The 446889-nt window shown below is 71.5% G+C and carries 422 protein-coding genes, 4 tRNA genes, 4 pseudogenes, 3 CRISPR repeat arrays and 2 riboswitches (2 of these 435 running past the window's edge); of the genes and pseudogenes, 222 read left to right on the top strand and 208 right to left on the bottom strand.

Going from position 1 to position 446889, the window contains the following annotated elements:
- Together FKD65_RS23710 and FKD65_RS23705 are read right to left on the bottom strand one after the other, a co-directional pair.
- Positions 1 to 83 carry the 5' end (the start) of an NADP-dependent oxidoreductase gene (locus FKD65_RS23710; RefSeq protein ID WP_141579569.1) on the bottom strand. 940 nt of this gene lie to the left of the window's left edge, so 83 of the gene's 1023 nt are visible here — the first part of the coding sequence; it begins with the start codon at positions 81 to 83; its stop codon lies off the left edge, out of view.
- Positions 84 to 164: 81 nt separating this feature from the next.
- Entirely contained in the window at positions 165 to 1574 is a 1410-nt protein-coding gene (locus tag FKD65_RS23705) for an MFS transporter (protein ID WP_141579568.1), read from the bottom strand.
- Between the two features lie 83 nt (positions 1575 to 1657).
- Between FKD65_RS23705 and FKD65_RS23700 the strand changes: the two genes are divergently transcribed.
- Positions 1658 to 2236 carry a TetR/AcrR family transcriptional regulator gene (locus FKD65_RS23700; protein WP_141579567.1) on the top strand — a complete coding sequence of 193 codons (579 nt, stop codon included), beginning with the start codon at positions 1658 to 1660 and terminating at the stop codon, positions 2234 to 2236.
- 45 nt (positions 2237 to 2281) lie between these two features.
- Here FKD65_RS23700 and FKD65_RS23695 read toward each other — a convergent pair whose 3' ends face one another.
- Entirely contained in the window at positions 2282 to 3586 is a 1305-nt protein-coding gene (locus tag FKD65_RS23695; RefSeq protein WP_205718231.1) for an MFS transporter, read from the bottom strand.
- 147 nt (positions 3587 to 3733) lie between these two features.
- Between FKD65_RS23695 and FKD65_RS23690 the strand changes: the two genes are divergently transcribed.
- Positions 3734 to 4105 carry a hypothetical protein gene (locus FKD65_RS23690; protein WP_141579565.1) on the top strand — a complete coding sequence of 124 codons (372 nt, stop codon included), beginning with the start codon at positions 3734 to 3736 and terminating at the stop codon, positions 4103 to 4105.
- A gap of 12 nt (positions 4106 to 4117) precedes the next feature.
- Here the strand turns inward: FKD65_RS23690 and FKD65_RS23685 are convergent, their stop codons facing one another.
- Positions 4118 to 4546 (bottom strand): hypothetical protein, encoded by a 429-nt coding sequence (locus FKD65_RS23685; protein WP_141579564.1) that lies wholly within the window; start codon positions 4544 to 4546, stop codon positions 4118 to 4120.
- 87 nt (positions 4547 to 4633) lie between these two features.
- Between FKD65_RS23685 and FKD65_RS23680 the strand changes: the two genes are divergently transcribed.
- Positions 4634 to 5443: a helix-turn-helix domain-containing protein gene (locus FKD65_RS23680; RefSeq protein ID WP_141579563.1), complete on the top strand. Its 810-nt coding sequence runs from the start codon at positions 4634 to 4636 to the stop codon at positions 5441 to 5443.
- On the opposite strand, the gene FKD65_RS23675 is transcribed toward FKD65_RS23680, so the two are convergent.
- The gene (locus FKD65_RS23675; protein WP_141579562.1) at positions 5430 to 6104 is read right to left on the bottom strand and encodes a response regulator transcription factor; all 675 of its coding nucleotides are present in this window, start codon (positions 6102 to 6104) and stop codon (positions 5430 to 5432) included. The two genes, FKD65_RS23680 and FKD65_RS23675, sit on opposite strands and share 14 nt — an antisense overlap.
- Positions 6105 to 6128: 24 nt before the next feature.
- Positions 6129 to 7328: a sensor histidine kinase gene (locus FKD65_RS23670; protein ID WP_141579561.1), complete on the bottom strand. Its 1200-nt coding sequence runs from the start codon at positions 7326 to 7328 to the stop codon at positions 6129 to 6131.
- Positions 7329 to 7456: 128 nt separating this feature from the next.
- Between FKD65_RS23670 and FKD65_RS23665 the strand changes: the two genes are divergently transcribed.
- Both FKD65_RS23665 and FKD65_RS23660 read left to right on the top strand, forming a co-directional pair.
- Positions 7457 to 8611 carry a hypothetical protein gene (locus tag FKD65_RS23665; protein ID WP_205718230.1) on the top strand — a complete coding sequence of 385 codons (1155 nt, stop codon included), beginning with the start codon at positions 7457 to 7459 and terminating at the stop codon, positions 8609 to 8611.
- 53 nt (positions 8612 to 8664) lie between these two features.
- Complete coding sequence (locus FKD65_RS23660) at positions 8665 to 9075, top strand: phosphoribosyl-AMP cyclohydrolase (RefSeq protein WP_141579560.1); 411 nt, start codon at positions 8665 to 8667, stop codon at positions 9073 to 9075.
- 87 nt (positions 9076 to 9162) lie between these two features.
- Here the strand turns inward: FKD65_RS23660 and FKD65_RS23655 are convergent, their stop codons facing one another.
- Complete coding sequence (locus tag FKD65_RS23655) at positions 9163 to 9720, bottom strand: dihydrofolate reductase family protein (protein WP_141579559.1); 558 nt, start codon at positions 9718 to 9720, stop codon at positions 9163 to 9165.
- 264 nt (positions 9721 to 9984) lie between these two features.
- Between FKD65_RS23655 and FKD65_RS23650 the strand changes: the two genes are divergently transcribed.
- A complete protein-coding gene (locus FKD65_RS23650) occupies positions 9985 to 10788 on the top strand; it encodes a transporter substrate-binding domain-containing protein (protein ID WP_141579558.1) in 804 nt (267 codons plus the stop codon).
- A 23-nt stretch (positions 10789 to 10811) separates the two neighbouring features.
- Here the strand turns inward: FKD65_RS23650 and FKD65_RS23645 are convergent, their stop codons facing one another.
- Both FKD65_RS23645 and FKD65_RS23640 read right to left on the bottom strand, forming a co-directional pair.
- Positions 10812 to 11501 carry a hypothetical protein gene (locus FKD65_RS23645; protein ID WP_141579557.1) on the bottom strand — a complete coding sequence of 230 codons (690 nt, stop codon included), beginning with the start codon at positions 11499 to 11501 and terminating at the stop codon, positions 10812 to 10814.
- Entirely contained in the window at positions 11498 to 12115 is a 618-nt protein-coding gene (locus FKD65_RS23640) for an RNA polymerase sigma factor (protein ID WP_240809570.1), read from the bottom strand. The genes FKD65_RS23645 and FKD65_RS23640 overlap by 4 nt, the downstream gene beginning before the upstream one ends.
- A 184-nt stretch (positions 12116 to 12299) precedes the next feature.
- On the opposite strand from FKD65_RS23640, the gene FKD65_RS44365 reads away from it, so the two are divergent.
- The 3 genes from FKD65_RS44365 (at position 12300) to FKD65_RS23625 (ending at position 15737) form a co-directional block, all read left to right on the top strand.
- Complete coding sequence (locus FKD65_RS44365; RefSeq protein ID WP_168221160.1) at positions 12300 to 12773, top strand: hypothetical protein; 474 nt, start codon at positions 12300 to 12302, stop codon at positions 12771 to 12773.
- Positions 12774 to 12775: 2 nt separating this feature from the next.
- Positions 12776 to 14953: a bifunctional polysaccharide deacetylase/glycosyltransferase family 2 protein gene (locus FKD65_RS23630; RefSeq protein ID WP_141579555.1), complete on the top strand. Its 2178-nt coding sequence runs from the start codon at positions 12776 to 12778 to the stop codon at positions 14951 to 14953.
- A gap of 175 nt (positions 14954 to 15128) precedes the next feature.
- Positions 15129 to 15737, top strand: coding sequence for a TenA family protein (locus FKD65_RS23625; RefSeq protein WP_141579554.1), 609 nt, complete (start codon positions 15129 to 15131; stop codon positions 15735 to 15737).
- Positions 15738 to 15741: 4 nt separating this feature from the next.
- Here FKD65_RS23625 and FKD65_RS23620 read toward each other — a convergent pair whose 3' ends face one another.
- Positions 15742 to 16821, bottom strand: coding sequence for an alkene reductase (locus FKD65_RS23620; RefSeq protein WP_240809569.1), 1080 nt, complete (start codon positions 16819 to 16821; stop codon positions 15742 to 15744).
- 108 nt (positions 16822 to 16929) lie between these two features.
- Between FKD65_RS23620 and FKD65_RS46300 the strand changes: the two genes are divergently transcribed.
- Positions 16930 to 17361: a MarR family winged helix-turn-helix transcriptional regulator gene (locus FKD65_RS46300; protein WP_141579552.1), complete on the top strand. Its 432-nt coding sequence runs from the start codon at positions 16930 to 16932 to the stop codon at positions 17359 to 17361.
- 216 nt (positions 17362 to 17577) lie between these two features.
- On the opposite strand, the gene FKD65_RS23610 is transcribed toward FKD65_RS46300, so the two are convergent.
- The 3 genes from FKD65_RS23610 to FKD65_RS23600 all read right to left on the bottom strand — a co-directional run bounded on the left by FKD65_RS23610 (position 17578) and on the right by FKD65_RS23600 (position 21075).
- A complete protein-coding gene (locus FKD65_RS23610) occupies positions 17578 to 19809 on the bottom strand; it encodes a cation-translocating P-type ATPase (RefSeq protein ID WP_141579551.1) in 2232 nt (743 codons plus the stop codon).
- Between the two features lie 32 nt (positions 19810 to 19841).
- Positions 19842 to 20807: a hypothetical protein gene (locus tag FKD65_RS23605; protein ID WP_240809568.1), complete on the bottom strand. Its 966-nt coding sequence runs from the start codon at positions 20805 to 20807 to the stop codon at positions 19842 to 19844.
- 61 nt (positions 20808 to 20868) lie between these two features.
- On the bottom strand, positions 20869 to 21075 hold the full coding sequence (locus tag FKD65_RS23600; protein ID WP_141579550.1) for a heavy-metal-associated domain-containing protein: 207 nt from the start codon (positions 21073 to 21075) through the stop codon (positions 20869 to 20871).
- A gap of 198 nt (positions 21076 to 21273) precedes the next feature.
- Between FKD65_RS23600 and FKD65_RS23595 the strand changes: the two genes are divergently transcribed.
- Both FKD65_RS23595 and FKD65_RS23585 read left to right on the top strand, forming a co-directional pair.
- Positions 21274 to 22137, top strand: coding sequence for an Fpg/Nei family DNA glycosylase (locus tag FKD65_RS23595; RefSeq protein WP_141579549.1), 864 nt, complete (start codon positions 21274 to 21276; stop codon positions 22135 to 22137).
- Between the two features lie 797 nt (positions 22138 to 22934).
- A complete protein-coding gene (locus FKD65_RS23585) occupies positions 22935 to 23093 on the top strand; it encodes a hypothetical protein (RefSeq protein WP_168221159.1) in 159 nt (52 codons plus the stop codon).
- A 116-nt stretch (positions 23094 to 23209) separates the two neighbouring features.
- On the opposite strand, the gene FKD65_RS23580 is transcribed toward FKD65_RS23585, so the two are convergent.
- Positions 23210 to 23671, bottom strand: coding sequence for an SSI family serine proteinase inhibitor (locus FKD65_RS23580; protein ID WP_141579546.1), 462 nt, complete (start codon positions 23669 to 23671; stop codon positions 23210 to 23212).
- Positions 23672 to 23717: 46 nt separating this feature from the next.
- Between FKD65_RS23580 and FKD65_RS23575 the strand changes: the two genes are divergently transcribed.
- The 4 genes from FKD65_RS23575 to FKD65_RS23560 all read left to right on the top strand — a co-directional run bounded on the left by FKD65_RS23575 (position 23718) and on the right by FKD65_RS23560 (position 28579).
- Entirely contained in the window at positions 23718 to 24053 is a 336-nt protein-coding gene (locus tag FKD65_RS23575) for a rhodanese-like domain-containing protein (RefSeq protein ID WP_141579545.1), read from the top strand.
- A gap of 75 nt (positions 24054 to 24128) precedes the next feature.
- Positions 24129 to 24245: riboswitch (TPP riboswitch) on the top strand.
- Positions 24238 to 25587, top strand: coding sequence for a cytosine permease (locus FKD65_RS23570; protein ID WP_141579544.1), 1350 nt, complete (start codon positions 24238 to 24240; stop codon positions 25585 to 25587). It overlaps the preceding riboswitch by 8 nt.
- 64 nt (positions 25588 to 25651) lie before the next feature.
- Positions 25652 to 27664, top strand: a complete 2013-nt coding sequence (locus tag FKD65_RS23565; RefSeq protein ID WP_240809567.1) for a PAS domain-containing protein — start codon at positions 25652 to 25654, stop codon at positions 27662 to 27664.
- 369 nt (positions 27665 to 28033) lie between these two features.
- Positions 28034 to 28579 carry an ATP-binding protein gene (locus FKD65_RS23560; RefSeq protein ID WP_141579543.1) on the top strand — a complete coding sequence of 182 codons (546 nt, stop codon included), beginning with the start codon at positions 28034 to 28036 and terminating at the stop codon, positions 28577 to 28579.
- 175 nt (positions 28580 to 28754) lie between these two features.
- Here FKD65_RS23560 and FKD65_RS23555 read toward each other — a convergent pair whose 3' ends face one another.
- Positions 28755 to 29963, bottom strand: a complete 1209-nt coding sequence (locus FKD65_RS23555) for an arginine deiminase (RefSeq protein WP_240809566.1) — start codon at positions 29961 to 29963, stop codon at positions 28755 to 28757.
- Between the two features lie 42 nt (positions 29964 to 30005).
- Here FKD65_RS23555 and FKD65_RS23550 point away from each other — a divergent pair, with 42 nt between their 5' ends.
- The 3 genes from FKD65_RS23550 (at position 30006) to FKD65_RS23540 (ending at position 33882) form a co-directional block, all read left to right on the top strand.
- Positions 30006 to 31307 (top strand): MFS transporter, encoded by a 1302-nt coding sequence (locus FKD65_RS23550; RefSeq protein ID WP_141579541.1) that lies wholly within the window; start codon positions 30006 to 30008, stop codon positions 31305 to 31307.
- A 357-nt stretch (positions 31308 to 31664) separates the two neighbouring features.
- Positions 31665 to 32846 (top strand): elongation factor Tu, encoded by a 1182-nt coding sequence (gene tuf / locus FKD65_RS23545; protein WP_141579540.1) that lies wholly within the window; start codon positions 31665 to 31667, stop codon positions 32844 to 32846.
- Positions 32847 to 33006: 160 nt separating this feature from the next.
- Complete coding sequence (locus FKD65_RS23540) at positions 33007 to 33882, top strand: endonuclease/exonuclease/phosphatase family protein (protein ID WP_141579539.1); 876 nt, start codon at positions 33007 to 33009, stop codon at positions 33880 to 33882.
- A 174-nt stretch (positions 33883 to 34056) separates the two neighbouring features.
- On the opposite strand, the gene FKD65_RS23535 is transcribed toward FKD65_RS23540, so the two are convergent.
- The 3 genes from FKD65_RS23535 to FKD65_RS23530 all read right to left on the bottom strand — a co-directional run bounded on the left by FKD65_RS23535 (position 34057) and on the right by FKD65_RS23530 (position 36612).
- Positions 34057 to 35613, bottom strand: coding sequence for a long-chain-fatty-acid--CoA ligase (locus FKD65_RS23535; RefSeq protein ID WP_141579538.1), 1557 nt, complete (start codon positions 35611 to 35613; stop codon positions 34057 to 34059).
- An 87-nt stretch (positions 35614 to 35700) separates the two neighbouring features.
- The gene (locus tag FKD65_RS44360; protein WP_168221157.1) at positions 35701 to 35871 is read right to left on the bottom strand and encodes a hypothetical protein; all 171 of its coding nucleotides are present in this window, start codon (positions 35869 to 35871) and stop codon (positions 35701 to 35703) included.
- A 51-nt stretch (positions 35872 to 35922) separates the two neighbouring features.
- Positions 35923 to 36612: a hypothetical protein gene (locus tag FKD65_RS23530; protein WP_141579537.1), complete on the bottom strand. Its 690-nt coding sequence runs from the start codon at positions 36610 to 36612 to the stop codon at positions 35923 to 35925.
- 119 nt (positions 36613 to 36731) lie between these two features.
- Between FKD65_RS23530 and FKD65_RS23525 the strand changes: the two genes are divergently transcribed.
- Positions 36732 to 37448: a response regulator transcription factor gene (locus tag FKD65_RS23525; RefSeq protein ID WP_141579536.1), complete on the top strand. Its 717-nt coding sequence runs from the start codon at positions 36732 to 36734 to the stop codon at positions 37446 to 37448.
- Entirely contained in the window at positions 37445 to 38554 is a 1110-nt protein-coding gene (locus tag FKD65_RS23520; RefSeq protein ID WP_141579535.1) for a sensor histidine kinase KdpD, read from the top strand. Before FKD65_RS23525 ends, FKD65_RS23520 begins: the two co-directional genes overlap by 4 nt.
- A 265-nt stretch (positions 38555 to 38819) precedes the next feature.
- On the opposite strand, the gene FKD65_RS23515 is transcribed toward FKD65_RS23520, so the two are convergent.
- The gene (locus FKD65_RS23515; protein ID WP_240809565.1) at positions 38820 to 39152 is read right to left on the bottom strand and encodes a hypothetical protein; all 333 of its coding nucleotides are present in this window, start codon (positions 39150 to 39152) and stop codon (positions 38820 to 38822) included.
- Between the two features lie 241 nt (positions 39153 to 39393).
- Here FKD65_RS23515 and FKD65_RS23510 point away from each other — a divergent pair, with 241 nt between their 5' ends.
- The 3 genes and pseudogenes from FKD65_RS23510 to mptB all read left to right on the top strand — a co-directional run.
- On the top strand, positions 39394 to 39729 hold the full coding sequence (locus FKD65_RS23510) for an STAS domain-containing protein (protein ID WP_240809564.1): 336 nt from the start codon (positions 39394 to 39396) through the stop codon (positions 39727 to 39729).
- 130 nt (positions 39730 to 39859) lie between these two features.
- The gene (locus FKD65_RS23505; RefSeq protein WP_141579532.1) at positions 39860 to 40591 is read left to right on the top strand and encodes a glycosyltransferase family 2 protein; all 732 of its coding nucleotides are present in this window, start codon (positions 39860 to 39862) and stop codon (positions 40589 to 40591) included.
- Positions 40588 to 41295 (top strand): annotated as a pseudogene (gene mptB, locus FKD65_RS46660) (polyprenol phosphomannose-dependent alpha 1,6 mannosyltransferase MptB); the annotation flags it as partial. The gene FKD65_RS23505 and the pseudogene mptB, both read left to right, overlap by 4 nt.
- A gap of 658 nt (positions 41296 to 41953) precedes the next feature.
- Here mptB and FKD65_RS45665 read toward each other — a convergent pair.
- Positions 41954 to 44197 (bottom strand): hypothetical protein, encoded by a 2244-nt coding sequence (locus tag FKD65_RS45665; RefSeq protein WP_240809563.1) that lies wholly within the window; start codon positions 44195 to 44197, stop codon positions 41954 to 41956.
- A 54-nt stretch (positions 44198 to 44251) separates the two neighbouring features.
- Here FKD65_RS45665 and FKD65_RS23490 point away from each other — a divergent pair, with 54 nt between their 5' ends.
- The 9 genes from FKD65_RS23490 to FKD65_RS23450 all read left to right on the top strand — a co-directional run bounded on the left by FKD65_RS23490 (position 44252) and on the right by FKD65_RS23450 (position 53301).
- On the top strand, positions 44252 to 45583 hold the full coding sequence (locus tag FKD65_RS23490; RefSeq protein ID WP_240809562.1) for a glycosyltransferase 87 family protein: 1332 nt from the start codon (positions 44252 to 44254) through the stop codon (positions 45581 to 45583).
- On the top strand, positions 45583 to 46041 hold the full coding sequence (locus tag FKD65_RS23485) for a DUF4446 family protein (RefSeq protein ID WP_141587031.1): 459 nt from the start codon (positions 45583 to 45585) through the stop codon (positions 46039 to 46041). Before FKD65_RS23490 ends, FKD65_RS23485 begins: the two co-directional genes overlap by 1 nt.
- A 135-nt stretch (positions 46042 to 46176) precedes the next feature.
- Complete coding sequence (pheA, locus tag FKD65_RS23480) at positions 46177 to 47115, top strand: prephenate dehydratase (RefSeq protein ID WP_141579530.1); 939 nt, start codon at positions 46177 to 46179, stop codon at positions 47113 to 47115.
- A 70-nt stretch (positions 47116 to 47185) separates the two neighbouring features.
- The gene (locus FKD65_RS23475) at positions 47186 to 47827 is read left to right on the top strand and encodes a DsbA family oxidoreductase (RefSeq protein ID WP_141579529.1); all 642 of its coding nucleotides are present in this window, start codon (positions 47186 to 47188) and stop codon (positions 47825 to 47827) included.
- Between the two features lie 150 nt (positions 47828 to 47977).
- The gene (locus tag FKD65_RS23470) at positions 47978 to 49075 is read left to right on the top strand and encodes a hypothetical protein (RefSeq protein ID WP_141579528.1); all 1098 of its coding nucleotides are present in this window, start codon (positions 47978 to 47980) and stop codon (positions 49073 to 49075) included.
- Positions 49076 to 49146: 71 nt separating this feature from the next.
- Positions 49147 to 50205, top strand: a complete 1059-nt coding sequence (locus FKD65_RS23465; RefSeq protein ID WP_141579527.1) for a hypothetical protein — start codon at positions 49147 to 49149, stop codon at positions 50203 to 50205.
- 14 nt (positions 50206 to 50219) lie between these two features.
- Positions 50220 to 51026, top strand: coding sequence for a class I SAM-dependent methyltransferase (locus FKD65_RS23460; protein ID WP_141579526.1), 807 nt, complete (start codon positions 50220 to 50222; stop codon positions 51024 to 51026).
- A gap of 74 nt (positions 51027 to 51100) precedes the next feature.
- Complete coding sequence (gene serS / locus FKD65_RS23455; RefSeq protein WP_141579525.1) at positions 51101 to 52360, top strand: serine--tRNA ligase; 1260 nt, start codon at positions 51101 to 51103, stop codon at positions 52358 to 52360.
- A gap of 137 nt (positions 52361 to 52497) precedes the next feature.
- The gene (locus tag FKD65_RS23450) at positions 52498 to 53301 is read left to right on the top strand and encodes a Cof-type HAD-IIB family hydrolase (protein WP_141579524.1); all 804 of its coding nucleotides are present in this window, start codon (positions 52498 to 52500) and stop codon (positions 53299 to 53301) included.
- 62 nt (positions 53302 to 53363) lie between these two features.
- Here FKD65_RS23450 and FKD65_RS23445 read toward each other — a convergent pair whose 3' ends face one another.
- Positions 53364 to 53906 carry a bacterial proteasome activator family protein gene (locus FKD65_RS23445; protein WP_141579523.1) on the bottom strand — a complete coding sequence of 181 codons (543 nt, stop codon included), beginning with the start codon at positions 53904 to 53906 and terminating at the stop codon, positions 53364 to 53366.
- Positions 53907 to 53919: 13 nt separating this feature from the next.
- Positions 53920 to 54876 carry an NAD(P)H-quinone oxidoreductase gene (locus tag FKD65_RS23440; protein WP_141579522.1) on the bottom strand — a complete coding sequence of 319 codons (957 nt, stop codon included), beginning with the start codon at positions 54874 to 54876 and terminating at the stop codon, positions 53920 to 53922.
- A 167-nt stretch (positions 54877 to 55043) separates the two neighbouring features.
- Here FKD65_RS23440 and FKD65_RS45660 point away from each other — a divergent pair, with 167 nt between their 5' ends.
- The 4 genes from FKD65_RS45660 (at position 55044) to FKD65_RS44355 (ending at position 58120) form a co-directional block, all read left to right on the top strand.
- Entirely contained in the window at positions 55044 to 57320 is a 2277-nt protein-coding gene (locus FKD65_RS45660) for a MinD/ParA family protein (RefSeq protein WP_240809561.1), read from the top strand.
- Positions 57321 to 57341: 21 nt separating this feature from the next.
- The gene (locus FKD65_RS23430; RefSeq protein ID WP_141579521.1) at positions 57342 to 57710 is read left to right on the top strand and encodes a signal peptidase I; all 369 of its coding nucleotides are present in this window, start codon (positions 57342 to 57344) and stop codon (positions 57708 to 57710) included.
- Between the two features lie 79 nt (positions 57711 to 57789).
- Positions 57790 to 57878 (top strand) — tRNA-Ser (locus FKD65_RS23425).
- 77 nt (positions 57879 to 57955) lie between these two features.
- Positions 57956 to 58120 (top strand): hypothetical protein, encoded by a 165-nt coding sequence (locus FKD65_RS44355; RefSeq protein WP_168221156.1) that lies wholly within the window; start codon positions 57956 to 57958, stop codon positions 58118 to 58120.
- 58 nt (positions 58121 to 58178) lie between these two features.
- Here the strand turns inward: FKD65_RS44355 and FKD65_RS23420 are convergent, their stop codons facing one another.
- Positions 58179 to 58754: a hypothetical protein gene (locus FKD65_RS23420; RefSeq protein WP_141579520.1), complete on the bottom strand. Its 576-nt coding sequence runs from the start codon at positions 58752 to 58754 to the stop codon at positions 58179 to 58181.
- Between the two features lie 313 nt (positions 58755 to 59067).
- Positions 59068 to 59817 carry a M15 family metallopeptidase gene (locus tag FKD65_RS23415; RefSeq protein ID WP_141579519.1) on the bottom strand — a complete coding sequence of 250 codons (750 nt, stop codon included), beginning with the start codon at positions 59815 to 59817 and terminating at the stop codon, positions 59068 to 59070.
- Between the two features lie 165 nt (positions 59818 to 59982).
- Here FKD65_RS23415 and FKD65_RS23410 point away from each other — a divergent pair, with 165 nt between their 5' ends.
- Complete coding sequence (locus FKD65_RS23410) at positions 59983 to 60405, top strand: hypothetical protein (RefSeq protein WP_141579518.1); 423 nt, start codon at positions 59983 to 59985, stop codon at positions 60403 to 60405.
- On the opposite strand, the gene FKD65_RS23405 is transcribed toward FKD65_RS23410, so the two are convergent.
- Positions 60402 to 60863: a MarR family winged helix-turn-helix transcriptional regulator gene (locus FKD65_RS23405; RefSeq protein ID WP_141579517.1), complete on the bottom strand. Its 462-nt coding sequence runs from the start codon at positions 60861 to 60863 to the stop codon at positions 60402 to 60404. The genes FKD65_RS23410 and FKD65_RS23405 overlap by 4 nt on opposite strands.
- A 164-nt stretch (positions 60864 to 61027) precedes the next feature.
- On the opposite strand from FKD65_RS23405, the gene FKD65_RS23400 reads away from it, so the two are divergent.
- The 4 genes from FKD65_RS23400 to FKD65_RS23385 all read left to right on the top strand — a co-directional run bounded on the left by FKD65_RS23400 (position 61028) and on the right by FKD65_RS23385 (position 64434).
- Positions 61028 to 62038, top strand: coding sequence for a pirin family protein (locus FKD65_RS23400; protein WP_141579516.1), 1011 nt, complete (start codon positions 61028 to 61030; stop codon positions 62036 to 62038).
- Between the two features lie 294 nt (positions 62039 to 62332).
- Positions 62333 to 63526 carry an ATP-binding protein gene (locus FKD65_RS23395; RefSeq protein WP_141579515.1) on the top strand — a complete coding sequence of 398 codons (1194 nt, stop codon included), beginning with the start codon at positions 62333 to 62335 and terminating at the stop codon, positions 63524 to 63526.
- Between the two features lie 280 nt (positions 63527 to 63806).
- Positions 63807 to 64106: a hypothetical protein gene (locus FKD65_RS23390; protein WP_141579514.1), complete on the top strand. Its 300-nt coding sequence runs from the start codon at positions 63807 to 63809 to the stop codon at positions 64104 to 64106.
- Between the two features lie 91 nt (positions 64107 to 64197).
- Positions 64198 to 64434, top strand: a complete 237-nt coding sequence (locus FKD65_RS23385; protein WP_141579513.1) for a hypothetical protein — start codon at positions 64198 to 64200, stop codon at positions 64432 to 64434.
- Between the two features lie 28 nt (positions 64435 to 64462).
- On the opposite strand, the gene FKD65_RS23380 is transcribed toward FKD65_RS23385, so the two are convergent.
- Together FKD65_RS23380 and FKD65_RS23375 are read right to left on the bottom strand one after the other, a co-directional pair.
- Positions 64463 to 65269: a MauE/DoxX family redox-associated membrane protein gene (locus FKD65_RS23380; RefSeq protein WP_141579512.1), complete on the bottom strand. Its 807-nt coding sequence runs from the start codon at positions 65267 to 65269 to the stop codon at positions 64463 to 64465.
- Positions 65263 to 66207 carry a hypothetical protein gene (locus FKD65_RS23375; protein ID WP_141579511.1) on the bottom strand — a complete coding sequence of 315 codons (945 nt, stop codon included), beginning with the start codon at positions 66205 to 66207 and terminating at the stop codon, positions 65263 to 65265. Before FKD65_RS23375 ends, FKD65_RS23380 begins: the two co-directional genes overlap by 7 nt.
- Positions 66208 to 66403: 196 nt before the next feature.
- On the opposite strand from FKD65_RS23375, the gene FKD65_RS23370 reads away from it, so the two are divergent.
- The 3 genes from FKD65_RS23370 (at position 66404) to FKD65_RS23360 (ending at position 70856) form a co-directional block, all read left to right on the top strand.
- A complete protein-coding gene (locus tag FKD65_RS23370) occupies positions 66404 to 66943 on the top strand; it encodes a SigE family RNA polymerase sigma factor (protein ID WP_205718229.1) in 540 nt (179 codons plus the stop codon).
- Between the two features lie 495 nt (positions 66944 to 67438).
- A complete protein-coding gene (locus tag FKD65_RS23365) occupies positions 67439 to 69049 on the top strand; it encodes a long-chain fatty acid--CoA ligase (RefSeq protein WP_240809560.1) in 1611 nt (536 codons plus the stop codon).
- Positions 69050 to 69251: 202 nt separating this feature from the next.
- The gene (locus FKD65_RS23360) at positions 69252 to 70856 is read left to right on the top strand and encodes an RNA polymerase sigma factor (RefSeq protein WP_141579508.1); all 1605 of its coding nucleotides are present in this window, start codon (positions 69252 to 69254) and stop codon (positions 70854 to 70856) included.
- Positions 70857 to 70860: 4 nt separating this feature from the next.
- Here FKD65_RS23360 and FKD65_RS23355 read toward each other — a convergent pair whose 3' ends face one another.
- On the bottom strand, positions 70861 to 71625 hold the full coding sequence (locus FKD65_RS23355) for a MerR family transcriptional regulator (RefSeq protein WP_141579507.1): 765 nt from the start codon (positions 71623 to 71625) through the stop codon (positions 70861 to 70863).
- A gap of 89 nt (positions 71626 to 71714) precedes the next feature.
- Here FKD65_RS23355 and FKD65_RS23350 point away from each other — a divergent pair, with 89 nt between their 5' ends.
- From FKD65_RS23350 to FKD65_RS23340, 3 genes are all read left to right on the top strand, one after another.
- The gene (locus FKD65_RS23350) at positions 71715 to 72695 is read left to right on the top strand and encodes an adenylate/guanylate cyclase domain-containing protein (RefSeq protein WP_141579506.1); all 981 of its coding nucleotides are present in this window, start codon (positions 71715 to 71717) and stop codon (positions 72693 to 72695) included.
- 99 nt (positions 72696 to 72794) lie between these two features.
- A complete protein-coding gene (locus FKD65_RS23345; protein ID WP_141579505.1) occupies positions 72795 to 74009 on the top strand; it encodes an alanine racemase in 1215 nt (404 codons plus the stop codon).
- A 78-nt stretch (positions 74010 to 74087) separates the two neighbouring features.
- Positions 74088 to 74471 carry a RidA family protein gene (locus FKD65_RS23340; RefSeq protein WP_141579504.1) on the top strand — a complete coding sequence of 128 codons (384 nt, stop codon included), beginning with the start codon at positions 74088 to 74090 and terminating at the stop codon, positions 74469 to 74471.
- A 30-nt stretch (positions 74472 to 74501) separates the two neighbouring features.
- Here the strand turns inward: FKD65_RS23340 and FKD65_RS23335 are convergent, their stop codons facing one another.
- The 5 genes and pseudogenes from FKD65_RS23335 to FKD65_RS23315 form a co-directional block, all read right to left on the bottom strand.
- Positions 74502 to 74933: a DUF6069 family protein gene (locus tag FKD65_RS23335; protein WP_141579503.1), complete on the bottom strand. Its 432-nt coding sequence runs from the start codon at positions 74931 to 74933 to the stop codon at positions 74502 to 74504.
- A 58-nt stretch (positions 74934 to 74991) separates the two neighbouring features.
- Positions 74992 to 75930, bottom strand: a pseudogene (locus FKD65_RS23330) (sigma-70 family RNA polymerase sigma factor); the annotation flags it as partial.
- A gap of 10 nt (positions 75931 to 75940) precedes the next feature.
- Positions 75941 to 76324 (bottom strand): SgcJ/EcaC family oxidoreductase, encoded by a 384-nt coding sequence (locus FKD65_RS23325; RefSeq protein ID WP_141579501.1) that lies wholly within the window; start codon positions 76322 to 76324, stop codon positions 75941 to 75943.
- A 122-nt stretch (positions 76325 to 76446) separates the two neighbouring features.
- Positions 76447 to 76812, bottom strand: coding sequence for an MmcQ/YjbR family DNA-binding protein (locus FKD65_RS23320; protein WP_240809559.1), 366 nt, complete (start codon positions 76810 to 76812; stop codon positions 76447 to 76449).
- A 32-nt stretch (positions 76813 to 76844) separates the two neighbouring features.
- Complete coding sequence (locus FKD65_RS23315) at positions 76845 to 78926, bottom strand: peptidoglycan recognition protein (protein WP_141579500.1); 2082 nt, start codon at positions 78924 to 78926, stop codon at positions 76845 to 76847.
- A gap of 236 nt (positions 78927 to 79162) precedes the next feature.
- On the opposite strand from FKD65_RS23315, the gene FKD65_RS23310 reads away from it, so the two are divergent.
- Complete coding sequence (locus tag FKD65_RS23310) at positions 79163 to 80164, top strand: ATP-dependent DNA ligase (protein WP_240809558.1); 1002 nt, start codon at positions 79163 to 79165, stop codon at positions 80162 to 80164.
- 46 nt (positions 80165 to 80210) lie between these two features.
- Here FKD65_RS23310 and FKD65_RS23305 read toward each other — a convergent pair whose 3' ends face one another.
- Positions 80211 to 80930, bottom strand: coding sequence for a DUF998 domain-containing protein (locus FKD65_RS23305; protein ID WP_141579499.1), 720 nt, complete (start codon positions 80928 to 80930; stop codon positions 80211 to 80213).
- 126 nt (positions 80931 to 81056) lie between these two features.
- Positions 81057 to 81857 (bottom strand): leucine-rich repeat domain-containing protein, encoded by an 801-nt coding sequence (locus FKD65_RS23300; protein ID WP_141579498.1) that lies wholly within the window; start codon positions 81855 to 81857, stop codon positions 81057 to 81059.
- A gap of 430 nt (positions 81858 to 82287) precedes the next feature.
- Between FKD65_RS23300 and FKD65_RS23295 the strand changes: the two genes are divergently transcribed.
- Together FKD65_RS23295 and FKD65_RS45030 are read left to right on the top strand one after the other, a co-directional pair.
- On the top strand, positions 82288 to 83112 hold the full coding sequence (locus FKD65_RS23295; protein WP_141579497.1) for a TNT domain-containing protein: 825 nt from the start codon (positions 82288 to 82290) through the stop codon (positions 83110 to 83112).
- Between the two features lie 3 nt (positions 83113 to 83115).
- Positions 83116 to 83478 (top strand): hypothetical protein, encoded by a 363-nt coding sequence (locus tag FKD65_RS45030; RefSeq protein ID WP_205718228.1) that lies wholly within the window; start codon positions 83116 to 83118, stop codon positions 83476 to 83478.
- Between the two features lie 42 nt (positions 83479 to 83520).
- Here FKD65_RS45030 and FKD65_RS23285 read toward each other — a convergent pair whose 3' ends face one another.
- Positions 83521 to 83928, bottom strand: a complete 408-nt coding sequence (locus tag FKD65_RS23285) for a PaaI family thioesterase (protein WP_141579496.1) — start codon at positions 83926 to 83928, stop codon at positions 83521 to 83523.
- A gap of 55 nt (positions 83929 to 83983) precedes the next feature.
- Between FKD65_RS23285 and FKD65_RS23280 the strand changes: the two genes are divergently transcribed.
- A complete protein-coding gene (locus FKD65_RS23280; protein WP_141579495.1) occupies positions 83984 to 84577 on the top strand; it encodes a TetR/AcrR family transcriptional regulator in 594 nt (197 codons plus the stop codon).
- 89 nt (positions 84578 to 84666) lie between these two features.
- On the opposite strand, the gene FKD65_RS23275 is transcribed toward FKD65_RS23280, so the two are convergent.
- Entirely contained in the window at positions 84667 to 85296 is a 630-nt protein-coding gene (locus FKD65_RS23275) for an LUD domain-containing protein (RefSeq protein ID WP_141579494.1), read from the bottom strand.
- A gap of 158 nt (positions 85297 to 85454) precedes the next feature.
- Between FKD65_RS23275 and sigJ the strand changes: the two genes are divergently transcribed.
- Complete coding sequence (sigJ, locus tag FKD65_RS23270; protein ID WP_141579493.1) at positions 85455 to 86393, top strand: RNA polymerase sigma factor SigJ; 939 nt, start codon at positions 85455 to 85457, stop codon at positions 86391 to 86393.
- 21 nt (positions 86394 to 86414) lie between these two features.
- Here the strand turns inward: sigJ and FKD65_RS23265 are convergent, their stop codons facing one another.
- From FKD65_RS23265 to FKD65_RS23230, 8 genes are all read right to left on the bottom strand, one after another.
- Positions 86415 to 87494: an endonuclease/exonuclease/phosphatase family protein gene (locus FKD65_RS23265; RefSeq protein WP_240809557.1), complete on the bottom strand. Its 1080-nt coding sequence runs from the start codon at positions 87492 to 87494 to the stop codon at positions 86415 to 86417.
- A gap of 23 nt (positions 87495 to 87517) precedes the next feature.
- Positions 87518 to 88192 carry a M15 family metallopeptidase gene (locus tag FKD65_RS23260; RefSeq protein ID WP_141579491.1) on the bottom strand — a complete coding sequence of 225 codons (675 nt, stop codon included), beginning with the start codon at positions 88190 to 88192 and terminating at the stop codon, positions 87518 to 87520.
- 99 nt (positions 88193 to 88291) lie between these two features.
- A complete protein-coding gene (locus FKD65_RS23255; protein WP_141579490.1) occupies positions 88292 to 88951 on the bottom strand; it encodes a response regulator transcription factor in 660 nt (219 codons plus the stop codon).
- Positions 88948 to 90102: a sensor histidine kinase gene (locus tag FKD65_RS23250; RefSeq protein ID WP_141579489.1), complete on the bottom strand. Its 1155-nt coding sequence runs from the start codon at positions 90100 to 90102 to the stop codon at positions 88948 to 88950. Before FKD65_RS23250 ends, FKD65_RS23255 begins: the two co-directional genes overlap by 4 nt.
- Positions 90099 to 90932: a CPBP family intramembrane glutamic endopeptidase gene (locus FKD65_RS23245; protein ID WP_141579488.1), complete on the bottom strand. Its 834-nt coding sequence runs from the start codon at positions 90930 to 90932 to the stop codon at positions 90099 to 90101. Before FKD65_RS23245 ends, FKD65_RS23250 begins: the two co-directional genes overlap by 4 nt.
- Positions 90933 to 91194: 262 nt before the next feature.
- Positions 91195 to 93273 carry a hypothetical protein gene (locus FKD65_RS23240; protein ID WP_141579487.1) on the bottom strand — a complete coding sequence of 693 codons (2079 nt, stop codon included), beginning with the start codon at positions 93271 to 93273 and terminating at the stop codon, positions 91195 to 91197.
- Between the two features lie 247 nt (positions 93274 to 93520).
- Positions 93521 to 93772 (bottom strand): DUF397 domain-containing protein, encoded by a 252-nt coding sequence (locus FKD65_RS23235; protein WP_141579486.1) that lies wholly within the window; start codon positions 93770 to 93772, stop codon positions 93521 to 93523.
- Complete coding sequence (locus FKD65_RS23230; RefSeq protein WP_302931618.1) at positions 93763 to 94572, bottom strand: helix-turn-helix transcriptional regulator; 810 nt, start codon at positions 94570 to 94572, stop codon at positions 93763 to 93765. The genes FKD65_RS23235 and FKD65_RS23230 overlap by 10 nt, the downstream gene beginning before the upstream one ends.
- 123 nt (positions 94573 to 94695) lie before the next feature.
- Here FKD65_RS23230 and FKD65_RS23225 point away from each other — a divergent pair, with 123 nt between their 5' ends.
- Entirely contained in the window at positions 94696 to 95109 is a 414-nt protein-coding gene (locus tag FKD65_RS23225; protein ID WP_141579484.1) for an ATP-binding protein, read from the top strand.
- Between the two features lie 95 nt (positions 95110 to 95204).
- On the opposite strand, the gene FKD65_RS45655 is transcribed toward FKD65_RS23225, so the two are convergent.
- Both FKD65_RS45655 and FKD65_RS23215 read right to left on the bottom strand, forming a co-directional pair.
- Positions 95205 to 95468 carry a recombinase family protein gene (locus tag FKD65_RS45655; RefSeq protein ID WP_240810350.1) on the bottom strand — a complete coding sequence of 88 codons (264 nt, stop codon included), beginning with the start codon at positions 95466 to 95468 and terminating at the stop codon, positions 95205 to 95207.
- 404 nt (positions 95469 to 95872) lie between these two features.
- Complete coding sequence (locus FKD65_RS23215) at positions 95873 to 96925, bottom strand: hypothetical protein (protein WP_141579483.1); 1053 nt, start codon at positions 96923 to 96925, stop codon at positions 95873 to 95875.
- A gap of 29 nt (positions 96926 to 96954) precedes the next feature.
- On the opposite strand from FKD65_RS23215, the gene FKD65_RS23210 reads away from it, so the two are divergent.
- From FKD65_RS23210 to FKD65_RS23200, 3 genes are all read left to right on the top strand, one after another.
- Positions 96955 to 98490 carry an AMP-binding protein gene (locus FKD65_RS23210; protein WP_368367129.1) on the top strand — a complete coding sequence of 512 codons (1536 nt, stop codon included), beginning with the start codon at positions 96955 to 96957 and terminating at the stop codon, positions 98488 to 98490.
- 283 nt (positions 98491 to 98773) lie between these two features.
- Positions 98774 to 100513 carry an ABC transporter ATP-binding protein gene (locus FKD65_RS23205; RefSeq protein WP_240809556.1) on the top strand — a complete coding sequence of 580 codons (1740 nt, stop codon included), beginning with the start codon at positions 98774 to 98776 and terminating at the stop codon, positions 100511 to 100513.
- Between the two features lie 77 nt (positions 100514 to 100590).
- Complete coding sequence (locus FKD65_RS23200) at positions 100591 to 101418, top strand: maleylpyruvate isomerase family mycothiol-dependent enzyme (RefSeq protein ID WP_141579480.1); 828 nt, start codon at positions 100591 to 100593, stop codon at positions 101416 to 101418.
- A 163-nt stretch (positions 101419 to 101581) separates the two neighbouring features.
- On the opposite strand, the gene FKD65_RS23190 is transcribed toward FKD65_RS23200, so the two are convergent.
- Positions 101582 to 102172 (bottom strand): TetR/AcrR family transcriptional regulator, encoded by a 591-nt coding sequence (locus tag FKD65_RS23190; protein WP_141579479.1) that lies wholly within the window; start codon positions 102170 to 102172, stop codon positions 101582 to 101584.
- Between the two features lie 78 nt (positions 102173 to 102250).
- Here FKD65_RS23190 and FKD65_RS23185 point away from each other — a divergent pair, with 78 nt between their 5' ends.
- A complete protein-coding gene (locus FKD65_RS23185) occupies positions 102251 to 103306 on the top strand; it encodes a hypothetical protein (RefSeq protein WP_205718226.1) in 1056 nt (351 codons plus the stop codon).
- A 97-nt stretch (positions 103307 to 103403) separates the two neighbouring features.
- Here FKD65_RS23185 and FKD65_RS23180 read toward each other — a convergent pair whose 3' ends face one another.
- The 3 genes from FKD65_RS23180 to FKD65_RS23170 form a co-directional block, all read right to left on the bottom strand.
- A complete protein-coding gene (locus tag FKD65_RS23180) occupies positions 103404 to 103679 on the bottom strand; it encodes a hypothetical protein (protein WP_141579478.1) in 276 nt (91 codons plus the stop codon).
- Positions 103680 to 104219: 540 nt separating this feature from the next.
- Positions 104220 to 105020: an alpha/beta fold hydrolase gene (locus FKD65_RS23175; protein WP_141579477.1), complete on the bottom strand. Its 801-nt coding sequence runs from the start codon at positions 105018 to 105020 to the stop codon at positions 104220 to 104222.
- Positions 105021 to 105119: 99 nt separating this feature from the next.
- The gene (locus FKD65_RS23170; RefSeq protein ID WP_141579476.1) at positions 105120 to 106088 is read right to left on the bottom strand and encodes a hypothetical protein; all 969 of its coding nucleotides are present in this window, start codon (positions 106086 to 106088) and stop codon (positions 105120 to 105122) included.
- A 199-nt stretch (positions 106089 to 106287) separates the two neighbouring features.
- On the opposite strand from FKD65_RS23170, the gene FKD65_RS23165 reads away from it, so the two are divergent.
- The 9 genes from FKD65_RS23165 to FKD65_RS23125 all read left to right on the top strand — a co-directional run bounded on the left by FKD65_RS23165 (position 106288) and on the right by FKD65_RS23125 (position 117140).
- Positions 106288 to 107388, top strand: a complete 1101-nt coding sequence (locus FKD65_RS23165; RefSeq protein WP_240810349.1) for a sensor histidine kinase — start codon at positions 106288 to 106290, stop codon at positions 107386 to 107388.
- Complete coding sequence (locus FKD65_RS23160; RefSeq protein WP_141579474.1) at positions 107385 to 108053, top strand: response regulator transcription factor; 669 nt, start codon at positions 107385 to 107387, stop codon at positions 108051 to 108053. The genes FKD65_RS23165 and FKD65_RS23160 overlap by 4 nt, the downstream gene beginning before the upstream one ends.
- A 113-nt stretch (positions 108054 to 108166) precedes the next feature.
- Positions 108167 to 109690 carry a DUF4419 domain-containing protein gene (locus FKD65_RS23155; RefSeq protein ID WP_141579473.1) on the top strand — a complete coding sequence of 508 codons (1524 nt, stop codon included), beginning with the start codon at positions 108167 to 108169 and terminating at the stop codon, positions 109688 to 109690.
- Between the two features lie 597 nt (positions 109691 to 110287).
- Positions 110288 to 111580: a helix-turn-helix domain-containing protein gene (locus FKD65_RS23150; RefSeq protein ID WP_141579472.1), complete on the top strand. Its 1293-nt coding sequence runs from the start codon at positions 110288 to 110290 to the stop codon at positions 111578 to 111580.
- A gap of 122 nt (positions 111581 to 111702) precedes the next feature.
- Positions 111703 to 112347, top strand: a complete 645-nt coding sequence (locus tag FKD65_RS23145; RefSeq protein WP_168221154.1) for a toll/interleukin-1 receptor domain-containing protein — start codon at positions 111703 to 111705, stop codon at positions 112345 to 112347.
- Entirely contained in the window at positions 112344 to 114635 is a 2292-nt protein-coding gene (locus FKD65_RS23140; protein ID WP_141579470.1) for a hypothetical protein, read from the top strand. The genes FKD65_RS23145 and FKD65_RS23140 overlap by 4 nt, the downstream gene beginning before the upstream one ends.
- A gap of 21 nt (positions 114636 to 114656) precedes the next feature.
- Positions 114657 to 115295: a hypothetical protein gene (locus FKD65_RS23135; protein ID WP_141579469.1), complete on the top strand. Its 639-nt coding sequence runs from the start codon at positions 114657 to 114659 to the stop codon at positions 115293 to 115295.
- A gap of 138 nt (positions 115296 to 115433) precedes the next feature.
- Positions 115434 to 116372 (top strand): sigma-70 family RNA polymerase sigma factor, encoded by a 939-nt coding sequence (locus FKD65_RS23130; RefSeq protein WP_141579468.1) that lies wholly within the window; start codon positions 115434 to 115436, stop codon positions 116370 to 116372.
- Between the two features lie 3 nt (positions 116373 to 116375).
- Positions 116376 to 117140, top strand: coding sequence for an alpha/beta fold hydrolase (locus tag FKD65_RS23125; protein ID WP_141579467.1), 765 nt, complete (start codon positions 116376 to 116378; stop codon positions 117138 to 117140).
- A gap of 55 nt (positions 117141 to 117195) precedes the next feature.
- Here FKD65_RS23125 and FKD65_RS23120 read toward each other — a convergent pair whose 3' ends face one another.
- A complete protein-coding gene (locus FKD65_RS23120) occupies positions 117196 to 117966 on the bottom strand; it encodes an oxidoreductase (protein ID WP_141579466.1) in 771 nt (256 codons plus the stop codon).
- A gap of 329 nt (positions 117967 to 118295) precedes the next feature.
- Between FKD65_RS23120 and FKD65_RS23115 the strand changes: the two genes are divergently transcribed.
- Both FKD65_RS23115 and FKD65_RS23110 read left to right on the top strand, forming a co-directional pair.
- Positions 118296 to 119576 (top strand): P-loop NTPase fold protein, encoded by a 1281-nt coding sequence (locus tag FKD65_RS23115; RefSeq protein WP_168221153.1) that lies wholly within the window; start codon positions 118296 to 118298, stop codon positions 119574 to 119576.
- Complete coding sequence (locus tag FKD65_RS23110; RefSeq protein WP_141579464.1) at positions 119573 to 121384, top strand: hypothetical protein; 1812 nt, start codon at positions 119573 to 119575, stop codon at positions 121382 to 121384. The genes FKD65_RS23115 and FKD65_RS23110 overlap by 4 nt, the downstream gene beginning before the upstream one ends.
- A gap of 274 nt (positions 121385 to 121658) precedes the next feature.
- On the opposite strand, the gene FKD65_RS45650 is transcribed toward FKD65_RS23110, so the two are convergent.
- Both FKD65_RS45650 and FKD65_RS45645 read right to left on the bottom strand, forming a co-directional pair.
- Positions 121659 to 122252: a hypothetical protein gene (locus FKD65_RS45650; RefSeq protein WP_141587026.1), complete on the bottom strand. Its 594-nt coding sequence runs from the start codon at positions 122250 to 122252 to the stop codon at positions 121659 to 121661.
- A 303-nt stretch (positions 122253 to 122555) separates the two neighbouring features.
- Positions 122556 to 122890, bottom strand: a pseudogene (locus FKD65_RS45645) (aldehyde dehydrogenase family protein); the annotation flags it as partial.
- Between FKD65_RS45645 and FKD65_RS23090 the strand changes: the two are divergent.
- Positions 122889 to 123356, top strand: a complete 468-nt coding sequence (locus FKD65_RS23090) for an HAD-IA family hydrolase (RefSeq protein ID WP_168221152.1) — start codon at positions 122889 to 122891, stop codon at positions 123354 to 123356. The pseudogene FKD65_RS45645 and the gene FKD65_RS23090 sit on opposite strands and share 2 nt — an antisense overlap.
- A 353-nt stretch (positions 123357 to 123709) precedes the next feature.
- The gene (locus FKD65_RS23085) at positions 123710 to 126337 is read left to right on the top strand and encodes a hypothetical protein (RefSeq protein ID WP_141579461.1); all 2628 of its coding nucleotides are present in this window, start codon (positions 123710 to 123712) and stop codon (positions 126335 to 126337) included.
- Here FKD65_RS23085 and FKD65_RS23080 read toward each other — a convergent pair.
- From FKD65_RS23080 to FKD65_RS23035, 10 genes are all read right to left on the bottom strand, one after another.
- On the bottom strand, positions 126334 to 127464 hold the full coding sequence (locus FKD65_RS23080; protein WP_141579460.1) for a glycosyltransferase: 1131 nt from the start codon (positions 127462 to 127464) through the stop codon (positions 126334 to 126336). The genes FKD65_RS23085 and FKD65_RS23080 overlap by 4 nt on opposite strands.
- A complete protein-coding gene (locus FKD65_RS23075; protein ID WP_141579459.1) occupies positions 127461 to 128519 on the bottom strand; it encodes a hypothetical protein in 1059 nt (352 codons plus the stop codon). Before FKD65_RS23075 ends, FKD65_RS23080 begins: the two co-directional genes overlap by 4 nt.
- Positions 128520 to 129462: 943 nt before the next feature.
- Positions 129463 to 130665: a glycoside hydrolase family 6 protein gene (locus FKD65_RS23070; protein ID WP_141579458.1), complete on the bottom strand. Its 1203-nt coding sequence runs from the start codon at positions 130663 to 130665 to the stop codon at positions 129463 to 129465.
- 344 nt (positions 130666 to 131009) lie between these two features.
- The gene (locus FKD65_RS23065; RefSeq protein WP_141579457.1) at positions 131010 to 132359 is read right to left on the bottom strand and encodes a pentapeptide repeat-containing protein; all 1350 of its coding nucleotides are present in this window, start codon (positions 132357 to 132359) and stop codon (positions 131010 to 131012) included.
- 84 nt (positions 132360 to 132443) lie between these two features.
- Positions 132444 to 133178 carry an SDR family oxidoreductase gene (locus FKD65_RS23060; RefSeq protein WP_141579456.1) on the bottom strand — a complete coding sequence of 245 codons (735 nt, stop codon included), beginning with the start codon at positions 133176 to 133178 and terminating at the stop codon, positions 132444 to 132446.
- 262 nt (positions 133179 to 133440) lie between these two features.
- The gene (locus tag FKD65_RS46295) at positions 133441 to 136212 is read right to left on the bottom strand and encodes an AAA family ATPase (RefSeq protein WP_141579455.1); all 2772 of its coding nucleotides are present in this window, start codon (positions 136210 to 136212) and stop codon (positions 133441 to 133443) included.
- Between the two features lie 193 nt (positions 136213 to 136405).
- Positions 136406 to 137413, bottom strand: coding sequence for a zinc-binding dehydrogenase (locus FKD65_RS23050; RefSeq protein WP_168221151.1), 1008 nt, complete (start codon positions 137411 to 137413; stop codon positions 136406 to 136408).
- A 38-nt stretch (positions 137414 to 137451) separates the two neighbouring features.
- Positions 137452 to 138285 carry an alpha/beta fold hydrolase gene (locus FKD65_RS23045; RefSeq protein ID WP_141579454.1) on the bottom strand — a complete coding sequence of 278 codons (834 nt, stop codon included), beginning with the start codon at positions 138283 to 138285 and terminating at the stop codon, positions 137452 to 137454.
- A 642-nt stretch (positions 138286 to 138927) separates the two neighbouring features.
- A tRNA-Ser gene (locus FKD65_RS23040) sits at positions 138928 to 139016 on the bottom strand.
- A gap of 137 nt (positions 139017 to 139153) precedes the next feature.
- Positions 139154 to 139585, bottom strand: a complete 432-nt coding sequence (locus tag FKD65_RS23035; RefSeq protein WP_141579453.1) for a hypothetical protein — start codon at positions 139583 to 139585, stop codon at positions 139154 to 139156.
- Between the two features lie 188 nt (positions 139586 to 139773).
- Here FKD65_RS23035 and FKD65_RS23030 point away from each other — a divergent pair.
- Positions 139774 to 139846: transfer RNA gene (locus tag FKD65_RS23030), tRNA-Arg, on the top strand.
- Between the two features lie 339 nt (positions 139847 to 140185).
- Here FKD65_RS23030 and FKD65_RS23025 read toward each other — a convergent pair.
- Positions 140186 to 140638, bottom strand: a complete 453-nt coding sequence (locus tag FKD65_RS23025) for a hypothetical protein (protein WP_141579452.1) — start codon at positions 140636 to 140638, stop codon at positions 140186 to 140188.
- Positions 140639 to 140907: 269 nt separating this feature from the next.
- Between FKD65_RS23025 and FKD65_RS23020 the strand changes: the two genes are divergently transcribed.
- From FKD65_RS23020 to FKD65_RS23010, 3 genes are all read left to right on the top strand, one after another.
- Positions 140908 to 141300 carry a hypothetical protein gene (locus FKD65_RS23020; protein WP_141579451.1) on the top strand — a complete coding sequence of 131 codons (393 nt, stop codon included), beginning with the start codon at positions 140908 to 140910 and terminating at the stop codon, positions 141298 to 141300.
- 212 nt (positions 141301 to 141512) lie between these two features.
- Positions 141513 to 142223 carry a helix-turn-helix domain-containing protein gene (locus tag FKD65_RS23015; RefSeq protein WP_205718225.1) on the top strand — a complete coding sequence of 237 codons (711 nt, stop codon included), beginning with the start codon at positions 141513 to 141515 and terminating at the stop codon, positions 142221 to 142223.
- Between the two features lie 51 nt (positions 142224 to 142274).
- Positions 142275 to 142934 (top strand): dihydrofolate reductase family protein, encoded by a 660-nt coding sequence (locus FKD65_RS23010; RefSeq protein ID WP_141579450.1) that lies wholly within the window; start codon positions 142275 to 142277, stop codon positions 142932 to 142934.
- 121 nt (positions 142935 to 143055) lie between these two features.
- Here the strand turns inward: FKD65_RS23010 and FKD65_RS23005 are convergent, their stop codons facing one another.
- The 10 genes from FKD65_RS23005 to FKD65_RS22960 form a co-directional block, all read right to left on the bottom strand.
- Positions 143056 to 143904 (bottom strand): hypothetical protein, encoded by an 849-nt coding sequence (locus FKD65_RS23005; protein WP_141579449.1) that lies wholly within the window; start codon positions 143902 to 143904, stop codon positions 143056 to 143058.
- A gap of 184 nt (positions 143905 to 144088) precedes the next feature.
- On the bottom strand, positions 144089 to 144631 hold the full coding sequence (locus FKD65_RS23000; protein WP_141579448.1) for a DUF1707 domain-containing protein: 543 nt from the start codon (positions 144629 to 144631) through the stop codon (positions 144089 to 144091).
- A 64-nt stretch (positions 144632 to 144695) separates the two neighbouring features.
- Complete coding sequence (locus FKD65_RS22995; protein WP_141579447.1) at positions 144696 to 145322, bottom strand: acetate uptake transporter family protein; 627 nt, start codon at positions 145320 to 145322, stop codon at positions 144696 to 144698.
- A gap of 348 nt (positions 145323 to 145670) precedes the next feature.
- Complete coding sequence (locus FKD65_RS22990; RefSeq protein ID WP_141579446.1) at positions 145671 to 146534, bottom strand: SDR family NAD(P)-dependent oxidoreductase; 864 nt, start codon at positions 146532 to 146534, stop codon at positions 145671 to 145673.
- Complete coding sequence (locus FKD65_RS22985) at positions 146531 to 147499, bottom strand: alpha/beta hydrolase (RefSeq protein WP_141579445.1); 969 nt, start codon at positions 147497 to 147499, stop codon at positions 146531 to 146533. Before FKD65_RS22985 ends, FKD65_RS22990 begins: the two co-directional genes overlap by 4 nt.
- A gap of 78 nt (positions 147500 to 147577) precedes the next feature.
- A complete protein-coding gene (locus FKD65_RS22980) occupies positions 147578 to 148906 on the bottom strand; it encodes a HAMP domain-containing sensor histidine kinase (RefSeq protein WP_141579444.1) in 1329 nt (442 codons plus the stop codon).
- Positions 148903 to 149586 (bottom strand): response regulator transcription factor, encoded by a 684-nt coding sequence (locus FKD65_RS22975; RefSeq protein WP_141579443.1) that lies wholly within the window; start codon positions 149584 to 149586, stop codon positions 148903 to 148905. Before FKD65_RS22975 ends, FKD65_RS22980 begins: the two co-directional genes overlap by 4 nt.
- 78 nt (positions 149587 to 149664) lie before the next feature.
- Complete coding sequence (locus FKD65_RS22970; protein ID WP_141579442.1) at positions 149665 to 150126, bottom strand: DUF5666 domain-containing protein; 462 nt, start codon at positions 150124 to 150126, stop codon at positions 149665 to 149667.
- 182 nt (positions 150127 to 150308) lie between these two features.
- A complete protein-coding gene (gene recQ, locus FKD65_RS22965; protein WP_141579441.1) occupies positions 150309 to 152135 on the bottom strand; it encodes a DNA helicase RecQ in 1827 nt (608 codons plus the stop codon).
- A 44-nt stretch (positions 152136 to 152179) separates the two neighbouring features.
- The gene (locus FKD65_RS22960; protein ID WP_141579440.1) at positions 152180 to 152842 is read right to left on the bottom strand and encodes an HAD family phosphatase; all 663 of its coding nucleotides are present in this window, start codon (positions 152840 to 152842) and stop codon (positions 152180 to 152182) included.
- A gap of 194 nt (positions 152843 to 153036) precedes the next feature.
- Between FKD65_RS22960 and FKD65_RS22955 the strand changes: the two genes are divergently transcribed.
- Both FKD65_RS22955 and FKD65_RS22950 read left to right on the top strand, forming a co-directional pair.
- Positions 153037 to 153495, top strand: a complete 459-nt coding sequence (locus FKD65_RS22955) for a hypothetical protein (protein WP_205718224.1) — start codon at positions 153037 to 153039, stop codon at positions 153493 to 153495.
- A 295-nt stretch (positions 153496 to 153790) separates the two neighbouring features.
- Complete coding sequence (locus tag FKD65_RS22950) at positions 153791 to 154177, top strand: phage holin family protein (RefSeq protein WP_240809555.1); 387 nt, start codon at positions 153791 to 153793, stop codon at positions 154175 to 154177.
- Here FKD65_RS22950 and FKD65_RS22945 read toward each other — a convergent pair.
- The 4 genes from FKD65_RS22945 to FKD65_RS22930 all read right to left on the bottom strand — a co-directional run bounded on the left by FKD65_RS22945 (position 154174) and on the right by FKD65_RS22930 (position 161237).
- Positions 154174 to 157617, bottom strand: a complete 3444-nt coding sequence (locus FKD65_RS22945; protein WP_141579438.1) for a hypothetical protein — start codon at positions 157615 to 157617, stop codon at positions 154174 to 154176. The genes FKD65_RS22950 and FKD65_RS22945 overlap by 4 nt on opposite strands.
- 163 nt (positions 157618 to 157780) lie before the next feature.
- Positions 157781 to 158809, bottom strand: a complete 1029-nt coding sequence (locus FKD65_RS22940) for a cation diffusion facilitator family transporter (RefSeq protein ID WP_141579437.1) — start codon at positions 158807 to 158809, stop codon at positions 157781 to 157783.
- 74 nt (positions 158810 to 158883) lie between these two features.
- Entirely contained in the window at positions 158884 to 159900 is a 1017-nt protein-coding gene (locus tag FKD65_RS22935; protein WP_141579436.1) for a hemolysin family protein, read from the bottom strand.
- Positions 159888 to 161237 (bottom strand): hemolysin family protein, encoded by a 1350-nt coding sequence (locus FKD65_RS22930; protein ID WP_141579435.1) that lies wholly within the window; start codon positions 161235 to 161237, stop codon positions 159888 to 159890. Before FKD65_RS22930 ends, FKD65_RS22935 begins: the two co-directional genes overlap by 13 nt.
- A gap of 339 nt (positions 161238 to 161576) precedes the next feature.
- Between FKD65_RS22930 and FKD65_RS22925 the strand changes: the two genes are divergently transcribed.
- The gene (locus FKD65_RS22925; RefSeq protein ID WP_168221150.1) at positions 161577 to 162791 is read left to right on the top strand and encodes a hypothetical protein; all 1215 of its coding nucleotides are present in this window, start codon (positions 161577 to 161579) and stop codon (positions 162789 to 162791) included.
- Positions 162792 to 163131: 340 nt separating this feature from the next.
- Here FKD65_RS22925 and FKD65_RS45630 read toward each other — a convergent pair whose 3' ends face one another.
- Positions 163132 to 163335 carry a hypothetical protein gene (locus FKD65_RS45630; protein ID WP_240809554.1) on the bottom strand — a complete coding sequence of 68 codons (204 nt, stop codon included), beginning with the start codon at positions 163333 to 163335 and terminating at the stop codon, positions 163132 to 163134.
- Between FKD65_RS45630 and FKD65_RS22920 the strand changes: the two genes are divergently transcribed.
- From FKD65_RS22920 to FKD65_RS22895, 6 genes are read left to right on the top strand one after another with little or no spacing between them, the layout of a single operon-like run.
- Positions 163334 to 165382 (top strand): serine/threonine-protein kinase, encoded by a 2049-nt coding sequence (locus FKD65_RS22920; RefSeq protein ID WP_240809553.1) that lies wholly within the window; start codon positions 163334 to 163336, stop codon positions 165380 to 165382. The two genes, FKD65_RS45630 and FKD65_RS22920, sit on opposite strands and share 2 nt — an antisense overlap.
- A 2-nt stretch (positions 165383 to 165384) precedes the next feature.
- Positions 165385 to 166527, top strand: coding sequence for a PP2C family serine/threonine-protein phosphatase (locus FKD65_RS22915; protein WP_141579433.1), 1143 nt, complete (start codon positions 165385 to 165387; stop codon positions 166525 to 166527).
- Positions 166524 to 167843, top strand: a complete 1320-nt coding sequence (locus FKD65_RS22910; RefSeq protein WP_141579432.1) for a VWA domain-containing protein — start codon at positions 166524 to 166526, stop codon at positions 167841 to 167843. The genes FKD65_RS22915 and FKD65_RS22910 overlap by 4 nt, the downstream gene beginning before the upstream one ends.
- A 5-nt stretch (positions 167844 to 167848) precedes the next feature.
- Positions 167849 to 168643 carry an FHA domain-containing protein gene (locus FKD65_RS22905; protein ID WP_141579431.1) on the top strand — a complete coding sequence of 265 codons (795 nt, stop codon included), beginning with the start codon at positions 167849 to 167851 and terminating at the stop codon, positions 168641 to 168643.
- Positions 168640 to 170175, top strand: coding sequence for a hypothetical protein (locus FKD65_RS22900; RefSeq protein ID WP_240809552.1), 1536 nt, complete (start codon positions 168640 to 168642; stop codon positions 170173 to 170175). The genes FKD65_RS22905 and FKD65_RS22900 overlap by 4 nt, the downstream gene beginning before the upstream one ends.
- A 30-nt stretch (positions 170176 to 170205) precedes the next feature.
- Positions 170206 to 171033 (top strand): glutamate ABC transporter substrate-binding protein, encoded by an 828-nt coding sequence (locus FKD65_RS22895; protein WP_141579430.1) that lies wholly within the window; start codon positions 170206 to 170208, stop codon positions 171031 to 171033.
- A gap of 95 nt (positions 171034 to 171128) precedes the next feature.
- On the opposite strand, the gene FKD65_RS22890 is transcribed toward FKD65_RS22895, so the two are convergent.
- On the bottom strand, positions 171129 to 171479 hold the full coding sequence (locus tag FKD65_RS22890) for an STAS domain-containing protein (RefSeq protein WP_141579429.1): 351 nt from the start codon (positions 171477 to 171479) through the stop codon (positions 171129 to 171131).
- Between the two features lie 408 nt (positions 171480 to 171887).
- On the opposite strand from FKD65_RS22890, the gene FKD65_RS22885 reads away from it, so the two are divergent.
- The 7 genes from FKD65_RS22885 (at position 171888) to hisC (ending at position 177333) form a co-directional block, all read left to right on the top strand.
- Positions 171888 to 172559: a 1-acyl-sn-glycerol-3-phosphate acyltransferase gene (locus tag FKD65_RS22885; protein ID WP_141579428.1), complete on the top strand. Its 672-nt coding sequence runs from the start codon at positions 171888 to 171890 to the stop codon at positions 172557 to 172559.
- Positions 172560 to 172610: 51 nt separating this feature from the next.
- On the top strand, positions 172611 to 173309 hold the full coding sequence (locus FKD65_RS22880; RefSeq protein ID WP_141579427.1) for a hypothetical protein: 699 nt from the start codon (positions 172611 to 172613) through the stop codon (positions 173307 to 173309).
- A gap of 92 nt (positions 173310 to 173401) precedes the next feature.
- The gene (locus FKD65_RS22875; RefSeq protein WP_141579426.1) at positions 173402 to 173605 is read left to right on the top strand and encodes a hypothetical protein; all 204 of its coding nucleotides are present in this window, start codon (positions 173402 to 173404) and stop codon (positions 173603 to 173605) included.
- A 165-nt stretch (positions 173606 to 173770) separates the two neighbouring features.
- Complete coding sequence (locus FKD65_RS22870; protein WP_141579425.1) at positions 173771 to 175117, top strand: flotillin family protein; 1347 nt, start codon at positions 173771 to 173773, stop codon at positions 175115 to 175117.
- A 77-nt stretch (positions 175118 to 175194) separates the two neighbouring features.
- On the top strand, positions 175195 to 175869 hold the full coding sequence (locus FKD65_RS22865) for an NUDIX domain-containing protein (protein ID WP_141579424.1): 675 nt from the start codon (positions 175195 to 175197) through the stop codon (positions 175867 to 175869).
- A gap of 57 nt (positions 175870 to 175926) precedes the next feature.
- Positions 175927 to 176220, top strand: a complete 294-nt coding sequence (locus FKD65_RS22860) for a DUF6401 family natural product biosynthesis protein (RefSeq protein ID WP_141579423.1) — start codon at positions 175927 to 175929, stop codon at positions 176218 to 176220.
- A 39-nt stretch (positions 176221 to 176259) separates the two neighbouring features.
- Positions 176260 to 177333 (top strand): histidinol-phosphate transaminase, encoded by a 1074-nt coding sequence (gene hisC, locus FKD65_RS22855; protein ID WP_141579422.1) that lies wholly within the window; start codon positions 176260 to 176262, stop codon positions 177331 to 177333.
- Between the two features lie 199 nt (positions 177334 to 177532).
- On the opposite strand, the gene FKD65_RS22850 is transcribed toward hisC, so the two are convergent.
- From FKD65_RS22850 to purD, 6 genes are all read right to left on the bottom strand, one after another.
- Positions 177533 to 178864 carry a transcriptional regulator gene (locus tag FKD65_RS22850; RefSeq protein ID WP_141579421.1) on the bottom strand — a complete coding sequence of 444 codons (1332 nt, stop codon included), beginning with the start codon at positions 178862 to 178864 and terminating at the stop codon, positions 177533 to 177535.
- A 936-nt stretch (positions 178865 to 179800) separates the two neighbouring features.
- Positions 179801 to 181087, bottom strand: a complete 1287-nt coding sequence (gene murA, locus FKD65_RS22845) for a UDP-N-acetylglucosamine 1-carboxyvinyltransferase (RefSeq protein WP_141587021.1) — start codon at positions 181085 to 181087, stop codon at positions 179801 to 179803.
- 269 nt (positions 181088 to 181356) lie between these two features.
- Positions 181357 to 182145: an MOSC domain-containing protein gene (locus tag FKD65_RS22840; RefSeq protein ID WP_141579420.1), complete on the bottom strand. Its 789-nt coding sequence runs from the start codon at positions 182143 to 182145 to the stop codon at positions 181357 to 181359.
- Between the two features lie 8 nt (positions 182146 to 182153).
- Complete coding sequence (purB, locus tag FKD65_RS22835) at positions 182154 to 183464, bottom strand: adenylosuccinate lyase (protein WP_141579419.1); 1311 nt, start codon at positions 183462 to 183464, stop codon at positions 182154 to 182156.
- The gene (locus FKD65_RS22830) at positions 183457 to 184614 is read right to left on the bottom strand and encodes a low temperature requirement protein A (protein ID WP_141579418.1); all 1158 of its coding nucleotides are present in this window, start codon (positions 184612 to 184614) and stop codon (positions 183457 to 183459) included. The genes purB and FKD65_RS22830 overlap by 8 nt, the downstream gene beginning before the upstream one ends.
- Positions 184615 to 184656: 42 nt before the next feature.
- A complete protein-coding gene (gene purD / locus FKD65_RS22825; RefSeq protein WP_141579417.1) occupies positions 184657 to 185907 on the bottom strand; it encodes a phosphoribosylamine--glycine ligase in 1251 nt (416 codons plus the stop codon).
- A gap of 367 nt (positions 185908 to 186274) precedes the next feature.
- Here purD and FKD65_RS22820 point away from each other — a divergent pair, with 367 nt between their 5' ends.
- On the top strand, positions 186275 to 187360 hold the full coding sequence (locus FKD65_RS22820; RefSeq protein WP_141579416.1) for a magnesium and cobalt transport protein CorA: 1086 nt from the start codon (positions 186275 to 186277) through the stop codon (positions 187358 to 187360).
- On the opposite strand, the gene FKD65_RS22815 is transcribed toward FKD65_RS22820, so the two are convergent.
- A complete protein-coding gene (locus tag FKD65_RS22815) occupies positions 187361 to 188203 on the bottom strand; it encodes a glycerophosphodiester phosphodiesterase family protein (protein WP_141579415.1) in 843 nt (280 codons plus the stop codon).
- Between FKD65_RS22815 and FKD65_RS22810 the strand changes: the two genes are divergently transcribed.
- Positions 188193 to 188432, top strand: coding sequence for a hypothetical protein (locus tag FKD65_RS22810; protein WP_141579414.1), 240 nt, complete (start codon positions 188193 to 188195; stop codon positions 188430 to 188432). The genes FKD65_RS22815 and FKD65_RS22810 overlap by 11 nt on opposite strands.
- Here the strand turns inward: FKD65_RS22810 and FKD65_RS22805 are convergent.
- The 6 genes from FKD65_RS22805 to fbaA form a co-directional block, all read right to left on the bottom strand.
- A complete protein-coding gene (locus tag FKD65_RS22805; protein WP_141579413.1) occupies positions 188429 to 189712 on the bottom strand; it encodes an adenylosuccinate synthase in 1284 nt (427 codons plus the stop codon). The two genes, FKD65_RS22810 and FKD65_RS22805, sit on opposite strands and share 4 nt — an antisense overlap.
- Positions 189713 to 189880: 168 nt before the next feature.
- Positions 189881 to 190303, bottom strand: a complete 423-nt coding sequence (locus FKD65_RS22800; protein ID WP_141579412.1) for a DUF3151 domain-containing protein — start codon at positions 190301 to 190303, stop codon at positions 189881 to 189883.
- A gap of 39 nt (positions 190304 to 190342) precedes the next feature.
- Positions 190343 to 190867, bottom strand: a complete 525-nt coding sequence (locus tag FKD65_RS22795) for a GNAT family N-acetyltransferase (protein WP_240809551.1) — start codon at positions 190865 to 190867, stop codon at positions 190343 to 190345.
- 71 nt (positions 190868 to 190938) lie between these two features.
- Entirely contained in the window at positions 190939 to 191553 is a 615-nt protein-coding gene (locus tag FKD65_RS22790; protein WP_141579411.1) for a TIGR03086 family metal-binding protein, read from the bottom strand.
- 171 nt (positions 191554 to 191724) lie between these two features.
- Positions 191725 to 192174, bottom strand: coding sequence for a helix-turn-helix domain-containing protein (locus tag FKD65_RS22785; RefSeq protein WP_141579410.1), 450 nt, complete (start codon positions 192172 to 192174; stop codon positions 191725 to 191727).
- 72 nt (positions 192175 to 192246) lie between these two features.
- Complete coding sequence (gene fbaA, locus FKD65_RS22780) at positions 192247 to 193269, bottom strand: class II fructose-bisphosphate aldolase (protein WP_141579409.1); 1023 nt, start codon at positions 193267 to 193269, stop codon at positions 192247 to 192249.
- A gap of 169 nt (positions 193270 to 193438) precedes the next feature.
- On the opposite strand from fbaA, the gene FKD65_RS22775 reads away from it, so the two are divergent.
- Entirely contained in the window at positions 193439 to 194164 is a 726-nt protein-coding gene (locus tag FKD65_RS22775; RefSeq protein WP_368367128.1) for a DedA family protein, read from the top strand.
- 72 nt (positions 194165 to 194236) lie between these two features.
- Positions 194237 to 194638: a RodZ domain-containing protein gene (locus FKD65_RS22770; RefSeq protein ID WP_141579408.1), complete on the top strand. Its 402-nt coding sequence runs from the start codon at positions 194237 to 194239 to the stop codon at positions 194636 to 194638.
- Here FKD65_RS22770 and pyrE read toward each other — a convergent pair.
- A complete protein-coding gene (gene pyrE / locus FKD65_RS22765; RefSeq protein WP_141579407.1) occupies positions 194635 to 195171 on the bottom strand; it encodes an orotate phosphoribosyltransferase in 537 nt (178 codons plus the stop codon). The two genes, FKD65_RS22770 and pyrE, sit on opposite strands and share 4 nt — an antisense overlap.
- 59 nt (positions 195172 to 195230) lie before the next feature.
- Here pyrE and FKD65_RS22760 point away from each other — a divergent pair, with 59 nt between their 5' ends.
- On the top strand, positions 195231 to 195755 hold the full coding sequence (locus FKD65_RS22760; protein WP_141579406.1) for a hypothetical protein: 525 nt from the start codon (positions 195231 to 195233) through the stop codon (positions 195753 to 195755).
- 33 nt (positions 195756 to 195788) lie between these two features.
- On the opposite strand, the gene FKD65_RS22755 is transcribed toward FKD65_RS22760, so the two are convergent.
- The 5 genes from FKD65_RS22755 to FKD65_RS22735 form a co-directional block, all read right to left on the bottom strand.
- Positions 195789 to 196439: a tol-pal system YbgF family protein gene (locus tag FKD65_RS22755; RefSeq protein ID WP_240809550.1), complete on the bottom strand. Its 651-nt coding sequence runs from the start codon at positions 196437 to 196439 to the stop codon at positions 195789 to 195791.
- Between the two features lie 82 nt (positions 196440 to 196521).
- Positions 196522 to 197856 (bottom strand): NYN domain-containing protein, encoded by a 1335-nt coding sequence (locus FKD65_RS22750; protein WP_141579405.1) that lies wholly within the window; start codon positions 197854 to 197856, stop codon positions 196522 to 196524.
- 281 nt (positions 197857 to 198137) lie between these two features.
- Positions 198138 to 199505: a sigma-70 family RNA polymerase sigma factor gene (locus tag FKD65_RS22745; protein WP_141579404.1), complete on the bottom strand. Its 1368-nt coding sequence runs from the start codon at positions 199503 to 199505 to the stop codon at positions 198138 to 198140.
- 181 nt (positions 199506 to 199686) lie between these two features.
- Positions 199687 to 201312, bottom strand: coding sequence for an alkaline phosphatase D family protein (locus FKD65_RS22740; RefSeq protein WP_141579403.1), 1626 nt, complete (start codon positions 201310 to 201312; stop codon positions 199687 to 199689).
- Positions 201313 to 201419: 107 nt separating this feature from the next.
- Complete coding sequence (locus FKD65_RS22735; protein ID WP_141579402.1) at positions 201420 to 202409, bottom strand: NAD-dependent epimerase/dehydratase family protein; 990 nt, start codon at positions 202407 to 202409, stop codon at positions 201420 to 201422.
- A 162-nt stretch (positions 202410 to 202571) separates the two neighbouring features.
- Between FKD65_RS22735 and FKD65_RS22730 the strand changes: the two genes are divergently transcribed.
- The 7 genes from FKD65_RS22730 to FKD65_RS22700 all read left to right on the top strand — a co-directional run bounded on the left by FKD65_RS22730 (position 202572) and on the right by FKD65_RS22700 (position 207835).
- Positions 202572 to 203969, top strand: a complete 1398-nt coding sequence (locus FKD65_RS22730; RefSeq protein ID WP_141579401.1) for an MFS transporter — start codon at positions 202572 to 202574, stop codon at positions 203967 to 203969.
- A 14-nt stretch (positions 203970 to 203983) separates the two neighbouring features.
- The gene (locus FKD65_RS22725; protein ID WP_141579400.1) at positions 203984 to 204334 is read left to right on the top strand and encodes a YciI family protein; all 351 of its coding nucleotides are present in this window, start codon (positions 203984 to 203986) and stop codon (positions 204332 to 204334) included.
- Complete coding sequence (locus FKD65_RS22720; protein ID WP_368367127.1) at positions 204313 to 205557, top strand: RNA polymerase sigma factor; 1245 nt, start codon at positions 204313 to 204315, stop codon at positions 205555 to 205557. Before FKD65_RS22725 ends, FKD65_RS22720 begins: the two co-directional genes overlap by 22 nt.
- Before the next feature lie 217 nt (positions 205558 to 205774).
- On the top strand, positions 205775 to 206152 hold the full coding sequence (locus FKD65_RS22715) for a hypothetical protein (protein WP_240809548.1): 378 nt from the start codon (positions 205775 to 205777) through the stop codon (positions 206150 to 206152).
- 73 nt (positions 206153 to 206225) lie between these two features.
- Positions 206226 to 206933, top strand: coding sequence for a hypothetical protein (locus tag FKD65_RS22710; RefSeq protein ID WP_141579399.1), 708 nt, complete (start codon positions 206226 to 206228; stop codon positions 206931 to 206933).
- 46 nt (positions 206934 to 206979) lie between these two features.
- Complete coding sequence (locus FKD65_RS22705; RefSeq protein ID WP_205718223.1) at positions 206980 to 207441, top strand: roadblock/LC7 domain-containing protein; 462 nt, start codon at positions 206980 to 206982, stop codon at positions 207439 to 207441.
- 22 nt (positions 207442 to 207463) lie between these two features.
- On the top strand, positions 207464 to 207835 hold the full coding sequence (locus FKD65_RS22700) for a hypothetical protein (protein ID WP_141579398.1): 372 nt from the start codon (positions 207464 to 207466) through the stop codon (positions 207833 to 207835).
- A gap of 110 nt (positions 207836 to 207945) precedes the next feature.
- Here the strand turns inward: FKD65_RS22700 and clpB are convergent, their stop codons facing one another.
- The 5 genes from clpB to dnaK all read right to left on the bottom strand — a co-directional run bounded on the left by clpB (position 207946) and on the right by dnaK (position 215027).
- Entirely contained in the window at positions 207946 to 210543 is a 2598-nt protein-coding gene (gene clpB, locus FKD65_RS22695) for an ATP-dependent chaperone ClpB (protein ID WP_141579397.1), read from the bottom strand.
- A 185-nt stretch (positions 210544 to 210728) separates the two neighbouring features.
- Positions 210729 to 211175 (bottom strand): heat shock protein transcriptional repressor HspR, encoded by a 447-nt coding sequence (locus FKD65_RS22690; RefSeq protein ID WP_141579396.1) that lies wholly within the window; start codon positions 211173 to 211175, stop codon positions 210729 to 210731.
- A 5-nt stretch (positions 211176 to 211180) separates the two neighbouring features.
- Positions 211181 to 212353 carry a molecular chaperone DnaJ gene (gene dnaJ / locus FKD65_RS22685; RefSeq protein ID WP_141579395.1) on the bottom strand — a complete coding sequence of 391 codons (1173 nt, stop codon included), beginning with the start codon at positions 212351 to 212353 and terminating at the stop codon, positions 211181 to 211183.
- A gap of 84 nt (positions 212354 to 212437) precedes the next feature.
- Positions 212438 to 213046 (bottom strand): nucleotide exchange factor GrpE, encoded by a 609-nt coding sequence (gene grpE, locus FKD65_RS22680; protein WP_240809547.1) that lies wholly within the window; start codon positions 213044 to 213046, stop codon positions 212438 to 212440.
- A gap of 115 nt (positions 213047 to 213161) precedes the next feature.
- The gene (dnaK, locus tag FKD65_RS22675; protein WP_141579393.1) at positions 213162 to 215027 is read right to left on the bottom strand and encodes a molecular chaperone DnaK; all 1866 of its coding nucleotides are present in this window, start codon (positions 215025 to 215027) and stop codon (positions 213162 to 213164) included.
- 298 nt (positions 215028 to 215325) lie between these two features.
- On the opposite strand from dnaK, the gene FKD65_RS22670 reads away from it, so the two are divergent.
- The 3 genes from FKD65_RS22670 (at position 215326) to FKD65_RS22660 (ending at position 220689) form a co-directional block, all read left to right on the top strand.
- Positions 215326 to 218685: a S8 family serine peptidase gene (locus tag FKD65_RS22670; RefSeq protein WP_141579392.1), complete on the top strand. Its 3360-nt coding sequence runs from the start codon at positions 215326 to 215328 to the stop codon at positions 218683 to 218685.
- Positions 218686 to 218824: 139 nt separating this feature from the next.
- A complete protein-coding gene (locus FKD65_RS22665; protein WP_141579391.1) occupies positions 218825 to 219463 on the top strand; it encodes an RNA polymerase sigma factor in 639 nt (212 codons plus the stop codon).
- The gene (locus FKD65_RS22660) at positions 219460 to 220689 is read left to right on the top strand and encodes a CU044_5270 family protein (protein ID WP_141579390.1); all 1230 of its coding nucleotides are present in this window, start codon (positions 219460 to 219462) and stop codon (positions 220687 to 220689) included. Before FKD65_RS22665 ends, FKD65_RS22660 begins: the two co-directional genes overlap by 4 nt.
- Positions 220690 to 220731: 42 nt before the next feature.
- Here FKD65_RS22660 and FKD65_RS22655 read toward each other — a convergent pair whose 3' ends face one another.
- A complete protein-coding gene (locus FKD65_RS22655; RefSeq protein ID WP_141579389.1) occupies positions 220732 to 221445 on the bottom strand; it encodes a TetR/AcrR family transcriptional regulator C-terminal domain-containing protein in 714 nt (237 codons plus the stop codon).
- A gap of 111 nt (positions 221446 to 221556) precedes the next feature.
- Here FKD65_RS22655 and FKD65_RS22650 point away from each other — a divergent pair, with 111 nt between their 5' ends.
- The 3 genes and pseudogenes from FKD65_RS22650 to FKD65_RS22640 all read left to right on the top strand — a co-directional run bounded on the left by FKD65_RS22650 (position 221557) and on the right by FKD65_RS22640 (position 224685).
- Positions 221557 to 223056 carry an MFS transporter gene (locus FKD65_RS22650; RefSeq protein WP_141579388.1) on the top strand — a complete coding sequence of 500 codons (1500 nt, stop codon included), beginning with the start codon at positions 221557 to 221559 and terminating at the stop codon, positions 223054 to 223056.
- Positions 223057 to 223360: 304 nt separating this feature from the next.
- Positions 223361 to 223606: pseudogene (locus FKD65_RS46655) on the top strand (RNA polymerase sigma factor); the annotation flags it as partial.
- 2 nt (positions 223607 to 223608) lie between these two features.
- Positions 223609 to 224685, top strand: coding sequence for a CU044_5270 family protein (locus FKD65_RS22640; RefSeq protein ID WP_141579387.1), 1077 nt, complete (start codon positions 223609 to 223611; stop codon positions 224683 to 224685).
- A gap of 4 nt (positions 224686 to 224689) precedes the next feature.
- Here FKD65_RS22640 and FKD65_RS22635 read toward each other — a convergent pair whose 3' ends face one another.
- A complete protein-coding gene (locus tag FKD65_RS22635) occupies positions 224690 to 226222 on the bottom strand; it encodes a 3-hydroxyacyl-CoA dehydrogenase (protein ID WP_141579386.1) in 1533 nt (510 codons plus the stop codon).
- Positions 226223 to 226384: 162 nt separating this feature from the next.
- On the opposite strand from FKD65_RS22635, the gene FKD65_RS22630 reads away from it, so the two are divergent.
- Positions 226385 to 227593, top strand: coding sequence for an acetyl-CoA C-acetyltransferase (locus FKD65_RS22630; protein WP_141579385.1), 1209 nt, complete (start codon positions 226385 to 226387; stop codon positions 227591 to 227593).
- 143 nt (positions 227594 to 227736) lie between these two features.
- Here the strand turns inward: FKD65_RS22630 and FKD65_RS22625 are convergent, their stop codons facing one another.
- Positions 227737 to 228336: a TIGR03086 family metal-binding protein gene (locus FKD65_RS22625; protein WP_141579384.1), complete on the bottom strand. Its 600-nt coding sequence runs from the start codon at positions 228334 to 228336 to the stop codon at positions 227737 to 227739.
- Between the two features lie 285 nt (positions 228337 to 228621).
- Here FKD65_RS22625 and FKD65_RS22620 point away from each other — a divergent pair, with 285 nt between their 5' ends.
- Complete coding sequence (locus FKD65_RS22620) at positions 228622 to 230769, top strand: (Fe-S)-binding protein (RefSeq protein ID WP_141579383.1); 2148 nt, start codon at positions 228622 to 228624, stop codon at positions 230767 to 230769.
- 51 nt (positions 230770 to 230820) lie between these two features.
- On the opposite strand, the gene FKD65_RS22615 is transcribed toward FKD65_RS22620, so the two are convergent.
- The gene (locus FKD65_RS22615; protein ID WP_141579382.1) at positions 230821 to 232668 is read right to left on the bottom strand and encodes a BTAD domain-containing putative transcriptional regulator; all 1848 of its coding nucleotides are present in this window, start codon (positions 232666 to 232668) and stop codon (positions 230821 to 230823) included.
- A 152-nt stretch (positions 232669 to 232820) separates the two neighbouring features.
- Here FKD65_RS22615 and FKD65_RS22610 point away from each other — a divergent pair, with 152 nt between their 5' ends.
- Positions 232821 to 233597, top strand: a complete 777-nt coding sequence (locus tag FKD65_RS22610) for a hypothetical protein (protein WP_141579381.1) — start codon at positions 232821 to 232823, stop codon at positions 233595 to 233597.
- A 60-nt stretch (positions 233598 to 233657) separates the two neighbouring features.
- Here FKD65_RS22610 and FKD65_RS22605 read toward each other — a convergent pair whose 3' ends face one another.
- The gene (locus FKD65_RS22605) at positions 233658 to 235238 is read right to left on the bottom strand and encodes an IS1182 family transposase (protein WP_141576383.1); all 1581 of its coding nucleotides are present in this window, start codon (positions 235236 to 235238) and stop codon (positions 233658 to 233660) included.
- A gap of 379 nt (positions 235239 to 235617) precedes the next feature.
- On the opposite strand from FKD65_RS22605, the gene FKD65_RS22600 reads away from it, so the two are divergent.
- Positions 235618 to 236355: a ZIP family metal transporter gene (locus FKD65_RS22600; RefSeq protein ID WP_141579380.1), complete on the top strand. Its 738-nt coding sequence runs from the start codon at positions 235618 to 235620 to the stop codon at positions 236353 to 236355.
- Positions 236356 to 236404: 49 nt separating this feature from the next.
- Here FKD65_RS22600 and FKD65_RS22595 read toward each other — a convergent pair whose 3' ends face one another.
- The 4 genes from FKD65_RS22595 to dcd all read right to left on the bottom strand — a co-directional run bounded on the left by FKD65_RS22595 (position 236405) and on the right by dcd (position 240278).
- Complete coding sequence (locus FKD65_RS22595) at positions 236405 to 237292, bottom strand: glycine betaine ABC transporter substrate-binding protein (RefSeq protein WP_141579379.1); 888 nt, start codon at positions 237290 to 237292, stop codon at positions 236405 to 236407.
- 49 nt (positions 237293 to 237341) lie between these two features.
- Complete coding sequence (locus FKD65_RS22590) at positions 237342 to 238274, bottom strand: proline/glycine betaine ABC transporter permease (RefSeq protein ID WP_141579378.1); 933 nt, start codon at positions 238272 to 238274, stop codon at positions 237342 to 237344.
- Positions 238267 to 239520 carry a glycine betaine/L-proline ABC transporter ATP-binding protein gene (locus tag FKD65_RS22585; RefSeq protein ID WP_141579377.1) on the bottom strand — a complete coding sequence of 418 codons (1254 nt, stop codon included), beginning with the start codon at positions 239518 to 239520 and terminating at the stop codon, positions 238267 to 238269. The genes FKD65_RS22590 and FKD65_RS22585 overlap by 8 nt, the downstream gene beginning before the upstream one ends.
- 182 nt (positions 239521 to 239702) lie before the next feature.
- On the bottom strand, positions 239703 to 240278 hold the full coding sequence (gene dcd / locus FKD65_RS22580; RefSeq protein ID WP_141579376.1) for a dCTP deaminase: 576 nt from the start codon (positions 240276 to 240278) through the stop codon (positions 239703 to 239705).
- 79 nt (positions 240279 to 240357) lie between these two features.
- Here dcd and FKD65_RS22575 point away from each other — a divergent pair.
- Positions 240358 to 240431 (top strand) — tRNA-Gly (locus FKD65_RS22575).
- Between the two features lie 88 nt (positions 240432 to 240519).
- On the opposite strand, the gene FKD65_RS22570 is transcribed toward FKD65_RS22575, so the two are convergent.
- The 9 genes from FKD65_RS22570 to FKD65_RS22530 all read right to left on the bottom strand — a co-directional run bounded on the left by FKD65_RS22570 (position 240520) and on the right by FKD65_RS22530 (position 247333).
- Positions 240520 to 241875, bottom strand: coding sequence for a site-specific integrase (locus FKD65_RS22570; RefSeq protein ID WP_141579375.1), 1356 nt, complete (start codon positions 241873 to 241875; stop codon positions 240520 to 240522).
- On the bottom strand, positions 241875 to 242132 hold the full coding sequence (locus tag FKD65_RS22565) for an excisionase family DNA-binding protein (protein WP_205718221.1): 258 nt from the start codon (positions 242130 to 242132) through the stop codon (positions 241875 to 241877). The genes FKD65_RS22570 and FKD65_RS22565 overlap by 1 nt, the downstream gene beginning before the upstream one ends.
- The gene (locus tag FKD65_RS22560) at positions 242129 to 243523 is read right to left on the bottom strand and encodes a replication initiator (RefSeq protein ID WP_368367126.1); all 1395 of its coding nucleotides are present in this window, start codon (positions 243521 to 243523) and stop codon (positions 242129 to 242131) included. Before FKD65_RS22560 ends, FKD65_RS22565 begins: the two co-directional genes overlap by 4 nt.
- A 99-nt stretch (positions 243524 to 243622) precedes the next feature.
- A complete protein-coding gene (locus FKD65_RS22555) occupies positions 243623 to 243910 on the bottom strand; it encodes a hypothetical protein (protein ID WP_141579374.1) in 288 nt (95 codons plus the stop codon).
- Positions 243910 to 244326 carry a hypothetical protein gene (locus FKD65_RS22550; RefSeq protein ID WP_141579373.1) on the bottom strand — a complete coding sequence of 139 codons (417 nt, stop codon included), beginning with the start codon at positions 244324 to 244326 and terminating at the stop codon, positions 243910 to 243912. Before FKD65_RS22550 ends, FKD65_RS22555 begins: the two co-directional genes overlap by 1 nt.
- Before the next feature lie 17 nt (positions 244327 to 244343).
- Positions 244344 to 245198 carry a DUF2637 domain-containing protein gene (locus tag FKD65_RS22545; protein WP_141579372.1) on the bottom strand — a complete coding sequence of 285 codons (855 nt, stop codon included), beginning with the start codon at positions 245196 to 245198 and terminating at the stop codon, positions 244344 to 244346.
- Positions 245198 to 245509: a hypothetical protein gene (locus FKD65_RS22540; RefSeq protein ID WP_141579371.1), complete on the bottom strand. Its 312-nt coding sequence runs from the start codon at positions 245507 to 245509 to the stop codon at positions 245198 to 245200. The genes FKD65_RS22545 and FKD65_RS22540 overlap by 1 nt, the downstream gene beginning before the upstream one ends.
- A gap of 94 nt (positions 245510 to 245603) precedes the next feature.
- Positions 245604 to 246944 (bottom strand): FtsK/SpoIIIE domain-containing protein, encoded by a 1341-nt coding sequence (locus FKD65_RS22535; RefSeq protein ID WP_141579370.1) that lies wholly within the window; start codon positions 246942 to 246944, stop codon positions 245604 to 245606.
- A gap of 14 nt (positions 246945 to 246958) precedes the next feature.
- Complete coding sequence (locus FKD65_RS22530) at positions 246959 to 247333, bottom strand: hypothetical protein (protein ID WP_141579369.1); 375 nt, start codon at positions 247331 to 247333, stop codon at positions 246959 to 246961.
- Positions 247334 to 247460: 127 nt separating this feature from the next.
- Here FKD65_RS22530 and FKD65_RS22525 point away from each other — a divergent pair, with 127 nt between their 5' ends.
- Positions 247461 to 247841, top strand: a complete 381-nt coding sequence (locus FKD65_RS22525; protein WP_141579368.1) for a GntR family transcriptional regulator — start codon at positions 247461 to 247463, stop codon at positions 247839 to 247841.
- A 39-nt stretch (positions 247842 to 247880) separates the two neighbouring features.
- Here FKD65_RS22525 and FKD65_RS22520 read toward each other — a convergent pair whose 3' ends face one another.
- The 3 genes from FKD65_RS22520 to FKD65_RS22510 form a co-directional block, all read right to left on the bottom strand.
- A complete protein-coding gene (locus FKD65_RS22520; RefSeq protein WP_141579367.1) occupies positions 247881 to 248066 on the bottom strand; it encodes a hypothetical protein in 186 nt (61 codons plus the stop codon).
- Positions 248067 to 248758: 692 nt separating this feature from the next.
- Positions 248759 to 248986 (bottom strand): hypothetical protein, encoded by a 228-nt coding sequence (locus tag FKD65_RS22515; protein WP_141579366.1) that lies wholly within the window; start codon positions 248984 to 248986, stop codon positions 248759 to 248761.
- 202 nt (positions 248987 to 249188) lie between these two features.
- Positions 249189 to 249467, bottom strand: a complete 279-nt coding sequence (locus FKD65_RS22510) for a hypothetical protein (protein ID WP_141579365.1) — start codon at positions 249465 to 249467, stop codon at positions 249189 to 249191.
- Positions 249468 to 249595: 128 nt separating this feature from the next.
- Here FKD65_RS22510 and FKD65_RS22505 point away from each other — a divergent pair, with 128 nt between their 5' ends.
- The 3 genes from FKD65_RS22505 to FKD65_RS22495 all read left to right on the top strand — a co-directional run bounded on the left by FKD65_RS22505 (position 249596) and on the right by FKD65_RS22495 (position 252889).
- Positions 249596 to 250684, top strand: a complete 1089-nt coding sequence (locus FKD65_RS22505; protein WP_141579364.1) for a hypothetical protein — start codon at positions 249596 to 249598, stop codon at positions 250682 to 250684.
- Entirely contained in the window at positions 250671 to 251834 is a 1164-nt protein-coding gene (locus FKD65_RS22500) for a hypothetical protein (RefSeq protein WP_141579363.1), read from the top strand. Before FKD65_RS22505 ends, FKD65_RS22500 begins: the two co-directional genes overlap by 14 nt.
- Before the next feature lie 83 nt (positions 251835 to 251917).
- Positions 251918 to 252889 carry an IS481 family transposase gene (locus FKD65_RS22495; protein WP_141579362.1) on the top strand — a complete coding sequence of 324 codons (972 nt, stop codon included), beginning with the start codon at positions 251918 to 251920 and terminating at the stop codon, positions 252887 to 252889.
- Positions 252890 to 253053: 164 nt separating this feature from the next.
- Here the strand turns inward: FKD65_RS22495 and FKD65_RS22490 are convergent, their stop codons facing one another.
- Positions 253054 to 257289: a tetratricopeptide repeat protein gene (locus FKD65_RS22490; protein WP_240810346.1), complete on the bottom strand. Its 4236-nt coding sequence runs from the start codon at positions 257287 to 257289 to the stop codon at positions 253054 to 253056.
- A gap of 21 nt (positions 257290 to 257310) precedes the next feature.
- Positions 257311 to 257640 carry a trypco2 family protein gene (locus tag FKD65_RS22485; protein WP_141579360.1) on the bottom strand — a complete coding sequence of 110 codons (330 nt, stop codon included), beginning with the start codon at positions 257638 to 257640 and terminating at the stop codon, positions 257311 to 257313.
- 1452 nt (positions 257641 to 259092) lie between these two features.
- Positions 259093 to 260617: a CRISPR direct-repeat array (repeat unit 37 nt; unit sequence GTGGCGCCCGCCCTCACGGGCGGGCGAGGATCGCAAC).
- A 104-nt stretch (positions 260618 to 260721) separates the two neighbouring features.
- Here FKD65_RS22485 and FKD65_RS22480 point away from each other — a divergent pair.
- The 14 genes from FKD65_RS22480 to cas2 all read left to right on the top strand — a co-directional run bounded on the left by FKD65_RS22480 (position 260722) and on the right by cas2 (position 276236).
- Positions 260722 to 261585, top strand: coding sequence for a helix-turn-helix transcriptional regulator (locus tag FKD65_RS22480; protein WP_141579359.1), 864 nt, complete (start codon positions 260722 to 260724; stop codon positions 261583 to 261585).
- 10 nt (positions 261586 to 261595) lie between these two features.
- On the top strand, positions 261596 to 261805 hold the full coding sequence (locus tag FKD65_RS22475; RefSeq protein ID WP_141579358.1) for a DUF397 domain-containing protein: 210 nt from the start codon (positions 261596 to 261598) through the stop codon (positions 261803 to 261805).
- Positions 261806 to 262157: 352 nt separating this feature from the next.
- Positions 262158 to 262574: an ATP-binding protein gene (locus FKD65_RS22470; RefSeq protein WP_168221149.1), complete on the top strand. Its 417-nt coding sequence runs from the start codon at positions 262158 to 262160 to the stop codon at positions 262572 to 262574.
- A complete protein-coding gene (locus tag FKD65_RS22465) occupies positions 262571 to 262861 on the top strand; it encodes a hypothetical protein (RefSeq protein WP_168221148.1) in 291 nt (96 codons plus the stop codon). Before FKD65_RS22470 ends, FKD65_RS22465 begins: the two co-directional genes overlap by 4 nt.
- 1209 nt (positions 262862 to 264070) lie before the next feature.
- Positions 264071 to 264391, top strand: a complete 321-nt coding sequence (locus FKD65_RS22455; RefSeq protein ID WP_141579355.1) for a hypothetical protein — start codon at positions 264071 to 264073, stop codon at positions 264389 to 264391.
- Between the two features lie 16 nt (positions 264392 to 264407).
- A complete protein-coding gene (locus FKD65_RS22450; RefSeq protein WP_141579354.1) occupies positions 264408 to 266231 on the top strand; it encodes a hypothetical protein in 1824 nt (607 codons plus the stop codon).
- A gap of 367 nt (positions 266232 to 266598) precedes the next feature.
- Complete coding sequence (locus FKD65_RS22445; protein WP_141579353.1) at positions 266599 to 266820, top strand: AlpA family transcriptional regulator; 222 nt, start codon at positions 266599 to 266601, stop codon at positions 266818 to 266820.
- Between the two features lie 242 nt (positions 266821 to 267062).
- Positions 267063 to 268585: a CRISPR direct-repeat array (repeat unit 37 nt; unit sequence GTGGCGCCCGCCCTCACCGGCGGGCGAGGATCGCAAC).
- A 182-nt stretch (positions 268586 to 268767) separates the two neighbouring features.
- On the top strand, positions 268768 to 270963 hold the full coding sequence (gene cas3, locus FKD65_RS22440; protein WP_205718220.1) for a CRISPR-associated helicase Cas3': 2196 nt from the start codon (positions 268768 to 268770) through the stop codon (positions 270961 to 270963).
- Positions 270957 to 271643, top strand: a complete 687-nt coding sequence (gene cas5c / locus FKD65_RS22435; RefSeq protein WP_141579352.1) for a type I-C CRISPR-associated protein Cas5c — start codon at positions 270957 to 270959, stop codon at positions 271641 to 271643. The genes cas3 and cas5c overlap by 7 nt, the downstream gene beginning before the upstream one ends.
- A gap of 2 nt (positions 271644 to 271645) precedes the next feature.
- Complete coding sequence (gene cas8c / locus FKD65_RS22430) at positions 271646 to 273391, top strand: type I-C CRISPR-associated protein Cas8c/Csd1 (protein ID WP_141579351.1); 1746 nt, start codon at positions 271646 to 271648, stop codon at positions 273389 to 273391.
- 23 nt (positions 273392 to 273414) lie between these two features.
- Positions 273415 to 274290 (top strand): type I-C CRISPR-associated protein Cas7/Csd2, encoded by an 876-nt coding sequence (gene cas7c, locus FKD65_RS22425; RefSeq protein WP_205718219.1) that lies wholly within the window; start codon positions 273415 to 273417, stop codon positions 274288 to 274290.
- The gene (cas4, locus tag FKD65_RS22420; RefSeq protein ID WP_141579349.1) at positions 274287 to 274928 is read left to right on the top strand and encodes a CRISPR-associated protein Cas4; all 642 of its coding nucleotides are present in this window, start codon (positions 274287 to 274289) and stop codon (positions 274926 to 274928) included. Before cas7c ends, cas4 begins: the two co-directional genes overlap by 4 nt.
- Positions 274921 to 275946 (top strand): type I-C CRISPR-associated endonuclease Cas1c, encoded by a 1026-nt coding sequence (gene cas1c, locus FKD65_RS22415; RefSeq protein WP_141579348.1) that lies wholly within the window; start codon positions 274921 to 274923, stop codon positions 275944 to 275946. The genes cas4 and cas1c overlap by 8 nt, the downstream gene beginning before the upstream one ends.
- Complete coding sequence (gene cas2, locus FKD65_RS22410; protein ID WP_141579347.1) at positions 275946 to 276236, top strand: CRISPR-associated endonuclease Cas2; 291 nt, start codon at positions 275946 to 275948, stop codon at positions 276234 to 276236. The genes cas1c and cas2 overlap by 1 nt, the downstream gene beginning before the upstream one ends.
- A gap of 130 nt (positions 276237 to 276366) precedes the next feature.
- Positions 276367 to 280263: a CRISPR direct-repeat array (repeat unit 37 nt; unit sequence GTGGCGCCCGCCCTCATCGGCGGGCGAGGATCGCAAC).
- Positions 280264 to 280360: 97 nt separating this feature from the next.
- Here the strand turns inward: cas2 and FKD65_RS22405 are convergent.
- Positions 280361 to 281818 carry a site-specific integrase gene (locus FKD65_RS22405; protein ID WP_141579346.1) on the bottom strand — a complete coding sequence of 486 codons (1458 nt, stop codon included), beginning with the start codon at positions 281816 to 281818 and terminating at the stop codon, positions 280361 to 280363.
- 523 nt (positions 281819 to 282341) lie between these two features.
- On the opposite strand from FKD65_RS22405, the gene FKD65_RS22400 reads away from it, so the two are divergent.
- Positions 282342 to 283121, top strand: a complete 780-nt coding sequence (locus FKD65_RS22400) for an aminotransferase class IV family protein (protein ID WP_141579345.1) — start codon at positions 282342 to 282344, stop codon at positions 283119 to 283121.
- 177 nt (positions 283122 to 283298) lie between these two features.
- Here FKD65_RS22400 and FKD65_RS22395 read toward each other — a convergent pair whose 3' ends face one another.
- Complete coding sequence (locus FKD65_RS22395) at positions 283299 to 283928, bottom strand: TetR/AcrR family transcriptional regulator (protein WP_141579344.1); 630 nt, start codon at positions 283926 to 283928, stop codon at positions 283299 to 283301.
- A gap of 95 nt (positions 283929 to 284023) precedes the next feature.
- Here FKD65_RS22395 and FKD65_RS22390 point away from each other — a divergent pair, with 95 nt between their 5' ends.
- Both FKD65_RS22390 and FKD65_RS22385 read left to right on the top strand, forming a co-directional pair.
- Positions 284024 to 284887, top strand: a complete 864-nt coding sequence (locus FKD65_RS22390; protein ID WP_141579343.1) for an SDR family NAD(P)-dependent oxidoreductase — start codon at positions 284024 to 284026, stop codon at positions 284885 to 284887.
- A gap of 710 nt (positions 284888 to 285597) precedes the next feature.
- Complete coding sequence (locus tag FKD65_RS22385) at positions 285598 to 286728, top strand: carboxypeptidase-like regulatory domain-containing protein (protein WP_141579342.1); 1131 nt, start codon at positions 285598 to 285600, stop codon at positions 286726 to 286728.
- Positions 286729 to 287056: 328 nt separating this feature from the next.
- On the opposite strand, the gene FKD65_RS22380 is transcribed toward FKD65_RS22385, so the two are convergent.
- The 6 genes from FKD65_RS22380 to FKD65_RS22360 form a co-directional block, all read right to left on the bottom strand.
- On the bottom strand, positions 287057 to 287653 hold the full coding sequence (locus FKD65_RS22380) for a hypothetical protein (protein WP_141579341.1): 597 nt from the start codon (positions 287651 to 287653) through the stop codon (positions 287057 to 287059).
- A gap of 154 nt (positions 287654 to 287807) precedes the next feature.
- On the bottom strand, positions 287808 to 290567 hold the full coding sequence (locus FKD65_RS22375) for an AAA family ATPase (RefSeq protein ID WP_141579340.1): 2760 nt from the start codon (positions 290565 to 290567) through the stop codon (positions 287808 to 287810).
- Positions 290568 to 291940: 1373 nt separating this feature from the next.
- Positions 291941 to 292180 carry a hypothetical protein gene (locus FKD65_RS45020; protein WP_205718218.1) on the bottom strand — a complete coding sequence of 80 codons (240 nt, stop codon included), beginning with the start codon at positions 292178 to 292180 and terminating at the stop codon, positions 291941 to 291943.
- Positions 292177 to 292350 carry a hypothetical protein gene (locus tag FKD65_RS45015; protein ID WP_205718217.1) on the bottom strand — a complete coding sequence of 58 codons (174 nt, stop codon included), beginning with the start codon at positions 292348 to 292350 and terminating at the stop codon, positions 292177 to 292179. Before FKD65_RS45015 ends, FKD65_RS45020 begins: the two co-directional genes overlap by 4 nt.
- A gap of 175 nt (positions 292351 to 292525) precedes the next feature.
- Positions 292526 to 293044 carry a hypothetical protein gene (locus FKD65_RS22365; RefSeq protein ID WP_141579339.1) on the bottom strand — a complete coding sequence of 173 codons (519 nt, stop codon included), beginning with the start codon at positions 293042 to 293044 and terminating at the stop codon, positions 292526 to 292528.
- Between the two features lie 361 nt (positions 293045 to 293405).
- Positions 293406 to 293843 (bottom strand): hypothetical protein, encoded by a 438-nt coding sequence (locus FKD65_RS22360; protein ID WP_141579338.1) that lies wholly within the window; start codon positions 293841 to 293843, stop codon positions 293406 to 293408.
- Between the two features lie 278 nt (positions 293844 to 294121).
- Between FKD65_RS22360 and FKD65_RS22355 the strand changes: the two genes are divergently transcribed.
- The 3 genes from FKD65_RS22355 (at position 294122) to FKD65_RS22345 (ending at position 295992) form a co-directional block, all read left to right on the top strand.
- Positions 294122 to 294691 carry a GNAT family N-acetyltransferase gene (locus tag FKD65_RS22355; RefSeq protein ID WP_141579337.1) on the top strand — a complete coding sequence of 190 codons (570 nt, stop codon included), beginning with the start codon at positions 294122 to 294124 and terminating at the stop codon, positions 294689 to 294691.
- A 196-nt stretch (positions 294692 to 294887) separates the two neighbouring features.
- Entirely contained in the window at positions 294888 to 295175 is a 288-nt protein-coding gene (locus FKD65_RS22350) for a hypothetical protein (RefSeq protein ID WP_141579336.1), read from the top strand.
- Positions 295176 to 295413: 238 nt separating this feature from the next.
- The gene (locus tag FKD65_RS22345) at positions 295414 to 295992 is read left to right on the top strand and encodes a dihydrofolate reductase family protein (RefSeq protein WP_141579335.1); all 579 of its coding nucleotides are present in this window, start codon (positions 295414 to 295416) and stop codon (positions 295990 to 295992) included.
- On the opposite strand, the gene FKD65_RS22340 is transcribed toward FKD65_RS22345, so the two are convergent.
- Positions 295974 to 296684, bottom strand: coding sequence for a helix-turn-helix domain-containing protein (locus FKD65_RS22340; RefSeq protein WP_141579334.1), 711 nt, complete (start codon positions 296682 to 296684; stop codon positions 295974 to 295976). The genes FKD65_RS22345 and FKD65_RS22340 overlap by 19 nt on opposite strands.
- Before the next feature lie 290 nt (positions 296685 to 296974).
- Here FKD65_RS22340 and FKD65_RS22335 point away from each other — a divergent pair, with 290 nt between their 5' ends.
- The 4 genes from FKD65_RS22335 to FKD65_RS22320 all read left to right on the top strand — a co-directional run bounded on the left by FKD65_RS22335 (position 296975) and on the right by FKD65_RS22320 (position 300760).
- Positions 296975 to 297559, top strand: coding sequence for a pyridoxamine 5'-phosphate oxidase family protein (locus FKD65_RS22335; RefSeq protein ID WP_141579333.1), 585 nt, complete (start codon positions 296975 to 296977; stop codon positions 297557 to 297559).
- 254 nt (positions 297560 to 297813) lie between these two features.
- The gene (locus FKD65_RS22330) at positions 297814 to 299595 is read left to right on the top strand and encodes an aminotransferase class I/II-fold pyridoxal phosphate-dependent enzyme (RefSeq protein WP_141579332.1); all 1782 of its coding nucleotides are present in this window, start codon (positions 297814 to 297816) and stop codon (positions 299593 to 299595) included.
- Entirely contained in the window at positions 299592 to 300395 is an 804-nt protein-coding gene (locus tag FKD65_RS22325) for a phosphatidate cytidylyltransferase (RefSeq protein ID WP_141579331.1), read from the top strand. Before FKD65_RS22330 ends, FKD65_RS22325 begins: the two co-directional genes overlap by 4 nt.
- Positions 300396 to 300493: 98 nt before the next feature.
- The gene (locus FKD65_RS22320; protein WP_205718216.1) at positions 300494 to 300760 is read left to right on the top strand and encodes a hypothetical protein; all 267 of its coding nucleotides are present in this window, start codon (positions 300494 to 300496) and stop codon (positions 300758 to 300760) included.
- 70 nt (positions 300761 to 300830) lie between these two features.
- Here FKD65_RS22320 and FKD65_RS22315 read toward each other — a convergent pair whose 3' ends face one another.
- Complete coding sequence (locus FKD65_RS22315) at positions 300831 to 301568, bottom strand: VOC family protein (protein WP_141579330.1); 738 nt, start codon at positions 301566 to 301568, stop codon at positions 300831 to 300833.
- 414 nt (positions 301569 to 301982) lie between these two features.
- On the opposite strand from FKD65_RS22315, the gene FKD65_RS22310 reads away from it, so the two are divergent.
- Positions 301983 to 303827, top strand: coding sequence for a tetratricopeptide repeat protein (locus FKD65_RS22310; protein WP_168221147.1), 1845 nt, complete (start codon positions 301983 to 301985; stop codon positions 303825 to 303827).
- Here FKD65_RS22310 and FKD65_RS46650 read toward each other — a convergent pair.
- The 6 genes from FKD65_RS46650 to FKD65_RS22280 all read right to left on the bottom strand — a co-directional run bounded on the left by FKD65_RS46650 (position 303824) and on the right by FKD65_RS22280 (position 307402).
- Positions 303824 to 304015, bottom strand: a complete 192-nt coding sequence (locus FKD65_RS46650) for a DUF397 domain-containing protein (RefSeq protein WP_141579328.1) — start codon at positions 304013 to 304015, stop codon at positions 303824 to 303826. The genes FKD65_RS22310 and FKD65_RS46650 overlap by 4 nt on opposite strands.
- A 166-nt stretch (positions 304016 to 304181) precedes the next feature.
- Positions 304182 to 304742 (bottom strand): helix-turn-helix domain-containing protein, encoded by a 561-nt coding sequence (locus FKD65_RS22300; RefSeq protein ID WP_141587011.1) that lies wholly within the window; start codon positions 304740 to 304742, stop codon positions 304182 to 304184.
- Positions 304742 to 305227: a GNAT family N-acetyltransferase gene (locus tag FKD65_RS22295; protein ID WP_141579327.1), complete on the bottom strand. Its 486-nt coding sequence runs from the start codon at positions 305225 to 305227 to the stop codon at positions 304742 to 304744. The genes FKD65_RS22300 and FKD65_RS22295 overlap by 1 nt, the downstream gene beginning before the upstream one ends.
- A 148-nt stretch (positions 305228 to 305375) precedes the next feature.
- Complete coding sequence (locus tag FKD65_RS22290) at positions 305376 to 306065, bottom strand: methyltransferase domain-containing protein (RefSeq protein ID WP_141579326.1); 690 nt, start codon at positions 306063 to 306065, stop codon at positions 305376 to 305378.
- A gap of 137 nt (positions 306066 to 306202) precedes the next feature.
- On the bottom strand, positions 306203 to 306583 hold the full coding sequence (locus FKD65_RS22285; protein ID WP_141579325.1) for a hypothetical protein: 381 nt from the start codon (positions 306581 to 306583) through the stop codon (positions 306203 to 306205).
- Positions 306584 to 306640: 57 nt separating this feature from the next.
- Positions 306641 to 307402 carry a TetR/AcrR family transcriptional regulator gene (locus FKD65_RS22280; protein WP_141579324.1) on the bottom strand — a complete coding sequence of 254 codons (762 nt, stop codon included), beginning with the start codon at positions 307400 to 307402 and terminating at the stop codon, positions 306641 to 306643.
- A 91-nt stretch (positions 307403 to 307493) separates the two neighbouring features.
- Between FKD65_RS22280 and FKD65_RS22275 the strand changes: the two genes are divergently transcribed.
- Positions 307494 to 308396 (top strand): NmrA/HSCARG family protein, encoded by a 903-nt coding sequence (locus tag FKD65_RS22275; RefSeq protein WP_141579323.1) that lies wholly within the window; start codon positions 307494 to 307496, stop codon positions 308394 to 308396.
- A 129-nt stretch (positions 308397 to 308525) separates the two neighbouring features.
- Complete coding sequence (locus FKD65_RS22270) at positions 308526 to 309455, top strand: Rieske 2Fe-2S domain-containing protein (protein WP_141579322.1); 930 nt, start codon at positions 308526 to 308528, stop codon at positions 309453 to 309455.
- 47 nt (positions 309456 to 309502) lie between these two features.
- Here the strand turns inward: FKD65_RS22270 and FKD65_RS22265 are convergent, their stop codons facing one another.
- Positions 309503 to 309847 carry a VOC family protein gene (locus FKD65_RS22265; RefSeq protein WP_141579321.1) on the bottom strand — a complete coding sequence of 115 codons (345 nt, stop codon included), beginning with the start codon at positions 309845 to 309847 and terminating at the stop codon, positions 309503 to 309505.
- Positions 309848 to 310178: 331 nt separating this feature from the next.
- Between FKD65_RS22265 and FKD65_RS22260 the strand changes: the two genes are divergently transcribed.
- Positions 310179 to 310871 (top strand): hypothetical protein, encoded by a 693-nt coding sequence (locus FKD65_RS22260; protein ID WP_141579320.1) that lies wholly within the window; start codon positions 310179 to 310181, stop codon positions 310869 to 310871.
- Between the two features lie 116 nt (positions 310872 to 310987).
- Here FKD65_RS22260 and FKD65_RS22255 read toward each other — a convergent pair whose 3' ends face one another.
- Positions 310988 to 311344 (bottom strand): MerR family transcriptional regulator, encoded by a 357-nt coding sequence (locus FKD65_RS22255; protein ID WP_141579319.1) that lies wholly within the window; start codon positions 311342 to 311344, stop codon positions 310988 to 310990.
- A gap of 85 nt (positions 311345 to 311429) precedes the next feature.
- Here FKD65_RS22255 and FKD65_RS22250 point away from each other — a divergent pair, with 85 nt between their 5' ends.
- From FKD65_RS22250 to FKD65_RS22225, 6 genes are all read left to right on the top strand, one after another.
- On the top strand, positions 311430 to 312233 hold the full coding sequence (locus FKD65_RS22250) for an aminotransferase class IV family protein (protein ID WP_141579318.1): 804 nt from the start codon (positions 311430 to 311432) through the stop codon (positions 312231 to 312233).
- 227 nt (positions 312234 to 312460) lie between these two features.
- On the top strand, positions 312461 to 313468 hold the full coding sequence (locus FKD65_RS22245) for a methyltransferase (protein WP_141579317.1): 1008 nt from the start codon (positions 312461 to 312463) through the stop codon (positions 313466 to 313468).
- 131 nt (positions 313469 to 313599) lie between these two features.
- Positions 313600 to 314358 (top strand): AraC family transcriptional regulator, encoded by a 759-nt coding sequence (locus FKD65_RS22240; RefSeq protein ID WP_141579316.1) that lies wholly within the window; start codon positions 313600 to 313602, stop codon positions 314356 to 314358.
- A 95-nt stretch (positions 314359 to 314453) separates the two neighbouring features.
- The gene (locus FKD65_RS22235) at positions 314454 to 315392 is read left to right on the top strand and encodes a sterol desaturase family protein (RefSeq protein WP_205718214.1); all 939 of its coding nucleotides are present in this window, start codon (positions 314454 to 314456) and stop codon (positions 315390 to 315392) included.
- Positions 315393 to 315562: 170 nt separating this feature from the next.
- Positions 315563 to 315736, top strand: coding sequence for a hydrophobic protein (locus FKD65_RS22230; protein WP_141579315.1), 174 nt, complete (start codon positions 315563 to 315565; stop codon positions 315734 to 315736).
- A 153-nt stretch (positions 315737 to 315889) separates the two neighbouring features.
- Positions 315890 to 317407, top strand: a complete 1518-nt coding sequence (locus tag FKD65_RS22225; RefSeq protein ID WP_141579314.1) for an alpha/beta hydrolase domain-containing protein — start codon at positions 315890 to 315892, stop codon at positions 317405 to 317407.
- Positions 317408 to 317757: 350 nt separating this feature from the next.
- Here the strand turns inward: FKD65_RS22225 and FKD65_RS22220 are convergent, their stop codons facing one another.
- Together FKD65_RS22220 and FKD65_RS22215 are read right to left on the bottom strand one after the other, a co-directional pair.
- Positions 317758 to 318111 carry a PRC-barrel domain-containing protein gene (locus FKD65_RS22220; RefSeq protein ID WP_141579313.1) on the bottom strand — a complete coding sequence of 118 codons (354 nt, stop codon included), beginning with the start codon at positions 318109 to 318111 and terminating at the stop codon, positions 317758 to 317760.
- 60 nt (positions 318112 to 318171) lie between these two features.
- A complete protein-coding gene (locus FKD65_RS22215; RefSeq protein ID WP_141579312.1) occupies positions 318172 to 318999 on the bottom strand; it encodes an MBL fold metallo-hydrolase in 828 nt (275 codons plus the stop codon).
- Between the two features lie 157 nt (positions 319000 to 319156).
- Between FKD65_RS22215 and FKD65_RS22210 the strand changes: the two genes are divergently transcribed.
- The 5 genes from FKD65_RS22210 (at position 319157) to FKD65_RS22190 (ending at position 322467) form a co-directional block, all read left to right on the top strand.
- Complete coding sequence (locus FKD65_RS22210; protein WP_141579311.1) at positions 319157 to 319984, top strand: SAM-dependent methyltransferase; 828 nt, start codon at positions 319157 to 319159, stop codon at positions 319982 to 319984.
- A 49-nt stretch (positions 319985 to 320033) separates the two neighbouring features.
- Positions 320034 to 320249, top strand: coding sequence for a DUF397 domain-containing protein (locus tag FKD65_RS22205; protein WP_141579310.1), 216 nt, complete (start codon positions 320034 to 320036; stop codon positions 320247 to 320249).
- A 75-nt stretch (positions 320250 to 320324) separates the two neighbouring features.
- Positions 320325 to 321167, top strand: a complete 843-nt coding sequence (locus tag FKD65_RS22200) for a helix-turn-helix transcriptional regulator (protein ID WP_168221146.1) — start codon at positions 320325 to 320327, stop codon at positions 321165 to 321167.
- Positions 321168 to 321173: 6 nt separating this feature from the next.
- Positions 321174 to 321371, top strand: a complete 198-nt coding sequence (locus FKD65_RS22195; RefSeq protein ID WP_141579308.1) for a DUF397 domain-containing protein — start codon at positions 321174 to 321176, stop codon at positions 321369 to 321371.
- A 343-nt stretch (positions 321372 to 321714) separates the two neighbouring features.
- Positions 321715 to 322467: a hypothetical protein gene (locus tag FKD65_RS22190; RefSeq protein WP_141579307.1), complete on the top strand. Its 753-nt coding sequence runs from the start codon at positions 321715 to 321717 to the stop codon at positions 322465 to 322467.
- A 21-nt stretch (positions 322468 to 322488) separates the two neighbouring features.
- Here FKD65_RS22190 and FKD65_RS22185 read toward each other — a convergent pair whose 3' ends face one another.
- Positions 322489 to 323298: a helix-turn-helix transcriptional regulator gene (locus FKD65_RS22185; protein ID WP_141579306.1), complete on the bottom strand. Its 810-nt coding sequence runs from the start codon at positions 323296 to 323298 to the stop codon at positions 322489 to 322491.
- A gap of 190 nt (positions 323299 to 323488) precedes the next feature.
- Here FKD65_RS22185 and FKD65_RS22180 point away from each other — a divergent pair, with 190 nt between their 5' ends.
- The 4 genes from FKD65_RS22180 (at position 323489) to FKD65_RS22165 (ending at position 328437) form a co-directional block, all read left to right on the top strand.
- Positions 323489 to 324247, top strand: a complete 759-nt coding sequence (locus tag FKD65_RS22180) for an SDR family NAD(P)-dependent oxidoreductase (RefSeq protein WP_141579305.1) — start codon at positions 323489 to 323491, stop codon at positions 324245 to 324247.
- Positions 324248 to 324406: 159 nt separating this feature from the next.
- Positions 324407 to 324850, top strand: a complete 444-nt coding sequence (locus FKD65_RS22175) for a lamin tail domain-containing protein (RefSeq protein WP_240809545.1) — start codon at positions 324407 to 324409, stop codon at positions 324848 to 324850.
- 160 nt (positions 324851 to 325010) lie between these two features.
- On the top strand, positions 325011 to 325295 hold the full coding sequence (locus FKD65_RS22170; protein WP_141579304.1) for a putative quinol monooxygenase: 285 nt from the start codon (positions 325011 to 325013) through the stop codon (positions 325293 to 325295).
- A gap of 79 nt (positions 325296 to 325374) precedes the next feature.
- Positions 325375 to 328437: a BTAD domain-containing putative transcriptional regulator gene (locus FKD65_RS22165; RefSeq protein WP_168221145.1), complete on the top strand. Its 3063-nt coding sequence runs from the start codon at positions 325375 to 325377 to the stop codon at positions 328435 to 328437.
- Here the strand turns inward: FKD65_RS22165 and FKD65_RS22160 are convergent.
- From FKD65_RS22160 to FKD65_RS22140, 5 genes are all read right to left on the bottom strand, one after another.
- Complete coding sequence (locus FKD65_RS22160) at positions 328419 to 329228, bottom strand: ABC transporter permease (RefSeq protein WP_240809544.1); 810 nt, start codon at positions 329226 to 329228, stop codon at positions 328419 to 328421. The genes FKD65_RS22165 and FKD65_RS22160 overlap by 19 nt on opposite strands.
- On the bottom strand, positions 329225 to 330199 hold the full coding sequence (locus FKD65_RS22155; RefSeq protein ID WP_141579302.1) for an ATP-binding cassette domain-containing protein: 975 nt from the start codon (positions 330197 to 330199) through the stop codon (positions 329225 to 329227). Before FKD65_RS22155 ends, FKD65_RS22160 begins: the two co-directional genes overlap by 4 nt.
- Positions 330200 to 330267: 68 nt before the next feature.
- Positions 330268 to 330573: a hypothetical protein gene (locus FKD65_RS22150; protein WP_141579301.1), complete on the bottom strand. Its 306-nt coding sequence runs from the start codon at positions 330571 to 330573 to the stop codon at positions 330268 to 330270.
- 153 nt (positions 330574 to 330726) lie between these two features.
- A complete protein-coding gene (locus FKD65_RS22145) occupies positions 330727 to 332043 on the bottom strand; it encodes a phosphotransferase family protein (protein WP_141579300.1) in 1317 nt (438 codons plus the stop codon).
- Between the two features lie 7 nt (positions 332044 to 332050).
- The gene (locus FKD65_RS22140; protein ID WP_141579299.1) at positions 332051 to 332671 is read right to left on the bottom strand and encodes a TetR/AcrR family transcriptional regulator; all 621 of its coding nucleotides are present in this window, start codon (positions 332669 to 332671) and stop codon (positions 332051 to 332053) included.
- Between the two features lie 124 nt (positions 332672 to 332795).
- Between FKD65_RS22140 and FKD65_RS22135 the strand changes: the two genes are divergently transcribed.
- The 5 genes from FKD65_RS22135 (at position 332796) to FKD65_RS22115 (ending at position 337561) form a co-directional block, all read left to right on the top strand.
- A complete protein-coding gene (locus FKD65_RS22135) occupies positions 332796 to 333368 on the top strand; it encodes a VOC family protein (protein WP_141579298.1) in 573 nt (190 codons plus the stop codon).
- Entirely contained in the window at positions 333352 to 333993 is a 642-nt protein-coding gene (locus FKD65_RS22130; protein ID WP_141579297.1) for a carboxymuconolactone decarboxylase family protein, read from the top strand. Before FKD65_RS22135 ends, FKD65_RS22130 begins: the two co-directional genes overlap by 17 nt.
- Complete coding sequence (locus tag FKD65_RS22125; RefSeq protein WP_141579296.1) at positions 333993 to 335147, top strand: acyl-CoA dehydrogenase family protein; 1155 nt, start codon at positions 333993 to 333995, stop codon at positions 335145 to 335147. The genes FKD65_RS22130 and FKD65_RS22125 overlap by 1 nt, the downstream gene beginning before the upstream one ends.
- Positions 335148 to 335236: 89 nt before the next feature.
- A complete protein-coding gene (locus FKD65_RS22120; protein WP_141579295.1) occupies positions 335237 to 337372 on the top strand; it encodes a tetratricopeptide repeat protein in 2136 nt (711 codons plus the stop codon).
- A gap of 9 nt (positions 337373 to 337381) precedes the next feature.
- The gene (locus FKD65_RS22115) at positions 337382 to 337561 is read left to right on the top strand and encodes a DUF397 domain-containing protein (protein ID WP_240809543.1); all 180 of its coding nucleotides are present in this window, start codon (positions 337382 to 337384) and stop codon (positions 337559 to 337561) included.
- A gap of 108 nt (positions 337562 to 337669) precedes the next feature.
- On the opposite strand, the gene FKD65_RS22110 is transcribed toward FKD65_RS22115, so the two are convergent.
- Complete coding sequence (locus FKD65_RS22110; RefSeq protein ID WP_141579294.1) at positions 337670 to 338053, bottom strand: helix-turn-helix domain-containing protein; 384 nt, start codon at positions 338051 to 338053, stop codon at positions 337670 to 337672.
- Between the two features lie 102 nt (positions 338054 to 338155).
- On the opposite strand from FKD65_RS22110, the gene FKD65_RS22105 reads away from it, so the two are divergent.
- Positions 338156 to 338779: an NAD(P)-dependent oxidoreductase gene (locus FKD65_RS22105; protein ID WP_141579293.1), complete on the top strand. Its 624-nt coding sequence runs from the start codon at positions 338156 to 338158 to the stop codon at positions 338777 to 338779.
- 79 nt (positions 338780 to 338858) lie between these two features.
- On the opposite strand, the gene FKD65_RS44350 is transcribed toward FKD65_RS22105, so the two are convergent.
- Complete coding sequence (locus FKD65_RS44350) at positions 338859 to 339065, bottom strand: cell division protein SepF (RefSeq protein WP_168221144.1); 207 nt, start codon at positions 339063 to 339065, stop codon at positions 338859 to 338861.
- A gap of 121 nt (positions 339066 to 339186) precedes the next feature.
- Between FKD65_RS44350 and FKD65_RS22095 the strand changes: the two genes are divergently transcribed.
- The 3 genes from FKD65_RS22095 (at position 339187) to FKD65_RS22085 (ending at position 340873) form a co-directional block, all read left to right on the top strand.
- The gene (locus tag FKD65_RS22095) at positions 339187 to 339552 is read left to right on the top strand and encodes a DUF1801 domain-containing protein (RefSeq protein ID WP_141579291.1); all 366 of its coding nucleotides are present in this window, start codon (positions 339187 to 339189) and stop codon (positions 339550 to 339552) included.
- A 32-nt stretch (positions 339553 to 339584) separates the two neighbouring features.
- Positions 339585 to 339962, top strand: a complete 378-nt coding sequence (locus FKD65_RS22090; RefSeq protein ID WP_141579290.1) for a hypothetical protein — start codon at positions 339585 to 339587, stop codon at positions 339960 to 339962.
- 515 nt (positions 339963 to 340477) lie between these two features.
- A complete protein-coding gene (locus FKD65_RS22085) occupies positions 340478 to 340873 on the top strand; it encodes an ATP-binding protein (protein ID WP_240809542.1) in 396 nt (131 codons plus the stop codon).
- Between the two features lie 56 nt (positions 340874 to 340929).
- Here FKD65_RS22085 and FKD65_RS22080 read toward each other — a convergent pair whose 3' ends face one another.
- The 3 genes from FKD65_RS22080 to FKD65_RS22070 all read right to left on the bottom strand — a co-directional run bounded on the left by FKD65_RS22080 (position 340930) and on the right by FKD65_RS22070 (position 343092).
- Positions 340930 to 341586: a choice-of-anchor P family protein gene (locus FKD65_RS22080; protein ID WP_141579288.1), complete on the bottom strand. Its 657-nt coding sequence runs from the start codon at positions 341584 to 341586 to the stop codon at positions 340930 to 340932.
- A gap of 45 nt (positions 341587 to 341631) precedes the next feature.
- Complete coding sequence (locus FKD65_RS22075) at positions 341632 to 342465, bottom strand: L,D-transpeptidase (RefSeq protein WP_141579287.1); 834 nt, start codon at positions 342463 to 342465, stop codon at positions 341632 to 341634.
- Between the two features lie 153 nt (positions 342466 to 342618).
- The gene (locus FKD65_RS22070; protein ID WP_141579286.1) at positions 342619 to 343092 is read right to left on the bottom strand and encodes a MarR family winged helix-turn-helix transcriptional regulator; all 474 of its coding nucleotides are present in this window, start codon (positions 343090 to 343092) and stop codon (positions 342619 to 342621) included.
- A gap of 95 nt (positions 343093 to 343187) precedes the next feature.
- Here FKD65_RS22070 and FKD65_RS22065 point away from each other — a divergent pair, with 95 nt between their 5' ends.
- Entirely contained in the window at positions 343188 to 344363 is a 1176-nt protein-coding gene (locus FKD65_RS22065; RefSeq protein WP_141579285.1) for a PP2C family protein-serine/threonine phosphatase, read from the top strand.
- 61 nt (positions 344364 to 344424) lie between these two features.
- Here FKD65_RS22065 and FKD65_RS22060 read toward each other — a convergent pair whose 3' ends face one another.
- Both FKD65_RS22060 and FKD65_RS22055 read right to left on the bottom strand, forming a co-directional pair.
- Positions 344425 to 346077 (bottom strand): ATP-binding protein, encoded by a 1653-nt coding sequence (locus FKD65_RS22060; protein WP_240809541.1) that lies wholly within the window; start codon positions 346075 to 346077, stop codon positions 344425 to 344427.
- Positions 346074 to 347276, bottom strand: a complete 1203-nt coding sequence (locus FKD65_RS22055) for a PP2C family protein-serine/threonine phosphatase (protein ID WP_240809540.1) — start codon at positions 347274 to 347276, stop codon at positions 346074 to 346076. Before FKD65_RS22055 ends, FKD65_RS22060 begins: the two co-directional genes overlap by 4 nt.
- Before the next feature lie 210 nt (positions 347277 to 347486).
- On the opposite strand from FKD65_RS22055, the gene FKD65_RS22050 reads away from it, so the two are divergent.
- The gene (locus FKD65_RS22050; protein ID WP_240809539.1) at positions 347487 to 348098 is read left to right on the top strand and encodes an RNA polymerase sigma factor; all 612 of its coding nucleotides are present in this window, start codon (positions 347487 to 347489) and stop codon (positions 348096 to 348098) included.
- A 158-nt stretch (positions 348099 to 348256) separates the two neighbouring features.
- Positions 348257 to 349411, top strand: a complete 1155-nt coding sequence (locus FKD65_RS22045; protein ID WP_141579284.1) for a CU044_5270 family protein — start codon at positions 348257 to 348259, stop codon at positions 349409 to 349411.
- 84 nt (positions 349412 to 349495) lie between these two features.
- Here the strand turns inward: FKD65_RS22045 and FKD65_RS22040 are convergent, their stop codons facing one another.
- Both FKD65_RS22040 and FKD65_RS22035 read right to left on the bottom strand, forming a co-directional pair.
- Complete coding sequence (locus FKD65_RS22040; RefSeq protein WP_141579283.1) at positions 349496 to 349732, bottom strand: hypothetical protein; 237 nt, start codon at positions 349730 to 349732, stop codon at positions 349496 to 349498.
- A 144-nt stretch (positions 349733 to 349876) separates the two neighbouring features.
- Entirely contained in the window at positions 349877 to 351358 is a 1482-nt protein-coding gene (locus FKD65_RS22035) for a pentapeptide repeat-containing protein (RefSeq protein WP_168221142.1), read from the bottom strand.
- A gap of 228 nt (positions 351359 to 351586) precedes the next feature.
- Between FKD65_RS22035 and FKD65_RS22030 the strand changes: the two genes are divergently transcribed.
- The 5 genes from FKD65_RS22030 to FKD65_RS22010 all read left to right on the top strand — a co-directional run bounded on the left by FKD65_RS22030 (position 351587) and on the right by FKD65_RS22010 (position 356667).
- Positions 351587 to 353668, top strand: a complete 2082-nt coding sequence (locus FKD65_RS22030) for an RNA degradosome polyphosphate kinase (protein WP_141579281.1) — start codon at positions 351587 to 351589, stop codon at positions 353666 to 353668.
- Positions 353661 to 354530, top strand: a complete 870-nt coding sequence (locus FKD65_RS22025) for an NUDIX hydrolase (RefSeq protein ID WP_141579280.1) — start codon at positions 353661 to 353663, stop codon at positions 354528 to 354530. The genes FKD65_RS22030 and FKD65_RS22025 overlap by 8 nt, the downstream gene beginning before the upstream one ends.
- Positions 354531 to 355024: 494 nt before the next feature.
- Complete coding sequence (locus FKD65_RS22020; protein WP_141579279.1) at positions 355025 to 355432, top strand: helix-turn-helix transcriptional regulator; 408 nt, start codon at positions 355025 to 355027, stop codon at positions 355430 to 355432.
- The gene (locus FKD65_RS22015; protein ID WP_141579278.1) at positions 355432 to 355866 is read left to right on the top strand and encodes an SRPBCC domain-containing protein; all 435 of its coding nucleotides are present in this window, start codon (positions 355432 to 355434) and stop codon (positions 355864 to 355866) included. The genes FKD65_RS22020 and FKD65_RS22015 overlap by 1 nt, the downstream gene beginning before the upstream one ends.
- A 3-nt stretch (positions 355867 to 355869) precedes the next feature.
- Positions 355870 to 356667 carry an SDR family NAD(P)-dependent oxidoreductase gene (locus FKD65_RS22010; RefSeq protein WP_141579277.1) on the top strand — a complete coding sequence of 266 codons (798 nt, stop codon included), beginning with the start codon at positions 355870 to 355872 and terminating at the stop codon, positions 356665 to 356667.
- Between the two features lie 63 nt (positions 356668 to 356730).
- Here FKD65_RS22010 and FKD65_RS22005 read toward each other — a convergent pair whose 3' ends face one another.
- Complete coding sequence (locus tag FKD65_RS22005) at positions 356731 to 358221, bottom strand: CYTH and CHAD domain-containing protein (RefSeq protein ID WP_141579276.1); 1491 nt, start codon at positions 358219 to 358221, stop codon at positions 356731 to 356733.
- Between the two features lie 111 nt (positions 358222 to 358332).
- On the bottom strand, positions 358333 to 358890 hold the full coding sequence (locus tag FKD65_RS22000) for a TetR/AcrR family transcriptional regulator (protein ID WP_141579275.1): 558 nt from the start codon (positions 358888 to 358890) through the stop codon (positions 358333 to 358335).
- 81 nt (positions 358891 to 358971) lie between these two features.
- Here FKD65_RS22000 and FKD65_RS21995 point away from each other — a divergent pair, with 81 nt between their 5' ends.
- The gene (locus FKD65_RS21995) at positions 358972 to 359379 is read left to right on the top strand and encodes a nuclear transport factor 2 family protein (RefSeq protein ID WP_141579274.1); all 408 of its coding nucleotides are present in this window, start codon (positions 358972 to 358974) and stop codon (positions 359377 to 359379) included.
- A gap of 21 nt (positions 359380 to 359400) precedes the next feature.
- On the opposite strand, the gene FKD65_RS21990 is transcribed toward FKD65_RS21995, so the two are convergent.
- On the bottom strand, positions 359401 to 359853 hold the full coding sequence (locus FKD65_RS21990; RefSeq protein ID WP_141587003.1) for a GNAT family N-acetyltransferase: 453 nt from the start codon (positions 359851 to 359853) through the stop codon (positions 359401 to 359403).
- A 148-nt stretch (positions 359854 to 360001) separates the two neighbouring features.
- Here FKD65_RS21990 and FKD65_RS21985 point away from each other — a divergent pair, with 148 nt between their 5' ends.
- From FKD65_RS21985 to FKD65_RS21975, 3 genes are all read left to right on the top strand, one after another.
- Positions 360002 to 360349 (top strand): WhiB family transcriptional regulator, encoded by a 348-nt coding sequence (locus FKD65_RS21985; RefSeq protein WP_141579273.1) that lies wholly within the window; start codon positions 360002 to 360004, stop codon positions 360347 to 360349.
- Positions 360350 to 360440: 91 nt separating this feature from the next.
- The gene (locus tag FKD65_RS21980) at positions 360441 to 361043 is read left to right on the top strand and encodes a rhomboid family intramembrane serine protease (RefSeq protein WP_141579272.1); all 603 of its coding nucleotides are present in this window, start codon (positions 360441 to 360443) and stop codon (positions 361041 to 361043) included.
- Positions 361044 to 361236: 193 nt separating this feature from the next.
- Positions 361237 to 361689 (top strand): hypothetical protein, encoded by a 453-nt coding sequence (locus tag FKD65_RS21975; protein ID WP_141579271.1) that lies wholly within the window; start codon positions 361237 to 361239, stop codon positions 361687 to 361689.
- Positions 361690 to 361808: 119 nt separating this feature from the next.
- Here FKD65_RS21975 and FKD65_RS21970 read toward each other — a convergent pair whose 3' ends face one another.
- The 5 genes from FKD65_RS21970 to FKD65_RS21950 all read right to left on the bottom strand — a co-directional run bounded on the left by FKD65_RS21970 (position 361809) and on the right by FKD65_RS21950 (position 366998).
- On the bottom strand, positions 361809 to 362567 hold the full coding sequence (locus FKD65_RS21970; protein WP_141579270.1) for an SDR family oxidoreductase: 759 nt from the start codon (positions 362565 to 362567) through the stop codon (positions 361809 to 361811).
- Between the two features lie 119 nt (positions 362568 to 362686).
- Positions 362687 to 364144 carry a hypothetical protein gene (locus tag FKD65_RS21965; RefSeq protein ID WP_141579269.1) on the bottom strand — a complete coding sequence of 486 codons (1458 nt, stop codon included), beginning with the start codon at positions 364142 to 364144 and terminating at the stop codon, positions 362687 to 362689.
- 93 nt (positions 364145 to 364237) lie between these two features.
- Positions 364238 to 365023 (bottom strand): sporulation protein, encoded by a 786-nt coding sequence (locus tag FKD65_RS21960; RefSeq protein WP_141579268.1) that lies wholly within the window; start codon positions 365021 to 365023, stop codon positions 364238 to 364240.
- Between the two features lie 164 nt (positions 365024 to 365187).
- A complete protein-coding gene (locus tag FKD65_RS21955) occupies positions 365188 to 365514 on the bottom strand; it encodes a multidrug efflux SMR transporter (RefSeq protein WP_141579267.1) in 327 nt (108 codons plus the stop codon).
- A gap of 33 nt (positions 365515 to 365547) precedes the next feature.
- Positions 365548 to 365617: riboswitch (guanidine-III (ykkC-III) riboswitch) on the bottom strand.
- A gap of 43 nt (positions 365618 to 365660) precedes the next feature.
- Entirely contained in the window at positions 365661 to 366998 is a 1338-nt protein-coding gene (locus tag FKD65_RS21950; RefSeq protein WP_141579266.1) for a UDP-glucose/GDP-mannose dehydrogenase family protein, read from the bottom strand.
- Positions 366999 to 367277: 279 nt separating this feature from the next.
- On the opposite strand from FKD65_RS21950, the gene FKD65_RS21945 reads away from it, so the two are divergent.
- Positions 367278 to 369113, top strand: a complete 1836-nt coding sequence (locus tag FKD65_RS21945; RefSeq protein WP_141579265.1) for an acyl-CoA dehydrogenase — start codon at positions 367278 to 367280, stop codon at positions 369111 to 369113.
- A 78-nt stretch (positions 369114 to 369191) separates the two neighbouring features.
- On the opposite strand, the gene FKD65_RS21940 is transcribed toward FKD65_RS21945, so the two are convergent.
- Positions 369192 to 370466: a barstar family protein gene (locus tag FKD65_RS21940; RefSeq protein ID WP_205718762.1), complete on the bottom strand. Its 1275-nt coding sequence runs from the start codon at positions 370464 to 370466 to the stop codon at positions 369192 to 369194.
- A 155-nt stretch (positions 370467 to 370621) separates the two neighbouring features.
- On the opposite strand from FKD65_RS21940, the gene FKD65_RS21935 reads away from it, so the two are divergent.
- Together FKD65_RS21935 and FKD65_RS44345 are read left to right on the top strand one after the other, a co-directional pair.
- The gene (locus tag FKD65_RS21935; RefSeq protein ID WP_240810280.1) at positions 370622 to 371275 is read left to right on the top strand and encodes a TetR/AcrR family transcriptional regulator; all 654 of its coding nucleotides are present in this window, start codon (positions 370622 to 370624) and stop codon (positions 371273 to 371275) included.
- Between the two features lie 132 nt (positions 371276 to 371407).
- The gene (locus FKD65_RS44345; RefSeq protein ID WP_168221141.1) at positions 371408 to 372925 is read left to right on the top strand and encodes a hypothetical protein; all 1518 of its coding nucleotides are present in this window, start codon (positions 371408 to 371410) and stop codon (positions 372923 to 372925) included.
- 91 nt (positions 372926 to 373016) lie between these two features.
- Here the strand turns inward: FKD65_RS44345 and FKD65_RS21925 are convergent, their stop codons facing one another.
- From FKD65_RS21925 to FKD65_RS21905, 5 genes are all read right to left on the bottom strand, one after another.
- Positions 373017 to 373781: a DUF981 family protein gene (locus FKD65_RS21925; protein ID WP_168221140.1), complete on the bottom strand. Its 765-nt coding sequence runs from the start codon at positions 373779 to 373781 to the stop codon at positions 373017 to 373019.
- Between the two features lie 834 nt (positions 373782 to 374615).
- Positions 374616 to 376031, bottom strand: coding sequence for a dihydrolipoamide acetyltransferase family protein (locus FKD65_RS21920; RefSeq protein WP_240810279.1), 1416 nt, complete (start codon positions 376029 to 376031; stop codon positions 374616 to 374618).
- 5 nt (positions 376032 to 376036) lie between these two features.
- Positions 376037 to 377014, bottom strand: a complete 978-nt coding sequence (locus FKD65_RS21915) for an alpha-ketoacid dehydrogenase subunit beta (RefSeq protein WP_141579261.1) — start codon at positions 377012 to 377014, stop codon at positions 376037 to 376039.
- Complete coding sequence (gene pdhA / locus FKD65_RS21910) at positions 377011 to 378141, bottom strand: pyruvate dehydrogenase (acetyl-transferring) E1 component subunit alpha (protein WP_141579260.1); 1131 nt, start codon at positions 378139 to 378141, stop codon at positions 377011 to 377013. The genes FKD65_RS21915 and pdhA overlap by 4 nt, the downstream gene beginning before the upstream one ends.
- Before the next feature lie 245 nt (positions 378142 to 378386).
- Positions 378387 to 380006, bottom strand: a complete 1620-nt coding sequence (locus FKD65_RS21905) for a hypothetical protein (protein ID WP_141579259.1) — start codon at positions 380004 to 380006, stop codon at positions 378387 to 378389.
- 96 nt (positions 380007 to 380102) lie between these two features.
- Between FKD65_RS21905 and purS the strand changes: the two genes are divergently transcribed.
- The 4 genes from purS to purL all read left to right on the top strand — a co-directional run bounded on the left by purS (position 380103) and on the right by purL (position 385171).
- Complete coding sequence (purS, locus tag FKD65_RS21900) at positions 380103 to 380345, top strand: phosphoribosylformylglycinamidine synthase subunit PurS (RefSeq protein WP_141579258.1); 243 nt, start codon at positions 380103 to 380105, stop codon at positions 380343 to 380345.
- A gap of 226 nt (positions 380346 to 380571) precedes the next feature.
- Positions 380572 to 381012 (top strand): ATP-binding protein, encoded by a 441-nt coding sequence (locus FKD65_RS21895; RefSeq protein WP_240810345.1) that lies wholly within the window; start codon positions 380572 to 380574, stop codon positions 381010 to 381012.
- 101 nt (positions 381013 to 381113) lie between these two features.
- Positions 381114 to 381794, top strand: coding sequence for a phosphoribosylformylglycinamidine synthase subunit PurQ (gene purQ / locus FKD65_RS21890; RefSeq protein ID WP_141579256.1), 681 nt, complete (start codon positions 381114 to 381116; stop codon positions 381792 to 381794).
- A gap of 1052 nt (positions 381795 to 382846) precedes the next feature.
- Positions 382847 to 385171, top strand: a complete 2325-nt coding sequence (gene purL / locus FKD65_RS21885; RefSeq protein ID WP_240810344.1) for a phosphoribosylformylglycinamidine synthase subunit PurL — start codon at positions 382847 to 382849, stop codon at positions 385169 to 385171.
- Positions 385172 to 385247: 76 nt separating this feature from the next.
- On the opposite strand, the gene FKD65_RS21880 is transcribed toward purL, so the two are convergent.
- Positions 385248 to 385430: a DUF1737 domain-containing protein gene (locus tag FKD65_RS21880; protein WP_141579255.1), complete on the bottom strand. Its 183-nt coding sequence runs from the start codon at positions 385428 to 385430 to the stop codon at positions 385248 to 385250.
- Positions 385431 to 385593: 163 nt separating this feature from the next.
- Here FKD65_RS21880 and FKD65_RS21875 point away from each other — a divergent pair, with 163 nt between their 5' ends.
- Both FKD65_RS21875 and FKD65_RS21870 read left to right on the top strand, forming a co-directional pair.
- Positions 385594 to 385962 (top strand): VOC family protein, encoded by a 369-nt coding sequence (locus tag FKD65_RS21875; protein ID WP_141579254.1) that lies wholly within the window; start codon positions 385594 to 385596, stop codon positions 385960 to 385962.
- A gap of 127 nt (positions 385963 to 386089) precedes the next feature.
- The gene (locus tag FKD65_RS21870) at positions 386090 to 386449 is read left to right on the top strand and encodes a hypothetical protein (RefSeq protein ID WP_141579253.1); all 360 of its coding nucleotides are present in this window, start codon (positions 386090 to 386092) and stop codon (positions 386447 to 386449) included.
- Between the two features lie 16 nt (positions 386450 to 386465).
- On the opposite strand, the gene FKD65_RS21865 is transcribed toward FKD65_RS21870, so the two are convergent.
- From FKD65_RS21865 to FKD65_RS21855, 3 genes are all read right to left on the bottom strand, one after another.
- On the bottom strand, positions 386466 to 387434 hold the full coding sequence (locus FKD65_RS21865; RefSeq protein WP_141579252.1) for a hypothetical protein: 969 nt from the start codon (positions 387432 to 387434) through the stop codon (positions 386466 to 386468).
- 149 nt (positions 387435 to 387583) lie between these two features.
- Positions 387584 to 388753 (bottom strand): S8 family peptidase, encoded by a 1170-nt coding sequence (locus FKD65_RS21860; RefSeq protein WP_240810278.1) that lies wholly within the window; start codon positions 388751 to 388753, stop codon positions 387584 to 387586.
- Between the two features lie 131 nt (positions 388754 to 388884).
- Positions 388885 to 390843: a serine/threonine-protein kinase gene (locus tag FKD65_RS21855; RefSeq protein ID WP_168221139.1), complete on the bottom strand. Its 1959-nt coding sequence runs from the start codon at positions 390841 to 390843 to the stop codon at positions 388885 to 388887.
- Positions 390844 to 390972: 129 nt separating this feature from the next.
- Between FKD65_RS21855 and FKD65_RS21850 the strand changes: the two genes are divergently transcribed.
- Both FKD65_RS21850 and FKD65_RS21845 read left to right on the top strand, forming a co-directional pair.
- Positions 390973 to 391416 carry a sterol carrier family protein gene (locus FKD65_RS21850; RefSeq protein ID WP_141579249.1) on the top strand — a complete coding sequence of 148 codons (444 nt, stop codon included), beginning with the start codon at positions 390973 to 390975 and terminating at the stop codon, positions 391414 to 391416.
- A 115-nt stretch (positions 391417 to 391531) separates the two neighbouring features.
- Complete coding sequence (locus tag FKD65_RS21845; protein ID WP_141579248.1) at positions 391532 to 392173, top strand: LamG domain-containing protein; 642 nt, start codon at positions 391532 to 391534, stop codon at positions 392171 to 392173.
- 9 nt (positions 392174 to 392182) lie between these two features.
- On the opposite strand, the gene FKD65_RS21840 is transcribed toward FKD65_RS21845, so the two are convergent.
- Entirely contained in the window at positions 392183 to 392548 is a 366-nt protein-coding gene (locus FKD65_RS21840) for a hypothetical protein (protein WP_141579247.1), read from the bottom strand.
- 128 nt (positions 392549 to 392676) lie between these two features.
- On the opposite strand from FKD65_RS21840, the gene purF reads away from it, so the two are divergent.
- On the top strand, positions 392677 to 394131 hold the full coding sequence (purF, locus tag FKD65_RS21835) for an amidophosphoribosyltransferase (protein WP_141579246.1): 1455 nt from the start codon (positions 392677 to 392679) through the stop codon (positions 394129 to 394131).
- Positions 394128 to 395168, top strand: a complete 1041-nt coding sequence (gene purM, locus FKD65_RS21830; protein ID WP_141579245.1) for a phosphoribosylformylglycinamidine cyclo-ligase — start codon at positions 394128 to 394130, stop codon at positions 395166 to 395168. Before purF ends, purM begins: the two co-directional genes overlap by 4 nt.
- Before the next feature lie 228 nt (positions 395169 to 395396).
- On the opposite strand, the gene FKD65_RS21825 is transcribed toward purM, so the two are convergent.
- Complete coding sequence (locus FKD65_RS21825; protein WP_141579244.1) at positions 395397 to 395603, bottom strand: DUF3073 domain-containing protein; 207 nt, start codon at positions 395601 to 395603, stop codon at positions 395397 to 395399.
- A 372-nt stretch (positions 395604 to 395975) separates the two neighbouring features.
- Entirely contained in the window at positions 395976 to 397058 is a 1083-nt protein-coding gene (locus tag FKD65_RS21820; RefSeq protein WP_141579243.1) for a Glu/Leu/Phe/Val dehydrogenase dimerization domain-containing protein, read from the bottom strand.
- 144 nt (positions 397059 to 397202) lie between these two features.
- On the opposite strand from FKD65_RS21820, the gene FKD65_RS21815 reads away from it, so the two are divergent.
- Together FKD65_RS21815 and bldC are read left to right on the top strand one after the other, a co-directional pair.
- A complete protein-coding gene (locus FKD65_RS21815; RefSeq protein WP_368367266.1) occupies positions 397203 to 398102 on the top strand; it encodes a hypothetical protein in 900 nt (299 codons plus the stop codon).
- A gap of 272 nt (positions 398103 to 398374) precedes the next feature.
- Positions 398375 to 398578, top strand: a complete 204-nt coding sequence (gene bldC / locus FKD65_RS21810) for a developmental transcriptional regulator BldC (RefSeq protein ID WP_012850682.1) — start codon at positions 398375 to 398377, stop codon at positions 398576 to 398578.
- Between the two features lie 474 nt (positions 398579 to 399052).
- Here bldC and FKD65_RS21805 read toward each other — a convergent pair whose 3' ends face one another.
- Positions 399053 to 399742: a TetR/AcrR family transcriptional regulator gene (locus FKD65_RS21805; protein WP_240810277.1), complete on the bottom strand. Its 690-nt coding sequence runs from the start codon at positions 399740 to 399742 to the stop codon at positions 399053 to 399055.
- 386 nt (positions 399743 to 400128) lie between these two features.
- On the opposite strand from FKD65_RS21805, the gene FKD65_RS21800 reads away from it, so the two are divergent.
- From FKD65_RS21800 to FKD65_RS21785, 4 genes are all read left to right on the top strand, one after another.
- Positions 400129 to 401184, top strand: a complete 1056-nt coding sequence (locus tag FKD65_RS21800) for a LacI family DNA-binding transcriptional regulator (RefSeq protein WP_240810276.1) — start codon at positions 400129 to 400131, stop codon at positions 401182 to 401184.
- Between the two features lie 384 nt (positions 401185 to 401568).
- On the top strand, positions 401569 to 401808 hold the full coding sequence (locus FKD65_RS21795; RefSeq protein ID WP_141579241.1) for a hypothetical protein: 240 nt from the start codon (positions 401569 to 401571) through the stop codon (positions 401806 to 401808).
- An 83-nt stretch (positions 401809 to 401891) separates the two neighbouring features.
- Complete coding sequence (locus FKD65_RS21790) at positions 401892 to 402734, top strand: N-acetylmuramoyl-L-alanine amidase (protein WP_368367265.1); 843 nt, start codon at positions 401892 to 401894, stop codon at positions 402732 to 402734.
- Positions 402735 to 403083: 349 nt separating this feature from the next.
- Positions 403084 to 404523 carry a class I SAM-dependent methyltransferase gene (locus FKD65_RS21785; protein WP_141579240.1) on the top strand — a complete coding sequence of 480 codons (1440 nt, stop codon included), beginning with the start codon at positions 403084 to 403086 and terminating at the stop codon, positions 404521 to 404523.
- A 74-nt stretch (positions 404524 to 404597) separates the two neighbouring features.
- Here the strand turns inward: FKD65_RS21785 and FKD65_RS21780 are convergent, their stop codons facing one another.
- Positions 404598 to 405668 carry a quinone-dependent dihydroorotate dehydrogenase gene (locus FKD65_RS21780; protein WP_141579239.1) on the bottom strand — a complete coding sequence of 357 codons (1071 nt, stop codon included), beginning with the start codon at positions 405666 to 405668 and terminating at the stop codon, positions 404598 to 404600.
- Positions 405669 to 405915: 247 nt separating this feature from the next.
- On the opposite strand from FKD65_RS21780, the gene FKD65_RS21775 reads away from it, so the two are divergent.
- Positions 405916 to 406110: a DUF6243 family protein gene (locus tag FKD65_RS21775; protein WP_141579238.1), complete on the top strand. Its 195-nt coding sequence runs from the start codon at positions 405916 to 405918 to the stop codon at positions 406108 to 406110.
- Between the two features lie 228 nt (positions 406111 to 406338).
- Here the strand turns inward: FKD65_RS21775 and FKD65_RS21770 are convergent, their stop codons facing one another.
- Entirely contained in the window at positions 406339 to 407436 is a 1098-nt protein-coding gene (locus tag FKD65_RS21770) for a hypothetical protein (protein ID WP_141579237.1), read from the bottom strand.
- 215 nt (positions 407437 to 407651) lie between these two features.
- On the opposite strand from FKD65_RS21770, the gene FKD65_RS21765 reads away from it, so the two are divergent.
- From FKD65_RS21765 to FKD65_RS21735, 7 genes are all read left to right on the top strand, one after another.
- The gene (locus FKD65_RS21765; RefSeq protein ID WP_141579236.1) at positions 407652 to 408647 is read left to right on the top strand and encodes a hypothetical protein; all 996 of its coding nucleotides are present in this window, start codon (positions 407652 to 407654) and stop codon (positions 408645 to 408647) included.
- Between the two features lie 357 nt (positions 408648 to 409004).
- Positions 409005 to 410384 carry an extracellular solute-binding protein gene (locus FKD65_RS21760; protein ID WP_141579235.1) on the top strand — a complete coding sequence of 460 codons (1380 nt, stop codon included), beginning with the start codon at positions 409005 to 409007 and terminating at the stop codon, positions 410382 to 410384.
- A gap of 28 nt (positions 410385 to 410412) precedes the next feature.
- Positions 410413 to 411363, top strand: coding sequence for a carbohydrate ABC transporter permease (locus FKD65_RS21755; RefSeq protein WP_141579234.1), 951 nt, complete (start codon positions 410413 to 410415; stop codon positions 411361 to 411363).
- Entirely contained in the window at positions 411363 to 412193 is an 831-nt protein-coding gene (locus FKD65_RS21750) for a carbohydrate ABC transporter permease (protein WP_141579233.1), read from the top strand. The genes FKD65_RS21755 and FKD65_RS21750 overlap by 1 nt, the downstream gene beginning before the upstream one ends.
- A 9-nt stretch (positions 412194 to 412202) precedes the next feature.
- Positions 412203 to 413510 carry an ABC transporter ATP-binding protein gene (locus FKD65_RS21745; RefSeq protein ID WP_141579232.1) on the top strand — a complete coding sequence of 436 codons (1308 nt, stop codon included), beginning with the start codon at positions 412203 to 412205 and terminating at the stop codon, positions 413508 to 413510.
- 4 nt (positions 413511 to 413514) lie between these two features.
- Positions 413515 to 414747, top strand: a complete 1233-nt coding sequence (locus tag FKD65_RS21740; RefSeq protein WP_141579231.1) for a DUF4032 domain-containing protein — start codon at positions 413515 to 413517, stop codon at positions 414745 to 414747.
- 22 nt (positions 414748 to 414769) lie between these two features.
- Complete coding sequence (locus FKD65_RS21735) at positions 414770 to 415456, top strand: class I SAM-dependent methyltransferase (RefSeq protein ID WP_141579230.1); 687 nt, start codon at positions 414770 to 414772, stop codon at positions 415454 to 415456.
- A gap of 27 nt (positions 415457 to 415483) precedes the next feature.
- On the opposite strand, the gene FKD65_RS21730 is transcribed toward FKD65_RS21735, so the two are convergent.
- Entirely contained in the window at positions 415484 to 416539 is a 1056-nt protein-coding gene (locus FKD65_RS21730; protein WP_168221138.1) for a transcriptional regulator, read from the bottom strand.
- A 331-nt stretch (positions 416540 to 416870) separates the two neighbouring features.
- Between FKD65_RS21730 and FKD65_RS21725 the strand changes: the two genes are divergently transcribed.
- The gene (locus FKD65_RS21725) at positions 416871 to 417452 is read left to right on the top strand and encodes a hypothetical protein (protein WP_141579228.1); all 582 of its coding nucleotides are present in this window, start codon (positions 416871 to 416873) and stop codon (positions 417450 to 417452) included.
- A 115-nt stretch (positions 417453 to 417567) separates the two neighbouring features.
- On the opposite strand, the gene FKD65_RS21720 is transcribed toward FKD65_RS21725, so the two are convergent.
- The gene (locus FKD65_RS21720; protein ID WP_141579227.1) at positions 417568 to 417762 is read right to left on the bottom strand and encodes a hypothetical protein; all 195 of its coding nucleotides are present in this window, start codon (positions 417760 to 417762) and stop codon (positions 417568 to 417570) included.
- Positions 417763 to 417915: 153 nt separating this feature from the next.
- Positions 417916 to 418449, bottom strand: coding sequence for a GNAT family N-acetyltransferase (locus tag FKD65_RS21715; protein ID WP_141579226.1), 534 nt, complete (start codon positions 418447 to 418449; stop codon positions 417916 to 417918).
- A 149-nt stretch (positions 418450 to 418598) separates the two neighbouring features.
- On the opposite strand from FKD65_RS21715, the gene FKD65_RS21710 reads away from it, so the two are divergent.
- Genes FKD65_RS21710 through FKD65_RS21700 form a run of 3 tightly spaced genes read left to right on the top strand, consistent with a single transcriptional unit; the run spans position 418599 to position 421072 of the window.
- Entirely contained in the window at positions 418599 to 418907 is a 309-nt protein-coding gene (locus FKD65_RS21710; RefSeq protein ID WP_205718761.1) for a hypothetical protein, read from the top strand.
- Positions 418900 to 419889, top strand: a complete 990-nt coding sequence (locus FKD65_RS21705) for a polyprenyl synthetase family protein (protein ID WP_141579225.1) — start codon at positions 418900 to 418902, stop codon at positions 419887 to 419889. Before FKD65_RS21710 ends, FKD65_RS21705 begins: the two co-directional genes overlap by 8 nt.
- Complete coding sequence (locus FKD65_RS21700) at positions 419882 to 421072, top strand: oxygenase MpaB family protein (RefSeq protein ID WP_240810275.1); 1191 nt, start codon at positions 419882 to 419884, stop codon at positions 421070 to 421072. Before FKD65_RS21705 ends, FKD65_RS21700 begins: the two co-directional genes overlap by 8 nt.
- A gap of 3 nt (positions 421073 to 421075) precedes the next feature.
- Here FKD65_RS21700 and FKD65_RS21695 read toward each other — a convergent pair whose 3' ends face one another.
- Positions 421076 to 421567, bottom strand: a complete 492-nt coding sequence (locus FKD65_RS21695; RefSeq protein WP_141579224.1) for a nuclear transport factor 2 family protein — start codon at positions 421565 to 421567, stop codon at positions 421076 to 421078.
- 121 nt (positions 421568 to 421688) lie between these two features.
- Between FKD65_RS21695 and FKD65_RS21690 the strand changes: the two genes are divergently transcribed.
- Positions 421689 to 422660, top strand: a complete 972-nt coding sequence (locus FKD65_RS21690; protein WP_141579223.1) for an alpha/beta fold hydrolase — start codon at positions 421689 to 421691, stop codon at positions 422658 to 422660.
- Positions 422661 to 422721: 61 nt separating this feature from the next.
- Here FKD65_RS21690 and fahA read toward each other — a convergent pair whose 3' ends face one another.
- The 4 genes from fahA to FKD65_RS21670 form a co-directional block, all read right to left on the bottom strand.
- Positions 422722 to 423888: a fumarylacetoacetase gene (gene fahA / locus FKD65_RS21685; RefSeq protein WP_141579222.1), complete on the bottom strand. Its 1167-nt coding sequence runs from the start codon at positions 423886 to 423888 to the stop codon at positions 422722 to 422724.
- A complete protein-coding gene (locus FKD65_RS21680; protein ID WP_141579221.1) occupies positions 423885 to 424766 on the bottom strand; it encodes a hypothetical protein in 882 nt (293 codons plus the stop codon). The genes fahA and FKD65_RS21680 overlap by 4 nt, the downstream gene beginning before the upstream one ends.
- Complete coding sequence (locus FKD65_RS21675) at positions 424763 to 425968, bottom strand: homogentisate 1,2-dioxygenase (RefSeq protein ID WP_141579220.1); 1206 nt, start codon at positions 425966 to 425968, stop codon at positions 424763 to 424765. Before FKD65_RS21675 ends, FKD65_RS21680 begins: the two co-directional genes overlap by 4 nt.
- A 102-nt stretch (positions 425969 to 426070) precedes the next feature.
- Entirely contained in the window at positions 426071 to 426634 is a 564-nt protein-coding gene (locus FKD65_RS21670) for a MarR family winged helix-turn-helix transcriptional regulator (protein WP_141586995.1), read from the bottom strand.
- Positions 426635 to 426849: 215 nt separating this feature from the next.
- On the opposite strand from FKD65_RS21670, the gene FKD65_RS21665 reads away from it, so the two are divergent.
- Positions 426850 to 428583 (top strand): pyruvate dehydrogenase, encoded by a 1734-nt coding sequence (locus tag FKD65_RS21665; protein ID WP_141579219.1) that lies wholly within the window; start codon positions 426850 to 426852, stop codon positions 428581 to 428583.
- A 48-nt stretch (positions 428584 to 428631) separates the two neighbouring features.
- On the opposite strand, the gene FKD65_RS21660 is transcribed toward FKD65_RS21665, so the two are convergent.
- On the bottom strand, positions 428632 to 429216 hold the full coding sequence (locus FKD65_RS21660) for a TetR/AcrR family transcriptional regulator (RefSeq protein ID WP_141579218.1): 585 nt from the start codon (positions 429214 to 429216) through the stop codon (positions 428632 to 428634).
- 178 nt (positions 429217 to 429394) lie between these two features.
- On the opposite strand from FKD65_RS21660, the gene FKD65_RS21655 reads away from it, so the two are divergent.
- Together FKD65_RS21655 and FKD65_RS21650 are read left to right on the top strand one after the other, a co-directional pair.
- Complete coding sequence (locus FKD65_RS21655; protein WP_141579217.1) at positions 429395 to 430963, top strand: MDR family MFS transporter; 1569 nt, start codon at positions 429395 to 429397, stop codon at positions 430961 to 430963.
- Positions 430964 to 431060: 97 nt separating this feature from the next.
- Positions 431061 to 432716 carry an AMP-binding protein gene (locus FKD65_RS21650; RefSeq protein ID WP_205718760.1) on the top strand — a complete coding sequence of 552 codons (1656 nt, stop codon included), beginning with the start codon at positions 431061 to 431063 and terminating at the stop codon, positions 432714 to 432716.
- A 142-nt stretch (positions 432717 to 432858) separates the two neighbouring features.
- Here FKD65_RS21650 and FKD65_RS21645 read toward each other — a convergent pair whose 3' ends face one another.
- The gene (locus tag FKD65_RS21645) at positions 432859 to 433266 is read right to left on the bottom strand and encodes an ATP-binding protein (protein WP_240810274.1); all 408 of its coding nucleotides are present in this window, start codon (positions 433264 to 433266) and stop codon (positions 432859 to 432861) included.
- A 287-nt stretch (positions 433267 to 433553) separates the two neighbouring features.
- Between FKD65_RS21645 and FKD65_RS21640 the strand changes: the two genes are divergently transcribed.
- Positions 433554 to 434852: a hypothetical protein gene (locus tag FKD65_RS21640; protein ID WP_141579216.1), complete on the top strand. Its 1299-nt coding sequence runs from the start codon at positions 433554 to 433556 to the stop codon at positions 434850 to 434852.
- Between the two features lie 22 nt (positions 434853 to 434874).
- On the top strand, positions 434875 to 435756 hold the full coding sequence (locus tag FKD65_RS21635) for a hypothetical protein (protein ID WP_141579215.1): 882 nt from the start codon (positions 434875 to 434877) through the stop codon (positions 435754 to 435756).
- 1 nt (position 435757) lies between these two features.
- Here the strand turns inward: FKD65_RS21635 and FKD65_RS21630 are convergent, their stop codons facing one another.
- Together FKD65_RS21630 and FKD65_RS21625 are read right to left on the bottom strand one after the other, a co-directional pair.
- Complete coding sequence (locus FKD65_RS21630) at positions 435758 to 436384, bottom strand: DUF4232 domain-containing protein (protein ID WP_141579214.1); 627 nt, start codon at positions 436382 to 436384, stop codon at positions 435758 to 435760.
- 194 nt (positions 436385 to 436578) lie between these two features.
- Positions 436579 to 436845, bottom strand: coding sequence for a hypothetical protein (locus FKD65_RS21625; protein WP_141579213.1), 267 nt, complete (start codon positions 436843 to 436845; stop codon positions 436579 to 436581).
- A 173-nt stretch (positions 436846 to 437018) separates the two neighbouring features.
- Here FKD65_RS21625 and FKD65_RS21620 point away from each other — a divergent pair, with 173 nt between their 5' ends.
- The gene (locus FKD65_RS21620) at positions 437019 to 438542 is read left to right on the top strand and encodes an NAD(P)/FAD-dependent oxidoreductase (protein WP_141579212.1); all 1524 of its coding nucleotides are present in this window, start codon (positions 437019 to 437021) and stop codon (positions 438540 to 438542) included.
- A 74-nt stretch (positions 438543 to 438616) separates the two neighbouring features.
- Positions 438617 to 439456: a metal-dependent hydrolase gene (locus tag FKD65_RS21615; RefSeq protein WP_141579211.1), complete on the top strand. Its 840-nt coding sequence runs from the start codon at positions 438617 to 438619 to the stop codon at positions 439454 to 439456.
- Between the two features lie 94 nt (positions 439457 to 439550).
- On the opposite strand, the gene FKD65_RS21610 is transcribed toward FKD65_RS21615, so the two are convergent.
- Together FKD65_RS21610 and FKD65_RS21605 are read right to left on the bottom strand one after the other, a co-directional pair.
- Complete coding sequence (locus FKD65_RS21610) at positions 439551 to 439940, bottom strand: SSI family serine proteinase inhibitor (RefSeq protein ID WP_141579210.1); 390 nt, start codon at positions 439938 to 439940, stop codon at positions 439551 to 439553.
- A gap of 157 nt (positions 439941 to 440097) precedes the next feature.
- Positions 440098 to 441750 carry a sigma-70 region 4 domain-containing protein gene (locus FKD65_RS21605; protein ID WP_141579209.1) on the bottom strand — a complete coding sequence of 551 codons (1653 nt, stop codon included), beginning with the start codon at positions 441748 to 441750 and terminating at the stop codon, positions 440098 to 440100.
- Between the two features lie 361 nt (positions 441751 to 442111).
- Here FKD65_RS21605 and FKD65_RS45625 point away from each other — a divergent pair, with 361 nt between their 5' ends.
- The gene (locus tag FKD65_RS45625; RefSeq protein ID WP_240810273.1) at positions 442112 to 442777 is read left to right on the top strand and encodes a CAP domain-containing protein; all 666 of its coding nucleotides are present in this window, start codon (positions 442112 to 442114) and stop codon (positions 442775 to 442777) included.
- Positions 442778 to 442846: 69 nt separating this feature from the next.
- On the opposite strand, the gene FKD65_RS21595 is transcribed toward FKD65_RS45625, so the two are convergent.
- From FKD65_RS21595 to FKD65_RS21565, 7 genes are all read right to left on the bottom strand, one after another.
- Complete coding sequence (locus FKD65_RS21595) at positions 442847 to 443167, bottom strand: TetR/AcrR family transcriptional regulator (RefSeq protein WP_141579207.1); 321 nt, start codon at positions 443165 to 443167, stop codon at positions 442847 to 442849.
- A gap of 156 nt (positions 443168 to 443323) precedes the next feature.
- The gene (locus FKD65_RS21590; protein ID WP_141579206.1) at positions 443324 to 444013 is read right to left on the bottom strand and encodes an NAD(P)H-dependent oxidoreductase; all 690 of its coding nucleotides are present in this window, start codon (positions 444011 to 444013) and stop codon (positions 443324 to 443326) included.
- A 34-nt stretch (positions 444014 to 444047) separates the two neighbouring features.
- Positions 444048 to 444374: a helix-turn-helix transcriptional regulator gene (locus FKD65_RS21585; protein WP_141579205.1), complete on the bottom strand. Its 327-nt coding sequence runs from the start codon at positions 444372 to 444374 to the stop codon at positions 444048 to 444050.
- 57 nt (positions 444375 to 444431) lie between these two features.
- Positions 444432 to 444650: a hypothetical protein gene (locus FKD65_RS21580; protein WP_141579204.1), complete on the bottom strand. Its 219-nt coding sequence runs from the start codon at positions 444648 to 444650 to the stop codon at positions 444432 to 444434.
- Between the two features lies 1 nt (position 444651).
- Positions 444652 to 445893 (bottom strand): RNA polymerase sigma factor, encoded by a 1242-nt coding sequence (locus FKD65_RS21575; protein WP_141579203.1) that lies wholly within the window; start codon positions 445891 to 445893, stop codon positions 444652 to 444654.
- A complete protein-coding gene (locus tag FKD65_RS21570) occupies positions 445890 to 446261 on the bottom strand; it encodes a YciI family protein (protein ID WP_141579202.1) in 372 nt (123 codons plus the stop codon). Before FKD65_RS21570 ends, FKD65_RS21575 begins: the two co-directional genes overlap by 4 nt.
- Before the next feature lie 55 nt (positions 446262 to 446316).
- Positions 446317 to 446889, bottom strand: partial view of a DUF998 domain-containing protein gene (locus tag FKD65_RS21565; RefSeq protein ID WP_141579201.1) — the 3' portion only. Its footprint extends 81 nt past the window's final position; the window shows 573 of its 654 coding nt (coding positions 82-654); the start codon falls outside the window, past its right edge; it ends in the stop codon at positions 446317 to 446319.

Raw genomic sequence — 446889 nt, 5'->3', positions numbered from 1 at the left:
ACGCTGAAGTGCTCCGGTTCGGGCAGCCCGCCGGGGACGGCGGCGAGCCGGACCACGCGCGAGGTAGGGGGCAATGACGGCATCGGACGCTCCTCAGGACCTGGAATCCGGGCGCGGGGCCCGGACGCGGGCCACGAAGCTAACCGTTGACCCGCGCGTCAGGGTCAAGCGTCCGCGGGCCTCGGTTCGGCGGCGCGGCGCGGACGGGGCGGTGTCAGGACGGCGGCCGCGAGGGTCGCGACGGCGGCCGTGGCGGCGGCGACGACGAAGCCGTGCGCGAAGCCGTCGAGGGTGTCGCCGGTGAGGCTGGCGGCCGCGACGCTGGAGATGACGGCGGCCCCGACCGAGGCGCCGAACTCGTGGAAGGTGCTGACGATGCCGGAGGCGATGCCGGACTCGTGCGGCGCCACCTGGCCGAGGGCCGTCGCGGAGGCGACGACGAACATCGCGCCGGTCCCGGCTCCCGCGATCGCCGTGCCGACCACGACGGTGACGGGGTGCAGCGACACGGCCGGGACCGCCATGCCGGCCGCGGTGGTGACGAGCCCGGCCACCGCGAGGCGGCGCGGCCCCATCGCGGCGATCGTCCGTCCGGTGAGGTCGGCGCCGGCCACCGTCGCGACCGCGATCGGCAGGAACAGCAGGCCGGTGCGCAGCGCGCCGTACCCCCGGGCGTGCTGGAAGTAGAACGTGCCGAGGAAGAACATCGCGATCATCAGGGCCGTCGCCGTCACGATCAGGAACGTGCCGGTGGCCACCGGGCGCCGGACCAGGAGCGAGAGGTCCATCATGGGCGAGGCGGCGGTCCGCTGCCTGGCCGCGAACGCCAGGTAGCCGGTCGCGGCGAGCAGCACCGGCCAGCCGGTGCCCGGGTCGAGCCAGCCGTCGTCCCCGGCGCGGATGAGCGCGTAGATCAGGGCGCCGGACGAGGCGGTGACCAGCAGCGCGCCGAGGACGTCGAGCCGGGGGCGGGGCGCGGACGCCGCGCGGCGCGGCAGCATCCGGGCGAGCGCGGCGAAGACCACCAGCCCGATGGGGACGTTGACGAAGAACACCCAGGGCCAGCCGGGGCCCGCGGTGAGCGCGCCGCCCAGCAGGACGCCGAGGGCGGCCCCGCCGCCGCCCAGCGCCGACCAGACGCCGAGCGCCTTGTTCCGCTCGTCCCCCTGGAACAGGGTGACCACGAAGGACAGGGCCGACGGGGACAGCATCGCCGCCCCCACCCCCTGGGCGACGCGCCCGCCGAGCAGCACGGCGGGCGATCCGGCGAGGCCGGTGGCCAGCGACGCCGCCGTGAAGACCAGCAGGCCCGCCAGGACGACGCGCCTGGCCCCGAACAGGTCGGCGGTACGCCCGCCGAGCAGCATGAGGCCGCCGAAGGTCAGGGTGTAGGCGCTGACCGTCCAGGTCACCGCCTGGCGGCTCAGTTCCAGGTCGGTCTCCATGTGCGGCAGCGCGATCGCGACGACGGTGACGTCGAGGATCAGCATGAGCTGGGCCACTCCGAGGAGCCCCAGGATGCGCCAGCGCAGCGGATGGGGCTGCGCGGACGGTTCGTGACCGATGTCCGCCATGACGGCTCTCCTCATTAAGTCGTACTACTCCATACGAGTTAAGACCGTAACATGTACTTCGCTGTACGAGTTAAGATGGGCGCATGTCCTCCGCCGCTCCTGGCCGGCGCCGGCGCGCAGACGCCGAGCGCAACATCGCCCGCATCGTGTCCGCGGCACGCGAGTGCCTTGGCAGGGACCCGGGCGCGAGCATCGACGACATCGCCAAAGCGGCCGGCGTCGGACGGATGACGCTCTACGGCCACTTCCGGAACCGGGCCGAACTGGTCGAGGCCGCCTTGGTCGACGCGCTGCGCGCCGGTGAGGAGGTGCTGTCGGGACTCGACCTGACCGGCGATCCCCAGGAGGCGCTCAGTACGCTGGTGGAGTCCAGCTGGGCCCTCGTGGCCGAATCGAGGGCGCTGCTCGCGGCCGCCCAGGAGGCCCTTCCGGCGGGACGCGTCCGGGAGCTGCACGCCGATCCGGCGAAGCGCGTCGAGGAGATCATCCGGCGGGGGCGGGACGAGGGCGTGTTCCGCACCGACCTGCCGATCGCCTGGCTGGTCAGCGTGGTGCAGTACGTCCTGCACGGTGCCGCCGAGGAGACCCGGGCCGAGCGGCTGGAGGAGGAGGAGACCGGCCGCGTCGTGTCCGCGACGGTGCGGTCCATCGTGTCGGCCTAGCCGATGGCGCCTGCCCGGGCGATCAGCTCCGGGCGCCGTCGGGGGTCATGCCTTCCGCATGCCATCGGGGACGGGATCGGGAGGGTCGTCGGGTGCGGCGGCGGTGGCATCCGAGCCCGCGGGGCTCGCGTCCCGCCCGCTCCGGCGCAGGGCGGCCGCCGTGGCGAGGGTCGCGACCAGGCCCGCCGAGCCGGCCGTGATGAAGGCGACCCGGGGATCGGTGAGGTCGAGCAGCACCCCTCCGCCGAGGTAGGACAGCGCGGCGGCCACCCCGATGGCCCCGTAGAGGCTGCCGAAGACGCGGCCCAGCAGGTGCGGGGGCACGCTGCGCTGGATGAGCGTGCTGGTCGCGACGTCCATGGCGGCGATGCCGAGGCCCCGGACGAGCTGGACGGCGAACGCCGCGGCCACGGCCCAGGCCAGTCCGGTCAGCAGGTTGCCCGCGCTGCTGACCGCGAAGCCCGCCGTCAGGAGCACCGCCATCGGCATGCCCGCCCGCGTACGGGCCAGCAGGGCGTATCCCGCGAACAGCCCGATGCCGACCGCCGCCAGCAGCAGCCCGACCGCGGAGTCCCCGCCGTGCAGGGTGTCCTTGGCCAGGAAGACCAGCGCGACGTCGTCGATGCCGTTGAAGGCGACCACCGCGAAGTACCCGAGGCCGATGGCGCGCAGCAGAGGGCTCGCCGCGATGTACCGAAGGCCCCGCCCCGTCTCGCCCAGCAGTGTCGTCGGCTCCCGGGCCTCCTCGCCGCCCGCGGCCGGGCGGCCGCCCGGCAGGAAGCCGAGCACCACCGCCGAGACCAGGAAGGTGGCCGCGTCGACGAGCAGTACGCCGCGCACGTCCAGCAGCGGCAGCAGGAGGGCCGCGAGCAGCGGTCCGAGCGCCTCCCCGCCGTTGGTGCCGAAACCGATCGCGGCGTTGGCGCTCTCCAGGTCGCGGTCCCGCACCAGCGCGGGGACGACCGCCCGGGAGGCCGGCTGGAAGACCTGGCCCGCGATCGCGCGGAGGGCGACCAGCACGAGCAGCACGGGCAGCGACGGCAGCCAGAGCGCGATCACTGCCAGCAGCGCGCCCTGGACCAGCTCGCACGTCACCATGACCCGCCGCAGCGCGAACCGGTCGCTGACCGCGCCGGCCAGCGGACCGAGCAGGGCGGGCGCGAAGTCGCCCACCAGGAGCAGCAGCGCGACGGCCAGGGCCTGGCCCGTCGTGTCCGCGACGTAGAGCATGAGGGCGACCAGGCTCAGCGAGTCACCGAGGAACGAGACCGACCTCGCCGTCCACAATGCCCGGAACGATCGATTAGTGCCGATCAGTCGGAACGCGCCGACGGCCGCTTCACTGGTCACCGGAGCGATCATGGCAAACCGTCCCCGCCAGGAGATCCCCCGCGAGGACCAGACCACCCCGGCTTCACCGTCGGGGACCTCGCCCGGAGGGCGGCTTTACCTCGCGGGTAATCGGTCCGTGGCGGGGCGTGATGGCAGGGTCGCGGTATGGAACGGACACTGGAGATGCTGGCGGGCGGCCGGGTGGCCTGGGGTGCGCTCGCGCTGGCCGCGCCCGGCCTCAACGTGAGGCTGGCGGGCATGGGCGACCGCGACGCCCCCGAACTCAGGTACATGATCCGGATCTTCGGCAGCAGGGCGGTCGCGCTCGGTCTCGGCTACCTGCTGAGCGACCCCCGGGCGCGGCGGCGGTGGCGGAGGCTCTGCCTGGTGGTGGACGCCTGCGACACCGCCGCCGGGCTCGCGCACGCGGTCCGCGGCGACGTGCCGCGCGGACCGGCGGCGGGCCTCACCGCGATCACCGGAGGCTACGCCGTCCTCGGGGCCCTCGCCCTGCGCGCGGAAGCGCGACCGTCCTGACGGTCGCGGGCGTCATGGCGCGACGAACTGGTGGTCGGTGCGGATACGGCCGGCGGGGTCCAGGGAGAGGACGTCCAGCCCGCCGCCGACGGCCTCGCGGCCCCCGGTCGTCACCATCGACCAGCGGATGGCGATCACGCCGGGGAGCAGCGCGGTCGGTTCCTCGGCCGCGAAGACGTGCTCGCCGGACGCGACGAACATCTCGTAGGCGCGGCCCACCCGGGCCTCCAGCGCGTCGTGGCCGTGGACCTCCAGGGAGGGCACGGGAACGGCGAGCGCCGTTGCGGCGTCCCGGATCTCCTCCGGCGGTTCGACCAGGACGTGGACCGCGTCGGACGCCCAGAGTTCGCGGACGAGCGCGCCGCGCGCCACCGGGTCGGGCTCGTTCCACATGGCGACATAGCGGTCGGCCAATCGCTTCACATCGGGTTGAGTGCTCATGGGCAGCAGTGTGCGAGGCGCCCCCGCGGCGCCGCGATTCCCTCCAGGGAATGGAGCCGGCGCGGGCGTCCGGTGTGGAATGGGGGCATGACGGTGTCGGCGGAATCCGGGAAGTTCGCCCGCGACCTGCGGAACTGGCGGACGCGCCGCCGCTTCAGCCAGCTGGAACTGGCGATCAGGGCCGACACGACCCAGCGCCATCTGAGCTTCCTCGAACAGGGGCGCTCCCTGCCGGGCCGCGGCATGGTGGTGCGGCTCGCCGAATCCCTGGAACTGCCCCTGCGGGAGCGCAACGGGCTCCTGCTCGCCGCCGGCTACGCGCCGGTCTATGCCGAGTCGAGCCTGGACGCCCCCGAGCTCGGCCCGGTCCGCGAGGCCCTGGAACGCATCCTCGACGGGCACATGCCCTACCCGGCGGTCGTCGTCCGGCCGTACGGCGAGCTCGTCGCGGCAAACCCGGCGCTCGGCGTCCTCACCGAGGGCGCCGCGCCCGCCCTGCTGGAACCGCCGGTCAACGTCCTGCGCCTCGCCCTGCACCCGGACGGGATGGGCCGCCGCGTCGAGAACCTCGCCGAATGGGGCCGGCACATCACCGGCGGCCTCCGCGACCGGGCGCGGCGCGTCCCCGCCCCGGGCCTCGCGGAATTCATCGAGGAGTTGGACGGCTATCTGCCCCCGGTCGAGTCGCCGGGCGAGCACCTCGGCTTCGCCGTCCCGCTCCGGCTGCGGACCCCGGACGGCGAGCTGCGGCTGATCACCACGCTGACCTCGTTCGCGACCGCCGTGGACGTCACCCTCTCCGAACTGCACCTCGAGGCGTTCCTGCCCGCCGACGAGCCCACGGCGGCACTCCTGCGCAGGCGGGGAGGCGAGTCAGGGTCTGCTACGGGGCGGTGACGTGGCCGCCGTCCCATGCCCAGGCGGCGATCCCGACCCGGTTGCGGGCGCCGACCTTGCGCTGGATCGCGGCGACATGGTTCTTGACGGTGCCCGGCGAGATGAACAGCGCCTCGGCGATCTCGCCGTTGGTGTGCCCGCGCGCGACGAGCCGCGCGACCTCGGCCTCCCGTCCGGACAGCGGCTCGGTCTCCCGTCCGGACAGCGGTCCGGGCGCGGCGGGCCGCCGCGCCGGCTCGGCCAGCCGGCGCAGCAGCCGGACGGTGATCTCCGGGCTGATCAGCGTGTCGCCGGCCACCGCCGCGCGCACCGCCTCCACCAGCAGGGCGGGGCTCGACCGCTTGAGCAGGAACCCGCAGGCGCCGTCGCGCAGCGCGGCGTGCACGTACTCGTCGAGGTCGAACGTGGTGACCACCACCACGCGGATCGGGTCGGCGGCGCCCGGTCCCGCGAGGATCCGGGTGACCTCCAGCCCGTCCATCCGGGGCATGCGGACGTCGGCCAGCACGACGTCGGGCCGCAGATGGCGGGCCTGCTCGACGGCCGAGGCGCCGTCCGCGGCCTCCGCGACCACGGTCAGGTCCGGCTGCGCGTCCAGGATGATCCGGAAGGCGCCGCGGACGTGCTCCTGATCGTCGGCGATCAGGATGCGCGTCGTCATGCCCGCCATCGTCTCACCCGGCGGTCAGCGCCGCCTCGCGCGCGGGGCCCGGTCCTCCAGCGGCAGGACGGCCGCGACCCGCCATCCGGACGGCTCGCGCGGTCCGGCGGTCAGCGTGCCGCCCAGCATCTCGACCCGTTCGCGCAGACCCGGCAGGCCGAGCCCGCCCCGCCTGGCCGCCGGGCCCGTCCCGCCACCGGGGGCGTCGTCGGCGACGAGGACCCGCAGCGAGGGGGCGGCGCCCGCCGAGCGGCGCACGCTCACGTCCACCCGGCCCGCTCCAGGGGCGTGGCGGCGCACGTTGGTCAGTGCCTCCACCACGACGCGGTACGCGGTCGTCCCCACCTCGCGCGGCACGTCCAGGTCCGGGTCGAGGTCCAGATGGACGGGCGCCGTCCCGGACGCGGTGAACCTCGCGGCGAGGTCGGGGAGGTCGGCCAGGGAAGGGGCGGGTGCAAGGGTCGCCCCGTCGCCGTCGGAGCCGGCGTCGTCGCGGAGCATCCCCAGGGTGCGGTCCATGGACGCCATCGCGCGGAGCGCCGCCTCCTCGATGATCGTGAGGGTCCGCGCGGCCGCGGACGGGTCGCGCTCGGCCAGGATCTGCCCGGCCCGGGCCTGCGCGAGCATCTCGCCGACGTCGTGGGCGACGAAGTCGTGCAGGTCGCTCGCCAGTTGGAGGCGCTGCCGCCGCCGCGCGGACGCCACCGACCGGCGCCGGCGGTCGTCCAGCGAGCGCAGGTAGAGCCCGGTCGTGACGGCGAGCACCGGCGGCAGCGACCACGCGGCGAGGGCGGCGAGCCCGGCCGCGCCGGGGACGCCGAAGCGCAGGATCCAGCACGGCACCGCCGCACCGGCGAGGCCGGCTCCGGCCAGCGCCCCGCGGAACGCCGCCGCCCGCACGACCAGCGCCACCAGCAGCGTCAGGGCGGCGACCTCGACGAGGCCGAGCAGGTTCTGCGGCGCTTCGCCCTCCCGGAACCGCGCACCGGGCGACGCCCCGGCCGTCGCCGTCGCGGCGAGCGAGACGCCGCCCGCCACCGCCGCGGCGATCCAGGTCGCCTCATGCCGGGCGGGCCGCATGGCGAGCACGGCGAGGGCGGCCGCCACCGCGACCGCGACCGGCACGGTGGCGGTCCAGCCGTACACCGGCGCGCCGGCGGCGCCGAGCAGCACCGGCGTTCCGGCCGCGGCCGTGCCCGCCTGCCGCAGGACTCCGTTTCGCACGGTTCGAGCTTAGGCAGCGGCGCCGCGTAGGCCACCCTGCCGAACGGCACACCGCCCCGCCCTGACCAGCCCAGAACATGCGAAACGGCATATGTCCGAGGGCTTCGCGGCCCGCCCACGCTGAAGGCATGCGCACTTCGAGACCGGCACTCAGATGGTGGGGTTCGTGGCCCGCCTGGACGGGCTACGCGGCCGCCGCGTGGTCACTTCTCTACGGCACGCTGGGGCTCCACTGGGCCATGGGCGGCGCCGGCTACCCCTTCGGACCGGTGGACGAGGACCACCTCTCGGGGTCGGTCCTGGAAGGGGCCGACGTGGACGTCGCCGCGCCCGCGATGGCCGCCGTCGGGGCCGCCGGCGCCGTGCTCGGCGTGGTCATGGCACGCGGGCGCGGCCGCCCGGCCCTGCGGAGCGTGCTGCTCGGCCTCGCGTGGGCGCAGGCCATCTCCTTCGCCCTCGTGATACCCGACTACTTCCTGATCGCGTTCGTCGCGCTCGCGCCGCTGCTCCTGGTGTTCGCGTTCACCGGGGTCCCCGGCGCGCAGGGCGGGGTGGGCGACATCCTCTACTGGCACCGGGTGAACCTCCTCATCCTGTTCGCGGGCGGCGTGCTCTGGGCCGCGACCGCCCTGGCCTACCAGCGCCGGACGCGCGGGACGTGCGTCCACTGCGGGCGCGGCGACCGTCCCGCCGCGCACTGGACGACCCCCGACTCCGCGCTGCGCTGGGGCAGGTGGGCCGTCTGGGTCGCGTGCGTCGCCAGCCTGCCGTACGAGCTGACCCGCGTCGCCTGGTACTTCGGCTACCCGCTCGGCATCACCGAGGACTTCGAGCGGATGATGCAGGACACGCCGGGCATGCTGGAGGCCGGTCTCGGGTTCGCGATCGCCTCGCTCCTCGGCGGCGTCCTCACCCACGGCCTCGTCCACCGCTGGGGCACGGTGTATCCGCGCTGGATCTGGTTCAAGGCCGGGAAGCGGGTCCCGCCGGCGCTGGCGATCGTCCCCGCGTCGATCGTGGCGGTCGCGCTCGTCCCCGCGGGCCTGATGAACCTCCGCATGGACCTGGAGCCCGGCCTGTGGGCGGTGACCCTGCCCGGCCTGATCTTCGTTGCCTGGGGCGCGGCGCTCGGCGCCGCCACGCTCGCCTACCACCTGCGGCGCCGCGGCATCTGCCGGCACTGCGGACTGGGCGCCGCCGAACCCCTGCCACGCGACGACCACGCCGGCGCGGGAGCCTCCGTCGGCGGGGGACCACCCGCCCGCCACCGGGCGGCGGACTGATCCGCCTCGTGTCAGGGGAGGCGGCCGGCGCCGCGGGCGGGCAGGATGGCGGGGTGAACGAACTAGAAGAAGGCACCCGGCTCACCTTGGACTTCGACAAGCTCGCGGGAGTCGCGGCGACGGGCGCGCGGGTCGTCCCGGTGGTCCTGCAGGACGCGGGCAGCGGGGAGGTCCTGTTCATCGGATACGCGAACGACCAGGCCCTCAAGGCCACGCTGGACGAGCGGATCGCCGTCCTGTGGTCGACGTCCCGCAACGAGCTGTGGCGCAAGGGCGCGACCTCGGGGGACGTCCTCGAACTGGTCGACGTCCGCGTCAACTGCGAGCAGAACTCCCTGCTCTACCTCGTCAACCGCACCACCGGCGGCGCCTGCCACACGAACCTGCCGTCCGGGGAGGCCCGCCCGACCTGCTACTACCGCTCCGTCGCCGACGACGGGGCGCTGCGCCACCTCCTGCAGTGAACGGCGGCGGCCGAGCCGGTCGCCGCGGCCCGGACGGCCTCCGGCGGAGCGGGCGGGGCTGCGCCCGCTCCCTCGGCGCGCCGCCCGTCAGGCGCTCTGCGGCCGGTAGTGCAGGACGGTGATGCCGCAGTCGAATGGGCGCGCCTCCACCAGGTCGAGGCGCTGGTAGGAGCCCTCCGGGAACACCGGCATGCCGGTGCCGATCGCGGTCGGGTTGACGAACAGGTAGATGTCGTCGAGCAGGCCACGGCGGATCAGGTCGCGGACGAGCGTGCCGCCCCCGTAGGCGATCATGTCCCCGCCGGGACGGGACTTCAGCCCGTTCACGATCTCGGTGAGGTCGCCGCCCGCGATCTCGGCGTTCTTCCACGGCGACTCGGTGAGGCTGTTGGAGATCACGACCTTGGGCGTGTTGTTCATCTGGTCGATGGCCTCCTGGGTCTCGTGCTCGGGCCCGGCCTCCCAGGCGGGGATGAAGCCCTCGGCGAGCTTGCGGCCCAGCACGATGGTGTCCACCTGCATCAGGCCGTCGATGTACTGGGAGATGTCATCGGTCCAGGGGAACTTCATCCAGTCCATCTCGCCGTTCGGGCCGGCCATGTAGCCGTCGACGCTGACCTGGACCTGAAGCTTGAACTTCCGCATCGTCTTCTCCTCGGTTACGCGACTCATCGCGGTTGTTTCCGGTGCTCATAGCTTGGCGGACACCGTTTACGGAATCTTTACGGCGCTCCGCAGGGCCCGCGGCCACCGGCTCGCGCCCGCCGCCGAGGCCCGGCCCGCCGAGGCGCCGCCCGGGCCGGGCGGCGGACGGGACCGGATACGGCCACCGGGTGGAGAGACGCCCGGCCGCCTGCGAGCTTGAAGGCGGAGTGCCCTGACCTGCGGGGCCGTTCGAGGGGGCGGACGATGCGGCGACCGATCGCGGCGGCACTGGCCGGGTGCCTCCTGCTCGGCGGCTGCGCCGGCCGCGACGCGGGGTCCATCCTCGGCGAGGAGACGCTGACGGCGGGCGTCCGGCCGGACCTGCCGGGCATCGGGTTCCGGCGCCCGGACGGCACGTTCGAGGGCCTGGACGTCGACGTCTCCCGCTACCTCGCCGCACGGTTGGGAAAGAAGGTCCGCTTCGTCCCGGCGCTGGCGCGGGACCGGGAACGGCTGCTGCGCGACGGGGACGTCGACATGGTCCCGACGTTCTGGATCGAACCCGAGTGGACGCAGCGGCTCGCGTTCGCGGGCCCGTACCTCCTGTCGTACCAGGACATCCTCGTCCGGGACGGCGAGCACGGCGTGCGCGGCGTCCGCGACCTGAAGGGGCGCAGGATCTGCGCCGTCGCGGGATCGGGCGCGGCCGAGGCGGTGACGGTCGAGCGGGAGGTGCCGGCCGTGCCGGTGGCGGCCCGGTCCTACGACGAGTGCATGGGCATGCTCGCGGACGGCCGGATCGACGCGATCACCACCAACGACACCATCCTGGCGGGGCTGAAGTCGCGGCGCGGCGCCGGCTTCCGGTTGCTGAACGCCCGCTTCGGCGAGCGGCGGACGGGCATCGCGATCCGCCGGGGCGACCCGGACGGCTGCGAGGCGCTCAACACGGCCGTCACTCGGATGTACCAGGACGGGACGATGGCGGCCTTCATGCGCAGGTGGTTCGGATCGTCCGGCCTGGACCTGTCGGACCTGGAGGTGCCGCAGTTCGAGGGCTGCCTGTGACGCTCAGGGGCGCGGCAGGGAGGTCAACGCGAGGACTCGCCGCCGCCCACGAGGGGCGTGGCGGTCGCGGAGCCGCTGCTCGGGGCGGCGCCGTCCGACGACTCGCCGTCGGCGGCGCCGTTGCCCTTGGAGGCGCCCTTGCCCTTCTTGGCCGGGCTGGTCGGGGGAGTCGTGCCGTTGCCGTTGTTGCTCCCCGGGCCCCGCGGAGGTGTCGGCTTCGCCTTCGGGGTCTCGGTCTTCTTCTGCTGCCCCGGCGCGGTCTTCTTGCCGTGCTCGCCGGACTTGCCCTGCCCGCGGGACGGCGTGGACGAGGGCGCCGGACCGGGCGTCCGCGACGTGCGGGGGTCGGGGCCGCCGCCCTCGTCGCGGACCTTGTGCTCCTGGCGCGTCGGCGACGGCGCGGGCGCCGGCTCCTGGCCGGGGAAGTTCCCGGTCGCGTAGGCGACGCCGCCCGACAGCAGGACCGAGCCGCCCACCACCGCGATGACCTTGGCGGTGAGGAACCGGCGCAGGCCGGCCGCCCGGGAGCGGGGGGCGGGGCGGGGAGCCGCCAGGAAGGCGGCGACGGCGGCGTCCTCCCCCGCGAGCTCCCCGGGGCGGCCGGGGGCGGTGGCCGCCGCGAGCAGCTCGCGCAGCTCGGCGTGCCCGCCGGCGCCGTCGAGCAGCCGCTCGGCGGCGCGCGGATCCAGCCGTCCCGGCTCCTGGTCTCTCATGTCACCCCTTCAGCGCCGCCGCCGCCGCTCGTGTCACCCCGGACGAGGGGACGGGTGCCCGCGGCGTCCGCGCGGGGCGCCGGGAGCCGCTCGGCGAGGCGCCGCAGGCCGCGGTAGGCGGCGGTCCGCACGGCGCCCGCCCGCTTGCCGAGCACCTTGCCCGCCGACTTGGCGTCCAGGCCGACGACGACGCGCAGCAGCACCGCCTCGGCCTGGTCGCGGGGCAGGTCGGCGATCAGCCGCAGCGCCTGCTCGGTGGCGATGCCGTCGAGGGCGTCCAGCTCGGTGTCGGCGGCCGCGGCCATCGAGACCAGCTCCTCGACCGGCAGGTCGGAGGCGGGGCGGCGGGACTTGCGGCGCAGGTGGTCCAGCGCCCGGTGCCGGGTGATCGTCGCGGTCCAGCCGCGGAAGCCGTCGAGGTCGCCGCGGAACGTCGGGAGGTCGCGGGCGATCTGCAGCCAGGCCTCCGACGTCACGTCCTCCGCGTCCGCTCCGACGATGGCCCCGGCGAAACGGATCAGGCGCGGCTGGACGTCGCGGTAGAGCATGCGGAAGGACTCCTCGTCGCCGTTCTGCGCCGCGCGCAGTGCCCGGCCGAGCTCGTCCTCGTCCACCGCGCCATTGTGCAGGCATTTGCCCCGTGGTGTGACACGGACGCGAGGGTTCGCGCTGACGCAGTGAACCCCCCGCGGCCGCCCGGCCGGTCCCCCGCGCACGAGACGGACGAACATGATCGGCAATGCCCCTCACGACCGGGACGAGCTCCTTGTCACCGGCATAGCGCCTGTCTCCCCGCCCTTGACCAGGCCGCTCCCCGAACCCGCCCCGGACGCGGTACCGGGCGACGCTTCGCCGGTCTTCGTCGACGCGACCGGTGGGCGCGCCCGGCTCGGGCGCCGGCTGGGCCTGCTCATGGGGGCGGTGCTCCTGGTCTTCCTGGGCGCGCTCGGCCTCGGCATGACCACGGGGGCCGACGTCCCGCTGACGCCGTGGAGCGAGGCGTCCGCCAAGCCGCAGGTGAAGCTGGGCCGTCCGAGCCTCCCCGCCGGAAAGGCGAACGAGCCGGGCGCCAACGCGCACCCCCGGTCGGGCGCGCCGTCCGGAACGCCCCGGGCGTCGGCGGCGCCCAGGGCGACCGCCGCGCCCGCGGTGCCCGGTGCCGCGCCGGCCACCCCCGCCCCCGCGCCGGCGGCGACGGGAACGGCGACGAACCGTCCGGGCAAATCGCAGGCGACACCTCCCGCTTGGGGCCGCAAGAAGAAGAACGGCTGAGCATGCGACGGGGTGAACCGCGGGCCCACTGGATCCTGCTGTCGCTCGGCGGCCTGGTGCTGGCCGTGCTCCTCCTCCTGGACGGCTTCGCGAGCGGGGCCGTCGGCGAGGCGCCGCGGGCCAAGGGGGACGCCGCGCCGGCGCCGTCCCGAGCGACCGAGGGCGGGCCCGTGGTCAACCTCTCGGGCGGCGCGCCGCGGAGCCGCCGCATGCCGGCGAAGACGATCGCGCTGACGTTCGACGACGGCCCCGACCCCGAGTGGACGCCGCGGCTGCTGGACGTCCTGCGCCGCCGCGGCGCCCGCGCCACGTTCTTCACCGTCGGCGCGCGCGTGGCGAGCGAGCCGGAGCTGACCCGCCGCGTCCTCCGCGAGGGCCACGAGATCGGCTCGCACACCTACACCCACGCCGACCTCGCCGCCGTGCCGCGCTGGCGCGGGCGCCTGGAGATGGACCTCACGCAACGCGCGCTGGCGGGCGCGGCGGGCGTCCACACCAGGCTGATGCGGATGCCGTACTCCTCCCGTCCGGACGGCCTCACCGCCCCGGAGTGGCGCGCGGCCGAGCGGGCGGGCGAGGACGGCTACGTCGTCGTCCTCACCGACCGCGACACCGAGGACTGGGCCCGCCCCGGCACGGCGGCGATCGTCCGGCGGGCGCTGGCGGCGGGCGCGCGCGGCGAGGGCGCCGTCGTGATGCTGCACGACTCGGGCGGCGACCGGTCCGAGACCGTCGCGGCCGTCGAGCAGATCATCGACAGGCTCCAGCCGCAGGGCTACCGCTTCACCACGCTCACGCGGGCGCTGGGGATGCCTCCCGCCGAGGTCGCGGTGCCCCTGCGCGAGCGCGCCGTCGGCTGGACGCTGGTCACGGCCCAGCGGGCGGCGTCCGCGCTCACCGGCACCATGGGCGCGGTGTTCGGGGTCGCGGGCGTCCTCTGCGTGCTCAGGCTCCTCATGCTGCTGGTGTTCGCGCACGTCCACATGCGCCGGGTCCGCAGGCCCGAGCACCGGCCGCGCCGCGCCCGCGGTCGGCGGGGGCCGCCACCGGGCGGTCTGCCGCCGGACCCGTTCCCGCCGGTCTCCGTGGTCGTCCCCGCCTACAACGAGGAGGCCGGCATCGCGGCGACGGTCGCCTCGCTGCTCGACACCGACTACCCCGGAACCGTCGAGGTCATCGTGGTGGACGACGGGTCCGCCGACGCCACGGCCGCGATCGTCGAGTCGATGCGGCTGCCCGGCCTGCACCTCGTCCGCAAGCCCAACGGCGGGAAGCCGAGCGCGCTCAACGCGGGCATCGCCGCGGCGGGGGCCGACGTCCTCGTGCTCGTGGACGGCGACACCGTCTTCCAGCGCGACACCCTCCGGCACCTGCTCGCCCCCTTCGCGGACCCGGAGGTGGGCGCGGTGAGCGGCAACACCAAGGTCGCCAACCGGGGCGGCCTCCTCGGCCGCTGGCAGCACATCGAGTACGTCATCGGCTTCAACCTCGACCGGCGGATGTTCGACCTCCTGCGCTGCATGCCGACCATCCCGGGCGCGATCGGGGCGTTCCGGCGGTCCGTCCTCGCCGAGGTGGGCGGCGTCCCGGGCGACACCCTCGCCGAGGACACCGACCTCACCATAGCGATCTGCCGCACGGGGCGGCGCGTCGTCTACGAGGAGAAGGCCCTCGCCTGGACCGAGGCGCCGTCGTCGCTGCGGCAGCTGTGGAGGCAGCGGTACCGCTGGTGCTACGGGACGATGCAGGCGATGTGGAAGCACCGCCGCTCCGTCGTCGAGGGCGGCGGCTCGGGGCGGTTCGGCCGCCGCTGCCTGCCCTACCTGACGGTGTTCCAGGTGCTGCTTCCCCTGTTCGCGCCGGTCATCGACCTGTTCGCGCTGTTCGGGCTGTTCTTCCTCGACCCCGTCGTGCCGCTCATCTCCTGGACGCTCTTCGTCGCCGCGCAGGCCGCCGCCGGGGCCTACGCCCTGTGGCTGGACGGCGAGTCCGTCCGTCCCCTGTGGGCGCTGCCGCTCCAGCAGTTCGTGTACCGGCAGCTCATGTACCTGGTCGTTCTCCAGTCCGTGGTGACCGCGCTGCTGGGGTCCCGCCTGGGATGGCACACCATCCGCCGGACGGGGACCTTCGCGGATTTCGGGACCCGGGAACAATCGCCGGGGCCCATCGGTTACAGATGACAGCCGGTGTGCCTGGTGTCCCCGGGCCTCACCTATCGCCTTCACGGAATACCGTCCGGCTGGAGCCGTGTTGTGCCTTTCGCCGAGAGGCGACCCGCACACCGGTGCTAGACCAAGGCCCCGCCGGGTCGCTCGACCCGGCGGGGCCTGGTCGTGTCTGCGGCAGACTGGCGCCATGAGTCTCGCCGCGCACTTGGAAGAACTGGGCCGTCCGCTGGTGGACGAGCAACTCCAGCACCCGACCGTGAAGGGCATCGCCCAAGGCGACCTCGACGAGGCCGTGTTCCGCTCCTGGCTGGAACAGGACTACCTCTTCCTGCACGACTACGTGCGCGTCTTCTCCCGTCTGGCGTGGCAGGCTCCTGACGCCCACCTGGGAGACCTCGTCGACCTGGCCCACGCCACCTTCCACGACGAGCTCGACCTGCACCGCTCCCTGTCCGCGAGCTTCTCCGCCGACCTCGACGGCGCCGAGAAGGGGCCCGCCTGCGCCGCCTACACGTCCTTCCTGCTGGACAGCGCCGCCGTGTACGCCGACGGGCTCGCGGCCCTCTACCCGTGCATGTGGGGCTACTCCACCCTCGGACGGATCCTCGCCGAGGACCCGCCGTCCGAGCCCCGCTACCGCCGCTGGGTCGACACCTACGCCGACCCGGGCTTCGCCGACCTCGCCGCCCGCATCGCCCAGATGATCGACGAGGCGGCCCCCGACCCGGCCGCCGCGGAACGCCTCTTCATGGAGGGCATGCGGCACGAACTGGCCTTCTGGTCCGTGGAGACCTGAGCCGTCACACGCGGGCGAGCGAGGGGTAGTCGATGTAGCCCTCGGCATGGCCGCCGTAGACGAGTTCCTCGACGTGGGCGGCCAGCGGGGCGGACGTCGCGAAGCGTGCGGGGAGATCGGGGTTGGAGATGAACAGGCGCCCGTAGGAGAAGACGTCGGCCAGGCCGGCCGCGACGACCTCCTCCCCGGCGCGCCGGGACGTCGGCTCCGGCCCGTTGAAGTTCCCGATGAGCGTGCCCGACCAGCGGGGCCGCAGATCGGCGAGCGCCCCGTACGCGCCCCGCTCGATGACGTGCAGGTAGGCCAGGCCGAGCGGGTCGAGCGCGTCGACGAGGGCGCGGTAGGTGCCCTGGGGGTCCTGCTCGGCGATCTCGTTCTCCGGGTTGTCGGGGGAGATCCGCAGCCCGACGCGCTCAGGGCCGACCGCGTCCGCCACCGCCTGGACGACGTCCAGGGCGAAGCGGAGCCGGCCCTCGCGGGAGCCGCCGAACCGGTCGGTGCGCAGGTTGGTGTTCTCGGCCAGGAACTGCTGGATGAGGTAGCCGTTCGCGCCGTGCACCTCGACGCCGTCGAATCCGGCGCGGACGGCGTTGCGCGCCTCGGCGGCGAAGGCCGCGACCGTCTCCTCGGCCTCGGCGGTCGTCATGGCGCGCGGCGTGACGTGGGGGACGCCGCCCCCGTTGGTGTGGATGCGCTCCGAGCGGATGCCGACCGCCGAGGGCGCGACGGGCGTGGCGCCGCCCGGCAGGATGAGCGGATGCGTCATCCGGCCCACGTGCCAGAGCTGGGCGAAGATCGTCCCGCCCGCCTCGTGCACGGCGTCGGTCACCTCGCGCCACCCGGCGACCTGCTCGTCAGTCACCAGACCGGGGATGCCGGGACCGCCCTTGCCCAGCACGTGCGGCCAGAGCCCCTCGGTGACGATGAGGCCCGCGCTCGCCCGCTGGGCGTAGTACTCCTTGGTCAGCGGATGCGGGACGCCGGTCGCGTCGTCGGCCCGGCCCCGCGTCATGGGCGCCATCGCGATGCGGTTGCGCAGCCTGAGATGCGGGCCTTCGTAGGAGGCGAGCAGGGGGCTGGTCATCGTCCTCATCCTCTCGGCGGGCCATTTGCATGTATCTGCATGTGTTGCATGTACATGCAGATATTGGCACTGCATGTAAGCTGGAGTCAAGAGGAAGCGGGGTGCGCGATGGGCGCTGACGGGAAGGCCGCGGCGGACGCGGCGCTCTGGGACGGCATCGTCACGCTGCACGGGCGGGTCGAGCACGGGCTCTCCAAGGCCCTGCAGCGCCGCCACGGGATCGGCCTGTCGGAGTACCGCGCGCTCTGCCGGCTCGCCCGCGCCGACGACGGCGAACTGCGCATGCAGGAGCTCGCCGACCTGATCGGCCTCAACCAGAGCTCGGTCAGCCGGCTCGTCGCGCGCCTGGAGTCCGCCGGCCTCACCCGCCGCGACATGTGCCCCAAGGACCGCCGCGGCGTCTATACCGTCATCACCGACGAGGGCCGCGCCGTCCAGGACAAGGCCGCCCCCACCTACGAGGAGACCCTCACCGAGGCCCTGGACGAGACCGCCACCGACCCCAACCTCGCCCCCCTGCTGGCAATTATTCGCGCCTGACCACGCCCGATCCCGCCGGCTCTTCGTGGCGGGGCGACATCAACCGGCACCCCAGCCATCGGCGACCCCAGGTGTCGCGATTGCGTGCGAAGCCGGTTTCGAGCCTGCGAGAAACCGATCGCGCAGCGAGCCCCAAGGCGAGTCGGAGCGATGCAGCAATCGCACGCGGTTCGTGGGGCGCCGGGCCCCCAGGGCCCGGCGCCCCACGAACCGCAATCAGACACTGCGCTTCAGCCGGAGGCTGTTGGTCACCACGAAGACTGAGGAGAAGGCCATGGCGCCTCCGGCGATCATCGGGGTGAGCAGGCCGGACGCCGCCAGGGGGATGGCGGCCACGTTGTAGGCGAAGGCCCAGAACAGGTTGCCCTTGATCGTGGCGAGCGTGCGGCGCGACAGCCGGATGGCGTCGGCCGCGGCGCGCAGGTCGCCGCGCACCAGCGTCAGGTCGGACGCCTCGATCGCGACGTCGGTGCCGGTGCCCATCGCCAGGCCGAGGTCGGCCTGGGCCAGCGCGGCGGCGTCGTTGACCCCGTCGCCGACCATGGCGACCGTCCGCCCCTCGGACTGGAGGCGCTTGACGACGTCCACCTTGTCCTGCGGCAGGACGTCGGCGATGACCTCCTCGATCCCGACCTTCTGCGCGACCGTGCGGGCCACCGTCTCGTTGTCGCCGGTCAGCAGGACCGGGCGCAGCCCCAGCCCGCGCAGCCGCTCGATCGCCTCCCGCGAGGTCGGCTTGACCTGGTCGGCGACGGTGATGACCGCGCGGGCCTCGCCGTCCCAGCCGACCGCGACGGCGGTGCGGCCGAGCGACTGCGCCTTCTCCATGGCGCGTTCGAGGTCGGGGGTGAGGTGCTGCGACCACTCCGCGAGCAGCCGCGGGCGGCCCGCGAGGACGCCGTGCCCGTCCACCATCCCCTGGACGCCGAGGCCCTCGACGTTGGCGAAGTCCTCGACCGCGCCGAGGTCGCCGACCCGCTCGACCGCGCCCTTGGCGATGGCCTGGGCGATCGGGTGCTCGGACGCGTTCTCCAGCGCGCCCGCCAGCCGCAGCACGTCCTCCTCGGAGACGCCGTCGGCGGTGAGGACGTCGACCAGGGCCATCCTGCCGGTGGTGACGGTGCCCGTCTTGTCCAGGACGACGGTGTCGATCGCGCGGGTGGACTCCAGCACCTCCGGGCCCTTGATCAGGATGCCGAGCTGCGCGCCGCGCCCCGTCCCGACCATCAGCGCGGTCGGGGTGGCGAGGCCGAGGGCGCACGGGCAGGCGATGATCAGCACGGCGACGGCGGCGGTGAAGGCGCCGGCGAGCGGCTCGCCGGTGCCGATCCAGAAGCCGAGCGTGCCGAGCGCGAGCGCGATCACGACCGGGACGAAGACGCCCGAGATCCGGTCGGCGAGCCGCTGCACCTGCGCCTTGCCCGTCTGCGCGTCCTCCACCAGCCGCGCCATCTGCGCGAGCTGGGTGTCGGAGCCGACCCGGGTGGCGCGCACCAGCAGCCGCCCGCCCGCGTTCACGGTCGCGCCGACCACGGCGTCCCCGGGCCCGACCTCGACCGGGACCGACTCGCCGGTCAGCATGGACGCGTCCACGGCGGACGAGCCCTCCTCGACCGTCCCGTCCGTGGCGATCTTCTCGCCGGGGCGGACGACGAACAGGTCCCCCGCCGCGAGCCGGTCGACCGGGATGCGCTCCTCGCGCCCGTCCCGGACGACCGAGACCTCCTTGGCGCCGAGTTCCAGCAGGGCCCGCAGGGCGGCGCCGGCCCGGCGCTTGGAGCGCTTCTCGAAGTACCGTCCGGCGAGGATGAACATGATGACGCCGGACGCGGCCTCGAGGTAGATGTTCATCGACCCGTCCGAGCGGGTCATGGAGAACTCGAACCCGTGCTTGACGCCCAGCTCGCCGGCGGTGCCGAAGAACAGCGCCCACAGCGACCAGGCGAACGCGGCCAGCGTGCCGAGCGAGATCAGCGTGTCCATGGTGGCGGCGCCGTGCCGCAGGTTGGCCGCCGCGGCCTTGTGGAACGGCCAGCCCGCGTAGACGACGACGGGAGCGGCGAGCGTCAGCGACAGCCACTGCCACGCCTCGAACTGGATCGCCGGGATCATCGCCATCGCGATCACCGGGACCGACAGCACCACCGCGGCGACCAGCCGCTGCCGCAGCGAGCGCAGCTCGTCGTCCGGCTCCGGGGCCGCGTCGTCCGGGGCCTTGGGCGGGGCGGGGAGGGCCGCGGAGTAACCCGCCTTCTCCACGGTGGCGACCAGCTCCTCCGGGGAGACCCCCTCCCCGAACTCGACCCTGGCCTTCTCGGTGGCGTAGTTGACCGTCGCGGTCACGCCCTCCATCTTGTTGAGCTTCCGCTCGATGCGGTTGGCGCACGACGCGCACGTCATCCCGCCGATCGCCAGCTCGATACGCCCGGACACCGCGTCCGTGCTCATCGCGTCCTCCTCTGCTTCGATCGTGCGGAACGTCAGTGGGTGTGGGGCTCGTCGCCGTGGCCCTGCTCGGGCTCCTGCTCCTGGACGGGGACGTGCCCCGCGTGCACCGTGAACTCGGCCGTGCGGACCTTGCCGTCGTGCTTGAAGTCCAGGTAGAGGCGGTACGCGCCGGAGCTGGGCGCCTCGGCGAAGAACGTTATGCCGGGGCCGGGCTTGGTCTCGCCGTCGCCGGGCTCCCCGTCCGGATGGACGTGGAGGTAGGCGAGGTCGCCCTGCCGCAGCGCGACGAGGTGGCCGTACGCCTCCAGGTACGGCTCCAGGTCGTTGACCGGCTCGCCGTCCTTGCTCACCGTGAGGGTCAGTTCGGTGGACTTGCCGGGAGTGAGCCCGCCGGTGAGGCGCACCTCGTAGCCGTCCACCTTCGCGACCTGCTCGGGCTCGGGCAGCGGCGCCGGCTTCAGGTCGCCGGGGGCGAAGACGTCGGCGCCGAGCGTGAGCTGCCGCTTCGCGCCGTCCGGCTGGATGTCGGTGAAGAACCGGTACGCGCCGGGCTTGGCCAGCGTGATCGGGACGGTCCAGACGCCGCCGCCGAGCTGGGTCGGGTGCAGGTGCTGGAAGCCGGACAGGTCGCGCCGCGCCACGATCAGGTGCAGGAGCTTGCCGTGCAGCGGCTTGAACCCGGTGACGGGCTTGCCGTCCGGCCCGTTGATGGTGAACCGGAACTCCGTCTTCTTGCCAGGGCTCAGGACCGTCCGCTGCGGGGCGAGCGTGAAGCCGTCCTCCGACACCTGGAGGCCGCCCGGCGTGTGGGACGCCGCGCTCTCGTGCCCTCCGGCGCCGTGCTCGCCGCCCGCACCGCCGTGGCCCCCGCCGCCGTCGTGGGAGGCCATTTCCGCCGTCCCGCCGACGGGACCGACGATCTTGCCGACGCCCGCGGCGCCGCCGAAGACGACCGCCAGTCCCACGGCGTAGGCGCCCAGCCTGGTCGCGCTGTTCATGCCGTCTCACTCCGCTCGATGTCCGAGGGGCGCACCCCGCCGGGGGCGAGGTGCGGTCCGCTCATGAGGTCAGCTGGTACCCGGCCTCCTCGACGGCGTCCTTGACCCGGGCGTCGTCGAGGGGCGTCTCGCTGGTCACGGTGACCCTGCCGGTCTGGAGGTCGACGTCCACGCCGGTCACGCCGGCGATCTGCTCGACCTCCTCGGTCACCGAGCTCACGCAGTGGCCGCAGGTCATCCCGCTGACGGTGTAGGTGGCGGTGCTCATCGTCGTCTCCCTCGGTCCTTTACCCCTGGGGGGTATTCTGTCGCCCATATGCTGCCATAACCGGATACCCGTGACAACCCCAGGGGGGTATGGGTAATTCCGAGATCCGGGTCACATCGCTCCCAGGGTTTTCCACAGGTGTCCACAGGGCTGTGGACGAACGTTCTGGCACCCCGGCTCTTCGCGGATACTGAAGCCATGCCCGAACTACCTGAGGTGGAGGCGCTGGCGGGGTTCCTGCGGGAGCGCGCGGTCGGCCATGCCGTCGCCCGCGTCGATGTTCTCGCCATCTCCGCGCTGAAGACCTACGACCCGCCGGTGACCGCGCTCGGCGGCCTGACCGTCACCGGCGCGGCCCGGCACGGCAAGTTCCTCGACCTGGACGTCGACGGCCTGCACCTCGTCGTCCACCTGGCCCGCGCCGGCTGGCTGCGCTGGCGCGACGAGATCCCGACCAGGCCCGTCCGGCCCGGCGGCAAGAACCCGCTCGCCCTGCGCGTGCACCTCGACGACGGCTCGGGCTTCGACCTCACCGAGGCCGGCACCAAGAAGGGCCTCGCCGTCTACGTCGTCCGCGACCCGGAGGACGTGCCCGGCGTGGCCTCGCTCGGCCCCGACCCGCTGGACGAGTCGTTCACCCCGGCGGCCCTCGGCGAGATCGTCCACGGCAAGCGCACGCAGATCAAGGGGCTGCTGCGCGACCAGAAGGTGATCGCGGGCATCGGCAACGCCTACTCCGACGAGGTGCTGCACGTCGCGAGGATGTCCCCCTTCAAGATCGCCTCCTCGCTGACCGAGGAGGACGTGGCCGTCCTGCACGACGCGATCGTCACCACCCTGCGGGACGCGGTGGAGCGCTCGCGCGGCCTGGAGGCGCAGGACCTCAAGGGCGAGAAGAAGACCGGCCTGCGGGTGCACGGGCGCGCCGGCGAGAAGTGCCCGGTGTGCGGGGACACGGTCCGCGAGGTGTCGTTCGCCGACTCGGCGCTCCAGTACTGCCCCACCTGCCAGACGGGCGGCAAACCGCTCGCCGACCGCAGGATGTCCCGCCTCCTCAAGTAGTGCCGGGGGACGGGCGGATCCGGCTGTGGGGCCGGGCGTCCGCGGCGTATCGTGTCGCGCGTCGTCCGCGGTGATCACCTTCTCAGGAGCCGCCATGGGATACCCCCCGCCCCCACCCGCCCCGCCAGGCGGCCCTGGCCACGGCGGTGCGCCGCCCTACGGAGCGCCCCCGCCCGCTCCGCCGTACGCGCCCCCGGCACCGCCTCCCGCCTACGGATATCCGCCGAGGGCGCCCGGCTACCCGCCGCCGCAGCAGGGCGGCTACCCGGCCCCCCAGCAGGGCGGCTACCCCGGGCCGCAGTACCCGCAGCACCACCAACCGCAGCACCACCACCAGCGGCCGCCGCAGCAGCCCGCCGACCTGTACGGATCACCGATCCTCGTCTACGACCAGCCGGCGCAGTTCTTCTCGACCGAGGCGAACTACACGATCTGGAGCCCGCAGGGGCAGCCCGCGGCGTACGTCCGGGAGCAGGGGGTGGGCGGCGCGAAGAAGGCCCTGCGCGTCATGAGCCAGGGCAGCCAGACCAAGGCCGAGCGGAAACTGTCGATCCTGCGCCCGGACGGCATGCCGTACTTCCACTTCTACAAGCCGTACGGGTTCGTGGGCACGCCCATGATGCAGGTGCTGGCCCCGAACGGCGGGCTGGTCGGCCACCTGCGCAAGCGGGCGATGCGCGGCTGGGAGATCCCTCGACCCGCACGAGCGGCAGATCGGCTACTACGAGCTTCTCAGCGGCCGGATCACCGACTGGCAGCAGCAGGAGCTCGCCCGGATCCAGCGCGGCTTCGCAGGGATGGGCGAGTTCCTGTCCCAGGTGTTCACCGGGGCCGACCGGTACGTCCTGCGCATGCACGTCCAGTTGCAGGAGCCGATGCGCACGCTCGTGCTGGCCTGCCCGCTCGCGTTCGACACCGCCGTCTCCCAGAACCGCAGCATCGGCGGCCTGCTCTGACCCTGCGCTCCGGTGCGCGCGGGCGCGGGCCGGGACGCGTCAGGCCCCGGCGGGTGCCGGGGCCTGACTCACGGGTCGCGAACGGAGCCGGAACGGGGATGGCTCGTCCGCCGGGGTCAGCGGACCTTCGGGACGTTCCCGAAGACCGGGCCGATCTGGCTCCAGCGGTGCAGCTGGCAGCCGTCATCGCGGGTGAACGTGGTGTCGACCTGCTCTCCCTCCCAGGTGCCCTTGACCGTGGCGATCTCCGGACCGCCGTAGATCTTGGTGCACATCTGATCCTTGGGGACGGGTTTGAAGGGTTCCTTGACCTTCGTGAGGGCCGCGCACGCGCCGGCCGCCTGTGGATGGTCGCCGCCTGGCGGGTCGCAGGTCAGCCGCCAGGTCTTGGCGGGCGCCTCCTTGGAGGCCTTGACCTGCACGGTGAGGTTGTCCGCCGGTGAGCCGGACGGCTGCACGGACGTCGTGCCCGAAGGCGCTCCGGCGGGGTTTCCGTTTGCCTGTTCGTCGCCGCAGGCGGCCGTGGACAGCAGCAAGGCCAGCCCGGGCGCTGCGAAAAGGAGCGTCCGATACCGCATGCGTGATTCGACGCAGGGGGGCTTCGCGCGGTTCCATGGGGGTGTGATGAATTTCGGGGAAGACGTGCCGGCCGTGGTCGCCGCGGAGGTCCCGCAGGACGGCTACCTGCTGGACGTCCGCGAACAGGACGAGTGGGACGCGGGCCACGCGCCCGGCGCGGTCCACATCCCCATGCGCCAACTCGGCGACCGCGCCGGCGAGGTCCCGCGTGACCGGGAGGTTTTCGTCATCTGCCGGTCGGGGGCCCGTTCCGCCCAGGTGACGGTCGCGCTGAACCAGGCGGGCTGGCTGGCGAGGAACGTCGGCGACGGCATGAACGGGTGGGCCGCGGCCGGCCGCCCGATGGAGGGGACCGGGGACGGCCCGCCCTACGTCGCGTGATCCGGACCACCATCGTCTGATCTGACCCGGGGTGCCCCTTTTAGGGGGTGACGGGCGGTTGTACGATCGGGCCTGACCGATAACCGCGGGAGCTCGGGCCACAGCCGGGCTGAGAGGGCGGCCTCCAAGGCGTCGCCGACCGCATGAACCTGTCCGGGTAATGCCGGCGTAGGGAGCGTGTCCCGTGACGTCCGATGTCGAAAAGCGCCCGCAGGGCGAGCGCGCCCGCGACGAGGCCCCGTTCACCCTCGACGAACCCGCCCCCAAGGTCCTCGGATTCTGGGACCAGAGCGCCTTCTGGGGGAACCTCGGCGTCAGCCTCCTGGCCTTCTCCGGCGCCTACACCGTCCTCGCGCCGGACGCCGACGGGCGGCCCACCATCTCGATCATGGCGGGCATCGTCGCGATGGCGGTCGGAACGGCCCTCGGCGGGCTGATGCTCGGCCTCGCCGCGGTGCCGGGCGCGCGCACCGGCCAGCCCGCGATGGTGCTGCTGCGCGGCCTGTTCGGCGCGCGGCTGTCGTACGCGCCGACCGTCCTCAACATCGCCCAGCTCGTCGGCTGGGGGACGTTCGAGCTGATCGTCATCGCCGACGCGGCCCGCGAGCTGTGGGACGGCGTCCCGCGCTGGGGCTACGTGGTCGCCGCGGGAGCGATCACGACCGTGCTGACGGTGTGGCCGCTCGGCTCGGTGCGGCTGCTGCGCCGCTACGTGACCGTCGCGGTGGCGATCGCGCTCGTCTACTTCTACGTCCGGCTCGTCCGGGAGCCGCTTCCCGACCTGAACCAGGGCTCGTGGGGCGGGTTCTGGATCGGCGCGGACGCCGCGCTGGCCGTGTCGATCTCGTGGGTCCCGGTCGCCGCCGACTACACCCGGCACGCGCGCACCGAGCGCGGGGCGTTCGGCGCCGCGGCCGTCGGCTACTCCGTCACGCAGATCGTCGCCTACGTCCTCGGCCTGCTCGCGCTGGCCCTGGTCGCGGGCGACTCGGGCAGGATCTTCGACCCGTTCCTGGGCGCCTCGCTGGGGGTGGTCTTCTTCGCGGTGTTCGTGCTGCGGGAGGCCGACCAGTCGTTCGCCGACACCTACTCCACGGCGGTGTCGATCCAGAACCTGTTCCCCCGGGCCGACCGCCGGGTGCTGAGCGTCGCGCTCGGCATCGGCATCACCGTGCTCGCGCTGGTCCTGGACATCGGCGACTACGCGGGCTTCCTGTCGCTGATCGGGTCGGTGTTCGTGCCGATGCTCGGCGTCCTCGCCGCCGACTTCTTCCTCGGCCGCGGCCGCGGGCGCGCCGGCTGGGACGTCTCGCGGACCGCGCCGTCCCGCTGGGGCATGATCGCCGCCTGGGCGGCCGGGTTCGTCGTGTACCAGCTCGTGAACCCCGGCACGGTCGCCCGCTGGACGGAGTTCTGGTCCGGCGTCCGCGACGCGCTGCACTTCACGCCGCAGACCTGGATGAGCGCCTCGCTGCTGTCCTTCCTGGTGGCGGGGGTCGCGGCCCTGCTCATCGGCAGGCTTACCAAACGGTAAGGTTTGGGTCGGCAGCAAGTTCCGACGCAAGTTGCCCGGCGGTATGCCGGAGTGCGGTGGCACGATGACAGACGTGTATGAGCACGTGCACGATCCGATCGCGCGGGCCGTCATCGAGAGCGCCGCGGACGCGATCGTGGCCGTGGACCAGCGGCACCGGGTGACCGTGTGGAACCCGGCGGCCGAGCGCATGTTCGGGTGGAGCGCCGCCGAGGTGATCGGGCGCGTCCCGCCCATCGTCCCCGACGAGCTGAAGGCCGAGCACAACGCCGTCCAGGAGCGGCTCCTCACCCGGCGCGGCGGCGAGGGCGAGGCCGACGGCGGGCAGATCTCGATCGCGACCCGCCGGTTCCACCGGGGCGGCCGGCTCATCGACGTGCGCATCGACACGAGCCTGCTGAAGGACCCGAACGGCACGCTGCTCGGCTGGGTCGGCGTCTACCATCCCGTCGAGGACGACGAGCTCCTCCAGCACCGCATGACCGAGCGGGCCCGGCTCGTCCGGCGGCTGAACGACATCGTCGCCGACCTCGGCGCCGAGCTCGACCTCGCCGTGGTCCTCGACCGGATCACCGCCGCGCTCATCGAGCTGACCGGCGCCGACGCCTGCGGGTTCGTCAAGATCGAGGGCGAGCGGCTGCGGCTGGTCAGCATGTCCGGGCTGCCGGAGCGGATGCGCGGCAGGTCCGCCGAGCTGCGGCCGAGCCTGGTCGGGGAGCTGCTGCGCTCGGGCAAGACCGTCAAGCTCGCGACGGGAGAGCGTCGCCTCGGCGACCTGATCTGGTCGGAGCTGCCCGGCCTGCACACCATCGCGCTCGGCCTGTCGTACCTGCAGAACCGGCCGTACGGCGCCCTGTACGCGCTGTTCTCCGGACGCAAGGTCGGGCACACCGAGCTGGAGCTGCTGGAGCTGCTCGCCGGGCATGCCGGGGTCGCGGTCGGCAACGCCGTCGCCTACGCCGAGGTCGTCCGCCAGCGGGCGCACGAGCGCGCCGTCATCGACTCCAGCGCCGACGGCATCGCGGTGCTGGACCGCGACCTCGTCGTCCGGCACTGGAACCACGCCGCGCACACCCTCACCGGCATCCCGCCGGAGGACGCCCTCGGCCGCCCGCTGCCGTTCGACATGCCCGCGCTCGGCGAGATGCTCACGTTCCGCCTCGGGTCGGGGACGTGGCTGAACGTCCTGGCCGCCGAGATCGAGGAGACCGGTGAGCTGGTCGTCGACTTCCGTGACGTCTCGGAGGCCAAGGCGCTGGAGGAGGCCAAGGACCTGTTCCTCGCCACGACCAGCCACGAGCTGCGCACCCCGATCACGGTCGTGCAGGGGTTCGCCTCCACGCTGGTCAACCGGTGGGACGAGCTGACCGACACCGACCGCCGCGCCGCCGTCGCCACCATCGCCGAGCGAGCCCAGTCGCTCGGCCGGCTCGTCGAGCACCTGCTGCTCGGCTCGCGCGCCGGGGCCGACGAGCTGGCCGTGGCGATCGAGTCGTTCGACCTCTCCCGCGTCCTGGAGGGCGTGGTCGCCGGGTTCCGCTCGCTGTCGCCGCTGCACCGGGTGGAGCTGGAGATCGACCCGGAGCTGCCGCCGTGCCGCGGGGACGCGATGGCCACCGACATCGTCCTCGGGCAGCTGCTGGAGAACGCGTTCAAGTACTCCCCGGACGGCGGGACCGTGCGCGTGGGAGCCCGCCGTGAGGGCACGGACATCGTCGTCACGGTCTCCGACGAGGGCATCGGCATCCCGCTCGGCGACCATGAGCGGATCTTCGAGCGGTTCGTCCAGGGGGACGCCGGGGACCGGCGCCGTTTCGGCGGCATCGGGCTCGGGCTGTACATCGTCAAACGGCTGACGGAGGCGCAGGGCGGCACGATCTCCGCGCACCCGGCCGGGCGTGAGACATCTCACATTGAGTCCCCTCAAAAGCCCCTCAACGGGACGATGACCACCGAACCGATCAACGCGGAACGAACCACTCGACTACTCTCCGTGACGGCCGGACGTGGACCCGCAGGTGGCGCGCGGGCGGGCGAGGGGACGTGCATGCGCCTCGTGCTGCGGTCCGCCGGCTGATCCGGCGGCGGCTTACCGCGCGGACAGTCCGTCCCGGACGGCCCGGTGAGTCGGGCGTGACCAGGGGTTTCGGTGGTCCCACCGGCTGGCAGGCTGGATTTGTGCGAGGAAGTGCGGCGCCCCCGGGGTGTGATGGACGAAACGCGTGCGCGAGGAGTAAATCCGCCGTTGGCTGGATAGGTCCTTGGTTGGTTGCCGTTGGTGACGAGATTCCGATCCGGGGGTGATCACCGTGACCGGACGGCCGATGACTCGTTGTGCAGGTGGTGAACTGATCCCTTCGGGTTTCCGGTCATGGCCATCAGGGCATTTCGGTCGTACTGGGAGGACGATGACGGGACTCGTCCGAGCAAGCGGAGCATCGGGGAGGTGAGGGCGTCGAGCGTCGTACTGCTGCCACACGCACCGTCCAGCGTCGCGGTCGCCCGCAGGCGCCTCAGCTCTGAGCTGGCCGACTCGGGCGTCTACGACTCGGTCGTGGACGACGCCAGCGTCATCGTCAGCGAGCTGCTCAGCAACGCCCTGCGGCACGCGCGGCCGCTGCCGTCCGGCCAGGTGAAGGTCTGCTGGCTGTGCCGCGGCGACCTCCTCGAACTGGAGGTCAGCGACGGCGGCGCGATGACCGAGCCGCGCCGCGGGCCCGGCACGCTGTCCTCGCTCGGCGGGCGGGGACTCGGCATCGTCGAGGCCCTCTCCGAGGTCTGGGGGGTGCGCCACGAGGACGGCACCACGACGGTATGGGCCGTCCTGCGGGCCCCGAGGTCGTCCGGCGAGGACCGGATGGCGGCTCCGGCCGGAGTGCACGCCGTGGCCCCGGATTTGTCCGCTTTTCCGGACCTGTTGGACGAGCCGGGCGAGGACCTTTGCGCCGGAACGAGGAGTGAAGTAGCTCCAAGTAGGGCATATCCGGCATAGAGCGACCCTGCCTGGAAGGAACCCCGCCCGACCTTGTATGGTCCTCTGCAACGCCCGGGCGATGTCGTGCCCCCGTCGACATCGCGGGCGTTGATGGTTCTTCCCGGCGTCGCGCGCCTTCTGAGCCCCCGGCGCCGGGAAGAACACTAAAACCGCTTACAGCCGGGGGCCCCGGTCAGATCTCCTCGCGGAGGATCGGGCAGGACATGCAGCGGGGGCCGCCGCGCCCGGTGCCCAGCTCGCTGCCGCTGATCCGGATGACCTCGATCCCGAACGCCTCCAGCTGCGCGTTGGTCTCGATGTTGCGCTCGTAGGCGACGCACAGGCGCGGGGCCACCGCGAGCGTGTTGTTCCCGTCGTCCCACTGCTCCCGCTCGGCGGTCACCGGGTCGAGCCCGGTGTCGATCACCTTGAGGCGGTCCAGGCCCATCGCGTCGGCGGCGGCCTGGAGGAAGGGGCGCGGCTCGGCGACGCGCAGGTGGCCGTCGTCCAGCGTCACCGTGTAGGCGGTCAGCGAGTGCGCCACCGGCGGGTACATCACCACGGTGTCGACGTCGACCATCGTGCAGACGGTGTCGAGGTGCATGGTGGCGCGCTCCTGCGCGATCGGCACGGCCAGCACCGTGTGCGCGAGCCCGGCGCCGATCACCTGGCGGGCCAGTCGCTCGACGCCCGCCGGGGTCGTCCGCTCGCCGGTGCCGACGGCGATCACACCCGGGCACAGGAGCAGGACGTCCCCGCCCTCCAGGTGCTCCAGGGACGGGTCGTAGACCGGATCCACCCCGGCGAACCGCGGATGGTGCGCGTAGATCAGGCCCATGAGGGCCGACTCGCGCCGGCGCGCCTCCATCGCGAGGCTCGTCACCGCGACGCGGCCGCCGATCCACGTGCTGTTGTCGCGGGTGAACAGCAGGCCCGGCAGCGGGTCGACGATGAAGTCCTGCTGGTCCATCAGCCGGTAGACCAGGCCGTGCCCGGCCTTCAGCTCCTCGTGCGCGAGCCCCGCGATCAGCGTGTGCGCGAGGTTCTCGGTCTGGAGGCCGCGCAGGTGGTCCTCGACGACGCGGCGGAGCTGGTCACCGAGGCGCAGGTCGACGATGGCGTCCGCGATCGCCTGGTCGCGGGCGGCCTCGTACTCCAGGGCGTCCTGGAGCAGCTCCGTCACGTAGAGGACCTCGACGCCGCGCGAGCGCAGCGCCTCGGCGAACGCGTCGTGCTCCTCCTGCGCCCGGCCCGCCCACGGGATCGCGTCGAACAGGAGCTTGTCGCTGTTGCGCGGGGTCAGGCGCTTGAGCTCCGCGCCGGGGCGGTGCAGCAGCACCGTCCGCAGCCGTCCGACCTCGCTGGTGACCCGGTGCTCGTGCGCTGTCTTCGCTGCCGTCACCCTCCGCAGTCTAGGCGGCGGGAGATATGCCACCATGCGAGGGTGATCGGCAGGAACGCGGGGCTGCCCCTCCACCTCGCGTCGGCGACGATGTTGCGCGTGTCCGCCGAGGGGCTCGCGACCGCGCTGGTCCTGACCGTCCAGGCGCGGACGGGCCACGCCGCCACCGCCGGCTACCTGCAGACCGCGATGACCCTGCCGTACGTGCTGAGCGGGCCCGTGATCGGGAACGCGCTCGACCGGGTGGGGCGTCCCCGCCGGGGCGCCGTCGCCCTCGCCGCCTGCTACGTCGCCGCGACCGGCCTGCTGCTGGCCGTCGCGGGCCGCTCGCCGCTCGCCCTCGCGCTGGTCGTCGCCGCCGTGATCGGCTGCACCGAGCCCATCGTCGTCGCGCTGACCAGCCTGCTGCCCCGGTTCGTCCCGGCCGGCCGGCTCTCGCGCGCCTACGGCCTGGAGGCCTCCAGCTACAACCTCGCCGGGATCGCCGGGCCCGGTCTCGCCGCCGGCCTGGCCGCCCTTTCGGGCGGCGGGTACGCCGGGACCGCCGTGGTCGCGGTCGGCCTCCTCGGACTCCTGACCCTGCCCTTCCTGCCCTTCCCCGGCCCCTCCGCGACCGTGGACGACGCAGCCCCGGGCCCGGGAGCCGTCGAGGCGACGGCGGACACGGGCGCGGTCGGCGGCCCTTCCATCGTCGAGACGGGCACGGACGACGGCGCCCGGACGGGGCTCCTCCCGGTGATCACGGGTGGGCTGGTGGTGCTGGCCCAGGGCCGGGTGCTGCGGGCCCTGACCGTCGCGACGACGCTCGCGTGGATGGGCTTCGGCGGCGTCGCCGTCACGGCCGTACTGCTCGCCGAGCACATCGGCGCGCCGCCCAGCGCGGGCGGCCGGTTCCTCGTGGCCATGGCGGTCGGCTCGCTGGTCGGCTCCCTGGCGTCCAGCCGGTGGCTGACCCCCAAGCACGCCGAACCGGTCATGCTCGCCGGGCTCGTCGCGTTCGGGGCGTCGCTCGCCGCCCTCGCCGTCGCGCCGTCCATGCCGTGGGCGACGGCGGCGTTCGTCGCCTCGGGGATCGCCGAGGGACCGGTGTTCGCGGCCACGCTCATGCTGCGCCAGCGCGAGTCGCCCCCGGACCGGCTCGGGCAGGTCAACACCACCGGCGGCAGCCTCAAGATCGGCGCCTCCGCGCTCGGCGCCGCGCTGACCGCCGCGTCCGCCGACGCCATCGGCCCGATCGGCCTCGTGCTCGCGATCGCCGGATTCCAGTTCGCGGGCGCGCTCGGCGGCTACCTGCTCCTGCGCGCCCCGGCCCGGAAGGTCCGCGTCGCCGAGGACGGCTCCTGACCCGGGAGGGACCCGCGCACGGCCGGACGGGCAAGAGGGGGTGTCACGTCCGGCTGCTGATCGCGGAGCCGCCGCGGCCGGGCGGATAAATCGGTCGACTTTCCGCCGGGGGCGGACGTAGTGTCCGGAGCATGTTCCTCGCAGCCGGCACCCGGACGCTCGCAGGTCTCGACCTGCTGAGCGCGGTGCCGGCTGCCTTCTCGGCGGCAGCGAACGCAGACGCCTTCGACGGCCTGCGACGCTGACCCCTCTCCGTCCTACCCTTCCGGAGAACCAGCGGAGGGGGGTCGAGCACGAACCGCGCCTACAGAGTGTGCGCGGTGGTTCTCACGGGATCCACCAGTGAGGACGAGACCAATGGCCAAGCAGCTTTACGAGCGCGACAAGCCGCATCTGAACATCGGCACGATGGGGCACGTCGACCACGGCAAGACCACGCTGACCGCGGCGATCACCAAGGTGCTCGCCGACCGCGGGCTGGCGTCCCCGGTGCCGTTCGAGCGCATCGACCGCGCCCCGGAGGAGCGCGACCGAGGCATCACGATCAACGTCGCGCACGTCGAGTACGCGACCGCGACCAGGCACTACGCGCACGTCGACATGCCGGGTCACGCCGACTACGTGAAGAACATGATCTCCGGTGCCGCGCAGGTGGACGGGGCCGTGCTGGTCGTGTCCGCGCAGGACGGCGCCATGCCGCAGACGCGCGAGCACATCGTGCTGGCGCGGCAGGTCGGCGTCGGGCACATCGTGGTGGCGCTGAACAAGGCCGACACGGTCGAGGACACCGAGCTCCTCGACCTGGTCGAGCTGGAGGTCAGGGAGCTGCTCACCGAGTACGGCTTCCCCGGCGAGGAGGTGCCGATCGTGCGCGTGTCCGGGCTGCGGGCGCTGGAGGGCGACCCGTACTGGACGGCGCGGATCGTCGACCTGCTCGACGCGATCGACGCCTACGTGCCCGTGCCGCGCAGGGTGCTCGACAGGCCGTTCCTGATGCCGGTCGAGAGCGTCCTCACGATCACCGGGCGCGGCACCGTCGTGACCGGGGTCGTGGCCCAGGGCGCGATACGGACCGGGGACGCCGTGGAGGTCGTCGGGCTCGGCGCGACGTTCGGCTCCGTCGCGACGGGGCTGGAGACGTTCGGGCGGACGATGGGCCACGCGGAGGCGGGCGACAACACCGCCATGCTGCTGCGCGGCGTCAAGCGGGACCAGGTGCGGCGCGGCCAGGTGGTCAGCGCGCCGGGTGCGATCCGGCCGCACCTGCGGTTCCGGGCGCGGGTCCGGGTGCTGACCGCCGACGAGGGCGGGCGGAGCAGGCCGTTCCTCCACGGCTACCGGCCGCAGTTCCACTTCCGCACCACGGACGTGGTCGGCGGCGTCGACCTCGGTGAGGGCGGCATGGCGCTGCCCGGCGACTCGGTCGAGATGGCCGTCGAGCTGGGCAAGCCGGTCGCGATGACCGAGGGGCTCGGCTTCGCGATCCGCGAGGGCGGCCGGACGGTCGGCGCGGGCACCGTCACGGCGCTGCTCGACTAGCGGGAGAGGGGTCCCGGCACCCGCCGGGGCCCCTTAACCTTGATCGCGTGGATTCCCCCGGCCGAGGGTGACCGAGTGGTCGCGAACGGCTGGCGGATGCGATCTTGATGTGGTGAGATTCCGGCATCACCCCCGCAGATAACCCCCGTCTGGAGAACGTGTGCGATCCCCCCGCGCCCTGATTCCCCTGCTCTCGGTCTGCGCTGCCGCCGCGGTCGTGACCGCGGCCGCCACCGGCGCCAGCATCCAGGGCCTGCGGGGCGGTGGTCCCGCCCACGCCGACGGGGCCGCCGACCGCCCCGCGGCCGTGACGATCAACGCGCTGAGCTGGAACGTGTGCGGCGGTCCCGGATGCCCCTCCGGCTCCGCGCCCGCCAGGCTGGCCAAGGAGATCGTCCAGCGGATGCGCGCGACGGAGGTCGGCGGGCGCACGGTGCGCCCGAACGCCGTCCTCCTCCAGGAGGTCTGCGAGGGGCAGGTCCGCACGTTCAGGACGTCCCTGCCCAAGTGGAGCTGGGCGTTCGCGTCGCCCCCCGGAGCCGAGGCGTGCGCGGACGGGCAGGGGCGCGCCGGCGTCGCCATCGGCACCGACGCGCCGCTCTCCGCGCAGCGGCAGGCGAGGCTGCCCGCCCCCGCCGGGAGCGCCCGCGTCGCCCTGTGCGGCGAGGTCCCGTCCTGGAGCACCCGCGTCTGCGTCACCCAGCTCACCGCCGGCGAGAGCGGCCAGTGGCGCCGCAAGGAGGCCGGCGCCCTGACCTCGCTCGCCGGCACCGACCGGATCCTCGTCGGCGGCGAACTCGCCGACGTCCCGGAGAGCCCCGCGCTCGACCCCCTCTACGCCGCCTACGCCGAGTGCGACCAGACCGGCTCGTCCCGGACCGGGGCGAAGACCCGGCAGGACTGGCGCGGCTCTGCGCTCGACAAGACCGACTACCTTTTCATCGGCAAGTCGGCCGCCGTCTCCTGCAGCGTCCCGTCGACCCCGGTGAAGGCCTCGGACCACCGCCCTCTCTCAGCGGTGGTCCGATACCCGTAATACCCGCGTTCTTCTCCTCCTTCGGGCCTGGCGGCCCTCCATCGTCGAAGAACGCGGGCGATCGCTGGCATCGCTCCGTCTCGCCTTGCGGCTCGCTGCGCGATCAGATTCTTACTTCGCTCGAATCCGCCTTCGGACGCGATCGCGGTGTCTCAGGTCGTCGCGGGTGAAGGATCAATTGACTCCTCGGTCTGTGCCCTGCCAGTAGGGGGCGCGGAGGTCGCGCTTGAGGATCTTGCCGGTGGGGTTGCGCGGGATGGCGTCGCGGCGCTCGACCGAGGTGGGGCACTTGAAGTGGGCCAGGTGCTCGCGGCAGTAGTCGATGATCTCCTGGTCGGGGACGTCCTCGGTCAGCACGACGATCGCCTTGGGCGTCTCGCCCCAGCGCTCGTCGGGGACGCCGATGACCGCGCAGTCGCTCACGGCGGGGTGGCCCATCAGGACGTTCTCCACCTCGGCCGGGTAGATGTTCTCCCCGCCCGAGATGATCATGTCCTTGACGCGGTCGTGGATGTAGAGGTAGCCGTCCTCGTCGAGGTAGCCGGCGTCGCCCGTCCGGAACCAGTTGTCCTCCGAGAGGGCGCCGGCGGTCGCCTCCGGCATGCCCCAGTAGCCCTTCATGTTCTGCGGCGTCCGGCAGAGGATCTCGCCGACCTGGCCGGTGGGCTGCTCCTCCCCGGTCGCCGGGTCCACGATCTTGAGCTCGGTGTTGTCGTTGGGCAGGCCGGCGCTGCGCAGCCGGTGCGCGTTCGGGCCGTCCGGGTCGTGGTCCTCGGGGGGCAGCGAGGTGATCGCGCCGGTCACCTCCGTCAGCCCGTACACCTGCCGGAAGTCGGTCGTCGGCAGCATCTGCATGGCGGTGCGCAGGACGTCCTCGCTGATCGGGGAGGCCCCGTACAGCATGAGCCGCAGGCTGGACATGTCGGCGGCGGTGACCTCGGGGATCAGCGGCATGAACTGCAGCAGCACCGGGACGAGGAAGATGTGCGTGACGCGGTGCCTCTCGATGCCCTGCGCGATCGCGGTCGGGTCGGGCTCGCGCGTGATGACGCCGGTCAGGCCGTTGTAGACGGCGGAGACGGTGAGCACGTTGCCGGCCACGTGGTACATCGGCATCGCGATCATCAGCACGGACGAGGCGTCGATGTTCCAGACGTCGTTGGTCACCGCGAGCGCCGAGAGGAAGTTGTCGTGCGTCAGCATGACGCCCTTCGGCAGGCCCGTCGTGCCGGAGGAGTACAGCTGGACGAACACGTCCCCGGAGTCGGGCTCGTGCGCCGGGGGCTCGGCGGGGGCCGAGTCGATCCAGGCCGCGTAGTCCTGGTGGGCGTGGCCGGAGCCGCCGGCGACGACCATGAGGGTCGTGTGCTCGAGCTTGTCGGCGATCGCGTCCAGCACCGGGACGAACTCGGGGCCGACGACGAAGACCTTCGCCTGCGCGTTGTTGACGATGTAGGCGACCTCGTCGGGCGCGAGCCGGTAGTTCACCGGCACCTGCGCCGCGCCGATCCTGGTCGCGCCGAAGAGCAGTTCGGCGTATTCGAGGGAGTTCTTGTCGAGGACCGCGACCCGGTCGCCGGGCCCGAGCCCCGCGGCGGCGAGCGCCGCGGCGACCCGGTCGACGCGCCGGTCGAAGTCGCGGTAGGAGACCTCGGTGTCGCCCGCGATGTACGCGATGCGATCGGGGTAGGCGAGCGCCCGCTCGCGCAGCACTCCGTCAAGACCTGGCACGATGAACCCCTTCGACGATGACCGCCCGGTTATTCCGGCATCATGCGGTCACCGGCGACATCGCGGCAAGGGGAACGGACCGCTCGACTAGCGGCTTTTCGACATCTTTGACACCGCGGTCACCGCGAGTACCACCGCGACGGCGACGAGTCCGATGAAGAAGAACATCTTCAGCATCGAGAAGATCGCGCCGATGACGGTGACCACGAGCCACACCGCGAGGATCACACCGAGAATGGTCAGGATCGTCTTACCCATGGCTCCACCGTATGCGCTGGTGCCGCACGGGTCATCAGCCTGGCGGACGACCTAGGCACCGCCGTGCGGCGGAGGCGGACCCTGAGGACCCCTGGGGGCCGGACCCTGACCCGGGCCGGGGACGGGCGGCGGCTGGTGGACCGGCGCCGGCGGCCGCACCGGCTGCCCGGCCGGGGGCTGCCCGGGGAACGGGCCCTGGCCCGGCCTCGGCGCGTAGCCCGGATGGGGCGGCCCGCCGGGAGTGAACGGGCCGCCGGGAGAGCCGAAGGGCCCACCAGGGCCGCCCGCGTTCCACGGCTGGGACGTGCCGCCCTTCGAGGCCGTCACGACCCGCAGCCCCGCGAGCCCGGCCGCCGCCACCACCGCGAGCAGCTCGTACGCCTGGTAGATCGAGAACTGGGGCTCCCAGACCCGGAGCATGAAGCCGCCGGTCGGGATCTCGCCGTGCAGGACCTGGCCGAGGATGAGGCCGATCCGCGCGCCGACCTCCACCGCGACGTACGCCGCCGGTCCCGCCGCGATCGGGGCGAGCGGCCCGCGAGGCCGCGCGAGCATCATGGGCGCGCCCGTGACGACTCCCGTGACCAGGCAGGTGAACAGGAAGTAGGGAACGGACGGGAGGACGCCCAGCAGTATGTGCAGGGCCCACAGCAGGGCGGCGGCACCGGTGGCGACCGCGCCCCCGACGAGGACCAGCGCGAGGACCCCGCCGTTGGAGGTCGCGGACCGTGGGTGCGACATCGGGCCATTAAAGCGGTGCTCGTCCGGTTACGCAGGTCGCCCAGGTCGAACCATGATCGAATCCTTACAGGGTGGTGACGTGCCGGATGGGACCGGCGGCGGGGGCCTAGCGTTGAGGGGTGAACACCGTCTCCCACGCCGGGCGCGTCCTGGTGGTCGACGACGACCCGACGGTCGCCGAGGTCGTCGCCCGCTACCTGGCCCGTGACGGGCACGAGGTCGTGTGCGTCGCCGACGGCCGGACCGCCCTGCGCAAGGCGCTCGACGAGCCGCCGGACCTCGTCGTCCTCGACCTGATGCTGCCCGGGATGGACGGCCTCGAGGTGTGCCGGCGCCTTCGCGAGACCTCGACCGTCCCGATCGTGATGCTGACGGCGCTCGGCGCGGAGACCGACCGCCTCGTCGGCCTGGAGACCGGCGCAGACGACTACGTGACCAAGCCGTTCAGCCCGCGCGAGCTGGCGCTGCGCGTCCGGTCGGTGCTGCGCCGGGCGCGGGGGGCGCTCGCCCCGACCGGCCCGTCCGGACCGCTGCGCGACGGGGGCCTCGTCGTGGACGTCAGCGCCCACGAGGCGGAGCTGGAAGGCGAGCACCTCGCGCTCACCTCCCGCGAGTTCGACCTGCTGGCGTTCCTGCTGCGCCACCCGAGGCAGGCGTTCACCCGCGACGAGCTGCTCGAACGCGTCTGGGACTGGACGTTCGGCGACTCCTCCACGGTGACCGTCCACGTCCGGCGGCTGCGCGAGAAGATCGAGGACGATCCGACCACGCCGCGCCGCATCGTCACCGTCTGGGGCGTCGGCTACCGCTACGAGCCCGCGGAGAACGGCCGATGATCCCGTTCGAGGACCTCCTCTGGGTGGTGTACTACGCGGCGCTGGCCGCGTTCGCCGTCGCGGTCGTCGCCCTCGGCCTCCTCCACGCGCTGCGCGCGCGCTCGGTGGCCACCCAGCTGGTCGTCGTCGGCGCCGCCACGGTGCTGGCGACCATCTCCGGCATCCTCGTGATCTCGTTCATGATGCTGCTGAACGACCACGACCGCTCCGTGGTGCTCGCCGTCGTGACCTCCGCGGGGCTGGTCGCGATGGCCGTGTCGGTCCTGCTCGGCCGCCGCCTGGTCGCCGCCAACCGGACCCTGGTCGAGGCCGTCCGCGCCGACCGGTTCCGCCCGCCCGCGGCGCGGCTCCCCGCCGAGCTGGCGGAGCTGTCCCGCGAGTTGGAGGCCGCCTACGACCGGCTCGCCGCGGCGCACGAGCGCGAGCAGGCGCTGGAGGCCAGCCGCCGAGAGCTGGTCGCCTGGGTGAGCCACGATCTGCGCACCCCCCTGGCCGGGCTCCGCGCGATGGCCGAGGCCCTGGAGGACGAGGTCGTCGCCGACGAGGAGACGACCCACCGCTACCACGGCCGCATCCGCGTCGAGGTGGAGCGGCTGACCGAGATGGTGGACGACCTGTTCGAGCTGTCGCGCATCCACGCCGGCGCCCTGCGGCTGTCCCGCGAGCGCGTAGGCCTGGCGGACCTGGTCGCCGAGGCCGTCGCCGGCGCCGAGGCCCTGGCCCGCGCCAAGGGCGTCCGGCTGCGCGGGGAAGTCCGCGAGGGCCTGCCCGTCCGGGTGGACGCCGGCGAGCTGGGCCGTGCCCTGCGCAACCTCGTGGTGAACGCGATCCGGCACACGCCGAGCGACGGCGCGGTCGAGATCATCGGCGAGATCCGCGGGGACGAGGCCCGGGTGACGGTGGCCGACGCGTGCGGCGGCATCCCGGAGGACGACCTGCCGCGCGTGTTCGACGTCGCCTTCCGCGGCGAGGCGGCCCGCACCCCGGGCGGCGGCGCCGGCCTCGGCCTCGCCATCGCCCGCGGCATCGTCGAGGCCCACGCGGGCGAGATCGGCGTCGCCAACACCGGCCCCGGCTGCCGCTTCGAAGTCAGGTTGCCGTGTTAGCTTGCGTTTTTCTCCTCCTTCGGGCCTGGCGGCCCTCCATCGTCGAAAAACGCGGGCGATCGCTGGCATCGCTTCGGCTCGCCTTGGCGGCTCGCTGCGCGATCAGATTCTTGCTTCGCTCGAATCTGCCTTTGGACGCGATCGCAACCCATTGAGGTCGTTGCGTGGTTGCTGTGGTGGTTGGGGTCTGCGCGTCTGGGGGGCGCCGGTCGGGGCGAGCGGTGCTGGTGTGGCGCTGGGGGCTGCGCGTCCTGGTGGGGGCGGGTCAGGGGTCCAGGGCCTCGGCGATGGTGCGGTAGGTGGGGCAGGGCCAGCGGGACATGCAGGCTCGGCAGCGGCGGATGGGGCGGTCGGGGTCGCTGGTGATGCCGCCGGACTCCTGCGGGCGGTGCAGGTCGACCAGGCGCAGGGAGAGGTCGGCGAAGACGAGGACCTCTTCCCTGGCGCCGGCCAGGAAGGCGAGGTCTTCGCGGGACAACCGCGTCCTGATGGGGACGAAACCGTTCTTGTTGACCAGGCGGGCCAGTACCTGGGTGGACGTCCGCCACGTGCTGGACTTCGCCGCCCGCGTCCGGATCGTCTCCAGGCGCTCGCGCACTCGACCATGCCGCTGTTGCACCCGTTCAGGTTCCCCTACTCAGGGCGTTCGTGCGGTGCGAATCCGCGATATCGGCGGGCCGGATCGGCGTCCGGCGCTACTGAAATCACCACATTACGGTTTGTAGTACTCAAAGCGTATGGGGCTGGCAAGGCGGCGGCGCGCCCCGGAAACGCCCACCGGGCAGGGGACTTGGCGAACCGTCTGGCTCCCGGGCCGTTCGCGAGATAGTGTGCCGGACGTGGAGCTAAATGTCTCGACCGCGTCTCGGGGAGGTCACGCCGTCGTCACGGCGACCGGTGAGCTCGACCTGTACACCGCGCCCAGGCTGCAGGCGGCCCTCGCGGGGCTGCTGCGCGACCAGGCCGACCGCATCGTGGTCGACATGAGCGGCGTCGAGTTCTGCGACTCGACGGGCATGAACGTGCTGCTCTCGGCCATGAAGCGGCTGAAGGAGCAGGGCGGCTCGCTGGAGCTGGCCGCCCCGCGCCCCGCCGTGAAGCGGATCCTTCAGGTGACCGGGCTCGACACCGTCTTCACCGTGACGGACGCCCCGCCCGTCCTGGACGCCGGCTGACCGCACGCCCCGAGCACCTGTGCGGCAGGTGGAGCCCAGGAGGCGCCGACCTGTCGCGCGGGTGATGACTTGGGTCCGTTCCCCCGTGCCCTGAGGCATCGCGGTCCCGTCCCCGACTACGATCGCCGATATGCAGGACGTAGCGGTATGCATCCCGGCCAAGGACGAAGCCGACCGCATCGCGGCGACGGTCAAGGCGGCGCAGGAGCTTCCCGGCGCCGACCTCGTCGTGGTGATCGACGACGGATCGTCCGACGGCACCGGCCGGGTGGCCCGCGAGGCCGGGGCCCGGGTCGTGCGGCACAGCCGGAACCGGGGCAAGGGCGCCGCGATGGAGAGCGGGGCCGAGGCCGTCCGGCTGCTGGACGAGGGCCGCGAGCAGCCGCGCCACCTGCTGTTCCTGGACGCCGACCTCGCTGACACCGCGCGCGACGCCGCGCCGCTGGTGGAGCCGGTCAGGGCCGGTGAGGCCGACATGACGATCGCCGTGTTCACCACGACCGTGAAGCTCGGCGGGCACGGGTTCGTCGTCCGGCTGTCGCGCGACGGGATCCGCCGCGCCACCGGCTGGGAGGCCACCGCGCCGCTGAACGGGCAGCGCTGCCTGACCCGGGCCGCGTTCGACGCCGCGCTCCCGCTCGCCGCCGGGTTCGGGGTGGAGACCGCGCTCACCATCGACCTGCTGCGCAAGGGGTTCCGGGTGAGCGAGGTCGAGGTGCCGCTCGCGCACCGCGCCACCGGCACGGACTGGCGCTCCCAGCTGCACCGCGCCCGGCAGTTCCGGGACGTGGCGAGGGCGCTCGCCGCGCGCGAGCCGGCGGTGGCCGGAGGGCTCGACCGCCTGCGCGGCAGCCGCCCATGACCCGTCTCGGCACGGGCGGGCTGTGGGGGATCGGGGCCGGCGTCGCCTGCTTCGTCACCACGGCGCTGCTCGGGCCGTCGGTGTTCCAACCCGAGCTGGAGGGACCGCGCGCCGAGCCGCCGTACGCGCTGGACGTCCACCCGTCGCCGTACCTGGTGATCGGCCTCGTCGTCGCGGGGATCGCCGCGAGCGCGCTGGGGCTCGGCCTGTGCCTGGCAGCCGTCCGCAAGGGGTGGCGCGTGCGGGCCCTGCCGCTGGTGGCGGCGGGCCTGCTGGCGGCGGCCGCGTTCATGTTCATGCCGCCGGTCGGGTCCACCGACCACCTGAACTACGCCTCGTACGGGCGGATGGCGGCGACCGGCCACGACCCGTACCGGACGAGCGCCGTCGACCTGCCGAAGGACCCGGTCGCCGGGGCCCCCGAGGAGTGGCGGACGACGCCGTCGGTGTACGGGCCGGTCGCCACGGGCGGGCAGGCGTTCGCCGCCTGGGTCGGCAGCGGTTCGGTGCGGCTCACCGTGTTCGTCCTGTCGGTGCTGAACGTCCTCGCGTTCGCGGCGACGGCGCTGATCCTCTACCGGATGTCCAGGACCGAGGAGCGGCGGCTCCGTACGGCCCTGCTGTGGACGTGCAACCCGCTCGTGCTGTTCCACCTCGTGGCGGGGGCGCACAACGACGTCCTCGCGATCGCGCCGATGGTGGCCGCTCTCGCGGTCCTCGGCGGCGCGGCCGCGGGCCGGGCGGGCCTGCTGCGCGCCCTCGCGGCCGGGGCGCTGGCCGGGCTCGGCACGGCGATCAAGCTGCCCGCCGCGCTCGTCGCCGGAGGCCCCGCCTGGGTGATGCTGCGCCGGACCTGGACCCAGCGCCGGAAGTGGCCGGTCGGTCACCTGGTCGCGCTGCTCGCCGGGGGCGCGGCCGTCACCGCGCTGTCCTACGCGCTGGCCGGGCCGCACGCGCTCGACCAGGTCCGCGAGGCCAGCAACATGGTCTCCTTCGCGACCCCCTGGCACCTGCTGGACGAGTCGCTCGGCCGCGGCTCGCAGCGCGACGTCATCAAGCTGGGCGCGACGCTGCTCGGCCTGGTGCTGCTCCTGCTGCTCGTGCGGGCCCTGCCGAGGGACGACGATCTCGTCCCCGGCGGGGAGGAGCGCCGCGTCGCGGCCGCGATCGTCCTCGCCTGGATCCTCGCCGCGCCCTACGCGCTGCCCTGGTACGACGGGTTCGGCTGGGCGCTGCTGGCGCTGCTGCCCTGGACGCGGATCGACTGGATCCTGCTCGCCCACACCGCCGCGCTCAGCCTCGCCTACCTGCCGGCCCGCGCGCCCGCCCGCATCCGGCTGCCGGACGACCTGGAGTGGCTGTTCACCGTCGTTCGGCCGACCGTGGTCCCGTGGACGCTTCTGGTGATCCTGACGGCGCTGGTGGCGGCGTGTCTGCGTTCCTCAGATCGATCTCCAGCGACCGGAGCCCCGCGGCGAGCATCAGCGGGGTCGCCAGGCTGAACGCCACCGACAGGATCACCACGCCCGAGTCGTTCACCAGCGTGCCGATGACGCCGACGGCCAGCGCGCAGATCACCGCCGGGCGCATCGTCAGGCTCTTCTCGTAGGCGCCCTGGAGCAGCGACACCCGCCACCGCGTGGGCCGAGCCAGCACGAAGAACAGGAACACGACGGCGGCGGCGAGCGCGAGCGTGTACGGCCAGTACCCGAGGCTGTTCAGCATCGCGTTGAACTTGCGGGTGACGACGTCCCACGCGTCCCCGGCCATGAGGTCCTGCCAGAACCGGCCGAGGTGCGTGGGGTTGGCCGACCGGGCGTTCAGGTACGAGATGAACAGCACGAGCACCACGCCGGCCAGGAAGAACAGGCCGAGCTTGAGCGGCGAGACGCGCTTGCCCGCGACCATCAGGCCGAGCATCGCGAACGCCGGGACGATCGCCAGCACGCCGCCGAAGTCGCTGCCGAAGGCGGGCAGGCCGTCCACCGCGACCGTGAACGCGCCGATCACCGCCACGATCGCGACGGCGGCGACCTTGTTGCCGCGGCGCAGCGGGTACTCCGTCAGCCACGCCGCCGTCAGGATCGCGGCCACGGCGAACAGCGAGAACGCCTGGTTGCCGAAGCCGTAGAACCGTCCGGCGACGAGGGGGGTGTAGCCCATCAGGGTGTTGAGCTGGAGGGACGAGCCCGTCATCACGTCGACCGCGAGGACGAGCGCCGTCACCCCGGTGATCACGAGCCCGGGGACGACGGTGGAGCGGCGCCACGGCCCGGCGAGCGCCACGCCCGTCAGCAGCCCGGCGAAGCCCAGCACGGTGCAGATCAGGACGGCCGTCGGGTGCTCGGCCCGCCACCACGGCAGCAGGCCGGCGAGGAAGGACGCGCCGGGAGCGGCGCCGCCGAGCAGCGCTATCACCCGGGTGCCGCCGAGGATCCGGGCCCGCGAGCTGCGGTCGCCTCCGAGCCGCCGCAGCGCGAGCACAGCGATCCCGTACAGGACGAGCTGCACCGCGAACAGCACCCAGTAGAACGAGGTCTGGACGGCCCGGATCGCCTGCGCGGCGACGTCCTCGTCCATGAGCGCGTCGACCCGGTCGTGCGTGGACGACGTGGACGGTTGCGACCGCCACGCCGAACCGACGGCCTGCTTGGGCTGCTTCACGCCGAGCGCCTTCAGCGTGGTGGCCGTGAGGTCGGTCAGCGTGACCAGGCCGTCCTGGCGGGTGGCGCTGGAGGTCATGAAGCCGGGCCCGTAGGCGGGGCCCTTCGCGGCGGCGACCCGCAGATGCGGGTTGACGCCGGTGTCCGACAGCCCTGCGAGCAGGACGGTCGTCCCTTCGGGGAGCCCGGTGACGACCTGCGAGACCCGGCGGTCGGCGGCCTTCACCGCGGCGGCGCGCCCCTCGTCCGACAGCGGGACCTGGTCGCCGTGCGGGTCGACGCCCGCGTTGATGTAGGCGCGGAACAGGTCGTCGACGTCGACCGCCGCGAGCGGGCAGCTCGCCCAGTCGGCGGCGGTGGCCTTGTCGGGGGAGGGGACGTAGCGGTCGACCCGGCCGGCGCCGTCGGCCGCGCCGAAGACCGCGCCGGGCCCGACCGCCATGGTGCAGCCGCCCGCCCGGTGGACCTCGTCGCCGAGCAGGCCGATCCGCGCGTGGTAGTTGGTGCCCGCGTTGTCCTTCTTGATCGCCGGCCAGCCGGCGGCGACGGCGCCGCCCGCGGGCGCCTGGCCCGCGGGTGAGGCCTGGCCGGGCAGGACCGGCGCTGAGGGCAGCGCGCAGTCGCCGTGCGGCAGCCGCGACCGCTGCCCCGCCGACAGCGTGAGCCAGCCGTCCGTCGGGCAGGTGATGACGCGGGTGGTGCGGACGCTGAGGCCGGCGGCGGAGCCCTGGGACGTCAGCCCCCACAGCGCCGGCGTGTTCTCGCGGGTGATGTCGCTCCACATCAGCCCCGGGACGCCGATGACCACGACCCGGCCCGTGACGGCCCGCTCGGCGGGGGCGGCGGGGGGCGAGGCGTGCGCCGACGCCGGCCCGAGCAGGGCCGCGAGCGCCCCCACGAGGGTCGCGAGGAACAACGCGATCTTCGTTCCCCGGGACGTCATGGCGTTCAGGTTACAAGAGCCCTACCACTGGGCACGGGCCATATCCTGCGGGCTGTGGACGGTCTGATGGCGCGGGATGCCCGCGACTCCCCCGGCGAGGCGGCCGGTGCCCCCGCCGTGCGGGGCACCCGCGACCTGCTGGTCCTGCTCGCCGGGATCGCCGTCGCCGTCGCCGCCGCGGCGCCGATCGTCCACCGGTGGCTCGGCAACCAGCCCGACCAGCGCCTCGTCGACCTGGAGGTCTACCGGGAGGGCGGGCTGGCCGTCCTGCGCGGCGCGCCGCTCTACGACTTCCTCACCCAGCCGCCGCAGCTGCTCCCGTTCACCTACCCGCCGATCGCCGCCGTCCTGGCCGTCCCGTTCACCCTGCTGCCCTGGCGCGCCGCGCAGTGGGCGTGGACGGTCCTGATCTACCTCTCGCTGGCGATCGTCGTCTGCTACGCCTTCCGCGACCTCATCCGCCGGACGGGACGCTGGGCGCCGCTCACCGCGGGCGTCCTGGTCGCGGCGACGGCCTGGCTCGACCCCGTCCGCGACCAGGTCCGGTTCGGGCAGGTCGGGCTGTTCCTGCTGGCGATGTGCCTGGCCGACTGCTGCGCCCGCACGGCCCGCTGGCCGCGCGGCATGCTCGTCGGCCTCGCCCTGGCGATCAAGCTGGTGCCGGGCGTCTTCCTGGTCTACTTCCTGATCACCGGGCGGCGGGACGCGCTGGGCAACGCCGTGCTGACCGCCGTCGTCGCCACCCTCGGCGGGTTCGTGCTGCTGCCGTCCGACTCGTCCGCCTACTGGTTCGGCGCGCTGCTGGAGGGCGGCGACCGGACGGGCGCGGTCGACGGCACCACCAACCAGGCGATCCACGGGATCGTGGCCCGCGTCCTGGACGAGGGGCCCGCCCGGACGCTGGTGTGGCTGGCGCTGGCGCTGGTCGTCGCCTGGTTCGGCTTCTCCTGGGCGCGCCGGGCCACGCTCGCGTCCGGCGCCGCGTCCGGCGCCGACGCCTACAGCCTGCTGCTCGCCGGGGTCGCGATCGTGGGGCTGCTGTCCGTCGTCCTGTCCCCCGTGGGATGGATCCACCACCTCGTGTGGATGATCGCGGTAATCGGGGCTCTGGTGGGGGATGGGCGTGACACGCGAAGATGTCTCGTCGCCTTCGGGCTCTGGCTGCTGTTCCTGTTCCCGGTCCCGTGGTGGGCGCGCGGGCTGATCGGTCCGGATCATTCCGCCGCAACGGTTTTCGCGGGGCAGGTCCTGCGCGACTCCTTCGGCATCGCCGCGCTCGTGTCGATCATGGTTCTGGGAACGTGGCTGGTCAAAAGACTCGATCCGGACAAGCACCCCCGAGATGCTTCGCAACCGCAGGTCGGGCTGGGTACGCTCACTCCGTGATGCTCGTCGCGGTGGCCGTCGCCGGCCTGGTCGCCGGGGTTGCGGGGCTCTCCATCGCGGTGGTCGCGCACAACCGGGTCAACCAGGTCGTCGACGAGTGCGGGGAAATGCTGAGGCGCCAGCTCAGGGTCGCGAGCGGCGAGGTCGACGAGCGCGCCCTGCGCGACCTCGCCATCGTCCACTACGACGCCCTCAAGGAGATGTCCGGGCACCGGTCCTTCTCCCTCGCGCTGATCAACGCGGTCGGCGACGGCGTGGTGGTCAGCTCCATCAACGGGCGGACCGAGACGCGGACCTACGCCAAGGCCGTCCAGGGCGGGCACGCCGTCGAGACGCTCTCCCCGGAGGAGAACCAGGCCCTGCGGGCCGCGCGGCTCGGCAAGGGCCCGGTCGTCTCGATGGACGACCCGCTGCCCGACTTCGGCAACGGCGCCCGCACCCCCACGGCCCGCGCCTGAGCCCGCGCACCGGCCGGCGCCCGAACCGGCGCCCGGAAGGCGCCTGAGGCGGGGGCCCGCCGAACGGTAGACTCGGCATTCTCGCCTTGCCTCAAGGCGGCTTCCGAACAGCCGAAACTCGCACCGGGGGACTCCGTGACCGCAGACGACAGGCCAGCGCGCTACGCCTACCTGGGTCCGCGGGGCACCTTCACCGAGGCGGCGCTGCTCACCCTCCCCGGCGCGGCCGAGGGCGAGCACATCCCGTACGCGACGGTCCCGGCCGCCCTCGAGGCCCTCCGCGGCGGGGAGGTCGACACCGCCGTCGTCGCCCTGGAGAACTCCGTCGAGGGCTCGGTCCCGACCACGCTGGACGAGCTCGCGACCGGCGAGCCCCTCCAGATCGTCGGCGAGATCCACCTTCCGGTCTCGTTCGCCCTCCTCGTCCGCCCCGGCACCGCGCTGGACGACATCAAGACCGTCGCGTCCCACCCGATCGCGCAGCCGCAGTGCCGCCGCTGGCTCCTGGAGAACGTCCCGGACGCCGAATGGCGCGCGGCCACCTCCAACGCGGAGGCGGCCCAGCACGTCGCCGACGGCCACTACGACGCGGCCCTCGCCGGCTCGTTCGCGGCCGCCCGCTTCGGCCTGTCCGTCCTCGCCGAGGACATCCACGACGTCGCCGACGCGGTCACCCGCTTCGTCGTCCTGCACCGCCCGTGCCCCCCGCCGGCGCCCACCGGCATGGACAAGACGACCGTCGTCGCTTTCATCGCCGAAGACCACCCGGGCGCCCTGCTGGAGATCCTCAACGAGTTCTCCATCCGCGGCATCAACCTCACGCTGATCCAGTCCAGGCCCACCGGCGCCGGCCTCGGCTCCTACCTGTTCTGGATGGACTTCGAGGGCCACGTGGCCGACGCCCGCGTCGGCGAGGCGATGATGGGGCTGCGCCGCGTCTGCGCCGACATCCGCTTCGTCGGCTCCTACGCCCGCGCCGACGAGGTCCGCCCCGAGCTCCGGCGCGGCACCCACGACGCCGACTTCTCCGAGGCGGCCGCCTGGCTCACCGGCATCCGCACCGGCCGCGCCTGAGCCCGCGCGGGAAATCAAACGCGCCGGGGACGTGTTGGCACGGTTGAGCGTCCCCAAGAGAGGTGTCCCTGTGCGTGTTGAGATCTGGGCCGACGTCGTGTGCCCTTGGTGCTACCTCGGCAAGCGGCATTTCGAGCGTGCTCTCGAAGGGTTCGCGCACCGGGACGAGGTCGAGGTCGTCTACCGCGCCTTCCAGCTCGACCCCTCCTTCCCCCAGGGCGAGACGGTCGACGTGGCCGACATGCTGGCCGGCAAGTACGGCATGACGCGCGCCGAGGCCGTCGAGAAGAACCGGGAGATGGAGGAGCGCGCCGCCGCGGCCGGCCTGGAGTACCACCTCGAAGGCCGCCAGGCGGGCAACACCGCCGACGCGCACCGGCTCGTCTACCTCGCGGGACAGCGCGGCGTGCAGGGCCCGGTCGTGGAGGCCCTGTTCAAGGCCTACTTCACCGACGAGCGCCCGGTGTTCGACCGGGCCACGCTCGTGGACGTCGTGGCCGAGGCGGGCCTGGACGCCGCTGAGGCGCGCGACGTGCTCGAGTCCGGGAAGTTCGCCCCGGAGGTGGACGCCGAGCAGCGCGCGGCGCGGGACATCGGCGCGAAGGGCGTGCCCTTCTTCGTCATCGACCGCCGCTACGGCGTCTCGGGCGCCCAGCCCACCGAGACCTTCGCCCAGGTCCTGGACCAGGCCTGGGCCGACGCGACCACCTGACCGCCGGGCCCGCCGGAACCCGCGCGAGCGGTCCCTCTCCGGGCGTGACGCAACCGAGATCATTTCGGCCCGGACGGCTGGCAACCAGTTTTCGATCTTGGACGTCCTTTTCACACCAGTGAAAAGTGGAGAGGTCGTCCCGTGCGCCGAATGCTCGCCATCGTCACGGTCCTGACCGTGACGTCCTCCCTCGCCGTGGTCCCCGCGGACGCGGCGACGCTCCTGCGGGCACCCGGTGCTCGCGGCCGGTCACCGGTCGGCTCGCGCCCGCTCGCGGCGGAGCGGATCAAGACCCGGCTGTCGATGAACGTCCCGGACCGCCTGGTCGTCGGCGACCGGGTCCCCGTCACCGGCCGGCTCGAGCAGCAGGACCGTGACGGGACCTGGGCGCCACTCGCCCGCAAGCAGCTCGATCTCCAGTTCAACAGGTCGACGAGCCCGGACTGGAACACGATCGCCGCTCCGGTCACCGACGCGGACGGCTACTACAGCGTCCAGGTGCCGATCGTCGAGAACGGCGCCTGGGCGATCGACTTCGCGGACGACCCGGTCAACCTGCCGGACGACTACTACGGCTACGAGATGTCCTACGCCGGCACCAACGTCCGGCAGGTCACGCACCGGACCTCGATCAGCGGCTTCAACGCGGCGCCGGAGCCGGCCGGCCTGGGCGGCACCATCCGGGCCTCCGGCACCGTGATGTTCACGATGGCCGACGGCACGAAGAAGCCCTCGGGCGGCGCCACCGTGCGCCTCCAGTTCTCGACCGACGGAAAGACCTGGAAGGACAGGGCCGCGCAGTCGCCGGGCGGTGACGGCCGGTTCGCCATCGATGTGAAGGCCGAGCGCGACGGTTACTGGCGGACGAGGGTCCCTGACGACGACGGCTACCTCGTGGTGCCCTCCGTCAGCGGAGCCGACTACGTCGACGTCCGGTACCGGACTCACATCCACCAGTTCAACGCCTCACCGGAGCCCGTGAAGAAGGGGGCGGCGATCACCGTCAAGGGCCTGCTGTACCGCTACATGCCCGCGGGGCGGCCGGGACCGGGTGCGCCGGTCTCCATCTACTTCAAGGCCAAGGGGTCCTCGAACTGGACCGGCGTCGCGGTGGTGAAGACGGCGAGCAACGGCTGGTTCGGCAAGAGGTTCAAGGCGTCCAAGGACGGTTACTGGACGGCGGTCTACAAGGGCAGCTCCGCGTACCTGCGCTCCAACCAGCCTGCCGACTACGTGGACGTCCGCTAACGGCCAGCGGCCGACCGGTCGTGGATCTTGGACGTAAGATCCACACCAGTGTTCAGTGGAGAGGTCTTCCTTTGCGTCGCTCATCCGCCTTACTCGCATCCGCCGCCCTCTCGGCCCCGCTCTTCGTCGTCCCTGGCACCGCCCACGCAGACGCGACCGATGTCGGTCCGGCCCTCGCCGTCGAGGTCGACAAGCAGGCCACGACCATCACAGCGCAGCTGGCGCCGGGGCTGGTCGTGCAGCCGTCACAGCTGATGACCGTCCGCGGCAGGGTCGTCTGGCGGAGCTCCGCCTTGCCAGTGGCCGGCGCCGAGGTCCAGGTCGACGTTCCGGACGAGATCAAGGCCCCCGGAGGCGACACGCGGGTCCAGACCTCCGACGACGGCACCTTTCGCGCCTCCTTCACCGCCGGGCAGGAGCTCGGCAAGTCGGGCACGGTGACGGCACGTGTCCTGGAGAACGACGTCCTCGCCGGCAGCCAGGTGAGCCTGGGGACGATGAACATCCGGAACGGTTCCCAGATCGCCGGGTTCGACGCCGCGCCGGAGCCGCTCGCCTACCGCGATCCGATCATCGTGCACGGGCGGTTGTACGTCCTGCCCGACTCCACCAAGGTCACCAACCTGCCCCTGTACCTGGAGTACTCCCTCGACGGCAGGACGTGGAAGGTCTGGGCGAGCCAGACCCTGGGACGGCCGAGCCACTTCTCCTTCGACGGAGGAAAGCCCGTGACGAAGGACGCGGACTGGCGCGTCCGCTACCCCGGCAGCGTGCTGACCCAGCCGGTCGTCAGCGAGGTCGACCACGTCGACGTGAAGTACCGGACGGACTGGTCCGACTTCAACGCCTCGCCCGAGCCCGTGAAGAAGGGCAAGGCCATCACGGTCAAGGGGCGGCTCTACCGGTTCCGCGACAAGCCGGGTCCGGGTCCGAACGCGCCCGTGTACGTGTACTTCAAGGCCGCCGGCACGACGACCTACAGGCAGGTGGCGGCCACGAAGACCGACTCCAAGGGCTGGTTCACGAAGACCTTCAAGGCGTCCGTGGACGGCACCTGGAAGGCGGTCTACAAGGAGACCTCCGGCTACATCGGCTCGTCCTCGGCGGGCGACGCCGTGGACGTCCGCTGACGTAGGCTGCGGGCGTGTCGAAGGACTTCGATCTTTACGAGCGGGAGCTGTGGGCCGGGCGGGCCCCCGCGTACGAGCGGGGGTTCGCCCACGTCACGCGGCACATGATCGACCCGCTGCTGGACGCGGCCGGCGTGGCGGACGGGACGCGGCTGCTCGACGTCGGCACCGGGCCCGGTTTCGTCTCGCTGGAGGCGGCGCGCCGCGGCGCCGAGGTTGCGGCCATGGACGCCGAGCCGGGCATGGCCGAGACGGCGCGCCGGAACGTCCCCGGGCTGGACGTCCGGGTCGCCGTCCTGCCCGAGGTCCCGTTCGAGGACGGGACGTTCGACGCCGTCGCCGGCAACTTCGTCATCAACCACGTGGGCGACCCCGAGGCGGCGCTGGCACGGCTGCGGCGCGTCCTGCGCGAGGGCGGGCGGCTGGCGATGACCTGCTGGGTCATGCCGGGCAGCGGCGCCCTCGCGATCGTCCGGGAGGCGATCGAGGCCGCGGGCGTGCCGTGGCCGGAGGACATCCCCCAGACGCCGTTCCTCGAGTACGGCGAGCCGGCGGCGTTCCAGCGGCTGGTCGCGGCGGCCGGGTTCACCGAGGTGGCGGTCGAGGAGGTGACCTGGGAGCACGTCGTCGACCCCGAGGAGTGGTGGGAGACGGGCGCGCTGGCCAGGGTCGGCACCAACGGCGTGATCGTCGGACGGCAGGACGCGCCGACCGTCGCCCGCGTCAAGGCCGCCTACGACGAGATCATCGCAGGGTACGCGGCGGGCGGGGGGAAGGTGGCGCTGCCCGCGCACGCGCTGCTGGCGAGCGGCGTCCGCTAGCGGCGCCCGGCGGCGGGCGCGAACCGTCGATACTCGCGCGCGGACGGGGGCGCCGGGCCGGTAGCCTCGGGTCTGTGATTGACCTGCGAGCTCTTCGAGAGGATCCCGAGCGGCTGCGCGCCTCGCAGCGCGCCCGCGGTGAGGATGACGCCGTCGTCGACAGGCTGTTCGACCTGGACGGGAGGCGCCGCTCCGCGCTGACCTCGTTCGAGCAGCTCAGGGCGGAGCAGAAGAGTTTCGGCAAGTCGGTGTCCAAGGCGCAGGGCGACGAGCGTCAGGCGCTGCTGGCCCGCGCCAAGGAGCTGGCGCAGCAGGTGAAGGAGCGCGAGGCGGAGGCCGACCGGCTCGGCGAGGAGCTCGACGCGCTGCTCAAGAGCGTCCCGAACCTCATCGAGGAGGGCGCCCCGGCCGGCGGCGAACAGGACTACGTCGTCCTGGAGCACGTGGGCGAGCCGACGAAGTTCGACTTCGAGCCCAAGGACCACCTCGAGCTGGGCGAGAGCCTCGGCGCGATCGACATGGAGCGCGGCGCGAAGGTGTCGGGCGCGCGGTTCTACTACCTGACGGGCGTGGGCGCGCGGCTCCAGTACGCGCTGCTGAACCTCGCCATGGAGCAGGCCGTCGCGAGCGGGTTCGTGCCGATGTACCCGCCGGTCCTGGTGAAGCCGGAGGCGATGGAGGGCACCGGGTTCCTCGGCGCGCACGCCGCCGAGGTGTACCAGCTCCCGCAGGACGAGCTGTACCTCGTCGGGACGTCGGAGGTGCCGCTCGCCGCGTACCACATGAACGAGATCCTCGACGAGCTGCCGCGGCGGTACGTGGCGTGGTCGTCCTGCTTCCGCCGCGAGGCCGGCTCCTACGGCAAGGACACGCGCGGCATCATCCGCGTCCACCAGTTCGACAAGGTGGAGATGTTCTCCTACTGCGACCCGGCCGACTCCCACGCCGAGCACCTGCGGCTGCTGGAGTGGGAGAAGGAGATGCTCGCCAAGGTCGAGATCCCGTACCGGGTGATCGACGTGGCGGCGGGCGACCTCGGGTCCAGCGCGGCCCGCAAGTACGACTGCGAGGCATGGGTGCCGACGCAGAACACCTACCGCGAGGTCACCTCGACGTCCAACTGCACCGAGTTCCAGGCGCGGCGCCTGGCGGTGCGGCACCGCGACGCCGACGGCAAGAACCAGCCGGTGGCGACGCTGAACGGGACTCTGGCCACGACCCGCTGGATGGTCTCGATCCTGGAGAACCACCAGCAGGCCGACGGTTCGGTGCGCGTCCCCAAGGCGCTGCAGAAGTTCCTGGGCCTCGAGGTCCTGGAGCCGGTCAAGCGCTGAACGCACGTCGGACGGGGCCCGTCCCGCTCGGGACGGGCCCCGTCCGCATCTTCCGGCGTTCGACCGGTGGCGGAGGCGGTGGACGGGCGTGTCGGGGCCCTGTCCTAAGGTGTGTCCCATCTGCCCAGGAAGGTGACATGTCTGAGTCTTCGCCGCGCGTGATCGCCACCGACCTCGACGGCACGATCGTGCGCTCCGACGGCACGATCTCCGCCCGGACCGTCGCCGCCCTCGCCCGGGTCGAGCGGGCCGGGGCGATGCTCGTCATGGTCACCGGGCGGCCGCCGCGCTGGATGACGGAGATCGCCGCGGCCGTCGACCACCGCGGCGTCGCGATCTGCGCCAACGGAGCCGTCCTCTACGACCTGCACACCGAGACCGTCCTGCACGCCAGCGAGATCACGCCGGACGTGCTCGCCGAGGTCGTCGGCCGGCTGCGCGGCATCTCGCCGGAGCTGCGGTTCGCGGTCGAGTACCCGACCGGGTTCGTGTTCGAGTCCAGTTACGACCTCGGCGGGTGGGACGCGGCGGCGTTCGGCGGCCGCGCCGTCGACGACGACGGGCTGGTCAGCCGGGGCGGCACCAAGCTGCTCGCGTTCCACCCGGCCGCCGATCCCGACGCGCTCTCGGAGAAGGCGGTCGAGGCCGTCGGCGACCTCGTGACCGTGACGCACTCCTCACGGCGCGGGCTGCTGGAGATGAGCGCGCTGGGCGTCACCAAGGCCAGCGCACTGGAGGCCCTGTGCACCGAGCGCGGCGTCGCGGCGGGAGACGTCACCGCCTTCGGGGACATGCCCAACGACCTGCCGATGCTCGGCTGGGCGGGCACGTCCTACGCGGTCGCGAACGCGCACCCGCTCGTGCTCGCCGCCGTGTCGCACAAGACGTCCCGCAACGACGACGACGGGGTGGCCGAGGTCCTGGAACGCCTCTTCCCATAGCGGCGGCCGCACCCCGTTGCGGAGTGCGGCCGGTGCTCGGGTCTTGCCGGGGAGGCAGGGGGTTACAGGTACGGGCCGGACGAGCGCGGCCCCGGCTTGGGGTCTTCCTCGACGCCGGGGGGCATCATGCCCGCGGGCAGGGCGCGCCGCATCTGCTCCAGCTGGGCCCGCGCCGCCATCTGCTGGGCGAACAGGGTCGTCTGGATGCCGTGGAACAGGCCCTCCAGCCAGCCGACGAGCTGCGCCTGCGCGATCCGCAGCTCCGCCTCGCTCGGCACGGACCCCTCGGCGAACGGCAGCGAAAGCCGTTCCAGCTCCGCGACCAGCTCGGGGGCGAGGCCGTCCTCCAGCTCCTTGATGGACGACTGGTGGATCTCCCGCAGCCGGGCCCGGCTCGCCTCGTCCAGCGGGGCGGCCTTGACCTCCTCCAGCAGCTGCCGGATCATCCCGCCGATCCGCATGACCTTCGCCGGCTGCTCGACCATCTCGGTCACCGACTTGCCCTCGGACTCGCCGTCGCCGGCGCCCTCGACGGCGATACCGTTCGGGCCGACGACGAGCACCTGGGGCTCGTGTTCCGACTGCTTCTTCGAAGGCTCGCTCATAAACTCCACATCCTCACACGGTCAGCAGGATCTTGCCGACGTGACCGCTGTCTTCCATCAGCTCGTGCGCGCGGGCCGCCTCGGCCATGGGAATCCGCCGGTCGACGACCGTCCGGATCCGTCCCGACTCCAGGAGCGGCCACACGTGCTCCCGGACGCCCGCCACGATCTCCGCCTTCTCCTCCAACGGACGGGCCCGCAAAGTCGTGGCGTGCACGAGCGCCCGCTTGCGCAGCAGCAGGCCGAGGTCCAGCTCCGCCTTGGCGCCGCCCTGCAGCCCGATCACCATCAGCCGTCCGCCGGTGGCGAGGGCGTCCACGTTCCGCTTCAGGTACTTGGCGCCGATGAGGTCGAGGATCACGTCGTAGGGGCCGCTCTCGACGAAGTCGTCCTCGCGGTAGTTCACCACGGCGTCGGCGCCGAGCTCCCGGCACCTGTCGGCCTTCTCCGGGCTGCCCACCGTCGTCACGACCCGCGCTCCGCGCGCCTTGGCCAGCTGGATGGCCAGCGTCCCGATGCCGCTGCCGCCGCCGTGGACGAGCAGCGTCTCGCCCTCGCGCAGCCCCGCCAGCATGAACACGTTCGACCACACCGTGCACGCGACCTCCGGGAGCCCGGCCGCCTCCACGACGTCCACGCCGCGCGGCACCGGGAGCACCTGCGAGGCCGGGACCGCGACGCGCTCGGCGTAGCCTCCGCCGCTCAGCAGCGCGCACACCTCGTCGCCGACGGACGGACCGGTCACGCCCTCGCCCAGCTCGGCGATCCGGCCGGACACCTCGAGGCCCGGGTACGGGGGAGCGTCCGGGGGCGGCGGGTAGAAGCCCTTGCGCTGCATGACGTCGGCCCGGTTGACGGCGCTCGCCGCCACGTCGATCAGCACCTCGCCCGGTTTCGGCGCCGGATCCGGTACCCGCGTCCATTCCAGGACGTCGGCTTCGCCCGGCTCGCGAATCACGATGGCATGCATACCGGTCACGCTACCGGGCGCGTCCAAGACGGCCCCCGGCCCCGGCCGTGGCAATGTTGATCTTCGCGCGGGATGGCCGCCATTGACGCACCGGTATCCTGCGTGGGGGCCTTTTTGCCCGCCTGCACCGTGTGGATCATCAGAGGCGTGCCCGAGGGGGATGAACGGTGGCGAGGAACGAGCACGACGGGCGCTCCCTGGAGGAGCGGCTGGCCTCCCTGGACGCCATGAGCGGCGAGAAGGCGGGACCGTCCCCCACCCCCGAGGGCGAGCGGCCCCCGCAGCAGGGGCCGGAGGAGCAGGAGAACGCGCCGCCCGCCGCTGAGTCGCAGGCCGAGCAGACCGACCAGAGCGACAACTCCTGGCTCGCCCCGCCTCCCTACCAGGGCTCCCCCGAGAGCTTCGGCCCGCCGCAGCCGTCGCCCTACGAGGGCGGCCCGATGCCGCAGCCGTTCGAGGGCGGAATGCTCCCGCCGCCCTACGCGGCGCAGCCGTCCCCGTACGACGCCAACGGCGACGCGGCCCCGCCCCTCGACCGCCTGCCGCCCTACCCGGCTGACCAGCCCGGCCAGGGCTACCAGACCCTCGACCCCGCGACCGGTCAGCCCTACCCCCAGGACACGGACGACTCGGGCCGCCCCTACGTCCCCTTCGACCCGGCCACGGGCCGCCCGCTGCCCCCCGACCCGAACGCCGGCGGCCAGCCCTACCCGCCGGGCCCGACCGCCGAGGGCCAGCAGTTCGCGCCGGTCGACCCCGCCACGGGCCAGCCGCTTCAGCCGGGCCCGACCGCGGGCGGTCAGGCGTACCCGCCGGTCGACCCGGCCACGGGCCAGCCCTTCCCGCCAGGGCCGACCGTCGAAGGCCAGCCCTTCCCGCCGGTGGATCCGAACACCGGTCAGCCGTTCCAGCCGGGGCCGAACCCGGGCGGCCAGCCGTACCCGCCGGTCGACCCGGTCACGGGCCTGCCCTACCCGCCGGGCCCGACCGTCGAGGGCCAGCAGTTTTCGCCGGGCCCGACCGCGCAGGGCCACCCTTTCCCGCCGGTCGATCCGGCCACGGGCCTGCCCTACCCGCCGGGTCCGACCGCGGAGGGCCAGCAGTTCCCGCCGGTCGGCCCCTCCACGGGTCAGCCGTTCCAGCCGGATCCGAATGCCGGCGGTCAGGCGTACCCGCCGGTTGATCCGGCCATGGGCCAGCCTTACCCGCCAGGACCGACCGCGCAGAACCAGCCCTACCCGCCGGGCCCGGCAGTCGAGGGCCAGCCGTACCCGCCGGTCGACCCGGCCACAGGGCACCCCTACGCGCAGGACCCGAACGCGGGCGGTCAGCCGTACCCGCCGATGGACCCGAACACCGGGCAGCCCTTCGGGCCCGTCGACCCCAGCACGGGCCAGGCCTACCAGCAGCAGGGCTACGGGTACCCGGCCGGGCCGCCGCAGGGCCAGTACCCCCAGGGGCTCGGCCAGACGATGCAGCCGGGCCATCCCCAGCAGCAGGAGCCCCAGAACACCGACAGCCTCAGCTCCGAGAACCTGCTCGGCGAGCGCCGCATCGCGCCGTCCTCCGGCTGGCGGCGCGCGGTCTACAAGGCGACGGCGGGGAGCATCCACCCGGGCGAGTCGCAGGGCGACCTGCGCCGCAAGGACCTGATCGCGCGGGCGCGCACCGCCGTGTCGGGCGGCCACCACCGCGTGGCCGTGATGTCGCTCAAGGGCGGCGTCGGCAAGACGACCACGACCACCGGCCTCGGCTCGATGCTGGGCTCGCTGCGCGGCGACCGCGTCATCGCGGTGGACGCCAACCCCGACCGCGGAACGCTCTCCGACAAGGTCCGCCTGGAGACCGCCGCGACCGTCCGCGACCTGCTCAACAACCGCGACCAGATCCACCGGTACGCCGACGTCCGCGCGTTCACCTCGCAGAACGAGGCGCGCCTGGAGATCCTCGCGTCCGACCGCGACCCGGCGGTCAGCGAGGCGTTCAGCGCCGAGGACTACGCCGCCGTCGCCGTCGTCCTGGAGCAGTACTACTCGGTCTGCATCACCGACTGCGGCACCGGCCTGCTGCACTCGGCGATGGCCGGCGTGCTGAGCCTGGCCGACCAGCTCGTCCTGGTCAGCTCCCCGTCGGTGGACGGCGCCCGGTCCGCGAGCGCGACCCTCGACTGGCTGGAGGCGCACGACCACGGGCACCTGGTGCGCAACGGCGTCGTCGTCCTGTCGATGGTCCGCAACCGCACCCGCAGCCAGGTCGACCTGGACAAGCTCCAGGCGCACTTCGAGAGCCGCTGCCGCGCCGTCGTCCGCATCCCCTACGACGACCACCTGGAGGAGGGCGCCGAGGTCGAGCTCGAGCAGCTCGCCCCCGGAACCCGCGAGGCGTACCTGACGCTCGCCGCCGTGGTGGGGGACGGCTTCGCCTTCCAGCGCCCCCAGTCCTGACCTGGACTACCGTTGCCATCTGTGACGGACGACGACGGTTTGTACGTGGGGAAGGCGGAACCGGACGCCGCCACCGACCGCGGGTGGCTGCTCGGGCACTTCAAGCCGCCCGGCGACCTGCGGCACAGTGCCGAGGTCGAGATCAAGTGGGGCGTGCACCCGAAGGGCGAGCGCCGCGCCGCGTGGACCGACGGCGAGAAGCGCACCGCCCTGCTCGTGCTGATCAGCGGCCGCTTCCGGCTGGAGTTCCCCGGACGCGACGTCGTCCTCGCCGAGCAGGGCGACTACGTCGTGTGGGGACGCGGCGTCGACCACTCGTGGGAGGCCGAGGAGGAATCGGTGGTGCTGACCGTCCGCTGGCCGTCCATCCCCGGCTACCGCGTCCCGTAGGACGGGCTCCCCATATGCGGTCGAACGCAGCCGTCCCCGCCCGCTATCGTGGGCGATGACCGCCGCGACGCGGTCACCTGGAGAGTTCGCATAGTGGACTAGTGCAGGCGCCTTGAAAGCGCCCAGGGCTGGGGACAGTCCTCGTGGGTTCGAATCCCACACTCTCCGCCCAGGAACCGGGGTGGGTCCGGCCTCGTGGCGAAAGCGCCCGACTCGGGCGGAAGGGTTCCGTTACCCTCTTCGGCATGTCGCAGACACCGCAGGACCCTGCAGGCACGACGCACCAGTTCCAGAACTTCGCCAGCCAGGCGCAGCCGGAGAAGTCCGGACCGAACGTCGGCATGATCGTCGGCATCGTCGCCGTGGTGGCCGTCGTGGCGATCCTCGTGGTCGCCCTCATGATGATGTGACGCCCGAACGGCCGAGGTGCCAGGCACCGGCCTCCACGCGGGGCCGGTGCCGCGAGCCTCAGAGTTTGCCCCCGACGGCGGCCACCCGATGATCGTCGAGTACGCGCGCGAGATCGGCCAGGAAGCGCGGGGCGAACACGGGCCAGTTCCAGAACTCGAGGCCGAGGTATCCGAAGGCGTAGTAGTCGCCATCCCAGCGCCATGCGGTGAGATCAGAGTCCTGCTCGCATGAGGGGCACCTGGCCTTCGCCTCTCCGGTCGCGTCCCACGTCCTGATGGCTTCGTCGAAGGCCGTGCTCGCCTCCTCTATAGGCTCCCACCTCTCGGTGTAGAACCATGTCCGGGCGGCGCACCGCGGACAGATCGCGTACCGCGCGTCCCCCTGCCCGCCCAGGAAGACCCTCCGGCCCTTCTTGATGTCGAGGCCGTCCGTCGGCTCCCAGTCCGGCTCAAGGACGGCCTTCGCCCATTTCTCGCCTGGCGGGTGGCCCGTCCGTGCCCCGGGCACGCAGTCCGTGCGCCCGGCGCGCACGATCCCCTCCCGGACGAGCCAGTCGAGAGCACGACCGCCCAGCTCGGCGGCGTCGGCGGCCGTGGCATCGAGGTCGACGATGATCTGGAAGTGATCGCCCATGGCCGGACGATAACCCCGCCCCCCGACAGCGACCTCCGACCGCATGCGAGCCTGGGCGGCCGGTGGGCCCCGAGACGGCCTCGGCCCGCCCCAGCACGGCACTTTGAGCCGCTGGCGCGGCCAGTGCCGGGCCGGACGTGCCAGGACCCGTCTCGAAGCGGGCTCGGCCACGCGCGCGAACGCGTGACCTGCCCGGCGGAGCGAAGCCGGAGGCGAGCGGAGCCGGGCAGATCGCGAAGCGATGCCGCGTTCGCCCAGGCCCGGTCACGTAGCGAGCCGCCAGGCGAGCGGAGTGGGCCGGGACTGAATAAGTTCAGCGGCCTGAGCTGGAGAAGTGCTGGTAGTCGCGGGCGCCGGACCAGGTGCCGCCCCAGCTCCAGCCGATCGAGGCGAACGCCTTGACGACCTTGTCGCCGGCGTGGATCACGCCCGGGTCGTCGTTCTTGCGGTTCTTGTACTTGACGCAGTCCTTGTGCGCGACGCGCCCGTCAGCGTAGACGTACGGGTTCTGGCACGGGTTGATGTCGACCGCGAGACCGTAGGCGTGGTTGGAGAACGAGCTCGACCCGGTCGCCTGGCGGCAGTTGAACGCCGAGGTGTTGTTGGCCTCGATCGAGTCGAAGTCGCTGCCCTTGTACTTGTCGACCGGCTCCATGCGCTCGATCGGGTAGCGCATGGCGTACAGCTTCTTGAAGACCTTGACCAGGTCCTTGGCCTCCTTCGCGTTGACGACGAGCCGCCCGCCGGTGTGCGGCTTGCCGTCCATCCCCCAGTAGGTCATCTCGATCATCCGGAGCCCGGACGGGGAGACGGGGCAGCCGCGCCGCCACGAGTGCTCGAGGTCCCCGGCCGTCACCTTCTTGATCGCGGACTGGAAGCCCTGCTTCGACGGGGACGGCGACGGCGTGCCCGGGGTGCCCGGAGCGGACGCGGTCGGCGGCGTGGCCGGACGCGGCGACTCGCCCGTGTCGCCGCCGCCGCGGCCACATCCGGCCGCGGCCAGCGGCACGGCCACCAGCGCGGCGAGGAAAGTCGCGGTCCCTCTAGCCCCTCTACCTGGCATCTTTGCAGCATACGCAGGCCGCGGGGTGCGCGCGCCGGGCGGGGGATTCGCTACCGTGCGTTTGAAGACGCGCCCGCCGGAAAGGGGCCGGGACGGACGGGCCGTGATCCTCGAGCGAGCCGCCGGGCAGGTCGCCCGGTGGGCGTCCGGCCCCAGGGAGCCGGGATGGCGGAGCCTCAGGAGAGGGACCTCCCAAGCCTCGAAGACGAGATCTTCGCGGTCGCGCACAGCGTGGAGGTCGAGCAGGCGGCGCATGCGCAGCCTTTGCTGCAGACGGAGAAGGCGCAGCTCGCGGCGGAGCGCGCGCGGGAGTTCCTAGGCAGGGACGTCAAAGCGCTGGCGGCCGGAATGGCGGCGTTCGTCTTCGTCGACGCCGTGATGATGTACCCGCCGCTGATGATGAGCCGCCGCCCCAGCCTGCTGCCGCAGTTCGTGACGCTGCTGGTGCTGGCGTTCGGGCTCGGAGGCCTGCTCGCCTGGAAGGTCGGCGGGCGGTGGCGGACGTTCGGCTTCGGGATGATGCTCGCCTGGGGCGTGCTGACCCTGCTGTCGGTCGGGTTCCTGACCGGGGTGACCGCCCCGCTCTAGGACGCGCCGCCGAGCCGCTTGAGGACGATGCCGAACGCGCGCCCGATGGCCTCCAGGTCCTGCGGCTCTATCACGTCGATGAAGTAGTTCCGGACGACCTCGACGTGGTCGCGGGCGGCGCGGTCGAGCGCGGCGAAGCCCTCGTCGGTGAGGTGCGCGTAGACGCCGCGCTTGTCGTTCGGGCAGCTGTCCCGCTTGACCAGGCCCTTGGCCTCCAGGCGGGAGCAGGTGTGGGAGAGCCTGCTGCGCGACTGGCTGGCGTTGTCGGCCAGTTCGGCCATCCGCAGCCGCCGCTCGGGCGCCTCCGACAGCCGGACGAGGATCTCGTACTCGGAGTTCGACAGGCCGTGCCTGGTCTTGAGGTCGCGGTCCATCATCTCGGCGAGCCGGACGCTGCCGTCCACGTATGCCCGCCAATCGCGCTGCTGGGTGGCATCGAGCCAGCGAGGTTCGCTCATGGTACGAGTATAGAGCATCTGTTGAAGATTCAACTAACTCACGCTACCTTCAGCGTAGCAAGACGGACCCGCTCCGTCCGAGGAAATAGTTGAAGTATCAACTACGTTGCAGGGACCATGCACCGCCCGACCGCAGGCGGGCACCCGGACGAGGGGAGAACCCCATGCCTGCCGTGATGGCCGACCCGCTGACCCTGCCCCGCCTGCCGCAGCTGCCGCAGGAGGGCACCGACTGGCGCCGCGTCGCGAAGGTCGTGACCGCCAAGCGCCACCTGGAGGGTGAGGGATTCCAGGTCAGGCGCCCGTTCCCGGGCATCGACCTGTCCCTGGCCGACCCGTTCCTCCTCCTCGACCACATGGGCGCCGTCGAGTACGCGCCGGGCGAGGCGAAGGGCACCCCGTGGCACCCGCACCGGGGGTTCGAGACCGTCACCTACATCATCGACGGCGCCTTCCAGCACCAGGACACCACCGGCGGCGGCGGTCTCATCTCCGACGGCGCCACCCAGTGGATGACGGCCGCGTCCGGCCTCCAGCACATCGAGCAGCCGCCGCCCGAGCTGATCGCCAAGGGCGGCCTGTTCCACGGCGTCCAGCTCTGGGTCAACCTGCCGCGCGCCCAGAAGTGGGTCCAGCCGCGCTACCAGGACATCGAGGCCCGCGACGTCAAGCTGCTCGCCGCGGACGACGGCTCGTCCCTCGTGCGCGTCATCGCCGGATCGCTCGCCGGCCACGACGGCCCCGGCGTGACCTACACGCCGATCAACTACCTGCACGCGACCGTCGCGCCCGGTGCGCGCCTGGCGCTGCCCTGGCCGCGGGAGTTCAACGCGCTGGTGTACGTGCTCTCCGGTCGCGGGACGGCGGGAGTCGAGGAGGTCGCGCTGGACGACGGGCAGCTCGCCGTCTTCGCCGGCTCGCACCACAAGGGGGACGGGGACGGCCTCGTCGTCCGCGCCGCCGAAAGCCAGCCGGTCGCCAGCGCCGGGGGGTGGGAGATCCTCATCCTCGGCGGCCTGCCGATCCGGGAGCCGATCGCCCGGTACGGCCCCTTCGTGATGAACACCCGAGACGAGATCATCCAGGCGTTCGAGGACTTCCAGGCCGGGCGCATGGGCACCGTGCCCGCCGAGAAGGTCCCCCACAAGTCCGAGGCGGACGAGCCCCTGGCCTGACCTTTCTCCGATACCAGACGGCCCGGCCGCGGGGGTGGTGCCCGCGGCCGGGCCGTCTTCCGCGTTCGCGTGACGGGGGAGGGGGCATGCGCTACTGTGTTCGAATGGTCGAACAGAAGTTCGACCGCCCTGTTCGAACGCGCTCGCCCGGGAGGCGACATGGTGGCGACCATGGCCACACGGGGGCCCGAGGGCTCCGCGCGCTGCGGGCGGCGGCGTGACCGCGCGACACGCCGCAGTGTTTTCTACGCAAATCTACGGCCGCAGCTATATCGCCTCATAGAGTCCGAGAGCGTGGACCCCGTGCGCAACCCCTACGCCCCGGGAGCCGGGCAGCGCCCGCCCGAGCTGGCCGGCCGCGACCGCGAGCTCAGGCAGTTCGAGGTGGTGCTCGAACGGGTGGCCCGCGGCCGCCCCGAGCGCAGCATGATCGTCACCGGGCTGCGCGGGGTGGGCAAGACCGTGCTGCTCAACGCGTTCCGCTCGCAGGCGATCCAGCGGCTGTGGGGGACCGGGAAGATCGAGGCCCGGCCCGACCAGTCGATCCGCCGCCCGGTGGCCTCGGCGCTGCACCGGGCCGTCCGCGAGCTGGCGCCCCGGCACCGCGCGCCCGACCGCATCGAGGAGTTCCTCGGCGTGCTCAAGGCGTTCGCGCAGGCGGGGCCCGAGCCGTCCGGCAAGGCCAAGGCGCGGGCGCACCGCTGGCAGCCCGGCATCGACGTCCCCGCGGCGCGGGGCCGCGCCGACTCCGGCGACCTGGAGATCGACCTCACCGAGCTGTTCGTGGACGCCGCGTCCGTCGCGACCGACGTCGGCGTCGGCATCGCCCTGTTCGTCGACGAGATGCAGGACATCCCGGCCGACGACGTGTCCGCGCTGTGCGCCGCGTGCCACGAGCTGTCGCAGGTCGGCGGCCCGCTGATCGTGGTGGGCGCGGGCCTGCCGCACCTGCCGGCCGTCCTGTCGGCGAGCAAGTCCTACTCCGAGCGGCTCTTCCGGTACGCCCGCATCGACCGGCTCGACCGCGAGTCGGCCGACGTCGCGCTGCTGGCCCCCGCCGAGCGCGAGGACGTCACCTTCACCAAGGAGGCCCTCGACGCGCTGTACGGCGCGGCCGACGGCTACCCCTACTTCGTCCAGGCGTACGCCAAGGTCGTCTGGGACGTCGCCCCCGACAGCCCCATCACCGCCGACGACATCAAGGTCGCCGCGCCGGAGGCGGAGAGCGAGCTCGCCGTCGGCTTCTTCGGCAGCCGCTACGAGCGCGCCACCCCCGCCGAGCGCGACTACATGCGCGCCATGGCCATGCTCGGCGACGACCCGGTGCCCACCGCGTCCGTCGCCGACGAGCTGGGCCGCAAACCGTCCAGCCTGTCGCCCGCCCGCGACGGGCTGATCAAGAAGGGCCTCATCTACAGCGCGGAACGCGGCATGGTCGCGTTCACCGTCCCGCACTTCGGCAAGTTCCTCCGCTCCCAGCCCGCCTGACCTATCCGCCTATCAGGCTCTCTAGCGAAAACACTAGAGAGTGGTAGACGGCTGCATCGAAGCCGGATCGTCCGCGGAATATCCGTCTCTCTAGCAAGAGCCGTAGAGAGCCGTAGATTTCGCTCACCGCTCCTCTCGGACCGTCTAAGCACTTCTTGGACTTCTCCTAGAAGGTGCTAGACAACGGCAGAAGAGGGCGGCAGGTGTCGTCCGGGCGACGTGGGTAGGAGCCTCGGCGCCCCCCATGGGCAGGCATGCGAAGCCGAGGTCGGGGAGAGACATGGCAGACCGGTTCCGAGGCCAGGACCACGACAACCAGTACGGCGGCCTCGACGAGTACCTCGCGGAAGACGAGTACGCCGCCGAAGAGACCTATCCCGCCGATGACGAACTCGGAGGCGAGGACGAGTTCGGCGGCGTCCACCCGCACGTCGGCCATGAGGACGCGTCCCTGGAGGACGAGGAGGCGATGCAGCAGGAGCAGGGCGGCATGCCCCCGCGTGCGGACGACGACTACGACGTCTCGACCGAGGACTTCACCTCCGACATGGAGGAGGACGAATCCGCGGGGAGCTGGTGAGGCCGCCGATCGGACGTTGCCTGGCCCGCCCAGGTGGGTAGGAGCCCACTGGCGACCCGCGACGGGCATCTGGACGATGCCAGGGGAAGTCATGCCACGACGCCGGTCCGGCGGTCACGAGACCGACGACGAGCTCTTGGACGAGGACGAGATAACCGCCTCGATCCTCGGCTACGACGAGTCCGCGATGCGCCAGGACCAGGGCGGCCGTCCGCCGGAGACCGTCTCGGAGAACCGGCACATGGCCCGGCTGCGGGAAGCGCTGCACGCCCGGACCAGGCGGCTCCTCTACCGCCGGTCGCGCGGCGGCGCCGCCCGGCAGTTCTGACGAGCGGGACCGAGGGGTCTCCAACCGGCTAGTGGGCCTCGGGCGCCACGACCGCCGACCGGACGGCCCGGTCCCGCTCCGAGGTCGACACCGCGAACACGATCTCCACCTCCCGCTCACTCATCCGGCCGGGGAACGCCACGAACCGCCAGCAGCCCTCCCGCCACACGTCCAGCGGCTCCGCGCTACCGATCGCGTTCTCGTGCTCGGCCCACTCCGGACTGCGGTACAGCCTCTCGTACGTCTCCGGCATCGGGCTGCGGCGCCGCTCGCACGGGACGCCCGCACGACGGTGCCGCCCGGCGAGCACCGCCAGCTCGGGGGACAGCGCCACGAAGAGCGCCAGCTCGACCGCGAACAGCAGCCCCACCTGCGCCGGGCCGTCCCGCAGCACGTCCACGCCCGCGTGCGGCGCGCCGAGCGAGACGACGGCCGCGCAGGTGAACAGCACCGCACGCAGCACGCTGCGCCGGTCCACCTTCTTGGCGCTCAGCGCGCCGAAGCAGCCGCAGCCGGCGTCCGGCCTGTGCACCCGCAGCTCGCCCACCACCCAGGTCGCGGCGGCGAACGCCACGGTCGTCGCCAGCCGCACCGACAGGTGCGAGGTCACCAGCAGCGCCAGGCCGAGCAGCCCCTCCCCGATGCCGAGCCCGACCGTCATGCCGCGGCTGCGGCGCAGCGCCGACAGCCGCGCGTGCCCGGCCGGCACGGGCACGCCGTGCACGTGGTCCGGCGCCTCCGCCGCCCCCTCCCGGACCGTCAGTTTCGCCAGGCAGGCCGCCAGCAGCACCGCCGCCAGCAGCAGTACCTGCGTGTTCTGGATCGCCGTCACCATGGCCCCTCCTTCGCCTCCGGCCGGACGGTCGCGTTGAGGCAGCCCGCCGCCAGGTCGCCGCCGAGCGCGGCGAACGCGGCCGGGGTCAGCTCGACGATCCGCCCCCGCGGGGACGCCTCGCAGTCCACGCACCGGTCGCAGAACCGTGCCGCCGTGCAGCCGCACTCGATCACCGGCACCCGCGCCGACCGCCCCCCGCACTCGTTCCGGACGGCGACCTCGCTGCCGAGCGACAGGTAGGGCATCGGCACGCAGCCGGACGGGGCGCCCGCACACCCCCCGGCGTCCCCCTCCGGATCGACCGCCGGGTAGGACGCCCCGTCCCGCCACTCCCCCTCCACGCCGCCGAACCAGGTCGCCGTCCCGCGCAGCACCTCCGGCACCGGCGCGACCGCCGCCGGCGCGGCGAGGTCGGCCGCCCGGTACCCGGGCTGCGACGTGCCGGGACGCACCGCCTGCGGCCCTCCGGGGGACCCCACGCAGATCACGTCGATCAGGTAGCCGGGCTCCAGCCGCGGATGCCGGACCAGCACCGGGCCGAGGGCGGACGGCGGGATCACCACGTGGGCGCGCCCGCGGTGCGGCCCCATGTCCACCTCCACGCCGTCCCGGCCGCACGCGAGGATCGTCCCGCAGACCCGGCCGATGCCCACCCAGACCCGGTCGGCGCGGCCGCCGTCGGTCCGTCGCACGACGACGGGCCGGCCGGGCCGCAGCGCGGCGGGGCCCCCGCGCCCGCCGTGCCAGATCGCGGTGTCGCCGCTCATCGCGATGCGCACCTCGGTGCCCTCCGCCCCGCCCTCGCCCAGCACCAGCAGGTGCGGGCTCGCGTCCAGCACGACACCGCTCACCGCCCGCCCGCGGCCCGCCTCCGGGCGCGCGGGTGCTCCGAACACCGCCTGGCGGTGCGCGACTCGGCGGAGATGTGTCGTCGGCATCGCGGCCCTCCGGGATCGTGACGTACGGCGACTACTGGTTGGACAGCGAGTCAAGAGTCACGCAACGTGACCCCGGCTGTCGACGGATTTGTCGCGATAAGTCAGCTCGCGGAGGACGTTTGATCTACCTGGGATAAAGAATGTCTACTGGTTGACCCGGATATACCGTTCTAGTAGGACCGTAATGACGCCGGGCATGCGATCGTCGTTGTACCGGGAGTCGGCGCGGCTCCCCAGCCCCTGGTCCGGTGGTGGTGTGAACGCGACGCGGCACGAGGAGTTCCGCGCGTACGTGGCGGAACGCGGCCCCGTGCTGCTCAGGCAGGCCGCCCAGCTCACCAGCGACCGCACCGAGGCCGAGGACCTCCTCCAGGCCGCTCTCGCCAAGACCTATCTCGCCTGGGACCGCATCGAGGACCGCTCCGCCCTGGACGGCTACGTCCGCCGCGCCATGGTCAACACCCAGATCTCCTGGTGGCGCCGCCGCAAGCTGGAGGTCTACCCCACCGACCAGCTCCCCGACCGCCCCGTCGCCGACCACACCGACCGCAGCGAGATGCACGACGCCCTGGGCCGCGCCCTACGCCGCCTCCCCGAACGCCAGCGCCTGGCCGTGATGCTCCGCTACTACGAGGACATGTCCGAACGCGAGATCGCCGAAGTCCTGGGCGTCAGCGTAGGCACCGTGAAGTCCACGGTCTCCAGAGCAATGGCCCGCCTACGGGAGCTGTACTGACCCAGGGGGGCGACCCCCTGGAACCCGCTGTGTCTGCCCAGGGGGGGCGACCCCCTGGAACCCCCGTTGCGACGCAGGCGATCCTCACGCCGGCGTTGCGGTCTGTTGTGCCCGTGACGGCGTGTGTGGCGTCGCTGCGGTCGCCTGCGTCGGCGGGCATGCGCGTTGCGCTCGCTGCACTCGCTCCACGCGCCTGCCCGCGACGCCGGTCGGGCTTTGGTCCAAGAGGGTTGATTTGTCCCCATCCGGCGCTCTTGGATGGGGACAAATCGACCCACTCTTGGAGGGGGTAGCCGACCCCCGGCGCGGGTCGGGCGGCCGGAAGGCGCTCTGGCGCCTGGAGGCCGCACGACCCGTCGAGCCGGGCGACCGCAGCGACACGACAACAACCCGCACGGGCAGGGAAACCCGCACCGTGGCGTGAGGATCGCCCGGCTCGTGACGGGGTTCCAGGGGTCGCCCCCTGGGAGAAAGGCGCATGCCGTGTGGAGCACGATGCAGGACTTTCCGCTGACCATTACGACGATCATGCGCTACGGGGCCGGGGTCTTCGGGGACGCCTCGGTCTCCACGTGGACGGGGGACGGGACGCGGCGGCGCACGTACGGCGAGGTGGGTGAGCGCGCCGCGCGGCTGGCGGGGGCGCTGCGGGGGCTCGGAGTGGACGGGGACCAGCGGGTCGCCACGTTCATGTGGAACAACACCGAGCACCTTGAGGCGTACCTGGCGGTGCCGTCGATGGGCGCGGTGCTGCACACGCTCAACCTGCGGCTGTTCCCCGACCAGCTCGTCTACATCGCCAACCACGCCGAGGACCGGGTCGTCATCACCGACGGGTCGCTGATCCCGCTGCTCGCGCCGGTGCTGGCGCGGCTGGAGACCGTCCGGCACGTGGTCGTCGTCGGGGAGGGCGACACCGCGCCGCTGGAGGGCGCGGGCAAGGAGCTGCACGACTACGAGGAGCTGCTCGCGGCGGCGCCGGCGGCGTTCGAGTGGCCGGAGATCGACGAGCGGTCCGCCGCCGCGATGTGCTACACGAGCGGGACGACCGGCAACCCGAAGGGCGTCGTGTACTCGCACCGGTCCGCGTACCTGCACTCGATGTCGACCTGCACGGGGAACGCGATGGGGCTGAGCGCGTCCGACGTCGTCCTGCCGGTGGTGCCGATGTTCCACGCGAACGCCTGGGGGCTGCCCTACGCTGCGGTCATGGCGGGCGCGCCGCTGGTCATGCCGGACCGCTTCCTGCAGGCGGAGCCGCTCGTCCGGCTCATCGAGGCCGAACGTCCGACCATCGCGGGCGCGGTGCCGACGATCTGGTCGGACGTCCTGCGCCACGCGAAGGAGCACGGCTCGGACCTGACCTCGCTGCGGCTCGTGCCGTGCGGCGGGTCGGCGGTCCCCGAGTCGCTGATGCGCGGGTTCGAGGACATCGGCGTGCGGATCGTGCAGGCGTGGGGGATGACGGAGACCTCGCCGGTCGCCTCGGTCGCGCATCCGCCGGCCGGGGCCGCGGACGAGGACGCGTGGCGGGCGCGCGTCAGCCAGGGCCGGGTCCTCGCCGGGCTGGAGATGCGGATCGTGGGGGACGGCGACGTGGTGCTGCCGAACGACGGGGAGGCCGTCGGGGAGGTGGAGATCCGCGGGCCGTGGATCACCGGGGCCTACCACCTGGACGAGGACCCCGCGAAGTTCCACGACGGCTGGCTGCGCACGGGCGATGTGGGGACGCTGTCCCCGGACGGTTACCTCGTCCTCACCGACCGGGCCAAGGACGTCATCAAGTCGGGCGGCGAGTGGATCTCGTCGGTGGAGCTGGAGAACCACCTCATGGCGCATCCGGACGTCGTCGAGGCGGCCGTGGTCGGTGTGCCCGACGACCGGTGGCAGGAGCGTCCGCTCGCGTCCGTCGTGCTGCGCGAGGGCGCCGAGACCACGGCGGCGGAGCTGCGGGAATTCCTCGCCGGAAGGGTGGCGAAATGGCAGGTTCCGGAGCGCTGGACTTTCATCACCGAGGTCCCGAAGACGAGCGTGGGGAAGTTCGATAAAAAGGTGCTCCGGCGGCGCTACGCGGACGGCGATCTGGAGGTGCGGCACGCCGATTGATTCCGCTCCGCTCACACGGCTCCGGTGTCGGCTGAGTGAACGTCTGGTCACTTAGAGGCGTGCCCACTCACCCGGCGTCACGGTGCGCTTCTTTTCGCCGGTTCAACTGGTGCGATCGGGCCCGGGGGTGTATGCAAGGTGGGCCGAATGTCCGGATGGCCCCCATGGGGGTAACTCCCACCCGCCGCTGCCGGGAGCGTGAATGCCCAGGTTGTCCACCTCTGCCCACGCAGCCGACCGCAAGCTGGTCAAGGGGCTGAACGAGGGCGACGAGGCTGCCCTGGCCGCGCTCTACGACGAGTACGGCGAGCGCCTGTACGACTACGTGCTGTCGATGTCGGGGGACGGGAAGGCCGCCGCCGACATCGTCCACGACGCGTTCATCGACGCCTGCCGCCGCGCTCCCCGGATGCGCGACCACCTGTACCTGAGCTCCTGGCTCTACGGCGCGGCACGGCGCCGCTGCATCCGCCGCGGCCGCCCGAAGGTGCTGTTCTTCGACCGGGACGCCGAGTTCTCCGACGCGCCGTTCCTGGACCGTGCCGACACCGCCGATCCGGCACCCGTCCGGCCGTCCTCGGACGAGCTGCACGGCCTGCTCCGCGCCTGCCTGGCCCGGCTGGAGCCCGTCGACCAGGAGGTGATGCTCCTGGCATACCGGCACGACCTGCGCCCGGTCCGCCTCGGGGCGGCGCTCGGCCTGTCGGGGCGGCGGGCCGCCGCGCGGGTGCGCAGGGCGCGCGTCCTGCTCGACGCGGCGCTGCGGAGGGAGATCGAACGCGCGCGGCGGGACTGCGCCGCCGCCGCGCGCGCGACCGAGGAGTCCCGGTCCGCGGCGATCCCGGTGCTGGCCGCGCGTGCCCCGGCCCGTCCCGTGGGGGACCCGCCGGAGGAGCCGGGCGCCCGGGGGCTGCGGCGTTTCCTGCGCCGCCGGGGCGAGGAGTTCCCGGCCGACCCCGCGACCGACCTGCACGCCGCCGGCTGCGACGACTGCCGCGCCCGGGCCGGGGTGACGGCGGCCGCGCTGCTGCGGCGGGCGCCCGCGCCGGTGCTGCCCGCGGCGCTGCGGCACCGCGTCATGCACACCGCGACCGACCCCGAGTTGGCGGGCTACCGCGCCGACATCGCCGCCCGCGGCGGGGCGCTGACCCCCTCCGGCCTGCCGAGCCAGCCGGACGTGTCGTCGCCGTACACGCGCCGGTGGCTGTTCACCGGCGGCGGCATGGTGGGCGCGCTCGCGGCCGCCGTCGTGGCCGCGCTCGTCATGGGGCCCGGCATCGGCGGCGGCCCGCTGTCGTGGCCGCCGTTCCGCACGCATCCGGCGCCGTCGATCACGCAGGAGAGGCCCGGCGGCCAGGGGAACGGCAAGGGGGGTCCCGAAGGTCCCGGCGGGGGCGCGCAGGCCCGTCCCGGCCAGCCGCCGCCCGACCCGCAGACCCATGAGAAGAACCGGGAGAAGCCGGAGGATCCGGTCCAGCCGTCGCAGCCGCCGCCGGCGACGGAGTCGCCGAAGCCGCCCGGCGTCCTCGTGGTGAGCCCGGCCAAGGTCGAGATGTACGGGACGAAGACCGCGCAGGTCAGCCTGAAGGCGAAGAGCGGGCCGGTGTCCTGGACGGCGATGACGTCGTCGAACCAGCTGATCCTGTCGTCGATGCAGGGCGGCATGCCCGAGGACGGCACGACGCACCTGACACTGACGCTCCGCACGGCGCTCGTCGGCCTGCCCGGGCAGGGCACGCTCACCTTCACCGACTCCGAGGGCGCGGCGCACCAGGTCAAGGTCGTGTGGGGCGCGACGCTCCTGTAGCGGCTCAGGCGCCCGGGGCGTCCCCGAAGTGGTCCCTGATCATTTCGAGGTGGTCGCCGAGCGCCGCCTGGACGCGGGTCTCCATCGCCCGCGCGATGAACGGGTCGACGACCATCTTCACCAGCGGCCGCATCCGCCGGACCACCTCGGCGATCTCGCCGACCTCGTCGCCGTCCGGGACGGGCTGGCGCTCCAGCCGCGTGAACACGTGCTCCTGGACGAGGTTCACGAACCGCCCCGCGATCACGTCGCAGTCGGCGCGGATCTGCGCCGCGATGTCGAGGACGGACTCCAGCGGGATCCCGGCCGCGACGAGCTCGGCGCCGACGTGCAGCAGCCGCGGGCTCGGGACCCGGTACTTCTCGCCGTCCGGCTCGATCAGGCCGAGCTCGATCGTCCGCCGCATGGTCCGCTCGAGCCGCTCCTCGTCCAGGCCGGCGCCGAACCTCTCGACGAGCTCCTCGTAGGTCGCGGTGCCCGGGATCTCGTCCGACCACGGGTCGGTGAGGACCTTCTCCAGCCCGAGCACCTCGGCGACGTCCTTGCCGGTCTCCCAGGCCCCCAGCAGGTCCTTGATGATCGCGAAGGTGTAGCCGCGGCCCAGCAGCTTGCCGATCAGCCGCAGCCGCGCCAGGTGCGTGTCGTCGTACATGCCGACACGGCCCTCGAGGCGGGGCGGCGGCAGCAGCCCGCGGTCCTGGTAGGCGCGGATGTTGCGCACCGTGCTGCCCGCCAGCCGCGCCAGCTCGTCGATTCGGTACTCGGCCATGCCCCGTCCGCCGGCTCGTCTCGTCGTGACCGCCGTGATCTTACTCCCGTCCCATTGTTACACCGATCGATGGCACATAGGGTTGCGCCATGGCGGACGACATCGAGGAGACCCTCCTCGGCGGCCCCCTGCGCTACACGCGCCGGGAGGTCGAGACCCGGGCGGGCGTCTCGGACGACTTCGCGCGCCGCATCTGGCAGGCGCTCGGCTTCCCCGTCCCGCCGGACGACGAGGTCGCCTTCACCGACGGCGACGTGGCCGCGCTCCAGGAGATCTGCGAGGTCCTGTCCCACGAGCTGGTGGACGAGGAGACGGTGCTCCAGCTCGTCCGCGCCGTCGGCCAGACGATGGGGCGGCTCGCGAGCTGGCTCGGCGACGTGTGGCTCCAGCGCCTGAGCGCCATGCCCTCCGACGAGCCGGTGACCGCCGACCTGGTCACCGCCGCCCTCGCCGCCACCGAGGAGCTGCGGCCCTCGTTCGAGCGCTTGCTGCTGCACGGCTGGCGCCGCCAGCTCGCCGCCGCCGGCCTGCGCGCCGCCGCGTCCACCGCCACGGCGCGGGCCGACCCCGCCGCCGGCGTCGCGCTCCTCGCGGTCGGGTTCGCCGACATCGTGTCGTTCACCCGGCTGAGCCGCCGCCTCGACGGCGAGGCCCTCGCCGGGTTCGTCGAGCGGTTCGAGTGGTCCGTCACGCACATCGTCGCCGAGTGCGGCGGCCGCGTGGTCAAGACGCTCGGCGACGAGGTCCTGTTCGTCGCGCCCGCCGCCGGCGCCGCCGCGGAGATCGGGTTGCGCGTCGCGGAGCGGTTCGACGAGGACCCCGACTTCCCGAAGGTCCGGGTGGGCCTCGCCTACGGCGAGGTCATCCAGCGGTTGGGCGACGTGTTCGGCACGCCCGTCAACATGGCCGCGCGCCTGACGTCCACCGCCTACCCGGGGACGGTCCTGGCCGACGCGGGCCTGGCCTCCGCGCTGCCGTCCGGCCCCTTCGACGCCTCGGGCCTGCGTCCCCGGCCGCTGCAGGGCCTGGGCCGCGTGCGGCCGTACCTGCTGCGCCGCCCCAAGGCGTAGGCGACCGCCCCTCGGGCGGACGCCAATGTACGATCCCCTGGTCCGCGGGGGACGGTGCCGGACCGAACCGGCGCCTCCCGGGCAGGAGGGGGACCGGCCGTGAGCCTCACCATTCCCGGCGAGCACGTCGACTGGCGGACCAAGGGCCTCTGGCTGCCCGGCCCGCCCGTCCCGCTGGAGGAGTTCGCCGCCGCCCGCCACCCCCTGTTCGGCGGCCCGTTCACCTGGCCGGTCATGGTGGCGCGGCGCTCGGCGCTGGAGCACAACATCGCGGCGCTCGCCGCGTTCTGCCGGGAGCACGGGCTCGCGTTCGCGCCGCACGGCAAGACGTCCATGGCGCCGTCGCTGTTCCAGGCCCAGCTCGACGCGGGCGCCTGGGGCATCACCGCCGCGACCGCCAACCAGGTGCTCGCGTACCGGACGTTCGGGGTCCCGCGCATTCTGCTGGCCAACGAGCTGCTCGACCCGACCGCGCTGCGCTGGCTCGGCGCCGAGGTCGACCGCGGCATGGACCTCCTGCTGTACGCCGACTCCGCGGAGGGCGTCGCGGCGATCTCGGCGGCGGCAGGGCGGCGCCCCTTCCGGGTGCTCGTCGAACTCGGTCACGAACGCGGCCGGACCGGCTGCCGCACCGCCCGGGAGCTCGCCGCCGTCGCCCGAGCCGTCGCGGACGCGCCCGGGACCGAGCTCGCCGGCGTCGCCGGGTACGAGGGCGGGCTGCCGGACGTCGCGTCCGCCGGCGCCTACCTCGGGGCGCTGCGCGACGCGACCGCCGAGCTGTCCCCGCTGCTGCCCCGCGAGGTGATCGTCACGGCAGGGGGCAGCGGCTACTTCGACCTGGTCGCCGACCGGCTCGCGGGCGACTGGCTGCCCGGCCACGACCTCACCGCGGTGCTGCGCAGCGGTGCCTACATCTCCCACGACCACGGCATCTACACCGAGCGGACCCCGTTCAACCGCGTCCCCGGCTCGCTGGACGCCGCGCTGGAGATCTGGGCGCAGGTCACGTCCGTCCCCGAACCCGGCCTCGCGATCGTCGGGATGGGCAGGCGGGAGGCCCCCTACGACGCGGGCCTGCCCGTCCCGCTGCGAATGCGCGGGGCGGACGGGACGACCCTCCCCGCGGACGGCATGCGCGTCACCGACATCAACGACCACCACGCCTATGTCGCCACGGGGGACGCGTCCCCGCGTCCCGGGGACCTGGTCTGCTTCGGCATCTCCCACCCGTGCACGGCCTTCGACAAATGGCAGGTCGTCCCCGTCGTGGACGACGACTACACGGTCATCGACGTGATCCGCACGTACTTCTGAGCCCCGCCGGTCTGGAACCCTTGAAGACCGCGCGGCCACACCGCCAGAGAAGCGGCGCCCCCCGACAAGGAGACGGACATGAGCAAGCGTGAACTTCGCAGTGCGGAATCCGCCCCGCCCATCGGCGCCTACTCCCAGGCGCTCGTGGTCGGCGACTTCGTCTACACGTCCGGTATGGGGCCGCTCGACCCGAAGACCGGTGAGGTCGTCGGCACGGACGTCGCCGCGCAGACCCGCCAGGTCCTCGCGAACCTGGCCGCGATCCTGAGCGAGCACGGGCTCGGCCTGGACGACGTCGTGAAGTCGACCGTCCACCTTCAGGACCTCCACCGCGACTTCGCCGCCTACGACGAGGTCTACCGGGAGCACTTCACCGAGCCCTACCCGGTGCGCACCACCGTGGGCTCCGACCTGATGAACATCCTCGTCGAGATCGACTTCGTCGCCTACAGGCAGAGCTGAGCGCGGGTCGGCGGGACCGTCCTCGACCGGTCAGGCTTCGGCGGCGGAGAGGCGGCGGGCGAACATCGGAATGATGATCGCCGCCGCCAGGACGTGTGCGGCGCACAGCATCAGCTTCGTGGACAGGGCCGTCGCGCCCGCGCCGACCGGCGTCGTGAACGACAGGACGGTCAGCGCGACCGCCGCCCACACGAACGTCCGCGACGGGTTCTTCGCGAACCGTGCGAGGAGCATCGCGAGGATCGTCCCCCAGAACGTGCAGATGACCGTGCCCATCGCGAACATGCCCACCATGACCGGGTCGGTGGTGTCGGCGCCGATGCTCCCGGCCTCCATCGGGATCCCCGCCGCGCGGGCGGCCAGGCCGAACAGCTCGGTCGCGACGGATCCCGCCAGCGCCGCGGCGACCCCGGTCAGCCAGATCGGGCGGTGGGCACTGGTGATCGTCTGCGTGATGTCCATGACGTTCTCCTCTCAGGGCTTCTGAGCGGAGGTCGAAGCCGCGGCGCGGAAATCGACATCAGCCGCCGAAGATCTCCGGAAGACCGAAGGCCGCGAAGACCCGGGCGTCCTGGAAGACGACGTTGCGCGCCACGCCCTCCGGCGTCACGGTGAAGACCTGGAGGGTGTGGAGCCGATAAGCGCCTTCCGAGAGGTGGTAGGCGGCCAGGGCCGGCTGGCCGCCCGCGCGCGTCCGCGCCATCCGCCAGTGCGCGCCGCGCATCGCGAACACCCGCGCCATGAAGCGCCCGTAGTCGCGCCGCCCCCGGTACCAGAGCGGAACGGGCGGCATCTCCAGGACGGCGTCGTCGGTCAGCAGCGCCACCAGGCCGTCGACGTCGCCCGCCTCGAACGACCTCACGTAACGGTCCAGGACGGCGCCGACCGCCGCGTCGTCCGGTTCGGCGATCTCCTCCTCCGCCGCGACGCCCGACATTCCCGCCCGGGCGCGCTGCAAGGCGCTGTTCACGGCGGCCGGGGTCGTCTCCAGCAGCTCCGCCGCCTCGGCCGCGCTGAACTCCAGGACGTCCCGCAGGATGAGCACGGCCCGCTGCCGGGGCGGCAGCGCCTGCATCGCCGCGACCAGCGCCAACCGCAGGCTGCCGCGCCGCACGACGCGCGCCGCCGGGTCGTCGAGCAGCGCGTCGGGGAACGGCTGGAGCCACGGCACCTCCGGCGCCGGGACCAGCGCCGCGTCCGGGTCGTCGCTCGGCGCGCCGAGCCCGGACGGGAGCGGGCGCCGGGCCCGCCCCCGCAGCGCCGTCAGGCACACGTTCGTCGCGATCCTGTAGAGCCAGGTGCGGACGGACGCCAAGCGCGGCTCGTAGCGGTCCTGGGCCCGCCACGCGCGCAGCATCGTCTCCTGGACGAGGTCCTCCGCCTCATGGACCGAACCCACCATCCGGTAGCAGTGCACCAAGAGCTCGCGCCGGTAGGAATCGAGATCCTCGTCCATGGCGGGCCTCCGGTCAGCGAGTGGGCGCGTTGGCGTAGGCGGACACGAGCCACCGCCCGTCCCGCCGCGACAGTACCCAGGTGGCGAGCCGCTCGTGCTCGGGCGGGACCTCCTGCTCCCCCGCCATGACGATGCCCGCCCTGCTGACGATGATCGCGGTGTCCCCTTGGACGCGGACGACCTGCGGCTCGTCCACCGCCCGGGAGCCCTTGAGCGGCCCGTCGAACGCGGCGGCCATGTAGTCGCGCACCGCGCCGCGGCCCTGGTGGAACACGCCGGGCATCACCACGGTCGCGTCGTCGGTGTAGAGGCCGGCGAAGGCGTCGGCGTCGCCGTCGGCCCACGCCTCGTACAGCCGCCCCAGCACTTCGCGGACGGCCGTCTCGCTGCTGTTCATCGCGTGAGTCCCTTCTCGGACCGGATCGGTCGAGGTGTGTACCGCGAGGACCCCGCCGATTCATCGCTCCGGTGCGAGAAAGTTCCCGGACCCGGCCGCGTGCCCTCGCGAGGGGCGCGCCGTCAGGGCTTCAGGGCCTCCCGCTGGGCGCGGGTGAGCCCCGCGACCACGAGATCGTAGGAGTGGTCGACCAGCTCCAGCACCTCCTCGTCGGGCACCGAGCCGTCGAGGACGACGGTGTTCCAGTGCCGCTTGTTGAGGTGGTAGCCCGGCGTGATCGCGGCGTGGCGGGCGCGGAGCTCCTCCGCCAGGCCGGGATCGCACTTGAGGCTGACGCTCGGCGGCGACGCGCCCAGCGGCACCAGCGCGAACATCCGTCCGGCGACCTTGAAGACGGCGACCTCGTCGCCGAACGGATACTCCTCCACGGCGCCCGGCTCGGCCAGGCACTCCGCGATCACGCGATCGCGCCGCGCACCTTCGCTCACGCCCGCCACTCTAGGCCGGGCGCCCCCGGATCTCAGCGGAGGTAGACGAGGCCGTCGATGCCGACCATGGGACGGCCCGAGGTGCCCGCGACGACGATCTTGATGGTGTGCCTGCCGCTGCTGCTCCAGGTGCGCGTCCACATCAGCTGGCGGTAGGCCGTGGACGACGCCCGGGTGTCCAGCGTGCCGATCTTGACGCCGTCCACGTAGACGTACACCGCGCCGAGGTTGGAGGCGCGCTTGAAGATCAGGCCCGCGGTGCGGCCGGTGAACGTCCAGCTCGCGCTCGCGCCCCGGTACTTGCTGTAGAGGCCGCGCCCGCCCAGGTAGTACTTGGTCGTGCTGAGGCCCCACGTGCCGGTGCGGCGCGCGGAGCCCTCGGACAGCCCGCCGGTGTAGCGGCTCAGGCTGGAGGTGCCGGTGTTGCCCGCCGCGTCCGCGGCGGCCAGCGTCCAGGTCTGGGTCGTGCCCGGCTTGGAGACCGCGGCCCACTGCGTCGTGGTCGTGGAGAACGTCTTCGCCGCGGGGGAGGTGGCCTTCAGCGAGCTGAGAAGCGCGTTGTCACCGGCCTTCCAGCTGAGCGTCACGGGCCACGCGCCGCTGTTGACCGTCCCCTTGCGCAGCGAGAGCGCCTGGGACGAGATGACCGGAGGCGTCATGTCCGCGACGACCGTGAAGACGGGGGACGCCGAGGTCGTCCCGTCGGAGTAGGCGGCGTGCAGCTGGACCGAGTGCGTGCCCGGCGCGAGCGTCATCGTCGCCGAGGTGGCCCCGGCCCCCGGCGTCGCGGCCGTCGCGCCGTCCACGCTGACGGTGTAGGCCGCGCCTTCCGCGGGCGTCCAGTTCAGGGTGGCCGTGCTCTTGGTGTAGTAGCGGCCGCCCGCCGCCTTCGCGCCGGTCACCGTGGCCTCCAGTGCCGGGACGGTGATCTGCTTGGCGGCCGTCCGGATGGCGGGGAGCGCGGCGTAGAGCTGCGCGCCGGGGCACGCGGTCGCGAACCCGTCGCGATGCCCGGAGATCGTGTTGAAGTCGACCTGCTGTCCGTAGGGGTACTTGCCGTCGGTGACGTTCGAGGTCAGCGTCGTCTTCGCCGTGGGGTCGACCCCGGTCAGGCCCAGCTTCCACGCCGCGATCTTCGCGGTGCCGTCCAGCGCGGCCTTGGTGGGCGCGACGCCGGGAACGTCCGGGTCGTTCGCCGCCGTGTACGTGCCGAGGACGGCGACACCGGTGGAGTCGGTGTTGAACCCGTAGGTGTGGGCGCCGTGGACGGGACGGTCGGCGCCCCCGGCCCGCCCCTCGAAGATCGTGCCGCACTTGTCGACGAGGAAGTTGTAGCCGATGTCGTTCCAGCCCTGGCTCTTCACGTGGTACAGGAACACCGACCGGATCACCGACGCCGACTCGGAGCAGGAGTACTCGTTGCCCGTGTCGGTGTGGTGGACGAACGCGGCCTTGACCGAGGCGTCGTACTCCGGCGGCTCCTTGACGAGGGACTCGTCCGCGCCCCACCCGGACCGCGGCACGATGGCGGGCTTCGGCGCGGTGACGGGCCCGGCGAGGGGCGTGGTCGCCGCCACGAGCTTCATCCCGGTACCGCCCGCCGGTCCCGCCGCTCGCGGCGTCGGGGCGGGGGCAGGGGCTTCGGGGTCGACCAGATCGACGCGCAGGCCCTCCGGCAGGGTGCGCCCCTGCCCGGTCACGCGCACGTCGACGCCGTCGGACGGGCCGACCCACAGCCCGTTCGTCCCGCCGCGACCTCCCTGTTCAGGAGCATCGGCCGTCTCCGGCTCCAGGGCGTGCCACCCCGACCAGCGGCCCGTCTTCGCGTCCCGGGTGCGGACCCGGACGGTTCCCCGGAGTTCCTCGCGCGGCCTGTCCCAGGTGACGCCGACGAGGCTGAACGGATCCGTCTGCGCGGCGGGCAGCCCCTTGACCTTCCGGCCGGCGGGGGCCGCGGTGGCGATGTCCGCCAGCGGGCGGGCGTGGACCCGTCCCGAGCCCGGCCGGGTGGCGGACGCCGTCGTCGCCGTCGACGACGACGAGACCGTCCAGACCACCGTCCCCGCCACCGCCACGGCGGCGGCCGAAGTCACGATCACTGTGCGCTTGAGCATGCTTCCCCGTCCAAAGACCCGGCCCAGATGATCTTTCAGCGCCGGGGTCGTCCAGAACGTCACACCTTGCCCGACTTGTCTCATCGGCAGCTCAGGCACCCCCCGGAAGGGGACCTGGAGGCGATGCACGCCTGAGGCAATCACCTGCCCAAACGTGCGCCAAAGGCGGCAGGCGGGCGCGGTCGGCGCTCCGCCCGCGGGTATCCGGCACAGGAGCCGGATCGGGGGTGAGGGCGGTGCACATCCGAGGACCCGTCGCCCCCATGGCCGCGACGGCCGTCGACCGCGTCCCGGAGGAGAAGGCCTGCTCGGGCGGCTGCCGCTACGAACCGAAGTTCGACGGGTTCCGCTGCGTCGCGCGCGTGGACGACGACGGCGGTGTCCAGCTCTGGTCGCGCCGTCTCAAACGCCTCGACGGGGCCTTCCCCGAAGTGGTCTCGGCCGTCGCCGCCACGCTGCCGCCCGGCACGGTCGTGGACGGCGAGATCGTCCGCTGGGGGACCGACGGCCGCCTCGACTTCTCGGCCCTGCAGCGCCGCCACGTGCGACGCCGCGCGGACCTCCCGATCGCCGAGCCATGCCACTACGTGGTGTTCGACGTCCTGGAGGCCGGCGGCGTGGACCACCGCCCCGCGCCGCTCGCCTCCCGCCGCGCCGAGCTGGAGCGCCTCCTGGCCGGCCTGCCCGGCACGTCCCGCATCGTCCTCTGCCCGCAGCTCCGCGACGTCGGCGAGGCGCGCCTGTGGTTCGAGATCCTCGTCGCCCAGGGCGTCGAGGGCCTGGTCGTGAAGGCCGCCGCCGCCCCCTACAAGGAGGGCAGGCGCGGCTGGTGGAAGGTGAAGCACCGCACCACGACCGAGGCGATCATCGGTGGAGTGACCGGCACCCTCGAACAGCCGCAGACGCTCCTGCTGGGCAGGTACACCACCGGCAGCACGCTCCGGGTGGTCGCCCACACCACGCCGCTGAGCCCCCGGGCACGCACCGCCCTCACCGGCACCCTGTCCCGCGCGGGCGAGGAGCACCCCTGGCCGGAGCCCCTCCCCGCAGGCTGGGCGGGCGGCCTCCCCAGCACCAGGGACCCGATCCACTACACGCGGGTGGCCCCCACCACCGTCGTGGAGATCAGCGTGGACGCCGCCACGGAACACGGCCGCTGGCGCCACGCCGCCCGCTTCGTCCGCCCGAGGCCCGACCTGACGCCCGGAGACGTCCCACGAGACCTGAACCTGGAGTGACTTCAGGGCACGTCCGCTAGCCCCCGGCTACCGAGGCGCGGCGCTCTCAGCCGCGACCAGGCGTGACGCGCCGGTACAAGTGGACTGAGAGGGCCGACATCCACCCCCAGCTGATCAGGACTCCGCCGACGAAGGTCAGGGTGGCCCATGCGGCACCTCCGCCGGTGGCGATCGCGACGAACGACGCGAGGAACAGCGCACCGCTCAGCCGGGAGTAGGCGGCCCATCCCCGGCGGCCGTCGGCGGCGAACCGGCTGCCCACGACGAAGCAGGCGGCGACCAGGCAGAGGAAGCCGACGGCGCCGCTGGCGAAGTGAAGGTTCCCATGCCAGCTGACCTCCCCGGGGCCCTCCGGCGTCCCCGCCGGGAAGCCCATCGCCGGATCCGCGCGGAAGGCGCCCGAGGCGAGCAGCGCCGCGCTGTAGGCGCCGACCAGACGCGGGGCCCAGGTCGCGCCCCGTCCGGGAGCCAGGGCACGGCGGAGGCCGACCGCGAACGCGAGGGTCGTCGCCGCGGTCACCACGAAGTTCGTGATCTGGATCCAGCCGAGGTCGCCGTTGGCCAGCAGGCTCCACGCGTGCCGGGTGAGGTCGAAGCCGTCCCGGGTCAGCGCCTGGGCGAGCACCACCGCGACGTACACCGGCCCGGCGATGACGCCGTACCCGAGGAGGGACTTGGTGACGCCGGTCTCCCGGTCGCCCTGATGCCTGGTCTTCCACGTGCTCCGCGTCCGCTGCTCGACCACGGCCTTCTCCTCACATGCCATGGGCCCCGGCTCCTGCCGCCGCTCCGCCCTCTGAGCACGCGTCGACCGAGCAGACGCGGTTTCGACAGAACGGCCGGATTCTTCGCGAAGAATTCTTCGGTGCCGCCGCCGGACCTGGGCGGCGACTCACCAGCGCCCGGAGGGCTGCACGACGTCCGGGCCGCCGGTGTGAGGCGTCGGGACGTAACCGGAGTGGGGTTCCGGCAGCGCCGCCACGCAGGCCGAAGAGCACGCGTTCACGAGGAGCGGCAGGACGTCGGTGCCGACCCGACGTGAGATCCACACCTGGTGGAGGCGGCGGTCGACCGGCCTGTCGCAGACGCTGCAGGTCCGTACTCCTTCGGTGCCCCACACGCCCGGGTCGAGGGCGGCCAGGTCCTCCTGCCCCGCGTCGGTCACCGGCCGCAGCGCGGGAAACGGTGGCCGGAACTTGAAATTGCCGTACAGGACGCGCGTGCTCACCGTGCTGTCGGCGAGCCGCGCGCACCGGGTCAGCTCATACGGGTACCAGTGCAACCGGTGGGACGTGTAGGGCTCGAAGCGCTCAAGGCTCGCCATCGCCCCGATCTCGGGCGGGATTCGCACCAGGTTCGTCCCGTAGAGGACCAGGTGCGTCACCGCGGTCAGCTTCGCGATCGTGGGCGGCAGCGTGACGACCTGCCGCCGCTCCGGAGCGCTCATCTCGACGAACGGTTTGAACACCGTCCGCCCGTCCGCCGCGGCCTCGTCGATCAGCGCCAGGAGGTGCCGCCAGCCTTCCGCCTCGGTGTCCTGCCGGTCCCCGTGGAACGAGACGGTCGCCGGCCGGGTCGCGGTCGAATGGCCGACGCACGCGCAGCGATCCCGGCTCGGGCCGCCCGCCGAGGGCCCGACCGCGTCCGCGAACCGGTTGGGGAACACCTGTGGTTCATTCTCACCCGCATCCATGGACGCAGCATAATGACGCTCTCCATTTCCGGAGAGTCCCCGGTCTGGCCACTTTCGTCCACTGATTCTGTCGGCGGTCTGTCAGAACGATCACATTTTCAGCGGCGATTCTCCGGCGAACCGCAGCTGGCCGGTGCCTGCCGGCCGTCCGGTGGCAGCGGAGAGTGGCCGGTGCGACTCACCGCGTGAAGAAGGCGCCGATCCGCGACGCTTTTGGGCTATTCTCCTTGATTTTCGGGTTTGTTCGGCGTTTTTTGTCGGCTGTTTGCCGGAAGGGTTGATCATCCGGTCGGTGCGGGGGAACCGTCATTTCGGCGGACGACCTCGATCGCGATTTTCCGCGTACCGGCATCATGCGTTCAAGCGGTGGGCCGCTCGCCTGACGTCCCCTTCCGGGGAAGCGAGAATCACCGACCCATCGGGAGAGCGAATGCGGGTCTTCAAGAGCGGCGCCGTCTCGGCCGCGATCCTCGGCCTCACCGTCACGTTGACGGGAACCGCGGAGGCCGCCGGTTCCGGCGGCGTGCCTTCACCCCGGGCGGACGCGTGCGCCGCCCCGCTGGCGGCGAGCGCCAGAGAGATCATCAAGCAGGCGGAGGACTGCGGCCGGCAGCCGGAGCGGCAGCAGGCCATGCCGACCACCGCGCAGGGCTTCGCGCAGGCGGCGAAGGACGCCGGCGGCAGGGCGAAGGTCTGCGGGCCGCCCTATGTGAAGCGGGACCCGCGCCTCGGCCCCGTACGGCTCCCGCGCAGCGGCTACTTCGGATTCCTCTTGCGCGGCTACGACCGCTACGGCGACCTGTCGCCCTCGCAGTTCCTCTACCAGTACTGGGACGAGGGCAAGGTCCCGCCCGGCTGGCGCTACCCGCCGGACGACGGCTTCGCGCACCAGCTCAGGGACATCAACAGCCGTCCGGCGCGGTTCAAGACGAGGCTTCGCTCCGGCCAGTTCATCGACCGGTTCGGCGCGGAGACCGGCCGGTTCCTGTCTCCCGCCGGCGCGTCCTTCGGGTCCCGCGCGCTGCCGCCGGACAGCCTCAACACGCGCGCCGACGACCCGGAACACCTGTGCAACTACCACGTGTACCGCGTCGTGCGGCCCTTCTCCGTCGACGGGGGCCCGGCCGAACCCGCGTTCCAGCAGCCGGGACGGGGGCTCCAGTACGTCCTCATGGGGGCCTACGTCCGAGGAGCGCCGACCTTCCTCTCCGTGAAGTGGCTCGTGAAGAAGAAGTACCTGCGGCGGATCTACTGACGGTTGGACCGCCGCGAACTCGAAGCCGCGCTGACCCGCGCCGGCTTCCGGGAGTACGAGATCGAGGGCGTCCACGAGCCGGCCTGGCGGCCCAGCGAGTACCTCTACCTGCGACGGCGGGAGGGGCGCTGGGCCGTCGGGCTGTGCGAGCGCGGCGAGTGCGTCCCCATGCGCGACTTCCCCGGGGAGGACGAGGCGTGCCGCTACTTCTACGACCTCGTCACCTCCGCGAAGCCGCCCCCGCCGCCACCGGGCGAACTCCCGACCATCGAGGAGATCGAGCGCTCGCAGCACGTCGCCTGGCGGGAATACCGCCGCGCCCGGAACGGCCAAGAAGGCTCTGATCCTCCGCCGGGTGAGAACTGACGGGTTCTCGACGCGGGCCGTGCCTGACCTCCGGCACCTTCCTCAGGCGACGGGGATGAGGATCGTCTGGCCGTTGGCGATGAGCGCGCCGGAGGGGTGGTCGCGGAGCTCCGCGCTGGCGAAGACCTGTCGTCTGCCCGTCTTGACCGTCTCGGCGGTGGCCAGGTAGCCGGTGCCGGTTCCGGGGGCCAGGTAGTTCACCGCGCAGTGCGAGGCGACCACCGCCCCTGAAAGCGTGTACGCGGCGAAACCGCATGCGGTGTCGATGAGCGCGGACACCAGGCCGGCGTGCAGATGCCCGGCGTACTGGCCGAGCTCCTCGCGCCATGGCAGTCGCAGGGCGACCCGTCCGGGCTCTGCCTCCACCACCTCGAAGCCCGCCCACTGGTTGAATGCCGCAGACGAGTTGATCTGGCGGAGTTGCGTGAGAAGGTTGTCCTTCGCCGTCATGTAGACCAGTCTATATAAGCATCCGCCCCGGCACCAGAAGGAGAGGTCGGCCGCCATGCCCGCCCCGGCCAAGCATCGCGAGGCGATCGTCCGCGCCGCCGCGACACTGTTCCGGCAGAAGGGCTACGCGGCGACCGGGCTCAACGAGATCCTGGCCGCCAGCGGTGCTCCCAAAGGCTCGCTGTACCACTACTTCCCGCGAGGGAAGACGCAGATCGGCGAGGAGGTGGTCCGACACGCGGGCGGAGTGGTCGCCCGGACGCTCAGAGACCTCGCGGAGCGCGAGCCCTCCCCCGCCATGCTGCTTCGCGCCTACGCCCGGATGGTCGGCGGCTGGATGGCCGATTCGGATTTCCGGGACGGATCGCCGCTCACCACCACGCTGCTCGAACTCGCTCCACAGGAACCCGGTGTGACGACGGCCGGACGCGAGGCGTTCGCCGCCTGGTCGGCGCTGATCGAGGATGCGCTGATCGTCGCGGCGGTGCCGCCCTCCCGTGCCCGACGGCTCGCGGGACTGGCCCTCGCCGCCCTCGAAGGCTCGCTGGTACGGGCCAGGGTCGAACAGGACAGCCGACCGATCATCGAGGTGATGGACGAGGTCGCCGACCTCCTCGACGCGGCGGTGTCCGGTGCCCAGCGCGCCTGAACACCGGGCCGTGTCGACGTCCCGCAACCCAATATCACCGCATGCGGCGGTTTCCCAAGCACGGAGGATCCGGGCCGTCACCCGGGTGTTCAGAAGCCGATGGGTTCGCGGAGTAGGAGGACTGTGCCGCGACCCGGCTGGTGTTCCGCGTTGAGGACGAGAAGGCGGTTGACCTGGCTGGGCCACCCGTAGGCCTCCTGGGTCCGGGCGCTTTCCAGGGGGAGGCAGTGTTCTTCGACGCGTCGCAGTGCGGTGTCCAGGTCGGGCACCACCTTCTGTGCCCCGACGATCCAGATCGCGCGGCCGGCGCCGCCCGCGTAGCCGGGCAACTGGGTGCCGCTTCCGGAGGCGACCACGAGGGAGCCGGTCTCGGTGACCGCGTGCACGCTGCCCACGATGACGTCAGGCACGGCGACCAGCCGCCGGATGTCGTCCGCCTCGGCGGCGCGGTCCATGGCCAGCGCACGCGGTTTTACGGCGTCGTACCGCCCGCTGCCGTTGATGTCCTCGTCGATGCCGGACCGGCGGAGGGTCTCGCTGGACGCGGTGAACACGCTCGCGCCGTCGGGTATCAACGCCTTGAGGCGGGTGCGTGCGGCGGCGGCGCCGTCGAGGACCTCGACGGTGAAACCGCGTGCGGTCAGCGCGGCGGCCGCCCGGTCGAGGCGCTGCGCCGGCACCGGGTCGGCGAACCGTGCCGTCGGCATCGAGAGTGTCATGGTGTCTCCGAGCTTCCTGTTCACTGGATGGCGTGGTCGTCTCAGCAGTCCGACAACGCGGCTCCCCGGATTGTGAGGCGGCGCACCGGCCTCACAATCCGGTGCGCTGTCCTGTCGAACCGTTGATGGCAGAACCGACCGAGGGGGCCGCCGGCACCATGACCACCCGACACGGGCCGGGGGAGGACCGGCCCGATCCGAACCTCGACGCCCTCATGCGGGAGCGCCGGCAGCTGATCAATCTCGCGTACCGGCTTCTGGGCTCGCTGTCCGAGGCCGAGGACGCCGTACAGGAGACCTACGCCCGCTGGTACGCGATGTCGCGGCGGCAGCAGGACGCCATCGAGTCCCCGGGCGCCTGGCTGACGACCGTCGCCGGCCGCGTCTGCCTCAACATGCTCGGTTCGGCGCGGGCCCGGCGGGAGACCTATGTCGGCGAATGGCTCCCCGAGCCGCTGCCGGAGCGCGCGGAGTGGATCGGCGGGCGGCCGGGCGGCGCGGCCGCCGACCCGGCCGACCGGGTCACCCTGGACGAGTCGGTCGGGATGGCGTTCCTGGTCGTCCTCGACTCGATGACCCCGGCCGAGCGGGTCGCGTTCATCCTGCACGACGTCTTCCGCCTCCCCTTCGCCGAAGTGGCCGAGATCGTCGGCCGCACCCCGGCGGCCTGCCGCCAACTGGCCTCATCGGCCCGGCGGCGCGTCCGCGAATCCCGGAGCCCCGCGGTTCCGGCGGCCCGGCAGCTCGGCATCGTCAGGGAGTTCAAACGGGCCTGGGAGGCCAAGGACATCGACGCCCTGATCGGCCTGCTCGACCCCGACGCCAAGGCGGTCGCGGACGGCGGCGGCCTTGCCACGACCTTCCTGGAACCCATCGACGGCGGCGAGCAGATCGCCCGCGCCTGGGTCGAACTCGCCCGCCACAGGCTCGGCGGCGTCGCCCTCCTGGAACGCACCGTCAACGGTCAGCCCGGTCTGGTGGTCCAGCAGGACGGCGCAATCGTCACGGTGTTCGCGTTCGACGTCGCGGGCGACCGGATCAAGCACATCTGGGTGATACGGAACCCGGAGAAACTCCGCCGTTGGGCGAGGGGCTGACGCACGCCCCCCGCGCGGTGCTCACCAGCTGATCCCGGCCGCCACCGGCCGGTGGTCGCTTCCCGTCGCGGGCAGCACCCACGCGCTCTTCGGCTCCACGCCCCTGACCATGATCTGGTCGATCCGCACCACCGGGAACTTCGCGGGCCAGGTGAAGCCGAAGCCGTCCCCGGCGACGGCCTGGGCGGAGCGCATCCGCGAGTTGATGCCGTCGAACGCGCGGTCGTCCGTGGTGCCGTTCAGGTCGCCGAGCAGCACCACCCGCCCGTTCCGCTCGGCGGCGAGCGCCTCGGCGAGCGCCTGCGCTCCCCTGTCGCGGTGGACCGTCCAGAAGCCCGTCCTGGGATTCACGCGTACGGACCCCAGATGGGCCACGTACACCGCCAGCGGCCCGTGCTCAGTGGCCACGGTCGCGCGCAATGCCCGGTTGTAGGGCATCTTGACGTCAGCCGATTTGGCCGCCCCCAGCGGTCCGGCGTCCGTCTTGATGTCGACCGGACGGATCTCCGAAAGCGGCAGTCTGCTCCACAGCCCCACCGTGCCCGCCACCGCGTGGTACTGGTACGCCTCGGCGAGCTCCTTCTCGTAGGTGCCCTTGGCCTGCTGGGACAGCTCCTCCAGGGCCAGGACGTCCGCCTCGGAGGCGATCAGGGCACGGGCGGTGCCGGCCGGGTCGGGGTTGTCGGCGCCGACGTTGTGACTGGCCACGGTGATCTCGTCGCCCGCCTGTGCCTTGTCGCCGAGCAGCCCGCCGAAGTGGTTCAGCCACACCACGACCGGCAGCAGCAGAGCGACCGTCGCGGAGGCGGAGCGGCGCCAGATCGCGCCGGCCAGCAGCACCGGGACGAACAGGCCGAACCACGGCAGGCAGGTCTCCACCAGGCTGCCGAGGTTCCCGATCCCGTTCGGGATCTGCGCGTGCAGCAGCATGGACAGCCCCAGCAGGAGCGCCAGCGCCGCGAAGACCGGGCCGCGCTTCCAGGGCTCCGGCCGGGATCCGGCGCGGATCGCCCGGCCGACTCCGGCGCGCCGGCCGCCGGAACCGGTGTCCTGGCGGTCGGCGGCGCTCCGCCCGCTCTCCAACATGTCCACCTGAGCCATCGTCCGTCCTCGCTCGCCGCCGGTCATCGCCGCATCCTCGGGTCCTGGGTGGGGTCGGCGTACATGCGCGGGCACCCGCCATCGATCGCGCCGGTGCGCAGTTCGTAGTGCCAGGGTTCGTTCCGGTAGATCTGGCACAGCCCGAACCGGGCGCCGTTCCTGGACAGCCACGCCGCCGCGTCGGTGTGGCCGATGTCGATTGCGTCCCCCGACACGTGGGGGGACGTCGCCGGGGTGGCCACCCATCGGGCGGCCGCTGCCTCCGACCCGTACTTGGAGACCGCGTCGCGAAGCAGCCGTTCCTGGTACGCCGGGGAACGCCAGCCGCTGTTGACGTAGAACTCGAGCCCGTCGCCCGCGGCGTTCCTCGCGGCCTGGCGGAGGGCTTTGAGCAGGTCGGGATTGAGCTTGTTCACGGCCGGAGCCTCGTCGTCGAAGACCGTCACGCCGTCCGGGACGACGCCGTCGGCGCCGCCGACCGCACCGCGGTGCTTCTCGCGCGGAGCCTTCGGGGGACGCGGGGGCGAGGACGACCAGGCCGGGGAGTCCAGGACCGGTCCCGGCGAGGAGGTGGAGGCGGTCTGCGACCGGTGGCCGAGGGCCGCGGCGATGGCCGCCACGGCGACCACCAGCCCCAGGGCGAAGAGCCGGCGAATCCGGCGGGCCGTACTGCGCGCCGGTGGTGGAATCCCGTTCATACCCGCCAGTCAAGGCGGCGGGGCGTTGCCGGCCCGTATGCGGTTTTCGATATGCCGACGATAAGAAAGCGCTCCGGCGAGCACCGCAGGCCGCCCGGTTCAGGTCACCAGGCCCCGGCGGTAGGCGTAGACCACCGCCTGCACGCGGTCGCGCAGGTCGAGCTTGGTGAGGATGCGCGAGACGTACGTCTTGACGGTTTCCTGGCTGAGCACGAGGGTCGCGGCGATCTCGCTGTTGGACAGCCCGTCGGCGATGAGGCGCAGCACCTCCATCTCGCGGGGCGTCAGCGCGGCGTCGGCCGGTGCGTCCTCGGTGGGACGGATCCGCGCCGCGTACCGTCCGACGAGCTGCCGCGTCACCTCGGGCGCCAGCAGCGCGGCGCCCGCCGCGACGGTCCGGATGCCGTGCAGCAGCTGCGCCGGCGGGGCGTCCTTGAGCAGGAAGCCGCTCGCCCCCGCGCGCAGCGCCTGGTAGACGTACTCGTCCAGGTTGAACGTGGTGACCACGAGCACCTTGACCGGGTCGGCCACCCCGGCGCCGGCCAGCAGCCGGGTCGCCTCGATGCCGTCGAGGACCGGCATCCGGACGTCCATCACCACCATGTCCGGGACGAGGCGGCGGGCGAGGTCGACGGCGGCGCGGCCGTCACCGCACTCGCCCACCACCTCCAGGTCGGGCTGCGCGTCGATGATCGTCGCGAATCCGGTGCGGATCAGCGCCTGGTCGTCGGCGACCAGTACCCGGACCGGGGTGCTCACGAAGGGCTCCCGGAGGGGATGCGGGCCCGCACGACGAAGCCGCCGTCCGGCCGCGGGTCCGCGGTGAAGTCGCCGCCCAGGGCGCCGACCCGGTCGCGGAGCCCGGCCAGGCCCCGGCCGCTCCCGCCGGGGGACGCGGCCGCCGAGCCGGAGGCGTCGTTGCCGACCTCCACGCTGATCTCCCTGTCGCGGTAGTGCACCCGCACCACGGTACGGCTGCCATGGGCGTATTTGAGGGCGTTCGTCAGGGACTCCTGGACGACCCGGTACGCCACGAACTCGGCGCTTCCGGCCGACTCCGCCGGCTCGCCCGCCGAGCTGAACTCGATCGGCTGCCCGGCCCGGCGCGTCCTCTCCACGAGCGCGGGGAGCTCGGCGACGGACGGCATCCTGGCGTCGGCTCCGTGGTCGGGATTGAGCAGGTCGAGCAGGTGCCGCAGGTCGGTGATGGCCCGGCGGCCGGTGTCGGTGACCGCGCTCAGGGTCTCGTCCAGGCGGTCGGGGGCGGCGGTCAGGTACCGCGCCGCCTCCGCCTGGACGACCATCGCCGTCACGTGGTGGGTCACGACGTCGTGCAGCTCCCTGGCGATGCGGGTGCGTTCGGCCGCGCGGGTGGCCTCGGCGACGCGCCGGCGGCGTTCCGCCTCGACGGCCCGGGTGGAGCGCAGCCACGCTCCGACGCCCCACGCGAAGACGGTCACCAGGTAGAACGTGACGAAGCCGTCCAGGTGCTCGGGGGAGCCGATCCGGTCGAGCGCGACCGCCAGCGCCACGTACCCCGCCGAGAGACCGGCCGCGACGGCGTACCGGCGCCGCTCCAGATGGGCACCCGCGCTCACCAGCGCGAACGCCAGGGCACTGCCCGCGAACGAGTGGTAGGCGCGGAGCTGGTCGGCGGCGAACCCGAGCGACACGAGGACGAGGCAAAGGGCCGGCCTGCGCCGGCGCACGGCGAGCGGGAGGCAGGTGAGCAGGACCACCGGGACGGCCAGCGCGTCGAACGGGCGGGCGGGCAGATCGCCGAGCTGCGTCCCGTGGGTCCGCAGCGCCGGGACGAGCGACCCGGCGGCCAGCAGCAGCGGCAGCGGGAGGTCCCGCACCGTCTCGTCCAGCCGCCGCCACACCTCCGCGGCCCGCCGGATGTCGATCACTGGGCGAGCGTAGCGGTCTCGGCGGCCCGGGAGGCCCCGCCCCGGTGGACGATGGTGCCGCGCCTGCGCGCCAGCCACATGAACGCGACCGTCAGGGCCGCGCCGGCGCCGACCGCGTACAGGCTCGCCTCCGGTCCGAACGCGCCGCCGCTGATCGCGGTCGGGCCCGAGGTCACGCCGTCGAGCAGCCCGTCCGGGGCGTCCTTGCCGGAGACCTCGGTGCCGAAGACGCCGCCCCCGGCGAAGTTCCAGGCGAAGTGCAGGCCGATCGGCACCCAGAGGTTGCGGGTGGCGATGTAGGCGGCGGCGAGCATGCCGCCGGCCTCGATGGCGATGGCGAGCGCGCTCCACAGGGTGGCGTTCTCGTTGGGCAGGTGCACCAGGCCGAACACCAGGCCGGTCAGCGCCAGCGCCGCCCAGCTGCCGGTGCGCTCCTCGATGATCCGGAACAGGACGCCGCGGAACATCACCTCCTCCGTCACCGCCGCGGCGGCCATGAAGCCGAGGAGCGCGATCGGGCCGCTCGCGGAGCCGAAGCCGTCGATCCGGTAGTCGCCGAGGAAGGCGATGTTCACGATGACGGCGGCGAACATCGCGAAACCGATCAGCATCCCGCGGGTGACGGCACCGCCCGCGCCCTCCCACGCCAGCTCCCCCGGCTCGCGGCGCTCGGTCCGCCGCACTACCCACCGGTACGCGAACAGGCTGAGTACCGCCGTCGCGGCACCGAGGACGAGCGTGAGGAACGGGTTCCACTGCACGGCGCTGACACCCGCACCACCGGCGGCCGCGACCACCGCGACGACCACGAGCTGCTTCACCAATCGCATGGCGACTCCTTCGGGGATTTCGCGGCCTGAACCGCCGCGGCTTCGCCCGAAACGCTATGAATCCACCCCCATCCAGATCTTCACCACGCAGTGGACACCTCCCGGTAGCTCGCACGGGGGACAAGCCCCCCGGGAGAACACCGACGGGACATGCCGGACCTCGCCCGGACCGCGTCCGGAAAGATCCAGAAAGCCGCTTTCCGTAAGAAAACCTGCGAATCGTCCCGCCGCTCGGACCGCCTGAGGTGCCGTTCTCGACGGATCAGCCCGACGAGTAGAGGTTGTGCGCCTCTTGCAGGGACCAGGTGCCGCGGCCTCCGGTGACCTGGAGGAGCGTCTGGGGGCGGAGCTGGATTTCCGTGTCGCCGTCCGGGAGGGCGAGTGTCCGGATCGGGGTCAGGGTGGCGTCGAGGTGCAGGAGGCCGAAGACGTCTCCGCTGCGGAACAGCACAGTTCCTGGAGGTCCCAGGTAGCGGACCACTGCGGTCCGGTCACCCGCGATCGAGTGCTCGAAGGGGCGGACGCGGCCGGTGGGCGGCACGGGGACGGTGCCCTCTTCCGCGGCTTGGGCGGGGGCGTCCACGTCTGCCTGGTCCAGGGGCGTCACGTCGATCTGCCAGTGCGCGTCGGCGGCCCTCACCCGTAGCACCGCCTGCGCCGGAACGGCGAACGTGCTCCAGTTGGGCGGGGAGTCGTCATCCGGCAGCGGGTTGAGCGCGGCGGTGGACACGACGGGATCGCAGCCGTGGAGGGCGTCCAGGTTGGGTCCGTGCAGGTGGACCTGGTGGAACTGTCCGTCCGGGCATGACACGACGGCGATTCCAGGCGGCCCCTGGTAGCTGAGCACGTCGGGCCCGCTGCCCGTGACCGACTCGGTGAATTCGCGAGCGCGGTCCGGTCCGCTGATCGTGACGGTCCACCGCCCGTCGGACTCGACGTACAGGAACCGCTTCGTGAGTGCTTTGTCGGATACCAGCCGGTCGTCCAGGACGGTCATGGCGGGCGGGGAGCCGGGACCGCACGCCATGACCTGGGCTCCCCGGCTGAACTCGGTACGTCGAAGCAATGCCCGCAGCGTTCCCGGTCCCTCGTTCACGAACTCGGCCAGCACCGGCTGGGGAAGCGGGCCCCTGATCTTGACGCGTGCGCCACCGGCGCCGCGGTGCGTGCGGACCGTGCCGTAATGGGAGTGATCGACCGACGCGAACTCCGACGGCGAGAGCTTCTCGCCCTTCCCCAGCCAGCGGTCGAGGTCGATGGCCACCCTGCGCGGTTCCTTCACCCGAAGGCACAACCAGCGGACCGGACGCCCCCGCTGAGGCATGCCCCTCTTCGGGTCCAGGTCCTTGAGAATCAACACGACCCAGAACCAGTTCCCCCACCGCAGCCGGCGCGCGGGAAGAGAGAGGTCGTCCCGCATCCGCAGGACGAGGTTGAGTTCTTCCCGGAACGGCGTCAGGTGGGCCACGCCCCCCTTGACCTGCCGCCGCGGCTCGTCACCGTAGCGGACCCCTGCGATCGCGGTGCGCGGGATCCGCAGCACCCTCCACAGCAGCACCGCGTCCCAGATGACGATCTCATCGTCGGTCACCCACATCCGGGGCCGTACCAGCATCAGCCGGAGCGTCTGGACCGCGACGCCCACGAGGACGAGCGCGAACAGCAGCACCCACGAGGCCGCGACCTGCTCGGCCCAGGTGATCTTCCCGTTGAACACCACCCAGACCAGGCCGAACAGCAGCAGCGACGCCACCAGCGACAGGAGGCCGGCCACCCCGCCCAGGGTCCGGCCCTTGGACCTGGCGATCTTCACCCTGACCGTGGAGGAGCCGGGCCGCGCCGACCAGCCCCACCGGTCCCGGTCGACAAGGGCGCGCAGTGTGAAGCCACCGCGTTCCCCTGCCTGCCGCCTGCGCGCCGCGCGAGGAGCCCGGGTCCCGTGAACGCCCCACAGCACCGCGGCGTTGAACCCCACACCGGCGACTCCGGTGACAGCGGCGAGCAGCCCGATGCCGCCGGGTACCCCCCACTCCGGCGGCCCGCCCTCCATCTGGACGAACCACACTGAACCGACGTCGCGAGCGGGAAACGTGCTCCCGGCGTAAATGGGACGATCGCCGCGCCCTCTCAGGTCAACATCCTCGACGATGTACCCGGGGAGGCTGGCGCTCGTGAACGTGCCGCTCCAGGAACATTCACCTCGTGAGCACGTCTGCGACAGCGCGGTGAACGTGCCGGGGACGCCCTCGCCCCGCTCCGCGCGCCGGGTGGCCGCGATTTCCCCGGCCACGCCGATGAAGGCGAAGGTCGAGACCATCAGCAGCCAGACGCCGAACAGCATGCTGATGAGGGCGAGACACTCGAGGTTTTCGACGCTGTACCTTTTCGCGGCCCAATCGACCTCGCGCTCTCCGCTCATCCCCGCTCCCGTCCAGACCGCCGCCGGAGCCCCAAGCCGGACGGCACATCCGCCATTCCAGGATCACACGGAAAGCCAGGAAGATCGAGCGCCCGAACGATCCGCCCCGCACGATCGCCGCACCGCTACTCAGCGGATGGGGGATTGGGGGGTGGTCGATGCGGGACGCTCAGTGCATGTCCGTGGCGGACTGGACGGCAGTACGCAGGGCCGCGCGGCTCACCAGCAGGACGGGCCCGCCCGGGTCCTTACTGTCCCGCACCGCCACCACTCCAGCCGCATCCGCCAGTTCGACACACTCAGCTGCGTTCGAACCGCTGTGTGTGCTCTTGCGCCAGGAGAGACCTGCCAGTTCGATGCAGTTGCCGCCGTTGGGGCCGCTGTGGCTGCTCCTGCGCCACTTGGCGTTTGTCAGGTCCATCTCTCTTCAGCCACCTTTCTGATCAGCTCCCGTGACATGTCTTGGGTGACCGCACGTGCGCGTAGATCGACCAGCGTTCGGGCGAGTATGGAGAGGTCGGCGGGGTCGTCTGTCGTGATCGAGCGTATGGCCGTTTCGACATACGCGACCTCGCTCCGATCTTCCATGGTCGCGAGCACAAAGGCTCCCATGTTGCCGTCGTGATCACCGCGGCTCAACACTACTTGAACGGTGACGTTGGGCAGCGTGCTGATCTCGATCAGGTGCTCAAGCTGGTTCTTCATTGTTTCGGCGGTTCCGACCTGGTGGTAGAGCACCTGCTCCTCGATTAAGAAGAGGACGATCGCCGGACCTCGTTCGTCGTCTCGGCTGAGTATGGCTTGGCGGCTGATCCGCAGGTTTGCGGCCTCTTGGTTGCCGTGCACGATCGCGAGAGCGTACTCGGGAGTCTGGGCGAGACCTGGGATCACGGAATGCTGCCAGCAGATCAGCATCGTCGCGTCGATCTCGATCTGAGGCCAGTCGAACCAGATCGGAACAGGGTGTCCGTCCTTGTTCAGGTCTTCCCAGAGGTTGATGAGCGCGCCACCGGCCTCCAAGTGATCGTCGACGGCTTCGACAAAGGCCCGGGTGGCACGCCGCTTACCTGCCTCGATCTTGCTGACCTGAGGTGCGCTGACCTTGGTCAGGTGAGCAATGGTCTCCTGCTTGACCTTCTTGGACTCCCGCATCCGCCGCATCTGGCGGCCGAACGCGACGAGGGCGGGACTTTCCCGTGGACGCTGCCGTGGGCGCGGCATCTGCACCTGCCTCTCGGGGGAAGATGACTATGCAGGGACCTGGCCTGCCAATGCTTGCCAAACATGCCAAGCACGATGACTATAGCCCGAAGGTTGCCCACTGTGTGCTTTAGAACACACACAGTGAGGAGAAGGATCATGGGCGAGGCGGCGCGTCACGAGCACGAGTTGGTGGTGAAGAACGACCTCAAGGTCGTCGCCGAGGTACGGCGGTTCGTCCGTCTGGTCACCGGCCAATGGGACATGGACGACTTCGTCCCCTGCCTGGTGGCAAGCGAACTGGTCACCAACGCCCTCCGCTACGCCTCCGCGTCCGACGACGACGTGACCTTCCGCATCGGCCGCACCGACGACGGCGCACTCTGGCTGGAAGTCCAGGACGCCACGTACGACCTGCCGCGCATGCAAGCAACGGACACGATCAGCGAAGCAGGCCGGGGCCTGTTCATCGTCGACCAGTTCGCCCGCTGCTGGGGCATCCGCCCCCTGTCCAACAACGCTGGCAAAGTCGTCTTCGCCGTCCTCGGCCCCTCATGAAGACCAGCGGAGGGGCGGCCACCCCCGACCGCCCCTCCACCACCCACAGGCAGCGATGCGACCACGGCCGCCTCGCCCCAGAGCCACCATCGCCCTCACGCGCCCACACGATCAGTTCGCGGATGAATTCGGCAAGCAGCGAACACGTGGAAGACCAGGCGGCCGCCCGCGACGGTTGTGTCGCTCCCCCCATGCAGGGACCGGAACCCGACGCCGTGCTTGCGGAGCCCGGCGACGATCGAGATCAGGTCCTCCAGGGACCAGCCGAGGCGGTCAGGGCTCGGCACACGAGGGAGTCGCCGGGTCGCATGTAGCCCAGCGCCTTCCACAACTCCTCGCGCTCGGCGTCCGACGATCATCTTGTTCTCCACCACGGGCCGCGCCGGCTCTGGGACGAGCTTGAGCGGGCCTACGAGTAGTGGCTTGATTCCGGCGAGCTGGTCCGATGCGGTTTGGCCTTCGGTGACCACCGAAGAGCAGATCGTCAGGCTGGATTCACCAGCCCCCGTTTTCCTGTCCCGGCGCTATCGCCTCCGGACTCCTCCTACCGTCGAACCTCAGCCGAACCCCAGCAGGGAGGAAGAGGCAGTAGCGGCCACAGGCAGCAGCCACCTGCTGTAAAGGGAAACCGGCCTACCCCATGAGGGGCAGGCCGGCCTGGTGCAGTTCCTCGCGCGTGTCTGGGGCACCCGCGATCGTTGAACGCACACCCTTCGCATCGAAGACGGTGGGTGGGGTGCGGCAGAGCCAGGATGTGGCTCCGTCAGTCTTCCCAGTCCCCGCGGTCGGCGGAGGCCAGCAGCGCTTCGACCACCTCGGCGTGAGTGGCGTCGCGACGCGCGCGCCTCTCCGAGGTGTAATTCCCCGAGGGGATGCCCTTGAGGCAGACCTCCAGGGCCTCTTCGTGCGGGTACGAGTACTCGTAGTGGCGCACGTGGCAGTATTCGGCCAGGTCGACGCCCTTGGCGTGGGCGTCCAACACCTCCGCGTGCGAGGCGAAGGCAGAACGCGCAGTCGCGTACTCACCCACGTCGATGCCCTTGGCGTGGGCCTCCAGCACCTGCGCGTGCGTGGCCCCCCAGGCCCGCGCGGACCGGTAGTCCCACACCTCGATGCCCTCGGCGCACGCCTCCAGCACCTCCGCGTGAGACGCGGGGTAGAAGCTGTTGCCGCGCGCCTCGGCGTACCAGCGCAAGGCGATGCCCTCGGCCTGGATTTCCAGCACCTCCGCGTGGGTGGCGCCAGCCTTCAGGGCGTGGGCGTAGTCGGCCACGTCGATCCCGCTGGCGTGACCGAACAGGACGACCTCATGGGAGGCGTGGTGTTCCTTCCGCGCTATGGCGTAGCGCTTCAGGTCGATGCCGCGATCGTGCGCCTCCAACGCCTCCGCGTGGGAAGCGCTGTCGCACTCTGCGGGCCGCGCCCTGAAGATGGCGGCGAGGCCCCGCGCGTCGGCGTAGCGCGCCACGTTGACCCCGTTGGTGTGAGCCTCCAGTGCCTCCGCGTGGGTCGCACCGGCCTCTCGCGCCATGGCATAGTGCCCGACGCCGACACCATCGGCGCGAGCCTCCAGCACCTCCGCGTGGGTGGCGCCGGCCTTGCGGGCGTTGGCGTAATCCCACAAGTACATGCCGTTGGCGTGGGCCTCCAACGCCTCCGCGTGGGTGGCACCGGCCTTTCGGGCGTCGAGGTAGTAGCCGTAGTGGTGCTTGGCGAAGACCAGGCGAGCCCTCAGGTGGTCCAGGACAGAGATCCGGATCGCACGTGCCGGAGCGTCGGTGTTGAGAGGCGAGTTGGGGTTGGTGATCTCGGACATGCGAGAACTCCTCGATTAGAGAATCTTGTTTGTGCTCCTTCTTGATCTACGGTACCGAGGCAACCGGTCACGGCCACCCACCTGGGCGAAATCGCCACCAGACAAGATGCCTGCACGCCGCGGGGCTGCGGCCCGGCGACCCGGTGCTCTTCCAGGTCACCAACCGGCTCCACACGATCGTGGCGTGGTACGGCGCGCTGAAGGCCGGACTCGTCCCGGTGGCGACGCTCGCGCAGCACCGCAGGCACGAACTGCACCAGATCGCCGCCCGCACCGGCGCGCGCGCCCACCTCGTCGAGGTGGACGCGGCGGACAAGTTCGACCTGGTCGCCTTGGCGGACGAGTTGCGGCGCGACTCGCCCGCGCAGCGGTACGTCATCACCGCGGGCGCGGCGGAGGTCCGGTCCGGCAGCGTGCGGCTGGAGGACCTCGGCGCGGACACCGATCCGGTCGGGGCCCGCCGCCTGGTCGAACGGATCCAGAGCGGGCTCGACCCGGGCGCCGTCGCGGTCTTCCAGCTCTCCGGCGGCACCACCGGCGTTCCCAAGGTGATCCCGCGCCGGCACGCCGAGTACTGGTACAACGCCGCCGCCTACGCCCGATGCCTGGAATGGGACGCCACCAGCCGGGTCGGGCACATCATCCCGATCATCCACAACGCCGGGATCGTCTGCGGCCTGCATGCCGCGCACAGCGTCGGCGCCCGCCTGATCCTCGGCACGCCGAACCCGGAGCAGTCCCTTCCGCTGCTGGCCGAGGAGGGGGTCACCGATCTGATCATCGGGCACGGCCACTTCCAGGCCGTCGCCGAGCGGGGCGTCGCGGCACTGGCCCCCACGCTGAGGCGCGCCGTCCTGTCCGGTACGAAGGTCCCGCCGCGGCTGTTCGAGCACATCGAGCGGCTCGGTGTCTGGCCGGGCCAGCTGTTCGGCATGGCCGAGGGCTTCTTCGCGGTCACGGTGCCGGGCTCGTCGCGCGAGTCGCGCCTGCTGACCGTGAGCGAGAAGCTGTCGCCCCTGGACGAGTTCGTGATCCTGGAGCCCGGCACCGAGGACCCCGTCCCCGACGGCGTGACCGGCGAACTCTGCTGCCGCGGCCCCTACACCATCCCCGGCTACTACGACGCGCCGGCGCACAACGCCAACGCCTTCACCTCCGACGGCTTCTACCGCACCGGGGACCTCGCCTCGGTGCGGGTCATCGACGGCCGGCGCTGCGTCTCGATCGACGGCCGGATCAAGGACCTGATCAACCGAGGCGGGGAGAAGATCAACGCGGAGGGTGTCGAACTGCTCCTGCTCCACCATCCCGGGATAGCCCAGGCCGCGCTGGTCGCCATGCCCGACACCCGGCTGGGTGAGCGTGCCTGCGCCTTCCTCGTCGCCGACGGCCCCGAACTGCCCCTGCGGCGGATCCAGGAACATCTCGACGGCCTGGGCGTCGCGAAGTACAAGTGGCCGGAACGACTGGTGTGGGTCCGCGACCTGCCGCGCTCCAAGGTCAACAAGATCGACAAGAGAACCCTCCGCGAGCGGGCAGCGCGGTTGCACCCCGGGCACGGGTGACCTACCCGGCCACCCTGAACCGGCCCCGCGCGCGGAGTGCACCGAAAGATGATCGCCCTCCGTTCTCCGCGTCCGCCGGCTCTGATCATTTGCGAAATGCGTTCGCCTCGGCTGGGGCGTCTGGGGCAGCATGGGAGGGCGGCGGCGTGGAGGGCGGGTGGCTGTGTCGAAATTACCGGGTGGGTCCGAGGGTGATCAGTCGGCCCGGCAGCGGGCGGTTCTGCTGGCCCTGCGCTATTACTGCGGTGTACTTCGCCGCCAGTGGCGCATCTCGCTTCCGGCGATGACTTTACCGGCATTCGGTAACACCTGCCTGTACTACCTGACGCCGCTGCTGGTGGCCGCCCTGGTAGGGCACCTGGCCGGGGGCGGGGAAAGCGGCCTCGCCGCCCTTCTGCCCTACGTTCTCGGATTCGCCGGAATGATGTTGCTGGGCGAGGCGCTGTGGAGAGTCGGGCTGCACTACCTCAACCGGGTGAACGGCCGAGGAATCGAATGGCTCGGCATCGCCGGAATGGACGAGCTGCTCGCCAAGGACGCCGCGTTCTTCCATGACAACTTCGCCGGTTCGCTGACCAAACGGATACTGAGCTTCTCCGGCGGCTTCGAAAGCTTCGCCGACACCCTCACCTTCTCGGTCGTGGCGAACGTGATCCCGCTGTCCTTCGCCTCGGTGATCCTCTGGCGGTACCACCCGCTCCTGGTCGTCGTCCTCGTGGGGCTGATCGTCTTCACCGGCTTCCTCGTCGCCCCGCTCATCCGCCGCAGGCAGGCGCTGGTGGACGAGCGCGAAGCGGCGAAGGTGCGAGTGTCCGGCCACGTCGCCGACGTGCTGACCAACATGGAGACGGTCCGCGCGTTCGCCGCCGAGGAGCGGGAGGCCGCCGAGTTCCGCGGCCGGGCCGTCGAGCAGCACCGCCTGTCACTGCGCTCCTGGGACTACGCCAACCTCCGGGTCGACACGGTCGTCGCGCCGATGACGATCATCACCAGCGCCCTGGGCCTGCTCGTCGCGGTGGCACTTCGCGGGGGGCTCGGGGTCGAGGCGATCGTCGTGACGTTCTCCTACTACAGCAACGCGACACGCATCATGTTCGAGTTCAACCAGATCTACCGGCGGATGGAGAGCACGCTCACCGAGAGCGCGCAGTTCACCGAGTTGCTCCTAAAGCCGCCTACCGTCGTGGACCCGCCCGACCCGCAGCCGCTGCGTCCGGTCGACGCCTCGATCCGTTTCGAGCGGGTACTGTTCGCGCACGGTGACGGCCCGCCCCTGTTCGAGGGGCTGGACCTGGAGATCCCCGGCGGTGCCAAGATCGGTCTGGTGGGCCGGTCCGGCGGCGGCAAGACCACCCTCTCCCGGCTGCTCCTGCGTCTCATGGACGTCGACGGCGGCCGGATCCTCGTCGGCGGCCAGGACATCGCGCGGCTGCGCCAGAGCGACCTGCGCGACCTCATCGCCTACGTCCCGCAGGAACCCGCGATGTTCCACCGGTCGGTGCGCGACAACATCGCCTTCGCCCGGCCGGGCGCCACCGAGACCGAGGTCCTCCGGGCCGCGCGGGCGGCGCACGTCACCGAGTTCGTCGAGAGCCTTCCGGACGGGTTCGACACCCTGGTCGGCGAGCGGGGCGTCAAGCTCTCCGGCGGTCAGCGGCAGCGCGTCGCCCTGGCCCGCGCGATCCTTCGAGACGCTCCGATCCTCCTCCTGGACGAGGCGACCAGCGCGCTGGACTCCGAAAGCGAACTCCTCGTCCAGGAAGCCCTGTGGCACCTGATGCGCGACCGCACAGCACTGGTCGTCGCGCACCGTCTGAGCACGGTCGTCCGCATGGACCGCCTGGTCGTCCTCGACCGCGGCCGCGTCCTCGAAGAGGGCTCCCACCTGGAACTCCTCGAGTCCAACGGCCCTTATGCCCGTCTCTGGCACCACCAGTCCGGCGGCTTCCTCACCGACGAGGCCACTCCGGACGTCCCGAGCGCCGCCCGGCCCGACCGCGACTCCGAGTCGGTGACCGGATGACCCGCGGCCGTCCGGCGGCGCCCGGGCCGGGCAGGAAATCCGTGGAGGGATCGAACCGGGGTCAGTATGGTCACGAGATGATCTTTGGTCCGGCCATCGACGTCCGTCCCCTGTTCCCGCGCGAGCGGCAGGCCATGCTCGACCTGCTCAGGACCCTGGGCCCCGCCGAATGGGCCATGCCCACGGTGTGCCCCGGCTGGGACGTGCGTGACGTCGTCGCTCATGTGCTGGGCGACTACATGCGGCGCCTGTCGGGCAGCCGCGACGGGCACAGTGGCGCGATCTTCGCCGACGACGAGACGCTCCCCGCCCATCTGGCGCGCACCAACGAGGAGTTCGTCCGGGCGTCCCGCCAGCTCAGCCCGCAACTGATGATCGAACTGCTGGACCATCTGGGCCCTCGCCTCGACGCCGTGTGGGCGGCACAGGACCTCCACGCCGCCGCCGACCTGAACGTCTCCTGGGCCGCCACCGACATCGACAGCCCCGCCTGGCTCGACATCGGCCGCGACTACACCGAGTTCTGGGCCCACCAGCAGCAGGTCCGCGACGCCGTCTCGGCTCCGGGCGCCACCGAACCCGAACTCATGGCTCCGGTGCTGGACGTCTTCGCGCGCGGCCTGCCGCACGCCTTGCGGATGCACGACCGTCCCGAAGGCGCCACGGCTCACCTGGAGGTCCTCGGCCCGGCGGGTGGGCGCTGGGGCGCGGTCCGGCAGGACGCACGGTGGCGGATGGCCCGACCCGTGGGGGAGCCGACCGCACTCGTCTCGATGGACCAGGACACCTTCTGGCGCCTGGCGACCCGGGGCATCACCGAGCAGCAGGCTCGTCAGCGCTCGACGACGACCGGCGACGCCGAACTCACCACGGCCATCACAGCCCTGCTCGCGGTCATCGCCTGACTCGGCCGGCAGCCGGACTCGCCAGCCCACCGGCCCCGAACTTCGTCGTTCTCGCAGCCCCGGACGGAAACGCGTTCTGCGTCGTGGATCCGAGCCACGCGCCGTCCGGTTCAGCCTGACGTTCGCAAGGGGGCGACGCTGCTCCGGACAGGGCCTCGGCCGGTCAGACGTCCTCCGGGGGACGGCAGAGCTCGGCGAGGTGGGCGGCGATGACCTCGCGCATCCGGGCCGGGGTGGCCACCTCGGGATGGGTCGCGGCGTGGACGGCCAGGCCGTCGACGAGGGCGTGCAGCCGGTCGGCCTCGCGGTCCCCGGCGGACGCGGGCACCTCCAGCGAGCGCACGACGGTGCGGCAGCCCTCGCGCAGGAGGGCGTACCCCTCGCTCTGCAGGGCGCCGAGCTTCGGATCGACCATCGCGCGCGCGGTGAAGGCCAGCCATACCCGGTTCTCGACGGCGCGCTCCGCGTCCATCGGCAGCAGTTCGGCCAGCACCATCTCGGCGCGGCGTCGCTCGTCGGGCTCGGGGGGAAGCGCGGCAATCCGCTGCTGGATCCGTTCGATGATCGCGCGCAGCGTGAACGCCAGCAGCTCGGACTGCGTGGCGAAGTAGTGCCGCAGCGACCCCATCGACAGGCCGGCTTCGCTCGCCACGTTGCGAACCGAGGCCCGGTCCAGCCCGTCGCGCAGGATCACCCGCCACACCGCCGCGACCACGTCCTGGCGCCGCTGCTCACCGTCCACCGTTCGAGGCATCCCCCATTAGTAGCACAGTCGTGCTACTATCCGGGAACTGGCACAGTTGTGCTAGTCAGCGCCGAACGGAGACCTCCGATGCGCCTCGAATCCCCCTCGAAACCCCCGCCCGGCACCGGCCCGCCGACCGGCGGCGGTCCGGCCCGATCGCTGCTTCGGAACAGAGCCGTACTGCTGACCGCTCTGGGGTGGGTGTCGGCGAACGTCCTGATGCTGGTCCTGGCCGACCGGAGGCTCCCACTTCACCTGCACGACGCCGCGGAGCGCTCCACGTCCGCCTATCTGGTGGACTTCAACATCCGGCTCGCCGAGGTCTTCTTCATCATGGCCCTGGCCTTCGTCCTCACCCGGCGCCGAGCCAGACCCGACCTGGCTGCCCGCGCCCCCGAGCGCACCATGGCGCTGCGGGAGACCCTGCTCCTCCTCGCCTACGGCGCCGGCGGGCTCGCCCTCGGGTTCGCGGTGGGCCGGGCGTTCGGCTGGCATCCCTTCGCCCTGCATCTGGCCGGCTCGGTGACCGAGACGGACGACCACGTCGAGCGGTCGGAAGCCATCGCCTGGGCCGCCTACAACCTGGTGGTCTTCGCGATCGTGCCGCTGGCGTACTTCTGGCGCCGCTACCCGGCCAGGGCGCTCAACCTGGTCTCCACCGACCGGCGCGGAGACCTCCGCCTGATCGTCGTCGTGCTGCTGGTCGAGGGGGCCGTGCAGGTCACCGCGCTGCATCCGAAGATCTTCGCCCTCGACGCGAGGCAGCTACTGCTGGGCGTGCCGCTCACCTTCGTCCTCTACATGGCGGGGACGGTCCTGCCGACGATGGTGTTCGTCTACGCGATCCTGATCCCGCGCTTCGTCAGGCTGACCGGCTCCGTCGCGACAACAGTGATCTTCGGCGGGCTGGCCTACGCCGCCTTGCACCTGTGGGACTCCTGGGCTGAGTACGGCTCCCCGCGGAACGCGGCCATCTCGATCGCGTTCCTTCTGCTCACCTACTTCGGCCCCGGCATGGTGAAGGCCTGGCTGACCGTCCGCACTGGAAACGCTTGGGTGCACGTCTGGGCCTACCACGCCCTGGCGCCCCACACCCTGGTCGATACCCCGCACGTCGCGCACATCTTCGGCATCCACCGCTGACCCGGTCGCTCACGGCGCGGCCACGCGGGCGAGACAGGTCACCAAGCTCGTCGGCCACTGCGGCGGTGTTGGTGCCGCCCGTGTCGGACGCGCGGGCTCAGCCGGTGTCCTCGACGCCGAGCGCCCGCACGATGCCGCCGGCCACCATCGTGATGATCCCGGGGTAGTAGAAGACGATCGCGATCACGATGCTGAGCACGATGAACTGAACGAAGCGTGTGATCTCCCGTGTGAACAGGAAGAACAGGGCCACGATCCCGACGATCACCAGGAACAGCGGCCCGAAGATATTGCGCAGCCATTCGGCCAACTGCTGGGTGTTCGGGTCGTCCTTCGCGGCCAGCACCACGGCCGCCTGCACACCTTGCAACATGTTGTCTCTGCTCCCTGCCCGGCTCCTGTGATCGCTACCATCTCACGCGGCCAGGGGTCCCACCGCGCAACCGGGTCCGCACTGGCCCTCAGGGCTCGATAGAGCCTCGCCGCGCGGCCGCCAGGCGGGTCTCGGGCCGCGATCGGGTGCTCACGATGACGTGTCCGCCGGCGGCACCCGCCGCGCCTGCACCGTAGGGCCGTCCCGCCACCGTCGAGCCACTGTCCGATCCTCTCGCGTGTACCGGGCCCATTGTGTGCCGTTGGCCGTTTCCGGTAAAGCGCACCTGCCCGGCATCGGCGGCCGGTCGCACATCGGATCACCTCGGTACGCGACCGGACGAGGCACACCCATCGCTCCGTCACACTAGCCCGGATCGTCGCGGATGCGCTCGGCCAAGCCCCCTACCAGGACCGGCCCCGCCGCCCCTCCGCCCGCCCCTGCGACCCATGCGCACCACGAGGTCCGGGACGGCGTACTCCGGCGGACGGGCCGCGCCGTGAGCGGGGATCGGCAGGACCCTGCCGATCCCCGGTGCGGTCAGCCGAGGGAGTCGAGGAAGTCTGTGACCGCGGCGGCGAAGCCGTCCGGGTCGGTGGTGTGGGCGAAGTGGTCGCCGTCGAGTTCGGCGAGCCGGGTGTCGGCGCGGCGGGCGACGATCCGGCGGCCTTCCTCGGGGGTGATGACCTGGCTGTCGCGGCCGAGCACGAACAGGGCGGGGCACCCGGTGGAGGTCCAGTCGGCCCAGTGGTCGCCGTGGGTTCCCTCCTCCGAGGTGATGGTGTCCTGCGGGTGGAACGGCAGACGCCGGCCGCCGTCGGCGGTGGGGCGCAGCCTGTCGCCGAGCATCGGGGCGAGCGGGCCGATGGCGTCCAGGAGCGTCTGCCGGTCGGGAGCGGTGTAGGGCATCGACAGGACGAACGACAGGGCGCTGGGGCCGTCATTGAGATCGCAGACCGGGCCCTCGACGTTGACGATGGCCGTCACGCGCTCGGGGTGCCGGGCGGCGACCTGGAAGGCCGTGATGCCGCCGCCGGAGTGGCCGAGCGTCACGGCCTGCTCGATCCCGAGGTGGTCCAGGAGGGCGATCGCGTCGGCGACGTAGTCGTCGCGGGTGTAGGAGTCGGCGCGGTCGGAGTCGCCGTGCCCGCGCTGGTCGGGCGCGACGACCCGCCACTGCGGCGCCAGTGCCTGGGCCAGCTGTGCCCAGCTCTGGCCCTCGTCGAGGTGGCCGTGCAGGGCCAGCAGCGGCCGGCCCGGTCCACCGAAGTCCAGATAGGAGAGCCGGCGGCCGTCGATGTGGAGCTCGCCGCGGATTCCGGTGACGCTGGTGCCACCCATGATCGAACCTCCGTCAGGTGTCTGTCTCGATGAACAGCACTCTGTCCGCGTCCGCTGACCGTGGACGCACCAGCCGCTGACGCCCGCCTTCTCCTTCGGTCAGGCCGTAGCGGTCGGGCCGGTTCGTGCGCCATCCGAGGAGTCTTCGGAGATCACGCGTCCGGGGTGTGGCCGGCTCACCCGCTCGTGGGTCGGCGGCACGGGATGTGCGGCGCGGCGACGGTGGTACGCCCACGTTGCGAGGCCGAGGGCCGCGCCCCAGGGCAGCCAGGCCAGGTTCCCCGCCCATGCCGCCCAGTCCGCCGCGTCGAACGCGGTGTCGCTCGCCCGCCCGGTGAGCACCGCCGCGGCCGAGGCCCGCCACATGGTGACCCCGGCGCCGGTCAGGATGACGGCGACCGTCGTGGCCGGGACGGTCGCCGCCCAGCGGGGCACCCATCGGCCGCCGAGCAGCGGCAGCCAGGCCGGCAGCCGGGTCCCCCACCGCTGGATCAGGCCGAGGGTCAGCATCCCGCCGACGACCGCCGCCGCGGCGAAGGCCAGCTCCCGGGTCCGCCCGGTCGGCGTTGACACGATCGCCTCCGTCTCCGGGGCCAGACCGAACGGCAGACCGAGCGCCCACAGCATGCGCGGCACCGCGTACACGAGCGGAGCCGCCGCGGCGAGGAGAGTGACCCTCCGCCCCCATCTCGGATCGGCGGCGCGCCCACGCCGACGCCCCGCGGCGTGGGCGGCGCCGGCCCACAGGACTCCGCCCGCCGTGCACCACGCCTGCCACACCGCGGCCGCCTCGACACGTTCGCCGTGCAGCACCAGCAGTTCTCCGACGGCCAGCAGCAACCGGCCGTCGGGGACGACCAGGAGCAGCACGGCCGCCGCCGCCCACCCGAGGATCCGCAACCGGGGCCACCATGCCGGCAGCACGGCCAGGGCGACGCCGGCCAGGCCGAGCACGGCGATGCCGGAGCCTGCCGCGACAGGGCTCAGGCCGGTCAGGATCGCACCCATCCGGATCGCCCGGTCCGCGTCGCCGAGCGGGAAGCACGGCCCGCCGGCCGCCCACAGCACGCCGGCCGACGCGGTGGCAGCGCACCATCCGGCGGTCGCACCCGCCCAAGTAATCGCCCTTGATCGCATGCGACCAGCGTCGCCGCGCGGCGGCTTCGGCCGTACCCGCCGAACGGCTGGATCGAGGTCGCTTCGTGCCCCCTGCCCGGCCATTCGGCGGGTGTGAGCCCGGACACCGCTTGTTTAGGGTGAACTCGTGATGATGTTGATGGGCCTGGCCTCGGCGGTCCTCGCGGTCGTCGCGGTCGCCGTGGTCATGCGCGGTGGAACCGACCGCGTCGGCACCATCACGGCGGTCGTCGCGGCCGCCGCCTCGATCACCGTCACCGCCGCCACGGCGGCCGGTCGGTCCCCCCGATGGGCACCTCCGGAATGGGATGTCCCGCTGCTGCCGCTGCTCACAGAACTCGGCGCGCTCACAGTGCTCACGGCCCGCTTCGCACACCGGGGGCGGGCGACCACGGCGGTCCTCGGCGCGGGTGCGACCGGTCTGGCCACCGCCCTGCTCGTGCTGCGCCTGTTCAGGCCGACCTCGTGGCCGGCCGGGGCGGGTGCGTGCGGTCTGTGGACACTGGCCGTCCTGGCCGCCGCCGCGGTGGGCCTGCACCTCCGCTTCCAGGACGGGCGCCGGGAGCGGCACGCCGCCGAGTCCCTCCGGGCGCAGCGTCTGCGCCTCGCTCGTGATCTGCACGACTTCGTCGCTCATGGCGTCAGCGAGATGGTCGCCGGTGCCCAGGCCGGGCAGGTCGTCGGCGCTGACCCGGCACAGGCGGCGATGCTGTTCCAGCGAATCGAGCAGGCCGGGCAACAGGCCCTGGCCACCCTCGACCAGACCGTGCACATGCTCGACACCCCGGAGGCGGTGCCGCGGGCCGGGCTGGAGGAGCTGCCCGCGTTGGTCGCCGGGTTCGATGCCGTCGGGCCGACCCGCGCCGTCCTGGACCTCGACCCCGCACTCACCGGCGCGCTTCCGGACGACGTCTCGTCGGTCGCCTACCGCACCGTTGCGGAAGCGCTCACCAACGTTCGCCGCCATGCACCCGCCGCCCCGCGGGTCTCCGTCACCGTTACCCGCACCGGCCCGGACACTCTCACGCTCACCGTCACCAACCGCCTGCCCACCACGGCGCCGGCGCCGCCCCGGAGTGCGCCGGCCGGACGCGGCCTGCCCGGGCTGGCCGCGGCCGCCGCGGCCATAGGCGGCCGGGTCGAGGCCGGACCGCACGGCGCCGACTGGCGACTGCGCGCCCGGCTGCCGTTGCGTCCTCGCCAGGACCACGGCGCGACGGGCGGATCATGACGGCGACGAGGATCGTGCTGGTCGACGACCAGGAGGGCATCCGGACGGCGTTCAGGCTGATCCTCGACGCCCAGCCGGACATGACCGTGGTCGGCGAGGCCGCCGACGGGACCACCGCGCTCGAGCTCGCCCGGCACCTCCGTCCCGACGTCGTCCTCGCCGACGTCCGCATGCCCGGCATGGACGGGCTGCAGCTCACCCGCGAACTGGCCGGCCCGCATGTCGCCCACCCCGTCCGGGTCGTCGTGGTCACCACCTTCGACCTCGACGACTACGTGTACGCCGCGCTGCGCCACGGAGCCTCCGGCTTCCTGCTCAAACGGTCCGGACCGAACCTCATGATCGAGGCGATCCGGGCGGCGATGGCCGGCGACACCCTGATCAGCCCCCAGGTGACGGTCCGGTTGCTGCGGCACCTGACCGCCGCGGCCAGAACCCCGCGCCGACCCGGACCGGACGTCCTCACCAGCCGGGAACGCGACGTCGCCCGCCTGGTCGCCACCGGCATGTCCAACGCCGAGATCGCCCACGAGCTGCATATCTCCGTCGGCACGGTGAAAGGCCACCTCGCCGGCATCCACGCCCGGCTCCAGCTCCGAAACCGAGTCGAGATAGCAGTCTGGGCTCACGAAACCGGCCTGGCCGGCGGCCATCGCCCCACGTAGGCCGCGCAGATCTCGTACCACCTTCACGCTCCAGCGCCTACGCCCGATGACCAGACCGCAACCGGCCAGCGGAGAGCAGCCGGCCGGGCGAGACGCGCGCTACCGTCCGGTGAGTGGTGACCTTCAAGGTCGATGATGTCGAACCGGCCACCGGGCGCCTGCCCACGATGCCGCTCGGCGATCAGTTCGCCGAAGCGCTGGTGGTCGGTGGCGATCCGACCCTGCCGGTTCTGGAGAGCAACGGTGTTCACCCCCTGCTCAGCGCCGTCGGGCGCGCGTTCGCCGAGCATCGCCCGCTCGTGCTCTCCCCGGACGCGGTGTGGCTGACCATCATGCAGGGCTTGGCACAGCATGTGCGTCTGCACGCCGAGGAGTTGCGGCCCCGGCTGGTGAGCCACTCCGGCCGCAAGCGGCTCACGGTGACGGTGGACGGGCCGATGCCCCAGGATCCCGGCTCGTGGCGGAACGCCGTCGAGTCGTTCAGCGAGCTGCTCCTCGCCGAGGTCACCGGCGCCGACGAGTTCGAGTGCGACTTCTCCACCAGCACCGACGTCGACCGGATGGCCGGACGGGTCGTTCTGCTGGACGTGTACTCCCCGTACTTCGCGCTGTGGATGATCTTCGTCTGCGGCATCCCGTCCATCACGCTGACCGGCACGGTCGAGGACTGGCGGACGATCCGCGCCCGGGTGGACGCGATCGCCGCGCTCGGCCTGGAGACCTGGTGCGGGTCCCTCGCGGCCATCGCCGACCAATGCGTCAGAGCCGCGTCAGGTGACGTCGACACCGCGTTCTGGCGGCGCATCTACAGCCCCGTCGACGCCTACGGCGGCGAGGTGATCACCGGCTGGGCCGCGCGCTTCTACCCGTACCTGACCGGTGACGGCGAGCTCGCGGAGCCCAATCCGCTGCTGGAGCTGCCGATCGATGAACCCCGCGACGCGACGGACGGCCCCGGCGGTCCCTACGAGGGGCCCGGCATCCGCAGCGACCGGGTGCCGGCCACGCTGTCGCGGGTGAGGATCGACGTCAACGACCGAGTCGGGCGCGCCAACCGGGCCGTGGCCCTGCACGCCGGCCTGACCAGCGTCGCCCAGGACCCCGACGGCGCGCTGCGCCCGCTCGGCGGCTGGTACCTGGCGCCGGCGACGGTCGAGATCGACGATGTGATCGACCGCATCGTCCGCGATCACACGACCGACCCGCCGCTGCCCCATCGCTGGTACTCGGCCCCCGCCGACCTCGCGGTCCTCTACCGTCGCATCGGCTCGGCGACGATGTTCGACGGGTCCTGGCGGCTGCGCCCGGCCGCCGGCCACCGCCGGATCCGGCGCGAACCGCACCGCCCCGGGATCAGGACGGTCATCGATCTGGCCGACGGCCGGTGCATCAGCCTGGCCGTCGACGACCTCGCGCACACCTTCCACTGGATCGTCTGCCGCGTCGAGGAGGTCGACAGATCTCGAGATCCGTCCGGCAGCGGGTTCCGGCTGGTCGACGAGCCCGCCGACGTCCCGGTGTACGGCACCTCGCTGGCGCTCCTGCTCGATGCCGCCCTGGACTCCGGTGGTGACATCTCCTACCTGGAAACCGGCCGCCTCGCCCAGCTCGACGCACCAACCCACCGAGCAACGTAGAACCCACCAGCAAGACGCTCGACCGGTACTGGCATGGCCCCGGCTCGGCAACGGCTCTGGAACGGGCGACCAGTGCCCCGGTGGGCTCCGGCCCGCTTCGGACAAGGGTCGCAATCGGCGGTCAGGCGGTGCGACCGCTCCCTGGCGAGCTCTCCGCAGGAGGAAACGGGAAACTCGCTCCCGAGGTTTATACGATGCCCTCTTCTTCGCCATGATTTGACGCAATACTGCTGTCGTGACCGATGCATGGAGGTGTCCGGAGTTCATGCCAGGCATCCATGAGCGCGACGAAAGCCACGGGCATCGTCAGGAGAAGCCGGCATACTCCTTCGTCGCACAATTCGATCAACGCGGGCACGGCCGCCCACAGTTGGACCACGGCGAAGATCGCCACCCACCGGGAAGAACCCCGCGCCCTTCCCGCATTTCCCGTCCGGCGGGTCATACACGCCCTCCCTTGGTCGATGCGATACCGCGCCCGTGTCGTCGGGCGCTCGCGTCCTGTCTCGTCGATGTCCAACGTGCGGCACGTCGCGAATTCTTATCCAGGCGTTTCGCCGGGCCCTGCGAGGGCGGCAACGGGAAACAGGGGTCGACATGACGGAACGGGTGACAACCTTCGGTGCAGAGCTCCGACGAATGCGGATGGAGGCCGGCCTGTCATTGGCGCAACTCGGTGAACTCCTGCACTACAGCAAGGGACATCTGAGCAAGATTGAGAACGGGACCAAATCACCCTCACCCGAACTGGCGCGCCAGAGCGACGCCGCGCTCGGGGCGAAGGGGAGGCTCGTCTCACTCGTCGCCGGACGGCCGTCCGACACCGCACCGCCGGAGGCGGTATCGGATGAAGACGAGGTATGGCTGATGAGCCTGTCCGCCGATGGGGCCAACTGGTTCAACCCCGTGAACCGTCGCGAGGCGCTGGCACTGACGACGTCATCGCTGCTGGGCTTCGGCCTGAGCAGTCAGGGCATGTCGGCGACCGCCCGCCGGCCGGCGGCGGTGGAGGTGTTCCGGACCATGTTCGAGCAGGCCCGGAACCTCGGCCAGACCGCCAGTCCGGGCGTGGTGCTGCCCGCGGCCATCGCCCAGACGCATGTGCTGCGCGGCCTGGCGCTCAAGGCGCCGCCGGGGATCAGGGACGAGTTCCTCGTCCTGGGCGCGCGGTTCGCCGAGTACGCGGGCTGGATGGCGCAGGAGGCTGGGAACTCCCAGGCCGCCCTGTGGTGGACGGCGAAGGCCGTCGACATGGCGGCGGCCGGGAACGACCACGACCTGGCGGTCTACTCCCTGGTGCGGCGCGCGCTGGTCACCCTCTACCGCGACGACGCCGCCCAGACCATCGAACTGGCCCGGCAGGCCCAGGTCCGCAAGGACGTCCCGCGGCGCATCCGCGGGCTGGCCGCGCAGCGTGAGGCGCAGGGCCACGCGCTGGCCGGTGACTACGACGCCTGCATGCGCCTCCTGGACGAGGCGCGCGAACTCCTCGCCGGTGACTCCGACCGGCCGGATCCGTCGGTGCTCGGCAGCATGAACCTCACCGACCCGGTCTCGATGGCCACGGGCTGGTGCCTCTACGAGCTGGGCCGTCCGAAGGAGGCCGCCGAGATCCTCGACGCGCAGGTGGCTCTGATCCGTCCGCAGGCGCTTCGCTCCCAGGCGCGGTACGGAGCACGGCAGGCGCTCGCCCACGCGTCGGCCGGGCATGTCGAGCACGCCTGCGACCTGACCGGTCGGCTTCTCACGATCTCCGACGTGGTCGCCTCCGCCACGATCACGACCGACCTCCGCCGCCTGGCCCGAGTCCTGTCCCGATGGCACGCCAACCCGTCCGTGCGCGAGTTGTACCCGGCGCTCACCGCCGCGCTGCGTTCACCGGAGGTCTGACGGCCCGCGATGACGGACCTCGGGGACGGCGGCAGGCCGGTCCGACCCGAGTACAGGATCCGCCCGAGACCGCCGCGATCGGCTGCCGGGCAGGTCCGCAGAAACCGAGATTGGGAGGGCGCATGCCCAGATTCTTTGTCAATTACCGCTCCGGCGACACCGAACACGTCGCCGCCCTGGTCGAACGCGAACTGTCCAGCCGCTTCGGCACGGAGGTCTTCTTCCGCGCGAGCAAGTCGATCCCGGCCGGAGACGACTTCACTCAGGTGCTGCGGCGGGCGGTCCGGCAGAGCGACGCTCTGCTCTCGTTCATCGGTCCGCACTGGTGGGACACCGACGGCGACGGCCGGCGCAAGATCGACCGGGACGACGACTGGCCCCGGCTGGAGATCGCGGAGGCGTTCCGGCACGGCGTTCGGGTGATCCCGATCCTCGTCGGGGCCGTCGACCCGCCGCGCGCCCGGGATCTCCCCGCCGACCTCGCCCGCCTGGCCGTGTGCCAGTACGTCCGGCTGGGCCACCGCAACCAGGACGCGGACATGGACCTGCTCGTCGCGCAGCTCATGAAACTGGTTCCCGAGTTGGAGGAGTCGGCAGGGGACGAGTCCGAGACGAGCACGGGAGCCTCCGGCGGTTTCGTCAACAATGCCAAGGGCGACGTGAACATCGGCTTTCAGGCCGACAACGTCCGCGGTGGTGTGCGCCTGGGCGACATCGGCGGAGCCGGAAGGCGGCGTGCCGCGTCCGGCGAGAAGGACACGCAGTGAGCCCGCCCCAGCACCCTGGCCCGCGGCAGCCGCCCTTCACTTTCCGCAACACCGCGGAGCGTGACGTCAACGTCGGTTTCCAGGCCGAGAACATCTTCGGCGACGTCACCTACACGATCGGCGACAACGCCTCGCCCGAGGACAAGTTCCGGGTCGCCAAGAAGTACATCGCGGGCGGGCGGTCGCGCTCCGCCGAGGAACTGATCGGCGAGGTCGTGGCGGCCGGGTTCGTCGCCGCCGGGAGCCCGTCCTCCCTCGCGAACGAGGTCGCCTACTACTGGACCCTCAGCGTGCTGGGCGACCGCTCCTTCGAGTTGCTCGACAAAGGACAGTTCGAGCAGATCCGGCAGGCCCGCGAACTCGCGTGCGGAGGACCAGCCGACCAGTGGCACAGGGCCCTCGGCGTCCTCACCGATCTCCTGGACGCCCTGGAGACGCAGGAGGAGAGCGGGTCCGTGTCTCCCGAACGTCTCGACGCCTTCTTCGCAGGGTTCGGGCGGTTGGAGCCCGTCCATCGCGAGGAGATCCGGCGCCATCTCGACCTCATTCTCAGCGGTGTCTTCCAAGACAGGCTCACCGCGCACGACGCCGAGATGGTCCGCACGGAGCGGATGGGGAGGGGCAGGGAGGAGCGGGTCTGGAAGTTCTTCGAACCGGTTCCGGCCCGACCGCGGCAGGTCCCCGTGCAGTGGCCCGCCCTCGAACTGCTCCAGTGGACGATGGCGGGCTGGGGGGCGATCATGGTCACCACCGGGCTGGTCCTGGGGGCCTTCTTGGTGGCCACGGTGAGCTGGAAGGCCGTCACCGTCTCGGCCGTCCTCCTCCTCGGTTTCGGATCCCTTGTCGGTTATGTTGGCCCCAGGGTGCTTCCGGTGCGCTACGCCCCGGCACCCAGGCGAGACCCGAAGGAATCCCGCGGACGACCGGCGAGCCTGGAACGACACCGGTTCGCCGAGCACGTCCACCGAACGGTGCGGCGACAGTACGAGAAGCGCTCGCCGCGCGCCGCTCTTCAGCGGCCCCTGTGGACGGCCGCGACGCGCCGCTCCAGGGCGAGGCTCGCCCACGAGATCATCGAGGTGTACGGCGACGCGGGGATCGCTCCCTCGCGGATCGACTGGCTGATCGCCTGGCACGCCGAGAAGGACGCGCGCGGATGGTCGGCCGGCAAGCGCAACGACCCCCGGCCGCTGTTACGAATCGCGGGCCTGCTCACAGGTGTGATCGGCATGGCCGTCGGCTCGCACATCGCCATGACCAAGATGCAGTGGGCCAATCCCGAGATCGCCGACATCGCGCTGGCATGGGTGGTGGCGGGCGGGGTGCTGCTGGTGGTCGGCCGGGCCGATGTCCATATCGTCCGCAGCTTCACCCACCGAGCGTGGCAGACCAAGTCCGACGAGCGGTTCGCCAGGGAGAAGGAGGCGTACGAAGAGCGCTGCAGGCTGCTGGCGAACCGGCCCGGCGACGCCGAGATGGCCCGCTGGCTGGACTTCGACAAGTTCTACCTGAAGTCGCTGGCCATGAACCAGTACGGCCTGGGCAACCGGGAGGTCGTCGCGCACGCGTTCCTGGCCGAAGCCGTCCCGAACTGCCGGCGCGCCAGGGTCAGCAACGGCCCGTCCCGCTTCTCCGCGTACACCATCTGGGTCTTCCTGCTCACCGGTTCCGGCGTCCGGCAGATGGCCGTCCACCTGGACTTTCCGACCGGCATCGTGAAGGACCAGCAACGCAGGGCCTTTCGTTACGACGCGCTGGCCTCCGCCCAGACCACCGAGTTCGGGATCCGGTTCGACGACGGCCGCCGGGAGCGTCTGCTGCCCCCGGCGCCCGCCTTTGGCGACGATCAACGGCGCGAGGAGCGGGAAACCGAGCGCGGAGAGGAGAAGCGTTCGGAGAAGTCGTTCGTCTTCTTCCAACTGTTCCAGCTCTCTCTCGTCAACGGGCAGAACATTCACATCACGGTGGAGAACCTGGAGGAATGGCTGCTTCGGCGCGTGGGCGAGGCCCGCAACGGCTCGCCGTTCGAGATGCCCGACACCTCCGACCTCACCGGCGCGCTCGGAGTCCTCGAGGCGGTCGCCGCGGACGGCAGCGAATGGATCACGCGTGCGCGGGCACGGCGGCGCAACGCCTCGTCCGCTCCCGAGGACCGTTCACTTCCCGGCCTCCCGCCACCGCGGCGGCCTTCCGGCGGTTCGCCCGCCGACTCTCCTGCCCCCGAAACCCCTCCACAGGTGGACGACGGCCGCCAGGACGGTCCCAGCGGTGACAACGGTGTGCGCTGACCCGATGAAAGGAGCCCGAGCATGACCTGTCGATGGTGCGGCAACGACAACGTGCTGAACCGTCCGCACTGCCCGCACTGCGGAGAGAACGTCAAGAGGCTCGAAGAAGCGTTCGCTACGGAGCGGGAGGACCCCGAGGAATCGTCGATCGAGAGCTGGCGCTACAACACGGCGCAGGTCGGCAAGAGCCTGGCCGTGTCGGCCATCGCCGTGGTCCTACTGGTGGGCGGCGGGAAGGCCGCTTACTCCGAGTGGCCGGAGACGATGTGGCCGCGCTCGCTTTCGTCGCGACCGCCCGCGGCGGCCGGGAACACCGCTGCGCCGACCGAGGGTGCCTCCGAGCGCTGCGTCAACAAGGGTGCTCGCGTGGTCGATCCGAACGGGCGGTCCTACCACCGGTGGTACTGCACGATCGAGCGCCCCGGACACGTTCTCGGAAGCCCGAGCGCGCTCGCGGCGGCCACCGGATACCTGCGCGAGGGCGAGAGCTGGTTCGCCTGCCAGGTCCAGGGTGCGCCTGATCCCGAAGGCGGTGGCACCACCTGGTTCTACACCCAGGGTGACGAGCAGTATGCCGACGAGGGCTGGGGCTACTTCCCGGCCGGATCGGTCGACTCCTCCTGGAACAACGCCCCCGTCCCCGGCCTGCCGTTGTGCTGACCGGCAGAACCCGGCGTTCTCACGGTCCTGTGGTGAGGCGGTGCGCGGCGGGCGAAGGCGAGTTCCAGCCCGCCCTGATCGCCGGCTGGTCGGCCGACGGGTGGGGCGCGGGGCGCGGGCCCCGCATAGTGTGGGGGCGTGGTCTTCGAGGAGCGGTTGGAAGCGCATCGTGGGGAGTTGACCGGCTACTGCTACCGCATGCTCGCCTGCGCCGCCGAGGCGGAGGACGCCGTTCAGGAGACCCTGCTCCGCGCCTGGAAGAACGCCGATCGCTTCGATGAGCGCAAAGCCGGTCTGCGAACCTGGCTGTACAGGATCGCCACCAACGTCTGCCTCGACATGACCCGCAGCGTGCAGCGGCGCGCGCTGGCGATGGATCTCGGCCCGTCCTCGCCGGTCGGCGCCTTCCTCGGAGCGCCGTTGGACGCCGCCGCCTTCGTGCAGCCGATCCCCGACCGGCTCGTGCTGCCCGTCAACGGTGATCCGGCCGAACTGGCCGACGCGCGCGAGACGATCCGGTTGGCGTTCGTCGCCGCTCTGCAGGCGCTGCCGCCGCGCCAGCGGGCGGTTCTCATCCTGCGTGAGGTGCTCTGCTGGACGGCGGAGGAGGTCGCCGCGCTGCTCGACAGCAGCCCGGCCGCGGTCAACAGCGCCCTGCAACGAGCACGTGCCACCGTGGCCGGGCGCCGCCCGCAGGCCGGGAGCGGCGAGGTCGACGAAGACCTGCTGGAGCGGTACGTCAGGGCGTTCACCGCCTACGACGTCGACGGCCTGGTGTCGCTGCTCCACCAGGACGCCACCATGTCGATGCCGCCGTTCGCCTGGTGGCTCGGCGGCCGGGAGGCGATCCGGGCCGCCCTGCTGGGTGCGGCCGGTGCCTGCGCCGATGACCGGCTGGTCCGCACGGCGGCCAACGGGTCGCCGGCCTTCGGGCAGTACCGGGACGGGAAGGCGTTCGGCCTGGTGGTCCTCGACTTCCGCGACGGGCTGATCGCCGGCACGACGACCTACCTCGACCCGTCCCTGTTCGCGCTGTTCGGATTGCCGATGACTCCAGAGGCGCCGTCCCGTATGTAGTGCATGACCGACATCGTTCGCATGTGGCACGACCAGCGCGGCAAGGGCGACCCCGTGGTGCTCCTGCACGGCGGGATGACCGACGGCCGCTGCTTCACCGGCAACCTCGACGGGCTCGCCGACACGTTCACGATCTACCTGCCCGACCGCCGCGGCCACGGCCGCACTCCCGACGCCCCCGGCCCGATCACCATGGAGCTCATGGCCCAGGACACGATCGCGTTCCTGGAGCGGGTGGTCGGAGGCCCGGCCCGGCTGGTGGGCTACAGCGCCGGCGGGACGGTGGCGCTGTGGGTGGCGATGCGGCGTCCCGACCTGGTCGAGCGCCTCGTCCTCGTCAGCACGGCCTACGACCTGGACGGACTGATCTTCAAGCCGTCGGCGGGCGGCGAGATGCCCGCCGAGCTCGTCGACGCCTACGCCGAGGTGTCGCCCGACGGCCGCGACCACTTCGCGGTCGTCATCGGCAAGATCGCGCACGCGGCCGCGACCGAGCCGGGCCTGGACCCGGCCGAGCTGCGCGCGGTGACGGCCCGGACCCTCGTCCTGGCGGGCGACGACGATCTGGTCACGCTCGACCACACGGTGGCGCTCTACCGGGCGCTGCCCACCGCCGAACTGGCCGTGCTGCCCAACGCCAGCCACCTGCTTCTGATGGAGCACGCCGAAGCGGCGCGCGCCATGGTCCGGGCATTCCTGACCACTGACGCATGCCCGACGTACATGCCCATCGCACGCGCCCGCGAAGGAACCCCCGAAGCGGGGTAGCCACAGGAGGCGACGAGACGCGAGATTCGGACCGCGGCGCCGGCCTGGGCGCCTGCTACCAGGTCGGCACCATACCTCCGTCGATGCGGAACTCGGCTCCCGTCACGTTCGCGGTCCGGTCGCCGGCCAGCATGACGACCAGTTCGGCGACCTCGTCCGGACGGGAGAACCGCCCGGTGGCCATGGCGCCCTCCGCGCCCGCCCGCACGTCTTCGGGACGTGTCCCGGTCGCTTCGCCGACCGTCGAGGCGACGCCGTTCTCGCCGAGCCAGAGGTCGGTCGCGACGGGGCCGGGACTCACGGTGTTGACGCGGATCCCCTTCGGCCCGACCTCCTTGGACAGGGCCTTCGCGAAGGCGGCGAGCGCGGCCTTCCCTGCGCTGTAGTCGATGACCAGGGGGTCGGCGAGGGAGGCGTTCACCGAGCCGATGTTGACGATCGAGCCGGAGCCCTGCCGGAGCATCGCGGGCAGCACGGCCCTGGTCGCGCGGACGGCGCCCATCAGGTTGAGGTTGAGCGAGTCGAGCCACTGCTCGTCGGTGACGCTGAGGAACCCGGAGGTCCGGGGCGGGGCGGCACCGAGGTTGTTGACCAGCACGTCGATCCGGTCACCCGCCGCCGCGACGAGCCGGCCGGGCCCGTCGGGCAGGGCGAGATCCCCCTCGACGACCTGGACGGAGTCCAGGCCGTCCAGCCCGGAGGACGAATGGCGCGCGCCGGCCACGACCCGTGCACCCTCGCCGGCCAGGGCCTGCACGACCGCGAGCCCGATCCCCTTGCTCGCCCCGGTGACCACGGCCACCCTGCCGGAGAGTCCCGATCCCATGGCCGGCCTCCTTCCCGTGTTGGCGCTGATGCTCCCGACGTTACGTGAGACCGCACGGACGGGACTTGCAGGCGCGCCCGGCCGCACCCCGGGCGCCTGTGCCGCCAATGCGGTCTGGTGTTCACGACAACGCCGACCCCACCCCTGCCGCTCGTCCTCGTCGGACACCGGGCCTGGTGCTCTTTGATCAACAAATCCGCCGGCGTGTCCAAGAGGTTTGAATAAGCGTTAAGGCCCGGCTTGGCCATTTGTGGTCAGGCGCCTCGTGGTATCTGCCTCCTGGGGCAATCTTGTAGCACGGGACGAGGGTAAAACGAGGAATGGTGCGAATGCTGCTGACCGATAATCCGGTGGACGGTGTGGAGGGCGACCGCTTCGGTTTCGGTCCCCACGCCCGCGTCTTGTGCGACGCGATCGAGATGACTCGCGATCTTCCGCTCAGCGTGGCCGTCTACGGCTCATGGGGCACGGGGAAATCCAGCTTTATGAACATCTGCCGTTCCCTGTTTCAGGAACGGGGGATTCCGGTGGTGTCGTTCAACCCCTGGAAGTACGACCAGCGGGAGGAGATCTGGCACGCGCTGATCCAGACGATCCTGGACGAGATCGCTCGCAAGATCGGCGAGGACCCCGACGCGGAGCGCCGTTCCCGGCTCCAGGCGGCTCGTGACAAGGCCGCCGGCCTGGGGCGCACCGCGACCTGGCTGATGACGCGCAAGGCCGTCGTGCCCCTGAGCGGCGGTCTCGTCTCGACCGCCGACATGGACGCGCTCAAGCAGACCTGGGACGCCAGGGATCCCCTCGAATACCGCCACGTCAACCAGTTCGAGTACGACTTCGCAGACGTCGTCGACCAGTTCACCGAGGGCGGGCGCCTGGTGATCCTCATCGACGATCTGGACCGCTGCACGCCCGAGGCCGCGACGACAGTTCTCGACTCTCTGAAACTCTTCCTCGGCCAGGCCTCCTGCGTCTTCGTCCTGGCAATGGATCAGCAGGTGATGACCGACGCCGTGGCCCAGCGATTCAACGGTGACCAGGAGGTGGGCCGCAAGTATCTGGAAAAGCTCATCCAGTTCCCCTACCACCTCCCCAGAGTCACCTTCGAGTCCATGTTCGGTCATCTGCGTGACGAGGTGTTCGGGCTGGGGAACGACCAGGCTCTCTGGGAACTCATTCGAACCGCCTATGGTCAGAATCCCCGGCGCGTGCGCCGCTTCATCAACGCGTTCAACCTCACCGTGCGCTCGCTGGAGATGCACACGACGCCCAGCCGGGCACGCATGTTGCACGCGGCGATCCTGCTCACCATCCGCCTGCAGCATCCCGCCTTCTACGCCATGGTCAGCCGCAGTCCCGAGGTCTGGGTCCGGATGGAGGAGGCCTCGGACGGCGACCGCTCCAGACTGCGCCGGGACGAGATGGATCTCGCCGACCAGGATCTGGACCTCATGCCCCTTCTCTATGCCACCTCCAGCAGACGGCCGGGGATGAAGTTCCCGCCCCCGCCGGGACCAGCTGAGATCGACACGCTGACCGAGGTGCTCCGGGTCACCGCCGGCGCTCCGGCGACCGGCGAGGACACGAATGAGATCGAGGCGGTCATATGACGTCCACTTCCGAAGACCAGACCGTCCCGGGTGAAGCCGAAGGTCTCGTCATCGGGCTCGACCTCGGTGACGGCGAGACCACTCTCGCCTGGACCGTGGAGGGCACTGCGGCCGACATCCGTATCCATCAACGCCGGACCACCGGGGAACGCGGCGTGCTCACCGCGATGGCGCGCGCGGCCACCGACCGGCGCCGCCTGCTCGGGGAGGAGGCCGTCTACGCCGCGGGCGCCGCCGAGTTCAGCCTGAATCTCAAGGACGCGCCGGATCCCGCAGGAGTGGAGACCCCCGAAGCGGTGCTGTTCGTCCAATCGTTGCTCGCGGAGTTCCTCTCGGAGCGGGAAACATCGGCCGTGGAGCCGACAATGGTCGTCGGGCACCCGGCCGGATGGAGCACAGAGGTCGTCGACGCCTACGCGAGACATCTGCGAATGCAGGGGATCAGAACACGGCTGCTTCCAGAGTCGCAGGCGGCGCTCATCCATGTACGCCGTCCCAGAGGGGCGGACGGCACGACGGAAGTGGACTCCCGGGAGAAGGACCGGGTGCTGATCGTCGACATCGGCTCCTCGACCACCGACTTCACGCTTATCGCTGACCTGGTGCCCCGCAGTCTTCCTCTCGGCGCCGACTTCGGCTGCCGCCGAATCGACTTCCAGGTGGCCAAACTGGTCACCGACAATCTGGGCGACGACGAGGTCCTGAGGGCCGCGCTCGCCGAGGACGGCGGCAAGGAGTTCCTCCTGCTGGCCTGCCGCCGGGCGAAGGAGGCCCAGTTCACCGGAACACAGGCGACGATCTTGGATCAGCGCATCACCCCGCGCTTCCGGCCGATCGTGGACCTGGCGTGGACGTGGCTGCGCTCGTTGGAGATCCCGGCACTGGTGAGCACGCCGGGCGGGTGGGCCGACGAGTTGCGCAACCTGCTGACCCAGGCCCGCGAACTGGTGGGGGAGGAAGGCCCCGACCTGGTCGTCCTCACCGGGGGCGGCTCCCGCATGCCCTTCACCAGGAGCATGTGCGCCGAGATCTTCCCCGCGGCAGTGATCGAGAACGACCCTGAACCCGCCTTCTCCGTGGCCCGGGGCCTGGCCCTGGCCGGCTACACCGAGCTGCGCCTGCAACGTTTCAGAAAGGCCCTCGCCGACCTCCTCGACGAACCACGGCTGGCCGAGCTGTGCGAAGAGCACATCGAGGAAGGCTTCGAACAGCTCAAGCGGAGGCTGGAGCGGAAGGTGCGCAACGCACAGGTGTCCGCGACGGGCAGCGCCGAGCAGAGGGCGCGGGACCTCGTGGAGGGTGAGGACGAACCCCACGCCATCGAGGAGTTGAGAAAGGCCCTGAACCAGCGATTGAGTGAGCGGATCAACAGCATCTGCCGGGATTACGGAGTGCCCAGCGATGCGCTCGATCTGAACTTCCAGCTCCCGCTCGGCTTCTCCGAAAGCCTCACCGAACGACTGAAAGGACACGTGGAAAGCCGGAAAGTGTTCGCATCCGGCAGGACGAGCTGGATGCTTTCGCAACAGGGGAGAATGATCGAGTCGCTGAACAGGCCGCCGCGGGGTCTCCAGCAGCCGAAACCGGGGGGACATCCCGCCTGGGAGCTCGCGAAGGGCGCATGGCGATTCGGTGGGCCGCTGATCCTCGAGGCCGCGGACCGCGCGACGGTACGCAGAATGGTCAAGGAGATCGAAGCCTTGAAACTGGACGAGAAGGAAGTCCACGACCTGGTCGAAAAGATTCGAGCACATGTACGCGACCAACTACTGGGCCGCCTGACCGAAATAGAGAACCTCATCTTCTAGCCCACACCTCAAGACGCCGTCTCGATCGGCCGATCAGCCGGCACTCTGCGGTTTCCGCCGAGGGGCGTCCCCCAAGCCCGCCGCGTACAGCAGGAGCGCCCCGGCCAGGAGGCGGCCCGGCCGTCTCGCTCTGTCAAGGAGCGCTCCCGGCACCGGTCCGCCCACCGCGGTGGAGACAGGGTGCCTTCCAACGGCGACGACTGGTCCACCCGGCTGTCCGTCCTGGCACACGGCGAGACCGACCCCGCCGACCAAGAGCAGCACCCGCGAGAGATCATTCGGGCAGGGAACGCAGGTAGGCCATGAGGGCCTTGCCGCGCGGGGAGAGTCGGTAGCCGGTCTCCAGGCTTTCGGTGAGGCCGAGGGCTTTGAGGCGGCGGACGTCTGCCTTGAAAGGGAGTCTGTCGCGGCCCAGGCGTTCGGCCAGGTCCAGGGCGCGCAGGCCAGGGTGCTCCTCGATGAGGCGGAGGACCTCACGGGTCCAGGGGCCGCGGCGACTGCGGGTGTCGACGGTGTCCAGATCGCTTTTGAGGTCGGCCAGTTCCTGGTCGGTCAGGTCGGCGTTCCCAGCCAGCTCCGCACGGGGATCGGGCCCTCCCAGATGCAGCATGACGCGGTGGTAGCCGCCCTCCTTGCGGCTCTTGGACAGGGCGGTGAGCAGCGCCGCGCGTCCTTCGAAACCTGAACGGAGGGCATCCTCCTCGGTGATCTCCTCGGGGGAGACGGCCGTGACCGAGTCAATGACGATGATCCCCGCCCAGGTCCGCTGTGTGCTCCCCGCGCGGACCGGAGGCTTGCCCCACACCCGGAACACCCGGTCGATCCGCCCACCCGCGATCCCCTCAAGAACCTCCCGCCTGAACAGCATCGTCCCTCCCGGGATACGCCTCTCCTCCTGCAACTCCATGCAGGGCACCCAGTGGGTCATGCTAAGCGAGTCGCGGGAGGCGACCCGAACAAGAAAGCGACCCCGGATCGCCGCCCTACCCCTGGACCCGCCAGGTTGCTGGGAACCTGGCGGGTCCGGCGTGCCGGGCACTCCTGTCCTGGTGCCGACCGGTGGGAGCGGTGTTCTCGCCGCGTCAGCAGTAGACGGACTTGAGTTGCTGGTAGCCGGCCATGCCCTCCGGCCGAGTTCGCGGCCGATCCCGCTGGCCTTGACGCCGCCGAACGGCGCGGCCGGGTCGGGCGCGTACCTGTTGACGCCGATCGTCCCGGTGCGGACTCGGCGGGCCACCCGCAGGGCCCGGTCGGGGTCGGCGGACCAGACGGTGCCGCCCAGGCCGTAGTCGGAGTCGTTGGCCATCAGCACCGCCTCCTCTTCGTCGCGGTAGGGATGACGGTGAGGACCGGTCCGAAGATCTCCTCCCGGCTGACGGTGGCCTCGTTCCCGACGTCCGCGAACACGGTCGGCTCGACGAACCAGCCGCGGTCGCGGCCGGCAGGGCGCCCGCCTCCCGTCGTGATGCGCGCGCCCTCCGCCCGGCCCTTCCGTCTTACCGCCATGGGCAGGTACGAGGACTTCGACTGGTGCACCCGCAAAGCGCTGGACCACGCCCTCGCTCTGCTGGACAAGAAGCTGGAGACCAGTGACAGGGAGTCGTTGATCGAGCGCTATAACGACCTTGAATCGTTTCCCGACGCCGCCCCGGCGCTGCAAGAGCTGCTCGACCGGGGACACGTCCTGGCCGTCCTGTCGAACGGCGCGCCAGCGATGCTCGGCGCGATCCTGGACGCCACCGGACTGCGGCGGTACTTCGACGAAGTCATGAGCGTGGACGAGGTAAGGGCGTTCAAACCGTCTCCCCGCCCCTACCATCTTGCGGCCACACGCCTCGACCGGTTGCCATCGCAGGTGCGCCTGGTGTCCGGTGCGTTCGAACCGGACGGCAGCCCGCCGGACATCGTGATCCGCTCCCTCACCGACCTCCCTGCGGCGCTCGGCCCGGGGACCGCCAACATCGCCCGGTAGCCGGCGGCAGCCGTCCTTGGAGATGGACGACGGAGTGGAGGCAGGGCGTTTCCGGCTCCACTCCGCCAGCGGGCGTGTCACTGGAACTAGGCGAAGAACCTCCAGATCTTTCCCTCGGCCCAGGTGGCGATGCCGCCACACAGCACAACATGACGCTCTATGGGCCGCAGAAGTCGTGGCCGGTTACGTCCGCATCAGGACATCACCCGCGCCTTTTTCTTCACCATAAAGAGGAAAGAGAACCAGAAACCTGGCACCACGACCTTGTTGATCGGGCCTCCGCCTCCGCAATCGAGTCAGTGTACCGTATGATACGGGAAGCCAATAGCTGAAGCGTCGGATGAGGAGTGGGCATGTCCATCGACGACTTTTTCATCGGACGCTTCGAGAACGAGGTCAATCGAAAGGTCCTGTTCGCCGATCGTGAACAGGAGCGTCTTTTCTTGCTGGGGCGGATACGCAGTTGTAGCGATACTGCCACGCCACAGCAAGTACTTATGGACTACCAGCGTCCGGCATTAAACATTTCCGCCGTCACGGGACAGGGCGGCATCGGAAAGAGTGCGCTACTGAAGGCGGCGGCGCGGGAATTCGTGGCACAAGAGTCTGAGAAGGTTTCCCGCGTCCATGCCTATGTCGACTTCAGCGACTTCGAGAACCATAATTTCGAGATCGTGCTGATGCGAATGCGTGCCGCCCTGGCGAAGACAGGGAAAAAATGGCCCGCATTCGATCTGGCGTTCGGTGACTACTGGGCCAGAAAACATCCGGGCGTTCCGCTGGCAAGGTTTCTCGACGGGGCCCGCTTCCTCGGGGAGGAGCAGCGACAGATAGTGATCGACCAGTTCACGACGGTGCTCGACTCCGTACTGGGCGGATTCGGCGTCATATCGTCCGGCTACCGGCTCGCAAACCTGTTGCGCAAGCGGATTCAGGAATCACAGATCGCCAAACGCCTGCGCAACGAGTATCCCCCCTTTGGTGTAGTGATCGACGAACCCGATCCCGATAGGATGCTCGGTTACCTGGCGGCGTTACTCGCCTACGATCTCCAGCAAGTGAAAACGAGGAGACGAGTCGAAGCCGTCTGCCTGCTCGATACCTTCGAGTACATCCAACAGCCTAACCAGGGCAGAGGATCCTTGGAGGACCTCACCTCCCGGCTGGTCTACCTCATGCCGAACGTCGCCTTCATCTCAGCGAGCCGCCTCCCCCTCGCCTGGCACACCGCGGCGGGCAGTGCCAAGCTCACCTACGGCGGCGCGGATCGATGGCCCGAGCTCGCGACCGGCGGAGGGCACCTGCAACTGGGGGGACTGGACGCGGTCTCCGCCGAGTCCCTCCTTCGGGACTCCCTCGAATTCCAGGGACGGCCCGCCATGCCCACGCTCGTTCGTGAACGCATCATCCACGGAGCGAACGGGCTGCCCCTCCACCTGGAGTTGTCGATCAACTGGTACCGCGACCTGCTGGTCCGCGGTGCCACGCCCTCCGCGGCCCAGGTCGCCACGACCTTCCCGGAACTGGTGTTCCGCATTCTGCGTGACCTGCCGGATGAAGAACGCGACCTCCTGCGCGGTGCGGCCCTTCTCGAGACGTTCAACGAGGAACTGCTGAAGCTCGCTGTTCCCCGTGCTCGCGGCCATCATTTCAAAAGGTTCGTGGAGCGTTCATTCGTGAACCGCACGCCGAACAGTTGGCTCCCCTATTCTCTGCACGACAACCTTCGCCGCGCGGTCCTCGAGCACGACCAACTCACCGAGGACGCCTGGACCACCGAGGAGTGGGCCGCCCAGGCCGAACGGGCCATCGCCTGGCTGGAGGAATCCGCGCTCGAGGTCTGGGGCGACGGTCGGCTGACGTCTCACGGCGACCTCGGGGAGACATCGCGGCGCGCCGTCGCAGCCACCCTGCTCGCGGCGAAGGCCACGGTCGACCACGGCGTCGACTCTCCGGGCCTCGGGGAACTGGCGTTCACCGTCACTCAGTTCGGCTACCACCGGGCTTTCGAATCCATGCCCGCTCCGGAAGCCGCCGCAGGACGGCCCTCTCTGAAACGAATGCTGACCGTTTCCGAGATTCTCTCCAATCCGGAGTTGACCGGCCCCGAATGCTACGAGGCCATCAAGCCGCATGTGACCCTGCAAGATAACCCCCTGGATCATTTCGTCGCCTCCGCGTACGCGGCCGTAGCCGAGGTGATAGGCGACTACCCCTCCGCCGAGAAGGCTTATCAGAGCCTCACGAACAGTCGGCCTGCTCTGGCCTACTACGGCGCATTGGGACTCGTCGGCAACGCGCTGCGCAGCGGACGTCTCGCGACGGCGTTGAACACGGTCCCGACCACCTCCGAGCATCCGCTAAGGCGGACGGCGGCACTGGACGTGCAGGGGCACATCCACCTGCAAGGAGGCGAGCACGCCAAGGCCGCGGACTTCTTCGAGGCGGCGCTGCAGCAGGCCAGAGCAGGGGCGTCGCCCATCTGGGCGGCCCGGACGATGCGTCACTTGGCGATCGCATGCTCCTTCGCCGCACCCGACCGCACCCTGGCCCTGGTGCCACAGGCCCGCGACCTGAACGAGAGCCTCGAAGAGCACATCGGCGTCGCCCAGTGCGACCAGGCGCTGGCGGTGGCCTGGGCGTGGAAGGGCGATCGGGAGCGGGCCTATGCGGAACTCCGCCGCGCCCAGTCCTATGGCATCGACCCGATATCGATCGGCCATCCGGGGATGATCGAGGTCCTTTTCGCCCGAGCCGCGGGTAACGACGAAGCTGTGACCCAGGCTGTAGAAGGGGTCTTCCGTGGGCGGCGCTCGCCCACGAGCCGGCCGCACGTTTGGCTGGCTGTCACCGCGCTCTGGGCCGACCGTCTGGACCTGGCGGATTTCGACCGCGTGGAGTGGTACGACTCCACGGACGCGGCCCGGGCTCGCTGGCTCGACGTCCCCGAGCGCCTAGCGCGGATCTGGAACGACACCTAGCTCAGCGAGGACAGATGAGCGATCGCGCGCTGGCCGATTTCCCTGTCGCAGTAGTCCCGGAGGAGTACTTCGCATATCTGCCGGGGATCCGCCCCTCCCGCGTTCCGCTCCGTGACAAGGGCGCGCATTTTCGCCTGCAGGTCCCGTCTTGATGACTCGAACCAGCGGTGTCCTGCGAAATAGGGCCATTCGGCTGCGGCCTCCTCGGACACCGGGACGATGCTGCCGTCCAGCAGGATCGCATTGTCGTCGTTCATGAAGTCGAGATTTCCTCCCCACCGCGGTCCGATGACCGGCAGTCCGGCCAGCATCGCCTCGATGAAGGGTCGCCCCCAGCCTTCGCCGCGCGAGGGTAGTACGAAGGCGTCGGCTCCCTTGTAGAGCCCTACCAACTCCTGCTGTTTCAGCTCGTCCGTCTGGAGCACGAGGTTGCGGGGCCAGATGATTCCTTGCCTGCGCAGATGCCGGTCCAGTTGTCGTTGCGGCGCCTCTGGGTCAGCGGGGTCGAAGGGCCTTGCCTTTACTATCAGCCGGACATGCGGATCTCCGGCGAACTCGCGAGAGAACGCGTCTATCAGGACATCCCAGCCCTTGCGAAGATGCCATCTCATGACACTTAGAAAAGTGAATGTCCCGCCCGCTTCTCTTTTTCTCCCCTTGGCGGCATCGATCAGCAGGTGTGACCAAACGGGAAGTGGGCAGGGTAGTATCCTCAATTTGTCCGATGGCACGCCAGAGGCTGCATATGTTTCTAGATTGAATTTCGATGGAACCCATATCTGGTCATAGCGGGCAGAGGCGGCGACCCACTCGCTCGGCATTCTGTCGGTTTCGAACATGCTTCGCCAGACGTGCGGCCCTGGCGCCTGCGCCGGCTCTGCGGACCAGTAACGGTGATATATGTTGACGGCTGTAGATGAGCTTTTGGGTGTGAGTCTCTCTCGCGAAAGTGTGGCAATTCGGTCAAAGGTTCGCGGATGATCGATATCGATGGGCTCAATGTCGATCCCGACGGACTTGAGTGCGGAGACAAGACCGCGACCCTCCTCCGCGAAACCCTCCGAATCACTCAACGGTCCCCACCATCGGACGCGTGAGATTTCACTGCCCTGTTCGGCGTTGCTCATCGCTCGCCTTCTTCCGCGGCGTTGCGCCGAGATGAGGCTGAGGCGGCAAGGGACAGCCACAGGGTATATTCGGCGGTTCGGTCCAAAGTCACGGCCGGCGGCTGGTCTTCTGGCTCAGAGTAGAGGGTCGGTAGCCACCAGGATCCATCGGCCATCTGGGTGTCCAACAAGTGTCCGACGGCCTGGTCTGCTGCCACTTTGTAGGAAGGCTCGCCGGTCAGAGCGTGAAGCAGGGACATGCCCCAGCATATTTTGCCCGTATAATGATGACAAAGGATGCGTCTCCCGTGTGCCATGCAGAGTTCCCCGTAAAGGCGAGCTCCGTCCAGGTGCCGCTCCTCGCTCGTCTGCTGGTACAACTTGGCGGGGAAAGTCATTCCCAAACCCAGGGCATAGTATAAAGGATTGTTCTGATCTCCTCTGACGGCGCATATGCGATCCGGCATGTCCGGCCTCGACCTGATGATCTGTCCATCGTCGTCCACTGTCAGATAGAATCCGCGGTCAGGCTCGGGCTGATCTTCCAGAAGCCGCAGCGTGAACGTCCCAGCCGTCCTCGCCGTCTCCGCATCGCCGATGTCCAAGGCCACCAGTCCGGCCAACGCGGTGGCCCTCAAGTCATAAATGCCTTCGCCGTGCGGCGTTCCAGCCACCCGGGATGCGAATCCCCGGATCTTCGGGTTCAGATGGCGCAAGCAGAACTGATAGGAAACAGCGGCCTCATCCGACAGGGCAAGGCGGTTGGCGCCCCAGGCGACCCAGAGATCTTCGTAAAGGTCGCACCAGCGTGCGCGAGCTGAGGCGTCCCGCTCATCGACGGTATGGCCATCTTCGCGGGTGAACTGCGCCCGCAGCCGGGCAAGGGCGGCACGCCCCTCGTCGAGCAATCCCAGCTCGCCGAATAACAACGGCAGCTTGTAACAGGCTGCCAAAGATGATGGCGCGCGAAGGTCGGCCGCGTCCAGTCGAGCCAGCAACCACTCCGTACCCCGCGCGGTTGCCTCGGCAATTCGGATCTCTCTCGCGGTTGCGCGCACGTCGGATTCTGCAGCCATGATTCACTCGTCATCGTTTGCTTCGAACGTGCAAGCGATGCTAAGTGCGCGGCCTGGAGCTGTCCAGGTCTGGCGGTATCACCGACCTCTTTCCCATGGCACCTGGAAGGGCGCCTCCGATCCGCAAGGCGGTCGAGCATCTTTGGCGGCTCAGGTGCCGATCGATGAGTGTTCGAACCATGCTGACTGCTGAAACGTTGGTTACCGGGGCGTATTCATGAAAATCGAATGAGAGGTCCTCATTTCCTCTTTCATGGCGGAGAATCGACACTTGTGAGGTGGCGAACCGACCCCGGATTGTGAACAGAGGTGGTCGTGTGGGGGGTGACCATGGTCAGCTGGGCTACCCACCCTTGCGGCGCTGATCGTCCAGGGCGTTCGCGGAAGGGGCGAAGGCATATCCAAGGGGACCGAACGTGGACACGCTGCATGTCCTAGAGATGTGACAGTCGGTCCTTGATGACGCGGGACGAGCTGGACCAGTCTTGCGTCCGCCAACTGCGGCTTGCGCGGCACAGTTGCGCGCCCCGTGAGGAGGGAGCCGTGGTCTCGGCGCGAGATCCGGCCGGCCGGTCGGGGCGTGTACCGGCAGAAGATGCCGGGCGTGGAGAGGATCACGGTCGTCGGCTTGGAGGAGGACGGCCGAGACCGTGAGCTCGGAGCCGCCCCTCGCGGGTTGCCAGGACGTCGGGCTGAGGCGTCGCGGACATGGGTTGCCAACTCTGGGACGGGAAGGGTAGAGGTCGTCCGCAGGCCGGAGCATGAGTGCCGGGCTTGTGCCCCAATTCAGTCGAATCGGTCTTCATTGATCGGCGTCAAGCGGTCGGCCGCATCGGGATTCGCATCGCCGATGCGGCCGGGTGGGAACTCTGATCCGCACGGGGATCAGAGCCTGCCGAGGGCGCGGCCTGAGCGCGGGGCGTTCGTGTCCGGTTCGGGCCGGTCAGCGGAGGGGAGGTACGGCTCGCTGGGCGAGGCCCAGGGCGTACTCGGGCCACCAGGCGCCGGCCGCCGGATCGACCACGCCGTACTCGGGGTCCTCCGGGCCGGCGGTGCCGCGCGTGCACTGGCCGTCGGATTCGCCGGGACGCTTGATCCAGAGGAAGGCGTCGACCAGGGGATCACCGGTCCGGGTCGAGGGCCGGGCGCCAAGGCCCCGGCCCGGCGGGTTGCACCAGACCTGGGGGTCGGTGTACTTGTCCGCCGGAGGCGTCCACGGTCCCTGGCCGTTGCGGCTGGTGTCCAGGACGAAGTGTGTGAGGCCGCGCGGATCGTCGGGGACGGTGGCCAGGTCGGCGTCGGAGCAACTGGTCGCGCCCGTCTTCTGGCGGAAGCGCAGGCACTTGGACAGTCTGGTGCCGTACGAGACCAACTCGTCGGTACTGCGGTAGTTGGAGACGTTCAGCGCGAAGCCGTCCGCCTTGGCGATACCGCCCTTGAGCAGGCGGCCGGCCATGCCGAGCTGGGCGCGCGGTTCGCCGTATCCGGCGTCGTAGTCGTTGAGCGGCTGCCAGTCCGAGTGGCCGGAGTCCACGTAGACGCCGGTGCGCGGCAGCCGCTGCAGGGCGCCGATCGCATAGTTGATCTCGCGGAAGCGTTCGTCGACCCGGGCGGGGTCCTCCGGCGTTCCACTGGTGCCTCCACCGCCCTCGTTGCACCACGGTTCACTGGACAGCAGCGCCAGCCCGTCGGGCTCGACGATCACCACGGCCCGGCCGCCGCCGACTCCCTTGGCGAAGGCGTCGATCCAGGCGCGGTAGGCGGCCTCGGTCGGAGCGCCGCCCGCTGAGTACTGCGAGCAGTCCCGGCCCGGTACGTAGTACGCGACCAGCACCGGAACGGCGTGCTGCTTGGCGGCCCTGACCATCGTCTGCCGCACCGACGTCCGCACCTCGGCGGGGGTGCCGCCGGTGAACCAGATCGCCTGCGAGACCTTGGACAGGGCCCGCATGTGCGCCGCGTCGGCTCTGCGTCCCGCGGCCGCCCAGATGTCAGCCTGCCGCCCGGCGTTGGTCGTGGGCTCGACGTAGAACCTGGCCTTCCCGGCCAGCGGGTCGTCGTGCCCCAACGCCTGCGCCGGCGGGGCGGCGAGAAGCGCGACGATGCTCGTCGCAGCGGTGGCGAGGATCCCGATGCCTCGTCTCATCCGGTACTCCAGACTCTCGGGGTGGTGGAGGAGGCGCACCCATGAACCGCTGAGTCATCCGGCCTTGCGGGACGAGTGAACCGGTTGTGGGAGCGCTCCCACGGTGGAGTCTGAGCATCCTCCGAAGATCCGTCAAGACCCAACCTCCCGGCGATCGCCCGATCGTCCTTGCGCCGGCAGCGCGTCAGCGCCGATCACCCAACCCCGTACCCGCGGCAGGCGTCCAGCGGCGGTAGTCGCAGCAGTGAGCGGGCCAGATCCGGGCGGGAGGCGGCCCACCGGGACACGGAACGCAAGCGCCTCGCTATAGGTCGGCGCTTCACCCCAAATAGCGCGACCGCCAACTAGCGGCCGAAGTCGAAGAAGGGGTCGCCCTCGGGAAGGGGCCGTGGTTGCGGGTGGGGCGTCTGCCGTTCGGAGGGAATGGGGCGCTTTTCGCGTACTCGAAAAGTGTCCTGGTCGATGGGGTCGGATTCCCTGCGGACTGCCTCGGCCAACTCGGTGTTCGGCCATCTGGTCGTGGAGTCCCAGGTGCACTGAGCGAGGTGCCCTAGAACGTAGCCCGGGTCGATCGATTCGGAGTCGTATTGTAGGCGGGTGCCGGTGAAATCCGCACCGGCGAGGTCGGCGCCTGTGAAAACGGCTCCCACCAGGTAGGCGTCGATGAACCTGGTCCGCACGAGCCGCGCGTCATCGAAGCACCAGGCGCCTATCGGGGGAGCGCCGCCGAAGTAGGCATCGGTCAGATCGGCATCGGTCAGGTCGGCGCCGACGAAATCGCCGACGATGCCGAAGTCGACATGGCGTAGATCCGCACCGATGAGTTTGGCGCCGGTGAACCGGGCTCCAAAGCTCGAGGGCGGGACCGGTTCGGCCGAGGAGAGATCGGCATGGCGCAGATCGGCTCCGCTGAGGTCGGCGCCTGTGAGGTCGGTGCCCTCGGGGAACCGGACACCCCGCAGGTCGGCCCCACGCAGGTCCTTGCGGACGAGCTGGGCGACGGCCTCGGCGCTGCTGTCGTCGATCAGTTCGGCCAGGTTCTCGGGTAAGCCGGACGGCCGGCTGGTCCCCGTCCGCTCGCCGGTGATGGCGTCTTCGGGGACGACCCTTCCGTGCAGCGCGTGCAGGGAGAAACCGTCGCGGTAGCGGAGTGCCGGACCTGTGCGGCAGTGCAGCACGAGGGGGTCTTCCCCGGTCCTTGGCGAGGTGGCGAGACGGATCTGAGCGGGACGCTCGCACAACAGGCATACCTTTTCGAAGGGCCACCAGCCGCCGCACGACTCGATGAGTTCTTTCCACAGCGCCAGCCTGTGATTCCAGACCTCCCGGCGTCGTTTACGGAAAAACCATCCGCCCTTCTTGCTCTCACGACCGCTGAGCAGGGTCAGGAGGAACTCGCCCGGTTCCGGCACACCGTGGGCGGCCGCGATCGCCTGGGGCCTCGGCGTGCCGAACTCACTCCAGTTCCAATCGGGATCCCCGCCGGGTGAGTCGATCCATACGAGCCGCGGCTGCGGCGCGCCGACCAGTTCGTACAACCCGCGGATCGCCGCCTCGGCGGCAGGCCGGTCGGCCGGTTCAGTGGCCTGCCGTCCCGCCCATTCAGGCAGGCGAGCGGCCAGCTGTGTGATTTCCATGCCGGCGAAGTCCGGGTGGACATAGATCTCGGTGTTGAACGGGCGAGGCAGCACCATACTTGGTCCCTATCACGGGATGCGTCACCCATCCAGATCCCGAGCCAACGCTGCCTCCCAGGCCGGCCCGGTGCCCTGACAGGGTCAGTTCTGGGCCGTGGGGCGGATGATCAGTTCGTTGACGTCCACGCCGGGCGGTCGGGTGATCGCGTACGCGATGGCGTCGGCTATGGCGGAGGCCGGGATGGCGAGCTGTTCGGCGGCGGCCCGGGCGGCCGCCTGTGCCTCGGGGGCGCCGCCGCGGTGGGTGAGCTCCGACTCGGTGAAGCCGGGGCTCACCACGGTCACGCGGACGTCGCGGCTCTCCTGGCGCAGCCCTTCCGAGAGCGCCCACACCGCGTACTTGGTGGCGCAGTAGACCGCGGCCGTAGGGTCGACCCGGTGCGCGGCCGTCGAAGCGACGTTGACGATGTGGCCGGAGCCCTGGGCGAGCATCAGAGGGTGCGCGGCCGCGATGCCGTGCAGGGTTCCCCGCAGGTTCACGTCGATCATCTGGTTCCACTCGTCGATGCGCCGGGCCTCCAGGGTCGAGAGGGCCATCACACCCGCATTGTTGACGAGCACGTCGATGCGTCCGTGGCGCTCGTGGGCGGCTTCGACGAAGGCGCTCATGCCGTCCAGGCTCGTCACGTCGAGATCGTGGTGGTCGCATCGGCCGCCGGCGGTTCGGATCTCGTCGGCGAGCCTCTTCAGCCGGTCGAGGCGCCGGGCGCCGAGCACGACGTGATGCCCGTCCGCCGCCAGCCGGCGTGCGGTCGCGGCACCGATGCCGCTGCTCGCCCCGGTGATGAGAACGATCTTGCTGTCGGTGGCGTCCATCGGAACTCCTTGCGGTGCGGGTGGCAGGGGCGGGCGTCTCGTCCGGCTGCGGCGTCCTGGCCCTCTGCTCGGAAGACCTCGCCGCCGGTCGGGCCCGCTGAGACCAGCCTCCGCGGCGGAGCGGCGGCGAACATCGGTCATTCGACTCGATGAAGGGGGACGCCGGCGTGCGAGGCCGGTCCTCGGGTCCACCGGCCGCAGTGTCATCCGACCTGTGCTCGAGAGGCGCGGATCCGGCGGGGAGCCGCATCACGTCCAGGCGTCAAGGGGTGCCCCGGCCGTCGTCGAGGTCGGTCAGGGCGTCGCGGAGGGCGGCGCGCGAACCGATGCCGAGCTTGGGGAACACCCGGTAGAGGTGCGCGCCGACGGTTCGCGGTGACAGCGACAACCGCTCGCCGATCTGCCGGTTGGTAAGGCCGGTCGCCGCCAGTTGGGCGATCTGGCGTTCCTGGGGGGTGAGCGCCGGCCCCGGCCCCGTGGCGGACGCGCGCCGGCTCCTGCCGGTGGCGCGCAGCGCGGCGTCCGCTCGCTCGGCCCATGGCGTCGCGCCGAGGGCGGTGAACAGCCTCCCCGCGCGTTCCAGATGGGGACGGGCGGCCCGCATCGCACGGTCCATCCGGAGGCGCTCGCCGTAGGCGAGTTCGAGGCGGGCCAGGGGGAACGGCCACTGTTCCGAGTCGGGGTCGCGGACGAGCGGCTCGAACAGATCGCGATAGCAGCCGTCGTCCGCCACCAGTGCGGCGGAGGCGCCGCACAGGAAGCGGAGGCGGGGCGAGACGCGCGCCAGGCCCGCGTCCGCCGCGGCGCGGACGTGCGCGCGGGCCTCGTCGGCGTGCCCGCTGCGCACGGCGGCCTCGACCGCGTCCATGACCGTCCAGACCGTGACCTGCTCGTGCGGCGGGAACGTCCCCAGCGGGCAGATCGAGGCGAAATGCTCGTAGGCGTCCTGGTGCCGCCCCTGGGTGAGGGCGGCCAGGCCCTCGATGTTGGAGGTGAAGGTGCGGACGGCCAGGGCGTTGCGCGGGATCGCCCACTGGTGCATCCGGGCGCGGGCATGGGCGATGTACTCCTGGTCGCCCCGGGCGGCGGCCAGCAGCATCCGCGGGTTCTGCGCTCCCCAGATCAGCAGCTCGTAGCCGTGCTCCCGGCACAGGGCGATGCCCTCGTCGGCCAGGTTCCCCGCCTCCTCCCAGCGGCCTTCGAGGAACGCGCCGACCGCCAGCATGATCAGGGCTTGGATGGCGAGCGCGACGGCGCCTCCGATCCTGCCCTCGGCGGCCGCGCGTTCCAACGCGGCCCTGGGGGTCCGGTCGACGTACTGGCCCGCGACGGCGACCGTGATGACCCGGATCGGGTTGGTCTCGCCGTCCAGGTCCGCGACCAGCGCGTCCAGTTCGCGCAGCTGCTCGGGCGTCGCCCGGACGGGATCGCCGAACGTCGCCGCCATGAGGCGGAACGGCGCGCTGAGCAGCGGCGCCAGCCGGGCGACCGCCTTGTCGAACGGCCCCCACAACTCCCGGCGGCCGCCGAAGGCGCAGATCATCATGAGCGTCCGCAGCGCCTCCTCCAGCTCCGCGGCGGACTGGGGACCGGCAGAGGGGGCGAGGGCACCGACGAGCATCTTGTGTGCGGTGTCGATGTCGCCTTCGCTGTTGAGCAGGTGGGCCGCCGCCGCGTTCGAGGCCTGCAGCGTGCTCGTCACCGCCGGATCGGCCGTCCGGGCGCGCTCCAGCAGAGTGCGGGCGCCCGCGAGCGTGCCGGCGAAATTGGCCCCGATATAGGCGGCCTGGGCGAGCCTGCGGGCCCGCTCGGACGGGGCCAGCGTGAGATCCGCGGCGCGCAGCAGCACCGACACCGCCTGCACCGTGTCGCCGCGTTCGAGCGCGGCGTCCGCGACCTCGACGAGCAGGCGGGCGATCATGTCGTCGGGGCCCAGGGCCGCCTCGGCCAGATGCAGAGCCCGCACCTCCCGGCCCGCCGCCAGCTGCGCGAGGCGGCGGTGTGCCGCCCGGCGCTCGGGCGCGGTGGCCAGGTCCACGACCGCGGACCGGATGAGCGGGTGCGCGAAGAGCAGCCGGTTCGCCCGCCGGTCCACCGAGACCAGCCCGGTCACCTCGGCGGGAGCCAGATCGGCCGACGAACCCGCGACGACCTCCGTCAGGCCTGTGCCGTCCCCGCCGCCGAGCGCGGCGAGCAGCAGCAGCCGCCGGGTGGGGGCGGGCAGCGACGCGACCCGGCGCTCGAACAGCCACGTCAGACGGACGCTGAGCGGCAGGGTGGGCGGCAGGAAGTCGGCTCCGCTCTCCTGCGCCGAGGTCAGCGAGCGCGGCAGTTCGATGAGGGCCAGGGGATTGCCCCCGGCGTCGGCGAGGATCCGGTGCCGGACCGACGAGTGCAGGTTCGGGTGGTGGCGGCGCAGCAGGCTGAGGGCGGCGTCGTCGTCCAGCGGCGCCAAAGACAGTTCCGGCGCCGACTCGCGGTCGAAGAAGCTCTCGTGCCCCGCGCGCTGCGCCAGCAGCATGCCGACCCGGAGCCCGCCGATCCTGCGGGCCACCAGATTGAGGATCACAACGCTCGCGCGGTCGACCCACTGCAGATCGTCGACGACCAGCACCAGCGGCGCCGTCGAGGAGAGATGCCGCAACCAGTCGAGCAGCGCGGTGGTGAGCGCCAGCCGGCTGGGAGGATCTCCGCGGTCGAGGCCAAGTGCGGTCGCCAGCGCGGCGCGGTGCGGCGCCGGCAGCCCCGGCAGGCTGTCCACGACGGGCAGCAGGAGCTGGTGGAGCCCGGCGAAGCTCAGCTCGGTCTCGTACTCGGAGCCGGAGGCCCGCAACACGCGGGCGCCCATGGACTCGGCCTTCTGAGCGGCGACGCCGAGCAGCTCGGTCTTGCCCATGCCCGGGTCGCCGGTGAGGAGCTGCGCCCCGCCCTCCCGGAGGGCGGTCCGCAGGAACGAGGTGAGCGCCGCCGCTTCCGGTGCCCGCCCCACGATGAGGCGCCCACCGGTGCCGCCGCCGGATTCGTGGTCGGCCACGAGCCCCCCGGAGTAGTCGGGCCGCGACCCGGTCCACGGGCTCGAACACTCGGGCCCGACAGACCGGGAATATGACCACCACCAGCGTATTCGAGACGCCGGGCGGCATGCTCGCTGGGAGGGCCCTCTACTCGGCGGGCTCCGCGCCGGGACGCGTCAGGGACGCGATGGCCCGCTGCGGCGGGTTCTCCGGCTATGCGACGCGGACGACGACCTTGCCGGCCGGGACGCCGCGTTCGACGTCCTTCAGAGCGAGGTCGACGTCCCCCAGCCGGTATCCGTCGCCGTGGAGGACCGGACGCAACGCGCCTTCGGAGGCGAGCGCCGCCGCCGAGGCGAGTATCCGCCCGTGGGCGGCCCTCCCCTCGCCCTCCAGAAGGGGGAAGAGCGTGAACACCCCGGAATAGGTCGCACCGCGGAACGACAGCGGCGCCAGGCTGTGGGTGCCCCAGCCGAGGCTGCTGACGACATGACCGGTGTAGCGCTTGACCGCCCCGAACGATCGGTCCAGGTTCTCGCCGCCGAGCGTGTCGAAGACGACGTTGAAGCCCAGCCCGCCCGTGTGCTCGCGTACGTACTCCTCGACCGGCGAGCGCTCGAAATCGATCGGGACCGCCCCGAGCCCGCGCAGGGTCGCGGCCTGGTCCGCATGGCCGGTCGCCCACACCCGCGCTCCCCTGGCCACGGCGAGCTGGACCGCCAGGTGCCCCACGCCGCCGGCCCCACCGTGTACGAGAACCGTGTCCCCGCCGCTCACCTGGGCCCGGTCGACCAGGCCCTCCCAGGCGGTGATGATCGCCAGCGGCACCGCGGCGGCCTCCTCCATCGTCCACTCTGCCGGCTTGTGGGCGAGCAGCGAGGCGTCCACCGCGGCGTACTCGGCCAGGCTTCCCTGCACCCCGCCGACGCCGCCGATCATTCCGTAGACCTCGTCGCCGACCGCGAAGCCCGCCGCCTGCGGCCCGAGGGCGGTGACGACACCGGAGGCGTCGAGCCCGAGGACCGCCGGCGGGCGCACCCGGGCGTGCGCGGCCGCCCCGGCGGCGATCTTGACGTCCAGCGGGTTGAGGCCGGCCGCCGCGATCCGGACCAGCACCTCGCCGGGGCCCGGCGAGGGCACCGGCAGTTCGGACGGCCGAAGCGGCTCGCCGAAGGCGCCCAGGACCTGGGCCCGCATGACGGCCGGGGGCGATTGGTTCATGGTTCGGATCTCCTCAGTGCCGGGACTCGACGGGACTGTCAGGCCTTGATGAAGTCGAGGAGGGCCGGGTTGACGACCTCCGGGTGGGTCCAAGCGATGTTGTGCGGGCCGTCCTCGACGGTGACGAGCGTCAGCCCGGGGATGAGGGCCGGCAGGCGCGCGGCCGTGGCGTCGTAGGGCAGGATGCGATCGGAATCGCCGTGCACCACGAGCATGGGCACGTCGATCGACGCGACGTCTGCTCGGAAGTCGGTGAGCCAGGTGTCGACGCAGGCGTGCACGGCGTAGGGGCCGGCCTGCAACGCCATGGCGAACGCGGCCTGCCAGGCGGGCTCGCTGATCCGGGTCCCGCCGAGGATGTCCACGTTGAAGAAGTCGTCGAGGAAGTCCTTGAAGTAGGCGGGCCGGTCGGCGACGATCGCGGCCTTGATGCCCTCGAACACCCCGCGATCCACTCCCTCGGGGTTGTCCTCGGCCTTGAGCAGGTACGGCGGGACGGTCGCCAGCAGCGCGGCCTTGCCGACCCGGCCGGAGCCGTGGCGGCCGAGGTAGCGGACGACCTCGCCGGTCCCCATGGAGAATCCGACCAGCACGACGTCACGCAGGTCGAGGTGTTCGAGCAGCGCGTGCAGGTCGTCGGCGAAGGTGTCGTAGTCGAACCCGACCGTGGTGCGGCTGGACTCGCCGAACCCGCGGCGGTCGTAGGAGACGACCCGGTGTCCGGCCTCGAGCAGGGCGCGCTCCTGCTTGTCCCAGGACCGGCCGTCGAGGGGGAAGCCGTGGATGAGGACGACGGGCCGTCCACTGCCGTGGTCCTCGAAGTGGATCTCGATGTCGTGGCCGTTCTCCCGGCCGACGCTCAGCTTCGTCATGGCGTGCCTCCTGGCTGGTGCGGTTGGTACGACCAGTCTTTTCGCGGCGGAGGACGCCAACATCAGTTGGATGACCTAACCAGCCCGGCCCGGTACCCCGCGGCCGTGCCACCGCGCGCCAGAAGGGAGGCCACGCCCACGGATGCGCATGCCGACCTGGCCGATGCGGGGATCAAGGCCCCTTGCCGCGCGGAGCCGGCGAAGAATACTGGTCGCCCCCTCGCCAGATAGCCATGCACCGATCCGCCATCGGCACCACATCCGCCAGGCACACCTGACCGACGAACCATCCCCCGACGAGCTATGCGAGCGCGTCCTCGTCGTCGCCAACCACGTCCACAATGCGACCACCCTCCACGAGCGGCTGCCTCGATGGCGGCCAAACCCATCCGCCGGTAGCGCGAGTGCAGCAAGTGGGCGGAATCTTCACCGCGGAGTGCCATACAGGAGGACCCGAGAGTTCGGCCGAACCGGCACGACCAACACGCAGGGGTAAGCAAGTCGGGGACACCGGGCTTGCCCCAGGGAGGGCGCACTCCATCGACGTCCCGTGCACACCAGGCCAGGAAAAACGGACATCTGGAACGCAACAGGGACCTCGCTCAAGATCGTAATCTCGGACGAAGTCCCTGTTCAAAGTAGCGGAGGATCGGGGATTTGAACCCCGGATGGGCTTGCACCCAAACCGCATTAGCAGTGCGGCGCCATAGACCGGACTAGGCGAATCCTCCAGTAGCCATCAGGCTCAGGACAGGCTACCGGTTCGGCGAGCCAACCGGCAAAGTCTGACCCGTGGCCTCGACAGCATAGTCGGAAACACGTCCCTGCGCCGCGCTCCCGGGGCCGCGGGAGCGGATCGCGCCGGTCGTCAGCCGCCCAGTCGGAAGCCGGTGAACCCGCAGGCCTCGGCCAGGTCGTTGCCGTGCTGCCGCATTCCCGCGAGGTCGGGCTGACGCGGCGTCGTGCTGCCGGACTGGACCTGCCGCAGCATCGACGCGGTCTGGTCGAGGTCGCCCGCGAACGCGGTCGCGGCGGTCTCGACGTCGCCGCCGGCGCTCTGTCCCTCGGACCGCACCTTCGCGGCCGTGTCCGCGAACTTCTGCGCGGTGGCCGAGGCGCCGCCGGGCGTCGTCATCGACATGCCGCCGGTGGAGAAGCTCCGCAGCTCCGTCTCGATGTTCTTGCAGGCGGTCTTCTTCTTGCCGCCGGCGATGGCGTCGACCGCGCCACAGCCTGTGGAGCCGAGCATCAAGCCACCGACGGCGACGACGCCGACCAGCGTGGTGGCGGACATGCGCATGAGGATTCTCCTTCAGGGGGATGGGCTTTCGGACGGGCTACACCCTCCCAGGCCACACCCGCCGCAATCACCCATTTGGCGTACCAACCCCCGCAAGGGTTCCGTGACACAGGTCACACTCACTGCCCTCGGCGTCCGCCAACCGATTCGCGGTCAGGTCCCTGGAGCCGGTACAGTAACTCCGGCAGGCACCCGTAGCTCAACGGATAGAGCATCTGACTACGGATCAGAAGGTTAGGGGTTCGAATCCCTTCGGGTGCGCATAGTTCAGAGGCCCCTTCCAGTTCCGGGAGGGGCCTCTTGTGTGCGCCCTGGGCGCCACGTTGGGAGCCACGGGCTTCGATCAGGCCCCGTTGAGGGCACCGGTCATGGCCTCAACCGCCGCACGCTTGTCATCGACTAGACGGCGATCGAGTGCTCAGGTTGCTGTGCGGTCCCGTGCCAGGCCGCCTGGGGCGTGTGGTGTGGGGGGCGGGCAGCGGACGGTCGTGCCGGGCAGGGCAGCGTGACGCGGTCGCTGGCCCCGTCTGGCCGTCGCGGGGGCCGCGTCGCCTTTGGGAGGCCATCGCGCGGCATCCTTTGCAGTGCGCGTTGATGGTGTCAGGTGTTGAAAGCCGCGACGTAGACGGTCAGGGTGCTGGGGTCGGATGTGTCGATTACTACTTGGCGCTCGGGTGTCTTTTGTTCAGGGTCGATGGGGTCACGGACGCCTTCGAAGTGTGGAAGCTCATCCAGATGCCAGCCCAGGTTGTCGCCGAGGCCGGGTTGGATTGCGGACAGGCCAGGCTTGGGCTTGGGGAGGCCGCTGCCTTGCAGGAAACGCTGGCGGGCGGAGCGGTCGATTCGGAACCTCAGCAGTACCAGCCGGTCCAAGCGGTCTTGGTTGTAGACCTGGAAGTCGTGGGCATCGGCCGGGAGCGTCAACTTGGCGAACCGGGCCGCTTCCCGGGCGTCGACCTTGTTGGGGCCGGTGGCGGAGGGGGCGAGAGCTCTTGCAGGGGGATCGCTCGTCCCGCACCCGGTCGGCCCCAGCGCAGCGACCAGGGCGAGCACCGCGACGCAGCGTTGGTGCTGCACCCCTGACCGCGAAAAGGAACGCATTCGGTAGATATAGCGGATCACCGATCAGGGGTGACACACGCATCGCGACTCCCATGGGACGCGGGAGCCTCGAACTTTGGTGGATAGGACAGATCCATTCGCCTCCGGCGGGGGACTTTGCCTCCGGGAAGCCTCGGGTGAGCTGGCGGGGCGTCTTCGCTGGCCTCGATGAGCCCTTCGCTGGCACACTTCACAACACCTCGGGAGTGTCTGGAGTGGGTATGGTCTGGGCCATCGTCGAACGGTTCACCGGCGTGATCTTCCTGCTCATCGTCCTGCCGGACTACCTCCAGGAACGCCACCTCACCCGCAACGGAGTGCGCACCCGCGCCGAGGTGGGCAGGAAGTACGAGCAGGTCTCCTTCTGGCGGAGCGGGATCGTGCGAAAGTACGACCTGACCTTCACCACCGCCGACGACACCCGCATCACGACCCGCTACGAGCCCAGCCGCGTCCTGGAAGGCTGGGAGCCCATCGTCTACGACCCCAAGCATCCCGAGGACCTCCGCCTGGCCTCCGACCTTCCCCCGAAGCCCGTCTACGTCTACGGCGGCGTCGCCTGCACGATCTTCTTCGCGATCTTCCCCCCGTCCCTGCTCTCCACTCTGAGCTGATCGCCAGGCCGGCGGACCCCCGGCGGGAGGCGGTCCGGCTCCTGCCGCTACCGCATGTTCTGCGACCGCGTTTGGGGGCCGTCCGGTTTCCTGAGTTGGTGGGACGGGCCGTCGGTGACGGTGTTGGCCGCATGTACGGCTCCTGCGCTCTCGATCGTCGTTGCCGATGTCTACGCTCCAGGGGAGCGACCCGATTGAAGGCGGAGGAGGCCGTGACCTTGCGGTTCGAGCATCGCGAGACCGAGATCGACGTGAGGCTCGTCGACCGTGTGTGGCGCACCCGGAGCGACGTTGAGGGCACGATGACGTCCGCGGCGCGCACCTGCTGGCATCTGGTCCTCGCGCGGACGCGGGGGCGCCTGCTCGTCGGCCTGCGCGGGCCGGAGACGGGGGCGACCTCCGCGCCGGTTCCGGCGGACACCGAGTTCCTGGGGGTCCGGTTCGCGCTCGGCACGGTTCTGCGGACGCATCCCGCAGCTTCGATCGTTGACGGGTACGTGCCGTTCCCCGTGACGGAGTCGGGCCGGGTCGTCATCGGTGGCGAGGACTGGGAGGCGCCGACGTACGAGAACGTCGAGCACCTCGTCCGGCGACTGCGGGACGCGGGTCTGCTCGTGCGGTCGCGGCTCGGGGAGGTGGAGCATCCCACCCCGACCAGGCGCACCCTTCAGCGTCGTTACCGCGCGATCACTGGGCTGTCGCGAACCGCCGTGCAGCAGATCGACCGGGCGAACGCCGCGGCCACGATGCTGCGCGAGGGCCACGACTGGCGAACGGTCGTCGAGAGGCTCGGGTACTTCGACCAGGCCCACCTCGCGCATGCGCTGCGTCGTTACGTCGGGCGCACCGCGCGCGAACTGCAGGCGGGCGACCATGCCGCGATGTCGTTCCTGTACAAGACCCACTCTGGGGCCGGTAGCTAGCGTCCGCGTGTCGGCAGTCCTGGCCGGCGACCCGAATCCCGGAGGACAACCATGCTGCTCAGCGTCAACACCTTCGTCAGTCTCGACGGCGTCATGCAGGGGCCCGGAGCCCCCGACGAGGACCGGTCTGACGGCTTCGACCGCGGCGGGTGGCTCGTCCCGCACGCTTCGGCGCACACCAACGGAGTCGTCGAGAGCTGGTTCCGGGAGGCCGACGCGTTCCTCTTCGGCCGCACGAGCTTCGGCCTGCTCGGCGAGTACTGGTCGAAGGTCACCGAGCCCGGCCACCTGATCGCCGCCAAGCTCAACACGCTGCCGAAGTACGTCGTCAGCTCGACACTGACCGACGAGCAGGCCGACTGGAACCCGACGACGGTCCTGCGCGGTGACCTGGTCGACGAGGTCCGCCGCCTCAAGGGGCTTCCCGGCAAGGAGCTCCAGGTTCACGGAAGCTGGAAGCTCACGCAGGCGCTGCACCAGGCAGGGCTCGTCGATGTCTACCGGCTGCTCCAGTTCCCGGTCGTGGTCGGGACGGGGAAGCGCCTGTTCCCGGACGGGTCATCGCCCGCGACGTTCGCGGCCGCTGAAGAGGGCTCGCGCCTGCTTCCCGGCGGCGTCGTCTCGCTGACCCTCGACCCCGCGAGCCTCGGCACGATCTCCGCGGGCGCCTACACCGTGGACGAGGGGCGCTCGGCGACGGTCCTTCACTGACGGCGATGCCCTGCCGGCATGAGCTTGATCATACGGCCATGACGAAGAGCCGAGCGCTCGCCTCGGGGGCGGGTTCCGGGGCGGTCCTCGACGGACTTCGGGGACGCCCCGCTCGGTGGGGTCAGCTCACTTGCTGGTGCCTTTCCTCGCGGAAGACCCAGCCGCGGGGAAGCAGGCCGATCTGGTTGGCGAGGGAGCGGAGTTTCTCGTCGACCTCCAGGACCTGGGACTGATCCATGGTCACGCCGATGAGGTACACGTCCTTGTCTATGTAGTAGTAGGAGAGCGAGCCGTGCTCCACATCCAGGATGGTCCGGATGAGGATTCCGCTTTCCAGCCTGGACATGTACCGGTTCATCCGGCCGAGGATCCATTCCAGGCGTCTGCCGGACCGCTCGTAGTTCAACCGGCGCTCGCCCCGGGTGCCGCTCCGGAAGAACCTGTTCAGGCGGCTGTTGTCGAGGACGTCGACGTAGAAGCGGCATTTGCGCTTCACGAAGAACCCGATCCAGTGGATGTCGTCGGGATGGACGATCTGCTCGCAGAGCCGAAGGACCTCCTCGTCCGAGGCCGCGAACGAGGAGTACTTGACGGTGACCGACCTGAATCCGTCTCTCTCCGACTCGCTCGTGCTGTGGGTCTCGAGCTTGGTGCTGAGGGCGAACAGGAGGTCGGCCCCGCTGCGCTGGACGTAGATGAGGTAGGTCGTCGTCGCGGACAGCCCGATGCCCAGCCCGAGCAGGGCGGCGCCGGGTACTTCTTGGTCCTTGATGACGGCGACTATCCCGAAAAGGGTGAGCGCGATGCCATTGATCAGCAGGAAGATCTCGAGGAAGAGCTGCAGTTCCCGGCCGAGGAAGTGCATCAGCACCAGCACGGCCATGAGCGCCGCGAGCCCCGCGAGCACCATGCCCGCCCTGGTGAGGTCGTACTTCTCGCCCTTGATGTAGGCGATGAAGAACTCGACCACGATGGGGACCGCCGCTAAGACGAACAACGATGTGGCAATCTGAACTGCTCGACTGCGCACACTTCCCCCGTCTCCACAAGCTCCAGGTCAGCCTCGCGAAAGCACACGTTAGCGCTGTGCGGGCACCGTCGGTAGCCTCGCCGCTGATAGGAACTCGACCGTTATGGCGGGCCGGGGTGCGGCGTCAGCGGCGGGAGTGGTGGATCTTCAGGCGCCCGAGGCCCATGGAGCCGGTGATCCGGATCTTGGGGCCGCCGGGGCGGGTGGGGCGCCGGGGCGTGTAGCGGGCGTCCTTCAGCCCGGTGTGGAGGTCGTCGATCTCGACGATCGCGTCGCGCGGGACGGTGATCTTGGCGCGGCCGGTGCCGACCTGGAGTTCGATGTCCACGACCGGGTGCTCGATGATCGCCTCGGACAGGTCCAGATGCACTTTTCCGAAGGCGGACTCGACCTTGAGGGTGCGGGGCACCCGCCAGGGGCCGCCCCGTTTGATCCGGCCGGTGAGAGCGCCGATGGTGGACGAGGTGTCAGCGTCCTCCTCGGGGAGCGAGGCCAGCGGTGCGGCGAGGTCGCCCTGCGTCCTGGCGGCGAGGACCAGGTCGAGGCGATCGCCCATCTCCTCGTGCGTGAGGTGCCCTTTGGCGTACGCCTCTCGCAGGCGCCGCACGGCTGTGTCGCGGTCGTCGTCGCCGACGAGGCGCGCCGGGTCTTCCGGCCGGGGGGTCACGACCTCACTCTAGCGCCGACCTCGCCGGGCGAGACGGCCGCGAGACCGCCGGATCCGGCGAAGGTCAGCGGGGGCCGCTGCGGGAGGCCAGGGCCGTCATCGGCTTGCCGACGCCGAGGAAGGTGCGGCCCGTCATGCCGTTGATGAGGCCGGCGGCGGAGGCGTACCAGGCGCAGACGGCGGTCAGGACGCCCAGGTAGCCGCCGATCTTGACCGTGGTCTCGCTGGTGGCGAAGTTGCCGATGAACAGGATGATCAGTGTGGCCTCGAAGGCGACGAACACCGCGAGGACGGCCTGGTTGACCTGTGTCGCCCACAGCGTGATGTAGGTGTTGAAGATCGCGAAGGCGAGCAGGATCCAGCCGAGGTCGTTGGCCTCCTGGGCGGGGGCCGCTCCTCCGGCGATCAGGACGACGTAGAGGCCGAGGCCGAGCCAGAAGGCGCCGTAGGACGAGAAGACCGTCGCCCAGAAGACGTTGCGGTTACGGAACTCCCACATGCCGGCCAGGATCTGGACGAGCCCGCCGTAGGCGAGGGCGTAGCTCAGCCAGGCGTCGGTGCCGTCTGTCCAGCCGGCGTTCTTGACCGAGAAGAGGAACGTGGTCAGGGCGAACGCCGCCAGCCCCAGCGGCGCGGGCTCGGCGGCCGCGGACGGGGCCTGGGGGGTGGACTCGTGCTCGACGTGGGTCATATGGTGCCTCCTTGTTGGAGTCCCATCGCCTTTTCTCGCTCGGTCTCGGCCAAACAGGGATGGACGAAAGGAAACGGACAGAGGACGTCCGGGCGTCATGGGCGGGGCGTCGTTCTTCTGCCCTGTTTCGGATCCTAACTCCGCCTGCGTGCCAGGTCAGGTGCCACTTCGTGGGGCATTCCCGGTCTATTGCCATTAATCGCAGTCGCCGCGCGAGCGAGAGGCAGCGCACTGTCTCCCGGCAATAAGCCTAATGTGCCTCATGTAGGACGTTCCCGGGCCGAGCGAACAAGTCCCGTTGAATTTCCGGCCGTGAGGCGGGGCGAGCCTTGAGGAAGGCGTTGCCGACTACTTGACGACGGCGGGGCTGAACGTGGGCGGGTCGCCGAGGTGCCCGCGGTGGGACCGGGGAGTGCTCCCGTCGACGTCCACCACGCCCAGTTCGGCGCCGAGTTCGGCCCCGATGAGGACCTGGCCGTTCCACCGCATGAGCTCCGGGTGCCGGGCGAGCGCGTCGATCACCCGTCCGCTGAACTCGGCGGACTCCGCGCCCGCCGCGAACGACCTGTACCGGTCGGGGACGCCCTCGAAGAGCGCCTTGTTCCGTTCGGTTTTGAGCAGGCCCATCCACAGCGAGATGACGGCGACGTTGTAGGGCTCGAAGTCGACCGCCATGTCATGCGCCATCTTGTCGACGGCGGCCTTTCCCGCGCCGTAGGCCGGGCCGTGCATGTAGCAGCGTCCCCCGAAGGACGAGGTGTTGACGACGAGGCCCGCGTTGTTGCGCACCAGCAGCGGGGCCGCGTTGTAGCTGGCCACGTAGGCCGAGCGCATCCCCACGTCGAACATGCTCTGGAGCGCCAGGGGCTTCTCCCAGAACGGCCCTTGGCGGGTGAGGCCGTCCGGGATCGTGAACGCGTTGTTGACGAGGATGTCCAGCGCCCCGTGCTCGCGCTCCACCCGCTTGAACAGGTCGGCGACCTGCGCGTCGTCGGAGTGGTCGCAGACGACGGGCACGCCGGTGCCGCCGCGCGCGTCGATCTCCTCCGCCGTGGCGAAGACGGTGCCGGGCAGGTCGGAGTCGCCCTCCGAGCGGGTCCGTCCCGTCACGTACACGGTCGCGCCGGTCGCGCCGAGGGCCAGCGCGATGCCCTTCCCGGCGCCGCGGCTGGCGCCGGTGACGACGACGACCCGGTCTTCGTTAAGGCTCACCTGGCGCTCCCCGCGAGGAATACGAGCATGGCCGCCGTGGTCTCGGCGGGCCGCTCCATCTGCATCATGTGGCCGGCGTTCTTGATCATCTGGACGCCGCGGACGTCGGCGTGGTGTTCGCCGAGCCTGCTCAGGGGGTCGTCGCCGTGCCAGCCCTCGAGGTCGGTGTCCTGCTCGCTCCCGATGAAGTAGTACGGGACGGGGTTCTTCCGGCCGTCGTAGGTCTTGCGGTACTCCCAGGACAGGTCCATCGCCCGGTACCAGTTGAGCCCGCCGGTGAAGCCGCTGCGGCCGTAGGCGTCGACGTAGAACTCCAGCTCCGTCTCGGTCAGCCACGCCCAGGGGAGCGGCGGCGTCTCGGGGAGGGCGTCGATATAGGACGTCCCAGGAGGTTTCCGCCAGACGTCGAGGTAGTGATAGTCGCTGGAGAGCGCGTAGAAGACCTTGCGCAGGAACTCGCGGGGCGCGGCGGCGAGGTCGCGGTCGGCGACGCCGGGTTCGGCGAAGTAGTGGATGTGGTTGAAGTGCCGCTTCGCCTGGCGGGCGGCGAGCGTCAGCGGCGACTCCTCGCTCGGGGTGAAGAAGGGGTTCTCCAGCCCGATGATCGCGGCGACGCGGTCCGGGGCGTGGTAGGCGAGGTCGTAGGCGGCGAACAGGCCGAAGTCGAGGCCGCTGAAGACGGCCCGCTCCTCGCCGAGGTGGTCGAGCAGGCCGGTGAGGTCGCCCACGATCCGGTCGACGTCGTACTCGCGGTGGTCCCGCGGGCCGCCGGTGTGCCCCATTCCCCGCATGTCGGGCGCGACGACCCGGAACCCCGCGTCGGCGAGCGGCCCGATCTGGTGACGCCAGCTGAACCAGATGTGCGGGAAGCCGTGCAGGAGGACGACGAGGGGCCCCTCCCCCTGCTCCACATAGTGGACGTCCAGGCCGTTGACGCGCGCGTACCGATGACTCCACCCGGCCATGCTGCGGTTCCTTCGGTTCGGGGAGCCGACCCTCGGACTGTGCAGGACGGCGTCCCCACCGGCACCGGCGTGTCCCGCTCAGTGGGAACCGAGCGTGATGCGGACGACCGTCCCCTTCGACGGCGCGGAGAGCAGTTCGGCGCGTCCGCCATGGGCGGCGGCGATGGCGGCGACGATGGGGAGGCCGAGGCCGGTGCCGCCCTGCGCGCCCCGGTGGAAGCGTTCGAAGGCTCGCGCGGCGTCCTCGGGGGCCATGCCCGGCCCCTCGTCCGCCACCTCGATCAGGCCCGGCGCCAGACGGACGGTCGTGGGCGTTCCGGGGGGTGTGTGAGCCCGCACGTTGGCCAGGAGGTTCGCGAACACCTGGCGGATGCGGGCCTCGTCGACCGTCGCGGCCAGAGTGTCAGGGGCGTCCAGCACGATGGGACGGTCGGGGTCGGCGGCGGTCGCGTCGGCCACGGCGTCCCTGGCGAGGGCGACGAGATCTGTGCGGACGGGGCGCAGCGACGCCTCGCGGTCGAGACGGGCGAGTTCGAGGAGGTCGGTGACGAGACTGTTCATCCGGCGGGCCTCCTCCTCGATGCGGCGCATCGCGTCGGGCAGCTCGTCGGATCCGAGGGCGCCGTGCCGGTACAGCTCCGCGTAGCCCTGGACGGTCGTGAGCGGCGTCCGCAGCTCGTGGGAGGCGTCGGCGGCGAACTCGCGGACCCGGGCCTCGGACCGGCTGCGCGCCCAGAACGCCTGCTCGATCCGCTCCAGCATCACGTTGATGGCGGAGGCGAGGCGGGCCGTCTCGGTGCGCTGCCCGGGGCCGGGCATGCGGGCGCGCAGGTCGCCGCCCGCGGTGATGGCGTGCGCGGTCGCGGCCATCCGGTCCAGCGGCAGCAGGCCGCGGCGGATGAGCCACCGGCCGAGCACGAGCAGGACGGCCAGCAGCAGGGCGGCCGTCGCGATCTCGGAGAGGACGAGGTTGCGGACGGCGGCATGGATCTCGGTGAGGGGAGCGGCCACCACGATGACGCCGTTCCGCGAGGGCCGCGCCACAGCGCGGAGCCCGGGCAGCGAGAACGGTTCGAGGGTGCGCGCGCGGGCGGCCAGCTCGTCCGGGCCGAGCCGCCGCACCTCCCGCACCGCCTGCTCGGGTGCCGGCGCGTCGCCGCTGAGGACGCGGACCCGTCCGGCCGGGCCGACCGACAGCACCACGAACTGCGCGGGCGCCACCCCCTGCTCCGGCAGGCCGGGGCGCAGGAGGCGGGCGACGGCGCGGTCGCGGGTGGCCTGGAGCTGCCCGTCCACGCGGTGCATCAGGTACCCGTTCAGGACGAGCGCGCTGACCAGGCCCATGATCGCCAGCCCGGCGGTGGTGATCGCGAGCAGGCCGGTGAGGAGCCGGGCGTTGAGCGTCATGGCCGCAGCGCGTAGCCCACCCCGCGCTGGGTGTGGATCAGCGGGGTGCCGAGCGGGTCCAGCTTGCGGCGCAGGTAGCTGATGTAGGTCTCGACGACCTGCGGGTTCCCGTGGTCCCAGCCCCACACGCCGTCGAGGAGCTGGGCGCGCGAGAGCACCATGCCCGCGTGGCGCATGAGGTAGGCGAGCAGCCGGAACTCGGTCGGGGACAGCTCGACGGGGACGCCGCCGCGCCGCACCGTCCAGTGCGCCTCGTCGAGTTCGAGGTCGGCGACGCGCAGCACCGGCCCGGTGGCGGGCCCGGGCGGGGCCGCCCGGCGCAGGACGGCCCGCACCCGGGCGATCAGCGCCTCGATCGAGAACGGCTTGGTGACGTAGTCGTCACCGCCGAGCGTGAGGCCCGTGACGGTGTCGGACGGCGTGTCCCGCGCGGTCAGGAAGATCACCGGGACCTGGTCGCCGTCCGCGCGCAGCCGGCGGCAGACCTCGAAGCCCTCCAGGTCGGGCAGCATGACGTCCAGCAGGACGAGGTCGGGCCGCGCCTCGCGGACGGCCCGCAGCGCCTCCTCGCCCGTGCCGGCGGTGGCGGTCGCGAAGCCGTGGAAGCGCAGCGCGACCTCGATGAGGTCGCGGATGTTGGCCTCGTCGTCCACGACGAGCACCCGCCGGCTCTCGCTCATCGGCTCCCGCAGCTCGCTCTGTGCCCGCACATCGGGCTTTCCCGCCCGAAACTACCTGGCATTGCCGGTGCCGGCGGGTCAGCGCTTCCGGGGTTCGCGGACCAGGCGGGCGGTGCGGGTGGCCCCGGAGCGCTCCCCGGCCACGAGGACCTGGTCGCCGGCGGCGAGATTCTTGAGGGACGCCTTGTCGCCGTCCTTGCGGACGCGGGTCTTGCCGTCGGTGGTCCACGTCCAGGAGGCGCCGTCCTCGCTGCGGACGGTCAGCCCGGTCGCCGAGACGGACGTGATCTTGCCGCGCTGCCAGGTGGCGAGGTGGAAGCCGTCCTTGCGCTTGACGGTGGCCTCGCCGTGGACGCCGTTCAGCGCGCGCGCCCGGCGGAACGGGTGCCCCTTGCCGGGGTGGCCCTTGCCCGCGTGCGCCGTGGGGGAGGGGGAGGGCGCGGGGTCGTCGGCGAAGGCGGGGACGGAGAAGTAGAGGCCGAGCCCGAGCAGCCCGGCGGCGCCCGCACCGGCCGCGATCGTCTTCCGGTTGTTTCGCATGCGGATCATGTAACCGCCCCCGCCTGGCAGAAGCCCACACCGAACCCTGGGAGAACCCTGAGAGTTCCCCGCAACCCCGCCGAACACGACCCGACCGGGCAACACCGACCAAGGCCGTCGCGACGAGCCCGCAGGAGCCGCGCTCGACCGTGGCCGGGCACGCAGGCCTTGCGGGGTGCGGGTTAGTCGGAGGCCAGGGTTTCCAGGACCTGGTCGCCGTATTTGGCGAGTTTGTTCTCGCCGACGCCGTTGACGCGGCCCAGTTCCGCCAGGGAGGTGGGGAGGGCGGTCGCGATCTCGCGCAGGGTCGCGTCGTGGAAGATCACGTAGGCGGGGACGCCCTGCTCCTTGGCGGTCGCGGCACGCCAGGCGCGCAGCCGCTCGAAGATCGGCATCGCCTCGGCGGGGAGTTCGACCTGGGCCTTGGCGGCCTTGGGGGTCTTCGCCGCCTTCGCGACGGGGCGTTCGGCCTCGCGGCGCATCATCACCTTGCGCTCGCCGCGCAGCACGGTGGCGCTCTCGTCGGTCAGCACGAGCGTGCCGTGGTTGCTCTCCACCGCGATCAGGCCCTGCGCGAGCAGCTGGCGGACGACGCCGCGCCACTCGACGTCGCGCAGCTCGGTGCCGATGCCGAAGACCTTCAGCGAGTCGTGGTCGAACTGGATGACCTTCGCGTTCTTCTTGCCGAGGAGGATGTCGACGATGTGGCCGGCGCCGAACTTCTGGCGGCGTTCGCGGTCGAGCCGCACCACGGTGGACAGCACCTTCTGGGCGGGGACGGTCGCGTCCCAGGTCTCGGGCGGGGTGAGGCAGGTGTCGCAGTTGCCGCAGGGCTCGCCGGACTGGCCGAAGTAGTTCAGCAGCTGGACGCGGCGGCACTCGACCGCCTCGCAGAGGGCGAGCATGGAGTCGAGGTGCGTGCTCTGGCGGCGGCGGTGCGCGGCGTCGCCCTCGCCGCCGTCGATCATCTTGCGCAGGTTGACGACGTCCTGGAGGCCGTAGGCGAGCCAGGCGGTGGACGGGAGGCCGTCGCGCCCGGCGCGGCCCGTCTCCTGGTAGTAGCCCTCGACGGACTTCGGCAGGTCGAGATGGGCGACGAAGCGGACGTCGGGCTTGTCGATGCCCATGCCGAACGCGATGGTCGCGACGATGACGAGGCCGTCCTCGCGGAGGAAGCGCGCCTGGTTGGCCGCGCGGGTGCCGGCGTCGAGGCCCGCGTGGTAGGGGAGGGCCTCGATGCCGTTCTCGGTCAGGAACGCGGCGTGCTTCTCCACCGAGTTGCGGGACAGGCAGTAGACGATTCCCGCGTCGCCCTTGTGCTCGCTCTGGAGCAGGCGCAGCAGCTGGCGCTTGGCGTCGGTCTTCGGCTCGATCCGGTACTGGATGTTCGGGCGGTCGAAGCTCGCCACGAAGTGCCGGGCCCGCTCGAGCTGGAGGCGGGAGGCGATCTCGCCGCGGGTGGCCTCGGTGGCGGTCGCGGTCAGGGCGATGCGGGGGATCTCGGGCCAGCGCTCGTGCAGGCCCGACAGCGTCAGGTAGTCGGGACGGAAGTCGTGGCCCCACTGCGACACGCAGTGCGCCTCGTCGATCGCGAACAGGGAGACGTCGCCCCGGTCGAGCAGCTCGACGGTGGCGGCGAGCTTCAGCCGCTCGGGAGCGAGGTACAGCAGGTCGAGCTCGCCCGCGGTGAACTGCGCCTCGACCACGCGGCGCTCGTCGAAGTCCTGGGTGGAGTTGAGGAAGCCGGCGCGGACGCCGAGGGCGCGCAGGGCGTCGACCTGGTCCTGCATGAGGGCGATCAGGGGGGAGACGACGACGCCGGTGCCCTTCCGGACGAGCGCCGGGATCTGGTAGCACAGCGACTTGCCGCCGCCGGTCGGCATCAGGACGAGGGCGTCGCCGCCGGCGACCACATGCTCGATGATCTCCCGCTGGCCGTCGCGGAAAGCGTCGTAGCCGAACACGCGCCGCAGGGTCTCGAGCGTCTCCGGGGTCTCAGGGGAAGTCACCGGCCCATACTACGAACCGCCGCCGACACCCGTCCCCCGAACGTTCACCTGTGGAAAACCGCCTCCGCGAGCTCGGGGGTCAGCTCGTCGAGGCCGCCCGCGACGTGCGAGGCCAGCGCCAGCGCGTCGGCCGCCGGCGGGTGCGCCGGGCGCGGGATGGCGATCACCTTCATCCCCGCCGCGTGCGCCGACCGGAGCCCGTTGCTGGAGTCCTCGATCGCGACGCAGTCCGGCCCGGTGACGTCCATCCGCGCCGCGACGACTAGGTAGCCGTCGGGCGCGGGCTTGCCGCGCTCGACCTCCTCGGTCGACAGGGTCGCGTGGAAGAGGGAGTCGACCCCGAGGTGCGCGAGCACGATGTCGATCAGGGCGCGCGGGGACGAACTGGCCAGCCCGAGCGGCCGGTAAGCGGCCATCCGGCGGACGGCGTCCTCGGCGCCCGGCAGCAGCGGCAGCCCGCCCTCGTAGCGCTGCGACATCCGGTCGACGACCTCGTAGGCGACCTCCTCGGCCGTGACCCCGTCGACGAGGTCGGTGGCGATGTAGTCCGCCCACTCCTCGGTGCTCATGCCCATGAGCCGGTCCTGGGTGTCGGGCAGCCAGCGCCCGCCGCGCTCGGCGACGTAGCCGCGCCGGACCTCCTCCCACACCGGCTCGGAGTCGATCAGGACGCCGTCCAGGTCGAACACGATGGCCTGCACGGGCATGGGCCCCCTCCAGTGATCTCGTCGCGATGTCCCGTCAGTACCCCGCCGCGATCGGAACGGAACCCGGCGCGCAGGTCCGGACGAATGCCTACTGACCAGCATTTATCCGACGATTTCGACATGATCGAGTTTCGGTCTGGCAAGGTGGTGTGCCTCCGTTCCCCCTCCGGAGTCACTGCAGAGGAGATCTGCCCATGGTGTTCGTCGGTTTTCTCCTGGTCGCGGCCGCCATCGCCGTCGGGGCCGGTGTCGTCATGGACAACACCGGCCCCGCGGACCTCGTCGTCTTCGGCCAGAGCGTCCCCGGCCTGGAGAGCGAATGGCAGCTTTTCCTCTCCGGCGCGGGCGTGGCCCTCGTCTTCCTCGCCGGCATGGCGCTCACCTTCAAGGGCGCCGTCCGCCGCATCCGCACCCGTCGCGACCTGCGCGACCTGCGCGAGGAGCACGAGGAGTCCCTGACCACCCTGGAGATGGAGAAGCGCCGCCTGGAGCGCGAGCTGGCCCGCGTCCGGCAGAGCTCGGCCGGCCGGGACGCCGCGCGGCAGGGCGCGCCCCGCGAGGCCGCCGTGCAGGGCACCCGCGTCGCGGGACGGGGGACCGGCACCGGCTCGCAGGTCGCCGCGACCTCCCCCTTCTTCGACCGCGCCGAGTAGGCTGTGTTTTCGACAGTCCCGGCCCACTTCGCTCGCCTGGCGGCTCGCTGCGTGACCGTGCCTGGGCGAACGCGGCATCGCTTCGCGATCTGCCCGGTTCCGCTCGCCTCCGGCTTCGCTCCACCGGGCAGGTCACGCGTTCGCGTGCGTGGCTGCGGCCACTTCGAGACAGGTTGCTCCCTAGAACGCGGACGACGCGGGCCAGCGGGTCATCCGCCGTTATGACAGGGGTCACCGCCCGTATCGTCTCCCAGTGGGATGACATGGGCGGTTCCCGGCCAGCATGATGCGTGGCGTGCGAATACTTCTCAAGGTCGGCGCCACCGCGGTCGCCCTGTGGGTCGCCACGGTCCTGATCGACGGCATCACGCTCGGCGACCAGACCACCTCCCGGCGGATCCTCACGCTGGTCGCGGTCGCCGTCATCTTCGGCCTGGTCAACGCCTTCCTCAAACCGATCATCAAGACCCTGGGCTGCGCCTTCTACGTCCTCACGCTCGGGCTGATCGGGCTCGTGGTGAACGCGCTGCTGCTCTGGCTGACCAGCGAGCTGGCGGAGGGGCTCGACCTGCCTTTCCACGTCGCCGGGTTCTGGCCTGCCTTCTGGGGCGCGATCGTCGTCGGCGTCGTCGGCTGGCTGCTCCACCTGCTCCTCCCCGACGACGATGACGACGAGGACTAGCCCGGACCGGCCACCAGTCCGGGCGCGGCGGTCGAGGCGCGCTCGAACGGGCTGAGCTCCAGCCGCCCGGCAGGCGAGCCCTCGTACTCCCGGTAGCCAGGCGGCCGCGACCCGGCCGTCCCGACCAGGATCCAGCGGCGCGCGCGGACGGCGCCGACGAGGAACTCGCCGTCGGTGACCGTCCCCGCGTCCGCGACGATCAGCACGTCGAAGTCCTCGTCGCGGACGCTCAGCCCGGCGCCCGCCGGAGTCCCGACGACGAGGTCGGCGGTGCGGAGCAGGACCTCGCCGCCCGCCGCCCGGCCGCCCTCCAGGTAGCCGGTGAGCTCCTCGATCCGGGCCATCGCGCGCCGCTGGTGCGCGGGGACGACCTCGGGGTCGTCGGCGGGGTCGGCGCCGCAGATCTCGAGGACGCTCTCCCGCGAGCGTGCCTCGGCCGCCGCCACCGTCTCCAGCTCCGCCTCCCGCGCGGCGATCTCCTGCGCGGCCTCCTCCGTCCGGCGCTCCAGCGCGGCCGCGGCCTCCGCCGCGTGCGAGGTGGCGGCCTCCGCGTCCGACCGGGCCCGCTGTGCCGCCGCGAGCGCCGCCTCGCGGGACGCCCGCGCGGCGGCCGCCCGCTGCGCGATCTCCTGCGCGACCTGGTGCGCCGCGCGGGCACGCAGACCCGCCTCCGTCGCCCGCTCGACCGCCGCGGACGCCAGCCGCGCCTGCTCCTGGTGCTCGGCGCCGACCTTCTCGCGCTCCGTCGCGAGCCAGGTCAGCTCCGTCCCGAGCCGTTCCTGGGCCTCCTGCGCGGCCTTCAGCCGGGCCCCGCCCTCGGACACGAACGAGGCCAGGCCGCGCCGGACCCGATCGGCGTGCTCCGCCGCCTCCTTGGCCTCCCGCGCCCGCGTCGCCGCCTCGTCCGCCTCCCGCGTCCGGGCCTTGACCTCGGCGCGCAGGCCGCGCAGCTCCGACGGCGGCGACGCCACGTGCAGCCGCTGCCCGAGCGTCATCTTCCGGCGCAGCGCCGACAGCGCCGACTCCGCCGAGACCAGCCGGTAGTACGCGGCGTGCCCCTCCGCGGCGGCGTCGGCGTCGGCCGCCGTCAGCCGGTGCGCCTCCTCCGCCGCGCCGGGCAGCGCCTCCCGCGCCCGCGCCAGCTCGTCGGTGAGGGACGCCTCCGCCTGCCGCGCGCCCTGCAACTCCGACTGCGCCGTCTTGGCCCGCTCGTCCAGCTGGACGCACCGCGCGTAGGTGGCGTCGGCCGTCCGCGTCAGCGCGGCCGCCTCGGCGCCCGCCTCGTCCGCGGCCTGCTGGAGCCGCTCCGCCTCGGCCCGCGGCCCCGCGAGCTCGGCCTCGGCCTCCTCCTGGACGCCCGAGAGCCGCTCCGCCTCGGCCTCGGCGGAGACCGCCGCCGCCTCCGCGGTCGCCGCCGCGTGCCGCGCCTCCTCGATCGACCTGGCGAGGCCCCCCTTCTCGGCCTCGAGCTGCTCGGCCCGCCGCAGGTTCTCCGCCTGGACGGACCGCAGCGCCGCCGCGTCCCGGGGCCACTGCTCCAGCGACATCAGCCCGCGCTGGAGCAGCCGCGCCTCCGTCTGCCACGACAGCCGCCACGCCTCCCCGACCGGCCGGAGCGCCGCCGACCGGATCCGCGCCTCCGGCGCAGACGGCCCCTCCTCGGGCTCCACCGGCTCCACCGGCGGCAGCGTGGGGAGCGGCTCGGCCCTGGTCACCGCGGCCTCCGGCTCCGGGAGCGCGCCGGTCACGGGCTTGAACTCGATCGTCCCGTTGGAGCCCGGCTCCCGCAGCGGCGGCGGAGCCTCCTCGGCCGGCGGCTCCTCGACGGGCGGCAGCGCCTGCGTCCGCACCGAACGCGCCTCCGCCGTCGCCGGCTGCGTCTCGATCAGCAGGGAGAAGACATCGGGATCGCCCTCCACGCAGCGCAGCAGCTCGGCCGCCCTCTCCGGGGTGGGGGCGATCAGCAGGGCCCGCCCGTCCGCCGCCGTGAGCTCCTTGACCGCGTCCCGGACGACCCGGACCTCGTCCCCCTCGTCCGTCTCGACGAGTCGCAGCCCTTCAGCGTCCTCCAGCGTCCCGGGCGCGACCAGGAACCGGGCGAGCACGTCCCACTCCCCCGCGACCTGTCCGTCCCGCAGCGCCCGGACGGCCGCGATGTGCGGCGCCCACCCCATCGGCGGGACATCCTCGGGCACCTCCCGCAGCCTCGCGTCGAGCGCCTCGTAGAACTCGCTCAGCGGCCCGTAGACGCTCTCGACCAGCTCGCGCCAGCCGCCTTCGTCGGCGCCCGTCCCCAGCGGGGGCGTCGGATCGGCGACCTCGATCGGCACCGTCCCCAACCCGGCCCGGGGATCGAGCACTTCGTCCGCGAGCCCCTCCACCACGTGATCGGCGCCCTGATCATCGACGCCCGCCTCCACGCCGTCGTGCAACTGACCGTGGACCGCGAGCTCGGCATCACCGCCTCCCCCAGATTCCGCGGCCGCCTCCTCGGAGCCGACCGGTTCGCCATGCGCCCCCGCCGTCTCCGCTGAAACGACGGAACCTCCGGCCCGGTCGTGATCGCCCGGCTTCGGGGCGTCGATACCGGACGAGGGAGCCGCATCCTCCGGCAGCACAGGCGCCACCGCAGTCGCGGAGGTGAGTTCCTCGGCGTGCACGGGCTCGGCGTCGGCGGGCTCGTCGGATGCCGGCGCCGCTTCGGCCGGCGCTGGGGCGAGACCTTCGGTGTGTGCGGGGTCGGTGTCGGTGAGGACGCCGGGAGTAGGCGCTGCGGGCTCGGCGAACCGTTCATCGGTCGTCGCGTCCGGGACGTCCGCCCGACCGCCGGTCTGATCACCAAGCGGCGGCGTTGCTGCGAGTGGGGCTGGGGTGAGTTCCTCGGCGCGAGTGTGATCAGTGTCGGTGGGCCAGTCCGTGGCCGGTGCCGATCCCTCTGCGAGCCCGTCCGCGCCGGTGTTGGTGAGGGGCGGCGTTGCTTCGGAGGGTGTGGAGTCCGCGGCTTGCAGGGGATCTGTGTCGGCGGGCCAAGGGGCGGCCGGTTCGGCGTGAGCCGTCTCCGGCGCGGCCATGTCCGTGCGGGGCTCGTCGCCGGCCGTCGTCGCCGCGGCGGGGGCTTCGGGGTGGTCGTCCGTGGTCGGTATTTGGGCCGCAACGTCCTTTAGCGGGATGTACTGCGTCGTCTCCGTGTCGGCCGCTTCGTCCGCGAGCACGGCATTCGGTGTGCCGCCGGGAGGCGGTTCGAGGGTGGGCGTGGTGCCCGCGGGGTCCTCGATCTCCGGGAGCGGGTCAGGGAAGGGGGCCGTCTCGGTGGGGGGCGGGCCGACGGCCGGGAGGGCCTGGGTGGTGTCGGCGGCCGGTGCGGGGGGCACCTGGTCGTCCGGGATCGTCGCTCCGGCCGGCTCCGCACCCGGGGCCTGGACGGGAAGAGGGACGGTCACCGTCGGGTGTTCGGAGTCCGGGACGTGAGGGGGCCCCGTGTTCTCCTCGTCGGGTCCGCTGGCTTCCGAAGGTGGTTTCACGACGTCATCCCGTCCCAGATCGCTCGTCCGGGGCCAGTATGTTCCCCTTCTGGTGAGGACTAACGTCTCACAGGTCGCAGGCTCAGCGATGCCCCGCGAGGGCGGCGTGGTGATCTTCACCGGGGCGGGGTTCGGGATCGGGGTGGACCACGGCGCCGGTGAGGCGGGGGAGCGCGTGCATGAGGCTGTGCTCGGCGTCCACGGCGATCTGGTGGGCGCGCACGACGGTGGCGGCGGGGTCCACGACCACGTCGCATTCGGCGCGCAGGCTGTGGCCGATCCAGCGGAGGCGGACGTCGCCCACGCCCCGGACGCCCGGGGTGGAGGAGAGGGCGGCTTCGGCCCGGTCGACCAGGGCGGGGTCGACGGCGTCCATGAGGCGGCGCCAGACCTCGCGGGCCGTCTGCCACAGGACGGCCAGGATCGCCACCGTGATCAGCAGGCCGACGACCGGGTCGGCCCAGGGGGCGCCCAGGGCGACACCCGCGGCGCCCAGCAGGACGGCCAGGGACGCGAAGCCGTCCGTGCGGGCGTGGAGGCCGTCGGCGACGAGTGCGGCCGAGCCGATGCGGCGCCCCACGCGGATGCGGTAGCGGGCGACCAGTTCGTTGCCCAGGAACCCCACGAGGGCGGCGCCCGCCACGGCGGCCACGTGGTCCACAGGCTGTGGATGGGCCAGGCGCTCGACGGCGGCGTACCCGGCGGCGACGCATGACGCGGCGATGGCCAGGACGATGGCGACACCGGCCAGGTCTTCGGCGCGCCCGTACCCGTAGGTGTAGCGGCGGGACGGCGGGCGGCGGCCGAGCAGGAACGCGATGCCCAGCGGGACGGCGGTCAACGCGTCGGCGGCGTTGTGGAGCGTGTCGCCCAGCAGCGCCACCGAGCCGGTGAACGCGACCACGGCGGCTTGCAGGACCGTGGTCGCGCCCAGGCCCGCCAGGGAGATCCACAGGGCGCGCATGCCCTGCGCGCTCGCCTCCATGGCCGAGTCCACCTTGTCGGCGGCCTCGTGCGAGTGCGGGCGCGCCAGGTGGGCGACGCGCCCCTTCCACGAATGCCGGTGCCCATGGCCGTGTCCGTGCCCGTGCCCGTGCCCGTGCCCGCTCATCCTCCGATGATGGACCGGAAAACCCGTTGCAGCACCTCGACACCTGCGGCGTCGTCGCAGGTACGCGGCCTGTGTCAGTGCGGATTGGTGGCCAGAAGCTCCGCCAGGAGGTCGTCCAGGGTGACGATGCCGGCGAACTCGCCGCGGGCGTCGTTGACCACGGCGAGCTGGGCGCGGCCGCGGCGCATGCGGCTGACCGCGTCCAGGACGGTCGTCTCCGCCGTGAGGACGGGGGCCGGGTGCGCCAGCTCGCCCGCGCTGCGCTCGCCGTCCGGCTCGATGATGGCGGCCCGGACGTGGACGATCCCCGTCATCGCGCCGTCCCCGTCGCGGACCAGCAGGCGGCTGTGGCCGCTGGCCGTGGCGGTCCGGCGGATCCGCGCGGCGGTCGCTTCCGCGCCGATCGTGGTGACGGACGTGGCGGGCACGACCAGGTGGCCGACCGTGGCCTCCCGCGCCGAGATCGCCCGGTCGAGCAGCTCGTGGTCGCGGCGCCCGATGAGGCCGAGGCGGCGGGACTCGCCGACCAGGTGGCTGAGCCGCGCCGGGTCGGTGTGGCTGTCCAGCTCGTCCTTCGGCGTGACGCGGATGAGCCGCAGCAGCGCGTTGGTCACCGCGTTCAGCGCCGACAGGATCGGGCGGGACACCTTCGCGAACGCGCGGAACGGCAGGGCCAGGATCAGCGCCGACCGCTCCGGGTGCGCGATGGCCCACGACTTCGGGGCCATCTCGCCGACGACCATGTGCAGGAACGTCACGACGGCGAGCGCGCACCCGAGCGCGATCGCCTTGGAGCCGGCCTCCGGGACGCCGAGCGCGTGCAGGGGAGGTTCGAGGAAGTGCTCGAACGCGGGCTCGGTGACGATGGCGAGGCCGAGCGAGCACATCGTGATGCCGAACTGGGCGCCGGCGAGCATCAGCGACAGCTCGCGGACGCCCGCGACGGCGGCCACGGCGGGGCGGCTGCCCTTCGCGGCGGCGCGTTCGAGCTGGGGGCGGTTGGCCGCGACGAGCGCGAACTCGGCGGCGACGAAGAAGCCGTTGCCGAGCAGCAGCGCGACGGTGACCAGCAGCGAGGTCAGCGGGTCCACGCGACCTCCTCCTCGCCGGCGGGGGCCTGCGCGGGCGCGGCCGCGCGGATCAGGATCTTCTCGGCGACGCGGCGGGCCACGCTCACGACCTCCAGCTCGACGGCGCCGCCGTCCAGTTCGACGGTGAGGCGGTCGCCGGTGCTCGGCAGCCGCCGCAGCTCCGCCATGACGAGGCCGCCGAGGGTGTCGTAGGCGTCGCCCTCGGGCAGGTCGAGGCCGGTGAGCCGGCGGGCCTCGTCGATCCGCATGCCGGCGTCGACCAGCCAGGACCCGTCGGGCCCGGACGTCGGGGCGTCCTCGGGGCCGTCGGTCTCGTCGGCGATCTCCCCGACGAGCTCCTCGGCGACGTCCTCGAAGGTGAGGATGCCGGCGAGCCCGCCGTACTCGTCCACGACGCAGGCGAACTCCTCGCCCGACTCGCGCATGTGCTCGATGACGCCGTACAGCGGCTGGCTGCCGGGCACCAGCAGCGCGGGCCGGGCGACGTCCCGGATCGGGGTGGACGGGTCGAGCGCGTCGTCGGCGACCTCGCGGACGCCCGCGACGCCGACCACGTCGTCGACCTCCTGCCCGTAGACGGGGTAGGCGCTGTGCCCGGTCTCGCGGATCAGCGCGACCAGGTCGGCGACGGGCGCGTCCGCCGGCAGCGTGCTGACCTGCGGGCGCGGCACCATGACCTCGTCGGCCGTGAGGTCGCCGAACGACAGGGCGCGTTCGAGCACGCCGGACAGGTCGGCGGGCAGGTGCCCGGAGCTGTGCGACTTGCCGATGATGTCGCCGAGCTCCTCCAGCGTGGCGCCGCTGTGCAGCTCCTCCACGGGCTCGACGCCCACGGCGCGCAGCAGCCGCTCCGCCGCGCGGTCGAAGAACCGGATCAGCGGCCCCGCGACCGTCAGGTAGACGAGGGTGGACGCGGCCAGCACGCGCGCGAGCTGCTCGGCGCGGGCCAGGGCGAGGTTCTTGGGGAACAGCTCGCCGAGGAGCATCTGGATGAGGGTCGCCAGGACGAAGCCGGTGGCGAGCGCGATCGCCCCCGTGGCCCCTTCGGGGATGCCCACCAGGCCCAGCAGCGGCTGGATCAGCTCGGCGAGGGCGGGTTTGGCGATGAAGCCGACGACCAGCGTCGTCATCGTGATGCCGAGCTGTGCGCCCGACAGCATGAACGACACCCGGCCGATGACCTTGAGGGCCCTGCGGGCGGAGGTGTCGCCGCGCTCGGCTGCCTGCTCCAGGGTCGCGCGGTCGGCGGCGACGTAGGCGAACTCCTGGGCGACGAAGTATCCGGTGGCGGCGGTGAGCACGATCACCGCGAGAACGCCCAGTGCCGCGGTCAGCATGGGGCACCAGGTCTATGACTGGGGTCCGACACCGCGGACTCACCACTCCTCTCATAACGACGTATCTGTCGTAACGTCACCTGGGACAACGAGGTTCCCACCGCTCAGGGTACGGGCACGTGAGGATCGGCGGAGAGCGGCGGTCCCGCGACGCGGACCTGACGAGACGGAAAGCACCTTGTCTCGGTCAGTGTCACGGATCACACTTGTATGAGAACGTACGTCCGATAGTGGACCGGTCCGTGCTCCCAGACCGGTTCTGCGGGCATGCTCAGGGGGACCGAGAAGACGATCGCGGGGCAGACGTTGGACCAGAGCGGGGCAGGGGCCGCCGCGCCCATGAGCCGTGAAGGCGTCGACCATGCCCTCCGCACGCTCAGGGACGAGCGCGACCGCATCGCCGCGTCCCTCCTCGAACTGGAGCAGCACGACGGCGGCCGCCTGCTCAAGGGCGCCCGGCTCACCGGCGAGACGTGGCGTCGCTGGGAGGAGGCGCAGGCCCGGCTGTCGACGCTGTGGCGGCTGTTCGACGCCTACCAGCGCGTGCTGGACGCCGCGGCCGAGCTGCGCGAACGGTCCTCCCGCCTGGACGCGGCCGCGCTCACCGAGCTGTCGGGACTGCTGGCGGGCGCCTCCGTGGAGCTGCCCGACGGGCAGATCCCGCTGGAGCACCGGACGCTGCTCGGCCCGCAGGAGCGCCGCATCACGCTGGACGAGGCCGTCGCGATGATGTCGGACGCCTACGAGTTCGTCGCGGGCGAGATCGCCGCCGCCGACGCGGCCTGGTCGGCGCTGCTCCAGCCGCTGGAGGACGCCGAGGCGAGCTGGCGCGAGACGGCCCGGCTGGCGCACTCGCTCGACGGCACCCGGCATCCGGAGCTGGACCGGGTCGGCCGGGAGCTGACCGCGCTCGGCCGGCTCATCCGCACCGACCCGCTGTCGCTGGTCAAGGACGGCCGCGCGGACACCGTCCGTCTCGACCGCGTCTGCGCCATACTGACCACGCTCGGCGACGAACTCGCCGGCGTCGCCCGGATGCGCGAGGACTACGCCGAACTCGTGGCCCGGGTCACGGTCTCGATCGAGGAGATCGAGGACACCGAGCGGCGGGCCCACGACGCCCACGCGACGGTCCTCGCCAAGATCCACGCGCCCCACCTCCCGGTGCCGTCGCAGGGCCTCGGCGCCGCGCTGCGCGACCGGCTCGCCGCGCTGGAGCGGCTGCGCGAGGCGGGCCGCTGGGTGGAGATGGCGGGGCGCTTCGCCGAACTCGAGCGCGCCGTCGAGGACGCGCTGGAACGGGCGAGCGGCGATCTGCGTCTCAGTGCGGGGCTGCTCGACCGGCGCGGCGAGCTGCGGGGCCGCCTGGAGGCGTACCGGGCGAAGGCGGCGCGGCTCGGCCTCGCCGAGGACGAGCGCCTCACCGTGCTGTACGGGGAGGCCCGCGAGGTGCTGTGGACGGCGCCCTGCGACCTGCGCAGGGCAACCGCGGTACTGGCGGAGTACCAGCGAGCCATCAGGGCGTGCGAGAGCGAGACGGGGACCCGGCGATGAACCGATGCACCCAGCCCGGCTGCACGGGCGAGGTGGAGGCCGACGGATTCTGCAATGTCTGCGGCATGGCCCCGGCATCCTCCCCGCCCGCCGCGAGCCAGGCGTTCCAAGCGCCACCGCAGTCGGCGCCGCAGTCACCACCACAGTCGGCGCCGCCGCGTTCGGCCGCACCGGTGAACCCGTCGCACACGGGCCCGGCGCCCATCGGCCCGTCGCCCGGCAGCCCGGGGCAGCCCGCGCGGACGGCGGCGCCCGTGCGTCCGGCCGCCCCCGCGATGCCCGGCTACCCGGGCGCGTACGGGCGCCCCCCAGGCCCGACCCCGGCCGCTCCGCCCGTGGGTCAGGCGCCGGTGACGACCCCTGCGCCCGCCGCACCGCCCGCGGGCCCGCCGCCGGGCACGTCCGGTCCGAGCGGGCGCGGCCGGCAGGGCCAGTCGTCCGGCAGCTCGCCGACGAGCGGCTCCGGCAGCCTCGGGTCGGGGCGGACGGCCTCGCGCGGCGGCACCCGCGGCACGGGCTCCAGCGGCTCGGCCAGGCGCGGCATGCTCGGCGCCGGGCTCGTCGAGGTGCCGCCGGTCCCGGCCCGCGACCCCGCCTCGGCGATCATGGAGAAGCCGGAGGTGCCGGAGAACCGGCGCTTCTGCAGCAAGTGCGACGAGAAGGTCGGGCGCAGCCGGGGCGGGCGCCCGGGACGCACCGAGGGGTTCTGCCGCAACTGCGGGCACCCGTTCTCGTTCACGCCGAAGCTGCGGCCGGGCGAGATGATCGGCGGGCAGTACGAGGTGCTCGGCTGCCTCGCGCACGGCGGGCTCGGCTGGGTGTACCTGGCCCGCGACCACAACGTGAGCGAGCGGTGGGTCGTCCTGAAGGGCCTGCTCGACACCGGCGACGCCGACTCGCTGGCCGCCGCCACCGCCGAGCGCGCGTTCCTCGCCGAGGTCGAGCACCCCAACATCGTCAAGATCTACAACTTCGTCCGGCACGGCGAGTCCGGCTACATCGTCATGGAGTACGTCGGCGGCCGCTCGCTGAAGGACATCCTGCTCAGCGCCCGCCAGGCGCAGGGCGACCAGGCGTCGCTGCCGCTCGGCCAGGTCATCGCCTACGGCCTGGAGGTGCTGAGCGCCCTCGGCTACCTGCACGGCGTCGGGCTGCTGTACTGCGACTTCAAGCCCGACAACGCGATCCAGTCCGAGGAGCAGCTCAAGCTGATCGACCTCGGCGGCGTCCGGCGGGCGTTCGACGTGGACAGCCCGATCTTCGGCACGCCCGGCTACCAGGCCCCCGAGATCGGCTCGCAGGGGCCCTCGGTCAGCTCCGACCTCTACACCGTGGGCCGGACGCTGGCCGTGCTGAGCTTCTCCTTCCGCGGCTACACCGGGCGCCACCTGCGCAGCCTGCCGCCGCGCGAGGAGGTGCCGGTCTTCCAGCGGCACGAGTCCTACCACCGGCTGCTGCGCCGCGCCACGCACCCCGACCCGGCCCGCCGGTTCCAGAGCGCCGCCGAGATGGCCGAGCAGCTCACCGGCGTCCTGCGCGAGGTCCTGTCGGCCGAGGACGGGCGCCCCCGCCCCGCGCCGTCCCCGCTGTTCGGGCCCGAGCAGCAGACGGCCGGAACCGAGATCGTCGGCGGCCTGGACGAGGACGCCGGGGAGGGCGGGGCCCGGCCGATCCTGGCGCCGGTGGAGCCGGCCGCCGCGGCGGCGGCGCTGCCCGTCCCGCTGGTGTACTCCTCCGACCCGGCCGCGGCGTTCCTCGCCGGCCTGACCGCCCGCGACCCCGCCGACCTTGCCGCGGCCCTGGCGTCCGCGCCGGTCGCCTCCCGCGAGGTGCGGCTCGCGCTGGTGCGGGTCCGCATCGAGCTGGGCGACCTCGACGGCGCCGCGCGCCTCCTGGAGGACATCGCCGCCGAGGCCCCCGACGACTGGCGCGTCGACTGGTACCGGGGCATGCGCGCCCTCGCGGGCGGGCGCGGCACCGAGGCCGTCGCGGTGTTCAACGACCTGTACGACCTCGCGCCGGGCGAGCAGGCGCCCAAGCTGGCGCTGGCGTTCTGCCACGAGACCCTGGGCGAGATGGAGAGCGCCGGCTACTACTACGAGACGGTCTGGCGCACCGACCCCACCCACGTCAGCGCCGCGTTCGGGCTCGCTCGCACCCGGCTCGCGGCGGGCGACCGCGCGTCCGCCGAACGGGTCCTCGACTCGGTCCCCCGCATCTCCAGCCACTACCTCGCCGCGCAGCTCGCCGCCGTGGCCACCACCGTCCGGGGACGGCGGGCCGCCGAGCTGAACGCGCCCGTGCTCGTCGAGGCGGGGCGGCGGCTGTCGTCGCTGCGCCTCGACACCGAGCGGTCGGCGGCGTTCACCGCCGAGGTGCTGGAGGCGGCGCTCGCCTGGGTCCGCGCGGGCCGCGGCACGGCCCCGCCCGGCGTCCGGCAGCAGATCCTCGGCACCGACATGGACGAGCAGGCCCTCCGCAGGAAGCTGGAGGACACCTACCGCGTCCTCGCCAAGCTCGCCGACAGCGCCGGGCACCGCCACGCGATGGTCAAACGGGCCAACGCCGTCCGGCCGAGGACGCTCTTCTGACGATGAACGCCGACCAGCACACCCCCGCCGCGCTGTGCCGTACCTGCGGCGCGCCCGTGAACGACCGCGACCGCTTCTGCGAGGAGTGCGGGCGGCCCGACCCCACCACCCCGAGGACACCGCCGCTCGGCACCGCGCTGCCGCACGCCTCGCCGTCGCCCGCGTCGCGCGACGGCGCGTTCGCGGCGGGCCACGTCCCGCGCCCGGCCCCTTCGCCGGAGGAGTCCTTCGGCCCGCGCACCCCCCCGCAGGCCGCCCCCGCCCCGGCCGGTGGCGGGCGGGGCGCATGCGTGGACTGCGGCGGCGGCGCCATCGGCGCGGACGGCTACTGCGAGCAGTGCGGGCTGCGGCAGCCCAGCGGACGCGAGCACGTCGAGGCCGAGGCGGGCGGGCTCGGCGCGGCGGTGAGCGACCTCGGGCTGCGCCGCGGCCGCAACGAGGACGCGTTCGCCCTGGCGCCCCTGCCCGCGGGCGTGTGCGCGGTGGTGTGCGACGGCGTCGCGACGGCGCCCGGGTCGGAGGAGGCGTCGCGGCTCGCGGCCGAGGCGGCGCTCGGCGTGCTGACGGGCCGCGTCTCGGCCGGCATGGACCCGCGGGCCGCGATGCGCGACGCGGCGGCGCGGGCGGCCGAGGTCGTGGCGGGGCTGCCCGGCGACCCGGACTCCTCGCCCGCCTGCACGTTCGTGTCAGCGGTCGTGGACGCGAGCGGCATCACGGTCGGGTGGGTCGGCGACAGCCGCGCCTACTGGCTTTCGGCGGGGGGCTCGTGCCGGCTGACCACGGACGACTCGTGGGCCTCGTCCATGGTCGAGCAGGGCGCGATGAGCGCCGAGGACGCGTGGGCCGACCGGCGGGCGCACACGCTGACCGCCTGGCTGGGGGCCGACGCGGGCCCGGTCGAGGCGCACGTGGCGGCGTTCCGGCCGACGGGCCCCGGGCTGGTCGTGCTGTGCAGCGACGGGCTGTGGAACGACCTGCCGGAGCCGTCCGCCCTCGCGGCCGTGGCCCTGCCGGTCCGGGACGGCCCGCTCGGCACGGCCCGGCGGCTGCTGCGCGCGGCGCTGGACGCGGGCGGCCACGACAACGTGACGGTGGCGGTGCTCCCCTACCCGCCGCCAGAACCGACGAGGGAGCGGGGCAGATGAGCGATTTTCCGGAGTTCACCGTCCGTGTTGACCAGAACCCCTACCTTCCGGCAGGCGGGCGGGAGATGCACGCGATCGTCTCGGTGGAGGCGCGGTCGTCCGGCGGCGCGGGCCCCGCGGTGGACGACGGGCGCGCCCCGGCGGCGGAGATCATCATCATCGACACCTCCGGGTCGATGTCGTACCGCGGCAAGATGGCGGCGGCCAAGCGGGCGGCGCGGGCCGCCGTGAACGTGCTGCGCGACGGCGTGCACTTCGCGGTGGTCGCCGGCGCGAACCGGCCGCGGATGATCTACCCGCAGGGGGAGCGGCTCATCCGGGCGGACGAGACCTCCCGGCGCAGCGCGGTCAACGCGGTGGGACGGCTGGAGGCGGCCGGCGGGACGGCGATCGGGTCGTGGCTGCGGCTCGCCGACCGGCTGTTCGCCGGGCACGACGCCGCCGCGACCGGCGCCGTCAAGCACGCGATCCTGCTCACCGACGGCAAGAACCAGCACGAGTCCGACGCGGAGCTCGACGCGGCGCTGCGCCAGTGCACCGGCCGCTTCCTGTGCGACGCCCGCGGTGTCGGCACCGACTGGAACGTCGCCGAGCTCCGCAAGATCACCTCGGTGCTGCTGGGCGGGTTCCTGGACGTCCCCGACCCGGCCGACCTGGAGGCCGACTTCCTGGCGATGACGCGGGCCGCGATGAGCAAGCAGGTCGCGGACGTGACGCTGCGCGTGTGGACGCCGCAGCAGGCCCGGCTCCGGTTCATCAAGCAGATGGTCCCCGCCGTTGAGGACCTCACCGGCCGCCGGGTCGACTCGGGGCCGCAGACCGGCGACTACCCGCTCGGCGCGTGGGGCGACGAGAACCGCGAGTACCACGTGGCGGTGGAGGTGCAGCCCGGCGACGTCGGACGGCAGATGCGGGCCGCGTGGGTGAAGCTCGTCGCGGGCGAGCATGTCCTCGCGTCCGGCAACGTCATCGCCGAGTGGACCGACGACGAGGCGAGGTCGACCCGCATCAACGGGCGCGTCGCGCACCACACCGGGCAGTCCGAGCTCGCCGAGGCGATCCAGCAGGGCCTGGAGGCGCGGCGCGAGGGCGACGAGGACACCGCGACCGCCCGGCTCGGACGGGCCGTGGTGCTGGCGCGGGAGGTCGGCAACGAGCAGATCTCCGGCCTGCTCGACAAGGTCGTGGACGTGATCGACCCGGCGCACGGCACCGTGCGGCTGAAACGGGACGTGGCGAAGGCGGACGAGATGTCGCTCGACACCCGCTCCGTCCGGACCGTGCGGACCCGGCACGGCGACGAGGCAGGGGGCTGAGCCCCATGCCGGTCTGCCCGAGCGGGCACACGTCCGAGGCCGCCGACTACTGCGACGTGTGCGGCGACCTCATGGACGGCGCGCAGCGCGCCGAGTTCGCCGAGCCGGAGCCCGCGTCCGCGCCGAGCCGGGCCGCGGGCCCCGCGCCGGGCTCCGAGCCCGCGCCGCGCGAGGAGCCCGCCTGCCCGCACTGCGGGACGCCGCGCTCCGGCCGCTTCTGCGAGGAGGACGGGTACGACTTCGAGACCGGCACCGTCTACACCGTCGAGTTCACCCCGGCGGGCACCGCGCACGCGGTCCCGCTGGTGCCGCAGCAGCGGGTGGGCAGCGGTCCGGTCGCCTCCCAGGCGTCCGCTCCCATCCCGGCCCCGGTCCCGGCGGCGACGGGGCCGCACGCCCTGATCAGGGCCGACCGCGCCTACTTCGACTCCGTCGTCGCGGAGATGGGTCCGGACGCCGCGGGCCTGGCGTTCCCGCCGTACTGCCCGGAGCGGCGCGTCCCGCTGCTCGGCGACCAGGTCCGGATCGGGCGGCGCAGCACCTCCCGCGCGCTGCTGCCCGAGATCGACCTCAGCGCGCCGCCCGAGGACCCCGGCGTCTCGCATTTGCACGCCGTCCTGCTCGCGCGGCCGGACGGCTCCTGGAACCTGATCGACCCCGGTTCGACGAACGGAACGACGGTGAACGGTGCGACGCGGCCGATCCCGGTGAACACGCCGGTTCCGGTCGGCGACGGCGACCGCATCCACGTCGGCGCCTGGACGACCATCACGCTTTCCCTGCAGGAGGGCACGCCATGACGATGAGCCCCGCACCGCCGGCGGCGCACGCACCGCGACCGTCCGGGCAGCAGGCCCAGCCCGACCCGCAAGCCGCCGGACCGCCCGCCGTCCCGCAGCGCACCGGCCGGCTGAGGACGTTCGTGCGCGGACGGTGGCTCAAGACGATCCCCGGCCGCATCCGCGCGCATGTCGTGCTGTGCCTGGCCGCGCTGGTGGCGCTGCTGGCCGTCCTCACCGTGGCCCTCGGCAACGCGCGCGACTCCGTCGAGACGATCGGGCACGACGCCGGTCCGCAGGTCGTCGCGACCGGCACGCTGTACTTCGCGCTCAGCGACATGGACGCGCAGGTCTCCAACGTCCTGCTGATCGGCCGCGAGCACGGTCTCGGCATCGGCTACGACGAGTCGCTGCGGTTGTACGAGAAGCGCCGCGCGGAGGCCGACGCGGCGGCGGTGCAGGCGGCGCAGCTCGCCGGGCGCGACCCGGCGCTGCGGCGGACCGTCCAGGAGGTGCTGGACGGCCTCGGCAAGTACGAGCGGCTCGTGGGCCAGGCCATGCAGATCGACGCGCAGTCCAACCACGCGCCCGGCCAGACGCCCGCGCAGGTCCTGAACGCCTACCGGCAGGCCACCGACCTGATGAAGCTCCAGCTGCTGCCGAAGGCCTACAACATCACCCTCGACACCGGCGCGACCGTCCGGCAGTCCTACGAGACCAAGCGCTCCGCGGTGCTGACCGGACGCACCTGGGTCGCCGTCACCGGCGTGATCGTGCTGCTGCTCCTGATCGCGACGCAGCTGTACCTCGTGCGGACGTTCCGCCGGGTCCTCAACCCGGCGCTGGTACTGGCGACGCTCGCCACCGTCGTCCTCACCGCGGTGGGGGCGGGCCTGCTCACCGCCCATGCCGGGCACATCAGGACGGCGAAGCAGGACGGGTTCGACTCGATCCTGCAGCTGTCGCGGGCCCGCGCGATCAGCCACAGCGCGTTCGCCGACGAGAGCCGCTACCTCCTCGACCCCGGCCGTGCCGACACCTACGAGCAGACCTACCTCGACAAGTCGCTGTCAGTGATCTACCCCGACCTCGGCGACAAGCCGGTGAACCTGGAGAACTACTACGCGGGCCTGGAGCAGAAGGCCGGCGCGTACCGGCCGGGCTCGGGCACCGCCCCGTTCCTCGGCTTCTTCGGGGACGAGGCGCGCACGGCGGGCGGCGGCCGCGAGGGCGACGCGCTGGCGAAGACGCTCGCGGCGTACCGGACCGTCCAGCGCAACGACGCGCGGATGCGGCAGCTCGCGTCGGCGGGGAACCGGGCGGCCGCGGTCGACCTGCGGATGGGCCGCACCTCCAACGCGATCCGCGACTTCGACGCCTACGACGCGGCGCTGAGCTCGCTGACCGCCGTCCACCAGGACGCCTTCGACAAGGCGATCGAGGACGCCGACGGCGGGCTGCGCGGCTGGAACGCGGTCCCGCCGGTGGCCGTCGCCGTCATCGCCGCGCTGATCCTCGCGGGGGTCCGCCCCCGGCTGGCCGAGTTCCGCTGACCGAGTCCGCCTGATCAAGGAGATCAAGCCATGCGCGCGACCCGTGCCATCGCCGCCCCGGGGGCCGTCCTCGCCGCGGCGTCGCTGCTGTCCGCCTGCGGGCTCGGGGCCGCGGAGGAGCACTCCGTCGCGGACAAGAGCTCCCTCGTCATCGGCGTCAAGGAGGACCAGCCGGCCCTCGGCGTGAAGCGCCCGGACGGGAGGTACGAGGGCTTCGACGTCGACGTCGCGACCTATATCGCCGGCAAGCTGGGCGTCCCGGAGGGCCGGCTCACGTTCCGGACGACGAACTCCTCCATCCGCGAGGACGCGCTCGCCAACGGCACCGTCGACATGATCGTCGCGACGTACTCGATCACGGCGAAGCGGAAGTCGAAGGTCACCTTCGCCGGCCCGTACTACGTCGCCCACCAGGACACCTTCGTGCGGGCCGACGCCGGCGCGATCAAGGACGTGCGCGACCTCAAGGGCAAGCGGATCTGCGAGGTGAAGGGCTCCAACTCCTGGCGCCGCGTGATCGAGGAGCGCAAGGTGGCCGCGCAGCCGGTCACCGTGGACACCTACGGCGCCTGCATGGACGCCCTCGCCGGCGGCCGGCTGGACGCGGTGTCGACCGACGACCTGATCCTCGCCGGGTTCGCCACCGGCCGCCCCGGACGGATGATCAACGCGCCGTTCACCGACGAGAAGTACGGCGTCGGCCTGAAGAAGGGGGACCTCAAGGGCTGCGAGGAGGTCAACCGGGCGATCACCGACATGTACCAGGACGGGACCGCCCAGCGGCTGCTGACCAAGTGGTTCGGCAAGTCGGGGCTCAAGCTGACGACCAGCGTCCCCCAGTTCGAGGGCTGCACCTGAGAACCGTGGGCGCTGCCTGAGGGCGCCTAGGGCCGTGCCTAAGCCTCCCGGGCCCCCGGGGGTGGGCGCGAGCCCTGCGAGCCGCCGTCCGGCCGCTACGGCGTCGTGGACGGGAAGGCGCCGATCGCCTCCCGCAGCGTCTCGTGGATCGGGATGAACTTGTCGATCCCGGTGATGCGGAAGACCCGCTGGACGCGCGGCGGCAGCGCCACCAGCGCGAGGTGCGTGCCGTGCTCGCCGGCGCGGCGGTTGGCGGCGACGATCGCGTTCAGGCCGGTGGAGTCGCAGAACGTGACCTCGCGCATGTCGACGACCATCGGCTCGCCGGCCGCCACGGCCTCGAAGAGCGCCTCCTCGAAGCGCGCACGGGAGACCACGTCGATGTCGCCCTTGACGCGGACGAGCGTGCAGCGGTCGTCGCGCATCAGGCTGATGTCGAAGTCCATCGTCACCTCACGCCCCACTCCGGTGGTACCCGGCCATCTCAGGTGACTCCTCAGGATTGCGCACCCGTGCCCGTAATCCAAGCAGTTCCCGGGAAAGGGACCCCGGCCGCCCGCGCGCCCCGCGGACCGTAACGCGGGTCCGGACGCCCGTCTGATCCCCGGTCCCGACTGTACCTGACGATGCGCCCGGGGCCTCCGGGTGCCTCCCGGGAGATCCGGTAAACGGGGCAATAACTTACTGAAGAGAAACTTACTTGAGGGTAAGAATTGGCCGCGAATCTCGGCCACGCCGCACCTGACCTGCCCTTGGACCATTCCTGACCGGCCGTGGAGCGGGAAAGAAGGACGCTGACCGCGGCCCTGATCGGTGCGGAGGTTACAGTGGCGGTGGCGAATTCGGGAGGCTAGATGTTCTACACGTTCATGACGCGCGTGGTGCGTCCGATCCTGTGGCTGCTTTTCCGTCCGCGGGTCGTGGGCGGGGAGAACGTGCCGAGCTACGGGCCGCTCATCGTGGCGAGCAACCACCTGTCGTTCATCGACAGCTTCATCATCCCCCTGGCGGTCCCGCGCCCGGTCACCTACATCGCCAAGGCGGCCTACTTCGAGGGCGGCGGGCTCAAGAACCGGTTCGTCCGCTGGTTCTTCACCAACCTCGGCCACGTCCCGGTGCGGCGCGGCGCCCGGCGGGCCGCCATGGGCGCCCTCGAGCAGGCCCTGGAGGTCCTCGACAACGCCGGCGCGTTCGCGATCTACCCCGAGGGCACCCGCTCCCCGGACGGCCGCCTCTACCGGGGCCGGACGGGCATCGGCTGGCTCGCGCTGGAGTCCGGCGCCCGCGTCCTGCCGGTCGCCCTGGAGGGCACCGAGAAGATCCAGCCCATCGGCGCGGGGTTCCCGCGCGTCTTCGGCCCGCGCCCCACCGTCCGGATCGGCCCGCCGATGGACTTCTCCCGCTACCGCGACCTGCCGCCCGCCAAGGCCCGCCGCGCCATCACCGACGAGATCGTCGAGACGATCCAGAAGATGTCCGGCCAGGAGTACGCCGCGGAGTACAACGAACGGGCCGAAAAGGGCTGACCCGCGTGTCGGCGCGGGCGGCGCGCCCCTTCCGCGCCTAGGGTCGCCGCCATGGCGCACAGGCTCCTCCCGGTCATGCTGCTGCTGGCGACGGCCGCCGCGGCCACCGCGTGCGGCGGCGACGCCGAGCGCGCGAGCCAGGTCCGCGGCACCGCCCGCGCGGAGGTGGCGGGCATCGGCTACACCTCCGCTCAGCTCCTGCAGGCGCTCCTCCAGCAGCCGCCCGGCTACCGGCGCGCGGGGGAGCCCGACTGGGGCGAGTACGGCTCGCTGAAGGCCATCCAGAACGCCTCCAGGCTCCAGCGGGAGACCGTCCTGGACAAGCCCCGCTGCGGGACGGGACGCCCCGGCGGCGGCGTCGCGGGCGACGTGCCCGCCGCGCTCGTGTCGTTCACCGGCGGCAGCGGCCTGACCGCGACAGAGACCCTCATGGGCATGTCCGCCGGAGACGCCGAGAAGCAGGTCAACGCCCGCGTCCCGCCCGGCTGCCTGAGGTTCCGCTCCAAGGTCGGCTCCACGTGGGCGTCGCACCGGGTGGTCGAGGCGCCCAAGGGCGACATCGGCGAGGGCTCGCGCACCGTCGGCGTCGCCACCACTGGCGGAGGCTCCCGTACCCGGACCTGGTACGTCGTGTTCCGGGGGCGCCACTACCTCGCCACGATCACCGTCTTCGGGCCCGGCGCCACCCGCGCCGACGCCGAGCGCCTCGCACGCGACGCGCTCGCGCAGGCCGAGCGCGTGCTGCCCTGAGTCTGGCGGCTCGCCGCGGGTCTCCCGCAGCGGATAGGTTCGCCTTACGCGGCGCGGAGAGCGGCTCCGGCGGACCAGCCCAGGGGGTTTCCTTGATCGGTAAGGAGGGCCGGGTCACCGGCCGGATCGGTCCCGGACTGGTCGGCGAGGTCATGATCGCGGTACGCGGCGGGGCGGAGGCGTTCTACGCCCACCCCCTCGACCCGCGCGACGAGATCGGCGTCGGCTCGATCGTCGTCGTGGTCGAGTACCACCCGCCCCGCACGGTGTACGTGGCGCCGGCACTGAGCCGCTGAGCCGCTGAGCCGCCGGGCCGGTGGCCCTCGCCGGGATTGGCCTGATGAGGACATGAACTTCCGGGCCGGAGATCGAACCGAACCGGCCTCTACCGCGTCTGATGGAAAACGCGGACAGGCCTGACAATCCGGGCCAACCGCCCCGACTCCCGGAGGAGGAGGCCCATGCCCGTGCTCGCCGTGGCGATCGGCGCCGTCGTCGCCGTCATCGTGCTGATCATCCTGTTCAAGATGGTCTGGCGGGTCGCCGAGCCGAACGAGGCCCTGATCATCTCCGGCCTCGGCGCCAAGTCCAAGCCGATCGACGGGGTGGACAGCCTCGGCTTCAAGATCGTGACCGGCAAGGGGACGTCCGTCCTGCCCGGCTTCCAGACGGCGCGCAGGCTCCGGCTCGACAGCCGCGCCGCCAACCTCGAGGTCAACTGCGTGACGCAGCAGGGCATCCCGGTCAAGGTCCGCGGCGTGGTCATCTACAAGGTCGGGGACGACTTCGTCTCGATCGCCAACGCGGCCCGCCGCTTCCTGGAGCAGCAGAAGTCGATGGACGGGGCGATCCACGAGCTGTTCACCGGCCACCTGCGCTCCATCATCGGCAACCTCACCGTCGAGGACCTCATCCTCAACCGCGAGCGGCTCACCTCCGAGACCCGCGGCTCGGCCGCCGACGAGATGAGCAAGCTCGGCCTGATCGTCGACTCCCTGCAGATCCAGGAGATCGACGACGAGACCGGCTACATCACCAACCTCGGCCGCCCGCACGCCGCCAAGGTCGCCGCCGCCGCCCGCATCGCCGAGGCCGAGCGCAACCAGGAGGCGACCGAGCGCGAGCAGGAGACCGAGCGGCAGAACGCGGCCGTCATCCGGGACACCGAGATGAAGAAGGCCGAGTACGAGGGCCAGGTGCAGCAGGCCGCGCAGCAGGCCCGGCAGGAGGTCATCCTCAAGGAGACCCGCAACGCCGAGCTGGAGGCCGAGCGCACCGAGAAGCGGCTGGAGAGCGAGATCCGCAAGCCCGCCGACGCCCGCGCCTACGAGCAGGTCAAGCTGGCCGAGGCCGAGCGCGAGGAGCGCATCTCCTACGCCCAGGCCGCCGCGACCGAGGTCCAGCTGAAGGCGCAGCGCGAGTCCGAGGCCATCCGGCTGATCGGTGAGGCCGAGGCGGACGCGACCCGGCGCAGGGGCCTGGCCGAGGCCGAGGCGATCAAGGCCCGCGCCGAGGCGCTGGCGGAGAACACCGACGCCGTCATCGCCCAGCAGCTCGCCGAGAAGTGGCCGCAGATCGTCGAGGCGGGCGCGGGAGTGTTCGGCAACGTCGACAACATGGTCGTGCTGAACGGCGCCCAGGGTGTCGAGGACATGCTCGCCAAGGCCCTCACCCTCGGCGGCACCGGCCTCGGCGTCGCCCGCCAGCTCCTCGCCGGCATGAACGCCCAGGGCGCGCAGCCCGGCACCAACGGCCACGGCGGCCCCCCGGCCGCGACGGTCCCGGTGGAGATCCCCAAGGAGGACTAGGCGCACGCGAGCGGAAGGCCCGGCGCTGCCGGGCCTTCCTGGCCTCGGCGGGGGGCCGGTCCCGCTAAGTTCGTTGCATGTCCGTGCCGCGGCTTGCCGTATCCGTCGACCTCGTCGTGCTCACCGTGCGGGAGCAGCGCCTGTGCGCGCTGCGGTGGCGGCGCGACAGGGCGCCCTACGAGGGGGCGTGGTCGCTGCCGGGCGGGTTCATCCAGCTCGACGAGGACCTGCCGGTGGCGGCGGCCCGGCTGATGGCCGAGCGGGCCGGGCTCGCGGACGTGCGGATCCACCTGGAGCAGCTCGCGACCTACGGCTACCCCGACCGCGACCCCCGCCAGCGCGTGGTGAGCGTCGCCTACCTGGGGCTCGCGCCCGATCTGCCCGCCTCCAGCCGGGCCCAGGTGCTGTGGACGGCCGTGGACGACCTCCTCCACCACGACCGCGCCGCGTTCGACCACCGGCGGATCCTGTGCGACGGGATGGAGCGGGCGCGGGCGAAGCTGGAGTACACCTCGCTGGCGGCGGCGTTCTGCCCGCCCGAGTTCACGGTGGCGGAGCTCAGGCGCGTCTACGAGATCGTGTGGGGCACGACCCTCGACCCCCGGAACTTCCACCGGAAGGTCACCGGAGCCGACCGGTTCCTCATCCCGACCGACCGGACGACGACGCGCGACGGCGGACGCCCCGCCCGGCTGTACCGCAGGGGCGACGCCGAGCAGCTGAGGCCGCCCATGCTGCGGCCCCGCGTGTGAGCTTTTACCTGGGGTGATGTTCCGAGCAGCGCCGGAGCGTTGCTAGTTTCACCCCCTATGAACGGTGACTCGCCAGAAGCGCTCGGCCTGATCGTCCGGGACATCGGTGAGGCGGGCGTCGCGGAGATGTCCGGCTCCCCGGGTCTCGCGGCGGCCGTCGACCAGCACGTGGCCAGCCTCCGCGACGAGCTCGGCGCCCCCGGCGAACCGCCCGGCGCGGACGAGCTGATGGGGTACCTGCACGGTTTCGCGGAGGACGCCTTCAACCGGGGATGGTGGCCGGCCGACACCCGGGACTGGGAGTTCGTTCGGATCGTGGCGGTTTGTTGGATGATGAGGGACGCTGCATAGGCTGGGGTCGTCACCCCATGCGCAATCTGGAGGACAACGGTGTCCGAGGCAACCGCACCCCGCTTCCGCTCGGTCCTCGACCGGTTCGTGGCGTACAGGCCCGGCAAGGTCGTGGTGTCGCCCGAGGGCCGCTCGTTCAAGCTGTCGTCCAACGAGTCGCCGCACGGCCCGCTCCCGTCGGTCGTGGAGGCGATCGGCGAGGCGGCGCGGAACGTCAACCGCTACCCGGACAACAACGCGACCGCGCTGACCGAGGCGATCGCGTCGTTCTGCGGCGTCCCCGCCGACCACGTCGCGGTGGGCTGCGGCTCGGTCGGGATGACCCAGATGCTGCTGGAGGCGGTCGCCGAGCCCGGCGCCGAGGTCGTCTACGCGTGGCGCTCCTTCGAGGCGTACCCGCTGCTGGTGTCGCTGTCGGGCGCGACGAGCGTCCAGGTGCCGCTGCGGGACGAGACCCACGACCTGAGCGCGATGGCCGACGCCATCACCGAGAACACGCGACTGGTCTTCATCTGCAACCCCAACAACCCCACCGGCACCGTCGTGCCCCGGGCGGAGATCGAGGCGTTCCTGGACCGGGTGCCCGCCGACTGCCTGGTCGTCCTGGACGAGGCGTACCGCGAGTACGTCCGCCACGACGAGGTCCCCGACGGCCTCACCCTCTACGGCGACCGCCCGAACCTCGCGATCCTGCGCACGTTCTCCAAGGCCTACGGCCTCGCGGGCCTGCGCATCGGCTACCTCGTCGCGCACCCGCTCGTCGCCGGGTCCATCCGCAAGACGTTCCTGCCGTTCAGCGTGAACTCCGTGGCACAGGCCGCCGGCATCGCGTCCCTTGAGGCGACCGACGAGCTGATGGAGCGCGTCGAGGGCACCGTGAAGGAGCGCGACCGCGTCCGCGACTCCCTGCTCGCCGACGGCTGGACGGTCCCGCCCACCGAGGCCAACTTCGTGTGGCTGCGCCTCGGCGACCGCACGATGGAGTTCTCCGCCGCCTGCGACGCCCAGGGCGTGAGCGTCCGCCCCTTCGACGGCGAGGGCGCCCGCGTCTCCATCGGCTCCCCCGAGGAGAACGACGCCTTCCTGGCCGTCGCCAAGACCTTCAACCGCTGACTCGCTTCGCCGCCCTTCTCCGCGACCCCGCGACCACATCAAGGTCGCGATCGCGTCCGAAGGCAGATTCGAGCGGAGCGAGAATCTGATCGCGCAGCGAGCCGCCGAGGCGAGTCGGAGCGATGCCGGCGATCGCCAGCGGGGCCCGACGATGGAGGGCCGCCAGGCCCGAAGGAGGAGGGCACCGCGATCAACATGGTCAGCTCGTCTTCGCGGCCGGGCCGAGCTTCTCGACGATCAGGCGGTAGAGCTGGCGGGGGCGGCCCGGCTGGGGGGTGCGGTTCGGGGGGAGCGGCCAGGCGAGGCCCTCTTCGACCAGGGTGCGCAGCAGCCGGCGGGCCGTACGGGGCGTGACGCCCAGCATCTTGCCGGCGTTCTCGGCGTCGACGATGAGGGGCTGCTCCTGGTCGCCGAGCTTGTCGGCGAGCCGGGCCAGGATCTCCAGGCCCTTCGGCTTGGCCTGAGGCTGGGCGCGCGGCGGCGTGCGGGGCGCGGGGACGAGCGCGCGGCCGTCGCGGTCGAGCGCGAAGCCCTGCGCCCGCTGGGAGCTCTGGGAGCGCGCCAGGGCGGCGCGGGCGTGGTTCTCCGCCTCGTGGGCTGTGCGGCCCATGCCGATGCCGACCTCGATGGCGAGGCCGAGCTCCTCGCGGACGCGCTCGACGAACGGCGGGGTGCGGAAGCCCTCGGTGGACGCGGTGACGGAGCCGCGCGTCGCGATGACGAGGTAGCTGTGGTCGTCGACCGGCCACACGGAGGCGTTCATCCGGTGCGCCTCCTGGAGGAGCACCCGGTGCAGGGCCAGCTTCAGCTCGTCGCGCCAGTAGCGGGGGGTGACGCGGCGCGGGGTCTCGCGCAGGGTCGGGACGTCCACCAGCACGACGACGAGCTGTGACTCCTCAAGGCGGTGGTGGGCGCCGAGGAGCGCGGCGGTCTGCAGGGAGCTGCGGATCGCGGCCCCGGTCGGCCGGACGCGGATGGTCGGGACGCCCGCCATCTCCATGCGCTCGGCGGTGGCGTGCACGCAGGTCATCGCGACGGTCGTCGCGCCGCGCCGCCAGAGCCGCTCGTGGAAGGCGGCGAGCGTGCCGGGGCCCGCGGCCTCCTCGCGCAGGTGCACCTGCTCGGTGCCGAGGCTGATCTCGGAGTAGGCCTCCTCGACCTCGGCGCGGCCGAGCACGTCGATGCTGACCCTGGCCGGGTCGAAGCGCTCGTCGAGGGAGGCCCGCAGCAGCGCGCCCTGCAGGGCGGCGCCGTTCAGCGGCACGTAGGTGGCGGGCATCGTGAGGACGCCGGCCTTGCGCGCGAAGTCGTACGGGACGGGGCTGGCGAACAGGCACACGTCCACCCCCGAGCCCAGCCGGACGACCTTGTCGGCGGCCTCCTGCTCGTCGCGGTACGCGGCGGCCACCAGCCTGCTCGGTACCGGAGTGGGGCCGTGGCCCATCAGCATGACCCGTTCCACGAGGTCATGGGGACCCACGACACCGATCGTGAGGTCGGGGGTGACCGACCCCGTGCGTGCCGCCGTCATCGGTGATCGCTCGCTTCCAATCCGGCCCCTCGGCCGGGGCGCGGCCCCGGCCACCTGCTCGCGCACGTTCCGCCCAACGGTTGACTCATGGCTTGTCGCCCCTGCCTTCTGACCCGGCACCGCAGTTCCCGTGCGATTCGCCTTCCCGCAGACCCGCCTCCCTGAAGCTGAGCGGGCCTCTTACCAGAGCCCCCGTCCGCTCCGGTGAAGCGGATGCGGGCTCTTCCTTCCAGCTGGCAGATCGGGTCAGGGCTACGTGATGTGACACCCAGACGCGAAATCGAATCAAGAGTGCGGCGAAAAAGTAACCTACGCGACCCCCTGGTCAGTAATTTGTCACCATTCGGCCAGCCTTGATCCTGCATCTTCGGATGTCCGAAGTAGAAAAACAAGACCCGAAAACACAGCGGAGGCCCCTTCCTGACGCACCTACGTACTGGAGGGACCCCTGCGGCGTCCGTTCGGTTTACAGGAAGGCCGAAATCCGGCGCACCGATCTCGCCTGCTATGGAAGGACGAGTGATCCGGCCAGAGTGGGCCCCTGGAGCCGGCCGGTGATTTTTTACCGCGTTACGGTCCGGTCCATCGGGACCGTTCCAGGCATGACTCTGCAGGTCAGAGAGTCGGTCATCGGCCGGTTAAGGACACCCTATCCGTGCCGTGCGTAACCGGCCGGTAACACACGGCACGACGGATTTGCGGTAGGTCGTTACACATCCCGTCAGGGATCAACGGGAAGTTGGTCAGACCGAGGCCACATTCGGCCGACCCCGCCCCCCGGCCGCGCAGGGCGGAGCGACGCACCGGGCACTGGGGCTCGAGTACGGGTCTCGGGGCGCGGGCGCCGGGATCGCCGTGGCGGGGCGGCCTCAGGGCGCGAATCTCAGGGCGCGCGGCGTGGGCGCCGGGATCGGCGCCCACGGAACCGTCACCGTGTCAGCCGGCCTCGCGGACGATCTCGGCGCCGAGCTGGGAGAGGCGCTCGGCCGTGTGCGCGTGGCCGCGGTCGAGGTAGTAGGCCGAGGTGATCGTGGTCTCGCCCTCCGCGGCGAGGCCGGCCAGCACGAGGGCGCTGCCGCAGCGCAGGTCGTGCGCCTCGACCTCGGCGCCGCGCAGGCCGCGCGGGCCGTTGACCTTGGCGCGGTTGCCGTCCACCTCGATGTCGGCGCCCATCTTCGCCAGCTCGCCGGCCAGCTTGAACCGGCCGTCGAAGATCCGCTCGTAGATGTAGGACGGGCCCTCGGCGAGGCAGGACACCGCCATGATCGGCGACTGGAGGTCGGTGGCGAAGCCCGGGTACTCGTCGGTGATGACGTTGATCGGGCGGAGCGTCCGGTCGCGGCGCACCTGGAGGACGGCGCCCTGCTGGTGGAACTCGACGCCCATCTGCTCCAGCTTGTCGGCCGCGACGCCGAGGTGCTCCAGCGAGGCGCCGACGAGGCTGAGGTCGCCGCCGGTGATCGCGGCGGCCATCACGAAGACGCCGGCGTCGATCCGGTCGGGCATCACGGTGTGCTCGACGGCGGTGAGCTCGTCCACGCCCTCGACCGTGATGAACCCGGTGCCGCCGCCGCTGATCCGGGCGCCCATCGCCTGGAGGATGGCGATGTTGTCCAGCACCTCGGGCTCCAGCGCCGCGTTCTTGATCAGCGTGGTGCCGTGCGCCAGCGCCGCCGCCATGATCAGGTTCTCGGTGCCGGTGTGCGAGGGGGTGTCGCAGTAGAGCGTCCCGCCGCGCAGGTCGCCGGCCTTGATGTGGATGATGCCGTCGCCGTTGTCGGCCACGTGCTCGGTGACCGTGGCGCCCATCCGCTTGAAGCCGTTGTAGTGGAAGTCGAGGTTGCGGCTTCCGAGATTGCAGCCGCCGACGCCCTCGATGACCGCCTCGCCGAGGCGGTGCAGCAGCGCCGGGACGAACAGAAACGAGCCGCGGAACCGGGACGCGATCTCGGCGGGCAGCACGGGGCTGTTCAGCGACGACGCGTCGATCACCAGCGTGCGCTCGGTCTCGTGCAGCTCGGCCTTGGCGCCGATGGCCCGCGCGAGCTCCACCGCCCGCCGGACGTCCTCGATGATCGGGACGTTGCGCAGCACGGTGCGTCCCCTGGAGGCCATCAGCGAGGCACCGATCATCGGCAGGACGGCGTTCTTCGCCCCCTGGATGAAGACCGTGCCGTGCAGCTGACGACCGCCGCGCATGCGGTAGCGAACCTCGTGGCCCATGCTCATGCCGCCTAACTTCCTCTCGGGTGCGGTTGCGTGTGCGATCCAGTTGGGAGCACGAGGGCCGAGCGTGCCTGACGGTGTCCCCCCGCTGCCGACGCGACCCCAGTAAACCATCGGGCCGGAGGTGTGGTGTCCGGCCTTGGCCCCGCGGGCGTCAGTCTGCTCGTTGAGACTTCCGGAACACGCCAAAGGTTCGCGTTCCCTGGGAAAATTCCCAGGAGGAGCCTAGGGGCGGCGGGCCCCCGCCGCCGGTGTTTCGAAGATCATCAGGGCGTGCGGGCCGCCACGACCTCGACCGGATCGCCCACCCTGAGCGTGCCGAGGACGCGCGGCACGCAGTTCTGGCCGAACTGGATGCCGCGGTCCCGGGTGCGGTAGGACGCGAGGGTCCGCAGCGGCTCGCGGCCGCGCTCGCCGGTCCGCTGGTCGGTGGTGGTGATGACGCAGCGGGTGCACGGCTTGACCATCTCGATGACGGTCTCGCCGACGCGCAGCAGGCGCACCTCGTCCTCGCCGTAGGGGCCGAGGCCCTCGACGACGAGGCTCGGGCGGAACCGGTTCATCGGGAGCGGTTCGTCCAGCCGCGCGTTGAGGTCGGCCAGGGACTCGGCGGAGATGACCAGCAGCGGGTAGCCGTCGGCGAACATGACCTCGCCGCCGCCGCGGCGCGTGGGCCGCAGGCCGGTGAAGCGCACCAGGCGGCAGTCGGCGCCGAGCAGGTCGCCGAACCAGGCCGCCGCCTCGTCGCCCTGGTCGACGCCCCGGCACTCCGACCGGTGGACGGTGACCTCCCGCACCTCGCCCTCGTCCACGGCCTTGTGGACGAGGCGCGAGGCGCCGGGAGCCTCGACCGTGAGGAGCGTCCCGTCGTAGGCCGGGCTCAGCAGCGCCATCCGGGCGTGGTCGCGCTGGGACAGGAAGCGGCCCTCCGGGGTGACCAGCATGAACTCGCGGTCGAACGGCAGGCCGCGCGCGGTCAGTTCGGCGGTGCGCAGCGCGGTCCCACCGCCGCTCTTGAGCGGGTAGGCGTTCAGCCCGGTCAGGGTCCCCTGCACGGCCCCTCCTAACCGAGGGCGGTGAGGCGGTCGAACATCGGGCCGAGGCGCTCCACGAAGCGCTCCGGGCGGCACACCTCGTCCAGGCGCTTCTCGTCCAGCGTGAGGCCCGCCTCCGCCGCGTGCGCGCGCAGCGTCTCGCGGAACGGCGTGCCGGTCTCCCACGTCTCCATGGCGGCCTTCTGGACGAGGGGGTACGCCTCGTCGTCGCGCGACATGCCCGCTTCGACCAGCTCCAGCAGGACGGTCGAGGTGTAGATGAGGCCGCCGGTCGAGTCCAGGTTCTCCCGCATGCGCGCCTCGTCAACGACGAGTCCGGACATGAGGCGGTTGGTCAGGTTCAGCATGTAGTCGAGCGCGATGGAGGCGTCCGGCAGCGCGATCCGCTCGGTGGAGGAGTGCGAGATGTCGCGCTCGTGCCAGAGCGGGATGCCCTCCAGCACCGGGACGATCTGCGCCCGCACGATCCGCGCCATCCCCGCCAGCCGCTCGGAGATGATCGGGTTCTTCTTGTGCGGCATCGCCGACGAGCCCTTCTGGCCCTTGCCGAACGGCTCCCACAGCTCCCGCACCTCGGTGCGCTGGCCGTGCCGCACCTCGAGCGCGATCGCCTCGCACACCGTCGCCATGATCGCCAGGGACGACACCCACTCGCTGATCCCGTCCCGCAGGACTACCTGCGTCGACACGTCGGCGGCCTTCAGGCCGAGCCTGCGCGCGACGTGCAGCTCGATCGCCGGGTCGATGTTGGAGTACGTCCCGACCGCGCCGGAGATCGCCATCACGCCCACGGCCTCGCGGGCGCGCCGGAGCCGGTCGCGCGAGCGGGCCATGGCGAACGCGAAGTCGGCGACGCGGTGGCCCCACACGTCGGGCTCGCCGTGGATGCCGTGCGTCCGGCCGACCCGCAGCGTGGCCCGGTGGGCGAGCGCGTGGTCGCGCAGCGTCGCGACGAGCGCGTCCGCCTTGTCGAGCAGGATGTCGGTGGCCTCGACGAGCTGGAGCGCGAGCGCCGTGTCGAGCAGGTCGGACGACGTCATGCCGAAGTGGACGTACCGGGCGGCCTCGCGGGGCTCGGTGTTGTCCGCCCACGCCGACAGGAAGGCGATCACATCGTGCTGCGTCACCGCCTCGATCGCGTGCACCGCCTCCGGCGTCGGCGGCGGCGCCTTGCGCACCGGCTCCACCACCTCCGGGGGGATCGTGCCGGCCTCGGCGTGGGCCTCGACGACGAGGACCTCCACCTGGCACCACAGCTCGTACTTGTGCGCGTCGCTCCAGACGCGTCCCATCTCCGGAAGGGTGTAGCGCTCAATCACCCGACGATTGTCCCAGGCCGGGAACCGCCGCGTCCGGCCGGGTCGCCGCGTGTTCCAATGCGAGCGCGGCGGCGATCACCAGCACGAGGGCGGCGATCTCCGCGGCGGCCAGCCAGAGGCCGAGCGGGGTGACCGCGAGCGCGGCCGCGGCGGCGCCGAGCCGGATGCGGGACGGCCCGATGCGCACGATCCGGCGGAACGCGACGTCGCCCGCCAGGTACAGCGCGACGCCGCCGGCCAGCGCGAGCGCGGGGCCGGTGTGCAGGCCGTCCCAGGCGTGCCCGACGGCCTGCCCCATGCCGGCCGCCGCGACGATGATCCCGATGACCAGCGGGATGTGGGCGTAGAAGTAGCCGAACATCGTCATCTGGGTGCGGCGCACGTCGTCCGCGGCGGTCAGCGACTCCTCGGCGCGCTCGTCGTCCCTGGCGAAGTAGCTCCACCAGACGGCGGCCGCGAGCGCCAGCCCGAGCAGCACGGCGACGACCAGGCCCGCGTCGAGGTGCGCGTGCTCGGCGCCCGCCCCGACCGCGATCACCGACTCGCCGATCGTGATCATGACGAGCAGCCCGTGCCGCTCGACGATGTGCGCGGGCTGGATGGTGAACAGCCCGCCCGGCGACACGATGTAGGGCTGCGCGATCGGGACGACCAGCGCGAGCGTCCACAGCACGTACACCCCGGGCCCGTGGTCGAGGATCCCGGCGACGATGATGAGCACCGCCGCGAGGAGGTTGGCCGGCAGCACGCGCAGGATGTGCGGATTGCCCTGCGCGTACAGCGTCACGTGGGCGAGCACCAGGACCAGGTACCCGAGGCCCCACAGGACGCCGCCGCCCTTGAACGCCGTCGGGGTGGCCAGCGCGACCATGAAGAACCCGGCCATCCCGACCAGGAGGAGCAGGCGCCGTCCCGTCGTCGTGGGGGTGAGGGTGTTCGTGAGCCAGGCGTAACCGCCGTACATCCACCACAGGACGCCGAACATCAGCACGACCTGGACCAGGCCCAGCACGTTCAGTTCCTTCACGAGGACGTGGCTGAGCTGGGTCACGGCGAAGACGAACACCAGGTCGAAGAAGAGCTCCAGCGTCGTGACGCGGTAGACCTCTTCGCCCGCGGGTTCGACCGGGGGCGCGGAAGGGGAAGCCATGCCTGACCTCGCTTGATTACTTGTTAACTTGTAATCAAGTAATCATGGCATGGAGCTCGCCTTCAGAGCTATGTCGCCGCGGTGGTGGGAGCCGCGCAGGCCGATCTTGGCCACGGCCTCGTAGGCGGCGGAGCGGGCGAGGGCGAGGTCGGGCGCGGTGCCGACCACGTTCAGGACGCGCCCGCCGTTCGCGACCGGCTGCCCCTCGCCGCCGAGCTTGGTCCCCGCGTGCAGCACGTAGGCGCCCTCCACCGCGGCGGCCTCGGCCAGGCCGGTGATCTCGTCGCCCTTCACCGGGTCGGCGGGGTAGCCCTCGGCGGCCACGACCACCGTGACGGCCGACCCCGGGTGCCATTCGAGGCGCAGGTCAGGGTCGAGCCCGCCGATCGCGCACGCCTGGAGGAGCGTGCCGAGGGGGGTGGCCAGCCGGTCCAGGACGACCTGGGTCTCCGGGTCGCCGAAGCGCGCGTTGAACTCCACCACCCGCACGCCCTTGGACGTCAGCGCGAGCCCGGCGTACAGCACGCCTACGTAAGGGGTCTCGCGGCGGCGCATCTCGTCGACCGTGGGTTGGACGACCGTCGCCATGACCTCGTCCACCAGGCCGGGCGGCGCCCAGGGCAGCGGCGTGTAGGCGCCCATGCCGCCCGTGTTCGGCCCCTCGTCGCCGTCGTAGGCGCGCTTGAAGTCCTGCGCCGGGAGCAGCGGGACTGCGTGCTGCCCGTCGCACAGCGCGAACAGGGAGACCTCGGGGCCGTCCAGGTACTCCTCGACCACGACGCGGTCGCAGGCGTCGGCGTGGCGCAGCGCCTCGTCGCGGTTCTCGGTGACGACGACGCCCTTCCCGGCCGCCAGCCCGTCGTCCTTCACCACGTACGGCGGGCCGAAGGCGTCGAGCGCCTCCTCGGCCTGCCCTGTCGACTCGCAGACCCGGGAGTCGGCGGTCGGGACCTCCGCCGCCGCCATGACCTCCTTGGCGAACGCCTTGGACGCCTCGATCTTCGCGGCGGCCCGGTCCGGACCGAAGCAGGGGATGCCGGCCTTGCGCAGGGCGTCGCCGACGCCCGCCACGAGCACGGCCTCCGGACCGACGACGACCAGGCCGACCCGGAGCCGCGTGGCCAGCTCCACCACCGCCGTGCGGTTCGTCGGATCGAGCTGGTGGTTGTCCGCGAACTCCGCCGTGCCCGGATTGCCCGGGGCGCAGTGGAGGGCGGTGACGGCAGGGTCGCGGTGCAGGGCGCAGACGAGCGCATGCTCGCGGCCACCCGATCCAAGGACGAGTACTCGCACGTCGCGAGCTTACTGGTCCGAGCCCACGCGTCGGGCGCGCATAACCCTTGCGCGGATGGGGATGCAGCGGGGTGAGGCGGCCATCACACGGGGACGTGTGAACCTCACCGATACGGGCGGCGTCCTACATATCGGCTGGTAGGCTGCGACGGGCTTGACCGCCCGCTGTCGAGGTGCGTGAAAGGAGGTGGTCGGGATGAGTCCTGGTGATACTTGCAGTTCGCCAGAGAACCCTCACAGTCCGGGCAGGACTGTCCCTCCGTCCGCCTCCATCTGGCGCCCGGCCGTCGCCCTCGCGCGCTCCCTTCGCTGACCAGCCTGGGTTGAGCGCGCGCTGCGTGCGTGGCCGGCGGGTTAGGAGCACCTCATGGCCATGACACGAGTCCGCCCCAGCCGCGCGCTCTTCAAGACGCGCGGCCGCCCCAGCGGCGTGCAGGCTCCGAACCGCGACTCCGCCGTCATCGACTGGGCCGCCTACATCGACGGCCACCGCGTCAGCACCGACACCGTCGCCGACGCCGTCCGCCTGGTGCGCGACGGCCGGCTGATCCCCGACGGCGAGAGCGCCGGCTTCGTGTGGGTCGGCCTCCACGAACCGTCCGCCGCCGAGCTGAGCGACCTCGCCGAGGTCTTCGGCCTGCACCCCCTCGCCGTCGAGGACGCCATCCACGCCCACCAGCGCCCCAAGCTCGAGCGCTACGACGACGTCCACTTCGTCGTCATGAAGACCGTCGGCTACGTCTCCAGCGGCCCCGGCGGCGCCGAGGTCGTCGAGACCGGCGAGATCATGATGTTCTGCGGCCCCGACTTCGTCGTCACCGTCCGCCACGGCGCCCACGGCGCGCTCGGACCCGTCCGCCGCCACCTCGAGAAGGACCCCGGGCGCCTCGCCCTCGGCCCCGCCGCCGTCCTGCACGCCGTCACCGACCGCGTCGTGGACGGCTACGTCGGCGTCGCCAACGCCGTCATGGAGGACATCGACGAGGTCGAGGAGGCCGTCTTCTCGCCCGAGCGCACCGACGAGTCCCGGCGCATCTACCGGCTCAAGCGCGAGGTCATCCAGCTCAAGCGCGCCGTCGGCCCGCTCGCCGGCCCGCTGCGCAGCCTGTCCGGCCGGCGCTTCGTCCCCGCCGAGATCAGGGAGTACCTCCGCGACGTCGAGGACCACCTCACCCGCGTCCGCGAGCAGGTCGAGTCCTACGACGAACTCCTCAACCCCATCCTCCACGCGCACATGACCCAGGTCACCGTCGCCGACAACAAGGACATGCGCAAGATCTCCGCCTGGGGCGCGATCTTCATGGTCCCCACCGCCATCGCGGGCGTCTACGGCATGAACTTCGACCACATGCCCGAGACCCGCTGGCAGTACGGCTACCCCATGATCCTCGCCATCATCACCCTCGCCTGCATGGCCCTCCACCGCGGCTTCCGCCGCAACGGATGGTTGTAGCTAGAAAGCCGGGGCCGCCGCTAGGAGGGCGTGCAGGCGGTCTGGGTAGTCGGTGACTATGGCGTCTGCGCCCTGGTCTATGAAGCGGGTCATGTCGGCCTCGTCGTTGACCGTCCAGACGTTGACCGGGAGGTCCAGGGTGTGGGCCTGGGCGATCAGGGCGGGGGTCGTCATCGCGTGTTCGGGGGAGACGGCCGTGGCGCCCAGGGCGAAGGCGGCGGCGACGGGGTCGGCCGGGGAGTGGCCCGCGAGCCAGCCGGTGCCGGGGGTCAGGGTCTTGCGCTCCATGAGGGCGACGCGGCCCAGCTCCGGGTAGTGGCGGCGGGCCTCGGCCAGCACGCGCCAGTCGAAGGCCAGGAGCCGGGCGCGCTCGGTGCAGCCGAAGGCCCTCAGGACGGCCGCCACCGAGGCGGTGAGGAGCTCCACCTCCTCGTCGGTCCAGGTCGGGTCCGTCTTGAGTTCGACGGAGAGCCCCACGGCCGCGGGGGCCAGGAGGGCGCACACCTCAGCGAGCGTGGGGATGCGGGTCCCGGGCATCGGGGCGGCCGGGCAGCTCATGCCCGCGTCGAGCGTCCGCAGCTGGGCGAGGGACAGCTCGCGGACGGGCTTGCCGACGTAGGGGTAGGCCGGGTCGTCCGGCCACGCGGGAGCCGTGTCGGCGAGGACGGACGGGGACAGCACCTGGTCGTGGCCGAGGACGACGACGCCGTCCGAGGACAGGCCCACGTCCAGCTCGACCGCGTCGACGCCGAGGTCGAGGGCGTGGGCGAAGCCGGGCAGGGTGTTCTCCGGACGGAGCCCACGCGCCCCCCGATGCCCGTGAACTTCGACGATGGAGATCACCGAACGAACGCTACCGTCCGTGACCGAACGCGCGGGCACAGACCCCGGCCACCACCGCAACCACGCGACAACCTCAATGGTTGCGATCGCGTCCGAAGGCAGGTTCAAGCGAAGCGAGAACCTGATCGCGAAGCGAGCCGCCAAGGCGAGACGGAGCGATGCCAGCGATCGCCCGCGTTTTTCGACGATGGAGGGCCGCCAGGCCCGAAGGAGGAGAAAGGCGCATTAAACGAGCGGCCTCAGGGAGAGGGTCTGGTCGCGGCCGGGGCCTACGCCGATGGCGGAGATCTGGGCGCCGGACATCTCCTCCAGCGCGCGGACGTACGCCTGCGCGTTCGCGGGCAGGTCCTCGAACGTCTTGGCGCCGGTGATGTCCTCCTGCCAGCCGTCCAGGTACTCCAGGACGGGCTTGGCGTGGTGGAACTCGGTCTGCGTGGTGGGCAGCTCGTCCACCCGGACGCCGTCGACCTCGTAGGCGACGCACACCGGGACCCGTTCGAGGCCGGACAGGACGTCCAGCTTCGTCAGGAAGTAGTCGGTGATGCCGTTGACGCGGGTGGCGTAGCGGGCGATGACGGCGTCGAACCAGCCGCAGCGGCGGTCGCGGCCGGTGGTCACGCCGTACTCGCCGCCGGTCGTGCGCAGGTACTCGCCCTGCTCGTCCAGCAGCTCGGTGGGGAACGGCCCGGAGCCGACGCGGGTCGTGTACGCCTTGAGGATGCCGATCACACGGGTGATCTTGGTGGGGCCGACGCCGGAACCGGCGCACGCGCCGCCCGCGGTAGGGCTGGAGGACGTCACGAACGGGTAGGTGCCGTGGTCGATGTCCAGCAGGGTGCCCTGCGCGCCCTCCAGCAGGACGACCTTGCCGTCGTCCAGCGCCTTGTTCAGCACGAGCGTGGTGTCGGCCACGAACGGCTTGAGGCGCTCGCCGTAGGCCAGGTACTCCTGGACGATCGGCCCGGTCTCGATGCGGCGGCGGTTGTAGACCTTCGTCAGGACCTGGTTCTTCTCGCGCAGGGCCAGGTCGAGCTTCTGGGTGAGGATGTTCGGGTCGAACAGGTCCTGGACGCGGATGCCCATCCGGTTGATCTTGTCGGCGTAGGTGGGGCCGATGCCGCGGCCGGTGGTGCCGATCCGGGCCTTGCCGAGGTAGCGCTCGGTGACCTTGTCGAGGGCGCGGTGGTGGGGCATGATCAGGTGCGCGTTCGCCGAGATCAGCAGGCGCTCGCAGCCGATGCCGCGGTCCCGCAGGCCGTCGATCTCCTGGAGCAGCACCGCCGGGTCGATCACCACGCCGTTGCCGATCACGGGGACGACGTCGGGCGACAGCACTCCGGACGGCAGCAGGTGCAGCGCGTAGCTCTTGTCGCCGATGACCACCGTGTGGCCGGCGTTGTTGCCACCCTGGTAGCGGACGACGTAGTCGACGTCCCCGCCGAGCAGGTCTGTCGCCTTGCCCTTGCCCTCATCTCCCCACTGGGCACCGACAAGAACGATGGCAGGCATGCCACTTTTCCTTCCCACGACGAAGGCCCCGGTCGCCGCAAGCGAAGGGGCCTCTTGCGATCAAAGCGTACCCTCAGCTGGGCGACAAGGAAACCGGAGGCGGATCCGCCCCCGGGCCGAGGTCCGGGGGCGCCGCTCGTCCGGTGACGGTCCGTCCGGCCGGGCGGGTCAGGAACCGCCCAGGGCGTCGGCCGCCTCGGCGCTGCTGTCGCGCAGGAAGGTCCGGCAGCGCTCGGCCTCGGAGTCCTCGCCGATGGCGGCGGCGGCCCGGGCGAGGGCGTGCAGGGCGCGCAGGAAGCCGCGGTTCGGCTCGTGCTCCCAGGGGATGGGGCCGTGGCCCTTCCAGCCGGCCCGGCGCAGCTGGTCGAGCCCGCGGTGGTAACCGGTGCGGGCGAACGCGTAGGAGTCGATGACGCTGCCCTTGGCGAAGGAGCGGTCGGCGAGTTCGGCCCAGGCGCCCGGGTAGTCCGGGTGGCGCGCGGCGACCTCGAACGGGTCGATGCCGTTCTCCAGGGCCGTCCGGGCCTCTTCGTTGTCCGGAAGTTCGGTCGGAGCGGGGCCGCCGAGCAGGTTCTGGGTCATGCCGGTCATGGTAAGCGGGCACCCCCGGGCGGATTCAACCGGCCGGGGTCAGGCGGGCACGGGGAGCGGCAGGCGGAAGTGCGCGGAGCCGCCGTCCCGGGTGGAGCGGGCCGCGGGCCAGCCGCTGCGGACGAACATGAGCGCCTGCCGGTTGGTGAGGATGACGTCCGCGTCGAACTCGCTGATGCCGCGCCGCCCCGCGAGCTCGGCCAGGCAGCCGACGAGGGCGCGGCCGAGGCCCCGGCGCTGCCAGGGGTCGGCGACGAGGACGGCGAGGTCGGCGCGCCAGGGCCGCCCCCGGTCGCGGACGTATTCGGCGACGCCGAGGATCTCGTCGCCGTCCAGCGCGACGAGGGCCTCGCGGTCCCAGTGGTCGAGGCCGTCCAGGAGTCCGACGTAGTGGTCCGGGATGCGGGGCGTGCCGGAGAAGAAGCGCGTGTAGAGGCTGGCGGCGGACAGCCGGTCCGACATCCGCTGGACGCGGTCGCGGTCGGTGACGCCGTACGGGCGGATCCGGACGTCGTCCAGGGTCGCGTCAATGCGAGCGGCGCCGCGCACATCGAGTTGCTTCACGCAACTTATTGGACCGCATAAAGTTGTGTGAAGCAACCTCCTTCGCGCGCCGCCGCGGCGGCCGGATCTCGTCAGGGAGGCGGGCGGCGGCCGAGGAAGGCCACGAGGCGCTCGCCGGGCGAGGCCTGCGGAGCGGGCTCGACCGGTTCTTCGAACAGCGGGCGGCGCCCGCCCGGCGGGACCAGAGTTCCCGCCACGTCCAGCAGATCCAGGGCCAGGCCTGGAGGGACGGGCCGCCTCGCGCCGGTCGCCTGCGCGACGTCCCAGCCGTGCACGGCCGCTTCGAGCGCACCCGCCCCCGCCACCAGCCCGTCCGGGATGCGCAGGTCGCCGATCGCCGCCGCCCGGCCGGGGCAGCCGGCGGCCGCTCTGGCGCTGCGGAGCACGCGGACCGCGCGCACGCGCAGCGCCGACACCGGGTCGCGGACCGGGTCGACGGCGATGGGACGGAGGCCGACCCGTCCCGCGGACAGTCCCTCGTGCACCGCGGCGAGGGAGTCGCCGACGTGCAGCAGCAGCATCTGGAGGTCCCAACCCGCGCACGGCGTCCGGCGCGTGAGCATCGCCCGCGTGACGGGCTGGACGGCGGTCAGCAGGAAGCAGATCGAGCGTTCCAGCCCGTCCGCGCTCCACGGGAGGGGCGTGTTCGAGGAAGGGGGTGTGTACGCGCCTGCCGCTTCGAGCATTCGGCTCCTCCGCTCGGTGTGACGGTCACCGGGACAGACCGCCGCCGCGCGGAGAATTCATCGGCTGCCGCGCCCGATTCGATATTCACCGGCACCGAAAAAGCGAAACGTCGGCCTTTATGAGGAAAGGCGCACGATTCGAAGGAATGGTGGGCGGCAGCGCCGCGCCGTTCAGGCGCTCGGGCCGGGCCGGGGATCGACGTCGGCGGGGCCGAGATGCGCGCCGCAGGAGCCGCAGGTGAACCGGGGGGTCAGCGAGCCGTCGCAGCCGCGATGGCCGATCAGCAGCGGCGGGCCGTCGGGGGCGTAGTGGCGGTCGCCCCACATCATCAGGGTCATGACCGCGGGCCACAGCTCCACGCCCTTGCGGGTCAGCCGGTACTCGTGCCGCTCCGGCCGCCGCTGGTAGGGGACGCGGCGCATGATGCCCTCGTCGCAGAGCCGGTTGAGCCGGTCGGTGAGGACGTTGCGGGCCACGCCGAGCGCGTCCTGGAAGTCGTCGAAGCGACGCACGCCCTGGAAGGCGCTGCGGATCACCAGCATCGTCCAGCGGTCGCCCACGACCTCCAGCGAGCGGGCGACCGAGCAGTTCTGCGACTCGTACGTGCGGGGCAGTGCCACGCTTCCGACACTACCCGCGTTTCGTCAGGCAACGGGCGCGGCCGGGGACCGCGCGGCCCCCGGCCCGCTCCCCTACTTCAGCTTCTTGCCGGCGGACTGGAGGTTCTCGGCGGCCTCGACGATGCGGGCGGCCATCGCGGTCTCCGCGGCCTTGCCCCACGAGCGCGGGTCGTACTGCTTCTTGTTGCCGACCTCGCCGTCGACCTTCAGCACGCCGTCGTAGTTGCGGAACATGTGCTCGGCGACCGGACGGGTGAACGCGTACTGGGTGTCGGTGTCGATGTTCATCTTGATGACGCCGTACGACACCGCCTCCCGGATCTCCTCCAGCGTGGAGCCGGAACCGCCGTGGAAGACCAGGTCGAACGGCCTGTCCTTGCCGTACTTGGCGCCGACCGCGTCCTGGATCTCCTTGAGCACCTCGGGACGCAGCTTGACCGAGCCCGGCTTGTACACGCCGTGCACGTTCCCGAACGTCGCGGCCAGGATGTAGCGGCCCTTCTCGCCCACGCCGACGGCCTCGGCGGTCGCGATGGCGTCGCCGGGCGTCGTGTACAGCTTCTCGTTGATCTCGTTGGCGACGCCGTCCTCCTCGCCGCCGACGACGCCGATCTCCATCTCCATGATGATCCGGGCCTTGGCGCACTCCTCCAGCAGCTCGGCCGCGATCTGCAGGTTCTCGTGCAGCTCGACGGCGGACCCGTCCCACATGTGCGACTGGAACAGCGGGTCCTCGCCGCGCGCCACCCGCTCCTGGGAGATCTTCACCAGCGGCCGCATGAAGCCGTCCAGCTTGTCCTTCGGGCAGTGGTCGGTGTGCAGGGCGATGTTCACCGGGTACTTGGCCGCCACGACCCGGGCGTACTCCGCCAGCGCGGTCGCGCCCGTGACCATGTCCTTCACCGTGGAGCCGGACAGGTACTCGGCGCCGCCGGTGGACACCTGCACGATTCCGTCGCTCTCGGCCTCCGCGAACCCGCGCAGCGCGGCGTTCAGCGTCTGGCTGGACGTCACGTTGATCGCGGGGAAGGCGAAGCCGTCGCGCTTGGCACGGTCGAGCATCTCCGCGTAGACCTCGGGCGTTGCGATGGGCATTGTCAGCGTCCTTTCATACGCAGGGTGCCGCCGGGCATCCGGCCGGGCGGTAGCTCCCGGACATGCGCGTACCCAGTGAGTGCCCAGGTCACGCGGTTTCCGGTTCGGGCATGCCGTCCGCGCTCAGTATCCCGCCTTATGGGAGCGCGGGGAAAGGTACGCTCGCGGTGTGGATCTCACTGCCCTTCCCCTTGACATCATGGAGTGGCTGCACCCCACCGCGTGGCTGCAGCTCTTCGGCACGTTCGCGACGGTCGGCGTGCTCGCCATCATCTTCGCGGAGACCGGCCTGCTGATCGGCTGCATCCTTCCGGGCGACTCGCTCCTGTTCACGGCGGGGATCCTCACGGCGGTCTCCACCGTCAACGGGCAGGAGTTCCAGCCGCTGTCGCTGCCCTGGCTGCTGGTCGGCGGCCCGGTGGCGGCGATCGCCGGCGCCCAGCTCGGCCACTTCCTCGGCGCCCGGTACGGCCGCAAGCTCTTCGACCGGCCCGACTCCCGGATCTTCAAGCAGGAGTGGGTGGAGAAGGCCGAGTACTACTTCAACCGGTTCGGCCCCGCCAAGGCCGTGGTGCTCGCCCGGTTCATCCCGATTGTCCGGACTTTCCTGAACCCGCTCGCCGGGACGCTCGGCATGGACGCGAAGAAGTTCTTCGTCTGGAACGCGATCGGCGGCATCGTCTGGACGGACGCGCTGTTCCTCCTCGGGCACTTCCTCGGGTCCGAAGTGCCCGACATTGAGAAGTACATCCTCCCGGGCGTAGCGGTCATCCTGGTCCTTTCGGTCATTCCGATCATTCGGGAGGTCCTGAAGGGGCGCAAAGCGGACCACGGTCCGAATAAGAATGGTCCGGAAGAGTCCCGTCCGTCGCTCAGCGGTGACAGTTATCGCTAACCTCCCCATGTGGGACGTCACCGGTCGGACCCTAGGGGTCTCGCGCGCATACTGATCGCGGCCTTGGCCGTGATGGCCGCCTTGGCCCTGCTCATCGTCGGGGGCATGGCGCTCGTCAACGCGGTAATGAGCGAACCCGACAAGAAGGGCCCGGCAACGGGCGCCTCGCCGTCGGGCGACGGCGGGCGGACGACTCCGAGCAGCAGCGAGACCAAGACCTCGCCCACGGCGGCGCTCCCGCTGGTGATCCGCGTGACCGGCCAGCCCACGAAGGTCGTCGTCCGCGTCGCCGACGCGGGCGGCAAGGTCCTCGCCAACGGCCCCCTCAACACCGGCGACACCCTCCAGTTCAAGGAGTCGCCCCTGCAGGTCGTCGCCTCCAACGGCGGCGCCGTCCAGGTCGTGATCTACGGCAAGGTCCAGCCGCGCATGGTCAACGGGCAGCGCGGCGAGTGGTTCGTCAAGGCCCGCTAGCCGATGCCCAGGTCCGCGACGTCATAGGGGTGCCGGTACTCCAGGCCCTCCTCGGCGATCCGGCCGGCGGCGCCGCGCTCCAGGATCGTCGCGACCGCGACCACCTCCGCCCCGGCCTCGCGGAGCGCCTCCACCGCGGTGAGGACGGAGCCGCCCGTGGTCGAGGTGTCCTCCACCGCGAGGACGCGGCGACCCGCCACGTCCGGCCCCTCGATCCGCCGCTGAAGCCCGTGGGCCTTGCCCGCCTTGCGGACGACGAACGCGTCCAGCCCCCTCCCGCGTGCCGCCGCCGCGTGCAGCATCGCGGTCGCCACCGGGTCGGCCCCGAGCGTGAGCCCGCCGACGGCGTCGTAGTCCAGGTCGGCGGTCTCGTCCAGCATGACCCGGCCCACCAGTGGGGCCGCGGCCCCGTCCAGCGTCACCCGGCGGAGGTCCACGTACCAGGACGCGCGCTTGCCCGAGGACAGCACGAAGTCCCCGTGCACCACGGCCTTGTCCTTGATCTTCTGCAGCAGCTCATCACGATCGCTCACGTGCAGAACCCTATTCACCCTGCGTACGCGCCCCGGCCCCGGCGTGTACGGTTCGCGGGGTGACACCCGGAACCGTCGTCCTGCTGCACGCCCCCGGCGCCACCGCGGCCTCCTGGGGCGACCTGCCCGAGATGCTCCGCTCGTACGGCCTGGACGTGGTCGCCCCGGACGTCCCGGACGCCGCCGGCCCCCGCTACATCGCCCGCGTGTCGCTGACCATCACCGCGACCGACCCGGTCGCCCCGCTCGTCCTGGTGGCGCACGGCGCCGCGGGCCCCCTGCTGCCGGGCATCTCCCTCGCCCAGCGCGCCGCCCACCGCCCCGTCGGCGCCTACGTCTTCGTCGACGCCGACCTCCCCCGCCCGGCCCGGCACGACCACGACGCCCCCCAGGAAGACCTCCCCACGGCCCCAGATTGGCCCGAGGCGCCCTGCGGCTACCTCCGCACCCATTCGGACCGCTCCGCCTCCTCCGACCACGACCAGGCCGTCAGAGAGGCCCACCTACGCGCCTGGCCCACAACCGAGCACGAGCCCCCCACGGCAGTAGCCCAATCCCTAAGCGAACTGATAACCAGGCTGTAATTCCCTGGGGGTCGCCCCCCTGGGAAGACACAGCTACCCCTGGGATTTCAAGAGGTCGTCCAGCAGGGCGTCGTAGTCGTCTTCGCTTCGGCCCAGGTCTATGCGGGCGCGGTAGCGGAGGCGTAGGAGGGCCTCGAGGCTGTCTTCGGCGAGGGCTACGTCGTCCAGGCCCGGGGTCAGGGAGTCGGCTTCGGGGGGCGGGCCCTCGTCGGGGCCGCCGCCTATGCCGGTGCCCACCGCGCGGTCGCGGAGGGCCAGGACGACGTCGGCACCGCTGGTGGCCCATTCGTGGGCGCCGGTCGCGTCGCCCTGGGCGTAGAGCACCTCGGCGACGGCCCGGTACACCTCGGGGTCGCGCGGCCTGTCGGCGCGGATCTGCTCGACCAGGGTGCGGGCCTCGTCGGCGCGGCCCAGTTCGAAGAGCGCGTCGGCGAGGTAGGCGCGCGGGTCGCCGTAGGTCTCGCCGCCGTCGTCCATGGCCTGGCGGTACAGCTCGGCGGCCCTGGCGTGGTCGCCGGCGTGCTGCCACTGCTCGCCCGCGCGCAGCAGGACGTTGGCGCGTGACACTCCGCCGGACACCGACTCGGCCAGCTCGGACAGCCGGCGGGCCGCCGAGATGTGATCGCCGGTGCGCAGGGTGTCGAACTCCAGATCGTCGAGATCGTCTTCCGTCACATGCGTCACGGTTCAACGCTACCCGGCACCGCCCGGCCGAAGCGGGCGAATCGATGATGATCGTGGAATACCGGTGCTAATGAGCGTCCGGTCACCTGCGTGAACGTTCGAGCGCGTCCCAGAAGCCCCGGCGCAGGGCGTGGCGCACCTCGTCGTGCAGGAGGAAGTCGATGGGCAGGGAGGAGCCCTGCAGGAGCCTGGCCTCGAGATCGGACGGCATGCGCGGCTTGCGGGCGAGGACGGCCTCCAGCCACAGCGCGGGGGCGTCCCTTGCCACGGACTCACCGAAGTCTTGGCCCTCCTGGTGGGCGGCCTTGACGGCGTCCGAGAGGGTGGGCGTCTGCTGCACCGGGAGGGGCGAGATCTGCTGCGGGCCGGTGTAGGGGCCGTGCTGCTGGCCGCCGGACTGCATGGTCTGCGACTGGAGGGTCTGCGGGGGCGGCGGCGGGGAGGGCGCCGGGACGGGCGAGGAGGAGTACTGCGGGCCGAGGCCCGGTGGGGGTGCGGACGGGGCCGGGGCGTGCGTCGAGGACGGTCCCGCGGTCGGGGCGGGCTGCGGCGGGAGCGGCTGCCCGCCCGTGCCGTAGGGCGATCCGGAGAGCGGGCCGCCCGCGCCGCCGGGCAGCGGCATGGGGCCGGTGCCGACGCCGGGGCCGGGACCGGGCCCGGGACCGCCGGGCGACGCGGATCCGCCCAGCCCGCCGGTCATGGCGGGGCCGAGGTCGCGGACGGCAGGGGCCGGGGTCGAGGGCGGGACGCTCAGCGGGGACGCGGGAGGCGGCCCGTTGCTCGACGTCGTCTGGAGCGGGCCGAGCGAGCCCGCGTGCCCGTTCGTGCCGCCGTGCCCGTTGGACAGCGGGCTCGTCCCGAGCGAGGAGCCCGCGTCGGCGCCGGCGAGCAGGTTGACGTAGGGGCGCAGGTGGCCGGAGCCGATCTCGATGAGGTCGTCGCACTCCTGGCGCAGGACGCGGGAGATCGTCCAGTTGCCGTCGACGGCGACGTGCACGATCGTGACGCGGACGCCGAGGTCCTGGGCGTCCGCGACGACCTGCGCGAGGTCCTCGTCGCCGCTCACCACGACGGCGTCGGCGAGCGCGGAGTTGCGGGCCAGCGTCATCAGGTCGCGGTGGATCTCGGCGTCGACGCCCTCGCGGCGGCCGGGGCGGATCCGCCCGAGCCGCAGCTTGAGGCCGGGCAGGTCGGCGAGCGCGTCGTGCTCGGGGGTGCGGCGCCCCTCGACCGTCGCCTCGTACCAGTAGCAGCGCAGCAACGGCATGCCGGTGCGCTCCCTGGCGAGGTTGCCGAGGAGTTGCAGGAGGCCGCCGAAGTCCCAGGAGACGGTCTCGCGATGGCGCGTGCCGTGTACCGCCATGGCACCGTCCGCCAGCAGGTAGCCGGCGTCCACGAACAGCGCGCAGCGATCCATGCGGCACCGTCCTTCCTCAACACGGGAGTTCACAGCGTGCCCACTCCGGCGTAACGACCCCTGGCGCTTATAGCGTAGTGAAGCCCGTCTGCCCGGTAGGCCGTTACGGCGATTCGCCACTCTTTCATGGCAAGCCGCCGGTTGGCGACTCCCCGGTAACAAGGATTCGGGGGCCGCGGCGGACGCTACCAGCCCTTTAGGCCCCGTCCGGCTCTTCCGGAGGATCTTTACGGGAAGAATCAGGTGGCGGGTTCAGCGGGGACGTGCCCGCGACCCCCGCTTCAACTCCCCGTGGCGGCCGTGAAAGGGCGCGGTGCCCGGTGGACGGGGCGGTGCCATTGGCTGGTGCGGTGCCATATGAAGCGGGTCTCGCAGTCCGGCATGTCGATGTCGAAGCGGACGCGTACTTCGGTGTGCGTCAGCGGAACCCGCATTTCGATGTGGACCAGCAGGCCTCCCGGGGTCTCTTGCATCTTCACAGGGGCGGGCGGTGTCGGACGGGGCACGGAGGGCTCGTCCTCGGGTGGGGCGGCGTGGGGACGGGGCTCGGGCCGCGGTTTCGGCGCCGGGCGGGACGGCCTGATCCGGGGCGCGGCCGCCACCGCCCGGACGAACACGTGGGGCGCGGCCTGCTGCTTCGCGGCGGGGGCCTTGGCCGCGGGCGGCGCCGCGGCGGGGGGCCTGGGGGCGGCCGGCCCGGCGGCGGGCGGCGGTGCGGGCCGGACGCGCGAGGGCTGCTCGCCGGACACGAGCGCCAGACCGAGCGCCGCCGCTCCGGCGACGGCCACCGCGGCGGCGGCGAACATCCGCTGCCGCCGGGGCGAGCGCCACGACCACGGGAACAGCCCGCCTCTGGGCGGCAGATAGGCGGTGCTCGCCGAGCCGAGGACGAGCGGGCCGACGAGGTCGCGCAGCGCCGTGTTCACCTGCGCGAGCTCCCCGTGGAGGCCCCTGCAGCGCTTGCAGCGGCCCAGGTGCCGCTTGACCCTTCGGGAGTCGCGGTGGGGGAGGACGTCCCTCACGTAGTCGCCGAGCTTGGCCAGGACGGGACGGCACCCGTCCTCGGCTTCGAGTTCCTCCAGACGCATCCGGAGGTAGGCCTGCCGCAGCCCGTCGCGGGCCCGGCGGGCGAGGGCGGCGGCGTCGACCGCGTCCAGGCCGAGGATCGGGGCGACCTCGGCGGGCTTCGCGTCCTCGACCTCGGTGTACCAGAGCGCGGTCTGCCAGCGTTCGGGCAGCGTGAGGAACGCGCGCGCGACCGCCGAACGCTCGAACTCCTCGGCCGCGGGGTCGTCGAAGAGCTCCCCGGTGTCATGCGCCCCGGTGTCGCCCGTGCGGTGGGCGTGCCGGCCCGCCCGCTGCCGGTCGAGCGCGGCCCGCCGCACGGCCGTGAGGAGGTAGGGCCGGAAACCGGAATCGGGGCCGCCGCCGAGCTTCAGCACCGCGAGGACCTTGGCGAAGGCGTCATGGACGGCGGCGTCGGCGGCGTCGCGCCCGGCCAGTTGGGAGGCGAGCCTGCGGGCGGCCGGCAGGTGCCTCTCGTAGAGGGTCTCGTAGGCGGCGTCGTCGCCCGCGCGGATCCGGCAGATGAGCGCGTCGTCGCCGGCCTCGGGGTCACCGGGCCTGGCCGCGTCCTCTCCTCGCTCCATGCTTGCTCATTGTGACTGATTGACCACTTGTTGTCGCTCGGTTTGGTCACAGATATCAGAGCGAGTTGCTTCTTGGCCGGGACGCGACGCCGTCAGGGGAGTGCGGAGGGCATGCCGGGCCGGGCCGTCCGCGCGGCGACGCGTCTGCTCCGGCGAGGCTGGTGGAGACGCGGCCGCGCGTTCACGTGATGTCGGTACGCCCCATTTCGGACAACGTTCCGGTCTCCCCCGGCGTCTCCCAGCGCACGCCGCAGTCGCGTCCGGACAGTTCGACGGTGGCGATGGCGTTGTCGAACCAGGGGCCGTCCGTCATCCGCCACCGGATCGGCGGGGCGGGCACCTTCGCCGACCTCGCCAGCGCGCGGAACGGCCGGCCGGCGGCCCGCGAGTGGGCGATGCGGTTCGCCCACCGGAACTTGCCCTCCAGGGGGTTGCGCAGGGGCGAGCAGACGACCTGGGTGATCTTCGACTGCGTGGCGGGCCTGGTGATCCGCGCCAGGTAGGAGTAGTGGATGTCGCCGGACAGGAACGAGATGCTGGCGGGCGCGGGGCCCCGCTCCCCCCGCCCGACGGCGACGACCCCGGCGGCGACCTTGCGGAACGAGCTCTCGAAGGCGGCCCAGTGCTCCAGGTCGGCGGCCTGGCGGATCTTCTCGCCGAGCGCGGCGGCACGCTTCCCCCATGCGCCGCCCGCGAGGGCCTCGTTCCACGACTCGGCGTGGTGGATCGCCATGGGCAGCAGGTAGGGGAGCGAGCTGGCGATGAGCAGGTGGTCCATGCCGCCCTGGCACTGGCCGTCCAGCCAGTCGAACTCGTCGTCGTCGAGCATGCCGCGCCGGTCGGCGGTGAGCAGGCGGGAGCAGCGGCTGTCGACGACGATCAGGCGGGTGCCGCCCCAGTCGTGGGCGTAGCTCCAGCGCATGGTCTCGGGCTGCTTGTCGGCCTTCTCGGCGAACTCGTCCAGGACGGCGCCCGCGTCGCCGGTGCCGTCCGAGGCCGCGCGGACGGACTTGAACACCAGATCGGAGGCCCGCTCCTGCGGCGACATGTTCCCGAGGTGCTGGTAGATCCAGTAAGACCCGATGCCGCCCGTGATGCGGGCCTTCCACCAGGGCTGCGACCACATCTGCCGGCGCCACGTGTACGAGGTGTTCCAGTCGTCCCGGATGTCGTGGTCGTCGAAGATCGTGAACGTGGGGACGGTGGACAGCAGCCACCGCACGGCCGTGTCGTCGTGCCAGGCGAGCTTGTAGAGCTGCGTGTAGTCCTCGAAGTCGGCGACCTCGTCGTCCGGGGGCGAGCCCGGGGCGCGGCGGCCGCTGATGAACTCGCGCATCTGGGGGGTCAGCTCGTCGGCGTACACCTGGTCGCCGACCATGAGCAGGACGTCCGGCCACTCGACGTCGTCCCCGCCGGTCCGGAGCCTCTCCGCGAACGCGGTGAGGGCGTCGTGCCCGTACTCCTCCACGGTGCCGGGCGAGCGGCGGCAGGAGCCGAAGGAGATGCGGAGCAGGCCGTGCTCGCGCAGCGTCCTGATGCTGGACGGGGGGAGCCCGGAGCCGGCCTCGGGCCAGACGGTCTCGCCGTCCGCCTCCACCTCGTACGGGATCCGCGCCCCCGGCGCGAGCCCGTCGATCTCGACGATGGCGTAGTGGTGGCCGTGCGCCGTGAAGGTGCGGGCGGCGGCGTCCACCCCCTGCTCCCGGTTGACGACCCTGACCTCGCACGGACGGTCGGTCTCCACCCAGATCGTCGCGGTGTGGTGACTCACGTGCCGGAGGTGGGGGCCGAGTACCAAAGCGGTCATAGAAGGCTCTCTAGCGGACATGCGCCCGGTGTGTCCACCTCGCGGCCCGGTGACATGTCGTGCACCACCGGGCCGCGATACCGGCGATCTCCCGCCGGGACAGGAGGTCAGCGCGCCCCCAGGACCTCCTTCTCCTTCTCGGGGTCGAGACCGAGCACCGGACGGTCGGAACGCTGCGGGGCCGTGCCGCCGATCGACCGGAGCCACTCCCAGGTGTCCGCGACCGTCTCCCGGACGGGCCGGCAACGCAGCCCAGCGGACAGGGCCTTGGTGACGTCGCCTCTGTGGAGGGTGTCGTAGTCCTCGCCGGGCGGGAGCCAGACGGGGAGGTCCATCCACGGCCGTATGCCCGCTGCCAGGATCCTCTCCGGGGCCGTCCAGACGAGCTTCGCGTCCGAGCCGGTCACCTCGACGCAGGCTTGGAGCAGCTCGGCCATCGTCGTGTGGCCGGGTGGGCTGACGAGGTCGTAGGGGCCGCCGAGCCCGTGCTCGACGGCGTCCAGAGTCCACGCGGCGAGGTCCCTGGCGTCGATGTACTGCAGGCCCGCGTCCCGCGGGCCGGGCGCGAGGACGTCGCCTCCCCGCGCCATGCGCGTCAGCCACCAGGGCAGCCGTCCGATGTTCTCGTAGGGGCCGAGGATGAGACCCGCCCGCACCAGGAGCGCGCCGTCCTCGAACACGTCGAGCGCCGCCAGTTCCCCGCCGCGCTTCGCCGCCGCGTAGTCGACGTCGCCGCCGTCGTCCGAGGAGCCGTCCACCACCTCGGCTTCCTCCCCGAGCCCGGCCGGCTCGGGGAACCGGTACACCGAGCGGCTGGAGATGTAGACGTACCGTCCGGCACGGCCGCCGAGCAGGCGCGCGGTGTCGCGGACGGCGGTCGGCGCCCCGGACCAGGTGTCGACGACGGCGTCCCATTCGCCGTCTTCCAGGGCCTGGAGACCGCCCTCGGCGATGCGGTCACCGTGCAATGACCGGACTCCCTGGGGCGGCTCATGGCGCCCCCTGTGGAAGACCGTGACGTCCCAGCCGCGGGCGAGGGCCTCCTCGGTGATGGCCCGTCCGACGAACTCCGTCCCGCCCAGCATCAGAAGCCTCATGGGAGAACTCTGCCTTCTGTACGTTCTGTACGGAACGGCTGCACGCTCACAGCGTAAACAGCCCGGCCGAACCCCCTTCGCGAAGTTTCCTCCCCGCGGGTGTCGAAATCGGCCGGGCCCGAGTGTCGACAGGGAGAGAGGTGAACGGGCGAAGGAGGGGACATGGACGCGGACGCGCGCCGCTGGACGGTGCTGGGGCTGCTGTGCGCGGCGAACTTCATGGTGATCCTGGATTCGCAGATCGTGCTCCTGGCGCTGCCGTCGATCGAGCGCGACCTCGGGTTCACCGGCGGCGGCGCGCAGTGGGTGCTGAGCGCCTACCTGCTCGGGTTCGGGGGGCTGCTGCTGCTCGGCGGGCGGATGGCCGACCTGGCCGGACGGCGCCGGACCTTCCTCGCCGGGACGGCCCTGTTCCTCGTGGCCTCGCTGCTGTGCGGGTCGGCCTGGAGCGGCGGGATGCTCGTCGCCGCGCGCGTCGCGCAGGGAGTGTCGGCTGCGCTGATGGCGCCGAGCGCGCTGTCGATCGTGGTCGCGGCGTTCCCCGAGGGGCCGGAGCGGAACCGGGCGATCGCCGTGTGGGCCAGTGTCGGAGGGTTCGGCGCCACGGCGGCGCTGCTGATCGGCGGTCCGCTCACGGACGGGCCCGGCTGGCGGTCGATCTTCTTCCTGAACGTCCCCGTCGCGGTGCTCCTGCTCGCCCTCGGCCCGGTCCTGCTCGAGGAGAGCCGGGGCGCGGCGCGCCGTGCCTACGATCCTGTGGGCGCGCTGACCGTGACGCTGGCGGTGTCGGCCGCGGTGTACGGGGTCGTCCGGATCCCCGAGGCGGGCTGGGCGAGCGCGTGGACGGCCGGGGCGCTGGCGGTGGCGGTCGCCGCGGGGGCGGTGTTCGTGCTGGCCGAGTCGCGGTCGGCGGCTCCGCTCGTCCCGCTGCGCACGTTCCGCTCCCGGCGGCTGACCGGCGGGAACGCGGTCACGCTGGCGGCGGCGATGGCGGTCGTCGGGACCTCGCTCGCGATGTCGCGGTACGCGCAGGGCGTCCTCGGCTACTCGCCGCTCGCGTTCGGATTCGCCGCGGCGGCGCTGCCGGTGGCGGCGGTCGCCGGCTCCTTCGCGGCGCAGGCGGCGCTCCGGCGGATCACCGTGCGTGCGGTCGCGCCGTTGAGCCTGGCGCTCATGGCGGCCGGGTGCCTCGCGCCGGCCCGGCTGCCGGCCGGCGGCTACGCGACCGGCCTGCTGCCCGGCCTGGCACTTCTCGGGTTCGGGCTGGGGGCGTCCGGGGTGGCCGGGTCGGTCGCCGCCCTGGCCGGGGCCGCGGACGGTGACGCGGGCCTGGCCTCCGGGATCAACACGGCGGCGTTCCAGCTCGGCGGCGCGGTCGGCGCGGCCGTCGCGACCACCGCCCTCCTGTCCTGGACGGACGGGACGGGCCCCGCCGCCGGATACCGCGCGGCGTTCGACGTCTCGGCCGGGATCGCGCTGGCGGGCGCCGTGGCCGCGGTCGCGCTGCTCAAGGCTCCGGCCCGGCGACGAGTTCCGGAGCCGGTGAAGGTCACAACCTGATAGGAGGAGGAACGATGCGGTACCTGATGATGATCTGCGGAGTCGAGGGAGCGGAGCTGCCGGCGGACGAGCAGGCGGCGATGCGGGCCGACACCGAGGCGTGGGTGAAGGAGATGGACGGCCGCGGCGTCCGGAAGATCGGCGACCGGTTGCGCCCCACCGACACCGCGACGACCGTTCGTGTTCGGGACGGCGAGACGCTGCTGGCGGACGGGCCGTTCGCCGAGACCAAGGAGCAGATCCTCGGCTTCGACCTGATCGAGTGCGCCGACCTGGAGGAGGCGGTCGAGGTCGCGTCCCGGCACCCGTCGGCGCGGTACGGCTCGATCGAGGTGCGGCCCCTGTGGCCGTTCGAGGAGGACTGACGGAGGCGGGAGACGCGGTCGCGGCGGCCTTCCGCGAGGAGTGGGGCCGGGTTGTCGCGACCCTCATCCGAATGACGGGCGACTGGGACCTCGCCGAGGAGTGCGCCCAGGAGGCGTTCGCGCGCGCCCTCGAACGCTGGCCGCTCGACGGGGTGCCGCGCCGGCCGGGCGCGTGGCTGACCACGACGGCCCGCAACCACGCGCTGAACCGGATCCGTCGCGGCGCCACGGAGACCGCGAAGCTGAGGGAGCTGGGGACGATGCAGGCTCCGCAGGAGCCGCCCGAGCGGGACGGCCTGCCCGACGACCGGCTCCGGCTGGTCTTCACCTGCTGCCATCCGGCGCTGCCGGTCGAGGCGCGGGTGGCGCTCACGCTGCGCACGGTCCTCGGCCTGACGACCGGGGAGATCGCGCGGGCGTTCCTGGTCGCCGAGCCCGCGATGGCGCAGCGGCTCGTCCGGGCCAAGCGCAAGATCCGCGAGGCGGGCATCCCGTACCGGGTGCCGCCCCCGCACCTGCTGCGCGAGCGCACCGCGTCCGTCCTGGGCGTGGTGTACCTGCTGTTCAACGAGGGGTACGCGGCGACCGAGGGCGCCGACCCGGTGCGCGCCGGCCTCTGCGCCGAGGCGATCCGCCTGGCCCGCCTCCTCCACGACCTGGCGCCCGGCGATCCGGAGGTCGCGGGGCTCCTCGCGCTCCTGCTGCTCCAGCACTCCCGGCACGCCGCCAGGACCGACGAGTCCGGCGACCTGGTCGCCCTGGACGAGCAGGACCGCCGCCGCTGGGACCACGCGGCGGTCAACGAGGGCGTCGCGCTCGTGAACGAGGCCCTCCGGCGCGGCGAGCCCGGCCCCTACCAGGTGCAGGCGGCCATCGCCGCGTGCCACGCCACCGCCCGCACGGCGGCCGAGACGGACTGGCCGCAGATCGCCGCCCTCTACGGACGGCTCGAAGGGATGAGCCCCGGGCCCGTCGTCCGGCTCAACCGCGCCGTCGCGGTGGCGATGGCGGACGGCCCCCTGGCGGGCCTGGCCTTGGTCGACCGCATCGAGGGCCTGGACGGCTACCACCTGCTCCACGCCACCCGGGCGGATCTCCTGCGCCGCCTCGGCCGGACGGGCGAGGCGGCCGAGGCCTACCGCAAGGCCCTGGCCCTGGCGCGCACCGAGGCCGACCGGCGCTACCTGGCGCGCCGCCTCGCCGAGGTCCGGCGCCCGGACTGACGGTTGCGGACGACCCCGAACCGGCGGCGCGGAAGGAGCCGATTCGGGGGAGAGAGCCTTGCACCGAGCCTGACCGGTGGTCATATCGGGTGGTATTTATACCCCATTCATGATTGTCGCGGGAAATTTACTGATTGGTGTTGCTGGCGGCAAAGTTCTGGCTATGGTCGAGTCCTTGCAACTCTCATGCAACTCTCATGCGGGTGGGGAAAAGGGCTTGGGCATTGACGAGTGCCTCGCGTCGATGATGACCATTCCGGGGGCGCGCCGGGTCACGCTGGTCGACTGCGCCAGCGGGCTCGCGGTGGCGGCGGCAGGCCGGGAGGACGTCGTCGACCAGCACGAAGACGCGGCAGGGGCGACCGATGTGGTGCGAGCGGTGCTGGCGACGCCGGCGCTCAGCGCCACCGCGGCGGGAGACGACGTCGAGGAGATCATCGTTTGCGGAACGGGCGGATATCACCTGTTGGCCCTTACGGGCGCGAATCTCGACGGTCATCTATTCGTCCATTTACTGCTCGACCGGGAAAAGGGGAACATCGCGCTCGCCCGGCTGCGCATGCGCGACCTCGTCGGCGAGATCGCGGGCGGATGACATGGCGCAGGCGAATCACGTGGCACGGACGAATGACTTGGCGCGGGCGAATCACGTGGCGCGGACGAACGGCGTGGCGCGGGCGAATGACACAGTGCAGGCGAACGGCGTGGCGCGGGCGAACGCGGGATGGGTCGGCGGCGTGCTGGCCGCCCTGGAGCGGGAGAAGGCCACCGGCATCCTCCGGGTGGGCGGCGACGGAGCGTTCCACGTCGACCGCGGAGCCGTCACCCGCGCGGAGAGCCGGCACGCGCCGGAACCCGGCGCGGCGCCGGGCGGCCCGGACCCGGAGCTCTCGGCACTGCTCGCGACCTTCGACGCCGCCTGCCTCCTCCTCGCCTCCGACGCCGAGCCGGTGTTCACCGAGGGACCGCCGAGCGGCGGCCCCGGGAAGATCACCGTGGCGACGCTCGTCCACGAGCAGCGCCGCCGCCGCGCCCTCCTCGACGCCGCCTGGCCCGACGCGAGCGTGGACACCGCGCCGGTCGTGCCGGTCCGGCGCGTCGGGCGGCAGCGCGTCATCCTGACCGGCGTCCAGGCGGAGATCCTGCTCAACGCCGACGGGGTGCGCACCCCGGCGCAGCTCGCCCGCGAGCTCGGGCGGACCGTGTTCGGCTGCCTGCTCGCCGTGCGCGGGCTCGCCGCGGCGTCGCTGGTGCGGACCGACCCGCCGGACGGGACGCCCGCCCCGCCGGTCCGCGAGGAGCTTCCCGCCGACTGGGCACCGGCGGACCACGACCTGCTCGTCCGGCTCCACGCGGCGCTGGTGGAGCTCCGCTGACCGTGCGGGGGACCGAGTGGCTCACTTGATCGAAAGGCTGACGAAGGTGGCGAAACGAGCGGGGGCGGCCACGGCGGGCACGCCGGCCGGGGCCGCGCGGACGGCGGAGCAGGCGCGGGCGGCGCGGGCGAGGGAACAGGCGGTGGCGGCCGAGCTGAGGTCGCTCCGGGCCCGCGTCCCGCAGCTGGAGGGCAGCCTCGTCGCCTCGGTGGACGGGCTGCTCATCGCGCACGACCTGCACGAGTCCGTCGAACCGTCCGGCATGGCGGCCGTGACGGCGACGGGACTGTCCCTCGCGCACCGGATCGCCCAGACCGCGCACGGCGGGGCCTTCCACGAGGTCGTGATCCGCGGCGTGGACGGCTACGTGGTCATCTACGCCGCCGGCCCCACCGCGTCCCTCACCGTCCTCGCGGATCCGGACGTCAACGTGGGGCGCCTCCACCTGGAGTCGCGCCCCGCCGCCCGCGCCATCGCCGCGCACCTCACAGGTACGCGCCGCTCATGACAACGAACGAAAGGGGAGCACCATGTCCAATCTCGACCTCGCCCTCAAGGACATGATGTCGATCGACGGGGCCATCGGCGTCGCCGTCGTCGACTACAACAGCGGGATGGCCCTCGGCCAGCTCGGCAGTTCCAAGACCCTCGACCTCCAGGTCGCGGCCGCCGGGAACACCGAGGTGGTGCGCGCCAAGCTCCGCACGATGGACCAGCTCGGCATCCAGGAGGAGATCGAGGACATCCTGATCAGCATCTCCAGCCAGTACCACATCATCCGGCCGGTCACGGGCCGCAAGGGCAAGGGCCTGTTCCTCTACCTGGCCCTCGACCGGAACCGCGGCAACCTGGCGCTGGCCCGCCACCGGCTCCGGGAGATCGAGGAGAACCTCGAGATCTGACGCGCCGTCCCGCCGCCCACACCCACGCCGGCGGGACGGCACACCAAGGCGGCCCCGGGGGTTTCGCAACCCCCGGGGCCGCCCCTCCGGCCATGGCGCCGGCGCGTCCGTCACTTCGTCAGCGTCAGCCCGCTCGACGGCTGGACGGTCAGGCTGTCGGCGGCCTCGTCGAGGTCGACGACCACCTCGTCGCCGTCGCGGACCTCGCCGGACAGCAGCTCGCGGGCGAGCTGGTCGCCGATCGCCGTCTGCACGAGGCGGCGCAGCGGGCGCGCCCCGTACAGCGGGTCGTAGCCGGTCAGCGCCAGCCACTCGCGCGCCGCGGGAGTGACCCGCAGCGTGAGCTGCCGGTCGGCGAGGCGGTCGGCCAGGCGGTCCACCTGGAGGTCGACGATGCGGGTCAGCTCGTCGGTCGACAGCGCGTCGAAAAGGATCACGTCGTCCAGGCGGTTGAGGAACTCCGGCTTGAACGAGTTCCGGACGGCGTTCCACACCGCCTCCCGCTTGGCCCCGTTCTCCATCGTCGGGTCGACCAGGAACTGCGACCCGATGTTGGAGGTGAGGATCAGGATCGTGTTGCGGAAGTCGACCGTGCGGCCCTGGCCGTCCGTGAGACGCCCGTCGTCCAGCACCTGGAGCAGGATGTCGAAGACCTCGGGGTGCGCCTTCTCCACCTCGTCCAGCAGCACCGCCGAGTACGGGCGGCGCCGGACGGCCTCGGTGAGCTGCCCGCCCTCCTCGTAGCCGACGTATCCGGGCGGCGCGCCGACCAGCCGGGCGACGCTGTGCTTCTCGGAGTACTCGCTCATGTCGATGCGGGTCATCGCCCGCTCGTCGTCGAACAGGAACTCCGCGAGCGCCTTCGCCAGCTCGGTCTTGCCGACGCCCGTCGGGCCGAGGAACAGGAACGAGCCGGTAGGGCGGTCGGGGTCGGAGATGCCCGCGCGGGCGCGGCGCACCGCGTCCGACACCGTGCGGACCGCGGCCTGCTGCCCGATCAGCCGCCGGCCGAGCTCGTCCTCCATGCGCAGCAGCTTGGCGGTCTCGCCTTCGAGCAGCCGCCCCGCCGGGATGCCCGTCCAGGACGCGACCACGTCGGCGACGTCGTCCGGGCCGACCTCCTCCTTGACCATCGTGTCGCGGGTCTCGGTGGCCTCCGCCTCCTCCTCCAGCTGCTTCTCCAGCGCAGGGATCTCGCCGTAGACGAGCCGCGAGGACGTCTCCAGGTCGCCGTCGCGCTCGGCCCGCTCCGCCTCGCCGCGCAGCTGGTCGATCCGCTCCTTGATCTCACCGACCCGGTTCAGCTCGGCCTTCTCCCGCTCCCAGCGGGCGTTCAGGCCGCTCAGCTGCTCCTGCCGGTCGGCGAGGTCGGCGCGGAGCCGTTCGAGGCGCTGCCGGGACGCCTCGTCGGTCTCCTTCTCCAGGTTCATCTGCTCCATCTTCAGCCGGTCCACGGCGCGCTGGAGCTCGTCGATCTCGACCGGCCGGGAGTCGATCTCCATGCGCAGCCGGGACGCGGCCTCGTCCACCAGGTCGATCGCCTTGTCGGGCAGGTACCGGGAGGTGATGTAGCGGTCGGACAGCGTCGCCGCCGCCACCATCGCCGAGTCGTTGATCTGCACCTTGTGGTGCGCCTCGTACCGGCCCTTCAGCCCGCGCAGGATCGCGATCGTGTCCTCGACGGACGGCTCCCCGACGAACACCTGCTGGAACCGGCGCTCAAGTGCGGCGTCCTTCTCGATCCGCTCCCGGTACTCGTCCAGCGTCGTCGCGCCGATCATCCGCAGCTCGCCGCGGGCCAGCATCGGCTTCAGCATGTTGCCGGCGTCCATCGCGCCCTCGGCCGCGCCCGCCCCGACGACGGTGTGCAGCTCGTCGATGAACGTGACGACCCGCCCCTCGCTCTCCTTGATCTCGTTCAGGACGGCCTTGAGCCGCTCCTCGAACTCGCCGCGGTACTTCGCGCCCGCGACCATCGCGCCGAGGTCCAGCGAGATCAGGCTCTTGCCGCGCAGCGACTCGGGGACGTCGCCCGCGATGATCCGCTGCGCCAGGCCCTCGACCACGGCCGTCTTGCCGACGCCGGGCTCGCCGATCAGCACCGGGTTGTTCTTCGTCCGGCGCGACAGCACCTGGATGACCCGGCGGATCTCCGAGTCGCGGCCGATGACCGGGTCGAGCCGGCCGTCGCGCGCCGCCGCCGTCAGGTCGACGCCGTACTTCTCCAGCGACTGGTAGGTGCCCTCGGGGTTCTCGCTGGTGACGCGGGCGTGCCCGCGCACCTTCTCGAACGCCTCCAGCAGCGCCTGCGGCGTCGCGCCGAACTCCTTCAGCAGGCCCGCCGCCGGGCCTCCGTCGGCCGCCAACCCGACCAGCAGGTGCTCGGTGGAGACGTACTCGTCCTCCAGCTGCTTCGCCCGGTTGGCCGCCGTGTTGACCGACCGCTGGAGCTGGCCGGACAGCCGCGGCGTCGCCACCGTCGACCCCTGCGCCTTCGGCATCGCCGCGAGCTGCTCCTCCGCCCGCCTGCGGACCGCCTGCCAGTCGGCGCCGACCGCCTCCAGCAGCGGCACCGCCGTCCCGTCCGGCAGCCCGATCAGGGCCACCAGCAGGTGCTGCGGCTCGACCTCGGGGTGCCCCTCGGCCGCGGCCCTGCGGACCGCGATCGAGACCGCCTCCTGGCTCTTCTGCGTCAGCTTGTAGTCCATCGCCCCACCCCGTGGTTCAGTTCCTTCTGGGGGGACGACCCCCCACCAACCGCTCTGTCACATCTGGGGGACACCCCCCAGACCCCCGACAACTGCGCTGTCAATCTGGGGGACAACCCCCAGACCCCCGACAACTGCTCTGTCACATCTGGGGGACACCCCCCAGACCCCCGACAACTGCTTCTTCAATCCGAGTTGCGCTCGTGCCAGACGACCACGCTCGTACGCCTGATGGGCACGAGGTCGGCGCCGGGAGTGCCGCTCGGTTCCCCGTGCCGCCGCTGCTGCGCCAGCCGCGCCGCGACCGCCCGGGTCGACTCGAGTTCGTTCGCGAGCTCCTCCAGCGCGGCGTGCGCCTTCGCGAGCTCCTCGCGGAGCCGCACGTTGTCGCGCTGGAGCTCCAGGATGTGCTTGATGCCGGACAGGTTGATGCCCTCCTCCTGGGAGAGCCGCTGGATCTCGCGGAGCATCACGATGTCCCGCATGGAGTAGCGGCGTCCCCGGCCCGCCGTCCGGCCGGGGGACACCAGGCCCATCCGGTCGTAGGTGCGCAGCGTCTGCGGATGCAGTCCGGACAGCTGCGCCGCCACGGAGATCACGTAGACCGGGGTGTCGTCGCCGAAGGGATCCATGAAGATCACTCCTGTCTGGCCTGCTGGAGGAGGTCGGCCCGCAGGTCGTCGCCCGCGCCCGCCGTCCGGAGCTTGGCCAGCGCCTCGCGCGCCTGCTCGTCGAGCTTCTGCGGCACGTGCACGTCGACGGTGACGAGCAGGTCGCCCTTGGTGCCGTCGCGCCGGGGCGCGCCGCGGCCCTTGACGCGGAACTTGCGCCCGTTCGGCGTGCCCTCGGGCAGCTTGAGCGTGACCGGCTGCCCCTGGAAGGTCGGCACCCTGATCTCGCCGCCGAGCGCCGCCTCGGGGAAGGTCACCGGCACGGTCAGCGTCAGGTTGTCGCCGCTGCGGCCGAACACCGCGTGCGGCAGCACCTTGATGTGCACGTACAGGTCGCCTGCCGGGCCGCCGTTCTCGCCGGGCGCGCCCTTGCCCTTCAGCCGGATCTTCTGCCCGTCCGCGACGCCCGCCGGGATGCGGGCCTGGATGGTCCGGGTGCCGGTCGCGCGGCCGCTGCCGTGGCAGGTCGGGCACGGGTCGTCGACGACGAGGCCCCGGCCGCGGCACTCCTTGCACGGCTCCTGGAAGCCGAAGTTCCCGAGGTTGCGGGTCTCGTGCCCGGTGCCCTCGCAGTTCGGGCACACCCGCGGCACGGTGCCGGCCTTGGCGCCCGTCCCGCGGCAGCTGTTGCAGGCCGCCTCGCTGGTCAGCTTGATCGGTACGGTGACGCCGTTCATCGAGCGGCCGAACGACAGGGTCACCTCGGTCTCGACGTCCGCGCCGCGCCGCGCGCGCCGCGTCCCCGCCGTGCGGGTGCCGCCGCCGGCGCGCCCGCCGAACAGGCCGCCGAACAGGTCGCCGATGCGCTCTCCCGCGCCGCCGGTCTGCGTCCCGCCGCCCGCCTGGCCGAAGATGTCGCCGAGGTCGAACCCGAAGCCGCCGCCCTGCTGGCCGCGGAAACCGCCCGGCATCGACCGCACCGCGTCGTACTCCTTGCGGCGCTTCTCGTCGGACAGGACGTCGTAGGCCTCGGAGACCTCCTTGAAGCGGTCCTCGGCCTCGGCGTCGCCCTTGTTGGCGTCCGGGTGGTACTTGCGGGCCAGCTTCCGGTAGGACTTCTTGATCTCCTCCTGCGAGGCCGACTTCGCGACACCGAGGACCTTGTAGTAGTCCTTCTCCAGGTAGTCCTTGGTGCTCACGGCGCCCCGCCTTCTGCTATCGCCACTTGCCACATGTCTTCAGGCCCCTGCGGGGCCCGCCCCTTCGGGCGGGCCCCCTGAGGATCATTCGCCCGGTTCGTCGTTCGCCTCGCCCGGCTCGCCGCCGGGCTCGCCGTCCCCGGAGTCCGGGGCGGGGTCGGCCACCGCCACGCGGGCGGGCCGCAGGATCCGCTCGCCGATCCGGTACCCGGGCTGGAGGACGTCGGTGACGCTCGTCTCGGTCACCTCCGCCGAGTACGAGTGCATCAGCGCCTCGTGCACGACCGGGTCGAAGGGCTCGCCCTTCTCCCCGAACCGCTCCAGACCGAGCTTGCCGGTCACCGCCTCAAGGCTCTCCGCGACGGACTTGAACCCGCCGGTGAGCTCCTCGTGCTCGCGGGCCCGGCCGATGTCGTCCAGCACCGGGAGCAGCTCGGACAGCACCTGCCCGAGGGCCTGCTCGCGGACCGCGACCCGGTCGCGCTCGACGCGCTTGCGGTAGTTGTCGTACTCCGCCTTCAGGCGCTGGAGATCGGCGAGCCGCTCCGTCAGTTGCGTCTTCAGTGAGGAGACCTCCTCGTCGGTGGCCTTGGCGCCCCCGTCGGCCGGGGCCTCCGGGGCCGGCGAGGACTTCCCCGCCCGCTCCCGGACCTCCCCCGTCTCGGGATCGATGCGCCGCTTGTCGCGGATCACCGGGCCCTCCTTCTCCTCACCCTCATTGGGAGAGGAAGTCACGATGCACCGCCCTTCTGGGGGACGCCCCCCAGACCCCCGGGGTGGAGGGCCGAAGATCCTCGCTTCGCTGCGGTCATCGGCCCTCCTCCTTCGGCTTGTCCTCGTCCACGATCTCGGCGTCGACGACCTCGTCGTCCTGCGGCTCGCCGCCCTGGGCGCCGGCCGTGGGCCCGTGGTCCTCGGCGCCGGCCTGGGCGCCCTCGGGGTTCTGCGCGTACATGGCGGCGCCCATCTTCTGGCTCACCTGCGCGAGCTTCTCGGCGCTGCTCTTGATCACGTCGACGTCGGTGCCCTCAAGGGCCTTCTTGACCTCGGCGACCGCGTCGCCCACCTCGGTCTTCAGCTCCGCGGGGACCTTCTCGTCGTTCTCCCGCAGGAACTTCTCGGTCGAGTACGCGAGGGTGTCGGCCTGGTTGCGGACCTCGGCCTCCTCCTTGCGCTTGCGGTCCTCCTCGGCGTACTGCTCGGCGTCGCGCATCATCTTCTCGATGTCGTCCTTGGGCAGCGCGCTGCCGCCCGTGATGACCATCGACTGCTCGCGGCCGGTGCCCTGGTCCTTCGCGCTGACGTTCACGATGCCGTTGGCGTCGATGTCGAAGGTGACCTCGATCTGCGGGACGCCGCGCGGCGCCGGGGGCAGGCCGGTGAGCTGGAAGGTGCCGAGCTTCTTGTTGTACGCGGCGATCTCGCGCTCGCCCTGGTAGACCTGGATCTCCACGGACGGCTGGTTGTCGTCGGCGGTGGTGAACGTCTCCGACCGCTTGGTCGGGATCGTGGTGTTCCGCTCGATGATCTTGGTGAAGATGCCGCCCTTGGTCTCGATGCCGAGGCTCAGCGGGGTCACGTCCAGCAGCAGGACGTCCTTGACCTCGCCCTTGAGCACGCCGGCCTGGAGGCTGGCGCCGATCGCGACGACCTCGTCGGGGTTGACGCCCTTGTTCGGCTCCTTGCCGCCGGTCAGCTCCTTGACCAGCTCGGAGACCGCGGGCATCCGGGTGGAACCGCCGACCAGGACGACCTGGTTGATCTCGTTCACCGAGATGCCGGCGTCCTTCAGGACCTGCTGGAACGGCGCCTTGGTGCGCTCGAGCAGGTCGGCGGTCATCCGCTGGAACTCGGCGCGGGTGAGCTTCTCGTCGAGGTGGAGCGGGCCCTCGGCGGACGCGGTGATGTAGGGCAGGTTGATCTGCGTCTCGGACGAACCGGACAGCTCGATCTTCGCCTTCTCCGCGGCCTCGCGGAGCCGCTGCAGCGCCATCCGGTCCTTGGACAGGTCGACGCCGTTGGCGTTCTTGAACCGCTCGACCAGCCAGTCGACGACCTTGTTGTCCCAGTCGTCGCCGCCCAGGTGGTTGTCGCCGCTGGTGGCCCTCACCTCGACCACGCCGTCGCCGACGTCCAGCAGGGACACGTCGAACGTGCCGCCGCCGAGGTCGAAGACCAGGATGGTGGCCTCGTTCTCCTTCTCCAGGTGGTAGGCCAGCGCCGCCGAGGTCGGCTCGTTGATGATGCGCAGGACGTTCAGGCCCGCGATCTGGCCGGCCTCCTTGGTGGCCTGCCGCTGGTGGTCGGAGAAGTAGGCGGGCACGGTGATGACCGCGTCGGTGACCGTCTCGCCCAGGTAGGACTCGGCGTCCCGCTTCAGCTTCTGCAGCACGAACGCGCTGATCTGCTGCGGGTTGAAGTCCTTGTCGTCGACCTTGGTCTTCCAGTCGGTGCCCATCTCGCGCTTGACCGACCGGATGGTCCGGTCGACGTTGGTCACCGCCTGGCGCTTGGCGACCTCGCCTACCAGGACCTCGCCGTTCTTGGCGAAGGCGACGACGGACGGCGTGGTCCGCGACCCCTCCGCGTTCGCGATGACGGTGGGCTCGCCGCCCTCCAGGATCGCGACGACCGAGTTGGTCGTCCCGAGGTCGATGCCGACCGCACGTGCCATGTTTCTCGTCCTCCGTCGTATCCGGTGGTATCGCAGCCCCGGTCGCCCCCGAGGCGCGGCCGGTTGAGTCTTCTGCCCGCAAGGTTGCCCGGCATCCTCGTTCTTGTCAAATGACTTGAGTCGACCGGACTCAACTTTGCTGACGACCTCTACAACAGGACGAGTGAGCGCCCTATTCCGGTTCCCGAGCATCGCGGGAGAACGGGATCCATCGGGTCCTCCGCCGCGAAGGCGGCAGGCCGCTCCGGCTGATCAGTAGCGACCGTCCATCCGGGGGCGGCCCTGCAGAGGAGACTCGATGAAGCACAGACGCCGGAGCCGAGCCCTGCTCGGCATCCTGCTCACGGCCGGGGCGCTTGCCGCGGTCCCGCCGCCCGCCCACGCCGCGCCGCCGGCGGGCGGCCTGGATCCCGGAGGGTCCTGGAAGGTGACCTTGCTCACCGGGGACGTCGTCGGCGTCCGGACGGTCGAGGGCAGGCCCCCGATGGTGTCGGTGATCCCCGCCCGCGGCCGGGAGAAGCACGCGTTCCGCAAGGAGATCCGTCCGGACGGGCACGTCGTCGTCACCCCGGTCGACGTCGCCGGGCTGGTCGGCCGCGTGATCGACCCCGGGCTGTTCGACGTCACCGCCCTCATCGCGCAGGGATACGACGACGCCCGCAGCCGCGACCTGCCGCTGATCGTGCAGCAGGCCGCGGGCACCAGCCCCCGCAAGGCGCTCGGCGGGACGCTGAACACGACGCGGGAGCTCCCGAGCATCGGCGCCGTCGCCGCCCGGCAGCCCAAGGGCGACGCGCGCCTGCTCGGCGAAGCGCTGGCAGCGATGCCCTCGGCCAAGGCCACCGGCGGCATCCGGCACATCTGGCTGGACGGCAAGATCAAGGCGAGCTCCGCCCCTACCGCTCCCGCCGCCCCGCCCGCCGCCCCGACCGCGACCGGCCGGCTCGACCGGAACCTGCGGCAGGTCGGCGCGCCCGAGGCCTGGCGCGCCGGGTACACCGGCAAGGGGGCGAAGGTCGCCGTCCTCGACACGGGGGTCGACGCCGGCCACCCCGACCTCAAGGGGCGGATAACCGAGACGAGGAACTTCTCCGAGTCGCCCGACACCGCCGACCGGGTCGGGCACGGCACGCACGTCGCCTCGACCGTCGCCGGAGCGGGCGCCGCCTCCCACGGGGAGCGCAGGGGCGTCGCCCCTGACGCGGCCCTTCTGATCGGCAAGGTGCTCGACGACGAGGGCTCCGGCACCGACTCCAGCGTGATCGCCGGGATGGAGTGGGCCGCGCCGCGCGCCGACGTGGTCAGCATGAGCCTCGGCGGCGGGCCCACCGACGGCACCGACCCCGTCTCGCTGGCGCTGGACGACCTGACGAAGCGGTACGGGTCGCTGTTCGTCGTGGCGGCGGGCAACGAGGGCCTCGTCGGGTCGGTCGGCACGCCCGGCACGGCCGACGCCGCGCTGACCGTCGGCGCGGTCGACGCCCGCGACCGGCTCGCGGAGTTCTCCAGCAGGGGGCCGCGCGGGCACGTCGCCAAACCGGAGATCGTCGCGCCGGGCGTCGACATCGTCGCGGCCCGCGCCGAGGGCACCGCCATGGGGACCCCGACCGGGCCGAGCTACACGAAGGCGTCCGGTACGTCCATGGCCACGCCGCATGTCGCAGGGGCCGCCGCGCTGCTCGCCGCGAAGCACCCGGACTGGGAGCCGTCCCGCCTCAAGGCCGCCCTCGTCGGGACGGCCGACCCCGCGACCGGCGGTGACGCCTACGAGCGCGGTGCCGGACGCGTCGACGCGGGCGAGGCCGCGACCAGCCCGGTCCTCGCCGCGCAGAGCATCGTCGACCTCGGCACGTCGCGGTTCCCCGAGCACGGGGCGCTGTCCACGAAGCTCGCCTGGACGTCCCAGGCGCCCGGTCCCGTCCGCATGCGGTTGGGCGTGGAGGTGGTCGACCGTCGCGGTCACGCGGTGAACGGCGCCGCGAGCGTCCCGTCCGGCGTGGACGTCCCGGCGGGCGGCACGGGGGAGGCGACGCTGACCGTGGACGCGGCCGAGCTGGCCGACCGTCCAGGCCTGTACACGGCCGTGGTGAAGGCCACGGGCGGCGGCGCCGATCTCGAAACCCCCGTGACCTTCTACGTCGAGCCTCCGTCGCACGACCTCACGATCAAGGCCACGCCGCTGCCCGGCACCGCCCACGAGGATCTTTCCGCCTCCGCCACGGTGGTCGACCTGACCGACATGGCGCTGTTCTCCGAGTGGGTGGACGCCACCGGAACGGCGAAGGTCCGCGTCCCGGACGGCCGCTACGCGGTCCTCGGCAACGTGGACGACACCGGCGACTGGCGCTCGGCCCTGGCCGGCGATCCCGAGGTGGTCGTCGACGGGCCCACGACCGTCACGCTGGACGGCGCCGCCGCCGTGCCGGCCGGGGCGCGCGTCGAGGGCGTCGAGACGGAGCAGGCGATGCTGTCCGCGGACATGGTCCGCGACGCGGGCCAGGGGCTGTGGTGGTACAGCGCGTACTCCTTCGACCCCGCGAAGGCGCCCGTGTACGCCCAGCCGATGGACGGCGTGGAGATCGGCACGTTCCGCGCTTACACCAACCACCGGCTGACCGCGCCGGGCACGGTCTACGACGTCGTTCACCCCTTGGTCGGCGGGATCCCCGCCGACCTGACGCACGTGGTCACCGGCGCCGAGCTCAAGCGGATGGCCCGCGTCGACCAGCGGTTCGCCGCGTTCGACGGGGACCCGAGCACTCCCATGGGTGAGAAGCGCTACGGCCTCAGCCCGGAGGGTCTGCTGACGTTCGAAGGGAGTGGTGATGTCGAGCCCGGGACGTCCCGGACCGACTACGTCTCGACCGGCCCCGGCCAGCTGTGGATGGACGAGGGGTTCGTCCGGTTCGGCGAGGAGTTCTGGGTGGACCAGGGACCCTTCGGCGAGCTGAAGCCGGGCGAGCTGGTCTCCACCCGTTGGGGCCGCCAACCGCTGCGTCCCGGACCCTATTCGGGCACCGGCATCACGCCCAGCGACTGCGCCCGGCACCCCGCGGCCCGCACCGGGCGGAGCATGCGCGTCGCGCTCGTCGACCTCCAGACCCGTCCGGACGGCTTCGACTGCGGCCTGCACGAGGTGAAGGGCCACATGGAGCTGTTCGCGGGGGACGCGAAGGTCGGAGAGAAGGACGGCCCGTACGGCGAGTTCACCGTCCCGTCCAAGGAGGCGGAGTACCGGCTGACGTACGAGAACGACGCGTCGGCCGTCCTCCCGGTGTCGACCCGCACGTCGACGTCCTGGACGTTCCGCTCCCGCGAGCCGCGCGGCCACGAGAGCGCCGGCCTCCCGCTCCTCCTCGTCGACTACGACCTGAACCTCGACCTGCGCAACCAGCCGTCCGGGGAGCCCGCCGTGCTCACCGTCGCGCGGATGGCGGGCTCGGGCGAGGCCGAGGTCAGCGGTCTGCGGTTCTGGACGTCCGTGGACGACGGCCGGACCTGGCAGGGCGTCCAGGTGAAGGCCCTCGGCGGCGGACGGTTCAGCGCTCCGCTCCCGGCGCCGGTCAGGGGGCAGGCGGTGTCGCTGCGCGTCACCGCTAACGACGCGGGCGGCAGCGGCGTCGACCAGCGCGTGGTCCGCGCGTACCGCGTCCGGTAGCCGCTCTCCCTCTGACCTGAGGTCGTGGACGCCCTCCGCCCCTGACACCGGGGCGGGGGGCGTCGCGCGTGAAGGGTGATCGGGGGAGCGGTTGAGAACCGGGTGTCCGAGCACTCCCCCGACGACGAGGATCACCCCCATGGCCCATCACCCCCCGCCGGATCCCGGGTCGCGGCCCCGCGCGGTGCCGGTCGCGTCCGGCGCCGACGCCCGCGACGCGGAGGCGATCGTCCGGTCGCGGCGCGAGCCCGCCGCGTTCGCGGAGATCTTCCACCGCCACTTCCCCGCGATCCACGGGTACGCGGCGCGGCGCCTCGGCGTCGACGCGGCGGACGACATCGCCGCCGAGACCTTCCTCGCCGCGTTCAACAAGCGGGGCCGGTTCGACCCCGACCGCGGGACGGTCCGCCCGTGGCTGTACGGGATCGCGACCCGGCTGATCGGGCTGCACCGGCGCGCGGAGGGCCGCCGCTACCGGGCGCTGGCGCGCACGCACGCCGAGCACGTCGAGGACGGGCACGAGGACCGGGTCGCGGCGCGCGTCACGGCCGGCGGCGCGGGCGCGGACCTCGCCGACGCGCTGGCCCGGCTGCCGCGCGGGGACCGCGACGTCCTGCTGCTGGTGGCGCTGGCCGACCTGACCTACGAGGAGGTCGGGGAGGCGCTCGGCCTCAAGACCGGCACCGTCGCGTCCCGCCTGCACCGTGCCCGGCGCCGCCTGAGGGAGTCGCTCGGCGGAACCCACCCCGCGCTGATCGTTGAGGAGAGGCCCGCGTGAACGAGATCGACATGAACGAGACGGCCCGGGTCCGGCGGCTGCTGGGCGAGCCGCCGCCCCCGTCGGCGGAGGCGTCGGCGCGGGCGCTGGCGAGGCTCGAGGACGCGATGGCGCCGGGCGGTGGACGCGTGCGGCCGTCCAGGACGGGACGGCGGCGCTTCGGCCGGCCGGTCTGGCTGGGCGCGGGGCTCCTCGCGGCCGGGACGGCGGCGGCCGTCGCCGTCGCGGTCACCGGGCAGGGCTCGCCGGGGTCGCCGCCCGGCACGCCCCCCGGAACCGTCGACCTGGACAAGCAGGCGGTGCTCGTGGCGGCGGACAGGGCCGCCGAGCAGCCGACCGGGAACTACTGGTCCACCGAGAGGCTCAGCGGGCAGGCCTACGTCGTGCGGGCCGAGACCGGTACGTACGCGATCTTCGGTGCGCACAGCGAGATGTTCCACTGGGCAGGTGCCAGGAAGGGGATGGGGGAGGCGTACTACGACCGCGACCTTCCGGCCCGCCCGCAGACCCCGCGGGACGAGGCCCTGTGGCGCAGGGCCGGTTCGCCGTCGGCCATCCGCGTCTGGTCGGGAGACCATTACGCCACCTACACCACCAGGGCGACGGGGTGGCGGTCCGAAGGGCCCGAGGTGGGCGTCGACCCGAAGGGCGGCGGGAGGTTCTACGGCATGGGCCGCGGCGGGGCCTCGCTCGGGGACCTGCGGAACCTGCCGACCGCCCCGGCCGAGCTCGCCGACCAGCTCCTCAGCCCCGCGGAGATGGAGCGGGCGGTGAACCCGAAGGCGTCGGGGGGCAGGAAGCTCAAGGAGGGTGTCGTCCCCCGCATGCAGATGCGCCGGACGTCGGCGCTCCTGTCCGCTCCGGTGTCGTCGAAGGTGCGTTCAGGCCTGATCAAGGCTCTGGCGGCGCAGCCGGGCATCCGCGCGATCGGCCGCGTCACGGACCCGCTGGGGCGTCGGGGCGTCGCGCTGGCCACTTCCGACCGGACCTCCACCGAGACCGGCGAGTTCGGCACGCCGAAGGCCCAGCAGGGGACCTACGCCTCCCGCGACGTGATCATTTTCGACGAGCGCACGGGCGCGCTGCTGGCCCTGGTGGACCAGCTCACCAAGCCGGGCGGCCCGTACGCGGAGATGAAGCCGGGCTTCGTCATCTCCTACGAGGCCGACCGCTCGCCGCGCTGGACGGACACCAGGCCGAAGCCGCCCGCGGAGCTGCCCTTCTGACCCGCCGCGACCCGCTCCCCGCCGCCGCCGGCCCCCCGTCCGCTACCGGGCGGGGGGCCGGCGCGCCTCCAGCCCGTCGAGGACGCAGGCGAGCCCGAACGCGAAGCGGCCTTCCAGGACGTCGCCCGTCTCCTTCATCCAGATCTCCCGGATGTGGGACGCGAGCCCGGGGTGCTCCCCGTCCAGCCGGGCCAGGTAGGGGCCGAGGTCCTCGACCCACTGCGCGGCGGACGTGTCGGGCTGGCCGCGCTGCCAGCTCGCCTCGCTCCCGGCCGCGCCGATGACGTAGTCGACCACCGCCGACCACGCGTACTCCAGGTCGAAGCCGGTGAACCCGGCGGACCCGAACGCGGCGAGCACCTCGGCCAGGACCCGGGTGGCGTTCGGGCCGATCATCGGGCGGCCGCCGAACAGCGTCACCGTCCACGGATGCCGGTGGATCATCGCGCGGAGGCTGCGCGCGTAGCCGGTCGCCGCGGCCCTCCAGTCCTCCCCGGCCGGGACCGCGACCTCGGCCATGACCCGGTCGAGGGCGAGCTCCAGCAGCTCGTCCTTGTTCGCGACGTGCCAGTACACCGACGTCGCGCCCGAGTTCAGGCGGGTGCCGAGGCGGCGCATGCTGAGGCCGTCCAGGCCCTCGGCGTCGAGCAGGTCGAGCGCGGCGTCGACGATCTGCGTCCGGCTGAGGGCGGGCTGGGCGCGCCGCGCGCGCTCCGGCCGCACCCAGACGGACGGCGCCCTGCTCTCCTCGGCCATCGCCCTGCCCTCCCTCGATCTCGTACAGGGTACCGGCACTTGAACACTGTGCGAGTTAACTCGTACAGTGTGCGAGACAACTCGAACACTGTACGAGAAAGTGGAGGGCTCATGGACGCATCACCCGCCCCGCATCCGCGGCGCCGGCAGATCCTCGGCGTGCTGTGCCTCAGCCTGTTCGTCGTCGTGGTCGACAACACGATCCTCAACGTGGCGATCCCGTCCCTGCTGCGGGACCTGGACGCCACCACGTCCGACGTCCAGTGGGTGATCGACGCCTACTCGCTGGTGTTCGCCGGCCTGCTGATCACGGCGGGCAGCCTCGGCGACCGGCACGGGCGCCGCCGCGCGATGCTGATCGGCTTCGCGCTGTTCGGGGCCGGGTCCCTGCTGGCCGCCTTCGCGCAGAGCCCCGCCCAGCTCGTCGCGATGCGGGCGCTGATGGGCGTGGGCGGCGCGTTCCTCATGCCGGGGACGTTGTCGATCATGGCGCAGGTGTTCGGTCCGGACGAGCGCGCCAAGGCCTTCGCCATCTGGGGTGCGACGTCCATGGTCGGGCTCGCCGCCGGGCCGACGCTCGGCGGGTTCCTGCTGGAGCACTTCTGGTGGGGATCGGTCTTCCTGGTGAACGTGCCCGTCGCGGCGGCCGCCGTCGCCGGGCTGCTGGTCCTCGTCCCCGAGTCGCGCGGTCCGCGGCGCCGCCCGGACGTCCCCGGCGCCGTACTGTCCACGGCCGGGATGTCGGCGCTGGTGTGGGCGGTCATCTCCGGTCCCGCGCACGGCTGGACCGGTGCCCGCACGCTCGGCGGCCTGGCCGCCGGCGCCGCCGCGCTCGCCCTGTTCGCCGCGTGGCAGCACCGCGTGCCCGAGCCGATGCTCGACCTGCGCCTGCTGCGCGACCGCGACTTCTCCGGGGCCGCGGCCATGATCGCGCTGTTCGGGTTCGCGCTGGCCGGGATGCTGTTCGCCCTGACCCAGCTGCTCCAGTTCGTGCACGGCTACGGCCCGCTCAAGGCGGGGCTCGCGCTGCTGCCGGTCGCGGTCTCCGCCGCGCTCGGCAACGGCCTCGGCGCGTCGCTGGAGTCGCGGTCCGGTGCCCGTCCCGCCCTCGTCGCCGGGTTCTGCGTGATGGCGGCCGGGTTCCTGACCCTCGGGCTGACCCGGCCGGACGACGGCTACGGCGCGCTCGCCGCCGGGCTCGTCGTCCTCGGCTTCGGCGCGGGGCTCGGCACGCCGCCCGCCTACAGCACGCTCATGGCCGCCGTCCCCACCGAGGAGGCCGGGGTCGGCTCGGCGGTGAACGACGCCGGCCAGGAGCTCGGCAGCGCGCTCGGCGTCGCCGTCCTCGGCAGCGTCGTGTCCGCCGTCTACGCCCGCGACCTGCCGGGCACCGCCCCCGCGGCGGCGCGCCACTCGCTGGGCGAGGCCCTGGCGGCCGGCGACCCGGGCCTCGCCCATGCCGCCCGCGACGCCTTCGCCCACGCGGTGTCGGCCGCCTCGTTCGCCGCCTGCGCCGTGATGCTGGCCGCCGCCCTCTTCGCCGCCTTCGTCGTGCGCGCGCGCCGTCCGGTCCCCGCGCCCGCCGCCGGGAAGGCCGCCGAGCCCGCGTGAAAGCGACCCGGGGGCCGAGCGGAGTAGAAGTGACGACCAATCCCCCGGAGGTGCTTCATGCCGGACCCCATGGAAGGGGTGGCCGAGTGACCGCCCCGCCCGGCACGTCCCCGCCCGACACGTCCCCGACGGACGCGGAGCTGCTCGCCGCGTCCGTCCGCGACGGCGACCGCTTCACCGCCGTCTACGACCGGTACTACGCCGACGTCCACCGCTACGTCGCCGGACGCCTCGGCCCGCAGGCGGCCGACGACGTCGTGGCGGAGGCCTTCCTCGCCGCCTTCCGCCGCCGCGCCGCGATCCGGGCGGCCACGACGACCGCGTCGCGACCTCGGTGTCCGCCGAACGGCTCCAGCCGTCGCTCGCCCGGGCGCTGGCGGGGCTCTCCCGCAAGGACCGCGACGTCGTGCTGCTCAAGGCCCTCGCCCAGCTCTCCCACGAGGAGATCGCCGCCGTGCTGGGCATCCCGTACGGCACCGTCGGCTCCCGCCTCAACCGCGCGCGCGGGAAGCTGCGCGCCGCACTGCCCGCCCACACGGAAGGACTGTGACCATGGACGAACTCCAGATGATCGCCACGATGCTGGACGAACCGCCCACCCAGGAGAGCGAGGCCGCCGTCCGCCACCGCCTCCTCAACGGGATGCGCGCCCCGGAGCGGCCGGCGCGCCGGGCCTGGCGCCGTCCCGGCCTGTGGAGCGGCCTCGGCCTGGTCGCCACCGCCACCGCCGTCACGGGCGCGGTCGTCCTGTCGTCCGGTACGACCCCGCGCGCCCCCGACCGGCCCGCCGCGTCCCCGGTGTCGGCCCGCACCGTGCTGCTGGCGGCGGCGACCAAGGCGGAGGGCGCCCCGGCCGGCCACGGACGGTACTGGTCGGCCGTCACCAGGGAGGGCGGCCAGATGATCATGGGCGACCGCGAGTACTACTCCGTCCGGGAGATCGGTCTCTGGGACGCCGGCCCCGGCAGGCACGCCTGGGTCGGCGGGCGCCGGGTCAGCCTCCGCGACCTCGGCCCCGCGCCCGCCGGCGGCCCCGTGGTGTCCCCGGGGCCCGGCGCGTCCGTCCGGCCGTCGCCGCACCGCACGGCCGCGGACGGCGCCACCCCCTGGACGAGGTCGAAGGTCAAGGGCGGGGAGGCGTTCCGGCTCGCCGACTGGGAGGGCGCCACGGCGCCCGACGTGCGCGGACTGCCCGCCGACCCGCAGAGTCTCCGGCGGTTCCTGGACCGGGCCCTCGACCAGGTCCCGGGCCGTGTCGACTCCGCCGAATGGCTGATGAGCAACGCGCAGAAGATCGGCGCGGCGCCGGTGCGGCCGGGGGTGCGCGCCGCGATGTACCGGCTGCTCGCCGATTCCCCGGGCATCCGCACACTCGGATCCGTCACCGACCCGCTCGGCCGGCGCGGCGACGGCGTCGCCCGGCAGGTCCGCGCGGACGACGCCGTCGTGGAGGAGCGGCTGATCATCGATCCGGCGAGCGGACGGCTCCTCGCCCAGGAGTCCGTGCTGGTGAAGCCGGGCAGGCTGTCGCGCGGTGCCGAGCCCGGCACGGTCTTCTCCTACAGCGCGCTCGTCTCCTACGGCTGGACGGACAAGGCCCCCGCCTATCCCGTCGAGCCGACCGGCTGAGGCACTAGGCGAGCAGGTCGGAAGGGACGGTGCCCGTCTCGGTGAGGGGCCGGCCGAGCGCGACGCGCTCGGCCAGCCACGCGCTCGGACGGTAGCGGGGGTCGCCGGTGGACGCGTGCAGGCCGCGCAGGATCGCGAGGACGCGCTCGGCGCCCGCGTTGTCGCCCCACTCCAGCGGCCCTCGCGGGTAGCCGAGGCCGAGGCGGACGGCGGTGTCGATGTCCTCCGGGCGGGCGAGCCGCTGCTCGGCGATGCCGCAGCCGACGTTCACGACCGAGGCGAGCAGCCGCTGGGCCACGGGGGCGGGGGCGTCGCGTACGACGGTCATGGCGCGTCCCGTGGCGGAGAGGGCGGCGAGCCCGGCGCGTCCGGCGTCCTTGTCGAGACCGGGGTGGACGGCCACGGTCAGGCGGGTGAAGAAGTCACCGAACGGGTCAACGCCCAAGGTGCGCTCCAGCGGGAGGCCCGCGGCCGCGTCGACGGTGCTCCGCCCCAGCGGCGCGACAAGCACGACGGCCTGGCCTGACGGTTCGTCCCCGGACTCAACCTCGACCCCCGCTGTGGACAGGAGAGCGCCCAGTTCCTCACGCACGTCCGGGTGGACCCACACGGGGCGCGGCTCCACAGCGGGCACCGTCACCTCCGGCGGCTCCTGCTTGGCGCCGTCCACGTACTTGTAGAAGCCCTCGCCCGTCTTACGGCCGAGCAGACCGGCCTCCAGGCGCGCCCGCCCGATCCTCGACGGACGGAAACGCGGCTCGGTGTAGAAGCCCGTCCAGATGGACTCCATCACCGGGTGCGACACGTCCATCCCGGTCAGGTCGAGCAGCTCGCACGGCCCCATCTTCAGCCCGAGGACGTCCCGCGCGATGCGGTCGATGTCGGCGGGCTCGGCGGCTCCCTCGGAGAGGATCTGCAACGCCTCCGTCACGAGGCCGCGCCCAGCGTGGTTGACGAGGAAGCCGGGCGCGTCAGGCGCGAGCACGGGGGTGTGGCCGAGACGCCTCACCAGGTCGGCGAGGGCATCCGGGATCCACCCGGCCGTGCGCGCCCCCGGAATCACCTCGACGACCTTCATCAGCGGCACCGGGTTGAAGAAGTGCAGCCCGGCCACCCTGGACGGGTCGTCCAGCGCGGCGGCGATCGCCGTCACCGGCAGCGAGCTGGTGTTGGTGGCGAGGACCGTGTGCGCCGGGCAGACCTTCTCCAGGGACCTGAACAGCTCCCGCTTGGTCTCCATGTCCTCCCGGACGGCCTCCACGACGAGATCGCAGTCCTGGAACGGGGTGAGCGGCTCGCCGACCGCCCGGAGCCGCTCCTTCGCCGCCTCCGCGTCGCCCGCCGCCATGCGCCCCTTCGCGGCGAGCCTGTCGAACATGCCGCGGACGTACTCGACCGCCTCCATCACGGCCTGCGTCCGGATGTCGGCCAGTTCCACGGTCAGCCCGCCCGCCGCGGCGAGCTGCGCGATCCCGCGCCCCATCGCCCCGGCACCGATCACCCGGATCGTCGTCGCCCGGCCCGCCCACTGCTCCACGTCGCCTCCCGCGCTCGCCATCCCTCTGGCCCACGTCCCGGTTCGCCACCGCCATGGGTACCCAGCATTCAACCGTCCACCGGACGCGAGCCCGGACGCCGCCCTCCCCGAAGGAGTCGTACGCTGCGAGTGCCCCCGACCCCGCCCCCCGAGGAGTCCACCATGCGCGACGCGGTGATCTGCGAGCCGCTGCGTACCCCCATCGGCCGGTTCGGCGGGGCGCTCAAGTCGGTCACGCCCGCCGAGCTGGCCGCCACCGTCGTGCGCGCCCTGGTCGAGCGCACCGGCCTGCCCGGGGGCGCGGTCGACGAGGTGATCCTCGGGCACTGCTACCCGACCTCCGACGCCCCCGCCATCGGACGCGTCGCCGCGCTGGACGCCGGACTCCCCGTCACGGTCGGCGGCGCGCAGCTCGACCGGCGGTGCGGGTCGGGGCTCCAGGCCGTCCTCAACGCGGCCATGCAGATCCAGACCGGCGTCAGCGACGTGGTCATCGCGGGCGGCGCGGAGAGCATGAGCGGCGCGCCGTTCTACACGACGGCCGCGCGCTGGGGCGTGCGCGGGCCGTCCCTCGAACTGCACGACGCGCTCGCGCAGGGCCGCGTGACCGCGGGCGGGGTCAACCACCCCGTCCCCGGCGGGATGCTGGAGACCGCCGAGAACCTGCGCCGCGAGTACGGAATCGGGCGCCGGGAGCAGGACGAGCTGGCCGTCCGATCCCACCGGCGCGCTGTCGCCGCCCAGCGGTCGGGGGTGTTCGCCGAGGAGATCGTCCCGGTGACCGTCCGGTCGCGGAAGGGCGACACGGTCGTCGACACCGACGAGCACCCGCGCCCCGACACCACGGTCGAGGGCCTGGCGAAGCTGCGTCCCGTCCTCGGCAGGAGCGACGGCGAGGCCACCGTCACGGCGGGCAACGCCAGCGGCCAGAACGACGCGGCCGCGGCCTGCGTCGTCACCACCCCGGAGCGCGCCGCCGAGCTCGGCCTGCGCCCCCTCGTCCGGCTCGTCTCGTGGGGCCGCGCGGGAGTGCCGCCCGAGACGATGGGGATCGGGCCCGTCCCGGCCACGGCCAAGGCCCTGGACGCCGCCGGCCTCACCCTTGCCGACATCGACCTCATCGAGCTGAACGAGGCGTTCGCCGCGCAGGTCCTCGCCGTGACCCGCGAATGGCGCCTGAAGGACGCCGACTGGGAGCGCGTCAACGTGCACGGCTCCGGCATCTCCCTCGGCCACCCCGTGGGCGCGACCGGCGCCCGCATCCTCGCCACCCTCGCCCGCGAGATGGACCGCCGCGGCGCCCGCTACGGCCTGGAGACCATGTGCATCGGCGGCGGCCAGGGCCTCGCCGCCGTCTTCGAACGGGTCTGACATCGCGGCGGTGCCCCGATGACGTACACGGCCGAGCAGGAGAGGTCATCGCATGAACAGGTTGATGCGCGCCCTCATGGTGATTCCCGCGACGGCGGTGGCCATCACGGCCGGCGTCATCTGAGCCGCCCGGGCACCCCGGGTCAGCTGGGCTTCGCCGTCCAGGACGGGTCGCGGCCGGTCATGGCGATGAGGCGGTCGAGGGCGGACGCGTCCGCGCCCGCGTCGACGGCGGGGCCGAACAGGCCGGGGACGCCCTTGCCGCCGCTCTGCTCGACGGCCGGGGCGACGAAGGCGAGGCACGCCTCGATCTCCTCCTCGCCCACGTCGTAGGCCTGCCCGGTGGCGCGGGAGATGTCCCAGCCGTGCACGAGGAGCTCGTTCATCGCGACGCTGCCGGCCTGGTCGCCGGGCAGGTCGATGCCGCCGGCCTGGGTCATGCCCTGCCACGCGTCCGGAGAGCGCCAGGCCGCCGCGAGCGCGTCGAGCCGCTCGGGGACGCGGGTCCGCCAGTCCGGGTCGAGCCGGTCGGCGTCGGCGGACGGCGGCTGCGACGGGCCGCCGGGGAAGTGCTTCGCCGCGGCCCAGGTGAACGCCAGGCTCAGGCCGTCCAGGTGGTCGATGAGGGCACCGAGCGACATGCCGTCGCAGGGCGTCGGCCCGGTGAGCGCGGAGTCGGGCACGCCGGCGAGCAGGCCTGCCATCCGCCGGGAGGCCGGACCGAGGTCGGGCGTCGAGGTCATCTGGAGTCCTTCCGTGTCGGTTACCGCTGGGCGGGACGGGGATGGACGCGTTCCGCCACGTGGTATGGACTCGTGATGCGGCGGATACTCATCGGTGCGCGGGTATTGGCGAGGGTATGCGGTGAAGATCGAGGGGCCCGGCGGTCCGGACATCGGCGTGGATGTTCTGACCAGGGCATGTGACGCGTAAGCTACTGCCGAGTAGTATTCGGGCCCCGGATGGAGAGCAGTCTGACGCGAGCCCTACGCTGGCTGCCATCGCCCGTACCCCAGGAGGACGGAACAGTGTTCTGGATCACGTTGGTCATCGGGCTCGCCGGAACGGCGGTCGCGCTGGCGCTCGCCGGGAGGCGAGTGCTCTTCCTGTCTGCGATCGCCAAGAGCGGGCAGCCGGACCCCGAGCGGACGCTGCAGGTCAGGCGTGAGCCCGCCAAGGCCGTCGAGGGCCAGGCGGTCGAGGTCCTCGGCCAGCGCAAGCTGCTGAAATGGACCCTCGCCGGCGTCTCGCACGCGGCGGTCATGTGGGCCTTCATCCTGCTGATCACGGTCTACCTCGAGGCGGCCGTCGCGCTGCTGTTCGGGCTGGAAGCCAAGATCCCCGGCCTGCAGACCTGGCCGCCGATCGGCTTCGTCCAGGACACGATCGCGCTCGCCTGCACCGCCGGCCTGATCGTCTTCACCGCGATCCGGATCAAGAACTCGCCGAAGCGGCTGGACCGCAAGTCCCGGTTCAAGGGCTCGCACCTGTCCGGCGCCTGGATCACGCTGTTCATGATCTTCAACGTGATCTGGACGATGTTCTTCTTCCGCGGCGTGGAGTGGGCCAGCGGCAACCTCCCCTACGGGAAGGGCGCCTACTTCTCCTACGCCGTCGGCCACCTGTTCGACGGCCTGAGCACCCACACGCTCGAGGTCCTGGAGTCGGTCGGCCTGCTGCTGCACATCGCCGTCGCGCTGATCTTCCTGGTCTTCGTCGTCCACTCCAAGCACCTGCACATCTTCCTGGCCCCGCTGAACGTCATGTTCAAGCGCCGCCCGGACGGCCTCGGCGCCGCGCAGCCGATGATGTCGGGCGGCAAGCCGCTCGACTTCGAGGAGGCCGACCCCGACGAGGACGTCTTCGGCCGCGGCAAGATCGAGGACTTCACCTGGAAGGGCTTCCTCGACATGGCGACCTGCACCGAGTGCGGTCGCTGCCAGTCGCAGTGCCCCGCCTGGAACACCGGCAAGCCGCTGTCGCCGAAGATGCTCGTCCTGGAGCTGCGCGACCACGCCCTCGCCAAGGCGCCGTACTTCACCGCGTCGGAAGAGGCACAGGGCAAGTTCACCGACGAGCAGAAGCTCGCCATGGAGGTCGACAAGGCCCTCGTCGGCGACGACGGCGTCATCCACCCCGACGTCCTGTGGTCCTGCACCAACTGCGGCGCGTGCGTCGAGCAGTGCCCCGTCGACATCGAGCACATCGACCACATCCTGGACATGCGCCGCTTCCAGGTCATGATCGAGTCCTCGTTCCCGTCCGAGGCCGGCGTCATGCTGAAGAACCTCGAGAACAAGGGCAACCCGTGGGGGATGTCCGAGATGAAGCGCCTCGAATGGATCGAGGAGCTCGACTTCGAGGTCGACGTCGTCGACGACAAGGTCTCCGAGGACACCGAGTACCTGTTCTGGGTCGGCTGCGCCGGCGCCCTGGAGGACCGCGCCAAGAAGACCACCAAGGCCGTCGCCGAACTCCTGCACATCGCGGGCGTGAAGTTCGCCGTCCTCGGCCCCATGGAGGCCTGCACCGGTGACCCGGCCCGGCGCCTCGGCATGGAGTTCGTCTTCCAGATGCTCGGCCAGCAGAACGTCGAGACGCTGAACGACGCGGGCGTCAAGAAGATCGTCGCAACCTGCCCGCACTGCTTCAACACCCTGGCCAACGAGTACCCGCAGATCGGCGGGAACTACGAGGTCGTCCACCACACGCAGCTGCTCGCGCACCTGGTGGAGGAGGGCAGGCTCACCCCGGTCACCCCGATCGAGGAGAAGATCACCTACCACGACCCCTGCTTCCTCGGCCGCCACAACAAGGTCTACAAGCAGCCGCGCGACATCATGGCGACCGTCCCCGGCGTCAAGACGCAGGAGATGCACCGGCACAAGGACCGCGGCTTCTGCTGCGGGGCCGGCGGCGCGCGGATGTGGATGGAGGAGCGGATCGGCAAGCGGATCAACACCGAGCGCGTGGACGAGGCGCTCGGCACCGACCCCGACACCGTCTCCACCGCCTGCCCGTTCTGCCTGGTCATGCTGGGCGACGCGATCAACGAGAAGAAGAACGCGGGCGACGCCAAGGAGTCGCTGGAGGTCGTCGACGTCTCCCAGCTCCTGATCCGCTCCATCAAGGGCGAGGGCACCGCCCCCGAGAAGGAGGCGGTCGCCGCCGAATAGGGCGCGCGACCGAGCCAGGACCCCCGGCCTCACGGGGCGGGGGTCCTCGCGTCACCGGGTCCAGGTGCTGGGGGACGAGCCAGGGGGCGCCGCGCCGCCGGCCGGTGCGCCCGCTTCCGGCGCCGTCGCCGGCGGGAGGGCGACGAGCATGTCCCGCAAGGCGTAGACGACCTGGTACGGGAGGATGTGCCGGGTGGCGAGGTCGTCGACGGAGCCGAGGGAGCCGTGCGCCGTCCGGGCCAGCACGATCAGCTTCGCGTGGTACGGATCGAGGCCGGGCAGCGCGGCCAGCAGATGCTCCGGCGCCGAGTTCACGTCGACCAGGCCCCCGTCGTCGAACGCGCGGGGCAGGTCGGGGCGTCCGACGCCGAGCGTCCGGGCGATCGACGGGTGGTGCGCCGCCAGCGAGCGGGCCTGCTCCCGGCGGACCCTGCGCTCGATCAGCTGCACGTCGACGGCGGTCGGCGCGGCGCCGGGATGCCCGGACGACGCCGGCCCCGCCGTCAGGAGCACCAGATGGAGGGTGCCGCCGAACGTCGAGCCGAGCAGTGACAGGCCCATCGGGACGTCCCACCACCACGCGGGGTGCTCGGGGTCGGTGATGTCGGCACCGATGAAGAAGATCATCGTCATCACCAGGTAGGCGAACGCCATCAGCCCGAGCACGGGGCTCCTGCGCCGTGCCGCGTAGTACCCGACCAGAGCCCAGGTGGCGGTGCCGAAGCTGAGCACCGGGACGGTCGGCAGGATGATCCGCCGCGCCAGTGAGAACCGCTGCCCCCGAGGCGCCGCCCACGGGGCGGGCATGGGACGGCCGTGGTACGCCGGGGCGGGCCCGACGCCGGAGGGACCGTACGCCGGCGCGGATCCGACGGCCGGAGCACCGAACGCAGGGGCGGGTGGATGAACGGGGACGGCCGCCGGGAGGACGGGGGGCGGAGCCGCGGCACTCCCCTCGTTCCGGGCCGGCGCGGCGAGCGGATCGGGCGGAGCGAACGAGGGCACGGCCGGCGGTGCCGCGTCCTCGGCGGAGGAGGGCACGGGAAGATCGTCGGCCGGTGGTTCGGGCGGGGCCTCCCCCGTCCCGTTCGACTCGCGCGCGGGCGGCGCCGCCAGCGCCGGATCGGACCGCAGGATGCCCAGGTGCAGGCTCTGGAGGCGCTCGCCCGGCTCGACGCCGAACTCCTCGGCGAAGAAGGCGCGGGCGTCCCGGTAGGCGGCCAGGGCCTCCGCCTGCCTGCCGCACCGGTAGAGGGCGAGCATCAGCAGGTAGCGCAGCCCCTCCCGGAGCGGGAACTCGGCGACCAGCCGGATCAGCTCGGGCACCAGCCGCGCGTGCTCCCCGAGGTCCAGCCCGACCTCGGCGCACGCCTCCAGCGCGGCCGCCCGCTCCTCCTCCAGGCGGTCCCGCGCCGCGTCGAAGAACGGGCCGTTCAACCCGGCCAGTGCCGGACCGCGCCACATGGCCAGCGCCTCGCGCAGCAGGACCTCGGCCCGCACCGCCTCGCCCGCGGCCCGCGCGGCCTGGGCCTCCTTCACCCGGTCCTGGAACAGTTCGACGTCCAGCCCCTCCGGCGGGACGTTCAGCGCGTACCCGGCACCGGTCAGGCTCAGTAACCGCCCCGGGGCGCGCGGCGACCGCTCGGGCTCCAGCACGCGGCGCAGGCCCGCGACGTACTTCTGGACGACGTTCGCACCGTTGTCGGGGGGTCCGTCACCCCACACCGCCTCCACGATCGACGCCGTGGACACCGCCCGGTTCGGTGTGAGCAGCAGGACGGCGAGCACCGCGCGCTGCTTGCCCGGGCCCAGGTCGAGCTCCCGGCCGTCCCGCCACGCTGCCGGCCGCCCGAGGATCTCGAAGCGCAGGACGGACCCTTCACCAGGCAGCCTGACCACCCCCGCTCCTCATGAATGGCGCCTGGGCAGTCTTTCCGCAGTCCGGGCGCAGTGAACGGCAGCATAACGACAGAGGTCCGTCAATGGCACCAAGCATTCTCTTTCTGGACATCGGGGGCGATCGCCTCCTGAATGAGAGAAAGGACATCGGGGTGCCTCATCACCGACTGCGGGCCGGCCGCGCGCCCGGACTGTCGGCCGCGCTCCTGCTCACGGTGGCGTTCGCCGTGGGCTGCGGCCCGGCCGAGGACAAGGGCGCGGCACCGGCGAAGGCGTCCGCGCCGGCCTCGCCCTCCGCCGCGCCCACGCCCGCCTCAGCGATCCCCAACGGGGTGGAGAAGCTGAAGGCCGCCGAGATCCTCCGCCGCGCGCGCAAGGCGACGGCGTCGGCGAAGTCGTTGCGGATGCGCGGGCGGATCCAGGAGGACGGCGAGAAGTACCGGCTCGACTTCCGCTTCGCGGGGAAGGCGAAGGCGACCGGAACGTTCAAGATGGGAGCCCAGAGCGTTCAGATCACCCGGATCGGCAAGGACCTCTACCTCAAGGGCGACGACGCGTTCTGGAAGTCGATCGGCGGGAAGGCCGCGGTGCAACTGCTCTCGGGCAAGCAGCTCAAGACGACCACCAAGAATCCGGACTTCAAGGACATCGACCCTGTCACCGACCCTTCGGCCCTGCTCGCCGAGGCCGTGAAGTCCGTGGGGAGCTGGAAGAAGGGCGTCCCGGGGACGGTCGGCGGCGTACCCACCGTGACCCTGGTCGGCTCGTCCGGGGAGAAGGTCCACGTGGCCACGCGGGGCGAGCCGTACGTGCTGCTGCTCGACGGCGGCGACCCGGCGGACAAGATCGAGTACCTCGACTACGACGAGCCGGTGGACATCCCGCGCCCCCCGGCGAAGACCATCGTCGACGCCGACGCGCTGAACTAGAAGACTGCTGAAGATCTTGTGAGGGGCTGTCCGGCCGTGGGCCGGACAGCCCCTGTGTGGTCATGCTTCGGCCGTGGACAGGTGCCAGGTGCCGTTGGTTCGGGTGAGTCCGAGGTTGATGAGTCGGCGGAGGTTGAGGACGGCGGCTCGGGTGTGGAGCCAGGCGTCGGCTTTGATGGTGCCGCGGTGGCGGAGGCGGCGGTTGCCGTGGTGGACGAGCCAGGCGACGGCGCGTTCGACCGGTGGTCTCCAGCGGCGGTAGTCGGCTTGCCAGGCCGGGTCGTGGGCCGATTGGCGGCGGGCGGCGGCTTGGAGGTCGTGGTGGGGGCGGATGGTCAGGATCCGGCCTGCCTTGGCGTTGGTGCACCGCTCGCGCAGGGGGCATCCGGTGCACCGGTTCCCGAACACGGCTTTGCGCTGGTGGTGGCGTCCGCCGGGGTCCGATAAGGGGGCGGTGTGCCCGGCGGGGCAGGTCACGGTGCCGTTGGTGGTGTCGATGGCGAAGTCGTCGAGGGTGAAGCCGCCGGGGACGGCGGGCCGCAGCGGGGCGGGCTTGATGAACAGCCGGTGCCCGGCGGCGGTGAGGGCGTGGCGGGCCTGGCCGGTGGAGTAGGCGGTGTCGCCGAACACCTGCACCGGGGTGTCCTCGCCGGCGAGCAGGTCCAGGCCGACGAGGGCCTCGTGGTGGGCGGCCCCGGCGCCGGGCCGCAGGGCCACCGCGGTGAACAGGCCGGTTTCGGGCTCGACGGCCAGGTGGGCTTTGAAGCCGTCCTGGCGGTGGCTGCGGGTCTTGTGGACGTGCCGGGCTTGGGGGTCGACGGTCGAGATCACCCGGTCCGGGGCGGTGCCGTCGGTGATGCGCCAGCGCCCGTCGCGGCCGTCGGACCCTTCGGCCGGTTCGACGTCCTGCCCGGCGACCAGGGCCAGCAGGCCCACCGCGTTCGCGGCCCGCTCGCCCAGTTCCTGCTCGGGCAGGTGCCCCAGCAACCTGAGCGCGTCGGTGACCAGGGCGTCCACCAGCTCGGCGCGGGCCTGCTCGTCGTTCCAGGCGATGCGCGGTTTGCCCGGGTCGGTGTAGTCGTGGGCGGTGCACGCCGCCGCGGCCACCTCGGCCGCCCCGGGGACATGGCGGATCACTGAGCGGACGGCGGCGATCAACTGGGTGACGGTGTCCTGGGTGGCGACCGCATCGTCCAGCACCGTGGAGTCCAGCGCACGGCGATGCCTGCCGGTGAGCACCCCGGTCGCCCGCACCACCTCCCGCACGGCCTCGAAGATCCGGTCGGGCCGGGCCGAGCGTGCCAGCCGACGGCGGAAGTAGGCCAGCAGCGACGCATCGAACGCGGTGTCGTGCAGGCCCAGCCCGCACGCGGCCTTCCAGCGCAGGTCACACCGCAACTCCTGCACCGTCTCAGAATCCGACAGCCCGTGCAGGGCCTGCAAAGTGATCGCCGCGGCCAGGATCTGCGGCGGCATCGACGGCCGCCCGTTCGCCGACGGATACATGTCCGCGAACATCACCGCCGGGAACAACGCGCCACGGTGCTCGGCCAGGAACGCGAACACGCTCCCCGCTGGGATCAGCTCCCGGCACGTCTCCCACACATCCGGACCGACCGTCTCCCCGGCCCACTCACCCATCACCACACCACAACACACTGGCCCCGCCGCATCCGCGGCGGGACCAAAACCCCAAGATCTTCAGCAGTCTTCTAGGCAGTGTTTCGACAGTCCCGGTCCACTTCGCTCGCCTGGCGGCTCGCTGCGTGGCCGTGCCTGGGCGAACGCGGCATCGCTTCGCGATCTGCCCGGTGCGGCTCGCCTCCGGCTTCACCGCACCGGCCAGGTCACGCGTTCGCGCGCGTGGCCGAGGCCACTTCGCGACAGCCTCCCTAGGCACCGTCCGCTCGGTGAGTCGCGCGGGCCGGCGCGACAGGCGAGCGGACGGCGGCCCCGCCGGCGGCGTCCCGCTCGCCGTCGGCGGGGGTTGGGGCGGCCGGTGCGCTGGTAGGACCCAGGGATGGCCGTGCTCGTGTCCGTCCTCGCGTTCCTGATGACGCTCGCGGGCGGCCTCACCGCGATGCGGGTCCGCGACCACCGGCACCTCGTCCTCGGCCTGGCGGGCGGGCTGATGCTCGGGGTCGTCGCGTTCGACCTGATCCCCGAGTCGCTGGAGCTGACCCGGCACCGCCCGTTCGGCGTCCCCGCCCCCATGATCGGCTTCGCGGCGGGGTTCGTGCTGCTGCACGTCGTCGAGCAGGCGGTGGCGATCCACCGCGCCCACGAGGAGGAGTACGCGCCGCACGAGCACGTCCACGGCTCGGGCTCCGGCGGACTGCTCGCCGCGCTCGCGCTCGTCCTGCACAGCATGGTGGACGGCCTGAGCATCGGCTTCGGATTCCAGTCCGGGACCGAGACCGGGGTCTTCGTGGCGCTCGCCGTCGTCACCCACGACTTCGCCGACGGCTTCAACACCTTCACCGCCGCCTCGCTGTACCGCCGCGACCGGCGCCCCGCCGTCCTGCTGCTGCTCGCCGACGCCGCCGCCCCGGTCGCCGGCGCCGCCATCGGCACGGCGGCGACCGTCCCGGACGCCGTCCTCGGCCCCTACCTCGGCGTCTTCGCCGGCGTCCTGCTGTACCTGGCCGCCGCCGAGATCCTGCCGGAGGCGCACAGCGTCCACCCGCGGGTCATGACCCTGGCCGCCACCGGGCTCGGGCTGGCCGCGGTCCTGCTCAGCGTCGGGCTCGCAAGCTGAAGAGGGCCGCCCGGAGACCGGACGGCCCTCTTTGGGAACGTTCCCAGACTCAGCCCGTCAGCGACGTCGCGTAGCTCTGGTTCGACTTCAGCCACTCGTCGACCGCCTGGTCCGGCTTGCCCTTGTACTTGTTCTCCATCAGGTCCTCAAGGGAGCCGAGCTGCTTGTCGTCCATCTTGAACTTCTTCAGCCAGCCCGTGACCTCGGGCTGGTCCTTGCCGAAGTCCTCACGGGCGACCGTGTAGATGCCGTCCGGCTTGCCCATCGCGCCCTTCGGGTCCTGGAGGTCGCGGATGGGGTACTTGGTGTACGCCCAGTGGGGGCGCCACAGCGTGACGACGATGTCCTTCTTGGCGTCGATCGCCTTCTTGAGCTCGGTCAGCATCGCCGCCGTCGACGACGTCGTGACCTTGTACTCGTCCTTCAGGCCGTACGCGGGGAGCATCTTCTCCTGCGACACCCGGTACAGGCCGGAGCTCTTCTCGATGCCGACGATCTTGCCGCCGTACGCGCCGCCCTTGCCTTTCAGGTCGTCGAGCGTCTTCAGCGGGGAGTAGTTCGGCACCGCGATCGTCAGCGGGGCCGCGTCGTACCAGGCGCCGACCTTCTCCAGCTTGTCGCCGTACTGCTTCCAGTAGTCCTCGTGCGTGCCGGGGAGCCAGGAGTCCACGAACAGGTCGACGTCGCCCTTCGACATGCCCGCGTAGAGCGGGCCCGTGTCGAGGGTCTTGACGTCCACCTTGTAGCCCTTGTCGGTGAGGAGCCGCTTCCACAGGGCGGTGGCGGCCTCGCCCTCGGCCCAGCCGGAGACCATGCCGATGGTGATCTCCTTGTCGTTCCCACCCCCGCCGGAGTCGGAATCACCGCACGCCGCGGCGCTCAAACCGAGCGTCAGCGTCATCGCGGCGACCGTCAGGCCCTTGAACTTGAGGCGCATGCCCATCCTTTCGTTCGCTTACAGGGGGATATGTGGGGGGAGAGGGAAATCAGTTGGACGTGCCCGCGGCGGAACCGGCCGCGACGCCGACGGGGAAGGTGTCGGTGGCCCGGCGGCGCTGGAACAGCGCGCGCAGCATGCCCGGGCCATCGCCGAGGGCCCCGGTCAGGCGGTCCAGGTAGATGGCGAGGACCACGACGGCGACGCCGCCTTCGAAGCCCTTGGCGACGTCCACCCGGTTGATGCCCTCCAGCACCTCGCCGCCGAGGCCGCCCGCCCCGACCATGCCCGCGATGACGACCATGGACAGCGACAGCATGATCAGCTGGTTGACGCCGGCCATGATCGACGGCATCGCGAGCGGGATCTGGATCCGGGTCAGGATCCGGCCGGGGGGCGTTCCGAACGCCTCGCCCGCCTCGACCATCTCCGGGTCGACGCCGCGGATGCCGAGCTCGGTCAGCCGCACGCCGGGGGGCATCGCGAAGATCACGGTCGCCACCACGCCGGGCACCGCGCCGATGCTGAAGAAGAAGATCGCCGGGATCAGGTACACGAACGCCGGCATCGTCTGCATGAAGTCGAGGACCGGCCGGACGATCCGGCTCACCATGTCGCCCCGGGCCGCCGCGATGCCGATGGGGATCGCCACGACCGTCGAGACCAGCGCCGACACGAGCACCAGGGCCAGCGAGTCCATCGCGGGCTCCCACAGCTCCATGCTGTCGACCAGCGCGAACCCGAGGATCGTGAACAGGCCGAGCTTCCAGCCGCTCACCACGAGCGCGATCAGGGCCAGCACCAGCGTCAGCCCCAGCGGGGGCAGCAGGGTCAGGACGCTCGTCAGCCCGTCCACCGACGCCTCGATCGCCGAGCCGATCCCGTCGAACAGCCACGCCAGGTTGTCGGTGCACCAGTTCACGAGGGTGTCGAACCACTCGCCGACCGGGATCCGGGGCAGCTTCATCGCCGCGTCACTCATCGCCGCCACCTTCCTTCGTCAGCGCCAGTTCCGGCTCGTCCTCCTCGACCAGCTCCTCGACGCGGGAGTTGATCGCGCCGAGCGCCGCCAGCAGCGTCACCCGGGGGATCACGCCGAGCAGCGTCCCGTTCTCGTCCGCGACGGGCACCGGCAGGTCGCTCTCGGCGACCCGCACGAACAGGTCCGCGACCGGGGTGTCCGGCGCCACGGGCTCCGGGTCCTCCGGGTCGATCAGGCCGTCGAGCGTCTGGACGTTCTCCTGCACCGCGTCCGCGATCACCGTCGCCCGCACCCGTCCGACCAGCCTGCGGTCCCGCCCGACCACGAACGCCGCGGAGGTCTGGTGCTCGCGCATCGTCCGCAGGGCCGTCCTCGGCCCGGTCGACGCCGGCACCGTGACCAGCGGCTTCTCCATGACCGAGGCGGCCGTCAGCACTCTGGTACGGTCCACATCCGCGACGAACTGGGCGACGTAGTCGTTGGCCGGGTCGGTGAGGATCTCCTCGGCCGTCCCGATCTGCACGATCCGTCCCTCCCGCATCACCGCGATGCGGTCGCCGATGCGCATGGCCTCGTTCAGGTCGTGGGTGATGAAGACGATCGTCTTGCCGAACCGGCTCTGCAGATCGAGCAGCAGGTCCTGGACCTCGCGGCGGATCAGCGGGTCCAGGGCGCTGAAGGCCTCGTCCATCAGGATGATGTCGGTGCCCGAGGCGAGGGCGCGGGCGAGTCCCACCCGCTGCTTCATCCCGCCCGACAGCTCCCCGGGGAGCTTGCTCTCCCAGCCTTCGAGACCGACCAGCGCCAGGAACTCCCGGGCGGTCCTCTCTCGTTCGTCCTTGGGAACGCCGCGGACCTCGAGCCCGTACGCCGCGTTGGCAAGGACCGTCCGATGGGGGAACAGCGCGAAGTGCTGGAAGACCATGCTGACCTTGTTCTGCCGAAGCGCACGCAGCGCCTTCGGCGGCAGCTTCGCGATGTCCTGGCCGTCGATCTCGACACTTCCCGAGGTGACCCCGAGCAGCCCGTTCAGCATCCGGATGAGGGTCGACTTCCCCGACCCCGACAGGCCCATGACCACGAAGATCTCGCCCTGCCGCACCTCGAACGTGGCGTCCACCACGGCCGGTGTGACCCCGAGGCCGCGGAGCTCCGCCAGGTCGGCGCCCGCCCTGAGTTTCCGCTGTGCCTCCGCCGTCCTACGGCCGAAGAGCTTGGTAACGCTTTCCGCGCGGAGTACTGACACGATCTCCTTCCGGGTTCCCACGTCGATGCGCGGAAACGGGTCGCCTAGTCCGTCCAGGCGCCCGGGCCTCACGTAAAGAGGCTGTCAACCAGACGCCATGCCTGTGCGTCGCCCGAAACTACCCGGCCGGAGAACATGTTTCATCTTTCGGTGACTTCCGTCACTTTCGGGTAACGAACCGACTACACTTTCGTGCGGTGAAAGTTCTGGTACGACCGCGAAGGCGTGGGCCCCCGCTGGTCCTGGTACCGCGACCCGTACTTCGCCGACCCGTAGGGGTACTCCGCCGGCGAGCTCGTCCGGAACAGGCACATCTGCCCGATCTTCATCCCCGGCCACAGCTTGATCGGCAGCGTCGCCACGTTCGACAGCTCCAGCGTCACGTGCCCGCTGAAGCCCGGATCGATCCACCCCGCCGTCGAGTGCGTGAGCAGCCCCAGCCGCCCGAGCGAGCTCTTGCCCTCCAGCCGCGCCGCGAGATCCTCGGGCAGCCCGAACACCTCGTAGGTCGAGGCCAGCACGAACTCCCCGGGATGCAGCACGAACGCCTCCTCGGCGTCCACCTCCACCAGCCGCGTCAGATCCGGCTGCTCCACAGCGGGATCGATGTGCGGATACCGGTGGTTCTCGAACACCCGGAAGTACCGGTCCAGTCGCACGTCCACACTGGACGGCTGGACCATCACCGGCTCATACGGGTCGATCTTCACCCGCCCGGACTCGAGCTCGGCCCTGATATCGCGATCGGAGAGCAGCACCCCAGAAAGCTATCCCACGCCACGCCCCCACCGACGATCCGGTACAGTATCCAAGGCGCGGCCCCCTGCAGGCCGCCACGCGGGTGTAGTTCAATGGTAGAACTTCAGCTTCCCAAGCTGACAGCGCGGGTTCGATTCCCGTCACCCGCTCCACTGAGAAGGCCCAGGCCAGGGACATGATCCCCAAACCTGGGCCTTGATTGTTCTCGGTCGTCTTCGCAGCCGGGCCATTAGCGGGCCATTAGGCCACCGGCACCAGCATCCCGCCCGCTCCGCCGTCCTCGTCGTCGTCCTGGCCCTCGTCGTCGCCGCGCTCTTCCCGAACGAGGGCATCGAGGCCGTCAGCGATGATGCGGTCACCCTTGGCCGACCGGTGTTGGTAGCGCAGCGCCGCCCGCTCGTTGTCGTGGCCCATGCGCGCCATCAGGTTCTTGGTCGAGACGCCCATGTCCGCGGCGAGCTGGTTACCGGTGTGCCGGAGGTCATGGAAATGCAGGTTCGGGACGCCGAGCGCATTCACCACGTGCCGCCAGTTGGTGACCTTGTTGAACCCGCTACGGCGCAGCGGCCCGCCCTTGAGCCCCGTGAAGACCAGGGCGTGAGGCTCCTTGCCGGTGTACTTGTTCAGGTGTGCCGTCAGGTGGGGGACGATCGCGGCCGGAATGGTGACCGTCCGAACCCCCGCCTTGGACTTCGGCGGCCCGAGCAGCATCTGACCGTTCGCCCGTTCCACGTAGGCGTGACGAACCCGGACAGTGCGCGCGGTGAGGTCGACATCGCAGCGACGCAACGCCGTGATCTCGCCCCATCGCAGGCTCGCGAAGGTGGCGAGCGGGATGAACGCCCGCAGTCGCTCGTCACGGACCACGTCAGCGTGCCCGTCCTCAGCCATCTTCCACAGCGCCCGTTCCGCCTCTGCACGAGTGGCGAAGGTCTGAGAGAAGCGCCGCACGAGCCCGCCTTTGACGCGGTAGCGGAGCCGGTACTCACCGGAATCCAGTTTGCGGAAGTTGCCGACCGGACGCACGCCGACCCGTTCGGCCAGCTCGAAGACTTGGGCGACAGTGAGCGTCGGCCGCTCTTCGGCGTGCTCGGTGCCGGCGCCGCGTACCTGGCAGGGATTGCGTGAGAGCAGCTTGTCTTCCACGACCGCCGTCATCAGGATGGCCCGCAGCAGTCGGTAGGCCTTGGCGCGGGAAGTAGCCCCGACCCCGGTGTTAGCGAGGGTCGTCAGCCACTCCCGGACCATTGGCGTGCTGAGCTTGCCCAGGTGCACGCCGCCGAGGTGGGGGGTGATGTGCTTGCGAAGCAGCCACGCATACAGTTCCCTCGTGCGCGGCCGGAGTGTCTGACGCTGTTCGATCCACAGTTCGGCGTAGGCGCCGAGTTGGACCTTGGCGCGTTCAGGGTCGGTCCATGTCCCGCTGAGCATCTCCGCTTCGATTAGCGTCAGGGCGCGTTCGGCGTCCTTCTTGGTGGCGAACGTCTTGGGTGCGGTGCGCATACAGCCGTCCGGGCCGGGATAACGGACCTGGTAACGCCCGCTCTCACGCTTGCGGATGCTGCCGAATCGGCGGTGGCCGTCTCTGTTCGCCATTAGGCAGCCTTCCAGACGTCGGACGTGGTCATGGGCTCGACAAGGCCGCCCGCGATGTACTCGCGGAGGGCCGATTCGGGGATGCGGACGTGTCCGCGCCTGCCCGGTTCACCGAGGCGGACGAAGCGGATCCGCCGTTCTGCGATGAGCCGCCGCGGGAACCGTTCGGAGGTCGACAGGACCTCGGCCGCCTCAGCGACGGTCAGCAGTCGTTCGCCCAGGTTGATCTGGGACACCTCAGGCTTTGGCTTGCTCATGCGGCCTTCCTGTCTGTCGATGCGGGAGGCGGTAGGGGTTTTCCGGTGAGTGCGGCGGTGACGAGCGCTTCGCCGCGTGTAAGGCCCTGGCTGTGGAACCGCCATTCGCCGATGGCGAGGATCAGGTCAGGGTCCTGGTCGTCGGGCGGTTGCCAGCCGGGGAACTGCTCGCGGACGTAGGCGATGCGCGCGGCCCGCAGTGCGCCGAGGGTGGTGGAGTAGCGGCGGGACTTGGTCGAAAAATGGCCCCGGAAGCCGAGCATGTGAGCCCAGTGGACGAGGCGGAGATCCTCGAACGCCTCCAGGGCACCCAAGCGAAGGCATTCGCCGATGAGCCGCCGGGCGTGCGGAGTGATCGGAAGCCCGGCCAGGTCTTCGGCGGGATCGAGACGCCGGTCGAGGGTGCCGACGCATTCAGCGGCCTTGGTGGCGTACTTGGCGATGTAGCCCGCTACGGCCTGCTGCGTGAGCGACCCCGAAGACGAGACGGCCCGGACGTCGACCTGCGCACCCCAGGTCAGGGACCGCGCCGGGTTGCCGGGTGCCGCCGGAGTGGTGACCGAGACGGCGCCGGCTGCGTGCCGGACGGCGTCCTCCAGGAGCGCCACGTTCGCCCAGCCGGGCGGAGGCGAGGCAGGGCCGCCGGGACCGTCGAAGCGGATGATGGCGTGGAAGTGCACGACGCCCCGACGCTGGTATTCGGCGACCTTGGCGAAGGAGACGGCCAAGGTCTCGCGGAACTCCTTCTGCGTCAGCCCGGCCGACTTGGCGAGGTATCGGCGCAGCGCCAGCGTGAAGCGCCGCCACAGTTCCGGCGCCATGGCGTTGAACAGCACCGACCCGGCGTAGTCGTAGCAGTCGGGGCACAGAGGCTCACCCAGCCGGGGGTCGTCCTGCCCGTGGCGGACGCCGCAGGAGGCCACCACGCCATGGGGGCACGGTGTAGCGCCCCGCCGGGGGTGGCAGCGTTCGACCCGTCCGCCGTTGCGCACCCGTCGCGTGTGGACGGGACCGAACGAGGGCGCCGTCAGCGTGACGAAGGCGGCCGGGTGACCGGACACGCTTTCCGGGATGCCTTTGCCGCCGGCCAGGCCCGCGCGGATGAGCTGGTAGGTGTCGGCCCGGTAGATCTCGGCGCAGGCCGGGCAGCGGGACGCCCGCCGGGTCTTGCAGGCCACCGGGAGGGCGCCGTCAGGCTCGGTGTCGGTGGAGTAGCTGTGCAGCAGTTCCCCGGTACCGGTGTGGACGTGTTTCACGGTGCCGGTCAGGAACACCGGCTGCGCGCAGCCGCCGGTAGAGCGAGCACGAGCGGCCCAGCGCTCGAAGTCGGGCCGGTCGATGATCTTCGCCATCAGCCGGGCGTCCTGCGGAGTGAGGACCGGGTGGGGCACGATGAAGGGGTCTCCTTACCGATTCGTGCGGATGAGGGGACGGCCCCCGACGTGACGGCGTGACTTGGCGGTTGAGCGGTCACGCCGGGGGCGCTTAGATCACTGGCAGTGGCCCAGCCCCGAGCAGTGCGGGCAGGTGTCGCCGTAGGAGTCCAGGCCCGTCCCGCCGCAGTTGCAGCACTGCCACCACTGGCCGAACGAGGCGGGCAGCCGCGGGAAGGTGACGGCCGATCCGGTCGCGGAGTCCTGCGCGGTCACCTCGTCGGAGCCGCAGGCCGAGCACGAAGGGCCGCCCCGCAGCGCGAGCAGGTTCACCCAGTGCAGACCGGCGGCTGTGACGTTGCAGGCCCGGCAACGAAGCCGCCACGACGTGTTCTGGTCGCTCATCAGGCGGCCCGCCCGGCGTCCCCGTCGTTGTCCTGGTCGGGGTCGAGGCGGATGTTGTCCTGGTAGCTGTCCTGGGCGCGGTACTGGCGCCGGCGCCGTTCGGGGATGTGGTAGATGCGGTAGGTGATACGGCCGAAGGTGCGCTCAGCGCTGTAGTGACCGTCCCGGCGGGTCTCGTCAGAGACGTCGACTCCCAGGAGGGCCGCCGCGCGGTCGACCAGCGCCGCCGCAGAGTTCTCGTCTGCGGCCCGTACGGGGATGAGGAAGTCGTGGCCGTACTCGTTGACCGCGACGGCGGGGTTGGCTTCCAGGAAGTCGGCCAGAGCCCGCAGGCCGCTGACGACCTGGTGCCGGGCGAACAAATCACCAGGCACGAGCGGAGACGGGCGGCCGGCCGGATTGGTGTGGGTGGTCATGGTGAATCCCTCCAAGGTCAGGAGATGGGCGCGGTTTCTTGGGTGCGGATCTGGCGGAGCAGATCGGAGGCGAGTTGGTTGGACACCCCGAGACGAGCGCGCAGTGCGTCACGGGTGATCGGGCGTCCGTGTCGGCTTTGGTGTTCGGTGGCGACGCGGCGCGCGAAGTCGACCAGCGGTCCGGCCGCCCCCGACGACGAGGACGAGGACGACGAAGCAGACGGAGCCAACGCGGACTCGTCGGCAGGGACCGGGATGGAGGTCTGGCCGTCCTCGTCGTCCTGGGCACCGTCGCGGTTCCGGTCGGTGGCGGACGAGACGGCGGCGGACTCAGGCCGGTCGGTCTCCCAGACCACCCACGGTGATGAAGACGGGGACGAGGGTGAGGACGGGGAGTCCGACGAGTCGGCCGGGGACGAGGACGGGGACGGGTGGCCGAAGGAGTCCGGGACGGCCAAGACGCCCGAGACGGACGAGTCCGCCGCCGCACGGCTGCCGGCCTTTCGGCGCTCCAACATGGAGACCGCGACCAGGAACGCGCCCGCCGGAGTGCCCGCGGTGATCCAGCCCCAGACCGAGGGGTCGGCTTGGGCGAGGTTGGCAGCCAGGGAGAGCAGGATTCCGCCGACCAGGACGAGGGTCGGCCACGACAGCCGCGCCGTGTCGCGCCCGGTGCGCTTGTCCCGCTGCCGTTCGCCCGCCGCCATGACGCAGGTGAGGTCGATGCAGACCGCGATGGCCCAGGCCATCCACCCGCGTTGACCGTGCTCGGTGGCGGTGTCGCGGATGTGGGTGAACGATCCGGCCGCCGCGATCCCGGCCAGGACCACCACCGGCCCGGAATCGGCCACCGCCCCGGCAAGCCGCCGCATCACGCCGCCCGCCGGTCGGTGACCAGCGCGAGCAACGCCACCAGCTCAGGGTCACAGTGGTGGACGTCGGCCCACTCGTCGGCCCGAGTAGGGGACGAGGAGGCGAACGAGTCGGCGCACTGCTGGCAGCGTGCGATGTGCAGGGAGCGGAACTCGTCCCACTCGATCCCGACCGGCCACACGTCCCAGGACGACACCGCCCCCGACCGGGACGACCCCGAGGACGAGGACGAGAACGACGAGGACGGGGACGGGACGGCGACGAACCGGGGGCGAGGACGGGGACGAAGGGCGCGGACGCGGACGACCATCGGGCAGCCTCCAACGATTTCGGGTATGGGTCGGGTAGGGACGTGGCGCGGATCAGGGCTCACGCCGAGCCGGGAAGGCGGGAGGGAGAGGCGGTTACGCGGCCGGGTTGATGGCCGGGACCGAGCCGACGAGGGTCTCCCAGGCGGGGGTCAGGTGCGCGTAGTCGCGTGCGGCTTGTTCGGCCTCGTGTTCAGGGACGTAGACCGACCGGGCACGGTGCCACGAACCGTCTTGCCCGGCGACGATGCACACGCCCGGAGTCTCGGCCGCGATGGCACGGGCCGCATCGAGGGCGGCGGGGTCGAGGTCGCCGAGGGCCATGTTGGCGGTTTCGGGGTCGTTGACCCGGTGGCAGACCCGGCCGGACAGTTGAGCGCGTAGTGCGGTGACGCCGGGGCCCAGGTCGGAGCCGACGCGTTGCCCGCAGACGACCAGGTAGACCGCGAACGCCCGCCCGAGCTGGGCGACTCGGAGCAGCGCGGTAGCGGTCTTGGACACTTCCTCCTTCTCGCTCTTGTCGGCCATGAGGAACAGTTCGGCGACCTCGTCCACCAGGACCACCACGGGCACCGGTCGCAGATTCTCCGGCAGCGTCCACACGTTGCGCGCCCCGTGCGCTCGGCAGGTGGCCATGCGGTTCTCGACCTCGCCCACCAGGTCCGCGAGCAGGTCGACGGACTCTTTGCGGGTGGTGGCCAGCGCTGACAGGCGCGGGGCGTAGGGGGTGAACTCGACCCCGCCTTTGAGGTCGAAGCCCGCCAGGGCGACCGGTTGCGGCGCCAGGCCCTTGATCAGGGCGTTGGCCAGGTTGGACTTACCGGACTGCGTCGCGCCGACGTTGAGCCAGTGCGGCACGGTGCGGAAGTCGATCACCCAGTCCCGGCCGTTCTCCAGCTTGCCCGGACGCACGGTCAGCAGCTCACCGGTTCCCGGCTCGGTGACCACATCAACCAGCGGGTCACGCATCGTGGCCCACAGGGTGACGAAGCCGGGCCGCACGTCGACCACGCGCACCGAGTGGACGCGCCAGGCGTGCGCGATCCCCTCCGCGGCTTTCTCGTAGTCGGCGGGGACTTGCCCGTCGTGCAGGCGCAACCGCATACGCCACCCCAGCCGGGTAGGCCGGAGCACGCCGAGGCGCGGGGAGCGTTCGACGTCGACCCGCCGCACCCGCCGCTTGTGCTCCACCACCGTCGCAGCAGAGCGCGAAGCAGGCCCGACCACGGGGATAGCGTCCAGGGTGAGGCGGAACCGCCGCCGGTTGCGGGTCAACTTGCAACCCGAGGCCACGTGATGCCACGTCAGGTAGACGAGGACCGCACGGGCGGGGAACGCGACGCCGTACCAGAACGACACCGGGTGATACCGGCGCCAGGCCCAGAGCCCGGCCGCCGCAGCGGCCAGGGCCCCGAGCACCAGGACGAAGTCAGTCATGACGGTGGCCCCGTTCAGGCCACGCCCGCCGGAGCGGACGCATCCGACGCCGAGCCCGACGAGGGGACGGCCGAGATGGGGGCGATGCGCTCAGCGCGGTAGGCCACGCCCCACCGCTTCTCACCGCCCAGGACCGCTTCCCACGGGAACGCCACGAGGCCCACCGGGGTCACGACCTCCCCGATCGTCACCGACTGATCGCCGGTCACCGCGACGTTGAGCAGGTCCACCCGCCCCATCGGGTCGGCAGCCGACAGACCCACCGTGAACACCGTCTGGCCGTTGCGGTCCGTCTTGACCTCGCCCGTGTCCTGGTTGACCAGCTTGGGACGCGGGGGCGAGACGCACACGAACGTCAGTGCCGACACGTCTACCGGAATGTTGCGCACGAGCCCTCCAGAGCTTGCGTTGTCTTGTCTACATACAAAGGTACCTAGGTATGTGGCGAAGTCAAGCGCCAGACCGCAATCGTCCACAGATACCTAGAGACCTAGGCGCAGGCGTACACTGCCTGACATGGCAAAAGGCCCGGTAGACCGACGCAAGCCGTACGTGCGCATCGCTGACGATCTGCGCCGCGACATCGCGTCCGGTGTCTATCCGGTGGGGGAGACCCTGCCGCCGGGCGCCAAAATCGCCGATCAGTACGGCGTCTCAGGGATGACCGTCAGCAACGCGATTGCCGTACTGCGCGAAGAGGGTCTGGTCACCACACGGCAGGGCGCCAGGGGCGCAACGGTCATCGCCACCCCGGACACCCGCGAGGCCGGCGACACCCCGCCAGAGCACAGCGAGGAGTTCCGGCTCCTGTTCTCGCAACTCCAGGAGATCCGGGGTCAGCTCCGCAGCCTCAGCACCCGGCTTGACGACCTGGACGAGCGAACCAGAGACCTCTAGACCAAGCCGCACCATCGACGCCGCACAGTTTGCAGCGTCTTACGGCCACGGCCACCCGTTGGGGTGCGTGATGGCCATGACCAGCTCTGGGGGCGAGGCCGCTTCCACCAGGCGCCACCCGTCCTCGCAGCGCACCAGCGCCCACAACGACCGGGTGTAGCGCCCCCGCCAGCACACGACCCCGAAACCTTTGGAGATCTCGGCCAGGGCCGCCCCGGTGTCCATCAGGCCCCGCCCGTCCCCCGCAGAGAGCGCGCCGCAGCCACCCACTCATCCAGCGACGACGCCACCCGCGAAGCCCCCAGGCCGACATCCCAGCACGGTGCCAGCAGCACCCCCCTACTGGAGCGGAACCACCACCCGCCATCCCCGCGGACCACGGTCACGCTCTCGCCCAGACCCGCAACGCCGGGGAAGTACACCCGCAACATGGGCAGAGTCTCGGCATACCGGCGCTCCACCCGCCACCCGCGCCGCCGCAGCACCCGCGCGAGCCGGTTCAACTGCCGCCGCGCCAGCCACGGCCGAGGCAGCACGGCAGGTACACCCGGGGGTAGGAGCACCCGCCGCGCCGCCTCAGCCTCCCAGGCCGCCCTCAGGTCGAAGGCGGCCCCGTCCGATGATGGCGGGGGAGTCCACGCCACCATCACCAGGTCCTTTTGATCACTGGGCGCCCCGCGCGCTGCCGCTCCTCGGTAAGCGCCGCACGCAGCGACGCCGAGTCCGGCCGGATGACCGTCGCATCGATGCCGGCGGCCGGGTCATGCAGCGTGGCCACCCAGTCGCCCGGACGGCCGTCCCACCGCCGAGCCCGCCAAATGCGGTGACCGGTGAACTCCTCCCGCAACCGACGCAGCGCCGGGTCATCGCCACCCGCACCCGCCCCCGCCGCAGGCCCTGACGTGGAGTCGCCCATCTCAAGCCGCCCCCGTCTCGTGACTCGGTTCGGCAGTACCGGCCCGGTGAACCCGAGAGGCGATCTGCCGCGCCCGCGCGTGGAGTTCATCCAGTTCCGCCGTGATCTCGGCGAGTTCCGCAAGCAGGATCTGACGCTCTTCTTCGGTCAGCCCGACCGCCTTCTTCCTGGTCATCGATTCGCGTGCAGGGGTGATCGGGACGACGTCGGCCCGCCGGTCGCCGGTCATCGAACGTCCCCCTCAGCGGTGAACCGCACGAGCCGCGTGCGCAGCTCTGCCGCGCTCTGCCCATACAGCGCGCCCCACTCCGACCGTTTGGCAGCCCACCGGCCGGACGGCTCACGAGTGATCAGCCAGCCGGGGAAGTCGGCTTCCAAAGCGTCCTGTAGCCGTCTGATCAGCGCCGACGTTCCGAAACCGGTAAGGCCGTTCACGACGTCACCGCCTCGACCTCGCCCGGACGGACCTGTTCGGCGATCCGGCGAGCGGCCCCAGGGATGTCGTTGACCGGGTGCTGGCGGTCCGCCTGATTCCAGGAGAAGTACCGCCCGGAGTAGCTGACGAAGACCCACACGAAGACGCCGCGCACGTCGGTGCAGACGGCCAGGCCCGCGACGTCCTCACGGACCTCGGACCGGACCTCGTACTCGGTCAGCTCAGCCCGCAGACCCGCCAGGATTTCGATCTGAGGAGTGGTCTCGGTGTTCACACCCCAAAGGTGGCCGGGAGACACGTCACGTCGCATTACCGCCTGCGTCGCATCCAGGACGGATCGCTCTCGTCTTGTCTCGTCTGATGCTCGTCTCGTGTTACGTTCCTGCGGTCGGAAGGTTGGTGATGGCGAATCCCCCCGTACGGCTCAAGGTCCTACTCCGCGAGAAGCACTGGCAGACGCACCAGACCTTTTGCGTCGAATACGACAAAGCGGCAAAAAGCATTGACCCGGCACTCGTCGGCAGTTGGCCCAGCCGGGCGCAGTTCCACCGCTGGCTGAGCGGCGACCTCAAAGGGCTCCCGTACCCCCATCACTGCCGCGTGCTGGAGAAGATGCTTCCCGGCTGGACGGCCGACCAGCTCTTCGAGCCCTGCCCGCCGACCGAGTCCAACCAGCCGCAGAGCAACCCCGACGAGCCCATGGCCCCCGACGTCGCCGAGCTGCTCACCACCCTTGAGCACCACATCGACGCCCCCGACACCGGTGAGATCAGTTGGGGCGCGACCTCCCGCGCCATCCCGGCCGCCAAGGCCCGGCTATCTGGCACCGCCAGCGGCCACGCCCAGGACCTCGGCCGCCGACTCCTCCAGCTCCAGCGCGACCGCCGCCTGAACGACGCCGACATCACCGAGCTGGCCGGCCTGTCCGGTCACGTCGTCGAGCTGGCGAAGACCATCGACATCGAGATAGCCGAAGACGGCGCGGCACGGCTGGAATACCGCTTCGACATGCTGAACCTCGGCGACAAGCCGCAGGCCCGCGTGTCCCGCGAAGTCTGGTTCGAGCACACCACCGGCCCCCTGGTCATCAAGCCCATCCCCGACATTGACCGGCGCATCGCCATCCAGCGCATCCACGACACCACCAACCTCGCCAAGTTCGCCTTTCAGATCTCGCCGCCCCTCAAGCCGGGGGAGTGGGCCCGCGTCGGCTACGTCTGCGAGGCCGGGAAGTTCGACCTGAACCACTACTGGCGCGAGTCGATGCCGCGCTACTGCCGCCGCTACGAGATCCACGTCCGGCAACGCGGCGTCGACCTCGCAGGATGCACCGCCACCGAGGAACATCCCGACGGTTCGGAGAACTCCGCCACCGATAGCCTCGTGTGGGACATCGACGGCAAGGACGCCGTGATGACCCTGACCCGTGATCACCTGCGCCCGAACCAGGCCGTGACGCTGCGCTGGGAGCCGATCCGTGAACCTGCGTGACGAGATCGAAACGACCCTGCGAGCCTGGCACGCCTACGAGACCGGCCGCGGATCGGTCGCCGTCATCGACTTCGACTGCGCCCCCACCACCACACCCACCGAACCGGCCGACAACCGCCTTGCGGTCTACCAGCGCCTGACCGACCTACGTGCCCGCACCGTCGAGGCCGGAGCCGCCCGTCTCACCGCCCGCCTTACCGCCGATCTGGCCTACCTTGGTGCACTGCTGGGCGAACATCCGCCATTGAACGACTACGTCCAGGCCACCCAGGGATGCGCCGCCGCCGGATGGCAGGACGGCTACATCACCCACCGCGGCGAACAGGCCCGCCAAGCACTCGAAACCCTGGGCATCGGATGGGGCCCCGACACAGCCCGCGAACTCAACGCAGTCGAAGGCCCGATCGAGATTGACGAGGCCCCCGACGCGATCCGCCAGGCCGCCGCCGACTACGAGCCCGCCGTCCGCCAGATCACCGGCAGTCAGGCCCCGTTCAACCTCACCGTAGAGACGACCGAGGTTGACGCCTACTGGGCGTACTGGCTGGACGGCGCCGGCGACCAGGTCCGCCTACGCCTCAATCTCCGCCGCGCCAGCTTCACCAAAGTGGCCGCCCGCCAGTTCGCCCTACACGAGGTCCTAGGTCACGGCCTCCAGGGCGCGAGCTGGTCGGCCCGAGCCGCAGCCCATGAAGTCCCCTGGGTCCGCCTGATGTCGGTCCACGCTCCCCAACAGGTCCTCTTGGAAGGGCTTGCCCAGGCGCTCCCTCTGTTCATCGCTCCCGATGACGAGCTTCTGGCCACCCGCACCAAGTTCGACCACTACAACCAACTCGTTCGTGCCGAGCTGCACATAGCCCTCAATGAGGGTTCCAGCGTCACCGAGTTGGCCGACCATGCCCGCTTCCGTATGCCCTGGATCAGGGACGCAGCCATAGCCGACCTGCTCACCGACAGGGGAGCCAACCCTCAACTCCGCTCCTACCTGTGGGCCTACCCAGCCGGACTCGACTGGTTCGCCAACCTCGCCGAAGCCGACAAGCCCACCAGGACAAACGTCCTACAGGCCGCCTACCGCGACCCGCTAACCCCGAGCGAGCTGGAAGCCCTCTGGCCAGCAGGCCCAACCATCGGCGGCCAAGCCTCCTGAAACCAAGATCATCTGGCCGCCAGTCCTCTAAAACTGACGGTCATCGTTGACACCTGGGTCTCCGGCCAGTACGGAGATCATCTATGTCGACCCCCAGCCCGCAGACCGACCGCCCCACCCCTCCGCTTGACCGTGAGGCCAAGCGACGCCTGGCGGTCATCCGCCACGTCGAGGAGGTCACCGGCAACGTCGCGATGACGTGTCGGTACTTCGGGATCAGCCGGCAGGCGTACTACATCTGGTACCGCCGTTACCAGGCCGAGGGCATCGAGGGCCTGCGCACTCGTTCCAAGCGCCCCAAGACCAGCCCGAACGCCACCCACGTCGAGGTCGTCGGGAAGATCATCTACCTGCGGCAGAACTACCACTTCGGCCCGGAGAAGATCGCGATGTACCTCAAGCGGTACCACGACGTCACCATCTCCAAGTCCGGCGTGTGGCGAATCCTCAAGCGCCTGGACATGGGCCGACTGCCGGCCTCGCAGCGCTACAAGCGCCACGACAAGCGCTGGAAGCGCTATGAGAAGCAGCTGCCCGGCCACCGCGTCCAGATCGACGTGAAGTTCATCGAGCCCATCGGCGGCGTCACCACCGGCCGCCGCGGCGGCCGGAACAAGTACTACCAGTTCACCGCCATCGACGACTGCACCCGCCTGCGTGTGCTGCGCATCTACCCCCAGCTCAACCAGAAGACCGCCATCCAGTTCCTGGACTACGTGCTGTCCCGGCTGCCGTTCCAGGTCGAGGTGATCCAGACCGACAACGGGGCGGAGTTCCAGTCGGCGTTCCACTGGCACGTGCTGGACAAGGGCATCGCCCACACCTACATCAAGCCCCGCACGCCACGGCTCAACGGCAAGGTCGAACGCTCCCACCGCATCGACGCCGAAGAGTTCTACCGCATGCTCGACGGTGTCGTCATCGACACCGCCGAGATCTTCAACGACAAGCTCCGCGAGTGGGAGGACTACTACAACTACGATCGACCGCACGGCGGCCTCGGCGGCCAGACCCCTTACGAACGCCTCAAGCAGAAGACCCAGGCCCAGGCGTAAACGATCATCGTCGGTCGCACATCTGGCCGCCAGTCCGCCGGATGAGAACTTTCTTTACGTCTTCAAGGGCGCCCGCTACGCGGCCGCCGCTGGCTCGCCCGCGTCGGGCATGCGGCCTCTTCGGGCCGGTCCCGACGCGAGCGGCCAGCTCTGCATCGGGGATGCTATCGATCGAGCTCCTGGGCTTCCCGGCGTGCTTCTTCGGCCTCGTCTGACCGGTTTAGCTCAGCAAGCGTCCCCGCCAGAATCCTCAGAGAACGTGCCAGGGCGGGCAGGAAGGCGTCCGGGCGGGCGTTGGCGAGTCGCCGGCGGATCTCTACCGCTTCGGTGATGGCCTCCAGGCCCTCCTCACGCCGTCCCAGCTCTCCAAGATCGACTGAGAGGTTGTTCAGGCTCCCGGCCAGGTCGGGCAGGAAGGCGTCCGGGCGGGCGTCGGCGAGTCGCCGGCGGATCTCTACCGCTTCGGTGCTGGCCTCCAGGCCCTCCTCGCGCCGTCCCAGCGCCCCAAGATCGACCGACAGGTTGTTCAGGCTCCCGGCCAGGTCGGGCAGGAAGGCGTCCGGGCGGGCGTCGGCGAGCCGCCGGTACACCTCCACCGCTTCGGTGATGGCCTCCAGGCCCTCCTCACGCCGCCCCAGCGCCCCAAGATCGACCGACAGGTTGTTCAGGCTCATGGCCAGGTCGGGCAGGAAGGCGTCCGGGCGGGCGTCGGCGAGTCGCCGGTACACCTCTACCGCTTCGGTGATGGCCTCCAGGCCCTCCTCGCGCCGTCCCAGCGCCCCGAGCCGGACCGACAGGTTGTTCAGGCTCATGGCCAGGTCGGGCAGGAAGGCGTCCGGGCGGGCGTCGGCGAGTCGCCGGCGGATCTCTACCGCTTCGGTGACGGCCTCCAGGCCCTCCTCGCGCCGTCCCAGCGCCCCGAGCCGGACCGACAGGTTGTTCAGGCTCCCGGCCAGGTCGGGCAGGAAGGCGTCCGGGCGGGCGTCGGCGAGCCGCCGGTACACCTCCACCGCTTCGGTGATGGCCTCCAGGCCCTCCTCGCGCCGCCCCAGCTCCCCAAGATCGATCGACAGGTTGTTCAGGCTCCCGGCCAGGGCGGGCAGGAAGGCGTCCGGGCGGGCGTCGGCGAGCCGCCGGTACACCTCTACCGCTTCGGTGATGGCCTCCAGGCCTTCCTCGCGCCGTCCCAGCTCCCCGAGCCGGATCGACAGGTTGTTCAGGCTCGTGGCCAGGGCGGGCAGGAAGGCGTCCGGGCGGGCGTCGGCGAGTCGCCGGCGGATCTCTACCGCTTCGGTGATGGCCTCCAGGCCTTCCTCGCGCCGTCCCAGCTCCCCGAGCCGGATCGACAGGTTGTTCAGGCTCGTGGCCAGGGCGGGCAGGAAGGCGTCCGGGCGGGCGTCGGCGAGTCGCCGGCGGATCTCTACCGCTTCGGTGATGGCCTCCAGGCCCTCCTCGCGCCGTCCCAGCTCCCCGAGCCGGATCGACAGGTTGTTCAGGCTCATGGCCAGGTCGGGCAGGAAGGCGTCCGGGCGGGCGTCGGCGAGCCGCCGGTACACCTCTACCGCTTCGGTGCTGGCCTCCAGGCCCTCCTCGCGCCGTCCCAGCGCCCCAAGATCGACTGAGAGGTTGTTCAGGCTTGTGGCCAGGTCGGGCAGGAAGGCGTCCGGGCGGGCGTCGGCGAGTCGCCGGCGGATCTCTACCGCTTCGGTGATGGCCTCCAGGCCCTCTTCGCGCCGTCCCAGGTCCCCGAGCCGGTTCGACAGGTTGTTCAGGCTTGTGGCCAGGGCGGGCAGGAAGGCGTCCGGGCGGGCGTCGGCGAGTCGCCGGCGGATCTCTACCGCTTCGGTGATGGCCTCCAGGCCCTCTTCGCGCCGTCCCAGCTCCCCGAGCCGGATCGACAGGTTGTTCAGGCTTGTGGCCAGGGCGGGCAGGAAGGCGTCCGGGCGGGCGTCGGCGAGTCGCCGGCGGATCTCTACCGCTTCGGTGCTGGCCTCCAGGCCCTCCTCGCGCCGTCCCAGCGCCCCAAGATCGACCGACAGGTTGTTCAGGCTCCCGGCCAGGTCGGGCAGGAAGGCGTCCGGGCGGGCGTCGGCGAGCCGCCGGTACACCTCCACCGCTTCGGTGATGGCCTCCAGGCCCTCCTCGCGCCGCCCCAGCTCCCCGAGCCGGACCGACAGGTCGTTCAGGCTCCCGGCCAGGTCGGGCAGGAAGGCGTCCGGGTCGGTGTCGGCTTGCTCCCGGTAGTGCTCTGTGATCCTTTGACTGAGGTGAGCCGCGTACTCGGCGAGAACATGGCTTGGGTGGGGAAGGCGATCGGCCAGCCTGGTCAACTGGTCGACAGGAGTGGCCGAATCGTCGGCGATCTCGCCGAGAGCATCAAGCAAGGGCCGGGGGGCTTCGACCTGCGTCGCCACCTGCGCCGCCGGTATCGCCAGAGGTGCGGAATGGTCGGTGACCAGCCGGGCAAGCGAGGAATTCAAAGCCCCGGCGAAGACGGTGTGTGCGGCGGCTCGGGCGTACACCGTCAGCAGTTGCGTGGCCTGTTCCGACGTGCAGGCCTCGACCAGGCGGGCGGCAAAGCCTGGATCGGTGTGCAGGTGCCGGCCGATGAACCGTTCGGCTAGCCGGTCCGGTTCCAGCGTGCCCCACGGCCGAGCGGGCGCGGGGGGATACAGCGAGGCGATCCACTCGCGGACGCTGTCCCGGCGGTCCCGCGGCTGATCGGCCAGCCCCGCAACGCGGCACAGCAGCGCATCGGCCTGGTCACGATCCCCCGCACTCACCAGCACACCGGCAGCCAGCGCATCGATCAGGGTGCCCCAGCTCAACGACTGGTCCAAACCTCGTGCTGCGGCGACCTTGCGCCAGTAACGCCGCTCATGGATCAGTAACCGGTCCTCCACTCCACCAGACCCAGCCCCGCCAGGATCCAAACCGGCAAGGTTGCGCGCTGCCCCACCGGCGTTACCGGCATTACCGGCGCCGGGGTGGGCCGCATCCAGCAGATCGGCCAGCGCCTGCATCTGCACCGTCAACGCCGTCACCAGCCCCGTAGGTGCCGGATCCCTCACCCGTTCGGCCAGCCCGGCCCAGTCGATGCCTTGCTGGCCCGGCAGCGCCGGCAGCGCCGTCCCGAACGCCTCCACCGCCTCCCGGTAGGCCTCACCCCGCCCGGCCGGATCGGCGTCCACCACCGGCAACCGGGTGACGACCGCCGAACCCAGCAACGCCTCGGTGGCCGAGGAGGTCTCCTGAACGCTCTGCCACCACGAGTCCGCCGTGCGGGCCAACAGCAACACCCGGATCGGGCTCGCCCCGCCATGCCGGGCGATCGCCTCCACCGCGGCCGCCACCTGCCCCGGACGGGTCTCGGCATAGTCGACAATCAGCAACAGCGGCACCGCGGCATCCTTGAGCCCGCTCACCTCCGCGGCGTCCCGGCTCAACCACAACACCACCCAGCCCGCCGCCGACAACTCCCCCGCCAGCCGGGCCGCCACCCGGGTCTTGCCCTGCCCGCCAGGGCCATGCAGCAGCCACACCCCACACCCGCCCGCCCCGGTCCCTGAACCGGCCCACGAGCGCAGCTTTGCCAGCAGTTCGGCACGGCCCCGAAACGGCGCCACCTCTCGACGCGCCCGCAGCAACTCCGCCGGCGACCCGGTCAACGCGCCCGCCGGAGCCACCTCGCCCACATCGGCCAGCCCAGCCCACTCCACCGGCTCCAACACCGGCACCGGACCCAGCCCCCGGTCCGCCAGCTCTGCCAGTGCCGCCCGGAACCCCGGGTCACGGTGCAGCACATACGCCGGAGTCGCCTCCAGCCTGCCATGGCCCCATCCGGCCGGATCGGCCGCGATCACCCCGACCAGCAGATCATCACAAAACAACGCCGCACCCGACAGACCACCCCACGGCGACCCATCCCCACCCCGCGCCCCATCCCCGTCCCGCGGGGCAGGCTGATCCAGGCTCACCAGATACCGGTCACCCACATACCGGTCACCCGGATTCAACGTCCCCGACGGCTGCAACATCTCCGCCCCCCGCCCGGGACGCTGCACCACCTCCGGCAACCCGCACGTTACACACCTGATCCCCGGCCGATGGGTCACCGTCCGGCCCCACCGCACCCCCGCCCCCGCAGGCGGAACCCACCCCGCATCGGTGATGCGCAGCAACGCGGCATCATCCCGACCGCCCGGCGCCCCCTGCCACAGCACCACTCCCGCGAACCGCCCGGCACGGCCCGGGAAGAACACTTCCACCGCGCCGCCAACACCGCCGACCACATGCGCCGAGGTCAGCACCAGACGCTCACCCAGCACATACCCCGACCCGGGCGCCTCCGGCCCGGTCACCCCCACCACCCGCCGCAGATCCATACCGCTCCCGACCACCAGCGCCAACAGCTCTCCCGGTCAGCGGCCGATATGCCCCTCCACCGGCCCCGGTCCCGCCGGACGGTCCACTCCGCCCGCGATCAGCAGATCACCGCCATCGGCGCGCTTGGGCGTCAACGCCACCTTCACCCGGTGCGTCCGCCCCCGAGCCACCCCCGCCTCCGCGCCCCCCGACACCACCCACGCCTTGAACCCGAACTTGGCCTTGGCGTCAGTCCGCAACTCCACCGCGAACTCCACCTCGATCGGCCCCACCACGAACGCCACATCCTCGCCCGCACCCCGCGCCGCAGCCTCCAGCAACTCAGCGCGCACTACCGCGACCGCGTCCGCTAGCTCGATCTCCATGACCGCCCCTATCCCCTTCTGCAGCCCGGTTCCGCTGAACCCGGCGCCCATAGGACCACACAGCGTAAAGAACCCTGCCCCACAAGAAGCACCAAAGCCCGATACCGGCCACCCGCCCAGGCACCACAGCCACACCAGCGAGCGCGAAGCGGGGGCCTCGCAGCCCCCAGCCCCCCGCGAACCGGAGCACTCATTCGCGCGGTTCTGTCTGTCACACCCTCGTACCGTCCGCGCGAACGAGCACTCCGGACCGGTCGCCGCGAAGAGTTCAGGTTGCTAACACGGGCGCTAACAACGGTCCTGGACAAACTTGGACGAGCATGGAATCGACGAGCACCCACTACGCCCGCCAACCAGGTCAGAAGACGCATCTGGACGAATGCGGATCTTGCTCTTGAGACTCGTAATGAATCGCTCTACGGGCTTAGCCCTACGATCGCCACAGCCTGGCTGAGGAGGTTGGGGGGTTGGGGGCGATCGCTGCCGCGCGGCTTCCGGTGCTCGGGCCGTGGCCGGCCCTGCGCTCCGGGTCCGCTTGCCCTCGGACGATCGGGTGCTGTCGCCGTTCCGATCGGGGTCGAGGGGCCGCAGGTCAGGGGGTACAGCGGCGGGCCATTAGCGGGCCATTAACCAGGGTGATCGAGGGGTACTCACGGTCACTTGCGGTACGGCGTGACGCCAGGTCAGGGGCACCAGCAGGCAGGTTCGGGACTATTCCCAAGCTGACAGCGCGGGTTCGATTCCCGTCACCCGCTCCAGTGTTTCCGCAGGTCAAGCTACCTGATTCGGACTTATAGATCTTGAATCAAGATCTTCTATCACTCATCTATCACCCTGGACGTCATGCGACCGGTGCGCATGAACCGCCCCTCCGACGACCCACCTGTCACGCTGGAGACGCCCTCGTGCCGGGCTTCGCGGCGATCCGTCGGCTTCCGAACCGTCCCCTATGCACAGTCTCGCCCGGCTCCCTGCCCGTCCCGCGGACAGTCCTGGATCGGTTGCCCAGCCGGCACTCTCAGCCATGCTCGCCATGCGGTTGGCTGGCCGATTTTCGGACTCGCAGGCTCCGTTGCCTGTCGCCCTCGACGCGATGGGTTTCTAGGCGCGACCACAGCCCTTGCCGAGGTTGTCGACGTAAGAGCTGAGGCGGAGGATGGTCGCTTCTGGCGAGTGTTAAGGCGCTGAACTAACGTCGTACGGTCTGCGATGGTTGAGGCGCTAGACCGTGAACTCTCCTGCGCTCCTCGTCGGGACCCTGCGCCCTCTGCGTCTTCGATCACAAGACACACCTGCAGCTGTGCATCGCCTAGCTTCGCGGTACTTCGGAACCATGAGTGAGCACAGAATGCCAAGGTGGTTCCGAAGAACCTATGGGAGCCTTTGGGGTATTCGCGTAAGTCCATCTCGTAGCTGATTCACTACGGTGAGAAGTAACAGCTGTTCAGATGGGTGGCGCCCGCCCTCACGGGCGGGCGAGGATCGCAACCTCGTTCACAGTGTGCTCCGCCAGGTCGCCGACGCCGCGGCCGTGTGGCGCCCGCCCTCACGGGCGGGCGAGGATCGCAACTCGATCCGGCGGCGGACCCGCTCCACCGACGCGTGGCGCCCGCCCTCACGGGCGGGCGAGGATCGCAACCTCAGCCACGGGGACCGACCTTCGGGCGGCCGAACGAGGGTGGCGCCCGCCCTCACGGGCGGGCGAGGATCGCAACCAAGGATGACGGGCCAGGGCACGGCGCCGGTGGGGCGGTGGCGCCCGCCCTCACGGGCGGGCGAGGATCGCAACGACTTCACTGCGGCGGTTCAGGTCGTCCCGGTCATCAGTGGCGCCCGCCCTCACGGGCGGGCGAGGATCGCAACACCATCTCCACGCCCGGAGCCGACGCACGGCCGGGGTGGCGCCCGCCCTCACGGGCGGGCGAGGATCGCAACGACCTGTGCGCCGGCGGCCGACTGGTCTACCGCCAAGAGTGGCGCCCGCCCTCACGGGCGGGCGAGGATCGCAACATCGCTTCGGCCGGTATCGGAGCTGCTGCAGGCGTGGCGCCCGCCCTCACGGGCGGGCGAGGATCGCAACAGCCGGATCCCCGCGATGCCGACACCCGAGGCCGCCGTGGCGCCCGCCCTCACGGGCGGGCGAGGATCGCAACAGGTACAGGGCCTCGTGTGGCTCCAACTCGGCCAGGTGGCGTCCGCCCTCACGGGCGGGCGAGGATCGCAACATCACCGGCACCGACCTGGACGACGTCAGCGGCGGTGGCGCCCGCCCTCACGGGCGGTCGAGGATCGCAACTTGTAGTGCATGGCAACGCAGTAGTCGCCGTCCACGGGTGGCGCCCGCCTTCACGGGCGGGCGAGGATCGCAACAGTGAGGACGCGTGGGAGGATGCTCCTCCCGTGCGGCTGCGTGGCGCCGCCCTGACCGGCGGGCGAGGATCGCAACCTGCCCATGTGGGTTCAGCGCAGCAAGCGACTCCCCAAGTGGCGCCCGCCCTGACCGGCGGGCGAGGATCGCAACGAGCCTAACGGGGGAACCACAGACTCCCCTTGATTGGATGTGGCGCCCGCCCTCACCGGCGGGCGAGGATCGCAACCCGGAGGTCCGGGAGGACACGGGCGGGTACCTGGTCCCCGTGGCGCCCGCCCTCGCCGGCGGGTGAGGATCGCAACGACTACCACGCGATGTACGCCACGGAGCCGACCGCCTGGAGTGGCGCCCGCCCTTGCCGGCGGGTGAGGATCGCAACGACTACCACGCGATGTACGCCACGGAGCCGACCGCCTGGAGTGGCGCCCGCCCTTGCCGGCGGGTGAGGATCGCAACACCGGCAACCCGTGCGTCATCCCGCGCCGCACGTTCACCGTGGCGCCCGCCCTCACCGGCGGGCGAGGATCGCAACGCGGTGACGGTGCCGAAGTAGATGAAGTAGCCGCTGGGTGGCGCCTGCCTTCATCGGCGGGCGAGGATCGCAACAGGGTGCTTGTCGGGCTGAGGAAGGCAGCCCCACGAGACAGGCGACGTGGTTACGCTCCATGTCCTAGAAAGGTGACAGTCGGTGTTCGAGGACGCGGGGTGGGGTGTTGATCAGTCCGTATGTGCGCCGGCTGCGGCTTGCGGCGGAGTTGCGCGAGCTGCGGGAGGGGGCTGGCGTTTCGGCGCAGGAGCTGGCCAAGCGGTCGGGCGTGTACCGGCAGATGATCAGCAAGCTGGAGAACGCGCACGTCGCACCGAATCAGGAGGATGTTCAGCGGCTGCTGGACGTCCTTGGTGCCGAAGGTGACAAGTGGACGCAACTCGTGCAGATCACTGCGGAGGCGGCGTCGCATGGCTGGTGGGAGTCGTCGGGCATCGGTGAGCGCCAGGCCAGGTTTGCCAACCTCGAGGCCGGTGCGAGTGTCATCCGTGAGTACCAGCAGAACTTGATTCCGGGGCTGCTGCAGACGGAGGAGTTCATCGCTACGCGCTTGGCCAACACCGAGCTTCCCTTGCCTCCTGATGCCGAGGTTGCCGGAGTGCTGAAGGGCCGGGTCGGGCGGCAGCGGATGCTGCATCGTCCGGACGGGCCTTCGTATGAGGTGATTCTGGACGAGGTGGTGCTGCGTCGCCGTTCGGTTCCGGCGGAGGTGTTCTGTCGGCAGCTCGGCCACATCGTCGACCTGTCCCGGCAGGACGAGCGGGTGACGGTACGGGTCCTGCCTGTGGATGCTGAGATTCCGGGGTACAACATCCCTGAATGTTCGTTTTCGATGTTCACCTACCCGGACGATGGCGACCCCGGTGTGGTCGCCCTGGAGGCGGTGACCACCGACTTGGTCCTCACCGATCCGGAGCAGACCGCGCAGTTCGAGATGGTGTACGAAGGCCTCGTCCGCGTGGCCCTGTCGGCCGAGCGGTCACGAGAGATGCTGGCGGACGTCGCGGACTCCCTCCCCTCGCACTAGGAAGATCATCATGATCAGTCGTGAACGCTATGTCGGGTGGCGCAAGTCCTCGTACAGCGGAACGGGCAACAACTGTGTCGAGGCCGGGCGAGCTGGCGGACGTCGGGTCGGTGTCCGGGACACCGCGGCCGGACATGGCGGGCCGGTGCTGGAGTTCGAAGTGAATGCCTGGGCGGCGTTGTTGGCGGAGATCCGGGAGGGAAGGCACCGCCTGCCGTAGCCCATCCAGATGGGATACAGGGGTCGAAGTGACACGCTTCGACCCCTTTTTCGCGTGTTTGGGTGACCAAAGAAACGCGCAGTGTCACAGAACCTCTTGCTGGTTCGTGATGACAGTCACATACTCATGACTGTCACTCAGTGTGGACAGTCGGTCACCTGCTATCTGTCTCAGCCCTTCCGAGGGCATGTCCACAGGAGTTCCGAGAACCGGCTGTCATCCGTCTGCAGGCTCATAGTCAGGAGCGACAACGATGTCTGTGCCACCGTCCGCGCCCCCGCGGCCCGCCATGGCCACTCTCGCTGCAAGACCCCCGCTGCACGATGGCGGAGACTGCAGGGAGCTTGTGGGGGTGGCCGCCCTGCCGACCGCGATCCCCCTGGTGCGTTCGTTCGCGCGCGCCAAGCTGTCGGCATGGGGAGTGGAGGCCGATCACGGCTGGGAGTGCCAGCAGGTGCTCTCCGAACTCGTCACCAATGCCTTCGACGCCACGGGCGAACCGCTTCCCGGTGAGCTACTCGTCCTCGACGAACTGGCGATGATCCTCGTCCAGCTCCGGATATCGGCCCAGCACCTCATCGTGGAGGTGCGTGACTCCGGGGACGGCCGACCGCACATCCCCGACGCAGGGGTCAATGACGAAGGCGGGCGCGGCCTGCGGCTGGCGACGATGCTCGCCGGCGCCTGGGGCTGGTACCCCGTCACAGCACCACAGCCCGGCAAGGTCGTATGGGCGTCGTGGTCGCTCGACCGGAACACCGGCTCGTGAGGCTGCGTCCGGCGCTTGGCCTGCTCGTCCAACGCCGTTCAGTCGGTTCGCCGCCCCTCGCGTTCATCGTCCCCGACGAGATGACCGGGCTCGAACTCGCGACAGGGGTCGGCCTGGCCTTCGCCCGCTCACGCGATGCCTTGGCCGAGGAAGCGGAGCAGGCTCGATACCGAGCCTCCCAGGAGAAGAATCGACGGCAGCGCGCCTACCTGGCCGGTCGCGCAGACGCCCTGTGTGAAGCCGTTGCGCGTACGGACGCCGCGATGGCCGACCTCTTCGCCGGGTAGAACGCCGTGTGTCGAAGGACGGCGGCTCCTCGCAAGACCGGGGAGTCGCCCATCGCCTCCGTTGCCTGGGCCGGGCACTCGACTTGACGCTCGGCGAGGTGCGAGAGCGCATGCGCCGTGCTTCTGAGCCAGCTCCCTGAGTTGTGCAGGTCAGCGCCCAACGGCAGGTCGAGCCAGGGCGCGTGGCAACTCTGGAACGAGGCCAGAATGCTTTTGAGCAATAGCGCGCCACGCCGGTGCTTAAAGTAGCCGACTTGCGTGAGATGAGAGAAGGTGAGATCAGGCGACCGAACCGGTCGTTGGAGGACTCACCCGAACCGAGAAGAGAGGAGTCCCGAATGGTCCGAATTCAGTTGACGCTGGGGAGCACCTCACATGCACGCACTCGAGGCTCACGCCGATGGGGCCACTGAGCGGCCCGCCATCAAGCTGCACAACCGACTCTGCCCGAAACTCAGGGCAGAAATCTCGGACACCAAGCCACATTTCACCGAAGCCCTCAATGCGCCGACACGGCAAGCGAGCGCAGGTCTCTCAGATAAGTCCGTTATCCACAACAGTGTGGATAACGGAGCGAAGTTCCGGACGCCATGGACCGCGGTGCTCGAAGAGGCCGTTCGACGGGGCGGCGATCGCGTACCTGCTCGCGACATGAACGATGACCGCGCAAGCGAACGCACAGCCCCTGGCCTGTGCAGGTCCCAGGTAGACAAACGCTGACTCACTCCGGACAGAGACGGCGAGGAGCGGCATCGAGACGCTCGGTGTAGTCAGCGGCGAAGAGATCCGGCAGTGCCTTGTCCAGGGTGCTTGCGATTCGATGAAGCGGTGCCCAGACGGCTGAATCATCAACGACACGACCGAGGTCGGTCATCTGCAGCCGTTCCCCCCACTCGGGACAGGACGAGCCCTTCGTCCCGCGTGAGTCGTATGACGATCTTTCCTCTTGCATGCCTGCAACCTAGCCGCGCTGTCGAGGGCGCCCTCCTTCGAGGCCCGAGGGATCCTCATCGACTTCAGCTGACGCTGGGCAAGATATGGAATTCGTGCACTTATTGGTTGCTGGACCGGGCGCGGCCCAGCACGGAGCAGCCGGATCGAGCGCGATCCGTGGGGGTGGGAACGGTAGTCGAGAAGAGGAGCGGGCCGGCGCCTGTGAATCGGCGTGCGCATCGCAGTCCGCGCCGGGAACGGTCGGTGCGGTTTTCGTTGGCGGATGAGGAGCACGCGCTGGTGCGGGCAGCGGCGGCGGGCGAGCGACTGGCAGTCGGTGCTTATGCGGCGCAGGCGGTACTGGCCGCAGCTCGCGGCAGCGCGCTCCCGCAGTATGCGTTGTTGCGGGAAGCCCTGGCGACGGTGATGCACGCGGCTCAGCAGGTGCGGCGGATCGGGGTGAACCTCAACCAGGCCGTGGCCGCATCGAACGCGGGGGAACCGCCGCCCCAGCTCCAGCAGTATGCCGAGGCTGCCGCACGAGCGACCCGCAACTTGGACGCCCTGGCCGAAGAGGTGCGCCGGTGCCTGCCGTGACATCGGAAGCCGAAGATTGATCGGCAAGGTTCTGCGGGGAAAGCGGGTCGAGGGCTTGATCCGTTACCTGTACGGGCCCGGGCGGCGGGGAGAGCATCACGATCCCCGCATCGTGGCCGGCTTCCGCAAGGCAGGCGAGCTGGAGCCCCCCATCAGGCCGGACGGCAGCCGGGACTTCCGGCAGCTGGACGGGCTGCTCTCCCAGCCCCTCGCTCTGCTGGGCGAGCGTAACTACCGCAAGCCGGTTTGGCATCTGGCGCTCCGCGCGGCGCCAGAGGATCCGATCCTGGACGATCACCAGTGGGCCGAGATCGCAAAAGAGGTGATGGCTCGGACCGGGCTGGCGGCCGATGGGGACGATGACGCCGTCCGGTGGATCGCTGTCCGGCACGGCGAGGACCACATCCATGTGGTCGCGACCCTTGCTCGCATCGATGGCGTCCGTCCGGATGTGTGGAACGACGGATACCGGCTTCGGGACGCCTGCCAGGCGATCGAGCGGCATTGGGGGCTGCGGTCCACGGCCCCGGCGGACCGGACAGCGTCACGGCGGCCCAAGCGCGCCGAGGCCGAGAAAGCCGTTCGCCGTGGCCGTCTGATGCCGTCTCGTACGCTCCTGCAACGCAAGGTCCAGACCGCCGCAGCAGGCGCCTGCAACGAAAGCGAGTTCTTCGAACGCCTCCGCGCCGATGGTGTTCTGGTACGGCAACGCTTCAGCCAGACGACGGCTGATGAAGTGACCGGCTACGCGGTGGCCTTGGCCGACGATGCGAACGCGGACGGCAAGCCGATCTGGTTCGGCGGCAGCAAGCTGGCCGCCGACCTCACCCTGCCTAAGCTCCGCAGCCGGTGGACGGCGGCGGACGGCTCCGTCCGGGCGCCGTCCGCCGTCCGTCCGCTGGACCGGCGACACCTGTCCGCGCGGACGAGACGGGTCCTGCTGCGGACGGCCGTCCGCCGCGCTGCGGACGAAGCCCGGACGACCAGCGAGTTCTTCCACCGACTCCAAGACCAGGGGCTCTTGGTCAAGCGGCGCTACAGCCAGACCGTCCCCGGACAGATCACCGGCTACGCAGTTGCTTTTCCAGCCGACAACGACACCGAACCGACCTGGTCTCCCGGCAGCCACCTGGCCGAGGATCTCTCCCTGGCCAGGCTCCAACACCGCTGGGCCTCGTTCTCCCGGCACCGCACGCCGGCCACCGATCACAATGATCTGACGCCGGAGGAACGGCAGGCTTTCTATGACGACGCAGCCCGCGCCGCCTCCTACGCCACCGCGCAGATCCGACGCCACCTGGCCACGAACCCGCACGCCGCACAGGACGCTTGCTGGGCCGCCTCCGACGCCCTCCGCACTGCAGCTCAAGCTACCGGCAACCGCCACCTCCACCGCGCTGCCGACAGTTACGACCGCGCAGCCCGCGCTCCCTACGGCCGCATTCCCAAACCGACTCCTGCCGGCAATGCCCTGCGTACCACGGCACGACTTCTCGCACTCACCGGCTCCCACAAGGACCGAACGACGAGCTTCGCCAAGCTGCTCGTCACCAACCTCATCACCCTGCTGGACACCATCACCGAGATCCGTCGCCTGCAGAACCACCGCGCCCAAGCCGAGGCAGCCCGTCAAGCCGCCGCTCAAACTCGACTTGCGAAAACCACTGCTGATGATCCGACGGGAGGAGCCCCTGACCTAACGACCACGATCTCGCCCGCTCGCCTGGCCATGACCGCCTTCCCCAATCCCTGGGCTCCTCTGCACTCCGACACCTCCGGTGCACCGAGACCAGATTCCCCCACTCCGTCAGTCCGCCCACGTCCTGAAAGACACCTCTAGCAAGTGACACGTCAACTCGGAGAGGCCACGCGACTCTCCGCATCGTTCTACTGACTCTTGATTGACGGGCGCCCAGCCCGTTAGCCGGATGCCGACGGAGGAGCGATGAACAGGCTGGCAACGCTCACACAGAGCGAGTTGGACGTGCGGCGGGAACGCCTACTCCGGTTTGCACTTCGAGCGCCCCGTCTGCCTCACCCGCTATAACCCACCACCCGCTACAACCCACCCCCCGCCGACGTCACACCCGACGCAGACATCCTCGCCTTCAACCAGGACGACGGCACCTGCGACACCGGCTGGTGCTTCGCCTGAACCAGCACCCCGCCTATACGCCCGCCAGGACCGAAACCACGGAGAGTCATCCATGCAGCCCATGAAGTACAGCGACCTGGCCGACCTGCCCACCGTCGTCGACATAACCACCGCCGCCCGGGCCCTCGGCCTCTCCCGCTCCTACGCCTACTACCTCGCCAAGCACGGCAAGTTCCCCTGCAAAGTCATCCGCATCGGCACCTGCTACCGAGTCCCCGCTTCTGCTCTCTGCGCATTGCTGAGCCCAGACGAGGCGCCTGCGGTGACCACCTAGGACCTTTAGGGTGAGGGGCGAGGGAGCACTTGCTGAACTCGCCCTCACCAGCCTGAGCCAAGGCCGTCTGGACGCGCCGGCGGCGTTGAATCTGGCACAGTCCTGCTGTTTCTTCGGAACCCGAAGCGAGCAAGAGATCACCGGGGGGTTCCGAAGTACTTTTGAGCTATTTCCTGCCGTTTTGTGCACACTACCTTAGTGTGTATTTGATTACAGTTGGTCATGATGGCACTTCAGGTGCCGTGGCGCCCGCCCTCACCGGCGGGCGAGGATCGCAACTACAACGCGCGGACGGGCGGGACCCGGTACACCACGGGGGTGGCGCCCGCCCTCACCGGCGGGCGAGGATCGCAACTGCCTCGCCGTCACCGGCCACACCGCGAACAACCTCGGTGGCGCCCGCCCTCACCGGCGGGCGAGGATCGCAACGGGTAGTCCTGGTTCGCCCGGCCGCCCGCCTGGTCGGCGGTGGCGCCCGCCCTCACCGGCGGGCGAGGATCGCAACACGTCGTAGATCGGGGCGCCCATGGGGCTCCTTCCGTGGCGCCCGCCCTCACCGGCGGGCGAGGATCGCAACCTTCGGTCGATCCCGAAGACGCATGTGGCGTTCGTGGTGGCGCCCGCCCTCACCGGCGGGCGAGGATCGCAACATCGCCGTGTGGACACTTCGTGGACACATTCCCCGGTGGCGCCCGCCCTCACCGGCGGGCGAGGATCGCAACCAGTAGATCGACCCGGCGAGGCCGGTCACGGACATGACGTGGCGCCCGCCCTCACCGGCGGGCGAGGATCGCAACCAGTAGATCGACCCGGCGAGGCCGGTCACGGACATGACGTGGCGCCCGCCCTCACCGGCGGGCGAGGATCGCAACTCGATGGGCGCCAGCACGGCATCCATCAGCCCCCGGAGTGGCGCCCGCCCTCACCGGCGGGCGAGGATCGCAACGCCGACGCGAACCCGGTGGCCGACGTCCAGTTCGGGTGGTGGCGCCCGCCCTCACCGGCGGGCGAGGATCGCAACACCCGGACACGCCGACTCACCCCGATGATCGTCACCCATGTGGCGCCCGCCCTCACCGGCGGGCGAGGATCGCAACCCGCAAGGGTCCGGATACGCGGACCCAAACAACCGCTGTGGCGCCCGCCCTCACCGGCGGGCGAGGATCGCAACCGGAACGTGAACCTCGCCATGGCCGCGAACGCCACGCTGTGGCGCCCGCCCTCACCGGCGGGCGAGGATCGCAACCATCGACATTCAGCGCCATGGGCCACCGGCCCCGGTGGCGCCCGCCCTCACCGGCGGGCGAGGATCGCAACTCCAAGAGCGTGTTCTTCCGCTCGGCGAAGATGTACTCGTGGCGCCCGCCCTCACTGGCGGGCGAAGATCGCAATCCCTTAACGGTGCGCTCGAACTTCGTCAGGTTCGCCGACGTGGCGCCCGCCCTCACCGGCGGACGAGGATCGCAACACCAGAGTCCCGCCGGCGTGGAACTCCATGGGCAGTGGGTGGCGCCCGCCCCTCACCGGCGGACGAGGATCGCAACGGTCAGGGTCAGGGCCGTGCACGCGAGCTGCCGGAGTGGCGCCCGCCCTCACCAGCGGACGAGGATCGCAACTATGGGGAACCGGACCGGCCGGCGTTGCGGGTATCCAGGTGGCGCCCGCGCTCACCGGCGGGCGAGGATTGCAACGACCATGTACGCGGGGCCTGCCACAGCCTGGACTGTAGTGCCGCTCGCCTTCACCGGCGGGCAGGCGTCGCGAAGTTCTGGCGGTGACAGGTAGCAAACTGGCTCCGGAACACAACTCGTGAGTAAGGTCTCGCAGTTCGGGAGAAGTGGCCGCATTGGGACGCTGGTCCTGCGAGTTGTGTGGAATGCGCACGATGCGAAGCCCTCTGTCGTACGGTGCTTTCCTGTCACGGGGTGACGGAGAGCGGGGCGCAAGGTGACGGGGGAGTTGTGGGCGCATAGCGTCAACCCTTCTGGGAGACGTCATGGGCTTGTAGATCATTTGAAGGGCACAGCCTATTTGGCTGCTGAGTTCGCCTCCGTGTTCGGAGCTGGCGAGTTGGCTGGCGGTTTGGGGCTGCTGCATGACGTCGGTAAGGGAGCCTGTCTTTGGCAGGACGGCTTGCTGCGTGCGGAGGCGGGCGGCGGGCGTGTTGTCGATGCCGGAGGGGAAAGCGTTGATCACAAGATGGCGGGCGCCTGGCTGGCGGTGCGGAAGGCGCAACTAGGGCCCTATGCACTGGCAGTGTTGGGGCATCATGGTGGGCTCCCGGAACGCCGATTTCTGAAGGAGGTGCTCACCAGCGCCGATGCAGAGGCAGCCGAGCGAGTCCAAGAAGCTGTTCGGCGAGTAGCTGAGCTTCTCCCTGAGATCCTTGACGATCGTGCTGATTCAGTTCCTAGCTGGGGAAAATCGGCCGACGATAGGCATCTGGCCGAGCTGTTGCTGCGCATGGTCTTTAGCGCACTTGTCGACGCTGATTTTCTAGATACTGAGTCCCATTTTTCAGGTGCACCGCGGCCACCGGTGCCCTCGTTGGCCTCGATGGCGGGAGCTTTTGAGCGTGCCAGGACTGAGCTACTGACCCATCGAAGGCCCTCACCAGTCGATGTGATTCGTGAGCAGGTGTACGAGGAGGCGGTGCGGGCGGCTGAAGAGCCCGTTGGGATCTTTCCCTTCCCGGCGCCCACCGGGGCCGGGAAGACCATAGCCGCGGGCGGGTTCGCTGTAGAGCATGCGGCCCGGCATGGGCTGCGGCGTGTGATCGTTGCGGTGCCGTACACGTCGATCACCGAGCAGAACGCCGCCGTCTACCGGAAGTTGTTCGGCGACGCCAACGTCTTGGAGCATCACAGCGGTGTGAACCTGGCTGACGTGCCGCCTGCCCTGCGATGGCAGAGGCTGGCAGCGGAGAACTGGGACGCCCCGGTCGTCGTCACTACGACCGTCCGCTTGTTCGAGTCCCTGTTCAGCAGGAAGCCCTCTGCAATGCGGAAGGTTCATCGGCTGGCCGGCGCGGTCATCGTCCTGGATGAGGTCCAGTCACTGCCGGATCCCATGCTCCCCCCGATCTTGTCGGCCTTGAGAGACCTGACAGAGCGGTTCGGCACGAGCGTGCTGCTGGCCTCGGCGACTCAGCCAGAGTTCTTCTCCATGGACGTTTTCAAAGATCTCCATGCCCGACAAGTAATCTCGAAACCGAAGCCGCTCTACCGCAGTCTGGAACGGGTCCGTTACAGGTGGTGGTGCGACCCGAAGCCGACGCTCAAAGATGTCGCAGAGCGGATACGGGACGAGCCGTCCGTATTGGCGGTCGTCAACACCACCAAGGATGCAGCAGCGCTTCACCAGTGTTTGGAAGAGATCGCGGATGCTCCCGTCCTGCATCTTTCGACGCGGATGGCGGGCGGGCATCGCCGTGATGCCCTGGAGGACATTCGGGCCAGGCTGGCTGAGGGGTTGCGGGTCGCGGTCGTCAGCACGCAGCTCGTTGAAGCAGGCGTGGACCTAGACTTTCCCGTGGTCTTTCGCGCTTACGCGGCGGCCGAAGCAATGCAGCAAGCCGCCGGGCGCTGCAACCGTAATGGGCGGCTTGAACGTGGCACGGTCGTTGTCTTCGACCCGGCAGACGGCAGCGTGGCTGGCGCTCGCAGGGTGTATGGCGCTGCTCTCGACGCGACGCGTGCATTCTTTGGTCCCGGACTGGCGTCGCCGGACGATCTCGACGCGTTGAGAGCCTACTACCGGACTCGATATGCCGTGAAGAACATCGAAGGCGACGGCCCTGGGATCGAGATACAGAAAGATCGAGCTGCGTTCGACTTCCCTGCGGTCGCCGCACGGTTCAAGTTGATCGACGAATCCACGGTCCCGGTCCTCGTCCCCTACGGGGATGATGCTGAACGTGAGCAACTACGGAAGTTGCTGGCCACGCCTGGCAGCGCCGAACCCTGGGTCTTCCGGAAGATCCAACCGTATCTGGCCACGCTGCCGCGGCGCCTGGCGCGCGAAGCGGTGGGCGCCGGCCTGGCCGCGCCGCTACTTGGCGATCTTGTGGAGTGGCACGGCGAATACCACGCGTTTCGTGGTATCGAATTCGCCGATCCGAGTGGAGAGGACTTCGTATGGTGAGCTCGCATCCCTACTACCCCAACCCACCACTGGTCGTTGAAGTGAGTGGAGAACTCGCGTGCTTCACTCGTCCGGAGTTGAAGGCCGAGCGATTCAGCTACGAGGTCATGACTCCCTCAGCGGCGCGCGGTGTCCTCGAGGCGATCTTCTGGCGGCCCGAATTCGAGTACCGGCTGATCAAGATCGAGGTACTGAAGCCCATCCGCTGGTTCTCCATCCGCCGGAACGAGGTCAAGTCGATGGCCTCCGACGACTGGATCCGGCGGATGATGGCCGACACGACGGTGCGGTACGACGTCGAAACCGACCGCGACCAGCGCAATACTGTTGCTCTGCGTGACGTTGGATATCGGATTCACGCTCAGGTGCTCTTGCGTCCACAGGCCACCGAGGGCGAGGTCAAGTACAGGGAGCAGTTCCGCCGTAGGGTCGACAAAGGCGCCTGTTTCTCGCAACCTTTCCTGGGCACTCGCGAGTTCTCGGCTCGCTTTGGCAAGGCCACGTCTGCCCAGCCGATCCAAGAAACGCGAGAGCTGGGACCGATGCTGCACAGCATCCACTACGAAGGTGGCAAGGAGACCTATCACTGGTTTCTGGCCAGGCTGGATGAAGGCGTGATGGAAGTGCCGCCCGAAGGCCTCGCACTTCCGGGTGCGGGCTCGGCCCGGTCGAGGACCTGACCATGTTGATCCGCAAGCTCGTCGAACAGGCTGACCAGCGGTCCGGCGCCGGTGAGGGTGTTCCTCGGTACTACCGCAGCCGGCCGGTTCGGTGGGTCATTCGCATCGATGCCAATGGAGACGGGAGCCTCATCGATCTGGTGGACCCGGTCCAGCAGCCGAGTCCCTACCTGACCCGCACCAGTGGGATCGCGGCGATGCTCCTGGTGGACACCCTGGAGTACGTCCTCGGCATCGCTAAAGACGACTCGGACAAGGCTCGTAACGGAGCCGATCGCCGGAATGACGCCTTCCTAGCTCTACTCAAATCGTGGCGAGACAACACGGAGGATCCTGCCGCTCAAACCGTCTGTCGCTTCTTCGAGCAAGAACGACACCTCGACCTCGCCAACGGCCTTCCAGACGACGCGGCCTCGTCAGAGCTTGTCGGGGTGATGCTCGGCGAGTCGTGGGGCCACATGCTGCCTTCGGCAGTTGCCTTCTGGGCACAGGTCGCGCGCGAGCGCAAAAGCTCGGGTGGTGAGGGCATCTGCCTTGCGTGCGGCGAGGTAGGCCCGCTGCTGAAGACCGTCCCGGAGATGGTGAAGAGCTCCCTCATTCCGGTCGGCGTCGAATCCAACGGGCGACCAAAACGCGGACGCGACGCCGCACTGATCTCCGTGAACACCAGTGCGCAGGGGCGCGGCGGGACGCTGCAACTGGCCAACACCCCGATCTGTGAGGCCTGCGGCGCCAAAGCGATGGGCGCCCTCAATCACCTGCTCGCCGACGAGCACCACCGGCGCCGTGGAGAGGACAACGTCCTGACATGGTGGCTCCGAGAACCAGGTGACTTCGACCTGATGGTGATCGAACGCCCGGAGCCGGCGGATGTCAAAGCCCTCCTGGACGAGCCGTACCGCGGCCGTACGGGTACGTCCGTGGACACCAACGCGTTCTACGCCCTCACCCTGTCGGCGAACCAGAGTCGCATCGTGGTCCGCGACTGGATCGACGTCCCCGTTCACGACATCAAGAACCACCTGGCAGCGTGGTTCCGCGACCACCGTTCTACCGATCGGTGGGCCGACGGCTACCACTGCGTGCCACTCCGGACGATGGTGCGGGCCAGCGGCCGCTGGGACCGCAGCAAGAAGCAGTACGTGGCGGGCAGCACCATCCACGGGCTCGAACGCGACCTACTGCGCGCGGCCCTGCGGGGTACCCCGGCGCCGCCGCATCTGATTCCCCGGATGCTTCACCGCATCCGAAATGACCACCATCTCGACCTGCCCCGGGTCGCCATGCTCCGGCTCGCGCTGACCCGGCCTCCCTACGAGGAGCACGTCATGCCAGGCCTTGACGAGAAGAACGAGAACCCCGCGTATGTGTGGGGCCGGATGTTCGCCGTCCTGGAGGCGGTTCAGCGTCGGGCCCTGCCCGACCTTAACGCCACCATCCGCGATCGGTACTTCGGCCTGGCAATGACCCAGCCTGAAGCCACGATGCGCATGCTGCGCACGAACGCGAACGGCCACATCAAAAAGCTCATCGGCAAGAACGAGTCCAGAGGTGCCGGCTACGCGCTGGACGCCCGGCTCGCGGCCCTCAGCCAGCTGATCGATGCGGACAAGGGCCTGCCCGGCCACCTGGACGCACGAGGCCAGACCCGCTTCATCCTCGGCTACGACCACCAGCGCGCAGCCGATATGGCTGCGGCCCGGGCGGCCAAGGAAGCCAAGAACAACGGCGACCACACCGCAGACTGATCCCACCTGACGAAGGAGTCATCATGACGGGCGAAGCCCACCTCGACCCGACTCGCAAGCACGACTTCGCGTTCCTCTTCGACGTCAAGGACGGTAACCCCAACGGCGACCCGGACGCCGGCGGAATGCCGCGGACGGACCCGGAGACGATGCAGGGCCTCGTCACCGACGTCGCCATCAAGCGGAAGATCCGCAACATGGTGGCGATGCTCGGCGAAGGGCAGGAAGGCTACGACATCTACGTCGAGGCGGGCGTGTCGCTGAACTCGCAGCACGAACGCGCCTACACCTCACTGGGCATCGCCAAGACCAAGGAGAAGAACAAGGACGCTTCGATCCAGGCGCAGGCGCGCGACTGGATGTGCAAGACGTTCTACGACGTCCGGATGTTCGGCGCCGTCATGACCACGGGCAGCCAGCACGCCGGACGCGTCCAAGGGCCGGTGCAGTTCACCTTCTCCCGCTCGATCGACCCGGTCATCCCCCAGGAGCACGGCATTACGCGCGTGACCCGCACCAAGGAAGAGGACACCAAGGAGACAGAAATGGGCGGCAAGCACGCCGTCCCTTACGGCCTCTACCTCGGCTACGGCCACTTCAGCGCCCCACTCGCCCGCCGCACCGGCGTCAGCGCCGACGACCTTGGCATGCTCTGGCGGTCGATGGAGTTGATGTTCGAGCACGACCGTGCCTCCACCCGCGGCGAAATGGCGCTCCGGTCCCTGTACGTCTTCAGCCACCACGACCAGTTCGGCGCCGCACCAGCGCACGTCCTGTTCGACCTCATCAGCGTCCTGCGGCAAGTGGACGGCCCAGCCCGCTCCTTCAAGGACTACACCGTGAAGCTCGACGAGGGAGCCGTGCCCGACAAGGTGACCCTCACTCAACTCATCGGATGAAAACCGAGCTACTCCCCGTGCCGCTATCGGCGTTGGAGCACTACGCCTACTGCCCTCGCCAAGCAGGACTCATCCTCCTCGAAGAGGGATACGAGGATGATGCCAACACCGTGCGCGGCACGCTGCTTCACCAGCGAGTTCATGAACCCGACGAGGAGACCAGACCGGGAATCCGCACCCTGCGTGCGCTCCCGGTCTGGCACCAGCAACTCGGATTGAACGGCGTCTGCGACGTGGTGGAGATCCTCGCCGACGACACCGTCATCCCGGTCGAACACAAGTCCGGCGCCTACCATCCCGGCGGCCCCGCAGACGTTCAACTCGTCGCCCAAGCCATGTGCCTGGAAGAGCGTTTCAAGACCACGATCTCCACCGGCTACATCTATTCAGCGGCCGACCGACGCCGCCATCCGGTGCCCATCGACGCCGAGGCACGTGCCCGCGTCATCGACGTAGCGACCGCCGTTCGCGCAGTGCTGCACCAGACCACGCTGCCGGCGGCCGCTGCCGACAAGCGGTGCCGCGGCTGCTCCATGAACGCCTTGTGCATGCCGCGCCTGCTCGCCGATCAGAGGCGCTACCAGCGCGCCCTCAGCGAGCGCTTCACGCCCTTATCCGAGAGCGACTGGGATGACTGAACTGCTCAACACCCTCTACGTCCAGACACAGGGAGCCGCCCTCTACCTCGAAGGCGACAGCGTCCGGATCACCACACCTGAAAACGGCAAACGGCGCACCTTGCCGCTGCGCCGCCTGCAGGAGATCGTGGCCTTCGGCCACATCGAGTTCAGCTCGCCCCTTCTCGTCCGCTGCGCTTCCGATGGACGACCCGTGATCTGGATGTCGGCCGGCGGTCGCTTCCTCAGCCGCCTCGACGGCCCCGTCCACGGCAACGTCCTGCTGCGGCATGCCCAGCATCTCAGCCATGCGGATCCGGCGGCGCGGCTCGCGATCGCTCAGGCCTTCGTCGCCGGGAAGATCCAGAACAGCCGCCAGCTCGTCCTGCGCGGCGCTCGCGACGCCCGCCAACACCAGGACGAACTCCGCGCCCTCGCCGACGGGATCGCGCAACCTCTGCCAGCCATCCCACTGGCCGAAGATCTCGACGTGCTCCGGGGCATCGAAGGGAATGCCGCCCGCCTATACTTCCGCGCGCTCGGCCTTATGCTCCGCCCCGATCTGGACGTCGGCGCCTTCACGGGACGGATCAAACGGCCGGCCACCGACCCGGTGAACGCCCTGATGTCTTTCCTCTACGGGCTCACCCGCTCCATGGTTCACGGCGCCGCCGAACAAGTAGGACTCGACCCTTACATCGGTTTCCTGCACGGTCTGCGCCCCGGCAAGCCCGCCTTGGCCCTCGACCTCATGGAAGAACTTCGGGCCCCGCTCGCCGACCGGCTCGCCCTCACCCTGCTCAACCGGCGACAGCTACGACGCGGACACTTCGAAGACCTGCCAGGCGGCTCAGTCCAGCTCACCGAAGACGGCCGCAAGCTCGTCCTCACCGAATGGCAGGAGGCGAAGAAGCGCGAGTGGCCCCACCGTCTACTCGGGCGTCGGGTGCCCGCCGCCTTGGTCCCCTCCGTCCAAGCCCGCATCCTCGCACGTCATCTACGTGAGGAACTGCCCGCCTACATGCCCTGGATGGCGTAGTGGAACTTCTCCTCACCTACGACGTCAGCACCATCACCCCGGAAGGCAAGAACCGCCTGCGTCGCGTTGCGAAGCTCTGCGAGGGCTACGGCATGCGAGTGCAGAAGTCCGTCTTCGAGATCGTCTGCACCGAACCCGAGCTGCTCCTGCTGATCGACAAGGTGCAGCGGATCATCGACCACGACGAGGACAGCATCCGCATCTACAAGGTGCCCAAAGGTTCCTTCCGAAGCGTCCGCGTCTTCGGTACGGCGAAGCCGTTGCCTCACGACGACGCCCTAATCCTGTAGTTCGGAACCCCAAGCGCTCATCCCTGACTGGGGATGTTCCGAAGTAGATATGCCAGGTTTCCTGTCCGCTTGCCCGAATCAAATTTGTAGAACTTTGACTGCAGAGCGTAGTAATAGCAGTTCATCCAGCGTGGCGCCCGCCCTCATCGGCGGGCGAGGATCGCAACTCCTGCCAGATCCGCGCGGCCCGCGAGAACAGGTTGGTGGCGCCCGCCCTCATCGGCGGGCGAGGATCGCAACTTGTAGGCCAGGACGAGCCCGGCGACCAGCCCGGGTGGCGCCCGCCCTCATCGGCGGGCGAGGATCGCAACTCTCGGGCGGACCCCCGCCCGGGAAGGAGCATTCACATGGTGGCGCCCGCCCTCATCGGCGGGCGAGGATCGCAACTGGGACGGGCTGGCCGCCAAGGTGATGCCGTCTCCGGTGGCGCCCGCCCTCATCGGCGGGCGAGGATCGCAACTTCATCACCGGAGAGCCACAGGAGGACCTGGAGATCCCGGTGGCGCCCGCCCTCATCGGCGGGCGAGGATCGCAACCGTCGAGCTTCCCGAGCACGTGCGGCAGGTCCGGCAGTGGCGCCCGCCCTCATCGGCGGGCGAGGATCGCAACTTGTAGGCCAGGACGAGCCCGGCGACCAGCCCGGGTGGCGCCCGCCCTCATCGGCGGGCGAGGATCGCAACTCTCGGGCGGACCCCCGCCCGGGAAGGAGCATTCACATGGTGGCGCCCGCCCTCATCGGCGGGCGAGGATCGCAACTGGGACGGGCTGGCCGCCAAGGTGATGCCGTCTCCGGTGGCGCCCGCCCTCATCGGCGGGCGAGGATCGCAACTTCATCACCGGAGAGCCACAGGAGGACCTGGAGATCCCGGTGGCGCCCGCCCTCATCGGCGGGCGAGGATCGCAACCGTCGAGCTTCCCGAGCACGTGCGGCAGGTCCGGCAGTGGCGCCCGCCCTCATCGGCGGGCGAGGATCGCAACCCCGGGGACCGCGCTGAGACGTCCTCTAGCGGGCCGTGGGTGGCGCCCGCCCTCATCGGCGGGCGAGGATCGCAACCGGCGACTCGCCGGCACGTGTCCTCGCCCGCGCTGGTGGCGCCCGCCCTCATCGGCGGGCGAGGATCGCAACGGAACAATCACAGACTTTGAAAGGGGACAAGAATGACCCTGTGGCGCCCGCCCTCATCGGCGGGCGAGGATCGCAACGTGTTGTAGCCGTTCTCGCACGCGCCGGGACAGGGTGGCGCCCGCCCTCATCGGCGGGCGAGGATCGCAACCCCTGTCCAGTGCATATACAGACGCGGCATCCTACGGCGGTGGCGCCCGCCCTCATCGGCGGGCGAGGATCGCAACGACGCGTCGTTCGGGCCCAGCCTCCAGGTGTTCCAGGCGTGGCGCCCGCCCTCATCGGCGGGCGAGGATCGCAACTTTCCGCACTGCCGTAGACGGCCAGCTCGATGCCATGGTGGCGCCCGCCCTCATCGGCGGGCGAGGATCGCAACTCATTCGCAAGGAGTCGAAGAACTCCAAGAAGAAGAGTGGCGCCCGCCCTCATCGGCGGGCGAGGATCGCAACGTCGAGACCACCAAGGCACTGCGCGCCCTCGCCGGTGGCGCCCGCCCTCATCGGCGGGCGAGGATCGCAACTGCATCAGCCACCACAGCAGCGCCACGTCGCCCGCGTGGCGCCCGCCCTCATCGGCGGGCGAGGATCGCAACGACTGCTCGAGCCTGATGCAGTACGGCTGGTATCAGGCGGTGGCGCCCGCCCTCATCGGCGGGCGAGGATCGCAACCTCGCGCAGCACATGCACGCGCTGCTGGATGACCCGGCGTGGCGCCCGCCCTCATCGGCGGGCGAGGATCGCAACCTCCGGATTCCGCCGGACGGTCTCCCGCCCGCGGAGGCCAGTGGCGCCCGCCCTCATCGGCGGGCGAGGATCGCAACGCGCCAATGGTCGCCGCGATGCCCAGCCACAGGCCCACGTGTGGCGCTCGCCCTCATCGGCGGGCGAGGATCGCAACCACTCCGGCCTCTCCGAGCTGCAGGCCGACGTGGCGGGTGGCGCCCGCCCTCATCGGCGGGCGAGGATCGCAACTCTGGGGACAACAGGGATCAGCGCGGCTACCTTGCATGGGTGGCGCCCGCCCTCATCGGCGGGCGAGGATCGCAACCGCATCTGCGGGTTCGACGAGGCCGTGGCCTGCCAGCTCGTGGCACCCGCCCTCATCGGCGGGCGAGGATCGCAACCGCGTGGGTGTCCAGTCTCACGAAGAGAACAACTATGTGGCGCCCGCCCTCATCGGCGGGCGAGGATCGCAACCGTGAGACGGCCCCCGCAGGGGTGGGGCCGCCCGGGTGGCGCCCGCCCTCATCGGCGGGCGAGGATCGCAACGCCTGCGTGCTGTTCAGCGTGTGGGAGTAGTCCGCCGTGGCGCCCGCCCTCATCGGCGGGCGAGGATCGCAACCGTGTCGGGTCCATCGCGCCGCTGGCGGGAATGGACCCGTGGCGCCCGCCCTCATCGGCGGGCGAGGATCGCAACCGTGTCGGGTCCATCGCGCCGCTGGCGGGAATGGACCCGTGGCGCCCGCCCTCATCGGCGGGCGAGGATCGCAACCAAAGGCCAGCGTTGTGCCCGAGAGACAGGGCGAGGTGGCGCCCGCCCTCATCGGCGGGCGAGGATCGCAACCGTGTCGGGTCCATCGCGCCGCTGGCGGGAATGGACCCGTGGCGCCCGCCCTCATCGGCGGGCGAGGATCGCAACCAAAGGCCAGCGTTGTGCCCGAGAGACAGGGCGAGGTGGCGCCCGCCCTCATCGGCGGGCGAGGATCGCAACAGGTAGGTGCGCTGCACTGCGACCGGCCCCGCATACGTGGCGCCCGCCCTCATCGGCGGGCGAGGATCGCAACGCTTTCGGTCACGTGACGTCCACCTCCTGGCCCTCGGAGGTGGCGCCCGCCCTCATCGGCGGGCGAGGATCGCAACACCATGGCCCGCAAGAACCGTGCTCCGCGCGCTCCGCAGTGGCGCCCGCCCTCATCGGCGGGCGAGGATCGCAACCGGCTGCTCGTCGAGTCCTGGTGCTGGTGCTCCCGGCGTGGCGCCCGCCCTCATCGGCGGGCGAGGATCGCAACATCTTGAATATCGCGCATGCGGTTAAGGGCCTGCTTGTGAGTGGCGCCCGCCCTCATCGGCGGGCGAGGATCGCAACGGTCCTGTAGCCAATCGGCGGCAGCGGCCTCGGCCGGTGGCGCCCGCCCTCATCGGTGGGCGAGGATCGCAACTCCAACATCCGGAGTTCATCGGCGAGGGGCGCGTACAGGTGGCGCCCGCCCTCATCGGCGGGCGAGGATCGCAACACATCCCGCCTGGCGAGCGGAGCGCAACGGCCTACGGTGGTGGCGCCCGCCTTCACCGGCGGGCGAGGATCGCAACTGGACATGCTGTCCAGTGGTCCCTTGGACCTTGTTTAGTGGCGCCCGCCCTCACCGACGGGCGAGGATCGCAACTCAATCGCGGCAAGGTGGCCCGTGACGTCCGTCCGGTCGTGGCGCCCTCCCTCACCGGCGGGCGAGGATCGCAACCTCTGGCGCAGCCTCGCTGCGCGTATGTCGGACAGTGGCGCCCGCCCTCACCGGCGAGCGAGGATCGCAACCAGTGCTTCGTAACGCGGACGATCACCGGGGCCGCGGTGGCGCCCGCCCTCACTGGCGGGCGAGGATCGCAACCAGCCGCGCCCCCGGTGAGGCGTTGACCGGCAGCCCAGTAGTGGCGCCCGCCCTCAGTGGCGGGCGAGGATCGCAACGCCTACACCGCGAAGCTCGAGCAGGCCCGCACCGCGAGTGGCGGCCGCCGTCATCGGCGGGCGAGGATCGCAACACGCTCCGTGAGCACCTGCTGAACATGCGGTTCTGGCACGTGGCGCCCGCTCTCACCGGCGGGCGAGGATCGCAACCCACACATGGGACACGTGGTGCTGGCGTCCAAGCCGGGGTGGCGCCCGCCTTCACCGGCGGATGAGGATCGCAACAGGAGAGTCGGGACACCCAGCGTTATCGGTCGTCGTGGCCCCTGATTGTGGGCCCTGGATTGGGCGCCCCGGACGGACGAGACGTTCAAGTGTCCGGTTAGGCCGGGCGTAGATGGTTCTTGTTGCCGCTGTGTTGGGCGATGGTTAGGTCGGCGATCACGGCTCGGAGGCGAGCGATCTCCTGGTTGGCGGTATCCAACTGAGCGTCCGTGGCGGGTGGCTCAGCCTGAGAGCGGGCGGTGCTCCGTATCTTGTTCAGCGCTGTCAGAGCGGTTTCGTCGGCGTTGGGCAGGCTGTGGAGGTACTTCTCTGTTGTCGCGAGCTTGAGGTGACCCAGGCGTTCCTTGACGACCTGGAGGTCGGCGCCGCCGGCGAGGAGCCATGAGGCATGAGCGTGGCGTAGGTCATGGATGCGGGGCGACCAGTCGAGTCCGGCTGCGTCTCGAGCTGGATACCAGCAGTACTTGCGGAACCAGTTGGCCGGGATGTGAGGGTCGGTGTCGACGGCACGCGGGCGACGCGGGCCGTCCTTGCCTCCGGCGCGACGCTTGGCTCGGTAGGTGGCGTAGGCGGCCCGGCAGTGATCGCACTTGCACTTGCCCAGGCTGTAGGCGGTGATCGTGCCGTGCGTGTAGGTACGTCCGTTCGGAGCCTCGAACTCCAAGCTCCCGGGGGCGGCGGCTTCGAGATGCGGTTTCGCTGGTACGTCGCGGCGCGAGAAGAAGAGGTCGTCGAGCTTCAGGCCGTGTGCTTCTACGTGGGCCTTGAGCTTGGCGACGATCTGGGCGCTGAGCTTGAAGCGTCGGTGCTTTCGGTTCTTGGGGTACTCCTTGACCAGGAAGCGCTTGCCCTCTGGATGGTTCTTACGGGTGAGTTCGATGACTGCGCGGCTGATGGTGAGGATGCCGGTGGTGAAGTCGAGGTCCTTGACGCGCAGTTCGGTGAGTTCTCCCCAGCGAAGCCCGCTTTCGATGTCCGTTTCGATGAGGAGTTGCGCGTCGGAGTCGGGCAGGCGTTGGTAGATCGCGTCGAACTGCTCGACGGTAATGATCTTCCGTATCTTCTCCGGTACCGGGTCCGTTTCGATCCCGCGGCTCGGGTGAATGACGACCACGTGGTCGCGCAGTGCGGTGGTGAATATCGCATTGAGGACTGACACTTTGCAGTACTGGATCCTGCGTGGTGTAACGCCCTTTGCTTTGAGATGGGTGATCCACTGTTGGATGTGCTCAGGGAAGATCTCGTTCATCCGCATATCGCCGAAGTAGGGCATGATGTGTTTGTAGATGGCCGATATGTAATCCTGTCTCGTGCTCGGTTCCATGCGGTGATTGGGGAGCCAGGTATCTTCGACGTAGTTCCGGAACCTTTGTCTTCTACGAGCGTGGTCCCATGGGATGCCTTCCCTGACCTTGACTTCTGCGGCCTGCCAGGCTCGTTCGGCCTCCTTATATGTGGAGAACGTCCCGGCTGAGCGCTGTTTGCCCCTGTGGTCCATGTATAGGGCCTGGTAGCGGGTCGACTTCTTGTTGTTGTAGGTGCGGACGAACCCCATGCCTGGCCACCTCTCGCCACCTTGATCATCTATCATTTTTCCATCACTGGATCACAGATGATCGGGTGATAATTGGACGGACTGTATGGCAGTCCGATCGGGCTGCTGACCTGCACTTTAACGAGAGATGGCCGATTTTCCTAATGGACAATTCGGGCGTGGTTTAACGTTCCCAAGCTGACAGCGCGGGTTCGATTCCCGTCACCCGCTCTCACACCGAAGGCCCAGGCCAGTGCCTTTTCGCTGACGCTGGGCCTCTTTCGTTTCCCGGCACCGTGCCCGTTGCGTGCCTGTTTGTGTGTGCTCCGCTTCTGTCCACCCGTGAGTTGCCGCTCGGGTGATCGGCGAACGAGGAAGCGATCTCCCGCTCGCGTCACGTGGACCTGGTGATCTGCGTGGAGGAGCGCCCATCCGTCCATCGAGTTCTGCTGGCGAGGCCCCCACCGGCCGGGTAGGGGGCGGTGACGACGTGAGGGACAAGAGTGGCCGAGCGTAGTCCAGGGCTGCTGACACACTGGGCACTGTGGCTGAACTCAACGGCGTACCTGTCGCTCCGAATGAGCTCCAGGCGCTGGCTCTGGTGAACTACGGGCACTTCACCTCGATGCGCATGGAAGGCCGGCGCATCAGGGGCTTCTCGCATCACCTAGAGCGACTTGTCCGAGACTGCCGTGTTCTCTTCGGTCATGAGCTGGACCGTCGGCTGGTCCGGGAGTACGTCAGAAAGGCCACCGCCGGACGGGACGGCGCGTTCGTCGTCCGCGTGACGATCTATGATCCCGACCTCGAACTCGGCCACCCCGGCGCCCGAGCCAAGCCAAAGGTCCTCGTCGCGACCCGGCCGTCCGGAGCGTGGCCGATGGCGCCGATCCGGGTCCGGTCCGTCCCCTACGTGCGTGAGCAGCCTGAGCAGAAGCACCTCGGTCTGTTCGGGACCCTGTGGCATCGCCGCAATGCCCAACTCGACGGATTCGACGACTGCGTCTTCACCGATCTGAACCGGTACGTCTCCGAAGGAGCCACATGGAACATCGGGTTCTTCGACGGAGAGCAGGTCATCTGGCCTGACGCCGAAGTGCTGAGAGGCGTGACCATGCGCCTACTGCACCAGGTCCACGACGCGACGTCCCTGGGCCCCGTCAACCTCTCGGACCTGCCCCGAATGGAAGCAGCGTTCGCCACCAACACGGCCATCGGCGTACGCGCGATCACGTCTATTGATGACGTGGAGTTTCCCGACGCACATCCGATTCTGGACACCCTTCGCAAGGAGTACGAAGAGATCCCTGCCGAAACAGTCTGAGACCCATCTCTCTACGGAGAGGTCCACGCGCCCCCACGGGCAGGCAAGAAGCAAACCTGCTGGCATGGGCGACCCGGCTGTCCCTTTGTCTCTCGCCGCATCGTCAAAGACGCTGTCGTGCGAAGCAGCAGACTTTAGGGCGGGCGCAACGGGCCCGGTGAGCTGTCGTATTGCGGATCAAGGCCGGGGTGTGAAGGCGCTGAGGAATGTGGCCACCGCGGATTCGGCGATGGCCTTGCGTTCGGGGCGGGGGATGCGGCGGGTGCCGAAGCGCGACCGGGCCTCCAGCGGCCCGGTCAGCAGCGCCGTGAGGTGTTCGGCGGCCAACGCCGGGTCGGAGATGGTGATGTGGCCTTCCAGGGCCGGGCGGGCGAGCCGGTCGGCGAGCGCTTGGGCGACCGGCTCGGCGACGCCGACCTGCGTCAGTTCCAGCAGATCGGGAAACTGCGGAGTCTCGGCGTAGAGCAGGCGCCTTAGCGCCCAGGACTGCGGGTCGCAGTAGCAGTCGACGAGATGGATCCCGACTTTGGTCAGCGCGGCCGGCAGGTCGTCACCCGCCTTGGCCAGCAGCGCCACCGCGGCCAGGTTGCGGGCCAGCGCCCGCTCGGACAGCGCGGCGATGGTCTCGCGGAACAAGGTCTCCTTGTCGCCGAAGTGGTTGTAGACGGTGGCCTTGGCGACGCCCGCCTCCGCGGCGATCTGGTCGACACGGGCCAGCGAGTAGCCCTCGCGCGCGAACACGCTGAACGCGGCGTCCAGGATGTCCTTCCGCTTGTCGATGCGGCCCCTGTCCAGCTGTGGGCTCATGTTCTCAGCATACCGGGCCGTTCACTGAACCAGACTCTATGGACTAGTGAGCCCCATGGACAAGGCTATACTTCAAAGGCTATTGAATTAGACTCATGAGTCTACTTGAGGAGACGTCATTGAAGACCATCGTGATCACGGGGGGCACTGACGGCATCGGCAGGGGACTGGGCCTCCACTACCTGGACCGCGGCGAGCGGGTGATCGTCGTCGGCAGAAACCCGGAGAAGGGCCGCCGGTTCCTTGAGGAGGCCCAGACCATCGGCTCGGGCGAGCGCGTCGCGTACATTCAGGCCGATCTGAGCCTGGTGGCCGAGAACCGGCGCGTCGTCGCGGAGATCGCGCGGCGGCATCCGGTCGTGGACGCCCTGGTGCTGGCCGCGCGCTACTACCGCTCGGCCCGCCACGAGACCGCCGAGGGCATCGAGCACAACTTCGCGCTCTTCTACCTCAGCCGGTATCTGTTCAGCCACGGCCTGGCCGACCGGCTGGAGGCGGGGGAGCAGCCGGTGATCCTCAACCTGGCCGGACCGGGCGGTGACCTGTCGGCGATGAACTGGGACGACCTCCAGTTCACCCGCGACTACCGGCCGGACCGGGTCATGGCGCAATGCGGCAAACTCAGCGACCTCGCCGGCGTCGGTTTCATCGCTGCACGTCCCGGTACCCAGATCCGTTACGTCCTGGCGCATCCCGGCCTGACCGCGACCGGATTCACCGGTGACTACGACGAGGCCGACGCCGCATTGGTCGCCGGAATGCACGACCGCGGCCAGCCGGTCGACGCGGCCGTGGCCATGCTGCGACGCCATCTCGACAACCCCGACCCAGAACCGTTGAGCGCCTACATGCAGCACACCAAGATCGACGTTGGCGGCGCGCCCTTCGACCCCGCCGCCGCGCGACGGTTGGCGGACATCACCCCGACCATGCTCTCCGGGAGCGGCCAACCGGCCTAGGAGGCCAGGCCGACCGCCGTCCCGATCGCCGTGCTCGTTGCCCTGGGCCGTCAGCGGGCTAATGGGCGAGGTGATCCAGAGGCATTCACGGTTACTCGCGGTACGGCACTACGCCAGGTCAGCGGTCCCCGCAGGGTCGGGGCTATTTCCAAGTTGACTCGACTGGAAAGCCTTATCGGTGGCTGCTCGCCGATGGTTACGATCCCGGAGTGGCGACCGATGATGCCGCGCCGGACGGAGTCCAGGACGAGTTGGCGCAGTGGCTTCGCGTGCATGAGGCGCCAACCATCCAGCTGGTGGACGACTCGACGCCGGCCGCACTGCGGGCCGTCCCCGAAAGCGTGTCCATCTCGGGCACGCCCGTGCGGTTCTCGGCCGACCTGTGGCGCAACTTCATGTCCACAGCCGACCGGGGCGGGAGGTGGTCGCGCGGAATGGGCCACGGTGGGAGACCGGTGTTCACGTCGACGACATTGTGCAGCTGTGGGATACCAAGGGCAGAGCACTCCTGATCCGAGCATCCGAGGTGGAAATCGGAGCGGCGCATTGAGCAGCGTTCCTCGTCCCCGGAGCTCGGAGGACATCGCGGCCCAACCGGTGAGCACGCCGAACTTGATGCCTGGGACGGAGTAGCGCGGCGCGTTCCTTGAAGCGGTCCGCATCCGGCCATTCAGACAAATCGGGCGTTGCTTGGGGCGTCTTACCTCTGCGTGATCGAACACGCGACGGTTCCTCATCGACTCTGGGCAGGTGCTGATTTGCGACGAACCTCTGTGCTCGGCCCTGGCGTGCTCGTCCTCGCGATCGCATTGATCGTGAACCTCGCCACGGTCCGCGCCGCCGACGCCACTGACAAGATCCAGCCGACCATCACGCTCTCGGCAGACAGGAACCCACTCGACGTCGACCATCGGACGGCCGTCGTGACCGGCACGGTGACCGCGACCATGCCCGACGGGAGTACCGGGCCGCTCACCGGACAGCAGGTCGAGGTCACCCCCGATGTCGGAGCCGGCCAGTCGCGGACGCTGACCACGGACGGCGACGGACATTTCAGCCTGGCCATCACTCCGGACGACCGGTACACGATCGTGGAGGCGGTGATCAAGGAGACCGATCAGGTGGCCTCGGCGAGAGCGCCGCAACTGTGGCTCGAAGTCCGGCAGACCGCGGCCCGGGCCCTGTCCTGCGAGGTCACCCCCACGCGGGTCACCAAGACGACGCCCATCACAGTCACCGGCAGAGTCACCTACGACACCGGCGCGGGTCCCGTCCCCCTGACCGGGCGGAACATCGTGGTCCGGGATGACAAGAACTTCCAGGTTCTGGGAACCGCACCGCTGAACGCCGCCGGAGCATTCAGCGCCACGGTCCCGATCACTGCGGAACCGGGCTACCACCCCCTCTATGTGGCACCCGATATCCCGTCGGACGACCTCTACTTCTCCCCGGTCAACTGCGGAAACGCGGAGGGCAACGTGCCGGTGGTCGTCGCGCCGGGGACGCCGCAGTTCGCGAACTTCAATGTCGCGTTCAACGAACCCCACCGAGCGGGCGTCATCGGGTCCATCGAGAGCCCGTTGGGCCCCAACGGTGAAGTGCTCTTCTACCACATGGAGAATCTGCCCATCACCATCGAGTGGTCGCGCAGCGGCAGAACCCACTGGCAGCGACTCGGGCAACTGGTCACCATGAACAACGGGCTCTTCGGCACCCGTGACCGGGGTCTCCCGGAATCGGAGAGCGACCCGTTCCCCGCGCGCGGAGGGTACTTCCGGGCACGCTTTGACGGAAACGACTTCCTCTACCCGACCACCAGCCCGGTGGTGCGCGCACGGTAACCCGCCGCCGGAAAGGGCAACCGCGCCGCTTGAGAGCGCAGGGCCGTAGGAGGCCCTGCGCTCTGGGGCAGGCTGTGCCCTCCGCCCCTCGCCCGATCACCCGCGCTGCTTGGTACCCGTGGCCCCGACCGGTTGAGGCCGTCGCCAGCCCTCGGTGCCGCCGTCCTGCACAAACCTGCGGGCCCGTGAGACGACCCGGAGAACGTCGTCTCCCAAGCCCGTCGCGGATGAGGAGGGGCTCGCACGACACGGAAGGGCGGGGCGGATCGTTGTGATCCACCCCGCCCTCGACTGGCGTCCCGGTGCCGTCAGTGACGCCGGGAGGAGTTCATCGGCCAGGACCGAGCCGCGACTCGCGGTCGGGCCAGTGACCGTTCCCCTCGGCTCCGACGAACAGGTAGCCGGATACCGAGGTGTCGTCCAGCAGACCCCTGCCGCTGTCGCCGGTCTTGGTCAGATCCCCGTCGACCGTTTCCATCAGCCGCTGGAAACTCTCCAGCGCGGTCTCCTTGGAGCCGGAGAGATGGACCACGGCCGCGAGTTCGGAAGCGACCGGCCGGTAGATCTTCGTGCTGAGGACTGCCGGCCCGACCTTGCCGAGCGCGATGGTCAGCATGGTCTTCTCGATCGCCATGGACTGGGGATCGGCTTCCAGATACCCCGGGCAACTGGGTGCCTGGAGGCGATGGACGTCGACCCAGATGACGGCGTAGACGTCTTCCGACTTCTTCTGGGATTCCAGGTCCTGCATCAGGGCATCGGTGCCGGGCAGTTTCGCCAGCATCTTCGCTGCGTCCGCGCAGGCGTCGGCGTAGGTCGGCTGCCGGCCGTCGGTCTGTCCGAAACCGTGACCGATTGCCAGTAGTGCCAGCAGTACCAGCAGCGGAAGGAGCAGCGCGATGGCCCTGCGACGTTTGGTAGACACGTGGGTCCTCCGAATTTGCTTTGCGGACCGCTCTTCTGGCGGTCGTTCTCAGAAGACCGTCGGCGGTCGGCACCGATCGGCAATGCGCCGCCCGAGCGGCTCGCCGGAGACTCCGTCTTGCGGAGGGATTGCCGGGAGGGGCGGGCAGGGCGGCTTACGTACCGTCGTTGCCCTGGTCGGGCAGGGCCTGCGCGAGTTGGCGGCGAGAGGTGATGGCGAGCTTGGTGAACACCTTGCTCAGGTGGTACTCGACGGTGCGCGGGCTGAGGAACAGCTGGGCGCCGATCTCCGGGTTCGACAGGCCCTTGCGTGCCAGTCGGGCGATCTGCCCTTCCTGAGGAGTGAGGCCGTCGGGCGTCTCCGCGGTGCGCTTGCGGACGGTCTCGCCGGTTGCCAGGAGTTCGCGGCGGGCGCGGTCGGCGAAGGCCTGGGCGCCGAAGCCCTGCAGCATCTCGTGGGCGGTACGCAGATGCTCGCGCGCTTCGAGGCGCCGGTTCTCGCGACGCAGCCACTCGCCGAACACGAGGTGGGTGCGGGCGAGGTACGCGGCCGCCCGGCTGCGCTGGAGGCGCTCGATGGCCTCGCGGTACAGCAGGTCGGCGGCCTCGCCGTCGGAGAGCAGCGCCTTCGACCGGGCGAGGACGCCGAGGGCCCAGTCGGTACCGGCGGCGGTGGTGCGCGCCTCCAGCCGTCCCAACGCCGCGGCGGCCGTTTCGGGGGCGTTGCCGTAGGCGGCCGCCTCGACCAGTTCCACGAGGGCGAACCCGGTGAGCCCCAGATCGTCGTGCTCGCACGCCCTTCGCGCGCGGGACAGAGCGTCCTCGTACCGGCCGAGGGCGTTGTAGACCAGCGCGCTCCCGAAGTGGCCCCCGCTGATCGCTCGCCCCTCACCCCAGGTGATCGTCCGCTCGACGGCGGCGTCGAACCTCGCCGGTGCCTCGGTCCCGCCACGCCAGCTCATGAGCAGGTTGGAGGCGAAGCCGAAGTGGGCGTGACCGGTCACCTTCAAGATCGCGTCGGATTCCTCGACCAGCGTGGCGGCCGCGTCGAACCGACCGGCGTAGATGTGCACGGTGGCGCGGTAGGTGAGGGCCTGGGGAAGGAAGTGGAGCGCGCCGATCTCGCGGGCCGCCTGGATCGCGTGCTCGGCCAGGTCATGCAGGGCCTGGTCGTCCCACATGTCCGCGGCGACCAGATAGGCCAGCCCCAGCCGGCGCATGTTGTCTTCCGGGTTCTTTCGGGTCTCCTGCCGAAACGTCAGCAGGACGCGCTTCAACTGCGGCGCCGCCGCGGCGTAGCCCTCGGCGAACCGCGCCACCAGCCCGTCCAGAAGTGCGTCGACCGGCCGTGCGGGCGGTGGTCCCGCAGGTGCGGTGCGGGCGGTCTCGGCCACGGTCCGCAGGAGGTCGGGTTCGCCGAGCCTGCCGGCGAAGACCGCTGATCCGATGCCGTCGACGTAGGCCTCGCGTGCCTGCCCCTCGTCGACGCGAGCCAGCCGACCGGCCGCCTCCAGCAGCGGCCGCAGGGCTTCACCGCCGCGCTTGCGCGCGAAGACGATCTGGGCGCGCAGCCAGGCCGCCCGTCCGCTCTGGAGTTCGGTCAGCGGGCTCATCTCCGCGGAGCCGAGCAGCTCCAGCGCCACATCCGGGGCGCCGGCCTCGAAGGCGGCCTGCGCCGCGGCCAGCGCCCTCGCTCCGCGCCTGGCCGGATCCGGTGTCAGCTCGGTCGCGCGCCTCAGAAACGCCGCCGCCGCCGCGATGCCGCCGCGCGCCTGAGCCCGGTCGGCCAGCCGCTCCAGCTCACCGGCCACCGACTCGTCGGCCTCCAGCGCCGCGTGCGCGCGATGCCAGGCCCGCCGATCGGGGTCGGACGCGGGATCGGTCGCCGTGGCCAGCGCCCCGTGCGCCGCCCGCCGCTCCGCCAACGACGCGGCCGAGTACACCGCCGACCGCACCAGCGGATGCCGGAACCGCGCCCACGTCCCGATCTCCAGCAGCCCGTCGGCCTGCGCGGGCTCCACCGCCGAAGCGGGTACCCCGAGGTGCCCGGCCGCGCGCCAGATCAGCGCCGGGTCGCCGGTCGGCTCGGCCGCCGCGACCAGCATGAGCGACCGGGTCTCGGCCGGCAGCGCCGCCAGCCGCCGGCGGAAGCCCTCTTCGACCCGCGCGGGGACCGCCTGGGCCTCCACCAGTCCGAGCCCGCCCGCCAGCTGCGCCGGGCTCAGCCCGCGCGGCAGTTCCAGCAGGGCCAGGGGGTTGCCGTTCGTCTCCGCCAGTATCCGGTCCCTGATCCGTTCGTCCAGCGGGAAGTGGACCACCGAGCGCAACAGGGTCTGCGCCTCCTGCCTGGGCAGGCCGCGCACTTCCAGGTTCCCCAGCCCGTGGAACTGCCTGCCCGGCTCGCGCGCCGCGAAGATCAGCCCCACCGGCTCGGCCAGCAGCCGCCTGGCGACGAACGCCAGCACCTGGGCCGACGCCTGGTCCAGCCACTGCGCGTCATCGATCACGCAGAGCAGTGCGCGTTCCTCCGCCGCCTCCGCCAGGAGGGTCAGCACCGCCAGCCCGACCATGAACCGGTCGGGCGCCGTCCCCTGGCGCAGCCCGAACGCGACCGCGAGCGCGTCGCGCTGCGGGCCGGGGAGCTTGTCGATCCTGTCCAGCAGCGGCGCGACCAGGAGGTGCAGGCTGGCGAACGCCAGCTCCATCTCCGATTCCGCCCCGACGGCGCGCACCACCCGCATGTCCGCCGCCGACTCCGCCGTATGCCGCAGCAGGGCCGACTTGCCCACGCCCGCCTCTCCGCGCAGCACCAGGGCCCGCCCGCGTCCGGAGCGCACATCCCCCAGCAGGCCGTCCAGCTCGGCTCGCTCCCGCTGCCGATCCAGCAGCGGCGCGGGCTCAGACAGCGTCCCCATGCTCCTTGTTCTCCCGTTCAGTGCCCATCCGTCGGCGCGGCCAAGTCAGCGGCTAGCGGGAGCTTCACCAGGATTCCATTTCGGTCAGGACCCGATCAAGATCCAGTCGATGAGGCCTTCGCCTCCGAACCCGGGTCTCTTCGCCGCCATGTCGAGCAACGCCTAACGCACGCCTCTTGCCGGTGACGACGAGCAGGCCCTCGAAGAGGGACGCGGCTCCTTCGGCCTCCTGCAGGGGAGCTGGCCCGGGTGGTCTCGCTGGACGTCGCGCGCACCGTCGTCGTGTGCCTCTTCGCTCTGACGTTGCCGACCTGCGTGCCACTGCCTGCCGCTCGACCGGCCGATGCCATCGCAGGGTGTGCGCCGCCACCCGTGGACGGCCGATCAGTGCCCTGGCAATGATCGGAGCGCGATTGTTCGACACCTACACATCGGTGGTGAACGACCTGTTCCGCCTCGGCCCGGCGAGGTCGTCGCTGGCGCCGTCGCCCAGGTCGTCCACGAGGTCGGGCCGCGTCGCGCCTTCGATCAGGATCACCTCGTGCGCTTCCAGCAATCGCGGGAGCGCGGCGGGAATCCTCTTGGCCGTCGGGCGGCCGCGAAGTGTGAGTGATCTCGGCGGCATGGCTCGGACCGAGGGTGATCCGATGCCCACCGCTCTGCCGCAGCGGCTCCAGTGGCGAGATCGTCTCGGACGCGTCCCCGAGGACCGGTCTCACCGCAGACACCCACAGGACCGGGGATATTTCGCCAGGCTGTGCAGGAGTACCGCGAGCGTCTCCAGCTCACCGGATCCCGCCGCTGGACGTCGTAGAGGCGGACGGCCAGCGGAGCTGCGCCGCGCTCCGTGTCGTTCCTGTCCTCCCATCGCATCCGGAACCGCAGACCCACCGCGGTGCCCGGCAGCGGTCGAACCCGTGCCCGCGCGGCCAACAGGAGCTAGAGGGGATTGCCGGGCGCGGTGGCCCCGTGCCGATAGGCCAGGCATGCGGCTAGGCCCGCACGCGGGCCTTCCCGAACAGCCGCTTTGTTCCTGAGTCGCTCGGCCCCCTCGACCAGCACCACGCCGCCTTCTCCTGCGACCAGCGCGGCGAACCGCCGGCAGCAGTGTCACCCTGGGCTCGCGGCCGCGCCGCCGGAGACCGCCGACCGTGATACCGAAGGTCCGCAGCGCCTCGGTGCCGTCTCCTCGACCGCCATGACATCCATCCATCCAGCCCACCGGCGGAGGTCCGCCGCCGCTTCGGCACACTCTCGCCGGGGGCGGATCGCGGTCGCATTAGAAAGACCTGGCCCGGGGCCCTAGGCAGGAGCCGGCCGTCCCATAGGGGCTGCGCCAACTGACCAGTCGACCAGGCCAGGGCGAATGGTCGTCATGGCGGGGGAACCCGGAGGTGGCGCCGCTCGGCCAACTCCTCCTCGCTGACCAGGGTCAGGACGGGAGTGCCCGGAGGGGCGAACATGGTCACCACCAGCTGCGACTGCGCGTCCGCGAGGTTGTTGGCCCCCTGAATGTGGATCACGTCGCCGCCCGGCTCGAACAGGGCTTCACCGGCCTTGATCACCCGGGGCGGCTCCCCCTCCAGTTCGAAGAGGATCTCGCCTTGGGTCACGTAGCCGAAGAGCGGCCCCGGTGCCGGTGCGGCGGCGCGCCGGGGTCGCCGGGCGGCAGGGTGACCCGGATGGTCCTCGCCTCGGCGCCGTCCGGGATCCGGGCCGCCGCCTCGGGCAGGGTCGTGATCACCTCGACGCCGGGTGGAAGGTGTGCGTTCTGAGCGCTCATGTACTCCTCCGAACAGAGACTCTCTGCAGGAAGGACAGAACGACTGCACCATCTGTGACACCCGACGCGCCCCACCGCCCGTACGGGCGGGTCGCTGTTGGAATCGCGAACTGGGCGACGTCAGGGGACCTGGGGGCATCCCTGGACGACGCTGATCTCGCTGCGGATCAGGACGTCATCGGTGGGCGGGCTTGCCGTAAAGCGAGACCCTGTCGTCGCGCTCAAAGTCGTGTCGGCGTCCGAGGAACATCGTGCGCCGGGGCGCTTCGTGGGCGATGCTGACTGCCCAGTCGTGGTACGTCCACGTTATTGAATAGCCGGAGAACCGGAAATTGGCCCGGTACAGCGCGCTTTGGCCCGGCGTCAGGGTTCCCAGCGGGACCCGCCGTCTGTTCACGGGATAGGCGGCCCGGACCGGATAGCGCTCGATTCGGATCGCGCCGCCCGGTTCGTGTTTCAGGCCCAGCCAGTCCACCTCAGACAGGCGGCCATAGGTGCGGAGCTCTTCGGACGGGACATACCCGTCGGCCTCCCGCATCCAGACCTCGTGCACGAGTACTTCCGCGTCGCTGTCGCCGTCCGGGAGCGGGAACGCCTTGGGGAGCCGGCCGCGCACGGTCGCCTCAGCCGCACCTCTGCCACGTCCGGTCCAGACGATCCGGATCCGCTGGATGACCAACACGACACCGATCATGCCACCCGTCCCGGTCGGCCGGGTCTGTCGAACGGCTACCCTCCCGGTCCCCTCGCAGAACCCGCAGAAGAGTCCTCTGGCGGCATGAAGCGCGGTCAAGAGGCGTCTGACGGTCGGTTATTCGGGCTTGCGCTCCGGGACCGAAACCTGGTCACTGGCGAATTTCAGAGTGGGCGACGGCTGAGTTCGCCGGCTCAGGGCGTCAACGTGCAAAAGCCAGATCCGAGGGGCGCCGTTGCCGGGCCGTTTGCGCCGGCCTCGGCCAGGCCGGTACGCGCCTGTCCGACGACCTCGGGGTGGTGCCGGCGCCGTCAAACAGATCAGGCGGCTGGGAACCATGGTTCCCAGCCGCCTGCGGGTGTCAGTTCTCCGACCTCACTTCTTCCGAGGCGTCGGAGGACTCGGAGTCGGGGCCCTGCGGGGCCGCTGCCGCAGCCGCGCTGACGGTGTCGTCGGCGCGGCGGGCGATGAAGTCGGCGAGGACGCCGGCGAGGACGGCCACGCCGATGAGGGCGAAGGGAGCCCCGCTGTCGTCGGAGGTGGTCATCCAGACGCTCACACCGAGCTGCGCGATGCCCAAGCCCACGCAGGCGGGCCGAGCGTACATGCCGAAGAGGACGAGGGCCGTGCTGGAGATGATGGCCACCAGCGCGCCGAGGCTACCGCCCCGCACAGCGAACCCCACGACATCGTTCGTGCTGATGACGCCGTCCTGGGCGCCCACGATGATCACACTGCCGAAGACACCGCCGATGAGCGCGGCGGTGATGATGGCGAGAAGCTGCTTGAGAGCCTGCATGGTTCTCTCCCTGCTCTGATTTTTCCCCCGCTTACTTGCACGGGCTCAGGGGGGACCGTACGGAACGCCACCGCACCGGCAAGTCGGCAGGTCCTGTGCGGGCGAAGCCACCGGCACTGGGGATCCCGCCGCGCGCTTGTTGTCGTGACCCATGTCCGCTATCAGGTCGCGGAGATACTCGCGTCCGCCGCCAAGTGGCTGCCATTGTTCTTTGGCCGTTTCCGGGTAGGCGGAAATGAAGGTGCGGCTGTGCGGACGGGGCGGGTAGAACGGGGCGCATGCCTGTGCTCGTCCGCCCCGCAGTCGATTTCCACGCTTCGTTCCTCGCGGCGATGGCGGAGTTCCAGGCCGAAGGCCGCGGGACGCCGGACGGGGTGAGCAGGATCGATCGTGAGCTTCGGGAGTACGGCGCGCGATGGGCCGTTCCGGAGGTCTTCGCGGCTTACGTGGACCGGCTGAACGCCGAGTCGCTGCGGGAGTCACCGCGTCCGGAGGGGATGGTCCCGGCGACCACCTTCTGGTGGACGGAGGGAACGGAGTATCTCGGGCGGATCCAACTCCGGCACGATCTGACCGAATGGCTCCGCGATGTCGGCGGCCACATCGGTTATGACGTCCGCAGGTCCGCGCGAAGGCGTGGGCATGCCACCCGGATGCTGCGCGAGATCCTGCCCCATGCCCGGCGACTCGGACTCGACCAGGTACTGGTGACCTGCGACGAGGACAACGTCGGGTCGCGAAAGGTGATCGAGAACAACGGCGGTGTGCTGGAGGATGCCCGAAAGGGCAAGCTCCGATACTGGGTGCCGACGACGTGCGCCCCGGACGCCCAGCCCCCAGGCTGTTGATGAGCCATAAGCCCGATGAGCAGAGGTCGGCGGTGACCTGCGAGCATGCCGTCGTCCTGGTCATCGCGGGTGACAGCTAAATATCGCCGGGTGCGTCCAGGCCGGGCGGGGATCGGGCACGGGCATGCGTGCGGGTCGGGGATACTCTCGTCTCCCTCGATCAGGGTCGCTGATCGCCGCACGTCGGGATGTGATCATGGAGTTCGCCTCGGGACCGCCCAGCCGGTGGATCCTCACTCTCAGGAGCGGCTCGGAGATCGAGATCTGGGCGGACGGTTACAGCCGCGAGGGTGATCACTATCTGTTCGACGCCTACGTCCGCGCCTCACCTGACGAACAGCGCCAGGTCGAGGTCACGAGCCGCAGCCCTGGAAGCGCGGAGAATGTGCTCATAGTGGTGGCTCGCGTGCCCGTGGCCGAAGTCGAGGCGCTGTACGGCGGACCTGTCGATCCCGACCAGGAGGCGGTCGGGTCCGGTGGATGAGATTCCAGGTGCGCGCTCGGCGCACCGGAGGAAGGCGGCGGGGCGCAGGCGAAGGTGCCCGGCCGCCCATCGTCTCCACCGGCTCGGCGCGGAGTGACCGCGGTGTGGAGGGTGGAGCCGGTGGTAGCGGTGTTGCGCGCGCGTTCTGGAGCCGGTGTCGTTTCCGTCCAAGACGGACGGGGTGGTCGCGATCTAGTGTGGACCCCCGCGTTTCGCCCGATTATGAGGAGATAGCACTATGCGCAAGCTCGTCTACACCGGTTTCATGTCGCTCGACGGCGTCGTGGATTCGCCCGGCGGCGGGCCGGGGGAGGAGCACCGCAGCGGCGGCTGGGTGGTCAAGGACCTCGAGTTCGTCCCGGAAGCCTGGTCGCTGAAGGGCGAGGAGCTCGCCGAGACTACGGCGCTGATGTTCGGTCGCCGGAGCTACGAGGCGTTCGCGCCGCTCTGGCCCAGCTCCGAGGACCACGCCGACTACAAGGAGCTGCCCAAGTACGTGGTGTCGAGCACGCTGTCCGATGACGCCCTCGTGGACGGGTGGGGGCCGCAGACGATCCTGCGCTCGACCGAGGACGTCGCCGCGCTCAAGGAGGGCGAGGGCGGCGCGATCTTCATCCACGGGAGCGCGGAGCTCGCCCGGCGGCTGTCGGACGAGGGCCTGGTCGACCAGTACAACCTGCTCGTCTTCCCCGTACTGCTCGGGGCCGGGAAGAGCGTGTTCGGCCGGGCCGACCGCGACAAGCAGATGCTGGTGCTGCGGGAGTCGGAGACCTACTCGAACGGGATCCTGAAGCTCGTCTACGACGTCAGGCGCTGATCCAGGGCGAGGCCGATCGTGCCGACGGCCCCCTCGCGCAACTGCCCGGCGGTGCGTCCGATGTAGGAGCGCAGCGCCCGGGCCAGGTGCGACTCGTCGAAGTAGTCGAGCTTGGTGGCGACGTCGGCGGCCGGTCCGCCGGCCGCCAGCAGCTCCGCCGCCCGGCGGGCCCGCTCGATCTGCCGGACGCCGCCCCGCGTCAGCCCGGTCACCGCGCGGAACCGGCGTTCGACCGTGCGCCCCGAGACGGCGGGGCGGTGTCCCCGCAGCACGTCGGCGACGAGCGGGTCACGGACCACGGTCCCGGTGCGGACGAGATGCTCGACGAGGGCCTCGGCGTCGTCGGGGCCGGGCGTCTCCCAGCGCCGGCCGTCGAGCCGGAACGTCCGGCGCGTGGTGTCGGGGAGCACGATGCCGCTGTCGACCAGCGTCGGCGCGGGCATGGCCCGCAACGAGGTGCCCACGGCGAAATCGATGCCCGTGAAGGTCGCGCCTTCCGGCACAGGCGCCGTGCCCGTCCGAGTCTCGGGACCGGTGACCGTCGTGTACGCCCGGCCGTCCTGCTCCCAGAACACCAGGCCCCAGCGGACCCCCGCGACGGACGTCATCGCCGTGACCTGCTCGCTTGCGCAGGTCCATACGGTGTCGACCCATGGCGAGTCGGACCGGCGCGTCTCGAAGCGCAGTTCCACGCGCGAAGGATACGCGGCGCCGAGCTGCCGCGACCAACTGATTAATCCGCTGGAAGACGCGAAAGCAATCGGGGGCCAGGGCTGGTGACCGCAGCCGAGGCCGACCGCTCTGGGGCCATCCGCCTTACCGAACGCTGCCCGATCCACTCCCGGAGGTCCCGCGCTCTGGCCGTGGAGTCGCGATCCGCCTGTGGCGGCGCGTCGAAGGCGGGGTGAGGCGATCGGGCCTCTGGGCAGGAGCGATGACCTTGCCGCCATACTCGACCTTATAGGAAAGGAGTGCGAGATCCATGGGAAAGAGCTACGAGCGGATAGACGGCAGGCTGCGTAAGTTCATCGAGGCGCAGCACATCTTTTTCACCGCCACGGCGCCGCTGGACGGCGACGGCACCGTCAATCTCTCGCCCAAGGGGCTTGACGGCTCGTTCGCCGTGCTCGACGAACTCACGGTGGCCTACCTCGATTTCGCCGGCAGCAATGCCGAAACCATTGCCCATCTTCGGGAGAACGGTCGCATCACCCTGATGTGGTGCGCGTTCGACGGTCCGCCCAACATCGTGCGCGTGCACGGCCGCGGAGAACCGGTGTTCCGCGACGACGCGCGTTGGGCGGAGCTGATGGGCCACTTCCCGGACATCGACCCGACCCTGCACGGACTGCGGGCGATCATCGTCGTGACCGCCGAGAAGATCCGCGACACCTGCGGGTACGCCGTCCCGTTCATGACCTACGAACAGGACCGCCCGCTGCACGCCTCGCGCTTCGCGCGCGAGACCGACGAGTCGCTCGACGCTTACTTCCAGAAGAAGGAGCACGTCGCGACCAGCATCGACGGCCTCCCAGGGCTGCCCCTACCGCTGCCACCGCTCCCCTAGGCCCGGCCTCCCAGATAGCGACGGCGGGCCCTCAGGGGTAATCGGGGGTCGCCCAGGGCGATGCGGCACGGGGTGACGCCAGACGCCCGATCCGCTCCATGACCGCCGCCGCGCAGGCGGCAGGCTCTGCTCCAGCGGCAGGGGGCAGGCCTGGAGTGGCGGAGGAGTTGAGTACGGGGCTCGGGGACGGCTGAGTACCGGCACTCAGGCGGTGGGATGAGGGCCTCGGCAGAGTGGCGGCCGAGGTGATCCCCATGAGAACAGATCAGCAATCCCCGGGACCGGGCGCCGCCGGTTCGCCCATCGCGCCGGTCGTCGACGAGCTGGAACTTCGCATGTCGTCCGAGGCGGACCACGAGTGGATCCGCCGTCTCCGGCACGAGGTCTACGCGCGGGAACTCGGCCAGCACGTCCCCAATGCCGCCGGTCTGCTCACCGATGACCTCGACGGGAGCAACGTCTACATCGTGGCGGTCCGCCGAGGCGAACCGGCCGGGTTCATCAGTGTGACGCCCCCATGGGCAGGCCGCTACTCGATCGACCGGCACCTGCGGAGGGACGAGCACCCGGTGCTGGGTGAGGACGGCCTGTTCGAGATCCGGATCCTGACCGTCGATCCGAGTCTGCGCGGCGAGATGATCGGCAAGTTGCTGATGTACGCGACGCTTCGCTGGGTGGCGGCGCACGGGGGCCGGAGCATCGTGGCACTGGGCCGGGTCGAGCTGCTGCCGATGTACCTGGCGCTGGGGCTCGCGTCCACCGGCACGGCGGTGCGCTCGGGAGCCGTCGATTTCCAGCTCCTCACCGGCGACGTCGCCGAGCTCACCGGCCGGACGCTGCGACGATACGGGCCGCTGCTGCGCGATCTGGCACGGACGGTGCGGTGGAGGCTGGAGGTTCCCTTCCTGCCCGAGGACGAGTCCTGCGCGCACGGCGGCGCATCCGTCGAGGCCCTGGGACGGGGCTTCGAGAACCTGGACGCGAACGGCGACGTGGTCCCCGCCGACGTTCTCGACGCCTGGTTTCCGCCGGCTCCCGCCGCGGTCGCCGCCCTGGCCCGCGGGCAGGACTGGATCGCGCGCACATCTCCGCCGGCGCGGGCGGACGGCCTCGTCGAGGAGATCGCGCGCCGCCGCGGCCTGCCCGAGAACGCCGTCGCCGTCGGCGCGGGATCCTCCGACCTGATCTTCCGCGCGTTCCGCGGCTGGCTGGACGCCTCCAGCCGGGTGCTCCTGATCGATCCGACTTACGGGGAGTACGCCCATGTCGTCGAGCGGGTGATCGGCTGCCGTGCCGACCGGTTCCCGCTGCGCCGCGCGGAGGGCTGGCGGATAGACCCGGAACGTCTCGCCCGCGTCCTGCGGAAACGCTATGACCTTGTGGTCATCGTCAACCCCAACAACCCGACAGGGGTCCATCTCGACACGTCCCGGCTGCGGAAGGTGCTGGAGAGCGCGCCCGGCGGGACCCGGTTCTGGATTGATGAGACGTACGCCGGTTACGTCGGTGCGGGGCAGACGCTCGAACGCCATGCGGCGGAGGCCGGCAATATCGTCGTCTGTACCTCGCTGTCGAAGATGTACGCGCTGTCGGGCCTGCGGGCGGCCTACCTCACCGCGTCTCCGTCGATCGTGGCGGAGCTGCGCCGATGGACCCCGCCGTGGTCGGTGAGCCTGCCCGCCCAGATCGCCGCCGTGAGCGCGCTGCGCGATCCGGAGTACTACGCCTCCCGGTGGGCGCAGACGGCGGCGCTGCGTGCCGAGCTGGCAGCCGCGCTCGCCGAGGCCGATGAGAACGTGCGCGTCAGCGAGTCGGTGGCGAACTTCGTCCTGCTCACGCTGCCCAGGGGCGGGCTCACGGCGCCCCGGCTCGTCGAGCGGTGCCGGCGGCGCGGCGTGTTCCTGAGGGACCTGTCGCCGATGTCCCCCGCGTTCGAGGGCAGGACGGTGCGAATCGCGGTACGTGACGCCGCGGCGAACGCCCGCGTGGCGGCGGCCGTCGCCGAGGCCTTGCGCGGCCCGCACGGTATGGCGTGACCGGGTTCGCGGGTCCGGTCCCCTATCTTGCCGGTGCCCTGCTCGTCGGCGGCATCGCGGTCGGGTTGTCCAGGCGGCGGGAGTACGTGCTCCGGTGGTGCGCCTGGGCGGTGGGCGTGCCCGTCGTGGTCGTCGCCCTGTACATGGGCCCCGGCGGGGCGGCCGTCCTCGCCGCCTTGGCGGGAGTGGCATGCGCACTTGAGTACGCCGGCTTGACCGGCCTCCCCCGGCTCGACCGCACGGTGCTCGCCGTCGCCGTGGCAGTGGCGCCTGTGACGGCCTGGGTCGCGCCCGCCCATCTGCCCCAGGTCCTCACCCTCACACTCGCGGCCGTCGCCATGGTGCCGGTATTGGCCGGTGACGCGGCCGGGGGACTCTCCCGGCTGTGTTCCGGTGTGCTGGGAGTGATCTGGTTCGCGCCACTGGCTGGGGCTGTCCTGCTCGGCCAGGGGGTTTTGGCGTTGTTCGCCGCGGTGTCGATCGCGGACATCACCGCCTCCTTCGCCGGACGGTCGCTCGGCGGGCCGCCCCTTTCCCGGCTGTCGCCGTCCAAGCACTGGAGCGGCCTGGTGGCCGGGACCGTCACAGGCCTCGGCGCACTGGCCGTGTTCGGTGCGTTCACGCCCGCCTGGGCCGTCGCGGTCGCGGTCGGTGCCCCGCTGGGAGACCTGCTGGAGTCGATGGTCAAGCGAGGGGTCGAGGCCAAGGACTCCGCCTCATGGCTGGCGGGCGCCGGGGGCCTGCTCGACAGACTCGACTCCCTCCTCCTCACCCTCGCACTCGCCCTGGCACTCGACTAAGGACCGCCGGTGGAGGGCGCCGGCGCCGCCCGTCGCCGGGGTGACCTCCCAGGTATGTCGACGCCGTCTCCGACGGCACCGACGACCTGGGCGACGGGTTGCGGGCCCACTACCTCACGGAGGACCTACGGCGAAGGCTCGCCGGCTGGGAAGAGGCCAACAACGCCGACGGGGTGCTCAGGGCGCAGGACGTCCCAACCGCCTGGGAGGTGCGCTACGACGACTCGGGGGCCGGTCATCTGTCCGCCACCGCCACCCTCACCTGGGGCACCGGACCCGACGCCGGCCATACCCGTCTCGCGCTTCAGAGCGACCTCGGCACCAAACTGATCTCCGGCATCGAGGACTCCCCCGTGGGTTGCTGAACCCGTCTCGAACGGTCCATCGTCCGAGACGGGCTTCTCCTCTGGCGGGCCGTCGACCGTCCGCCATGCGTCAGCGCGGCGTGAGGATGCAGAACTCGTTGCCCTCCGGGTCTGCGAGGACCGTCCACGGGACGTCGCCCTGGCCGATGTCGACGTCGGTGGCGCCCAGCGCTCGCAGCCGGGCCGCCTCCTCCAGCCGATCGTCATCGGGGTACGGCCGCACGTCGAGATGGATGCGGTTCAATCCCGTCTTCACACCGGGCGTGCGGAGGAACTCGAGGTACGGCCCGACGCCCTTGGAGGAGCGCAGCGTCGCGTGCTCGTCGGTCACCTCGTGCAGGGTCCAGTCCATCGCCTCGCTCCAGAACCGGGCCATGACCCGCGGGTCCGCGCAGTCGACCACCACCGCGGCGATCGGGCCGGTGTCCATGTAGATCGGGCGAGGCTCCAGCACGCAGAACTCGTTGCCCTCCGGGTCGGCGAGGACCGTCCATGGGACGTCGCCCTGGCCGATGTCGACGGGCGTCGCTCCGAGCTCCTTGAGGCGCGCGACCAGCTCGGCCTGGTGGGCCGCGGACGTGGTGGCGAAGTCGACGTGGACGCGGTTCTTCACCGTCTTGGGATCCGGGACGCGCAGGACGTCGATGTAGAGAGCCGAGGGGTCGGGATAGTCGAGGTCCGGGGGTTCGACGTTGGTCACGCCCGGCCCCTCGCTGGAGATGCCCCAGCCGAGTGCCTCCGCCCAGAACCGGCCGACCACGGAGTCGTCACCGGCCTTCATCGCGATCTGCACGAGCCGTGTAGCCATGGCGCCGATCCTATGTCCAGGTGAGTGGATCACCACCCCTGGACGGTCCGGCCCCACGGCGCGTCATCTGGGTTGAGCGTAGAGGCCGAGGCTTCGGTACCGAGGCGGGGACCGAGCCGCAAGCCCGATGCCCGAGATATGGCCGGCATCTGCCGTCCGAACAATAAGGAAAAAGCTTCAACTGCGCATTCCGTATCTTACGATGTACGTATGAAGCCTCGTGATAACGAGAGGCCGCCCTACCGGGGGCAGGAGATCTCGTCGGCGCGGGACGCATTTGTCGCTGGACGCGACATCAACCTCCATCTGGGTCTCGTTGACGGTGATGAACGGGGTGATGGGCGACACCTCCTGGAACCACCGAGAGGCCGACTGCCGCGGAGGGTCCGAGGCCGGTCCGAGCTGATCGGGGAGTTGGTCGCGCTGGTCGAGCATCCCGATCAGCGGGTCCATCTCCTGTCGGGATTGGGCGGTATCGGAAAATCAACCGTGGCTCTCCGGGTCGCTGAACTGGTGCACGAGAGAGGCATGAACTCCTGGTGGATACCTGCCGTCAACGCCTCGGAGGTGGCTTTCTCTCTTCTGAACCTGGCCCTGGAGTTGGGGGCCGGAAGGCAGGAGATCGAGGCCGCTCTCGCCGGCAAGGTCAATCCTTCGGATGTGCTCTGGCGCCGGTTGGCGAAAAAATCGAGATGGCTGCTGGTGCTCGATAACGCCGACGATACCGGAACGCTCGCGGTGGGCGGCAGGCCGGCCGGGGACGGGAACGGCTGGTTGCGTCCCGCTGAAACGGGACTGGTCGTGGTCACCAGTCGCCTTTCAGGTGGGCACGGCTGGGGCGCCTGCGTCGAAGACCACCCCCTGACCTGGCTGCCCCCTGAGGAGGGTGCCCAGGTTCTCCTGGACCTTGCCCGTCACGCCGGCTCGGAAGGCGAGGCCGCGTCGCTGTCCACGCTGGTCGGCGGCCTTCCACTCGCTCTTCGTCATGCAGGTTCCCATCTGGCATCGCCATTTGCCCAGGAACGTAGCTTCGCTGAATACAGGGATGCTCTGAGCAGTCAGTTCTCTGAACTCATGGGCGGCGGCTCCAGCGATCGGGAGACGGTGACGAGCACATGGGAACTGTCGCTGCATCAACTCGCGCAACAGGGCCGACCGCAGGCCAGAGGCCTGCTGGAGGTTCTGGCCTGGTTTGCACCTGCTATTGAAATTCCCATCCGGCTGTTGGACCACCAAGTCCTGGAGTCCGTGTGCGACGTGGACGACCGCGGCGCTGTGAGCAACGGTCTGAGCGCCCTGCTGTCAGTGGGACTGCTCGACGTTCGCCATGACGCTGAGGCGCGCCCGCAGTGGGTGGTGGTCCATCCCCTGGTGGCCGAAGTGACCCGTCAGCGAGCCCTGGCGAGTTCCGAAGACCGTGGTCTCACGCACTTCGTTCTCGTGCAGCGGATGCTCGCCGGCGCCACACTCGAATCGCCTCTCGATGCGGGGACGTGGCCGAGCTACAGCGAGATCATTCCCCACGTTGAGCACATGATCGAACGCCACCCCGAATGCCCCGAAGGACAAGAATGCTGCCCTGAGGGATTTCGCGAGCTAGTTCTTTCCTGTGGACACTACCTATATGTGTCCGGCCAGTATTCAAGAGGTCGGGAGCTGATGTGGAGAGTCTGGAATCACTGGAAGGGTGTTCGAGGCGACCGGGACCCGCACGTTCTTTCTGCGGCGAACCGCCTGGGCTCGACCTTGACGGAACTGGATGAGAACGAGCAGGCTCGTGACATCTTCACCATGGTGCATGGGCATAGAAGGTCGCTGCTAGGAGACGATCACAAGGAGACTCTCGCGGTCGCGAACAATCTGGCCATCGCACTGAAGAACTTGAAGGACTACAAGGCCGCCCGTGAAATACTGGCCGCCACGCTGACGCACCAGTGCCGGGTACTCGGCCCGAACTCGCCGTCCTCGTTGAGATCGGCAAGCAATCTCGGGACCGTTCTACTGCGGATGCAAGAGTATGGTGAAGCATACGGCTTCCTGTGCGACGTCCTCGAAAGGCGCCAAGCGACCCTGGGGCCCTTGCATCGAGAAACGCTCTGGACCGAGCATTGCCTCGCTCTGGCCATGGACGGATTGGGGCGCCGCTCGGACGCCCGGGCGACCTTGCTCGAAGTGGTGGCCAAGTACGCCGCCACCATCGGGGTCGAACATCCTGACACGCTGCTGGCGCAGGAAAGCCTCGAAGGGCTCTCCGGCTAGAGGTGGGGCCCCGATTTCACCTGATCGAGCAGATCCCTCCACTGCTCGTACGAAATCCTGATCATTGGGCGGCCCGATGCCCCGGAGTCGCGAATGAGGACCACTCGGCTCATGGCGTCCTGAGCGACCTCAACGCATTCCGCACTTGAATTGCAGTATGAGGCGCGGCGAAAACGCGGGTTGCTCATCGCGAGTCTCCTTGCCGGTGCCCTGACGTTTGGTTTCAGGGTAACCCGCCGGGTGACCAAGTCAAGAGAGCCGGCGATCACCGGACAGCCGGCGGGAGGTCCGGCCTTTTAGCGGTGGGACCGAGGCCGGTGCCTGCGGCCAGGCCGAGCGGGCGGTAGCTTCGAGTCAGGGTGTGGGTTTCCGGGTCACGACCACGACGTACCGGCATTCTTCGGGGCCGTCGTTGACGAATTCGCGGGCCTGGGGCTTTCCGAGCTCGAACGTGTCACCCGGAGTGAGGACGTGCCTGGTCGGTCCTTCGACCAGGGTCAGCCTGCCGTCGAGCATCCAGATGAGCTCGGCGATGAACGCGTAGGACGCCGCCGGCATCGGCACCCGGGCCCCGGCGGGCAGCACGATCTCGGTGACGTCGGCGGGGAATCCCGGTGTCGAGATCTGTCGTCGCAGGTAGCCGGTGTCCGGGTCCGTCCAGTCGGGGGTGTCGGCCGCTCGTCGCACCCGGTCCGGGACGGCGCCCTCCGCAGGTGACAGGAGCTCGGTCATGCTCAGCTCCAGGGCGGCCGAGAGCTTGCCGAGGAGTGCGGCGGTCGGGCTGCTCTGACCGCGTTCGATCTTGCTGATCATCGCTCGGGACACCCCTGACGCATCCGCTAGCCGAGCGAGTGTCCAGCCGCGGCGGGCGCGCTCCGTCTTGACGCGCCGCCCGAGCACGTTCGGGCCTTCCATCAAAGTGGACACGCCCTCGCCTCGGCTTCGAGTCGCAGCTCCATGAAGACGCTGTTGGGGTCGTGGACGTAGTCGGCGAACGGCTCGCACTGGGTGAATCCGTGCCGCTCGTAAAGCCGTCTGGCCGGTGCGAAGAAGTCCTGGCTTCCGGTCTCCAGCAGGACCCGCCGGTGACCGCGTTCGGCGGCGACGGCCAGGAGGTGCCGCAGCATGGCCGTCCCGATCCCCAGCCCGCGCGCGTCACGCGCCGTCCGCATGGACTTCAGCTCGACATCGCCGCAGCCGAGATCCTTGAGCGCGCCGCAACCGCGCAGCTCCGGCCCGTCCCAGACCGACCAGAACGCGACCGCCGGTTCGCGCAGCTCCTTCAGGTCCAGCGCGTGGATCGATCCGGGCGGAGAGGTGGCGTGCATGTCGGCCAGGTGCTCCTCCAGCAACCGGTGGACCTCTGGAAGGGCCAGGCCGCCGAGCTGGAAGCGCAACATCGTTCACCCTCCCGCCTCACCCGCACGGTGCGGGCCACGGTCATCGACACTCCAGTATAGTGGACGAAGTTCCACTATAAGAGCGGAATGTGGCCGGGTCAGCGCCTGCACCTCGGCGGGACGGACCGCAGGACCGCGGGCTGATCGCTCAACCGGCGCGCGTCCCGGAGGCGACGAAGATCGGGACGGCGAGGAACAGCCGGTCGTCGCGCGCCCTCGCGGCCTGCTCGTCGAGCCAGGCGCCTTCTCCTCCCATGGCGGCGAGCGTCGGCAGGCACGCGTCGTCCGTCCACACGATCGTGTGGACCTCGACGGTGACGTCCACGAACCCGTTGTCGAGCAGGAGGTTCCGGTACCGGCGGGCGACCCGCGGGTTCGGCACGCCGTCCGCGCGGGCGTGGACGAGCCTGCGGGTGAGTTCCGGGTCGTCCGAGTCGAGGACGAACGTGTCCCAGTCCTGGCCGATGAGCACCGCACGGCCCTTGCCGGCCAGGACGCGGCGGGCCTCGGTGACGGCCGCTTCCGGCTCGGTGAGCGAGTGCAGGATCTTGTCGGCGCGGTAGCCGGTGACCGAGCCGTCCTCGAGGGGCAGCGCGGACGCCTCGGCGACATGGAACTCCCCTGCGGGCCAGCGCTCGGTCGCGACCTCGATCATGGCGGGGTCGAGGTCGACGCCGATGGCCTTCTTCCCGCGCGCGGCCAGCTCGCCCACGGCGCGCCCGCTGCCACACCCGACGTCGACAACGGAGTCGCCCAGCCCTGCGTACGTGCGTTCTCGCAGCTCACGAGCCTGAGGTCGGTCGTCGAACGCGTCAAGGGCACTGAGCAGCTTGGACATGGCCCTCATTGTGCAGCCCGGTGCCGACATTAAGCCGATCGGCGAGGCGACGCCCGTGTGGACGTGCGGTGACGCCGCCGGCGACCACTGGGGGCCGTCAATGCGTACGGCGCGATCCGTAGGGGCTGCCGTCCGTCTCACTCCGCCCGCCGCGCAAGGCGGCCCTTGAGCCGGCGCGGGAGGGCGCTCTTGAGTGCGATCACGCACAAGGTCCGGGTGATGAGGCAGAGAAAAAGCGGCACCCCGAAGAGCACGATAAGGGTCCCGTGCCACCACGCGAACGAGTACTCGTCAAGGTGCTGAAGCAGGTTGTAGAGCAGGAACCCCTGGAGCACCAGCGTCGTGCACAGCATCAGCCAATTGCTGTCCACACCTGGCGCGAAGAAGCGCTGCCAGCGCGTGCGTCTGATCCGGCCGTCCGGATCCTTCCGCCGGGCGTGCACAGACGGAATGGGCGCGGTCATTTCGTCGATCGCTCCGCGAACGGCTGTCCGAAGCTGTTCCCGAACGGTCGCCATGCCATCAGTAGAACATCGGTTGAGAACGAGGAAAAGGCCCATGGTCCACGAGAGCCGTCAGCCTTGCCAGGTGACCGGACGGCGGCGGTGTGCGCGCTGGCGGCAGGTGGGGCCGCAGAAGCGGGCGGGTCGCCCGGTGGGACGCGTGCGCAACTGCGCGCCGCATTCCGCGCAGTACCTCAAGCCCTTCGTTTCGTGACCCGGAGAAGAGGGAGCGTCACGGAAAACGTCGGCTTTCGTGACGACCGGCGGGCGCAGTCCGTCCAGCATGAACCGTGCCATTCGCATGCCGCGTCCCGAGTCCCGGTGGGCCGAAAGCAGAGCAGAACAGCCGATGACCAGCGCTGACAGGTCGTCGGCCCGCACGTCCGCACGTACCGCGCCGGCCTCCTTCGCGTCGCGCAGCAGTCGCTCCAGCGCCTTCCCGAACCGCTGTGCCGCGGCGCCCAGCACGGCGCGCGGCCAGCCCCGATCGGCGGTGAGGACGTCGCAGACGTGCCGGCGGCCCGCCGACTTCTCGATCACTTCGAGCAGGAAGCCGAAGAGGGCCTCGCCGGGGGCCGCGCGGGCGGCCCACCGATCGGCGGCGGCCACCAGTCCCTCGACGTTGCGGGCGAGGACCGCCTCGACCAGGGCGTCCTTACTCGGGAAATGCCGGTAGACGGTTCCGGCGCCGACCCCGGCGCGCTGCGCGATCCGGCCGAGTGACACCTCCAGGCCCTCTTCGGCGAACACGCGTGCCGCCGTGCGGAGCACGGTCTCCCTGTTGCGGAGTGCGTCGGCGCGTCCGGCGGGCGCCGGGGACGGGGCTGCTGTCATGTCACGAAATCCTTGTCCGCGATGCAGAAACGGGTGGAGCATTCCGGATCGTTCCAGTATCCCCATCCCCGCCATCTCCGGAAAGGGCGTTATGAGCACCGCGACCCCCGACTCCCCGATCCTCGTCACCGGCGCCACCGGCAAGCAGGGCGGCGCCACCGTCCACCGGCTGCTCGCCGAAGGGCGGCCGGTGCGGGCCCTGGTCCGCGACCTCGGAGCATCTGCCGCGACCGCGTTGGCCGAGGCAGGCGCCGAACTCGTGCGCGGCGACTTCGATGACCCGGCGAGCCTGCGGACCGCCCTCGACGGCGCCTCCGCCGTGTTCGGCATACCGCCCGTGGCCTACGGCCCGGCCGGAACCGACGCGGATCTCGAAGCGGCCCGCGGCCGGAGGCTGATCGACGCCGCGGCCGCGGCGGGAATCGAGCAGGTCGTGTTCAGCACCGTCGCCTCGGCATCGAGCGGGTCACCGCATTCCAGGGGGAAGGCGTTGATCGAGGAGTACCTGCGCGACCGCATCGCCCTGCCCACCGTGCTGCGCCCGGTCCGGTTCATGACCAACTATCTCGGCGTCGGGAGGGGCATCGACGGCATCTCCGACGGCGTGCACCGGCACCTCTTCTCGCCGCACCAGCCGATGCAGATCATCGCGCTGGAGGACGTCGCGGAGTTCGCCGCGCTCGCGTTCGCCGACCCCGCCCGGTTCGCCGGACGGACGCTGGAACTGGCCGGCGACGAACCCACGCCGGTCGAGGCCGCCGCCGCGATCAGCGAGGCGACCGGTGTCCCGGTCCGGTACCGGCAGCTCACCGACGACGAGGCGGCCGCGCTCAACCCCGAGATCGCCGCGACCAGGAAGCGCTGGCAGGACGGTGACCGCTGGCACGCGGACATCGAGGCTCTGCGCGTCATCCACCCCGGGCTGCGGACCCTCACCGACTGGCTCACCGAGAGCGGCGCCGCCGCCCTCCGCGCCCGACTCGCCACGTCCTAGGGTGCCGTCCACGCGGGCTCGGTGCCGGTAACCACGCCCCGGCGGCAGGGCGATGAGGCGGGTGGGCGGTTTCAGGGGGTGTTCGGGGGATAGGGAGCGGACGTGTAGTCGTGTCTGGGGGAGGGCGTTATGAGCATGCCGCACAGGGCGATCCACCGGGTGGAGAACGCGGAGGCCTTGGACAAGGTCGCCGAACCGGTCAGTTCCGTGGTCCAACGGGCGGTCCAGCCGAAACCGATCCGCGATCTGCTCAGCGGGACGAATCTGGGGCATCCGCTGCACCCGTCGCTCACGGACGTGGCGATCGGCGCGTGGAGCATGGCCGGGCTGCTGGACATGGTCGGCGGATCCGAGGCCGAACCGTTCACCGAACTGATGACGGCGGCCGGAGTGGCCGCCGCCGTGCCCACCGCCCTCACCGGATTCAACGACTGGGCCGACACGCTCGGGGCCGAGCGCCGGGTGGGCCTCGTCCACGCGGGGCTCAACACCGTGGCGCTGGCGCTGTACGCGGCGTCCCTCGTCGCGAGCAGGGGCGGGGGCCGCCGCAAGGGCAAGGCCCTGCGGTTCGCCGGCCTCACGGCGATGGGCATCAGCGCCTACCTCGGCGGTCACATGAGCTTCGCCCAGGGCGTCAACGTCAACCGCACCGCGTGGCAGGAGGGCCCTGACGACTGGACGCCCGTACTGGCGGCGTCCGAACTGGCCGAGGGCGAGCACCGAACGGCCGACGCGGACGGCGTGCGGGTCCTGCTCTACCGGACGGCCACGGAGGTGCACGCCATAGCCGCCACCTGCAGCCACATGGGCGGCCCGCTGGGCGAGGGGACGATCGAGAACGGCTGCGTCATCTGCCCCTGGCACGACAGCACGTTCCGCCTCGCCGACGGCGGCATCGAGCGGGGCCCGGCCAGCTCGCCGCAGCCGTCCTACGAGGCGCGGATCCAGAACGGGCGTATCGAGGTCCGGGTCCCGCCGCCGGGCGCCCAGAGCGACATGGCCAAGGAGGGCGCCCACCGGAGGGGCCGCCGCCTGCTTTCGCGCGCTTCGGCCTCGTGACACCGTCCCCGCATGCGCAGACACATCGCATGCGGGAGCCCGCAGGACTACTGGACGGGGGCTTCGGCCAGGGACAGGCTGTTCCCGTCCGGGTCCAGGACGACGACGTGGCGCACGCCATTGCCGTAGGTCTCCACAGGTTCGTGGCCGATGCCGTGGGCGGCGAGTCGGGCCAGGATGTCGTCGAGGCCGGTCACACCTAGCGTGACCATGGCCTGGCCCACCCGCTCGGCTCGCACGTCCCGGTCGTCGACGACGACCCACGCGTTCTCACCGACGTGCCACAGATGTTCTTCGCCGATGACCTCGTCCGCCGGGCGCCCGAAGAACGCGCCGAACCACTCCAGGGACTTCGCCTGGTCGCTCACGCACATGACGCTGTACAGATCCACGCCGATCGCTCCCCTCGCTTGCTCCAGAAGGAGGACCGGCCGCGCGACCGAGAATCATCGGAGACGCGCCGAGATTCTCCTGGCGGGCACACGCGTGGCATGCGGCTGCGAGCAGCCTTGAGAAGGTCCCAACAAAACGATCTTTCGTCCTGAGGTCCGAGTGAATGGGGAACCCGGCGCGCCTCCGGGTCGTCGAACGCGCGTGTCAACCCGGACGCGACGCCTCCTCATATCGGGAGCTCTCGCCGTTTCCCTGGCGGTGGGGCTTCTCGCCACCGCTCACCACCGCACATGGTGGGCGCCCGATCCACCAAGCGACCCGGACGCGCTCGTGCTGCGAATCCAGTTCGTGAAGGGCATGGGCTCGCCGGTCGACCGCCCGGTCCCCGACATCTCCGTGTACGGCGACGGGCGCGTGCTGACCACGGCGATCGATCTCGCCGAGTCGCCCGCTCGCGACGTCGTGAAGGACCACCGGCTGACGCGCACGGCCTATCGCCGCCTCTACCGCGACGCCCGCCTCGCCGGGCTGACCACGTCCCGCACATTCCACAGCAAGGAACAGACAGCCGACGGCGGCCTCACCGTGGTCACGTTCTTGGCGGACCGCCGGCAGCACGCCTCGACCGTGCAGGCGGGTGCCGGCGGTGTGCGTGTCTGGATGATCAACCGGCTCGCCCGCCGTCTGCGGGCCCTGCCGCGCGGCGACCTCCTGCGCCCGCCGGTGGCCTACCGCCCGGAGCGGATGGCGATCGTGGCCTGGCGGCCCGCGAAAGACCCATCCGGAGACTCCCCGGGCTCCGGGACCCAGGCCGCGCCGTGGCCGCTGCGGCCGCTCCCGGCCGGCCGGTCCGCGACCTGCACCCTCCTCACGGGCGCCGACGCCGAAGCCGCCGCGCGCCTCGCCGGTTCGGCCTCGACCACCGCGCAGTGGCGCAGCGGCCCCGGCCTGTACACAGTGATCTTCCGGCCACTGCTGCCCGACGAGACCGACTGCGCTGCCATAATCCCGAAGAGTCCCTAACGAAAGAGCGAGGTCGGCTTGTCGGCGCCGGCACATGATGCCGCAGGCGAGGGTGAGGAACGCCTCGTGGACAACGTCGCGGGCCGGACCAGCTTGCCGTGCTGGTCATGCAGCGGCTACTCGTCCGGTGGACGCCGGGCAAGGAAGCCGGTGAGGGCGTCGTGGTTACGCCTGAGGCCATCGATGCGGGCGTCCAGGGCCATGAGTTCGCGGTCGAGGAGGTCGGTGATGCCCGAGCACCAGTCGAATTCCGGCTGGTCGCTGCGGGTGCAGGGGAGCACCTGGCGGATCACCTCGGTGGTCAGCCCCGCGTCCAGCAGGACGCGGATCTTCCGCACGGTGAGCACGGAGCCGTCGCCGTAGCGCCGGTAGCCGTTCGAGTCGCGCTCGACGTCGAGGAGCCCCTGCTCCTCGTAGTAGCGCAGCAGCCGCGTGCTGACCCCCGTACGCCGGGACAACTCCCCGATCAGCATGTCACCGCTCCGGATTGACCTTCTCACCGATGTGAACGCCTAACGTCGCCTCCCAAGCGATCATTCCGCACCGCTGGAGACGTTCATGACCCCTCTCGTCGTCCACCGCAACGGCCGCACGGCGACCGCCGATGAGCTGGCGCCGCTCGCCTTCGCGGGATACGCCCACTTCAGCGCCATGCAGGTGCGCGGCGGCAGGGTCCGCGGCGTCGACCTCCATCTGGAACGGTTGCGGTCGGCCTCGATGGAGCTGTTCGGCACGGCGCTGCCGGACGAGCGGGTGCGGTCCTATCTGCGGACGGCGATCCAGGCGGGGCCGGCCGACGTCTCGCTGACGGTCACGATCTACTCGTCGCCGGGAGAGTTCAGCGCGGACGGGGTTCAGCCGGAGCTGGAGGTCCTCGTCCGGACGGGGCCTCCCGCCTTCGGTCCCACGGGGCCACTGACATTGGCGACGGTGGAGTATGACCGGTTCCTCCCTGCTCTGAAGCATGTCGGTGAGGTGGCGAAGACCTATCTCATGCACCGCGCCGTCCAGGACGGCTTCGACGACGCCGCCTTCGTCGACCGCCAGGGCCGGCTCAGCGAAGCGACGATCTGGAACCTGGCCTTCTGGGACGGCGACACCGTGCTGTGGCCCGACGCCGAAGTCCTGACCGGGATCACCATGGGCATCGTCCGCCGCCAGCTGGACCGCCTCGGCGTCCCCCAGCGCGTCGAGCGGATCACGCCGGCCGACGTCCCGGCCCTTTCCGGAGCCGTGGTCATGAACTCGTGGACGCCAGGAGTCGCCGTCCACCGGATCGGCCCGACCCCCGTCCCCGAAGCCCCCCGCTTCCTGGACCTGCTCCACCACGCCTACCAGTCAGAACCCCTCAACGAGTTCTAACACCCGCCCCACGCCTCACCTGATCACGAGCCTGGCACGCGATGATGGATGCCTTCACCGCCGCCCGCTTCCGCATCGCCGCCATCAGCGAACCGCCGCCCGCCCCGGCCGCCGCTGGATCAGGTCTTCCTGTCGTCGGCTGAACGAGCGGCGTGGAATGTCGTAGGGGTGCGGTTGGATCGGGCTCGTGACCTCTCGGGCCGAGACGTGTGGAGCGGGGAGGCGGCATGACTGAAGAAGAGCGCTGGGGCGGGGAGTTGTGGGCGGCGGCCGACCTGCTGACGCCGATGGCCATCCGGGTCGCGGCGACTCTGCGGCTGGCCGACCACATCGCCGCCGGTCAGCGGACGGTCGAGGCGCTGGCCGCGGAGACGGGCGCCGACCAGGACGCGCTGGGGCGTCTGATGGGCCATCTGGTGGCCGCCGACGTGCTGTCCCGCGAGGAGGACGGCGCCTACGGTCTGACGGCGATGGGGGAGCGGCTCCGCGACGACCACCCGGACGGCGTCCGGCGCTGGATCGATCTGGACGGGGCGATCGGGCGCGCCGATCTGTGCTTCGTCCAGCTGCTGCACACCGTCCGCACCGGTGAGCCCGCGTACCCGCGCCAGTTCGGGCGCGGCTACTGGGAGGAGCTCTCGGACGATCCCGGGCTGGGGGCGTCGTTCGACGCGCTGATGGGCTCCCGGCTGGCGGCGGACGCTGAAGCCGTGGCGGCCGCCTATCCCTGGGCCTCGCTCGGCCATGTGGTCGACGTGGGCGGCGGCAACGGAAGCCTGCTGATCGCCATCCTGCGCGCCCACGAGGATCTGCGGGGGACGGTGCTCGACCTGGACGGTCCGGCGGCCCGCGCCCGGGAGGCCATCGCCTCGGCCGGGCTGGAGCACCGGGCCGAGGCTCAGGCAGGCAGTTTCTTCGACCCGCTGCCCGCCGGGGCGGGCGGCTACCTTCTCTCGGGAGTCCTCCACGACTGGGACGACGACGAAGCCGTCCGCATCCTGCGGCGGTGCGCCGAGGCGGCGTCCGCGACGGGGAAGGTTCTCGTCATGGAGCACATCGAGGACGCCTACACCGCCTCGAACACCGAAGGCGACCTGCGCATGCTCTGCTACGTCAGGGGCAGGGAGCGCACTCGTGAGCAGTTGGACGAGATGGCGAGGTCGGTCGGCCTCCAGATCCACTCGGTGAAGCCGGCGGGTTCGCACTCGCTCATCGAGCTGCTCCCGCTGCCCTGAGCCGCGGTCGCCGTCCCCCGCCGCCAGGACGGCGTTCGCGTTCGCACGGGGCGCAGCCGCTGTAATGGTGGCCCGAGAGACGCGGCCTTACCGTGGGGGAGGGCGGCTCCTGGTGGCAGGGGTGTGCGGCGATGTCCGGGGCTGACAGCGGATGGGCGGGGACGGCGCGGCTGGAGCGGGGCGTTCTGACCTTCACCGGACGGCTGGGCGGTGCCGCCGCCCACGCCCACGCGGCGGTGCAGGTCGTGACCCTGACCAGTGGCACGGTGGTCTTCCAGGACCGGTACGGCCACCGGCTGCGGGCGACCTCGGCGATCATTCCCGCCGGGGTCGTCCACACCGTGGACGCCACCGGACAGGCGCGCGGGACGACGTACTACCTGGACCCGGCCGGACGAACCGCCGCCGCCCTCGCGGCCCGGGTGAGCGCGGCCGGTGACCGGCGGATGGCGAGCACCTGGATCGCCGCTGCCGCCGCGCCGCTCGCGTCACCGCCGCCCGGACCGCTGCATCCGGCGTTGGCCGCCCTGGTGAGGCGAGCTTCGCAGGGAGCGCGGCGTGCGGGCGGCCCCGACGTGCCCGAGTCTCTGGCCGAGGCTGCGGCGGAGGTCGGCCTCTCGATCACCCGGTTGGGGCACCTCTTCACCGACCAGCTCGGCCTCCCCTACACCGCCTGGCGGCGCTGGGCCCGCCTCCAGCACGCCATGGCCGCCGTGCACGAGGGCGCCACCCTCACCGAGGCCGCGCACGCCGCCGGTTTCACCGACAGCGCCCACCTGACCCGGGTGTGCCGCGCGATGTTCGGCATCACCCCCACCCAGGCCGCCCGCGCCGCCGGCTGGCCTCCGGACCCGCGTTCCGCGCGGCGGTCGGGAGGCAGTGCCCTCTGACCGCTTCACCGCGCTGCCCCCTACGGCCGGTTCGAAGCGAAGAGGCAGCCGATCCGTACAAGGCTTGACGCCCTTGTCCGGGTCAAGGTCGGTTCATGAGCACCACGACGGTCACCACCACGCCCGTGCGCGTCCTGCGGGCAGCCGTCCGCTACGGGTACGCGCCCGCGATGCTGCTCGGCGTGAACGGCGCCGGCATCGCATTGGCGAGCGCCGGCGCCGGGAAGATCTGGCTGCTGGCGCTACTGGCCGCGGCCATCGCCGCCTCCTTCACCGCCGAACGCATCCTGCCCTATGACCAGGCCTGGAACCGTCCGCTGGACGACGGGGGCCGCGACGCCGCGCACACGATCGTGAACGAGGCCCTCATCCTCGGGAGCGTCGCCGCGATCCCCGCCCTGGCGGCCGTGGTGTCGATCGCCGACATCTGGCCGCACGCCTGGCCGATGTGGACTCAGGTGCTGCTGGCGGTCCTCGTGGCCGACGCCGGGATCACGCTGGTGCACCTCGCCAGCCACAAGATGGGACCGCTGTGGCGCTTCCACGCCGTCCACCACTCCGTGAAGCGCTTCTACGGCCTCAACGGGCTGATGAAGCATCCCGCGCACCAGACCGCCGAGATGACGGCGGGCGTCGCTCCGCTCCTGGTCATCGGGCTCCCCGTGGACGTGGCCTCCGCGCTCGCCCTCGCGGTCGCCGTCCAGCTCCTGCTCCAGCACTCCAACGCCGACTACCGCGTCGGGCCCGCCAGGCACCTCCTGGCCCTGAACGAGGGCCACCGCTTCCACCACCTCAAACGGGCCGGGATCGGGGACGTCAACTTCGGCCTGTTCACCCTGGTCTGGGACCACCTGCTCGGCACCTACAGCCACGATCCCGCCCGCCGGTTCACCTCCGACGACCTGGGCATGGCCGCCAAACCCCACTATCCGTCGCGCTACCTGGCCCAACTGGGCGAACCCTTCAGGCGCAGTGGCGCCTGCGCCCCGGGCCCCGCCGCCGACGGCGCCGCGGCCATGGCGGAACCCATCTGAGTTCGTTACTCTCTGTCATGACACGGACGCGTGGAGGAAGCTTCGCGGGCGTCGCTTCTCGTACACCGCCGCGTGTCCGAAATGAGACCTTTGATGTGCATCAAGCTTCAATTACCGGGGACGAACCGCCCCGAACAGAACTAAGGCAGACCCCCAGAGGAGGACCCCCAATGCCTTGGCTGATGATTCTGGTGCTTCTGCTGGCGCTGATCCTGTTCGGTGTCGGCTTCACGCTCAAGGTCCTGTGGATCCTTGCCGCGATCGTCCTGGTCCTGTGGCTGCTGGGCTTCGTGCTCCGCAGCACGGGTCCGTCCGGCCGCCGCGGTCGCTGGTACCGCTGGTAACACATAGAACGGCGCCGCCCCGTCCAGGTTCCTGGACGGGGCGGCGCCGTTTCCGCGACCGGCGATCAGCGCGATCGGGACCGGCGATTCGCGCGATGTGGAGCACGGGACGCGCGGCGGACACTGTGGGCCCCCTGACACGTGGAGGTCACCGTGCGTCTCTCCCTGCGGATCCCCTGGCGGCGCGTCGCCGCCGTCGCGACGGGAGCGGGGCTCCTCGCCGCCCTGCTGTCCGCCTCACCGCCCGCCCTGGCCGCGCCCTCCGGGCCGGTGGTCACCGTCCCGCCGGCGGGGAGCCACGGCTTCCCGTTCCTGGCGGCGGCCGAGGACCTCGGGTCGTTCGGGTACACCGAGAGCGAGTACTTCATCTCCGGTACCGCCACCTCGTACGCCAAGTCCGGCTGGTGGGGATCGAACGGCCAGTGGGACGTGCGGGCGTCCGGGCAGGCCGCCTACAAGACGAGGCTCCTGGTGCGGCGCCCCACCGATCCGGCGGCGTTCAACGGGACCGTCGTGGTCGAGTGGCTGAACGTCAGCGGCCAGCTCGAACTGTCGCCGGACTACTGGTTCGCCCGGGACGAGCTGCTGCGCAAGGGGTACGCGTGGGTCGGCGTCTCGGCGCAGTCGGTCGGCGTCAACGGCGGCCTGGGGGACATCCGCGGCCTCAAGGGATGGGACCCGGCCCGGTACGGCAGCCTCGTCCACCCCGGAGACGCCTTCTCCTACGACATCTTCTCCCAGGCCGGGCAGGCGCTGCGCGACCCGAACGGACCGGATCCGCTCGGCGGCCTGGCGGTGCGGACGCTGCTCGCGGACGGCGAGTCCCAGTCCGCGGGGCTGATGACGACGTACGCCAACGCCGTCCAGCCGGTCTCGCGGGCCTACGACGGCTTCATGATCCACAGCAACGGCGCGGTCGGGGCCCCGATCAGCGGCGAGCTCGCCGACACCCTCCTCATGCCGAACCCGTCCCGCATCCGGACGGACCTGTCCGTCCCCACCTTCGTGGTGCTGACCGAGACCGACGTCCCGCTCGCGGCGGCCGCGCGGCAGCCGGACACCGACCGGGTCGTGCACTGGGAGCTGGCCGGGACCTCGCACGGCGACCAGTGGGCCTACGACCTGGGCGGACCGACGGTGACGAAGTCCGCGGGGTCGGCCGCGCCGCAACCCGGCTGCGCGGCCGGGTCCGCCCCGTACAACGACGGGCCGGGGCACTACTCGATGAACGCGGCGCTGCGCCATCTGGCCGCGTGGGCGCGCGGCGGGGCGCGGCCGGCGAGCGGGGCGCCGCTCGACACGATCCTGCGCGACCCGCGCACCGGGCTCGCGACCGGCGGCGTCCGGCTGCCGGACGTCGCGGTGCCGACGCGGACGCTCACCGGGATGCGCGACACCTCGGGCAGCGGCGTCTTCTGCGGCCTCTACGGCGCACGGGACCCGTGGAACGGCAGTACCGACCCCTGGGACCGGCATGACGCGGGCGACCCGTCCGATCCGTCCCTTCCGTGGACGGCGGAGCCGGTGCTCAGGCTGCTCTACCCGACGCACGACGGCTACGTGGGCAAGGTCCGGACGGCCGCGCAGGCGTCGGTGAGCGCCGGCCACCTCCTGCCCGAGGACGCGGCGACGATCATCGCCGCCGCGCAGGAGTCGGGCATCGGCGGCTGACCCCGCCGAGCGGCGGCCCCGTCCCGAGGTGCGTTCGGGACGGAGCCGTCCGCCCCCCGCATGAACCCGCGCCTGGCGGACTGGCGGCGGGCGAGCCAGAGCCTGTCTCAAAGCGGCCTCGGCCACGCACGCGAACGCGTGACCTGCCCGGTGGAGCGAAGCCGGAGGCGAGCGGAGCCGGGCGGATCGCGAAGCGATGCCGCGTTCGCCCAGGCACGGTCACGTAGCGAGCCGCTAGGCGAGCGGAGTGGGCCGGGCCTGAGTAAACACAGCCGCTAGGCGAGCGAAGTGGGCCGGGCCTGAGTAAACACAGCCGCCAGGCGAGCGAAGTGGGCCGGGACTGTGAAAAGTCAGCGGCGGGCGAGGCGGCGCTCGTCCGGGGCCGCGCGGTAGGGCAGGCTGTAGTAGGCGAAGACCTCCGGTTCGGCGTCGGCGAACAGCTCGCCGTTGGTGTCGATCGCCGGAGCGCCCTTGACCTGCTTCTTGTCGTGCGCGACGCGGAGGTGGTCCGGGCCCAGCGTGCATCCGTCCAGCGGCACGAAGACCAGCCGCTGCCGGGTCGGCACGCCGACCCGCACCGTGGCGAACGAGGGCTGGTCGGTGAGCGTGTCGACGTAGACGGCCTCAAGCGGCCCGATCTTGCTCCCGGCCGAGTCGATCACGTTCCGGCCGCGCCATTGACGTATGTCCTCGATCTCGAACATGTCCTGTCCAAACCGTAGGGTCACCGGTGCATCTGCCCAGCTCACACTGGATGCCGGGCGTCACGAGTGACGGAAGGTACGGGTCTCCCCCGGCGCGACGTAGGCGGCGCGGTCGGACAGGCCGCGACGGTCCAGTTCGCGTCGGAAGTCATCCAGGGGCGACTTCATGACGGTGTAGTCGTTGTAGTGGACGGGCACGGCGGTCGCCGGGCGGATCGTCTCGACGAGGTCCGCGCCCTGGGCGCCGTCCATGGTGACCACGAGCCCGCCCGGCAGCGTGGTGCCGCCCAGGTGGAGGACGGCGAGGTCGATGTCGGGGTTGCGGCGGGCGATCTGGTGGACGCCGTCGAACATCAGGGTGTCGCCGGTGATGTACAGGCGGAACTGCACCTCGCCGGTGGCGGGGCCGAACTCCAGGAGGCTCCCCATGACCGGGGGCAGCATCCTCCGGACGGGGCCGGGGGCGTGCCGACCGGGCATGGACGTGATGCGCAGCAGCGCGCCGTTCTTGACCAGGGTGTGCGACTCCCAGGTGCGCAGACCGACCGCATGGCGGAAGCGGTGCCAGCCCTGGAGGCGCCGGGCCGCGTGGGGCGTGGTGACGACGGGCAGGCCCCGGTCGAGTTTCGCGCGGGCGATCCGGTCCCAGTGGTCGCCGTGGAGGTGGGACAGGACGACGGCGTCCAGCCGCGGGAGGTCGGAGGGTTGCAGGGCGGGCTCGGTGAGCCGCCGGGTGGTCAGCCCGAAACCGAGATAGGCGCGCTGCCCGCGGTGCAGGAAATTGGGGTCGGTCAGCAGGGTGAACGGCCCGCAGCGCAGCAGCGTCGTCGCATTGCCGATGAACTGCATCGTGAGTTGGCGCAGCGCGAGGTCCGGAGCGGTTTTCATGCTTTTCCCCCTTTGGGCCGGTCATGCCCCCCGAAGGGCGTGCGAACCCTGCCGAAGGGGCGGGAGCAAAGCCGGAGAACCCTTGCGAAGCAGCCCGGAAGGGCCGACCCTTGCTTCATAATTCGTGCATCACAAGTTGCTGTATAGGAGGCCGAGGGTGAGCGAGACCGAGCAGGCTCCGCCCGGAGTGGACACCAGCGTCCCGAGCCCAGCCCGGATGTACGACTTCTACCTCGGCGGCACCGACAATTTCGAGGTCGACCGGGCGGCGGCGGAGAAAGTGCTGGCGAACATGCCGGAGGCCGGCGACGCGGCGTGGGCGAACCGCGGCTTCCTCCAGCGCTCGGTGCGGTGGCTGGCCCAGCAGGGGGTCCGCCAGTTCATCGACGTCGGCGCGGGTCTGCCGACGATGAACAACACGCACGACGCGGCCCAGGCGGTCGCGTCCGACGCGTGCGTGCTGTACGCCGACAACGACCCGATGGTGCGGGCGCACGCCGAGAAGCTGCTGGCGGGGTCCACCGGAACGGCGTTCATCACCGCCGACTTCCGCGACCCGGACGGGCTGCTCGGGCACGAGGTCACGGGCAAGATGATCGACCTCACGCGGCCGGTCGCGCTGCTGGCCGTGGCGCTGGTCCACTTCATCCCGGACGGGGACGACCCGTGGGCCATCGTCCGGCGGTACATGGACCGGCTGGTGCCCGGCAGCTACCTGGTGCTCTCCGCGGGCACCAGCGACCGGCAGGCCGACCGGGCGGTCGGCACGGTCAGGGACGTGTACGCCAAGTCCACCGCGAGCGTCCATCTGCGGTCGCGCGCGGAGGTCGAGCGCTTCTTCACCGGTCTGCGGATCGTCCCGCCGTGGGAGGGGGCGGCGGCGAAGGTCTGCTACATCGGTGAGTGGGGCGCGGAGGACCCCGACGCGGCCGACAGTGACGGCTCGCGGTGGGCGTACTGCGCCGTGGCGAGGAAGAACGGGTGAGGAGGCAGGGTGAGGAGGCAGGGTGAGGAGGCAGGGTGAGGAGGCAGGGGTGAGGAAACCGTCCGTCGAGGAGTTGGGGATCGATCCCGAGGCCCTGGAATGGCGGCGCTCGCAGACCGACGAGGGCGGCATAGAGGTCGCCTTCGCCGGCGAGTGGACGCTGCTGCGCACGTCCGGGGAGCTGGTCTCGGTGTTCGACGAGCACGAGTGGGCCTGCTTCCTCGACGGGGTGCGGAACGGGGAGTTCGACCACGCCGCTTCCTGAACCGGCCAGATCTGTGATTCACAAATTCGGAAGGCGTATGCTGATGCCGACCGCAAGCCGAGGGAGGTGGTGCCCGTGAGCGATGCCTACGGGGCCACCATCGCCAAGCGGGGGCTGGCGCGCAGGCTCAAGGAGCTGCGGGTCGAGGCCGGATACACGGCCAACCAGGTCTGCGACCGGCTGAACTGGGGGCGGGGGAAGGTCGGCCGGTTCGAGGCCAACAACTGGGTGCGCCCCGAGCTCAGCGACATCCGCGACCTGGCGCGCATCTACGAGGGAAGCGACCTCGGCGAACTGGAGGAGCTGGCCGGCCGTGCGCGGCGGCGGGCCTGGTGGCGTGACTACCCGGACGTGTTCGACAACGAGTTCCCGGGCTTCGAGAGCGACGCGTCGAGCATCCGGGTGGTCATGCCGCTGGTGCTGCCGGGCCTCCTCCAGACCCTGCCCTACATGCAGGCGCTGCTGTCGTCCGGTTCGAGGACGCCCGAGTGGCGCGAGCGCGCGATGCGCGCGCGCCTGCGGCGGCAGCAGATCCTCGACCGCGACGACGGGACGGCCCCGGAGCTGGTCGCGGTCCTCACCGAGGCGTCCCTGCTGTACGAGTGGGGCGACCCGGGCGACCGGCGCGCCCAGTTCGCCCACCTGCTCGCCATGTCCCAGCGTCCGAACGTGGAGCTCCGGCTGCTGCGCCTCGCGGGCGGGATGCACCCGGGCATGTCCACGCTGGTCAACATCTTCCGGTTCCCCGGCGGGGAGCCTCCCATGGTCTTCCTCGAGAACGACGCGGACGTCCAGGAGATCGACACCCCCGACGACGTGGAGGCATATGACCGGCTCTTCGAACAGATCCGCCAGGCGGCGCTCGGTCCCGCCGACACCGCGGAGCACCTGAGGAAAGTGATCTCAACCCTGGAGTAGCACGACATGGACCTCTCTCAGGCACGGTGGTTCAAGGCGACCGCCAGCGCCAGCAGCAACGGGGGCTGTGTCGAGGTCGCCGATCTCGACACGGCCGCGGCGCTGCGCGACAGCAGGACCCCGGAGGCCGGGGCGCACGTCGTCTCCCGGTCCGTTCTCGCCGCGTTCCTCGAGGACGTGCGGGCGGGCCGGTACGACCGCTGAGCCGGGCCGCACACAAGATCCCCCAGGGCTGCACCCCTGGGGGATCTTTCGCGTGTGCGGCCCTCTCTCAGGCGCCGCTCACGCTACAGCGCGCGGGGCGGCCCGTCCCGGTACCCGCCGGTACACGCATGGGACGCGATGCTGGGAAGCGGTTTGGGGGCTTTCGGGTGCATCGGTGAACGTCTCACTCGTGCGTGAAACTTTCTTGCCGAGCCGCGAGCCTGGCGGCGGAAGATGTGCAAAAGTGTATCTGTGATTCACACATAGCGACTCGCTAGCTATTGAGGCTCATGTCGCGATTGTCTGAACTGCGAATGTCTCCGCAACCCCGAGGGTGGGCGCCATGGCGAAGTCCGCGACGATTTGCGGGATCCCCTGGAGGTTGGAGGACGGCGGCTGCGCGGCCCTGCCCCTGCCCGCGGACGACTCCATCGCCCACGTCGCGCGCTCCCACGTCACGGCCCTGCTCCCGGCCCTCGGCCTGTCCGTCCGGGACGTCGACGACATCAAGCTCATGGTCAGCGAACTCGCCGCGAACGCCCTCCAGCACGGCACGCCCGGCGACGGCCCGGCCGGCGCCGAACTCTGGGTCTACCAGCGCTGCGACGGCCGCGGCCGGGACGAGCTGGTCGTCAAGGCTTTCGACACGGTCAGGGCCTGGCGGCCGTGCGGCCCCGGCCCGCAGCGGCCCGGCCAGGGCGCCGGGCTGAAGGTCGTCGAGCTCCTCACGAAGGGCCGGTGGGGCCACCACCCGTCCCGGTCGCGGCTGCGGACGCCGGCGGTCCGCGGCAAGGCGACCTGGTTCGCGCTGCCGCTCCCGCACACCGTCCGCCGCCGCCGCGCCTGGCGGGTGGAGGGCCCCTACGCCGCGAAGGACCTGCACACCCTGCTCGTCCAGCGCGGCCTCGACCGCTTCGAGCCCGAGGACGGCGCGGACGGGACCACCCTCACCGACGGCCGCGGCCTGACCGTCTGGTGCGAGGCGGCGGCGTTCCGCTGGCGCACCCGCTCCGGCGCGACGGGCACGCTCCCGATCATCGACATCACCGAGACCTGCGAGCGGATCGTCGAACTCTGCGAGTCCGCACCCGCCTAGCGCCGGGCCGCCGCGGTTCGCCTAGTGCCTCTCCAGTGCGGCTCGCAGAAGGGAACGTGACGGGCCCACCGGGGCGGCTATGTCGCTTATCAGGTCGTACCTGACCGCCATCTCCTGGACGTCGGACGGGTTCATCAGGAACCGTCCGCGGCTCGCCGCCTCGGTGTAGGCGAGGTCGCTGCCGTCGACCGTGAGGATCCGGAAGGGGCCGTCGATCCCCGGATGGCCCGCGCCCTGGTTCTCCACGACGCGGATGCTGATGTGGGGATGCTCGCTCAGTTCCAGCAGGTGGGCGAACTGGTCGCGCATGACCTCCGTGGAGCCGACCACATGCTCCAAAGCCGACCAGTGCAGGAGGGCGGCCACGCGCGGCGGGTTCTCCCTGTCGAGCACGGCCGCCTTGCGTGACATCCGCTGCTCCAGGGCCGTGTCGGGGTCGTGGGCGATGCCCGCCGTCAGTGTGGCCCGCGCGTAGTCCGGCGTCTGGAAGAGCCCGGGGATGACGGACGTCTCCCACATGCGGATGCGTGACGCGCGCCGTTCGAACTCGATGAGCGAGGAGAGGCGGTCGCCGTCGTCGGCCGTCCCGGCGAAGCCGACCAGGTGCGCGAACATCCCGCCCGTGTTCCAGAGGCGGTCGACGGCCTCGGCGTGGGCCGGCTTGAGCCGGAGCGTCGCGGACTCGTACCGGGACACGGTCGAGCGGTCGCAGTCGAGGACGTCGCCGAGAGCCTGCCCCGACATGCCGTGCGCCTCGCGGTAGCGGCGCAGGTGCACCGCGATGAGATGCCACATCGAGCGTGACGGGTCCAGTGAGTCTCGCGCCTGCAAGGGGCCTCCCGGTTTGTTGCGATCCAATCCGGAACGTAGCGAACCTATCGCGGAGAGTGCGGGGTGTCCGGCGCATCTGGGGAAACGTCCGGGGCCGGGCCGTCGGCGGGGCCGGGCCCGCCGCCGTCCGCGATGGCGGGTTCGCCGGCAGACGAGTGATCATGGGGGTGGTCCAGAGGAGGGGAGTGCCGTGAGTCGGGTGTACGTGGTGACCGGGGGCGGGCGCGGGGTCGGCCGGGCGATCGTGGAGCGGCTCGCGGCGGACGGCGGGCACGTCGTCGTCATCGAGATGGACGAGGCCGCGCTCGAATGGACGCGGGACCGGGCCGAGGTGACCCCGGTCGTGGGCAGCGCGGCGGACGAGAGCGTCGCGGAACGGGCCGCCGACGCCGCGCAGCAGGCGGGGACGCTCGCCGGGTGGGTCAACAACGCGGCCGTCTTCCGGGACGTCGCCGACCCCTCCCCGAAGGAGCTGCTCGGGCTCGTGGCGCTGAACTTCGACCCGGCGGTGGTGGGGTCCGTGACCGCCGTCCGGCGCTTCCTGGCGGCCGGGACGGGCGGCGCCATCGTCAACGTCTCCTCGCACCAGGCGCAGCGGCCGGTTCGGGGATCGCTTCCCTACGCCACGGCGAAGGCGGCCGTCGAGGGGCTGAGCCGCGCGCTGGCGGTCGACTACGGGCCCCATGGCGTCCGGACGAACGTCGTCGCGCTCGGGTCGATCACCACCGAGCGGTACGAGGGCTTCCTGCGGCGGCAGGAGCCGGAGGAGGCCGCGCGCATCGAGGACGAGATGCGGCTGCTGCATCCGGTCGGCCGGGTGGGACGGCCGGACGAGGTGGCCGACGCCGTCGCCTACCTGCTCTCGGACGGGGCGAGTTTCGTCAACGGAGCCGTGCTGCCCGTGGACGGCGGACGGCACGCGGTCGGGCGCGATCCCGAGGAGGCCTGACGACCCCGTGTTTCCCCGGACCACCTGCGGAAACGCGATAAGTGGGACGCGCGGTCGGGCCCCGTGGTTGGCGCCCGGCCCGGACATGGTCAGAAGTCCCCACTGAACGGTGAATACCGATACATCTAGGGATTCGTCGATCGGAAGGGATGTCCAGGGGTGAGGAAGCTTCTCGTCACGGGGGCCGCCGCCGCAGCGGTGGCGAGCGGGGTGCTGATGGCGCCGCCGGCCGAGGCCGCCAGCGCGGTGCAGATCTACCGGGTGTACTACGACTCGCCCGGGAGCGACAAGGGGTCCAACGCGTCGCTGAACGGCGAGTGGGTGCAGCTGTTCAACACGTCCCGGTCGTCGAAGAACATGAAGGGGGTCAAGGTCCGCGACAAGACCGGATACACCTACACCTTCGGTTCCTTCACCCTGAAGGGTCGCAAGTCGGTTTACGTCCACACCGGCAAGGGCTCCAACAGCGCGACGCATCGCTACTGGGGCCGCAAGTGGTACGTGTGGAACAACACCGGTGACACCGCGTACCTGCTGTATCCCAATGGCCGGGTGGCGGACAAGTGCTCGTGGGGTCGGACGGGTTCCTCGAAGTACTGCTGAAAGGTCCGCGTCACCTGAGAGCGAGCCACCGGTCCCCAGGGCCGGTGGCTCGCCGCCTTTCCGGCCGGAGGGCAAGAAGTCCTCACCTCGGCGACGACTTTCTCGCGCCGGTCCAGTCTGTACCGTGACCGGGATCCACAGGGGATGCGAGGAAGCTCTAATGATCATCATTTCGGGGAAGCTGTACGTTGACGCCGGCGCCCGCGACGCCTATCTGGAGGGCTGCCGCAAGGCCGTCGAGGCGGCCCGGGCCGCTCCCGGCTGCCTCGACTACGCCCTCTCGGCCGACATGCTGGAACCCGGCCGGATCAACGTGTACGAGCGCTGGGAGTCCGGCGAGGACGTCGAGCGCTTCCGGGGGGAGGGCCCCGAGCCCGAGCAGGCCGCGCAGATCCGCGGCGCCGAGGTGATGAGGTACGTGATCTCGGCGGTCGAGGCCCCGTGACTTGAGGCGCTCCCTCACCGGAGGCGCCGCCGCTCCGGCGGGCACGGCGCCCGGCGCCTCGCGGTGGCAGAGTTGTGGCGTGCAGGTGGGGATCCTGGGGCCGCTGAAGGTCACCGACCGGGGCCGTGACGTCGCGGTCGGCGGGGCGCGGTCGCGCGCGCTGCTGGTCCGGCTGGCGCTGGAGCCGGGGCGCGCCGTCACGGCCGAGTCGCTCGTCCGGGCGCTGTGGCCGGACGGCGGCCCCGCGGACCGGGTGCACGCGCTCCAGGCACTCGTCTCGCGGCTCCGCCGGCGACTGCCCGCGGGCCGGCTGCGTTCGGTTCCCGGCGGCTACCTCCTGGACGCCGAGGCCGTCGACGCGCCCGAGTTCGAGCGCCTCGCCCGGGAGGGCGCGCGGGCGCTGCGCGAGGGGGACGCCGAGCGCGCGGCGACGACCCTGCGCGAGGCGCTCGCCCTGTGGCGCGGCGACGCCCTCGCGGACGCGGCCGGGACGCCGTTCGCCGACGCGGCGGCCGTCCGGCTGGAGGCGCTCCGGGTCTCGGCGACCGAGGACCGGGCGGCCGCCGAACTGGCCGCCGGAACCGACCCGGCGCGGCTGGCCGCGGAGCTCGAGGGGCTGGCGGCGCGCCATCCGCTCCGCGAACGCCCCCGCGCGCTGCTGGTGGAGGCCCTGCACAGGGCGGGCCGGTCGGCCGAGGCCCTGGCGGTGTTCGAGCGGTTCAGGGGCGTCCTGGCCGAGGAGCTCGGCACCGACCCGGGCCGGGAGCTGCGGGACGCCTACCTCGCCGTCCTGCGGGCGGCCCCGAGGGAGCGGACGCGCGGCAACCTGCGGGTGCCGCCCACCAGCTTCGTCGGACGGGAGCACGAGCGCGCTTGGATCGCCCGGCGCCTGTGGGAAGGGCGTCTGGTCACCCTCGTCGGCCCGGGCGGCGCGGGCAAGACGCGGCTCGCGGCCAAGGTCGGCGCGGAACTGGCCGAGCGGTTCCCGGGCGGCGTCTGGGCGGTCGAGCTGGCCGCCGCCGGACCGGACGAGGTGCCGCGCGCGGTCGCCGGGGCGCTCGGCCTGCGGGACGGCGAGGGCCGCCTCGAGGAGGCGCTCACCGCCGATGACACGCTGGTCGTCCTCGACAACTGCGAGCACGTGGTGGAGGCGGCGGCCCGGCTGGTGGACGGGCTGCTCGGCGCCTGCCCCGGCCTGCGCGTCCTCGCGACGAGCCGCGAGCGCCTCGGCGTGGACGGCGAGGCGCTGTGCCCGGTGCCGCCGCTCGACGTCCCGGAGCCCGGCGAGGACGGGCTGGGATCGGCGTCGGTGCGGCTGTTCGCCGAGCGCGCGGCGGCCGTCCGCCCGGGGTTCGCGGTGGACGGCGGGAACGCCGCAGCGGTCGGCGAGATCTGCCGCCGCCTCGACGGCCTGCCGCTGGCGATCGAGCTGGCCGCCGCCCGGCTGCGCTCACTGCCGCCCGAGCTGCTCGCGGCCCGCCTGGACGACCGGTTCCGGCTGCTGACCGGCGGGAACCGGACGTCCCTGCCCCGGCACCGGACGCTGCGCGCCGTCGTCGCCTGGAGCTGGGACCTGCTGGACGAGCGGGAGCGCGTGTTCGCCGAGCGGCTGTCGGTCTTCCCCGGGACGATCACGGCGGAGAGCGCGGCCCGGGTGACGGGCCGTCCCGACGCCCTGGAGGCGCTCGAAGATCTCCACGACCGCTCGCTGCTCCAGGTGGTGGACGGCCCCGGGCAGCGGTTCCGCATGCTGGAGACGATCCGCGAGTACGGGCGGGAGCGCCTGGCCGGCGAGGCCGCCCCGGTCCGGGCCGCGCACGCCCGGTGCTTCCTGGAGCTGGCCGAGCGGGCGGAACCGGGGCTGCGCGGTCCGGGGCAGCTCGAATGGATCTCGCTGCTGTCGGCCGAGCGCGACAACCTCCTCGCCGCGCTCCAGCACGCCGTGGACAGCGGCGACGCGGGCACCGCCGTCCGGCTCGGGGCCGCGCTCGCGACCTTCTGGATGATCCAGGGCGACCACGCCGAGGCGGCCCGCAAGCTGCGGCAGGTGCTGAGCGTGCCGCGGGGCGGGCCCGTCCCGGGGGAGGCCGCCGCGCTGGGCGGCTACGTCTTCAACACCCTGCTGTCCGGTGGCGCCGCCCGCGACGACCCGCTGATCGGCGAGCGGCCGCGGGACACCGGCCACCCCCTGGCCGTGCTCGTCGAGCCCGCCGTCGCGCTGCTGACCGGCGAGCCCGCCGCCGGCGTCGCCGCCATCGACCGGCGGCCGCCCGGCGACGACCCGTGGACGGGTGCCGCGCTGCGCCTGACCCGGGCGATGCTCAACGGCAACCGGGGCGCGATGGGGGAGGCCCGGCGCGACATCGCCGCGGCCCAGGCCGGGTTCCGGGAGTCCGGGGAGCGGGGCGGGCTCGCCCTCGCGCTCGTCTTCGCGGCCGAGGCCGACACCGTCGCCGGACGCTTCGACGAGGCGGTCGGCGCGCTGGAGGAGTCGATCGGGCTGCTGCGCGAGCTGGGGCAGGACTTCGCCGCGGGCATGCAGCGGGTGATGCTCGCGGTGGCCCGCGCCCGGTCGGGCGACGCGACGCGGGCGCGGGACGAACTGGCCGCGATGACCGCCTCGGGTGCCGGCACCCCCGCCCGCCACCTGGTGCCCGCGCGACTCGCGCTCGGCGACCTCGCCCGCCACGCCGGGGCCGCGGACGAAGCCCGCGAGCAGTACGCCGCCGCCGCGCGCGAGCTCGACCGCCTGCCGCCCCACCTGCAGTTCCGCTCGCTGCTGGAGACGGCGGGCGCGCACCTGGCGATCGGGCGGGACGAGCCGGAAGCGGCGCGCCGGCACCTGCGCGAGGCGCTCGCCCTCGCCGCGGACGCCCCCGACATGCCGGTCGCCGCCGTCGCCGGGTACGCGGTCGCCCGGCTGGCGGCCGGCGACGGCCCGGAGCGCGCGGCGGAGGTGCTCGGCGCCGCGTCCGTCCTGCGCGGAGCACCCGACGCGTACAACCCCGACGTGGCGCGGGTGGCGGGCCGCCTCCGCGGGGCGCTGGGCGAGCGCGCCTACCGCGCCGCCTACGACCGCGGCCGCCGCCTGGACGCGTCCGGCGCGCTCGCCCTGCTGAACGATCAGCTGCGGCGCCGGTAGGCGTACCCGGCGAGCGGGCCGAACACCGCCAGGAACCCCGCCGACCACAGCAGCGTCATCGCCGCCGGATGCGCGACGGGGCCGCCGAGCAGCAGCCCGCGCGCGGCCTCCACGGCGTCTCCGACCGGGTTGACCTCGACCCACGTCCGGAGCCAGCCCGGGAGCGTGTCGGCGGGGGCGACCATGTCGGTGCCGAACGCCAGCGGGAAGATCCCGAGGAATGCCACCGACTGCACGACGGCCGCCTCCCTGACCAGGACCCCGATGAGCACGTTGAGCCAGCCGAGCGAGAAGCCCAGCGCGGTGGCGAGCCCCACCGCCGCGAGTGCCGACACGGGATCGGTCTGGACGCGGAAGCCCATCAGGTACCCGGTCGCGAACAGCACCGCCGCGGCGAGCACGTAGCGGACCAGGTCGCCGAGGACGATGCCGAGCAGCGGCGCGGACCGCGCGATCGGCAGGCTCCGGAAGCGGTCGAAGACGCCCTTCCTGATGTCGGTGTTGATGTTGAGCCCGGTCGCCAGCATCCCGGCGAGCAGCATCGTCATCACGAGCACGCCGGGGAAGACGTACTGCAGGTACGCGTGCGTGGAACCGGAGACCGCGCCGCCGAACAAGTAAACGAACAGCAGCAGGAAGACGATCGGCATGAACAGCGCGTCGCTGAGCACGCCGGGGTTGCGCCTCGTCTTGGTCAGGCTGCGGCCGGCGAGCAGGAGGCTCTGCCGGACCGGCCGGCGGCGGGTCCGTGCGGCGGGGCGCGCGGTCGCCTTGATCGCGATGTCGGTCACGCGGCCCTGCCTTCCCGGGCACCCGGCTCCTGGCGCGTGCCGTGACCCGTCAGGGTGCGGAACACCTCGTCCAGGCTCGGGAGCCGGAGCGACAGTTCCGCGACGGCGATCCCCGCGTCCTCCAGCCGCCGGACGGTCTCGGCGAACGCCGCGCCGCCGTCGCCCATCACCGGAGCCGTGACGACGTCCCGCCCGGGCGGGTCGACCTCCCGTCCCGACACCGCGCGCAGGATCACGGCGGCCTCGCCGACCCGGCCGGGATCGCGCGGCCGGACGGTGATCGTCTGCCCGCCCGCGATCCCCTTGAGCGCGGCGGGGGTGCCGGTCGCGATGACGGCGCCGCGGTCGATGACGGCGATCTCGTCGGCGAGCGCGTCCGCCTCCTCCAGGTACTGCGTGGTCAGCAGGACGGTCCCGCCGTCCCGCGTCATCGACCGGATCATCCGCCACGCCTCCTCGCGGCGGCCCGGGTCGAGGCCCGTCGTCGGCTCGTCCAGGCAGATCACCGCCGGCCGGCCGATCATGCCGGCGGCCAGGTCGAGACGGCGCCGCATCCCGCCGGAGTAGCCCGACACGCGGCGCCCGGCGTCCTCCGCCAGCCCGAACCGCTCCAGCATCTCGGCGGCGCGGCCCCTGGCCTCCGCCTTGCGCAGGCCGAGGAGCCGCCCGATGAGGACGAGGTTCTCCATGGCGGTGAGGTCCTCGTCCACCGACGCGTACTGGCCGGTGAGGCCGATCAGCTCCCGCACCCTCGCCGCCTGCCGGACGACGTCCAGCCCGTGGACCTCCGCCCGGCCCCCGTCCGGCCGCAGCAGCGTCGCGAGGATCCGGACGGCGGTCGTCTTCCCCGCCCCGTTCGGCCCGAGGACGCCGAGCACGGTGCCCGGCCGGGCCGCGAGATCCACCCCGGCCAGCGCGGTCGTCTTCCCGAATCGTTTGACCAGGCCCTCGGCCTGGAACGCGTAGCTCATGCCGCCGAGGCTGCCGGGCCGCGCTCACAAACCGCTCACACGCCGTGCGGCCGGACTTCGCCGCCGGATCAGCTCATGTCGAACTTGACCTTCTGCCCGTCCACCGAGGTGACCTTGATCTGGACCTGGCCGACCTGGACGGTCCTGCCCACCGGGGCCCTGGTCGGCGCGGAGCCGTCGGCCGACACCGTCATCCCGCCGTCCCCGATCTCGGAGATGGACAGGTCGACGTCGCTCACCTCGATGCTCTGCCCGGCGCCGGACACGGTCACGTGGCACTGGCCGTTCTTGCACGAGTACGAGTTGCTCTGGCATCCGGTGAGCGCGAGCGCGCCCCCGAGCGCGAGAACGGAGAGAACCGCCGAACGCTTCATTTCTGCCCCCTTGGTCGAGCGTCTGGCATTACAGATGCGCTCGCGCGCTCGGCGGTTCCCGTAATGTCCCGGTGGTTCGCGTCATGTCCCAGGGGGTGCCGGAATGGCGCAGCGTTCCTGGAATGGCGCAGCGGGTCCCGTCGCGCCGGGCGGTCAGCCGGGGAGGGACAGGTGGCGGGGGTTCGCGACGGTCAGCTTGTCGGTCACCGAGGCCCGTACCGCGGCGACGACCTCGTCCATCCGGTCGTCGAGGGCGCCCTCCCGGATGGCCTCGGCCAACTCCGCGTCGGCCGCGCATCCCAAGGTCTTCAGCCGTGCCTGGTGAGCGGTCCTGTGCGCGTCGCCGAGGAGGAGTTCCCTCCGGGCCATGCGGAGGGCGGACGCGGCGACGCGGGCGTGGAAGCGGAGGCGGTCGTCGGGCTGCTCGGCCTGCGCGAGGAACGCGCCCACCGCGTCGATGAGGGCGTGCGCGTCCGGCCGGTCGTGCGGTGCGTTGTCCGGCGTCCGCGCGTTCTCGAGCGGATCCCGCACGGTGGCCGGCTCCGTCAGGCCCAGGGCCAGGAGCAGGTCGTGCTCCTGCTCGCAGACCTTCCGGCCCAGGACGGCGTACTCGATCGAGGGATCCGTGCGGCTGAGGAAGCGCTCTGCCTGGTGGCGGCACAGGATCGTCCAGCGGAGGGTGCCGTAGACCTCCCACCAGTGGAGTTCTTCAAGCGTGGGCGGGGTGCCCCCGGCGGCGGCGTAACCGTCGAGGAGATCCTCGCGGCTTCCGAAACCCCCGGCGGGATGCGGGGAGCCGAACCGCCACGCCTTCACGCAGAGCCAGCCGAGGTCCTCGGCGGGGTCGCCGAGGTGGGTGAGCTCCCAGTCCAGGACGCCGGTCACCCCGTCGGGCGAGATCATCAGGTTGCCGTTGCGGAAGTCGCCGTGCACCACCGTCCGGCGGCCGGGCGCGGGACGGTGGTCGCCCAGCCAGCGCAGCGCCAGCTCCACGGCGGGACGCGCCTCGAACGCGGCGTAGTGCTCGGTGAGCGCGGCGAGGGCGTCGTCGTCGGGCAGATCCGGCACGGGCGACATCGTGTGCAGGCGGGCCAGGATGCCGCCCAGCTCGCGGGCCAGCCGGGGCCGGACGCCCGCGAACCGCTCGTCGCGCAGGAGCCGCCGCGGGATCGTCTCCCCGGAAAGCCGCTCCATGACCATGTAAGGCGTCCCGTCCAGGTCGTCGCCGTGGTCGACCAGCCCCGGCACCGGGACGCCCGCCCTCGCGGCCGACGCGATCAGGCCGGCCTCGCGTCCCATCGCCGTGGGGTCGATGGACCCGGGCGGGTCGCGGCGCAGGATGAGGGGGCGGCCGTCCGCGTCGAACGACCAGGTCTCCCGGCTGGCGCCGCCCGAGAGCCGGCGCAGCCCGCCGACCCGCGCGCCGAGCCGGTCCGCCAGCGCGGCGGCGAGGTCGCGGTTCGGTTCCATGGCTCTCCTAGTCGGGCAGGCCGAGGGCGCGGACGCTGAGGAGGTCCAGGGTCGCCAGGAGGCGTTCGGCGCCCTGCGGGTCGCTGCCCTGGACGATCCACAGGTACAGGGAGTGGTCGACCATCGTGGCGAGGGCGCCCGCCGCGGTCTCCGGGTCGAGGTCGGACGGGACGAGCCCGTCGCGCTGCCAGCGCGCGATCACCCGGGCGGAGCGTCCGACCGAGGAGGCCCGGTGCTTGCGCCGCAGCTCCTGGAACTCCTCGTTGAAGGTGGCGACCTGCTCGATGATCGCCATCATCCGGGCGTTGCGCAGGTAGGCCTCGTAGTAGGCGCGGTTGGCGCGCCGGACGCGGTCGGCGGGGCCCGGCCCGGCGGTCGGCACCAGGGCGTGGTCGGTCATCTCCTCGAACAGCCGGTCGGCGACCTCCAGGAACACCGCTTCCTTCGTCGGGAAGTAGGTGTAGAAGGAGCCGTAGGCGACCCCCGCGTGCCGGGTGATGTGCGCGACGCGGGTCTCCAGGAAGCCGCGCTCCTCGAACACCTCGCGGGCGGCGGCGAGCAGCCGCTCCCTCGTCCGGGCGCCGCGCTCGGTGAGCGGCCGGACGCCGGGATCGCCGCCGCTGCCCATCGCCGTGGTCCCTTCCGCCGGGGTTGACAACCCGCTGTCCGCAGGAACAGGATCCGAGCATCGGCCAACTTGATATGACTGTCAAGTCAGCTTCTGCGGCGCGCTCCCGCCGCGAGGAGGTTCCATGAACACCGAGTTCGAACTCGGCGGCATCAACCATCTGGCGCTGGTGTCGTCGGACATGAAACGCACGGTCGACTTCTACTCCGGCGTCCTCGGCATGCCCCTGATCAAGACCATCGACCTGCCGGGCGGCATGGGGCAGCACTTCTTCTTCGACTGCGGCGGCGGCGACTGCGTGGCGTTCTTCTGGTTCCCCGACGCCCCGGACGGCGTCCCCGGCGTCTCCGCCCCCAAGGGGCGGCCCGAGGAGGGCGAACTGCTCAGCGCCGTCGGATCGATGAACCATGTGGCGTTCCACGTCCCGACCGAGAAGTTCGACGAGTACCGGCGGCGGCTCAGGGACAAGGGCGTCACGGTCAGCCCCGTCCTCAACCACGACGACAGCCCTCTGGGCATCGCCCGCGACGTGCACGACGGCGTCTTCGTCCGGTCGTTCTACTTCCAGGACCCGGACGGGATCCTCCTCGAGTTCGCCTGCTGGACGCGCACGTTCGGCGACTCCGACGTCTCCCACGAACCGAAGACCGCCGCCGACCGGACCGCCGGGAAGGAACAGCATGCCGCGACTGCGTGAGGTCCCCCGCGCCGAGGTCACCGACGAGCAGATCCTCTTCTTCTACGACCGCCTCTTCGCGCCCGACCGCGACCCGGCCGTCGACCACGGCACCGCGACCGGCTCGCCCGGCGACTGGTGGACGGTGTTCGCCCAGTCCCCGGACGTGTTCCGGCACGCCGTCCGCGGCTTCGCCCTCTACCGGGGCGCCGACCTCGACCCCGTCCTGCGCGAGCTCGGCCAGTGCCGGGCCGGGTGGGCGCGCGGCAGCCAGTTCGTCTTCTCCCAGCACTGCAAGCAGATGCGGGCGCTCGGCATGCCCGAGGAGAAGATCGAGTCCATCCCGCACTGGCAGACGGCCGACTGCTACTCGCCCCTCGAACGGGCCGTCCTCGCCTACACCGACTGCCTCGTCCTGGACGGCGGGCGCGTCCCCGACGCCGTCTTCGAGCTGCTCCGCAAGCACCTGCCCGACAAGGAGATCCTCCAGCTCACCTACATCACCTGCATGTACGAGATGCACGCGACGATGTCCCGCGCCCTGCGCCTGGAGTTCGACGACCGCCCCGAGCCGGTCGTCGAGGTCGCGGCGCCCGAGGGGTACGGGAGCCGTGACATCTCCTCCGACCTCACCGGGGAGGGCTGATGCTGTTCCCCGTGCCCGACCGCGTCCGGGACGTCCGCGACGCCGTCCACGCCTTCATGACCGAACGCGTCGAACCGGCCGAGCCCGCCCTCAACGCGGGCGACCGCGAGAGGCTCCTGAAACTCCGCCAGGAGGCGAAGGACGAGGGCCTTTGGGCGCTCGGCCACCCCACCGAACTCGGCGGCGGCGGCATGCCGTTCCTCGACTACGTCTACGTCAACGAGGTGCAGGGACGCAGCGAGTGGGGGCAGCTAGCCCTCGGCACGTTCACCCTCCAGGACTCGCTCATGCTGCACAAGTACGCGAGCCCCCGCTGGCGCGAGCGCTACCTCGCCCCGATGGTCGCCGGCGAGGTCTCCCCGAGCTTCGCGATGACCGAGCCCGCCTACGCCGGGTCCGACCCGACCCAGCTCCGGACGAAGGCGGTCCTGGACGGCGACCACTGGGTCATCAGCGGCCGCAAGTGGTTCACCACGGGCGCCGGCGAGGCCGCCTACACCACGGTCATGTGCCGCACCGAGCCCGAGGGCACGGCCCCGCACCGCTCCTTCAGCATGATCATCGTCCCGACGGACACGCCCGGCTACGAGATCGTCCGCGAGACGCCCGTCCTCGGCCTGAACGGCGGCCATTACGAGGTCGCCTACAACGACGTCCGGGTCCCGGCCGACAACCTCCTCGGCCCCCGCGGGCACGGCTTCGTCATCGCCCAGGAGCGCCTAGGCCCCGGCCGCATCTTCCACTGCATGCGCTGGCTCGGCCAGGCCCAGCGCGCCTTCGAACTGATGTGCGCCCGCCTCGGCTCCCGCGTCGCCTTCGGCGAGCCGCTCTCGGCGAAGCAGCTGATGCAGCAGCACGTCTTCGACTCCTACACCGAGATCCAGGCCGCCCGCCTGCTCACCCTCCAGGCCGCCGAGCAGATCGACGCGGGCGACCAGGCCCGCATCGAGATCGGCGCCATCAAGGTGGTCGGCGCCCGGATGCTGCACAACGTCATCGACCGCGCCATCCAGACCCACGGCGCCGCGGGCCTCACCGACGACACCCCCCTCTCCCGCATGTACCGCCACGCCCGGGAGGCCCGCATCTACGACGGCCCCGACGAAGTCCACATCCAGAGCACCGCCAAACGCATCCTCAAAAAACTCGGATAGTCAGAAATGGCCTCGCCCCGAACAGGCCCTTAACCGCGCCATCTGACAGGGGCCTTACACCGCGGCACAGGCGAACCTATGCTCCGAGCATGGACCTGGAGGTGGTGTTCGGGGGTGGCGGCTTCGCGGTCACGGCCGTCGGCGCTGTTATCGCTTGGGCGCAGTTACGGCGGACCCCCGCAGCCGACCAGGGGCACCGCCGGAACGGAGCACCCAGGGAGATCCTGCGCCCCCCGACCGGCAGGCTGCCCGGTCACGTCCGGGGCCGCGAGCAGATCCTTCGCACGATCGAGGACGTCGCCCGGAGACCGGACGGCGCGGTGCACCTGCTCGGCGGCCTCGGCGGAACAGGGAAGACGACGATCGCACTCCAGGTGGCGGAGACGTGCCTCGCCGCCGGACGGCGGGTCTGGTGGGTGTCCGGCACGGAGGCGGGCTCTCTGGCGTCCGATCTGCTGGAACTCGCCCTCTCCCTGGGGGCCACGACCCAGGACGTCGAGGACGTCTCGCATGGCCGGCGCAATCCCGCCGACCTGCTGTGGGAGTTCCTGGAACCGCAGCGGAACTGGGTCCTGGTGATCGACAACGCCGACGACCCGGCCGCACTCGCCGTGCACGGGCGAACGGCGCGCGACGGCTCGGGCTGGATCCGGCCCAGTTCGTCCGGCCTGGTCCTGGTCACCAGCCGCAACATCGATCCGAGAATGTGGGGACGGCACGTCACCATCCACTCCGTGGGATGGCTGCCGACCGAGCAGGGCGCCGATGTCCTGCTCGACCTTGCGCCGAACGCGGGCACCCGGGACGAGGCACGAGCTTTGGCGGAACGCCTGGGCGGACTTCCGCTGGCTCTCCGGCACGCGGGCTACCACCTCGCCTCTCCGTTCCACCGTGAACGCACCTTCACCGCCTACGCCGACGCGCTGCAGGACCGGTTCCCGGAACTCATGGGGGCGGGCGCCGACGACCGGTCGATCGTGACGAGCACCTGGCGGCTCACGTTCGAGGCCCTCCGGCAAAACGGACAGCCGGAGGCCGAGGCGCAGTTGCGGGTGCTGTCCCGGTTCGCGGGCGGCGTCCCCTTCCGCTGCGACCTGCTCGACCACGACGTCCTCGGACGCGGGACCGGCCTGCCGGACGGCGCCCAGGTCGCGGACGGTCTTGAGGCCCTGGCCAACACCGGCCTGATCACGGTCTCGTCCGGCGGGGAAGCCGACATGATCACCGTGCACCCACTCCTCGCGGAGACCCTCCGGACGGACGACGACGAAGGCCGGACCCACGAGCGGATCGCCGCAGACCTGATCGCCACCGCGGTCGAGAACCTGGAGCCGCGAAAGCCCGGGCACCATCCCGCGTGGGCTTCCCTCATTCCGCACGTCGGCGAACTGCTCCAGGCGACGAGAACGCGGCCCGACGACCCGGTCCTGGGGCGCGCCGCTGAAGCGGTGAGCCTCATCGCGATCGCGCTCGGCTGGGGAAGCCACTACTTCGCCGCACTCCGCCTGACCGAGGAGGCGCTGGAGACCATCACCGCCCTGGGCCTGGACCACCCGATCGTCATCGAACTCACACTCACCCAGGCCAAGGTCACCCGCTTGCTAGGCGACCCGGCCGCAGCCGAACCGATCGCCAGAAGCGTCGTGACGACTCGCGAACGCACCCTCGGCCCAGACGACCTCGACACCTTGAGCGCCCGGCACGAACTCGGCGTGTGCCTCATGGGTCAGAGAAAAGGGGCCGACGCGGAACAGGAGTTCACGGCGGTCTTGGCCGCGAGGCGGCGTCTCCTGGGGGAGGACCACCCCAGTACTCTGGCCAGCCGTCACATTCTCGGAGAACTCGCGTACAACCTCGGGCGCATGGAGGAAGCGGAGCGGCACTTCCGCGAGATCTACCCCGATCGGTGCCGCGTGCTAGGGATCGAACACCACGACACGCTGGTCACTCGCAAGCAGATCGCACGGACGTTCGCCATGCGCCGACGGTGGAACGACGCGGAACGGGAGTTCGTGGAGATGCTCCCGGTCATGCGGCGGACCATGGGTGCCGAGCACGACCATGTTCTGTCCGTCCGGTTCGAGCTGGCAAAGATCTTCGCGGTGCAGGGCAGGCGCCGACAGGCCCGAAAGGAACTCGAAGATCTGATGGCGACGGAACGGCGTGTGCTCGGCGCCGGACACTCGCTCATCCGCGCGACCCAACAGGCCTTGGCTGAACTGTAAGGAGTTTTTGTGTCCAGAAACGTCACATTTCGTAAGTCCCGCCATTCAGATATGCAATCCGGCTGTATCGAACTCGGACGGGACGATCATCTCGTCCGAGTTCGGGACAGCAAGGCGCCGGATGCGGGGACACTTGGCTTCTCCATCGCCGAGATACGCCGCTTCTTCGCCGAGATCCGCACCCGTTAGGCCGTCCCCGGACGTGCCGCGGCCCGTCGCCGACCGCGCGAACGGTCAGCTCCTGGGAAGGGCCCGGTCAGTCCTGCCCTGCTGGAGCATCAGCCCGATGCCGTGCTGTCAGCCGGTGGGGTCGAGGTGGGTGGCGTCGTAGGACTCGCGGGCGTCGAGTAGTTCGTCCCAGTGCTGGTCGGTCCAGGCGCAGGCGGCCGCCAGCGGTTCGAGCATGCTGCGGCCCAGCGGGGTCAGCTCGTACTCGACGTGCGGGGTGGCCTCGGCGTAGACGGTGCGCTTGACCAGACCGTCCCGTTCGAGGGCTCGCAGCGACCCGGTGAGGACCTTGGGCGTGACGCGGCTCAGCGGCACGCGCAGTTCGGAGAAGCGGCGTGGCCCGTGTTCGAGGCAGCGGATGATGAGCGCCGCCCACTTGTCGCCGAACCGGATCGGATTGAGCGAGGACGGGCACAACTCGTCGAACATGTCGGCGGGCAGCGGTTCCCTCATGGGCTCACGATAGCCGGTATCCCGGCGGTAACCGCGGCCGCCGCTAGCGTCGGCGGACCGGCCGGGCGCACAGGTTCCGGCCCTGGTGAGAGGCGGTTCGTCATGAACATCGTGGTCTTCGGCGCGGGCGGCAGGGCCGGTCGGCAGGCCGTCGCCGAGGCGCGGCGGCGCGGCCACCGGGTCACCGCCGTGGTGCGCGACCCGGCGCGCCACGGCGACCTGACCGGCGTGCGGGTGGTGCCGGGCGACGTCACCGACGAGGCCGGCATCGAGCAGGCGGCCGCCGGGCATGACGCCGCCATCAGCGCCGCCGTGGACCTGTCCGCGCCACCGCACGACTTCTTCACCGCCTCGTCCCGAGCGCTGGCCGGCGGCCTTGCGAAGGCGGGCGTGACCCGACTGGTGGTGGTCGGCCTCGCGTCGATCATGCCCGGGGCGTCCGGCGCCCCCTTGATGGACGAGCCCGGCTACCCCGACGAGTACCGCTCCTTCTACCTCGGCCACGCCGCGGGCCTGGACGCGCTCCGGGCCTGCGACCTCGATTGGGCTTACGTAGCCCCCGCAGGCGACTTCGACCACGACGGCGAGCGCACCGGCCGGTACATGATCGCCGACCATGGAGATCCGGCCAGCCGGATCACCTACGCGGACTTCGCGATCGCGCTGCTCGACGAGATCGACGCACCCCGCCACCTCCGCACCGCCGTCAGCGTTCGCGAGGCCTGATGCCGGAGGCCCACGACAGCCCGAAATCCACAGTCGACCGGCACGGCCGCCGCCGCTGAGACGTGTGCGCCTCGAAGGCTCAGGGCTGGAGGAGGAAGAGCTTGCGGTCGACGCGGTCGAAGGCGCCGCCGCGGCCGAAGACCAGTCCGGTGGCGAAGTCGACGAGGCGCTTGGCGTCGACATCGGGAAGATCGGTCAGGTCCATGAGCACGGGAACGCCCGCGCGGAAGTAGTGCCCCACGTACAGCACCTCGTTGTAGTTCTGCGGACGCAGCGACTTGACCACGCCCCAAGTCTGCCCGGCGCCCTCCCCCGTTCGCGTGACCCACGCCACAGGAAGGAGAACTCTCGCGATTGTCGATCCGGCGGCTCCGCGCTCGACGCGTTGGTGACGAGAGGGGATCGACATGGGTAAGCACGCAAATGTCCGGGAGTACGTGGCGGTCGTGCCGGAGGGGCTGCGCGAAGTCCTGGAGAAGGCGCTCGCGGTGGTCAACGAGGCGATGTCCGGGACCGGGCCCGCGCTATGGCACGGCCAGCCGACCTGGAGTCTCGGGAAGCAGCCCGTGTGCTTCCTCAAGGCGTACCCGAAGTACGTGACGTTCGGTTTCTGGAAGGGCCAGCTGATCGAGGACGGGTCGGGCCGCCTGGAGGCCATGTCCAGGCAGATGGCCGGCGTGAAACTGCGCGGCCTGGACGACGTCGACGCGCGCCTGTTCACCGGCTGGGTGGAGCAGGCGAGCGCGCTGGAAAAGGACGTCAAGAACACTTGACGTCAGGGTGCCTTGACGCTCACACTCGGATCATGGTCACTCCAGACGGGATCGAGCGAGACATCACGCTGACGAGCGCGGCGGCCCGGTACGACGAGCTGTGGGTCCGGGACGCCGTGGGGGAACCGCCGCTCCCGCGCGAGGGGGTCCTCGAACTCCTCGCGCTGGGCGAGGTGATCGCGCGGAAGGCGGTCTACGGGCGGCAGCTCGCCGTCCGCTCGGCCCGCCGCGCGGGCGCCTCCTGGGCGCAGATCGGCGCCGCCATGGGCGTCAGCAAGCAGGCCGCCTGGGAGGCCCACGGCAAGTGGATCGACGACCAGGCCGAACAGAACCGCCGCAGCGACTACCAGGGCCTGGACGAAGACCAGGTCACCGCCGCCCGCCACCTCGCAGGCGACGTAGACGAATAGGCTGTGTTTGCACAGCCCCGGCCCACTTCGCTCGCCTGGCGGCTGTGTTTACACAGTCCCGCCCACTTCGCTCGCCTGGCGGCTCGCTGCGTGACCGTGCCTGGGCGAACGCGGCATCGCTTCGCGATCTGCCCGGCTCCGCTCGCCTCCGGCTTCGCTCCACCGGGCAGGTCACGCGTTCGCGCGCGTGGTTGCGGCCACTTCGAGCAAGAGCCCAGGCCCACGAAGGCGGGCGCACTGACCTCGGCCCCGACCGCAACCACGCGACAACCTGAATGGTCGCGATCGCGTCCGAAGGCAGGTTCAAGCGAAGCGAGAACCTGATCGCGCAGCGAGCCGCCAAGGCGAGACGGAGCGATGCCAGCGATCGCCCGCAGTGCCCGACGATGGAGGGCCGCCAAGGCCCGAAGGAGGAGAGCACTGCAATAAGCACAGAAAGAGTTTCCCTGCGTTACGGAGGGGAAATCTGTGTGCTAGAGGGAACGGAGGCGATTGGCATGGAGGTCGTTCTTGAAATGACCCTGCCGAGGAACGCGGAGAGCGCTCCGCTGGTGCGACACACGCTCGACGCCTCCCTTCGCGGGCTCGGAGTGGGTTCCGAGATCCGTGCCGATATCGCGCTCGCGCTGGGTGAGGCGTGCGCGAACGTGATCCAGCACGCCGCGGCCGGAATGGAGTACGAGGTCCGGGCGCGGATGGACGGGGCGCGGTGCGTCGTGGACGTCATCGACGGGGGCACGGTGGACGGGGCGGACGGGGTCGCGGGGTGGGAGCCAGTCGAGCCGCCGCCGCTGGCCGAGCACGGGCGGGGGCTGCGGCTGATGCGCGCGTTCACCGAGGACGTGCAGATCGCGGGGCGCGCTCATCGGAACGGCTCGATCGTGCATTTCGAGAAGTCGCTGGCGAGCTGACGGGCATACGGCGGCCCGGTGGGCGGGTGCCCACCGGGCCGTGGATCGCGGGACGGTCAGCCGGTGACCGGCAGGTCGTGCTTGACCGGGGTCGGCTTGGGCGCCTCGGACGGGCCGTGCGCCGGGCCGGCGGCCTTGCCGCAGGTGGCGGACGCGACCCGGACGGCGCCCTTCTTGCCGGGCAGGGCGAGTTCCATGCCCGTGACGGCGAGGCGGCCGTCGGGCATGCGCTGCTGCTTGTTGAGGGTCAGGGCCGTCCGGCCGAGGCCGTCGACGTCGACCGGGATGGTGGTGTTGGGCGGCGGGGACACGTCCAGCCGTCGGCCTGCGATCGTGGCGCGGGCGAGGTGGGCGTCGCCGCGTCCGGCCGTGCACTTGGCGGTGACGGCGTCCGCCAGCAGCTTCGCGGACGGGACGGACAGGTGCGCGACGGCCGAACTGGCCCGCGCGGCGGAGGCGTTCACGTCCAGCGCGGACGCCTTGACCAGTTTGGTGCGGTCCTCGCGGAGCAGGCTCTTGCTGACAGGTCCCGTGCTGGACGATACGGCCGGTATGGGCGGGATGGCGATCGGACCGGTCGCGGTCAGCCCGTACGCGGATCCCTCGCCCCCGGGTGCGGCGGCGAACGCCGTCGCCGGGGCCGGGGCCGCGACGATGCCGGTGGCGAGGAGTCCGGCCGTGGCGAGGCGCTTGGTGGCATGGATGTGACGCATGAACTTACTCCGATTCTCGTGAGAGCTGGGGACGGTGCCGGCCGGTCAGGCCGTGATGAACACCAGGGAACCGAGCGGGACGCGGGACAGCGCCTTCAGCGCGTCCGCGGGTACGCGCACGCACCCGTGCGTGACGGCCTTGCCGAACACCGAGGCGTCGGACCAGCCGTGCAGGGCGACGGTGCCGGGACCACCGCCGAAGGTGTCGAGGGTGGCCGAGTGGGCACCGAGCGGCAGGACGATGGGGCTCGGCGTCTTCTTCTCCGGGGCGAGCGTCGCCATGACGAACGTCCGCCCGGTCGGTGTCGGGGTCTTGGCGCCGCCCACCGCGACGCGCCAGCGGCCGATCGGGCGCGCGGACCTTTCGAGGACGAGCCGCCGCCGGGTGAGGTCGACGCGGACCGTGTAGGGCGTGTGCGCTGTCATCAGGGCGGTACCGGGGACCCAGCCGGTCGCCCCGTTCGGGCGGCTCGGCAGCAGCACCCGCCGCCAGTCGCCCGACGTCTCCACCACGGGCACCCAGGTGGGGCCGCCCAGTTCGGTGGTGGGAAGGGTGGCGAAGCGGTGCCCGGCCGGGCGGTCGAACACCGGTGCCGGGCTGGTCGGGTGGACGACGAGCCCGTCGGTGGCCCCGTCGGGCGTGGTGTCGGCCGGTGCGCCGGAGAGGGTCTTGAAGGTCGTCGCGTCGGGGACCCTGCCGGTCGCCGCCGCGTCCCCGCCCTCGTTTCCGGCCGCGTTCCCGCCCCTGGTTCCGGCCGACGCGCTGGTGTGCCCGGTGGAGGATCCGCCGCATCCACCGGCGGAGAGGAGCAGTGCGGCGGTGAGCCCGCCCGCGGTGGCGGCGCGCAGGTAATGCCGCGGGGCACGTGTGGTCGCCATGGGCCGGGATGTTAGTAGTGGTGGTGGCGGCCGTATGGAGAATGGCGAAAACGTTCCGGAGCCCGCCTTTGTAAATGCAGATAATGCTCTATTTGCAAGGCGCTTTGCGGAGGGTCACGGCTTTTCCGGGAAATCGGATTTCATGGACGGGGGTCAGGCGAGCATGGAGAGCGAACCGCCGTCGTCGTCGGGCCGGGTGGCCGCCGCGTGGAACTCGGCGAGCCCCCACAGCAGCGCGGCCTGCGCGGGCGCGGGCATCTCCGCGAGCACGCGGGTGAGCTCCTCGCGGCGCCGCAGCCGGAGCCGGTCGAGCAGGGCCTGCCCGTCGGTGCTCAGCCGGACGGTGACCTGGCGCCGGTCGCGGCCCGGGTCGCGCGACAGCAGCCCGGCGGCCTCCAGCCGGTCGCACAGCCGGCTCGCCGAGGACACCAGCGCGTCGAGCTCGCCCGCGAGGCTGCTGATGTTGACCGGGCCCCGCTCCAGGACGAACAGCGCCCGCAGTTGCGTGGACGGAATAGGGACATCCGGGGCATTGTGGGCGCGAGACCAGACGTTCAACAGGGTGGACGCCGCATCGTCGAGCGCGGCCGCGGATTCCGCGGCGCCCTCACCCGACGTGGCCACCATGCCCTCCACTGTTACATATGACGTCGCCAACGGCATCCCGGGACCTGCGGGTCCGCCGGCCTCCGGGACCGGGCGGCGGCGAGGCGAGGAGCGAGATGCGCGGTGCACCCGCTGAGGAAGAGCCGTTCGAGGCGGCCCGGAAGGCGATCTGGGCGGCCCCGCCGAACGAGGTGATCGCCGTCGCGGCCGAGGTGCTCGACCGCTACGCGGGCGGCGTGGACGCCGAGGTCCTGATGATCGACTACCGGCAGGCCTTCCTCGTCAGGACGCGCTCGACCGGCGAGGACGTCCCGGTCGACAACACGGCGCCGGGGCGGGCGTTCGCGTCGCAGCGGACCGTCCGGGAGGACGGCGCCGGGCTCGCCCACCTGCCGCTGGCCGTGAAGGGCGAGCGGATCGGGGTCCTGTCGGTGCGGTTCCCGGACGGCGAGCCGTCCTGGCTGGACGACATCGCCGGGGTGCTTGCCCGCGGCCTCAAGATCGCCGATCAGGCCACCGACATGTACCGGCGGCTGCGCCGGCGGACCCGGCTGACGCTGGCCGCCGAGATGCAGTGGGACCTGCTGCCCGCGCCCGCCTACCGGGCCGCCGAGCTCTGCTTCGCGGGCCAGCTGGAGCCCGCGTACGCGGTGTGGGGCGACTCGTTCGACTGGGCGACGTCCGGTGAGCGGTTCACGCTGACCGTCAGCAACGGGATGGGGTCGGGCACCGAGTCCGCGGAGCTCACCCACCTGGCGATCAGCGCGCTGCGCAACGCCCGCCGGTCCGGCGGCGACCTCGTCGAGCAGGCCGAGCTCGCCGACGAGGCGGTGTTCGGACGCCACCGGGGCGAGCGGCTCGTCGACGCGCTGCTGCTGGAGTTCGACCTCCGGGGCGGGCGGGTCCGGGCCATCGACGCGGGCTCGCCGACGATCCACCGGATGCGGGGCGGCACCACCGAGCGGATCGGGTTCGAGGCCCAGATGCCGCTCGGGATGTTCGGCGACACCCGGTACGTGCCGCAGGAGTTCGCCGTCGAACCGGGTGACCGGCTGGTCGTCGTCAGCGACGGCGTGCACGGCGCGCGGTCTCCCGCTGGGGCCCTCTACGGGGAGGCCGGGCTGCCCCAGGCGATGCGCGACACCCGGCTGCAGGAGCCGCCCGAGGCCGTGCGCACCATGGTCCGGCACTACGTCGGCTTCCACGAGGGCACCGAACCGGCCGACGACGCCGTGATCGTGTGCGTCGACTGGATCGGACCGACGGCCGACGTCGGCGCCCGGGAGGACTGACGCCCCCGGCCCGGAGGCCGGCGGAGGCGCCAGACCCGGTCAGGTGAGGCCGCGCGCGCCCTCACTCATCGGGCTCCGCGTCGCCGGTGGACGGCTGGGCGGGCAGCGTCCAGCGGAACGTGGTCCCGGGGGTGTCGCCGCGCTCGTCGGTGTCGAGCCATATCCGGCCGCCGTGGTACTCCACGATCTTCTTGCACAGCGCCAGGCCGATGCCCGTGCCGGAGTACTCCTCGCGGGTGTGCAGCCGCTGGAAGATGAGGAAGATCCGCTCGGCGTAGCGGGGCTCGATGCCGATGCCGTTGTCGGAGCAGCCGAACTCCCACTCGTCCCCGGCGCGGCGGACGTCGATGACCACGCGGGGCGGGACGCCCTCCCGGCGGAACTTGATCGCGTTGCCGACGAGGTTCTGGAACAGCTGGACCAGCTGGGTCCGGTCGCCGGGGACGTCGGGCAGCTCCGGCACCTCCACCTCGGCGCCGGTCTCCTCGCGCAGCGTGGACAGGTTGTCCAGCGCGTGCCGGACGACGTCGCCGAGGTCGACCGAGTCCTCGGGGCGCGACATCCGCCCGACGCGGGAGAAGCTGAGCAGGTCGTTGATGAGGGCCTGCATGCGCTTGGCGCCGTCCACCGCGAACTCGATGTACTGCCGCCCGCGCTCGTCGAGCTGGTCGCCGTACCGGCGCTCGATCAGCTGGCAGAAGCTGGCGACCTTGCGCAGCGGCTCCTGGAGGTCGTGGCTCGCGACGTAGGCGAACTGCTCCAGCTCGGCGTTGGAGCGGCGCAGTTCCTCGGTCTGCTCGTCGAGCAGGCGGGTCTTGTCCTCGCTGCTGCGCCACTCGTCGATGATCCGGGCGCGCATCGCGTCGATGATCGCCGCCAGCTCGTTGATCTCCGCCGGGCCGGGGACGTCGAGGCGGTGCCCGAAGTCGCCCTGGGAGACGGCGCGCACGCGTTCGGTCAGCGTCGACACCGGGGTCAGCATCGTCCTGCGGAACACGACGGCGAGCAGCAGCGCGGCCACGACGACCATGGCGAGCGCGGCGAACGTGGACCACTGGGCGGTCCTCGCGCGGGAGTTCAGCTCCGCGGCGGCCCGGTCGTGCATGCGGGTGAGACCGGTCTGGAGCGGCGTCATGTCGCCGCGCGCCTGCACGAGCAGCCGGCCCGCGAGCCGGCTCTCGGCGCGGTCGATTCCCTGCCCGCCCGGCCCGTCCGCGATCCGGTCGGCGAACCCGGCCCGCCAGGCGCGCGAGTCGGCGGTGGCCTTGTCGAGGAGCCGGTCGACCTCCTCGTGGCCCGGCACCCCGGCGAGGAGCCGACGCATGCGGGCGGCGGAGGCCGCCTCCTGGCGCACGGCGGCCCGGTACTGGTCGACGTACTGGCGCCCGCCCTCCTCCGCGTACGCGCGAATGGCCATGTCCTGGGCGGTGACGGCCGTCGACAGCCGGAACTGCTCCAGCGTCGCCGGGTCGACCTGCTCGATCAGGACGTCGCGGGCCTGCTCGTTCCCGTACAGCGCGAACCCGGCCTGCACGAACGCGGCCAGCAGGAGGGCGCCGAGGACGAGCGAGCCGACCCGGTAGATCTGGACGAGCCGGACGCGGCCCATGCCCTGGCCCTCGGGGATCCCCGCGCCGGGAAGCACGGCGCCCGGCCCGGCGGGCCGCGGCTCCTCGGCCGCGCCGGCGGACGCGCCGGACGCGGTGGCGGTCACAGGTCGCCTCCGCGGCTCAGCAGCAGCAGTGCGAGGTCATCGGCCAGGACGTCCCCGTTCAGCCGTTCCGCCTCCGCGATGAGCCCGTCCACGAGCACGTCGCCGCGCCTCCCGTCCTCGTGCGCCGCCTTGGCCAGCTGCAGCAGGCCGGCCAGGTCGAGGTGGCCGCCGTCGTCGCCCGCCTGCCCCTCGATGAGCCCGTCGGTGTAGAGCAGCAGGCCCCACTCGTCGCCGAGCTCCAGGTCGACGCACGGCCACCGGGCGCCGGGCAGCAGCCCGAGCGCCGGGCCTCGCGGCTCGTCCGGGAGGGCCTCCACGCCACCGGGGGAGAAGAACACCGGGCACGGATGCCCGGCGCGGTACACGCGGGCGGCGCGCCGGTCGGGCGCGATCGTCACCATGCAGAGGGTCGTGAAGATCTCGTCGCTCCACCGCTCGTGCTGCAGGACGGCGTCGAGCGTGTCGAGGAGCCCCGAGCCCGTGTGCCCGGCGAGGACGAGCGTCCGCCAGGCCATGCGGAGCCGGACGCCGAGCGACGCCTCGTCGGCGCCGTGCCCGCTCACGTCGCCGATCACGGCGTGCACGGCGCCGTCGGCGGTCTCCACCGTGTCGTGGAAGTCTCCGCCGAGCAGGGCGCGGTCGCGTCCGGGCCGGTAGCGGGTGTGGTGCCGCAGCGCCCGGTCGTGCAGGATCGGCACGGGCAGCAGGCCGCGCTCCAGCCGGGCGTTCTCCCTGCTGAGCGCCCGCGCCTCGACGAGCTGCCGCTCGGACTCGTCGGCGCGCTTGCGCTCGATCGCGTAGCTGATCGCCCGGGTGAGCAGCGCGCCGTCCACGTCCTGCTTGACGAGGTAGTCCTGGGCGCCGGCGGCGACGGCCGCCACGCCCACGTGCGCGTCCGCGAGCCCGGTCAGCACGAGCACGGCGGTGGCCGGAGCGTGCTCGCGCACCTGGTGGAGGGCGTCGAGGCCCCGCGCGTCCGGGAGGGAGAGGTCGACGATGACGCACTGGATGTCGGGCCGCAGCGCGGCGAGAGCCTCGGAGAGCGTGGCCGCGACCGTGATCCGCAGGCCGGGCTGCGCCTCGGTCAGCAGCTCCTCGAACAGGAACGCGTCGCCGGGATCGTCCTCGACGAGAAGGAGGTGCGGGGAGCCGGCTACACCGAGGAGCCGCTCCGCACCGCGACTGGGCATCGCGGCCATGTCTCAGCTCCTTCTGTCCGGCGTGGCCGGGTCGATGTCAGGTGGGAGGCCCTTGCCATCGAGCAAATGTTAGAGGTATCGGGCGCCGGGAGGGCACGCCGAGCCGTGAAAGGGGCGCCGGAACGCGCGAACCTGGTCGCCTCCCGGTAACGATGCCGTCCCCCGCGCCACTACCCCGTGACATGACCTGAACGGACGGAGGAGCACGCGGTGGCAGACGAGGCCCCCGATGAACAGCGCTTCACCGCGATCTACGACGAGTGCCGCCAGCGCGTGTGGGCCTACGCCGCCGCCCGCGCCGGGGGCCAGGTCGCGGACGAGGTGGTGAGCGAGACCTTCGCCGTTGCGTGGCGGCGGTTTCCCGACCTGCCCGACCCGCCGCTGCCGTGGCTGCTCGGCGTCGCGCGCAACGTGCTGCGCGACGGGCACCGCGCGCGGGTGCGGCGCGAGTCGTTCGCGGCCGAGATCGGCCGGGGGGCGCCGCGCCAGACGGGCGACGTGGCCGAGGACGTGGCCGAGCGGCTCGCGGTGCTGCGCGCGATGGCGGCGCTGCCCGAGGGGGACAGGGAGATCCTGATCCTCATCGCCTGGCAGGGGCTGACGCCGCGCGAGGCCGCCGCGGTCGTCGGCTGCTCGCCGGCCGCGCTGCGGGTGCGCCTGCACCGCGCACGCCGCCGCCTGCTCCGCGCGGCCGAGGACGATCCGGACGCCCGCCTGCGACCGGAGCCGCCGGAGCGGACCGGAGCGGAGCCGGGAGCGGGCGGGGCGGCGGCTCAGGGGTCGCGTCCGCATGTGGGGTTCATCAAGAGGGAGACGGCATGAGCGGAGCGGAGCGGGGGGTGCGGGGGGTCGTCCCCCCGCAGGGAGACGGCATGAGCGGAGCGGAGCGGGGGGTGCGGGGGGTCGTCCCCCCGCAGGGACACGGCATGAGCGGAGCGGAGCGGGGGGTGCGGGGGGTCGTCCCCCCGCAGGGAGACGGCATGAGGGATGTGATGCGGGTGCTGCGTGACGCCAGGCCTGAGGAGTTGGACCCGGGGGCGCGGGTGGACGAGGGTGTGCGGCGCGCCGAACTGGCGCGGGCCATGGCCGCGCCGCGTTCGGAGGCCGGGGGCGGCGCGCCCGCGCGGCGGCGTATGCGGCCGATCTGGGGGCTGGGACTGGCCGGGGCGGTCGCCGCGGGGGCGGTCGCCGCGGCGGCGGTGTTCGTCGCCCCCGGCGGGGACGAGCCCGCGCCGGGCAAGGCGGGCGGAGGCGGCGAGCAGGTGCTCGACGCGCGGACCGTCCTGCTCGCGGCTGCCGAGAAGGCCGACGGCCAGACCGAGACGATGCGGGCCTTCTGGTACCAGACGACGGTCTCGTCCTCCACCTACACGGTCGGCAAGGGTGGCGGTGCCTACACGGTCGCGGTCAGGAGCAAGGAGGAGGGCTGGACGCCGAGCAGACCCGGTGGCAAGCAGTGGGGCGCCCAGCAGGAACTGGGCGCCAAGCCCGCGACGAGGGCGGACGAGGAGGCGTGGCGGCGCGCCGGGGCGCCGGGGACGTTCCAGCTCCAGGTCCCCGTCGCGCCGGGCGCCAAGGGCCCTCTGAAGAAGTTCACGGCGAGGACGTCCCCCGGTCCGCGCACTCTCTCCGGCTCCCCGCTGGTCGACGGCGACAAGGTGTTCTGGCTCGGCCGCAATGTGAGCATGAAGGACCTGCGGGCGCTGCCGTCCGACCCGAAGCGGCTCAAGGCCCAGCTGCTGCGCTGGTACGAAGGGCACGACACCGAGGGGGACGCGCCGATGACCTCGGACCGGTGGCTCTACACCGTGGCGCGAGGCCTGGTGATGGACATGCCGGTGAAGCCGGCGGTGCGGGCGGCGGCGTTCCGGATGCTGGCGGGGCTGCCGTCGGTGCGGTCGCTCGGGAAGGTCACCGATCCGCAGGGGCGGACGGGGACCGCCATCGCGCTGGACGAGAAGACGCGGCTGGGCGTGCTGCGGGACGAAATGATCATTGATCTGGCCTCGGGAAGGGCGCTGGCCAGCATGAACGTCATGGTGTCGCCGGCGCCCGGGGTGGGGATCCCGGCGGGACGGACGATGAGCTCCACGTCCGTCGTCGGCGCCGAATGGACCGATTCCAGGCCGCGCTGACGTCATTGGCGGCCGGCGTCATTGACGGAAGGGGCGGTGCCGGCGCGGCGCCGTCCCTTCCCGGCGATAGTGGCCGGGTTGTGATCAGGCGCTTCTGGGAGTGCGGCGCGCGGTTTTCTGTGCGGCTTTGCGGCCCGCGGCGGCCGCCTTGGCGCGGTTCAGGCTTTCGCGGACCTTGGCGGCGCCGCGCGCCGCGGTGACGGTGTCCTTGGCGCGGCCGGCGTAAACGGCGAGCACCTCGGCGACGGGCGGCGGCTGCCATTCCTCCTTCGCCACGATCGGCAGGACGGGGAGCGGTGCGGCGGCGGAGTTTCCGGACACGGGGTTTCCAGTCGCGGGGACGAGCGCGAGATGCGATTGGCAGTGCGGGCACTGCACCCCCGGATGGGTGTCTCTGCTCATAACACGAATCATTACGCGTGGGTCTGACAAAACAACCCCCGCCTTTAGCGGACCGCCGCTCGCTTATGTGCTACCGGCGCTCGTGTGGGCGGCGCGGTCGCCCCCCGTGCGGTTGTTGTCATGCGCCCGGTCGTCGTGTCGGGCCAGAGACGCGCCGCAGCACAGCAGCGCGATGATGACGGCGAGCCAGGCCACGGCGCGGCCCGCCCGCAGCCCGTATCCGCAGGTGATCCACAGAAGGTGCAGGCCGGCGCGGCGCCACGGGTCGCGCTCGCCGTGCCGCCGCGTCTCCAGCGCGCCGTAGCGGAAGTCGCGGGCGACGCGGTCGCGGTCGGAGTCCGCCGTGGCGCGGGCCAGCGCCTGGTACAGCGTGCGCAGCCGGTCGTCGTGGGCGTTGTCGCCGGAGAGGTCCTCGGCGAGGACGGCCCGGCCGCTGCGGCGCCACCGCCGCAGCGGGCGCCGGTCGGGAGCGGTCGCGAACGCGCAGTCGCCGGTGATCCGCAGCGCCTCCGGCCGCCGCAGCCCGAGGAAGCCGCAGCCGCTGAGGTCGACGTCGGCGAGCAGCAGCCGGGTCGCGTCGGCCCGGCGCAGCGAGACGAGCCGGACCCGGGACGGGCCGGTCCCGGCGGGTTCGGCGAGCCCCTGGATCGGGTGGGCCAGCGACCGGACGGCGGCCGGGCCCTCGAACACCGCGTCCTCCAGGTCGAGTTCGGCGAGCCGGAGCCGGAAGTCGGCCTCGCCGTGGACGACCGTGCCGCGGGCGAGGACCTGCCGCGCCGCCGCGTGCACCCGCAGCCCGCCGTGCACGGCCGCGTCCGTGAGCGCGATCCGGCCGCCCGAGGCCAGCGGGCCGAGCCACACGCCGTGCCGGAACCGCGCCCGCTCGAACCGGGCGTGCCGCGCCACCTGGACGCGCTTGAACGACACGCCGCCCGTGAAGCACGCCGCCTGCATCGCCGCGTCCCGCCCGAAGCGAGCGCGGTCGAAGCAGGCCGCGCCCATGAACACGGCGCCGCCGAACGCGGCGTCGGCGTGCCACCGCGTCTCGCCGAAGACGGCGTCGCCGGCGAACACGGCCTCCTCGAACGAGGCGTGGCGGTGGAACCCGGCCTCGTGGAAGGACGCGTTGCGCGCGAAGCGCGCCCTTCGGAAGGAGGTGTTGCCGAAGAACCGCGCGTCGTAGAACGAGACGCCGCCGAGGAAGGTCGCGCCGTCGAACGAGCTGTCGCCCTCGACGCAGAGGCCGCGCAGGGCCGCGTCCGCCGGCAGCACCGCCCCGTCGAACCGCGTCCGGCCGAGGTGGGGCCGCCCGTCGGGCCCGGTGACCGCGTCGAGCACCGCCTCCAGCAGCCCCGCGGGGACGGTGACGCCGCGCAGGTCGAGGTCGGCGCCGGGCCGCAGCGAGGCCGTGAACCGCTCGACCTCGCCGGGACGCAGGTGGGCGGGGCAGCCGCCCAGCCCGCCCGCGGCCCGGCCGGTGCAGCCGTCGACGGCGGTGCAGCGCGGCCAGAACACCGTGGGAGGCGCAGGGTCGTGAGTCGTCACGGTCTTCGTTCTACCCACGCCGGGCCGTGCAGTGAAGGTCTCCCGGTGGCCAGGTCGTTGCGACCTCGCGACGCGCCCTGAGGAGGCCTGACGAGGCCCGATGAGAGCGAGCGCGGGCGGCCGAGGCGGAGTGATCTGCGGGAACCGCGGGAATGATCGACGTGTCAGATACATCGGTGGAACCCGGAAGTTCGGCTTTAGTTAACCTAAGTCAGGGAAACTTTCAGCATGACCGGTAATCCAGGACATGTCCCCTCAACCGAGGCGCTGCCCGACGACCGCTTCCTCGATCGGGAGGAGAGCTGGCTGAGGTTCAACCAGCGCGTCCTGGAGCTCGCCGAGGACCCGGACCTGCCGCTGCTCGAGCGCGTCCGCTTCCTGTCGATCTTCTCCAGCAACCTCGACGAGTTCTTCATGGTCCGCGTCGCCGGGCTCGCCCGCCGGATGGCGACCGGCCTCGCCGTCCAGTCCGCGAGCGGCCGCCAGCCCCGCGAGGTGCTGGCGCGCACCGGCGTGGTCGCGCACGAGCTGATGCAGCGGCACGCGGCCTGCTTCCGCAAGGAGGTCCTGCCCGCGCTCGACGAGGAGGGCATCGACATCCTGCGCTGGGACGAGCTGGCCGAGACCGAGCAGGAGCGGCTGCGGCGCCTGTTCCGCGACCGGATCTACCCCGTGCTCACCCCGCTGGTCGTCGACTCGGCGCACCCGTTCCCCTACATCTCCGGCCTCTCGCTGAACCTCGCGGTGATCGTCCGCGACCCGGAGACCGACGCCACGATGTTCGCCCGGGTGAAGGTGCCGCCGCTGCTGCCGCGCTTCATCGAGGCGTCCCCCGACCGGTTCACGCCGCTGGAGGACGTCATCGCCGCGCACCTCGGGCAGCTGTTCGTCGGGATGGAGGTCGTCGAGCACCACGCGTTCCGCGTGACCCGCAACCAGGACCTGGAGATCGACGAGGACATCAGCGAGGGGCTGCTGCAGGCCCTCGAGCGCGAGCTGCTGCGCCGCCGGTTCGGCCCCGTCGTCCGGCTGGAGGTCGAGGAGTCGATCTCCGAGGGCGTGCTGGACCTGCTCACCTCCGAGCTCGGGGTGGAGGAGGGCCAGATCTACCGTGTCGTCGGGCCGCTCGACCTCGGCGGCCTCGCCGCGATCGCCGACCTCGACCGGCCGGAGCTGAAGTATCCCCCTTTCGTCCCGTCGAAGGAGGCGCTGCCCGAGGACGCGAGCATCTTCAGCGCCATCCGTGAGCGGGACGTCCTCGTCCACCACCCCTACGACTCGTTCACCACGACCGTCCAGCGGCTGATCGAGGACGCCGCGACCGACCCGCACGTCCTGGCGATCAAGCAGACGCTGTACCGGACGAGCGGCGACTCCCCGATCGTGGACGCGCTGATGAGCGCCGCCGAGGCGGGCAAGCAGGTCGTGGTCGTCGTGGAGCTGAAGGCGCGGTTCGACGAGCGCGCCAACATCGCCTGGGCGCGCAAGCTGGAGACCGCGGGCTGCCACGTCGTCTACGGGTTCGTCGGGCTGAAGACGCACTGCAAGCTCGCGCTGATCGTCCGGCAGGAGTCCGAGGGCCACCTGCGCCGCTACTGCCACATCGGCACCGGCAACTACCACCCGAAGACGGCGCGCCTCTACGAGGACTTCGGGCTGCTCACCGCGAACCCCGAGGTGGGAGAGGACGTCAGCGCCCTGTTCAACCACCTCACCGGCTACTCGCGGCAGAGCTCCTACCACCGGCTGCTCGTCGCGCCCAACAGCCTGCGCTCAGGGCTCGTCCAGCGGATCGAGCACGAGATCGACAACCATCGCGCCGGGCATCCCGCCCGCGTCAGGATCAAGTGCAACTCCCTCGTCGACGAGGTGGTCATCGACGCGCTCTACCGGGCGTCGCGGGCCGGGGTGCCGGTGGACGTCTGGGTCCGCGGCATCTGCGCGCTGCGTCCCGGCGTGCCCGGCCTGTCGGACACGATCCGGGTGCGCAGCGTCCTCGGCCGCTTCCTGGAGCACTCCCGCGTGTTCGCGTTCGAGAACGGCGGCGAGCCGGAGGTGTGGATCGGCAGCGCCGACCTGATGCACCGCAACCTGGACCGCCGCGTCGAGGCCCTCGTCACCGTCACCGACCGGGCCCAGCGCGACGGCCTGCTCTCCCTGATGGACCGGGCCATGGACGAGGACACCCACGCCTGGGCGCTCGACGCCGAGGGCACCTGGACGCGCGGCCGGGCCCGTCCGGGCGAGGCCCTGCTGGACATCCAGACCCACCTGGTGAAGACCCGCCGGTGGAGGACGGTCGATGCCTGACGTCGTCCGGGCCGCCGGCGCGCTGCTGTGGCGGGACGGCCCCGAGTTCGCGCTGATCCACCGTCCCCGCCACGACGACTGGTCGTTCCCCAAGGGCAAGATCGACCCGGGCGAGCACGCGCTGCGCGCCGCCGTCCGCGAGGTCGAGGAGGAGACGGGCGTGGTGCCGCGCCTCGGCCGGCGGCTGCCCACCGTCTCGTATCCGGTCGGGGACCGGACCAAGCTGGTCGACTACTGGGCCGCCCGCCCGGCCGCCACGAGCGCGTTCACCCCCGATCACGAGGTGGACGAGCTGGTCTGGCTGCCCGCGGAGGAGGCCGAGGCCCGGCTCACCTACCGGCACGACGCCGGCCTCCTCCGCGAGTTCCTCCAGGGGCCGTTCACCTCCGCGCCGATGGTGATCCTGCGGCACGCGTCCGCGGGGGAGAAGAACGCGTGGCGGGAGGCCGACGAGCTGCGCCCGCTGGACGGGACCGGCCGCGCCGACGCTGTCGCGCTCGCCGAGCTGCTGCACTCCTACGGGCCGCTGCGGGTGGTCAGCTCCACGACGGCCCGCTGCCTGGAGACCGTCCTGCCCTACGCGCGGCGCGTCCGCGTGCCCGTCGAGACGGAGCCGGCGTTCACGGTCGGTGAGACGAACCCCGAGCGGGCCGTGGAGCGGCTGCTGTCCATGGCGGGCACCCCGGTGGTCGTGAGCACGCACGGCGAGATCGTCAACGAGCTCATCGCGGGGCTCTGCCGCGAGCTGGGGGAGAAGCCGCCGGACGACCCGGCACTGGACAAGGGCGAGTTCTGGGCGGCGCACCTGGCCGACGGCTCGCTGGCGGCCCTGGAACGCCACGCCCCCGCGACCGGGTCATGAACGAAGGGCGGTTCTGAAACGAGGGCCGCCTTGGACGACGGCCGCTCGGGCGATTCCCGCTTTCGCGGCGGCACGCGTTTGCCGCGCGCAAGGGCCACCAGTAGGGCGAGACCTGCCATCCCGAACCAGATGTCCCAGAAGTTGAGGACCAGTAGGCCGGTGGCCGTCAGACCGGTGGCCGGCGCTCGGAACGGATGGGCGCCCTCAGCCCTTTTGGTGACCATATACGTCATGGTCAGCTCTTTGGTAAAAATTCTCCTGCCGGCCGGCCGGGTGGTCGGCGTGAGGTCGCGGGTCTTGGGCCGCCTTCCGCGTCTCGTGGCGCGCGAGGCCGGGGTCGCCGGACGACCCGGAACTGGACAAGGGCGAGTTCTGGGCGGCGCACCTGGCCGACGGCTCGCTGGCGGCTCTGGAACGCCACGCCTCGGGGCCGTGCTGCCCTAGCGCGAACGCGAGGTTGCGGTTCCGCCCGGCCAAGGGCTACATTCACCCCTATGGGTGAATATCAGGCTGACCTGCTCGATTCGGTCTTCTCGGCGGTCTCCGACCCCACCCGCCGCGCCATCCTGGCCCGGCTCGCCGAGTCGGACGCCCGGGTGACGGACGTCGCCGGGGCCTTCCCGATCTCCCTCAACTCGACGTCCAAGCACATCCGGGTGCTGGAGGGCGCGGGGCTGGTGCGGCGGAACGTGCGGGGGCGCGAGCACATCCTCACCCTGGAGGCGGCGCCGCTCGCCGAGGCGGCCGCGTGGATCGAGCACTACCGCGGGTTCTGGAGCGAGCAGCTCGCCGCGCTCGAAGCCTTCGTGACCGACCGTGCCGCCGCCGAGGGGCCCGCCGCGGAGCGCCCTGCGGGCGATCGCTCCGCCGCCGACCGCGACGAGGCTGAGGGGGGATCGTGATGAACGAGTTCTCGGTGACCGTCCAGCGGGAGATCGCCGCGTCGCCCGAAGAGCTCTTCGACGCCTGGCTGGACGCGCGGAGCCTCGGATCCTGGCTCAGGCCGTCCGGCATCAGGCAGACCCGTGCCGAGACGGACCCGCGCGAGGGTGGAACGTTCCGCATCGTCATGGCCGACGACGAGTCGTCGATCCTGCACTCCGGCACCTACCGGGAGATCGACCGGCCCCGGCGGCTGGTGTTCACCTGGTCGTCCCCCGCGACCCGGTTCCGGGACTCGGTGGTGACCGTGACCTTCCGGCCGTCGTCCGGCGCGACCGTCGTGGAGATCCACCAGGTCGGGCTCCCGGACGAGGAGGCGCGGACCTCGCACCACGCCGGATGGTCGGACTGCCTCCGAGCGCTGGACCGCATTCGCACACGAGATGAGGACTGAACCGTGACCACCTTGGACAGGAAAGTCGCCGTCGTCTATGGCGGCGGAGGCACCGTGGGCGGAGCGATCGCACGCGCATTCGCGCGTGAGGGCGCCCAGGTGCACGTCGCGGGACGCACGCGCGCCCCGCTGGACCGCGTGGTGCGGAGCATCACCGGCGGAGGCGGCCACGCGGAGGCGGCCCTGGTCGACGCCGCGGACGAGGACGCCGTGCGCCGCCACCTGGACCAGGTGACCGAGCGGACCGGCCGCCTCGACATCCTGGTCAACGCGGTCGGCATCCCCCACGTGCAGGGGCCGCCGCTCGCGGAACTCGACCTCGACCAGTTCATGGCCCCGATCGACGGGTACCTGCGCACCCTGTTCGTCACCACGAAGGCGGCCGCCCCTCACCTCGCAAAGCAGGGGTCGGGCGTCGTCCTCACGCTGTCCACACCTGGTGCCCGGCTGACGGGACGCGGCTTCCTGGGCAACGGCGTCTCCTCGGCCGCCGTGGAGGCCTTCTCCCGCATCCTGGCAGGTGAGCTGGGCTCTGAGGGGGTGCGCGTGGTCTGCCTCCGGCCCCACGCGATCCCCGAGTCGGTGGGCGCCTCCCACGTGACCGAGGCCTTCGCGGAGATGGCGGGCCGCGCGGGCGCGACCACGCAGGAGTGGCTCGCCGGCGCCGCCCAGGGGACGCTGCTCGGACGGCTCCCGACGCCCGAGGACGTGGCCGAGTACGCCGCGTTCGCCGCCTCCGACCGTGCCCGGACGATGACGGGGGCGATAGCCAACCTGGGCTCCGGCGTCATCGTCGACTGACATGCCGCGCCGGCTCGCGGCATGCTGCCCTCGGGCAAGCGCCGACATGCCGCGAGCCAGTGATCAGAAGGAGGGGCCCAGGGTTCGGGACCAGGTGGTCGGCAGGAGGTCGCGGGTCTTGGCCGCCTCCGCCTGCTCGGCGCCGTAGAGCACGCCGAGCGTGAACGCGTCCGCCGTCGTCCGCGCGCGGGCGGCGGCCCGTTCGAGGTACTCCATCGCGATGACGGCGTCCTGGTGGGCGCCGAGGACCTCCTGGATGCGCTTGGCGTCCTTGACCACCCGCTTGGCCCCCGCCCCGAGCACCGGGACGGCCAGCTCGGCCGCGTACCGGGCGCGCTTGGCCGCCTTCCGCGTCTCGTGGCGCGCGAGGTCGGGGTCGGCGGACGACTTGATCGAGGCGTAGTCCCCGGCCATCCGGTCCCAGGCCCGGGTGACGAGGGCGGGGAGCTCCTTGCGGGCCTTCTTGCCCGCCGCGGCCGTGAGGGGCGGGTCGGCGATCAGCTTGTCGAGGTCGTCGAGCAGCGCGAAGTACCGGGCCCCCTTGAGGGCCGAGTTCAGCTGCCGGTACGCGGCCCGCTCGTGGCGCTCCAGATCGTCCAGCAGGACGCGCGGCGCCTCCGCGAACCGCATCCGGAGCACCTCCAGGTCGCGCACCTCGCCGAGGGTTTGCGCCAGCCAGCGCAGCTCGGCGGCGAGCGGCGCGGTCCGATCGGTGTCCAGGACGGACCGGTAGCCCCGCAGCACGCTCCGCGTCCTGCGCACGGCCACCCGCATCCGGTGGACGGCGTCGTCCTCGCCCAGCCGTGCCCCGGGATCGAACCGCAGGACCGCCTCGACCTGCTCGGCGAGGTAGGCCAGCACGACCTCGCCCGTCGTGATCGACGGAGCCTTCCCGTTCGAGGTCGCCGCCGTGATCCGCGACCTGGCCTCGGCCCGGCGCCGCGCCGCCTCCGAGGGCGCGACGGCGTCCCCGAGGAGCCTCGCCAGCTTGGACGCCGACTTGGCCTTCTTCGCGCCCGCCTTCCGCAGCCGCTTGCCGGCGGCCTTCAGCAGCTCCGGCGGCCCGGCGGCGAGCTCGACCTCGATCTCCCGCCACCGCTCGGGCTCGGAGTCCAGGCCGCGCCCGGTCACCAGGTCGTCGGCGACCTCCGCGAGGGCCTCGCCGTCCGGCCCGAGCAGCCGCACGACGGTGCGGCTGGTCTCCAGGGTCGCGACGGGACGCAGCTCCGCCCCGCGCGTGTGCGCGGCGACCAGGCTCGACAGCCGCGCCGGGACGAGCAGGGGGCGGCCGAGCGGCGCCCGGAACTCGTGCCTGCCGTCCGGTCCGGCCGGCATCTTCAGGTGCCAGCCCGCGTCCGGCCCGCCCCGCCGCCTGCGCAGCGTGATCTTGTTCGCCGCCAGGCGCAGGTCCGGGGTGTCGAAGTAGGTGGCGTGCAGGTCCTGGACCTCGGGCTCCCCCACCGACGCCACCCCCGCGAGCCCGTCCAGATCCGGCAGGGCGAACCCGGCGGTGGCGTCGTACTTCTGCTCGATCTCCAGATGCCTGTCGGCCACGCGCTGCTCCTCTGGGACGTTGACAAAGCTGGACGCACACCCAGGTAGCCAGCATTACACGCCAAAGTGAACAGCGACGGAAACCTCTCCGGCCTCCGCGGAACGGCCTCCCTAAGGTGCCAGGACGGCGCGGCAGGTCGTGGCGACCAACTCGTCCACCCCGGCCGGCGGGGGCCTGCGGTCGAGCAGGTGGCGGCGGACGGCGCCGTAGGGGACGTCGACGGTGGCGAAGACCAGCCGGTCGCGGTCGACGCCGTGGTCCCGGGCGAACGCGGTCAGCGCGCCCGCGGCGCGGGCGTTCAGGGCGGCGAGGGGCTCGGCGAGCTCCGCGGGCCAGGCGGCGGCGAGGTCGCGGCGGCGGTGGAGGAGCAGGACGGCCGCCTCGGCGGGGTTCGCGCGGCACCAGCGCGGCGTGTGCAGGGCGGCGGCCTCGGCGTCGCCGGATTCCAGGGCCGCGACGAAACCGGCCTGGAAACGGCGGACGCAGCGCGTCCACAGGGTGGCGAGCAGCAGGTCGCGCGAGCCGAAGCGGTGGTACAGCGATCCGGACGGCGCCCCGAGGCGGTCGGCGATGGCGGCGATCGTCGCGGCGGCGGGCCCGCCCTCGGCCGTCACCGCGAGCGCCGCGTCGAGGATCCGGTCCTCGCTGAACTTGGCCGGTCTACCCACGCATGCCCTCCGGATGATAGTAGTGGGATGATTCTAGAACAGAGCCTCTAAAACTGGTCCGAAACACGGCGAGGAGCGGCCATGACGGCGTCCGAGATCGTTCAGGGTTTCTACACCGCCACCCGGGCGGCCGACGGGGCGGCGATCCTCGCCCTCCTCCACCCGGAGTTCGAGGCGCACACCGCGCCAGGGCTGCCGTGCGGCGCGGGCGGCACGTTCCACGGGCCCGAGGAGACGCTCGCCCGCGTGTGGGGTGCCGTCTTCGCCGAGTTCGACACGGTCCCCCATGCCGAGACCTGGCATGAGACCGGCGACGGTCTTGTCGTGGTGACCGGGCGCTACCGGGGGACGGCCAGGGCCACGGGCCGACCGCATGAGGCGGAGTTCGCGCATCTCTGGCGGGTCGCCGACGGCCGGATCTCCTGGCTGCACCAGTACACCGACACGGCCCGGTGGCGGGACGCCCTCGTCCCCGCCGCCGCCCCGTGAGCCGGGGCCGCCGGGCGCGGCTCAGGTGAGGTGGTACTTCATCCCCATGTGGGACGGGCGGAAGCCGATCTTCTGGTAGAAGCGGATCGCGTCGGGGCGCTGGCGGTCGGTGGTGAGCTGGACCACGCGGCAGCCGCGGTCGCGGGCCTGGTCGATGGCCCAGGTGATCATGAGCTGGCCGATCCCGGTGCCGCGCTGCTCGGCGGCGACGCGGACGCCCTCGATCTGGGCGCGCTCGGAGCCGGTGTAGGTGAGGCCGGGGATGAAGGTGAGCTGGAGCGTGCCGGCGACCGACCCGGCCACATCGGCGATGACCAGGGTGTTGTTCGGGTCCTTCTCGATCGCGGCGAACGCGGTGAAGTAGGCCTCCGGGATCTTCTCCCCCGGTGTTTCGCGTGTGGATCCGAGGGGATCGTCGGCGAGAAGTCGGACGATATCTGGCAGATCGTCCACCGTTGCCTCGCGGAAGGTCACTTCTTGATCACTCTGCACGCCTCCAAGGCTATCCGGACGCTAAGTTGCAGCGTTCGCCCATGTCTTGTAGTACTACGATGTGTAGTACTACGCTGAGTGGAGACCCCCGGCTCGGACGGCGGTCTCATCGCCGCGCAGGGAGAAGTCAATGCACAATAACCAGGAGAACGAGGAACACTGGACGGACCACGCCATCTGCCGCGGCGCCGATCCTGACCTGTTCTTCCCGATCGGCTACTCCGCGCCTCTGCTCCAGGCGCAGGAGGACGCAGCCAAGGCGATCTGCTCCAACTGCCCCGTGAAGGCCGACTGCCTCGCGTGGGCGCTGCGGGTGGGGGAGCCCGACGGCATCTGGGGCGGGACGACCCCCGAGGAGCGGCGCTACCTGCGCCGGACGGCCGACGCCCCGGCGCGGCGGCCGCTGCCGGTGATCGTGGTCCGCGGCGACGCCTCCGAGTCGGAGCACGCGCCGGCCGCCCAGGAGAGGGCCGCCTAGCCGCCCGCCGCCCGCCGGAAGGCCGTCGGCACCTTCCGGCCGTCCCGCTCGTTGTGGGGTTCAGGGACGTACAGACTTTACGGTGGCTGACATGAGCTATACCCCCGACCGGCAGCGTTCCGAGGGGCTGGCGAAGCACGGCTTCCGCGCCCTGTCCTCCGCGGTGCTGATCCTCACGGTGACCGCCGCGATGTGGGTGCTGGAGGCGTTCGACTACACCACGAACGGGTGGCTCGACCGCTTCGGGATCCAGCCGCGCGACGTGGACGACCTCCCCGACATCTTCACCGCGCCGTTCATGCACGCGGGCTTCGGGCACCTGATGGCCAACACGGTCCCGTTCCTGATCCTCGGGTTCGTCGCGGCGGCGCGTGGCGTCGCGAAGTTCCTGGCCGCCAGCCTGATCATCATCGTGGTCGGCGGGCTCGGGGTGTGGTTCCTCAGCTCGGCCAACACCCTCGGGTCCAGCATCCTGATCTTCGGGTTCTTCGGCTACCTGGTGGGACGCGGGGTCTTCGAGCGGCGGCTGCCCGACATCGCCATCGCGGTCGCGGTCGTCGCCGTGTACGGGACGATGCTGCTCGGCGTCCTCCCGAGCGACCCCACCATCTCCTGGCAGGGCCACCTGTTCGGGCTGCTGGGCGGCGTCCTCGCGTCCTGGTTCCTGCGCCGCGGCAAGATCGAGGCGACCTGAGGAACGGGGCGCCCCGGGGAGCGTTCGGCGGGTTGTCCCGAATTTGCCGCTAAAGGCTTTTTGTTGCGAATAGATGAAAAACTGGCGACTCCATTGTTTTGTCGTCTGCATGGCTCTTCTTGATCTTCGTCGGGTATCGGTCCCCCGAGGTGGGCGGCCGCGCCCACCAGGAGGAACGATCAGGGGGAGAAGCATGGTTGCGCGAAGAGTGATGGCGGTGGCCGCCGCGGGGGCGGCCGCAGGAGCGTTCGCCGTGTTCGGGTCGGGGACGGCGGAGGCGCGGGCCGACGTCCAGCTCTGCGAGTATCTCGTCACGGCGCCGCACGGACTCAACGTCCACGAGCTGCCGAATGTGCACTCGAAGGTCGTGGGCGTGCTGAAGTACCACCAGAAGCCGTGGGCCGACTGCAAGAAGACGGGCTATACCGAGATCCGCGGCAACGTCCCGGTCCAGCTCCGGCACGGTTTCATCGACGTCAAGTACCTGCGCAAGCTCCGCGTCATCCCCACCGACGGCGTGAAGGCGGGTGCGGGCGGCGCCTCCACCGGCACGGACTCCGCGCTCGTCGCGGCGGGACTGGCGACGGTCCTCGCGGGTGGCGGGCTGACGCTCGCGGCACGGCGGCGGGCGACCGGCCCCGCCTGACGCCCGCCCGGTGCGACCGGAGGAGCGGCGGCGGCGGGTTCATCCCCGGCCGCAGCCGGTGCGGGGGTCCGGGCGCGGCGAACGGCGGCCGCGTGGCCGTTCCGGCGGCGACGCGGCCGTCAGCGCCGCGATGGACCCGGCCGGACGGTGATGTCCGAGACCACGGCGTCCCGCGGCGTCTCCAGCGCGGCGACCAGCACGCGCGCGACGGTTCCCGGGGCCGCGAAGTCGTCCTCGGCGTAGGGGTGGCCCTCCTGGGCGCGGACGCTGCGCTGCATCTCCGTGGCCGTCCGCCCCGGGTAGACGGTCGTGACGCGCAGGGACGGCTCCTCCGCGCGCAGCGAGTCGGCCAGCGCGCGCAGGCCGGCCTTGCTCGCCGCGTACGCCGACCACTCGGGTTTGGCGCGCAGTCCGGCGGTGGAGTTGACGAACACGACGTGGCCCTCGGCGGCGCGCAGCGCGGGCAGCAGCAGCCGCGTCAGCTCCGCGGCCGACACCAGGTTGACCGACAGGTGCTCGATCCACTCGTCGGCCTCGGTGTCGGCGACCGTCCCGAGATGCACCATGCCCGCCGCGTGGACGACGCCGTCCAGCCGCGCGGGGATCCCGGCCTCCGCGAGCGACGCCTCGATGCGGCGCGGCCCGGTCAGGTCGAGCGGGATCGTGCCGATGGTCGCCGCGCGCGGCGGCGAGGCGACCGCTCCCCGGTTGATGACCTGCGTGGCCGCGTGCGCGCCCCCGCGCAGCGTCGCGGCGAGACGGTCGAGGCGCTCGGGGGAGCGGCCGGTGAGGAGGAGGTCGTGCCCGCGCTCGCGCAGCAGCTCCGCCACCGCCGTGCCGATGCCGCCCGTCGCCCCCGTGATCAGATACGTGCCCATGGCGTCCCATTCTCCTCGATCCCCTACCCCCCAATGACGTCCGGGGCGGCGCCCTGGTTCGGCGCGGACCCGCTTCGGGCGGGCGGCCCGCTGCGCCGGCCCCGGTCCCGGGCGGCGGCTCAGTTCGGGCGCAGCACCCGCGTCGCGCCGGCGATCAGGGCCGTCACCAGCACCCACCCCGTCGCGACGAGCCCGTACCCCACCCAGCGCGACCAGTTCACCGGGTCGTAGGAGAGCTGCTGGCCGAACGTGTCGAGCGGGATCAGCAGGTCCAGCGTGTAGATCAGCGCGTGGAAGGCGGGCAGCTCGTCCGGCGGCTTGACCGCACGGGGATGCTCGATCGAGAACACGGTCGTCCCTACGGCCAGCAGGGCGGCGAACCAGGCGAACGCCAGCCAGGGCCGGTAGCCGAACCCGACCGTCCAGTCGAGCACGTGGTTCCACGCGCGGGCGATCGGATGCAGCCCGCGGCGCCGCGCCCGCATCTTGGCGAGCTGGACCTTCCGGGCCAGATCGTCGTGGCCGATGCCGTGGTACCAGCCGGCGAGCTGCTCGTACGGCTGGAGGTGGAACTCCTTGTCCCGCGAGACCCAGCTGAGGCGGTCCTTGAACTCGGCGCCGCGCAGCGTCTGGTACGCCAGGCCGTTCAGGTACAGCTCGTCCGGCCAGATGTCCGGATGGTCCATGATCAGGTCGATCCTGGAGTACGACAGCGACACCCGGCCCTTGATCTTCTCCGCCGGCCACAGCATCAGCTCGTCGGCCTGCAGATGGCTCGCGTGCAGCGCCATCCGCGCCGGGTCGCCGGAGTCGAGGCGGCCCCGCGAGAACGACAGGATGCCGTTGACGCGGGCGCTGCGCAGCCGGACGGTGCCGAGCGTGCTGAACCCGTGGCTCAGCTCGGCGGTGTCCTCGACGACCATGTTCTGCGCGTCCAGGGCGATGCGGCCGGGGTTGGTGAGCGTGGTGCGCTCCATGAAGAGCCCGCCGTTCATCCGCGCGCCGACGAACCGCACGCCGCCGGTGATCTCGGCGTCCCTGATGAACGCTCCGGCGTCCACGACGAGCGCGCCGCCGGAGACCGCCCACTTCTCCGGCGCGGACGAGGTGACCCGCGTCCCGTTCATCCGCAGGCCGCCGAGGATCTGCGCCCGGGGCAGCCGGACCTCGCCCTCGATCTCGGAGCCGGACAGGCTGAGGAAGCCGTCCGCGCGCAGGCCGCCGCCGTCGAAGCCGGGCATCCGGCAGCCGGAGAACCGGAGCTGGCGCGTCTCGGCGTTGGCGAACGCGGGCTCCTCGACGAGCCGGCAGTTCTCCAGGAGCAGTTCGGCCTCGACGCCGCCTCCCGACACGTCGAGCCGTCCGGTGACGTAGGCGCCGCGGAGCCGGACGGCCGCGACCGCGCCGGGGCGGGCCTCGCACTCGCCGAGCAGCAGCCGCGTGATGATCTCGGCGCGCACGATGCGGTCGGGCAGCGGGCCGGCCGGGCGGTCGTCACCGAGGACGACGGCCGAACCGGTGGGGAACGCCGTCCAGAGGCGCCGTTCCGCGTCGTTCAGTCCGGGGGGCTGGGGCACGGGACCTCTTTCTACGCGGAGATCCCCTCCGCGATCAACATCGCGGAGGGGATCCCCGTGGACTGCCGGACGGCGGCCGGCACCGGACGGCGGTTAGAAGAAGCCCCGCCGGCGCCCGGCCTCCCGCAGGAAGCCGTCGAGCTGCTGCTCCCAGTTGGTGTGCTCGACCGTCGCGTAGTCGACCGTGAACCGGCTGAACGCGTCATGGCCTTCGGTGAACACCCCGCCGCGCTTGTCGAGCTCCAGCACGACCTCCATCGACTGCGGGTAGGACACGAACGTCACTTCGAGCTGCTTGATGCCGCGCGCGTACTGCCCCGGCGGGTAGAACTCGATCTCCTGGTAGAAGGGCAGCTCCTGGTGCACGCCCCAGATGCGGCCCTTCTCGCAGTCCGCGTTGCGGAACTGGAAGCCGAGGTTGGAGAACGCGACCAGGATGCGCTCCTGCGCGGGCAGCGGGTGGACGACGATGGGGTCGAGGTCGCCCGGGTCGACCGCGCCCGCGACCTCCAGCTCCGTCGCGAGCCCGACCGTCGTGCCGTGCAGAGGACGCCCGTACATGTGCGTGAGCGGCGCCTCCCACGGGATCGGGAACTGGAACGGGATGCTGTGCCGCGCGCCCTCCTGGAGGCTGAACCCGCCCGCGACCGGCATCTTGGAGTACTCCAGGTTGGAGGTGTACTCGTTGTCGCCCGACTCGACCTCCACCCGGGTGCGCAGGGCGAGGTTCACCGCCTTGATGTCGCTGTTGAACTGGCCTCCGATGATGGCGATCTCGCCGGTGACGACGCCGCCGGGCGTGGTGTTGGGGTCGTGCAGAACCGTCTCGATCGATGGACCGCCGATGCCCATCGCCTGGCGCAGCTTCTTGAAGACCAAGGTCCGTCCCTCCCGTGTTCGAGCGACTCCCCGCGCTCTCTTCGTCCCATAGACGCTGTTACGGGAGATTACGTTCCTGGGAACTTTCCTGACCTGCGAAATCGATGGCCGCACCTGGCCGCGGGGGTGCCCGCGGCCAGGTGATCAACGGGCGGCGGGCGCCGTCAGTGGCTTCCGCCCCCGGCCAGGTTCAGGCCGACGACCCCGAGGACGATGAACGCGAGCGCGACGATCCGCGCCGCGGAGACCTCGTCGCCCATGACGAGCATGCCGAGCGCCGCCGTCCCGACCGCGCCGATGCCGACCCAGACGGCGTAGGCGGTGCCGACCTCCAGGTGCTTCAGCGCGACGGTGAGCAGGCCGAAGCTCGCCACGGCGAACACGAGGAACCCCGCCGACTCCAGCGGCTGGGTGAAGCCCTTGCTGGCCTTCAGGCACAGGGCCATGGCGACCTCGAAGAGGCCGGCGACGATGACGAGGATCCAGGCCATGGTGGCACTCCCGGAAAACGAGACGACTGCTGTCACGCGCCGTCTTCGCGTTCCGGGTACGGCGCACCTCGTCCGGGAGAGACCGCCCGTGCCCGGACGCGGCCCTCAGTCGCTGAACGGCTCCCCGGCGCGGGATGTTCCCCCGGCTACGACCGGCCGAGGGCGCGGTACTCCCAGCCCGCCGCGCGCCACTGCGCGGCGTCGAGCGCGTGCCGGCCGTCCACGACCCGTTTGTGCCGGACGATCCCGGCCAGCGCCTCCGGGTCGACCTCCCGGAAGTCCGACCACTCGGTCAGCAGGACGACGACGTCGGCGTCCCGCGCCACGTCGAACGCGCTCTCGCCGTAGGTCAGCTCGGGGAACGCCCGGCGGGCGTTGCCGAGGGCGACCGGGTCGTAGACGCGCACGTCCCCGCCGAGGCCGTGGATGGTGCGCGCCACGTCCAGCGCGGGCGCGTCCCGGATGTCGTCGGAGTTCGGCTTGAACGCGGCGCCCCAGGCGGCGACGCGCCTGCCGGCGAAGTCGCCGCCGAGCAGCTCCCGGACGAGGTCGACGGTGCGGGCCCTGCGCCGCCGGTTGATGTCGTCCACCTCGCGCAGGAACGACACGGCCTGGCCGACGCCGATCTCCTCGGCGCGGTGCGCGAACGCCCGGATGTCCTTCGGCAGGCAGCCGCCGCCGAACCCGAGGCCCGGCCGCAGGAACTTGCCGCCGATCCGGTCGTCCAGCGCGAGCGAGTCGGCGAGGTCCTTGACGTCGGCGCCGACCGCCTCGCAGACCTCGGCCATCGCGTTGATGTAGGAGATCTTGGTGGCGAGGAAGGAGTTGGCCGCGACCTTGACCAGCTCCGCGGTCGCGAGGTCCGTGCGGATCACCGGCGTGCCGAGGTCGAGGACGGGCTTGAACGCCGCCCGCAGCCGCTCGTGCGCCCAGTCGGACGCGACGCCGAACACCAGCCGGTCGGGGCGCAGGGTGTCGTCCACGGCGAAGCCCTCGCGCAGGAACTCGGGGTTCCAGGCCAGCTCGACGTCGGTCCCGGCCGGCGCCAGCTCCTGCACCAGGCCGGTGAGGCGCGCGGCCGTCCCGACCGGGACGGTGGACTTGCCGACGACGAGGGACCTGCGGCGCAGGTGCGGTGCCAGGGAGCGGACGGCTGCGTCGACGTAGGTCAGGTCGGCGGCGTCCGAACCGGCCTGCTGGGGCGTCCCCACGCAGACGAAATGGACGTCCCCGAACTCGCCCGCCTCCGCGAAGGAGGTGGTGAACCGGAGCCGGCCAGAGTCGAGCGCCTTCGTCAGCAGCTCCGGCAGCCCGGGTTCGAAGATCGGGACCTCGCCGGACGCCAGCCGCTCGATCTTGTGCCGGTCGACGTCCACGCCGAGGACCTCGTAGCCCAGCACGGCCATGCAGACCGCATGCGTGGCGCCGAGGTAGCCGGTCCCGATGACGGTCAGCCTCGGGACGGCCTCCTCCTCCTGCTTCATACGCACCTCCTCGTGCGCCGGGGTGAATTCGCGCCCGCCTGATCTTGCCACCCCTCGCGCGCGGGCCGTAGGCGGGTCGTTGATCCGTGGGGCCCCGGAGACGCTCCGTGACTTCGGTCACGCGGGGGGCGCGAGCGTGGTATCGATGTGGCCTGCCTCCCCCGAAACCGCACGAATGGGGTGGTTGTCAGTGGTTACCAGCGGGTAGCATGATGTTGAGTTACTGACCAGTACGCAGCGGGGCCGCCTGGTCGCCGCCGGAACCAGACGGAGTCTCGAATGGGGCACTACAAGAGCAACCTCCGGGACCTGGAGTTCAACCTCTTCGAGGTGTTCAGGCGCCAGGACCTCCTCGGCAGCGGCCCGTACGCCGAACTGGACGAGGACACCGTGCGCAGCATCCTCGACGAGGTGAACCGGCTGGCCGAGGGCCCGCTCGCCGCCTCCTTCGAGGACGCGGACCGCAACCCGCCGGTCTTCGACCCGGCCTCCGGCACCGTCACGATGCCGGAGGGCTTCAAGAAGTCGTTCAAGGCGTGGATGGACGCCGAGTGGTACCGGCTGGACCTCGCCCCCGAGTTCGGCGGCAGCGGCGCGCCGCGCTCGCTCACCTGGGCGGTCGCCGAGCAGGTGCTGGGCGCCAACCCGGCCGTCTACATGTTCGCCTCCGGCCCCGGTTTCGCGCAGATCCTCTGGTACATCGGCACGCCGGAGCAGAAGAAGTTCGCCGAACTGGCCCTCGAGCGGCAGTGGGGCGCCACGATGGTGCTGACCGAGCCGGACGCCGGCTCGGACGTCGGCGCCGGGCGCGCCAAGGCCGTCCAGCAGCCCGACGGCACCTGGCACATCGAGGGCGTCAAGCGCTTCATCACCTCGGCCGAGCACGACATGTCCGAGAACATCTTCCACCTGGTGCTGGCCCGCCCCGAGGGCGCCGGACCCGGCACCAAGGGCCTGTCGATGTTCCTCGTCCCCAAGTACCTGGTGGACGTGGAGACCGGTGAGCTCGGCGAGCGCAACGGCGCCTACGTGACGGGCGTCGAGAAGAAGATGGGCCTCAAGGTCTCCACGACCTGCGAGCTGACCTTCGGCGAGAAGCACCCGGCGGTCGGCTACCTGGTCGGCGACGTCCACCAGGGCATCCGGCAGATGTTCCTCGTCATCGAGTACGCCCGGATGATGGTCGGCACCAAGGCCATCGCGACCCTCTCGACCGGCTACCTGAACGCGCTGGAGTACGCGAAGGAGCGCGTGCAGGGTGCGGACATGACGCAGATGACGGACAAGACCGCTCCGCGGGTGACCATCACCCACCACCCGGACGTCCGGCGCAGCCTCATGACGCAGAAGGCCTACGCCGAGGGCATGCGCGCTCTCGTGCTGCTCACCGCGTCCTACCAGGACGCCGTGCAGGTCGCGGAGTTCGAGGGCCGCAAGGACGAGACGGCCGAGAAGGTCAACGACCTGCTGCTGCCGATCGTGAAGGGCTTCGGCTCCGAGCGGGCCTACGCGCTGCTCGGCGCGGAGTCGCTGCAGACGCTCGGCGGGTCCGGCTTCCTGCAGGAGTACCCGATCGAGCAGTACATCCGCGACTCCAAGATCGACACCCTCTACGAGGGCACCACCGCGATCCAGGGCCAGGACCTGTTCTTCCGCAAGATCCTGCGGGACAACGGCGAGGCGCTGAAGGTGCTCGCCGGGCAGATCCGGGAGTTCGCCGAGTCCGAGGCCGGCAACGGCCGCCTCAAGAACGAGCGCGCGCTGCTCGGCCGGGCCCTCGACGACGTGCAGGGCATCCTCGACCCGATGGTCGGCTGGGCGCTCGGCTCGATGGAGAACCCGAAGGAGCTCTACAAGGTCGGGCTGAACTCCTCCCGCCTGCTCCTCGCCCTCGGCGACCTGATCGTCGGCTGGCTCCTGTGCCGCCAGGCGGAGGTCGCCCTGAACAAGCTCGGCGGCGGCGACGTCTCCGGCTCGGACAAGGCGTTCTACACCGGCAAGGTCGCGGCCGCGCAGTTCTTCTGCCAGACCGTCCTGCCCCGCCTCGCCTCCGACCGCGCCATCACCGAGTCCACCACCCTCGATGTCATGGACCTCCCCGAAGACGCGTTCTAGCCGGCCCGCGACAGGCCCCCGCCGGACTCCGGCGGGGGCCTGTCCGTTCAGTTCGGTTCGCCCGGGTCGGGAAGCGCCTCAGCGCAGGTCGATGTCGATGCCGCGTTCGGCGAGGAGCCCCAGAAGGACGTCGAGGGTCACCGCCGGCGCATGCCGGCGGCGGTCGTAGCCGGCGACGAGGTGCCGGCGGGCCACCGCCGAGTCGTGCCAGACCAGCCGGAAGGGAGCCGTGGCGCCGTACTTCCCGCACAGGCAGTCGGCGAGGCCGTCCAGGTTCCAGCCGAAATAGCCGCCCGGGCCGTTGATCGCCTCACCGAGGGCGCAGTAGAAGCCCTCGATGTCGGTGACGAAGCGGCCGTCGAGGTGAAAGGCGGTTCCCGCCGGCTGGTCGGGGGTGTTCCGGCGAGCCAGATGGGCCAGCGCCACGCCGGTCCACTCGTGTCGCAGCGTCCGGTCGTAACGCGCCCACAGGTTGCGTTCGGTGGGCCGACCGGTGAACCACCGGTCCAGGATGCCGCGGGTTCCGGCAGGGCACGGTTCACGTGCGTCGCTGGCGATGGTGACGTCGAGGAGGTCGCGGTCGAGCCGGGACGGGCTGCTCGACAGGACCGTGCCGGACACGATCCCGTAGGTCAGACCTACCGCTGAACCGTCGGCGGCGACGGCGCCCACGTGCGCCCCCACTCGGCGGCGGCGCAGGCCGGCCTTCGTCGTCTGGTGTACCGCCGCGATCGCGGTCAGCAGCGGTGGCTCGGGTCGGCAACCGACCAGGGTGACGAGCGGCACCGGCGGCGCGGCGGGTTCACGGAACACGCCGGTGACGTCGGCACAGACACCGCAGGACGCGCCGTCCGGACCGCTCAGCACGAATTCGGTGACGTCATCGGGACGGGCGACTCCGTCGGTACGGTCGTACACATCGACCAGGCCCTCCAGGTCGATGTCGAGCCGTTCCGGGGAGGTTCGCGACGGCCGGTGGCCGAGGACGGTCACGTCCAGCAACCGCTCCCCGATCCATCCGCGCCGTGCCGCGGGCTGGTCGGGGGCTGCCGACAGCCAGAGATCGTCCAGCCACGCCCGTTCGGGCTCTGCGGCGTGGGAGGCCATGGAGTCGAGCACCGAGGCGAGTGCGCCGTCCGGCACGCAGCCCAGAAGGGTGAAGCGTTCCCGCGGCCGAGGTGGCAGATCGACGAACAACCCGTCTATGTCGGCGCACAACGCCACGGCATCATCGCCGGGATCCTGCGGAGAGCCGGTGTATCCGACGAGCAGCCAACGCGGCGGAAGCCCTGAGTCCCACGTCCACCGCCGCTCCCACGGATCGTCGGCTCGGCCGAGATGGTCGGTCAACACCCGCCCGAACGTACTGCAGGGCTGACGCCGTCTCCAGCCCGCGGCCTGCCGGAGAGCGATCGCCAGGTCGCGGAGGCCGCCCATGGCGCCGCCTTTGCCCGGTGATCGAGATCTGATCACGTTCCGGTGTGGAAGCGGCACCTAGAGTGATCGGAGTGGACGAGGAGTCGGAGCGGGAGCGCATCATCCAGGCCGCTACCCGGATGTTCGCCGAACTGGGCTTCGACGGCACGAGCGGGAGCATGATCGCCGCGGCCGCCGGCGTGGATACCGCCGCCGTCATGGACCTGGCCGGCGGCACGCTGGCGCTGTACCACACCGTGATGGAGCGGGCCCACCTGGCGGAGCTGGCGATGCTCGAGGAGGCGTCCGCGTCCCTGCCCTCCTCGGCGCAGGGGGTGCACGATCTGGCGGACACCTACCTGGACTTCCATCTCGCACATCCCCACATCGCCCGCCTGTGGCTGCACCGGTGGTCGGGAGACGCCGCCGGCAGCGCCGATCTGGAGTTGAGCTACGAACGGCCGCTGACCAACATGGTCGCCGACGCGACACGGCCGCTGCTGCCGCCCGACGTCGACGTGGATTACATGCTGTGGACCCTGGTGTGGGCGATGACGGGGTTCGTCACCTACGGCGTCCCCACCCACGGAGGCCGGCCCACGACCTGGCGCGACATCGCTCCGCTGCCCGACGGCTGTCGCAGCAACCTGAATCCCGAGACGGTCGAGCGCTTCCGCTCCCACCTGCACACATTGATCGGCCGAGTCCTGCGGGACCCCGGCCCGCCGTCCGCCGCGACGTCGTAACGGTCGCGCCCAGGCTCGGGCCCGCGTTCCAGCGGAGATGTCCCGCGGCCCTTGCCGGGTCCTGGCGGGGGGTGTCGCGGTTGACTACTGTTGCCCGGGTCCCTCGCCCGTCCCCTCCCGACCGGATGAACGATGCGTGCGCTGCCCCTCGCCGTCCCTCTCGCCGGCCTGCTGCTCGCGGCCGGATGCGCCGATGCCGACCGGGCGGAGAAGGTCGCTCCGCCCACCGTGCGGGCGGGCGGTGCCAGTCCGGCTGCGGAGCCGGCGGCCGCGTTCTCCAAGGAGGGCTGGTTCGGCGGGGCGGACGGCCTGCACGCGCGCGTGGACATCAAGAGCGTCGAGCGGCAGGCCGCCAAGTCCGTGCTGCGCTACAGCGTGACCTCGCTGGACTCCTCGGTGAAGTCGGTTCCGATGGAGCTCGCACTCCTCGACACCGCGGGGCGCCGGCTCTACAAGCCGACCGGCACCACCAGCGGCTCCGGCTTCAGGCCCGGCACGACCCGGGAGATGGCCGCCGAGTACCCGCCGATCCCGGAGACCGTCCAGAAGGTCACCGCGATCACGCCGGGGACGGCCGGGGAGTTCACCGGCATCCCGGTGACCGCCGCGTCCGCCGGGCCCTCGGCGACGCCGTCCCTGTCGTCCGCGCCGCCGAGCGGCTCGGTGCCGTCGGCTTCGGCCTCCCCCTCGTCCCCGTCGTCCCCCTCGTCCTCGTCTTCTCCGTCGGTCGGGGCCGAGCCGGAGGTCGGGGCCCAGCCGTTCATGGCGGGCGCCCCGTCACCGATCACGACCTCCCCCACGCCCACGGCGTCGGGCTCGCCCTCCACGACCGCGCCGGGTGGGAACCCCGTCGACCTCTACGACATCGTCGAGGAGGAGAACCGGACCGTCGCGTCGAACGGTTCGAGCGCCACGGTCAGCCTGACAAGCGACACCCTGTTCGAGAGCGGCTCGGCCAAGCTGAAGAGCGGGGCCAAGGCCGTCCTGGACGGGGTCTCTCAGCAGATCAAGGGGCAGGCGTCCGGCGCGCTGACGTTGGTGGCGAACGCCAGTGACGCCAAGGTGTCCGGAGACCGGGCCCAGGCACTCCTGAACGAGATGAAGACCAGGCTCGGCGCCGGTTTCACCTACACGGCGAACGGGCGGCAGGACGGTGACGGCGTCGACTTCACCTACCAGCTCAAGTCGACCTCGCAGGTCTCCACCCCACCGGCATCCTTCCGTGCGCAGGACGGGCAGAACGTGGTGACCCGCACGGCCCCGTTCGGCGCCGCCAAGAGGCGCCTTGAGGTCAAGCCCTTCTACCGGGACGGCGCCTACATCGTCGCCGTGTTCGACATCGTGAACGAGGGTCCCGGGACCACGCCGCCGGACGCGTCCTACCCGAACCCGAGCTATCCGGGCGGGGTGTTCGGATCGTTCTCGGTCCAGGTTCCGGGCAAGAAGGACGTCTACCGCGCCGTCCGCGTCGGCCCTCCGACGCCGGGCCGTCCCACCGACTACATCGATCCCGGACGGGCCGTCTTCCGCACGGCGGTCGGCGAGCCCGTCCGAGGTTTCGTCTACCTCCCGGCGCCGCCCGGCAAGGTCACCTCCGTGACCTTCAACGCCGGCCCCTTCGGCAAGGTCGACAAGGTCCCCGTCTCCTAGCGATGGGCCACGCGGGGCCGGCTCCGGGCCGGGCCCCCGCGGGTCTGCCGACGCCCTCAGCGGGCTCCAGGCGGGCGAACCAGGCTGGTCGCTAGTAGTTGTACTTCCACTTGGCGCAGTTCTCCATGGTTCCCTGCACGCACTTGTTGATCATCAATCCCGGATGGGTGTACTCGTTCAGCGTGCTGAAGACCAGGAAGAACAGACCGGTCGCGAAGAACAGCGTGATGACGACCGCCGCGATGCGGCCGCCGAGATCACGAACAGCGCCGATGAGAAGGATCGTGGCGATGCCGGCGAGTGCGTAGACCAGGCCGAAGGAGTTGTTCTCGATCCACGCGATGTGCCCGAGTCGCCCGGTGATGGGCTCCGACGCGGGCGCGCCCCCCACCAGATTGAACCGGACGATGGCGGCGGCGTTGCCCAGCAGGTTGAGGCCGGCGGCCAGGACCAGCAGATACACCGGAGAGAAGGTTCCGCGCGTCGTCGCCGTGAACCGGTAGAGCTCGGTCTCCCCCCGCTTGGCGCCCGTCGGCTCCTGCAGCGTGTCGCCGTGCGCCCAGAGGTAGAACGCGGCGGCACCGAGCAGGACGCCGAACCAGAACAGCGGTCCGCCGAACACCATGTTGATCTCGGGCTTGGCCGTGAACGGGCCGGTGGTGATGGCGTCCCAGCTCAAAGAGGTCAGGACGAGGGAGCCGACGCCGAACGTCAGCGCCCATCCCCTGGCCCAGAGCCGGTCGCCGCGTCGTGCCAGGAAGAGGAACACGGCCAGCGCGATGAGGGACGCTCCTGCGGCCTCGCCCATGATCGTGTTGTGCATGATCATCGGTTCGGCCGCCTCTGGCTGCGCCATTACCGGTACATGCCTGCTCAATGAGTCCAAGGGGTGTCTCCCTCTCTGAGGATCTCGGTTTTGGGCGCGCGGAACTCGGTTCCTCGCACCATGGATTCTTTGCTGGGAAGTGCGCGGCCGTGAGCCGCGGTCATCCGGCGGCTCGGAAAGCGCCATGTGCCGGCGGGTGCCCGCAGGCCGCCATTCAGAACCGCTGCGGAGTCGCTGCCGCGGGTTTCCACCTAATCGGCGTCGCGGCTCGACCCCAGCGGTGCCTTGTATCGCTCGCGGGAAGGATCGGACCTTCCTGGAGCGACCGGTTACGGGGGGAACCGTCCTGTGAGCCTTGAGGCTCGGTTATGAGAATGCGGGCGTCAGCTCTTCGATTGCCGAAATGTGAGCCGGCACCTACCGGCCGCGACGTAACGTCCAGCGGACGGTGGAGACCGAGTGGTCAGAGTCGACGCGGGTCATGTTCGGCCGCCGCCCGGAACGGCGGAAGCCCAATGCCATGGCCGGCTGGAACCGGGTGCGTAGGCGGGCGATCGCAGACAGTCAGTCGTCATGTTCGGCGATCAGGTGGGGAACCTGGGATCCGCTTCTGGAGAGTCCCACGTGTCCTTTCTTCCCGTTCGTTCGATCTTGGGGGTTTTATGTAGCTGGCGAGCCTAGCGGGAAGGGTGACCAGGGGCAATGGCTGAAACCCCTGGGATTTGCTGGAAAAGGGAGAACTCTTCGCCGGCGCGACGCAGTCATCTCGATCGCGCCGGCCGGGGACGGAACGGGGCCGGTGCCGTTCTCCCGGCACCGGCCCCTTCGGTTCCTGCCCGTCACCCGGCGGCGACGACCCGGCGGCTACGACCAGGCGAGCATGCGGATCGGGTCCTCGAGCATGTCTCCGACGTCGCGCAGGACGCGGGAGCCGAGTTCGCCGTCCACGATGCGGTGGTCGAACGAGAGCGCCAGGGTGGTCACCTTGCGGATCGCCAGTTCGCCCTCGTGGACCCATGGCATGTCCCTGACCTGGCCGAACGCCAGGATCGCGGACTCGCCCGGGGTGAGGATCGGGGTCCCGGTGTCCACCCCGAACACCCCGACGTTGGTGATCGTGATCGTCCCGTCGGACAGGTCGGCGGGGGACGCCTTGCCCGCGCGCGCTTTGGCCGCCAGCTCGTTGAGGGCGCGCGCGAGGCCCGGCAGGTCGAGGTCCTGCGCGTCCTTCACCTTGGGAACGATCAGGCCGCGCTCGGTGGCCGCCGCGATCCCCAGGTTCACGTAGCGCTTGACGACGATCTCGGCGCCGTTCTGGCCGTCCACCCACGTGGAGTTCACCATCGGGTTGCGCGCCACGGCGGTGAGCAGCGCGCGCGCCACCAGCAGGAGCGGCGACACCTTCACGTCCGCGAACTCGGGCAGCTCGCGGAGCCGCTTGACGGTCTGCATGGTCCGCGTCACGTCCACCTGGAGGAACTCGGTGACGTGCGGGGCGGTGAACGCCGAACCGGACGTCGCCGCCGCGGTCGCTTTGCGGACGCCCTTGACCGGGATCCGCTCCTCGCGCGGGCCCGCCTGGACGGGAGCCGCGGCGGGAGCCTCAGCCCCGGCCTGCGCGGCGAGGACGTCCTCGCGGGTGATGGAGCCCTGCGGGCCGGACCCCGTGATGGACGTGAGGTCCACCCCCAGGTCCTTGGCCAGCTTCCGGACGGGCGGCTTGGCCAGCGGCAGTCCGTTCCCCGAAGGACTCGGGTGCGGCACAGGCGGCGCTTGTGGGGCGGGCGCTGGTGCCGGGGCCGGGGCCGGGGCCGCCGGGGCTGCGGACGCCGCGGGCGCCGTGCCGTTGGCGGACTTGCGGGGACGGCGCTTGGTCGTCCCTTCCTTCACGCCGTAGCCCACGAGGACGGGCGTGCGCTTGGGCGGCGCCTCAGGCGACACCATGCCCGGCTCGTTGACCGTGGGGACGCCCTCCTCGCGGAGCGCGGCCGCCTGGGCCGGGGGCTCGGACACCGGCGTCGCGACGCCGCCCTCGCCGCCGGCGTCCACGGCGATGATCGGGACCCCGACGTCCACGGTCTGCCCCTCGGTGACCATCAGCTCGGTCACCACGCCCTCGTAGGGGCAGGGCAGCTCCACGATCGCCTTCGCCGTCTCGATCTCGACGATGGTCTGGTTCACCTCGACGGTGTCGCCGGGCTGGACGTGCCACTTGACGATCTCGGCCTCGGTCAGGCCCTCGCCCACGTCCGGCAGTTTGAACAGTCTGGGCTGGCTCACCGGCGTCACCACGCGAAGGTCCGGTCGACCGCGTCCAGGATGCGGTCGAGGTCGGGCAGGTAATGGTCCTCGATGCGCGATGGCGGGTACGGGGTGGAGAACCCGCCGACGCGCAGCACCGGCGACTCCAGCCGGTAGAAGCACTTCTCGGTGATCCGGGCGGCGAGCTCGGCGCCGTACCCGTTGAACACCGGCGCCTCGTGGACGACGACGCAGCGCCCCGTCCGGTTCACCGACTCGGTCACCGCGCCGATGTCGAGCGGGTTCAGCGAGCGCAGGTCGATGACCTCCAGGGACCGCCCCTCCTCCGCGGCGGCCGCGGCGGCCTCCAGGCACGTCTTCACCGAGGGCCCGTAGGCCAGCAGCGTCACGTGCTCGCCCGGCCGGACGACCCTCGCGCGGTGCAGCGGCGTCCAGTCGGTGGTGTCGGTGTCGACCTCCGCCTTGTCCCAGTACCGGCGCTTGGGCTCGAAGAAGATCACCGGGTCGGGGGAGGCGATGGACTGCTGGATCATCGAGTAGGCGTCCACCGGGTTCGAGCACGCGACCACGCGCAGCCCGCCGGTGTGGGTGAAGTACGCCTCGGGCGACTCCGAATGGTGCTCCACCGCGCCGATGCCGCCGCCGCACGGGATCCGGATGACGACCGGCAGTTCCAGCGCGCCCAGCGAGCGCATCCGCATCTTCGCCAGCTGGGTGATGATCTGGTCGGCGGCGGGGAACACGAACCCGTCGAACTGGATCTCCACCACCGGCCGGTAGCCGCGCAGCGCCAGCCCGATCGCGGTGCCGACGATGCCGGACTCCGCCAGCGGGGTGTCGATGACCCGCTCCTCCCCGAAGTCCTTCTGGAGGCCGTCGGTGATGCGGAAGACGCCGCCGAGCTTGCCGACGTCCTCGCCCATGACCAGGACCTTCGGGTCGTTCTCCATGGCCTTGCGCAGGCCCACGTTGAGGGCCTTGCCGAGTGTCAGGGTGCTCACTTCGACTCCTCCTCCAACGACGCGAGGTAGGCGGCGAACTGCTCCTGCTCCTCGGTCATCAGCGGGTGCTCGCCGGCGTACACGTTGTCGAACATCGACAGCGGCCCCGGGTCCGGCAGCGCCAGGCACGCCTCACGCAGTTCCTTGGTGATCTGCTTGGCCTCGGCCTCCACCCGCTCGAAGAACCCCGCGTCGGCCATGTCGCCCCGCACCAGGTACGCCTTGACGCGCTCGATCGGGTCCTTGAGCTTCCACGCCTCCTCCTCGGCCTTCAGCCGGTAGCGCGTGGGGTCGTCGGTCGTGGTGTGGGCGCCCATCCGGTACGTGTACGCCTCGACCAGGGTGGGGCCCTGGCCAGTCCGAGCGTTCTCCAGGGCCTTCCTGGTGACGGCGAGGCAGGCGAACACGTCGTTGCCGTCCACGCGTACACCCGGGAAGCCGAAACCCTGGGCCCGCTTGTAGAGCGGGATCCTCGACTGCCGCTCCAGGGGCTCGGAGATGGCCCACTGGTTGTTCTGGCAGAAGAACACGATCGGCGCGTTGAACACCGAGGCGAACACGAAGGACTCGTTCACGTCGCCCTGGGACGTGGCCCCGTCCCCGAAGTAGGCGATCGTGGCGCCCGCGGACGGGGTGCCGAGCACTCCGTCGCGCTGGATGCCCATCGCGTACCCGGTCGCGTGCAGCGTCTGGCTGCCGATCACGACGGTGTACAGGTGGAAGCCGTGCTCCTTCGGGTCCCAGCCGCCGTGGTTGATGCCCCGGAACATGCCGAGCAGCTTCAGCGGCTCAACCTCCCGGCACCACGCGACGCCGTGCTCCCGGTACGTCGGGAACACCATGTCGTTGGCCGACGCCGCCCGCCCGGAGCCGATCTGCGCCGCCTCCTGCCCGAGCAGCGAGGCCCAGAGGCCGAGCTCGCCCTGCCGGGTGAGGGCCACGGCCTCCTGGTCGATCCGCCGCACGATCACCAGATCGCGGTACAGGCCGCGCACGTCCTCGGCGCTGAGGTCCAGGGGGTAGTCCGGGTGCTCGACGCGCTCGCCCTCGGGGGTGAGCAGCTGGATGAGGTCGGGCTCGGCGACCTTCGGGGTGTCGGGCGCGCCGCGCACGGAGTCGATCGTCATCGATGACACTCCTCGTTCGGGGCCGTCACGCGGGGTCGCCGCGCGGCCGGCCGATGCCAACGGCCCGCCCCCGGTAAGGGACAAAAGCCGCAATGCCATCGTGGCAGACATCACACCCCGCGACGCAAGTCCCGCCACCGCGATGCGAGGTCCCTCCACCGGGTGTCCTACCCCCGGCCCTACCCCGTGATCCGGACGTGACGCACCCCACGTCCGTCTTCGTAGGGATTTGAAGGGAGGCGGGGTTATTCGCGGGAGAGTGCCCGGGTGGCGCCGGCCGCCACCGTCAGGCCGAGGACCAGGCCCGCGGCGACGATGAGGTTCGCGATCCACTGGTAGGCGCCCTTCGGGGCGAACTCCGCCTCCTGCCCGAGGCTCCCGATCGGCAGGAGGAGGTCGAGCGTGTAGAAGAACGCGTTGAAGTGCGGGTGGTGGCCGTCGTCCAGGACGTCCGGCTTGTGGATCGAGAAGACGATCGTCCCGAAGGCCAGCAGGCCGACCAGCCAGCTCGCGGCGCGGAACGGGCGGTACCCGTAGCCGACGAGGGCGTCCTGGAGCCAGCCGACGGTCTTGCGGGGCAGCCCCTGGGTCCTGCGCCGGTCCCGGGCCTTGGCGAGCAGGACGGAGCGGCCGTCGGCGTCCAGGCCGAGGGAGCGGTAGGTCTGCGCGAGGCGCTCGTAGGGCTGCGGAGCGTAGCCGTCGGTGTCGCGGCGCAGCCACGCCAGCCGCTCGCGGGCGGTGAGCGGCGGTTCGAGCGTCTCGTACTGGAGGCCGTCGAGCTGGAGGCGCTCCGGCCAGGACGCGGCGTCGTCGCGCAGCAGGTTGATGCGGGCGTAGGACAGGTCCGCCGTCCCCTTGACCGGCTCGGCGGTGCGGAGCAGCAGCTCCTCCGCCTGGAGGCGCTGGAGGCCGAGCGCCGTCCCCTCGTCGTGCAGCAGGCGGGCGTCGCGCAGGCTGAGCTGCCCGGTGACGCGGGCGCCCGAGAAGCTGACGGCGCCGACGGCGGTGAACCCGTCCGAGCAGTAGACGTCGGTCTCGACGGTCAGGTCGTCGGCGTTCAGGGCGGTCCGCTTCGGGGCGGACAGGCGGGCGCCGACGAACGAGAGGTAGCCGCCGACGCGGCCGCCGCGGAGCCGGACCTCGCCCTCGGCGCTGAACCCGCCGTCGCAGAACACGTTGGCGGCCACGTCCAGGCGGCTGGCGTACAGGGCGGCGCCGGACGGGTTGTACAGCCGGGCGCCCCGGAAGATCAGCTGGCCGCCGACCCGGGCCCCCGGAAGCCGGACCTCGCCGTTGGCGGTGAACCCCTGGTCGCAGTAGACGTTCGCCTCGACCGAGAGGCGGTCGGCGAGCATCGCGTCCCCGCCCGGGTTGGACAGGTGCACGCCCGACATGTTGAGGATGCCGGTGATGTTCGCCCCGTCCAGCCACAGGCCGCCGTTGATGCGGCTGCCCTCCAGCCACAGGTGGCCGTCCACCCGCGTGCCGGAGGCGATCAGACCGGGCAGCCGGCAGCGCATCAGGTGGACGCTGATCATGCTCGCCCAGTACAGGTGCGGTGCCTCGTCGAAGTCGCAGGCGGTGAGCGCCAGCGGGACGCGGACCTCGGCGTGCCCGAGGTTCAGCGAGCCGGTGATGCGGGCGCCGCTGAGCCGGACGGCGGCGACCTGGCCGGGCTCGGGCTCCACCGCGCCGACGAGCAGCGCGACCAGGACCTCGGCTCTGACCGCCCGGTCATGCCCCCACTGGTCGGCGCGCGTGACGTCGTCGAGCACCTGGTCACCGGACGACAGGTCGACGTGTTCGCCCTTGGGGAACGCCTCCCACAGGCGTCGCTCCACGGGCGTCAGGTCCTCGATGTTCATCGGCTGGCTCCGGGGGGTGCTGATGGCTCGTGATGGGCCATGGTGCCGTACGCTTCAGGATCGTAAGCAAAAGCGCAGATCAGTGAGGGGGCGACCGTGGCGCGTGTCGTCGTGGACGTCATGCTCAAGCCGGAGATCCTCGACCCGCAGGGGCAGGCGATCGCCCGCAAGCTGCCGCAGATGGGCTTTGACGGGGTCGTGGCCGTCCGGCAGGGCAAGCGGTTCGAGGTCGAGTTGGAGGGGGACGCCGACGAGGCCGCCCTGGAGCAGGTCGGCAAGATCGCCGAGACGCTGCTCGCGAACCCGGTCATCGAGAACTACGAGGTTCACGTTCTGTAACCGGCATCGGCGCTCGGCGCCCGCCGGCGCGCGGCCGGGACCGGCCCCGCGGCGCGGCACCTGTCCCGGGCGTGACATGGTGCGTTCCAAGTGGCGGGCTCGCGACTGTGGCGATTACGGAAGATTCCACCGGGGAAGTGTTAGCTGCGTTGAGTCGTCGAGCACGCTCCGGGACCGGGGGCACGGTCGGGACGCCCGGAGCATGACACGAGGTGTCCGGGTGGATATGAGGTTCTCGCTCGCGCTGCCGCGCGACGCGCTGAGCATCCCGGTGGTCAGGCGGGTGACGGGGGAGGCCCTGCGGGGGCTCGGCGTCTCCGAGGACTGCGTCGACGACCTGCTGGTCGCGATCTCCGAGGCGTGCACGAACGTCATCAAGCACGCCCGCGCGAACGGCGACTACGAGGTGACGGGGCAGGTGGACGGCGGGACCTGCCAGCTCAGGATCGTGGACTGGGGCCGCGGCCTGCGGGCCGCCCCGCCGGAGCCGGGCGCGCTGAGCGAGTCGGGACGCGGAATCAAGATCATGCGCGCGCTGGTGGACGACCTGGACATCGACTCCGCCCCGGACCGGGGCACCGTCGTTCACCTGCGAAAGCGGCTGACCTGGAGCGACGGGGCCCGCATGCGGCGCCTCGACCGCAACCTCATTCCCAACGCCGGGTAGATTGGGAGCTGCGCGCGGGGGAATGCGACGCGCACCGGGGTTGATCGGCGGAGGAGATCCCGACCGTCTCGGCCGCACCTCATTTCGGAGGAACAGAACAGATGGACGCTGCCCGGGTTGGGATCGTCACCTTCCCAGGTTCCCTTGACGACAAGGACGCCGCACGCGCGGTGCGGCTGGCCGGCGCCGAGCCGGTCGCCCTCTGGCACGGCGACCACGACCTGCGGGGAGTCGACGCCGTCGTCCTGCCCGGCGGGTTCTCCTACGGGGACTACCTGCGGGCCGGGGCGATCGCCCGGTTCGCGCCGCTGATGACAGAGGTCGTGGCCGCTGCCGGTGACGGCCTGCCCGTCCTCGGCATCTGCAACGGCTTCCAGGTGCTGTGCGAGACGCACCTGCTGCCGGGCGCGCTGCTCCCGAACGCGGGCCTGCACTTCGTCTGCCGCGACCAGCGGCTGCGCGTCGAGAACGCCGCCACCGCCTGGACCGGCGAGTACCACGAGGGGCAGGAACTGGTGATCCCGGTGAAGAACCGGGACGGCCGCTACACCGCCGACCGGGAGACGCTGATCGAACTGGCCGAATCCGGCCGCATCGTCGCCCGGTACCTCGACCTGAACCCGAACGGCTCCCTCGACGACATCGCCGGGATCTGCAACGAGGCCGGCAACGTGGTCGGGCTCATGCCCCACCCCGAGCACGCCGTCGAGTCGCTGACCGGACCGTCCACCGACGGGCTCGGGTTCTTCACCTCGATCGTCAACAGACTGGTCAACGCATGAGTGAGCAACGGCCCCACGGTTCCGGACGGGCCACCCGCGACGAAGACGAGCCCTCGATGGAGTGGCTCGGCGAGCTCAAGTCCGACGCGGACGACCCCGAGCTCCAGCCCGTCAACCCCGCGGTCACGGAGGGTTTCAAGGCCATCCTCGAAGAGGACCAGGCCGTTCCCCAGGCCCCGCCCGCCGAACCGGTCCCCGGGCCCTTCACCGGGCCCATCCCCGTGCTGAACGACGAGGAGCCCATCCCGGGCCCTGCGGCGTCCCAGGGGGAGCCCGACCAGGAGTTCGCGCGGGCCCTGGAAGAGGAGCGCCCCGCCGGCGACCCCACGTCCACCGCCGTGGACTCGTCGTTCACCGTGCCCGACCTGAGCGCCTTCGCGGCACCGCCGCCCCCCAGGGGCACGGGCACCGGCCCGCAGCCCGCGATCGGCTCGGGTACCGGCCCGCAGCCTCACGTGGGCTCAGGCACCGGCCCGCAGCCCGCCGTGGGCTCCGGCACCGGTCCGCAGCCCGCCTTCGTTCACGGCACGGGTCCGCAGCCGGCCGTACGCCCGGGCACCGGCCCGCAGCCTCTCATCGACCTGAACACGGACCCGCTGGCGCAAGGCCCCATCACGGGCCCGCAGCCGCCCGTAGGCCCTGTGACGGGCCCTCAGCCCGCCGTAGGCACCGGTACAGGGCCTCAGCCCGCCGTAGGCCACGGCACGGGCCCGCAGCCCACTGTGGGCCCTGGGACAGGCTCCCAGCCCCCCATAGGGCGCGCCACGGGCCCCCAGCCCGCCGTAGGCCACGGGACCGGGCCCCAGCCCGCCATTGGACGCGGCACGGGCCCGCAGCCCTCCGTGGGCGTCGGCACGGGTCCCCAGCCCGCCGTCCGCCCCGGGACGGGGCCGCTTCCTGCGATCGGCCACGGGACCGGCCCGCAGCCGGCCATCGGCCGCGGCACAGGTCCGCAGCCCGCCATGGGGCGCGGGACGGGGCCCCAGCCCGCGATCGGACGCGGTACCGGCCCGCAGCCCGCGGTCGGCCCCGGCACGGGCCCGCAGCCGGCCATCGGCCGGAGCACCGGCCCGCAGCCGGCGCTCGCCGGGCCCGCGCACCACGAGCAGGGCACCGACACGGTCGCCGTCGCCGCCGCGTCTCCCGAGCGTCCGCAGCCGTACGCCGAGCTGGGGATGAACGAGGAGGAGTACCAGCGCGTCCGCCACATCCTGGGGCGCCGTCCCACGTCGGCGGAGCTGGCGATCTACTCGGTCATGTGGAGCGAGCACTGCTCCTACAAGAGCTCCAAGGTGCACCTGCGCCAGTTCGGCGACAAGGCCCCGAAGACCGACAAGCTCCTGGTCGGCATGGGCGAGAACGCCGGTGTCGTGGACATCGGCCAGGGCTGGGCGGTCACCTTCAAGGTGGAGTCGCACAACCACCCGTCTTACGTCGAGCCCTACCAGGGCGCCGCTACCGGCGTCGGCGGGATCGTCCGTGACATCATGTCGATGGGGGCGCGCCCCATCGCCGTCATGGACTCGCTCCGCTTCGGCCCGGCCGACGCCCCTGACACCCAGCGTGTCCTGCCCGGCGTCGTCGCCGGCGTGGGCGGCTACGGCAACTCCCTCGGCCTGCCCAACATCGGCGGCGAGACCGTCTTCGACGCCTGCTACGAGCAGAACCCGCTCGTGAACGCGCTGTGCGTCGGCGTGATGAAGCACGAGGACATCCAGCGCGCCGTGGCCCCCGGCCCCGGCAACAAGGTGATCCTGTTCGGTGCCCTGACCGGGCCCGACGGCATCGGCGGCGCGTCCGTCCTGGCCTCGGCGACCTTCGATGAGGAGTCGCACCAGAAGCGGCCGTCGGTCCAGGTGGGCGACCCCTTCATGGAGAAGCTGCTCATCGAGTGCTGCTTGGAGCTGTTCAAGGACGACCTGGTGGTCGGCATCCAGGACCTCGGCGCCGCCGGGGTTTCGTGTGCGACGACGGAGCTGGCCGCGGCCGGCACCGGCGGCATGCACGTCGACCTGGACGCCGTCCCGCTCCGCGACGAGACGCTCCGCCCTGAGGAGATCCTCATGAGCGAGTCGCAGGAGCGCATGATGGCGGTGGTGGAGCCCGCCAAGGTCGAGCGCTTCATGGAGATCTGCGCGCGCTGGGAGATCCCGGCCACCGTGATCGGGACGGTCACCGACACGCGCCGGCTGGTCATGACGTGGCGGGGCGAGACGATCGTCGACATCCCGCCGGTCACGGCCGCCGACGAGGGCCCGGTCTACAACCGCCCGCTGGCGCCCCCGCCCGACCTCGGCGCCCTGCAGTCCGACACGCCGGGCCGGCTGACCCGTCCCTCCAACGGCGACGAGCTGCGCCGGACCGTCCTGTGGTTGGCCGGGTCCCCGAACCTGGCCGGCAAGACGTGGGTGACGTCGCAGTACGACCGGTACGTCCTGGGCAACACCGTCATGGCGATGCCCGAGAACGCGGGCGTGGTCCGCATCGACGACGAGTCGGGCCTCGGCATCGCGCTGTCCCTGGACGGCAACGGCCGCTACACCCGGCTCGACCCGTACGCGGGCGCGCAGCTCGCGCTGTCGGAGGCGTTCCGCAACGTCGCCGCCACCGGCGCGCGGCCCCTGGCCGTCACCAACTGCCTGAACTTCGGCTCCCCGGAGGACCCGGGCGTCATGTGGCAGTTCTCGCAGGCGGTCACGGGCCTGGCGGACGGCTGCCAGTACCTGGGCATCCCGGTGACGGGCGGCAACGTCAGCTTCTACAACCAGACGGGCAGCACCCCGATCAACCCGACCCCGGTCATCGGCGTCCTCGGCGTCCACGACGACGTGCGCCGCCGGGTGGGCATGTCGGTGGCCACCGACGGCGCCACGATCGCCCTGCTGGGCGAGACGCGCGAGGAGTTCGGCGGCTCGGAGTGGGCGCACGTGGTCTACGGCCACCTGGGCGGCCTGCCGCCGCTGGTCGACCTGAAGGCCGAGGCCGCTCTGGCGTCGGTGCTGGTCGCCGCCGTCCGCGACGGCCTGGTCAACGCCGTGCACGACCTGTCCGACGGCGGCCTGTCGCAGACGCTGGTGGAGTCGTGCCTGCGCGGCGGCCTCGGCGCGCGCATCACCCTGCACGGGGACCCGTTCGTCGCCCTGTTCAGCGAGTCGGTGGCCCGCGCCATGGTCGTCGTCCGTCCGGGCGCCGAGGGCCGGCTGGCGGCCCTGTGCGAGTCGGCGGGCGTCCCCGTGGCCCAGCTCGGCGTGGCGGGCGGCGACACCCTCCACGTCACGGGCCGCGGCCCCGAAGGCGACCAGCAGGAGCTGTTCAGCATCGGCCTCTCCGAGCTCCGCGAGGCCCACGAACGCATGCTCCCCAGCTACGCCGACTGACCCGAGCAACGAAAGGGCGCCCCACCAGGGGCGCCCTTTCGCATGCCCGCACCCCCGCGGGGGCGGTGCCGCGGTTCTAGAAGGCCTGGCGCCGGACGAGCGCCTGGGCGACGACGACGCGGTCCCCGTTGAACGTCACGGCCGGTGAGCCGTGCAGCTCGTATCCCAGGTCGAGCGCCTCGCTGACCCGCCAGCAGAACGTCTCGTCATCGGGTCCCGTAAGCACGCGGTACCGCGGCAACTCTCGCTTCTCACCCATACACCGACCCTAGTGCGCCACCCGCCCCCGGCCCGGACCGGCCACGACCCCGGCGGCAGCGCGCCCGACATCTGCCGCACACCGCGTGAAGGTCCCCGGCGCACCTGGGCCGCCACCACCTAGCCTGGCGGGGAAGACGACATCTCAAGCCGCGGGAGAGGCTATGGATGGTCAGGTTCGCCTGGAGAGCGCGGCTCCCGTGATCCCGGTCCGGGATCTGGTCGCCTCCCTCGACCGGTACCGCGACATGGGGTTCTCGGTACGCCGAGCCGACGAGGACCCCCGGTACGGGTTCGCCGACCGGGGGAGGGTCTCGCTCCACCTCACTCAGTGGGACGAGCATGACCCCGCCCGCACCGCAGCGGCCGTCTACCTCTACGTCTCAGATGCCGACGCCCTGCACGCCGAGTGGAGCCGCGCAGGCGTCCCCGGCCGCCTCGGCGAGCCGGACGACACACCGTACGGTCTCCGGGAGTTCGCCTACGTCGACCCCGAAGGAACCCTGCACCGAGTTGGCTCCCCGCCCCCCTGACTCCACCCCTGGCCGGCTCCGACCCGCGCGGCACCCTGCCGTGTCATTGACGCGCCCGATCCGGCTGCCGGCGTCAGGGCGGGTCACCGGAATGTCGATCGAAAGTTCGGGTTATAGCGTCGGGGGCGTGGAGATGCCTGAGCTCGCGGATCTGATCTGGCTCTTCGAGGACGAGCCGACCCCCCAGCACGAGGACCTCGCCTGGCCTGTCGGGCTCCAGTCGTTCCGTCTCCGCCGGGGTTCTCGTGAGGTGCTCTTCTCGCTCGACCCAACATCGGGCGAGGCGTACCTGACGTTCTTCGAGGCGGGGGAGGAGACCGTGTCGATCGGCAGGCTGCGCAGGCTGGAGACCCTCACCGTCGAGAAGCGGAACGATTACGAGGGCCTGGTTCTCCGCTTCGACCACGAGAGATTCGATCCATTGCAGCTACAGACGCGCCCCGTCATTCGCCTCACATGGAACGTCATGGCACTCGGAGTCTGGTGACCGCGCACCTCGCGAGCTAGAAGACCGAGACGTGGACGTGGTCGTAGTGGTTGGCGGTCACGCCGCCTCGGTTCTCCATGGAGCGCCAGCCGGGGCTGCGCAGGTCGTAGATGCGTTGGCGCCAGATGATGTACTTGATGCCCAGGGCGCTCGCGTGGGCGATGGCGTATTCGGCGGTGCGGTCGCCTAGGGACTTGGCGCTCCCCGAGGCCATGACGCCGCCCGTGGTCACCATGAAGTCGCAGGCGCGGCCGCTGCCGTGGTCCTGCGGGTCGCCGGTGGAGCGGAAGCAGCCGATCGTGGGGAAGGGGCCCATCTCCAGGTCGAGGGTGTTCTTGACCTTGAGCATGCGGGGGGTGACGCCGCCCATGCCGACGCTCGGGGACTCGGGCTTGTACTTCTTGACCAGGGACTGGATCTGCGACTTGCGCCGTTTCAGGTCCTTGATCTCCTTGTTGAGCTCGACCATCTTCTGCTGGGCCTGCTTGCGGGCCTTCATCTGGTCGTTGACGAGCTTCTGGATCTGGGCGACCTTGCCCGCCTTGTTCTGGGCGAGGTGGCTGACCAGGGTGGCGTTGCTGAGCAGGTCGGACGGGTCGGCGTCGGCGAGGAAGGTGACGGTCGGGTCCTCGCCGTTCGTCATGTACTGGGACGCGGCGAGCTGCGCCACGACGCCGCGGGCCTCCTGGAGGTCGCGCTGCAGGTCGTTGGACTTGTCCAGCGCCTTCTTCGCGGCGAACTCGGCGTCCTTCAGCTTGGCGAGGTCGCCGCCGTACTCCTTGTCGAGCTGCTCGATCTGGCGGTTCAGCTTCGCGAACTTGCCGCTGTCGCCCGGGTCGAGGGGCAGGGACGCCGGAGCGGCCGCGGACGGGGTCGCCGCGGCGATCAGGGGCACCACCGCGGCGAGGGCCACGAGAGCCGCGGCGGTGTGGCGCCGGCCGCGGCCGCGGTCGGTGTGCCGACGGGTGGAGGCGGGGGTCTCCACGTGTTCTCCTCTCGTCATGGCCGAAGGTCAATGGACGTTAAAGAGCCGTCTGCCTCGCCAAGGGTAAACCTCTGCGGAGAGTGGCACTGGGCGAAGGCGCGAGATGCCCGGCTCCACGCTGGGAGCCGGGCCATCTTACGTGACAGGACTCACAGCTTGCCCTTCCACAGGAGCCTGTTGGGCTGCGACCGCAGGTTCTTGAGGGTGTGGGTGGAGTTGTCGTTCAGGACCTTCTGCACCGTCGGGAAGGTGGCCTTCGGGTGGGTCGACAGGTACAGGGCGGCGACGCCGCTCACGTAGGGGGCCGCCATGGACGTCCCGCTGAGCGCCTTGTTCTTGCCGCCCGGCCAGGTGGAGTAGATGCCGTAGCCGGGGGCGTTGATGTCGACGCACTTGCCCCAGTTGGAGAACGAGGCGCGGTTGTCGTACTTGGTGGTGGCGCCGACGGCCATGACCCAGCCCGCGCCGGCGGGCGAGACCTTGCACGCGTCGGCGTTCTCGTTGCCGGCGGAGACGGAGGTGAACACCCCGGACTTGGACAGGTTCATCACGGCGGTGTTCAGCGCCGTGGACTTGGGGCCGCCGAGCGACATGTTCGCCACGGCGGGCTTGGCGGCGTGGGTGCGCAGCCAGTTCACGGCGTCGACGACGTCCGACAGCGTGCCCTCGCCGTTGCAGTCCAGGACGCGCAGGGACCGCAGCTTGACGGACTTGGCGGCGCCGTAGGTCTTGGAGCCGATGATGCCCGCGACGTGGGTGCCGTGGCCGTTGCAGTCACGTCCGTCGCCGTTGAACTGGGGGGCCGTCCAGGCGATCGAGGCGCGGCCGCCGAACTCCTTGTGCGTGACGTCCAGGCCGGAGTCGATGACGTAGGCGTTCACGCCCTTGCCGGACGACTTGTAGGTGTAGGTCTTGGAGAGCTTCGCCGACCGCTGGTCGATGCGGTCGAGGCCCCAGGGCAGCGGCGCGCGCTGGGTCGTGGTCGCCTTGAAGACCTGGTCCTGCTCGATCGCGGCGACGCGGTGGTCGCGGCGCAGCTTGTTCAGCTGGTCCTTGGTCAGGGGGGCGGCGAAGGCGTTCAGCACGCCGTCGAAGCGCCGGACGCCGCTGGCCTTGACGCTCTTGGCGGCACCGTCGGTGGACGCGCCGGACTTCATCGTGACGATGTACCGGCCGGGCACCGGCGTGCCCTCCGCCGCCGTCACCTTCACCAGGGACGACGAGTCGTCGGCGAGCACCGGGAACGCCGCGGCGCCGCCGAGGCACGCCGCGACGGCGCCGACGAGCAGCAGCCTTCGGTGGACAGCCCGCAAGGTCACTCCTTCTGCCGGGGAGCGCGCGGACGCGTCCCGCTCATGATCGAGGAGTCTCGATCGAGGGGAAACCTTAGCGGAACTGTCCTGATATGAGACGACAAATTGGACGTACGGCCCGAAATGGCGAGGCCGGATCAGGTCTTGCTGAGCCGCCCGCCGTAGCCGAGGTTGGTCCCCGGCTTCGTCCACGTGTACTGGAGCGTCCCGTCCGGCTGCCGGGTGACCTGGACGATCCCGGACGTGCACGGCTTGCCGATGTCCAGGTTCATCCGCAGCGCGCTCTCGGTCCCCCTGGTGAGCCGCAGTGTGCCGACGCAGTTCTCCCGCGGGTACAGGGCGCGCCCCGTCGTCCCGCCGGTCTGGAAGGTGATCTGCACGGGGAACGAGGTGTTGCGGTTGGTGTTGACCGCCGTGCCCGTCCACGTCCCGGCGAACGACGCCGGAATCGTGGTCACGGGGCGGTTGGCCGAGGAGTTGGTGCTGTCGGACGGCGAGTCGTCGTCGGCCTTCAGCTGGGGCCACAGCACCAGGACGATGATGGCGATGCCGACGCTGACACCGATGGCCAGCGAGAGCGCCAGCCCCAGGACGTGGTTGCCGGGACGCCGCAGCTTCGCGATGGCGGACAGGGGCGAGCGGCTGGTCGGGGAGCGGTGCCCGCGGCTCTCGCGGCCCCGCCCCAGCCCCGGGACGATGGGGTTCGGCTCGGTGGCGTTCGGGGGGGCGGGCAGGTCGACGGCGTCGAACGTGGCGGTCGGGTCGGGGCCGACGGCGTCGAACCGCGCGGTCTGCTCCGCATGGTCGCCCCCGCCCGCCTGGGCGTGCCTCTCCGGCCGGCCCAGGCCGATCGCGTTGAAGGCCGCCGTCGCCTCGAAAGCGGCGGGGTCGAGGTCGGCCGCGGGCGGCTCGGGCTCCCGGACGGGCTCCGGGCGCGCGCGGCGGGAGCGTGCGAGCTTGCCGAGCAGCGGTAGCGACTCCGACTCCGCGGGCGGCCCGGAAGGCACCCCCGACGTCGCCCCGTAGGGCGCCCCCGAAGGCGCTCCGGGAAGCGGCCCCACAGGCGGCCCCGAAGGCTGCCCCGGAGGGGGGCCAACGGGGCTGGGAGGTGCGGCAGGGCCTGGTGTGAACCCCACAGGAGATGCGGCTCCCATGGGCGCCCCGGGGGTCGCCATGGGAGGACGCGGTGGCGTGACCCGTGGCACCTCGTGGCGGATCATCACGCCCGTCGCAAGGGCGCGCCCCTCCTCCACCATCGAGGCCGGCAGCCGCCCCGCGAGCGCGCTGCCCCGGCCCAGCAGCCGTTCGAGGATCGTCTTGGCCATCGGACGCTCAGCGGGGTCCTTGGCCAGGGCGGACGCCACCGTGTCGCGCAGGGAGTCAGGGGCGCCCGACACGTCGGCCTCGTCGTAGACGATCCGCTGCATCACCTCGGACGGCGACCCCGCGCCGAACGGCGGCTTGCCCGTGGCGGCGAAAAGGATGGTCGACGCCCACGCGAACACGTCCGCGGCCGGGCCGATGCCCATGCCGCTCAGCTGCTCGGGGGACTTGTAGGCGGGGTCCTCGGTCATGTGCCCCCGGAAGGCCACGTTCACGGCCTCCATGGCGTGGGCGATGCCGAGGTCGCTCATGCGGGGACCGTCCTTGCCGAGGAGGACGTTCCCGGGCTTCAGGTCGTGATGGACGGCACCCGCGCGGTGGACGGCGGCCAGAGCGATCGCCATGCCGACGGCCAAGCGCTCGACGACGACGCTTCCGCGCACGCCCTCCTCGTCGACGAGCTGCTGGAGGGACGGCCCGTCCACCCACTCGCTCACCACGTAGGGGCGGTCGCCCTCCACATCGGCGTGCAGGATCGCCGCCGTGTAGAAGCCGGACACCTTCCGGGCCGCGGAGAACGCGTCGGCGAAACGCGACCGCGCGACCGGCTCGCCGCTCAGCCGCACGTGCAGGATCTTCACGGCGACGGGGCGGCCTGCCGGGTCCCTGCCGAGGAAGACGGCGCCCTGCTCGCCGACGCCGAGCCGGCCCGTGATCTCGAACGATCCGAGTCGTCCCGGGTCACCCGGCTGCAGGGGCAGCGCCTCGGGCATCTGACGAACCTCCGTCTCCTCCGGGGACGGCGTCCCCGGCCTCCCCGTTCCCTGCGCCCCCATGCCTGGCACCGGGGTCCTTTCTACCGCCTGCGCGGTACCGCGGCGGACCCGGTAGCGTCATGCGCGATGCCGCGAACACCGCTTACCCCCGCCGTGCTGAACGAGCAGCGCGCCGCACTCGGCCTGGCGCCCTACACGGGCGCGGACGAGCCCGCCGAGCTGCGCCGCGCGGCTCTGGACACGGTCCTCGCCGGTATCGGGACGGGCGGGGCGGAACCCAGCCGTCCGGTGGTCAGGGGAGCGGTGCGGTACCTGCTCGACCGTCTCGCCGAGCTGGCACCCGGTCGTTCGGTGGAGGTCCGAGTCCCTCCGCACGCCGCCGTTCAGTGCATCGACGGGCCGCACCATACCCGTGGTACGCCACCGAATGTGGTGGAGATGGACGCCGCCACGTGGATCGCGCTGGCCACCGGCCGCTCCACCTGGGAAGACGCGACGGCGACCGGAAGGATACGGGCGAGCGGCGCGCGCGCCGACCTGACCCCTTACCTCCCGTTGCCCCTCGATTGACTGGCCTGCCCGCCGGCGGCTCTCCCGTCGCCCGGACCGGACGCCGCCTCTCGACTGGACGGTGAGCGCGCGCATAGCGTGCGCGGGTGACGCGCGCCTTACCGGAGGTGGACCCGTGCTGATCGCGCACTGGACGTTCGACGCCGGCACCGTGGACGGCCGCCGGGCCGCCGACACCGCCGGCGCCGCCGCCCCCGCCGCCGAGCTGATGGAGGGCGCGAAGATCGTCCCAGGCAGGGACGGGGAGGCGCTGGCCCTCGGCGAGCACGACCGCGCCGTGATCCCCGCGGCGCCGCAGCTCGTCCTCAGCCAGATCTTCGGGTTCAGCCTGGCCTTCTTCGTCCGGGTGGACGAGGGCCCCACCGGTGAGTGGCGCAGCCTCCTCTACAAGCCCGTCGCCGAGAACGACGCGCGCGGACTGGGCCTTTGGCTGTACCCGGACGCGATGCGGCTGCGCGTCCAGTTGTTCACGGTCAAGGGCCCGGACTACGTCGACAGCACGGCCAGGCTGACCGTGGGGGAATGGGCGCACCTCGCCTTCGTCGTGGACACCCGGGGCATGGTCCTCCACGTCGACGGCGAGCAGGACGCGGCCGCCCCCCTGGAACATCCCGTCGTCACCCCGGCCGGGCCCATCTACCTCGGCAGGGAGCCCGCCAAGCCGGGCTTCGGCGGCCTCATCGACGATCTCCGCGTGTACGCCTCCCCGCTCGTCCCGGAGGCCGTCCGCACGCTGGCCGACCAGCCGAGCGGCTGACGCGGCCCCCTAGGGGGTGGCGTGGGCGAAGGGGAACTCGCGTTCCACGCAGCCGCGCCGCGCCTGGTCGTCCGGGTACCGCGACACGTCGCCGCACTGGGCCGCCTTGCCCAGCAGCCAGATGAGCGTTCCGGCGCCGACGAGCAGAGCGATCGCGGAGCAGACGACCCCCACGACGGCGGGGCGCCGGTCGGGGTCGCCCCGGACGAGGGACACCGTCCCCAGGACGAGGCCCAGCAGCGCTGGGACCATCCCCGCGAAGCACGCCGCAAGCCCTGCCAGACCGGCGATTCCGAGCACCTGCGAGGTCCGGGCCAGAGTGCTCCGCACGGGCGGGGCAGGGGGCGAGTGGGTCCGGTACCCGGGCAGCGTCATGGCGTTCCCTCCACGTGTCGTCCCCAGATTCCCGGAACCGCGTGGGGCCCGTGGTTCCGGGGAGTAAAGGTCCGTTAAGGAGATGCCACCGATCGGAGCAGGTGAACCGGGCATCTAGACTGGCGAACGTGCCTCTCCGTGACGGACGTTTGAGCCACGACCTCGATCCCTCCGACCGCGCTCCGCAGGACGCCTGCGGGGTCTTCGGCGTCTGGGTCCCCGCCGAACAGGCGGCCAGAGCCGAAGTGAGCAAGCTCACCTACTACGGCCTGTACGCGCTCCAGCACCGCGGGCAGGAGTCCGCGGGCATCGCCGTCAGCGACGGCTCCCGCATCGTCGTGTTCAAGGACATGGGCCTCGTCGCCCAGGTCTTCGACGAGTCGGTGCTGAACACCCTGCGCGGCCACATCGCCGTCGGCCACTGCCGCTACTCCACGACCGGCTCGCCCACGTGGGAGAACGCGCAGCCCACGTTCCGGTCCAACGACGACGGCGGGCTGGCGCTCGTCCACAACGGCAACCTCATCAACACGCCGGAGCTGGCCGCGCGGCTGGAGCCCGGCGTGCTGACCGCCACGAGCGACACAGAGGTTCTGACTGCTCTGCTCGCTTCGCATGGCACGGGCAGTGCGTTGGAGGCGGCGCGGGAGATCCTTCCCGCGACCCGCGGCGCGTTCTCCCTCGTCTTCATGGACGAGGGGACGCTGTACGCCGCCCGCGACCCCGAGGGCATCCGGCCGCTCGTGCTCGGCGCCCTGGAGGACCGCGGCTGGGTGGTCGCGTCCGAGACGGCCGCGCTCGACATCGTCGGCGCCCGGTTCGTCCGGGAGATCGAGCCGGGCGAGATGGTCGCGCTGGACGGCGAGGGCGTGCGGTCCGAGCGGTTCGCCGAGCCGCGCCCGAAGGGCTGCCTGTTCGAGTACGTGTACCTGGCGCGGCCCGACACGACGATCGCCGGGCGCAGCGTGCAGGCCACCCGCGTCGAGGTCGGGCGCCGGCTGGCCCGCGAGCACCCCGTCGAGGCCGACATGGTCATCCCGACGCCGGAGTCGGGCACCCCGGCCGCGATCGGCTACGCCGAGGCGTCCGGGATCCCCTACGGCCAGGGCCTGGTGAAGAACTCCTACGTCGGCCGGACGTTCATCCAGCCGTCCCAGACGATCCGCCAGCTCGGCATCCGGCTGAAGCTGAACCCGCTGCGGGAGGCGATCGAGGGCAAGCGCCTGGTCGTGGTGGACGACTCGATCGTGCGCGGCAACACCCAGCGCGCCATCGTGGCGATGCTGCGGGACGCGGGCGCCGCCGAGGTCCACGTGCGGATCTCCAGCCCGCCCGTCTCGTGGCCCTGCTTCTACGGCATCGACTTCGCCACCCGGGCCGAGCTGATCGCCGGGAACCTGTCGGTGGAGGAGATCCGCGACTCCATCGGCGCCGACTCGCTCGGCTACATCTCCCTGGACGAGCTCATCTCCGCCTCGCACATCGCCAAGGACGAGCTGTGCCGGGCGTGCTTCGACGGCCAGTACCCCATCCCGGTGGAGCAGGACTCCCGCGGCAAGCACCTGCTGGAGGCCACCCGATGACGCAGCGCCCGACGACCTCCTACGAGGCCGCAGGCGTCGACATCGCGGCGGGCGAGCGAGCCGTCGAGCTGATGAAGTCCCGGGTGGCCCGTTCGAGGCGCCCCGAGGTCGTCGACGACGTCAGCGGTTTCGCCGGGCTCTTCGACGCCTCGGCGCTGCTGCGCTACAGGCGGCCCCTGCTCGCGACGTCCACGGACGGCGTCGGTACCAAGGTCGACCTGGCGCGGCGCCTCGGCGTCTACGACACGATCGGGCACGACCTGGTCGGCATGGTCATCGACGACCTCGCCGTGTGCGGCGCGGAACCGCTGTTCATGACCGACTACATCGCCTGCGGCAAGGTCGTGCCGGAACGCGTCGCCGACATCGTCGGCGGGATCGCGGACGCGTGCGCCCTGGCCGGGTGCGCCCTCGTCGGCGGCGAGACCGCCGAGCACCCGGGGCTGCTGGAGGCGGACGAGTTCGACGTCGCGGGCGCCGGTACGGGGGTCGTGGAGGCCGACCAGATCCTGGGGCCGGAGCGCGTGAGGGCGGGCGACGTCGTGCTCGCCATGGCGTCGTCCGGCATCCATTCGAACGGGTACTCGCTCGTCCGGCACATCCTGGCGACGACGGACCTGACGCTGGAGAGCCGGCCGGCGGAGCTCGACCGTCCGCTGGGGGAGGAACTGCTCACCCCCACGCGCATCTACGCCAAGGACTGCCTGGCTCTGACCCAGGCGGGTGGGGTGCGGGCCTTCGCGCACATCACCGGCGGCGGGCTGGCGGCGAACCTGGCCCGGTCGCTCCCTCCGGGAGTGGACGCCGTGCTGAGCCGCTCCTCCTGGGAGGTCCCAGCGGTGTTCCGCCTGCTCCAGGAGCACGGCGAGGTGCCTCAGGCGGAGATGGACAAGACGTTCAACCTCGGTGTCGGCATGGCGGCGATCGTCGCGCCGGACCGCGCCGACGAGGCGCTGCGGCTGCTGGCGTCGCGCGGGGTGCCGTCCTGGGCGCTCGGTGAGATCACCGAGGGCACCGGCAAGGCGACGCTGCGCTGACCCCGGTTCGCGCCGACCCCGGCGGGCTCCGGAGACACGTCGACGGGCCTGAGGGGGACGCTGAGCGACTCCCAGGCCTCTCAGGCCAGGCGAAGGACGGCGCCGCGATCCGGACGTGCCCAAGGGCGGCTCAGAGAGATCGCCGAACAGCGTGATCCCCGGACGCCCGGAGGGCGCAGACGAACGCCACCGCCCGGCGGTGCGGGCGGTGGCGTCTCTGTCCGCCGGTCAGCCGGAGGTGCCGTCCTTGCGGGTCTCCGTGCCGTACTCATCGGCGTAGTCGGCGTACTTCTCGGCGAGCTCGTCATAGGAGTCTTCGCCGGAGTCGCTGACTCCTAGTTCATCCTTAAGGCGGTCGAGGTCCGTGTTGCCGGTGCTGTACTTGAGCTGCCGGGCAACCTTCACCTGCTTGGCCTTGGCTCGGCCGCGACCCATTGGCTCGACCCCCTCGATGGTCAGGGCTTTCGTGGGCCCATCAACGCGCGCGTGTACCACACGAACCGGTGCCTGATGAGCCATGCGTCAGTCACGGGTACAACCGTACCCGTTTTGCGCCTGGCTCGGTACATCGACGGTACGTGGCGGCGCCCCTGTTGCTGATGACGACAGCGTATCCGGTGGTCATCTCAACGTGTGAAGGCCACCGTGGGACGGTCGTACGCAACCCCACAGCGGCCCTCACAACGGTTTTGCAACGGTCTAAACAGCTCTAGGAAGCCCACCGCCCGGACCGCGCCTCCCTGGGACCGTGCAGACCGCGCCCGAAAAGCACAGACCCCGGCCGGAGACAGAGGCCTGCCCGGAGGATCAGAGAAGGATGCCCCGGAGCCTGCCGACCTCGGACATCCGGCGCTCGGCGAGGCGGTCGGCCGCCACCGCCGGCGGGACGCCGTCGTCGGAGGCCAGCGCGAAGATCTTCCGGGTCGTGTCGAAGATGCCCGCCGCGCGGGACTTCGCGCGGTCGAAGTTGAACCCCTCGATCTCGTCCGCGACCTGGATCACGCCGCCGGAGTTCACCACGTAGTCGGGCGCGTAGAGGATGCCGCGGTCCGCGAGGCTCTTCTCCACGCCCGTGTGGGCGAGCTGGTTGTTCGCGGCGCCGCAGACCACCTTGGCGGCCAGCACGGGCACGGTGTCGTCGTTGAGAGAGCCGCCGAGGGCGCACGGCGCGTACACGTCGAGCTCCGTACGGACCATGGCGTCGCCGTCTGCGACGACTTCCACCTCGGGGTGCAGTGCCCTGACCCGGTCGACGGCGGTCTCGTTCACGTCGCAGATCACGACGTCCGCGCCGTCCTCGCGGAGGTGCTCCACCAGGCGGTGGCCGACCTTCCCGACGCCTTCCACACCGACCCGCTTGCCGCGCAGCGTGGCCGTGCCCCACACGGTCTCGGCCGCGGCCCGCATGCCCTGGAACACACCGAACGCCGTGAGGATGGACGAGTCGCCCGCTCCGCCGTGCGCGACCGTGCGGCCGGTGACGAAACGGCACTCGCGCGCGACGATGTCCATGTCCTCGCTGAAGGTGCCCACGTCGCACGCCGTGTAGTACCGGCCGTTGAGCGACTGGACGAACCGTCCGTAGGCCCGCAGCATCGCCTCGGACTTGTCCTTGGCGGGGTCGCCGATGATGACGGCCTTGCCGCCGCCGAGGTCGAGCCCGGCCAGGGCGTTCTTGTACGCCATCCCCCGCGACAGGTTCAGGACGTCGGCGAGGGCCTCCTCCTCGGAGCCGTACGGGTAGAAGCGGGTGCCTCCCAGGGACGGGCCGAGCGCGGTGGAGTAGATGGCGATGATCGCGCGCAGGCCGCTGGCCTCGTCCTGGCAGAAGACGACCTGCTCGTGTCGGGGTTCGGTGCCCTTGTGGGGCGCCCCGAAGACATTAGGCACGGTAGTGCCCTCCTCTCTGTCTCTAAGATCAGCCTAGGGTGCGCGATGGCGCCACGCCCGACCGAATCTCATGTCACGATGCGATTCTCATGTCACGATGCGATGGTGCTTCCGTACGCGGCGTACCTACGGGTTTATGAACCGGTGACCGCCTTCCCGGAGCCCGCGCGGACCCTGTGGACGGTCTACGCCGACTCCCGGCGGCGTCCCAGGCGGATCCACGCGCTCGGGGTGGAGCACCAAGAGGCCGTGCTCAGGCTGACGGGCTCCCCGCCCGACGTCGTCCCGGACCGGGACAGCAGGGACGCCTACGTCCGCCGCCTGGAAGACATGGTCTACGTGTGCCCCTGGGAGACGCGGCTGCGGTCGTGGCTGGCCTTCGAGCGCTTCAGGGACGAGCACGCGGCGGGCGTGGCGGCGGCCTTCGTCCCGCCGCCCCTGTCCGAGCGGGTGAGGGACGACTTCGAGCGGTGGAAGAAGGGCGGCCGCTCGCTGCGCCCGCACATCCTGACGAGCACCTGGCACGTCCCGCTGGACTGGTTCGTCCCGTTCGCCCGCGATGAGCGGTGCCTGATGCTCGGCACGCCGGGCACCGGGTACCGGCAGACGGACGACGCGGCGGCCGTCCACCAGCCCGCGGCGGAGGATCTCGCCGCCCCCGGCCCGGCGACGGCCGCCCCCGCGCGGACCCTCATCTACGTCACGACGATGGGGGAGGCGCGCCGCCGGGTGGCGGCGGCGCTCCCGGTGGTGCGCGAGAACCTCGGCGACGGGACGGATGAGATCTACCTCCTGTCGGCGGGCCGGCTGGAGACGCTCGGCCGCTGGCTCGGCGAGTTCCACCCCCGCGCGCTCGTGGAGCTCGACTACGGAGGGCTCGTCCATCTGCTGGACGACACGACGCTCCGGATGGACGAGTCGGTCGCCGAGATGACGGTGGCCCTCACCGGGATGGAGCGGGGTGAGGTCGAGCTGACCGTCGCGATGTACAAGCGTCTCCTCGCCCGCTGGCGCCCTGTACGGGCCCTCGAGGCCGCGAACTAAAACAAATTTCCCGAATCTGCGCGCGATACGACTATACGTGTCGCTAGAATCACGCAGCGTGACCCAGTGGCCACCGGAGACGCACGGCACCTCGCTCCCGCGGGGATGTTTGCACGCAACTACCGCCAGGAACTTGCTTGTTGCGCTGAGTGGTGGCAAGGTTACACGTTGTGATGTCATAGTGGCTCTTTCGGGCCATAGGGGACATCAGTGACCACGCGAGATCAATCGCAGGATCGCTGTCATCGGTCCACGGAGGAGAGGCCGCAAACATGTCAGCACGTACGCCAGAGGCCGAGCCCCTGCTGACGCCGGCGGAGGTGGCGACGATGTTCCGCGTCGACCCCAAGACCGTCACGCGCTGGGCGAAGGCGGGAAAGCTCACGTCGATCCGCACGCTCGGCGGACACCGCCGCTACCGCGAGGCGGAGGTGCGGGCACTGCTCGCGGGAATCCCGCAGCAGCGCTCGGAGTAGAGGCTCCGACCGGCCGGGCTCCAGGGGAGCCCTCCGGACGCACACGGCACAAGAGGGGGGCGGCCAGGAGGCCCTCGAACGGACCTCGCGCCGGGATTCGTGCGAGGCCCCGGTTGAGGCCTCCTGGCCGACACGGGACGACGGTCATCCGAGAACCGTCGGTCCCGGACGCCGTACCCGCGCCGTTCCCCGGCCGGGCGCCCGAGCGCCCGGTCCGGGGGCGGCGCGGTACCGGCTAGGGCCGCTCCCACTCGGGCCGCTCCCATGCGGGCTGCTACTACTCAGGCTGCCACTCCTTGGTACGGGAACGTTCCACGGGCTTCGCCGGGAACCGCGGCCCGGCCTTGCGGGCAACGCCCTACTGATCTGGGGGTTGTGTCCGGTTGTGGACGCGGCCGAGTTGGATGTCCGAAACTCCGCGCACGTCAGCGCGATAATCCCAGGTCGAACGGTTACTGGTGCATCGCCGGACGGCTACTGGCTCATCTCTTCGTGGGCCAGCTTGTCGAACAGCTCGCCCGTGCCCGGGTCGTGCCGGCCGGAGACGTGCATGATGACCACGAGCTGGTCGACCAGCAGCCGTTCCAGGTCGGGCCGGGACACGTCGCCGTTCTCCAGCCAGTCCAGCCCGGCGGTCTCCACCGTCGCCATCCAGCAGCGCAGCGTGAGGCGCAGGATCGGCGGGGGGACGTCGATCTCCAGCGAGTGCAGGATCCGGTCCAGCAGCAGCCGGCGGATCCCGTCGACGATCTCGCCGGCCTCGCCCGAGCGGTCGGCCGGGCCGCCCCGCAGCAGCGCCGTGTAACCGGCCGCGTGGCTCTCCACGAAGTCGAAGTAGCGCTTCAGCGAGATCCGCAGCCGTTCGAGCGGCTTGCCCTCGGTGGGCGGTTCGAGCAGCACCGAGAGCTGCTTGGCGGCGCTGCCGAGCGCGGCGATGTAGAGCTCGTTCTTGCCGCCGAAGTAGTGGTAGACCAGCGCGCGGGAGGCGCCCGCCTTCGCCGCCACGTCGTCGATCGAGACGTCCTCGGGCGAGCGCGTGCTGAACAGCTGCAGCGCGGCCTCGATCAGCTCGTCCCGCCGCTCGTCCACGCTGAGCCGGCGACGGCCGCGGCCGCCGCTCGGCCGGCCTCGCGCCTTCTCACCGGCCACCGCACGATCTCCCACCTGGGCAGGGTATCCGAGCGGGGCGCGCGGAGGGCGCAACAAGGGGCGCGCCGCCGCGGGGCCGCCGCCGGGCCGTCCCGAGGGCCGGGCGCCTGCTTCGCGGGAGGCTGTGTCAGAGGGCGCTGTCATGGGCCATGATCGTTCCGAGCGCCGCTGTGATCCTTAACACCACAGGCCTGAACCACCATTGTCGGATGCCCGTTACTCACTGTTGCGGCGGTATGTGGGGAAGGCGCGGCATCATGGCATCTCCTCCCGAGCGGAGGGCGGCGCGCCGAATCTCCCACCGGCGCGGCGCCGCGGCAGGTCCTGCAGGTCCCCCTGGACGGAGTGCCATGTCAGCAGATGAAGCAAACCCCCCGCACGACAGGCCGGGGAAGGGTTCGGTGCCACGCCCGCGCACCGAGCCCTCTCCCGCGCCGCGCGACGAGGGCAGGACGGTGCCCGCGCCGAAACCGACGATCCGCAATGTCGCCGAACGCGCCGGGGTGTCCAAATCGCTCGTCTCGCTGGTCATGCGGGGGTCACCGCACGTGAGCGAGCGCCGCAGGCAGGCCGTCCTGCAGGCCGCACGCGAGCTCGGCTACCGCCCGAACGCCGTGGCGCGCAGCCTGGTCGAGGGGCGCACCCGGCTGATCGGCGCCATCGTCGCCGACCTGCACAACCCGTTCTTCGCCGAGTTCCTCGACGGCCTCCAGGAGAGCCTGCACGGCGCCGGGCTGAGGATGCTGGTCGGCAGCGGCCGCTGGGACCCGATGTTCGAGGCCGAGGCGGTCGAGGCGTTCCTGGAGATGCGGGTGGACGGGCTGGTCCTGCTCAGCGTCGTCCCGGAGTCGCTCAAGGAGGCCGCCGCCAGCGTCCCGGTGGTGGTCGTCGGAGAGCGCGACGTCCACGGGATCGACATCGTGGTCGACGACGACGAGCTCGGCGCGAACCTCGCCGTCGACCACCTCGTCCAGCTCGGCCACCGCCGGATCGCGCACATCGAGGGCACCCGCTCCACCACCGCCCGCTACCGCCGCGCCGGGTACGAGAAGGCGATGCGCCGCCACGGCCTGGCCGACGAGATCGTCGTCGAGGCCGGCGACTTCACCGAGGACGGCGGCTACCGCGCCGCGAGCTCCCTGCTGCGCCGCGACGCCCGGCCCACCGCGATCTTCGCTCCCAACGACCTGGTCGCGACCGGTGCCCTGTCGGCCGCCGACGAGCTCGGCATGCGGGTCCCGGCGGACCTGTCGATCGTCGGCTACGACAACACCCACCTCGCGGCGATCCGGCACATCTCGCTGACCAGCGTGGACCAGCCCCGCCGCGACATGGGCCGGGTGGCCGCCGAGATGCTCACCGCCCGCATCGGCGACCCGTCCCGCGCCGCGCGGCAGAAGCTGGTCGTCCCGCACCTGGTGGTCCGCTCGACGACGGGCCCCGCCCCCGCCCCCTGACCTGGCCTGCGCACCCCCGCAGCACGTCCCCCGCCATCCTTCACTCCCCGAGGCCCCTTACGCGCCGCACCCCGAGGTGCCGCCGCCCAGGCCGCACGACGCCGTGATCTCCGCTCCCGCGGTTCGCCGCTGCCCGCCGTACGCGGTGTCGTGGCAGAGGGCGGTTATGGCCGGGGTACGCGAACGGTCGATCGTTCCGCGCGCCTGTGCGCCCCGGGTAAGGGCACGGCCAAACCTGCCGCGTTCGCGGGGACGGGCCCGCGGGCCAGGTGGTTAATGGGACTTCACCGTCGGCGGGCGGTCCCGGGTGGCCTCGCGGTAGGCCGCCGGGGCGGGCCCGCCGGCGGTCGGTACAAGGGTCTGTTCAGCCAGGGGGTAAAGCTCGTGCGTGATCCGGAACTGGTGTCGTGCGCGCAGCGCGCGGCGAGCGAACTGGAACAAGCGTGGTCGGAGTGGCGGCACGCCCGCGGCCTCGCCGAGCAGGTGTCGGAGTCCGTCGCCAGCTACGTGGCCCATTCGATCGACCACCCGTGGGGCCGCCCGCGCGTGGTCCTCGGCCTGGACGCGGACGAGGCGCGCGCCCTGGCCGCCCTCCTGGGCAAGGAGGACCCGCTGCGCGGCTGATTTCCCCGACTTCGTTTGACGAACCTGCGCCGGTGTGCAGACTGTCAGGGTCGGTAACGAAGGCATCACGGAGGAAACGGCCTGTGCGGATCAATCGAGGCGGCCCCGCGGTCGCCGGTATCGCGCTGTGCCTGGGCGCGCTCGTCGCGTGCAACGGTTCCTCCGGGGCGTCCGGCGGGGGTGAGGCGGCCGGGCCGCCGACGGCCGGGCCGGCGTCCCCGGGCGCGTCCAGGGGCGGCGAGTCGCCCGCGTCCGCCAAGGGGGACCCGGCGTCCCTGAACGGCAAGGTGATCGTCATCGATCCCGGGCACAACGGCGGGAACGCCTCCCACCCGTCCGAGATCAACCGTCAGGTGAAGATCGGCAACGGCAGCAAGGCGTGCGACACGACCGGTACCGAGACCAAGGCCGGCTACGCCGAGCACGCCTTCACCTGGGACGTGTCGAAGCGGCTCGCCGACCTCCTGCGCTCCCGGGGCGCGAAGGTCACGCTGACCCGCAAGGACGACAAGGGCGTCGGCCCCTGCGTCACCGAGCGCGCCGCGGTCGGCAACCGGCTGAAGGCCGATGCCGCGCTGTCCATCCACGCCGACGGGGCGTCGGCGTCCGGGCACGGCTTCCACATCATCGAGCCGCTGTCGATCGGCCGGAACTCCGAGATGGTGTCCGGCTCCGCCGAGCTGGGCGAGGCGCTCCGGAACGCCTACCACGAGGGCACCGGCATCCCGTACTCCAACTACCTCGGCAAGAAGGCGATCGACCGCCGCGACGACCTCGGCGGCCTCAACATGTCGACCGTGCCGAAGGTCTTCATCGAGTGCGGCAACATGCAGAACGCGGGCGACGCGGAGAAGCTGTCCAGCGCGCCCTTCCGGCAGCGCATCGCAGAGTCCCTCGCCGCCGGCTTCCAGACGTATTTGAATTGAGTTCTTCTCCTGCTGTGCCTATGGCAGTGCTCTCCTCCTTCGGGCCTGGCGGCCCTCCATCGTCGGGCACTGCGGGCGATCGCTGGCATCGCTCCGTCTCGCCTTGGCGGCTCGCTGCGCGATCAGATTCTTGCTTCGCTCGAATCTGCCTTCGGACGCGATCGCAACCATTGAGGTTGTTGCGTGGTTGCGGCGACGGCTGAGGCCGGGTGGCGGCGGCTCTTGCGGTGCGAGGTCGTCGCTTGAGCGCGGTTGGAGCCCGGCCTGTGGCTGATGGGGCTCGCGCCTTCCGGTCGGCTTGACGGCGATCCGGGGCGCGTGGGGCGTTTCCAGCGGGCAGGATGAGCGGATGCGTGATCTTCGTCGTGTGCGTGAACAGCTGCTCGGGGCCGGTTACACCGTCGCGGGGGTGCGTGAGGCGCTCGGGCCGGTCGCGGGCGGGGCGCTGGCGCGGGACGAGGTCGTGCCCGCGCTGCGGGCGACGGCCGGCGGGTCGCCGGTCGAGGCGCTCACCCGGCTGTTCTGGCTCCAGGTGCCCGTGCCCGAGGACGCCGTCGCCGCGGACGGTCTGGTCGCGGCGGGGCTCGCGGAGGCGTCCGGCGGGCAGGTGCGGGCGCTGCTGCGGGTCGAGCCGCTGGAGGCGGTGGACGGGGACGGGCACGCCGGTTACGCCGTCTCCGATCTGAAGGTCCGGCCCGGCGACGGGCGCGTCCCGGCGGACGATCACGTTGTGGGCACGGGCGGCGCGTCCGCGAACCTGGCACAGCTGGTCGTCCACAAGCCTGTGGACAACGTGCTCGATCTGGGCACGGGTTGCGGGGTCCAGGCGGTGCACGTCGCCGGGCGCTCCCCGGCCGCGCGCATCACCGCGACGGACGTGAATCCGCGCTCGCTGGAGCTGGCCGCGATGAGCTTCGCGCTGTCCGGCGTGGAGGGCGCCGAACTCCTGCGCGGGTCGCTTCTGGAGCCGGTCGAGGGCCGCCGCTTCGACCTGATCGTGTCGAATCCGCCGTTCGTCGTCGCGCCGCCCGGCGACCGGCGCTTCACCTACCGCGAGTCGGGGATGGCGGGCGACGACTTCTGCCGGCGGCTCGTCCGGAGCGCCCCGCGGTACCTGAACGACGGCGGATACTGCCAGCTCCTGGCCAACTGGCTGCATGTCGGAGGGGTGCCGTGGGAGGAGCGCGTCGGCGCCTGGGTGGACGGCTGCGACGCGTGGATCGTCCAGCGCGACGTCCAGGATCCGGCGGAGTATGCCGAACTGTGGCTCCGGGACTCGTGCGAGGCGGGCACGCCCGAGTACCGGTCGCGGTACGAGGCGTGGCTCGATCACTTCGAGCGGGAGAACGTCACCGGGATCGGGTTCGGCTGGATCACGTTGCGGCGCGCCGAGCGCCCCGACGTTCGGATCGAGGAGCTCCGGCACGCCGTCGATCAGCCTGTGGGCGCGTACGCGCACGAGGTGCTGGACGGCCTCGCGAAGGCCGACGAGTTTTCCACAGCCTGTGGACGGCTGCTCGCGGCGGTGCCCGGTCTCGTCCAGGAGCAGATCGGCCCGCCCGGCGCCGAGGACCCGGAGCGGATCGTGCTCCGGCAGACGCGGGGGCTCCGCCGCGCCGCGGGCGTGGGGACGGTCGAGGCCGCCCTCGCCGGGGTCTGCGACGGCACCCTGCCCCTCGACCGGCTTCTCGACGCCATCGCCCAGCTCACCGGAGCCGACCCCGGCGAGGTCCGCGCGCACGCCGAGGCCGTCCTGCCGGAGCTGATCGCGGACGGCTTCTTCGGTTAGGGGCGTCGGCTTGCGGCGCGTCGCCCTTCAGCGAGCGCTGGAAGGGGCAACACGCCGCTCGCCGATGGGACTCCTCAGCCGCGGGCTTCGTCGAGGGTGCGGAAGGCGCTGCCGCGCAGGCGGCGCGACAGGTCGCGGTTGACGCGGTGCGCCCAGAGCGGGCCGCCGTAGATCATGCCGGTGTAGCCCTGGACGAGGGTCGCGCCCGCCCGGACGCGTTCCCACACGTCGTCGGCCGTCTCGACCCCGCCGACCGAGACCAGCGCGAGCCGCCCGCCCGTGCGCGACCGCAGCCGGCGCAGGACCTCCAGCGACCGCTCCCGCAGCGGCGCGCCCGACAGCCCGCCGGTCTCCTTGACCAGTGCGGGCGGGCTGAGCAGGGCGTCGCGGCCGATCGTGGTGTTGGTCGCGATGATGCCGTCGAGGCCCAGTTCGAGCGCGAGGTCGGCGACGGCGTCGACGTCGTCGTCGGCCAGGTCCGGCGCGATCTTCACCAGCAGCGGGACGCGGCGCGCGGACGCGCGGTCGGCGGCCTCGCGCACGGCCGTCAGCAGCGGGCGCAGGTGCTCCACGGCCTGGAGGTTCCGCAGGCCGGGGGTGTTGGGGGAGCTGACGTTGACGACGAGGTAGTCGGCGTGCGGGGCGAGCCGCTCGGTGCTGGCCACGTAGTCGGCGGCCGCCGAGGCCTCCGGGACGGCCTTCGTCTTGCCGATGTTGGCGCCGACGACCGTCCCCGGCGCGCGCCGGGCGAGCCGCCGCGCGGCGGCCTCGGAGCCCGCGTTGTTGAAGCCCATCCGATTGATGACCGCCCGGTCGGGTGCGAGCCGGAACAGCCGCGGGCGCGGGTTGCCGGGCTGCGGGCGCCCGGTCACCGTCCCGATCTCGACATGGCCGAAGCCGAACGCGCCCAGCGCCGCGTAGGCGACGGCGTCCTTGTCGAAGCCGGCGGCGAGCCCGAGCGGGCTCGGGAAGTCCAGCCCGAACGCGCGGACGGCCAGCGCGGGATCGCGGGGCGCGAGCAGCCGCCGCAGCGCGGGCACCGCGCCGGGCACCGCCTGGATCGCGTGCAGCGCCCGCAAGGTCAGGTGGTGGACGGTCTCCGCCGGAGCACGGGAGATGACCAGTGAGAACAGGAGTCGATACATCGCCGCCAGTATCCCAGCCGCCCCGCCGGGAAATCGGTTGAGGGGTCGCCGGGCCGCTGCCTACCCTGACCGCATGCTGGTCAATGCCGAGGCCACCGCCTGGTGGCCCACACCGCAGCGCGTCTACCGCGACCGTCCCGCCGGCAGGTCCGGCCGGGACGCGATCGGCGTCTGAGCCGCAGGCTCCCGCGCGGCCGGACCTGGGTGCGAACGAACCACCACACACCCAGCCGAACGGGAGAACCTCATGTCCAAGAGCCGTGGCCGGAACGGCATGCTCGGCGTAGGCGGCCAGCGCAGGAACCTGTCGCGCGGCGAGCTGCGCGGCGGCAAGGCGCGGGCCGCCGACCGCGACGCCCAGACGGCCGCCGAGAAGAGGAAGGAGCTGCTCCGCAAGATGCGCGAGCGCAACGAGCAGCACCCCACCGCCGGCGACGAGTAGGTAGCAGAACCGCGCCGGCCCTACCAAGGGTCGGCGCGGTTCAGCCGCCCGCAGGTCGAGGACCTGCCCAGCGGGCTGGGTTTTCAGCGCAACCACGCGACGACCTCAACGGTTGCGATCGCGTCCAAAGGCAGATTCGAGCGAAGCAAGAATCTGATCGCGCAGCGAGCCGCAAGGCGAGACGGAGCGATGCCAGCGATCGCCCCTTTCTTCGACGATGGAAGGCGCTCAGCGCCTGAAGGAGGAGAAGAAAGAGTTCAAATCGCTCACTGTTACCCGCCATGTCGAGCGGGCGCCGTGGCCGATGGGGCGTAGGACGTTCGCGTGCGCCCAGCGTGTGGGGGCGACGACGAGGGTGCGCCAGAGTCGGCGGAGGATCCGGGCGGCGAGCCGCCATGACGCGGCGGCTCCGGCGACGAGGGGTGCCAGCAGGTAGCGCCATACGGCCCGCGCGGGGATGACGATCAGGATGCGTCCCAGCCAGGCCAGGAAGCGTCCGATCAGCCGCCACGACCAGACCATCGCGGCGGCGAAGGCGCGCCAGCCGGCCGCGAGCGCGCCGCCGAGGACGCCGAGGACGATGAGGGCGCCGCGGCCGAGCCAGGTGAGACCGGCCCAGAGGGCTCGGGCGAGCCAGGCGATGCCGAGCAGCGGCGGGCGCAGGACGTAGCGCCACAGCAGCACGGCCGGCAGGACGACGAGGACGCCGACGAGCAGGCCGATGCCCTTGAAGAGCAGCCCGAAGCCGCGCCCGACGACGCCGAGGAGGCGGGCGAGTCCGCGGCCGAGCGCCTGGAGGGGACGGAGCAGCAGGAACACGAGCAGCCCGCCGAGACCGCGCCCGACCAGGGAGAGGAACCGGCCGATCGGCGCGATCAGGACGCGGTGGAGCCACCGGGCCAGCCGCCCGGTCCCGCGCCCGAACCACCGCAGGAAGCCGAGGACCACGACGACGGCGAGCCAGCGCAGCGGCCGGACGACGAGGATGTCGAGCAGTGCGGCGATGCCGTGTCCGATGGCGGCCAGGAGCCGTCCGGCCGGGGCCAGCAGCCACCGGTACAGCGCGAGCCACGCGCCGCGCAGCAACCGGCCGAGCAGGCGGGCGAACCGGCCCGGGGCCCGCATGAGAACGTTCCACGCCGCCCGGACCCCGCGGGCCGTCAGGACGGCGAGGTCCCAGCCGAGCCGCAGCGGGATCACCACGATCAGCGCCAGCACGCGGGCGGGGACGACGATCCATGACGGACCCGGTCTCGCCGGAACCGGTTCCGCGGGGCGCCGCTTCGTCAGGTCGACCGGGGCCGCTGAGTCGTTTCCGGTGGTCACCGCAGCCTTCCTCGCTCTCCGCCCCGGGTGTGCGCCGCACGCGCGCGGCACATGCATGTGACTCGGCGCGCGGGTGTCCGGTTCCAGGGGGTTGAACCCGCATCGAGGTGTTCACCGTATTGCTCCTCGATCCGGGAGAGCGTCGGCTCCACCTCGATCGACGTGCGGGACCTGGAACCGGAGCCGGGGCCCAGGACGACCTGGAGGAACACGACATGAAATTCCCACGTTGGGCGATCCCCGCTGCGGCCGCCCTGACCGCGTCGGGACTGGTACTGACCGCGTGCGGGCAGGAGAAGGCCGGGGGCAAGCAGAACGCGGGCGCCCAGGCGCAGGCGAAGCCGTCCGCCGAGGCGCCGGCGTCCCCGGCCCCCGAGCCGACGGTGCTGGAGGTCGCCAGCGTCACCAAGCTCGGCAGGGTCGTGACCGACGGCAAGGGCATGACCCTCTACCGCTTCGACAACGACACCGCCCGCCCGCCCGCGTCGACCTGCGCGAACGCGTGCGCCAAGGCATGGCCGCCCGTGTGGGCGGGGCAGGGGAACACCGAGGTCAAGGGCGTCCAGCAGTCGCTGGTCGGCAAGGTGAAGCGCCCGGACGGCAAGTGGCAGGTCACCCTCGGCGGGTGGCCGCTCTACAAGTTCGCCAAGGACCTCAGCCCCGGCGACACGAAGGGCCAGGGCGTGGGCGGCACCTGGTACGCCGCGGCGCCGACCGGCAAGAAGGCGGCCCCGCTCAAGCAGGCGAACGGCCGGCGCTGGACGGGCGGGACGGCCGTCAAGGTGAGGCGGGACCCGAAGCTCGGCCTGATCCTGACCGACGGCAAGGGCATGACGCTCTACCGCTTCGACAAGGACAAGAACAAGCCGCCGACGACCAACTGCTTCGGCTCGTGCAAGAAGGCGTGGCCGCCGGTCGTGTTCAAGGGCTGGAAGAACCTCAAGCTCGAAGGCGTCTCCAGGAAGGCCGTCAACTTCATCGAGCGCAAGGACGACGGCAAGTGCCAGCTCACCATCGACGGCTGGCCCATGTACTACTACGGGCAGGACAAGCAGCCCGGAGACACCAAGGGCCAGGGCGTGGGCGGGGTCTGGTGGGCCACGACCCCGACCGGCAAGAAGGCGGCCGGCACGGGCTCGGGCTCCGGCACCGGTGACGGTGACGGTGGCGGTGGCGGTGGCGGAGGCTACGGGTCGGGCGGCGGTTACTGAGCCGCCACCGCGCCACACCGCCCGCAGGACGGACCGTCCTCACAGGCGAAGGCGCGGGGGGCGCGCGGGTCGGTCGGGGTCCGCGCTCCCTCCGCGCCTTCTTCACGCTCCGCGCCTTCTCCAAGCCATGACCATCGTGCGGTGACCACCGTCCGATGCCCTCCGCGCGGTGAAGAACATGCGCTGACCTTGGTGAACGGGTCACGGCAGGGCCATCCTCAAGTCAAGATCTTTTGCCTTCCGATTACGCTCCGGATCTCGACACTTACCTGAACAGATGGTCTGATGGGGGGCCAATCCCACCAGGGGTGCGGCCCGGCGAAGTGCCCGCAGCCAGGTGGGGGTTTCGGAGGCCCCATGGTCGAGCGAGTCGATCGAGCGGAGAGCGACCAAGCGGGAGACGCCAGGCGCCGGCGGGGGACGACCCGGCGGCACGGCCCCGCGGAGCGGGCTCGATCGGCGTGGCCGAGGGCCGCGGTGGCGCTGGCCCTGCTGGCCGCCGGTCTGACGGCCTGCGGGGACGGCGGTGGCGGCGCACCGAAGCTCACCTGGTACATCAACCCCGACAACGGCGGCCAGGCGGCGATCGCGAAGTCCTGCACGCAGGCCGCGGGCGGCCGGTACCGGATCGAGACCTCGCTCCTGCCGAGCGACGCGACGCAGCAGCGCGAGCAGCTGATCAGGCGGCTGGCCGCCAAGGACTCCGGGCTCGACCTCATGAGCCTGGACCCCGTGTTCGTGGCGGAGGCCGCCAACGCCAAGTTCCTGCGCCCGTTCACCAAGAGCGAGGCCGCGCCGCTGACCGAGGGCGTGTTCGCCTCCGCCGTGCAGAGCTCGATGTGGGAGGGCAAGCTCTACGCGGCGCCCTTCTGGGCCAACACGCAGCTGCTGTGGTACCGCAAGTCGGTGGCGAAGAAGGCGGGCATCGACCCGAACGCACCCGGCTTCACCTGGGACAAGCTCATCGACGCGGCCGTCCGCACGAACACGACGATCGGCGTCCAGGGCAACCGGTACGAGGGCTACATGGTGCTGATCAACGCCCTGATCGCCTCGGGTGGGGGCCGGATCATCAGCGACGCCGAGAAGGGCGACGGCGCGAACATCGAGATCGACTCGCCGGCCGGGCAGCGGGCGGCGGAGATCATACGCAAGTTCGCCACGTCGAAGGCCGCGAGCCCGACGCTGTCCACCGACACCGAGGAGGAGTCGCGGTCGACGATCAACGGCCGGCGCGGCGGCTTCCTGCTCAACTGGGGCTACGTCTGGCGGGCCGAGAAGGGCGACGCCGACGCGGGCGCGATCGACAAGAACATCGTCGGCGACCTCGGCTGGGCGCGCTATCCGGCGGTGGACCCGCAGCAGCAGAGCAGGCCGCCGTTCGGGGGCATCGAGATCGGTGTCGGCGCGTACAGCAGGCACAAGGACCTCGCGGTCGAGGCGACCCGGTGCATCACCTCGCCGGCCAACATGAAGCGGTACATGCTCGACGAGGGCAACGTCGCCGCCCGCCCGGCGATCTTCGACGATCCCGACATCCTCAAGGAGTTCCCGATGGCCCCGCTGATGCGGGACTCCATCGCCTCGGCCGCGCCACGTCCGGCCACCCCCTACTACGCCGACATCTCCGGCGCCGTCCAGGACCGCTGGCATCCGCCCGCGTCGGTGAACCGGACGACGCCGCGCCGGTCCGCGGAGTTCGCCCGCGCCGTCCTGGGCGGCGAGGCGCTGCTGTGAGGGAAGGCTCTGAAAGGAAGGTGTCCGGATGACGTCCGCAGAAACGGCACCGAAGGTCGGCCGGCCCGAAGGCGCACCCGCCCCCGCCCGCGCGGAGGTCTCCGACCGCGGCCGCGCCGAGCGGAGGCTCGGGCTGCTGCTCTCGCTGCCCGCCGTGGTGGTGATGCTGCTGGTCACCGCCTACCCGCTGATCAGCGCCCTGTACGAGTCGCTGTTCAGCTACCGGCTCACCGCGCCGGAGGACCGGCACTTCGTCGGCCTCGGCAACTACGTGACCGCGCTGTCGGACGGCCTGTTCTGGCAGACGGTCCTGACCACCCTGATCATCACCGTCGCCACGGTGGGGGTGGAGCTGGTCATCGGGTTCGCGCTCGCGATGGTGATGCACCGGGCCGTCTTCGGGCGGCGGACGGTGCGGACCGCGATCCTGCTGCCCTACGGGATCGTCACGGTCATCTCCGCGTTCGCCTGGAAGTACGCCTTCGACGTCCAGTCGGGGTTCGTCAACTCCTGGTTCGGGCTCGGCGACTTCGCCTGGTTCTCCGACCGCTGGGCGGCGCTGTTCGTGATCATCCTGTCGGAGATCTGGAAGACGACGCCGTTCGTGTCGCTGCTGCTGCTCGCCGGGCTGGCGCAGGTCCCGGCCGACCTCGGCGAGGCCGCGACGGTGGACGGCGCGACGGCCTGGCAGCGGCTGAAACGGGTCACGATCCCCAACATGAAGGCCGCGATCCTCGTCGCGGTGCTGTTCCGGACGCTGGACGCGTGGCGGATCTTCGACAACGTCTTCATCATGACGTCCGGCCAGGAGAAGACGCAGGTGCTGTCGTTCCTGACCTACCAGCAGATCATCACCCGGACCGAGCTCGGCCTCGGCAACGCGGTCGGCGTGCTGCTGTTCCTGTCGGTGGTGCTGATCGCGGCCGTGTTCATCAAGGGGTTCCGGGTGGACCTCTCCCAGGTGCGAGGTGATCGCTGATGGAGTCGGCGCGCTCGAAGTCGCTGTGGATCGTCGCCTCGCTGCTGATCCTGGTGTGGACGGCCTTCCCGATCGTGTGGATCGTGATGCTGTCGTTCAAGCAGCCCAGCGAGATCGGCAACGTCCAGGGCTTCTTCCCGAAGACCTGGACGTGGGAGAACTACGAGACGGTCTTCAAGACCGACCTGTTCACCTCGGCGCTGATCAACTCGATCGGCATCTCGCTGATCGCCACGTTCGTCGGGGTGGTGTTCGCGACGCTGGTGGCCTACGCCATCGCGCGGCTGGAGTTCCCCGGCAAGAAGCTGATCCTGTCGTTCGCGCTCGCCATCGCGATGTTCCCGGTGGTGTCGCTGGTCGGGCCGCTGTTCGACCTGTGGCGCAACATCGGCCTGTACGACACATGGCCCGGCCTGATCATCCCCTACATCTCGTTCGCGCTGCCGCTCGCGATCTGGACGCTGTCGGCGTTCTTCCGCGAGATCCCCTGGGAGATGGAGCAGGCGGCGCAGGTGGACGGGGCCACCAGCTGGCAGGCGTTCCGCAAGGTGATCGTCCCGCTGGCCGCGCCCGGCGTGTTCACCGCCGCGATCCTGACCTTCTTCTTCTGCTGGAACGACTTCGTCTTCGGGATCTCGCTGACCTCCACCGACCGGGCGCGTCCCGTCCCGGCGGCGCTGGCGTTCTTCACCGGCGAGTCCTACTTCGAGCAGCCCACCACCGCCATCTGCGCCGCCGCCGTCGTCGTCACGGTCCCGGTCGTGATCATCGTCCTGGCGTTCCAGCGCCGCATCGTGGCCGGGCTGACGTCCGGCGCCGTCAAAGGCTGAGAGGAACCCATGGCCGCCATCACCATGAAGAACATCGTCAAGCAGTACGGCGACGGTTTCCCGGCCGTGAACGACGTGTCCCTGGACGTCCGGGACGGCGAGTTCATGATCCTGGTCGGGCCGTCCGGCTGCGGCAAGTCCACGCTGCTGCGGATGATCGTCGGGCTGGAGGACATCACCTCCGGCGAGATGCTCATCGGCGACCGGGTCGTCAACAAGGTCGCGCCGCGCGAGCGGAACCTGTCGATGGTGTTCCAGAACTACGCGCTCTACCCGCACCTCAGCGTGTTCGAGAACATCGCCTTCCCGCTCCGCCTCGCCAAGACCGCCGACGACGAGGTGCAGCGGCGCGTGAAGGAGACCGCCGAGCTGCTGGAGCTGACCGAGCACCTGGACCGCAAGCCCGCGAACCTGTCCGGCGGGCAGCGGCAGCGGGTCGCGATGGGCCGCGCGATCGTCCGGCAGGCGGACGCGTTCCTGTTCGACGAGCCGCTGTCGAACCTGGACGCCAAGCTGCGCGGGCAGATGCGCACCGAGATCTCCCGGCTCCAGCGGCGCCTCGGCGTCACCACCGTGTACGTCACGCACGACCAGACGGAGGCGATGACGCTCGGCGACCGGGTCGCGGTGCTGCGCAGGGGCGTCCTGCAGCAGGTCGGGAGCCCGCGCGAGCTGTACGAGGAGCCGGTCAACCTGTTCGTCGCCGGGTTCATCGGGTCACCGTCGATGAACTTCCTGCCCGCGTCCGTGGACCGCGCCGCGGACGGCGTCTTCCTGGAGACGCCGCTCGGACGGTTCGAGCTGCGCGACGCGCGCAAGGCCGACGCGGTCGGCGACCGCTCGGTCGTCCTCGTCGGGATCCGGCCGGAGCACTTCGAGGACGCCTCCCTCGTCGGCGAGGAGAAGCAGGCGCGCGGCAGCGTCGTCCGGGTCCGGGTGGACGTCACGGAATGGCTGGGCAACGAGCAGTACGCCTACATCCCCTACGAGGCGCCGGAGGACCTCACCGCCCAGCTGCGCGACCTGTCACGGGAGCTCGACGGCGACCAGCTGCGGACCCAGGCGGTCGTGGCGCTGGACGCGGCCAGCCTGATCGCGCCGGGGCGCGAGGCCGAGCTGTGGATCGACACGACGCGGGTGCACCTGTTCGACCCGGCCACGGGTGAGAACCTGACCCGCGACGAGGAGCGCGTCGCGGAGCTCGACCGCCTCGCCGAGGAGTCGCGCGCCGCCCACCGGGAGGCGCAGCGCGCGCCGTCGGCCGACGCCGCGGGCGGAACCTCCGGAACCTCCGGGACGTCCGTGGCGAGCCCCTGAGCCGATGCACTTCGTCTTCACCCCGCCCGGGGAGTCGTCGGCCGGCCTGCTGGACCTGCCGTGGGCCGAGCCGCTCGGCGACTGGGACGACGAGCGGCTGGTGGAGATCAGGCAGCGCGGCCTGTCGCGGCACACGGTCCGGTTCGTGGCCGAGGGCGGGGTCGTCTACGCGATGAAGGAGCTGGACGCGCGGCTGGCGCGCCGCGAGTACCGGCTCCTTCGCAGGCTCGGCGAGCTGGGCCTGCCCGCGGTGGAGGTCACCGGGGTGGTCGTGGACCGCCCCGATCTGGACGCGATCCTCGTCACCCGCTTCCTGGACTTTTCCTCGTCCTACCGCGCGCTGTTCGCCAACGCGCGCTACGGCCATCCCACCGACCGGCTGCTGGACGCGCTGGTGGAGCTGCTCGTCCGGCTGCACCTGGCGGGGTTCATGTGGGGCGACTGCTCGCTGTCCAACGTCCTGTTCCGCATGGACGCCGGGGCGTTCGCCGCCTACCTGGTGGACGCGGAGACCGCCGAGCTGCACCCGTCCCTGAGCGAGGGGCAGCGCGGCTACGACCTCTCCCTCGCCCGCGAGCGGATCGCCGGCGAGCTGTTCGACCTGGCCGCCGCGGGCACGCTGCCCGTGGAGGTCGACCCCATCGACGTCGCGGACGACACCGTGCGCCGCTACCGGGGGCTGTGGGACGAGCTGACCCGCGAGGAGGTCCTGCGCCCCGACGAGCAGCGGTACCGGATCGCCGAGCGCCTGCGCCGCATCAACTCCCTCGGCTTCGACGTGGACGAGGTGGAGCTGGTGGACGCCGGGCCGTCCGGTGCCCGCCTGCGCGTCCGCACCCGCGTGGCCGAGCCGGGCCACCACCGCCGCATCCTCATGGCCCGCACCGGGCTGGACGCCCAGGAGAACCAGGCCCGCCGCCTCCTGAACGACATCGCCGCCTACCGCGGACATCTGGAGCGCGTCCGCGGCGGGCCGGTCCCCGAGGTGGTCGCGTCGAACAGGTGGCTCGCGGAGGTGTACGAGCCGGTCGTCACCGCGGTCCCGGCCGGCCTGCGCGACCGCCTGGACGATGTCGAACTGTTCCACGAGGTGCTCGAACACCGCTGGTTCCTGTCCGAGCGGGCGGGCCGCGACGTCGGAACGTCGGCGGCGGCCCGCGACTACTTCGCCTCCGTCCTGCCCGAGGTCCCCGAGGACCTGACAGAGACCGGACGCGCCCCTGACATGAGCGGTTGACCCTTCTGGCACGATCGTGGGCATGTACGAGCGCTTCGCCCACGAGTACGCCACCCACGCCCAGGACAGCGCCTACAACGCCCTCTACGACCGTCCCGCCGTGCTCGGCCTCGCGGGGGACGTGGACGGCTTGACCGTCTTCGACGCCGCATGCGGTCCAGGCCTCTACGCGCGGGAACTGCTCGACCGCGGCGCCCGGGTCGCCGGCTGCGACGTCAGCCCCACGTTCGTCGGCATGGCGCTCGAACGCACCGGGGGCCGTGCCGACCTGCGCGTCCACGACCTGGCCACGCCTCTGACCTGGGTCCCGGACTCCTCGGTCGACCTGGTCGTGCTCGCGTTGGCCCTGCACTACTTCGACGACCGCGTCTCGCTGCTGAGGGAACTGCGCCGCATTCTCGCCGCGGGCGGCGCGCTCGTCCTCTCAACGGAGCACCCCATGGCGGGATGGCTGCGCCTGGGCGGCTCCTACTTCGTCGAAGCGCCGGTGGAGGAGTCGTTGAGCCCCGAGCGCGACTGGCCGATCCGGGCATGGCGGCGCCCCCTGACCGCGATCTGCGCCGAGTTCCGCGCGGCCGGCTTCCTCATCGAGGAGCTCCTGGAGCCGCGTCCCGTCCCCGAGATGGCCGTCCGCTACCCCGAAGACCACGCGAAGCTGGAGGAGTCGCCCGCCTTCGTGGCCTTCAGGCTGGTCCCCGCGCGCACCTGACCGCTCTTCCCGCTCCGCCCGGAGGGCTCAGCCGACCGGGTCGTCCTGGACGTTGCGGGGGCGGCAGCCGTGGTGGTCGCTGCCGGGGGCGAGGCCGTCGCCGCGCACGAGGTGGTCGGTCCCGTAGCCGCGGCGCTGCTGGTAGGCCCAGTAGGAGCGGCGGTCGGGGCCGGTCCACCGCTCGAAGACCAGCACTTCGCGCACGTCGGAGCTGCCGCTGGCCTTGATGACGAGATCGCCGGGCAGCAGCGACGCCGTCGGGATCCGCCGGCAGTAGGACGCCTCGAGGAGCGCGGAGTTGGGGCCGGGCTTCGGCAGCCCGAGCGCCATGGACGCATATCCCGAGCCGTCCGTCCGGTAGCCCTGGTAGCCGGCGTTCTGGTCGTAGGGCACCCGCTCGGGGCCGTGCGGATGCCAGCTCTGGGCCCGCATGAGGACGTCGTTACGGCTGATCAGCTTGGCGGATGGCCTGGCCGTCTCGGGTGGCCGCTCGCGCGCGGCCCCCGCCACGGGCGGTGTCTGGAGCGCCGCCCCGAGGGCCACCCCGGCGCTCCCGGCGACGAGCGTGCAGCCGGCGACGGCGCCGAGGAAGAGCAGCCGGCGGGAGCGCGTCCGTCCGAACCCTGACCGCTCACCGGTGCCGCCCGGTTCGGCGGGCCCGAGGCCGCGGGAGGGCTCCAGGGCGTCGGCGGGGTCGAGTCGATCGGTGGGCGGCGCGGGCTCCGCGCCGCCCGGCTCGGCGGTGCGCGTCGCGCCGGTCACCGGCGCGCCGGTGACCGGGCCGGACGGGGCCGCCTCCGCCTGGGCCGTGCGCCTGGCCTCGTCCGCCAGCTCCCATAGGACCGCGAGCCGTCGCGCGTCGGCGCCGCACAGGTCCGCGAGCGAGGTGACGGCGTCGGCCGGGATCCACGTCTCGCCGCTGAGCCACCGGCCCCAGGACGACCGGCTCGCGTGCGTCCGGCGCTCCAGCGCGCGCAGGTCGAGCCCGGACTCCTCCTTCAGGGCGCGCAGTTCGGTGAGCAGGGTGCGCACGGCCTCCGGCAGGTCGCCCGGCAGCGGACTCGGTGCTCGTCGTCGGCTCATATGCATATCTCCCTCGGGCGGGGCTGGTCATTATGCCCAGTTCCCGTGACGACGGTAAGAGCACCGAAGTGTGATCACCGAGGGTTCGTAAATGAGCACCTAGTGTGATCATCCGATCACTTTGAATACTGTCCCACTGTCCCGCGAGACCCTCTCCTTGAGCGACGTATTCGCAGGTGAGAGTCGTCTCCTGTGTCCCGGTGTCCCAACCTTTCCGGTGGGCTTGCCGAATGGTCCAGGGCGGTCCCTATCGTTTGCCGCGTCGATCGACACCCCCGAACTCAAGCGCCCGACGGGGCGCAATTCCCGAGCAATTCACGGAGGATTGCCAATGGCTTCCCCTCGAGCCGTTCTCCTCGGCGTCAGCTCCCTGGCGCTGGCCGGCGGAACCGCCTTCGGCCTCTACGGAGTGTCCACCCCCGCCGCCCACCCGGCGCCGGCCCAGGGCGTCCGGCTGCAGGCCGCGGACTCCAAGGTCGCGGCGGCCGCCGTCCCGAAGGTCACCCGTGACCAGGTCATCGCCAACGCCAAGACCTGGCACCCGCACACCAGCAGCCGCGTCCCCTACAGCCAGTCGAAGACCCACGGCGGCTACCGCACCGACTGCTCCGGCTACGCGTCCATGACGCTGCGGCTGCCCAAGCCCGGCCCCAACACGGTCGGCCTGGCGTCGTCCACCTACAGCAAGAAGATCTCGATGTCGTCGCTGAAGAAGGGCGACCTCATCATCGACGCGATCGGGAGCAACACCACCCGGCACGTCGTCATCTTCGAGAAGTGGACCAGCAGCAAGCACACCGCCTACTGGGCCTACGAGCAGCGCGGCGGCTACGGCACCGACCACCGCACCCGAACCTACGGCCTGTCCAGCGGTAGCCAGTACAAGGCCTACCGCCCGAAGAACATCACCTGACCCGGCCCCGGGGCTCCCCGCGAAACGCCCGGCCGGCGTGCCTCCCGGCCGGGCGTTCCGCCGCGCTCTCTCCGCCGTGCTCTCTCCGCCGCGCTCCGCTGTGCCCGCGCGTCCGCTACGCGGGCGTCCCGGAGATCTCCCAGCGGCCCACCTCGCGGTAGTCCGAGTCGTAGACGGCGGACCCGTCACCGGGCTTCAACTCGTAGTGCCGGACGTTCCCGCCCCAGTAGCGCAGGATCCGCCCCAGCTCTCCCACGGCGTCCTCGGCGACGGCGCCCTCACCCAGGTCCACTTCAAGTACGAACTTCACGCGCCCGCCTCCCAACGATCGACACCCTTGAATCTTCTCATTGAAAGACCCAGTGAGGCTTTCGCCGCGAAGACCCGGCTCGAAGACCGCCAACCCTCAATCAGCGCATGAAGGAATCGCGCTCGGGCATCAGGCGGGAGGGCGTGGTGTACGTCAGTGGAGCCGCTTCACCAGGAGTTCGAATTCCAGGTCGTCGCGCTTGGGCAGGCCGAAGCGCTCGTCGCCGTAGGGGAACGGGCTCGTCCTGCCGGTGCGGGCGTAGCCGCGCCTGACGTACCAGGCGATCAGGTCATCGCGGACGCTGATCACCGTCATGTGCATCTCGGCCGCGCCCCACCGCTCGCGCGCCAGCCGCTCGGCCTCGGCGAGGACGCGCCGGCCGAGCCCGCCGCCCTGCTGGGACGGGCTGACGGCGAACATGCCGAAGTAGGCGTGCCCGCCGCGGTCCTCCAGCTGGCAGCACGCGACGAGGGCGCCGTCCGCCTCGGCCACCAGCATCACCGAGGCCGGTTCGCCCACCACGGCCGCGACGGCCTCCGGGTCGGTGCGCTGCCCGTCGAGGATATCGGCCTCGGTGGTCCACCCGGCGCGGCTGGCGTCCCCGCGGTAGGCGCTCTCCACGAGCGCCACGAGGGCTGGGACGTCCTGCGCCGAGGCCGTCCGGAAAGTCAGTTCCATGCTGCTCATCAGGTGCGACTCTAGCCGGGCCTCCGCGCGGGGGCGGTCCGGGTGGCCCAGGGCAACACCGTGAAAGGTGAGTTTCGCGTGAGCGGCCGTGAGGTTGTTCTGGCGGCCCGTTTCGGCGGATGTCGGCGCCTCTCCTGCTATCACTTGTCATGACGACAACGGAACGGAAGGTGACGATGGAGCGGGATGTCGGGAGAGTCGGGTCGCGGGACGAGGTCCTCCGCCTGGCGGCCGGGGCCGCCGACGTCGTCCTGACGGGGGTACGGGACCTCACCCGGAGGCTGCCCGGCCTCGGTGAGGTCCGCCAGGAGCTTCGGGCGCGCGGCGAACTGGCGCTCCGGCGCGGCGGCGCCGCCCCGCGGGCGCACATGGAGATCCTCGCCCGTCAGGCCGCCGAGCGGGCCGCAGGCGCGGCCGAGTGGACGGACGGCGCCGCCGAGCGGTTCCGGGATGGCTGACCTCCGGGCCCGGATCGATCGGGCCCTGGAGGAGTTCGTCGAGGGCGAGATCGAGGAGTTGCTGGCCCTGGACCCCGAGCTGGCGCCGGTCGCCGACCAGTTGCGGCTCTCGGTCGGCGGCGGCAAGCGCGTCCGCCCGGCCTTCTGCTACTGGGGCTGGCGGGCCGCGGGCCAGCCCGACACCGACTCGGTGGTCCGCGCCGCGGCGGCGCTCGAACTGGTGCACGCCGCGGCGATCGTCCACGACGACGTCATCGACCGCAGCCCGCTGCGGCGCGGCGGGCCGAGCGCCCACGAGCGGCTCGGCGAGGCCCTCGCCATCATGGTCGGCGACCTCCTGGTGGTGTGGGCCGGGCAGATGTTCCACGCCTCGGGCCTGCCCCGCTCCTTCCTCGGCCGGGTCGTCCCGCTGTGGACGGCGATGGGCCGCGAACTGGTGGCGGGCGAGTGCCTCGAGCTCCTGCGGACCGGGGCCGAGCCCGACGTGGACCGGTCGCTGGCGATCGTGCGGTTCAAGACCGGCTCCTACACCGTCGAGCGGCCCCTGCAGATCGGCGCGATGCTGGGCGGGGCGACCGCGGCGACCCTGGAGGCGCTCGCCGCCTATGCCCGTCCGCTCGGAGAGGCGTTCCAGCTGTGCGACGACCTGCGGGGCGTGTTCGGCGACCCGGTCCTGACCGGCAAATCGCGCCTGGACGATCTGGCGGGCCGCAAGCCCACCGCCCTGCTGGCGCTGACCCTGGCCGAGGCCTGCGAGCTCGATCGCCGGCGCCTGCGGGACCTGCTGGAGGGGCCGCTCACCCCGGACGGCGCGGCGGAGGTCCGAGGGATCATGCTGCGCTGCGACGCGCCGGTCCGCGTCCGGCAGATGATCGACGAGCGCGCCCACGCCGCGCGAGCGGCCCTCGCCGGCACCCGGCCGCCCCCCGAGGCGGCCGCCGCCCTGACCCGACTGATCTGCGAGGTGACCGCCGATGACTGACCACACCGACGAGCGCGCCGGCCACACCGACGAGCACATCCGTTACACCGACGAGTACATGGACGCCCTCCGGCTGGCCGGCGACCCGCTCGCCGACGCGACCGTGGAGGCCCTGTTCAGCGCCGGGGACGTGGGCAAGTACAACACCCTCATGCGCTGGTTCACCACCTCCGGCCAGGTGCTGCCGGACGGCCTCCCCGAGGCCGCGCGCGCCTACCTGGAGGCGACCTCGACCCCGCCCGACTGGGTCGACTGGGCGGTCATGGAGCAGGCCCGGCAGTTCTTCGTCGACAACGACGTCCACATCTCCACCGCCCTGTCGTTCGCGGCGATGCCGGCCTGCTACGTCGTGCCGCACGTGGCGAGGCTGCTGTCGGCGACCCACTCGCTGGCCTACCCGTCGCGCCGCATGGCCGAGACCGGGCAGTTCACCGTATACCTCATGCGGCCCGACGCGTTCCAGGCCGGCGGCCGGTTCCTCCCGGCGGCGCAGAAGGTGCGGCTGCTGCACGCCTCCATCCGCCGCCACCTCAAGGAGGAGGGGCGCTGGCCCGAGCCCGTCGCGATCTGCCAGGAGGACATGCTCGGCGGGCTGATGATGTTCAGCATCCAGGTGCTGGACGCGCTGCACCGCATGGGCGTCCACATCACGGCCGAAGGCGCGGACGCGTACTACTACGCCTGGCGCGTCGTCGGCGCCGTCCTGGGCATCGAGCCCGGCACCATCCCCCCGGACCTGGTGGCGGCCCGGGAGTTCTCCGACCGGTACATGCTGCGCCACATGGGCCCCTCGGCCGAGGGAGCGCATCTGACCCGGCAGCTGATCGAGATGTACGAGCAGGTCGTGCCCGGGACGCTGCTGGACCCGGTCGTGCCCGCCCTCATCCGCTACCTCGTCGGCGACACCGCGGCGGACTGGCTGGAGGTCCCCCGCACGCCGTTCGACCCGGTCATGGGGATCGCGCCCGCGCTGCTGGGGGCCCTGGAGTGGTTCGAGGACCGCGGGCCCTGGGCCGAGCAGATCTCCGACCGGCTCGGCCACCTGGTCACCATGCTGGAGCTGTCCTCGCTGACGCGGGGCCGCGTCATGCACTACGCCATACCCCAGGAGCTCAAGTCCGACTTCGGGCTGCCCACGGGCAAGACGCGCTGGACCCCGCCTCCGCCCGCCCGCGTCGTCTGAGGACTAGTCGACGCGGCAGTCGGGGTCGAGGGGGCGGGTGATCCCCCACTGGCGGTGGAAGTGGCTCTTGGCGATCTTCCAGCGGCCGTCCTCGACCACGTACTCGTCGTCGTACTCGCCGGTGCTCACCGACTCGGTGCGGTTCTCCAGGTTCACCTGCCGGAACTTGAGCGTCCACCGCCCCGAGGCGCGCGTCTCGTCGTGCACGGTGATGTCCGGGTGCATCGCGTGGTGCATGTCGAGGACGGCGCTCCTGCCGTCGACCTTCCGGAGCGCGATCTTCTCGAAGACCCTGACCATGCCCTCCGCGTCGTCGAACGCGCCGAGCCGCCCGTAGTCGAGCGAGGCGCCCGAGGCGATGAAGCACGCCCGGAACTCCTCCGGGTCCTTGGTGTCGCAGGCTCGCAGGTAGCGGTGCTTGAGCGCCTTGATCTCCTCGACGGCCTCCAGCCGGGCGACGCGCGCGGCGAGGTCGGGACTCGGTGGCTGCGGCATGGTGGCCGATCTTTCCGGACGGGACGGGCGCCCGTCCAACCGCCGTCCCGGTGAACGGGAGACCGCCGCGCCGCGCCGCGCGCGAACCGTCAGGATCGTCCTACCGGAGGGAGGTCCCGGCATGAGCTTCCGCGGGCACCACCACATGGTGGACGTGGGCGACGCGACCCTTCACGTGGTCGAGCAGGGCGCCGGGCTCCCGGTGGTGCTGTGCCATGGTTTCCCGGGCCTCTGGTACAGCTGGCGGCGGCAGCTCCCGGTGCTGGCCGCGGCGGGGTACCGCGCCATCGCCCTCGACATGCGCGGTTACGGACGCAGCAGCCGCCCGCCCTCGCCGCGGGACTACGACCGGCGGCACACCGTCGCCGATCTCGTCGGGGTCCTGGACGCCCTGGGCATCGGGGAGGCCGTCTTCGCGGGCCACGACTTCGGCGCCGCCCTCGTCTGGGACCTGCCCCAGTGGGCCCCTGGGCGGGTCAAAGCGCTGATCCAGCTCAGCGTCCCGCGCATGCCCGTTTCCGCGCGTCCGCCCACCGAGATCTATGCACGGATGGCCGAACGCCACTTCGTCCATGTGCACTACTTCCAGGAGGAGGGGCCCGCGGACCAGGAGTTGGGGGCCGAACCGGAGCGCTTCCTGGCGAACGTCTTCTGGGCGCTCAGTGGCGGTTACCGGTACCTCGACATCTGGCGGCACCCAAGCGAAGGCAACGGGTACCTCGATGTGCTCCCCGAAGCGCCGCCCCTGCCTTGGCCGTGGCTGTCGCAGGACGAGTTCGCCTACTACGCCGCCGAGTTCCGCCGGACGGGCTTCACCGGTGGCCTCAACTGGTACCGGGCCTACGACCACGTCTGGAACGAGAAGCAGAGCCGTCCGGACGAGCCCGTCACCGTCCCCACGATGTTCCTCACGGGCGAGCGTGACCCCGTCCTCCAGATGGTGGGGTCCGACGCGCTGAAGCAGATGGAGGCGCACGTCCCGGGCCTGCGGGACGTCCACATCGTCGAAGGCGCAGGGCACTTCGTGCAGATGGAGGCGGCCGCCGAAGTCAACGAGGCCGTCCTCGCGTTCCTCGCCGGCCTCCCCAGATAGTCACGTCGCCAGGTCCGCGCACGGCCCGCGGAGCGCCGCTTCGCGGGCCGTGCTCGTGCCGTCAGCGGGCGGGGAGGATGCGGCCCGTGACCTCTCCGAAGCCGATGCGGTCGCCGGCGGGTCCGGGAGCGGAGGCCGTGATCGAGACCTCGTCGCCGTCCTCCAGGAAGGTGCGCGGCTCGCCGTTCACCGTCACCGGCTCCTTGCCGCCCCAGGTGAGCTCGATGAAGGCGCCCCGCTGGTCCCTGGCCGGGCCCGAGACCGTCCCGGAGGCGAACAGGTCGCCGGTGCGGGACGAGGCGCCGTTCACCGTCATGTGCGCGAGCATCTGGGCGGGCGACCAGTACATCTCCCGGTACGGCGGACGGGAGACGACCTGCCCGTTCCAGGAGACGGCGAGGTCGAGGTCCAGGCCCCACGGGTTCTTCTCGCGCAGGTAGGGGAGCGGCTCGGGGTCCTGCGGCGGCGTGGCGACGCGGGCGGCCTCCAGGGCGAGGAGCGGGACGACCCAGTGGGACACCGAGGTCGCGAAGCTCTTCCCCAGGAACGGGCCGAGCGGGACGTACTCCCACGCCTGGATGTCGCGGGCCGACCAGTCGTTGACCAGGACGACGCCGAACACGCGCTCGTCGAAGTCGTCCGCGCTCACCGGGTCGCCCAGCGCCGAGCCGGTGCCGACCACGAAGCCGACCTCCGCCTCGATGTCCAGGCGCCGGCTCTCCCCGAAGGCGGGCGCGGTCTCGCCCTTGCGCTGCCCGCTCGGCCGGACGATCTCCGTCCCGGACGGGACGACCGTCCCGGCGCGGCCGTGGTACCCGACCGGCAGGTGCTTCCAGTTCGGCATGAGCGGCTCGGAGTCCGGGCGGAACAGCCGGCCGAGGTTGGACGCGTGGTGCTCGGAGGCGTAGAAGTCGACGTAGTCGGCGACCTCGAACGGCATGTGGAGCGTCACCGCGCCGAGGGGGTGGACGGCCTCGTCCGGGACGTCCTCGGAGACGAGGTCGAGCACCTGCTCGCGGACCTCGACCCACCGCGCGTGGCCCTCCGCCATGAACGGGTTCAGCGACGGCGCGGCGAACACGTCGTCGCGGAGGCCGGCGGCGAGGTCCACGACGGAGTCGGCCACGCGGACGCCCACCCGGGGCGCCGTGCCCGGGGTCGAGAACACGCCGTAGGGGAGGTTGGCGAGCCCGAAGAGGGAGCCTTCGGGGATCGCGATGCGGGTCATCGGGAGGTCTCCAGGAGTGCGGACCCGAGCAGCCCGAGGTCCGCGAGTTCGGTCAGGGGATCGGTGATGCTGCACGTCCCGAAGGACAGGAAGCGGGCGCGGACCGCCGCCGTGCGCGCCGCGCCGAGCCCCGCCACGCGGGCGGCGACCGCCGGCGCGTCGCGGTCGGCCAGGATGGCGGCGAGCTCGGCTTCCGGGCGGCCGTCCAGGGCGGCGTCGGTCGCGAGCAGCAGGTTCAGGAAGCCGTGCTGGTGGAACCCGGTCTCCGGGTCGGTGTTGCGGACGGGGTGGTGCAGCCCCGCCGTCGCCTTGAACGGGACGTCCGCCGCCACGACCGCCGTGACCGCGGCGGCCAACTCGTCCGGGCCGGGGTACAGGTGGGCCTTCACGCCGCCGGTGCGGAACTTCGCGCGGTGGCCGCGCGCGGCGACCGCCTCGACGAACGCGGGGCGCCGCTCGTCGCGGGGGATCTCGACGTAGAGGGGGGCGTCGGGGCGGCCGAGCACGCGGAAGAACTCCTCCGGGCCCATGCCGGGCGGGACGGCGATCTCCAGCCCGCGCACGTCGACGGGCACTTCCGCGGCGACGCCCATCGCCTTCGCGGCCTCGCACGGGCCGTTCGGCGCGGTGATCGACACCTCGAGCGGCTCGCCGCCGAGCAGCGGGTACAGCGCGTCGAGCGCGGTGGCGGGCAGCACGAGCGGCCCGACGAGGCCGGCGTACGGGGCGGCCAGGTGGTCGCGGTGCGCCGGGACGGCGTCGGCGAGCGGCGCGAGACCTGGCGGGAAGACCGCCGCGTCGTCGCACAGGCCCACGGCGAACGAGGGGATCGCGAACGGTGCGTCCGCGTGGGGCGGGTTCGTGAACGGGCCGTTCATCGCCGCCCCGCCCACGTCCAGGCGTACGCCTCGTCCTCGCAGGCCAGGCCGCCCTCGCCCAGTTCGAGCGGGCGGAAGGTGTCGACCATGACGGCCAGCTCGTCGAAGAACTCGACGCCGATGCTGCGCTCGTACGCGCCGGGCTGCGGGCCGTGCGCGAGCCCGCCCGGGTGCACCGAGACCGACCCCTGCCCGATGCCGGAGCCCTTGCGCGCCTCGTAGTCGCCGCCGCAGTAGAACATGATCTCGTCGGAGTCCACGTTCGAGTGGTAGTAGGGCACCGGGATCGACAGCGGGTGGTAGTCCACCTTGCGCGGCACGAAGTTGCAGACGACGAAGTTGTGGCCCTCGAACACCTGGTGGACGGGCGGCGGCTGGTGCACGCGGCCGGTGATCGGCTCGAAGTCGTGCACGCTGAACGTGAACGGGTACAGGCAGCCGTCCCAGCCGGCGACGTCGAACGGGTGGCGCGCGTAGGTCAGGCGGGTGCCGGTGATGCCGCGCGAGGTCCGGTGCTTGACGAGGACGTCGACGTCGGTGCCGTCGACCTGGAGGGGCTCGCCGGGGCCGTGCAGGTCGCGCTCGCAGTAGGGGGCGTTCTCCAGGAACTGGCCGTACCGCGACAGGTAGCGCTTCGGCGGCGCGACGTGGCCGGTCGCCTCGATCGCGTAGGCGCGCAGCGGCTGGTCGCCGGTCGGCAGCCAGCGGTGCGTGGTCGAGGTCGGGATGACGACGTAGTCGCCCTGCTTCGCCTCCACCGTCCCGAAGACGGTCTCGACCGCGGCGGTGCCGGACTCGATGTAGACGATCTCGTCACCGGTCGCGTTGCGGTACAGCGGCGAGTCGGCGGCCGACACGACGTAGGAGAGCCGGACGTCGGCGTTGGCGAGGACGACCCGGCGGCCGGTGACGACGTCGGTCTCGGACCACGTTTCCTTGGGGAACAGCTCGTGCAGCTTGAGGTGGCGCGGGCGGAGCGGATGGTTGGGCGTCGTGCCCTGGTCTGGGACGTCCCAGGCCCGCGAGTCGACGATCGCGGACGGGATCTCCCGGTGGTACAGCAGGGACGAGTCAGAGGAGAAGCCCTCCTCGCCCATGAGCTCCTCGAAGTAGAGCCGCTCTTCGCCGCCCCCGTGGCCGCTGTGGCGGTGCTGGGTGTGGCGTTTCGGCGGCACGTGGCCGACCCGGCGGTAGTGGGCCATGGTCCATCGCCTCCGATGATTTACACATTTACTACTTTCTGTCGACTCTAAGCCTGTTCTCCCTCCGAGGGGAAGGCCCTAATCCGGACGCGGGCCCCGGCCTCAGCTCCGCTCGCGGACGTCGAACGAGCCGCGTCCCGCGATGAGCTTGTCCAGCAGCATGACGAGCATCCGCTGCTCGGTCTCGGTCAGCACGTCCGCCCACTGCCGCTCGCGCTCGTTCTGGGCGGCGAAGATCTCCAGCATCGCGTCGTGCCCGCGCTCGGTCAGCGACAGGATCACAGACCGGCCGTCCCGCTCGCCCGGGGTGCGCGCCAGCATCCCGTCCGCGACGAGCGTCTTGGAGAGGTTGGACACCGCGGCCCTGCTCATCCCGGCCAGCGTGGCGGCCCGGCCGGGCTCCAGCGGCCCGGCGAGCCAGGTCACGAACAGCAGCCGGAACGCCGACCAGGAGTGGCCGCGCGGCCGGTGCACCGTGGACTCCAGGTCGTAGGTGACGATCGCCGAGGCGCGGTTCAGCGTCAGCAGCAGCCGTGTCGCCGACCGATGCCGGAACCCGAACTCCTCCGAGAGCCGCCGCCCCGCGAGCTCGACGAACGACCAGAAGTCCAGCTCCGCCGCGTCGCCGGTGCCCGTCCCGCCGGTGCCCGTTCCATCCGCGCTCATCCGTCCGCGCCTGTGCTCATGCGTCCGCACCCGTCCCTCGGCGCTCACCGATCTAGTTTATGGATTGACTATTTAACCCCCGCGGGCCGCGGGTGTCAGCCGTAACCCCGCGTCGGTCCCGCGCCGGTGCTGGGCGGGGTTCGGTGTCAGGCGCGAGGCATCGGGCATTGCAGGCGGGAGGGGCGAAAGCGGGGGACCCAGCGGGGGAGAGGCGAATGGCGACCGTCGCCGACCAGTTCATCGAGGTGCTGCGGCAGGCCGGTGTCCGGCGGATCTACGGGGTGGTGGGCGACAGCCTCAACCCGGTCGTGGACGCCGTGCGCCGCACGCGCGGCATCGAATGGGTGCACGTCCGCAACGAGGAGGCGGGCGCGTTCGCGGCGGCGGCCGAGGCGCAGACGACGGGGAGGCTCGCGGTGTGCGCGGGCAGCTGCGGTCCCGGCAACACCCACCTCGTCCAGGGCCTCTACGACGCGCACCGGTCGGGCGCGCCGGTCCTCGCGCTGGCGTCGCAGATCCCGAGCGTGCAGATCGGCAGCGGGTACTTCCAGGAGACGCACCCCGAGCGGCTGTTCGTCGACTGCAGCCACTTCTGCGAGCCGATCGTCACCCCGGAGCAGATGCCGCGCATCCTGCGGACGGCGATCCAGCACGCGATCGGGCTCGGCGGCGTCTCCGTGCTGACGCTTCCGGGGGACGTCGCGGGCAGGGAGACCGCCGCCCCCACGGGCGAGCACGACTTCCTCGTCCGCAAGGGGATCGTCCGGCCGCCGGCCGACCAGGTGGACCAGCTCGCCGGCGCGCTGAACCGGGCGCGGAAGGTGATGCTGTTCTGCGGCTCGGGCGTCCGGGACGCGCACGCCGAGGTGATCGAGCTGGCGCACCGGCTGCTGTCCCCGGTCGGCCACGCGCTGCGCGGCAAGGAGTGGATCCAGTACGACAACCCCTTCGACGTGGGCATGAGCGGTCTGCTCGGCTACGGCGCCTGCTACGAGGCGATGCAGGAGGCCGATCTCGTCCTCCTGCTGGGGACCGACTTCCCCTACGACCCGTTCCTGCCGGGCAAGAACACGATCCAGGTGGACGACGACGCGTCCAGGCTGGGCCGCCGTACCCCGCTCGACCTCGCGGTGCACGGGGACGTGGGGGAGACGATCCGGCTCGTCCTGGACAGGGTCGAGCAGAAGCGCGACCAGTCCTACCTCGACGAGATGCTGCACCGGCACACGCGGGCGCTGGAGAGCGTCGTCTCCGCCTACACCCGCGACATCGACCGGCACATCCCGATCCATCCCGAATACGTCGCGGGCGTCCTGGACGACCTCGCCGCCGACGACGCGATCTTCACCGTGGACACCGGGATGTGCAACGTCTGGGCCGCCCGCTACATCACCCCCAACGGGCGGCGCCGAGTGATGGGCTCGTTCGTCCACGGCTCCATGGCCAACGCGCTCCCGCACGCCATCGGCGCCCAGTTCGGCGCGCCAGGACGCCAGGTCGTCTCCATCTCCGGCGACGGCGGCCTCGGCATGCTGCTCGGCGAACTGCTCACGGTGAAGCTGCACCGCGTCCCGGTGAAGATCATCCTGTTCGACAACGCGGCGCTCGGCATGGTGCGCCTGGAGATGATGGTGGACGGCCTGCCCGCCTTCGAGACCGACCACGAGCCCGTCGACTACGCCGCGATCGCACAGGCGATGGGCATCGAGTCGGCGCGGGTGGAGCGCCCGGCCGACGTCCGCACCGTGATGGAGCGCGCGCTCGCCGCCCCCGGCCCGTACCTGGTGGACGTCGTCACCGACCCGAACGCCCTGTCCATCCCGCCGCACATCACGCCGCAGCAGGTCAAGGGGTTCGCGCTGTCGGCCGGGAAGACCGTCCTCACCGGCGGCGTCGGCAAGATGCTCGACCTGGCCCGCAGCAACCTGCGCAACATCCCTCGTCCCTGACGCGCCGGCGCCCGGGATCCATGGCGGCCGTTCAGCGCGCCGTCGGGCTCAGTGGAACTCGCGGGCCATCTCGGTGAGGGTCTCACCCGCGACCTCCGCGAGGGAGCGGACGGGCTGCTCCTCGATCCAGGTCTGGGACGCGATGCGCAGCGCGGTCATGAACGCGCCGGCCATGACCCGGGCGCGCAGCGGGGGCAGGCCGTCCCGGGCCGCGATGAGGTCGGCGAGGGAGCGTTCGAACTCGGCGTAGTGGGCGAGCTGCCGGCCGAGGACGGACGGGTGCTTGCGGGCGAGGCGCGTCTGGGCGGCCCAGCGGGGGTCGAGCTCGCCGGCCTCCGCGTGCAGGACGTTCATCGAGGCCCGCAGCGCCGTCCAGGACGACTCGTCCGGCGGGCGGGACGCGAACGTCTCCAGGATGTCGCGCATCCGCTGCTCGTCGCCGTAGAGGAGCGCGTCCTCCTTGCCGGCGAAGTAGTTGGAGAAGGTGCGCCGGGAGACGCCCGCCGCGTCGGCGATGGCCTCGACGGTGACCCCGTCGAAGCCGTGCTCGACGGCAAGGCGTACCGCGGCCTCGTGCAGGGCGCGGCGCGTCGCCTCCTTCTTGCGCTCGCGCAGCCCGCCGGTGGTCTCCATGGTCGCCCCAGCCTAGCGGGCAAAAACATGCCCACCGCGAAAATTTGCGCAGTGGGAATAAAGCGGGTCGCCGCGAGGGTTGGTCACCTCGTTCCCACCGCACACACAGACCTCACCCGGAGGCGATTCCTTGAGTGATCAGGCCTTGACCGAGCAGGCCCCAGCGAGGCCGGCTCCGATGTCGCACCGCCAGATCCTCGAAGCGCTCAGCGGCCTGCTGCTGGTGCTGTTCGTGGCGATGCTGAGCAGCACCGTCGTGTCCACCGCCCTGCCGCAGATCATCGGTGCGCTCAGGGGCAGCCAGTCGCAGTACACGTGGGTCGTCACGGCGACGCTGCTGGTCTCCACCGCCAGCACCCCGATCTGGGGCAAGCTGGCCGACCTCTACGACAAGAAGGTGCTGCTCCAGGCGGGCGTCACCATCTTCGTCCTGGCGTCGGTGGCGTCGGGATTCGCGCAGAGCACCGCGCAGCTCATCGCGTTCCGCGCGGTGCAGGGCCTCGGCGTCGGCGCGCTCCAGATCCTCGTCCAGATCATCATGGCGGCGATGATCAGCCCCCGGGACCGCGGCCGCTACTACGGCTACCTGGGCGGCGTGATGGCCGTCGCCACGGTCAGCGGGCCGCTGCTCGGCGGGCTCATCGTCGACTCCGCGCTCGGCTGGCGCTGGTGCTTCTTCATCGGCGTGCCGTTCGCGGTCGTGGCCTTCGCGCTGCTGCAGAAGACCCTGCGGATCCCGCACGTCCGGCGGCCGGACGTCAGGATCGACTACCTGGGCGCGACGCTGATCGCGGCGGGGGTCAGCGTGCTGCTGATCTGGGTCACGTTCGTCGGCGAGAACTTCGCCTGGCTGTCATGGCAGACAGCCGCGATGGCCGGCTCCGGCGTCGTGCTGCTCGCGGTCGCGGTGCTGGTCGAGGCCCGCGCGGCGGAGCCGATCGTCCCGCTGGACATCGTGGCGCGCCGCAACACCGCGCTCGCGATCACGGCCAGCCTCGCCGTCGGCATGGCGATGTTCGGCGGCGCCGTCTTCCTCGGCCAGTACTTCCAGATCGGGCGCGGCTACAGCCCGACCAAGGCGGGCCTGCTCACCTTCCCGATGATGCTCGGCGTGTTCGGGGCGTCCACCGTGGCCGGGCGCCTCGCCAGCAGGACCGGCAAGGTGAAGCCCTACATCCTCGCCGGGACGGTCGTGCTGACCGCCGGGTTCGGCCTGCTGGCCACCATCGACCACCAGACCTCGCTCGTCTTCATCGGCGCCGCGATGTTCCTGGTCGGCGCCGGGGTCGGCATGACGATGCAGAACCTCGTCCTCGTCGTGCAGAACTCGGTGCGCCTGCACGAGATCGGCGCCGCGAGCGGGACCGTCACGTTCTTCCGGTCCCTCGGCGGGACGGTCGGCGTCTCGGTGCTCGGCGCGGTCCTGGCCAACCAGGTCGCGGACCGGATCGCCGACGGGCTGCGCGGGCTCGGGGTGAACCCGGGCTCGGGCGGCGGCGACGCCGGCACGCTCGACATCGCCGCGCTGCCCGCGCCCGTCCAGGAGGTCGTCCGGGCCGCCTACGGCGACGCTACCGGCCACATCTTCCTGATCTCGGCGGGCATCGCGGTCGTCGGCATCGTCGCGGCGGCGTTCCTCAAGCCCGTGACCCTGCGCGACAGCCTCGACCTCGCGGACCCGCCGCGACCGGCGGAGCGGGACGTCCCCGTGGCCGCCGCGGAGGGCCGCGCATTGTCAGGTTCCTGACAAAAGCCCGGCCGAAGAGCTGGGTCAACTCAGGAGAAGACGGAGAGCTCCGTACGTACGGTCGGTCTATCCGAACCCCGTACCCCGGAGGCGGCAGATGAGCGGACCATCGGAGCTCGGACGCCGCACGGTGTCGCCCGGCACGGCGCCGGTCCCGCGGGCCGCGCCGGTCTCGCGGGTGGTCTCGGCCGCGCGGGCGGGCGGCATGTTCGCCCGCAGCGGGCTGTGGCGCCCCGGGCCGCCGCTGAAGGTCGCCCGCCAGCTCGGTGCCCTGCGCCGCTGGGGCACCCTGCTCGGCGGGACGCTCGCCTCCGCCGCCGCCCGCGACCCCGGCGCCGTCGCGATCGTCGACGACGCCGGGGAGCTGACCTACGGCGAGGTCGACGCCCGCACCGACCGGCTCGCCGCCGCCCTCGATGACTCCGCGTCCGGGGCGGCCCCCCGCGTCGCCGTCCTGTGCCGCAACCACCGCGGCATGGTGGAGGCGCTCGTCGCGTGCAGCAAGCGCGGCTCCGACCTCGTCCTGCTGAACACCGGCATGAGCACCGAGCAGCTCGCGGCGGTGCTGCGGCAGCATGAGACCGACGTGGTGATCGCCGACGCGGAGTTCACCGGCTTCATCGCGGCGGTCCCGAAGACCGTGCGCGTCATCACCGCCGGTGGGACGGCCTCCGAGCTGGAGAACCTCATCGTCACCGCGCCCGCCGCCCCGATCGGGCCCCCGCCCAGGGCGGGCCGGACGATCGTGCTCAGCTCCGGCACGACCGGCCTCCCCAAGGGCGCCGACCGGCACTCGCGTCCGGGGCTGTCGCCGCTGACGTCGATCCTGTCCCGCATCCCCTACCGGGTGCACGAGCGGATGTTCATCGAGGCGCCGCTGTTCCACACCTGGGGCTACGCGATGCTCCAGGTCGCCATCTCGCTGCGCGCCACGATCGTCCTGCGGGCCCGGTTCGACCCGGAGCAGACGCTCCGCACGATCGACCTCACCCGCACGACCGCGCTGGTCGCCGTCCCGGTGATGTTGCAACGCGTCCTCGACGTTCCGGAGGCAGCCCGCAGCGAGCACGACACGTCCTCGCTGCGGATCGCGGCGGTCAGCGGCTCCGCGCTGCCCGCGACGCTCGCCACCGCTTTCATGGACGAGTTCGGAGACGTCCTCTACAACCTCTACGGGTCGACGGAGGCGTCCTGGGTGACCGTCGCCACGCCCGCCGACCTGCGCGCCCGCCCCGACACCGCCGGCACGCCGCCGCCGGGGACGCGGGTCGCGATCCTGGACGAGGCGGGCGACCCCGTCCCGCCCGGCACCACGGGACGGATCTTCGCCGCGAACGAGCTGCTGTTCGCCGGCTACACCGGCGGCGGCACCAAGGAGATGCGGGACGGCCTGATGAGCCTCGGCGACCTCGGCCACCTCGACGAGGCGGGCCGCCTGTTCGTGCACGGCCGCGACGACGACATGATCGTCTCGGGTGGGGAGAACGTCTTCCCCGGCGCGATCGAGGAGGTCCTGGAGAAGCTGCCGCAGGTGCGGGAGGTCGCGGTGGTCGGCGTCCCGGACGAGGAGTTCGGGCAGCGCGCCGCCGCCTACGTCGTGCTGCGCGAGGGCGAGACCCTGGACGCCGACGCCGTCCGCGCCCACGTCCGCGACCACCTGGCCCGCTTCGCGGTACCGCGCGACGTCCACTTCCTGGACGCCCTACCCCGCAACCCCACCGGCAAGGTCCTCCGCCGAGCCCTCCACCCCTGACGCCCAAGACCAGCCAACCCACACCCCCACCACCGCCCGTACTGCGTCACGTGTCAGCCGGTGGGCGCGCGGACGGCGGCAGAAGTCACCTTGCGAGGTCACCTCGGTGGCGGACGGGGCGGGGGTCAGGGCGCGAGGCGGGTCATACGTCGGCGGCGGGGCGGCGGGCGTCGATGACGAACCAGAGGCGGGTGCGGCGAGGGGACTGCTCCAGGGCCCACTCGTCGGCGAGCGCGTCGATGACGGTGAGGCCGCGGCCGTGGTCGAGGCGGGGCGGCTCGTCGGGGTCGGCCAGGGCGGGGCCGTCGTCGGACACCTCGACGCGGAGCCGCCTGCCGTCGGTCGCGATCGTCACGCCGATGAGCCCGGAGCCGTGCAGGATGGCGTTGGCGACGCCCTCGGCGGTCATCAGCTCGACGTCGTCGAGGAGCGCCTCGTCCGCGAGGACCTTCGCGGCGCGCTCGCGGACGGCGCGGCGGGCCCGCCGGCCGCCGTCGCCCTCCCCGGTGAAGCCGATCGGTTCACCGAGCCGTTCCATCCCCTCGGTCACTGCATCACCAACTCGGTTAAGGAAGCGCACAGCAATCATTCACCTGCGCTTAGTGACCGGGCAACGCAATGGACACATCGATCTTGGCCTCTCCGGGACAGGCGACCTTAGGTGGCGGAGCCTACGGCAGGAGTCACCGCTCCAGCCCCACATCCCGAAAAACATCTCCGTCGCGTTGGGCACTACTCACCTGGGCGTACAAAACCCGGAACTTCTCCGTCCTCCAGGGAGGATCACCGGGCGCCTCCCCCATGTCAGCCTGAGGATCCACCCCTGGAGGTTCGCCCATGCACGCGGTCTTCCTCGCCTGCGCAGCGCAGGCCGTCTACATCGTCGCTTACGTCCTCTTCAAGACGGCCGCGGGGCGGATGAGCCCGCTCTCGGGCCGGCACCCCCTGCACGCCGCCGGACAACTCGTGCGGAGCCCGCGCTGGCTCGCCGGGCTCCTGGTGCTGATGGCGGGCTTCGGACTCTCGGCCACCGCGCTGGTCGCCCTGCCCGTCGCGGCGACGCTGCCGGCCTACGGGCTCGGGCTCGTCCTGCTGCTGGCCGTCGGGATGAGCGGGTTCGGCGAGCGGCCCACCTCGCGCGAGTGGCTCGCCGTCCTCATCACGGTCGCCGCGATGGTCACCGCGGCGCTGTCGGTGCTGCCGGGCCACGGCGCAGAGGCGCCGGACCGCGTCGGCGCGGCCGCCGCCTCGCTGCCCCTGTGGAAGGCCGCCCTGGTCTGCGTGCCCTCGCTGGCCCTCCCCCTGTGGATGTTCAGCCTGCGCGACCGGCCGGTGGGAGGCCGGCACGCGCGGCCGCTCACGGGCATCGCCTACGGGCTCGGCGCGGGCGTCCTGCTCGGCGCCACCGAGGTCTTCGGCGAGGGCATGGCGATGATGTTCGCCGCGGGCCGGGGGACGGAGGTGCCGCTCTCGCCGCACCCCTACCTGTTCCTGCTCGCGGGCGTGCTCGGCGTCGGGCTGCTGTCGATCGGCCTCCAGCGCTGCCGCCTCACCGTCATCGTCACCGTCGTCACGGTCACCGCGAAGACGCACCTGCTGCTGTCGGCCACGCTCCTGTACGCGGAGCCGTGGCCGCGCGAGGCGGGGCCGTTCTGGCTCCGGGCCGCGGGCGTCGGGCTGGCCCTGCTGGCGCTGCTGGCGTTCCCCCGCCACGAGCGGCGGCCCGCGCTCGCCTCCCGCGTCCGGACGTCCGGCGGCAGGGCCCCCGATGACCACGGCGAGCCGCGCGAACTGCCGCCGGTGCTGCCGCCCAGGCCGCGCTCCTCGTCGCATCACGCGCCGCCGGCGCCGCGGTCCCGGCCGGACGGGACGCCTCCCGTGCCGCCCTCCCGGCTCAGCGCCCCGCCCCGAGGATGGCCCGGCGCGCCGGACCCCGCGCGGAACCGCGAGAGCGATCCGGGTGCCGCCCGGCCGAGCGACGTCGCCCCACGCGGCGCGACGCAGAGCGGTGCCCATCCGAGCGGCGCGCATCCGAGCGGCGCGCATCCGAGTGGCGCGCATCCGAGCGGTGCCGAGCTGGGCAGGGGCGATCTCGGTGATGTCAATCTAGGCAGTGTCAAGATAGAGTGGAGGTGACTCCGAGAGAAAGGACCGCGTGATGGCGGAGGAGCCCGGCCTCGCACGGCGGATGTGGCACCAGCTCGAACCCCTGCACGCCCTGTTCTGGTACTCCCCGGAGGTCTTCGCCGAGGCGGAGGGGCTCGGCTACGACGTGCGGACCCGCTGGCCCAGCTACTTCGCGTGGCGGGCCGCGCCGCTCGGCGCCGCCGGGGCGCACGCGGTGTCGGCCGCCTTCTACAGCTTCAGCCCGCGCATGGTCGCCGAGCACGTCCCCGCGGCCTGGACGGTCGCGGAGCCCGGCCGCGTCCTGGAGGCCCGCACGCGCGCCGTCGACCGCATGTACCGGACGCTCCTCGCCGGCGACGTCGCGGGTCCCGACCTCGCCGAGGCCGCCGATCTGGCCCGCGCCGCCGCCGAGGCCGCGAGCACCGCAGGACGCCCGATCGCCGCCGCCAACGCCGACCTGCCCTGGCCGGACGAGCCGCACCTCGCGCTGTGGCACGCGATCGGCGTCCTGCGCGAGCAGCGCGGGGACGGCCACGTGGCCGCGCTGCTCACCCACGGGCTCGACCCGGTCGAGGCGCTGGTCTCCTTCACCGCGGTCGGGGCCGCGTCCGCGGAGACGTTCGCGAGCCGCGGATGGACCGCCGAGGAGTGGGCCGCCGCCCGCGACCGGCTCGCGTCCCGCGGCCTCGTCGACGCCGACGGCGCCGCGACCGCCCGGGGACGCGAGCTGCGCGACGACGTCGAGCGGATGACCGACGACCTCGCTCACGCGCCGTGGCGGACGCTGGGCGCCGCCAAGGCCGACCGGCTGGCGCAGCTCGCGATGCCGATCCTGGTGAAGGTGCTGGAGACCGGCCTGATGCCCGCGCAGAACACGCTCGGCATCGGCAGGATCCAGGCGCCGCCGCGCTGAGTCAGCCGCGCGGGAGCTGCCAGGCGGTCTCCTCCATGCGGCCCGTGGTGCCGAGGTCGATCGGCCCGATGGCCGGGACGACCACGACGGGCCGTCCCGGCGCAGGACGGACCTCGAGGTACTTCCCGGCCACCGCCACCGTGTTCGCGTCGGTGACCGTGTTGCGCCAGACGATCACGAACGCGGCCTTGCGGCCCGGGCGGATCGTCAGCGGCTTCGGTCCGGCGTCCTTCACCTGCCGCGTGCCGCGCACGATCTCCACGTCGAACGGCTGCCGGCTCGCGTCGAGCACGCGCAGGGACGGGTAGCCGTTCAGCAGGTAGGGGCGGCTCCCGCAGTTGCGCAGCTCGATCCTGGCCGCGCGCAGGCCCATCGCGGCGTCCGGCTCGGCCATCGAGACGGCGATGCCCTGCGGGGTGCAGGCCGGTGGGGGCGGCGACGGGCGCAGCGGCAGGGGCGGGCGCACGTCGGCGGGCGGCGGGGTCGCGGCGGCCGGTTCCGTGGCCGGCGCTCCGGCGGGCCTCGCGCCGGGGACGGCGGCGGAGCCGCACGCGCCGAGGGCGAGCGACCCGAGGGCGGCGCTCCCCGCGCCGAGCAGGCGGACGCGGGTCCGCTTCGTGACGGTCACCCGCAGATCATTGCAAATGTCGCACGCCGCGCGGGCGGTGTGCGCACCCGTCGCCCTCATCGACTTGCGGTATGTCGCGCCTGGGCAAGTCGTGCGGCCGCGGCAGCCGAGCATGCGGTCCCTTCGGACCGAGCCCGGCAGCCGCGGCCGCAGCGTTGTTCGGTCAGCGGCCTGGTCGGCCGCTGACGGAGGGGTCATCGGTACATGACGATTCCGACCCCGATGAGGAACACCACGACGGTGAGCAGCACCGCCGTGGCCAGTGTGGGGATCAGACCCAGACCCCGTCCCGTCCCCTGGTTCCGGAGGTTCATGGTCACCCAGCTGATGATCGCCCCCGGACCGAGGATCGCCAACATGACGATGTTGGCGACCCACTGCTCACCGGAAGCGATGAGCACCAGTACGTATCCCAGGACACCGAGGACACTGCAGACGATCAGTTTGAAGTTGCTGCGCATGGCGGGCCTCCAGTTTTGATTGGTCCTTACCGGCCGCTGAGAGCCGGTCCTTCTCGTTATGGACCGTCCCGGAGCCCTCCGTGGTGGCAGCCGATCGCTGTCGGCGAAGAACACCCTGCGAAGGAGCAATCAAGGTTATATTCGACACGTGCTCCAATAGCGGGAGGTGCCTGATGCCGGACGCGCCGCCGGACGTGATGCCGGACGCGGAGGTCGCGATCATCGGGGCCGGGCTCAGCGGGATCGGGATGGGGATCGCGCTCCAGCGCGCCGGCATCGACGACTTCGTCATCCTGGAGCGCGCCGGCGACATCGGCGGGACGTGGCGCGACAACGTCTACCCCGGCATCGGCGTGGACGTGCCCGCGCAGGCGTACCAGTTCAGCTTCGCCCTCAACCCGCGCTGGAGCCGGGTGTTCGCGCCGGGCTCGGAGGTCAAGGACTACATCGACCGCCTCGCCGACCGGTACGGCGTGCGCCGCCGCGTCCGCCTGGGCACCGAGGTCACCGAGCGGGTCTGGGACGAGGGCGCCGCGCTCTGGCGGCTGCGCACGCCCGCCGGGGAGGTGACGGCCCGCTTCGTGGTCAGCGCGATCGGCGCGTTCGTCGACCCCAAGCCGCCCGGCATCCCCGGGCTCGACGGCTTCGAGGGCACGGTGCTGCGCTCGTCCGGCTGGGATCACGGCTACGACCTGGCAGGCAAGCGGGTCGCGGTCATCGGGACGGGTGCCAGCGCCGTCCAGATCGTCCCGGAGATCGCGCCGCGGACCGCGCGCCTCGACGTCTACCAGCGCACCCCGATCTGGGTGGGCCCGAAGCTGGACGCGCCCGTCCCGCGCCCGGTGCGCCGGCTGTTCCGGCGCGCCCCCCGCCTCCAGGACGCCGTGCGCCGCGCGGCGACGCGAGGCGTCGAGATGGTCCTCGTGGACCTGGTCGTCGGGCACGGCAGGAAGCCCTACCTCGCGCACGGCGGCGCGCGGCTGGCCCGGGCACTCTGGTACCGGACGCAGGTCAAGGATCCCGACACGCGCCGCAGGCTCACCCCCGGTTACGGGCTCGGCTGCAAGCGCCCGTCCGTCTCCAACACCTACCTCAGGACCTTCAACCGGCCGAACGTCGCGCTGGTCACCGACGCCATCGACCGGGTCACCGCCACCGGCGTCCGCACGGTGGACGGCCGCGAGCGCGACGTGGACGCGATCGTCCTCGCGACGGGGTTCCGGCTGGCCAGCGACCCCGAGGTCTACCGCCGGACACCGGTCCGCGGCCGCGACGGCTTCGACCTCGCGACGTTCTACCAGGAGAACCGCCTCGCGTCCTACGAGGGCATCAGCCTCCCGGGGCTGCCCAACCACTTCATGATGTTCGGCCCGTACGGCTGGGTGGGCGGCACCTGGCACCAGCTCGTGGAGACGACCTCGGCCCATGTCGTCCGCGTCATCCGGGAGGCCCGGCGCCGGGGCGCGGCCTCGGTGGAGGTGCGTCCCGAGCCGACCGAGCGCTGGACGAGCGGCATGCGCGAGCGCCTCGCCGGCTCGCTGTGGGCGACCAACGGCTGCGCCACCGCCAACAGCTACTACTTCGACCACCATGGCGACACGCCCTACCTGCGCCCGACGAGCGCCGCGCAGGCCGCCCGCGCCGCCCGCACGTTCCCGCTGGACGACTACGCCTACTCGCCCGCCGACCACGCCTGATCCCCCGACCACGCCCAGCCCTCGACCACGCCTGCTCGGTCCCCGACACGTCCCCCGTCCGAGGAGAGGTCCGCATGACACAGCGCGCCATCCAGACCCGCCGGGTCGCCTTCGACCACCCGAAGGGCTCCCTGCGCCGCCACTACGTCGACGGCGACCTCGTCATGAGCCACCTCGTGGCCCTGCTGTCGGCGACGTTCCCGCCGGGCGAGGACTTCTTCGTCCGCTCGGTGCGGCACTACCGCGACCGCGTCACCGATCCGGACCTGGCGGCGCAGGTGAAGGGCTTCATCGGGCAGGAGGTCGTCCACGGGCGCGAGCACGACCACCTCAACAGGACGCTCCGCGAGATGGGCTACCCGACCCACCGGATCTCCGCCGTCGTCAAGCGGGACCTGCGCCTCGCCGACCGCTTCCTGCCGCCGATCGTCCGCCTCGGCTTCACCGCCGGGCTGGAGCACTACACCGCGACCATGGCCGAGTGCCTGCTCACCGATCCCCGGGCGCAGAGGCTGCTGGGTGACACCAGCGTCCGGTCGATCCTGCTGTGGCACGCGCTGGAGGAGTCCGAGCACAAGGCCGTCGCGTTCGACGTCTTCCGGCAGGTCGGCGGCACCGAGCGCACCCGGATCCGGACGATGCGGGTCATCAGCGCGGGGTTCCTGTTCCTCGTGGTCACCGGCACGTCCATCTCGCTGCTGGGCGACCCCGCCACCTACCGCCCCGGCCGCCTGCGCCGGAGCCTCGCCGAGCTCCGGCACTCGCCGTTCCTCAAACGCGAGGTGATCCGGCGTCTGCGCGCCTACAACAAGCCCGGCTTCCATCCGGACGACTTCGACAGCACGGACCTGCTGGAACGCTGGCGCGAGGAATTGTTCGGCGCCGAGGGCGCCCTCACCGCGAACCTCAGGTGACGGCGGCCGGGACGCCGGAGAGCGGGCCCGGGTCCCGGACGGCGAGTGCGCCCATGAGGGGAGCGGGGAGCGGACGCGGGTCAGAGGAGGCGGGTCAGAAGTGGAAGACGTGGCCGCCGGTCGCGATGTTCGCGCAGGGGGCGTTGGAGTAGTGCGCGCTGGTGGAGATGAGCATTCCGCGCCACCGCCCCACCACGCTGGCGGTGACCGGGTCGTAGTACTGCGGGCAGGTGGCCGTCGGCACCCGGGGGATTCTCCGGAAGTCGCCGCCGGCCTTGATGAGGTCGGCGCAGGCCGCCTCGGCGTCCGGGTGGGTGCCGCCGGTCGGCTCGCACTCCAGCGTCACGGACTTGGCGGCGGGGCTGGTGCTCACGTCGGGGACGATGCTCACGGTGAGCTGGGACGCCGCCGCGGCGTTCGCGGGCACGGCGAGGGCCGCGACCGTGCCGAAGGTCAGGGCGACCGTCCCTAATGCGGTGCGCATGACGTTCTCCTCCTTCAGGATCGGACTGAAACGCACCTGCGATTAGAGCACGGTAATTGCCGCGCGCCCGGGGCCTGACCTGGTCATGACCACATGCGGTTTCCTCTATTCGCACCCAAAAAGATGATCTTGTCGGGCCGTAATGGACCCATTCCCGTCATGAAGGGCTGACGACCGTGCGGTCGCCGTCCGTCTCGTACGCCACGACCCGCACCACCGGAAGCCGGGCCGCGCCGCCGTCCCGCGGGCCGGGCACCATGAGCGCGGGCGTCCCGTCCGCCTCGCTCTCGTGGGAGCCAAGCTCGCCGACCGACTTCAGCCGCGTGACGCCGGAGCCCGCCGCGGCCACCAGATGCCAGCGCCGCGGCGACCGCCACCACACGGCGGCGGCCGTCGTCCCGGCGGGGGAGGTGTAGTCGCTGTTCGTCCCGCCCCTCGCCGACATCGCGCGCCCGTTCTCGGAGATCAGCATCGAGCCGCCGGGGGCGCCCCACGGCGAGGACGCGTCCACCGTCAGCAGCGTCGCCCTGCCGCCCCCGTCGGGCAGCTCGCCGTTCCACAACCGGCCGAGCCGCAGGTCGCCGGACTCGCTCAGCGTCGCGGCCGCCTCGCACGCGACGGCGTGCAGCGCCGCCCACCCGGACCGCCTCCCCTGCTCCGCCGGATCCCGGAACCACACGCGCGGCGCCGAGGAGCGGGGGTCGTTCGAGACGAACTGCGTGACCGTCCGCATCCCGAACGCCATCTGGAACACCACGTAGTTCTGGCAGCGCGGCGTGAACCAGTCCCACGGCAGCGGATCGCTCAGCCCGTCCCGCACCGTCACCGGCCGCCAGTCCGGAGCCCGGCCGGACGGCACCGCGGCCCGCACCTCCAGCAGCCACGGCGGGACGAGGTAGCGCCACGTCATGCCCACCATGACGAGCTGCCCCGCGTCCGTCGCGAGCTTGCGGACCGACTCCACACCGCGTGACAGCCGCCGCTCGAAGTACTGCGCCACGCTGGGCGTGTCCCGCAGGCCGGGCGAGTCGCGCAGGATGACCAGGGACGCGCCGTCCAACCTCCCGGCGTACAGGACGACGACCCGGCCGACCGGCGGATCACCGCGGTCGCCCCGCCAGGCGTCGGCGGCCCGCCGCAGCAGCCGTTCGTCGCGGAGCAGCCCGCCCTGGGCGGGCCACTGGTAGATCGTCGGCGTGCTGGTCTCCCGCCACGCGTTCGGGGCGACCGTCCCGGGCGCGGCAGAGCTCCGCGGCCGTGCGATGAGGCCCCCGGCGACCACCACCAGTGCCACCACGAGCACGCCCGCCAGCCCGGCGCGCCATCTCGCCCCACCGGCGAGCGGCGGGCGAAGCCGCACAAGGTCGGGCTCGAAGGCCTGGATCTCCTCCCGCTGCGCCTCCTCGTCCAGGCCGGTCAGCTCGTCGACGGCGGCGGTGACCCGGTCCACGTCCTGGAAGCCGACCGGGTGCTGGTCGCCCATCTCCGCGGCGACTTCGGGAACGGTGAGACCGTCCCGGCGCAGCGCATAGACGAGCCGCTCGTCCGGCGGCAACTCCAGTAAGGCCGCCCGGACCGGCCCTCGCGGAGTCCGGGCGGGCTCGAAGAGGAACCGATGCGCAGGGCGCCGTCCGGTGGGCGGGTCGTCGAGCAGGATCGGCACGAGCCGCGCCCGCATGGCCGGGTACCCGCCGCGCCGTCTGCGGACGGCCCTGGCGACGGCCCGACGAGCCCGCCCGAGCGGGTCGTCCCCATCGTCCAGGACCAGGTAGGCGAGCCGCAGAAGGCGGCCGTAGTGCTCACGTTCCATCCGTCGCACCGCCCCTCTCCTACACGCATTGTGCGCTCCGACCGCCGGAGATCCAGAGGGTCGGGGACGCGCGCCGATGCTCTGTTCCCACGCCTCGCGGTCCCCCTGTCAGATTTCGGACGCGGTTTCTGTTATCCGTCCAGAGCCCGGGGGTCTCCCAGGCGTCCGGCAAATCACCTGGAACCCATGAAGGCAGGCTTACGTGAGCGAGAGGAACAACACGGGGTCGAGACGGAGTCCCCGGACGCGTCGCGGGAGCTACGGACGGGCGCCGCATCCGACCGGGCAGGCGCCGCATCCGCGCGGACGGGGGCCGCGTCCGAGCGGGCGCTGGTGGGCGGCCCTCGGCGCGAGCGCGAGCGTGGTCGCCCTGACCGCCGGGATCGCCTACGGCGTCACCGGATCTTCCGACGGCCCGGCCGACTCCCGGCCGGTCGCCGACAACGCGGCCCCCGCGCCCGCCTCACCGCCCCCCGCCAAGACGAACACGACGCCCGCCAAACCCAAGCCGACCAAGACCGCCAAGCGCTCGACCGTCGCGAAGAAGCCCGCGAAGCCCGCCACGAAGCGGACGCCGAAGAAGCGGCCGACCACGCCGGCGCCCCGCTCCACGGCCCCCGGCGGCGGCAGCGGCGGTGGTGGCGGTGGCACGCTCGCCCAGCAGGTCGTCTCCCTGACCAACGCCGAGCGCGCCAAGAACGGCTGCGGGGCCCTGACGGTCGACTCCCGGCTCCAGGCCGCCGCGCAGGGCCACTCGAACGACATGATCGCCCGCAACTTCTTCGACCACACCAACCCCAGCGGCAGGAACCCCGGCGACCGGATCACCGCCGCCGGCTATCGCTGGTCCACCTACGGCGAGAACATCGCCTACGGCCAGCGGACCGCCGCCGCCGTCATGTCGGCGTGGATGAACAGCTCCGGCCACCGGGCCAACATCCTGAACTGCCGGTTCAAGAACATTGGCGTGGGCGTCGCCCTCAAGTCCGGAACGCCCTACTGGACCCAGAACTTCGGCACCCGCTGAGACCGGAGCCGTGCGCGCCCGCCCGCCCGGAGCCCTCCGGCGGAGACCCCCCGGGCGCGCACGCCTCCCTCACGCCTGAAGCCGGTCGAGGGTGTGGTGGAAGAAGGCGGCGCCGACCAGCGACACGGTGCGGCGCTCCTCGTCCAAGGGCAGGAGGGCCGTCAGCAGCGCGCGGAGCCTGGCCATCGCGTCCGCGTCAGTGGGGACGCGTCCGAGCGCGTCCCGTGCGTGCCGGTCGATCCGGTCTCGCAGCGTCGCCGCGGCCGCGCCCAGGAGGTCGTCCTTGCCCGGAAAGTAGTGCTGGATCCGGCCGACCGACGTGCCCGCCTCGGCGGCGACCGCGCTCATGGTCACGGCGTCCAGCCCGGCCTCAGCCGCGATCCGCCACACGGCCTCGGCGAACTCGGCCCGCCGGAGGCGGAGCGGCGCTTTCGATCCGCCTACGCGGAAGGCATGCGGCTCCTGCCGGAGCCGGCGGAGGTCCACGACGTCGGCACGGCGTTCGGCAGGGTCCGCGTCTACCGGTTCGGTTCCGCGTCGGTCGACTCACACCAGGGAGACGTCGCGTGACCTGGGATCCGCGGCGACGAGCGTGACGGACTCTCTGACCGCCTCCAGCGCCGCCGCCCGTTCCTCTTCGGTCATGTGAGCCGGGCCGTAGGTGACCACGGGGTCGAGGACCCGGTAGCCGACGAACTCCAGCATTCCGCGGTGGATGTGGAACAGGAAGTCGTCCATCGGGCCGAACGCGCCCCCGGGCATGAACGACTCCCTGGACCCGCCGGTCGTGAACAGCAGCATCGCCCGCTTGCCCGCGAGCGCCGCCTCGCCGAAGAGGCCGTGGTCCCCGCCGAAGACCGCGCCCATCACGAAGACCCGGTCCACCCACCCCTTGAGGACGGCGGGCAGCGAGAACCACCACATCGGGAACGACAGAACGAGCAGGTCGGCGGCCAGCAGGCGGTCGAGGTGCGCCTGGACGGTCGCGTCGAGCGTCCCGTTCCCGACCGCGCGCATCTGCTCGGCCTGCGGCTTGAAGTGGCCCTCCACCGACGGGAAGTCGTCGCGGGAGAGGGTCGGGTCCCACGCGTCGGAGTAGAGGTCGAGGACGTCGACGCGGTACCCGGCGCCGCGCAGGGCCTGGGCCGCGGTGGCCATCTGGGCCGTGCTGAACGAGCGGGGCTCCGGGTGGGCGTGGACGATCAGAGCGATGGGAGCGGCATCGGAAGTCGACATGAGGAGATCATATCGACATATCGCGATTCGTCAATCAAACGGTGACGGCGAACGCCTCCGCCAGCCGCGCCAGCCGCTCCTCGTCCCGGCGGTAGTGGGTCCACTTGCCGACCCGGGTGGGCCGGACGAGCCCGGCCCGCTCGAGCGTGCTCATGTAGCTGGACACGGTCGACTGGGCGAGCCCCGCCTTCGCCTGGATGTGCGTGACGCACACGCCGACCGCCTCGCGGTCCGCGATCGGCTCCCACTCGCCGAAGTGCTCTTCGGGGGCCTTCAGCCACTGCATGATCTGCAACCGCGCCGGGTTGCCGAGGGCCTTGAACACCTCGATCAGCTCGTCCGCCCCCAACTCCGCCGCCATCAGCCGTCCCCTCACTCGTCAAACCGACAGACCACGATATCTCGATACTGCTGGCCCTCATCGAGGTGCCGCGGCCGACCGTCCGACGTCGATGGTCACGTCGATGTCGCCGCCACCCGCCGCGGCCTCGGCGAAGACGGAATGCGGGACGCGGTCGAGCAGCAGCACGAAGTGCAGGGCGAACGGCGGCCTGTTCTCATGCGGGAAGCCATCGGCGTCGAGTTGCAGATTCGCCTTCCAGGCCGCCTGGCAAAGCACCGAGACGACCAGTCCCAACTCACGTGAGGCGGTCGGCTTGGGTGAGCAGGTAGCGCTGCTCGACCTCGTTGTCGGTCAGGGCGGCCGCCTGACGGTAGAGAGCGGCCGCCGTGGCGGTATCGCCGGTCATCTGGAGGAGATGGGCGCGCACCGCGCGTTCACGCTGCCGGGTCAGGGGCTCCCGGTCCAGGTGGTGCCGGCTGTTGAGGTCGTCCAGAAGGGCCAGGCCCCGGGCCGGTCCGAACGCCCGGGCGACCGCCACCACGCGGCTGAGCCGGATCGGCGCGGTGGGGGTGAGCCGTTCGAGCCAGAGGTACAGCATCGCGATCTGCGGCCAGTCGGTCTCCTCCGGCGACGTGGCCGCCGCGTGCACGGCCGCGATGGCCGCCTGGAGCCGGTACGGCCCCGCCGCCCCGCGGTTCCAGACGCCGTCGATCAGTTCGGTGCCCTCCCGGATCAGGTCGGGGTCCCACCGGCTGCGGTCCTGCTCGTCCAGCGGCACCAGTTCGCGGTCGGCGCCGGTGCGCGCGTCGCGCCGGGAATCGGTGAGCAGCATCAACGCCAGCAGGCTCGCCACCTCGGCGTCGTCGGGGAGCGAGGCGTGGAGCATGCGGGTCAGCCGGATCGCTTCCCGGGTCAGGTCGACGCGGGCGAGTTCACGGCCCGCCGTGGCCGTGTAGCCCTCGTTGAAGATCAGGTAAAGGACCTGCATGACGGCTGCCGTCCGAGCGTCCAGGTCGGCTCCGGCCGGGGGAGTGAAGCGGGCGCCGGCGCGGGCCAGCCGCTGTTTGGCGCGGCTGATCCGCGTCCCCATGGTGGCCTCGGTCGTGCCGTGGGCGTGGGCGATCTCGGCGGTGGTCAAGCCGCCGACCGCGCGCAGCGTGAGCGCGACCTGGGACGTGGTGCTCAGCACGGGGTGGCAGCACAGCAGCAGCAGAGTGAGGCTGTCATCGGCCTCCTGCGGGGGACCGGCCTGGCGGGCCGGTTCCCGCATGGCCGCCTCGGTCATCGCGGCCTCGTGCTCGCGCCGGCGGCGGGCCTGGTCGGAGCGGAGCAGGTCGACCATCCGCCGGTAGCCGATCCTGATCAGCCAGGTCCGCGGGTCCTCTGGCACCCCCTGGCAGGGCCAGTCCCTGCCGGCGGCCAGCAGTGCCTCCTGGACGGCGTCCTCGGCGACGTCGAAGCGGCCGAAGCGCCGCACCAGGGCGCCGAGGACCTGCGGCGCCTCCGCGCGCAGCAGACGCTCGACGTCGCCGTTCACGCCGTGAACTCCTCCCCCATGATCGGCCGGATCTCGATCGGCTCGCCGAGCACCTCGACGATCCGCGAAGCGATCTCCACGGCGCGCTCCCGTCCGGCCACGTCGATCACGGCGAAGCTCGCCAGGACCTCCTTGAGCTCGGCGAACGGCCCATCGGTGGCGACCACGCCGCCCGGCGTCCTGCGGACGGTGGTGCTGACCACCGGGTGGCCGAGTCCCTCGCTGGTGACGAACTCGCCGGTCCCGGTCAGCTCCCGCTCGAACTTCTGGTACTCGGCGAACGCGGCGAGCGCCTCCTCCGAGGGAGCGCCGGCGGTCGCGGCGTCCCAGGCGGCGGCCGGCGTGTAGCTGAGCAGCAGGTACTTCATGGTGATTCTCCCAGGGTCGTCCGTGCACGGGCCGGGTTCCAGCTGTAACACCAGGTCAGCCCAGTTGCATGTCCCGGCGGCGCATGAGCAGTGCGACGACGGTCGTCCAGGTGAACGCGACCAGGCCGTTGAGGGCTATCTGCAGGCTCATGTGCTCCGGGGACACGGGCACAAGCAGGACGAGCGCGACGGCGCCGTTCACCACGGCCGGCCACGCGGCCCGCCGCCGCACGCAGCGGACGGTCATCACGACCGCCGCGACGGCCAGGGCGGTGAAGGCGACGGCGGCCGCGACCGAGTGTGCGACGCCGTGCCAGGACATCTGGGCGACCGGCCCCTCCGGGGTGCCGGCAGGGAAGCCGTTCTCCGCGTCCATCGGCAGCAGGCCGGCGGCCACCAGCCCGATCCCGAAGACGGCGACGAGGACGGGCAGGGCCCGGCGGCCGGCCCCCTCGGTGATCGTGCGCCTGAGGCCGGCCGCCAGCGCGACACCGCCCAGGCCCGCGAGCACGAAGGTGACGATCTGGATCCAGCCCAGCTCACCCGTGGCGAGCTGGCTGATCGGATGCCGCGTGATGTCGAAGCCGTCCCGCATGACCATCTGGGCGAGGGCCGAGGCGAAGAACAG

It is taken from the genome of Actinomadura sp. WMMA1423 (genome assembly GCF_006547145.1).
Classification (GTDB): Bacteria; Actinomycetota; Actinomycetes; order Streptosporangiales; family Streptosporangiaceae; genus Spirillospora.
Note: the sequence above shows the minus strand (reverse complement) of the source record. Positions and strands in the feature narration are given on the sequence as shown.

What these genes read in the sequence shown, in the direction of transcription:
- FKD65_RS23705 (WP_141579568.1), bottom strand. Translation starts at nt 1,574, where the DNA reads ATGGCGGACATCGGTCACGAACCGTCCGCGCAGCCCCATCCGCTGCGC.
- FKD65_RS23700 (WP_141579567.1), top strand. Translation starts at nt 1,658, where the DNA reads ATGTCCTCCGCCGCTCCTGGCCGGCGCCGGCGCGCAGACGCCGAGCGC.
- FKD65_RS23690 (WP_141579565.1), top strand. Translation starts at nt 3,734, where the DNA reads ATGGAACGGACACTGGAGATGCTGGCGGGCGGCCGGGTGGCCTGGGGT.
- FKD65_RS23685 (WP_141579564.1), bottom strand. Translation starts at nt 4,546, where the DNA reads ATGAGCACTCAACCCGATGTGAAGCGATTGGCCGACCGCTATGTCGCC.
- FKD65_RS23680 (WP_141579563.1), top strand. Translation starts at nt 4,634, where the DNA reads ATGACGGTGTCGGCGGAATCCGGGAAGTTCGCCCGCGACCTGCGGAAC.
- FKD65_RS23675 (WP_141579562.1), bottom strand. Translation starts at nt 6,104, where the DNA reads ATGACGACGCGCATCCTGATCGCCGACGATCAGGAGCACGTCCGCGGC.
- FKD65_RS23665 (WP_205718230.1), top strand. Translation starts at nt 7,457, where the DNA reads ATGCGCACTTCGAGACCGGCACTCAGATGGTGGGGTTCGTGGCCCGCC.
- FKD65_RS23655 (WP_141579559.1), bottom strand. Translation starts at nt 9,720, where the DNA reads ATGCGGAAGTTCAAGCTTCAGGTCCAGGTCAGCGTCGACGGCTACATG.
- FKD65_RS23650 (WP_141579558.1), top strand. Translation starts at nt 9,985, where the DNA reads ATGCGGCGACCGATCGCGGCGGCACTGGCCGGGTGCCTCCTGCTCGGC.
- FKD65_RS23645 (WP_141579557.1), bottom strand. Translation starts at nt 11,501, where the DNA reads ATGAGAGACCAGGAGCCGGGACGGCTGGATCCGCGCGCCGCCGAGCGG.
- FKD65_RS23630 (WP_141579555.1), top strand. Translation starts at nt 12,776, where the DNA reads ATGCGACGGGGTGAACCGCGGGCCCACTGGATCCTGCTGTCGCTCGGC.
- FKD65_RS23625 (WP_141579554.1), top strand. Translation starts at nt 15,129, where the DNA reads ATGAGTCTCGCCGCGCACTTGGAAGAACTGGGCCGTCCGCTGGTGGAC.
- FKD65_RS23620 (WP_240809569.1), bottom strand. Translation starts at nt 16,821, where the DNA reads ATGACCAGCCCCCTGCTCGCCTCCTACGAAGGCCCGCATCTCAGGCTG.
- FKD65_RS46300 (WP_141579552.1), top strand. Translation starts at nt 16,930, where the DNA reads ATGGGCGCTGACGGGAAGGCCGCGGCGGACGCGGCGCTCTGGGACGGC.
- FKD65_RS23610 (WP_141579551.1), bottom strand. Translation starts at nt 19,809, where the DNA reads ATGAGCACGGACGCGGTGTCCGGGCGTATCGAGCTGGCGATCGGCGGG.
- FKD65_RS23605 (WP_240809568.1), bottom strand. Translation starts at nt 20,807, where the DNA reads ATGAACAGCGCGACCAGGCTGGGCGCCTACGCCGTGGGACTGGCGGTC.
- FKD65_RS23600 (WP_141579550.1), bottom strand. Translation starts at nt 21,075, where the DNA reads ATGAGCACCGCCACCTACACCGTCAGCGGGATGACCTGCGGCCACTGC.
- FKD65_RS23595 (WP_141579549.1), top strand. Translation starts at nt 21,274, where the DNA reads ATGCCCGAACTACCTGAGGTGGAGGCGCTGGCGGGGTTCCTGCGGGAG.
- FKD65_RS23585 (WP_168221159.1), top strand. Translation starts at nt 22,935, where the DNA reads ATGGGCGAGTTCCTGTCCCAGGTGTTCACCGGGGCCGACCGGTACGTC.
- FKD65_RS23580 (WP_141579546.1), bottom strand. Translation starts at nt 23,671, where the DNA reads ATGCGGTATCGGACGCTCCTTTTCGCAGCGCCCGGGCTGGCCTTGCTG.
- FKD65_RS23575 (WP_141579545.1), top strand. Translation starts at nt 23,718, where the DNA reads ATGAATTTCGGGGAAGACGTGCCGGCCGTGGTCGCCGCGGAGGTCCCG.
- FKD65_RS23565 (WP_240809567.1), top strand. Translation starts at nt 25,652, where the DNA reads ATGACAGACGTGTATGAGCACGTGCACGATCCGATCGCGCGGGCCGTC.
- tuf (WP_141579540.1), top strand. Translation starts at nt 31,665, where the DNA reads ATGGCCAAGCAGCTTTACGAGCGCGACAAGCCGCATCTGAACATCGGC.
- FKD65_RS44360 (WP_168221157.1), bottom strand. Translation starts at nt 35,871, where the DNA reads ATGGGTAAGACGATCCTGACCATTCTCGGTGTGATCCTCGCGGTGTGG.
- FKD65_RS23530 (WP_141579537.1), bottom strand. Translation starts at nt 36,612, where the DNA reads ATGTCGCACCCACGGTCCGCGACCTCCAACGGCGGGGTCCTCGCGCTG.
- FKD65_RS23520 (WP_141579535.1), top strand. Translation starts at nt 37,445, where the DNA reads ATGATCCCGTTCGAGGACCTCCTCTGGGTGGTGTACTACGCGGCGCTG.
- FKD65_RS23505 (WP_141579532.1), top strand. Translation starts at nt 39,860, where the DNA reads ATGCAGGACGTAGCGGTATGCATCCCGGCCAAGGACGAAGCCGACCGC.
- FKD65_RS45665 (WP_240809563.1), bottom strand. Translation starts at nt 44,197, where the DNA reads ATGACGTCCCGGGGAACGAAGATCGCGTTGTTCCTCGCGACCCTCGTG.
- FKD65_RS23485 (WP_141587031.1), top strand. Translation starts at nt 45,583, where the DNA reads ATGCTCGTCGCGGTGGCCGTCGCCGGCCTGGTCGCCGGGGTTGCGGGG.
- FKD65_RS23470 (WP_141579528.1), top strand. Translation starts at nt 47,978, where the DNA reads ATGCTCGCCATCGTCACGGTCCTGACCGTGACGTCCTCCCTCGCCGTG.
- FKD65_RS23450 (WP_141579524.1), top strand. Translation starts at nt 52,498, where the DNA reads ATGTCTGAGTCTTCGCCGCGCGTGATCGCCACCGACCTCGACGGCACG.
- FKD65_RS23445 (WP_141579523.1), bottom strand. Translation starts at nt 53,906, where the DNA reads ATGAGCGAGCCTTCGAAGAAGCAGTCGGAACACGAGCCCCAGGTGCTC.
- FKD65_RS23440 (WP_141579522.1), bottom strand. Translation starts at nt 54,876, where the DNA reads ATGCATGCCATCGTGATTCGCGAGCCGGGCGAAGCCGACGTCCTGGAA.
- FKD65_RS44355 (WP_168221156.1), top strand. Translation starts at nt 57,956, where the DNA reads ATGTCGCAGACACCGCAGGACCCTGCAGGCACGACGCACCAGTTCCAG.
- FKD65_RS23420 (WP_141579520.1), bottom strand. Translation starts at nt 58,754, where the DNA reads ATGGGCGATCACTTCCAGATCATCGTCGACCTCGATGCCACGGCCGCC.
- FKD65_RS23415 (WP_141579519.1), bottom strand. Translation starts at nt 59,817, where the DNA reads ATGCCAGGTAGAGGGGCTAGAGGGACCGCGACTTTCCTCGCCGCGCTG.
- FKD65_RS23410 (WP_141579518.1), top strand. Translation starts at nt 59,983, where the DNA reads ATGGCGGAGCCTCAGGAGAGGGACCTCCCAAGCCTCGAAGACGAGATC.
- FKD65_RS23405 (WP_141579517.1), bottom strand. Translation starts at nt 60,863, where the DNA reads ATGAGCGAACCTCGCTGGCTCGATGCCACCCAGCAGCGCGATTGGCGG.
- FKD65_RS23400 (WP_141579516.1), top strand. Translation starts at nt 61,028, where the DNA reads ATGCCTGCCGTGATGGCCGACCCGCTGACCCTGCCCCGCCTGCCGCAG.
- FKD65_RS23390 (WP_141579514.1), top strand. Translation starts at nt 63,807, where the DNA reads ATGGCAGACCGGTTCCGAGGCCAGGACCACGACAACCAGTACGGCGGC.
- FKD65_RS23385 (WP_141579513.1), top strand. Translation starts at nt 64,198, where the DNA reads ATGCCACGACGCCGGTCCGGCGGTCACGAGACCGACGACGAGCTCTTG.
- FKD65_RS23380 (WP_141579512.1), bottom strand. Translation starts at nt 65,269, where the DNA reads ATGGTGACGGCGATCCAGAACACGCAGGTACTGCTGCTGGCGGCGGTG.
- FKD65_RS23375 (WP_141579511.1), bottom strand. Translation starts at nt 66,207, where the DNA reads ATGCCGACGACACATCTCCGCCGAGTCGCGCACCGCCAGGCGGTGTTC.
- FKD65_RS23370 (WP_205718229.1), top strand. Translation starts at nt 66,404, where the DNA reads ATGCGATCGTCGTTGTACCGGGAGTCGGCGCGGCTCCCCAGCCCCTGG.
- FKD65_RS23365 (WP_240809560.1), top strand. Translation starts at nt 67,439, where the DNA reads ATGCAGGACTTTCCGCTGACCATTACGACGATCATGCGCTACGGGGCC.
- FKD65_RS23360 (WP_141579508.1), top strand. Translation starts at nt 69,252, where the DNA reads ATGCCCAGGTTGTCCACCTCTGCCCACGCAGCCGACCGCAAGCTGGTC.
- FKD65_RS23355 (WP_141579507.1), bottom strand. Translation starts at nt 71,625, where the DNA reads ATGGCCGAGTACCGAATCGACGAGCTGGCGCGGCTGGCGGGCAGCACG.
- FKD65_RS23350 (WP_141579506.1), top strand. Translation starts at nt 71,715, where the DNA reads ATGGCGGACGACATCGAGGAGACCCTCCTCGGCGGCCCCCTGCGCTAC.
- FKD65_RS23340 (WP_141579504.1), top strand. Translation starts at nt 74,088, where the DNA reads ATGAGCAAGCGTGAACTTCGCAGTGCGGAATCCGCCCCGCCCATCGGC.
- FKD65_RS23335 (WP_141579503.1), bottom strand. Translation starts at nt 74,933, where the DNA reads ATGGACATCACGCAGACGATCACCAGTGCCCACCGCCCGATCTGGCTG.
- FKD65_RS23325 (WP_141579501.1), bottom strand. Translation starts at nt 76,324, where the DNA reads ATGAACAGCAGCGAGACGGCCGTCCGCGAAGTGCTGGGGCGGCTGTAC.
- FKD65_RS23315 (WP_141579500.1), bottom strand. Translation starts at nt 78,926, where the DNA reads ATGCTCAAGCGCACAGTGATCGTGACTTCGGCCGCCGCCGTGGCGGTG.
- FKD65_RS23305 (WP_141579499.1), bottom strand. Translation starts at nt 80,930, where the DNA reads ATGGCATGTGAGGAGAAGGCCGTGGTCGAGCAGCGGACGCGGAGCACG.
- FKD65_RS23300 (WP_141579498.1), bottom strand. Translation starts at nt 81,857, where the DNA reads ATGGATGCGGGTGAGAATGAACCACAGGTGTTCCCCAACCGGTTCGCG.
- FKD65_RS23295 (WP_141579497.1), top strand. Translation starts at nt 82,288, where the DNA reads ATGCGGGTCTTCAAGAGCGGCGCCGTCTCGGCCGCGATCCTCGGCCTC.
- FKD65_RS23285 (WP_141579496.1), bottom strand. Translation starts at nt 83,928, where the DNA reads ATGACGGCGAAGGACAACCTTCTCACGCAACTCCGCCAGATCAACTCG.
- FKD65_RS23280 (WP_141579495.1), top strand. Translation starts at nt 83,984, where the DNA reads ATGCCCGCCCCGGCCAAGCATCGCGAGGCGATCGTCCGCGCCGCCGCG.
- FKD65_RS23275 (WP_141579494.1), bottom strand. Translation starts at nt 85,296, where the DNA reads ATGACACTCTCGATGCCGACGGCACGGTTCGCCGACCCGGTGCCGGCG.
- sigJ (WP_141579493.1), top strand. Translation starts at nt 85,455, where the DNA reads ATGACCACCCGACACGGGCCGGGGGAGGACCGGCCCGATCCGAACCTC.
- FKD65_RS23265 (WP_240809557.1), bottom strand. Translation starts at nt 87,494, where the DNA reads ATGGCTCAGGTGGACATGTTGGAGAGCGGGCGGAGCGCCGCCGACCGC.
- FKD65_RS23260 (WP_141579491.1), bottom strand. Translation starts at nt 88,192, where the DNA reads ATGAACGGGATTCCACCACCGGCGCGCAGTACGGCCCGCCGGATTCGC.
- FKD65_RS23245 (WP_141579488.1), bottom strand. Translation starts at nt 90,932, where the DNA reads ATGCGATTGGTGAAGCAGCTCGTGGTCGTCGCGGTGGTCGCGGCCGCC.
- FKD65_RS23240 (WP_141579487.1), bottom strand. Translation starts at nt 93,273, where the DNA reads ATGCTGTTCGGCGTCTGGCTGCTGATGGTCTCGACCTTCGCCTTCATC.
- FKD65_RS23235 (WP_141579486.1), bottom strand. Translation starts at nt 93,772, where the DNA reads ATGGACCTGACAAACGCCAAGTGGCGCAGGAGCAGCCACAGCGGCCCC.
- FKD65_RS23230 (WP_302931618.1), bottom strand. Translation starts at nt 94,572, where the DNA reads ATGCCGCGCCCACGGCAGCGTCCACGGGAAAGTCCCGCCCTCGTCGCG.
- FKD65_RS45655 (WP_240810350.1), bottom strand. Translation starts at nt 95,468, where the DNA reads ATGATCGTCGGACGCCGAGCGCGAGGAGTTGTGGAAGGCGCTGGGCTA.
- FKD65_RS23215 (WP_141579483.1), bottom strand. Translation starts at nt 96,925, where the DNA reads ATGTCCGAGATCACCAACCCCAACTCGCCTCTCAACACCGACGCTCCG.
- FKD65_RS23205 (WP_240809556.1), top strand. Translation starts at nt 98,774, where the DNA reads ATGACTTTACCGGCATTCGGTAACACCTGCCTGTACTACCTGACGCCG.
- FKD65_RS23200 (WP_141579480.1), top strand. Translation starts at nt 100,591, where the DNA reads ATGATCTTTGGTCCGGCCATCGACGTCCGTCCCCTGTTCCCGCGCGAG.
- FKD65_RS23190 (WP_141579479.1), bottom strand. Translation starts at nt 102,172, where the DNA reads ATGCCTCGAACGGTGGACGGTGAGCAGCGGCGCCAGGACGTGGTCGCG.
- FKD65_RS23185 (WP_205718226.1), top strand. Translation starts at nt 102,251, where the DNA reads ATGCGCCTCGAATCCCCCTCGAAACCCCCGCCCGGCACCGGCCCGCCG.
- FKD65_RS23180 (WP_141579478.1), bottom strand. Translation starts at nt 103,679, where the DNA reads ATGTTGCAAGGTGTGCAGGCGGCCGTGGTGCTGGCCGCGAAGGACGAC.
- FKD65_RS23175 (WP_141579477.1), bottom strand. Translation starts at nt 105,020, where the DNA reads ATGGGTGGCACCAGCGTCACCGGAATCCGCGGCGAGCTCCACATCGAC.
- FKD65_RS23165 (WP_240810349.1), top strand. Translation starts at nt 106,288, where the DNA reads ATGATGTTGATGGGCCTGGCCTCGGCGGTCCTCGCGGTCGTCGCGGTC.
- FKD65_RS23160 (WP_141579474.1), top strand. Translation starts at nt 107,385, where the DNA reads ATGACGGCGACGAGGATCGTGCTGGTCGACGACCAGGAGGGCATCCGG.
- FKD65_RS23150 (WP_141579472.1), top strand. Translation starts at nt 110,288, where the DNA reads ATGACGGAACGGGTGACAACCTTCGGTGCAGAGCTCCGACGAATGCGG.
- FKD65_RS23145 (WP_168221154.1), top strand. Translation starts at nt 111,703, where the DNA reads ATGCCCAGATTCTTTGTCAATTACCGCTCCGGCGACACCGAACACGTC.
- FKD65_RS23135 (WP_141579469.1), top strand. Translation starts at nt 114,657, where the DNA reads ATGACCTGTCGATGGTGCGGCAACGACAACGTGCTGAACCGTCCGCAC.
- FKD65_RS23125 (WP_141579467.1), top strand. Translation starts at nt 116,376, where the DNA reads ATGACCGACATCGTTCGCATGTGGCACGACCAGCGCGGCAAGGGCGAC.
- FKD65_RS23120 (WP_141579466.1), bottom strand. Translation starts at nt 117,966, where the DNA reads ATGGGATCGGGACTCTCCGGCAGGGTGGCCGTGGTCACCGGGGCGAGC.
- FKD65_RS23115 (WP_168221153.1), top strand. Translation starts at nt 118,296, where the DNA reads ATGCTGCTGACCGATAATCCGGTGGACGGTGTGGAGGGCGACCGCTTC.
- FKD65_RS23110 (WP_141579464.1), top strand. Translation starts at nt 119,573, where the DNA reads ATGACGTCCACTTCCGAAGACCAGACCGTCCCGGGTGAAGCCGAAGGT.
- FKD65_RS45650 (WP_141587026.1), bottom strand. Translation starts at nt 122,252, where the DNA reads ATGCTGTTCAGGCGGGAGGTTCTTGAGGGGATCGCGGGTGGGCGGATC.
- FKD65_RS23090 (WP_168221152.1), top strand. Translation starts at nt 122,889, where the DNA reads ATGGGCAGGTACGAGGACTTCGACTGGTGCACCCGCAAAGCGCTGGAC.
- FKD65_RS23085 (WP_141579461.1), top strand. Translation starts at nt 123,710, where the DNA reads ATGTCCATCGACGACTTTTTCATCGGACGCTTCGAGAACGAGGTCAAT.
- FKD65_RS23080 (WP_141579460.1), bottom strand. Translation starts at nt 127,464, where the DNA reads ATGAGCAACGCCGAACAGGGCAGTGAAATCTCACGCGTCCGATGGTGG.
- FKD65_RS23075 (WP_141579459.1), bottom strand. Translation starts at nt 128,519, where the DNA reads ATGGCTGCAGAATCCGACGTGCGCGCAACCGCGAGAGAGATCCGAATT.
- FKD65_RS23070 (WP_141579458.1), bottom strand. Translation starts at nt 130,665, where the DNA reads ATGAGACGAGGCATCGGGATCCTCGCCACCGCTGCGACGAGCATCGTC.
- FKD65_RS23065 (WP_141579457.1), bottom strand. Translation starts at nt 132,359, where the DNA reads ATGGTGCTGCCTCGCCCGTTCAACACCGAGATCTATGTCCACCCGGAC.
- FKD65_RS23060 (WP_141579456.1), bottom strand. Translation starts at nt 133,178, where the DNA reads ATGGACGCCACCGACAGCAAGATCGTTCTCATCACCGGGGCGAGCAGC.
- FKD65_RS23050 (WP_168221151.1), bottom strand. Translation starts at nt 137,413, where the DNA reads ATGAACCAATCGCCCCCGGCCGTCATGCGGGCCCAGGTCCTGGGCGCC.
- FKD65_RS23045 (WP_141579454.1), bottom strand. Translation starts at nt 138,285, where the DNA reads ATGACGAAGCTGAGCGTCGGCCGGGAGAACGGCCACGACATCGAGATC.
- FKD65_RS23035 (WP_141579453.1), bottom strand. Translation starts at nt 139,585, where the DNA reads ATGCGCATGTCCGCCACCACGCTGGTCGGCGTCGTCGCCGTCGGTGGC.
- FKD65_RS23020 (WP_141579451.1), top strand. Translation starts at nt 140,908, where the DNA reads ATGGTCTGGGCCATCGTCGAACGGTTCACCGGCGTGATCTTCCTGCTC.
- FKD65_RS23010 (WP_141579450.1), top strand. Translation starts at nt 142,275, where the DNA reads ATGCTGCTCAGCGTCAACACCTTCGTCAGTCTCGACGGCGTCATGCAG.
- FKD65_RS22995 (WP_141579447.1), bottom strand. Translation starts at nt 145,322, where the DNA reads ATGACCCACGTCGAGCACGAGTCCACCCCCCAGGCCCCGTCCGCGGCC.
- FKD65_RS22985 (WP_141579445.1), bottom strand. Translation starts at nt 147,499, where the DNA reads ATGGCCGGGTGGAGTCATCGGTACGCGCGCGTCAACGGCCTGGACGTC.
- FKD65_RS22980 (WP_141579444.1), bottom strand. Translation starts at nt 148,906, where the DNA reads ATGACGCTCAACGCCCGGCTCCTCACCGGCCTGCTCGCGATCACCACC.
- FKD65_RS22975 (WP_141579443.1), bottom strand. Translation starts at nt 149,586, where the DNA reads ATGAGCGAGAGCCGGCGGGTGCTCGTCGTGGACGACGAGGCCAACATC.
- FKD65_RS22970 (WP_141579442.1), bottom strand. Translation starts at nt 150,126, where the DNA reads ATGCGAAACAACCGGAAGACGATCGCGGCCGGTGCGGGCGCCGCCGGG.
- FKD65_RS22960 (WP_141579440.1), bottom strand. Translation starts at nt 152,842, where the DNA reads ATGCCCGTGCAGGCCATCGTGTTCGACCTGGACGGCGTCCTGATCGAC.
- FKD65_RS22955 (WP_205718224.1), top strand. Translation starts at nt 153,037, where the DNA reads ATGGTGTTCGTCGGTTTTCTCCTGGTCGCGGCCGCCATCGCCGTCGGG.
- FKD65_RS22940 (WP_141579437.1), bottom strand. Translation starts at nt 158,809, where the DNA reads ATGAGCGGGCACGGGCACGGGCACGGGCACGGACACGGCCATGGGCAC.
- FKD65_RS22930 (WP_141579435.1), bottom strand. Translation starts at nt 161,237, where the DNA reads ATGCTGACCGCGGCACTGGGCGTTCTCGCGGTGATCGTGCTCACCGCC.
- FKD65_RS22925 (WP_168221150.1), top strand. Translation starts at nt 161,577, where the DNA reads ATGAGCCGTGAAGGCGTCGACCATGCCCTCCGCACGCTCAGGGACGAG.
- FKD65_RS22920 (WP_240809553.1), top strand. Translation starts at nt 163,334, where the DNA reads ATGCTCGGCGCCGGGCTCGTCGAGGTGCCGCCGGTCCCGGCCCGCGAC.
- FKD65_RS45630 (WP_240809554.1), bottom strand. Translation starts at nt 163,335, where the DNA reads ATGCCGCGCCTGGCCGAGCCGCTGGAGCCCGTGCCGCGGGTGCCGCCG.
- FKD65_RS22915 (WP_141579433.1), top strand. Translation starts at nt 165,385, where the DNA reads ATGAACGCCGACCAGCACACCCCCGCCGCGCTGTGCCGTACCTGCGGC.
- FKD65_RS22910 (WP_141579432.1), top strand. Translation starts at nt 166,524, where the DNA reads ATGAGCGATTTTCCGGAGTTCACCGTCCGTGTTGACCAGAACCCCTAC.
- FKD65_RS22905 (WP_141579431.1), top strand. Translation starts at nt 167,849, where the DNA reads ATGCCGGTCTGCCCGAGCGGGCACACGTCCGAGGCCGCCGACTACTGC.
- FKD65_RS22900 (WP_240809552.1), top strand. Translation starts at nt 168,640, where the DNA reads ATGACGATGAGCCCCGCACCGCCGGCGGCGCACGCACCGCGACCGTCC.
- FKD65_RS22895 (WP_141579430.1), top strand. Translation starts at nt 170,206, where the DNA reads ATGCGCGCGACCCGTGCCATCGCCGCCCCGGGGGCCGTCCTCGCCGCG.
- FKD65_RS22890 (WP_141579429.1), bottom strand. Translation starts at nt 171,479, where the DNA reads ATGGACTTCGACATCAGCCTGATGCGCGACGACCGCTGCACGCTCGTC.
- FKD65_RS22885 (WP_141579428.1), top strand. Translation starts at nt 171,888, where the DNA reads ATGTTCTACACGTTCATGACGCGCGTGGTGCGTCCGATCCTGTGGCTG.
- FKD65_RS22880 (WP_141579427.1), top strand. Translation starts at nt 172,611, where the DNA reads ATGGCGCACAGGCTCCTCCCGGTCATGCTGCTGCTGGCGACGGCCGCC.
- FKD65_RS22870 (WP_141579425.1), top strand. Translation starts at nt 173,771, where the DNA reads ATGCCCGTGCTCGCCGTGGCGATCGGCGCCGTCGTCGCCGTCATCGTG.
- FKD65_RS22865 (WP_141579424.1), top strand. Translation starts at nt 175,195, where the DNA reads ATGTCCGTGCCGCGGCTTGCCGTATCCGTCGACCTCGTCGTGCTCACC.
- FKD65_RS22860 (WP_141579423.1), top strand. Translation starts at nt 175,927, where the DNA reads ATGAACGGTGACTCGCCAGAAGCGCTCGGCCTGATCGTCCGGGACATC.
- FKD65_RS22850 (WP_141579421.1), bottom strand. Translation starts at nt 178,864, where the DNA reads ATGACGGCGGCACGCACGGGGTCGGTCACCCCCGACCTCACGATCGGT.
- murA (WP_141587021.1), bottom strand. Translation starts at nt 181,087, where the DNA reads ATGGGCCACGAGGTTCGCTACCGCATGCGCGGCGGTCGTCAGCTGCAC.
- FKD65_RS22830 (WP_141579418.1), bottom strand. Translation starts at nt 184,614, where the DNA reads ATGGCTTCCCCTTCCGCGCCCCCGGTCGAACCCGCGGGCGAAGAGGTC.
- FKD65_RS22820 (WP_141579416.1), top strand. Translation starts at nt 186,275, where the DNA reads ATGGCCATGACACGAGTCCGCCCCAGCCGCGCGCTCTTCAAGACGCGC.
- FKD65_RS22810 (WP_141579414.1), top strand. Translation starts at nt 188,193, where the DNA reads ATGGAGATCACCGAACGAACGCTACCGTCCGTGACCGAACGCGCGGGC.
- FKD65_RS22805 (WP_141579413.1), bottom strand. Translation starts at nt 189,712, where the DNA reads ATGCCTGCCATCGTTCTTGTCGGTGCCCAGTGGGGAGATGAGGGCAAG.
- FKD65_RS22800 (WP_141579412.1), bottom strand. Translation starts at nt 190,303, where the DNA reads ATGACCGGCATGACCCAGAACCTGCTCGGCGGCCCCGCTCCGACCGAA.
- FKD65_RS22790 (WP_141579411.1), bottom strand. Translation starts at nt 191,553, where the DNA reads ATGCTCGAAGCGGCAGGCGCGTACACACCCCCTTCCTCGAACACGCCC.
- fbaA (WP_141579409.1), bottom strand. Translation starts at nt 193,269, where the DNA reads ATGCCCATCGCAACGCCCGAGGTCTACGCGGAGATGCTCGACCGTGCC.
- FKD65_RS22770 (WP_141579408.1), top strand. Translation starts at nt 194,237, where the DNA reads ATGGCCGCCTTGGCCCTGCTCATCGTCGGGGGCATGGCGCTCGTCAAC.
- FKD65_RS22750 (WP_141579405.1), bottom strand. Translation starts at nt 197,856, where the DNA reads ATGGATCGCTGCGCGCTGTTCGTGGACGCCGGCTACCTGCTGGCGGAC.
- FKD65_RS22745 (WP_141579404.1), bottom strand. Translation starts at nt 199,505, where the DNA reads ATGGAGCGAGGAGAGGACGCGGCCAGGCCCGGTGACCCCGAGGCCGGC.
- FKD65_RS22740 (WP_141579403.1), bottom strand. Translation starts at nt 201,312, where the DNA reads ATGACCGCTTTGGTACTCGGCCCCCACCTCCGGCACGTGAGTCACCAC.
- FKD65_RS22735 (WP_141579402.1), bottom strand. Translation starts at nt 202,409, where the DNA reads ATGAGGCTTCTGATGCTGGGCGGGACGGAGTTCGTCGGACGGGCCATC.
- FKD65_RS22730 (WP_141579401.1), top strand. Translation starts at nt 202,572, where the DNA reads ATGGACGCGGACGCGCGCCGCTGGACGGTGCTGGGGCTGCTGTGCGCG.
- FKD65_RS22725 (WP_141579400.1), top strand. Translation starts at nt 203,984, where the DNA reads ATGCGGTACCTGATGATGATCTGCGGAGTCGAGGGAGCGGAGCTGCCG.
- FKD65_RS22700 (WP_141579398.1), top strand. Translation starts at nt 207,464, where the DNA reads ATGTCCAATCTCGACCTCGCCCTCAAGGACATGATGTCGATCGACGGG.
- clpB (WP_141579397.1), bottom strand. Translation starts at nt 210,543, where the DNA reads ATGGACTACAAGCTGACGCAGAAGAGCCAGGAGGCGGTCTCGATCGCG.
- FKD65_RS22690 (WP_141579396.1), bottom strand. Translation starts at nt 211,175, where the DNA reads ATGGATCCCTTCGGCGACGACACCCCGGTCTACGTGATCTCCGTGGCG.
- dnaK (WP_141579393.1), bottom strand. Translation starts at nt 215,027, where the DNA reads ATGGCACGTGCGGTCGGCATCGACCTCGGGACGACCAACTCGGTCGTC.
- FKD65_RS22670 (WP_141579392.1), top strand. Translation starts at nt 215,326, where the DNA reads ATGAAGCACAGACGCCGGAGCCGAGCCCTGCTCGGCATCCTGCTCACG.
- FKD65_RS22665 (WP_141579391.1), top strand. Translation starts at nt 218,825, where the DNA reads ATGGCCCATCACCCCCCGCCGGATCCCGGGTCGCGGCCCCGCGCGGTG.
- FKD65_RS22655 (WP_141579389.1), bottom strand. Translation starts at nt 221,445, where the DNA reads ATGGCCGAGGAGAGCAGGGCGCCGTCCGTCTGGGTGCGGCCGGAGCGC.
- FKD65_RS22650 (WP_141579388.1), top strand. Translation starts at nt 221,557, where the DNA reads ATGGACGCATCACCCGCCCCGCATCCGCGGCGCCGGCAGATCCTCGGC.
- FKD65_RS22640 (WP_141579387.1), top strand. Translation starts at nt 223,609, where the DNA reads ATGGACGAACTCCAGATGATCGCCACGATGCTGGACGAACCGCCCACC.
- FKD65_RS22630 (WP_141579385.1), top strand. Translation starts at nt 226,385, where the DNA reads ATGCGCGACGCGGTGATCTGCGAGCCGCTGCGTACCCCCATCGGCCGG.
- FKD65_RS22625 (WP_141579384.1), bottom strand. Translation starts at nt 228,336, where the DNA reads ATGACCTCGACGCCCGACCTCGGTCCGGCCTCCCGGCGGATGGCAGGC.
- FKD65_RS22605 (WP_141576383.1), bottom strand. Translation starts at nt 235,238, where the DNA reads ATGGGTGAGTGGGCCGGGGAGACGGTCGGTCCGGATGTGTGGGAGACG.
- FKD65_RS22600 (WP_141579380.1), top strand. Translation starts at nt 235,618, where the DNA reads ATGGCCGTGCTCGTGTCCGTCCTCGCGTTCCTGATGACGCTCGCGGGC.
- FKD65_RS22595 (WP_141579379.1), bottom strand. Translation starts at nt 237,292, where the DNA reads ATGCGCCTCAAGTTCAAGGGCCTGACGGTCGCCGCGATGACGCTGACG.
- FKD65_RS22590 (WP_141579378.1), bottom strand. Translation starts at nt 238,274, where the DNA reads ATGAGTGACGCGGCGATGAAGCTGCCCCGGATCCCGGTCGGCGAGTGG.
- FKD65_RS22570 (WP_141579375.1), bottom strand. Translation starts at nt 241,875, where the DNA reads ATGGCGAACAGAGACGGCCACCGCCGATTCGGCAGCATCCGCAAGCGT.
- FKD65_RS22565 (WP_205718221.1), bottom strand. Translation starts at nt 242,132, where the DNA reads ATGAGCAAGCCAAAGCCTGAGGTGTCCCAGATCAACCTGGGCGAACGA.
- FKD65_RS22555 (WP_141579374.1), bottom strand. Translation starts at nt 243,910, where the DNA reads ATGAGCGACCAGAACACGTCGTGGCGGCTTCGTTGCCGGGCCTGCAAC.
- FKD65_RS22550 (WP_141579373.1), bottom strand. Translation starts at nt 244,326, where the DNA reads ATGACCACCCACACCAATCCGGCCGGCCGCCCGTCTCCGCTCGTGCCT.
- FKD65_RS22545 (WP_141579372.1), bottom strand. Translation starts at nt 245,198, where the DNA reads ATGCGGCGGCTTGCCGGGGCGGTGGCCGATTCCGGGCCGGTGGTGGTC.
- FKD65_RS22540 (WP_141579371.1), bottom strand. Translation starts at nt 245,509, where the DNA reads ATGGTCGTCCGCGTCCGCGCCCTTCGTCCCCGTCCTCGCCCCCGGTTC.
- FKD65_RS22535 (WP_141579370.1), bottom strand. Translation starts at nt 246,944, where the DNA reads ATGACTGACTTCGTCCTGGTGCTCGGGGCCCTGGCCGCTGCGGCGGCC.
- FKD65_RS22525 (WP_141579368.1), top strand. Translation starts at nt 247,461, where the DNA reads ATGGCAAAAGGCCCGGTAGACCGACGCAAGCCGTACGTGCGCATCGCT.
- FKD65_RS22520 (WP_141579367.1), bottom strand. Translation starts at nt 248,066, where the DNA reads ATGGACACCGGGGCGGCCCTGGCCGAGATCTCCAAAGGTTTCGGGGTC.
- FKD65_RS22515 (WP_141579366.1), bottom strand. Translation starts at nt 248,986, where the DNA reads ATGACCGGCGACCGGCGGGCCGACGTCGTCCCGATCACCCCTGCACGC.
- FKD65_RS22505 (WP_141579364.1), top strand. Translation starts at nt 249,596, where the DNA reads ATGGCGAATCCCCCCGTACGGCTCAAGGTCCTACTCCGCGAGAAGCAC.
- FKD65_RS22495 (WP_141579362.1), top strand. Translation starts at nt 251,918, where the DNA reads ATGTCGACCCCCAGCCCGCAGACCGACCGCCCCACCCCTCCGCTTGAC.
- FKD65_RS22485 (WP_141579360.1), bottom strand. Translation starts at nt 257,640, where the DNA reads ATGGAGATCGAGCTAGCGGACGCGGTCGCGGTAGTGCGCGCTGAGTTG.
- FKD65_RS22475 (WP_141579358.1), top strand. Translation starts at nt 261,596, where the DNA reads ATGATCAGTCGTGAACGCTATGTCGGGTGGCGCAAGTCCTCGTACAGC.
- FKD65_RS22445 (WP_141579353.1), top strand. Translation starts at nt 266,599, where the DNA reads ATGCAGCCCATGAAGTACAGCGACCTGGCCGACCTGCCCACCGTCGTC.
- cas5c (WP_141579352.1), top strand. Translation starts at nt 270,957, where the DNA reads ATGGTGAGCTCGCATCCCTACTACCCCAACCCACCACTGGTCGTTGAA.
- cas8c (WP_141579351.1), top strand. Translation starts at nt 271,646, where the DNA reads ATGTTGATCCGCAAGCTCGTCGAACAGGCTGACCAGCGGTCCGGCGCC.
- cas7c (WP_205718219.1), top strand. Translation starts at nt 273,415, where the DNA reads ATGACGGGCGAAGCCCACCTCGACCCGACTCGCAAGCACGACTTCGCG.
- cas4 (WP_141579349.1), top strand. Translation starts at nt 274,287, where the DNA reads ATGAAAACCGAGCTACTCCCCGTGCCGCTATCGGCGTTGGAGCACTAC.
- cas1c (WP_141579348.1), top strand. Translation starts at nt 274,921, where the DNA reads ATGACTGAACTGCTCAACACCCTCTACGTCCAGACACAGGGAGCCGCC.
- FKD65_RS22405 (WP_141579346.1), bottom strand. Translation starts at nt 281,818, where the DNA reads ATGGGGTTCGTCCGCACCTACAACAACAAGAAGTCGACCCGCTACCAG.
- FKD65_RS22395 (WP_141579344.1), bottom strand. Translation starts at nt 283,928, where the DNA reads ATGAGCCCACAGCTGGACAGGGGCCGCATCGACAAGCGGAAGGACATC.
- FKD65_RS22390 (WP_141579343.1), top strand. Translation starts at nt 284,024, where the DNA reads ATGAGTCTACTTGAGGAGACGTCATTGAAGACCATCGTGATCACGGGG.
- FKD65_RS22375 (WP_141579340.1), bottom strand. Translation starts at nt 290,567, where the DNA reads ATGGGGACGCTGTCTGAGCCCGCGCCGCTGCTGGATCGGCAGCGGGAG.
- FKD65_RS45015 (WP_205718217.1), bottom strand. Translation starts at nt 292,350, where the DNA reads ATGAGCGCTCAGAACGCACACCTTCCACCCGGCGTCGAGGTGATCACG.
- FKD65_RS22365 (WP_141579339.1), bottom strand. Translation starts at nt 293,044, where the DNA reads ATGATCGGTGTCGTGTTGGTCATCCAGCGGATCCGGATCGTCTGGACC.
- FKD65_RS22360 (WP_141579338.1), bottom strand. Translation starts at nt 293,843, where the DNA reads ATGCAGGCTCTCAAGCAGCTTCTCGCCATCATCACCGCCGCGCTCATC.
- FKD65_RS22355 (WP_141579337.1), top strand. Translation starts at nt 294,122, where the DNA reads ATGCCTGTGCTCGTCCGCCCCGCAGTCGATTTCCACGCTTCGTTCCTC.
- FKD65_RS22350 (WP_141579336.1), top strand. Translation starts at nt 294,888, where the DNA reads ATGGAGTTCGCCTCGGGACCGCCCAGCCGGTGGATCCTCACTCTCAGG.
- FKD65_RS22345 (WP_141579335.1), top strand. Translation starts at nt 295,414, where the DNA reads ATGCGCAAGCTCGTCTACACCGGTTTCATGTCGCTCGACGGCGTCGTG.
- FKD65_RS22335 (WP_141579333.1), top strand. Translation starts at nt 296,975, where the DNA reads ATGGGAAAGAGCTACGAGCGGATAGACGGCAGGCTGCGTAAGTTCATC.
- FKD65_RS22330 (WP_141579332.1), top strand. Translation starts at nt 297,814, where the DNA reads ATGAGAACAGATCAGCAATCCCCGGGACCGGGCGCCGCCGGTTCGCCC.
- FKD65_RS22315 (WP_141579330.1), bottom strand. Translation starts at nt 301,568, where the DNA reads ATGGCTACACGGCTCGTGCAGATCGCGATGAAGGCCGGTGACGACTCC.
- FKD65_RS46650 (WP_141579328.1), bottom strand. Translation starts at nt 304,015, where the DNA reads ATGAGCAACCCGCGTTTTCGCCGCGCCTCATACTGCAATTCAAGTGCG.
- FKD65_RS22300 (WP_141587011.1), bottom strand. Translation starts at nt 304,742, where the DNA reads ATGGAAGGCCCGAACGTGCTCGGGCGGCGCGTCAAGACGGAGCGCGCC.
- FKD65_RS22295 (WP_141579327.1), bottom strand. Translation starts at nt 305,227, where the DNA reads ATGTTGCGCTTCCAGCTCGGCGGCCTGGCCCTTCCAGAGGTCCACCGG.
- FKD65_RS22290 (WP_141579326.1), bottom strand. Translation starts at nt 306,065, where the DNA reads ATGTCCAAGCTGCTCAGTGCCCTTGACGCGTTCGACGACCGACCTCAG.
- FKD65_RS22285 (WP_141579325.1), bottom strand. Translation starts at nt 306,583, where the DNA reads ATGGCGACCGTTCGGGAACAGCTTCGGACAGCCGTTCGCGGAGCGATC.
- FKD65_RS22280 (WP_141579324.1), bottom strand. Translation starts at nt 307,402, where the DNA reads ATGACAGCAGCCCCGTCCCCGGCGCCCGCCGGACGCGCCGACGCACTC.
- FKD65_RS22275 (WP_141579323.1), top strand. Translation starts at nt 307,494, where the DNA reads ATGAGCACCGCGACCCCCGACTCCCCGATCCTCGTCACCGGCGCCACC.
- FKD65_RS22270 (WP_141579322.1), top strand. Translation starts at nt 308,526, where the DNA reads ATGAGCATGCCGCACAGGGCGATCCACCGGGTGGAGAACGCGGAGGCC.
- FKD65_RS22255 (WP_141579319.1), bottom strand. Translation starts at nt 311,344, where the DNA reads ATGCTGATCGGGGAGTTGTCCCGGCGTACGGGGGTCAGCACGCGGCTG.
- FKD65_RS22250 (WP_141579318.1), top strand. Translation starts at nt 311,430, where the DNA reads ATGACCCCTCTCGTCGTCCACCGCAACGGCCGCACGGCGACCGCCGAT.
- FKD65_RS22245 (WP_141579317.1), top strand. Translation starts at nt 312,461, where the DNA reads ATGACTGAAGAAGAGCGCTGGGGCGGGGAGTTGTGGGCGGCGGCCGAC.
- FKD65_RS22240 (WP_141579316.1), top strand. Translation starts at nt 313,600, where the DNA reads ATGTCCGGGGCTGACAGCGGATGGGCGGGGACGGCGCGGCTGGAGCGG.
- FKD65_RS22235 (WP_205718214.1), top strand. Translation starts at nt 314,454, where the DNA reads ATGAGCACCACGACGGTCACCACCACGCCCGTGCGCGTCCTGCGGGCA.
- FKD65_RS22230 (WP_141579315.1), top strand. Translation starts at nt 315,563, where the DNA reads ATGCCTTGGCTGATGATTCTGGTGCTTCTGCTGGCGCTGATCCTGTTC.
- FKD65_RS22220 (WP_141579313.1), bottom strand. Translation starts at nt 318,111, where the DNA reads ATGTTCGAGATCGAGGACATACGTCAATGGCGCGGCCGGAACGTGATC.
- FKD65_RS22215 (WP_141579312.1), bottom strand. Translation starts at nt 318,999, where the DNA reads ATGAAAACCGCTCCGGACCTCGCGCTGCGCCAACTCACGATGCAGTTC.
- FKD65_RS22195 (WP_141579308.1), top strand. Translation starts at nt 321,174, where the DNA reads ATGGACCTCTCTCAGGCACGGTGGTTCAAGGCGACCGCCAGCGCCAGC.
- FKD65_RS22190 (WP_141579307.1), top strand. Translation starts at nt 321,715, where the DNA reads ATGGCGAAGTCCGCGACGATTTGCGGGATCCCCTGGAGGTTGGAGGAC.
- FKD65_RS22170 (WP_141579304.1), top strand. Translation starts at nt 325,011, where the DNA reads ATGATCATCATTTCGGGGAAGCTGTACGTTGACGCCGGCGCCCGCGAC.
- FKD65_RS22155 (WP_141579302.1), bottom strand. Translation starts at nt 330,199, where the DNA reads ATGAGCTACGCGTTCCAGGCCGAGGGCCTGGTCAAACGATTCGGGAAG.
- FKD65_RS22150 (WP_141579301.1), bottom strand. Translation starts at nt 330,573, where the DNA reads ATGAAGCGTTCGGCGGTTCTCTCCGTTCTCGCGCTCGGGGGCGCGCTC.
- FKD65_RS22145 (WP_141579300.1), bottom strand. Translation starts at nt 332,043, where the DNA reads ATGGAACCGAACCGCGACCTCGCCGCCGCGCTGGCGGACCGGCTCGGC.
- FKD65_RS22140 (WP_141579299.1), bottom strand. Translation starts at nt 332,671, where the DNA reads ATGGGCAGCGGCGGCGATCCCGGCGTCCGGCCGCTCACCGAGCGCGGC.
- FKD65_RS22135 (WP_141579298.1), top strand. Translation starts at nt 332,796, where the DNA reads ATGAACACCGAGTTCGAACTCGGCGGCATCAACCATCTGGCGCTGGTG.
- FKD65_RS22130 (WP_141579297.1), top strand. Translation starts at nt 333,352, where the DNA reads ATGCCGCGACTGCGTGAGGTCCCCCGCGCCGAGGTCACCGACGAGCAG.
- FKD65_RS22125 (WP_141579296.1), top strand. Translation starts at nt 333,993, where the DNA reads ATGCTGTTCCCCGTGCCCGACCGCGTCCGGGACGTCCGCGACGCCGTC.
- FKD65_RS22120 (WP_141579295.1), top strand. Translation starts at nt 335,237, where the DNA reads ATGGACCTGGAGGTGGTGTTCGGGGGTGGCGGCTTCGCGGTCACGGCC.
- FKD65_RS22110 (WP_141579294.1), bottom strand. Translation starts at nt 338,053, where the DNA reads ATGAGGGAACCGCTGCCCGCCGACATGTTCGACGAGTTGTGCCCGTCC.
- FKD65_RS22105 (WP_141579293.1), top strand. Translation starts at nt 338,156, where the DNA reads ATGAACATCGTGGTCTTCGGCGCGGGCGGCAGGGCCGGTCGGCAGGCC.
- FKD65_RS22095 (WP_141579291.1), top strand. Translation starts at nt 339,187, where the DNA reads ATGGGTAAGCACGCAAATGTCCGGGAGTACGTGGCGGTCGTGCCGGAG.
- FKD65_RS22090 (WP_141579290.1), top strand. Translation starts at nt 339,585, where the DNA reads ATGGTCACTCCAGACGGGATCGAGCGAGACATCACGCTGACGAGCGCG.
- FKD65_RS22085 (WP_240809542.1), top strand. Translation starts at nt 340,478, where the DNA reads ATGACCCTGCCGAGGAACGCGGAGAGCGCTCCGCTGGTGCGACACACG.
- FKD65_RS22080 (WP_141579288.1), bottom strand. Translation starts at nt 341,586, where the DNA reads ATGCGTCACATCCATGCCACCAAGCGCCTCGCCACGGCCGGACTCCTC.
- FKD65_RS22075 (WP_141579287.1), bottom strand. Translation starts at nt 342,465, where the DNA reads ATGGCGACCACACGTGCCCCGCGGCATTACCTGCGCGCCGCCACCGCG.
- FKD65_RS22070 (WP_141579286.1), bottom strand. Translation starts at nt 343,092, where the DNA reads ATGGTGGCCACGTCGGGTGAGGGCGCCGCGGAATCCGCGGCCGCGCTC.
- FKD65_RS22065 (WP_141579285.1), top strand. Translation starts at nt 343,188, where the DNA reads ATGCGCGGTGCACCCGCTGAGGAAGAGCCGTTCGAGGCGGCCCGGAAG.
- FKD65_RS22055 (WP_240809540.1), bottom strand. Translation starts at nt 347,276, where the DNA reads ATGGCCGCGATGCCCAGTCGCGGTGCGGAGCGGCTCCTCGGTGTAGCC.
- FKD65_RS22045 (WP_141579284.1), top strand. Translation starts at nt 348,257, where the DNA reads ATGAGGGATGTGATGCGGGTGCTGCGTGACGCCAGGCCTGAGGAGTTG.
- FKD65_RS22030 (WP_141579281.1), top strand. Translation starts at nt 351,587, where the DNA reads ATGACCGGTAATCCAGGACATGTCCCCTCAACCGAGGCGCTGCCCGAC.
- FKD65_RS22025 (WP_141579280.1), top strand. Translation starts at nt 353,661, where the DNA reads ATGCCTGACGTCGTCCGGGCCGCCGGCGCGCTGCTGTGGCGGGACGGC.
- FKD65_RS22020 (WP_141579279.1), top strand. Translation starts at nt 355,025, where the DNA reads ATGGGTGAATATCAGGCTGACCTGCTCGATTCGGTCTTCTCGGCGGTC.
- FKD65_RS22015 (WP_141579278.1), top strand. Translation starts at nt 355,432, where the DNA reads ATGAACGAGTTCTCGGTGACCGTCCAGCGGGAGATCGCCGCGTCGCCC.
- FKD65_RS21995 (WP_141579274.1), top strand. Translation starts at nt 358,972, where the DNA reads ATGACGGCGTCCGAGATCGTTCAGGGTTTCTACACCGCCACCCGGGCG.
- FKD65_RS21985 (WP_141579273.1), top strand. Translation starts at nt 360,002, where the DNA reads ATGCACAATAACCAGGAGAACGAGGAACACTGGACGGACCACGCCATC.
- FKD65_RS21980 (WP_141579272.1), top strand. Translation starts at nt 360,441, where the DNA reads ATGAGCTATACCCCCGACCGGCAGCGTTCCGAGGGGCTGGCGAAGCAC.
- FKD65_RS21975 (WP_141579271.1), top strand. Translation starts at nt 361,237, where the DNA reads ATGGTTGCGCGAAGAGTGATGGCGGTGGCCGCCGCGGGGGCGGCCGCA.
- FKD65_RS21970 (WP_141579270.1), bottom strand. Translation starts at nt 362,567, where the DNA reads ATGGGCACGTATCTGATCACGGGGGCGACGGGCGGCATCGGCACGGCG.
- FKD65_RS21955 (WP_141579267.1), bottom strand. Translation starts at nt 365,514, where the DNA reads ATGGCCTGGATCCTCGTCATCGTCGCCGGCCTCTTCGAGGTCGCCATG.
- FKD65_RS21950 (WP_141579266.1), bottom strand. Translation starts at nt 366,998, where the DNA reads ATGAAGCAGGAGGAGGAGGCCGTCCCGAGGCTGACCGTCATCGGGACC.
- FKD65_RS21945 (WP_141579265.1), top strand. Translation starts at nt 367,278, where the DNA reads ATGGGGCACTACAAGAGCAACCTCCGGGACCTGGAGTTCAACCTCTTC.
- FKD65_RS44345 (WP_168221141.1), top strand. Translation starts at nt 371,408, where the DNA reads ATGCGTGCGCTGCCCCTCGCCGTCCCTCTCGCCGGCCTGCTGCTCGCG.
- FKD65_RS21925 (WP_168221140.1), bottom strand. Translation starts at nt 373,781, where the DNA reads ATGGCGCAGCCAGAGGCGGCCGAACCGATGATCATGCACAACACGATC.
- pdhA (WP_141579260.1), bottom strand. Translation starts at nt 378,141, where the DNA reads ATGACGATCGACTCCGTGCGCGGCGCGCCCGACACCCCGAAGGTCGCC.
- FKD65_RS21905 (WP_141579259.1), bottom strand. Translation starts at nt 380,006, where the DNA reads ATGAACATCGAGGACCTGACGCCCGTGGAGCGACGCCTGTGGGAGGCG.
- FKD65_RS21895 (WP_240810345.1), top strand. Translation starts at nt 380,572, where the DNA reads ATGAGGTTCTCGCTCGCGCTGCCGCGCGACGCGCTGAGCATCCCGGTG.
- purQ (WP_141579256.1), top strand. Translation starts at nt 381,114, where the DNA reads ATGGACGCTGCCCGGGTTGGGATCGTCACCTTCCCAGGTTCCCTTGAC.
- FKD65_RS21880 (WP_141579255.1), bottom strand. Translation starts at nt 385,430, where the DNA reads ATGGGTGAGAAGCGAGAGTTGCCGCGGTACCGCGTGCTTACGGGACCC.
- FKD65_RS21875 (WP_141579254.1), top strand. Translation starts at nt 385,594, where the DNA reads ATGGATGGTCAGGTTCGCCTGGAGAGCGCGGCTCCCGTGATCCCGGTC.
- FKD65_RS21855 (WP_168221139.1), bottom strand. Translation starts at nt 390,843, where the DNA reads ATGCCCGAGGCGCTGCCCCTGCAGCCGGGTGACCCGGGACGACTCGGA.
- FKD65_RS21850 (WP_141579249.1), top strand. Translation starts at nt 390,973, where the DNA reads ATGCCGCGAACACCGCTTACCCCCGCCGTGCTGAACGAGCAGCGCGCC.
- FKD65_RS21840 (WP_141579247.1), bottom strand. Translation starts at nt 392,548, where the DNA reads ATGACGCTGCCCGGGTACCGGACCCACTCGCCCCCTGCCCCGCCCGTG.
- purM (WP_141579245.1), top strand. Translation starts at nt 394,128, where the DNA reads ATGACGCAGCGCCCGACGACCTCCTACGAGGCCGCAGGCGTCGACATC.
- FKD65_RS21825 (WP_141579244.1), bottom strand. Translation starts at nt 395,603, where the DNA reads ATGGGTCGCGGCCGAGCCAAGGCCAAGCAGGTGAAGGTTGCCCGGCAG.
- bldC (WP_012850682.1), top strand. Translation starts at nt 398,375, where the DNA reads ATGTCAGCACGTACGCCAGAGGCCGAGCCCCTGCTGACGCCGGCGGAG.
- FKD65_RS21785 (WP_141579240.1), top strand. Translation starts at nt 403,084, where the DNA reads ATGCGTGATCTTCGTCGTGTGCGTGAACAGCTGCTCGGGGCCGGTTAC.
- FKD65_RS21780 (WP_141579239.1), bottom strand. Translation starts at nt 405,668, where the DNA reads ATGTATCGACTCCTGTTCTCACTGGTCATCTCCCGTGCTCCGGCGGAG.
- FKD65_RS21775 (WP_141579238.1), top strand. Translation starts at nt 405,916, where the DNA reads ATGTCCAAGAGCCGTGGCCGGAACGGCATGCTCGGCGTAGGCGGCCAG.
- FKD65_RS21765 (WP_141579236.1), top strand. Translation starts at nt 407,652, where the DNA reads ATGAAATTCCCACGTTGGGCGATCCCCGCTGCGGCCGCCCTGACCGCG.
- FKD65_RS21760 (WP_141579235.1), top strand. Translation starts at nt 409,005, where the DNA reads ATGGTCGAGCGAGTCGATCGAGCGGAGAGCGACCAAGCGGGAGACGCC.
- FKD65_RS21755 (WP_141579234.1), top strand. Translation starts at nt 410,413, where the DNA reads ATGACGTCCGCAGAAACGGCACCGAAGGTCGGCCGGCCCGAAGGCGCA.
- FKD65_RS21750 (WP_141579233.1), top strand. Translation starts at nt 411,363, where the DNA reads ATGGAGTCGGCGCGCTCGAAGTCGCTGTGGATCGTCGCCTCGCTGCTG.
- FKD65_RS21745 (WP_141579232.1), top strand. Translation starts at nt 412,203, where the DNA reads ATGGCCGCCATCACCATGAAGAACATCGTCAAGCAGTACGGCGACGGT.
- FKD65_RS21740 (WP_141579231.1), top strand. Translation starts at nt 413,515, where the DNA reads ATGCACTTCGTCTTCACCCCGCCCGGGGAGTCGTCGGCCGGCCTGCTG.
- FKD65_RS21735 (WP_141579230.1), top strand. Translation starts at nt 414,770, where the DNA reads ATGTACGAGCGCTTCGCCCACGAGTACGCCACCCACGCCCAGGACAGC.
- FKD65_RS21730 (WP_168221138.1), bottom strand. Translation starts at nt 416,539, where the DNA reads ATGAGCCGACGACGAGCACCGAGTCCGCTGCCGGGCGACCTGCCGGAG.
- FKD65_RS21725 (WP_141579228.1), top strand. Translation starts at nt 416,871, where the DNA reads ATGGCTTCCCCTCGAGCCGTTCTCCTCGGCGTCAGCTCCCTGGCGCTG.
- FKD65_RS21715 (WP_141579226.1), bottom strand. Translation starts at nt 418,449, where the DNA reads ATGAGCAGCATGGAACTGACTTTCCGGACGGCCTCGGCGCAGGACGTC.
- FKD65_RS21710 (WP_205718761.1), top strand. Translation starts at nt 418,599, where the DNA reads ATGACGACAACGGAACGGAAGGTGACGATGGAGCGGGATGTCGGGAGA.
- FKD65_RS21705 (WP_141579225.1), top strand. Translation starts at nt 418,900, where the DNA reads ATGGCTGACCTCCGGGCCCGGATCGATCGGGCCCTGGAGGAGTTCGTC.
- FKD65_RS21700 (WP_240810275.1), top strand. Translation starts at nt 419,882, where the DNA reads ATGACTGACCACACCGACGAGCGCGCCGGCCACACCGACGAGCACATC.
- FKD65_RS21695 (WP_141579224.1), bottom strand. Translation starts at nt 421,567, where the DNA reads ATGCCGCAGCCACCGAGTCCCGACCTCGCCGCGCGCGTCGCCCGGCTG.
- FKD65_RS21690 (WP_141579223.1), top strand. Translation starts at nt 421,689, where the DNA reads ATGAGCTTCCGCGGGCACCACCACATGGTGGACGTGGGCGACGCGACC.
- fahA (WP_141579222.1), bottom strand. Translation starts at nt 423,888, where the DNA reads ATGACCCGCATCGCGATCCCCGAAGGCTCCCTCTTCGGGCTCGCCAAC.
- FKD65_RS21680 (WP_141579221.1), bottom strand. Translation starts at nt 424,766, where the DNA reads ATGAACGGCCCGTTCACGAACCCGCCCCACGCGGACGCACCGTTCGCG.
- FKD65_RS21675 (WP_141579220.1), bottom strand. Translation starts at nt 425,968, where the DNA reads ATGGCCCACTACCGCCGGGTCGGCCACGTGCCGCCGAAACGCCACACC.
- FKD65_RS21670 (WP_141586995.1), bottom strand. Translation starts at nt 426,634, where the DNA reads ATGAGCGCGGATGGAACGGGCACCGGCGGGACGGGCACCGGCGACGCG.
- FKD65_RS21665 (WP_141579219.1), top strand. Translation starts at nt 426,850, where the DNA reads ATGGCGACCGTCGCCGACCAGTTCATCGAGGTGCTGCGGCAGGCCGGT.
- FKD65_RS21660 (WP_141579218.1), bottom strand. Translation starts at nt 429,216, where the DNA reads ATGGAGACCACCGGCGGGCTGCGCGAGCGCAAGAAGGAGGCGACGCGC.
- FKD65_RS21655 (WP_141579217.1), top strand. Translation starts at nt 429,395, where the DNA reads ATGTCGCACCGCCAGATCCTCGAAGCGCTCAGCGGCCTGCTGCTGGTG.
- FKD65_RS21650 (WP_205718760.1), top strand. Translation starts at nt 431,061, where the DNA reads ATGAGCGGACCATCGGAGCTCGGACGCCGCACGGTGTCGCCCGGCACG.
- FKD65_RS21640 (WP_141579216.1), top strand. Translation starts at nt 433,554, where the DNA reads ATGCACGCGGTCTTCCTCGCCTGCGCAGCGCAGGCCGTCTACATCGTC.
- FKD65_RS21635 (WP_141579215.1), top strand. Translation starts at nt 434,875, where the DNA reads ATGGCGGAGGAGCCCGGCCTCGCACGGCGGATGTGGCACCAGCTCGAA.
- FKD65_RS21625 (WP_141579213.1), bottom strand. Translation starts at nt 436,845, where the DNA reads ATGCGCAGCAACTTCAAACTGATCGTCTGCAGTGTCCTCGGTGTCCTG.
- FKD65_RS21620 (WP_141579212.1), top strand. Translation starts at nt 437,019, where the DNA reads ATGCCGGACGCGCCGCCGGACGTGATGCCGGACGCGGAGGTCGCGATC.
- FKD65_RS21615 (WP_141579211.1), top strand. Translation starts at nt 438,617, where the DNA reads ATGACACAGCGCGCCATCCAGACCCGCCGGGTCGCCTTCGACCACCCG.
- FKD65_RS21610 (WP_141579210.1), bottom strand. Translation starts at nt 439,940, where the DNA reads ATGCGCACCGCATTAGGGACGGTCGCCCTGACCTTCGGCACGGTCGCG.
- FKD65_RS21605 (WP_141579209.1), bottom strand. Translation starts at nt 441,750, where the DNA reads ATGGAACGTGAGCACTACGGCCGCCTTCTGCGGCTCGCCTACCTGGTC.
- FKD65_RS21590 (WP_141579206.1), bottom strand. Translation starts at nt 444,013, where the DNA reads ATGTCGACTTCCGATGCCGCTCCCATCGCTCTGATCGTCCACGCCCAC.
- FKD65_RS21585 (WP_141579205.1), bottom strand. Translation starts at nt 444,374, where the DNA reads ATGGCGGCGGAGTTGGGGGCGGACGAGCTGATCGAGGTGTTCAAGGCC.
- FKD65_RS21570 (WP_141579202.1), bottom strand. Translation starts at nt 446,261, where the DNA reads ATGAAGTACCTGCTGCTCAGCTACACGCCGGCCGCCGCCTGGGACGCC.